Below are 461,373 nucleotides of genomic sequence, written 5' to 3'. Positions count from 1 at the left end.
CGCCACCTTGACCGGGTCGCCGACGCCGTTGCCCGGCTCGGGGGCGAAGACGGCGACGCCGGCCCGCTCCGCGACCACCGAGAGCTGGTTGACCGCGTTGGGGCGCTGGAGGTCACAGGCGACGAGCAGCGGGGCGTGGCCCTGGCCCTTCAGCCAGCGGCCGAGCTTTCCGGCGAGCGTGGTCTTACCGGCACCCTGCAGACCCGCGAGCATGATCACGGTCGGCGGCTGCTTGGCGAAGCGGAGGCGCCGCTCCTCGCCGCCGAGGATGCCGATCAGCTCCTCGTTGACGATCTTGATGACCTGCTGGGCGGGGTTGAGCGCCTGGGAGACCTCGGCCCCGAGGCTCCGCTCCTTGACCTGCTTGATGAACGACCGGACGACGGGCAGCGCCACGTCGGCCTCGAGCAGGGCGATCCGGATCTCGCGTGCCGTGGCGTCGATGTCCGCCTCGCTGAGGCGTCCCTTGCCCCGGAGGTTCTTGAAAGTCGCTGCGAGGCGATCGGAGAGGGTATCGAACACGGTGGTCGCGAATCCTTCGGTCGGATGTCGGGTCGGTGGTCGGGCTCCAAGGGTATCCGCCCGTCGCGGGAACGGTCTGCCCCCGGGCGTGCGACGCCCGGACGGGGCGTCTTTCCCCACCCCGCCCCTTCCCGAACCGGGGCTGCGCCCCGGGCCCCGTTCCGGGGGCTCCGCCCCCGCACCCCCGCCGGGGCTCCGCCCCGGACCCCGCTCCTCAAACGCCGGAGGGGCTGGGAAATGGCGCCTCTCCGCCCCAGACCGGCTCCTCAAGCACCGGAGAGGCTGGGAAGTGACCTGCCCACCCCAGACCCACTCCTCAAGCACCGGACGGGCTGGGAAATGGCGCCTCTCCGTCCCGGACCCGCTCCTCAAGCGTCGGAGAGGCTGGGAAAACGCCGGAGAGGCCAGGAAGCGGCACCTTGGCTGGGCGGCGGCGCCCAGCCGCCCGGGTCTCCCTGCTCAAGCGTCGGACGGGCTGGTCAGCGCTCGCTCGACCTTTTGGGCCACCTCGGCCGCGTGCATGGGCTTCAGGGGGGCGCCGGAGCTGTCCGTGACATAAAACGCATCCACGGCGTTGGCGCCGAGGGTGGAGGCATGGGCGCTGCGCACCGCGACCCCGGTGTCCTCCAGGGCACGGCCGATCCGGTGCAGCAGACCGGGGGCGTCCTGGGCGCGGACCTCGATCACCGTGGCGAGCTGGGAGCTGCCGGGTGCGACCGTCACCCGTGGTGGTGGGGCGTGCACCCCGCGGCGGCGTGGGTACTTGCGGTAGGCGGCCTCGCGTTCGGCGAGGCGGGCGACGATGTCGAGCGAGCCGTCCAGGGCGCGGAGCAGGTCGTTCCGGAGTCGGGCGGCCTGCGGCAGGGAACCGTACTCGGCCGCGACCCGCCAGCTCAGCAGCAGCACGCCGCCCGCCGCGCCCGCCGCGTCCAGCTCCGACGGCAGCTCGAGGGCGCGCAGGTCCGCCGCGCGCACCGTAAGGCGGTGCAGGGCCAGGACGCCGGCCGCCGTGGCAAGGACGCCGGGCTGGTCGGGGACGGCGATGAGCAGTTCCACGCCGATCGGCTCGGGGCCGGTGGCCTCGTCCTCCGGCGGCCCTTCGGCGGCGCCCGTAAGGGCTCCGTCTGTTGGGAGGCCGCCCGTAAGGAGACCCGCCCCGCCCGGTGCCAGCGCCTCGGAGCGTGCGTGCAGGGCCAGCACCGGGCCGCCGGTGCGCCATGCCTCGATCGCGAGGCGTTCCTGTTCGGCCGTCGTCTGCTGCGGGGTGGACCAGTCGTCCGCGGGTTCGCCCGCGAGCACCGCCGAGACCCGTTTGACCAGGTCGGCGACGAGGGAGCCGCGCCAGGCGCTCCAGGCCGCGGGGCCGGTGGCGAGCGCGTCGGCCTCGGTGAGGGCGTGCAGCAGTTCCAGGGTGATGGCGCCGCCGACGGCCTCGGCGACCGAGCGCACCGTGGCCGGGTCGTCCAGGTCGCGCCGGGTGGCGGTCTCGACGAGCAGCAGATGGTGGCGTACGAGGGTGGCGAGGACCGCGACATCCGCACGGTCGAAGCCGATACGGGCGGCGACGTCGCGGGCGATGGTCTCCCCGGCCACCGAGTGGTCGCCGGGCCAGCCCTTGCCGATGTCGTGCAGCAGCGCGGCGACCAGCAGCAGATCGGGGCGGCCGACCCGGCGGCTGAGCGCGCTGGCCCGGACCGCGGTCTCGACCAGATGCCGGTCCACGGTCCAGCGGTGGACGGCGTTGCGCTGCGGACGGCAGCGCACCCGCTCCCAGTCCGGCAGCAGCCGGGTGATCAGCCCCTCGGCCTCCAGTGCCTCCCACACGCCGACGGTGGACTCGCCCGCGCCCAGCAGCGTGATCAGCTGCTCCCTGGCCTCGGGCGGCCACGGCACGGGCAGCGGCCGGGCGGCGGCGGACAGCCGTCTTACGGCGTGCGGCGACAGCGGAAGTCCGGCCTGGGCGGCGGCCGCGGCGGCCCGCAGGGTGAGCACGGGGTCACGGTCGGGGCGCGCGGTGCGGGCCAGCACCACCTCGCCGTCCTGTTCCACGACGCCCTCGGCGAGCGGGCTGCGCTCCCCCGTGTCCGCGCCGCCTCCGGCGCCCCCACGGCCGCCCGAGCGCCCGCCGAGGCCGCCGAGCAGTCCGCGCAGCCGGGGCCGGGCGGCCGAGCGGGCGCGCAGCACCCGCTCTACCTCGCGCCAGGTGACATCGCTCGCGTAGGAGATGATCCGGGCGGATTCGTAGATCTGGCGCAGCAGGGCGTCGGCGTCCAGCAGCCCGAGGGCGCCCGCGACCTGGTCCTGTTCCTGGAGCGCGAGGCGGTCGGCGGCGCGGCCGGTGGACAGATGGAGCGCGTCGCGGGCGTCCAGCAGCCGGCGCCGCGCGTCGTCGAGGCCCTCGCGAGGCGCGTCGGCGAGCCAGGAGGCGGCGATGGCGCGCAGCGCGGTGGCGTCGCGGAGCCCGCCGCGGGCCTCCTTCAGATCGGGTTCGAGCAGGAACTGCAGCTCACCGTGGCGTTCGGCGCGCTCCTGGCACAGCGCGTGGAGCTCGGGCAGCCGCCGCGGGGCCTGGGCGCGCCAGTCGGCGAGGACGGTGGTGCGCAGATCGGCGGTGAGCGTCTGGTCGCCCGCGATGTGGCGGGCGTCGAGCAGGCCGAGCTGGACCTTCAGCTCGTCGGCGGCGGTCGCGCGGGCCTCGTCGGGGGTGCGCACCGAGTGGTCGAGGGCGAGGCCCATGTCCCAGACCGGGTACCAGACGTGGTCGGCGAGCGCGGCGAGGGCCGAGCGGTCGGCGGAGCCGTCGTGCAGCAGCAGCACATCCAGGTCGCTGCGCGGGGAGAGTTCGCCGCGTCCGTAGCCGCCGACCGCCACCAGGGCGACGCCCTGGCCGATCCCGGCGGTCTGTGCCCCGCCGGTGAGCAGCGCGGCGAGCCACTGGTCGGTGAGTTCGGCCAGGGCGGAACGGCGCGGCGGCCCGGACCGCGACCCCTCCTGGAGGAGTCGCAGCCGGGCCGCCGCGTAGCCGCCGGGCCCCGAGTCGGTGGTGTCGGTCGTGGTCTCGAGGCTTTCCGTCAACTCGGCTCCCTGTCAGCGTGCGACTGGTTGTCCGGCTCGTGCCGGGCCCTCGGAGGGCGTCCGGCCCGGCCCTCAGAGTGCGTCCGGGCCGCGCTCCCCGGTACGGACCCGGACGGCGGTCTCGACGGGGACGCTCCAGACCTTGCCGTCCCCGATCTTTCCGGTGCGGGCGGCCTTGACCACGACGTCGACGAGGTCGTCCGCGTCCTCGTCCTCGACCAGCACCTCTATGCGCACCTTCGGCACCAGATCGACGGTGTACTCCGCGCCCCGGTAGACCTCGGTGTGGCCGCGCTGACGGCCGTAGCCGCTGGCCTCGGTGACGGTCAGGCCCTGGACGCCGAACGCCTGCAGCGCTTCCTTGATCTCGTCGAGCCGGTGCGGCTTCACGACTGCGGTGATGAGCTTCACGCGTCCACCTTCTTGTTGTGCGGCTTCTGCGGCGCGGACGCGCCGGTCGCGGCGGGCACCGTACTACGGGCGGACCCGCCCACCGCGCTGAAGTCATAGGCGGTCTCGGCGTGGAACGCCTGGTCGATGCCGCCGAGCTCCTCGTCCTCACTGGCCCGGAAGCCGATGGTCACGTCGATGAGCTTGGCGAGGATCCAGGAGACGACGAAGGAGTAGAGCAGCACCGTGAAGGCGCCGAGCGCCTGCTTGCCCAACTGGGTCGCGCCGCCGACGCCGTCGGTGGCCAGGACGCCCACCAGGAGGGTGCCGATGACACCGCCGACCAGGTGCACCCCGACCACGTCGAGCGAGTCGTCGTAGCCGAGCTTGTACTTGAGGCTGACGGCCCAGGAGCAGACGACACCGGCCACCAGGCCGATCACGATGGCGCCCCAGGCGTTCACCGCCGCACCCGAGGGGGTGATGGCGACCAGGCCCGCGACCGCGCCGGAGGCGGCGCCCAGCGTGGTGAACGCGCCGTGCCGGATGCGCTCGTAGGCGAGCCAGCCGAGCATCGCGACACCGGTGGCGACCTGGGTGTTGAAGGCCATGTTGGCGGCGGTCCCGTTGGCCGCGAGGGCGGAGCCGGCGTTGAAGCCGAACCAGCCGAACCACAGCAGGCCGGAGCCGAGCATCACCAGCGGCAGGTTGTGGGGGCGCATCGGGTCCTTCTTGAAGCCGATGCGCTTGCCGAGCACCAGGGCCACGGCCAGGCCCGCGGCACCCGCGTTGATGTGGACCGCCGTACCGCCCGCGAAGTCGATGACCTCCTTCTTGAACAGCCAGCCGTCGGCCTGCCAGACCCAGTGGGCTACCGGGAAGTAGACGACCGTGGTCCACAGGGTGATGAACAGGGCCCAGGCACCGAACTTGACGCGGTCGGCGACGGCTCCGCTGATCAGCGCGGGGGTGATCACCGCGAACATCAGCTGGAAGAGCGCGAAGGCCAGGACCGGGATCGCGTCGGGCTTCTCGCCCCACAGGGAGGTCGGCTCGATGCCCTTGAAGCCTATGTGGTCGAGATTGCCCAGCAGCCCGCCGCCGATGTCATCGCCGAAGGTGAGCGAGTAGCCGAACAGCACCCACAGCAGCGAAACGACGCCGAGCGAGATGAAGGACATCATCAGCATGTTCAGGGCGCTCTTCACCCGCACCATGCCGCCGTAGAAGAAGGCCAGGCCAGGGGTCATCAGCATCACGAGCGCGGCGCTGATCAATACGAACGCGGTATTTGCGCCATTCAATGTGGACGTCTCCTCGAAACGACGGCCCGTGCGGGCAGGACATCGGGGGCCGGTATTCGCCTCGAGGTTGGCGCAGCACCGTTTCAGCCGATGCCGCCCGATGTTTCACCGCAGTGACGAAGGCCGCGGGAGTGTTACGTGCCGATGAACCGCGGCTGTCAGGGCGGAGCCCTCCGTTATCGTGTCGCAACCACCGCCGGGACCGCTCAGACGGCCTGGCCGGGCCCGGCAGCTCCCGGCGTATCGGGCATGAGGGTGGCCAGCCGCTCGCCGAGATCGGCGATCTCCGGCACGTCGCCGAACTGGCGCACCGCCGTGTCCACGGTCTTGCGCAGCCGGTTGTTGACCCGCTCCGAGCGCACCCGCTTGGCGAGCGGCAGCGCCAGGCGGGCGACCCCGGCGGCCTGCTCCGGCTCCCTCTGGAGGAGATGGACGGTGGCCATGCCGATCAGGTTGAGCGCATACGAACGCTGGGGGCCCGCGTCGTTCTCCGCCTCCTGGCCGAAGAGCTTCACGGCCTGGCGCATCACCGGGTCGGCCATCTTGGCGTAGGTGGGGCTGCGGCCGGCGACATAGGCGAGATCGCGGTAGGAGTGGGCGTTCTCCGCGTTGAGCTCGGCCTCGGAGAAGAAGCGGATCCAGTCGGGGTCGCTGTCGCCCTTGGCGCAGTCGGCGAAGGTGTCCTCGGCCATCTTCACCGCGCGGTGGCACTTGCTGGGCTGGCCCATATTGGCGTAGGCGCGGGCTTCCATCGCATACAGCATGGCCTGGGTGCGCGGGGTGGCGTTCTCCCGGCTGCCGTACTGCGCGAGGTGGATCAGCTCCAGCGCGTCGTCGGGCCGGCCGACGTGGATCATCTGGCGGCTCATGCCGGAGAGGATGTACGAGCCGAGGGGGCGGTCCCCGGACTCCTTGGCGGCGTGCAGGGCGAGCACGAAGTATTTCTGCGCGGTGGGCTGGAGCCCGATGTCATAGCTCATCCACCCGGCCAGCTGGGCGAGCTCGCCCGCGACCTTGAACAGCCGCCGGGAGACGGCCTCCGGATGCGGCTCCTGGAGCAGGTCGGTGACCTCGTGCAGCTGGCCGACCACCGCCTTGCGGCGCAGCCCGCCGCCGCACTGGGCGTCCCAGGCGCGGAACATCACGATGGTGGACTCCAGCAACTCCAGCTCCGGCTCGGAGAGCCGGGAGACCCGGCGCGCGCGCCCGGCGTCCGCCGCCTTGGCGCCGCCAAGCTGTCCGCTCGTGGAGGGCACCAGCCAGCGCTGCATCGGCTCGATGAGGGCGGGGCCCGCGGACAGCGAGAGCGAGGTGCCGAGGAAGCCGCGGCGGGCGAGCATCAGGTCGCTGCGGGAGAACTCGCCGATCAGCGCGACCGTTTCGGGCCCGGCCCAGGGAAGATCCACACCGGACACGGACGGTGACCGGTGGACGGCGCGCAGCCCGAGGTCCTCGATGCCGACCACACAGCCGAAGCGCTCGGAGAACAATTCGGAGAGAATCTGCGGAATCGGCTCCCGGGGCTGCTCGCCGTCCAGCCAGCGGCGCACCCGCGAGGTGTCCGTGCTGATGTGGTGGGCGCCTAACTGCCGCGCTCTGCGGTTGACTTGGCGCGCCAGCTCCCCCTTTGACCAGCCGCTGCGCACGAACCACGACTGCAATTGCGCATTGGGGCGCTTCCCAGCACCGCCGCCGCCGTCGCCCACCCGGAACGCCCCCATCCCACGAATCTTCCCGAACCGCCACCAGAATGCCTTCTGTCACGGTCAGTTGTCCCCGGGATGCGACGTATCAACCGTCCCGACAGGGAACCGCCTCATGCCAGGGGCATGTACCGATCCGTACTCCGCCCGTCGTCAGCTCGCGTTCGAGCGAGCACCACATCCAGGGACTGTGCACTGAAAGTAATCCTACGATCACGCCCCCGGCGAGGCGGTTCCCGAAAACGCCACCATTCGCCACCCCTTCGAATGAACCCGGTTACCGGTTCGCACGATTCACTTGACACCGGGGCGACGGGAAACAGGTGAAGGGGTGCAGGCGGGGGCGCACGGGTCACGCCTCACCACCTCCGTCACATCGGAGCGCACTCTGCCGCGCCTCATCGACGACGGAGCGTCATCGCGACGTTCCGGCTCGTAACCATCCAGAGCGGGACCCGTTGGAGGGGGCATGGGCTTCACGATCGGCGGCAACCGGGACATGCGGTCCGGCTCACGGCGCCGCGGCCGTACGTCCGAGTCCACGACGGTGGCGGAGTACACCGGTCTGTGGGGCTGGGACGTGGTGCCGGGCGCGCGGGCGGCACGGAGCTCGGGGGGCGGCAGAAACGAATGTTCATGCGGCGACCACGGCTGTCCCTCTCCCGGCGCGCATCCGCTCTCCTTCGCCCCCGGCGTCCCGGCGGGCGCCACGCTGGACGCCGCCGCGGCCGCGTGGGAGCAGGTCCCGGGGGCGGCCGTGCTGCTGCCCGTGGGCCGCTCGTTCGACGTCCTGGAGGTCGCGGAGTACGCGGGCGGACACGCGCTGGTCCGGCTGGAGCGGATGGGGCTGCCCCTCGGCCCGGTGGCCGTCACCCCGCACGGGCGCGCCCAGTTCTTCGTCGCCCCCGGGGCCGCCGCCGAACTCCCCGAGCTGCTGTACCGCATGGGCTGGGACGACGCCGACCTCGATCTGCGCTGTCTGGGCCCCGGCGACCACATCACCGCCCCGCCCTCGGACCTCGGCGGCCTCGGACCGGTCCGCTGGCTGCGCCCGCCGACCCTCGACACCGCGGGCCGCCCGCCGCACGCCCGGCTGGTCCTTGGCACCCTCGCCTATCTGAGCCACCGGGCCGGGGCCTGAGGCAGCTCCCCCTACGCGAGCACCCGCAGCTACGCGAGCACCCGCAGCTCCCCTCTTACGCCAGTCCTACGCGAGCGCCCCGTACGCGGACGCCGTGAAAGCCGTACACGAACGCCGGACGGGCCGGGAACCAACCCCGGCCCGTCCGGCGCGATACGGGTGATCCCCCCACCACGGCCTCAGCCGCCGATCAGCGCGTCGACGAACGCCTCCGGCTCGAACGGCGCGAGATCATCCGCGCCCTCGCCCAGCCCCACCAGCTTGACCGGGACCTTCAGCTCACGCTGGACCGCGACGACGATGCCGCCCTTGGCGGTGCCGTCCAGCTTGGTCAGCACGATGCCGGTGATGTCCACGACCTCCGCGAACACCCGCGCCTGCACCAGGCCGTTCTGCCCGGTCGTGGCGTCGAGGACGAGCAGCACCTCGTCCACCGCGCCGTGCTTCTCCACGACCCGCTTGACCTTGCCCAGCTCGTCCATCAGACCGGTCTTGGTGTGCAGCCGCCCGGCGGTGTCGATCAGGACGACATCCGCGCCCTCCGCGATGCCCTCCTTCACCGCGTCGAAGGCGACCGACGCCGGGTCGCCTTCCTCCGGCCCCCGGACCGTACGGGCGCCGACCCGCTCGCCCCAGGTCTGCAGCTGATCGGCGGCGGCGGCGCGGAAGGTGTCGGCCGCGCCGAGCACCACGGACTTGCCGTCCGCGACGAGCACCCGGGCCAGCTTGCCGGTCGTGGTGGTCTTACCGGTGCCATTGACGCCGACGACCATGACGACGCCCGGCTTCTCCTCACCGTTCGCGCCCACACCGCTCTCGGTGTGCACCGAACGGTCGGCCTCGGTGCCGATGAGGCGCAGCAGCTCCTCACGCAGCAGACCGCGCAGCTCGTCGGGGCTACGAGTGCCGAGCACCTTGACGCGCTCGCGCAGCCGCTCGACCAGCTCCTCGGTCGGCGCCACACCGACGTCGGCGGTCAGCAGCGTGTCCTCGATCTCCTCCCAGGTGTCGTCGTCGAGGTGCTCCCGGGACAGCAGCGTCAGCAGCCCCTTGCCCAGAGTGGTCTGGGAGCGGGACAGCCGGGCGCGCAGCCGGACCAGCCGGCCGGCGGTCGGCTCCGGGACCTCGATCGGCGGAACCTCGGGCGGGGCGGCGGCGGGTGCCTCCGCGGCCGGGGCCTCGGTCCCCGGAAGGTCCACCTCCTCGATGGTTCTGCGTGGTTCCTCACGCGGGGTTTCGGCCTCCTCGCCGACGTGCGGTTCGGCGGGCGGCGCGGTGACGGTGGGGCTGCTGGGCGGGGGCGGGGGCAGCCGCTTCTTCTTGCGGCCGCTGATCACGAGCCCGCTGATCGCGGCGACCGCGACCACAGCGATGACTACGGCAAGGATGAGGTATTCCATAACGCCCCCCAGTATCAGCCACGAGGGGGAGCGAGTCATTCGCCTCCCAGCCCGGCCTGCCGGGCACGCACGATCGCCTGGGCGCGGTCGCGCACTTGGAGCTTGGCGAAGATCGAGCCGACGTGATTGCGCACCGTCTTGTCGGTGACCACCAGCCGCTGGGCGATCTGACGGTAGCCGAGACCGGCCGCGAGCAGGTCCAGCACCTCCCGCTCCCGGGCCGTCAGAGTCGGGAACGCCTCCTTGGCGGACGCCGAACCGGAGGCGCCGACCAGCGCGCCGAGCCGCTCGGCCATCCGCGGGCTGAAGACCGCGCCGCCGCGCGCCACGGTGTGCAGCGCCCGCAGGATCTCGTCCCGGCCCGCGCCCTTGAGCAGATAGCCGCGGGCCCCCGCGCGCACGGCGGCCAACAGGCTGTCGTCATCCTCGGACATCGTCATGACCAGCACCCGGATCTCAGGGTGATCGCACAAGATCCGCCGCGTCGCCTCCAGACCGGAGCGGCCCGGCAGCCCGAGATCCATCACCACCAGATCCGGCGCGGTGCGCACGGCCTCGGTTATCGCCCCGTCCGCGCAGGCCGCCTGGCCGACGACGGCGAACGCGTCATCGAGATTGACGGCGGCGGCCAGACCCTCACGGAAGAGGGGATGATCGTCCACCAGCAGTACCCGCCACTGCGGCACGCTATGCTCCTTCTTTTTCGAGGCTCGGTTCGCCTCCGGGGCGCCTCAGCCTCCCCAGCCACCGCTGGGAGGTACCCCCTGTCGACGGTCGACCGTGCTCGGTCGCCCACGCGGCGGAGCCGCATATCGATCGCAGCCCTCGCGCCCTGCGCGCGCTCTCCCTTTCGACAGCGACGCGCCCCTTCGGCTCGCCCCCAGCTACCGCTGGGAGGTGCCCCCGGCCGGAAGACCCAAGCGCCCGATGCGCAGGGGCATCCTTCGACTCGCCTTGGTTGCTGCTGGCAGGCACCCCCGGCCGGTAAGGCCAAGCATCCGGAAGCCCTACGGTGCCCTTCCGCTCAGCCAAGCGCCCCAAAACGGCGGCGCCCGGCCCGAAGACCCCAGCACCCGGAGGCTCCATGCCGCCCTAAGGCGCCCGACTCATCGGTCTGCTTGTCTTGAGCAGCGCCCGGCACGCCTCGTGCCCCGTGGGCTTCCGGTGCTCCTCGGGGTTGCCGTGTTCGCCCGGTCCGGCGAGCGGCAGTACCGCGTGGACCACCGTGCCGGTCGCCGATCCGGTCACCGAGCAGGAGCCGCCGATCTCCTCGGCCCGTTCGGTGACCGACGCGAGGCCGACCCCGGGCACCGCGGTCTCGCGCAGTCCGCTCCCGTCGTCGGTGACCTTGACCTCAAGGGTGTCCGGGCCCGCGGTCAGCTCGACGCTCACCTGGCGCGCCCTGGCGTGTCGTACGGCGTTGGTCAGCGACTCCGCCGCGATCCGGTACGCCGCCGTCTCGACGCCGGGCGACAGCGGAGGCAGTGCCGCGGGGAGGCTGGCGACGCTGACCCGTAGCCCGGCGACGCCCAGCCGGTGTGCCAGGTCCCGGACCGCACCGGCCAGTCCGCGCTCGGCCAGCGCGGCAGGCGCCAGGCCCGCGGTGATCCGCCGCACCTCGACCAGGGCCTCGGCGAGCGTCTCGGCGGCCTCGCACAGCTGCGGGGTGGCGGGGTGACCGGGCGGACAGGAGGTCTGCGCGATGTCCAGGCGCAGCCTTACGGCGGCCAGTTGGGGGCCGAGTCCGTCGTGGATCTCCCAGCGCAGCCGACGGCGCTCCTCTTCGCGGGCGAGCACCAGCCGCTCCCGGGCGGCCTGGGCCTCCTCGGCCAAGCGCAGCGCGGCGAGAGCGGGGGCGGCCTGGTCGGCGAGGACGGAGAGCAGTCCGCTGTCGCGTTCCGCCGGGGTGCCGGAGCCGTCGCGGGAGACCTCCAAGCGGCCGACGGTGCGGCCGTGGTGGCGTAGCACGAACGTCTGGACCGGGCCGGTCAGCGGCGCCCCCTCGGAGGCCAGCCGCCGGGGCCCGGCGCGGGTGTCGACGCTGACGGCGGCGCCCGAGACGCCGAGGTCCTCCACGGCGCTGCGGCAGATCTGCTGGGGCACCTCGCCGGGGTGCGGGGCCTGTTGCAGCCTTACGGCGAGGGCGCTCACGGCTTCGTGCGGGCGGGCCCGGGGACCGTAGAAGGCGCGCTCGACGCAGAGGGTGAGCCAGCGGGCGCTGGGCCGCAGCCCCCAGCCCAGCACCAGGGCACACCCGGCGGTGACGGTGGTGGCCCCGCTCCGTACGGAGGGGAGTCCGGCCTGGACGGCGACGACCGCGCAGACCACCACGGCCGCCAGTGAGGTGAGTACGAAGGCGCGGGCGAGGCGGTGGCTGGTGGAGCGGTCCAGCCGCCATATGCCGGTGCGGGCGACGCCGAGGCAGATCGCGGCGGCCCATACGGCGCTGCCGACGGTGCGGGCCACGATGGTGGGCACGCCCTCGCCCCACTGGGACAGGAGGAGCGAGACACAGGCCGGATAGGCGGCGGCCAGCAGCGCCCAGTCGCGCCGCTCGGCGCCGCGCGAGAGGGCCGCGCGGCAGCACAGGGCGGCGGTCACGGCCGCCGCGACGCTGCGCAGCACCCAGGGCTCGGCTTCGGCGTAGGTGTCGAGGTGGTCGAAGGCCCACTGGCCGCCCGCGGTGGCGAACGCCGGGTTGAGCACGGAGCCCACCCGGGGCTCGCTGATCAGCCACAGCCCCGAGTACCCCAGCCAGTAGCCGGACGCGCCCAGGCTGATCACCCACCACTGCCACCGCCGGCGCCCGCCCCGCGGGAACAGCCACAGCGGCAGCAGCAGCACGGTCAGCGGGCGGCAGGCCATCTTGGCGGCGGCGAGCAGCAGGGACAGCACGGCGCCCGTGGTGCCCAGGTCGGCCAGGCCCAGCAGACCGGCCGCGGCCGAGGGCAGCAGCCACAGGCCGCCGGCCACCAGCAGGACGCCGCCGTAGCGCCGGGCCTCGCGCTCGGCGAGCAGCAGCACTCCGACGCCCAGCACCGGGACGCCCACGGCGACCCGGGTCAGCACGGTGGCGCCCCGGGGGTGGGGATAGGCCAGCGCGAGCCACTGGTCGTTGACCCTCAGCATCCCGGCCACCCATCCGGCCAGGACCACCACGATCAGTGCCGATACCCCGCCCGCGGCGCGCACGGCGCGGTCCTTCGGCAGTGCGGCATGTCGCATCTCAGCCGACGGCCGGCCCGGCGGTCAGGGCGCGCGCCGCGCCGGAGCCGCCTCTGGCCCACAGCGTGACGTAGTTGTCGTTGCGGCCGGGGCGGCACTTGTACTCGTCCCACTTGTGCCGCTCGATGCCCGCCTTGCCCGCGCGCTTGCAGGCCGCGGTGGTGTCGTAGTGCCCCGCCTCCCGCCAGGCGGTGTCCTCGGAGGTGGCGGCCGGGGAGGAGGCGGTGGCGGGTGAGGCGGCCGCGGTCCACACGACGGCCCCGGCGCTCAGGCCGAGTGCGATCGCCGTGCGGATTCGGGTAGGGCGCATGGTCGTTCTCCTTGGTCTCGCCCGAGCCCTACCCGCCGCCGCGGCCGTGAAGTGCGTGGATGCCGCGCCCCACCCGAACCGGTGACCTCCTAGCACCCCCGTTCCGTATCCCGTCGGCGGCGCCGGGGCCGGATGCTCACCAGACGAGCACCAGTACGGCGACGGCGATCGTCTCGGCCTCTTCGTAAGGCAGTCCGAAGCGCATCAGGGCGAGCATGATGGGCTGCGCCGCCCAGACCTCCAGCGTGTCCAGGAAGTTGGCGAGCCGGTGTGCGTACCGGCGCACCATCGCGGTTTCGCGGGGGCTCAGCCGGCTGAGCAGCTTGGCCAGCAGCGCGCCCCCGTGGTGCAGGGCGGTCACCAGCAGCCGCTGCCGGATGAGCCGCGCGGCCTCGGGGTCCGGGGCGGCGCCGGAGAAGAGCGCGGCCTTGGCGGATTCCAGGTCCCCGGGGCCGCCCGCGGTCAGCCGGACCCGGTTGATGAGGTCGTCGATGTCGGCCGCGGTGATGAGTGATTCCCCCGTGCTGATTGTCACGCACCCCTCCTCAGTTGGCGTTGTGGGCTGCGGCCCATGGGGCGGGCCGACCCTTACGATCGGCCGCCCCGCGTCCCAGGCACATGAGTCATCCGTCCCGGCCGTGCCCGGGCGGTGGCCCGAACGGCCCATGTGGGTGGCGATTTGACGGCCCGTCAGTTACGGTCCGGCTGCCACAGCCGCGACGAAGGAGGACATCCGCCATGCCGGTCACGGTCGTACGCCTCAACCTCGTCGATCCCGACGCGACCCCGCGCAGCCTGTCCGAGCGGTACCGTGCCGCCCTCGAAATGGCGGCCTTCGCCGATGAGCGGGGCATCTCCACCCTCCAGACCGAGGAGCACCACGGCTCCCCCGACAACTGGCTGCCCGCCCCGCTGCCCTTCGCGGGCACGCTGCTGGGCGCCACCCGCCGGATCACCGTCACTCTCTCGGCGCTGATCGCGCCGCTGTACGACCCGCTGCGGCTCGCCGAGGATCTCGCCGTGCTGGATCTGGCCAGTGGCGGACGGCTGATCACGGTGGCGGGAATCGGCTACCGGCCGGAGGAGTACGCGGCCCAGGACAAGGACTGGAAGCGGCGCGGGGCGCTGCAGGACGAGGCGCTGGAGACGCTGCTCGCGGCCTGGACGGGCGAGCCCTTCGACTACCGGGGCCGCACCGTCCGGATCACCCCGCGCCCGTACACCCAGCCGCATCCGCCGCTGCTGGTCGGCGGCAGTTCACAGGCGGCGGCCCGCCGCGCGGCCCGCCTCGGCCTGCCGTTCTTCCCGAGCGCGCATCTGCCGGAGCTGGAGGCGTACTACCACGCGCGGCGGGCGGAGTACGGCACCGAGGGCTGGTGTCTGATGCCCCCGGCGGCCACCCCGCTGCTGCATCTGTCCGAGGACCCGGAACGGGCCTGGGCGCGGTACGGCACCCATCTGCTGTACGAGGCGCGCAGGTATGCCTCCTGGCAGCAGGGCACGGTGCGCTCGGCGGTGCGCTCACGGGCCGAGGACGTGGAGGCGCTGCGCCGCGAGGGCGTCTACCGCATCGTGACCCCCGAGGAGTGCGTCGCGTACGCGGCGGAGGGCGGCGAGTTGGCGAGCCTGGTGCTCCATCCGCTGTGCGGGGGGATGCCGGTCGAGGAGGGCTGGCGGTCCCTGCGGCTGTTCGCGGAACGAGTGCTGCCCCGCCTCGAGGACTGAGGCGGGGCAGTTCTCCTGTGCGAGGAGTGGGCGGCGGGGGGGTTAGCCCATCTCCTCCAACGCCTTGCCCTTGGTCTCCGGCACCCACTTGAGGATGAACGGGATCGAGAGCAGGGCGAAGGCTGTGTACATGATGTACGTGGCCGACAGGTTCCACTCCGACAGGCTCGGGAAGCTGACGGTGATGGCCCAGTTGGCGATCCACTGGGCGGAGGCGGCGACACCGAGGGCCGCGGCGCGGATCTTGTTCGGGAACATCTCGCCGAGCAGGACCCAGACCACCACACCCCACGAGAGGGCGAAGAAGAGCACGAAGGCGTGGGCGGCGATCAGCGCCAGGACGCCCTCGGCGTGCGGCAGCTTGCCGTCGACCAGGTGTGCCGAGAAGGCCCAGGCCACCAGGCCGAGCGAGACGGCCATGCCCACGGAGCCAATGAGCGCGAGCGGCCTGCGGCCGATCCGGTCGACGAAGATCATCGCGATCACGGTGCCGAGGATGTTGATGATCGACGTGGTGAAGGAGTAGAAGAACGAGCTGCTCGGGTCGACGCCGACGGACTGCCACAGCGTCGAGGAGTAGTAGAACGCCACGTTGATGCCGACGAGCTGCTGGAAGACCGAGAGCCCGATGCCGATCCAGACGATGGGCAGCAGACCGAACCGGCCGCCGAGGAGGTCCTTGAAGGTCGACTTCTCCTCACTGCGCATGGCCCGGTCGATCTCGGCGACCCGCACATCGAGGTCCACGGTCTTGCCCTCGACCTCCTCGAGGACCTGCTTGGCCTGCTCGGTCCGGCCCGCGGAGATCAGGAAGCGGGGCGACTCGGGGATGGCGAAGGACAGCAGCCCGTAGAGGACGGCGGGGATGACCATGACGCCGAGCATCCACTGCCAGGCCTCCAGACCGGCGATCTGGCCGCGCTGGTCGCCGTCGGCGAGGTTGAGGATGCCCCAGTTGACGAGCTGGGAGATGGCGATGCCGACGACGATCGCGGCCTGCTGGAACGAGGCGAGCCGACCGCGGTAGGCGGGCGGGGCGACCTCGGCGATGTAGGCCGGGCCGATCACCGAGGCCATGCCGATACCGATACCGCCGAGCACCCGCCACATCGCCAGGTCCCACAGCGAGAAGGGCAGCGCCGAGCCGACCGCGCTGATCGTGAAGAGGGCGGCGGCGATCTGCATGACGCGGATCCGGCCGATCCGGTCGGCTATCCGGCCCGCGGTGGCGGCGCCGATGGCCGAGCCGATCAGGGCGATGGCCACGACCTGGGCGAGGGCCGCGGAGCCGATGTCGTACTTGCCCCGGATGGCTTCGACCGCTCCGTTGATCACCGAGCTGTCGTAGCCGAAGAGAAAGCCACCCATCGCGGCGGCGGCGGTGATGAAGATGACATGGCCGAGGTGGTCCGGCTGGGCCTTGCGGCCCTCGGCTCCCTCTGCCTGCACGGTGGTGGACAACGTGAACTCCTGACGCCCGTCCGGCAACGCTGCCGGACGTGGGGGGACGGCTGGCCCTTCCAGCGGAGGCTGCTAAGGCGTCGACCACCACTTGAAGGTAAAAGCAACGTTGCAGAGACTATTCCTTCAAGTTTCGAAGTCAATAGAGTGTGACGAAGAAATCGTTGCAGCACGGTGACACGCGGGGGCATGTCTTGACTTCAAGTATTGAATCGGTCACCGCAAGCGCTGGCTGATGACCTTTGAGACCCCGTCACCCTGCATGGAGACGCCGTACAGCGCGTCGGCGACCTCCATCGTCCGCTTCTGGTGAGTGATCACGATCAGCTGGGAAGCCTCCTGCAGCTCCTGCATGATCCGGATCAGCCGCTGCAGATTGGTGTCGTCCAGCGCCGCCTCGACCTCGTCCATCACATAGAACGGGCTCGGCCGCGCCTTGAAGATCGACACCAGCAGGGCCACGGCGGTCAGCGAGCGCTCACCGCCCGACAGCAGCGACAGCCGCTTGACCTTCTTGCCCGGCGGCCGGGCCTCCACGTCCACGCCCGTGGTCAGCATGTTCTCGGGGTCGGTCAGCACCAGGCGCCCCTCTCCACCGGGGAACAGCCGTGAGAAGACGCCCTCGAACTCGCGCGCCGTGTCCTGGTACGCCTCCGTGAAGACCTGCTCGACCCGCTCGTCGACCTCCTTGACCACCTGCAGGAGATCGGCCCGGGTCTTCTTGAGGTCCTCCAACTGCTCGCTCAGGAACTGATGCCGCTCCTCCAGCGCCGCGAACTCCTCCAGCGCCAGCGGATTGACCTTGCCGAGTTGCTGGTACGCGCGCTCCGCGGCCTTCAGCCGCTTCTCCTGCTGCGCCCTCACATACCGCACCGGCTGGTTGCGCGGATGTTCGGGATCCTCCGGCAGCACCTCGCCCTCGGCGGGCGGGGACGGCGGGACGAGCTGGTCGGGGCCGTATTCGGCGATCAGCCCGGCCGGTTCGACCCCCAGCTCCTCCAGCGCCTTGCTCTCCAACTGCTCGATCCGCATCCGCTTCTCCGCCCCCAGCACCTCGCCCCGGTGCACCGAGTCGGTCAGCTTGTCCAGCTCGCTCTTGAGGTCGCGCCCCTGGCCGCGGGCGGTGTCCAGCTCCCGCTCGCGCTCGGCCTTGGCGCGCTCCGCGGCGTCCCGCTCCTGGCCGGCCCGTACCAGCGACACCTCCACATGGGCGAGCAGCTGGCGGGCGCCGGAGGCCACGGCGGAGGCCACCTGGGCCTCATGGCGCAGCCGGGCGCGCAACTGCTCGGCGCGGGCCCGGGCCTCGCGCTCGGCGCGCGCGCCCCGGTCGAGCGCGTCGGCCCGCCCCGCGAGCCCCTTGACGCGCTCCTCATGCGTACGGACCTGGAGCCGCGCCTCCATCTCGGTCTGCCGGGCGTTGGCGCCGTCGGCCGCGAGCCGGTCCCGTACGGAGGTGTCGGGCTCTTCCTCACCCGGTTGCTCCTCCGCCACCGCCAGCCGCTCGGCCAGCTCCTCCGCCTCCCCGGTCGCCCGCTCCAGCGCCTCCTCTGCCCTGGCGACGGCCGCGGCCGACCGCTCGGCCTCCCCGACGGCCCCGCGCGCCTGCCCGGCCAGCCGGCCCAGCGACTGCGCGACCCGCGACTTCTCCCGGTCCGCCGCGCTCCGGCGGCCCCCGAGCTCCTCGACGAGCGCCAGGCACTCGGCCCGCCGCTCCTTTGCCGCACGCTGCGCCCCGGCCAGCTCCTCGCACCGTACGGCGAGCCGCTCGAGCTGCGCCGCCGCCTCGTCGACCGACGCCTGCACCTCCAGCAGCGTGGGCGCCCCGGCCGACCCGCCCTGTGCGAAGTGCGCCCCGAGCAGATCGCCCTCGGCGGTCACGGTCGTCAACTCCGGCCGCCGAGTGAGCAGTTCCTCGGCCTCCTCCAGGGTCCCGACCACCACCATGCCGTCGAGCAACCGCCTTACGGCGGGCAGCAGCGCCGCGGGCCCGGCCACCAAATCCGCCACCCACGGGGATCCTTCGGCCGTCGCGGCCTTACCGGGCTCATCGCGGGTGGCGGCCCCCTCGGGTACGGCACCCGGCACGGTCGCCTCTCCCCCGGCGGGATGCGGCACCCGCGCGGAAACGGCGGGCGTGGCCGACCCGGACGGCCCACCGACGGCGGCGACCGTGGCACCGGGCTCCGAAGCGGGTGGGGCGCCGTCAGACGCCGTATGGGGATCGCGGCCCTCGTCCCCGGTCGCCTCCGGCCGCGTACCCGGCACCACGGGCCGGTCGGCGCCGGGCCCTGCGGACGTGCTCGCGGCACCCGTGTCACCCCGGCTCGCGGCGTCGGTGCCCGGCGCGCGTGTGCCCGGGGCAGCACCGTCCCCCGCGTCGGGCGACGCCCCCGCGGTATCGGCGACGGCCTGCGGCGCGCCCGGGCCGCCGGACCCCGACGCGGCGCCCCAGGCGTCCGCCGCGCCCGACGGTTCGCCGATCCCGCCGGGCCGAGAACCGTCATCGGAGCCGGAGGACCCGGCTACCGGACCGTCCGGGGACCGCGTGCCCGGTACGGCGGGAGCGCCGTCACCCGCGTCGGTGGACCCACCCGCCCGGCCGTTGGGCGGGGGCGCGGCGGCCGGGGAACCCGCCCCGGCCGTGGACGCTTCGGCATTCGCACCCAGCGCCCCGCCCGCTTCCGAACCGCCGGGCTCCGGCGCGCAGGGGGAGGCAGGGGAACCGGCCGCTGCCGGGGCGACGGCCGATCGCGGCGGGGCCACCTGGCCCGGCTCGCCGGGCACCGCCCCCTCGGCGCGCGTCCCCGGCACGAGGGCGGCGCCGCCCGGGGCGGGTTCACCGGAGGCGGCGCGCGGGGCGCCGGAACCGCCCGGCTCCGCGTGGTCGGGGGCGGCCGTGGTCAGGAGGAGGGCGGCGCGGCCGGCGTCGTCGGTGCGCAGGAGGCGGATCGCCTCGGCCGCCGCGCGGGGGCCGGTGACGGCGATCGCGTCGGCGGCGGCGCCCAGGGCCGCGGCGACGGGGACCTCGAAGCCCGAGGTGACGGTAAGGAGTTCGGCGGCGGGGCCCAGCAGTCCGCCGAGGCGGTCGGCGGCGGCGAGCAGGGCGCCCGTGCCGTCCTTACGGCGCAGGCCGAGAGCGAGGGCGTCATGGCGGGCGGAGGTCGCGGCGCGCTCACGCTCGGCGGCCGTCGCGGCCTCGCGGGCCGCGCTCAGCGCGGTCTCCGCCTCGGCCAGCTCGCGCTTGGCGGCCTCATGGCGCTCCGCCAGTTCCGCGTCGTCCGCGTCGAGTCCGTCGACCTCCGCCTTGAGCTGCTCGTACTCCTCCTGCGCGGCGACCGCCCGGGTCTGTGCCTCGTCGCGGGACGCGGCCAGCCGCTCGATCTCGGCGCCCGCCGAACCGGCCCGGCTACGGGCCGCGTTCACCTGGCCCTGGAGCCGGGCGAGCCCTTCGCGGCGGTCGGCGATGGCACGCGCCACGTCCTTAAGGCGGCGCTCCTCGTCGGCCAGGCCGCGTTCGAGCTCGGCCCGGTGCGCCACGGTGTCCTCCAGCGCCCGGCTCGCCGCCTCCAGGGCGGCCTCCAGCTCGGCCTCCTGCTCCCGGATGCGGGCCGCCTCGCGCTCCATGTCCTCCGGGTCGCGGCCGCGCCGCTCCTCCCCGGGAGCGGAGGTGGCGCTCTTGACCCGGGCGTCCGCCAGGCTGATCGTGCCGCGCACCCGCTCGGCGAGCTGCGAGAGCTCGTACCAGGTCTGCTGGGCGTCCCGCAGCCGGGGCGCGAGCCGCCGCACCTGCTCCTCCAGCGCCGCCTCGCGCTGCTGTGCGGTGCGCAGATCGGCCTCCGCGGCCTCCTTACGGCGCTTGAGTTCGGCCTCGTCGGCGATCTCGGCGCTCAGCGCCTCGCGCAGGGTCACCAGGTCGTCGGCGAGCAGGCGCAGCCGGGCGTCGCGCAGATCGGCCTGGATGACGGCGGCCCGCCGGGCCACCGCGGCCTGCCGGCCGAGCGGCTTGAGCTGACGGCGCAGCTCGTCGGTGAGGTCCTGGACGCGTGCGAGGTTGGCCTGCATGGCGTCCAGCTTCCGCAGCGCCTTCTCCTTGCGCTTGCGGTGCTTGAGGACGCCCGCGGCCTCCTCGATGAAGGCGCGGCGGCCGGTCGGGTCGGCGTGCAGCACCCCGTCGAGCTGGCCCTGCCCGACGATGACGTGCATCTCACGGCCGATGCCGGAGTCGGAGAGCAGCTCCTGGATGTCCAGCAGCCGGCAGGTGTCCCCATTGATCTGGTACTCGCTGCCGCCGTTGCGGAACATGATCCGCGTGATGGTGACTTCGGCGTAGTCGATGGGCAGCGCGCCATCCGCGTTGTCGATGGTGAGCGAGACCTCGGCGCGGCCGAGCGGGGGACGGCCGGTGGTCCCCGCGAAGATGACGTCCTCCATCTTCCCGCCGCGCAGGGACTTGGCACCCTGTTCGCCCATGACCCAGGAAAGGGCGTCCACGACATTGGACTTGCCCGAGCCGTTGGGGCCGACGACGCAGGTGATACCCGGCTCGAACCGGAGCGTCGTGGCGGAGGCGAAGGATTTGAACCCTCGCAGGGTCAGGCTCTTGAGATGCACGCCTTTGGACTCTACCCGTCACCCCTCTTCCGGCACCGTCCCGTGACGGTGGCGCCGCGCTCCCGTCCCGGCTTTTTCTCGGTTTCAGCAATGATCGGTTTCACCGCTGGGAGAGAGGGGCACATCAGTCGGTAAGGGTGGCTCGGAGACCACTTGGGGATACGACGAAGGGACGCCGAGGCGTCCCTTGAAGGTTCTCAAGCGGCTGACGATGCAGCCCGACCGGCCCTTGGGCTGGGTCAGGCGAGCGCAGGCTCCGCCTGGGATACGTCGATGCTTTCGAGCAGCGAGTCGCCGTGGTAGTGAGCGGCGGCGGACAGTGCGTCGTTCTCGGCCTGAATCCGGACGAGCTCGGATTCGAGATCCTGGACGCGCTGCTGAAGCCGTCGCATCTCGGCGAGGACTCGGGGGTCGGAACCGCCGACGTAACCGAGAAGCGCCTTTGCCATGATGGATGGTCCTCCACACTGAGTGACCGACCGAAGCGGTCTGGGTCGTGAGGGATTTGCACCCGCGTTGCCTGCCGAATTACTACCGTGCTGCGCGGCAAACAGTTAAGGTGCGCGGGGCTTCCAGCGTCTCACCAATTGGTTTGAGGGTCAACACGATCACATGCCGACGGGGCCGCAGGGGTCGAGAGCACACGGGCGGCGGACTGTGCCCACCCCTCTCCAGAGGACCCATGGCGGTCGGGGATCTTCCGTGACACCGCAGCCTTCCACGGCGCGGCTCCGTTGGCAACCATCAGCCGATTTCTGCTCACCGTGCGCAGGGAAGGCATGGTCAGCGGGGTACCGCGGAGGGTGCCACCGGTGAGTTGATCAACGGATTTCGAAGGTGCCGTAGCCACCGCGCGGTGTGTCCCAGATCTCGGTGATTCCCTCGACTTTCCCGGGCGTGTCGCCATCCCGCAGCCATTCGAGTAGCTGTTCGCATTCCGCACGCGGGCCCTCCGCGACCACCTGCACCCGCCCGTCGGCGAGGTTGGAGGCAAAGCCGACGAGGTCCCCGATACGCAGCGCGTTGGCCCGGGTGTACCAGCGGAAGCCGACGCCCTGGACATGGCCGCGGACCCACACGGTGAGGCGGACTCTCTCGTTCATACGCGCACGCTAACCCCACCCGCGAGCAGGCGCTAAACCATCCAATTAGCCACTGGGCACGCGCGTTGGGGCCCGAATGGCGTACAGTCCCGGCTCAACGAGACTCACCCACACGAGTGATACATGGCTCGCGCACACGAGTGACACATTTCGAGCGACTTTTGACGCCGAGAACACAAGGAAGGCAGGAGATGGGCCGCCATCGACGATCTGCCCCCGGGGCCGTGGCGCACGAGGCCATCGCAGGCCGCCACCGGGGACCGCACCGGAGCCCCCTCGCTCCGGTCCGGACCGGACTGTTGGGCGTGTCCGCCGCCGTCGCGGTTGGCGCGGTGGCGATGGCCTCCGGACTCGTTCCGGGAGACGGCTACAAACTGGGCGGGGGCAATGACTCCGCCGGACAGGTCCAGGCGGGCGGTCCCACGGACTCGGGCCTGGAGACACAGGGCTCGCAGTCCGCGGCCCCGACCGGCCGCAGCTCGATACCGCCCAGCCGCGGCGACGATCGCCCTCACGCACCCTCCACAACTCCCTCCAAGACCCCTTCCAAGCCCTCCAGCACCCCTTCCACCACACCGCCGGAGCAGCCGGGGTCCTCCGCGCCCTCCGGGAACGGCGGAGACGGCGGAAACGGCAAGGGCAACGGCAAGGGCAAGGGCAAGGGCAACTCGAAGGGCGGCGGACACGGGAAGCCGTCCCGTACGCCCACGACGGAGCCGACCGCGCCCCCGGCGGAGTCGGCCGGTCCCGAGACCGCCTCGGAGACCGAGGTCCTCACCCTCGTCAACAAGGAGCGCGAGAAGGTCGGCTGCGCCCCCGTGACGGCCGACCCCAAACTCGCCCAGTTGGCCGAGGACTTCAGCGAGGACATGTCCCTGCGCCAGTTCTTCGACCACATCAGCCCGGACGGCGACAGCCCCTGGGACCGCGCCGAGAGCGCGGGCATCCTGGATCTGGGCGGGGAGAACATCGCCCGCGGCCAGTCGGACGCGCAGGCCGTCATGGACTCCTGGATGAACAGCTCCGGCCACCGCGCCAACATCCTCAACTGCTCGTTCAAGCGACTGGGCGTCGGCACGCACTTGGGCACCGGCGGCCCCTGGTGGACCCAGGACTTCGGCTACTGAGCCGCTGAGCGGCCAGCCGCCGCGGGTCACCCGCCAAGCCCGGGGCGTACGCACGCGCCCCGGGCTTCGCATAGCCCGGGCTTCGCATGCGTCCGCAGCTGCATACTCACCATGCGAAAGCGCAGCCCGGGAGTCAGCGCTGAGTGCGCGTATGGTGTGTGCATGGACTGTGAACGCACTGGCGCGGCGTCCTCCACGGCGGACGCGGAGAACCTGCCCTTCGACGTGTTCGCCCGCGCCTGCCCCTCGCGCGGCACGCTGGAGCATGTCACCGGAAAATGGGGCGCCCTCATCCTGGGCGCGCTCCACGAGGGCACCTTCCGCTTCAACGAGCTGCGGCGGCGGGTCGACGGCGTCAGCGAGAAGATGCTGTCCCAGACACTGCACGCGCTGGAGCGCGACGGTCTGGTGCACCGCGAGGCGCAGCCGACCAACCCGCCCCGCGTGGACTACCGGCTGACCCCGCTGGGCAGCGGTGTCGCCGAGCGGCTGCTGGCACTGATCAATCTGGTCGAGGACCGGATGCCCGAGGTACTCACGGCGCAGGAGCGCTACGACACGGCGCGCGCCGACAGCGGCGAGGCGGCCGGGCGGGACGCCGGCCGGGCCGCGATGGCCGGGCGCGGCGGGCGCTGACAGCGCGGGCAGAAGTAGCTGGAGCGGTTCATCCAGGGGCGGCGGCGCATCGCGGTGCCGCAGCGGCGGCACGGCTCGTTCTCGCGGCCGTACGCGTCCAGGGAGCGCTCGAAGTACCCCGACTCGCCGTTCACATTGACGTAAAGGCTGTCGAAGCTTGTGCCGCCGACGGCCAGGGCCGCGGTCATCACCTCGCGCACATGGCCGAGGAGTTCGGCGGCGCGCGGGCGGGCGAGGGTCGCGGTCGGCCGGTCGTAGTGCAGCCGGGCGCGCCACAGCGCCTCGTCGGCGTAGATGTTGCCGACCCCGCTGATCAGCGACTGGTCCAGCAGGGCGCGCTTGATCGTGGTGCGGCGGCGGCGCAGCGCGGTGTGGAAGGCCGCCTCGTCGAAGGCGGGGTCCAGCGGGTCGCGGGCGATGTGCGCGATGGCGTCCGGCAGCCCCTCCAGGTCGCCGGGGACGGTGTCGTGCAGCGAGAGCCCGCCGAAAGTGCGCTGGTCGACGAAGCGCAGCTCGGTGCCCGCGTCATCGGCGAAGCGGACCCTGATGCGCAGATGCTTCTCGTCGGGCGCCTCGGCCGGCTGGACCAGCAGCTGCCCGCTCATCCCGAGATGGGCCAGGACCGCCTCGGCGGCGCCGTCATCGTCGAACGGCAGCCACAGGTACTTGCCGCGGCGGCGGACGATCCCGGTGCGGCGGCCCCTGAGCCGGGCCGCGAAGTCCTCCGGGCCGCCGAGGTGACGACGGACCGCGCGCGGATGCAGCACCTGGACCTCGGCGACCGTACGGCCGCTGACCCAGCGCTCCAGTCCGCGGCGGACCACCTCGACCTCGGGCAGCTCGGGCAACGGGGGCCTCCTTGGCCTTGAGCCCTCACCGCCCCCGGGCGGAACGGCCGGGCGGGCCGTCCGCCGCGGGGGCGGTGAGAGGTGTTACGGACGTGACGGACGGTACGGGGAAGGCCGATCAGCGTGCCGAGGAGGCCGTGTCGGCGGGGGCTCCGCCGTCCGCCGCCGTGGCGGCGGTTCCGGCGTCGGCCGCCTTGGCCTTCGCCTGAGCCTCGTCGGCAGCCGCGCGAATCGCGCGCCAGGCGGCCTCGGCCGCCTGCTGCTCGGCTTCCTTCTTGCTGCGGCCGGTGCCGGTGCCGTACGCGACACCACCGACGCGGGCAGCAGCCGTGAAGGTCTTCTCGTGGTCGGGACCCGTCTCGGAGACCAGGTACTCCGGGACCCCGAGCCCCTCGGTGGCGGTCAGCTCCTGGAGGCTGGTCTTCCAGTCCAGGCCGGCGCCGAGGTTCGAGGACTTCTCGATCAGCGGGTCGAATAGCCGGTGCACCAGCTCAGCGGCAGCGTCGAGCCCCTGGTCGAGATAGACCGCGCCGATCACCGCTTCAAGGGTGTCGGCGAGGATGGAAGCCTTGTCCCTGCCCCCGGTGCCCTCTTCGCCCCGGCCGAGCCGGATGAAGGCGCCGAGATCCAGACCGCGGCCCACTTCAGCGAGCGCGCGCGAGTTCACCACCGCGGCCCGCAGCTTGGCCAGCTGGCCCTCGGGCAGGTCGGGGTGGATGCGGTACAGCGTGTCGGTGACCACCAGGCCGAGCACGGAATCCCCGAGGAATTCCAGCCGCTCGTTGGTGGGCAGGCCGCCGTTCTCGTACGCGAAGGAGCGGTGGGTCAGCGCACGCACCAGAAGGGCGGACTCGAGCTGGTACCCGAGCCGCCCTTCCAGGATCGTGTGAGACGAGGCCGTGTCCGCCTGGGACGCTTCACCGCGCTTACGCGGGGGCGTAGTGGCGTCTGACATAGAGCCTGTCACCCGCCGATCAGACCTCGAGGACCTGGCGGCGGTTGTAGGTGCCGCAGCTCGGGCACGCGATGTGCTGCTGCTTCGGCTCATGGCAGCGCTCGCACGCCACCAGGGTGGGGACCGCAGCCTTCCACTGCGACCGGCGGTGGCGCGTGTTGCTGCGCGACATCTTCCGCTTCGGAACAGCCACGGCTACTTCTCCTGTGGGTCATCCCCGCGCTGGCGGGGTGCGTGGTCCTTCTCGCCGTCCCTCATGGTCTCGGCGAGTCCCTGCAGTGCCGCCCAACGGATGTCGGCGGCATCGTGATGGTGGTCGGGGTCGTCCGCGAGACGGGCGCCGCATTCGGCACACAGCCCCGGGCAGTCCTCCCGGCACACCGGCTGCAGCGGCAGTGCGAGCACCACCGCGTCACGCAGCACGGGCTCGAGGTCGAACAAGTCGGCCTCGAGGAAGAGCCTGTCCTCCTCCTCGGCGTCGTCGCCGGTATCCGCGTCGCGGCTCCGGTCGTCGGCGTCGGGGTAGGAGTACATCTCCTGGAATTCCGCTTCGAGCTCTCGCTCCAGCGGCTCCAGACACCTTACGCACTCCCCCGTCAGCGGTGCACGGGCGGTGCCTGTGACAAGCACCCCTTCCATGACCGACTCCAGGCGGAGGTCCAGCTCGACGGTCGCGCCTTCCGGCACCCCGATGACCTCGATGCCGAGGTCCTTCGGCGCCGCCACGGAACGGGAGAGCCTTTTCAGCGAACCAGGACGACGGCCCAGCTCGCGCGTGTCGAACACGAGAGGGGCACGGTGGTCGAGGCGGGCGTTCAGGGCTTCCTGCTTTCTACGCTACGGCGGGCCACCCGATCCTTCACTACGAAACGGGCAGCCGAGATCGCGGACGTACACGCGACCGAAGAGCCAGGATACTGGACAGGCCGCCGTAGACCCAATCCGCCCGGTGGGGGCGGAATTCCCGCGGCCTGAGGGGGACGGGACCTAGCGGCCCTGCTCGTACTGGCGGAGCTGATCGAGGTCGATCATGCTCGTGTCGAACAGGCTGGTCTCGTCGAGCGCGGCGTCCGACTGCTGCTGCTGATGGTGCTGCGGCGGCTGCTGGGGCTGCGGGGGCACGTAGCCCGCGTTCGGGTCGTAGCCCTGGGCCTGGGGCTGCTGCTGCCAGGTGTAGGCGTCCTGCTGATAACCGCCCTGCGTGGCGTACGGGTCCTGCTGCTGCGGTACGTACGCCTGCTGCTCCTGCTGCGGTACGTAAGCCTGCCGCTGGTAGCCGTACGCGTCCTGCTGCTGATAGCCCGCCGTGGCGGCGTAGTACGCGGCGTCGGCGGCCGCCTGATCGGGCTGGGCCACGGGCTGGGCGACCGCCGCCTGGGACTGGGCGAGGTCCGCCAGATAGTCGTCGTCGGTGGTCCGCAGGGCCATTCCGGCCTCGTCCTGGGCCGCCATATGGGCCCCGAGCTCATCGGCGGGCCGCGCCCCGAGCAGCTTCTGGCGGCCCCGGCCGACCGCCTCCAGGGTCTTGGAGAGGACCGCCGAGACGGCCCCCAGCTTGGTGTCCACGTATTCGTCGGCGCGCTGCCGCAGGGTCGCCGGGTCGGCGCTGCGCTCCGGGCCCTCGTCGGGCTGCTCGAAGCCGTCCTCGGCGCCGGGCGCGCGGCCGAGCAGCTTCTCCCGGCCGCGGCCCACCGAGCCGATGGTCTTGGTGAGCACGACCTCGAAGTTGGCCAGCTTGCTGTCCACGTAGTCGTCGGCCTCGGCCCGGATCTCCTCGGCCTCCCGGCGGGCCTCGGTGAGGATCCGGTCGGCCTCCTCCTGGGACTTCCGCACCATCTCCGTGTCCGAGATCAGCGAGGCGCCCTGGGCGTGCGCGGACTCGATGATCCGCCCGGCCTCCTGGCGGGCCTCCGCCACCATCTGGTCCCGGCCGCCGATCAGCTCCTGGGCGTGGGCCAGAGAGTCCGGGAGTGCCGCACGCACCTCTTCTAGCATGGCGAGCAGCTCGGCGCGGTTGATCACGCACGAGGCCGACATGGGCATGGACCGGGCGCCGCCGACGGTATCGACGATCTCGTCGAGCTTCTTCTGCACGTCCACTGTGGGTGCTCGCAGACTGTCTGGATGCGGATGGGAACGGAGAACGAACGGCACGACTGTACGGCGAGCGGACCGCTCCCGGACAGCCGCTGACGCCCCGTCAGCCGCTACTTCCGGCCGAGCCGCTCGGAGAGCGATTCCAGCACCACCGGAGGCACCAGGTGGGAGACGTCGCCGCCCCAGGCCGCGACCTCCTTGACCAGGCTGGAGGAGAGGAAGCTGTAGGTGGGGTTGGTGGGCACGAACAGCGTCTCCACGCCGGAGAGGCCGTTGTTCATCTGGGCCATCTGCAGCTCGTAGTCGAAGTCGCTGACGGCTCGCAGCCCCTTGACGATCGCGGGGATGTCCCGCTGCTTGCAGAAGTCGACCAGAAGTCCATGGAACGCCTCTACCTTGACGTTCCCGTACTCCTCGGTGGTCTGGCGGAGGAAATCGATCCGCTCGTCCACCGTGAACAGGCCCTGCTTCGACTTGTTGATCATCACGGCGACGTGCACGACGTCATAGAGCTTGGAGGCACGGCCGATGATGTCGAGGTGTCCATTGGTGACGGGGTCGAACGACCCCGGACAGACTGCGCGGCGCAATGGAAGTTCCTCGCTCTCGGGTCCGGTCATGACGCGTTCTCGCACGTCGAGGCGGCGCGACCGTACCAAAGCGTGCCCTCGCCGTACCGACGGGCCCGTAGCCCCTCGAATCCGGCAGGCCACACGAACTCCCCACCTCGTGTGCTGCGCTCAACGGTGACCAGCGCGTCGGCCGCTAGCCAGCCATTCCCCAGGAGTGTGAGGAGGATCTCCCGGAGTTCGGCGTCGGTGACGGCGTAGGGCGGGTCCAGGAAAACGACGTCGTACGGGCCGGTGACGGGGGCCTGTCCGGTGATGGTCTGTTCGGCCCTGCCGGTGCGCAGCTCCGCGCCGGGCAGACCGAGCGCCCGGACGTTCTGACGGATCGTGCGGGCCGCCCGCGGGTCGGACTCGACCAGCAGCACATGGACGGCGCCGCGGGACAGCGCCTCCAGGCCGACCGCGCCGGAGCCGCCGTACAGGTCGAGGACGCGGGCCCCGTCCAGCGAGCCGAGCAGCGACTCCCAGGTGGAGAACAGGCCCTCGCGCGCCCGGTCCGAAGTGGGTCGGGTGCCGTTTCCCGGCGGCACGGCCAGGCGTCGGCCGCCGGCCGCTCCGGCGATCACGCGGGTCATGGGTGTTGGCAGTCCTTCGCGGTGGTCGGGGCTGCGACGCACCGCGCCCGTCCGGGCGGGGCCGCCACACCTCCACGATATGGCGTACGGCGGCGGGCGGTGGCCGCGCGCTCCGATCGCGGAGCCCGGCCCCGCTCTCGGCGCTCGTCCCGGGCCTTGTCCCGGCCCCTGTTCCACCCCTTGTCTCAGCCCTTGTCGAGGTACTCCTCGCGCTCCTTGTCCAGCAGGGCGTCCAGGGCGGTGCGCAGCTCCGGGTATCCGGTCAGCTCCGGGTCGTCGGCGACGATCGCGGCCGCCTCCTCCCGGGCCGCCGCGATGACTTCCTCGTCGTCGATGACGGCGAGGACCCGCAGCGAGGAGCGGACCCCGGACTGGGCCTGGCCGAGCACATCGCCCTCCCGGCGCTGCTCCAGGTCGATCCGGGACAGCTCGAAGCCGTCGAGCGTGGCCGCGACCGCGCCCAGCCGCGCCCGGGCCGGGCTGCCCTCGGGCATGTCGGTCACCAGCAGACACAGCCCGGCGGCCGAGCCACGGCCGACGCGGCCGCGCAGCTGGTGGAGCTGGGAGACGCCGAACCGGTCGGCGTCCATGATCACCATGGCGGTGGCGTTGGGGACGTTGACACCGACCTCGATGACGGTCGTGGCGACCAGGACGTCCACCTCGCCCGCGGCGAAGCGGCGCATCACGTCGTCCTTGGCCTCGGGCTGCATCCGCCCGTGCAGCACCTCCACCCGCAGACCGCTCAGCGGGCCCTTGACGAGCTGCTCGGCGACCTCGACGACGGCCAGCGGCGGGCGCTTCTCGGCCTCGTCCTCGGGGGACGGGCTCGCGGCGCCCTTGGGCGCGTCCCCCTCATCGCCGACGTCGTCCCCGATCCGCGGGCACACCACATACCCTTGGTGCCCGGCGGCCACCTCCTCGCGCACCCGCTCCCAGGCGCGGGTCAGGAAGTGCGGCTTGTCCTTGGCGGGCACCACATGGGACGCGATCGGGGAGCGGCCCGAGGGCAACTGGTCCAGGACGGAGGTCTCCAGGTCGCCGAAGACGGTCATGGCGACGGTGCGCGGGATCGGGGTGGCCGTCATCACCAGCAGATGCGGGGGCTGCTTGCCCTTGGAGCGCAGGGCGTCGCGCTGCTCGACCCCGAAGCGGTGCTGCTCGTCGACGACCACCAGCCCCAGGTCGTGGAACTGGACCTTGTCCTCGATCAGGGCATGGGTGCCGATCACGATCCCGGCCTCGCCGGTGACCAGGTCCAGCAGCGCCTGACGGCGGGCAGCGGCGCCCATGGAACCGGTGAGCAGCACCACTTTGGTGCCCTGCTCCGCACCGCCGAGCATTCCTCCCTCGGCCAGCTCCCCCATCATCTCGGTGATCGAGCGGTGGTGCTGCTGGGCGAGCACCTCGGTGGGCGCGAGCATCGCCGCCTGTCCCCCGGCGTCCACGACGCCGAGCATCGCGCGCAGCGCGACCATGGTCTTGCCCGAGCCGACCTCGCCCTGGAGCAGCCGGTGCATGGGGTGGTCGGTGGCGAGGTCGGCGAAGATCTCCTCGCTGACCCGGCGCTGGCCGTCGGTGAGAGTGAAGGGCAGCCGGGCGTCGAAGGCGGTCAGCAGCCCGTCCGGCACGGGCTTGCGGGGCGCCGCGGGCAGTTGGGCGTCGGCCCGGCGGCGCCGGGCGAGCGCCACCTGCAGGACGAACGCCTCGTCCCACTTCAGGCGGTCCCGGGCCATCGCGATATCGGTCTTGGTGGCCGGTCGGTGGATCTTGCGCAGCGCCTCGGGGAGCGTGGCCAGCCCCCGGCCCTCGCGGAGGCCGTCGGGCAGCGGGTCGACGAGCCCGGCCAGCGCGGTCTCCTCGTGGCCGGCCGGGCCCAGCACGGTGTCGATGGCCTGCTGGATCTGCCAGGACTCCATCTGCTTGCACGCCGGGTAGAGCGGCAGCAGCTGATGGGCGAACGCCTCCACGGCCTCCGCGCCGCTCTCCGCGCCCAGCGCCTTGAACTCCGGGTGGGCCAGCTGCCGCTTGCGGTTGAAGACCGAGACCTTCCCGGCGAACATCGCGCGGGTGCCGGGCTGGAGCTCCGCCCGCGGCTTGTGCACACCCTTGCCGAAGAAGACGAGTTGGAGACGGCCGCTGCCGTCGGTGATGGTGACCTCCAGCCGGCGGCCCCGGCCGCCGTTGAACGTGTGCACCCGGGCGTCGGCGACCTGCGCCACCACGGTCACATGCTCGTCCAGGGGCAGATCGGACAGCCGGGTCAGCTCACCGCGCTCGGCGTACCGCCGCGGGTAGTGGTGCAGCAGATCGCCGACGGTGTGCAGGTCGAGATGGTCGGCCATCACCTTCGCGGTGTTGCCGCCCAGGACCTTCTTCAGTGGTTCATCCAGCACGGGCACTCGTCCATTGCACACCACGGGAGTGACAAAGCGGATGACGAGCGGGGTGATTCAGCGGCCGGCCGCCGGTCTCATTCGATGCCTATGATCAGCGGCGCGGTGGGCTGACCGCCGTGGTAGACGACCGTGTCGACGGCGAAGTGCCCCTCGCGCACATGCCGCTCCAGCCGTTCGGCGACCTCGTCCGGGAGGCCCCCGCCGAGTACCAGCGTGACCATCTCGCCGCCCGAGGCCAGCATCCGGTCCAGCACCGTCTCGGCGGTCGCGGCCAGCTCCGAGCCGATCACCGCCACATCGCCGTCGATCATGCCCAGGACGTCCCCGGCCTGGCACACCCCGGCCATGGTCCAGGACTGGCGCTCGGCGACGGCCAGTTCGGCGTAGCGGGTGGCGCCCGCGGCCGAGGTCATGGCGACCACGTCCTCGTCGAAGCTGCGGCCGGGCTCGTGGACGGCGAGCGCGGCGATGCCCTGGACGGCGGAGCGGGTGGGGATCACCGCGACCCGTACGCCCTCGGCGCGGGCCTGGGCAGCGGCCGCGGCGGCCGTATGGCGCAGCTCGGTGTCGTTCGGCAGCAGCACGACCTCCCGGGCGCCGGCCCGGCGGACCGCGTCGACCAGTTCACCGCTGCCGGGCGGTTCCCCGGGGCGGGTGGCGACCGCGGTCGCGCCCGCCTCGGCGCACAGCGCGGCCAGCCCGTCCCCGGGGACGACGGCGACCACGGCACGGCCCGTGCGCTCGGTGCGCGGCCCGCCCGTGGGGCCCTTGGCGCCGTGCTGATCCGGCAGGACGACGACCGGGCCCGGCCGGTCCGGGCCGTCGGCGCCCGCCTTACGGGCGGCGGCGCCGTCGAAGTGGGTGATCCGGATGCGGTACGGGCGCCCGGCCTGGATGCCCGCCTCCACGGCCGCCCCCGCGTCGTCCACATGGACGTGCACATTCCACAGGCCGTCGCCGCCGACGATCACCAAGGAGTCGCCGAGGGCGTCCAGCCGCTCCCTCAGGGCGGCCACGGCCATGTCGCCGGCCTCCAGGAGGTAGATCACCTCGAAGGCGGGCCCGCCATCCGCGGCGCTGTCGGCGGGACAGCCCGCGGGGTCCTGACCGTGCGTCCCGGCGGGCGCCAGGGCGTCACGCGTCAGGCCGTCACCGTGGGAGCGGGCGGGCGCGAGCGCCGCGGGAGCCTCGCCCGACAGGGCCTCGGCGAGCCCGCCCAGGACCGTCACCAAGCCGTAGCCGCCCGCGTCGACCACCCCGGCGCGGGCGAGGACGTCGAGCTGGCCGGGGGTGGCCTGGAGCGCCGTCCGGGCGCCCTCGTAGGCGGCGCGGGCCACGGTGGCGGCGTCGCCCGTGGCGCGCTCCGCGCCCTCCGCGGCGGCCACGGCGACCGTAAGGACGGTGCCTTCGACGGGGTGGGCGACGGCCAGGTAGGCGAGGTCGGCCGCGCGCCGCAGCGCCAGCCGCAGCCCGGCCGCCTCGTCTGCGCCCGGGCCCCCTGCGCCGGGCCGTCGGCCAGGACGTCCGCCATGCCGCGCAGCAGCTGCGCCAGGATCGTGCCGGAGTTGCCCTGCGCGCCGATCAGGGCGCCATGGGCCATGGCGCGCACCACATCGGCGAGGGTGGGGCGGGAGGCGGCGGGCGAGGCGGCGTGGCCGTCGAAGGCGGCGTCGACGGCCCGCGCGGCGGACTCGACGGTCAGATACAGATTGGTGCCGGTGTCCCCGTCCGCGACCGGATAGACATTGATCGCGTCGATGTCCGCGCGGGCCCGGCCCAGCGCGTCCAGCGCGAGCCCGCACCAGGTCCGTACCGCATCGGCGTCGAGCGTGTGCGGCACGTAACGTCCTCCTCGGAGGGTGCTGGGGCGGGGGCGGGCATCGCGTCACCGCAGGGTAGTCGCCGCCCTCGGCGGGTGCCGGGCCAGCCATGATAGTTTCGTTGTACGGGAGTGGCCGTTGTATGCTGCTCCGGTTGCCCGATGCGAATCGGGCCATTCCCCCCAGGCGCCGCCGATCTTCCACGATCCAGGCAACGTCCGGGGCTTCCGTTCAGTGTCCTGTCTCCTCGCGAGAAGCGAGGGTGACCCGTCTTTGGAGTAACCCGTGGCTGCCAACTGCGACGTCTGCGGCAAGGGGCCGGGCTTCGGCAACAACATCTCGCACTCGCACCGCCGCACCCGCCGTCGTTGGAACCCCAACATCCAGACGGTGCGCGCTGTGGTCGGTCGTACCCCGAAGCGGCTCAATGTCTGCACCTCGTGCATCAAGGCCGGCAAGGTTTCGCGCTAGTCGTCTAGTCGCACGGCCTCCCCGCGCAAGCGGGATCCGGTACGCCGAGGCCGGTCCACCATGGATGTGGACCGGCCTTTTCGCGTGCCCTTACGCACGCACTGCGTCCGTCAGTCCCGCAACCACCCGTGGTCGACCGGGCCGATGCCCGCGCCCAGCGGGAAGCCCGCCGCGATGGCACCCGTGACGTACTCCTTGGCCGCCGTGACGGCCTGAGGGACCTCGTATCCGCCCGCCAGATACGTGGCGATCGCCGCGGCGAGGGTGCACCCCGTGCCGTGGGTATGGCGGTTGTCGTGGCGGGGCGCCCGCAGCCAGTGCTCCTCGGTGCCGTCCGTGAGCAGATCCACCGCCTCGCCGCCGGGCAGATGGCCGCCCTTGATCAGCGCCCACCGCGGGCCGTGGCCCAGCACCGCCCCGGCCGCCCGCCGCTGATCGTCCTCCGACTCCACCCGGACGCCGGTGAGCTGAGTCACCTCGTCCAGGTTGGGCGTGGCGACGGTCGCGGTCGGCAGCAGCTTCGTACGGACCGCGTCGAGCGCCTCGGTGGCCAGCAGCGGGTCACCGTGCTTGGAGACCCCGACCGGATCGACGACCACCGGCGCGGGCAGCTCCGCGAGCAGCGCGGCGACGGTCTCGACCAGTTCGGCGGTCGCCAACATGCCGGTCTTGACCGCCTGGACGCCGATGTCGTCGGCCACACTGCGGAACTGGGCCCGTACGGCCTCGGCGGGCAGCTCCCAGGCGCCCTGGACACCCAGGGAGTTCTGCGCCGTCACCGCGGTGATCACGCTCATGCCGTGGGCGCCCAGGGCCAGCATGGTCTTCAGATCGGCCTGGATACCCGCACCGCCGCCGGAGTCCGATCCGGCGACGGTGAGGACGCGCACGGGCGCCGAGCCGTCATGGGAGGGGCGGGGGATACGAGGAGGCAGGACCATGGGGCCGAATCTACTCGCCGCCCCCGCGCCCCCGATGTCCCCCCTCGTCGCCCTTACCGCCGACGCGGCTCCCTACCGACGACTCGACGCCCTTACGCCCTTACGCCCTTACAGCGGACTCGACGCTCTTACCGCCGACTCGACGCCCCTATCCCCGGCTCGGCGTCGCCCTTACCGTCACTCGGCACCCTCACCGTCGCCGAAGTGGTCCCAGCCCCCATGGGCCCAGGGCGCTCCGTCCACCGTCACCTGGGGCAGCGCCGAGGGGTTCAGCACCTCGCCGATCACCTTCCAGCGGGCCGGCAGCTTGGCGTCGGGCGGGAAGGTAGCCACGATCGCGTGGTCCTCTCCCCCGCTGAGCACCCACTGCAGCGGATCGACGCCCACCGCCTGACCGATGTCCGACATCTGCGTGGGGACGTCGATGTCCCCCGAGCGCAGATCGATACGGACCTTGCTGGCCTCCGCGATATGCCCGAGGTCGGCCACCAGTCCGTCGCTCACATCGGTCATGGCGGTCGCGCCGAGCCCGGCGGCGGCCGGACCGGCGTGGTACGGCGGCTCCGGCCGGCGGTGCGCCTCGACGAAGGCCCGCGGCGAGCGGAAGCCGCGTGAGAGCACCGCGTGTCCGGCCGCCGACCAGCCCAGCCACCCGGTGACGGCGACAACGTCGCCGGGCTGGGCACCGGATCGGGTGACCGGCTCATGGTTGCGCAGATCGCCCAGGGCGGTGATGGCCACGGTGATGGTGTCCCCGCGCACCACATCTCCGCCGACCACGGCCGCGCCCGCGACCTGGCATTCGTCGCGGATGCCGTCCATCAGCTCGGCCGGCCAGGTCACCGGCAGATCGGCGGGGACCACCAGGCCGAGCAGCAGCGCGGTCGGCACCGCGCCCATGGCCGCGATGTCGGCCAGGTTCTGGGCCGCGGCCTTACGGCCGACGTCATAGGCGGTGGACCAGTCCCTGCGGAAGTGCCTGCCCTCCAGCAGGACATCCGTACTGGCCACGACCCTCCGGTCGGGCGCGGCCACGACCGCGGCATCGTCACCGGGCCCCAACCTCACCGCCGGGGTGGTGGTGAGCCGGGAGGTGAGCTCTCTGATGAGCCCGAACTCCCCCAACTCGCCCACGGTGCCCTTCATCCCATCGCCCCTTCGTGCTCGTGGCCGCTTGCCCACCACGCCGCGCTCCCCGCGCGGGTCTCCCCGCGCCGCATGGCGACGCGGTACCGTGGCGTCCCTTCTCTCCACATGATCCTCGTAGCCGCCCTGGAGGTTCCGTGGTACAGGCGTACATCCTGATCCAAACTGAGGTCGGCAAGGCCTCGACCGTGGCCGACATCATCGCCAAGCTCCCCGGGGTGATACAGGCGGAGGACGTCACGGGCCCTTACGACGTGATCGTCCGCGCCCAGGCCGACACGGTCGATGAACTCGGCCGCATGGTGGTCGCGAAAGTCCAGCAAGTCGAAGGCATCACTCGTACTCTGACCTGCCCGGTCGTCCATCTCTAGCTCCCCCGTATGCTCGGCCGATGAATTGCGCACACCGTAGTCTCACCCGAAGGCTCGTTCCGCTCGCGCTGGCCCTGGTGCCGATCACCGGTTGCTCCTTCATCGGGGATTCCGACGACAGCGTGGCGCTCGCGGTTCCCTCGCCGTCCGCGCAGGCGGCGGCGGTGTGCCGGGCGCTCCACAAGGAACTGCCCAGCACCGTGGACGGGCTGAAGCGGGGCACCGCCGAGCCCGCCTCGGACTACACAGCCGTGTGGGGGGACCCCGCCGTGCAGCTGCGCTGCGGGGTCCCCCGGCCGACGGCCATGAGCTCCACGACCGAGTCGGCCGAGGTGAACGGCGTCGCGTGGCTGCCGGAGAAGCAAAAGGACGGCTACCGCTTCACCACCGTACTTCGCCGGGCGTATGTCGAGGTGACCGTGCCCAGGAAGTACGCCCCCGAGATCAACGCCCTGCTCGACTTCGCCAAGGCCGTCAAGAAGACGGTGCCCAAGGGCGTGGCCTAGGGGCCCAGGCCCTAGCGCAGCCCCGTCGAGCGGCGCAGGGCGGCCTGCAGCAGCCGGTCCACCAGCTCGGGGTAGCTCACGCCGCTCTCCTGCCACATGCGCGGGTACATCGAGATCGGGGTGAAGCCGGGCATGGTGTTGATCTCGTTGATCACGAACTCGCCGCTGTCCAGCAGGAAGAAGTCGGCCCGGACCAGCCCCTCGCAGGACGCCGCGTCGAAGGCGGCCACCGCGAGCTCCTGGACCCGCCGGGTCTGCTCCTCGGTGAGCGGCGCGGGCACGATGCCGGCCGCCGAGTCGATGTACTTCGCCTCGAAGTCGTAGAAGGCGTGGGAGGAGACCGGCGGGATCTCGGCGGGCAGGCTCGCGCGCGGCCCGTCCTCGTACTCCAGCACCCCGCATTCGATCTCGCGGCCGCGCAGCAGCGCCTCCACGATGACCTTCGGGTCGTGGCGCCGGGCCTCCTCGATGGCCTCGTCCAGGTCCGCCGGGTCCTCGACCTTGGTGATGCCGATGGACGAGCCGGCCCGCGCGGGCTTCACGAAGAGCGGCCAGCCGTGCTCCGCGGCGAACTCCACGATCCGGCGGCGGGCGGCGGAAGGTTCCTGCTGCCACTCCCGGGGGCGGATCACCTCGTACGGGCCGACGGGCAGCCCGAAGGAGACGAACACCCGCTTCATGTACTCCTTGTCCATGCCCACGGCGGAGGCGAGCACCCCGGCGCCCACATACGGCACCCCGGACAGCTCCAGCAGCCCCTGGAGGGTGCCGTCCTCGCCGTACGGGCCGTGCAGCATGGGGAAGACGACATCGACGTCGCCCAGCGCCTTGGGCACCGACCCCGGCTCGCTGTAGACGACCTCGCGGTTCCCCGGGTCGACCGGGAGGACGACCGAACCCTCGCCGGACTCGGCGAGCCGTTCGACGCTGGGCAGCTCGCGGTTGGCGATGGCCATCCGCTCGGGCTCGTCGGCGGTCAGCGCCCAACGGCCGTCCGCGGTGATGCCGATCGGCAGCACGTCGTACTTCTCGCGGTCGATGGCGCGCAGCACGGCGCCCGCGGTGACCACCGAGATGGCGTGCTCGGAGCTGCGGCCGCCGAAGACGACGGCGACGCGCGGCTTGTGCCGCTCGCCTCCGGAAGAAGCCGGGACAGGGCCTGGGGAAGGGGTCTGGCTGCTCATATCGCGTTGAGGTTACCTTGCGGTCCGCGCGGCGTCAGTGCCGCTCGGCCTTGGCGCTGCGGGACATCAGCTCTTTGAGTGCGACAAGCGGCTGTTTGCCGTCGTGCACGATCTCGACGACGGTCTCGGTGATGGGCATGTCGACATCGAAGCGCCGGGCGAGATCCAGCACGGACTCGCACGACTTGACGCCCTCCGCGGTCTGCTTGGTGACCGCGATGGTCTCCTCCAGCGTCATCCCGCGCCCCAGGTTGGTGCCGAAGGTGTGGTTGCGGGAGAGCGGGGAGGAGCAGGTGGCGACGAGGTCGCCCATGCCCGCCAGGCCCGCGAAGGTGTGCGCGTCGGCGCCCATCGCCAGGCCCAGCCGGGTCGTTTCGGCGAGGCCGCGGGTGATGAGCGACGCCTTGGTGTTGTCGCCGAGCCCCATGCCGTCGGCGATGCCCACGGCCAGCGCGATGACGTTCTTCACCGCGCCGCCCAGCTCGCAGCCGACCACGTCGGTGTTGGTGTACGGGCGGAAGTACGCGGTGTGGCAGGCGGTCTGGAGGCGGCGGGCCACGCTCTCGTCGGGGCAGGCCACCACCGAGGCGGCGGGCTGCCGGGCGGCGATCTCCTTGGCGAGGTTGGGCCCGGTGAGCACCGCGACGCGCTCGGCGGGCGCCTTGGCGACCTCCTGGACGACCTCGCTCATCCGCTTGGCCGTGCCGAGTTCGACACCCTTCATCAGGGAGACCAGCACGGTGTCACCGGCCAGCAGCGGGGCCCATTCCGAGAGGTTGCCGCGCAGCGTCTGGGAGGGCACGGAGAAGACGGTGAACTCCGCGCCGGCCGCGGCCTCGGCCGGGTCGGTGGTGGCCCGCACGCCGTCGGGGAGCCGCACCCCGGGGAAGTAGTCGGGATTGGTGCGGCCGGTGTTGATGGCCTCGACCACACCGGACCGGCGGCCCCACAGCGTCACCTCGCAGCCGGCGTCGGCGAGCACCATCGCGAAGGCGGTGCCCCAGGAGCCGGTGCCGAAGACGGCGCAGCGCGTCACTTGCTCTCCTCATCGGCCAGCGGGAGCGGCGGGCCGTCGGTGCTGGTGCTGGTGGGCCGGTCGTGCCGGTGAACGGGCGCGGGCTCTCCGCGCACCTCGGAGAGGAGGTCGGTGATGGCGTCCATGATGACGTCGGTGGCCGCCCGGAGGACCTCCGCGGTGGGCTCCTGGCCGTAGAACCCGGACAGGTCCACCGGCGGGCCGGCGAGCACCTTGAGGGTCTTGCGCGGGAAGAGACGGACCCGCTTCTCCTTGGCGTACGGCGGCACGGCCTCGTTGGCACCCCACTGGGCGACGGGGATGACGGGGGCCTTGGTGAGCAGCGCGACCCGCGCCGCGCCGGTCTTTCCGCGCATGGGCCACATGTCGGGGTCGCGGGTGAGGGTGCCCTCGGGGTAGAAGGCCACACACTCGCCCTTGTTGATGGCGTCCACGGCGGCCCGGAAGGCGTTGGCGGCGTCGGTGGACTCGCGGTAGACGGGGATCTGGCCGGTGCCGCGGAGCATGGTGCCCATGAAGCCGCCCCTGAAGAGGGCTGCCTTGGCGAGGAAGCGCGGCACCCTCCCGGTGTTGTACTGGAAGTGCGCGTAGGAGAGGGGGTCGAGATACGAGTTGTGATTGATCGCGGTGATAAATCCACCATCGGCCGGAATGTGCTCCATTCCGTGCCAGTCCCGCTTGAACAGAACCACCAGCGGCGGTTTGCACAAGACCGCCGCCGTGCGGTACCAGAAGCCGATTCTGCGGCCGGACACTCGGAACATCCTCTCTTGGACCCTGCTGACCTGCTGGCTTGCTGTCGTCCCCTGCAGCCGCACAAGTGTCGCTCCAGGCACCCTGTCTGTCGAGAACACCGTAACCCCGCACGTCTTCGGCGAGCCGGGCAGCAGGTCAGAATGAGGCCCGTGGGAAGAAACGGAGCCCCTGTGACCTGGACCCTCGTGGTGCCGCTGAAGCCCTTGTCACGGGCGAAGACCAGGCTCTCCGACGCCGCGGGCGACGGCCTCCGGGCCTCGCTCGCGCTCGCGTTCGCTCAGGACACGGTGGACGCGGCGCTGGCGAGCCGCTGGGTGCGCGGGGTGACCGTCGTCACCGACGACCCGCTCGCCGGACGTGAGCTGTCCGCCCTCGGCGCCCGGATCCTGCCCGACTCCCCGGGGCGCGGGCTGAACGCGGCCCTGGCGCACGGCGCCCTCGCCGTCCGCGGGGAGCGCCCGGGGGCCGCCGTGGCGGCGATGAACGCCGATCTCCCGGCGCTGCGGACCGTGGAGCTCGACCTGGTGCTCGAGGCCGCGTCCGGCTTCGCACGCGCCTTTCTGGCGGACGCCGCGGGGGTGGGCACCACGCTCCTCTCGGCGGCGCCCGGCGTCGATCTGGCGCCCGCCTTCGGGGGACCCTCACGGGCCCGGCACCGGGCGTCGGGGGCGCGGGAGATCGAGCTGGCGGGGGTGGACTCGGTGCGGCACGACGTGGACACGGCCGGGGATCTGCGCGCGGCGGTGGCCCTGGGTGTGGGCGCCCACACCAGGGCTAGGCTGGCGGACATGCAGGGAACCGCCTATACGTACGACCCCGAGACCCGCGCCGGCAGCGTGCTGCTCGACGACGGCACCCCGCTGCCGTTCGACACCGCGGCCTTCGACGCCGGGGGGCTGCGGATGCTGCGCCCGGGCCAGCGGGTGCGGATCGAGGTGGAGGGCGAGGGCGAACAGCGCCGGGTCGTCTTCGTCACGCTGCAGACGTTCTGAACGCCGCGGACAGCACCTCAGACAGCACCGCGGGCCGGGCTCCCTCGGGGAGCCCGGCCCGGCGCGTGAACAGTGCGGCGCTTGTGCGCCGCCGGCTAGCGCTTCCTGGCGGTGGTCTTCTTCGTGGTGGTCTTACGGGCGCTCGTCTTGCGCGCCGGGGCCTTTTTCGCGGCGGCCTTGGCGGGCGCCTTCTTGGCCGTCGCCTTCTTGGCGGTCGCCTTCTTGGCGGCGGCCTTGGCCGGGGCCTTCTTGGCCGCGGCCTTCTTCGCAGGAGCCTTCTTGGCGGTCGCCTTCTTGACCGCTGCCTTCTTCGCGGCGACCTGGAGGCTGCCCTTGGGAGCCTTCTTCACCGCGACCTCACCGCCGCGCGGGAGCTTCTTGGAGCCGCTCACCAGGTCCTTGAACCCCTGACCGGCACGGAAGCGGGGCACCGAGGTCTTCTTGACCCTCACGCGCTCCCCGGTCTGCGGGTTACGAGCGTACCGGGCGGGCCGTTCCACCTTCTCGAACGAACCAAATCCAGTGACTGAAACTCGCTCCCCGGCGACGACTGCCCGGACGATGGCGTCCAGAACTGCGTCGACGGCCTCGGCGGCCGACTGACGGCCGCCGACCTTGTCGGCAATCGCTTCTACGAGCTGCGCCTTGTTCACGTCTTCCCCTTCGGAGACATTGCCGGAATCAATGTGTTCAAGCCTTTTCGCACGTTAGGCAGATATATACCGCAAATCAAACACGAAACGGGCTAATCACCCTTGTGCCGCAACGCACTCGATCGTCACGGACTTCCGTCGGTGTCGGGATCTTGGGGGAAACGGCCCTCGTCGAGGTCGTTCATCAACCGCTCCAGACGCTTTGCCGCATCTGCGAGATCGTGTTTCGCCGCTGAGGTGATGACCAGCAGCTTCCGGGACAGCGTCATCCGTACGCCCTCCGGGACTTGCAGTGCGCGCACCCTTGCGTGCGCTTCCTTGAGCCGGTCGGCGACGATGCCGTAGAGCTCGAGTTGGCCGTCGCGTTCCATGCACTGATTGTGCCATCTGAGGCGAGTTGTCGCTTCACGGGGCCTCAACATGCCGATGCGCCGCCGGTCCGAGGACCGGCGGCGCATCTTGCCAAACCCGCTCTGTACAGGGAGAACCGGGGGTCAGACCACCACCGTGCTGGGCTTGAAGGAGGGACGACGCGCCTCGTACGCGGCGATGGATTCGTCCTCCCTGAGGGTGAGACTGATGTCGTCCAGCCCCTCCAGGAGTCGCCACCGGGCATTCTCGTCAAGCTCAAAATCAGCCGTGATGCCCTCGGCTCGAACCTGGCGGTCGACGAGGTCCACGGCGACCTCCGCGGCGGGGTCCGCCTCGACCAGCTTCCACAGCCGGTCCACGGTCTCCTGCGGCAGGACGACGGTCAGCAGCCCGTTCTTGAGCGAGTTGCCGCGGAAGATGTCGGCGAAGCGGGACGAGATGACGGCCTTGAAGCCGTAGTTCTGCAGCGCCCATACCGCGTGCTCGCGCGAGGAGCCGGTGCCGAAGTCGGGACCGGCCACCAGCACCGTCCCGCCCTTGTACTCGGCCGCGTTGAGCACGAACTCCGGGTCCTTGCGCCATGCCTCGAAGAGTCCGTCCTCGAAGCCGTCGCGGGTGACCTTCTTGAGCCAGTGCGCCGGGATGATCTGGTCCGTGTCCACGTTGCTGCGGCGCAGCGGAACGGCCCGGCCGGTGTGTGTGGTGAATGCTTCCATGACTGCTCAGGCCCCCACGGGAGTCGATACGGCCGCGTCGGACAGATCGGCGGGCGAGGCCAGATGGCCCAGCACCGCGGTGGCGGCGGCGACCTGCGGCGAGACCAGATGGGTCCGGCCGCCCTTGCCCTGCCGGCCCTCGAAGTTGCGGTTGGACGTGGACGCCGACCGCTCACCGGGCGCGAGCTGGTCGGGGTTCATGCCCAGGCACATCGAACAGCCCGCGTGCCGCCACTCGGCGCCGGCGGCGGTGAACACCTTGTCCAGCCCCTCCTCGACGGCCTGCAGGGCGACCCGCACCGAGCCGGGGACCACCAACATCCGTACGCCGTCGGCCACCGAGCGGCCGGACAGCACCGAGGCGGCGGAGCGCAGGTCCTCGATGCGGCCGTTGGTGCAGGAACCGACGAAGACCGTGTCCACCGCGATGTCGCGCAGCGGCTGACCTGCCGTCAGGCCCATGTACTCCAGGGCCTTCTCGGCGGCGAACTGCTCGCTGGCGTCCTCGAAGGAGGCCGGGTCCGGGACCGACTCCGACAGCGGAGCGCCCTGGCCGGGGTTGGTGCCCCAGGTGACGAACGGGGCGAGTTCGGAGGCGTCGATGACGACCTCACGGTCGAAGACCGCGTCGTCGTCGCTGCGCAGGGTGCGCCAGTACGCGACGGCCGCGTCCCAGTCGTCACCCTGGGGGGCGTGCGGGCGGCCCTCCAGATAGGCGAAGGTCGTCTCGTCCGGGGCGATCATGCCCGCGCGGGCGCCCGCCTCGATGGACATGTTGCACACGGTCATCCGGGCCTCCATCGAGAGCTTCTCGATGGCGGAGCCGCGGTACTCGAGCACATAGCCCTGGCCGCCGCCGGTGCCGATCTTGGCGATGATCGCCAGGATCAGGTCCTTGGCGGTGACGCTCTCGGGCAGCTCGCCCTCGACGGTGATCGCCATGGTCCTGAACGGCGCGAGCGGCAGCGTCTGGGTCGCCAGCACATGCTCGACCTGGCTGGTGCCGATGCCGAACGCGAGCGCGCCGAAGGCGCCGTGGGTCGAGGTGTGGCTGTCACCGCAGACCACGGTCGTACCGGGCTGGGTCAGTCCCAGCTGCGGTCCCACCACGTGGACGACGCCCTGCTCGACATCGCCGAGCGGGTGCAGCCGGACACCGAACTCCGCGCAGTTCTTGCGCAGCGTCTCCAACTGGGCGCGGGAGACGGGGTCCGCGATCGGCTTGTCGATGTCGAGGGTGGGGGTGTTGTGGTCCTCGGTCGCGAGGGTGAGATCGGTACGACGGACCGTGCGGCCGGCCTTGCGCAGGCCGTCGAACGCCTGCGGGCTGGTCACCTCGTGCAGCAGGTGCAGATCGATGAAGAGCAGGTCAGGCTCGCCTTCGGCGTGCCGGACGACATGGTCGTCCCAGACCTTCTCCGCGAGTGTCCGTCCCATCGCATTCCCTCCGGCCGGCGCCAGTGCCGGCCCAGCTTGTCTCGACTGCGTGCCCTGGTCTGCGGGCCCGCCATTTACAGAGTGGCGGGTCTCCCCGGAAATTGAACTTGCGTTTCACACTGTGAGACGCGAGTATCGTTTCATGGACAACACTAGCGGCGTCGGCGTTCTCGACAAGGCGGCTCTGGTCCTGAGCGCCCTGGAGTCCGGCCCGGCCACCCTCGCCGGACTGGTCGGGGCGACCGGCCTCGCCCGCCCCACGGCACACCGGCTCGCGGTAGCACTCGAGCACCACCGGATGGTGGCACGTGACATGCAGGGGCGCTTCATTCTGGGCCCCCGCCTGGCCGAGCTGGCAGCGGCGGCGGGCGAGGACCGGCTGCTCGCCACGGCCGGTCCCGTGCTCACCCATCTCCGGGATGTGACCGGCGAGAGCGCGCAGCTCTACCGGCGCCAGGGAGACATGCGCATCTGTGTCGCCGCGGCCGAGCGGCTGTCCGGACTGCGGGACACCGTGCCGGTCGGCTCCACTCTCCCCATGAAGGCCGGCTCGGCCGCCCAGGTCCTGATGGCCTGGGAGGAGCCGGAGCGGCTGCACCGCGGACTGCAGGGGGCCCGCTTCACCGCCACGGCCCTGTCGGGCGTACGACGGCGGGGCTGGGCCCAGTCGATCGGCGAGCGGGAGCCCGGCGTGGCGTCCGTCTCCGCGCCCGTGCGCGGCCCGTCCAACCGCGTGGTCGCCGCCGTCTCGGTCTCCGGACCGATCGAGCGGCTGACCCGCCACCCGGGCCGGATGCACGCCCAGGCCGTCATCGACGCGGCGGCCCGCCTGACCGACGCCCTGCGTCGCGGCAACTGATCACGCCCCGTTACGCCCTCTTCAGGCTCAGCCGGTCGGCCGCGCGGTCACCGCGGCGGCCGACCGGGACGACCCCGGTGGCCTTGCCCAGGCCGAACGCCGGCATGTTGAGGTAGATCGCCTCGTGTGCCCCGGCCGGTACGACATAGGTCTCGTGCCAGAAGCCGACCTTGCCCCGGCCCTCCCGCATCCGGCGGTTGAACGCCGCCCAGGCGGGACGGTGCTCCTTGTCCTGGGCCGACGCGTACTCCAGCAGCTTCTCGTGCGAGTCCCAGTACTGGACGACGTAGAACACCCGGGGCGGGCCGAACAGGAGCTGATAGCCCAGCATCCCGCTCCCCTTGTCCCGCGACAGCTCGCGGAGCATCCGCGGCATCGCATTGAAGACCGGCAGCCAGCTGCGCAGCGCGCGGAAGCGGTTGATGCGCATGCCGATCAGGAAGACGGTGACCTCCCCCTCGGCCTCGGCGGTCATACGGCCGGCGAACAGCTCGGTACCCATGGTGATCCCCTTGCCGCCACATCGGGATAGTCTTGGATAGCGACGCTATCCATTACTTGGATAGTGCCACTCTCCAATGGAAGGTGCAACAGGGATGCGACTGGCGGAGCTCAGCGAGCGCAGCGGAGTGCCCACCGCGACGATCAAGTACTACCTGCGCGAGCGGCTGCTGCCGCCGGGAGAGCGGATCACCGCCACCAAGTCCGAGTACGGCGAGGAGCATCTGCGCCGACTGCGGCTGGTGCGCTCGCTGATCCAGGTCGGCCGGATGCCGGTGGCCACGGCGCGCGAGGTGCTGGCGGCCACCGAGGACGAGTCGCTCAGCCAGAAAACCCAGATGGGAGCCGCGGTCTGGGCACTGCCGCACGGCGCCGAGCCCGACGAGGACGATCCGCACGCGGCGCGGGCCAGGGAACAGGCGGACACCGTGCTGCGGCGGATGGACTGGTCCCACGGCCAGGAGCTGGGCGACACCTCCCCCGCCTACCGGATGCTGGTGACGGCCATCGCCTCGCTGGACCGCCTGGGATATCCCCATGACACCGAGCATCTGCTGGTGCATGCCCGGTTGGCGGGTGAACTGGCCGTCGCAGACCTGGACCTGGTGGAGACCTACGACACCCCGCCCGAGCGGATCGAGGCGGTGGTGGCGCTGACGGTGCTCTATGAGCCGGTGCTGCTCAGCCTGCGGCGGCTCGCGCAAACCGAGGAATCCAGCCGCCGCTTCAAGGAGTGATCAGCAGCCAAGGGCACGAACGGGACACGGAAAAGCCCCCCGCTGTCGCGGAGGGCTTTTCGCTGGTACCCCCGACCGGATTCGAACCGGCGCTACCGCCTTGAGAGGGCGGCGTGCTAGGCCGCTACACAACGGGGGCCTGAGTCAGCACAAGTGCTGCGCTGGGCTACCAGGACTCGAACCTAGACTAAATGAACCAGAATCACTCGTGCTGCCAATTACACCATAGCCCATGGTATAGACCAGTACCCCCGACCGGATTCGAACCGGCGCTACCGCCTTGAGAGGGCAGCGTGCTAGGCCGCTACACAACGGGGGCCCTAGCGATCTCCGTCTTTCGAAGAGATCCGTACCCCCGACCGGATTCGAACCGGCGCTACTGCCTTGAGAGGGCAGCGTGCTAGGCCGCTACACAACGGGGGCTTGGTCCTGCTTTGATCAAGAGATCCATCAGCCATTCGAAGGATCTCTTGCTGGGGTACCAGGACTCGAACCTAGACTAAGTGAACCAGAATCACTCGTGCTGCCAATTACACCATACCCCACCAAAACGCCACCCTCGTAAGGGGTTTTGTTTGGCTTGCGCCCCGGCCCGGCCTCTCGGCCCGCCCGTCCGGCGCAGGAAGAACATTACCCGATGGTGGACGGGCCACCAAAACGAGTATCACCGCGAGTGGCGCCGTCTCACAGGCGTGAGCGGCGCCTCCCGCCCCTATCCGGCCAGCTTCGCCAGCGCCGCGTCCACACGGGCCAGCGTGCGCTCGCGGCCCAGGACCTCCAGGGACTCGAACAGCGGCAGCCCGACCGTGCGACCGGTGACCGCGACCCGCAGCGGGGCCTGGGCCTTGCCCAGTTTGAGACCGTGCTCCTCACCGGCCGCGAGGACTGCGGCCTTCAAGGTCTCGGCGTCCCAGTCCGCCTCGGCGAGCCGGGTACGGACCGAGGCCAGCAGCGCGTCCGCGCCCGGCTTCATGGCCTTGGTCCAGGACGCCTCGTCCTGGACCGGCTCATCAAGGAAGAGGAAGTCCACGTTCGCGGTGATGTCGGACAGGACCGTCAGCCGGGTCTGGGCCAGCGGGGCCAGCGCCGCGAAGGCGGCCGCGTCGAAGGCGTCCGGGGACCACGGCGCGTGCGGGGCCTTCAGCCAGGGCTCGCACGCCTCGATGAACGCCTTCACATCCAGCAGCCGGATGTGGTCCGCGTTGATCGCCTCGGCCTTCTTGAGGTCGAAACGCGCCGGGTTGGCGTTCACCCCCGAGATGTCGAACGCCTCGACCATCTCGGCCGGTGAGAAGACGTCGCGGTCGGACGAGAGCGACCAGCCCAGCAGGGAGAGGTAGTTGAGCAGTCCCTCGGGGAGGAAGCCGCGCTCCCGGTAGAGGTTCAGCGAGGACTGCGGATCGCGCTTGGAGAGCTTCTTGTTGCCCTCGCCCATGACATACGGGAGATGGCCGAAGGCGGGCACCGCACCGGAGCCCACACCGATCTCGGCGAGCGCCCGGTAGAGCCCGATCTGCCGCGGGGTGGAGGAGAGCAGGTCCTCGCCGCGCAGCACATGCGTGATCTCCATCAGCGCGTCGTCCACGGGGTTGACGAGCGTGTAGAGGGGCGCGCCGTTGGCCCGCACGATGCCGTAGTCCGAGACGTTCTCGGGGGTGAAGGTCAGCTCACCGCGCACCAGGTCGGTGAAGGTGATCGGCTCGTCCGGCATCCGGAAGCGCACGATCGAGACGCGTCCCTCCGCCTCGTACGCGGCGATCTGCTCGGCGGTCAGGGTGCGGCAGGTGCCGTCGTAGCCGGAGGGCCGGCCGGCCTTGCGGGCCGCCTCGCGGCGCTCCTCCAGCTCCTCGGCGGTGCAGTAGCAGCGGTAGGCGTGGCCCGCCTCCAGCAGCTTGTCCGCGACCTCGCGGTAGAGGTCCATCCGCTGCGACTGGCGGTAAGGCGCGTGCGGACCGCCGACCTCGGGGCCCTCGTCCCAGTCGAAGCCCAGCCAGCGCATGGCGTCCAGGAGCTGCGTGTAGGACTCCTCGGAGTCGCGCGCGGCGTCGGTGTCCTCGATGCGGAACACCAGGGTGCCGCCGTGATGACGGGCGAAGGCCCAGTTGAACAGGGCCGTGCGGACCAGGCCCACATGGGGGTTGCCGGTCGGCGAGGGACAGAAACGAACTCGCACGGGGGCGGAGGGGGATGCGCTAGCCACGCTTGATCACCTTGTTGGTGAGAGTGCCGATGCCTTCGATGGTGACGGCGACCTCGTCGCCGACGGAGAGCGGGCCGACGCCCGCCGGAGTGCCGGTGAGTACGACGTCGCCGGGGAGCAGCGTCATCGCCTCGGTGATGTGCACGATCAGATCCTCGATCGGGCGCACCATCTCGCTCGTCCGGCCGAGCTGACGCTGTTCGCCGTTGACGGTGCACATGATGCCGAGATCGGCGGCGCGCGTCAGGTCGATATCGGTCTCCACCCAGGGGCCCAGCGGACACGAGGTGTCGAAGCCCTTGGCCCGCGCCCACTGCTTCTCGCTCCGCTGGGCGTCGCGGGCCGTGATGTCGTTGCCGCAGGTGTAGCCGAGGATGACGTCCTTGACGCGCTCACGCGGAACCTCACGGCACATCCGTCCGATCACCACGGCCAGCTCGGCCTCGTAGTGCACCTCGGAGGAGAAGGAGGGATACGTGACGGGGTCGCCGGGGCCGATCACCGAGGTGGACGGCTTGAAGAAGACGACCGGGACGTCGGGGACCTCGTTGCCCAGCTCCGCCGCGTGCTCGGCGTAGTTGCGCCCGATTCCGACGACCTTGTTCGGCAGGACGGGCGGCAGCAGCCGGACCTTGCTCAGCGGGACCTTCTGGCCCGAGCGCTCGAATTCGGCGAAGGGGTGGCCCTTGATGATGTCGATGACGGGGCCGTCCTGATCGGACGGCTCACCCTCCACCACGCCGAAGGCGACGTTGCCGTCGATGGAGAATCTGGCGATGCGCACGGGAAGCCTTGGCTCCTTGACTGAACTCGCTGGAGACTGACGCTCCAGGCTATCGCTCCGCGTCCCGCGCGCCGCCGTCCCGCCTGCCGGGAGTGGTGGCGTCCGCCACAGCCCCGGGGAATCAGTGGCCCGGGGCCTCGGTCAGCACGGTGCGCTTGGGGTTCGCGGTCCGGTTCGGCAGGTCGACGCGGTGCTCCGGCTGCCCCTCGGGCGCGGCCGACAGGTCGTCGGCGTCCTTGATGTCCTGGGCGTCCCCCAGCTCCTGGACGTCCTCGAGATGGGCCAGGGTGGTGCGCCGCGGGTTGGCTATGGAGTGGAACATCATGGTCGTCTTCACTTGGTTTACGCCTCGATCTTGTCGTCCGTACCGACTGTGTAAAGCGTCAGGCTAGAGGCGGCCTTGCCCATGGATTCGCAGGAAAAGTCACCGCCAGCATGTGATATTGCTCACGAGCGATCAGGCAAAAGCCACATAGAAGACAGTTACGCAATCGCCCTAAACGGACATCGCATACCTGAACCCGACGTTCCGCTCTTGATCATCGCTAGCCGGACACTCGATTGCGCCCTTCGATTCGTACACGAAAGTCCGTTATCGCCGACATGGCTTTCTACGTCCCGTAATAAAGTCCGCACTGAGCGTCACACGGATCACAGCCTTATCCATTGCCCTTGTTGCAGCATCCGGCACTGTGCTGGAATTCCCGGGACCGCCGCGGGAATCAGCCGGCGCGCACGGGGGCGCAGCACAGAGGCGCCGAGCGGCGGGGGGCTCCTCTTGTCGACATGAAAGGAAGCGCGCCGGTCACTCACGACCGACAGGGGGGATCGCGGTCCCCCACGACTCGACACCGCTCCGCCGGTCTTCCGGAGGGGCGCCTGGTCCAGAGGTTGCGACGCTAGTGCAGGGACGTATCAAGAGGGATGGTATGGGGGCTCCCCAGGCCCGCCAGGGCCGAGGGGATGCTTCGGCGGACCCGGAGCCGCGTGGCGGGACCGACCGCGGCTCCTCGCCCCAGCGCGCCCAGGGGAGCAGCGGCAGGACCCTGGGTGATCAGAGCCCCGAGGCCGGCACGCAGAGCGCTACCCGGATCAGTACGCCCAGTGGCGGCGGAGACGCGGAGCGGCCGGCCAAGCCGAAGACCCCCGGCCCCACCGGGCCCGGCAATCGCATGGCCCTGCGCAACTGGCGCATCAGCACCCGACTGGTCTCCCTGCTCACGCTCCCGGTGGTCGCGGCGACCACCCTGGGGGCGCTGCGCATCGAGGGCTCGCTGGACAACATCCAGCAGCTCGACCAGATGAAGCTGCTCACCAAGATGACGCAGCAGGCCACCCAGCTGGCCAGCGCGCTCCAGGAGGAGCGCGACAAGTCGGCCGGTCCGCTGGCGGGCAAGGGCAACGACAAGGACGACCGGGTCGTCTCCACGCGTGAGGACACCAACCGCTCCATCACGGCCTTCCGCGAGGCCACCCACCAGATCGATCCCGGCGACCAGTCGCTGGCCGGTGTGCAGTCCACGCTCGTCAACATCGACCGTCAGCTCGGCAAGATCAACGAGGTCCGTGACACGGCCTATGACAACAGCCAGTACTACTCGCTGACGGTCCAGAACTACAACGAGCTGATCAACTCGCTGCTGCTGCTCTCCCAGGACATGGCGCAGGCGACCAGCAACCGCGCGATGATCAACAACACCCGCGCGCTCGCCACCTTCTCCTCGGCCAAGGAGTACGCCTCCATCCAGCGCGCGCTCATCAGCGCCGCGCTCGCCGACCCCAAGGGCGCCGACTTCTCCGCCAACGACCGCCGCTTCGCCAGGACCGCGGTGGACAAGGAGAACGAGGCGCTCGGCCGCTTCAAGCAGATCCGCCAGGGCAACTCCGAGGATCTGCTCGAACCGCTGGACAGCCGCCCCGACATCAAGGCGGCGACCATGTACGCCGACCGCGCGGTGCGCGACCCCGAGGGGCTGAAGGCGGAGAAGCGCACCGATCTGGACTGGTACGACCAGGACAGTATCAAGATCGAAGAGATGGGCAAGATCGAGCAGACGCTGCTCAGCGAGATGCAGCAGAAGGCTCGTGAGCTCCGCGACTCCGCCCAGCAGGACGCGATCCTCAACGGTGCGCTGATCCTCCTGGTCCTCGGCGTCTCCCTGGTCGGCGCCTTCGTCGTCGCCCGCTCCATGGTCCGCTCGCTGCGGCGCCTCCAGGACACCGCGCTGGAGGTCTCCCAGAAGCGGCTGCCCGAACTGGTCAAGCAGCTCTCCGAGTCCGATCCGCAGGATGTGGACACCTCCGTCGAGTCCGTCGGTGTGCACAGCCGGGACGAGATCGGAAAGGTGGCCGCGGCCTTCGACGACGTGCACCGCGAGGCGGTCCGGCTCGCCGCCGAGCAGGCGCTGCTGCGGGGCAACGTCAACGCGATGTTCACCAACCTCTCGCGCCGCAGCCAGGGCCTCATCCAGCGCCAGCTCTCGCTCATCTCCGAGCTGGAGAGCCGCGAGGCCGACCCGGACCAGCTCTCCTCGCTCTTCAAGCTGGACCACCTCGCCACTCGTATGCGCCGTAACGGCGAGAACCTCCTGGTCCTCGCGGGCGAGGAGCCCGGCCGCCGGTGGACCCGGCCGGTGCCGCTGGTGGACGTGCTCCGCGCGGCCGCCTCCGAGGTGGAGCAGTACGAGCGCATCGAGCTCAGCTCGGTCCCGGCGACCGAGGTCGCCGGCCGGGTCGTCAACGACCTCGTCCACCTGCTCGCCGAGCTGCTGGAGAACGCCACCTCCTTCTCCTCGCCGCAGACCAAGGTCAAGGTCACCGGTCATGCGCTGCCCGACGGGCGGGTGCTGGTCGAGATCCACGACACCGGGATCGGGCTCTCGCCCGAGGACCTGGCGGCGATCAACGAGCGGCTGGCCTCCCCGCCCACGGTCGATGTGTCGGTGTCCCGGCGCATGGGTCTGTTCGTGGTCGGCCGGCTGTCGCTGCGTCACGGCATCCGCATCCAGCTCCGGCCGTCCGACTCGGGCGGTACGACGGCGCTGGTCATGCTGCCGGTCGATGTCGCCCAGGGCGGCCGGAAGCCGGCGCCGCAGGCCGCCGGCGGCAAGTCGGGCCAGGGTGCGCCGGCCGTCGGTGGCGGCCAGGGCAACGGCTCGGCGGGGCTGCTCGGCTCGGCGCCCTCACGGCGCCAGGTCCCGGGCTCGGGTTCGCGCACCGCGCTGCCGGGCAACAGCGGCAGCGGACTGCCGACCCGGCCGGTCGGCGCCGGTGCGGGCCCCGCGGGCGGCGCCCCGGCCGGCGGCACCAACTTCTTCGAGGGCGGGCGGCCTCCGGGCCCCCGGAGCAACGCCCCCGCGGGCCCCGGTGGTCAGGGCGGTCCCGGTGGTCAGGGTGGCCCCGGTGGTCAGGGCGGTCCCAGTGGTCAGGGTGGCCCCGGTGGTCAGGGCGGTCCCGGTGGTCAGGGTGGCCCCGGCGCCCCCTCCGGACGTCCCCCGCTTCCGCAGCGCAGCGACGGCCCGACCGTCGCTCCGCCGACGGGCGCCCCGGCCCGTGCCGACGGAGGCGACCAGGGCGGCCGTCCGCAGCTGCCCACCCGCGGCCCCGCGCCCGAGCTTCCGGCCCCGGCCCAGCCGGGCACCAGTTGGGGCGCGCGCGCCGCGGCCGGCGAGGACGACTGGCCGAGCACGCCGCGCGACGCGGTGGACACCCCGCGCGGGCATGAGGAGTACGACTCCACGGGCCAGTTCGCCCGTCCGGACCTCGGCGGCTCCGGGGACCGGCGCGACCCGTTCGGCAACCGCGGCCCCGGCGACACCGGCGAGCTGCCGCAGCTGAGCGACAGCCCCAACCTGTTCGAGCCGCGCCGCGGGGCCAATGGACCGCAGGGCGGCCAGGGACCGGCCGACACCGGCCAGTTCAACCGGCCCGACTACGGTCGCGGCCCCGGTGACACCGGGGAGTTCGCCCGTCCGGAGCTCGGCCAGGGCCCGGGTGACACCGGTGAGTACGCCCAGCCCCGGTTCGAGGACGCCGCCCCGCGCGGCGGACACGGCCCCGGGGACACGGGCGAGTTCCCGCGTCCGAACACGGGCGGCCCGGGCGACACCGGCGAATTCCCGCGGCCGAACATGGGTGGCGGCCCGGGCGACACCGGCGAGTACCCGCGCCCGAACATGGGCGACACCGGCGAGTACGCCCGCCCCGACATGGGTGGCACCGGTGAGTACCCGCTGCCCCAGGGTCCCCAGGGCCGGCCCGGTGGGCGTCCGAACGATCCGCTGCCGCCCGCCGGATCCGGCGACGGCCGTACCCCGATCTTCGACACCATCGAGTCGTCCTGGCATTTCAACCAGGCCGAGGACCCGGGCATATCGGGCCCCCAGGGCGGTGGCCGGTCGTACCCGTCCGCGCCTTCCGCCCCCGAGCCCACCCCCGGTCGGCCCGCCTCCGCCGTACCGCCGCCCTCGGCCCACGAGCCGCTGCCGGCGGCCCAGGGCATGGGCGACTTCGCCGGTGCCCAGGACACGGGCGACTTCGCCGGATCGGGCGCCGCGGTGGGCCCCGGCACCAACGGGGCCGGGCTCAACGGCCGGAGCACGGGTTCCCACTGGCGTACGTCGCCCCACAACGACGAGCGCTGGCGCCGCGCCGAGCAGGTCCGCGAACCGGCGGCCGGCGGTATCACGTCGTCCGGGTTGCCACGGCGGGTGCCGCGCGCAAACCTCGTGGAGGGTGCCGCACACCAGCCGCAGCCCGACCAGGCTGGGCCGCAGGTGTCCCGCGCGCCCGATGATGTACGCGGCAGGCTGACCAATCTCCGCCGTGGAATTCAGCAGGGTCGCCGGGCCGGTACCGGACTCGGCGACGACCATGATCGCGGCATTGGCCCGACTTACCAGCAGGAGCGTTAGTTGAGCCCGATGAGCCAGGCGGCGCAGAATCTGAACTGGTTGATCACGAACTTCGTGGACAACACCCCCGGGGTGTCCCACACGGTCGTGGTCTCCGCCGACGGACTCCTTCTGGCGATGTCCGAAGGCTTCCCCCGTGACCGAGCCGATCAATTGGCGGCGGTGGCTTCCGGCCTGACCTCGCTCACCGCCGGGGCCTCCCGCATCTTCGAAGGCGGCATGGTCAACCAGACCGTCGTCGAAATGGAACGAGGCTTTCTCTTCATCATGTCCATCTCCGACGGCTCCTCCCTCGCCGTGCTCGCACACCCCGAGTGCGACATCGGCCTCGTCGGCTACGAGATGGCCCTACTGGTCGACCGCGCGGGCAGCGTCCTCACCCCCGACCTGCGTGCCGAGCTGCAGGGCAGCCTGTTGAACTGATCCATCGACCATCCGACGCCTGTCCCCCCGGCCGCACGGCCGGCGGGCCCCCACCGGCACCGACCGACGGCACGCCCGTCACCTTGTTGTCCGACCGGAGGATCCATGACCCCGCCCCCGCCTCGCCCGGCCCGTACGGCGGCCATCACCAATCGCCGTACGGGGGTGAAGGCGACCAGCCATTGGTCCGCCCGTATGCCATGACCGGTGGCCGGACCCGGCCGCGCTACCAGCTCGCCATCGAGGCGCTGGTCAGCACCACGGCCGACCCCGTGCATCTGCAGGGGCTGCTTCCCGAGCACCAGCGGATCTGCCATCTGTGCCAGGAGGTCAAGTCGGTCGCCGAGGTCTCGGCGCTGCTGAACATACCCCTGGGTGTGGCGCGGATCCTGGTGGCGGACCTGGCAGAGGCCGGCATGGTGGCGATCCACCAGCCCGGGGGCGGTTCGGAAGCGGGCGGTACCCCGGATGTGACACTGCTCGAAAGGGTGCTCAGTGGACTTCGCAAGCTCTAGCGGCGCTCCCCCCGCCCGCGCGACCACCTCGGCGAAGATCGTGGTGGCGGGCGGCTTCGGCGTGGGCAAGACCACGTTCGTCGGCGCGGTCTCGGAGATCAACCCGCTGCGCACCGAAGCCGTGATGACCTCCGCCTCGGCGGGGATCGACGATCTGAGCCATGTCCAGGACAAGACCACGACGACCGTGGCGATGGACTTCGGCCGCATCACGCTCGACGACGATCTCATCCTGTACCTGTTCGGCACGCCGGGTCAGGACCGCTTCTGGTTCATGTGGGACGACCTGGTGCGCGGCGCGATCGGCGCCGTGGTGCTGGTCGACACCCGCCGGCTCGCCGACTGCTTCCCCGCCGTCGACTACTTCGAGAACTCCGGGCTGCCCTTCGTCATCGCCCTCAACGGCTTCGAGGGCCAGCAGCCCTACAACCCCGAAGAGGTCCGCGAGGCTCTGCAGATCGGCCCGGACACCCCCATCATCACCACGGACGCGCGCCACCGCACCGAGGCCAAGAGCGCGCTCATCACCCTGGTCGAGCATGCGCTGATGGCCCGGCTCAAGTAGGGAACGCTGTCCGGGAGTTGCCGGATATCGGACGGAGGACGGGCCGTGTCGGACGATACGGCCCGCTCGCCGTTCATAACGTTTCGACAGTGATATGACGCGTCTCCCGATACGGAGCGCGATCGTTCCGCTGCGTTGCGCACTCAAATAGTTCGGTATTCGACATATCTCAGCCATAACGCCCCTTTTTTCTCTGGTCCAGACAACGTACTGAGCGCTTTGCGCACTGTTTGGAAAGCACCTGCGGGGCGTGCTGGAATTCGCTGAACTGGGCAGTCAGGGCTCAGCTGGGAACGGCACAAATGGTGCCGATGCCGAGAGGTTGTTGGTCGAGTGAGGCGAAGCAAGCCGGACCCCGCGCAAGACGCGCGAGGGAACTTCACCCCGCCGCCGCGTTCAGGCACAGCGGCGTCGCCCGCCGAGGCACCGGATCCACCCAGTGGTGGCCGGATCTCCCCTCGGAACTGGCGGGTGCGCGGCCGGCTGTACGCGATCCTGCTCATCCCCGTGCTCGTCGCCCTGGTCTTCGGTGGCTTCCAGGTCGCCGCCTCGGTCTCCACCTGGAACGAGGCGCGGGACGCCGAGCGCACCGCCCAGGTCGTCCGGGCCGCCACCACCTACGCCCACGCCCTGGTCAACGAGCGCGACCTGAGCGCGGGCCCGCTGCTCAGCGGCACCAACGAGGCCACGGTGACCAAGGCGCGGGCCACCAGCGACGCGGCGAAGAAGGACTTCGACAAGGCCGTCGCCGATATGCCGCAGACGCCGACCATGAAGCGCCGCCTCAAAGCCTTCAGAGCCACCGAACCGCAGCTCGCCGCCCTGCGCCGCAACGCCTACACCGACCGCCTGAACGGTGTGAAGACCGAAGAGGGCTATGTCGCCGTCGAGCACGGGCTCACCGAGTTCGCCAATGAACTGGGCCTGGGCACCGGCAATATCACGTCGTACGGCCGTACCGTCTACGCGGTATCCCTGGCCAAGGGCGCGGAGTCGCTGCAGCGCTCCATCGGCACCCATCTGCTGGTCAAGCCCGGTCCGTCCGCGACCGACCGCAAGACCCAGCTCACCGCCTTCACCTCGTACGTCTACCTCGAGGGCATCGCGCTCGGGGAGTTCGAGGCGGCCGGCACACCGCAGGACGTGACCGGGCTCGAGGACACCCTCACGGCGGCCGAGAAGCGTGCGCAGGAGCAAATCGCCGAGGCGAAGCGGAAGGCCGAGGCGGACGGCAAGAAGTTCGTCGCACCGCCCGGTATGGACCAGATGTTCAAGGCCATCGGCAGCGGCGCCTCGCCCACCGCGCTGGCCGGCCAGGGGGTCACCCCGGACGCCTGGTTCAACGCCTCCACGATCAAGTTCAACGCCTACCGGGACGTCGAGCAGGCCCTGGTGAACAGAGCCGTGGACGAAGCGGCGCAGATCTCCTCGGACGCCCGCCGCGATGCGATCGTGAACGGCGCGATCGTGGTGCTGGCACTGCTCGCCGCCTTCTTCGTGGCCGGCCGGATGGCCCGCTCGATGAGCCATTCGATGCGGCAACTGCGCAACGCCGCCTTCGACGTCGCCGAGAATCGGCTGCCCGCGGTGGTCGGCCAGCTCTCCCGCACCGACCCGGGACGGGTGGACACCAGGGTCAGCTCGATACCGATCAACACCAAGGACGAGATCGGCGAGGTGGCCCGCGCCTTCGACCAGGTGCACCGTGAGGCGATCCGGCTCGCGGCCGAGCAGGCGATGCTGCGCGGCGGCGTCAACGCGATCTTCACCAACCTTTCCAGTCGCAACCAGGGACTGATCGAGCGGCAGCTGACCCTGATCTCCGAACTGGAGAGCCGGGAGGCCGATCCGGACCAGCTGGAGCACCTCTTCCGGCTGGACCACCTGGCCACCCGTATGCGGCGCAACGGCGAGAACCTCCTGATCCTCGCGGGCGAGGAGCCCGGCCGGCGCTGGAACCAGCCGGTGCCGCTGATCGATGTGCTGCGCGCCGCCTCCTCGGAGGTGGAGTCCTACGAGCGCATCGAGCTGGCCGGCATCTCCGAGAGCGAGATCCACGGCACCGCCGTGACCGACCTGGTACACCTCCTGGCCGAGCTGCTGGAGAACGCCACCACCTTCTCCTCTCCGCACACCAAGGTGCGGGTCACCTCGACCCGGCTGCCCGACGGCCGGGTGGTGGTGGAGATCCACGACAAGGGCATCGGCCTGACCGCCGAGGACTTCGCGGACATCAACCACAAGCTGGCCAATCCGCCGACGGTGGACGCCACGGTCTCCCAGCGCATGGGGCTCTTCGTGGTCGGCCGCCTCGCCGACCGGCACAGCATCCGGGTCCAGCTGCGCCCCTCCGGGGAGCAGGCGGGCACCACGTCGCTGGTGATGCTGCCCGAGGCGATCACCCACGGCGGTGGCGGCGAGGAGCTGCCCCAGGACGACTTCACGGTCTCCCGGATCGTCCCCGAGCCGCGGCCCGCCCCGGCCTTCGAGGACGTGAGCGAGCTGTCCTCGCGGACCGCCGCCGAGCTGGGTTTCGACGACTCCGCCTACGGCCGGGACCAGGTACATCACCAGTTTCAGGGCCAGTACAGCGGAATGGGGGCCACCCCGTCCGAGCGGGATCCGCGGCCCGGCCAGGCGCCTGCCGAGCCGCTGGCGCAGTCGTCGTACCAGAATTCCGGCTATTCGCAACCGGAAGCGGATTACACAACTCAAACGGAACCCGAACAGCAGCCGTACATCGGCTACAACTCCCCCTCTCAACAGGGAGAGTGGGGCGATTCCGGATCTTTCGAGATGCCCTACGCGTCGCAGTTCGGGACCGAAGCGGAATCAGGACCCAGCGCTCCCGAAGTTTCTCGGGACCGCGTAGAGTTCCACCGTCCGGGCCCTTCCCCGAGCGGAATCCACTCGATGACCGACGCCGGGCTTCCGCGTCGCGACAGGCAGTGGCAGCCGTCCGAGGAAACAGGGACACAGGGGATGGTCGGGGACCCGGCGGCGCCCACGGCGCCGGAGCGACCCCGGCAGACACCCCAGCAGCAGGAGGACAGTGCCCCGTGGCAGTCGGAGAACGACCAGCGCTGGCACCGTGCCGAGCAGCTGCGCGACCCGAAGGCCGGTGGGGTCACAACGTCCGGCCTGCCCCGCCGGGTGCCCAAGGCCAATCTGGTCGAGGGCTCCGCGGAGCCGACCGGACAGGGCGGCCCCCAGGTCTCCCGTGCCCCGGAGGACATCCGCGGCAGGCTGAGCAACCTGCGCCGCGGCGTCCAGCGGGGGCGCAGCGCGGGATCCGGGACCCCCGGGCGTGACCAGCATGACCAACAGGGCTTCGGCCCCGGCAGCACCTACGATCAGGAGCGTTAGTGTGAGCCCGATGAGCCAGGCGGCGCAGAACCTGAACTGGTTGATCACCAACTTCGTGGACAACACCCCCGGGGTGTCCCACACCGTGGTGGTCTCCGCCGACGGACTCCTTCTGGCGATGTCCGAAGGCTTCCCCCGTGACCGAGCCGATCAACTGGCGGCGGTGGCCTCCGGCCTGACCTCGCTCACATCCGGGGCCTCCCGCATCTTCGAGGGCGGCGTGGTCAACCAGACCGTCGTCGAAATGGAACGAGGCTTCCTCTTCATCATGTCGATCTCCGACGGATCCTCCCTCGCCGTGCTCGCTCACCCCGAGTGCGACATCGGCCTCGTCGGCTACGAGATGGCCCTGCTGGTCGATCGCGCGGGCAATGTCCTCACCCCGGATCTCCGCGCGGAATTGCAGGGCAGTCTTCTCAACTAGCAAACATGGAGTGCGTTTCGCGCCACCGCGCCATAGGGTGCGGTGGCGCGACCGGCAAGACAGGCGAGTTGGAGGAGGACACGTGGCAACGCCCCCTAGCGGATATCCGTACGCCCACGGGCAGCCGTCCGAGCCGCGCGGAGAGGCCCCGATGAAGCGCTACAACTTCCCCTCCGCGCCCAGCCGTCAGGCCCGCTCTCCACAGCAGCCGGAACCGCAGCAGGAGCAGCAGCCCCCGCGGCGGCAGCCGCAGCGGCCTCAGCAACAGCCGTACACGCCTTCCTACGCGCCTCCGGCGCCGCAGGAGGGGTCTTGGTACGACGCGCCCTCCGCGCCGCGTATCGAGCCCGTACAGCCGCCTGAGCGCCCCGCTCCGGAACCTTCCTCCCCCGCGGGCGGCACTCATAACCCTCTGGTGCGCCCGTACGCCATGACTGGGGGCCGGACCCGGCCCCGGTACCAGCTCGCCATCGAGGCGCTGGTACACACCACGGCCGACCCCGCTCAGCTCCAGGGCCAACTGCCCGAGCACCAGCGGATCTGCCATCTGTGCCGCGAGATCAAGTCGGTCGCCGAGATCTCCGCACTGCTCGCCATTCCCCTCGGCGTGTCCCGGATCCTCGTAGCCGACCTGGCCGAGGCGGGGCTCGTCGCCATTCATCAGCCGGGCGGCGACGAGTCCGCCGGCGGTCAGCCTGACGTGACACTGCTCGAAAGGGTGCTCAGTGGACTTCGCAAGCTCTAGCGGTGCAGCCCGCTCCACCACCTCCGCGAAAATCGTGGTGGCGGGCGGCTTCGGCGTGGGCAAGACCACGTTCGTCGGCGCGGTCTCGGAGATCAACCCGCTGCGCACCGAAGCCGTGATGACCTCCGCCTCGGCGGGGATCGACGACTTGACCCACGCACCGGACAAGACCACCACCACGGTGGCGATGGACTTCGGCCGCATCACGCTGGACCAGGACCTGATCCTGTACCTGTTCGGCACGCCCGGCCAGGACCGCTTCTGGTTCATGTGGGACGACCTGGTCCGCGGTGCCATCGGCGCGGTCGTCCTGGTGGACACCCGCCGCCTCGCCGACTGCTTCCCCGCGGTCGACTACTTCGAGAACTCCGGCCTGCCCTTCGTCATCGCCCTCAACGGCTTCGACGGACACCAGCCGTACACCCCCGAAGAGGTCCGCGAGGCCCTGCAGATCGGCCCCGACGCGCCGATCATCATCACCGACGCCCGCCACCGCAGCGAGGCCAAGAGCGCGCTCATCACGCTGGTCGAGCACGCGTTGATGGCCCGGCTGCGGTAGCCGAGACCGGCGACAGAAGCCAAAATCCCCTGCTCTCCGAGGAGAACAGGGGATTTGTGCGTTCCCAGTCAATCCAGGGCGTCCGGCGCGGTCAGGGCGCTCGGCGCGGGGCCGGCGGCCTCCGGGCGGTGTGCGGCCGTCCGGAGGCGGCGGGGCCGCTCGCTCAGCCCTGCCAGCTGTGCGGCGCGCTGAACGCCGGGCGGCGCTCCAGACGGCGCCAGCGGGCGGCGCTGCGGCCCGGGCGGGTGGAGTCGGTGGTGCGGTGGGTGCCGACGGCCGCGCGGGCGAGCAGCACCGCGGTGACCGCGGCGAGCTCCTCGGCGTCGGCGTGGCCCTTCTCGACCCGGACCAGGGTGGCCGCCGCCGCGGCGGCGGAATCGGCGATATCGCTCGGTGTGCTCACGGTTTGTCTCTTCTCCCTTGTCGCGCGGGTTTCGCGCGAGGACACGAACTCAGAGGCTACTGCGGCGGGTTGCCGTGCTTACGGGACGGCAGGTCGGCGTGCTTGTCGCGCAGCATCGCCAGCGACCGGATCAGGACCTCACGGGTGTCGGACGGGTCGATCACATCGTCCACCAGGCCCCGCTCGGCCGCGTAGTACGGGTGCATCAGCTCGGACTTGTACTCCTTGACCATGCGGGCGCGCATGGCCTCGGGGTCGTCGGCGTCGGCGATCTGACGGCGGAAGATCACGTTGGCGGCGCCCTCGGCGCCCATCACCGCGATCTCGTTGGTGGGCCAGGCGTAGGTCAGGTCGGCACCGATGGACTGGGAGTCCATGACGATGTAGGCACCGCCGTACGCCTTGCGCAGGATGACGGAGATCCGCGGCACGGTGGCGTTGCAGTACGCGTACAGCATCTTGGCGCCGTGCCGGATGATCCCGCCGTGCTCCTGGTCCACACCGGGCAGGAAGCCGGGCACGTCCAGGAAGGTGACCAGCGGGATGTTGAAGGCGTCGCACATCTGGATGAAGCGCGCGGACTTCTCCGACGCCTCGATGTCCAGCACGCCGGCCAGCGACTGCGGCTGGTTGGCGATGATGCCGACCACCTGGCCGTCGAGCCGGGTCAGCGCGCAGATGATGTTGGTCGCCCAGCGCTCGTGGACCTCGAGGTACTCGCCGTCGTCGACGATCTCCTCGATGACCTTGCGCATGTCGTACGGCCGGTTGCCGTCGGCCGGGACGAGGTCCAGCAGCGAGTCGCCGCGCCGGGAGGCCGGGTCGTCGGACTCGACGGTCGGCGGGTTCTCCCGGTTGTTCTGCGGCAGCAGCGACAGGAGGTAGCGCACCTCCTCCAGGCACGTCTCCTCGTCGTCGTAGGCGAAGTGGCACACACCCGAGGTCTCGGCGTGCACATCCGCGCCGCCCAGTCCGTTCTGGCTGACCTTCTCGCCCGTCACCGCCTGGACCACATCGGGTCCGGTGATGAACATCTGAGAGGTCTCCCGGACCATGAAGACGAAGTCCGTCAGCGCCGGGGAGTAGGCCGCCCCGCCCGCGCACGGGCCGAGCATCACGCTGATCTGGGGGATGACGCCGGACGCCTTGGTGTTCCGCTGGAAGATGCCGCCGTATCCGGCGAGGGCCGAGACGCCCTCCTGGATACGGGCACCGGCGCCGTCGTTGAGGGACACCAGCGGCGCCCCGGCCGAGATGGCCATGTCCATGATCTTGTGGATCTTGGTCGCGTGGGCTTCCCCCAGCGCCCCGCCGAAGATCCGGAAGTCGTGTGCGTAGACGAACACCGTCCGTCCGTGGACGGTCCCCCAGCCGGTGACGACCCCGTCGGTGTAAGGCTTCTTCGCCTCCAGGCCGAACCCGGTCGCACGATGCCGCCGCAGCGGCTCCACTTCGTTGAAGGACCCCTCGTCAAGCAGCAGATCGATCCGCTCGCGAGCCGTCAGCTTCCCCTTGGCCTTCTGGGCCTCGGTCGCCCGCTCGCTCGGGCCGCGCCGAGCCTGCTCGCGAATCGCGTGCAGCTCGGCGACGCGCCCGCGAACGTCACTCGCCTCAGCAGGCGCACCTTCGAGATTGGTCATGCATTGACGGTACGTTCCCGGACCCCCGGAAACGCATGTCAATTCCCTACAACGTCAAGGGCGTTTTGGTGGGCAGGCGGAACAGAACTGGACAGCGGCTTTCCCACTACCTGGTGTCCTAAAGGACTATCGACCCTGTCGGCATCCGACAAACCTCCAGGCGGCGACCGTGCGAGGAGCGGGCTCGACCACCCGGATGGGCGGCGACCGCCGGAGCGGCGCCGCGGCCGGATCGGGGAACGGAGCATGTCGGCCGCGCTCCGCTCCCCGTACCTTACTCCGGCGGCGGCCGGCGCCACGCGCACCGGGCCCACGCGGCCATGAGGCCCAGCTCACTCCTGCGGGTCCACCCCGGCCCGCAGCAGCCCGTAGGCGAAGGCGTCGTCCAGGGCCTGCCAGGACGCTGCGATCACGTTCTCCCCGACGCCGACCGTCGACCACTCCCCCTGGCCGTCCGCGGTGGAGATCAGCACCCGGGTCGTGGACTCGGTGCCGTGCTTGCCTTCCAGGATGCGGACCTTGTAGTCCACCAGCTCCATCGTCGCCAGCTGCGGGTAGATCCGCTCCAGCCCCACCCGCAGCGCCCGGTCCAGGGCGTTGACCGGGCCGTTGCCCTCCGCCGTGGCGACGATGCGCTCGCCCTTGGCCCACAGCTTCACGGTGGCCTCGTTGGCGTGGGTGCCGTCCGGGCGGTCCTCGACGATCGCCCGCCAGGACTCGACCCGGAAGTAGCGGCGGGGGCGTCCGTCGACCTCCTGGCGCAGCAGCAGCTCGAAGGAGGCGTCGGCGGCCTCGTAGGAGTAGCCCGCGAGCTCGCGCTCCTTGACCCGCTCGACGATCCGGCCCACCAGGGCGCGGTCGTCGCCGAGGTCGATGCCCAGCTCCTTGCCCTTGAGCTCGATCGACGCCCGGCCGGCCATGTCGGAGACAAGCATCCGCATGGTGTTGCCGACCCGCTCGGGGTCGATGTGCTGGTACAGATCCGGGTCGACCTTGATCGCGGAGGCGTGCAGTCCGGCCTTGTGGGCGAAGGCGGATACGCCCACATAGGGCTGGTGAGTGGACGGCGTCAGATTGACGACCTCGGCGATCGCGTGCGAGATCCGGGTCATCTCCTCCAGGGCGCCCTCCGGCAGCACCCGGCGGCCGTACTTGAGCTCGAGGGCCGCGACGACCGGGAAGAGGTTGGCGTTGCCCACCCGCTCGCCATAGCCGTTGGCCGTGCACTGGACGTGGGTGGCGCCCGCGTCCACGGCGGCGAGGGTGTTGGCGACCGCGCAGCCGGTGTCGTCCTGGGCGTGGATGCCCAGCCGGGCGCCGGTGTCGGCCAGCACGGTGCGGACCACCGCGTCGATCTGGCCGGGGAGCATGCCGCCGTTGGTGTCGCAGAGGATCACCACCTCGGCGCCCGCCTCGTGGGCGGCGGAGACGACCTGCTTGGCGTAGTCCGCGTTGGCGCGGTAGCCGTCGAAGAAGTGCTCGCAGTCGAGGAAGACCCGGCGGCCCTGGGACCGCAGGTAGGCGACGGTCTCGCGGACCATCGCGAGGTTCTCCTCGAGCGTGGTGCGCAGGGCCAGCTCCACATGGCGGTCGTGGGACTTCGCCACCAGGGTGATCACCGGCGCCCCGGACTCCAGCAGCGCCTTGACCTGGCGGTCGTCCTCGGCGCGCGCCCCCGCCTTGCGGGTGGCGCCGAACGCCACGAGCTGGGCGTGCTGGAAGTCGATCTCGGCGCGGGCCCGGGCGAAGAACTCCGTGTCGCGCGGGTTGGCGCCGGGCCAGCCGCCCTCGATGAAGCCCACGCCGAAGTCGTCCAGGTGACGGGCGATGGTCAGCTTGTCCGCGACCGTCAGGTTGATGCCCTCGCGCTGCGCTCCGTCGCGCAGGGTGGTGTCGAAGACATGGAAGCCGTCGTCGGGCAGATCCTTCATGGTTGGTCTGGCTCCTGTCGGATGGATCTCGGTCTACCGGAATATCCGGTTCCGCGCCCTCCTATGGTCCCTCACGCTTCGCGTCCGGCGGGATGGTCCGGAAAACGAAAAGACCCCTCGCGGGTGCGAGAGGTCTGCGCGCGGGTCTGGGGCACGGTGGCCGCGCCGTACCGGGTCGTACGGGCGGTCACTGCGGACCGGCGCGCCTGCTGTCAATAATCATGACGAACGAGAGCACGGAGGCAGTCTGGCACATTCCGCCCCCGCGCTCTCATCCGTCTCATCATGCGAACCATCGGTGTCAACGGGGTGACACTCGCGATCAGCCCAGAGGTGACACCCGTGATCAGCCCAGGGGGTGCATCCAGCCATGCGGGTCCGGGGCGACGCCGGTCTGGATGTCCAGCAGTGCCTTGCGCAGCCGCATCGTCACCTCGCCCGGCTCACCGTCGGCCACCGTCCAGTTCGCCCGGGCGGACTTGACCGAGCCGACCGGGGTGATCACGGCCGCCGTACCGCAGGCGAAGACCTCGGTGAGGGTCCCGTCGGCGTTGCCCTGGCGCCAGTCGTCCACGGAGATCCGGCCCTCGGCGACCTCGTAGCCGAGGTCGGCGGCGATCCGCAGCAGCGAGGCTCGGGTGATCCCCGGCAGCAGCGAACCGGACAGCTCGGGGGTCACGATGCGGTCCCCGTACACGAAGTACAGGTTCATCCCGCCCATCTCCTCGATCCAGCGGCGCTCGATCGCGTCCAGCCAGACCACCTGGTCACAGCCCTGCTCGGCGGCCTCGGCCTGGGCGACGAGGGAGGCCGCGTAGTTGCCGCCCGCCTTGGCCGCGCCGGTGCCGCCGGGCGCGGCGCGGACGTACTCCTCCGAGAGCCAGACCGAGACCGGCTGCACCCCGCCGGGGAAGTAGGCCCCGGCCGGGGAGGCGATCACCACGAAGAGGTACTCGTTCGAGGGCCGGACACCCAGCCCGACCTCGGTGGCGAACATGAAGGGCCGCAGGTAGAGGGACTGCTCTCCGTGGCCCGGCACCCACTCCTTGTCCTGGGTGACCAGCGCGTCACACGCCTCGATGAAGGTCTGGACGGGGAGCTCGGGCATGGCGATGCGGCGCGCGGACGCCTGGAACCGCTCGGCGTTCTGCTCGGGGCGGAACGTGGCCACGGACCCGTCGGGGCGGCGGTACGCCTTGAGCCCCTCGAAGATGGTCTGGGCGTAGTGCAGCGTCATGTTCGCCGGATCGATCGAGAGCGGGGCGTACGGCACGAGCTGGGCCTCGTGCCAGCCGCGGCCCTCGGTCCACTTGATGGTCACCATGTGATCGGTGAAGTGGCGGCCGAATCCGGGGTTGGCCAGGATCTTCTCCCGCTCGGCGGCGGGGAGGGGGTGGGACGAGGGCTTGAGCTCGATCGTGGGCGTCGTCATGGCAGGTAGTCCTTCACCTTCGGTTGTGGCGGACCGCGCTCACACCATCCTGCCCGTGATCGGTACTAGGACGTCCAAGCTCTTCTTCACACAACGGCCCCACCGGGGATTATCTCCTAGGTGAGGCCGCGGAAGGAGCGTTGTGCAACGCGCGGCCCAGGTCGATGGTCGCACCCAGCCGCGCGGTGGCACAGGCTGGGGTCAGCCGGATACTCGGGCGGCGAGCGCGTCGCCGATCTCGTCGGTGGTGCGCGGCGCGGCCGCGTCCCGCCCGGCGAGGTCCTCGGCGACGGCGGCCTCGATACGGGCCGCCTCGTCCCCGTAGCCGAGGTGCGACAGGAGCAGGGCCACCGACAGGACGGTCGCCGTCGGGTCGGCCTTGCCGGTGCCCGCGATGTCCGGCGCGGAGCCGTGGACCGGCTCGAACATCGGCGGGAAGGCGCCGGAGGGGTTGATGTTGCCGCTCGCGGCGAGCCCGATGCCGCCGGTGACGGCGGCGGCGAGGTCGGTGAGGATGTCACCGAAAAGGTTGTCGGTGACGATCACGTCGAACCGCTCCGGCTGGGTGACGAAGAAGATCGTCGCGGCGTCGACGTGCAGATAGTCGGTGGTGACCTCGGGGTACTCCTGGCCGACCCGGTCGAAGATGTTCTTCCACAGGTGGCCGGCGTGCACCAGGACGTTGTTCTTGTGCACGAGGGTCAGCTTCTTGCGCGGCCGGGCGTTGGCCCGCTCGTAGGCGTCCCGGACCACGCGCTCGACACCGTAGGCGGTGTTGAGGCTGACCTCGGTGGCGACCTCGGCCGGGGTGCCGGTGCGCAGCGAGCCGCCGTTGCCCACGTACGGGCCCTCGGTGCCCTCGCGGACGACCACGAAGTCGATGTCGGGGCGGCCGGCCAGCGGGGTCGGGGTGTTCGGGAAGAGCTTCGACGGACGCAGGTTGACGTAGTGGTCGAAGGCGAAGCGCAGCTTGAGCAGCAGCCCGCGCTCCAGCACGCCCGAGGGCACCGACGGGTCGCCGATGGCGCCGAGCAGGATCGCGTCGTGGTTCTTCAGCGACTCCAGGTCCGCGTCCGGCAGGGTCTCGCCGGTGGCGTGCCAGTGCTGGGCGCCGAGGTCGTAACTCTGGGTCTCCAGCTTCACGTCCTGGGGAAGGGCGGCGGAGAGGACCTTCAGGCCCTGGGCAACGACCTCCTGGCCGATACCGTCACCGGGGATCACTGCGAGGCGAATGCTGCGAGACATACCGGGACCCTACCGCTCGTCCCATGGATTGACATAGCCGTTCCGCCATTCGGACATCCACCCAGCGGCAATCACCCGTTCACCCCCTGTATGGTGCGCCGTTGACCGCCCGGGGGACATTCCGGTCCATGGACACACCACGGTTCGGCGTACCGGAGCGGCTCGCCCAGCGGATGACCATGGCGGAGCAGCATGAGTATCTGCGGGCCCGGCTCTCCCGGCGCCGAGTGCTGCGCGGGGGCGCCGCCACGGCGGGGACGGTCGCGGGCGCGGGGCTGCTGGGCGGGGCGGCGTGCGCCGCCGACACAACGCCTGCGCCCGTCGCGGGCCCGAAGCCGGTGACCGCCACGGTGGACGGTGCGCTGGTCGCCCCGTTCGGCCGCCATCTGGCCTTCGGCGCCGATCCGCGGACGCAGATGCGGATCTCCTGGCAGGTCCCGTTCGCCGTGCGCAAGCCCTATGTGCGGATCGGCACGAGCCCGCTGGAGCTCACGCGCAAGGTCGAGGCCGAGATCCGCTCTCTGCACACCCCGTCGCTGAGCGACAAGCTGCCCGCGGTCGACCAGTTCTATCTGCACGCCGCGGTGGACGATCTGCGCCCTGGGACCACCTATTACTACGGCGTCGGTCATGCGGACCGCGACCCGGCCGAGCCGCGGCACTTCTCGTCCGTGGGCACCTTCCGCACCGCGCCGGAACGGCCCGGGAAGTTCGTTTTCACCGCCTTCGGCGACCAGGGGGTGAGCTATGACGCGCTCGCCAACGACCAGTTGATCCTTGGCCAGAACCCGTCGTTCCATCTGCACGCCGGGGACCTGTGCTACGCGGACACCACCGGCCACGGGAAGAAGACCGACCTGTACGACGCCCGGGTCTGGGACTCCTTCCTCGCCCAGACCGACTCGGTCGCGGCGAGCGTGCCGTGGATGGTGACGACCGGCAACCACGACATGGAGGCGTGGTACTCCCCCGACGGCTACGGCGGCCAGCTCGCCCGCTGGTCCCTGCCGGACAACGGCCCGGATCCGCGCAAGGCGCCCGGGGTCTATTCGTTCGTCTACGGAAACGTGGGCGTGGTCGCGCTGGACGCCAATGACGTCTCGTACGAGATCACCCCCAACAAGGGGTACACCGACGGTGCGCAGACCCGCTGGCTGGACCGGCGCCTGGGGCAGCTTCGCAAGCGGCCCGGCATCGACTTCCTGGTGGTCTTCTTCCACCACTGCGCCTACTCCACGACCAGCGCCCACGCCTCGGACGGCGGGGTGCGCGACACCTGGGTGCCGCTGCTGGAGAAGCACCAGGTGGACCTGGTCATCAACGGCCACAACCACGTCTACGAGCGGACCGACGCGATCCGGGGCGGCAAGGTCGCCCGCCGGGTCCCCATCGAGGGAAGCGCCGACGCGGTGCGCGACGGGATCGTCTATGTGACGGCGGGCGGGGCGGGCGCGAAGCTCTACGAGTTCCCGGTGCCCGACAGCTACGAGGGGCACATCAAGGACCTCGACGAGGTGAAGACCTACCACTGGACGAAGGACGGGGAGAAGAACCGGGACAGCGCGGACTGGTCCCGCGTCCGCTACACCGGCTTCTCCTTCCTCGCCGTGGAGGTGGAGCCGGGCCCCCGCCCCAGGCTCACGGTCACGGCCCTGGCGGAGTCGGGCGAGCGAGTGGACCGCTTCGAGGTCACCCGGCCCCGGCGTCAGTGACCGGTGGCACCGCCGTTGTCACGGCGGTCGAGGGCACGCTGCAGCGCGGCAGCCGCCTTCTTGCGGTCGGTGTCGTCGGTCTTGCGGCGGATCCTGCGGACAGTCGTCTCGGCCATGATCACATCTCCTCTGCTGAACCCCGGTGGACCGGGAGGAAGGAAAACTCCCCGAGAAGGTGGCTGCCGGAAGAGGCGGGGGCCTGGGTGCGGCAGGGGTCACCTGCGCGTGTGCACCGGCCGCGGCCGCCATCGCTGGATGCAGCGAGACGTTCGGCTTCCACAAAAGTAAGGCAGCGGAGCGTCAGTGTCTGCACAATTACTCGGACGTCCTACTATCTGAGACGCGAACAGGGTGACATCGGCCACTGACCCAGGGTGATCACATAGCGGCACCGCGCCGATAGTCGAGGCCGACCCCCGTCCGACCTCGACCACGGCGGCCGATCGCAGGTCGTCGTGGGCGATCCCGCGCCTGGTTACCCACGTAAACTGCGGTAAATAGTGCCTACTTGACTGCTTGACGCTAGCACCGCCGCGCGTCGGGCGTCCACAGATTTCCCCCTACGCGCCCCCGGACAGCACGCCGCCCCCGGACCGCACTGAAGCGGTCCGGGGGCGGGGTCGCGGGGCGGAGGGGCCGGGCCCGTCCGCGCGGGCGGTCAGCCCATGTGCGGGTAGCGGTAGTCGGTCGGCGGGACCAGGGTCTCCTTGATGGAGCGGGTGGAGGTCCAGCGCATCAGGTTCTGCTTGGCGCCCGCCTTGTCGTTGGTGCCGGACGCGCGGCCACCACCGAAGGGCTGCTGGCCGACGACGGCACCGGTCGGCTTGTCGTTGATGTAGAAGTTGCCGGCCGCGAAGCGCAGCGCCTCACAGGTGGCGGCGGCAGCCGCGCGGTCCTGGGCGATGACGGCGCCGGTCAGCCCGTACGGGGCGGCCGACTCCATCTGCTGGAGCATCGCGTCGTACTCGTCGTCCTCGTAGACGAACACCCCGAGGATGGGGCCGAAGTACTCGTCCTTGAAGATCTCGTTCTCCGGGTCGGTGGAGGCCAGCACGGTCGGGCGGACGAACCAGCCCTCGCCGTCGTCGTAGCTGCCGCCCGCGACGACCTCGACCGTCGGGTCGGACTTCGCCCGGTCGATCGCGGCCTTGTTCTTGGCGAAGGCGCGCTCGTCGATGACCGCGCCCATGAAGTTGCCGAGGTCGGTGACATCGCCCATGGTCAGCCCGTTGACCTCGGTGGCGAACTCCTCCTTGAGGCCGTTCTCCCACAGGGAGCGCGGCACATAGGCACGGGAGGCCGCGGAGCACTTCTGGCCCTGGAACTCGAAGGCGCCACGGGTCATCGCCGTCTTGAGCACCGCCGGGTCGGCGGACGGGTGGGCGACGATGAAGTCCTTGCCGCCGGTCTCACCGACCAGCCGCGGATAGGTCTTGTAGTTCTCGATGTTGTTGCCGACCGTCTTCCACAGGTACTGGAAGGTCCGGGTGGAACCGGTGAAGTGGATGCCCGCGAGGTCCGGGTGGGCCAGGGCCACCTTGGAGACGTCCTTGCCGTCGCCCGTGACCAGGTTGATCACGCCCTTGGGCAGCCCGGCCTCCTCCAGAACCTCCATCAGCAGCACGGCGGCGTGCGTCTGGGTCGGGGACGGCTTCCACACCACCACATTGCCCATCAGGGCGGGGGCGGTCGGGAGGTTGCCCGCGATGGCGGTGAAGTTGAAGGGGGTGATCGCGTAGACGAACCCCTCCAGCGGCCGGTGGTCGCTGCGGTTCCAGACCCCGGGCGAGTTGGCCACCGGCTGCTCGGCCAGGATCTGGCGCGCGAAGTGGACGTTGAACCGCCAGAAGTCGATCAGCTCACAGGGGGTGTCGATCTCGGCCTGCTGCGCGGTCTTCGACTGACCCAGCATGGTGGAGGCGGCGAGCGTCTCCCGCCAGGGGCCGGAGAGCAGATCGGCGGCCTTGAGGATGACCGCGGCACGGTCGTCGAAGCTGAGCGCGCGCCACGCCGGGGCCGCGGCCAGGGCGGCGTCGATCGCGTCCTGCGCGTCCTGCTGGGTGGCGTTGGCGTAGGTGCCCAGGCGGACGGAGTGCTTATGCGGCTGGACGACGTCGAAGCGCGTCCCCGCTCCCATCCGCTTCTCGCCGCCGATGGTCATCGGCAGGTCGATGGGGTTCTCACCGAGCTCCTTGAGCTTGGTCTCGAGGCGGGCACGCTCCGGGGTGCCGGGCGCGTAGGTGTGCACCGGCTCGTTCACCGGCACGGGGACCTGGGTGACGGCGTCCATGATGGCCGTTGTCTCCTTCGATCGTCGGGTTGCGAGGTCTGCGATGCCGGGAGCGGTCAGCGACGGCCGACCAGCGAGCGCAGGAAGAATGTGAGGTTGGCGGGGCGCTCCGCGAGGCGGCGCATGAAGTACCCATACCAGTCTGTGCCATACGGGACGTAAACCCGCATACGGTGGCCCTCCGCCACCAGCCGCTCCTGCTCGGCCACACGGATCCCGTACAGCATCTGGAACTCGTACTCGTCCAGCTTGCGCCCGAGCCGGTGCGCCAGATCCTGGGCGATGGCCACCATGCGCGGATCGTGCGAGCCGATCATGGGATAGCCCTCACCGGCCATCAGGATCTTCAGACAGCGCACATAGGAGCGGTCCACCTCGCGCTTGTCCTGGTAGGCGACGCTCGCCGGCTCGTTGTACGCGCCCTTCACCAGCCGCACCCGGGAGCCTTCCCCGGCCAGTGCCCGGCAGTCGTCCTCGGTCCGGAAGAGATAGGACTGGAGGACCGCGCCGGTCTGCGGGAAGCGAGTGCGCAGCTCGCCGAGGATGGCGAGGGTGGAGTCCACCGTGGTGTGGTCCTCCATGTCGAGCGTGACCGTCGTACCCGCCGCGGCGGCGGCCTCCACGACCGGGGTCACATTGGCCAGGGCCAGATCGTGGCCCCCGGGCAGTGCCTGTCCGAAGGCGGAGAGCTTCACGGACATCTCCGCCCGCCCGGCGAGCCCCTCGGCGGCCAGCGCCTCGGTCAGCGCCAGATAGGCGTCACGGCTGCGCAGCGCCTCGACCCGGTCGGTCACGTCCTCGCCCAGATGGTCCAGGGTGACGTCCAGGCCGCGGGCGGTCAGGGACCGCACTGAGCCCAGGGACTCGGTAAGCCGCTCCCCGGCGATGAAACGGTCCACCATCGGGCGGGTGACCGGCGCGGCCGAGACGAGACGGCGGATGGCGGCACTGCGCGAAGCGGCAAGCAGCACGGGTCCCAGCACGGGGCACCTCCACGATGACGGCCGACGAACGGCATGAGCAACTCACCGTGAAACTTAAGGATGGCTCGGATCCCGGACCATCGACAGCTGTCACGCATCCGTGGCCGGGATCTCAGACATCTGTATGAGAATGTGAGGGGTGAAACCGGGAAGAGGCGGGACCCATGCGCGACGACTACCAGCAGCTGGTGGACGAGATCACGGCGGTGCTCCGGGCACCCGCGACCCTGGAGAACCGCGACTTCGCACTGATCGCATTCGGCGCCCAGGACAGCGAGGACCGCGATGACACGGAGGAGCCCGCGCTGGACCCGGTCCGCACCCGCTCGATCCTCCAGCGCCGCTCGACGGCGGCGGTGCGGGCCTGGTTCGAGGCGTTCGGGATCGCACGGGCGCAGGCGCCGCTGCGGATTCCGCCCGACCCGGCGGCCGGGGTGTTCATGGGCCGTATCTGCCTGCCCGTCCGGCACCGCGGGGTGGTGCACGGCTATGTCTGGCTGCTGGACGACGGCCACCTCTCCGATCTGGAGCTGGGCGGCCGGTCCGGCGCGCCGGACCCCCGGCTGGCCCGCGCGATGGAGACCGCGGACCGCATCGGGGCGCTGCTGGCGGCCGAGGCGCGGGCCGGTGAGGAGCTCGGCGAGCTGCTGCGCGATGTGCTGACCGGGCCACCGGCCGGCCGGGACACCGCCCGCGCCGGGCTGCGGACCGCGCTGCGCGGAGCGGGCGACGGGCCGCTGGCGCTGGTGGCGGTGGTGCCGTGGACGCCGGGGACCGGCGAGGACGCGGACCATCCCGGGCTCCCCCACCTCCCGGGCATCGTGGCCGCGTGCGCGCTGCCCGGGACCGCGGCGGCGGCGGGGGCGGGGCTGGCGACGCTGGTCCGGCTGCGCGCGGCCACCGCCCTGGACCCGGCCCGTACGACGGCCGAACAGCTACTGCGCTCCCCCCGGGCCACCGCGGGCTCCCCGAACGGGGTACCGGCCAGGGCGGCCGCGGGGGTCAGCGCTCCCCGGCGCGGGCTGGAGGAGCTGCCCGCCGCCTGGCAGGAGGCCCTGGCCGCCGCGCGGGCGGCCCACGCCGATATGCGCCTGGGGCCGGTCGCGGAGTGGTCCGCCATCGGCCCGTACCGTCTGCTGGCCGCGTTGCCCGCGCTGCAGCCCGATGCCGCCGTACGCCCGCTGCTGGAGCCCGCCCACGCCGAACTCGCCCGCACCGCCGAGACCTTCCTCGACTGCGCGGGCCAGGCCGGGCGCACCGCCGCGCGGCTGGGCATCCACCGGCAGACGCTCTACTACCGCCTGTCCCGGGTGCGGCAGCTGACCGGTCTCGACCTGGACGCGGGCGAGGACCGGCTACTGCTCCACATGACCCTCAAGGCCGCCCGTCTCGGGGCGCCGCGGCGCTGAGCCCCTGGCCCCGAGGTCAGCCCGCGGGGGACACGGGGGCGTCAGGCGCCGGGAGTGCGTCGGGGGCCGCGGGGGCGTCGCCGACGATCCGCCGCATCGCCTCGACGAGGTCATGGGCGCTGGGCATGAGGTCGGGGTCGATGGCCATCTGGACGATCATGCCGCTCACCAGGGTCATATAGAACGAGCCCATGACCCGCGAGGTCTCCTCGTCGACGTCGCGCTCGTCGATGCCGTGGATCAGCCCCACCAGCCCCTGGCGTCCCTCCGGTTGGGCCCGGCCGAAGGCCGCCCGCAGCTCGGGATCGTGTCGAACCTGCAGGATGGCCTCCAACTGGGACTGCCACATCGCCTGGTGCTTGCCGAACAGTTCGAGCACCCGGGTCCAGCGGGTCTCGAACCGCTCCCGCAACTCGGTGTCCTGGCCATCGCCCGCCGGGTCGTCCGACTCCAGGGACCGCTGGACGTCATCGGCCCAGTCGCCCATGGCCGCGAAGAGCGCCTCCCGCATCAGGGCGTCCTTCGAGCCGTAGTGGTAGCCGATGGAGGCCAGGTTGGCACCCGAGGCGGCCACGATGTCCCGCGCCGTCGTACGGGACCAGCCCTTCTCCTCGATGCAGCGCTTGGCCCCGGCCAGCAGATCCTCTCGATGTCCCATGGCACGAGGGTATCCCGATCCCATACGAGCGTCCTAGACGCACGTTTTACACAGCCGTACTATACACTTGTTTAAGACGCTCGTATATTCACCGCCATGACCTCGACCTCGACCTCGATCTCGACCTCCACCGGCCCGCGCGCCGGACGCAAGGAATGGACCGCCTTCGTGGTCCTGATGCTTCCGCTCCTCCTGGTCTCCATGGATGTGTCGGTGCTGTACTTCGCGGTGCCGGCCATCAGCCGGGAGCTGCACCCGAGTTCCACCCAGCAGCTATGGATCTTCGACATCTACGCCTTCGCCCTCGCCGGGCTGCTCATCACCATGGGAGCGCTGGGCGACCGCTTCGGACGGCGGAAGCTGCTGCTGTTCGGGGCCGCGGCCTTCGGCGCCGCGTCCGTCGCGGCGGCGTACGCCCAGAGCGCCGAGATGCTCATCGCCGCACGGGCGGTGCTCGGGATCGGCGGCGCGACGCTGATGCCGTCGACGATGGCGCTGATCCGCAATCTCTTCCTCGACGAGAAGCAGCGGGCCACGGCGATCGCGTTCTGGTCGTCGGCCATGGCGGGCGGTATCGCGCTGGGCTCGGTGCTGAGCGGGGTGATGATCGAGCACTTCTGGTGGGGCTCGGTCTTCCTGATCAACGTTCCGGCGATGGTGCTGCTGCTGGCGCTGGTGCCGCTCCTGGTGCCGGAGTTCAAGGACCCGAAGCCCGGGGCATTCGATCTGCCGAGCGTGCCGCTGTCGTTGGCCGCCGTGCTTCCGGTGATCTACGGACTGAAGAAGACGGCCGCCGACAACGGCGTCAGCCCGATCCCGCTGCTGTCCATCCTGGCCGGTCTCGCCATCGGCGCCGTCTTCATACGGCGTCAGCGCACCCGCCGCGACGCCATGATCAGCCCGGAGCTGTTCCACCACCGCGGCTTCGGCCCGGCGATCGCGCTCAACGCGCTGGCCACCTTCGCCACGATGGGCTCGGCCTACTTCACCACCCAGTATCTGCAGTCGGTGCTCGGCAAGGGCCCGCTGGAGGCGGCGCTGTGGAGCCTGGCCCCGGCCGTCTGCGTCGGCGTCGCCGGACCGGCGGCGGCCGCGGTGGTCCGGCGCGGCGCCGACCGGGCCCAGGTGATCGGCGCCGGCTTCGTGACCGGGGCCATCGGCTACGGGATTCTGGCCCTGGCCGGCACGGCCGCGCTGTGGACGGTGCTGATCGGCGCCGCCGTCCTGGCCAGCGGGATCGTCATGGTGATGTCGCTGGTCACCGACATGGCGATCGGCACCGTCCCGCCGAAGCGGGCCGGTTCGGCTGCCGCGCTGCTGGAGACGGGCCAGGAGTTCGGCGGGGCGATGGGCATGGCGGTGCTCGGCAGCGTCGGCACGGCCGTCTACCGGAGCGACGTCAAGGACTCGCTGGGCGGCGGGCTGCCCAGCGGCGCGCTCGACCAAGTGCACGAGACGCTGGGCGCCGCCGTCGCCGTGGCGGAAAAGCTGAAGGGGCGGGCCGGGGAGCAGATGCTGGACACGGCGCGTGAGGCGTTCACCCACGGGATGCGGATCGCGTGCGGGGCCGGGGCGCTGGTCCTGGTGGCGGCCGCGGTGCTGGCCCTGGTGACGCTGCGTCGGGTCGGGGCCGCCGGGCCCACGGCCGGGGTGCGGCCACGGCCGGGGGCGCGGCCACGGCCGGGGGCGCGGCCACGGCCGGGGGCGCGGCCACGGCCGGGGGCGCGGCCACGGCCGGGGGCGCGGCCACGGCCGGGGGCGCGGCCACGGCCGGGGGCGCGGCCACGGCCGTGGAGGTGCCCTCGACCGGCGCGGGTGCGCCCTCGACCGGCGCGGACGGGACGGCAAACCACGGCGAGATGGTGAGCGAAGCGGCGGCGCCGGGGCGCTGAGCCGTGGCACACCGGAGGGGACCTCGCCGATGTGGGGTCCCCTCCGGCGTTACGCGCGGGGCGAGTTGACCGTCACACGCGGCGCGCCACGGCCGGACGCGTCGAATCCGTATCGAACACGACGGCAACCATCTCCCGCCCGGCGGCAACCAGAGGACGGCGGCCGGACGACACGGCCGTCCGAGGGCTGAGCAGCCCCACGCGAGAGGAGTGACGCACCGTGCGCATCACCAGAGCGTTAGCGGCGGCCGGGCTCGCCGTCGCCTTCCTGATCGGCGCGGCCCACACACCGCGGGCCGTCGCGGGCGAACTGCCGGGCGACACACGGTTCTTCAACGACCCCGACTCGCTCGTCAACAAGTGGGTCGCCGCCAATCCGGGCGACTCCCGGCAGCCGCGCATCGCCTCGCGGATCGCCGGTCAGCCCCAGGCCCTGTGGTTCTCCCGGTACTCCCCCGCCACCGTCACCGCGGACGTCCGCAAGGTCACCTCCGCCGCCTCCGGCAAGGGCCAGACGCCTGTCCTGGTGTCGTATCAGATCCCCAACCGCGACTGCGGCGGGGCCTCGGCGGGCGGCGCGCCCGACCTCGCGAGCTATGACGCATGGGTGCGCGCCTTCGCCGCCGGGCTGGGCAGCGGACCCGCGATCGTCATCCTCGAACCCGACTCGATCGCGCTCATCAGTTGCCTCTCCCCCTCCGAACTGAGCGGCCGCTATGCCTCACTGGCCCGTGCGGCGACCGCCATCCACGGTGCGAACCCCAACGCCCGGGTGTACTTCGACGCCGGGCACTCGGCCTGGAACAGCGCCGCCGTCCAGGCGTCGCGGCTCCGCTCGGCCGGGGTGCTGACCAGCGGCGACGGCATCTACAGCAATGTCTCCAACTTCCGCCGCACCGTCGACGAGGTGGCCTTCGCCAAGAGCGTGCTCGCCCAGCTCGGCACCTCCTCGGGGCTCACCGCCGTCATCGACACCAGCCGCAATGGCAACGGCCCCGCCCCCGACAACACCTGGTGCGACCCCCACGGCCGCAAAGTCGGCGAAAACCCGACGGCGAACACCGGCGACCCCGCCATCGACGCCTATCTGTGGATCAAGCCGCCGGGCGAACTGGACGGCTGCGCGGGCGCGGCGGGCACCTTCTCGCCGGACTACGCATACGAGTTGGCGGGCTGAGCGCACGCGACCCCGGTCACAGGTGGTCGATCTCGGTGAGGTCGATGTCGATGGTGAACGGGACCGGAAGCTTGATCCGCTCGTGGTAGATGCCGGTCGGGACATACGTACGCGTCACCGTATTGAGCTCGAAAACCTGGACGACCGGACGTCGGCCCTCACCGTGCTCGACCAGCCAGAAGTGCGGAATTCCCGCCTCGGCGTAGAGCTGTGGCTTGCGCTTGCGGTCACGTGACTCCGACTCCGGCGAGACGACCTCCACCACGAGCACGGCGTCGGCCGCCTGGAAACCCGTTTCATGCGCCTCGGTAGTCACCGCCTCGGCACGCAGGATCGCGATATCGGGCTCGGGGCGGTTGCGCTTATCGACGGCAATGGTCATCTCGCGACAGACCCGGACCGACTCGGGCACCGATGCCCGGAGCCCCTTCTCCAGCAAGTACATGGCCAGCGAATGAAAATACTTCTGCGGGCTCACGAAGACGAGGCTCCCGTCGATCAGCTCAGTGTGCGGCGGGAGCTCCGGCATGCGGTCAAGATCATCTGCAGTGAATCCGCCCGGGGGCGGAAAAGCCCAGGCCGGAAGCGGTTCAGCAGTCATGGTTCCTCCCATGGACGGGATTCTGGCCGCGCGACCAAGGGTAGCGGGCAGGAACAGCGGAGACGCCACCCACACGAGTGGAGGCAGCTTTCGCCGTTGACCCGTGTCGACTAGGCACCCAGCCCGCGCAGGAACACCTCCAGCCCCCCGAAGAACTCCCGCTCGACCCCCACACTCCGCGCCTGTCGCGCCGTTTCGGCCATGTACGGGAACGCGTCGGACGGCAGCTCGGCGATGGCGACCGTGCCCGTGCCGGACAGCGGCCCGAGGTGTTCGAGCTGGATCGCCCCGATCACATAGCCGAGCAGGGCGCGCAGCGCGACGACCCGCCGTTCGCCGTCCAGGCCCGCCTCGGTGAGGATCGCCAGCGCCGTCTCCGACCAGCGCAGTCCGCTGGGGGAACGGTGCCGGTGGGTGAGGGTCAGCGGGAGGACCGCGGGGTGGGCGATGATCGTGTCGCGCAGCCGCCCGACCATGATCCGGAGCCGTTCCTCCCAGGGGGTCCCGGGCTCCGGCGGCGTGGTGTCGACGGCACTGAGGACACGCTCGACCACCAGCCCTTCGAGCTCCTCGCGATCATCGACATAGCGATAGAGCGCCATCGCGCTCATCCCGAGTTCCTTGGCGACGGCACGCATCGAGAGCCCGGCAAGCCCCTCGCGGTCGAGAACGGCGAGGGCGGCCGAGGCGAGCCGATCGGGGGTGAGGGAGCGGGGACGTGGCATGGCGGTTGACAGCGTACGGCATACGCCTACGCTGGTAAGCGTATGCCGTACGCCTACGAAAGGGGGCTCCCATGGAGCCCGGTTCCGTCGTCGCAGCCCGTACCCTCACCCCCGTGACCGGCCCGGACGTCGCCGTCCCCGACCCCGGCCGGCTGATCCACCTTCAGTTCCGGCGCTTCGCCGGATGCCCCGTCTGCAATCTCCATCTGCGGTCGATCGTGCGGCGCCATCAGGAGATCGGGGCGGCCGGAGTCCGGGAGGTGGTGGTCTTCCACTCGCCCGCCGAGGAGTTGCGGAAGCATACGGACGAGCTGCCGTTCGCCGTCGTCGCCGACCCCGGGAAGCGGCTGTACCGGGAGTTCGGGGTGGAGCAGGCGCCCAGCGCCCTGCTCAGCCCGCGCGCCTGGGGGCCGATCGCGCGGGCTCTGCTGACCGGCACGTGGGCGGTCGTCCGTGGCCGGGAGAAGCTCCCCTCGCCCAGCCAGCCCGGGGGCAGGCTGGGGCTGCCCGCGGACTTCCTGATCGGCGGGGACGGCCGCGTCATCGCCGCCAAGCACGGCGAACACGCCTATGACCAGTGGTCGGTGGACGAGCTGCTGGCGCTGGCCGCCCGCGCCCCGCGCCCCGACCCGGCCCCCTGATCCACCAGCGCCGAAGGCCCTCCGCTCCGGCGGTGGAGCGGAGGGCCTCAGAAAGGCGAGGCGCCGTCAGCCCATATGCGCGGGCAGCGGGGTGGCGCCTTCGGCACCCGGCTCCCGCACGGGGCGCGGGGTGTTCATCAGCAGCGCGATGAACACGGCGGCGCCCACGAGAATCGAGGAGGAGACGACGAAGGCGTGCGAGAAGCCCTCCACCAGACCCGCCTTGGCGGTCCGCGGTGTCATCCGCCCGGCGTGCGAGGCCATGTAGTCGGAGGTCACGCTGGTGGCGATGGTGTTGAGCATCGCCGTGCCGATCGAACCGCCGATCTGCTGGGCGGTGTTGACGGTGGCCGAGGCGACCCCCGCGTCCCCCTCCCCCACCCCGTGGGTCGCGTAGTTCATCGAGGGCGCCATCACCAGGCCCATGCCGAAGCCGACCAGGAGCTCGGCGGGCAGCACCCCCGCCGCGTACGAGCTGTCGACGTCCAGCGGCACCAGCAGTGCGACACCGGTGGCCGCGATCAGCAGACCGGGCGCCACCAGCAGGCGCGGCGGCACCTTGGGGATGAGGCGGGAGGCCACGCCGCCCGCGCCGACCAGCACCGCCCCGGTCATCGGCAGGAACGCCACACCGGTGAGCAGCGCCGAGTACCCCTTGACGAGCTGCATGTAGTACGTGAGGAAGAGGAACATCGCGAACATGCCGATCACCGAGAGGCCGACCGCCAGATAGGCGCTGCCACGGGTGCGGTCCGCCACCACGCGCGGCGGCAGCAGTGGCCGCGCCACGCTCCGCTCCACCAGGACGAAGGCGAGGAGCAGCACCGCGCCCAGGATGAGCAGCCCGGTCACCAGCCGGGAGTCCCAGCCCTTGGACTCGGCCTCGCTGCATCCGTAGACCACGGCCACCAGCCCGCACACCGCCAGCAGCACACCGGGGATGTCGAAACGGGCCCGGCCCCCGGCGCGGGTGTCGGTGGGCAGTACGGACCAGCCCACGGCGGCGACGACGGCGATCGGCACATTGACGTACAGGCACCAGCGCCAGTCGAGGTACTCGGTCAGCAGTCCGCCGACGACCAGGCCGATCGCACCGCCGCCCGCGGCGATCGCGCCGAAGATGCCGAACGCCTTGGCTCGCTCACGGGGCTCGGTGAAGTTCACCGCGAGCAGCGACAGCGCCGAGGGGGCGAGCAGTGCGGCGAACGCGCCCTGCAGGGCGCGGGCCGAGAGCAGCATCTCGAACCCGGAGGCGGCGCCGCCGAGCGCGGAGGCACCGGCGAACCCCAGCAGGCCGATGAGGAAGGCGCGCTTACGGCCGGTGTAGTCCGCGATCCGGCCGCCGAGCAGCAGCAGACTGCCGAACGCCAGGGTGTAGGCGGTGATGACCCACTGCCGATCGCCGTCGGAAATGCCGAGGTCCTTCTGGGCCGACGGCAGGGCGATGTTCACGATGGTGATGTCGAGGACGATCATCAGCTGGGCCAGGCCGATGAAGACGAGTGCGAGCCAGCGCCGGGGGTTCGCCTCGGGCGGCGTCTTTGAGGGCTGGGACATGACCATGCCTTTCTGGTCTTGCGGAAGGCGAGCGGAGCGGGAGATCAGTCGGCGTCGGACTGGGCGGAGTCGTCAGCGCGGGCTTCGGAGCGGGCGGCGCGGGCTTCTCGGGCGTCGCGGGCAGCGCAGGCGTCGTCGATCACTCGCTGCCGGAGGCGTTTGAATGCCGCGGCGTCGACGGCCGGGCCGCCGAGCGGGGTGGTGGGCCGCGGGGAGCCGGTGGGGCGCAACCCGTCGATATAGACATCCAGTTGGCGATGGGCCAGGGCGTCATCGTCGGCGAACCGGCCACCGCCGGGCAGCGGCCGCGACAGCCGCATGATCATCATCGTGATGTCGCCGAAGACGACATCGAGCCGGATCAGCCCCTGGGCCTGGGCACGCAGCAGCAGCGCGTCGATCGGGTCGACGACATCGCCGGGGACGCCGTCGAGGATCTCGTCGACGGTGAAACGGCCCAGCAGCGCGGGCATCACCGAGCCGATCTTGAGATCGAGGGCGGCGTGCATAAAGCGGCGCAGCGCGAGCTGGGCGTCGTCCTCCTCGGCGGCGGCCCGGCTCCCGGCCTCGACCAGTGCGGTCAGCACCTCGATGGCGACCCCTCGGTGCAGATCGTCGCGGTGCGGAAAGCGTCGGTAGAGGGTCGCGATGCCGACCCCGGCGCGCCGGGCTATCTCATCCAGCGGGGCATCGGGCCCCTGATCGGCGAAGACCTCGCGGGCGGCGCGCAGGATCTGCTCCCGGTTGCGCCGCGCGTCGGCGCGCATGGGCGGGACGTCGGCAAGGGCGTCGGCGTCGGTGTCTGCGGACACGGGGCTCTCCTGACAGCGCATACGAAAGCTATGTGGAGAAATTTTCTCCACATAGCGATGAGAGTAGCGAGCCGACCCGCGTTATTCAACACATGATGAAAAAGATCTGGAACCCCTCCGACACGCCCTGCCGCCAGGGACGCACAACGAATCTGGGCCCGGCCCCCGCCGAAGCGGGGACCGGGCCCAGATGGGTGACTGCCTACGCGGCTCAGGCCAGATTGACCGAGCGGGCCGAGGAGGCGCCGATCTCCTCGGCGATCTCGGTGAGCACGGGCTGCGGAATGGTGTCGTCCACCGTGAGCGCCACCAGCGCGGCACCGCCCGCCGCCGCCCGCGAGACCTGCATCCCGGCGATGTTGATACCCGCCTCGCCGAGGATGCGGCCGAGCGTGCCGACCACACCCGGGCGGTCGGTGTAGCGGAGGAAGGCCATGTGGTCGGCGAGCGCCAGATCCACGTCGTACTCCCCGACCGCGACGATCTTCTGCTGGTGCTTGTGACCGGCCAGCGTGCCGGAGATCGAGACCTCCTCGCCGCCCGACAGGGTGCCGCGCACGGTCACCACATTGCGGTGCTCGCTCGACTCCGAGCTGGTGGTCAGCCGCACCTCGACACCGCGCTCCTGCGCGAACAGCGGTGCGTTCACATACGACACGGTCTCGTCGACGATGTCCTCGAAGACACCCTTGAGCGCCGACAGCTCCAGCACCTTGACGTCGTGCTGGGTGATCTCGCCGTACACCTCGACATCGAGACGGACCGCGACCTCGCCCGCGAGCGCGGTGAAGATCCGCCCCAGCTTCTCGGCCAGCGGCAGCCCGGGGCGCACGTCCTCGGCGATGACGCCACCCTGGACGTTCACCGCGTCCGGGACCAGCTCGCCGGCCAGCGCCAGCCGCACCGAGCGGGCGACCGCGATGCCCGCCTTCTCCTGGGCCTCACCGGTGGAGGCGCCCAGATGCGGGGTGACCACCACATTGTCGAACTCGAACAGCGGGGACTCGGTGCACGGCTCCTGGGAGAAGACGTCCAGCCCGGCCCCGGCCACCCGGCCCTCCTTGAGGGCGGCGGCCAGCGCGACCTCGTCCACGATCCCGCCGCGCGCGGCGTTGACGATCCGGAGCTCCGGCTTGACCTTGTGCAGCGCCTCGTCGCCGATCAGGCCGACCGTCTCGGGGGTCTTGGGGAGGTGGACGGAGATGAAGTCGGAGACCTCGAGCAGCTCGTCCAGCGAGAGCAGCTTCACGCCCATCTGCGCGGCCCGCGCGGGCTGCACATACGGGTCGTAGGCGACGACCTTCATGCCGAAGGCGGACATCCGCTGGGCCACCAGGACGCCGATGCGGCCGAGGCCGACGACGCCGAGGGTCTTCTCGCTCAGCTCCACACCGGTGTACTTGCTGCGCTTCCACTCGCCGTTCTTCAGCGCGGCACTGGCCTGCGGGATGTTCCGGGCCGTGGCCACCAGCAGACCGCAGGCGAGCTCGGCGGCGGTGACGATGTTGGACGTCGGCGCGTTGACGACCATGACGCCGGCCTTGGTGGCGGCCGAGACGTCCACATTGTCCAGGCCGACGCCCGCGCGAGCGACCACCTTCAGCTTCTTCGCCACGGCGATGGCCTCGGCGTCGACCTTGGTCGCGCTGCGGACGAGGATCGCGTCCACACCGGCGATGGCGGGAAGGAGCTCGGCTCGGTCCGCCCCGTTGCAGTGCCGGATCTCGAAGTCCGGGCCCAGGGCGTCGACCGTCGCCGGAGAGAGCTCTTCGGCGATGAGTACGACAGGTTTACCAGTGGAAGCAGTGCTCACGTGGTCTTCAGTCCTCACTAGTCCTCAGCGGACGGCCGTCCCGACGGCCGCTGGCGGTGAAGGGGTCAGCCGCGTGGAAGACGCACGACGCTGTGAGCCTGACGCGCTTGCTGTTGTTGAGTGTAGTGGCGGTCGGGCCTACGTCATGTGCCGTTGCGGCAGGATCACCCGCACGTGGTGGTGCGCGGTGGACAAAGCGCGAACCGGGTGCGGCGGGGGTTCGCTGAACCCCCGCCGCACCCGGGGCACGGCCGCCGCGCCACCAGGCGCGGTTACGCCTCCTCGTCCACCCAGCTCATGAGCTTGCGCAGCTCCTTGCCGGTGGTCTCCAGCAGGTGGTTCTCGTCGGCCTTCTTCAGCTCGTTGTACTTCGGCAGACCGGCGTTGTACTCCGCCATCCAGTTCTTGGCGAAGGTGCCGTCCTGGATCTCACCGAGGAGCTTCTTCATCTCGGCCTTGGTGGAGTCGTTGATGATCCGCGGACCGGAGACGTAGTCGCCCCACTCGGCGGTCTCGGAGATCGACCAGCGCATCTTCTCCAGGCCGCCCTCGTACATGAGGTCCACGATCAGCTTGAGCTCGTGGAGGCACTCGAAGTACGCGATCTCCGGCTGGTACCCGGCCTCGACCAGGGTCTCGAACCCGGCCTTGACCAGCGCCGAGGTGCCGCCGCACAGGACCGCCTGCTCACCGAAGAGGTCGGTCTCGGTCTCCTCGGTGAAGGTGGTCTTGATGACGCCGGCACGGGTGCCGCCGATGCCCTTGGCGTACGACAGGGCCAGCTCGAAGCCGTTTCCGGTGGCGTCCTGCTCGACGGCCGCGATACACGGCACGCCGCGGCCCTCCTCGTACTGGCGGCGGACCAGGTGGCCCGGGCCCTTGGGGGCGACCATGCAGACGTCCACATTGGCCGGGGGCTTGATGAAGTCGAAGCGGATGTTGAGACCGTGCCCGAAGAACAGCGCGTCGCCGTCCTTCAGGTTGTCCTTCACGGACTCCTCGTAGACCTTCGCCTGGATCGGGTCCGGGACCAGGATCATGATCACGTCGGCCTCGGCGGACGCCTCGGCGGGGGTGACCACGCGCAGGCCCTGCTCCTCGGCCTTCGCCTTGGACTTGGAGCCCTCGTGCAGACCGACCCGGACATCGACGCCCGAGTCGCGCAGCGACAGCGCGTGGGCGTGCCCCTGGCTGCCGTAGCCGAGGATTGCGACCTTACGGCCCTGGATGATGGACAGGTCGGCGTCGTCGTCGTAGAACAGCTCGGCCACTTCGGGAATCTCCTAGCGTGTGGGTTGTGCTTCCCACCGTATGACGGGCGGGCGGGTGAAGGTTTCGGGGTCTCGCCATACGGTCCGGCGCGCGGTGGGCGCCGGACCATCGTCCCCGCTGGTGGGGCGGGTCAGGCGGACCGGTCGAGCGCGCGCAGGCTCCGGTCGGTGATGGAGCGGGCGCCACGCCCTATGGCGATGGTGCCGGACTGGACCAGCTCCTTGATGCCGTACGGTTCCAGCATCCTGAGCATGGCCTCGAGCTTGTCGCTGCCGCCGGTGGCCTCGATGGTGACGGCCTCCGGGGAGACGTCCACGGTCTTGGCGCGGAACAGCTGGACGATCTCGACGATCTGGGAGCGGGTCTCGTTGTCGGCGCGGACCTTCACCAGGACGAGCTCCCGCTGAATCGCCTGGCCGTCCTCCAGCTCGACGATCTTCAGCACATTGACCAGCTTGTTGAGCTGCTTGGTGACCTGCTCCAGCGGCAGCTCCTCGACATTGACCACGATGGTGATCCGGGAGATGTCGGGGTGCTCGGTGACGCCGACGGCCAGCGAGTCGATATTGAAGCCGCGGCGGGAGAACAGGGCGGCGATCCGGGCGAGGATGCCGGGGGTGTTCTCCACCAGGACGGAGAGCGTGTGCTTGGACATGGGCTCGGTCTCTCTTCTTCTCTCGGTCCTGGTCTCAGTCGTCTGCGCCGTCGCCGAAGTCCGGGCGGGTGTCGCGCGCCGCCAGGATCTCGTCATTGGAGGTGCCGGCCGCGACCATCGGCCAGACCATGGCGTCCTCGTGGACGATGAAGTCAACGACCACCGGGCGGTCGTTGATCGCGTTGGCCTTCTCGATCACGGCGTCGAGGTCGGCCGGGTCCTCGCAGCGCAGCCCGACACAGCCCATGGCCTCGGAGAGCTTCACGAAGTCGGGGACGCGGGTGCCCGCGTTCTGCTGGGCGGGGCTGTCGGGGCCCGAATGCAGGACCGTGTTGGAGTAGCGCTGGTTGTAGAAGAGGGTCTGCCACTGGCGGACCATGCCCAGCGCGCCGTTGTTGATGATCGCGACCTTGATCGGGATGTTGTTCAGCGCGCAGGTGACCAGCTCCTGGTTGGTCATCTGGAAGCAGCCGTCACCGTCGATCGCCCAGACCGTACGGCCCTCGGCACCGGCCTTGGCGCCCATGGCGGCCGGGACGGCGTAGCCCATGGTGCCGGCGCCGCCCGAGTTCAGCCAGGTGGCGGGGGTGTCGTAGTCGATGAAGTGGGCGGCCCACATCTGGTGCTGGCCGACGCCCGCGGCGAAGATCGTGCCCTCCGGAGCGAGCTGCCCGATCCGCTGGATGACCTGCTGCGGGGAGAGGCTGCCGTCGGCGGGCTGGTCGTAGCCGAGCGGGTAGGTCTCCCGCCACCGGTTCAGGTCCTCCCACCAGCCGGTGTAGTCACCGGCACGGCCCGCGTCGTGCTCGGCCTGGACGGCGACGACCAGGTCCGCGATGACCTCGCGGGCGTCCCCGACGATGGGCACGTCGGCGACGCGGTTCTTACCGATCTCGGCCGGGTCGATGTCCGCGTGGACGATCTTGGCGTAGGGGGCGAAGGAGTCCAGCTTGCCGGTGACGCGGTCGTCGAAGCGGGCGCCGAGCGCCACGATCAGATCGGCCTTCTGGAGGGCGGTCACGGCGGCGACGGTGCCGTGCATGCCCGGCATGCCCAGGTGGAGGTGGTGGCTGTCGGGGAAGGAGCCCAGCGCCATCAGGGTGGTGGTGACCGGCGTGCCGGTCAGCTCGGCCAGCACCTTCAGCTCGGCGGTGGCCCCGGCCTTGATCACGCCGCCGCCGACGTACAGCACCGGGCGCTGGGCCTGGGTGATCAGACGGGCGGCCTCGCGGATCTGCTTGGCGTGCGGCTTGGTGACCGGGCGGTAACCGGGCAGATCGGTCTGCGCCGGCCAGGAGAAGGTGGTCTGCGCCTGCAGCGCGTCCTTGGCGATGTCCACCAGGACCGGGCCGGGGCGGCCGGTGGAGGCGATGTGGAAGGCCTCGGCGATCGTGCGCGGGATGTCCTCGGCCTTGGTGACCAGGAAGTTGTGCTTGGTGATCGGCATGGTGATGCCGCAGATGTCCGCCTCCTGGAAGGCGTCCGTGCCGATGGCCTTGGAGGCCACCTGGCCGGTGATCGCGACGATCGGGACCGAGTCCATATGCGCGTCGGCGATGGGGGTGACCAGGTTGGTGGCGCCGGGGCCCGAGGTCGCCATGCAGACGCCGACCTTGCCGGTGGCCTGGGCGTAGCCGGTGGCGGCGTGGCCCGCGCCCTGCTCGTGGCGGACGAGCACGTGCCGCACCTTCGAGGAGTCCATCATCGGGTCGTAGGCGGGGAGGATCGCGCCACCGGGAATGCCGAAGACGGTGTCGGCACCCACTTCCTCGAGGGAACGGATGAGGGACTGCGCGCCCGTGACGTGCTCGACGGGGGCGGACTGCGGTCCGCCGCTACGGGGCCGAGGCTGGGGGTGATGGGACCCGGGGGCCTGCTCGGTCATCGGCATTCTCTTCTCGAAGATGAGGTTCGGTGCGGGAGGGTGAGGGCGGGCGGTGCACCGGGTGCCGGTGCAACAAAAAACCCCTCGTGCCGTAAGGCAAGCGAGGGGAGCGCGCCGGTGAGGGTCCGCAGGGCTTCAACCAGCCCTGCTCAGCCGACGCGCTGTCCAAGTACGAGAATTCGGGTGCGCATGGCTCCGACCCTCCCCCCGGCGCACATCGAGTGTCAAGTGGGTGGGACGGGCGTCTCAGTATTTGAGCGGGTCGGCGGGTGGGTGTGCGGCTCCGTACGGCGCGGCCCATGGGAGCCGCCATGCCCGGCGTGACCGCCGTGCCGGATCGGCAGGGGGCCGCCGACGAGCAGCGGCGGCTCCGAGCGCGGGACGGGATAGCCGCCGCGCAGCAGGGCCCGGCGCAGCCGGTGCTCGTCCAGCGGTCCGCTGAAGGCCGCCCCTTGGGCGTGGGTGCATCCCATACCGCGCAGGGTGACGATCTGCTCGGGCAACTCCACCCCCTCTGCGATGGACTGCATTCCGAGGTCTCCGGCGATCCTCAGCAGCCCAGCGGTGATCTTGTGGAGCCGTGAGGACTCGACCACTCCCTCGACCAGCCCGGGGTCCAGTTTCAGCACATCGATGGGGAGCCTGCGCAGCGCCCTGATCGCGGCATAGCCGCTGCCGAAGCCGTCGAGGGCGATCCGCACCCCCAGGCGGCGCAGCGCGCCGAGGCGGTGCTCGAGCTCGTCGAGTGGCACCCGTGGATCGCTGTCGGTCAGCTCCAGGATCAGCCCGCCGGACGGCAGCCCATGGCGGGCCAGCAGGGTCTCCACGGCCTTGGGCGGCAACGACTTGTCCACCAGCCGGCTCGCGGGGAGCCGTACGCAGACCGGGACCGGATGGCCGTCACGGCGCCGCTGGGCGGCCTGCTCGACGGCCGCCTCCAGCATCCAGCGGGACAGCTCGGCGGTGCGGGCCGTGTCCTCACCGCCCCCGCGGCCGTTGTCGGCGACCCGGAGGAACTCGGCGGGGGTGAACAGGATTCCCTGGGCCGAGCGCCAGCGAGCCTGCGCCGCGACCGCGGTGATCCGGCCGCTGGTCAGCTCGACGACGGGCTGGTGCAGCAGCACGAACTCCCCGTCGTGCAGGGCGGCACGGAGTCTGGTGGCGACCTCGGCGCGACGCGCCACCTCGGCCTGCATCTGCGGTGCGTACAACTCGACGCGGTTCTTGCCCGCGGCCTTGGCGCGGTACATCGCCAGGTCGGCGTTGCGCATCAGGGCGCCGGGGCTGGTGCCGGGCTCGGCGAAGGCGACGCCGATGCTGGCGGCCACGCGGACCTCGGTGCCGCCCTCGACCCGGTAGGGCTGGGAGAGCCGGACCCGCAGCCGGTCGGCGATCTCCATGATGCGCTGCTCGCGGGCGCCCGCGTCCCCAGCGCCGTCGCCGTCGCCGATGATGAGGGTGGCGAACTCGTCGCCCCCGAGCCGGGCCGCGCAGTCGCCGGACCCGGACCGCACGGACTCCTGGAGCCGGCGGGCGGCCTGGACCAGCAGCTCGTCACCGGCGTGGTGGCCGACGGTGTCGTTGACCGCCTTGAAGCCGTCGAGGTCGATGAAGAACACGGCGGTGCCGGCGTCCGTACGGCGGCGGCCGCCGACGGCGTGCCAGACCCGGCGGGTGAACAGGGCACGGTTGGGCAGATCGGTGAGCGGGTCGTGCTCGGCGTTGTGCTGCAGCTGGGCCTGGAGCCGGACCCGCTCGGTGACATCGCGGCTGTTGAAGATCAGCCCGCCGTGGTGGCGGTTGATCGTGGACTCCACGTTGAGCCAGTCGCCGGAGCCGGAGCGGAAGCGGCACTCGATGCGCGTCGTGGGCTCCTCGCCCGGTGCGGCGGCCAGGAACCGGCGGACCTCGTGGACCACCGATCCGAGGTCCTCGGGGTGGATGAGGGAGGCCAGCTCGGAGCCGACCATGTCGTCCGCGTCGCGGCCGTAGACCCCGGTGGCGGCCGGGCTGACGTAGCGCAGGATTCCGGTGGGTGCGGCGATCATGATCACATCGCTGGAGCTCTGCACCAGGGAGCGGAAGTGGTTCTCCTTCTGGGCGAGCTCCTGGGTGAGCCTGATGTTGTCCATCAGCATGATCGCTTGTCGGACGACGAGCGCGAGCACGACCGCGCAGGCGGTGGAGAGCACCACCCCGTCGATCGGCCGGCCGTCCATCACGTTGAACAGGACCCCCAGGGTGCAGACGGCGGCGGCGAGATACGGCGCGAGTGCGGCGAGCGAGCCCGCGATGGGGACGCTCTGCTGCGCGGTGCGGCGCGCCGACGGCGGGTCCTGGGCGGCCTCGCGGCGGGCCACCCACGGGGCGTAGGCCAGCAGCGTGGAGCCGGCGAACCACCCGGCGTCGAGTATCTGCCCGGAGCGGTAGTGCTCGCGCAGCAGCGGTGAGGTGAACAGCGCGTCGCACAGCACGGTGAGCGCGAAGGCGGCGATCGCGGTGTTGACCGCGGAGCGGTTGCCCGTCGAGCGCCGGAAGTGGAGCACGATCACCATGCTGACGAGCACGATGTCCAGCAGCGGATAGGCGAGCGCCAGGGCCCCGCGGGCCACGGAGGCGCCGTCCCCGCCGAACTGCCCGGTGTGGGCGAGCGCGAGGCTCCAGGAGAGGGTCACCAGCGATCCGGCGATCAGCCAGGCGTCCAGCCCCAGGCAGATCCACCGGGCCCGGCTCGTGGGGCGCTTGGCGAGCACCAGCATCCCGACGATGGCGGGCGGGGCGAAGAGCAGGAAGCAGAAGTCGGCGGCCGAGGGGGTCGGCACGGAATGGCCGAGCACCACCTCGTACCAGCCCCAAACGCCGTTACCCAGAGCGGCCATGGCCGAGGAGGCGGCGAACAGCAGCCAGGCCGGGCGCAGTCGCCCGGCGTGCCGGCGGCCGTGCCACAGACAGGACACCGCGGCGGCGAGCGCTGCCGCGCTGAGTCCGAAGTCACCCATGACGAGGGCGAGTTGGGACGATCCCCAGCCGAGGACCGCACCCACCGCGTAACCGCCGCAGACCAGGGCGAGGACCACTTGCGGTAACAGTCCGGCACCGCCGTCGGAGACCGACGGCCGGGCGAGCACCGCTCCCGGGGCGCTCACTGGACTGCCATCCACTGCGTGGCGGACCACTGGCGCCGCGGGGCCCCCGGGAGCGGTATCCCCGCGGGCCTCGCCGAGTTGGAGATCCGCGCGGCTGCGCGGAAGTGTCGCGGTCGACGCCTGAGCTGCGTCGGGTTGTCGGTCCATCGGCCATACATCGCCCGTCGCCCCCCTCGAGTTCCGGTCCATCGCTGACGCCGTCAGGTCAGTGGCGCAGCCCCCGCTCGGGACGATACACCAGACTGGTCACTCAGGGACATAGGCCATCTACGGTCCGTAACCGACTACGGCGTTGTATATACGCAGTGGAGTCAATCGGTGCCTGTATGTGGTGCCAGAGGCATGTCTACCCCGTCGTGGCGACGAGATGTGCCAGCGACTCGCCGTGTGCGAAGCGGTTCAGCTGAGCCCTCAACAGCCGCTTGGCGCGCGGGAGAAAGGCCGACGTGGGGCCGCCCACGTGCGGGGAGATGAGCACCCCTGGAGCGTGCCACAGCGGATGCCCGGCGGGCAGTGGTTCGGGGTCGGTCACATCGAGCGCGGCCCGCAGCCGGCCCGACTCCACCTCGGTGAGCAGGGCCTTGGTGTCCACGACCCCACCACGGGAGACGTTCACCAGCAGCGCCCCGTCCTTCATCCGCGAGAGGAACTCCGCCCCGGCCAGGCCGCGGGTGGCCTCGGTGAGCGGGGTCACCAGCACCACCACATCGGCTTCCGGAAGCAATTGGGGCAGTTCGTCGATCGGATGCACCGGGCCGCGCTCGGTCGTGCGCGGGGAGCGCGCGACGCGCGCCACCCGCTCGCACTCAAAGGGCACAAGCCGGTCCTCGATCGCGCTGCCGATGGCCCCGTAGCCGACGATCAGTACAGACTTGTCGGCAAGCGCGGGGCGGAAGCCGGAGCGCCACTCCTCGGCGTCCTGGCCCCGGACGAAGTCGGGGATACCGCGCAGCGAGGCCAGGATGAGGGTGAGGGCGAGCTCGGCGGTGCTCGCGTCGTGCACCCCGCGTGCGTTGCACAGCCGTACCCCGGGGGCGAGGTCCGCCAGCGCGGGCTTGATGTGGTCTATTCCGGCGGTGAGGGTCTGCACCACCCGCAGGTTGGTCATGGCCGACAGCGGGCGGGTGCACACCTGCGGCGGCTTCATGTACGGGACGCAGTAGAACGCGCAGCGCGCCGGGTCGGTGGGGAAGTCGGGGCCGCCGTCCCAGTGGGCGTATTCGAGGGTGTCGGGCAGGCCGTCGATCTCCTCGGGCGGGATGGGCAGCCACACCAGGTCGCGCGCTTCGGATGAACGCTGAGTCGCATCGTGCTGGCGGAACGTATCGCTGTGATCTGCACTCATGCCAGGAGGCTATGCGATCACCGGCAGCCCGCAGAGGTTAGTTTGGGGTCCGAGGGAACGGGAGGGGTCAGGCGAGGTGAAGCGCAGGAGAATCGGAGCGGCGGCGCTCGAAGTGGGTGCGATCGGCCTGGGATGCATGCCGATGAGCTGGGCGTACACCGCTTCGCAGCGCAGTGGCGAGACTTCGGTGCGCGCCGTGCACACCGCGCTCGACTCGGGCACGAGCCTGCTGGATACCGCCGACATGTACGGCCCCTTCACCAATGAGCTGCTGGTGGGGCGGGTGCTCAAGGAGCGGCGGGCGGACGCCTTCGTGTCCACCAAATGCGGACTGCTGGTGGGCGAGCAGCACATCGTGGCCAACGGGCGGCCCGGCTATGTGAAACGGGCCTGCGACGCCTCGCTGCGCCGGCTGCAGACCGATGTGATCGACCTCTACCAGCTGCACCGGGCCGACCCGGAGGTGCCCATAGAGGAGACCTGGGGCGCGATGGCGGAGCTGGTCGCGGCCGGGAAGGTGCGGGCGCTGGGGCTGTGCGCCGTGGGTGCGCGGGCGCAGCGGAGGGCGGGCGCGCGGATGCACGACGCCACGGTGCGCCAGCTGGAGCGGGTCCAGCAGGTCTTTCCGGTCAGCTGTGTACAGGCGGAGCTGTCGGTGTGGTCGCCCGATGCACTGGAGGCGCTGGTGCCGTGGTGCGCCTCGCGCGGGGTGGGCTTCCTGGCGGCGATGCCGCTCGGCAACGGCTTCCTGAGCGGGACGCTGACTCCGGGGCAAGGCTTCGAGCCGGACGACATGCGCGCCCGGCATCCGCGGTTCACGGCGGAGATGATGGCCGCGAACCAGCCGATCGTGGCCGGTCTGCGACGGGTCGCCCAGCGGCACGGGGGCGAGGTGACCCCGGCGCAGGTGGCCCTGGCCTGGCTGCTGGCGCAGGGGCCGCATGTGGTGCCGGTGCCGGGGACGAAGCGGGAGCGGTGGGCGGCGGAGAACTGCGCGGCGGCCGATGTGCCGCTCTCGCACGAGGACCTCGCGGAGATCGCGGAGCTGCCGCCGGCGCGCGGGTCGTGGGACTGAGGTGCCGCGTGCGGGCTCTGGTAGGGGCCCGGCTCTGGTCCGGGCCTGGTCCGGGTCCGGCTCTGGTGCGGGCCCGGCTCTGGTGCGGGCCCGGCTCTGGTGCGGGCCCGGCTCTGGTGCGGGCCCGGTTCGGGGATGGGAACCCGGCGCGGGGCAGCGGTGTATAAGAATCAGTGCCGTGCCGCGGCACACGTGCCCATGGAGAGGAATCCGACCGTGCGACGCCCTCGCGTGACCTCTGTACTCGCCGCCGCGGCCGCCGTGTTGCTCGTGGCGGGCTGCTCGTCCGACGGCGACAGCATCACCAGACCGGGCGGCCGCTCGTCCGCGCCCTCGAAGCCGGGCGGCGGGGGCGCCTCCTCTGGCGCGCCCTCGCCGACGGAGTCCGCGGCGCCCGCGAAGGGCTCGGTGAAGGTGGTGCGCACGCTCACCACGAAGCTGGACTCCCCCTGGGGGCTCGCGCCGCTGCCCGGCGGGGATCTGCTGGTCTCCTCGCGGGACACCGGGAAGATCTTCAAGGTCTCGGCGGATACCGGGAAGAAGACCGAGGTGGGGTCCGTCCCGGGCGTCTCCGCCGCCGGTGAGGGCGGGCTGCTGGGGCTGGCGGTCTCCTCCGACTTCGGCGCGGACCACATGATCTACGCGTACTTCACCACCGACTCGGACAACCGCATCGTCCGCATGGTGTACGACGACAAGCGCCCCGCGGGCGATCAGCTGGGCGCCCCGGACACGATCTTCAAGGGCATCCCCAAGGGCGCGATCCACAACGGCGGCCGTATCGCCTTCGGCCCGGACAAGATGCTCTACGCGGGCACGGGAGAGAGCGGTGACCGCGGGCTCGCCCAGGACATGGACTCCTTCGGCGGCAAGATCCTGCGGATGACCCCGGACGGCGAGCCGGCGCCCCGCAATCCGGACGCCCAGTCGGTCGTCTACACCTGGGGTCACCGCAATGTGCAGGGCCTGGCCTGGGATACGGACAAGCGGCTGTGGGCCTCCGAGTTCGGCCAGGACACCTGGGACGAGCTCAATCCGGTCGAGCCGGGCAAGAACTACGGCTGGCCGGAGGCCGAGGGCAAGGCCGGCAAGAAGGGCTTTGTCGATCCGATCGAGCGGTGGAAGCCCAAGGACGCCTCGCCGAGCGGGATCGCCTTCGCCAAGGGCGCGATCTGGATGGCGGGGCTGCGCGGTGAGCGGCTGTGGCGCATTCCGCTGAAGGGCGACAAGCCGGTGGCGAAGCCGCAGTCGTTCCTGGACGGGAAGTACGGACGGCTGCGCAGCGTGGTGGCGGCGGACGACGGGGGGCTGTGGCTGACGACGAGCAATACCGATGGGCGTGGCAAGCCGGGTAAGCAGGATGACCGGATCCTGCGACTGGAGGTCCGCTGAGGGGAGGGTGAGGTCCGCTGAGCGGAGAGGGAGCCCGCTGAGGAGCGCTGAGGGGAGGGTGAACCGGCCGATCATGGCACCCAGTTCGGCGGACATGTCGCGGCGTGCCCGTTCTGTGAGCGGTCTGCCTACACTGGCAGCAGCCGCACGCCTACGGGGGTCGTCATGTTCAACCTCATCGAGGAGCTCTTCGCACCCGGCCGCAAGCACACCGAGGAAGAGCGCAACCGGCTGGAGTACACGCTCGACGAGACGGGCAGCAGTGACCCGGGGAAGGGCCCTGTGGACCTTGACTCCGGCCGGGTGGTGATCCGGCCCCGCGAAGAGAGCTGACCCGGCGGACGGTCAGCGCACGGCGCGGGTTGTGAGCGCCGCGCGTCAGGTCAGCACCCAGTGCGTCCCGTCAGCCGGCGCGTCCCGTCAGCGCCTCCGTGTACCCGGTCAGCGCCCCGCGAACCCCATCAGGGCGCGTCCGCGTCCCGCCGGCCCGCGCGTCACGTCACAGCACCCCGCGCGTCCCGTCACGTGCTCAGCGCGCCGCCGCGCCGTCGGTCAGGCCGTCCACCAGCCGCAGCCGATGGGCCACGGCGGCCGCCTCGCCCCGGCCCGAGACGCCCAGCTTGGCGAGGATGTTGGAGACATGGACGCTCGCCGTCTTGGGCGAGATGAAGAGTTCCTCGGCGATCTGGCGATTGCTGCGCCCCGCGGCGACCAGCCGCAGCACATCCCGCTCCCGGGGTGTCAGCCCCAGTTCCTCGGCCGGATCGGCGGGCTCGGCGGCAGGGACCGGAGAGCCCGGGGTCTGGGAGCCCGGGGTCTGGGAGCCCGGCCCCCGGGAACCCTGAGTCCGGGAGCCCGGGGCTGGGGGCAGCGCGGGGGTGCGGGGCAGGGACGCGTCGAGCGCGGGGCGGGTCGCGGCGGACGCCAGGGGCAGCCGGGCGCGCCGGGCCAGCAGCTCGATCTCCTCGCGCAGCGGGCGGGCGCCCAGCCACTCGGCCACGGCATGTGCCTGGACGAGCAGTTCGGCGGCGTGCTCGCGATCGGCCTGGGCCGGGGCACCCTGGCCGGGGGTGAGCAGCGCCTCCGCCCAGCGGTGGCGGGCGCGGGCCAGCGGATACGGGCAGTCCAGCACGGCGAAGGCGTCCGTGGCCTCGGCCCAGAGGTCGGGCCGGTCCCGGCCCTCGGCGCGCTCCAGTTCGGCCTGGAGCATCGCCGCGTGGGCGCGCCATACCGGCACGGGCTGGGCCACCCGCTTCGCGGCGGCCCGGAGGCGGGCCAGCGCCTCGCCCCGGCCCGGCTCGGCCGTGGGCAGTCCGCGCGCGGCCGACTCGGCCGCGGCGGCCGTGTACAGCAGCGGCCAGGCGTAGCGCTGATTCCCGGGCGGGAAACCGGCCTCCACGACCTGGTCCAGCACGGCCCGGACCTCCAGGATCCGGCCGCGTGCCGCCGCGAGTTCGATGACCCGGCCCGCGACCTGGAGGGTGTACTGCGGTTCGGTGTTGTGGGCGCCGTAGTGTTCCCGGGCGGCGGCCAGCTCGCGCTCCGCCGTGTCCCACTCGCCGCGCGCCAGCGCCAGTTGGGCGAGCCGGTTGGCGGCGGTGCCGTGCGGCTTGGTGCCGAGGGCGAGCCGCCGGGTCTTCCGGGCCGCCGCCTCCGCCTCGCCCCAGCGGCCCAGGGAGAAGAGCGACTCGGCCAGATTCCCGTACAGCCAGGCCCGGGAGTCCACCAGGCCGACGCGGTCCAGGATCCGGGCGCCCTCCTCGGCGGTCTCCACCGCCTCGGCCGACCGGCCGACCCCCTCCTCCGCCGAGGCGAGATTGACATAGCACCGCCCCAGGACGCTGATGTCGCCGAGGGCCACGGCCCGCCTGCAGACCTCGCGCATCTCGGCCAGCCCGCGCTCGGTGTCGCCGGAGTCACCGGTGAAGTAGCCGAGCGTCAGCCGGGCGTTCAGCTCCGTGCTCTCGGCGCCGACCATCCGGGCCAGCTCCACCGCCCGTTCGGCGGCCGCCAGGCCCTCCGGCCCGGGCCGATGAGTCATCGTCCAGCCCGCCACCTGCGCCATGACGTCCGCGTGCACGGGGGACGGCGGCAGCCCGCGCACCAGCTCCTGGGCACGGCTCAGCTCCGCCCATCCGTCCCCGCGTGCCAGGCCCTCCATCAGCTTGGACTGCTGGGTCCAGAACCAGGCGGCCCGCAAAGGGTCATGACCGCTTCCGTCCAGGGCCCGCAGTGCCCGCTTGGCGACGGCCAGCGCCCGCTCCCGCTGCCCGGACATATGCGCGGCCACCACCACCTCGGCGAGCAGATCGAGCTGGCGCAGCGCCTGGTCCTCGCAGCCGCAGGCCGGGTACACCTCGGCGTAGTCCACGGGCCGCTGCGCCTCCCGTATCTCCTCGGGGGCGTCCTCCCACAGCTCCATGGCCCGCTCCAGCAGCCGCAACTGCTCCGCGTGGGCGTACCGCCGCCGGGCCTCGACGGACGCCTGGAGTACGGCGGGCAGGGCCTTGGCGGGGTCGTGTGCGTAGTACCAGTAGCTGGCCAGCCGGGCGGCCCGCTCATCGGCCCGCACCAGCGCGGGCTCGGCCTCCAGGGCCTGTGCGAAGCGCCGGTTGAGCCGGGAGCGCTCCCCGGGCAGCAGATCGTCGACGACGGCCTCGCGCACCAGCGCATGCCGGAAGCGGTAGCCGCTGTCGTCGGCCGTGGGGCGCAGGATGTGCGCCCCGACCGCGGCCCGCAACGCGTCGATCAGCTCGTCCTCGCCCAGCCGGGCGACCGCGCGCAGCAGTTCGTACTCCACGGAGGAGCCGCCCTCGGCGAGGATCCGCACCACCCCCTGGGCCTCCTCGGGCAGCGCCTCGACCCGCACCAGCAGCAGATCGCGCAGGGATTCGCTGAGCCCGGTGCTGCAGCCCTCGTTGAGGGAGCGGGCGATCTCCTCCACGAAGAAGGCGTTGCCGTCGCTGCGCTTGAAGATCCGGTCGACCAGGTCGCGCTCCGGCTCGGCCCCGTTGATCCCGGTGAGCTGGGCGTGCACCTCGCCCCGGGTGAAGCGGGACACCTCGATGCGCCGCACCTCGCGCATCCGGTCCACCTCGGCGAGGAAGGGACGCAGCGGATGGCGGCGGTGGATGTCGTCGGAGCGGTAGGTGGCCACGACCAGCAGCCGGGCGCTGAGCAGCGAGCGGAAGAGATAGCCGAGCAGTTCGCGGGTGGAGCGGTCGGCCCAGTGCAGATCCTCGATGGCGACGACGAGGGTGCGCTCCGCGGCCAGCCGCTCCAGCAGCCGGACGGTGAGCTCGAAGAGCCGGGCCCGGCCGTCCCCGTCGTGGGACGCGCGGGCGGTCTCGCCCAACTCGGGCAGCAGCCGGGCCAGTTCGCCCTCCTGTCCGGCGGCGGCCCCGTCCAGCTCGGTGCCCAGTTTGCGGCGCAGTGAGCGCAACACGGTGGACACGGGCGCGAACGGCAGCCCGTCGGCGCCGATTTCCACACAGCCGCCGACCGCCGCGACGGCCCCCGCGGCCACGGACGAGGCCAGGAACTCGTCGATGAGCCGGGTCTTGCCGACCCCCGCCTCCCCACCGACCAGCAGCACCTGCGGCTCGCCCGCGGTGGCGCGGGCGAGCGCGTCCTCGAGGGTGGCCAGCTCCTGGGCGCGGCCCACGAACACCGGGCTGACAGACGTGGTGTGCACGTCGTCGAGCATCGCATAGGGCTCCGACACCGCGGCACCGGCTTTTCCGGCCCCCGCCGCCCCGACGCCCGCTGCCTCAGCCCCCGCCCCGGCCCCGGCCCCGGCCCCCATGACGAGCCGCACGGCCCGGCCTCCCTCAGGCCGCCGGGCCGTACGACCGTGGTGAGCGATGGCCGCGCCACCGCCGGACCGGCCTCACCCGCCCTCCGGACTCACGCTCCGCCGACCGGCCGCCGGACTCCTCCACCGCCTCCCGGACCAACCGGTGAGCGGTGGCCTCCCGCAGCAGCTCGGCCTCGCGGATCCGGTGCAACTCGTGGTGCAGCATGGTGTTCTCCCTGGTGACGAGCGTTTCGTGGAATGCGTCCACTCTCGTCGCCCAGGAGGGTCCGGCACATCGGGAAGCTGCCTGATCTTCGCTCGGCCCAGGGCCTTAGGCCCCCTGCCCGCACGGCTGAGGAAGCCTGAGGAAGGTCCTTAGGGCAGAGGAAGGTCCTTAGGGCAGACAGAGAGGTCCTTGGGGCAGAGGAGGGTCCTCAGGGGCAGAGGAGGCTCCTCAGGGAACCGGCGACCGCGCCGTACCGGCCCGCGCCGCGCCGCTCCCCGACTGTCCCGGCAGCGACACCGGCACCGGCCCGGACGCCCGGCCCTCGCCGCCGCCCTCCGCATCCCGCGCCGCGTCGCCCTCCGCCTCGATGCTGATCTTCGGCAGCAGCCGCTCCAGCCAGCCCGGCAGCCACCAGTTGGCGCCCCCGAGCAGATGCATCAGCGCGGGCACCAGGAGCGTACGGAGGACGAAGGCGTCCAGGGCGACCGCGGCCGCCAGCCCGATGCCGAACATGGCGATGATCCGGTCGCCGCTGAGCACGAACGCCGAGAAGACCGCGATCATGATGACGGCCGCGGAGTTGATGACCCGGCTGGTCTCGGCGAGCCCCACCCGGACCGCGGTGCGGTTGTCGCGGGTGCGCCGCCACTCCTCGTACATCCGGCTGACCAGGAAGACCTGGTAGTCCATGGAGAGCCCGAAGAGCACCGACACCATGATCACCGGCAGGAAGGGCTCGATCGGGCCCGCCCTGCCCAGCCCCAGCAGTTCGCTCCCCCAGCCCCATTGGAAGATCGCGACCACCACGCCGAAGGACGACGCGACGGCGGCCACATTCATGACCGCCGCCTTGACCGGGATGCCGATGCTGCGGAACGCGAGCAGCAGCAGCGCACATCCCAGCGCCACCACCACCCCCACGAACAGCGGCAGCTTGCTGACGATCACCGCGGCGAAGTCGTCGTAGCCGGCGGTCAGCCCGCCGACGTACACCCGCAGCGAGCTGCCCTCCTCGGCGCGGGGCAGCACCTCGGCGCGCAGCCGTCCGACGAGGTCGGAGGTGGCCCGCGACTGGGGTGCCGTCTTGGGGACGACCGTGATGACGCCGGTGTCGCCGATCCCGTCCAGGTCCGCGGCGCTCACCGAGGCGACCCCGTCGATGGTGCGCAGGACCTTGGGCAGTTGGGTGAAGGCCATACGGTCGTCGGCCCCGTCGATGCTGCCCATCAGCGTCAACGGCCCGTTGAAACCTGGCCCGAACCCGTCGGCCAGCAGGTCGTACGCACGTCTGGTGGTCGAGGCCGAGGGGCCGTTGCCCTGATCCGAGGTGCCCAGGTGGAGGGAGAAGGTGGGGAGCGCGAGCAGCGCGATGAGGGCGGCCGCGACCACGCCCAGCAGCTTGGGGCGGCGTTCGACGCAGACCGCCCAGCGGGCGCACAGCCCCTTGGCCGCCGTGGCTTCCGGCCCCCGCTCGGCCAGCCGTCTGCGCTCCCGCCGGCTCAGGGCCCGCATGCCGATCAGCCCGAGCAGGGCGGGCAGCAGGGTGAGCGAGGCGGCGACCGTAAGGGCGACGGTGAGCGCCGCCGCGACCGCCACCCCGTTGAGGAAGGACAGCCGTAGGACCAGCATGCCGAGGAGCGCGAGACAGACGGTCGCCCCCGCGAAGACCACCGCGCGCCCCGAGGTGACCACGGCGCGCTGTGCGGCCTGTTCGACCGACAGTCCGCGCCGCAGCCCCTTGCGGTGCCGGGTGACGATGAACAGCGCGTAGTCGATCCCCACGCCGAGGCCGATCAGCATGCCGAGCATGGGCGCGAAATCGGCGATGGTCGTGGCGTGGCCGAGCAGTCCGATGGCCGCGTACGCCGTGCCGACGCCGATGAGCGCGGTGGCGATCGGCAGCAGCGTCGCCGCGAGCGAGCCGAAGGCGAGGAAGAGGACCACGGCGGCCACGCCGACCCCGATGGCCTCGCTCAGATGGGCGGGTCCGGTCCGCTCGGTGAGCCCGGCGCCCGCACCGCCCATCTCGACCTCCAGGCCCCGAACCCCGGAGGCGGCGGAGCGCACCGTGTCCAGCACCCGGCGCACCTCCGCCTCGCCCAGGTCGGCGGCGGGTTCGCGGAAGGCCACGGTGGCGTAGGCGGTGTGCTGGTCGGCGCTGATCCGGCTGGTGTCATCGGTGCCGTAGGGGCCGGTCACGGAAGCGACGCCCGGCAGGTCCGCGACCTGCCGCAGCGCCGCTGTCATCCGCCGCTCGACCCCCGGCGCGCGTACCGTGCCCGCACCGTCCTCGGTGTGCCAGACGATGGTGTCGCTGTCCCCCGCCCGGTCGGGCAGCCGCCGCTCCAGCAGGGCGGTGACCTTGGAGGAGTCGGTGCCGGGGATGTCGTAGTCGTTCGAGTACGCGGACCCGGTCACGGCCGCCGCCGCGGCGACCCCCGCGAAGGCGGCCAGCCACAGCGCGATGACGATGGCGCGGCGCCTGAGACACCAGCGGGCGAGTGCGGCCATGGCTGCCTTCCGGTTCGGGCGCCAGGGGGCGGCGTGATGTGGTTGTGACCTGAGCACTCTGTCAGGCGGATAAGATCCTTTGCCCCCTTTGTGGGCTTCACCACATGAATGAGCGGGAAGTCGGAGAACATGACTCCTGCCGCTTCCCGAGGCCGCCGCCCGCGTATCGGCATCGGCGGTATGCACATCGAGTCCAGCACCTTCAGCCCGCACCGCGCCGCCTACGACGACTTCCGCGTCACCCGCGACGCGGAGCTGCTGGACCGCTACGCCTGGACCCGGCCGGACGGCGAGCTGGCCGGGCGCGCCGAGTGGGTGCCTCTCCTCCACGCCGTCGCGCTCCCCGGCGGCCCGGTCGAGCGCGAGACCTACGACCGGATCAAGGGCGAGCTGATCGAGCGGCTGCGCCGGGCCGGTCAGCTCGACGGGCTGGTGTACGACATCCACGGCGCGATGAGCGTGGTGGGCCTGGAGGACGCCGAGGGCGATCTCACCGAGGCCGTACGGGAAGCGATCGGGCCCGACGCGCTGATCTCCGCCGCCATGGACCCGCACGGCAATGTCTCCCGCCGCTTCGCTGCCCGCCTCGATCTGGTCACCGCCCACCGTCTCGCCCCGCACGAGGACGCCTGGGAGACCCGCGAGCGCGCCGCCCGCAAGCTGGTGGAGCGCCTCGACTCCGGCCGGGGCCGCCCGCATCTCGCCTGGGTGCAGATCCCGGTGCTGCTGCCCGGTGAGCGCACCAGCACCCGTCTGGAGCCCGCCAAATCGCTGTACGGACGGCTGGCCGCCGTGGAGTCGATGGACGGTGTCGTGGACGCGGCGATCTGGGTGGGCTACGCCTGGGCCGACGAGCCGCGCTGCCGGGCGGCCGTGGTGGTGACCGGCGACGACCCCGTGCTCGCGGTCGAGCAGACCCGCTCCCTGGCCCGCGAGTACTGGGATATGCGCCGCGACTTCGCCTTCGTCGGCCCCACCGGAGGCGCCGACGCGTGCATCGCCGAGGCCGTCGCCTCCTCCGCCCGCCCCTTCCTGATCAGCGACTCCGGCGACAATCCCACGGCCGGAGGCGCCGGGGACCTCGCCTATATGCTCGGCCGGCTGCTGGCCAACGAGGATCTGGCCGCCGGCCGCGCCACCGCCCTGCACCCCGGGATCACCGATCCGGCGGCGGTCGCGGAGTGCTTCGCCGCCGGGCCGGGCGCGACGGTCCGGCTGTCCGTCGGCGGCGGGATCAGCCGGGGGACGGCGGACCACGCCGAGCCCTGCGAGCTGACGGGCGAGGTGGTCGCCCTGCGCCGGGACGACCCGGTCGGCGGGGATCTCGCGGCGGTGCGGCACGGTGGCGTCACGGTGGTCCTGGTCAGCCGCCGCAAACCGTTCCACACTCTGGCCGACTTCGGCGAGCTGGACCCGCGCGACCACGACCTCGTCGTCGTCAAGATCGGCTATCTGGAGCCCGAGCTGTACGACCTGGCGGCGGACTGGCGGCTCGCGCTCACCCCCGGCGGGGTCGACCAGGATCTGGCGCGCCTGGGTCACCGGCGTCTCGCGCGGCCGTTGTACCCGTTCGACGACGAGGGGTTCGAGGTCCCGCATCTGGAGCCGCTGCTGCTCTGAGCTCCGCCGGACGTGCGCCGAGATGCCGTCGATCGTCCGCGGCACCGTCGTGGTCGGCCACGCCCACGCGGCCACGCCCACGCTGCGGAGCCGCACATCGACAGCGCCCCTTCAGGGCGCCCTTCGAACCGCGGCCGACTTCCGCCGATCCGCTGAGGGGCACATACGACGGCGGCGGGGTGCGCCCTCGCGCACCCCGCCGCCGTCATGAACACAACGGACGAACGTCAGCCCTCGACGCCCAGCCTCTCCAGGATCAGCTCACGCACCCGCGCCGCGTCCGCCTGGCCGCGCGTGGCCTTCATGACCGCGCCGACCAGCGCACCCGCCGCCGCGACCTTGCCGCCGCGGATCTTGTCGGCGATGGCCGCGTTGGCCGCGATCGCCTCGTCCACGGCGGTGCCGAGCGCGCCCTCGTCCGAGACGACCTTCAGCCCGCGCTTGGTGACGACCTCGTCCGGGCCGCCCTCGCCCGCGAGGACGCCCTCGATCGTCTGGCGGGCCAGCTTGTCGTTGAGCGAACCCTCCTTGACCAGCGCGCACACCCGGGCGACCTGCGACGGAGTGATCGGCAGGGCCGCGAGCTCCACGCCGTCCTCGTTGGCGCGGCGGGCCAGCTCGCCCATCCACCACTTACGAGCCTGATCGGCCGGGGCGCCCTCGTCGATGGTGGCGGTGATCAGGTCGATCGCGCCCGCGTTGAGCACCGACTGCATCTCGTGCCGGGACAGGCCCCACTCCTCGCGCAGCCGGTTGCGGTACACCCGCGGCAGCTCGGGAAGCCCGCCGCGCAGCTCCTCCACCCACGCACGGGAGGGGGCGACCGGCACCAGGTCGGGCTCGGGGAAGTAGCGGTAGTCCTCTGCCTCCTCCTTGACCCGGCCGGAGGTCGTGGAGCCGTCCTCCTCGTGGAAGTGACGGGTCTCCTGGATGATCGTGCCACCGTCGCCCAGCACCGCGGCATGGCGCTGGACCTCGAAGCGCACGGCCCGCTCGACCGACCGCAGCGAGTTGACGTTCTTGGTCTCGGAGCGGGTGCCGAACTTCTCGACACCGTGCGGGCGCAGCGACAGGTTCACATCGCAGCGCATCTGGCCCATTTCCATCCGCGCCTCGGAGACCCCGAGCGACTTGATGAGCTCGCGCAGCTCGGTCACATACGCCTTGGCGACCTCCGGGGCCTTCTCCCCGGCGCCGACGATCGGCTTGGTGACGATCTCGATCAGCGGGATACCGGCCCGGTTGTAGTCGAGCAGGGAGTGCTGGGCGCCGTGGATACGGCCGGTCGCGCCACCCACATGGGTGGACTTGCCGGTGTCCTCCTCCATATGGGCGCGCTCGATCTCGACGCGGAAGACCTCCCCGTCGACGTCGACGTCCAGATAGCCGTTGAAGGCGATCGGCTCGTCGTACTGCGACGTCTGGAAGTTCTTCGGCATGTCCGGATAGAAGTAGTTCTTCCGGGCGAAGCGGCACCATTCGGCGATCTCGCAGTTGAGCGCGAGTCCGATCTTGATGGCGGACTCGACACCGGTCGCGTTGACCACCGGGAGCGAGCCGGGCATGCCGAGGCAGGTGGGGCAGGTCTGCGTGTTGGGCTCGGCGCCCAGCGCCGTGGAGCACCCGCAGAACATCTTGGTCTTGGTGCCGAGCTCGACATGCACCTCGAGCCCCATCACGGGGTCGTAGGCGGCCAGGGCGTCCTCGTACGACACCAGTTCAGTGACGGTCACGGAAAAACTAACCTCTCAGTCCGCGAGGACGTCGTCGTCGCCCATGCGCTTGAGCTCGCGGACGAGCAGGGCGACGCCGGTGACGATGGCGGCGGCCGAGACCACCGCGTCGGCCAGCTGCAGCTTGTCGTTCTCGAAACGGGCCTTCTTGACCTGCTTCGCCACGCTGACCGCGCCGAACAGCGAGCCCGCGATGGACAGGTAGGTGCCGGGCCGGGACTTCTTGAAGCCCTTGGCCTTCTTGATCGCACTCATAGTGACGGTGCCTCCTCGAGCAGCGGGTGGCCCCACTTGTCGGCGAGCGCGGCCTCGACCGCGGCGCCGACCTTGTAGAGCCGGTCGTCGGCCATGGCGGGGGCGATGATCTGCAGTCCGACCGGCAGACCGTCCTCCGGCGCCAGACCGCAGGGCAGTGACATGGCCGCGTTCCCCGCGAGGTTGGTGGGAATCGTGCAGAGATCGGCCAGATACATCGCCATCGGGTCGTCGGCGCGCTCGCCGATCGGGAAGGCGGTGGTCGGGGTGGTCGGCGAGATCAGCACGTCGACCCGCTCGAACGCCTTCTCGAAGTCACGCTTGATCAGCGTACGGACCTTCTGCGCGGAGCCGTAGTACGCGTCGTAGTAGCCGGAGCTGAGCGCGTAGGTGCCGAGCATGATCCGGCGCTTGACCTCCGCGCCGAAGCCCTCCGCGCGGGTGAGCGCGGTGACCTCCTCCGCGGAGTTCGTGCCGTCGTCGCCCACCCGCAGGCCGTAGCGCATGGCGTCGAAGCGGGCCAGGTTGGACGAGCACTCGGACGGCGCGATCAGGTAGTACGCGGCCAGCGCCTTGTCGAAGGACGGGCAGGAGATCTCCTCGATCTCGGCGCCCAGCTCGCGCAGCAGCTCCACCGACTCGTTGAAGCGCTGCATGACGCCGGCCTGGTAGCCCTCGCCCGCGAACTCCTTGACGACGCCGATGCGCATGCCCCGCACGCTTCCGTTGCGCGCGGCCTCGACGACGGCCGGGACCGGCTCGTCGATGGAGGTCGAGTCCATCGGGTCGTGCCCGGCGATGACCTCGTGCAGCAGCGCCGCGTCCAGCACGGTGCGGGCGCAGGGGCCGCCCTGGTCGAGCGAGGAGGAGAAGGCCACCATGCCGTAGCGGGAGACCCCGCCGTACGTCGGCTTGACTCCGACCGTGCCGGTGACGGCGGCCGGCTGGCGGATCGAGCCGCCGGTGTCGGTGCCGATGGCGAGCGGGGCCTGGAAGGAGGCCAGTGAGGCGGAGGAGCCGCCGCCGGAGCCGCCGGGGATACGGGTGAGGTCCCAGGGGTTGCCGGTGGGGCCGAACGCGCTGTTCTCGGTCGAGGACCCCATGGCGAACTCGTCCATGTTGGTCTTGCCGAGGATGATCACGTCCGCGTCCCGCAGCCGCTGGGTCACCGTCGCGTCGTACGGCGGGATCCACCCTTCGAGGATCTTGGAACCGACCGTGGTCGGGATCCCCTGGGTGGTGAAGATGTCCTTGAGCGCGAGCGGAACACCGGCCAGCGGGCCCAGCTCCTCGCCGCGCTCCCGCTTCTCGTCGACGGCGCGCGCCTGGGCGAGCGCCCCCTCACGGTCCACGTGCAGGAAGGCGTGCACCTTCTCGTCTACGGCCTCGATACGGGCCAGATGCGCCTCGGTCACCTCGACGGCGGTGACCTCGCCGGAGGCGATCCTGGCGGCGATCTCGGCCGCGGTGAGCCTGGTCAGGTCGGTCACGGTGGTCACTCCTCCCCCAGGATCTGCGGCACCTTGAAACGCTGCTGCTCCTGGGCCGGGGCGCAGGCCAGTGCCTGCTGCGGGGTCAGGGACGGACGGACCTCGTCCGCGCGCATGACGTTGGTCAGCGGCAGCGGGTGAGAGGTCGGCGGTACGTCTTGGTCGGCGACCTCGGAGACGCGGGCGACCGCGCCGATGATGTCGTCCAGCTGTCCGGCGAAGTGGTCGAGCTCTTCGGCCTTCAGCTCCAGACGCGCCAGCCGGGCGAGGTGGGCGACCTCCTCGCGCGTGATGCCAGGCATGCAGCGATCCTCAAAGTGAGTGTGGAGTGTTTCGGCCCCAATCCTATGGCTCTCCGCACACGGCGCGCGAAAGGCTTTGGTGCACCCGCGTCATGGCTCCCTCCGCGAGGGGGCACCTCCCAGCGGTAGCCGGGGGAGGAACGGGTAGGCACAACGCACCCGCCGGCCCGCGGCCGACGACGAAACGCCAGGGGCGCCACCCTCACGTCACGGGCTGATCCGCGTCTTCCTCCGCGGGAGCCTGCGCCTGGTCCGACGGCTCCGCCGTCTCGCGGTGCCAGCCGCCCTCGCCCCGCGCCCGCAGCCACGCCGTCGTCTCCTCCGGCGGCATCGCGGCGGCCACCAGCCAGCCCTGCACCGCGTCGCAGCCCAGATCCCGCAGCCGCTCCCAGGTCTCGTCGTCCTCGACGCCCTCGGCCACCACGAGCAGGCCCAGCGAGTGGGCGAGGTCGACCGTACAGCGGACGATCTCGGCGTCCTCGTTGTCCACGGCCAGCCGGGCCACGAAGGAACGGTCGATCTTGAGCTCGCTCACCGGCAGCCGCCGCAGATGGACCAGCGAGGAATAGCCCGTCCCGAAGTCGTCGAGCGACATCTTCACGCCGTGGCCGGTGAGCCCGGCCAGTGTGTCGGCGGCCCGCTGCGGGTCCTCCAGCAGCACATGCTCGGTTATCTCCAACTGCAGGGCGCCCGCCGGGACGCCGTGCCGGGCCAGCCGCCCGGCGACCGCGCCCGCGAAGCCGGGGGTGTGGACATCGCGCGGCGAGACGTTGACCGCGACCGGCACCTCGAGGCCGTCGGCGCGCCAGCGCGCGACCTGGCCCAGCGCGGTCTCCAGGACGTACTCGGTCAGCCGGGGCATCAGCCCGGAGCTCTCGGCCATGGAGATGAACTCGTCCGGCGGCACCCTGCCCCGGTCCGGGTGGACCCAGCGCACCAGCGCCTCCAGGCCCGCCACATGCCCGTCGAAGCCGACCTTGGGCTGGTAGTGCAGGTCGACTTCACCCGCGTCCAGGGCGCGCCGCAGATCGCCGAGCAGACCGAGCCGGTCGGGGGTGTTGCCGTCCCGCCGGGCCTCGTACAGCTCGACTCCGCTGCGGTCCCGCTTGGCCTGGTACATCGCGACGTCGGCGCGGCGCAGCAGCCCCTCGGCGTCCAGTGCGTGGTCGGGGTAGACGGCGACCCCGGCGCTGGCTTCCAGCACCAGGGTCAGTCCGTCCAGGTCGAGGGGGGAGCCGAGGTCGCCGACGAGGACGCGGGCGCTGCGCTGGGCGCTGGTGAGCGAGTCGGTGGTGGGCAGCAGCACCGCGAACTCGTCGCCGCCGAGCCGGGCCACCTCCGCCCCGCGGGGCAGGGCGAGCCGCAGCCGCTCCGCGATCTGCAGCAGCAGCCGGTCACCGGCCAGATGGCCCAGGGTGTCGTTGACCGAACGGAAGCGGTCCAGGTCCAGCAGGACCAGCGCGGTGCGGGTGCCGGCCCGCTCGGACTCGTCCAGCGCGGTCCAGGTGCGCTCCAGCAGCCACTGGCGGTTGGGCAGCCCGGTGAGCGGGTCGCGCAACTGCTCCTCGGCGCGGACCCGGGCGATCCACAGCGTGGAGTCCAGGGCGACCAGCGGCACCGCGAACAGCGGGAGCAGCAGCGGGGTGTCCCCGGCGACGACCACGATGAGGGGGGCGATGCCGAGCAGCGCGATGCCGACGAGGGCCTGCCGGAAGAGCGCGGTGCGGGCGACGGTGGGCAGTCCGGCGCCGGGCGGGGCGAGGGAGCACCACAGCAGGGCGCGGGTCACCGCGAGATAGACGAAGGCGGCCAGGGCCGTCTGGGGGATGGCGGAAACGTCCCAGGTGTCGGTGCGCCAGGGATGTTCGACCGAGGGGGTGGTGCCGAAGGCGGCGAGGGTGAGGGCGGCCGCGCCGACCCCGAGAATGTCGACCGCGCCGTGCAGGGCGGCCTGCCGCCATCGGTGCCGGCGGGCGGCGCCGACCAGGAGGACCACGGCGAGGCTGACCAGCACGGCCGGAATCCAGCCGTAGAGCAGCAGCGCGGCCAGGGTTAACGCGGCCCCGGAGCCGGTGCCGCCCCACCAGCGGTCGCGCCCGAGGGCGACCAGATGGCCGACGATGATTCCGGTGAGCACGGCGAGCGACCAGCCCACGGTGCCGTCGGGAAAGAGCGCATTGCCCGCGTCGAGCACTCGGAATACCCCGATGCCGAGTGCGAAAGCCGCCATGGCGACCGCCGCGGCCGGCAGCGCGGGCAGCACGGCCCGGCGCAGCCGCGACGCCGGGGCGGCGCTTTCGGTCGGTTTCATACCCGTCCCTCTCACAGCCGGCGGTGCCAGCGCCACGGCGGGCGCACACCTCAACAGTAGGCGGCAGAAGGGGAAGACGGGCGGCGATCGGCAACGGTTCCCCGAATGCCGCCCGACGTTCCATGACCTTCTGCTATGCGCTGTAAGGGTGATGCCCGCCGGCTGTACCCGGGAAGTGCTCCCAGTCGTAATCCGGCCAGCTTTGCACCCATCGGGCGGACAAGATGGCCGGACCACTGCGCCGGATGGGTGGAGCGGCTACTCCAACCGCCGCTCCACGGGCCGTCCGTACTACTCCGCGGACTCTTCCGGAGGCGTCATCGCGACCTCTCTCGCCGCGTCCGGTCCCTGTTCGAGGAGGACGCCAAATCCGTCCTCATCGAGCACGGGAACCTTCACCTGCATGGCTTTGTCGTACTTCGAGCCCGGATTGTCGCCGACTACCACGAAATCGGTCTTTTTCGAAACCGATCCGGTGACTTTGGCACCACGGCTCTGCAGCGCCTCTTTGGCCCCATCTCGCGTGTATGACTGGAGCGTTCCGGTGACGACGACGGTGAGGCTCTCCAGCGGACGGGGGCCCTCGTCCTCGCCGCCCTCCTCCTCCAGCCGGACCCCGGCCCGCCGCCATTTCTCGAGGATCTCGCGGTGCCAGTCGACCGCGAACCACTCCTTGACCGAGGCGGCGATGGTCGGCCCGACGCCCTCCACGGCCGCCAGCTCCTCCTCGTCCGCCTCGGCGATCCGGTCCAGCGAGCGGAATTCACGGGCCAGTGCGGTGGCGGCGACGGGGCCGACATGACGGATCGAAAGGCCGGTGATGATCCGGGCCAGCGGGCGCTCCTTGGCCGCCTCGATATTGGCCAGCATCGCCAGGGCGTTCTTCTTCGCCTCGCCCTTCTGGGTGGCGAAGAAGGTGACGACCTTCTCCTCACCGGTCTCCGGATCGCGCTTGGGCAGTCCGCTGTCCGGGTCCAGTACATACGACCGAATGGGCAGCAATTGTTCGATCTTCAAGTCGAACAGATCGCCCTCGTCCTTCACCGGCGGCTCGGTCGGTTCCAGCGGCTGAGTGAGGGCGGCGGCGGCGACATAGCCGAGGTTCTCGATGTCCAGGGATTTCCGCCCGGCGAGATAGAAAATCCGCTCGCGCAGCTGCGCCGGGCAGGACCGGCTGTTGGGACACCGCAGATCGACATCGCCCTCCTTGGCGGGCTGCAGCGGCGTATCGCACTCGGGGCAGGCGGCCGGCATCACGAATTCCCGCTCGCTGCCGTCCCGCAGATCGACGACCGGGCCCAGGATTTCCGGAATGACGTCGCCCGCTTTACGCAGCACCACGGTGTCACCGATCAGCACACCTTTGGCCTTGACGACATCCTGGTTGTGCAGCGTCGCGAATTCGACCTCCGAACCCGCGACCGTGATCGGCTCGACCACCGCATAAGGCGTCACCCGCCCCGTGCGCCCCACGCCCACCCGGATGTCGACCAGCTTGGTGTTGACCTCCTCGGGCGGGAACTTCCAGGCGATCGCCCAGCGCGGCGCCCGCGAGGTGGAGCCCAGCCGCCCCTGGAGCGGGATCTCGTCCAGCTTGACGACCGCGCCGTCGATCTCGTGCTCCACCGAGTGCCGGTGCTCGCTGTCCCCGTAGTACGCGATGTACTCGCGCACGGCCTCGATCGTGTCCACCACTTTGAAGTGGGCGGCGGTGGGCAGCCCCCACTCGTGCAGCAGCTCGTACGCCTGCGACAGCCGGTCGATGTCGAAGCCGTCGCGCGCGCCGATGCCGTGCACCACCATGTCCAGCGGCCGGGACGCGGTGACCTTCGGGTCCTTCTGGCGCAGCGAACCCGCCGCCGCGTTCCGGGGGTTGGCGAACGGCGGCTTGCCCGCCTCCACCAGCCCGGCGTTCAGCTCCTCGAACCGCTCGCGGGCCAGGAAGACCTCGCCGCGCACCTCCACCAGCGCCGGGACGCGGTCGCCCGTCAGCCGGTTGGGGATCTTGGCGATCGTCCGCACATTGGGGGTGATGTCCTCGCCGGTGCGGCCGTCGCCACGGGTCGCGGCGCGGGTCAGCCGCCCGTGCTCATAGGTGAGGTTGACCGCGAGGCCGTCCACCTTCAGCTCGCACAGGAAGTGGTACGAGCCGCTGCCCAGCTCCTTGGCGATGCGGTCCGCCCAGGTGGCCAGCTCCTCGTCGTCGAACGCGTTGTCCAGGCTGAGCATCCGCTCGCGGTGCGCGACCTCGGTGAACTCCGTTTCGTACGCCCCCGCGACCTTCTGGGTCGGCGAGTCGGGCGTACGGAGCGCGGGGGTCTCCTCCTCCAGCGCCTCCAGCTCGCGCATGAGCTTGTCGAACTCCGCGTCGCTGACGACGGGCGCGTCCTTCACGTAGTACCGGAAGCGGTGCTCCTCGATCTGCTCAGCGAGCCTGGCGTGCCTCTCCCGCACCTCGGCGGGGACCTTCGACTGCTGTTCGCCGGCCACCGTGTCGTCCTCCCGTTACTCAGGGTTGTCCGCGAGCGATCTCGCCGCCTGGACGCAGTGGGCCAGCGCGGCGCGGGCGTACCCGGGCGAGGCGCCCGCGAGCCCGCACGACGGGGTGATCACCACGGATTCCGCGAGAGTCTCCGGTGACAGCCCCAGCCTGCGCCACAACGTCCTGACACCACTGACGCTACCGGCAGGGTCCGACAATGGGCTGTCGGTGCCGGGTACCGCGCCGATGAGCAGCGCCGTACCGCCTTCCACGGCCTCCCCGATCGCCTCCTCCTCACTCTCCGTGAGCAGCGACAGAGGAAACGAGATCCCCTCGACGCCCGCGCGCCGCAGCAGCCCGAACGGCACGGCGGGCGCGCACGAGTGCACCACCACCGGCCCGCCTGCCGCCGCCACCAGAGTCCGCAGCGCGCCCTCGACCACGCCCCGGTCCACGGCGGCGTGGGTGCGGTAGCCGCTGGCGCTGCGGACGCTCCCGCGCAGCACCGACGTCAGCGACGGCTCGTCGAGCTGCAGCACCACCTCGGCGCCCGGCACCCGGCGGCGGACCTCCGCGAGATGGGCGCGGCACCCTTCGGCGAGCGAGGCCGTCAGATCGCGGCAGGCGCCCGGATCGCTCAGCGCGACCTCACCGCCGCGCAGTTCGAGGGAGGCGGCCAGGGTCCAGGGCCCCACGGCCGACACCTTGAGCGCCCCCTGGTACCCCTGGGTGAACTCCTCCAGCGCGTCGAGGTCCTCGCCCATCCAGGCGCGGGCCCGCCGGGTGTCCCGGCCCGGACGGTCGCTGATCCGCCAGCCGCTCGGCTCCACATGCGCGTACATCTCGACCAGCATCCCGGCGGTACGCCCGATCATGTCCGCGCCGGGCCCCCGCGCGGGCAGCTCCGGAAGATACGGCAGGGCCTCCAGCGACCCGGTGACGGTCTTCACTGCCTCCCGCGCGTCGCCGCCCGGCATCGACCCGACGCCGCTCGCGGCCCCCGGGCCCCAGTGGTGCGTATTGGTGCTCTTCTCGCTCACCCGCGAAGCCTAAGCGCTCCGCTGGGGCCCCGGGATTGGGAGGTGCCCCAGTACGCCGTGGGTCGTCTGCCGCGCCGTCGTGGCTGGTCGCGCAGTTCCCCGCGCCCCTGCGGGGCGCACCCGAACCGCAGCCGACCTCTGCCGCCGAGATGGCTCACCCGCGCGGGCGCACCTGGAGGTCGGTGATCTCGGCGTCGCGCGGCAGATCGAGCGCGGTCAGGATGGTCGTCGCCACGGTCCCGGGCTCCATCCAGCGCTCCGCGTCGTACTCCTTGCCCTCCTGCTGGTGCACCTTCACCTGCATCGGAGTGGCCGTGCGCCCCGGGTAGACCGTGGTCACCCGGAGGCCGTTGCCGCTCTCCTCCCAGCGCAGCGCGTCGGCCAGCGCCTTGAGCCCGTGCTTGCTGGCGGCGTACGCGGCCCACTGGGCGTTGGCGCGCAGCCCGGCCCCGGAGTTGACGAAGATGACATGCCCCTGGGCCAGCCGCAGCTGCGGCAGCAGCAGGCGGGTCAGCTCGGCGGGCGCGACGAGGTTGGCGGCGAGCTGGCGGGTCCACGCCTTCGGGGTCAGCTCCCCGACCTCGCCCAGGTCGACCACCCCGGCGATGTGCAGCAGCGAGTCGAGCCGGTCGGGCAGCGTCTGATGGCCCAGCGCCCAGGAGAGCCGGTCCGGATCCGCCAGGTCGCCGACGACCGTCCGCACCCCCGGGAACCGCTCCGTCAGCTCCTTCGCCCGCCCGGCGTCCCGCGCGAGCAGCCACAACTCCTCGCCACGCTCGGCCAGCCGCTCGGTGACCGCCGCGCCGATACCCGAGCCTGCCCCAGTGATCAGATGCGTTCCCATGCTCCCCAGCTTGCCTCACCGATCGACGCGCCCCGCGGACGGTCCCGGCTTGGCGCGATCCCATGCCCGAAACCCGGGCGGACTTCCCGCCAAGCGCTCCCGTCCTGTAACGGGTCCGGTAACGGACCACAGCTCAGACGGACTCCAGATACGTCATGACCTCGGCCCCGCTCTCCGCGAAGAAGACGAGCTCGCTGAGCGGAACCGGCAGGAACCGCTCCTCCTCCATCCGCTGGAACTGCTGCTTCAGCCCGTCGTAGAACCCCGCCGCGTTGAGCAGCACCACCGGCTTGATGTGCAGCCCGTGCTTCTTCAGCTCCAGGATCTCGGTCGCCTCGTCCAGCGTCCCGGTGCCACCGACCATGACCACGACCGCGTCGGCGCGGGCCAGCAACTGCGCCTTGCGCTCGGCGAGGTCCTTGGTGATCACCATCTCGTCGGCGCCCTCCCGGGCCTGGGCGGCGAGGAACTCCACGGAGATCCCGACCAGCCGTCCCCCGTGCTCCTGCACCCCGTCCGCCATCACCTTCATCAGCCCGACATCGGACCCACCCCAGACCAGCGTGTGCCCGCCCTTGCCGATCAGCTCGGCGAATTCGCGGGCGGGGGCGGTGTAACGGTCGTCGAGGTCGGCGGCGGAGCAGAAGACACAGATATTCATGCCCGCCACCCTACGAGCCGGGTCGGACACCCCCGCCGCCCCTCGCGGAGCGCGCAGAGCGCGCCGTGCGGCGGGCTGTTCCCCTCCCCTCCCCGCCCCTTCCCGTAACCAGGGGCTCCGCCCCTGGACCCCGGGGCCAGGGGACCAAGCCCCTGCCACGCGGCGCAGCCGCATACCGATGCTGCGGGAAGGGGCGGAGCCCCGGTTTCGGGGCCTGGGGCAAGGCCCGTTTCGGGGCCTGGGGCAGAGCCCCGGTTTCGGGGAGGGGCGGGGAGGGGAGCAGCCCGCCGCAGGCGTCAAGACCCGCCGGACCCCCTAGACACCCTGTCGCCGCGCCCGGCCTTACCCTCTGCCCACCGCGCCGATATGGGCGAGCACCGCCGCGGCGCCGTCCTCCGCGGCAACGGCATGAGCCAGCTCCGCCGCCCGGCGCCGGAGGGCGGGTTCGGTCAGGCAGGTCGTAATCGCCGCGCCGAGGGATTCGGCGGTCAGCGCGTCGAGCGGCAGCGGCCGGGGGGCGACTCCGAGCCGGTGCAGCCGCGCCGCCCAGAACGGCTGGTCGGCCATGGCGGGCACCGGCACCGCGGGTACCCCGGCGCGCAGTCCGGCCGCGGTGGTGCCCGCTCCGGCGTGATGGACGACGGCGGCCGTACGCGGGAACAGCCAGTCGTGCGGGAGGTCGTCAACCGTAAGGACGTCATCGCCCGCCACGCTCAGCCCGGCCCACCCCGCCTGCACCACCGCGCGCACTCCCGCCCGGGCCACCGCCGCGGTCACCAGCTCGCCGAGCCGCTCCCCCTCGCCCGGCGCCATGCTGCCGAACCCGATGAACACCGGCGGCGGACCGGCCCGCAGGAAGTCGACCAGCTCGGCCGGGGGCCGCCAGTCGCTCGGCCGGGCGGGCCACCAGTAACCGGCCACCTCGACCTGGGGCGGCCAGTCCGCCGGGCGCGGTACGACCAGCGGGCTGAAGCCGTGGAAGACCGGCCGGATGTCCGCTCCCGTCGGCTGCGAGGTGGCGGTCGGCAGCCCGAGCCGGGTGCGCAGCCCCGCCACGGCCCCCGCCTGGAGCGCTCCGGCATCGGCCAGCAGCCTCCGGCCCGCCGCCAGGTTGCCGTCCGGGCCCAGGTCGTCGCCGCCCGGCGCGCCGGCCAGCGGGAACTCCCGCGTGGCACAGGCCGGTGCGAGATAGGTGCCGATGACGGGGATGCCGTACGCCTCACCGGCCGCCCGGCTGAGCGCCGCCGGGCCGAACGCGGTGAGCACCAGGTCGGCCCCGTCCGCCGCCGCCACCACCCCGTCGGCGAGCCGGTCCAGGAACGCCGCCAGCGCCGCCCGCGTCTCCTCCCACGACGCGGCCCGGGCTCTGGTGCGGATCAACTCCCGCGGATCGCCCGGCAGCGGCCGGTGGTCCAGGCCGCATCCGCCGATGAGCCCGGCGAAGGGCGGATGGGCGGCCACGGCCACCTCGTGACCGGCCGTCAGCAGACGCCGCCCCAGGCCCGTGTACGGGGCGACGTCCCCTCGCGAACCGGCGGTCACGATCAGAATCCGCATGGATGATCCTCCTCGGCGAGTGCCGCCCGGCGCATACTCGGACGACGGCGTTCGCGACGGACGCTAAGGGCTCCTGCGCGGGGGAGGTTCAAGCGGCTGTGACGCGCGGCACGCGGGGCGGGAACACGGGCGGCACGCGGGGCGGGGGCACGGTGGGCATCGGCGAGTTGGCCGCGCGCACCGGACTGCCGGTGAAGACCATCCGCTACTACTCGGACATCGGGCTGCTGCCCGAGAGCGGACGCACCCCGGGCGGCCACCGCAGATACGCCGCGGACGCGCTGCCCAGGCTCCGGTTGATCCAGCGCCTCCGTGCGCTCGGCACCCCCATCGCCGCGATCGCCGCGGTCATGGCCGGGGAACGCTCGCTGGGCGAACTCGTCAGCCGCGAACTGGACGCGGTCCAGGAACAGTTGCGTGAGGCGACATGGCGCCGGGAGGTGCTCCGCGCGCTGGACCACTGCCCGGCGCCGGAACGGCCGCGCCGCCTCGCCCTGCTCGCCGGGGTGGGCAGTCCGGACGACGCCCACGATCGGCTGGTGCGGTACTGGCACTGGGCGCTCCCGGCCGGTCTGCCGCGCCGCCTGACCCAGGCCGTGATCGACGGCGCGGTGCCCGCGCCACCGGTCGCCCCGGCCACCTCGACCGTCCTCGCCTACGCCGAACTCCACGCCGTGGCCACCGCGGACGACCGGGGCCGGCAACCGCAGCCCCACCAGGTCGGCGACGTCGCGTCGTTCTACGCCGGTCTCCTGGACGCCTGCGCGCTGGCCGGTGAGGCCCTGGTCTCCGGCTGCCCGGAGCGGCGCGCCGAGGCGCTCGGCCACTTCGTGCGCACCTACGCCCGCGTCGGCGGCCACGACGACACACCGGCGTTCCGCGCGCGGCTGCGCACCCTGTTCCGCCGCGGCAGGCGCGCCGGTTCGTTCTCGCTGCGCTACTGGCGGCAGGCTCTCGCCGTCACCGGCGAGACCCCGCCACCGTCCGCGGCCTCCGGCCAGGGACACCTCGCGGCACCGCTCGCCGCCCTGCACGAGCAGGTCGCGGGCCTCCCGCTGACCGCCAACACCCGGTGAGCGCCCGGGGGTGGCCGGTGGCGGGACGGGCCCGCCACACCGGCCACCCGGCGGGGATCAGCGGGTGAAGTGGAAGATGCCCCAGGTCACATGGCGGTTTGTGCCGCCGTCGACCCAGTTGCTGAGGCCGTTCTTCATATGGGTGAGGTAGTCGGCGCTGACGTGTTCCGTCAGGCCGTCGGCCTCCTGGCGGCGGGTTTCTTCCAGCACCCGGGCGTAGTGGGTGATCAGTTGCTCGCGGTGCTCCTGGAAGCCGCCGCCGACCGCGGTGAAGCCGAGCCGCGCCAGCTCATGGCGGTAGAACTCGGGCGACCCCATGGTCTCCAGATGGATGCGGTCCAGGATGGGGCGGAGGGTTTCGGCGGGGCAGCCGTCGGCGGCCATGGGGTCGGTGAAGATGAGGTGACCGCCGGGGCGCAGGACGCGGGCCGCCTCCTCCAGGGGGCGGGCGCGGTTGCCGCTGTGCAGGAACGCGTCCTGGGACCAGACGACGTCGACGCTGTTGTCCGGCAGCGGGATCCGCTCGAAGGAGCCGTCCAGCACCTCGATGGTCTCGGTCAGCCCCCGCTCGGCGTTGAGCGCGCGATGGCGCTCGTTCTCCACCTCGCTGAGGTTGAGCGCGACGACACGGCAGCCGTACGTCTCCGCCAGATAGCGTGCGGAGCCGCCGAAGCCCGCCCCGAGGTCGAGGACGACGGATGACTCGGTGAGATCGAGCTTCCCGGCCATCCGGGCCACGGTGCGCCTGCTGGCCTCGGCGATCGGCTCGTCGGGCCGGTCGTAGATGCCGATGTGGATGTCCTCGCCGCCCCAGACATGCCAGTAGAAGGCGTCGGCGTCCGAGGAGTTGTAGTAGTCGCGGGCGGTGCCGACGGCTCCCGCGTACTCCCCGTCGCCGGTGGCCGGAGCGGCCGGTCCGGCCGGCTCGTCCGCCGCGATGTATGCCTTCTCCGCGACGTGGATGAAGAAGTCGGGGCGCTCCGTCCGGTAGGTGTGCTGGAAGTCGCCGTACGTCTCGATCCGCTGGAAGCCGACCTCCTGCATCAGCCTGCGCGTGTAGTCCTTGCGCAGCGGAAACATGTTGAGGTGGTAGACGGATTCGTCGGGGAAGCTGTAGCGCATGCGCACCAGCCCCTCGTCCACGTACTCCGGTTCGACGGCGACGTCTTCTCCGCAGTAGTAGTACACGTGCTTGCTGCTGTACCCGCGATCGAGGATCGCGTCGTAGTTGCGCTGGTCCAGGATCAGGATTCCGTCGTGCTTGAGCATGGCGTAGAACTCCGCGAGCGCCTTGCGCCGGTCACGCTCGGAGAACAGATGCGTGAAGGAGTTCCCGAGGCAGACGATGGCGTCGTACTCGCCGTGGGCGTCGCGGTTGAGCCAGCGCCAGTCGGCCTGGACGACGCGGAGAATGTGGTCACCGTGCTTGAGCCCGTTGGCGAACGCCTGGGCGAGCATCTCGCCGCTGCCGTCGGCGCTCACGGTCTCGAATCCGGCCTCGAGCAGCCGGACGGAATGGAAGCCGGTCCCCGTGGCCACGTCGAGGACCTTCTTGACACCGCGCTCGCGCAGCAGGTCGATGAAGAACGTACCCTCGCTCTCCGACCTTCGGTCCCAGTCGATCAGCGAGTCCCACTTTTCTACGAAGCTGGGTACGTACTCCTCTGTGTAGTGATCAGTGTCCCTGACATCAACTGGATTGTTGCCAAATTTCTGTACAGGTTGCGCAGAAATAACGGAACCTCCGGTGCTGAGACAGCGGACCACGGCACCCGTGTCCGCGTGGCGCATTCCCAGATTCAACGGACGCATGCCACCGGAATGGCCGGACGCACGTTAATTTCAGAGAAACTGATCGCGCCAAACGGAGATAATCCACCCCATCCTGACTTTCGGCCTCTTTCTGACCAAAAGCGGATATCCCCCGGGGCCCGGCGGCCCGTCTACGAGGCGACCACCTGGGCGCGCTCGGTCGTGGCGATGGTGGCGGAGCCCACGACCCGGGTGTCGTCGTAGAGCACGATCGCCTGCCCCGGGGCCACGCCCCGCACCGGCTCGGCGAAGGTCACCCGCAGCCCGGTTACCCCGATCGGCTCGGCCGTCACCTCGGTCTCGCCGCCATGGGCGCGAAGCTGGGCGGTGTAGCTGCCGGGGCCCACCGGAGGGGCTCCGCACCAGCGCGGCTTGATGGCGGTCAGGGCGGCGACGTCCAGGGCCTCGACCGGGCCGACCGTGACCGTGTTGTCCACCGGGGAGATGTCCAGGACATAGCGCGGCTTGCCGTCGGGCGCCGGGTGGCCGATGCGCAGCCCCCGGCGCTGGCCGATGGTGAAGCCGTACGCGCCCTCATGGGTGCCCAGCTTGCGCCCGTCCTCGTCGACGATGTCGCCCTCGGCCGTGCCGAGATGACCGGCCAGGAAGCCCTGGGTGTCGCCGTCGGCGATGAAACAGATGTCATGACTGTCGGGCTTCTTGGCGACGGCCAGGCCCCGCCGCTCGGCCTCCGCGCGGATCTCGTCCTTGGTGGTCAGGGTGTCGCCGAGGGGGAACATCGCGTGGGCGAGCTGGCGCTCGTCGAGCACGCCGAGCACATAGGACTGGTCCTTGGCCATGTCGCTGGCGCGGTGCAGCTCACGCGCGCCGTCCGCGTGCTCCACGATCGTGGCGTAGTGCCCGGTGCAGACGGCGTCGAAGCCGAGGGCGAGCGCCTTGTCCAGCAGCGCGGCGAACTTGATCTTCTCGTTGCAGCGCAGACACGGATTGGGGGTGCGGCCCGCCTCGTACTCGGCGATGAAGTCCTCGACCACGTCCTCACGGAAGCGCTCGGCGAGGTCCCACACGTAGAAGGGGATGCCGATCACATCGGCGGCGCGCCGGGCGTCCCGCGAGTCCTCGATGGTGCAACAGCCGCGGGCGCCGGTGCGGAACGACTGCGGGTTGGCGGAGAGCGCGAGATGGACGCCGGTCACATCGTGGCCCGCCTCGGCCGCCCGCGCGGCGGCGACCGCGGAGTCCACGCCGCCGGACATGGCGGCGAGGACGCGCAGCCGACGGCCGTCGCGGGGACCTGTGGGCGCACCGGGGAAGTCAGTCATAACCCGACCAGCATAGGTCGCTCCCTGTGCGACGGCTAAATGGGTAAGTGGCGACCAGCCACCGCCCGGCTCAGCTCGCGCGGGCCCGCTCCAGCACCCGCTGGACGAGGTCCAGGGCCTGGTCGGCGTCCTTCCCGAGATAGATCAGATCGACGAAGGCGTGCTGGATGCCCGCCCCCCGCTCGGCCCGGACCAGGGCCGTCGCGATGTCGTCCACGGAGGCGCCGGCGCTGGGGTTGACGCGCAGGATCGCGTCGAACGCCGACGGGTCCCGGCCCTCCCGCTCGACCGCTTCCCGCACCCCGCCCAGCCCCTCGGCGAGGGTGGCGATGGGGTCGGGGGTGCCGGGCGCGGCCGGGACGACCGCGATGGGCAGCCAGCCGTCGGCGCGCCGGGCCACCCGGCGCATGGCCGCGGGCGCGAAGGCGGCGAGGTAGACGGGCGGATGGGGGCGGGAGGCCGGTTTGAGGTCGACGTGGGAGGCGGGCACGGTCCAGTGGTCCCCGCGGTACTCCACCGGGTTCGTGGTCCACCAGGCGTCCAGGGCGTCGAGGCATTCGTCGAGCCGCCGGCCGCGCTCGGCCATGGGGATGTCGACCGCCTCGTACTCCTCGGGGGACCAGCCGGTGCCGAGGCCGACCAGCAGCCGGCCCCCGCTCAGCACATCGACGGTGGTCAGGGTGCGGGCGAGCACCGCGGGCGGGTACCAGGGGGCGTTGATGACATCGGTGCCGAGCTGGACCCGCTCGGTGACCGCGGCGGCGGTGGCCAGCACGGTGAAGGGATCCAGCGCGGCGCGGAATTCCGGCGGGATCACATCGGTGCCCGCATAGCCGACGATCGGGTCCACCGGGGCGAGCAGGCGGTCCCCGACCCACAGGCTGTCCGCGCCGAGCTCCTCGGCCCGGCGCGCGAACCGCGCGATGTCCTCGGGGTGATGGGCCAGCGGGCCGAACTGGGGAAGGGCGAATCCGATGCGCATACCGTCAGCTCCTCGTCGAGCGGATGGACACATTCCGGGTGAATACATTCCGGTGAATACGTTCCGCTGAACGCATTCCGAGGCACGGAGCCCCGGACACAGCGATAGCTCAGAGACAGTTCAACGTTCATCTACCCGGACGACCAGAGGGCCGTCGCCCGGAACGAAGGCTTCTGGCCATGATCCCATCGGCCGGAACCGGATACCCGCCCTCGCGCGTTGAGCGTTCCGTGAGCGAGACCACGACCGGCGGTGGACGCCGCGTCAGCAGGCGCACCCTCCTGATCGGAGGCTCGGCGGCCGGGCTCGGCGCGGCCGGGGTCGCGGGCTATGCCGCGCGGGACGAGCTGTCCCGGATGTGGTGGCGGCTGCCCGGGATCGAAAAGCCGCGCAAGGCGGGCGCGGTCGACCAGCCGGGCGCGGAGTGGATCGCGGCCTCGGGGGCGAACTGGCGGTGGGCCGACCGGCCGGACGACTACACCATCGACCGGGTGGTGATCCATGTGGTCCAGGGCAGCTACGACGACGCGGTGCGGGTCTTCCAGGACCCCGGACACCGCGCCGCGGCGCACTACGTGGTGCGCCGCGACGGGCATATCACCCAGATGGTGCGGGAGCTGGATGTGGCCTTCCACGCGGGCAACCGCCCGTACAACGAACGCAGCATCGGCATCGAGCACGAGGGGTTCGTCAGCCGTCCCGGCGACTTCACTGACGCCATGTACCGGTCCTCGGCCCGGCTGACCGCCGCGATCTGCGAGCGCTACGGGATGGAGCGGGACCGCGATCACATCGTGGCCCACTCGGAGGTGCCGGGCACCGACCACACCGACCCCGGCCGCCACTGGGACTGGGACCGCTATCTGGAGCTGGTGCGGGCGGTGCGGATCGCGAAGTGAGCCGCCGCTCGGGCGGTGCGGCTTACGCGGTACCGAAGACGACCGCGAGCGGACGGCCCTTGCTGTCGCTGGAGGGCCTCGCGGCCGTGTCGTCACCGATGTAGAGCTTCCCGTCGGTGAAGAACATCCTGGCGTCGCCGTAGGTTTCCAGGTCCGACTCCACGTCCTTCATGGAGTCGGGGTTCCGCTGGATCTCCTTGATCTCGAAGGACTTGGGGTCGATGCGCACGACCCCGCCCGCCTCGCTGTACATGCTGCCCTGGTAGGCCAGCAGCGAGCCGTCCTTCTCGGTGCTGATGGGGGTGAGCGACCTGCTCTCGGCCATCTTCGTCCGGCCGGTCTGCTTGCCGGTCCTGAAGTTCACGCCGGTGATCTTCTCTCCGGGGCCGCCGTCGTCCACGTCCACCTCGGAGGAGAGGTAGACCGTGCTGCTCTTCTTGTCGAGGGCCAGGTCCTTGCAGCCCTCCACGTTGACCGCGGGGCAGTCGGGCTGGAAGCCCTTGGCCAGGACGTCGATCGAGTTGATCAGCTTGCCCTGCTTGCCGCTGTCGTCGATGGTCAGGATGTCGGTGACCCCCGAGCCACCGTCGGAGTCGCCGGTGTCGACGGCCACGACGAGGGGTGCGGTGGACAGGACGTGGGCGCGCTCGAACTCTCCGTCGAGCTTGTAGGACGACAGCACCTTCCGCGTGGTCGGATCCACGGTCTGGAGCTCCAGCCGCTTGTCGGTGCTGGAGTCCACGCTGCTGCAACCGTGCAGCGCGATGAGCTTGCCGTCGCCGCCCGCGTAGCCGTCGTCGTCGCAGTCCGCGATGTACTCCGGCTTCCACAGCGGCTTGCCGTCGAGCGACCAGGCGCCGCCGCCGCTGGTACCTCCGGCGGCGACGGTGTTCCCGCTGATCGTGACCTCGTCGAAGTCGACGCCGTCGTTGCCCTCGGTGTCCGTCCCCTCCTTCTGCCAGACCAGTTCGCCCTTGTTCAGATCGGCCAGGCCGACCTGGGTGCATTGCGCGTCGCTGCCCTTGCCGTCCTTGAACAGCACCGCGGTGAGTCCGTCCTTGGTGGTGTGCGGCGAGGCCCAGCAGATTTCCCCGTCCAGGTCTATCGTCCACTGGACCTTGGCACCGTCCAGGGAATAGCCGACGAGCTTGTTGATATCACCCTTCACGAAATTCTTGCCGGTCACCCACATGCCCATGGCATTGGTGTCCTTGGTGACTTTCGGCATGCTGACCTTGCCCAGGGTCTTCGCCTCGGCGGCCTGAGAGGACGACCCCCCGTCCTTCCCGCCGTCCTCGCTGTCCCCGCATCCGGAAAGGAATACCAAACCGCCCGCCACCAGGGTCGCCATGGCCAGTCGGCCCGAACGCTGCGACATCAATATCTCCGTTTTCCCCGCAAAAGCGGCCCGCGCGCTTTTACGCGCATGCCGGGCCTGCTGACGGGGTAGATCCTCGCCGAACGCTCTTCGCGATTTCAAGCGGAGATTGATGTTCCGTGGGTTATCTGAAATGGCCGGGAGAACACCGGGAATTCTTCGGTTACTATTCGGTCAGCCGAGTCCCGTCAGTCAGCTCAGCCCCGCCCCGCGCGCCCGCTCCACCGCCGGGCCGATCGCCTCCGCGACGGCCTCGACATCGGCCTTGGTCGAGGTGTGGCCGAGCGAGAAGCGCAGGGTGCCGCGGGCCAGGTCGGAGTCGCTGCCGGTGGCCAGGACCACATGGCTGGGCTGGGCGACACCGGCCGTACAGGCCGAGCCCGTCGAGCATTCGATGCCCTGCGCGTCCAGCAGCAGAAGCAGCGAATCGCCCTCGCAGCCGGGAAAGGAGAAGTGGGCATTGGCGGGGAGCCGGCCCGCCGGATCGGGGTCGCCGCCGAGAACCGCGTCGGGCACGGCCGTACGGACGGCGGTGATCAGTGCGTCGCGCAGGGCGCCGATCTCGCGGGCGAACTCCTCACGGTGCTCGGTGGCATAGGCACCCGCGACGGCGAAGGCGGCGATGGCCGGGGTGTCGAGGGTCCCGGAGCGCACCTGGCGCTCCTGGCCGCCGCCGTGCAGCACCGGCACGGGCGTGTGCTCACGGCCGAGCAGCAGCGCGCCGATGCCGTAGGGGCCGCCTATCTTGTGGCCGCTGACGGTCATCGCGGCCAGCCCCGAGGCGGCGAAGTCGACCTCGATCTGGCCGAACGCCTGGACCGCGTCGGCATGCAGCGGAATGCCGAATTCGGCGGCGACGTCGGCGAGTTCGCGGACCGGCTGGATGGTGCCGATCTCGTTGTTGGCCCACATGACGGTGGCCAGGGCGACATCCGAGGGGTCGCGGGCGATCGCCTCGCGCAGCGCGTCGGGGTGGACCCGCCCGAGGGAGTCGACCGGCAGCCATTCGACCCGGGCGCCCTCGTGGTCCGCGAGCCAGTCGACCGCGTCGAGCACGGCGTGGTGCTCCACGGGGCTGGCGAGCACCCGGACGCGGGCCGGATCGGCGTCCTTGCGGGACCAGTAGAGCCCCTTGACCGCGAGGTTGTCGGCCTCGGTGCCTCCGGCGGTGAAGACGACCTCGCTCGGGCGGGCGCCCAGCGAGGCGGCCAGGGATTCACGCGACTCCTCGACGGTACGGCGGGCACGCCGGCCGGCGGCGTGCAGCGAGGAGGCGTTGCCCGTGACGGCGAGCTGGGCGGTCATCGCCTGCACCGCCTCCGGGAGCATCGGGGTGGTGGCGGCGTGGTCGAGATAAACCATGGTGGCCTCGATTCTACGAGGCGTTGTGGGGTGCGTAGCGGGTGCGCGTACGCACTGTCTTCCCGCCGCCTCTTTCGCACCCCCTCGCGAGGGCCCCGGCAGGGCACTCGGCGGGTCCCTCGCGAGGGACCCGCCAGGGTCCTCGACAGCGGCCGTAAGGAGCGTCTAGGTTTTTACTCATGACAGCGACTGAGTGGCAGACCGAGTGGACCCTGGACCGCACCTACCGCAGCTCCTCCGGCGAGGTCCGCTGGGCCGCGCTCGGCGCACCGGACGCGCCGCCGGTCGTGCTGCTGCACGGCACGCCGTTCTCGTCGTACGTATGGCGGGGCGTCGCCCGTGCGCTGGCCGACCGGCACCGGGTGTTCGTCTGGGACATGCCGGGTTACGGGGCCTCCGAGAAGCGGGCGGACCAGGACGTCTCGCTGGCCGCCCAGGGCCGGGTCTTCGGCGAGCTGCTCGACGCGTGGGGGCTGACCGGGGCCGGGGCGGAACCGGCCGTCGTCGCCCATGACTTCGGCGGGTGTGTCGCGCTACGTGCGCATCTGCTGCACGGTGCGCGGTATCGCAGGCTGGCGCTGGTGGACGTGGTCGCGCTGGCGCCCTGGGGTTCCCCCACGTACCGGCTGCTCGGTGCGCACGACAAGGTTTTCGAGCAGTTGCCGACGGCGCTGCATCGGGCGCTGGTGCGGGAGTACGTCGGCTCCGCGAGCGCGGTGGGGCTGCGGGACGGGGTGCTGGAGCGGCTGCTGGAGCCGTGGTGCGGGGAGGTGGGGCAGCCCGCGTTCTATCGGCAGATCGCGCAGAACGATCAGCGGTTCACGGATGAGGTCGAGGGGTTGTACGGGGGGATATCGCTCCCCGTGCTGGTGTGCTGGGGGTCGGGTGACACGTGGATTCCGGTGGAGCGGGGGCGGGAGCTCGCCTCTCGCATTCCGGGCGCCCGGTTTCGGCTGATCGAGGGTGCGGGGCACCTGGTGCAGGAGGATGCGCCCGCCGAGCTGGCCGTTGCGCTCAGCGGGTTCCTCGGCGACGGCTGAGGCTGCTCCTACGGCCGGTTGCTCCCCTGCCCCGCCCCTTCCCGGCACCTGACGATATGCGGCCCCGCCGCGTGCGGGGCGCCACCCCGGGCCCGGTCCTCAAACGCCGGACGGGCCGGGTTTTCAGCCGCTCACCCGGAGAAGTTCGGCGGCCAGGAGGCCGATGTGGTGGCGCCATGCCTGCTGGGCTTGGGTGCGTTCCGTTTCCGCGTCCGCCGGGCCCGTCTGGGTCAGGATGAGGCGGGCGCCGTGGCCGGTGCCCTGGGTGAGCTCCCAGCGGACCGTTCCGGCGGGGCGGCCGTCGCGCTCCCAGGCGTAGGCGAGCACCCGGGGCGGATGCGCCTCGGTGATCGGGCCCGCCGGGACCGCGTCCGTACGGAAGCCGAAGGGGACCGGCGCCCCGGCGACCGGTTCGGGGGTGTCAGCGGCCGGGCCGGTCAGCGCCCGCCAGACCGTCTCGGCGGGGCGGACCAGCTGGCGCTCGAAGCGCAGCCGCCAGCCGCCGTCCTCGGTGGTCTCCACCGCTCCCTCGGCCAGGCCGAACGCCTCGACGTACTTCTCGTGCAGCTCGGCCATGTCGCCGTGGGCGATCTCCTCGCCGCCGAGCAGGGCCGCCAGCCCGGTGATGCAGGCGTGCCAGCCGGAGGCGAAGCTGGCCGCGCCGAAGCGGTCGCCGAAGGTGTGGGTGAGGGTCAGCACACAGCCGTCGTCCTCGGGGCGCAGCTCCCAGCGGAGCTCGTCCTCGCCCCAGGTGAAGGCGAACACATGGGGCGGGTCGAGCTCGGTGACGACGCCGTCCATGTCCGGGGCCTCGCGCCCGGGGAAGACGAAGCCCATCCGGCCGCCGATCTTGAGCTCGACCTGGACCTCGGAGGGGAACCAGTGGACGAGCTGGGCGGGGTCGGTCAGCGCTCGCCAGACCTTCTCGGGGGGATGGGCGAGCCGGCGCTCCAGGCGCAGGGCCGAGCGGCCGCCGCCGGTCTGGGCAAGGGTGTCTTTCATGGCGCTTCTCCGTCGGGTACGTCGGGTACGTCGAGTCCTTCGGGTACGTCGGGTTCGCCGGTCGCGTCGAGGGACTCCGGCATCGTGCCCAGGTGTCGTTCGAGCGCGTCGAGACGGTCGGTCCACAGCCGACGGTACGGCGCGAGCCAGGCGTCCACCTCGGCGAGCGGCTCCGGGCAGAGCTCGTACCAGCGGCGCTGGGCGTCCCGGCGGACCCGCACCAGACCGGCCTCGCGCAGCACCCGGAGGTGCTTGGAGGTGCCCGGCTGGGTGAGCCCCAGATGCTCGGTCAGCTCACCGACCAGGCGGGGCCGCTCCAGCAGGAGGTCCAGGATCTGCCGACGACTCGGCTCCGCGAGCACATCGAACGGTATGGGCATGGCCTCAACATAACGGGGCGGCTATATAACCGCAAGGGCATTAACGCCGGTGCGGCCCACGCCCCGAGCGCCTCAGGTCTCCTCCGTCGCCGTACTGCGCCGGTTCCACGCCCGCGGCGCCCGCCAGCCGTACCGCATCGCCAGCAGCCGCACCACAAAGGTCACGGCGGCCGCGAGCGCGCTCGTGGCCGCCGTAAGGGCGTGGAAGTGGAGCAGCAGCGCCGCTATCGAGGAGCCGAGGATGGCCGGGACGGCGTACAGGTCCCGGTCCCAGCGCAGCAGTGAGGGCACCTCATGGGCGAGCAGGTCGCGGATCACACCGCCGCCGACCGCCGTGGCCATGCCGAGGGTGACCGAAGCGGTGACGCCGAGCCCGAAGTCATGCGCCTTCATCGTGCCCTCGACGCAGAACAGCCCGAGGCCCGCCGCGTCGAAGACCCCCACCGCCGCCGTGATCCGCTCGACCTCGGGGTGGAGGAAGAAGACGATGCCGGTGGCCACGAGCGGGGTGAGGAAATAGCCGAGGTCGGTGAAGGCGATGGGCGGCACCGCGCCGATCACCAGATCGCGGAAGATGCCGCCGCCCAGCGCGGTGGCCTCGGCGAGCACCGCCATGCCGAAGACATCGAAGTTCTTCCGCACGGCGAGCAGCGCGCCGGACATCGCGAAGACGAAGATCCCGGCGACTTCGAGCGCGTGCTGGACGGACGGGGTGAACAGTTCGATGAGCACCCGACATTGTTATCCGCGGATGCCCCCCGGTCCCGTCCGGACCCCGTCCCGTCTCAGCTTTCGGTCTTCTTCGTCACCTTCTGTGCCGCCTCGGCCCCGGGCTTCTCCTGCGGCTCCTGGTCCGAAGCGTTCTCCGGGTGGTGGCAGGCCACCTGGTGGCCGGTGGCCAGCGTCACCAGCGGCGGCTCCTGGCTCTTGCACACCTCGGTCGCCTTCCAGCACCGGGTGTGGAAGCGGCAGCCGGACGGCGGGGAGATCGGCGAGGGCACATCGCCCTTGAGCAGGATCCGCTCGCGCTTGGCGCGCCGCTTGGGGTCCGGCACCGGCACCGCGGACAGCAGGGCCTTGGTGTAGGGGTGCATGGGACGCTCGTAGAGGTCCTTGCGGTCCGCCAGTTCGACGATCTTCCCGAGGTACATCACCGCGATCCGGTCCGAGACATGGCGGATGACCGACAGATCGTGCGCGATGATCACATACGTCAGGCCCAGCTCGTCCTGGAGGTCGTCCAGCAGGTTGACCACCTGCGCCTGGATCGACACATCCAGCGCCGAGACCGGTTCGTCGGCGACGACCAGCTTGGGTTTGAGGGCCAGCGCCCGGGCGATGCCGATGCGCTGCCGCTGGCCGCCGGAGAACTCGTGCGGATAGCGGTTGTAGTGCTCGGGGTTGAGCCCGACCAGCGCCAGCAGCCGCTGGACCTCCGCCTTGACGCCGCCCTCCGGGGTGACGCCCTGGAGCCGGAAGGGCGCGCTGACGATCGCGCCGACGGTGTGCCGGGGGTTCAGCGAGGAGTACGGGTCCTGGAAGATCATCTGGACGTCACGGCGCATCGGCCGCATCTGAGCGGTGTTCAGATGCGTGATGTCCTTGCCCTCGAACTCGATCTTGCCCGAGGTGGGTTCCAGCAGCCGGGTGATCAGCCGCCCCATGGTGGACTTGCCGCAGCCCGACTCGCCCACCACGCCCAGGGTCTCCCCCGGCCGGACGTCGAAGTCGAGCCCGTCGACCGCCTGCACCGCACCGGCCTGCCGCTGCAGCAGCCCCTTCTTGATGGGGAAGTGCTTGACCAGACCCGACACCCTGAGCAGGGGCTCGGGCGGCGTCGTCGCCTTCTCCGGGACCGTCATCTTCGGATCCTTCGTGTCGGTCACAGCTTCGGCGCAATCTCTTCGGTCCAGATCCGGGTGCGCTCCTCCTGCGACATATGGCACGCGGAGAAGTGCCCGCCGCCCCCGGCCAAGCTGAGCTCCGGCCGCTCGGTGCGCGTGATGTTGTCCTTCGGCACATCGGCGTACGGGCAGCGCGGGTGGAAGGCACAGCCGGACGGCACATTGATGAGGCTGGGCGGGGAGCCCTTGACCGGGATGAGCCGCTCGGTCTGGTCGCGGTCGATACGGGGCATCGAGCCCAGCAGCCCCCAGGTGTACGGGTGCTGGGGTTCGTAGAAGACCTTCTCGGCCGGGCCGCGCTCGACACAGCGTCCGCCGTACATCACCAGCAGATCGTCGGCGAGCTCGGCGACCACGCCCAGGTCATGGGTGATGACGATGACCGCGGAGCCGAACTCCTTCTGCAGATCCCGGATGAGGTCGAGGATCTGCGCCTGGACGGTGACGTCCAGGGCGGTGGTCGGCTCGTCGGCGATCAAGAGCTCGGGGTTGTTGACCAGCGCCATCGCGATCATGGCGCGCTGGCGCATACCGCCGGAGAACTCGTGCGGGTAGCTGTCCGCGCGCTTGTCGGGCTGCGGGATGCCGACGCGGTCCAGCAGCTCGATCGCGCGCTTGCGGGCCACGTCCTTGGTGACGTCGTGGTGCACCCGGTACGCCTCGATGATCTGGCGGCCGATGGTGTAGTACGGGTGCAGCGCGGACAGCGGATCCTGGAAGATCATCGACATCTCGCGACCGCGCAGCTTGCGCACCTCGTCGGGGTCGGCGCCCAGCAGCTCCTGGCCGTTGAGCCAGATCTCACCGGAGATCCGCGCCTTGCGGCGGCCGTACTGCCCGGCGGTGTGCAGCCCCATGATGCCGAGCGAGGTGACGGACTTGCCGGAGCCGGACTCGCCGACGATGCCGAGGGTCTTGCCCTTCTCCAGCCGGAAGCTGAGCCCGTCCACGGACTTCACCAGACCGTCGTCGGTCGGGAAGTGGACGTGCAGATCGCGCACCTCGAGGAAGGCGGTGGGGGCGGGCGAGCCCGCCGCGGCCACCTCGCCCACGGCGGCGGTGCCGGTGGCCGGCGGCTCGCCGTTCCCGGGCTGTCCGGAGGACTTGGTCAGGTCGGTCATCCGAGCCTCACTCGCGGGTCGATGACGGCGTACAGGAGGTCCACGACGAGGTTGGCGACCACGATGAAGATGGCCGCGATCAGGGTGACGCCGAGGATGACCGGCAGGTCCTTCTCAGTGATCGCGTTCACCGCGAGCCGCCCGAGGCCGGGCAGGTTGTAGGTGGTCTCGGTGAGGACCGCGCCGCCCAGCAGCGCGCCCAGGTCGAGGCCGAGCAGGGTGAGGACCGGCGTCCAGGTCGAGCGCATCGCGTGCCGGCCGATGACCACCCGTTCTCGCAGGCCCTTGGCGCGGGCGGTGCGGATGTAGTCCTCGCCCATGATCTCCAGCATGGTGGCCCGGGTGAGCCGGGCGTACATCGCCGCATAGAGGAAGGCGAGCGTGATCCACGGGAGGATCAGGCTCTCGAACCACATCGCCGGATCGTCACCGAGCGCCTTGTAGTCCACGTTGACCCACTTCAGCGAGTAGCTGAAGATCGCCAGCGAGAGCAGACCGGTGAAGTAGATCGGCAGCGAGACACCGGCCAGCGCGACCGTCATCGCGGAGCGGTCCCACAGGGTGCCCCGGCGCAGCGCGGAGACGACACCGGTGGTGATGCCGCCGACCAGCCACAGCAGACAGGCGCCGGCGGCGAGCGAGAGGGTGACCGGCATGGCGTCGGTGAGCTGCGGCCACACCGCCTGCTCGGTGCGGAAGGAGTAGCCGAAGCAGGGCGCCGGACAGTGGGTGACGTCCGTGCCGTTGGCGTAGTCCCGGCCGGCGAAGAGGCCCTGGACGAAGTGCCAGAACTGGACCAGAACCGGATCACCGAGGCTGAGCTTCTGCCGGATGCCCTCGATGGCCGCGGGGTCGGCCTGCTTGCCGACGAACAGCAGCGCGGGATCGGCACCGGCCCACTTCGGGATCACGAAGAAGATGGCGAAGGTCGTGAGGGTGACGACCAACAGCATCACGACGACGGCGAACAAGCGCCGGATGAGATAAGCAAGCACTGTGCGCGGCCCGGGCGGTGGCCCGTGATACCCCGGTTGAGGGGGATCACGGGCCACCACCCGCGGCCATCACCTGCCCTTCGGGCCTATCGGGTGCGGCGATGGGGGGGTGTGCGGCGGGTCAGGTGACCTGCCGTCACTTGACGACGCCCAGCTGGGAGTAGTCGTAGCGACCGTTGTAGGCCGCCGACGAGAAGGCGTTCGTCAGCCGCGAGCTGCGCCAGGTGATGTTCTTCTCGTAGATGAACGGCATCTGCACGGCCAGGTCGCTGACCTTGTGGTTCATCTTCTGGTAGATCGCGCCGGCCTTGTTGGGGTCGGTCTCCTTGAGCGCGTCGTCGAAGTACTGGTTGATCGCCGGGTCGTTGGTCTCGGAGACGTTGTAGTTACCCGTCTGCTCGATGAAACGGCCGTCGATCAGCGGCTGGGAGAAGCCCTGGCCGGTGGGGAAGTCCGGGCCCCAGCCGGTCATGGACAGGCCGTAGCCGCGCTTCTTCATCACCGACGGCGAACCGGTGATGCTGGCGGAGGTGCTGCCCTGGATCGGCTCCACGTTGAGGCTGATGCCGACCTTCTTCAGCGACGCCTGCAGCGCCTCCGCGGCGTCGACCTCGGCGGGCTGGTCGTTGCGGGCCACGATGCTGGTGGAGAAGCCACCCGGCTTGCCGCACTGCTTGAGCTCGTCCTTGGCCTTGGCCGGGTCGGCCTTGCCGCCGCGCTTGAGGATGCCGTACGGGTCGTAGTCGTCCGAGCCCTTGACGCTCTTGGGGAGCATGTTGGTGGCGAGGTCACCACCGGCCTGCGGGCCACCGCGGGTGGTCTGGAGCGACTTGTAGTCGGTGCCGTAGACGACCGCCTTGCGGCAGTGGATGTTGTCGAACGGCTTGACCTTGGTGGTGAAGTCGACGTACCGCACGAAGCTGGTGGTGATGTTGTCGACGTTGCCCTTGTGCTGCTTGAGGGCGTCGTTACGGCCCGAGGGGGTCATACCGGTGGCGCTGAGGAAGACGTCGTAGTCGCCCTTGATCAGCAGCCGGTCTATCGCCTCGAGGTTGGAGTTGAAGGTGACCGAGATCTTGTCCGGCAGGGCCGGGCGGATCGGGTCGGACGCCTTCTTCCAGCTCGTGTTGCGGACCAGCGACAGGCTCTTGCCCGGGGTGTACGACTGGACCTTGTACGGACCGGAGGAGAACGGCCGGTTGGTGTACTTGGCGCCGGTGTCCTTGTCCGCCTTCACCGGGGAGCCGGTCGGCATCGCGAGCATCTGCTCGAAGTCACCGTTGGGCTTGGCGAGGTTGAAGACGACGGTCTTGTCGTCCGGCGTCTGGATCCCCTTCAGGCCCAGCTTGTCCTTGGCCTTGTCCTTGTACGGGCCCTTGTACTCGCCCTTGGGATCCAGGACCTGGCGCAGATAGCCGGGGCCGCCGGAGACGACGTCCTTGGCCCAGATGCGCTCGATGCCGTACTTGACGTCCTTGGACGTGATCGGGGAGCCGTCCTCCCAGGTGATCCCGTCGCGCAGGGTGTAGGTGTAGGTCTTGCCGCCGTTGGTGATCTTGCCGGTGGAGGTGGCGAGGTCCGGGACCAGCTCGTTCGCGGCGTTGCCCGGCTTCGGCGCGTAGGAGATCAGTTGGCGCGCGTAGAAGCGGGAGAAGTCCCAGGCGAACCCGTAGTACTGGCGCTGCGGGTCGAGGGAGTCGAACTCCTGCTTGTTGATGAACTTGAGCGTGCCGCCCTTCTTGGCGGACTTGGCGGCGACGCCCTTCACCGCGGCGTTGAACCCGGCGCCCGAGCCCTCGTCGTCGGAACCGCCGCCACCGCAGCCGGCGGTGGCCAGGAGGGCGCCGACGACAGCCGCCGCTCCGGCGATCCGCCTGCTTCTCGAGAGCTGTTTCATAGCTGTTGCAACCTCCGGGGTAGCGGTCCTAGGCATGGCGCCGCGGAATTCTTCGGGGAGCCGACTGCCGGATACGGCAGGGGCTGATGCGTTCGGGTACGACCGGTCCGCAGGGCGTGTCGTGCGCCGCGCCGTCATCGGGTGCCCTTCGGATCGAGCGCGTCGCGGACGCCGTCGCCGAAGAGGTTGAAGGCCAGCACCGTAATGAAGATCGCCACACCCGGGATGATCATGAACATCGGGTCGTCCTCGTAGGTGCCGACCGCCTTGGAGAGCATCTGCCCCCAGGAGGCGGTGGGCGGCTTCACGCCCGCGCCGAGGAAGCTGAGCGCGGCCTCGGTGAGGATGTTGGTGGGGATCATCAGCGTCGCGTAGACGGTGATCGGCGCCACCAGGTTGGGCAGCAGCTCACGGAAGAGGATGTAGCGCCGGCCGGCACCCAGGCTCCGCGCGGCCTCGATGTACTCCTTCTCGCGCAGCGACAGCGTCTGGCCGCGCACGATGCGGCCGACGTACGGCCAGCCGAAGAAGCCGATGACCGAGACCAGGATGGCGATGCGCACCCCGCTGCCGGTCAGTCCCAGCAGGTCGTTGGGGAGCACCGAGACCAGGGAGATGATGAAGAGCAGCTGCGGGAAGGCCAGCAGCATGTCCATCACCCGGCTGATCGCCGAGTCGACCCAGCCGCCGAAGTACCCGGCGATGATGCCGAAAATGGTGCCGAGGACCACCGCGACCACCGCCGCGAGGAAGGCCACCAGCAGCGAGATCCGGGCGCCGTAGACGACGCGGCTGAAGACGTCGCGGCCGTTGGACGGCTCCACGCCGAAGAGGAAGTCCGAGCTGATACCGCCCATGGACCCCTTCGGGGTGCCGAACAGCGGGTCGATCTCCTCCTGGTGGAACTCATTGGGCGGATGCCCGAGCAGGCTCACGATCAGTGGAGCGAAGATCGCCACCAGGACCAGGAAGACGACAACGATGCCACCCGCCAGCGCGAGCTTGTCCCGCTTCAGGCGTGTCCAGGCGATCTGCCGCAGCGATCTGCCTTCGACGGACGCTTTGACCACATCCGCCGCTACAGCGGCAGTCGCGACCGGATCGCTGTCCGTGCTCGTGCCGTGCAATGGTGCCGTCATCGTGGTGGAGACCCCTCTCGGCCGGTGGTGACCGGCCCACGACTCGCCGCTGTAGCGGCTTTGTTCACAACCCGGGTGAAAGTCGCGTTCTGGTACGGAACCTTTCAGGAAGGGGTCGTACGCAGGAACCGCACCCCTTGGAGCGGGAGTCTTCAACGCGTTTGTGATCACCCGCCAGTACTCCCGGACAATGGATGCCTAACCGTGATGTGGGGAGTACCGCTCCGCTATACGGACGGTCGCGACACGAGAACGCAGCAGTAACCTCGCGCCCGCTATGGAATGTTCGGCCCCAAAGGCCCGGAACACCGGGTGGGCAATCCCGTCAATCGGTGCGCGGACCAGCGGGCCAGTGGCGGATCGGCGGGTCGGCGGGTTGACGGATCGCCGGGTCGGCGGGTCGGCGGGGCAGCGAGTCGGCGGATCGGTACCGGCTCGGCGAGGCGGTGGATCAGTAGGCGGGACGCGGCGGCGGGTAGCCGTAGCCGTAGGACGGCGCGGCGGGGGCGGCGCCATAGGCGTCGCGGTCGAAGAAGGGCCGCGCGTTGGCCCGCATCCACAGGGCGACGGGGTCGTACTCGTCGGAGAGCGCGACCGTGGAGACCGGCAGCCCGTCCGGTACGGCGGTGATCGACTGCTCCATCATCACCCGCACCGACTGCACCGCAGGTGGGCCGCTGTCGTAGAGATCCAGCCCGATGGCCAGATACGGGGCGCCCAGCGCGGGCTGCACCCAGGCGCGGCGCAGCGACCGCACCGCGGTGGTGCGATGCGCGTTCTGCCCCAACAGGGCGTAGAACTGCGGGATGTCGATGGCGGGTTCGGTCAGCCGCAGCGGCCCGGCGGGCAGCCGGTCCAGACCGCCCGCGATCCGGCGCAGATCCGGCCACGGGATGCCCACTCCGCCGCCGCGGGCGTGGGGGTTGAGCCAGAGGCCGTAGCGGTCGCGGTAGAGCGAGTCGGCGATGAGGCGTCCGTCGACCACCTCATGCGCACGGTTCCAGCCACTTGCGGCCAGTTCCTGTGCGGAGGTCACGCACGGGGCGTAACCGAGGCCGTCCACATCCATGTTCCCGTACTGGGCTTCGGGCGTGCCGGGCGCACCGTGCCACAGCAGCATCCAGACCTGGCCCTCGCCGATGGCCTGCAGCAGCGCCTCATAGGCGTCGTACCGGCCGGGAGCGACCTGCTGCAACGCTCGCTCAACCTGGCCGGCCGCCGCCCCCCAATCCGCGCCCGCGCTCACCTGGGTCCGCCCCTTCTCTCGCCCTTGTCCCGCACCTCACCGGGGAGCGTGCTCGCACCCCTCCTGGTCATCAAACCAGCTTACGGGCCCCCGTAGCGGACCCTGGGGTGAGTCAGAGGTCACGGTCGTAGAACGGCCGTACGCGCCCCATCATCCAGTCGACCACCGGATCCCCCTGCGCCACATCCAGCAGCACGAGCTGGACCTTCCACCGCACGGGCAGCACGCCGAGGGCGCGGCCCAGCGCGTCCACCGCGCGCGCCTGACCCTCGGGGCCGGGGGCATCGAGCTGCACACCGACGAAGAGCGCCGGCTCGTCGCCCTCGACGCTGGCCAGCGCGCGCCGGGCGGTCCGCACCCCGCTGTCCTTGGCGAACTCGATCCCGGCGGCGGCCAGGAAGTCCACCGGCTCGTCCTGCCAGTCCGGTTCGAAGAGCCGCACCCTGCCCCCGGTGGCCGGGCCGTCTAGCTCACTGCGCCCGGCACGGCACAGCTCCCGGACGGCGGGCGGAGGCAGCGGTACGACCACCGCACCACCGGGGTTCACCGCGATGCCGAGCTGGGGCGGCAGGCCGCGGGCGAACTCCACGGCCGGGGCGATGGTGAAGGGCATATGGGAGCCGACGAGCTGCAGGAACTGCTGCTCGGAGCTGAACACCGGGACATACGCGGCGCCCTCGATCTCCATCGTGGGCAGATCGAGGTTCGGGCTGCCGGGGCCCCCGCCATTGGGCAGCGGAACCCAGACATGGCTACGGGAGAGCGTCTCGACGATGCGCGCTCCGGCCCCGGGGACGTCGATCGAGGCGGCCATCACCTCTTCGAGCTCATTGCCGGGAAACGCCGGATACGCGGTCTGCGCGCCGTCGGGGAATCCTCCGTGAGCCGGGGCCATGCCGTACTGCTCCGGGAAGCTCATCTTCGTCCAACCGCCATCTCGTCCTACCTGCCCAAAGCACCCTAGCGGCTGGGCGGCCCAGGGCCAGTGGGGGCGGCGTCATCTCCACAGCACTTCCCCACCTCGCCCGGCCCCGCGCCACCGTCACACTGGGTGATGCCCCGGTGGCCGATTTTCGGCCAAGGTCACCCGGCGTCTCCCTTCCTCCCCGGGGAACGGGGACCGCTCATCCGCCCTGGAGCGGGATCCCCCGTCCCCTCCTGTGCGGGACTCAATTCTGGTGCGGGGCTCACTCGAAGGAGATGCAGCGCAGCTCGCTCGCGGTCGAGCGGTCCAGCAGCACCGCCGAGGCGCACCCCTCCGGCGGCCGCCCCTCCTCCATCCCCGCGATCAGCCGCCGCATCGCGCGCCGATGCCGGCCGAAGGCATAGCCGGAGACCCCGCGGCCACGGGCGGCCTGGCCCTCCAGGGCCATCGTGGCGTCCACGTCCAGCAGCACCATGTGGAGGCTGCGGCCCCGGCGCCGCACGTCCCGGGCCAGCCAGCGGCGGACCCACGGCAGCGCGCCGCAGTCGTGCACCACGACGCTCACATCCGAGCGCAGCGCCCGGCGCAGCCCGGCGTAGTGGGCGTACCGGACCAGCGGGCGGTAGAGCGCGTACGGCAGCCAGCCGGGCATCCGGCGCTCCCACGCCTCCCGGGTGTTCTGCGAGTCCACCCGGATGACGACCGCGCCCGTCCCGTCCAGGAGGGGCACCGTCCGATTGATCAGCGTGCTCTTGCCGGCGCCCGGCAGCCCGGAGGCGACCAGCACGTCCCCCACCGGAAAGCGCAGCTCACGCGGGTCCGCGCCGCCGCCTCGCGGCTGGCCGCGCAGGTCGTGCACCGCGATGCGCCGCCCCGGGACGGCCGTCGACCCGGAGGGGACGCGGCCACGCCGTGCCGGCAGGAGCCTTTGCGCGGTCTCGTATGTTCCCTGCCCATGCACCGTGATCGTCCTCCCAGGTCGGTCAACGCTGCTCGTACCCGCAGAGTGTCAAGAAAAGGTAATGTCCATCAAGGCTGCCTCTGCCCGATCCGGCCGGAGCCGCCCCGATCGGGGCTTCCTTTCTCGGCCACACATGCGATGATGTCCGCGCAACTCCATACCGGCCGCTTGAATCCGCGCGGGAGAGTCCTTGGCCACCGGCAGTCGTGCCGGGTGTCCAGGGCGCCGAAGGAGCAAGTCCTCCCTTGAATCTCTCAGGCCCCGATACCGCGTGGACGAGGCAGATCTGAAAAGCGAGCCGCGGGCGCGGCTCCACCCAAGGTGCAAGCCGGGCCCCTTACGGGCGTCACGGCGAACCTCTCAGGTTCCGATGACAGATGGGGAGGACGCACGCGTCCTTGTCGTACGTCCTCGCCGTCGCGCGACCCCGATCTCCTGGAGCCTGAATCGTGACCGACGCCCCGCCCACCCCACGCCGCACCGCGCTGGACGCACGGCACCGTGCGCTCGGCGCCACCATGACCGACTTCGCCGGCTGGGACATGCCGCTGCGCTACGGCAGCGAGCGCGACGAGCACACCGCGGTGCGCACCCGCGCCGGGCTTTTCGATCTCTCCCACATGGGTGAGATCTCTCTCATCGGTTCGCAGGCCGGAGAGGCCCTGGATCACGCACTGGTCGGCCGGCTGTCCGCGCTCGCCGTGGGCCGCGCCCGCTACACCATGATCTGCGACGACGAGGGCGGCATCCTGGACGACCTGATCGTCTACCGCCTCGGGGACGAGGAGTTCCTGGTCGTGGCCAACGCCTCCAACGCCCAGGTGGTACTGGACGCGCTGACCGAGCGGGCCGCCGGTTTCGAGGCGACCGTAAGGGACGACCGCGACGCCTATGCGCTGATCGCCGTCCAGGGGCCCGAGTCCCCCGGGATCCTGGGGAGCCTGACCGACGCCGACCTGGAGGGGCTCAAGTACTACGCCGGACTGCCGGACACCGTCGCGGGCGTCCCCGCCATGATCGCCCGCACCGGCTACACGGGCGAGGACGGCTTCGAGCTGTTCCTGGCGCCGGACGACGCCGTGCGGGTCTGGGAGGCGCTGACCGAGGCGGGGGCCCCGGTGGGCCTGGTGCCCTGCGGTCTGTCCTGCCGGGACACCCTGCGTCTCGAGGCGGGCATGCCGCTGTACGGGAATGAGCTGACCACCGACACCACCCCCTTCGACGCGGGGCTCGGCCGGGTGGTGAAGTTCGACAAACCGGGCGACTTCGTCGGCCGCCAGGCCCTGGAGGCCGCCTCCCGCGAGGCGGACACCGTCAGCCCCCGCGCCCTGGTCGGCCTGGTCGCCGAGGGCCGCCGGGTGCCGCGCGCCGGATACGCCGTGGTGGCCGCCGACGGCTCACAGGTCGGCCAGGTCACCTCGGGCGCACCCTCGCCGACGCTGGGCAAGCCGATCGCGATGGCGTACGTGGACCCGGAGTACGCGAAGCCCGGCACCGAGGGAGTCTCGGTGGACATCCGGGGCACCCGGGAGCCGTACGAGGTCGTGGCGCTCCCCTTCTACCGCCGCGAGCGCTGAGCGGTCCCGCCGCAACGCGTCACGCCCCACCGGCGCCATCACATGGACCGGCACGGCGTCCACCGTCGCCGCATCCACCGGCGCCACATGGCGCCGGCACCGCATCCACAGGCGTCACACCCCGCTGGCGCCGCACCCACCGGCGTCACCGCTGGCACCGCACCCACGGCACCGCACCCACCGGCGTCGCGTCCCACCAGCTAAGACCCGTTTCCCAAGCACTCCCCCGTATCCAGGAGAATCGGACCATGAGCAACCCCCAGCAGCTGCGCTACAGCAAGGAGCACGAGTGGCTGTCGGCCGCCGACGAGGACGGCGTGTCGACGATCGGCATCACCGAATTCGCGGCCAACGCGCTCGGCGATGTCGTCTATGTCCAGCTCCCGGACGTCGGCTCCGCCGTCACCGCCGGTGAAACCTGCGGTGAGCTGGAGTCCACCAAGTCGGTCAGCGACCTGTACTCGCCGGTCTCCGGTGAGGTCACCGAGATCAACGAGGACGTGGTGAACGATCCGGCGCTGGTGAATTCCGCCCCCTTCGAGGGCGGCTGGCTGTTCAAGGTGCGGGTGACGGGCGAGCCGGAGGAGCTGCTCTCCGCCGACGCGTACACCGCCTTCGCCGAAAACTGACCCTCCTCTTCCGATCGGGACCCTGATGTCGCTTCTCAACAGCTCCCTGCACGAGCTCGACCCGGATGTCGCCGCCGCCGTCGACGCCGAACTCCACCGCCAGCAGTCCACCCTGGAGATGATCGCCTCGGAGAACTTCGCTCCGGCGGCGGTCATGGAGGCCCAGGGCTCGGTCCTGACCAACAAGTACGCCGAGGGCTACCCCGGCCGCCGCTACTACGGCGGCTGCGAGCACGTCGATGTGGTCGAGCAGATCGCCATCGACCGGGTGAAGGAGCTCTTCGGCGCCGAGGCGGCGAACGTCCAGCCGCATTCGGGCGCCCAGGCCAACGCGGCCGCGATGTTCGCCCTGCTCTCCCCCGGCGACACCATCCTGGGGCTGAACCTGGCGCACGGCGGCCATCTGACCCACGGCATGAAGATCAACTTCTCCGGCAAGCTCTACAACGTGGTGCCCTACCACGTGGACGCCGAGACCGGTCTGGTCGACATGGACGAGGTCGAGCGGCTGGCCAAGGAGCACCGCCCCAAGCTGGTGATCGCGGGCTGGTCGGCCTACCCCCGCCAGCTGGACTTCGCGGCCTTCCGTCGGATCGCGGACGAGGTCGGCGCGTACCTGATGGTCGACATGGCCCACTTCGCGGGTCTGGTGGCGGCCGGGCTGCACCCCTCGCCCGTACCGCACGCCCATGTGGTGACCACCACCACCCACAAGACCCTGGGCGGTCCGCGCGGTGGCGTGATCCTCTCCACCGCCGATCTGGCCAAGAAGATCAACTCGGCGGTCTTCCCGGGTCAGCAGGGCGGCCCGCTGGAGCACGTCATCGCGGCCAAGGCGGTCTCCTTCAAGGTCGCCGCGGGTTCGGCCTTCAAGGAGCGCCAGGAGCGCACGCTGGAGGGCGCCAGGATCCTCGCCGAGCGCCTGGCCCAGCCCGATGTGCGGGAAGCGGGCGTCGCCGTCCTGTCCGGCGGCACCGACGTCCATCTGGTCCTGGTCGACCTGCGCGACTCGGAGCTGGACGGGCGACAGGCCGAGGACCGGCTCCACGAGGTCGGCATCACGGTCAACCGCAACGCGATCCCGAACGACCCGCGGCCCCCGATGGTCACCTCGGGTCTGCGGATCGGCACCCCGGCGCTGGCCACGCGCGGCTTCACCGCGGAGGACTTCCGCGAGGTCGCCGACGTCATCGCGCAGACGCTCAAGCCGTCCTACGACGCGGAGGCGCTGAAGGCCCGGGTCACCGCCCTGGCCGACAAGCACCCGCTGTACGCCCATCTGTCCAAGTAACCCTGGACACGGGGGCGCGTCCGCCCTGGCGCGCCCCCACCGCACCACCCCCGCACGGCCCGCACGCCTCCCCCCGCGTGCAGACGAAGGAGTCCCCCGGTGGCCATCTCCGTATTCGACCTCTTCTCGATCGGCATCGGCCCGTCCAGCTCGCACACCGTCGGCCCGATGCGGGCCGCGCGGATGTTCGTCCGCCGGCTGAAGAACGAGGGCCTGCTGGCCCACACCGCCTCCGTGCGCGCCGAGCTCTTCGGCTCGCTGGGCGCCACCGGTCATGGCCATGGCACCCCGAAGGCCGTGCTGCTGGGCCTGGAGGGCCACTCCCCGCGCACCGTCGACGTCGAGGCGGCCGACGGCGAGGTGGAGCGCATCCGGACCACCAAGCGGCTGCGGCTGCTCGGCACCGAGATCGGCCCCGGCCAGGAGATCGACTTCGACGCGTCGACCCAGCTCATCCTGCACCGCCGCCGCTCCCTGCCGTACCACGCCAACGGCATGACGCTGCTCGCGTACGACGCCGAGGGCCATCCGCTGCTGGAGAAGACGTACTACTCGGTCGGCGGCGGCTTCGTGGTGGACGAGGACGCGGTCGGCGAGGAGCGCATCAAGCTCGACGACACCGTCCTCACCCACCCCTTCCGCACCGGCGACGAACTGCTGCGGCTCTCCCACGAGACGGGCCTGTCCATCTCGGCGCTGATGCTGGAGAACGAGAAGGCGTGGCGCACGGAGAAGGAGATCCGGGACGGCCTCCTGGAGATCTGGCACGTCATGGAGGCGTGCGTGGCCCGTGGAATGTCCCAGGAGGGCATCCTCCCCGGCGGCCTCAAGGTCCGCCGCCGCGCCGCCACCGCCGCCCGCGCCCTGCGCTCCGAGGGCGACGCGGCCGCCCGCGCCATGGAGTGGATCACCCTCTACGCCATGGCGGTCAACGAGGAGAACGCGGCGGGCGGACGCGTGGTCACCGCCCCCACCAACGGCGCGGCGGGCATCATCCCCGCCGTCCTGCACTACTACACGCGCTTCGTCCCGGGCGCCGACGAGGACGGCGTCATCCGCTTCCTCCTCGCCGCGGGCGGCATCGGCATGCTCTTCAAGGAGAACGCCTCGATCTCCGGCGCCGAGGTCGGCTGCCAGGGCGAGGTCGGCTCCGCCTGCTCCATGGCCGCCGGCGGCCTCGCCGAGGTCCTCGGCGGCTCCCCCGAACAGGTGGAGAACGCCGCCGAGATCGGCATGGAACACAACCTCGGCCTCACCTGCGACCCCGTGGGCGGCCTGGTCCAGATCCCCTGCATCGAGCGCAACGGCATGGCCTCGGTCAAGGCGGTCACCGCCGCGCGGATGGCCCTGCGCGGCGACGGCCGCCACCATGTCTCGCTCGACAAGGTCATCAAGACGATGAAGGAGACGGGCGCCGATATGAAAGTCAAGTACAAGGAGACGGCGCGGGGCGGGCTCGCGGTGAACGTCATCGAGTGCTGAGGGGGCGGCTCCGGCCGGGTCCGGCCGCTTCGGATGAGAGCCCGCCGGATGTCACACTCCGGCGGCCTGCTCTGTCGCACCTGCGGAAGGTCTTACGACCCCAGCCGCGACACGATGGAGAAACCCGCCATGGCCCGTATCTCGCTCACTCCGCCCAGCACGCTGCTCAACCGCATAGGCGCCTGGTACTCCCGGCGCACCTACGGCAAGGTGCTCGACCCCGGCCTGGCCATCGGCCACAACGGGCGGGTGCTGCTCACCTACGTCCGGCAGGAGCGCGGTGCCGCCAAGTGGAACCGCCTCGACCGGGGCCTCAAGCACCTCGCGGTCATGGCCGCGGCGGCCAGGATCAACTGCTCGTGGTGCATGGACTTCGGCCACTGGGAGGCCGACACCCTCGGCCTCCCGATGGACAAGATCTCCAAGGTCCCGCGGTGGCGCGACCACCAGGACGCCTTCACTGAGCTGGAACTGCTCGTCCTGGACTACGCCGAAGCGATGACCGAAACCGAACCCCGCGTCACCGACGAGCTCGCGGCCGCCCTGATCGAGCGGCTGGGCGAAGCCGCCTTCGTCGAACTCACCGCCATGGTCGCCCTGGAGAACTACCGCTCGCGCATCAACAGCGCCTTCGGCCTGACCAGCCAGGGCTTCTCGGACGCCTGCGAGGTACCGTCACGGACGTGATCGACGCGAGCACCTTCGAGCGCCACCGGCGCATGCTGTTCGGTATCGCCTACCGCATGCTCGGCAGCGTCGCCGACGCCGAGGACATGGTGCAGGACACCTGGCTGCGCTGCAGTCAGGTGACCACCCCGGTGGACAACCCGGTGGGCTATCTGGCCCGTACGGTCACCAACCTCTCGCTCAACCGGCTCACTTCCGCCGCCGCCACCCGCGAGCGGTACGTCGGCCCCTGGCTGCCCGAGCCACTGGTCACCCAGCCCGACGCGGGCGAGGAGGTGGAGCTGGCCGAGTCGGTCTCGCTCGCCCTGCTCGTCGTACTCGAAACTCTCTCGCCGCTGGAGCGAGCGGTCTTCGTGCTCAAGGAGGTCTTCGGCTTCTCGTTCAGGGAGATCGCCGGAATGCTGGAGCGCGGCGAGGCGTCCGTACGGCAGGTGGGCCACCGGGCCAGATCACACGTCCAGGCCCGCCGACCGCGCTACGACACACCGGCCGAGGTGCGGCGCCAGGTCACCGATGAGTTCCTGGCCGCCTGCCTCGGCGGCGACCTCAACCGGATGATGGAGCTGCTCGCCCCCGACGTGACGGCGTGGAGCGACGGCGGCGGCAAGGTCAAGGCCGCCCTCCGCTCCCAGCACGGCGCCGAAAAGGTCGCCCGCTTCCTCGCCGCCGTCCTCACCCAGCCGATGGACGACCCCCGGGTGCACACGGTCGACGTCAACGGCCGCCCAGGCCTGCTCCTCACCGTCGCGGGCCGCCCGGACACGGTCGCCTGCGTCGAGGTCGAGGACGGGCGCATCACCGAGATCCGCGTCATCCGCAACCCGGACAAGCTGCGCCACGTGCTGCCGTAGGCGGCTCGGGACCCACGCCAAGCGGCTCGGGGCGCGCCTCGTTGATCTCGCGGAGATCCTGATTGAGTTTCTCTTCGAGCATTCCCGGTAGGAATTCATCGACGGCCGCCCCTATCACGGTGCACGGGTAAAGATCTCCACGTCTTCGAGTGCGTCGGCGGCAGCGCCCGCGAGGGACTCGTCGCCCCGAAGCCTCCCCACCGCCTCGACCGCATCGGGTGACACCTGCCGGTGAAGCCGGGCAAGGTGGCCCAGCGCAAGCGCGGCGGCCCTGCGTACGTCGGAATCGGGGTGCGAAGTGAAGTGGATCAGCCATCGCTCCACCCACTCTCGGTCCTGAAGGTTCAGAGAGGCTGCGATCAGCGTCTCGGAGATTTCTCGCGGCTGCCCGGAACCGAAGATTTCCGCGGCTTTCTCTGCGGTAACCTGCTCAGGCTTTTGATACTCCATGGAAAAAGAAACTCCTAGCCAGGCGACTACTTGATCTTACCCTTGGCCGTCACGAGGCCCGCTTTCCGTAGTGCACTCTGCATCTGCTGACTCAGCTCATTCCACTTCCGGACGTGACCGTGATAGATGCCGGTACCGTTGTGCGTTTCGTCGAATACCGCGAACTCTCCGGCCTCTTTGTCCACTCCCACCCGTCGCGTCGTATTGGGGTTGAAGTTAATCGAACTCTCCAAGGTGCTCTGAGGGTTTGATGGCTCGGGGGCAGCGTTTCCCCTCTGGGTCTGTCCGTGCTTGGGCGAGGGCTGGAAGGTCAGGTTCTGCTGGTCTTCATCAGCGGACTTCGATGCCTCCTCATTCTGCCGGTCGGGCGAACCGTCAGCCCCAATGCCACCGCTCGCAGCCATCAAGACGATGCCCAACGCCCCGTACGCCGCCGCGTGGATGGCGGCCTCGCGCGTGATGACGGTCGCGCCCACTCGGGCGCCGGCCAGGGCGAGCCCGAGGCCGCCGCCGGGAGAGATGAGGGCTAGGAGGGACAGCAGGAGGAGGGCGAAGCCGAGGTAGGTCAGGAAGTTGTTCAGCGCCTCCAGGAGGTGGAGATTGCGGATGGCGGGGGCGTCCGGAGCCGCGCCGTCCGCGAGTCTGAGGAGCAACAGCGTGCCGACGAGGCAGCCGCCGAGTGCGGTCCAGATCCGGAATCGGATGGTGGCCAGCGCCTCGCCGTACGGCAGGGCGAGCGTCGCCCGCCAGGTGCGCAGCAGGCGCACGAGCAGCCAGCCCGTCCACAGCAGGCCCGCGATCCCGAAGCCGACCAGCACATACAGGCCGGTGCCCGACGCGAAGCGCTGTTGAAGATCGGCCGCGGACGGGAAGGAGCCGACCGCCAGGAGGAGCAGCGCCGGGATGGTCAGGGCGACGGATACGAGTACGTACCACTTCCGGCGCCGGTCCCGCAGCGTGCCGGCCGCCCCTGCCACGGAGCGGAAGTCGACGCCTGCCAGGCGTGTTCGCGGTCGGAAGCGTCGATCTGGGCGGCGGACCAGGCGACCGTACCGTGGAGGGCCTCGGCGCCGGGGTACAGCCCCGGGCCCGCCGCCCCGTAGAGCAAAGACCGCCGCAGCCGGGCGAAGCGCAACGCGATCAACGTGGACCAGGGCACGCACCAGGCCCCATAGGACGCCAGCGCGCTCAGGCCGGTCCTGCCCGCGCGCTCCGCCTGCAGCAGGACCCCCGGCACGGTCGCCTTCCCCCGCCACAACTGCCGCAGGTCGGCGGCCATGGCGACCGCCAGGCACACCAGCGGCACCGCCCACAGCGTCCCCTCAAACGTGTCGACCCAGTCCGCCGCGTCGCGATCCATCGGGTGCGCGGCAGCGTAGTTGGTGAGCATGTGGAGCGCGGAGGTGGCGGCGAGCGGCAGGACCCCGATCGCACGCGCCCAGCCGCGACCGCCGCAGCAGGACACCGACCCCGAACGCCGCCAGAGCCGTGTACACCAGATGGGGGCTGGTGGCGGCGGCCGGGGTGTGGTCGCCGAGTTCCAAAACCCCCTGTGGGGCGGGGAACCAGGAGGAGAAGACCTGCTCGACACCCGGAATGTACGGCGCGCGGAGGCTGTCGGGAATGGCCCAGCCGCCGCCCGGGTGCGGAATCGCCCGGTCCGCGTCCAGCCCGTACCGTGCCACAGCCTCCAAGAGCCCGAACCCGGCGCCCAGGGCCGCGCCGAGCACCACGTAATCCGTCAGCCCCCACTGGCGGCGGATTCTGACGTTCCACGCCACGAGCAGCAGCGGCGCCAGCTTCATCAGCTCTTCGATGACCGGGTCGACCTCATAGCTCGCGGTCTTCACGACGTCGGCCAGCGACTCCCCGGTGGCCTCGGCGACCCCACGCGTATACGCCAACTCCAGCAGCGCTGCCGCGACCCCGCATCCGTAGACGCCGACGGCTATGCCCAGCAGCACCGTGGAAACCCGCACCGACCGGGTCGGCGAGGACAACGCCAGAAGCTGCGCACGCCGTACACGCTCGCGGCCACCATGAGTAACGCCACGCCCAGTCCCCCCGACTGTTCGGCTCAGGTGGCGAGGCTATTGCCCAGATCGTGGTCGCGACAACGGGACTCCCACCTGCCGTGGACGGGGCGATGCCGGCGTCCGCGCCGCCGGCGGGCGTCGGACACGCGGACCCGCACAGAGCGCGGGTCCATGTGCCGCGTGCCATGAAGTCCCTTGTACGTGAGCGCCGTTCGACTTAGCGTGACGGATCACTGACAACGTCGGAGGGGGCTGCGGGGCGTGGCGTTCTGGATGGCTGCTGCGTCCATATGGGCGGTGTTGCAGCTGTTGTTGCTGTCCTGGCCGGTGCGGACGGTGCGGTGGCCGACGGTGCTGCTCGCCTTCGGAGTGGGTGCGTACGGCTGCGGTGTGCTCTCGATGGCCCTGGAACTCCTGGTGGCACGTCAGTTGGCGACCGCGCGGGAGAAATCGCTGTCGGGCGTCATGGATGTGGTGTCGTGGACGACGGCTCCGGTGGTGGAGGAGCTGATCAAGATCGCACCGCTCCTGGTCGCGGGGTGGGCACTGCGCAGGCGGATGCAGTGGGGGCTGGCGGACTTCGTGGTGCTGGGCGGCGCTGCCGGGGCGGGGTTCGGTCTGCTGGAAAAGCTTCTGATGTACGCCGAGTCCGCGGGTAAGGCCGTTCCCACGGATGAGGGGGGCTGGCAGATCCCGGAGGGACTGATCAACCCCCCGTACGTTCCCGGTCTCGGACAAATCCTCGGCAGTTGGTTTCCCTCATCGACCGGCACCGTCGAAGTCGGGGGTCCGGTACTCCCCTACGAGGCACACATCTTCGCCAGCGCGCTCGGCGGGTTGGCGGTGGGCCTGCTGTGGCGTGGTGCCCGCGTCCTGACCCGGGTCGCGGCCCTCGTGCCACTGGCCGGGGCCGTGGCGATCCACTGGGTGACCAACTACGCCGCGGCCTTCCCGGGCGACGACACCGCGATGGAGTGGCGGGAGAGGCTGGCCGGGGACTGGGGCCTGTGGATCATCCTGGGGTGCCTCGCCGTCGCGTGGATCTGGGATCTGCGCCGGTCCCGCCTGGGTCGGCGGCGCGAGCCCGGTGTCGTGCTGGCCGCCGAACGTCAGGGCCAGACCGCGTTCGAAGCTCTCTTCGGGTACGCCCTGCTGCGCCTTCCGGCCACTTGGATCATCGCCCTGGGCTACGCCCGGCAGCGCCGAGCGCTGCTGTACGCCACGGCCCACCCCCGTACCCGCGCGGAGAAGCTGGAGCCGCTGCGCGAGTCGGTCGCCCAGCAGACCCACCGTATGGATGCGACCCACAGCCAGGAGGCATGGCGTGGCGTGACCTTAGGGCAGTTGTGGCGCCGGGCACGGGAGCAGCGCCCCCTCTGGCCACGGCAAGAGAAAGTCCTCCTGGTGCTCAGCCTGCTGCTGGCCGTCCCCTCCCTGCTGTATCTGGCGGTGGGCTCCTTCCCGTCCACGAAGGATCTGCAGGAGTACTTCACCGGGGGCACCGGGCTGCACATCCTGGTCGGCGTTGGTCTGGCCGGGCTGGCCCTGACCCTGTGGCGCCTGATCTCCGCCGTACGCGGCTATCGGACCGCGAGCGCGTCCCCTCTGGGCGAGACCGTCGCCCTGGTCCAGTTCCGGATCGCCGTCTGCGCGGGCTCCCTCGTCGTCGGCGTCCTGCTGCTGTCCCGCTGGTCGGCGATCGCCGACGGCGAGGCCCCTCTCGCCGGCTACGACATCCTGGGCACGGACCGCTTCCTCCTGGCGAAGCTCCTCGAGGTCGGTCTTCCCCTCCTCCTCACCCTGGCCATGTTCGCCATGCCCTACGCGCTGCCGCTGGAGCTCGCCATGGGCGGCGGGCTGGCTGAGACCCTGCTGATGGGCCTCGCCCCGCGCGCCCTCGCCCCGATCGCCTCACGCCTCGGGGCCAGGCTGGCGGCGCGTGAGGCGACGCGATGGGCGCGCGGCGCTCTCCGCAGCCGTGGCCGGGGGGTGTTCTCCCGTACCTGGGACCGGGTGCGGCATGGTCGTACCGATCCGGTGGATGTGGCCACGGGGCGGATGTTCCTGCCGCAGACGGATGTGGAGCTGCCGGGTGTGCTGCCGCTGGCGTTCTCCCGCCGGGTGGACTCCGGGTACCGTGCCGGGCGGTGGTTCGGCCCGACCTGGGCATCGACGGCCGACCAGCGGCTGGAGTTCGACGAGCAAGGCGTGGTCTTCTTCACCGAGGACGGTCTGCTGCTGGCCTATCCGCATCCGGTGCCGGGCGGCGCCGCGGTCCTACCCGCCGAGGGTCCGCGATGGCCGCTGGCACGGACGGCGGACGGCGGTACGTACACCGTCGCCGACCCGGAGGCCGGGCTCGTCCGCACCTTCACCCCGTACCGCGACGAGGCGCTCGCGCTCCTGCGGGAGATCGCCGACCGCAACGGCAACCGCATCACCTTCACCTACGACGCTTCCGGCACACCCGTCGAGATCCTCCACAGTCGTGGTTACCGGCTCCGGCTGATGGCGGAGAACGAGCGGATCACCGGCCTGTGGGTGGGGGACGTGCGGGTGATGGGCTACGGCTACACCGACGGCCATCTCACCGAGACAACGGGCTCCTCGGGGCTTCCGCTACGTTTCGTCTACGACCGGGCCGGGCGGATCACATCCTGGATCGACACCAACAACCGCTGGTACTCCTACGCCTACGACGAGCAGGACCGGGTCACCGCCGAGGGCGGTGAGGGCGGCCACTACACCCTCCGCATCGGCTACGACGGGGTGGACCCGGACTTCCCCGGCCTGAAGGTCACGACCCTGACCTCACCGGACGGTGCGGTCACCCGCTATCTGATCGACGAGGCGCACCAGGTCGTAGGGGAGATCGACGCGGCCGGCGCGGTCAGCCGCACCATGTACGACCAAGCGGGCCGTACGGTCGCCGAGACCGACCCACTGGGCCGCACCACCGGCTTCCGCTACGACGAGCACGGGCACCTGACGGCCGTGATCCGGCCGGACGGCAGCGAGATCAGCGCGGTGCCCGACGCACAGGGCAACCCGGTGCAGATCACCGATCCGGGCGGCGCGGTATGGCGGCAGACCTTCGACGCGGCGGGCAACCGCACCACGCTCACCGACCCGCTCGCCGCCACCACCCGCTACATGTATGACGCGCGCGGAGGTCTGCTCGCCGTCACCGACCCGCTGGGCGCGACGACCCGGGTGCGCTGCGACGAGGCCGGGCTTCCCGTGGAAATCACCGACCCGCTGGGAGCCACGAGCTTCTACCAGCGGGACGCGTTCGGCCGCGTCGTGGCCGAGACGGACCCGCTGGGCGCGGTGACCCGCTACGACTGGAGCCTGGAGGGCAAACTCCTGCGCCGCACCGGGCCGGACGGCTCGGCGGAGTCCTGGACGTACGACGGCGAGGGCAACTGCACCACGCACACCGACCCCGTCGGCGGCACGACGGTGTACGAGTACACCCACTTCGACCTGCTGGCCGCCCGCACGGGTCCGGACGGCGTCCGCTACGAGTTCGAGCATGACGCGGCGCTGCGGCTGACGAAGGTCACCAATCCGCAGGGGCTGACCTGGAGTTACGCGTACGACCTGGCGGGCCGCCTGGTGACGGAGACGGACTTCGACGACCGTGAAGTGCGATACGCATACGACGCGGCGGGCCATCTCATCTCCCGGACCTCCCCATTGGGCCGGACCATCACATACGAGTACGACGTACTCGGCCGACTGATCCGCAAAGCGTCCGACGACCGCACCACAACCTTCACCTACGACCCCGCCGGGCTCCTGACCTCAGCTGCCGGCCCGGACGCGGAGATCGTCTACCAACGTGACCATCTGGGCCGGGTGACGTCCGAAATGGTGAACGGCCGCGTCCTGACACACACCTACGACCCCCTGGGCCGCCGCATCCGCCGCACCACACCCACCGGTGCCGTCACGACCTACGCCTATGACACGGCGGGCAACCGCACCGCCCTGATCACCGGGGACCGCATCCTCGCCTCGGCACACGACGCGGCGGGCCGCGAGACCACGCGCCGCATCGGCAACGCCCTCACCCTCACCCATACATGGGACCCGCTCGGCCGCCTGACGACGCAATCGCTGACCGGCGCATCCGGCAATGTCCACCACCGGGCGTACAACTACCGAGCCGACGACCACCTCATCGCGGTGGACGACAACCTGTCGGGCCGACGCACCTTCGACCTGGACGCGGCAGGCCGGGTGACGGCCGTCCACGCCCACGGCTGGACCGAGACCTACGCCTACGACGAGGCGGGCAACCAGACGGACGCGGCCTGGCCGAGCACACAACCCGCCCAGGAGGCGACGGGCCCCCGCACCTACACCGGCACGCGCATCACTGGCGCGGGCTCGGTCCGCTACGAACACGACGAGGCGGGCCGCCTCACCCTCCGCCAGAAGACCCGCCTGTCCCGCAAGCCCGACACCTGGCGCTACACCTGGGACACCGAAGACCGCCTCGTCTCGGCCACTACCCCCGACGGCGCGGTCTGGCGCTACCTGTACGACCCCTTCGGCCGCCGCACCACCAAACAACGCCTCGCGGCCGACGGCGAAAGCGTCCTGGAGCAAACGGATTTCACCTGGGACGGCCCCACCCTCATAGAACAAACCACCACCACCCCGGACCTCCCCCACTCCATCACCCTCACCTGGGACCACGAGGGCCTTCACCCCATAGCCCAGACCGAGCGCGTCACCGAAGCCACCACCCAACGCGAGATCGACACCCGCTTCTTCGCGATCGTCACCGACCTGGTCGGCACCCCCACCGAACTCGTCGACGAATCGGGCATCATCGCGTGGCACACCCGCTCCACCCTCTGGGGCACCACGACCTGGGCCGCCGACAGCACGGCCTACACCCCCCTCCGCTTCCCCGGCCAATACTTCGACCCCGAAACCGGCCTCCACTACAACCGCCACCGTTACTACGACCCCCATACCGCCCGCTACCTCACCCCCGACCCCCTGGGCCTCACCCCGGCCCCCAACCCTGCGGCCTATGTCCACAACCCCCACACCTGGACAGACCCCCTCGGCCTGGCCCCGTGCCGCGAGTTCCACACAGTGCAAGGCCCTGAAGACGCCGCGCGGCTACGACGTGACGGCACCCCGTGGCCCAGAGAAGAGAACCGGGGTCAATACGGAGAAGGTGTCTACTCGTGGGGGAGCAGGGCGGATGCCGAGCGCTATCTGGAACGTCGACAGAGCCGTGGGTATGACGTTGAGATACTGACCTTCAGAGTCTCCGGACACGACTTTGCAACCCTACGCAAGGCCGATATGATCGAAATGAACCCCAATGAAGCGGAATTGTTCATGACCCGCCATAGCCGACTGTACGGCGATGGAATGCCGCACGATTACGACTACATACGGGGTAGAACCGGAATGGGCGAAGAGCACTTCTTCAGTAAATCCGTATTCCATCTGTTGAAATTCCTGGAATAGCAATGACAGCCATTCGAACATTCAGATTCCGCAAGCGCTTCTCAAGCGGGGGCCTTGCTGCTGATCTGTCTGCCGAGAGCACCGTGAACGGCAGACCAGACAAACAGCATATCCAAATCCACCGAAAGATTTATCTATCTCCTCCGCCGGGCATCCATTGGAAAGATCTGGCGTGGCTCTGCGTCGGCGTATCGCTTCACTCGGAGAACCTCTCCTCACTCCATCCTGAGGGCGTAGAGATCGCAGTCCATCGACTCACTTTTCCGCTCAGTGACTACCGTTCGGAAGTCGCAGCCCTCGCCATCGACGGATGGCTGCGAGAAGAATTCAATCTTCCCGACACGGGAGCACGAGTAGATTATTCTCCCGAAACAGACTCACATGCATTCCATTGGGGAGATACACAAGATCCGTTCGCGGACAACTTCTAGGCATACGCCCCGCTGGCGCACCACTCACACACCATCAATGGCGAGATAATCGACATGTTGTCCACTGCCGCAGGCATCGGAATGGCGGGCTCTTGAGCGTCCGCCGACCGATCATCGCCGCCTGGGCGGGGCTATGCCTGGCCGGCATCGCCGCCACCTCCGCCCTCAGCTCCGAGCCGTACACCGACAAGCCGGGGGCACCCGCCAAGCAGCCGACGCCAACGGGCACGCACGCCATCGACTGCCAGGAGATCGCCGACGACATCGAGCAAGCCCGTGCCGAGGCCAAGAGCGAGCAGCAGGAAGCGGTCCACCCGTCCGCGCTCCCTCTGCATCAGGGCACCGCCACCGTCAAGACGGTGGCGGTGCCGGAGGAGTGCGCTGACGAACTCGAAGACCGCGGTCTGAAGACACCGTGAGGATGGCACTTCCCACGCCTGTATGTCCTGTCGCTACGACCCGGCCATTGGCCGCACCGGCGTGGTGCAGGCGGTGCACGGCGTTGCCGAATCGCGCTTCGGCCACCGGATGACCAGCGATCGCGTCGCGTTCCTCCGGCCGGAGCGTGGCGGGGTCGAGTGGACGGCCGACGCCGGGGCCCTCCGTTTCCCGGCGGACGGGGAGGGAGCGGACGGGGAGGGAGGCGCGCGGCACCCGCACGCGCCGTAACCGTGATCGGTGCGGTCCGCGCCCCGCCGCCGTCCTGACGGTGGTCAGCGCCAGTCGCCGCACCCTGTGCCAGTCCATGGCCGGGCTGCCGAGCGGCACCCCCGGGCGGTGTCTCGGGACCCGTACGCGCAGGGCGCCCGGCGCGATGTGGCAGTGGAGCGGAGTCCGCAGGGTGAGGGGTTCGCCGTCCACGCCGACCGGGACGGCCGGCTCCCGCGCCTCGACCGCCACGTCCCCGGCTGTCGCGGAGACCAGTCCGGGCGCGTTGCGGCCGCGCAGCAGCCCGGCCGCCTGTGTCGCGGATTCGACCGTGATGCCCAGCACGCCGAGGACTCCGGAGTCCAGCCGCTCGCGCCGCCCCAGGCCCGCCGGGTCCCCCGCGCGGTAGGGGTTGTTGCTGACCAGGACGGCTTGCGGTCTGTCCATGACGAGTTCTCCCGCCCTCACCACGAGATCCGGCCCCGTCTCGTGGGTCAGCAGGTCGGGGAGGAGCTGAAGGGTGGTGCGGACCTTGTCGTCGCGGTAGGCGGGGCTCTGGACGACGGCCGCGTAGGCACCGAACGAGGCGTTGTTCACGAACACGCGGTCACCGATGAACCCCAGGTCGACGCGGAGCTCGACACCGTCGGTGAGCGCCTCCAGACAGGCCGACGGGTCGTCCCGGTCCAGCCCGAGGTCCAGGGCGAAGTGGTTGCGGGTCCCGGCAGGGATGACCACGAAGGGGACGCCGCGCTCGGCCGCCACACCCGCCACCAGCGCCTGCGTGCCGTCGCCGCCCGCCACGCCCAGCAGATCGGCGCCCTCCTCGACGGCGCGGCGTGCGAGCCCGACCACCCCGTCGACGGGGTCGGGGTGGTCCGGGTCCAGGACGGCCACCCGTGCGCCCAGCGCCTCCGCCTTCTCCCGCAGGCCCAATCGGTCGACCTTCCCACCGCCGGAGCGCGGATTCATGATCAGGAACGGCCGTTCCGGCGGTGCGACCCGACGTTCCTTCGGGCGCCGGGGTCCGGTCTCCTCCGCCAGCGCGAACCGTCCCGAGGCAACCGCCAGCACCCAGAGCGCCAGGGAGACCAGCACCACCCACAACAGCCCGGCCAGCGCGTAGAGGACCAGGACGGCGACCGGCGCCGCCACCGCCAGGACCGCGGCCAGCGCCCTGACCGGCCCTCTGTGGACGAGCGTCCACCACACGCCCGCCAGCGTGACCGCCATCCCGCCCACCCCCACCGCGACCAGGACCACGCTCCGCGCCCCGGCGAACAGGAGAAGGATCACCACCGCCATGGCGCCCGCGACCAGGGCCAGGCGTGCCGTCCAGGGTGCCGCCGACGTCATGTGACCTCCCGGGGGCTGGGGCGTGCGGCGTCGGGCAGGGCGGTCTCACGGGTACCCCGCGCGGGGCTCGCCACCGCGCCACCGCCCTACCGCGCCACCGCGCCCACCACACCGGCTCCCGGCTCCCGGCCTCGCCACCGTGAATCGAAACGGCCCGTCGCCGCGTTTCCAGAACCTCGGACCGCGGATCGAGGAGATGCCCCGCCCGCCGGGGTGACGCACGCCGTGACGCCGCCACTCCCCCGGCGACGCCTCCGTCCGGTGGCGCTTCCCTCCGCCCCGCGCGAGGGAGGACCCATGGATTCGTCCGCCGACGCCTCCGGCCCCGCCGAGCCCCAGCCGCTGAGCGGGAGCGAACGACGGGAGTACGAGCGGTTGCGCGGGGCCGCGACCGTACGCCACCGGCGGCTCCGCCACGCGGGCGCGTGTGTGCTGCTCGTCCTGGCGGTCCTGCTCTCCCCGCTCGCCGTCGTCGCCACCTGGCTGCACGAGGAGATCACCGACCCGCACCGGTACGTCCAGACCGTCGCCCCGATCGCCAGGAACCCCGCCGTCCAGTCCACCATCACCAACCGGCTCACCAAACGCGTGGTCGACCAGGTCGACGTGCCCGCCATCACCGCCCAGCTCGCCAGGAACCTGGACAAGACCGGAGCCCCGTCCGTCGTCGTGGACGGCACCCGGATGCTCGGCGGGCCGCTGGAGAGCGCCCTCAACGACGCCGTGCACCGCGTGGTGCACAAGGTGATCACCAGCGATCAGTTCCCGCTGGTGTGGGACGCGGCCAACCGCCGCGCCCACGCCGCCGTCGTGAAGGTCCTCACCGGCGAGGGCACCAGCGCGGTCCAGGCCCGTGGGAACGCGGTCGTCCTGGACATCGGCACCCTTGTCGACAACGTCAAACAACGCCTCGTCCGGGCGGGCTACGAGAAGGCCGCCAAGATCCCCCACATCGACCGGCAGTTCACGCTGGTGCGGACGGACAAGCTGGACAAGGCGCAAGGCGCGATGCGCCTCCTCGACATCGTCGGCACCTGGCTGCCCGCCGTGACCATCGTGCTCGCCGCGCTCGCCGTGTGGGTCTCCCCCGCACATCGGCTCACGCTGCTGGCCGCCGGGATCGGCACGGCGGTCATGATGGTCGCGCTACTGGTCGGCCTGGCCGTGGTGCGCGGCGTCTACCTGGACTCCGTCCCGCCCACGACCCTGCCCCGGGACCCGGCGGCCTTCATCTTCGACACGCTCGTACGCTTCCTGCGCGAAAGCACCCGCACCCTTCTCGTCGTCGCGATCGTCACCGCGCTCGCCGCGTATCTGTACGGCCCCGGGCGCGGGGCCCGCGCCGTCCGCTCGGTCGCGGCGCGCGGCACCGGCGCCATCGGCCGGGGCCTGGCCCGCGTCGGAGCCCGCACCGGGGGCTTCGGCCGCTGGCTGGACACTCACCGGGCCTGGACCACCGGCGTGGCGATCACGGGCGGCGCGCTGGCCCTGGTGCTGTGGAACCACCCCACTCCAGCGTCCGTCGGGCTCGTCCTCGGCATCGTCGTGGGGGTCCTGGCGCTGCTCGGCGTCCTCGCCGGGGCGTCCGGCCTTACAGCGCACGGCCCCACGGCGTCCGGGCCCACGGCGTCCGGGCCCACGGCGTCCGGGCCCACGGCGAGCGGCCCCGCCGCCGACGGCCCCGCCGCGAGCGGCCGTCCCGGGCATCCCTGACGGCCGGGCGGTATGCCATGAGGGCACCGCGGGCGCTGTGGGAGCGCGTCACGACCGCGATCGGCCACGGCCCGGCCGCCCGGTTCCTGGAGCGGCTGGTGGCGGTGAACGTGCTGGAAGCCGCCACCCGGCTGGCGGCCCAGGCGTTCCTCACCGCCCTGCCCCTGCTGATGGCCCTGGCGGCCTTCGTCCCCGACACACTGCAGAACCTCCTGGCGGACTCCCTGCGCTCGGTGGTGGGCGTGCGCGGTGACGTCCTCGACGAGGTGCGCCGTACGTTCACCACCCGGGGAACGGCCAAGAACACCTCGGGGGTCGTCGGGCTGCTGGTCACCCTGGTGTCCGCGACGGCGTTCAGCAGGGCGCTCCAAGCGGTCTGCGAACGGTGCTGGGGGCTTCCCAGGGCTGCGGTGCGGGTGGCGGCGTGGCGCTGGCTGCTGTGGCTGCTCGTCTGGCTCGCGGTGCTCCTCATCCAGGCGCCGCTGCGCAGAGGGTTCGGCACGGGCATCGTCTCCGGGCTGGTGCTGTCCCTGCTGTCGGCCGCCCTGCTGTGGTGGTGGACCCAGCATCTCCTGCTGAGCGGCCGCGTCAGCTGGACGCATCTGCTGCCGGGCGCCGTGCTCGCCAGCACGGGAACCGTCCTGCTCGGTTACCTCTCCCGGTTGCTCATGCCCGTGGCCATGGCCCGCAGCCTCGCCGACTTCGGCCCGCTCGGCCCCGTCTTCACCCTTCTGACCTGGCTGATCGTCGTCTTTCTCATCGCCGTGGCCGGTCTCGCGGCCGGGCCGGCGGTGGCCTCGTCGGCCTGGTATGCACGGACCACCCGCCCGCCGCGGGGGCGGGAACGCCCCTGAAGGCCGCCTCGAATATCGTTCGAGAGCGGCCCTCGCGCCCTGCTAGCGTCCCTCACGTGGCGAAACTCAATCAGATCATCGCAGTGGAGAAGGGCGTCAAGTCCAAGACGCAAGCCGACCTGACGGCGTCCCAGCGCCGTTTGGACAAGCCGGCGCTGCTGGCGGGGATTTCCCGTACGTATCAGCCGAAGGACGAGGAGGGCGAGCAGTTGCCGCCCGAGTCGACGCGGGTGCAGGTGAAGGCGGAGGACGTCCTTCGCGATACCGCGACGACGCTGACCCGGCTGTTCGATGTGACCGCCACCAAGGACTGGACGAACTGCGAGGCCCGTGCGGACATCGAGGTCGAGGGGCGCACGCTGCTGCGTGATGTGCCGGTCTCGTATCTGCTGTTCCTGGAGAAGCAGTTGTCGGATCTCGCCACCTTCATCCGCAGGCTGCCGACCCTGGACGCCGCCGAGTCGTGGTCGCTCGACCCGTCGACGGACAGCTGGAAGACCGAGGCCGTGCGGACCGTCCGTACGAAGAAGGTGCCCAGGAACCACGTGAAGGCGGAGGCCACCGAGAAGCACCCGGCGCAGGTCGAGGTGTACTACGAGGACATCCCCGTCGGCTACTGGACGACGGTGAAGTTCTCCGGGGCCCTTCCGGCGCGGCGCGTCAATGAGCTGCTCGACCGGGTGGAGAAGCTCCAGCAGGCGGTCAAGTATGCCCGCGAGGAGGCCAACGGCGTCGACGTCGCCGATCAGCGCATGGGCGAGGTGGTCTTCGGCTACCTGTTCGGGTAGCGTCATGGACTCCCCGGCCGCCGGGTCAAGCGGCGGTGCGGGGTGCGCGAGGAGCGCAAGCTGAAACTGAAGCTCGTCGTGATGCACGTGGTTGCGCTGGAAGGTACTGACAACCTCTCCGAGCACTTGGTCACGAGAGGGGACGGTCCGCCTCAGGAGGTAGCCGGGATTAGCCCCCGGTCTTCGAGCGGGCCGTGCGCCCGTGGCACGCGTTCAATCTCAGATTCTTGCTCCAGCCTCAGCATTCGCCGCCGATCGCCTCACCGACCGGGCACGGGCTTGGTCGTCGGATGCCGGTTCGAATCCGGCCCGCCCCGCTTCGTGGAGCGGTAGTTCAACGGAAGAACACGACGACATCAGATTGACCCGTTCCCATCCGGGGGGCGTGCGCAGTTGGGCGGCATCACAGGGCCCGGGGGATGGCCAAACCCTCGGGTCCGCTTCTCTTTGTGGCCGTTCGGTCGGCCTGCCCCGTTGCTCCGGCGTGCCCGTTCCCTCGGCGTGCCGCTCCCCCGGCGTGGGCCCGAACGCCTGCGGACCGCGATCTCGTCCCAGTAGGGTCCTCCGTACGAGAGGGGGAATAACACCCGTGTATTCACTCGTTCTTGACCCGAGGTAGGCGCCATGCTGCACGGCATCGACGTGAGTTCGCACCAGACCACCTTCGACGCGGACGGACTGGCCTTCGTCTTCATCAAGGCCACCGAAGGCCGGTCGTACATCAACCCGAAGCAGTCCTCGCAGGCGTCCCGGGCGCGGAAGGCGGGATGCGTCGTCGGCTTCTACCACTTCCTGTGGCCGGGCAACATCACGGCGCAGGCGCAGTACTTCGTCGAGAAGTGCGCGTCCCAGAAGCACGATCTGCTCGCCGTGGACTGGGAGACCACCGGTTCCGGCACCCGCGCCAGCAACGCCGAGAAGGACCGGTTCATCCGCGAGGTCAAGAAGCTGCGCCCCACGCACCGCGTGATGCTCTACTGCAACCGGAGCTTCTGGCTCAACTACGACACCACGTCCTACGCCGGGGACGGCCTGTGGATAGCGGACTATGTGACGGCGGGCAAGCCGCGCATCAAGGCGAAGTGGCGGATCCACCAGTACACCGACCGCCCGCTGGACAAGGACGTGGCGAACTTCTCCAGTAAGGCCGCGCTGCAGGCGTGGGCCGATCCCAGCCGGGCCGCGCTCACCGCGGAGGAGACGGAGGACGCCGAGGACGTCCACCTGACGGCGGGTGCGGACGACGCGGGCGGTGCCGAAGGTGGCGAAGAGGCGCGGGAGGGCGGGGTCTGACCGGGCCCTCGGGGCGTTGTCGGTGGGTGCGCCTACGCTGCCCGGTATGAGTTACGCAGACCTGCGCGAACTCCGCAGCGCGCTCACCACCGCGTCGGACATCGCCTTCTCGCTGGACGCCGCGCCCTCCGAGCCGGAGACCGAGCTGCTCACCGACGCCTTGCGCCGGGCGCTCGCCGCCGCGGGGTCGCTGACCGCCGAGCGCGGTGCCACGGGCTGTCCCGAGCATCCGCGCGGGGCCGTCGATCCGCTGTACGGGGATCCGGAGGATCCGCTGCCGCCCGGCTACGGCCGCTGTCTGCTGTGCAACGACCGCAGACGGCGGGCGAGCGCACAGCGGCGCGGCTGGCGCTGACGCGCCGGCCGTGCCGCCATGTTCGGCTCGTTGCCGCCATGCGGCCCGTTGCCGCCATGCGGCCCGTTGCTGCCATGCAGCCCGTTGCCGCCATGCGGCCCGTTCAGCCGGTCTTGCTGCCGTCCTTGTTCTGGGCCGCCCAGAACTCGTCGAAGGTGAGCAGCCCGTCACCGTTGGCGTCGTGGGCGTTGATGACGGCCTGGGCGACGGGCTCCGTGACATACGGGTCCCCCAGCTGCGCCATCACGCTCTTGTACTCGGCCGCGGTGATCTGGCCGTCACCGTTGAGGTCATACCGCTCGAACGCCTTGCGCGCCGCCTCGATGTCCGCCACCTGTTCCGCCCCTTCCGTGCGTGTGTTTGACCCGCACAGATTAGCGGTCGGCGGCGGCCGGCCCGTCGCCCGCGTCGCGATGTACACGACATAAGCGGCGCACGCGGCGTTCGCTACTTTCGCTACGTTCGCCAGGTTCGCTACCTTCGCCAGGTTCGCGGCGCGTAGGCTTTGTTGACCAGGGACATGTAGCGGTCCCAGTCCCACAGCGGGCCGGGGTCGGTGTGATCGGCTCCGGGGACCTCCACATGGCCGATGATGTGGTCGCGGGTCTTGGGGATGCCGAAGCGGTCGCAGACGGCCGCGGTCAGGGCGGCGGACGAGGCGTACATCTCGTCCGTGAACCACTTGGGGTCGTCCACCCAGCCCTCGTGCTCGATGCCGATGCTGCGGTTGTTGTAGTCCTTGTTCCCGGCGTGCCAGGCGACGTCCTTCTCCCGGACGAACTGCCCGATATAGCCGTCGGCCGAGGCGACCATGTAGTGGGTGGAGACCTGCTTGGCCGGGTCCTGGAAGATCTTCATCGCGTCCGGGAAGGTCTCCTGCGTCACATGGATGACGATGAAGTCGATCGGATACGAGGTCGGGCGGCTGGAGACGCGGTAGTTGGAGGTGGCGGCGGGGATCCAGTGGGTGGGGGGATAGGCGGCCGCGCGGCGGCGGCGTCTGTCGTCGGCGTGGGCGGTGGTGGCGGTAGCTGCGGTGGCGGTGAGTCCGGTGGCGGCGGTGGCGAGATAGGCGCCCGAGCGGAGCAGGGCGCGCCGGGTGGAGGTGCGGCCGTGCGCTTCCATGGGGGGTCTCCCGAATGGCGTAGCCGGGACAGAGGGGGTGATGCGTGGGGGGTGTGACGCGCGTAGCGCTGTTCCATGGTGAGTGCTGGGCAGGGCCATGCCAAGAACCGACAAGCAAAGAAAGATTTCGTGTCACGGTCTGGACCACTGGAGATTCATCAGAAAGAGGTCGACAACAAAGGAAAATCGCCCCCCTACCCGCCATTAGCAAGGCAAGTGTTACAGCTCACCTTGGATTGGCTTGGAAGTGATCTACCGCCTCTGCGATAGTCGGGGCCGCGACCCCATTGACCCGAGCGAGGTCGCTTCCCCCGAATGCCATGACGAACACCCCTTTCGTGCCATGGCCGGGGACGAAAAGAGGTCCCCGTGTCGTCGGCGCACGACGACGCGGGGACCCTTTTCACGCTCCGCGCCGAGGTCCGCACCGGCGCTCGCGCGGTCAGTTTTCGGCCACGCGCATCTCGAACCAGGTCGTCTTGCCGCACGGCAGCAGATCGACCCCCCACCGCTGGGAGAGCTGGTCGACCAGCGTCAGCCCGCGCCCGCTGGTGTCGAGCTCCCCCACCGGAAGCAGGCACGGCAGCCCACGGGAGGGGTCACGGACCTCGATCCGGATCCAGCCACGCCGCCGCAGCATCCGCAGCCCGAAGGTGCGGGCGCCGGTATGCCGTACGGCGTTGCCCACCAGCTCGGAGACGAGCAGCACGGTGTGCTCGGCGAGCTGAAGGCCCAGCCCCCAGTCGCGCGCCACCACGAATTCGGCCAGCCGGCGGGCGGTCGCCGCGGACTCGGGACGGGAGGGCAGCCGCACCTCCTCGGCCGCGGGGTTTCCAAAGAGGTCAAGCGCCCTGCGGGCCCGCTCGTCCTCGACGGACGGCACCCCCCGCACCGCAGCCGTACCAGTGCGCTGCTGCGGCTGCTCCATTCCCTCCAAGCCCGCCATGCCCCCCATCATGGCCGCCCAAAAGGCCATCCGGGGCGGAACCATGGGATCCCGAACCACCGGAGCCCCAGGCTCCACAAACCCGATCCGACATATGCCAAAGGCAGTTGGGGCACCACAACACCCCGGCTGACCAGCGATGTCACCGCGCATACGCGTGATCACCCAGCGTACCGGACCGGGTCATCCAAGGGTCAACCGCTGGCGAAGAAAATTCGCTCGCACGGGGCATACCCGGCTCCGTGAACCGGGCCGAGACGATCGGAACCGGTCAGGTATCAGCGGAACGTGGCCTTACCCGGCCCGTCCTCGACAAAGCTGCGCATCCCGATCTCCCGGTCCTCGGTGGCGAACAGCCCGGCGAACCAGGTCCGTTCGATGGCGAGGCCGCTGTCGAGGTCCGTCTCCAGCCCCCGGTCCACCGACTCCTTGGCCGCGCGCAGCGCGATCGCCGGGCCCCGGGCCAGCCTCGCCGCCCAGGCGTGGGCCTGCTCGTAGACCTCCTCGGCCGGTACGACCCGGTCCACCAGGCCGATGGTGAGCGCCTCGTCGGCCTTGACCTGACGGCCCGTGAAGATGAGGTCCTTGGCCTTGGCCGGGCCGACCAGCCGGGCCAGCCGCTGGGTGCCGCCCGCGCCCGGGATCAGGCCGAGCAGGATCTCGGGCTGGCCCAACTTGGCGTTCTCCGCGGCGATCCGGAAGTCGGCGCACAGCGCCAGCTCGCAGCCGCCGCCGAGGGCGTAGCCGGTGACGGCGGCGACCACGGGCTTGGGGATCCGGGCCACGGCGGTGAAGGAATCCTGCAGATCACCGGAGCGGGCCACCATCGCGGCGTGGTCCATCTCCCGCATCTCCTTGATGTCCGCGCCGGCCGCGAACACCTTCTCGCCGCCCCAGATGACCACGGCGCGCACATCGTCGCGGCGGGTCACCTCGGCGGCGAGCTCCCGCAGCCGGTCCTGGGTGGCGGTGTCGAGCGCGTTCATCGGGGGGCGGTCAAGGCGGAAGGTGGCAACGCCGTCGGCAACCTCGAGATTCACAGTCATGAGCGCAGGTTAGCGCCCGCTAACACGGGAGCGGTGGGCCGGGGCGGTGCCATAACGCGGGGACGCGGGGACGCCGGTGATGTCGGGGCCGCCGGGGGCCGGAACCGGGGCACCAGGCGCCCCCGCTCCGGCACGGGGTCATGCCTTCCACTTCTCCCAGGACATGTTCCAGCCGTTGAGCCCGTTGTCCGGCTGGACGGTCTCGTCATGCGAGTTCTTCACGATGACCACATCGCCGATGATCGATTTGCGGAAGAACCAGGACGCCGGGGTGGCGGAGTCCCCGCCGCCACGCTGATCGAACAGGCCCACACAGCCGTGGCTGACATTGGACGAGCCGAACGTGGCCTGGCCCGCCCAGTAGTTGCCGTGGATGAAGGTGCCGGAGGTCGACAGGCGCATCGCATGCGGCACGTCCTTGATGTCGTACTCCCCGTCGAAGCCGACCGTGGCGCCGTCCATCCGCGTCACCGGATGCTTCTCGCTGATCACCATTTTGCCGTTGTAGGTCTCGTGGCCGGGCGCGCCCGAGGTGATGGGGAGGGTCTTGATGGTCTTGCCGTCCCGCTTGACCGTCATCTTCTTGGACTTGGCGTCGACGACCGAGATCTGGCTGCGGCCGATGGTGAACGTCACGGACTTCCGCTGCTCGCCGTACACCCCCGGCCTGCCCTCGATCCCGTCCAGATCCAGACTGAGCGTCACCTTGGTGCCGGGCTTCCAGTACTTCTCCGGACGGAAGTCCAGCCGGTCGTTGCCGAACCAGTGGCTCGCGAGCGGCACCGACGGCGAGGCGCTGACCTTTATTCCCTTCTCCACGGCCGCCGGGTGGGTGATACCGCGGTTGAAGTGGAGCGAGACGGGCATGCCGACGCCGACCGTCGAGCCGTCCTCCGGGGTGTAGATGCCCACGAAGGTCTTCTTGGGACGCAGGGTGGTGAAGGTCGCGTGCCGGGTCGTGGTCAGGCCGTCGGTGTCCTTGGCGACCGCGTCCACGGTGTAGGTGGTGTCCGAGCGGAGATGGGCGGCGGGCAGCCAGCTCTTCCCGTCCTCGCCGACCTTCCCCTCGACCGCGGCGCCCTTGGCGTCCTCGACCTTGACCGAGGACAGGGTGCCCTTCGCCGAGGTGACCTTCAGCGCACCGCTGGTGTCCACGCCCTTCGCGCCGTCCTTGGGCGCGATCGTCACCACGGCCCGCGAGGTCTTCGGCCGGCCGTCGCCCTTGCCGTCCTCGCCCTTCTTACCGTCGTCGGAGCCACCGCCCCCGCCGCACGCGGCCACTGCCATGAGCAACGCCCCGAGCAGCAGCGCGAGAAGCCCCTTGCGGCCGCCGCCCGCCGCCCTCGGTATCCACCGCATCGTCACAACAGCTCTCCCTCCCCCGGAGCCGCGCCCCCGCGGCAAGCCCGATCACGCGCAGGCGCGCCTGGCGATAGGTAATCACACGCCACCGACAGTGGACTTCCCCTCGTTGGTCACGGTTCAGTCGCAGGCGGGAGCGGGTCACGGGACGATCGGCCCATGCCGGGCGGCGGTGGGGCACCGGGAAACGTGCGAGTCGGCGGGATTGCGGGCAGAACAGGTGGGAGAGCGTGGGCCAGGGTCCGTGCGGTACGGGACACCGCGGGGCCCGCCGGCCCGCCATGAGGTGCTGCCCGCCTTCCCTCCGTCGGGGCGGAGGCGGTTGGCCGCGAGCCGCGGAGGCCGATGTGTCCAGTGCAGCCGGGCAGGAGACACGCGACGGCGTCCCCGGACGCCCCTCGGCGGCGGCGATGGGCCGACTCGTCGGCCATCGCCCCACAGCGCTCGCCCCGCGGCGCGACCGGAGCACCGCCCCGGCGGCGGGCCCCGCCGTGCGGCCGGGCAGCGCGGAGCCGCTCGGCGCCCGCCCCTGCCGGGGGCCCGACGGGGTGTGGGGGACCAACTTCGCGCTGTGGGCGGGCGGTGCGGAGGCCGTCGACCTGTGCCTGTTCGACGACGACGGCCACGAGCTGCGCTGCCCGCTCACCGAGCTAACCCACGAGGTCTGGCACGGCTTCGTCCCCGGTGTGCTGCCCGGCCGGCGGTACGGCTACCGCGTGCACGGCCGCTGGGACCCCTGGACCGGCGCCCGCTGGAATCCGGCGAAGCTGCTGCTGGATCCGTATGCCCGCGCCGTGGACGGGGACTTCGCGCTGCCCGCCGAGGTCTACGGACATATGCGGGACTGGCCGCAGCAGCATGTGGCGGACACCGTCCGGGACGACCGCGACTCCGCCCCGTACGTCCCCAAGGGCGTGGTCGTCGGCGACGACACGGCGGACGGCGCGCCCGACGAGTGGACGGCGGACCGGCGGCCCAAGACGCCCTGGGCCGAGTCGGTGATCTACGAACTCCATGTGCGCGGCTTCACCATGCGCCACCCCGGGGTGCCGCCCGAACTGCGCGGCACCTACGCGGGGCTGGCGCATCCGGCGGCGATCGAGCACCTGACCCGGCTGGGGGTCACGGCCGTCGAGCTGCTGCCGGTGCATCAGTTCGCCCATGAGGACCATCTGCTGCGGCGGGGCTTACGCAACTACTGGGGCTACAACTCCATCGGCTACTTCGCGCCGCACGCCGGATACGCGGCCGGCGGCACCCGGGGCCAGCAGGTCGGGGAGTTCCGGCGGATGGTGCGCGCCCTGCACGCCGCCGGGATCGAGGTGATTCTCGACGTCGTCTACAACCACACCGCCGAGGCCAATGAGCTGGGCCCCACCCTCTCGCTGCGCGGTATCGACAACCGCGGCTACTACCGCCTCCAGCAGGACCCCCGCCGCTACGCCGACTTCACCGGCTGCGGCAACACCCTGCACGTCCTGCAGCCACAGGTGCTGCGGCTGGTCACCGACTCGCTGCGCTACTGGGTCACCGAAATGGGGGTGGACGGCTTCCGCTTCGACCTGGCCAGCGCGCTCGCCCGCGCCGCGCACGGCGTGGACATGCTCTCGCCCTTCCTGGCCGTGATCGCGCAGGATCCCGTACTGCGCCGGGTCAAGCTGATCGCGGAGCCGTGGGACGTGGGCTCCGGCGGCTATCAGGTGGGCGCCTTCCCGCCGCTGTGGGCGGAGTGGAACGACCGCTACCGCGACGCGGTGCGGGACTTCTGGCGCGGGGCGCTGCCCGACGTCCGCGATCTGGGCTATCGGCTCTCGGGCTCCAGCGATCTGTACGCGTGGAGCGGCCGCCGCCCGTACGCCTCGGTCAACTTCATCACCGCGCACGACGGTTTCACCCTGCGCGACCTGGTCTCCTACGAGCGCAAGCACAACGAGGCCAACGGGGAGGGCAATCGCGACGGCACCCCCGACAACCGCGCCTGGAACTGCGGCGCCGAGGGCGAGACCGACGACCCGGAGATCCGCGCGCTGCGCCGCCGCCAGCTCCGCAATCTGCTGGCCACCCTGCTGCTGTCCACCGGGGTGCCGATGCTGGTCGCGGGCGATGAGCTGGGCCGCACCCAGGGCGGCAACAACAACGCGTACTGCCAGGACAACGAGACCGGCTGGCTCGACTGGTCGCTGCTCGACGACCCCGGCTGGCGCGCCCTTACCGAGCTCACCGCCCGGCTGATACGGCTGCGCCGGGCCCATCCGGTGCTGCGCCGCCCGGCCTTCTTCTCCGGCCTGGCCCGGCCCCCCGAGGGGCTGCGCGATCTGGCGTGGTTCACCCCGCACGGCACCGAGATGACCGAATCCGACTGGTACGCGCCGACGACCGCCCTCGGCGCCTATCTGTCGGGCCGCGATCTGCCCCAGCGCGATCCGCACGGTACCCCGGTCACGGACGACAGTTTCCTGGCGCTGCTGCACGCGGGCCCGCTGCCGCTCTCCTTCACCCTGCCCGGACCGCCCTGGGCCCGGGGGTACGAGCTCCTCCTGGACACGGCCCGTGAGGACCAGGAGGCGCCCCCGGGCACACGGCTCGCGGCGGGCGCCCCCATCGAGCTCCCAGCGCGCTCGGTCCTGCTGCTGCGCGCCCTCGACGCCACGGACCTACGCCAAAAAACCGAGTGAGCACTGTCAGTGGCGGACCGTAGTCTCCCCACTGATGGCTGTGACGAGTGAACCCCGCGCCCAGGAAGGCGGTGCCGCCCCGCGGCACCGCTCCGCCACGCGTTCGCTCCTGCGGCTGTGGCCATATGTGCGCCCGGTGCGGGTGCGGCTGTTCGGCGCGGCCGGGGTGGCGGTCGTGGCCTCCTGTATGGGGCTGGTCATCCCGCTGGTCCTCAAGTGGATGGTGGACGGGCCGGTGGCCCACCGGGACCCGGGCGGGGTCTGGCTGGGCGGTGCGCTGCTGCTCGCCCTCGGCACGGCCGAGGCCGCGCTCTTCGGGCTGCGGCGCTGGCTGGTGGGGCGGCCCCTGGCCTCCGTCGAGGCCGCGATGCGCGCCGATCTCTACCGCCATCTGCAGCGGCTGCCGGTCTCCTTCCACGACCGCTGGGCGTCGGGCCAGCTGCTGTCGCGGGCCACCACCGATCTGATGCTGCTGCGGATGTTCCTGGCCTTCCCGCTCACCTTCCTGGTGGTCAACGGGGTCACCATCCTGGCCGGATTCGCCATTTTGCTGTCGCAGGAGTGGACGCTGGGCCTGGTCCTGGTGGTCCCGGCGGTGCCGCTGGTGATCCTCTGCTCGTTGTTCGAGAAGCGGTATGCGACGGTGGCCCGCGCCGTGCAGGACCAGACCGGCGATCTGACGACGGTCGTCGAGGAGGGCGTGCTGGGCGTCCGCATCGTCAAGGGCTTCGGCCGCCACCGCAGCCAGGCCCACGCCTTCCGCACCCTGTCCCAGCAGGTCCGCTCCACCGAGCTGCACAAGGCACGGCTGCTGGCCACGCTCTGGGCGCTGATCATGACCCTGCCGGAGCTGGCGATCGGCGCGGCGCTGGTGCTCGGCACGATGCGGGTCGCCGACGGGGATCTGTCGGCGGGCACGCTGGTCGCCTTCCTCTCCACCGCCCTGACGCTGCGCTGGCCCGTGGAGTCCCTGGGCTTCCTCCTCGCGATGAGCCAGGACGCGGCGACGGCCACCGACCGCTATTTCGACGTCATGGACGCGGAGCCGGCCACCGCGGCCGACCGGCCCCGGCCCGCGCGGCCGCTGCGGCGCGGCGAGAACGGCGAGGAGGGCGAAGGCGGCGAGGACAGCGGGGGCGGGCTCCGGTTCGAGGGGGTGGAGTTCGCCTACGCGGACGCGCCGCCGGAGGAGCCGCCCGTGCTGCGCGGGGTCGATCTCCACATCCGGCCCGGCGAGACCATGGCGCTGGTCGGGGCGACAGGATCCGGAAAGACCACCCTTACCGCTCTCGTCCCCCGGCTCCAGGAGATCACGCGCGGGCGGATCACCCTCGACGGCCGGGACATCACCGCCCTCCCCCGGGAGGAGCTGCGCGCCCTGGTGGCCGTCGCGTTCGAGGAGCCCACGCTGTTCTCCGCCACCGCCGGGGAGAACGTCCTCATGGGCGCCACCGACGCGGGCCGGGAGGAGCTGCTGCGGGCCCTGAAGGTGGCGCAGGCCGATTTCGTGCACGCCCTGCCGGAGGGCACCGACACCGAGGTCGGCGAGCAGGGGCTCAGCCTGTCCGGCGGTCAGCGGCAGCGGCTCGCGCTGGCGCGGGCCGTCGTGGGCGGCCCCCGGTTCCTGGTCCTCGACGATCCGCTGTCCGCCCTCGATGTGCACACCGAAGCGCTGGTGGAGGCGGCACTGCGGCAGGTGCTGGCGGCCACGACCGCGCTGGTCGTCGCGCACCGGCCGTCCACCGTGCTGCTCGCCGACCGGGTCGCGCTGCTGTCGGAGGGCCGGATCACCGCCGTCGGCACCCATCAGCGGCTGCTGCGGGAGAGCGCGGAGTACCGGTCGCTGATGTCCGGGCAGGAACGCGAGGAGGGGGAGAGCAGCCCATGACGACGGTCGAGGAGGAGCGGGAGAGCACGGACGACGGGGGCAGGGGCGAGGACAGGGACGAGGGCCGGGCGCCGTCGTCCGGCCCGTTCGACCGCGATGTCCTGCCGGTGCCCAAGGGCGCGTCGCCGGCCCTGCTGCGTTCGCTGCTCTCGCCGCGCCGGCGGCGGGTCTGGCTGGCGGCCGTCCTGCTGCTGCTCCAGCAGGCCGCCGTCCAGGCGGGTCCGCTGCTCGTCGCGTACGCCATCGACCAAGCCGTGCCCGCCCTCCGCGACGGCGCCCACGGCCCGCTGATCGCCGTCGGCGCGATCTATCTGGGCTGTGCGCTCGCCTCCGGGGCGCTGCAGTACGCGTTCATCCGCTTCTCCGCCCGGATCAGCCAGGACGTGCTGCTGGATCTGCGCGGCCGGATCTTCCGCCATGCCCAGGCGCTGAGCGTGGACTTCCACGAGCGCTATACCTCCGGCCGGCTGATCTCCCGGGCCACGACCGACGTCGAGTCGCTGCGCGAGCTGCTCAGCGAGGGCCTGGAGGAGCTGCTCGGGGTCGCGCTGTCGGTGGTCTACATCTCCATCACGCTGCTGTATCTCGACTGGGGGCTGGGCGGGGCGGCCGTGCTCTCCTTCTGGCCGCTGTATCTGCTGATCCGCTCCTTCCAGCGGCGCTCCATGCGGGTGTACCGCAAGCGGTCGACGGCCATCGCGGCGGTGATCGTGACGTTCACCGAGACCATGAACGGCATCCGTCCCGTGCAGGCGTTCCGCCGCGAGCGCGCCAACGACGCGCGCTTCGGCGAGCTGAACCACCGCCATGAGCGCGCCAACGGGGACGCGATCCTGGAGATGGCCCGCTATGTGGTCAGCTCCCGGCTGGTCGCCAACGCGGTGGTGGCCGCCATCGTGCTCTGGGGCGCCTACCGGGTGGCCTCCGGTTCGCTCGCGCTCGGGGTGCTCGCCGCGGCCGCGCTGTATCTGCGCAGGCTGTACGACCCGATCGACCGCCTGGGGATGTTCCTCAACTCCTACCAGTCGGCGGCCGCCTCACTGGAGAAGATCGCGGGCCTGCTGGCCCAGCGCCCCTCCGTCCCCGAGCCCGCCGACCCCAGGCCGCTGCCCCCGCGCCCGACGAAGGCCCCCGGCCGAGAGGTGGTCTTCGACGGGGTGCGCTTCGCCTATCGCACCGGCGGCGAGGTGCTGCCCCGCTTCGACCTCACGCTGCCCGCCGGGCAGACGCTCGCGGTGGTCGGGGCGACCGGCGCGGGCAAGTCCACCCTCGCCAAGCTGCTGGCCCGCTTCTACGACCCCAGCGACGGCCGGGTGCTGCTCGACGGGGTGGATCTACGCGATCTGGCCATGCCCGAACTGCGGCGTGGTGTGGTCATGGTGACGCAGGAGGCGTTCCTGTTCTCCGGCACGATCGCCGAGAACATCGCCATCGGCCGCCCCGACGCCACCCGCGCCGAGATCGAGCAGGCGGCCAAGGCGATCGGCGCACACGACTTCGTCGCCGCCCTGCCCGACGGCTACGACACGGATGTGCGCAAGCGCGGCGGCCGGATCTCCGCCGGTCAGCGCCAACTGGTCGCGTTCGCCCGCGCGTTGCTCGCCAACCCGTCGGTCCTCATCCTCGACGAGGCCACCTCCTCCCTCGACATCCCGGGCGAGCGGGCGGTGCAGCGCGCCATGGACACGGTGCTGCGCGGCCGTACGGCAGTCGTCATCGCCCACCGGCTGTCGACCGTGGAGACGGCCGACCGGGTGCTGGTCATGGCCGACGGCCGGATCGTCGAGGACGGCCCGCCGGACCGACTGATCGCGGGCGAGGGCCGCTTCGCGGCGCTGCATCAGGCGTGGCGGGACAGCCTGGTGTGAGGCGCCGGGTCGGCCCGGCGAAGTCCGGCCCGGCGAGGGGTCCCTTACGGGCGCTCGGCCGCCGGGCGGTGCCTTACGGCCGCTCGGTCGTCGCGCGGAGCCGTAACCGGCCCGATCGGCGACCGCGCCGGATCCCTTACGACTGCTCAGTTGGCGCACGGATGCCTTACGGCCGCTCCGTCGCCACGCGGATCCCTTACGGCCCGATCAGCGACCGCGCGGAGCCCTTACGGCCGACCAGCTGGCGCACGGATGCCTTACGGGCCGCTCGGTCGCCATCGCCACGCGGCTCCTTACGGCTGCTCACTCGCCGTACGCGTAGGAGGCCAGCAGTCCGGCGGCGAGCACCGGGTCCACGACCGGGACGCCCAGCCGCTCCTCCAGCAGGGGGCGGATTCCAATGGTGTTGAGGCCGGTGCAGGCCAGGAGCAGAGTGTCCGCGCCCGACGCGACGAGCCCGGCCGCGGCCTCCAGCACCGCCGCGGGCCCCTCCGGGGCGAGCAGGTCGGTGGTGCGGTGGACGCCGTCGGGGCGGGCAGAGGCGGCGAAGTGGTCGCCGAGCACGGCGCGCACGGCGGGCGGTGCCTCGTCCCGGATGCCCAGCACGCCGATCCGGCTGCCGAGGCCCAGCGCGACGGCGGCAGCCGCCGAGCCCGCGCCGATGACCGGGATGCCGACGGCCTGGCGGGTCTTCTGGAGCGCCGGATCGGCGGCACAGCTGATGATCAGCGTCCGCGCTCCGGCATCGGCCAGCTCCCTGGCTAGGTCCACGATCTTGGGTTCGGCGCGGGCCTCGGAGTCGTCGTCATGGATGCCGTGCGGCTGGCTGGGGATGCACCGCGAGTCGGTCGGCAGGCCGTAGCGCCCCTCGATGGCCTTGCCGTGGGTGGCGACGGCGACGGGGTCCTCGCTGGTGAGGACGCGGATCACGCCGATGGGCCGGGCGGGGGCGTCGGACGAGGACACGGGTACGGACACGGACGAGGACACGGACACGGTGGACCTCCGGTGGGTCGGGCGCTACAGGGCGGGCGGAGGGTGCGGGTGGGGTGTGCGGTGACGTTACGGAGCGGCAGGGTGCGGGCAGATGCGCGGAGGCGATACGGGGCGGGCGGGTACGCGGAAGCCTTACCGGGCCGGTAGGTGCGCCTAGGCCTCACGGGGGCGAGCGAGTGGGCGGAGGCGATACGGGGTCGGCAGGAGGCGGGCAGATGCGCGAAGGCGTCACGGGGCGGGCGGGCACGCGGAAGCCTTACCGGGCGGGTAGGTGCGCCTGGGCCTCACGGGGGCGAGCGAGTGGGCGGAGGCGATACGGGGTCGGCAGGAGGCGGGCAGATGCGCGAAGGCGTCACGGGGCGGGCGGGCACGCGGAAGCCTTACGGGGCGGGTGGGTGCGCCTGGGCGTCACGGGGGCGACAGCATGTGGCCAGGTGCCCGGAGGCATTACGGGGTCGGCAGGATGCGGACAGACGCGCGGAGGCGCCGCGGGACGGCAGGGCGCGCCGCAGGACGGCAGGGTGCCCGGCGGCGCCGCGCGGGCGTCACGCCGAGGCCGCCACCACCTCTGCCGCCATCCTGACGGCGATGGCGCGGGCCAGCAGCACGGGGCGGCCCGTGGCCCGCAGGGCGGCGGTGCGCATCTGCTCCGTGTAGCCGATGCAGTCCAGGACGAGCCAGGAGCTGCCACGGTCCGCGAGGGTGCGCGCGGCGGCGGCGATGTCGTCCAGGACGCGCTCGGCGGGACCGTACGGATCGGCGGTCGCGGCCTGGACGCGGCCGGGCAGCAGCTCCGCCCAGCGCCGGGAGACGTCCTCGGCCTGGTCGGGGTGCGGGCAGACGATGCCCACGGGGTCGGTGCCCACGGTCGCGGCGACGGCCTGCTGCACCAGCGGTTCGGCGAACAGCAGGGGCCGCCGGGCCCGCACCGCCGGGAAGCGGCCGGTGCACAGCAGCAGGGTCGCGGCGGCGCCGTCGCGCTCCGCGCGGGCGACCGCGTCCGTGATGCGCGGGACGATCGCCCCGTGCCCGAGGAGTACCGAACGGCCGTCGCGCAGCCGGGAGACCAGTGGTGCCTCGCCGTCCTCGGGGGCCAGCAGCCGACGGGTCGCGGCCTCGGCGGCGCCGTCGAACCGTTCGGCGTCGAGCGCGCCGTGCTCGACCAGGCGCACCCCGGGCAGCAGCGGTTCGGCGTCCGGGCGGAGGTCGGCGCGCGGGGCCTGGCCGATGGTGACGAGGCCGAGGGCCGGGGTGCCCGCCGGGTGTTCGGGGTCCACGGTCTCCGTGGTGTCCATGTCGTCCACAGCGTGCGCGTCCTTTCTCACGGGGCCTTCCCTCACAGAACCTTCCTCACAGGGCCTTGGTGAGCTGGCCTACGTCGTTGAGGGAGCTTCCGGCGACGAGCCCCGCGCCGACCAGCGACAGGTCGTTCTCGGCCTGCTCGTCGGACTCCTTGCGCGCCTCCGCGTCGGTGATCCCGCGCCGCCGCCACAGGGTGTAGAGCTGGCGGACGACCAGGGCGCCGAGGACCATCCATCCGGCCTGGGGCGTGGCCACCAGAAGTCCGGTGGCCAGCAGGACGCCCATCTGCCGGGAGGGTCCGCCGAGGAGCTGGACGAGCGCGCCGGGGATCGCCCACAGCAGCATGGTGGTCATGGTGCCCGGTTCGAGGCCGGTCTTGATGGTGGTGACGTAGACCTCGGCGACCGGCGGCACCTTGCCCTCGGAGAAGAAGGTCTTCCAGGCGACGGCGACGACGACCAGCGCGACACCGAAGCCGACGAGCTGTGCGAGGTACTGCTGGCGCCGCCCCTCGATCTCGAAAGGCCGCCAGGGCGCGGCGTCCCGGCGCAGCAGCCAGCCCGCCTTGAAGTCGTAGCCGAGGTCGGCGAAGGCGGGGCCGGTGGAGGCCGTGTAGCCGACCAGCAGGGCGAGCGGCACGGTCGGGATGTGCAGCACCAGACCGATGATCAGGAAGATCAGGGTGACGGCGAAGGCCGGGAACCAGCCGGAGTGCATCGCCGCCAGCCCCACGATCAGCTGGTGGACGATGGCGGCGACACCGGCCAGCAGCACCCAGCCGACCAGGGCGGGCAGGGAGAGCTTGCCGACCACACCGCCCGCGATGGCGACCACGATCGCGCCGCAGACGAAGAGGCCCATGCCCTCCAGCAGTCCCCTGCGCAGCTGGGGGGCCTGGACCGTAAGACCGCCGTCGACATCCGGACCGTGGGCCGCCGGACCCTCGGCGGCCGGACCGTCGGCGGCCCCCTTCGCCCCGCCCTTCCGCGTCCGCATCAGCAGCAGCGCCTGGGTCAGGGCGACGAGCCCCGCGCCGATCATCAGCCCGTGCGGCACATGACGCGCGCCCAGGTCGAACCCGAACTCGGGGGCGTACTGCCCCACGGTCAGCCCGACGCCGAACATGGCGAGCGCCCAGATGTTGCCCAGGAACCCCACACCCGCGGCGCTGGTCGGCAGCTTGAACAGCGCGCCGACGAAGCCGATCACCGCGCCCGCGCCCAGGATCGCGGCCTTGCGCCCGCCGGTGTCCCCGGCCTTGATCGTCTCGGCCGCCGCGATCCCGGCCGGCCAGGAGCCGGTGGCGGGCAGCAGCTTGGAGTCGAACACCCGGTACAGCACCCAGCTGTCGACGGCCAGGCCGATGACGGCCCCGCCGAGCATGGGCCACACCAGGTCGTTACGCCCCAGGGCGAACGGCACCGCGATCGGGGTGAGCAGCGAGTTGGCCGCGGCGAAGGTGGAACCGGAGATCGCCGACTGCACCAGGTTCTGCCGGTGCTTGGAGCGCATCCGGGTCAGCACGCCGACCGGGATCCGGCCGATGAGCATCGCCACCAGGGCGCCGATCACGGCCGTGTTGGGCGACACCCCGAGCGAGGTGATCAGCACGATGCCGATCAGGGCGCCGAGGACCGACAGCACGATGGTGAGGACGAGGGTGACCGGCTCGAAGGCTCTGGGGTGCGACCGCGGTGGGGCGTCCGCGACCGAGGCGTCGGCGCCGGCCTGGGGGTTCGGGTTCATGGGGACTCCTGCGGGGTCCGGTAGGGACGGGTCGGTCACCCGTCCGCTGGGGACGGGTCGGTCACCCCGCCGGGGTGAGGGCCTGGAGGTGGGTCATGGGTCCGTACAGCTCGACCAGGCGCGCGAACTCCTCGGGGTCCAGGAAGCGGGCGACGCCGCGTCCGAACTCCTTCGCGGTCTCGACCGCGAATCGGGCCGCGACCGCGATGTCGGTCTCGTGGCTGGCGCCGGTGGCGCATCCGGCCACCGCGGAGCTCGCCGTGATCGCGAGGCCGACGACGGGGGCGGTGGTGGCGACGGCGGGCTGGAGGATGGAGTTGAGGTGGTGCACTCCGTTGCCGTACGGGGTGATGTCCTGCGTGGTGATCGGCAGGATGCGCGCCGACTCGCCGGTCACGCTCTCCAGGACGGCCACCAGGTCCTCGCTGACCCGCAGGATCCAGCCCTGGCAGACGGTCGGCGACAGGGCGACGCCGCGGTGGTTGAGCAGCCGGTTGCCCTTGGTGGTGTCGATGGAGACGACCGCGTCCATCGCGGGCGAGATCTCCTCGCGATTGCACACCAGGGTGTCCACCGGGGAGTCCATGAAGGGCACGGGGTCGTGCGGCTGGGTGGGGGCCCAGCCGGAGACGTGGGTGGAGAGCGTGACATCGCCGTCCAGGACGTCGCCGCGGGCGTGCATGTCCAGCAGCTTGGCCGCGGCGGACAGCGCCGCCACCGCCCCGTCGGCGTCCGAGACCAGCCCGATCCGCTCCGGGCGGGCCCCGACTCCGCCGAGCCGGCCGAGGATGCCCAGGGTCGGGGCGTCGCCGCCGCCCAGCTTGCCGCGGCGGCCGGGGACGGTGACGGAGACGAAGTCCGTGCTGCCCTTGTCGCCCTCGACGGTGCGCACCTCGACCTCGGGCGCCGTCTGCGGGTCGGCTCCGGCCGCGGCCTGGACCGCGCGCAGATGGTCGGCGAGGAGGGCGCCGCTGGTCTGCGGACGGTCGAGGAGTTCGATGATGTCAAGGACGTGTTTGAGCACGGCTGGCCTCTCACGGCGGGGTGATGCGGTTGGTGATGTGGTCGGTAATGCGGTCAGGGACGCCGTCGGCGATGTGATCGGCAGATGCGATCGGTAAGGCCGTCGGCGATGGCGTCGGTGAGGCGATCGGTGACGTCGATGGCCCGACCGGAGGAGCGGGGGAAGCGGCGCGCGGGGCGGGCACTGCCACCGGGCGTCGGCCTGGCCGGGGATCCGCCCGGCCGTCGGCTCCGCCAGGGTCCGCCGACGTCGCGCTGTGCGCAATGTTTTCTCGATATCCGAGAATGTTTACTCTTTCGTCATGCCTGAACAGAAGCCCGTAACCGGCACCCCGCCCCTCCAGACCGCGGACCGCGTGCTGAACGTGCTGCTCGCCTTCGACCGCGAGCGCCCCGAGTGGGGCGTCACCGAGATCGCCGAGGAGTTCGGGCTGGACAAGTCGGTGGCCCAGCGGCTGCTGGCCGCGCTGGCCTACCGGGGCTTCCTGGTGTCCGACAAGCGCTCACGCCGCTATCGGCTGGGCCCAGCGGTGTGGCATCTGTCCTGGGTGTGGGAGCGGGGCGGCGGCATGGCCAGCCTGGCCCGGCCGATCCTGGAGACGCTGGCCGGGACGGTCGGGGTGAACACGCTGTTCGCGGTCCCGGACGGGGTGCACATGCGCTGCGTCGCGGCGGTGGACGGGGCCACCGGTCCGCTGCGCTACTACGTGCTGGCGGGCGAGCTGTACCCGGCGCACGCCGGCGCCACCTCCCGCGCCTACTTCGGTATGCTCCCGCCCGGTGACCGGGCCGTGCTGCTGTACGGCCGCCCGATGGCGCGCTTCAGCGAGCACACGCCGACCGATCCGGTGCGGCTCGAGGAGCGCTTCTCCGAGGTGCGGCGCGACGGCTACGCCTACTCCGAGGGCGAGTACGATCCGGACAGCGCGGCGCTCGCGGCGCCGGTTCTGGTGGGCAGACGTCCGGTGGGCACCCTGACTCTGGCCGCCACCCCCGAGGTGCTGCGCCCCCGCCGGGAGCAGCTGATCGCGCCGCTGCTGCAGGGCGCCGCCGATCTGGGCAGGCTGCTGACGCCGACCCGGCCGCGGCGCGCCCCGCGCCGCTGAGTGGCGCGGCCTACCACCGCTCTCGACAATTCCCCCCAAATCCCCCCACTTCTCATTCGCTGCCCCAGCCCTCCGTTCCGCCGTTCCACCGTTCCGCCAGAAAGGCCCCCCTCATGCAGTTGCTGCTGCTGTCGAACTCCGCCGCGCCCGGCCGCGGCTATCTGGACCACGCACTCGAGGAGATCGCCTCGGTGCTGGACGGCGCGCGCCGGCTCGTCTTCGTGCCGTACGCGCTCGCCGACCACGACGGCTACACCGCCAAGGTGGCCACGGCCCTGGAGCCGCTGGGCGTGGAGGTCACCGGCGCGCACACCGCCGACGACCCGGCCGAGCTGGTACGCGGGGCGCAGGCGGTGTTCGTCGGCGGTGGCAACAGCTTCCGGCTGCTCAAGGCGTTGCACGAGCGCGATCTGATCCGGGCGATACGGGAACGGGTGGCCGCGGGCGCGGTCTACATGGGCTCCAGCGCGGGCACCAACATGGCCTGCCCGACCCTGCGCACCTCCAACGACATGCCCATCGTCCAGCCGCCCACCTTCGAGGCGCTGGGGCTGCTGCCGTTCCAGATCAACCCGCACTACCTCGACGCCGAGCCGGACACCGCCCATATGGGCGAGAGCCGGGCCCTGCGGCTCGAGCAGTTCCTGGAGGAGAACGACGTCCCCGTGGTCGGGCTGCGCGAGGGCACCTGGCTGCGCCGGAACGCGGACCGGCTGACGCTGGGCGGCATCGACGCCGGGGCGATCCTCTTCCGCAGGGGCGAGGACCCGGCGGAGCTGCGGCCCGGCGCCGATCTGAGCGCGCTGCTGCGGGAGGAGCCGCGCTTCGACTCCGCCGCGCACTCGTCCTGACCGCGGGGCCGGGCGTCTCACTCACCGACCGAGCCGTCGGCCAACTCCCGTACGACATCGAGCTGTCCGGCGTGGCGGGCGTACTCCTGGAGCAGGTGGAAGAGGATCCAGCCGAGCGTCGGGGCCTCGGCCTCGGTGGGGAACCGCCCGCCGATGGCCGCCCGCCGCTCCAGCGGTACGCCCGCGACGGTCGCCCGCGACCAGGCGCACTGCTCCTCGTACCGTGCCCGCACCTCGGCGGACGACATGCCCTCGGGGACCCGCCATCGGTCGTCGGGGCCGCGGTCGCCCCAGGGCTCGGCCACCTCCTCACCCAGGAATCCCCAGCGCAGCCAGCGCCGTTCGACATGGGTCAGATGGTGGAGCAGCTCCAACGGGGTCCAGCCGGACGGCAGTCGGCTGGTGCGCAGCTCGTGCTCCGAGAGGCCGTCGAGCTTGTTGGGCACGACGGAGCGGAAGTAGTCGAGATAGGCGCCGAGCATGTGGTGAGGCTCGGTCAGCGAATACGGAGGCTCGTCTATCGGATTCACGGGGTCGGACATGGGGGTGATGCTACGGAACGCCACCGACATCGGGCATTGCCGAATTTGACCGTAAATCACCGTCATGCGAACACGGCATAGCTGTCAACGGACGCTTTCCGGACAAGTTCTTGTCGCGATCCTGACAGGTCGAGTCCAGTGGTGCCACTCTTCCCTCGGCCGGGGGCGCCGCATCCCCACAGCCTGTGGCGCCAAAGGCCAACCCCACACCTGCACCCGCTCTGCCCTGCCCTGCCCGGACGGCGACCCAGCCGCCCGGTCGTCCCGGCCGTGCCACCGTGCGGCCAGCGCAGAAGGAGTCAGCGTGAGATCCCTCCCCCAACGGCACCTCAGACCCAACGCCCGCAGATCCGGTCGCACCCCAGGCCATCGAGCCGTCGCGACCGGCGCGCTGGTCGTCGCGGCGGCGATGATCGGCGTCGGCTTCCAGAGCGGCACCGCCGCCGCCCGCCAGGACGGCGCCGCGGACCGCCCCGCCGCCCGCACGATATCCGGCGCCCCCGACCCCGGTGCCCTCCCCGCCAAGCTGTCCCCCGCCCAGCGCGCCGAGCTGATCCGGAAGGCCGACGCCGCCAAGGGCGAGGCCGCCAAGGGCCTCAAGCTCGGCGCCAAGGAGAAGCTGGTCGTCAAGGACGTCATCAAGGACGCCGACGGCACCACCCACACCCGTTATGAGCGCACCTACGCCGGACTTCCCGTCCTCGGCGGCGATCTGGTCGTCGACCGGGCGAAGAGCGGTGCGCAGCTGACCGTCGCCAAGGCGACCAAGGCCCGGCTGACCGTGCCGACCACCACCGCCGCCGTCGCGCCCGCCACCGCCGAGAAGGCGGCCGTGAGGGCGGCGAACGCGCAGGGTTCACGGAAGACCGAGGCCGAGCGGGCGCCCCGCAGGGTGATCTGGGCCGCGAAGGGCACCCCGGCCCTCGCCTATGAGACGGTCGTCGGCGGCCTCCAGGAGGACGGCACCCCGAACGAGCTGCACGTCATCACCGACGCGGCCACCGGCGCGAAGCTGTTCGAGTTCCAGGGTGTCAAGAAGGGCACCGGGAACAGCCAGTACAGCGGTCAGGTGACCCTCGGCACCTCGGGCAGCGCGGGCTCGTACAACCTCACCGACTCGGGCCGCGGCAACCACAAGACGTACAACCTCAACCGCGGCACCTCGGGCACCGGCACGCTCTTCACCGACGCCGACGACGTCTGGGGCAGCGGCAACACCTCCGACGCCGCGACCGCCGGTGTCGACGCGCACTACGGCGCCGCCGAGACCTGGGACTACTACAAGAACGTCCACGGCCGCACCGGCATCAGGGGCGACGGCGTCGGGGCGTACTCCCGGGTCCACTACAGCAGCGGCTATGTCAACGCCTTCTGGCAGGACGCCTGCTTCTGCATGACGTACGGCGACGGCTCGGGCAATGCCAAGCCGCTGACCTCCATCGATGTCGCCGCGCACGAGATGAGCCACGGGGTCACCGCGGCCACCGCCAACCTCACCTACAGCGGTGAGTCCGGCGGGCTCAACGAAGGCACCTCCGACATCTTCGCCGCCGCCGTCGAGTTCTACGCGAACAACGCGAGCGACCCCGGGGACTACCTCGTCGGCGAGAAGATCGACATCAACGGCGACGGCACCCCGCTGCGCTACATGGACAAGCCCAGCAAGGACGGGGCCTCCAAGGACAGCTGGTACTCCGGTGTCGGCAATGTGGACGTCCACTACTCGTCCGGCATCGCCAACCACTTCTTCTACCTGCTCTCCGAGGGCAGCGGCGCCAAGGTCATCAACGGCGTCAGCTACGACAGCCCGACCTACGACAACCTCCCGGTCACCGGCATCGGACGGGACAACGCGGAGAAGATCTGGTTCAAGGCGCTGAGCCAGCGGATGACCTCCAACACCAACTACGCGGGCGCCCGTGACGCCACGCTGTGGGCGGCGGGCGAGCTCTTCGGCCAGGGCAGCGCGCAGTACAACGCGGTGGCCAGTGCCTGGGCCGGGGTCAACGTCGGCACCCGGATCGCCGACGGGGTCACCGTCACCCCGCCCGGCGCCCAGACCAGCATCGTCAACCAGGCCACCAGCCTGCAGATCGCCGCGACCAGCTCCAACCCGGGCGCGCTCGGCTACGCGGCCGACGGGCTGCCCGCCGGCCTGTCGATCGACTCCTCGACCGGCCTGATCTCCGGGACCCCGACCACCATCGGGTCGAGCCAGGTGACGGTCACGGTGACCGACTCGGCCGGCAAGACCGGCACGGCGTCCTTCACCTGGGCCGTGAACACCAGTGGCGGCAATGTCTTCGAGAACACCGCGGACATCGCCATCCCGGACGCGGGTGAGCCGATCACCTCGCCGATCGCGGTGAGCCGGGCCGGGAACGCGCCGGCCAACCTCCAGGTGGGCGTGGACATCGTGCACAGCTACCGCGGCGACCTGGTGATCGACCTGATCGCCCCGGACGGTACGGCCTACCCGCTCAAGAGCGCCAGCCTCTTCGACTCGGCGGACGACGTGCGGACCACGTACACCGTGAACGCGTCCTCCGAGACCGCGGTCGGCACCTGGAAGCTGCGGGTCCAGGACATGTACGCGCAGGACACCGGCTACATCAACAGCTGGAAGCTGACCTTCTGACGGAGCCGTGAGGCTCACTCAGGACAGGCGCCGCCAGGGGTCGACCCGACTCCCCCTGGCGGCGCCTCTTCACGCCCTGACCTGGCCCCGGCCGCATGCCCTGACCTGGTCCTGGCCTGCGTTCCGGTAGCCGCCGACGCTTACACCGAGCTGTCCGGAATCCGAAGGTTGATCAGCATTCAACGAACATTTTCCCTTCGACCTGTCGTGAAACCCGTGACATGTCCGGGACTTGTGTGACAGTCTGCCGAACGCATTACGCATCAGTACCTCTTGTTCAGCACCGGGCCGCACTTCCCCGCAGCCCGGCGCTGACCCCCCACAGCAACGAGGAGATCGCGTGCGCAAGACCTTCAGCATGCCCATATCCGGTGCCGGCAAGCGGCGTTCGGTGATCGCGGCCGGTACCGTCGTCGCCGCGGCGGCCCTGCTCGCCTCGGGAATGACCACCGGCACCGCGGGTGCCGCCCCGGCCAAGTCCGGCGGCCAGCCCACGGCGCTCACCGCCTCGGCCCGCGCCGAGCTGCTCCGCGAGGCCAACGCGACCAAGGCGGACACCGCCTCGTCGCTCGGCCTCGGCGCCAAGGAGAAGCTGGTCGTCAAGGACGTCATCAAGGACGCCGACGGCACCACCCACACCCGCTACGACCGCACCTACGACGGTCTGCCCGTCCTGGGCGGCGACCTGATCGTCCACCAGGCCAAGGGCGGTGACGTCAAGAGCGTCACCAAGGCCACCAAGGCCACCGTCAAGGTCGCCTCCACCACGGCCGGGGTCGCCCCGACCACCGCGGCCAAGGCCGCCGTCAAGCTGGCCAAGGCCGACGACACCACCAAGGCGGCGGCCGACCAGGCTCCGCGCAAGGTGATCTGGGCCGCCACCGGCAAGCCCGTGCTCGCCTACGAGACCGTCGTCGGCGGGGTGCAGAAGGACGGCACCCCGAACCAGCTCCACGTCATCACCGACGCCGCCACCGGCAAGAAGCTCTACGAGTACCAGGGCATCGAGACCGGCAAGGGCGAGAGCGAGTACAGCGGCTCGGTCGAGCTCGGCACCAGCAAGGAAGGCAGCGGTTTCACCCTGACCGACGCCGACCGCGGCGGTCACAAGACCACCAACCTGGAGAACGGTGAGGAGGGCGAGGGCAAGGCGTTCACCGACGACGACGACAACTGGGGCACCGGCAAGCCGGACGACCCCCAGACCGCCGCCGTCGACGCCCACTACGGCGCCGCCGCCACCTGGGACTACTACAAGAACGTGCACGGCCGCGACGGCATCGCCGGCGACGGCAAGGGCGCCTACTCCCGCGTGCACTACGGCGACAGCTACGTCAACGCCTTCTGGGACGACAGCTGCTTCTGCATGACCTACGGCGACGGCCAGGGCAACAAGGCCCCGCTGACCGCGCTCGACGTGGCGGGTCACGAGATGAGCCACGGCGTCACCTCCAAGACCGCGGGCCTGGAGTACAGCGGCGAGTCGGGCGGCCTCAACGAGGCCACCTCCGACATCTTCGGCACCTCGGTGGAGTTCAACGTCAAGAACACCACCGACGTCGGTGACTACCTCATCGGCGAGGCCATCGACATCAACGGCGACGGCACCCCGCTGCGCTACATGGACAAGCCCAGCAAGGACGGGCAGTCCGCGGACGCGTGGTCCGACGGCGTGGGCGACACGGATGTGCACTACTCCTCCGGTGTCGCCAACCACTTCTTCTACCTGCTGTCCGAGGGCAGCGGCGCGAAGGAGATCAACGGTGTGAAGTACGACAGCCCCACCTCCGACGGCTCCAAGGTCGAGGGCATCGGGCGGGACAAGGCCGAGAAGGTCTGGTACAAGGCCCTGACCACGTACATGACCTCCAACACCGACTACCACGCCGCCCGTGAGGCCACGCTGAAGGCCGCCACGGACCTCTTCGGCGCCGACAGCGCCGAGTACAAGGGCGTGGACGCCGCCTGGGCCGGGGTCAACGTCAAGTAAAACCAGCTCAGTTACCGCACGACACTCTGCCGGTGCCCGGGGCCCGAGGCCCCGGGCACCGGTATGTTTTATCCACGGCAAAGCGGCATCTTTGTCGCGTTGGGCGGAACCTTCGCCCAACTCCCCATCACAACTGGAGATACGCGTGGATTCACGTTCGACGTCAGCGATATCCGGCATATCACGTCTCAGACGTTCGCGTACCGCCCTCGCCGCCGGAGCGGCGACCCTGGCCGCCTCCCTGCTCGCCGCCGGCGCCACCGCCGGGTCCGCGAACGCGGCCACCCCCTCGGCTTCTTCGGCCTCCCGGGCCGACGCCTCCACCGTCTCGCTCTCCCCCTCCGTCCGCGCCGAGCTGCTGCGCGAGGCGGGGTCGACCGCGGTCTCCACCGCGAAGTCGCTGGGGCTCGGGGCCAAGGAGAAGCTGGTCGTCAAGGACGTCATCAAGGACGCCGACGGCACCACCCACACCCGCTACGAGCGCACCTACGCCGGACTTCCCGTCCTCGGCGGCGATCTGATTGCCCATGAGTCCGCGAGCGGCGCCTCCCAGGGTGTCGACAAGGCGACCGACGCCGACATCAAGGTCGCCGACACCAGCGCCGCCCTCGCCCCCTCCGGCGCCGAGCGGTCCGCCCTGAGCGCCGCGCAGGCCGCGGGCGACAAGGAGACCGGCGCCAAGGCCGCCCCGCGCAAGGTGATCTGGGCCGCCACCGGCAAGCCCACGCTCGCCTACGAGACGGTCGTCAGCGGGGTCCAGAAAGACGGTACGCCCAGCAAGCTGCACGTCATCACCGACGCCGACACCGGCAAGAAGCTGTACGAGTTCCAGGCCGTCGAGAACGGCACCGGCACCGGTCAGCACAACGGCAAGGTCACCGTCGGCAGCGTCCGGAGCGGCAGCCAGTGGCTGCTGAAGGACACCGCGCGCGGCGGCCATATGACGTACAACCTCAAGCACGCGTGGGAAGACACCAAGAAGGGGTCGGCGTTCTACGACGCCGACAACGTCTGGGGCAACGGCAAGCCCACCATCGCGCAGACCGCCGCCGTGGATGTCCACTACGGCGCCGCCATGACCTGGGACTACTACAAGAAGGTCCTCGGCCGTAACGGCATCAAGGGCAACGGCAAGGCCGCGTACTCCCGCGTCCACTACGGCGACGCGTACGAGAACGCCTTCTGGGACGACGACTGCTTCTGCATGACCTACGGCGACGGCGCGGGCAACAAGAAGCCCCTCACCGCGCTCGACGTCGCGGGCCACGAGATGAGCCACGGGCTCACCTCGGCCACCGCCAACCTGGAGTACAGCGGCGAGTCCGGCGGGCTCAACGAGGCCACCTCCGACATCTTCGGCACCGCCGTGGAGTTCTACGCCAAGAACGCCAAGGACCCCGGTGACTACCTCATCGGCGAGAAGATCGACATCAACGGCGACGGCACGCCGCTGCGCTACATGGACAAGCCCAGCAAGGACGGTCTGTCCTACGACTACTGGAAGAGCGGTGTGGGCAACGACGACCCGCACTTCACCTCCGGTATCGCCAACCACTTCTTCTACCTGCTGGCCGAGGGCAGCGGCCGTAAGGTCATCGGCGGGGTGACCTACAACAGCCCGACCAAGGACGGCCGCACCGTCAAGGGCATCGGCCGGGCCAAGGCCGAGAAGATCTGGTACAAGGCCCTGTCCTCGTACATGACCTCGACCACCAACTACGCCAAGGCCCGTACCGCGACCCTCAAGGCCGCGAAGGCCCTGTACGGCGCGAGCAGCGCCGAGTACAAGGCGGTCGACAACGCCTGGGGCGGCGTCAACGTGAAGTAAGCCTCTCCGGTCGGCCGGGCGGGCGGCTCCGTGCCCGCCCGGCCGACCGGTGCCACCCGACCCGCCGGTGCCGCCCCCTACCGCCCGCCGACCGCCAGCTGACAGGCCCGCTGGTTCTCCGCCGCCGAGCAGGGCAGATGGCCGTGCTTCTCGACGAGGTTCCGCCCGGTGTCGCCCGCCAGATAGTCGAGGAACTTCGAGGTCAGGGAGTTCGGAGGCGGCGCGGTGTAGGTGTAGGCGTACTCCGGCTCCCAGAAGGAGTACGTCCGCTCCCGCACCGCGTCGACGGAGGGCTCGCGTCCCTCCAGGGCCACCAGATGGAGTGCCCCCTTGCGGGCGCTCTCCTCGGCGGAATGCAGCTCGGCGTATCCGATCGCGCCGGGTGTGCTCGCCACCGTCTTCAACACCTCACCCGTGCTGTCGAGTTCACAGCGGATGACATGGTCCCTGGTGAATTTCGGCGTCCGGCAGTTGTCGGACGTCCGGGAGATCTCGTTGCCGCCCAGCACCCGGTTCTCGAACACCCCGCGCGTTCCGGATTTCGCGTCCCGGCTCACCAGCCGCACCGGCAGGTCGGGGCCGTCGGGCAGCTGATTCCAGTTGGTGATCCGGCCGGAGTAGAGCCCGCGGAGATCCTCGAGGGAGAGATCCGATACCCGGATGTCCTTGTTCACCACCACGCTGAAGACGGACAGCGCCACCAGATGCTCCTTGAGCTGGGGGTTCCCGTCTCCGTCCGGGCCATCGGAGAAGGCCAGATACGCCGGGAAGCCGCCCTTCGCCGCCTCCCCGGCATCGATCAGCGTCTTCGTGCCGCGCCCGCTGCCCTGCGCCTCCACGGTGACCTCGGCACCACGGCAGTCACTCTGATACGCCGCGCCCACATCCTGGGTGACCGGCTTGAACGCGGTCGAGCCGACGATCGTCAGATTCCCCTCGGCACATCCGCGCGGCAGCGGATCGTCCCGCAACAACTGCGTCCCGAACGGCTGGAGAATCAGCAGCGCCAGCAGACTGCCGATCAGTCCGAGCACCCGGTTGCTGGGCCGCCGGAACTTCTCGTTGTTGCGGATCCTGCCTTCCTTGATCCGCCCGCCCACATGCGGCGGCTTGTCGGTCCCCGCGCCTGTCAGCAGCACCAGCAGCTTGAAGTGATCCCCCTTGTTCAGCGGCACTCGCGGCAGGGAGATCTCATTGCCCGCACAGACCAGCCCGGGGTTCTCAGGGGTCCCGTACTGCGGAAGGTGGCGCAGCAGATCCGGATGGCTGGGCTCGGTGACGGCCACGTCCCGCACGATCCGATTGGGAAAGGTCGCGGTGAGCCCGCGGTGGTTCGTCGCCGGTGCGGTGATGTAGTCGTCGGCGTCAAGGCTGCGGAATCCGTCGTTCTCGATCCGCAGCAGGACGAGTGAGGCCCCGGCCAGATCCGGGGTGTTCTCCAGCATCCGCAGCCGCTGATGAACCGGCCCGTCCTGAGTGCTGTCGTCTATCAACGTGTCCATCTGCACGCGATAGCCGATACGCTTCCGCCCGGGAATCAGCCGCTCGTACGAGAGCCCCCCGAGCGTGACGATCACGCCGAGCAGCGCCAGCAGATTCTCGGGCGCCGTCAACTGTTCCAGCCACTTCACGATGTCCCCCCGTGCATGCCATGGCTTCAGGGGGGCGAATGTACGCGCCAAGAACGCTTACGGGGCCGATGTGGCCCATCTCTCATGCAATGTTCGTCCCGCGTTCAACGACCGCCGTCGTGGCCCTGGGCGGAGGCTCCAACCCGGGTGAGGGCGGCGACCGTTTCACGCGGGTCGTCCGCGTGAAACCGCAGCGTACGGGCGAAGCCCGGCCCACCGAGCGGTCGCACGAACTCCACCGGTTCCGTCAGCTCCACCGTCACCGTGGTCTGGCTGCCCACCGCGAGGTCGAGCACCCCGTCCGCGCTCACCCGCACCAGCCGCCCGTCGGGGTAGCGCCGGTCGACCCGGGCGGCGGCGATGATGGCGGCCGGAACCCGCAGGTCGAACAGCGCGCCGTACCGTACGCGCAGCGAGCCGTCCGGCCCCACGACATGCGGCCGGACCACGCACGACGCGTGCAGGGCGAGGATCAGCACCACCCCGTACACATCGACGACGAGCAGGATCGCGTGCACGACCGGCCAGGGGATCACCAGCGCCAGCCCGACCGTTTCGACGACGGAGACGAAGAGCAGCCCGTACATCATGGCCGTCTGGGGCCCGGTGTACGCGGCGGCCAGCGCGCCCTCGGGGACCTGGTGGCGGCGGCGCAGCACCCACAGCCCGAGGCTGTACAGGGCCCGGATCTCATGCGCGATGAGCCTGCGCGCGACCACCGGGACCGCAGTGCGCAGCGCGCCTCGCACGGCGTCCCGCCGCCCGGCCCCGGCCCGTCGCCGGAGCGCATACAGCCGCCACAGAACGACGGCCTCCAGCGCGAGCACGGTCACCACCAGCGCCTCGGCCCCTACGAGAATCGCTCCGGGTATCCGTACGCCTGCCACCACACACACCGCGACGGCCGCCTCGGCGGGCAGCACCGCCCCCACCGCCACCCGCGCGGCCCGCAGGCCCATGACGGCCTCGCCGCCCTCTCCGATACGCATGACGCCAGTAGAAACCCTGCCGCTACGACAAGGTCAACCACGGCCGGAACGGCCGACCGGCGGTGCCGGCCGCCTCATGAAGGGTCAGTCAGGCAAGGGCAGGCGGATGACGGGGTCGAAGGGGCGCTTTTGGAATCCGGTCCGCAAATTGCGACAGTCCGGCGCCTTGCACATGAAGAACTCCTCGACCGTCTTTCGGCCGGTCCGGTTCTTCAGCCAGGCTTTCTCCTCGGCAGTGAGACGACGGTGCGGCTCGTCAGCTCCACACGTGTAGCAGTACATCTTCTGCTCTCGCACGGCACCTCCTGAAACGGGCGGACAGCCAAACCGTGAGCATATAAGCCGCATTGGGCGAAGGACAGCACCCAACCGGACAACTCGGACGATGACCTGGGCTCAGGTGGTGGCACCGGCAGGACAGGCAATCTCCGGGCGCAGACGGTGCGGACTGCAGGCGATCAGGCACACGGACAGGAATCTCTGTCCGGTGAGGTACCAGCCGCCGACCACGTCCTCACCACTCGCCACCCGTTCGACCAGGCGACCGATCACGTCGCCGAGCCGGGTGGCGTCCCGGTCACACTCCGAGGCGAACGCCGCAGCGGAAAGCCGCACTTGCCGACCGAACCATTCGGCTGCCTGCCGCGGATCACTCCACGTCCCTTGGATGAAGGTGGCCGGCTTGAGCAGCCAGTGGGCACATTCCAAGGGAACGACCTTGCTGGATCTGAACTCCGGATGCAGGGGACGCCGCGGGCCATCCCTGAGTAATTCGTGAGCGGACCCCAGCCAGGAGTAGCCGTGATGGTGCATGTGCTCGCTCTCTCGGTGAGAGCGGCCCTCAACGGGGGTGAGGGCCGCCCGCCTACATCACCCGACTACTGACGGCCGCAGCCGTCACCGTCACCACATCCGCCCTGCTGACCACCCTCGGTCGGCCCGTCGTCCTCCGGATCGTGTCGGAGGACGCCCTTGAATCCGCGTAAGCGCATCGAGATGATTCCCTTCGGTGCTGCCGACGCGAGGGCTTTCCTCGCGCCGTCGTGCACATGCACCCGTTCCGCGCTGGGCTCGACCTGCCAGGGCTCCGGTCCAGCCGGGACGGGGGTCTCAGAGACGGCTCACCGAGTGGTGGCCTTCTTGGTCTGCTCCTCCAGAGCGGCACGCATGAGGATTTCCGCGAGCCGGTCCGCACTGTCGAGCGGGATACGGCCGAGGGCGACCATGGGGTGGTCCGAGACCGTCACCTCGCCCCGCAGGACGGGCCAGAACAGGGCATCGTCCTTTTCGCCGTGCGGCATGGGCACATCCGGGGTGAAGCCGAGACGGCCCAGAGCTTGTCGCAGCAGTTCGGCGACCGCCCTTGCTTCGGCTCTGGCCGACCGGTGACGTGCGGAGCGCATGGCGTCGATGTGTTCTTCGGTGATTTTCATGGCACGCAGCTCCCCGCGAGTGTGAGTGACGGAAACGCTACGGAGCGAATCAATGCCTGCTCAACGAGGTTGCTCGAAGTTGCTCGGGGATCTCAGCCGAGCGAGCCAGCCGCCGAGGAGATAAGCGCTCGTGCCGCCGCACCGTAGACCGCATGTTCGGTCAGCTCACCGAAAGCCTGGGCATACATCGCGATCTCGCCTGGCTGGGTGACCGTCAGGAAGCCGGAAACCAGCTCGACATTGACCTCGGACACGTCAAAGATCCAGAAACTCTCGACCGGCCAGCGAACCCGATCCGGCCGCATGGGAACCACGCCCACGCTGACGTTGGCCAGCGAACTGATGGCAAGGAGGTGTGCGAGTTGCTCTGCCATCGTCTCCGAGCCTCCGATACCAGAGCGCAATACGGACTCCTCGATGAGGAAGGCGAAACGACGCTCGCTGGTATGCAACAAACGTTGACGTTGCATACGGATGGCCACGGCAGCCTCGACGTCATCCACAAGCCCACGGCGCTCACGGATGGCACACAGCGCCGCCGTCGTATATGCGCGAGTCTGGATCAGCCCAGGGATCAGCCAGGATGAATAGACCCGAAAGCGAGCGGTGCGCTCGTACAGCGGCAGACGCTCCTCTTGAGCGCGACGGAGGCCCGCCCGCTCCATACGGCGCCACTCAACCCACATACCTTGCGCAGTGCGGAGCGACGCGATCAGATCTGCCGTCTGTTCCGGCACACCGCAATGTTCTGCCCAGGACCGGATGTCGTCCGGCGAAGGGGAGGTCTTGGCATGCTCGATCTTGCTGATTTTGGACGGGTGCCAACCGCAGAGAGCGGCGAGCGCTCGCCCGGTCAGCCCCGCGTCATCGCGGATCTCACCAAGGCGAGCGCCAAGGGCTTGTCGCGCCTGTTGTGCGCTGGACGAAGGAGACGCGGACATGGCCAACGGTTTCGCTCAAATCGGCCTGTACTCCGCATGCGGTACGGCACGCTCCCAGACGGCCTCGAACGCCGATCCACACAGTTTTGCCACTGCGGGTTCGGTCCGCACATCCATACTCGTCGCAGGGTCCCAGTTGCCGTTGCCATCGAAGTGATTGAAGATCACGATCTCATCGTCGATGACCCAGCAGTCCGCACCCGGCAGGGCCAGATCTGCCGCCTTCCTTCGAGGCAGCCACCGGACCTCTTCGCCAGCCGCGATGTTGTGGCGCCCAGTCACGTCGTACTCGAACTTGATGTATTCGCTGACGGGTTCGGAGACGATACGGGCCCGCCTCATCCGAACGCCTCGGGCCGTGGTTGCCACCACCACGTCGAACCAGCTTCGCCACCGCTCGACGGGGTCGAAGTGCACACCGGCGCGCCAGTCGGCGAAATCAGGGTCGTCGGGCGTGTAGATGTCGCGCAGCTCCAGATGAACTGCCGAACGCCGCGCGGAAGCCAGAGCTTCACGTACCGCCGTTGCCACTTTTGACCTCGCTATCAGGCTGAGGGATGAACTGGCGCATGTTTGCCGGGAGTCGGATCACCGTCTCGTGGTCGGGCACGTCGGTTGTGTGACCAGGAACCGACCCCACCTCCTGGCACTGCCTGAGCGTTGCGTCGTCCGCCTTCCACGACTGGATGACTAGATCACCGGAATCCTCGTCCAGCCAAATGGTGGGCGAGCCGTCGTTCGGAGTGTTCGGGTAGATCCCCAAGAACCTTAGTGCCACGGCCGCCTCCTGTGCCGAGTCGCTCACCGACACGACGACTCTCCGCTCGCGTGAAAGCCCGGTCAAGGTCGCAGAGGCGCCGAAGCAGGCGCGCGAATCAGGACTCGGGGAAATGGTCAAATCGGCCCGCCTTGACGGCGCGTATGAAGGCTCTCAGGCGCGCCCGGGTAGTCGACAAGATGGCATCGGGCTGCTCGCTCTCGCGGAGCAATATCGTGTTGTGCTCCCCTTCTGCGACGTTCACGCACGAGGCTGATTCCTGGCAGTAGGAGGACTGCCGCCATGACACCGGGTTCACGTGCTGCTCCTTGTCACAGTTCCTGGATGAGGCCATGGATGAAGTCGCGGGACTCATCCGGCTCCAGAGCGATGGCCTCCATCTTGCCGATCACCAACCGATACTTCTGCAACTGGGCTTCCGCGTCGAGCAGGAGGGAGCCGTGCGCCTGTTCCAACAGGATCGTGTCGAGTTGGGGTACGGGGCCGGAGAAGTAGTTGATCGACTGGCCGGACCCGGCAAACGTGCCGTTACGGAACGGGACCACCCGGATTGTGATGCGATCCCGTTCGCTCATGTAAAGCAAGTGCCTGAGCTGCGCTCGGGACGTTTGTGGCCCGCCGAAGGGCATACGGAGGGCGGCCTCGTGGATCACCGCCTTGCACGGTGTGGGACGTTCGCCATAGAGGATGCGTTGTCGCTTGATGCGGTGCGAGACGCGGTCTTCTACATCCGGCGGCGGGAGCACGGGCACCCCTTCGGCGAAGACGGCACGGGCGTGATCGACGGTCTGGAGCAGGCCCGGGATGTGGAGCACGGTAGCCAGCAACAATGCCGCCGCGTGGTGTTCCAACTCGGCCAGGTCGAGCTGTCCGGGAGACAGCAGCTCCCGGTACTCCTCCCACCAGCCGCGCTTCCGCTTGCCGGTCATGGCGATGAGCGCGGCGATCAGGGCCTCGTCGCCGCATGCGTAGTTCCCGGCCAAGGTGCGGATGCTGCGCTCGCTGAGGCCGAAGCGTCCAGTCTCGATGTTGCTGATGCGGGCCTGGTTGGCCCCGATCAGCTCGGCGGCCTCCCGGGTGTTGAGGCCCGCGCGCTCGCGGAGCTTGCGCAGCTCAACTCCGAGGCGTAGCTGACGTGCGGTCGGAGTTGTCCTTGGCGGCATGCGGTCCTCCACGGTCGCACAGGTGGTGCAAGGGTCACTGGAACGAATTCAAGGTTAGAGACTTCTCGATGCACCGTAGAAGTAATTCAACCTTTCGCTCTACGCTGTGATCCAGGCCACCTTCTGGCCGCAGTTCCACAGCTGCCGCACGCCTGGCCGACATCCGGCCCAACTCCACCTCCCAGCAAGGAGACACGCATGGCCACGGTATCCCCCGACCAACCCGCCTCCGCCCCCTTCGACCTCGGCAAAGAGCTTCGCGCCCTCGTCCTCGCCACCGCACCCCGCCTCTTCGCCGTGGCCCGGATCCACCCGTACGAGGACACCGGAGAAGCCGACGTGGAGATCGCGGCATGGGGCATGGCCTACGAGGAGGGACGTACCGAAGTGGTCGGCCCGGGGCAGCGGTTGGTGCTGGCCTCGCCGGAGCGGGTGGAGGCGTGGTTCTCCCGGGACGGAGTCACCGCCCAGCTCGTGTGGCTCGCCCCGGCCACCGCCGCCTCGCTCGGCCCTGACCTGGCTGCCTAGCCATCGTCGCCCCCGCGCCATGTGGCCCGGACCCGGCGCCATGCCTCGATGACGGCCGGGATCTTGGACAGGAGCTCTGCTGACAGGGTCAGTACCAGTCCGGCGAGGCCGAAGGCCGCGAGGACGAGCAGGGTGACGGTGTCCCAGTCCACCAGTTCTCAACCCTTCGATCGGGTGGTCGAACCGATGGCCCGGCAGGCAGCTCAGCCCGACCACCTCTTGCGGTGGTCAGCTGAGGTCCTGCCGACGTCCAAGATCTCAATACGAACAGACGGAGAGCATCGCCCTCCGGGACCGTCGGCAATTCCGGCCACCGCATAGGCGGCGGCCGGCTTTTTTCGTGCACCCCGAGACGTCGGGCATGGGATGGCACTTTCCCCCGTGCCGGACGGTCCACGGTCAGTTTAGCCGCCGAAGGCTCAACGCATCAGGACTCCCGCCGCCTCGGTCATGGAATCGCCGGGCAGCGCAGTGAGGCCCAACTCGGCCGCGGAGGCCAGGAGGTGGTGGGTGGGGAGGATGCGGACCGTGTAGCCGAAGGGGCCGGTGCGGTCGAGGGCCAGGGGGCCTTCGTAGAGGCGGCGGCCTTCGGCGTCGGGGCCCGTGGTGGGTTTGAGGGGGACGTGGGTGGCGTCGGTGATGCGGTCGGTGTCGTCGACCCGGCCCGCCACCGCCTGGACCTCCACGTCCGCCGGGGCCAGTCCGGCGAGGCGCACCCGGACCCGCAGGGAGAGCGTCGAGCCGAGTTCGGCGGCGCCGCCGGGGGCGGGTGGGGTGAGCTGGGCCTCGACGTGGTCGACGGTGACGCCCGGCCAGGCGTCGCGGATCCGGGACTTCCAGGTGGCCAGTTCGGCTGCTGCCATGGGGTCCAGCGCGCGGTGGGAGCGGGCGGCCGGGGCGTAGAGCCGCTCGACGTATTCGCGCACCATGCGGCCCGCGAGGACCTTGGGGCCGAGGGTGGTGAGGGTGCGGCGGACCATGTCGATCCAGCGGCCGGGGAGGCCGGCCGGGCCGCGGTCGTAGAAGCGCGGGGCGATCCGCCGTTCCAGCAGGTCGTAGAGAGCGGTGGCCTCCAGGTCGTCGCGGCGGGTCTCGTCGATGGCGTCGCCGTCGGCGGTGGGGATGGCCCAGCCGAAGTCCGGGTCGTACCACTCGTCCCACCAGCCGTCGAGGACGGAGAGGTTGAGACAGCCGTTCAGGGCGGCCTTCATGCCGCTGGTGCCGCATGCCTCCAGCGGGCGCAGCGGGTTGTTGAGCCAGACGTCGCAGCCGGGGTAGAGCTGCTGGGCCATGCCCATGCCGTAGTCGGGCAGGAAGACCAGGCGGTGGCGCACCCGGGGGTCGTCGGCGAAGCGGACGAGTTCCTGGACCAGGCGCTTGCCGCCGTCGTCCGCCGGGTGGGCCTTGCCCGCGACGACGATCTGGATCGGCCGCTCGGGGTGGAGCAGCAGCTCCATCAGCCGGTCCGGGTCGCGCAGCATCAGGGTGAGCCGCTTGTAGGAGGGGACGCGGCGGGCGAAGCCGATGGTGAGGACGCCGGGGTCGAGCACCCCGTCGATCCAGCCGAGCTCGGCGGTGCCCGCGCCGCGCTGCCGCCAGGAGTCGTACAGCCGCTGCCGGACCTCCGTGACCAGCCGCTTGCGCAGGGTGCGGCGCAGCTCCCACAGCTCGGCGTCGGGCAGGTGGCCGAACTGGCGGGCGCCGAGCCGGGTGACCTCGGGGGCCGTCCAGGTGGGTGCGTGCACCCCGTTGGTGATGGAGGTGATGGGCACCTCCTCGGGGTCGAAACCGGGCCAGAGCCCGGCGAACATCTCCCGGCTGACGCGGCCGTGCAGGGTGGACACCCCGTTGGCGCGCTGGGCCAGGCGCAGCCCCATCACCGCCATGTTGAAGAGGTTGGGCTCACCGCCGGGGTAGGTCTCCATGCCGAGGGCGAGGACCCGCTCGACCTCGATTCCCGGCAGCTCGGCGTCGTCGCCGAAGTGGCGGGCGACCAGCTCGCGGTCGAAGCGGTCGATACCGGCGGGCACGGGGGTGTGGGTGGTGAAGACGGTCCCGGCCCGCACCGCCTCATGGGCGGTGCCGAAGTCGGCCCCGTCGGCGATCAGTTCGCGGATGCGCTCCAGGCCCTGGAATCCGGCGTGGCCCTCGTTGGTGTGGAACACCTCGGGGTCGGGATGGCCGGTGAGCCCGCAGTACGCGCGCACGGCGCGGACGCCGCCGATGCCCAGCAGCATCTCCTGCAGCAGCCGGTGCTCGCTGCCGCCGCCGTAGAGCCGGTCGGTCACCTCGCGCTCACCGTGGCCGTTCTCCTCCACATCGGAGTCGAGCAGCAGCAGCGGCACCCTGCCCACCTGGGCGTGCCAGACGCGGGCGTGGAGGGGACGGCCGCCGGGCAGGGCGAGCGGGATCCGGACGGGCCGGCCGTCCGCCTCGCACAGCTGGGTGAGCGGCAGCTCGTTGGGGTCCAGGACCGGATAGTGCTCCTGCTGCCAGCCCTCGCGGGAGAGCGACTGCCGGAAGTAGCCGTGGCGGTAGAGCAGTCCGACACCCATCAGGGGCACGCCGAGGTCGCTGGCGGCCTTGAGGTGGTCACCGGCGAGGATGCCCAGCCCGCCCGAGTACTGGGGCAGGGCGGCGGTGATCCCGAACTCCGGCGAGAAGTAGGCGATCGCGGCGGGCAGTCCGGAGGGTGCGGCGGTCCGCCCCTGGTACCAGCGGGGACCGGTCAGATAGTCGTGCAGATCGTCCGCGGCCGCCGTAAGACGCCGCAGGAAGGAGCGGTCCTCGGCGAGGTCCGCGAGCCGGGAGACGGGCACAGCGCCCAGCAGCCGTACCGGGTCCCCGCCCGACTCCCGCCATCCCTCGGGGTCCACGGACTCGAAGAGCTCGCGGGTCTCGGGATGCCAGGACCAGCGCAGATTGCGCGCCAGCCGGTTGAGCGGTCGCAGGGGCTCCGGAAGGACGGGACGCACGCTGAATCGACGAATGGCCTTCACCCTCCGACGGTAGCGGCCGAGGAGTCCCCGTTTCGGCTGTTTCGCCCCGCTCCCGAGAAGTCGGCCGGAAGGCGGCAACCTTTCCGGCCAAGGGGGCGACTAGGGGGCACACCTTCCCCCCATGCCTTGGAGGACCACGTGCGCTCTCGGGACAGTTCGCACACTCCACCCCCCGCCCATCCGCCCGGATCCCCGGTGCGCAGGACGCCGGCCCGCGGCCGGATGCTGGCCGCCGCCTGCGTGGCGGGCGCGCTGACCGTCACCACTCTGACGGGCGTCTCGGGGGCCGCCGAGACCAAAGGGGCGCCGGCGGCCGGGACCAAGGCCGCGGCCCAGCTGGAGAAGCTGGACCGGGGGCTGGTGAGCGTGCACACCGGCAATGACAACCTGGTGAGCTGGCGCTGGCTGGCCACCGACCCGAACGATGTGACGTTCAACCTCTACCGGGGCGCCGTCAAGGTCAACTCCTCCCCCATCACCACGGCCAACTACCTCCACAAGGACGCCCCCAACAGCGCGGACTACACCGTGCGGGCCATCGTGGGCGGGGTCGAGCAGCCCGCCTCGCCGAGCGCGATCCAGTTCCGCCCGGGGTACTACGATATGCCGATCTCACCGCCGGCGGGCGGCTCGGACTACACCTACGAGGCCAATGACGCCTCGGTGGGCGACCTCGACGGCGACGGCGATCTGGACTTCGTCCTCAAGTGGCAGCCGACCAACGCCAAGGACAACTCGCAGTCGGGCGTCACCGGCGACACCGTCGTGGACGGCTACACCCTGCAGGGGCAGCGGCTGTGGCGGATCGACCTGGGCCGCAACATCCGCTCCGGCGCCCACTACACCCAGTTCCAGGTGTACGACTACGACGGCGACGGCCAGGCCGAGGTCGCGATGAAGACCGCGGACGGCACGGTCGACGGCGCCGGGAAGACCATCGGCAGCGCGTCCGCCGACTACCGCAACTCCGGCGGCTATGTGCTCAGCGGACCCGAATATCTGACGATGTTCAACGGGCGCACGGGCGCCGCGATGAGCTCGGTGGATTACGTCCCGCCGCGCGGCACCGTCTCCTCGTGGGGCGATGACTACGGCAACCGCGTGGACCGCTTCCTGGCCGGGACGGCGTATCTCAACGGCTCCACCCCCTCTCTGATCGAGGCGCGCGGCTATTACACCCGCACGGTGATCTCCGCCTGGAGGTTCAGCGGAGGGCAGCTCACCCGTCAGTGGACGTTCGACACCAACAGCTCCACCAACACCGGCAAGGGCTACGACGGCCAGGGCAATCACGCGCTGGCGACCGGGGACGTGGACGGCGACGGCCGGGACGAGATCGTCTACGGCTCGATGGCCGTGGACGACAACGGCTCGGCGCTGTGGACCAACAAGAACGGCCACGGCGACGCCGCCCACCTCGGCGACCTCGACCCCGCGCGGCCGGGCCTGGAGTACTTCAAGGTGGACGAGGACTCGTCCAAGCCGGGCTCGTACTTCGCCGACGCCCGCACCGGCCAGGTGCTGTGGTCGACCGCGTCGGGCGGCGACAACGGACGCGGCGCGGCCGGCGACATCTGGGCGGGCAACGACGGCGCCGAGATGTGGTCCGCGCGGGACGACCAGATCCGCGACGAGGGCGGCGGCGCCAAGGGCCGCAAGCCGTCCTCGATCAACTTCCTGGCCTGGTGGGACGGCGATCCGGTGCGTGAGCTGCTGGACGGCACGCATATCGACAAGTACGGCACCTCCGGTGACACCCGGCTGCTCACCGGCTCCGGGGTGCACTCCAACAACGGCACCAAGGCCACCCCGTCGCTGTCCGGCGACATCCTCGGCGACTGGCGCGAGGAGGTGGTCTGGCCGACCAGCGACAACAAGGCGCTGCGGATCTACTCCACGCCGTACGAGACCGACCGGAAGATCACCACGCTGCTGCACGACCGGCAGTACCGCGAGGCGCTGGCCTGGCAGAACACGGCCTACAACCAGCCCCCGCACCCCAGCTTCTTCCTCGGCAACAAGATGGCGACCCCGCCGCGGCCGACCATCACCACCCCCTGAAACACCTCCAATCACCCCCTCGCACAAGGAGATCCGACATGGCTGAACAACGCACCAGGCACCGCGCGATAGCCGGCGTCCTCGGCGCCGTCGCCCTCACCGCGGGCGCGATCACCACCGGTCTGACCCTGCCCGCGGCCTCCGCCGCCACCTGGCCCACCCCCAGCGGCACCCCGCAGGCGGTCTCCAAGACCATCAGCGTCAGCGGGACCACCGACGGCGGCATGAAGCGCTACTACGGCTCCGGCGACCTCGGCGGCGACGGCCAGGAGGAGGACCAGGGCCCGCTGTTCGAGCTGAAGGACGGCGCCACCCTGAAGAACGTCATCCTCGGCGCCCCGGCCGCCGACGGCGTCCACTGCGAGGGCAGCTGCACCCTGCAGAACGTCTGGTGGGAGGACGTCGGCGAGGACGCCGCCACCTTCCGCGGCACCGGCAAGACGTTCAACGTGATCGGTGGCGGCGCCCGCAAGGCCGCGGACAAGATCTTCCAGTTCAACGGCGGGGGCACGCTCAACATCTCGAACTTCGCCGGCCAGGACTTCTCCACCTTCGTCCGGTCCTGTGGCAACTGCTCCTCGCAGTACAAGCGCACCATCAATGTGAGCAACTCCGAGATCACCGCCCCGGGCAAGGTCATCGGCGGGATCAACACCAACTACGGCGACTCGCTGACCCTGCGCGGCATCACCATCGTCGGGGACAGCAGCAAGAAGATCGTCCCGTGCCAGAAGTACATCGGGAACAACACCGGCGCCGAGCCGAGCAAGAACGGCAGCGGCCCCGACGGCACCTACTGCAAGTACAGCACCTCCGACATCACCTACAGGTGACCTCCGCCTAGCGCGGGCCGCGCGCCGTGCCTGACCCTCACAGGGACAGGCACGGCGCGTGCCCGTGCCGGACACTGGTGGGTATGGACGCACCTGCCGAGCTGGGAAGTTTTCTGCGCACCCGCCGCGCCGGGCTGCGCCCCGAGGACGTCGGCCTGGTCGCGTACGGGACCCGGCGCCGCGTCCCGGGGCTGCGCCGCGAGGAGCTGGCGCAGCTTGCCGGGGTGAGCGTGGCGTACTACACCCGGCTGGAACAGGGCCAGTCCACCGGCGCCTCGGACGGAGTGCTGGACGCCATCGCCGGCGCGCTGCGGCTGAGCCAGGACGAGCGGGCGCACTTGAGCAATCTGGCCCGCGCACCGGGCGCCGTCCCGCGCCACGCGCCGGCTCCGCGCGCCCGGCGACCCGGCGGCTGATCGCCGCGATGGACGGCGTACCGGCCGTGGTCCTCGACCTGCGCTTCGACGTCCTGGCGTGGAATCCGCTGGGGCACGCCCTGATCGCCGGGCATCTGCCCGCCGACGCGCCCGAGCACCCCGACGACCGGCCCAACACCCAGCGGATGCTGTTCCTCGATCCGCACACCCGTGAGCTGTATCCGGACTGGCGGGGCGAGGCGCGGCGGGCGGTCTCCTCGCTGCGGGTGGCGGCGGGCGCGCACCCCGACGACCGGCGGCTCGCCGAGCTGATCGGCGAACTGTCCATGAGGAGCACGGAGTTCGCGGCGCTGTGGTCGCGCCATCCGGTGCGCCGGTGCGCGTTCGGCACCAAGTCCTTCCACCACCCCCTGGTGGGGCCGCTGGAGCTGGACTTCGAGATGACCCGGCTGCCGGACTCGGGGGGCCAGGGCCTGCTGATGTACGGGGCGGAGCCGGGTTCGCCGTCGGAGGCGGCGCTGCGGCTGCTGGCTCGGGAGGCCGTCACGTTTTACGCCCCCTGATGCGCCCTTGTCGGGATCTTTCCTCTCACGCGAGGCTTGCGCCGTCGAGTTGGGGAGGGGATCGCTCCATGGCATGCGCATCTGCGGGCCGCCGGCGCAGGGTGGGGGCGCCGGCCGCCGTCGTCGCGGTGGTCCTGGTGGCTCTGTCACCCACCCAGACCGTTCCCGCGCAGGGGGTCCAGGCCGCGGGCGAGGCGGGGACTCAAGGCTATATCGTCGCCCTGAAGCGGGGCGCGGGAGCGCCCGCGGCGGCGTCCGGGGCGGGCCGGGCGCTGGTCGAGCGGTACGGGGCGCGGGTGCGCCGGGTCTACGGCTCCGCGCTCAACGGCTATGCGGTACGGGCGAGCGCGGCGCAGGCCGGGCGGCTGGCGGCCGATCGGCGCATCGCCTCGGTGACCCGGGACGAGCGGGTGTCCCTGCGCTGGACCCGGGTGCGGCGGATGGCCCCGCCCCGCGCCCACGCGCGGCCACCGTGGGGCCTGGACCGGATCGACCAGCCGGACCGGCCGCTGGACGGGGCGTACACCGCGCCCGGCGGCGGGCGCGGGACCACGATCTATGTCATCGACTCCGGGGTCCGCGCCTCCCATGAGGACTTCGGCGGCCGGGCCCGTTCCGGCTGGGACTTCGTGGACGACGATCCGGTGGCCGAGGACGGCAACGGCCATGGCACCCATGTGGCCGCCACGGCGGCGGGCACCCGCTATGGCGTGGCGAAGAAGGCCGCGATCGTGGCGGTCCGGGTGCTGGACGACCGGGGCGAGGGCACCATCGCCCAGGTGCTGGCCGGAATGGACTGGGTGCTGCGACACGCCAGGCGGCCCGCGGTGGTCAATCTGAGCCTGGGCTCGGCGGCGGCCACCCCGCTGCCCGAATGGGACGCGGCGGTGCGGACGGGGATCGCCGCCGGTCTGGTCTTCACCGTGGCGGCGGGCAATCAGGACCGGCCCGCCGCCTCCTTCTCACCGGGCCGGGTGGCGCGGGCGCTCACGGTCGGCTCGACCGACCGCGCCGACCGGCGCTCGGGCTTCTCCAACTGGGGCCCCGGAATTGACCTGTTCGCGCCCGGCGACCGGATCGTCTCGGCCTCGAACGCGAGCGATACGGCGACCAGGACGCTGACGGGCACCTCGATGGCGGCCCCGCATGTCGCGGGCGCCGCCGCGCTGTACCTGGCCGACCACCCCTTCGCCACTCCGGCCCAGGCCGGCGCGGCGCTGATAGCCGGGGCGAGCAGGGGCCGGGTGCGCGGCGCGGGTGCGGGCTCACCGAACCGTCTGCTGCGGGTGGCCAACTGACGTAGCGGCAGAACGCATCGCGTGGACGGCCCCGCCTGCGGGCGGGGTCGATTCACGCACCCGGCGTTACGGACCGGAAGTTCACGGGAACCCGGATTGCCTCCCCGTTCCACAGGGGAAGGCTTTCCACGCGCTCCCCCCATGGCCGACCTCATCCGCCCACCAGAGTGAACGCGGACAGGAGCTGTCATGCCCGCAACCCATCGCCCGGCGGCAAAACCGATACAAAGGACAAAAGCCGCCCTAGCGTCTCCATCCGCAACGCCGTCAGGTGATCCTATGATCGGTCGCATTCCCATTCTGGATATCCGCCCGCTGATCGACTGCGGCCGCCGCCCCGCCAAGGCGGTGGTGGACGAGACCTTCGAGGTCAGCGCCACCGTTTTCCGGGAGGGCCATGACGCGGTCAACGCAAATGTGGTCCTCCGCGATCCATCCGGGCGCTCGGGCCCCTGGACCCCGATGCGCGAACTCGCCCCCGGCACCGACCGCTGGGGAGCCGAGGTCACCCCCGGCGCGCCCGGCCGCTGGACGTACACGGTCGAGGCATGGAGCGATCCGATCGCCACCTGGCGCCACCACGCCCGGATCAAGATCCCGGCCGGGATCGACACCGATCTGGTCCTGGAGGAGGGGGCCCGGCTGCATGAGCGGGCCGCCACCGGAGTGCCCAAGAACGACGGCCGGGAGGCGGTCCTGACGGCCGTCGACGGGCTGCGCGACGAGCGCCGCCCGGTGGCCGACCGGCTCGCCGCCGCGCTCGCGCCCGATGTGACCGAGGCCCTCGACCGCCACCCGCTGCGGGAGTTGGTCACCTCCTCGCGCCCCATGCCGCTCCAGGTGGACCGGGAGCGTGCGCTGTTCGGCTCCTGGTACGAGCTCTTCCCGCGCTCGGAGGGGGCCAGGGTGACCGAGGGGCGGCGGCCGGTCAGCGGCACCCTGCGCACCGCCGCCGAGCGGCTGCCCGCCCTCGCCGCCGCGGGCTTCGACGTCGTCTATCTGCCGCCGATCCACCCCATCGGCACCGCCTACCGCAAGGGCCCCAACAACGCCCTCTCCGCCGGCCCCTTCGACGTGGGCTCCCCCTGGGCCATCGGCTCGGCCGACGGCGGCCATGACGCGATCCACCCGGACCTGGGCACCCTGAAGGACTTCGACCACTTCGTGGCGCGCGCCCGTGAGCTGCGGATGGAGGTCGCGCTGGACTTCGCGCTCCAGTGCTCCCCGGACCACCCCTGGGTCACCGAGCACCCCGAGTGGTTCCACCGGCGCGCCGACGGCACCGTCGCGTACGCCGAGAACCCGCCCAAGAAGTACCAGGACATCTATCCCATCGCCTTCGACCGGGACTTCCACGGCCTGGTCCGGGAGACCGAGCGGGTGCTGCGCTTCTGGATGGAGCACGGGGTGCGGATCTTCCGCGTGGACAATCCGCACACCAAACCGGTGGTCTTCTGGGAGAAGGTGCTCGGCGACATCCACCGCACCCACCCCGATGTCCTCTTCCTCGCCGAGGCGTTCACCCGCCCGGCGATGATGAACACCCTCGGCGCGGTCGGCTTCCACCAGTCGTACACCTACTTCACCTGGCGGAACACCAAACAGGAGCTCACCGACTACCTCACCGAGCTGGCCGGGGACACGGCCGCCTGGACGCGGCCCAACTTCTTCGTCAACACCCCCGACATCCTCCACGCCCACCTCCAGGAGGGCGGCCGTCCCGCCTTCGAGGCGCGGGCCGTGCTCGCCGCCACCCTCTCCCCCACCTGGGGCGTCTACGCGGGCTACGAACTGTGCGAGAACACCCCGGTGCGCGCGGGGAGCGAGGAGTACCTGGACTCGGAGAAGTACCAGCTACGGCCGCGCGACTGGGCGGCGGCCGAGCGCGAGGGCAGAACGATCACCCCGTTGATCGCCCGGCTGAACCGGCTGCGCCGCCGCCATCCCGCCCTGCGGCGGCTGCGCAACCTCAGATTCCACCACGCCGACAACGATTCCGTCATCGTCTACTCCAAGCGCGCGGGCGACTCGTGTGTGATCACGGTCGTCAACCTGGACCCTCACCACACCCAGGAGGCGACGGTCTCGTTGAACATGCCGGAACTCGGCCTCGAGTGGCATGAGTCCGTCCCGGTGCGCGACGAGCTCACCGGCGAGACCTATCACTGGGGCAGGGACAACTACGTGCGCCTGGAGCCGGGGCGTGAGGTGGCTCCGGCCCATGTGCTGTCCCTGCGACCGTCCTCACCGATCGGAGGGTCACCCACAACATGATCGTCAACGAGCCCGTACCGGACACATTCGAGGACACTCCCGCGAAGGACCGTGATCCCGACTGGTTCAAGCGCGCCGTCTTCTACGAGGTCCTGGTCCGCTCCTTCCAGGACAGCAACGGGGACGGCGTCGGCGACCTCAAGGGCCTGACGGCCAAGCTGGACTATCTGCAGTGGCTGGGCGTGGACTGCCTGTGGCTGCCGCCGTTCTTCGCCTCACCACTGCGCGACGGCGGCTATGACGTCTCGGACTACACCGCCGTACTGCCGGAGTTCGGGGACCTCGCGGACTTCGTGGAGTTCGTCGACGCCGCGCATCAGCGCGGGATGCGCGTGATCATCGACTTTGTCATCAACCACACGAGCGACCAGCATCCGTGGTTCCAGGAGTCCCGCAGCGACCCGGACGGACCGTACGGCGAGTACTACGTATGGGCCGACGACGACAAGCAGTACCAGGACGCGCGGATCATCTTCGTCGACACCGAGGCGTCCAACTGGACCTTTGATCCAGTACGCAAGCAGTACTACTGGCACCGCTTCTTCTCGCACCAGCCGGACCTCAACTTCGAGAACCCGGCCGTCCAGGAGGAGGTACTGGCCGCTCTGCGCTTCTGGCTGGACCTGGGCATCGACGGATTCCGGCTCGACGCCGTCCCGTATCTGTATGCCGAGGAGGGCACCAACTGCGAGAACCTCCCGCGCACCCATGAGCTGCTCAAGCGCGTCCGGGCCGAGATCGACGCCCACTACCCCGACACCGTGCTGCTGGCCGAGGCCAATCAGTGGCCGGAGGACGTCGTCGACTACTTCGGCGACTTCGCGGCGGGCGGCGACGAATGCCATATGGCCTTCCACTTCCCGGTGATGCCGCGCATCTTCATGGCGGTGCGGCGCGAGTCCCGCTATCCGGTCTCGGAGATCCTCGCCAAGACCCCGGCCATCCCCTCCGGCTGCCAGTGGGGCATCTTCCTGCGCAACCACGACGAGCTGACGCTGGAGATGGTCACCGACGAAGAGCGCGACTACATGTACGCGGAGTACGCCAAGGACCCCAGAATGCGGGCCAACATCGGCATCCGCAGACGACTGGCCCCCCTGCTGGACAACGACCGCAACCAGATCGAGCTGTTCACCGCGCTGCTGCTGTCCCTGCCCGGCTCCCCGATCCTCTACTACGGCGACGAGATCGGCATGGGCGACAACATCTGGCTCGGCGACCGCGACGCCGTGCGCACCCCCATGCAGTGGACCCCCGACCGCAACGCGGGCTTCTCCTCCTGCGATCCGGGGCGGCTGTTCCTGCCGACCATCATGGACCCGGTCTACGGCTATCAGGTCACCAATGTCGAGGCGGCCATGAGCAGCCCGTCCTCGCTGCTGCACTGGACCCGCCGGATGATCGAGATCCGTAAGCAGAACCCCGCCTTCGGGCTCGGCTCCTACACCGAGCTGCCGTCCTCCAACCCGGCCGTCCTCGCCTTCCTGCGCGAGGCCCCCTCCACCCGGGACGGCGAGGACGACCTGGTGCTGTGCGTGAACAACTTCTCGCGCTTCGCCCAGCCCACCGAGCTGGATCTGCAGTCCTTCGCCGGCCGCCATCCGGTCGAGCTGATCGGCGGGGTCCGCTTCCCGGCCATCGGGGAGCTGCCGTATCTGCTGACCATGGCCGGCCACGGCTTCTACTGGTTCCGGCTGCGGCGCAACGAAGCGATGGGGCACTGGACCGACTGAGCCGACGCCGGGCCGGATGTCCGATGCCGGGCCACCCGGTTTCGGCCAGGGCGCGGCCCTCGCTCCGGCTCTCGCTCGTCCGTACGCGTCCATCTCGGGCGCGTACGGGCGTTTTCGACCCCCCGTCATGGGCACTCTGTACTCACATGCGCCACCGGCGGACCCGATCGCGTACACCGAGCTCGCCGTACGGACGATCCTCGCCCGACACGTCCCGCACCGTCGCACAGTCAATGCCGCAATCCGGGACACTTTGCCCTGATCTGTCGTGTGCCCGGGGAAAGGACGCGACGCCATGCCGGAAGCTCCGCTCTCCCGGGGGGCACAACACCCGCCGACCGCCGTACCGCGGGACCAGCCCCCGACGTCCGCCACCCGCACCACCACGGCCGCGGGCCCGTCCGGGCTGCTCGCCTCGCTCGCGCCGCTGCTCGCCGAGTGGCTGCCCCGCCAGCGCTGGTTCGCGGGCAAGGGCCGTCCCGTCACCGGCTTCGCGCTGGTCTCCGCGACCGAGCTGCTGCCGTGGCGGGCGGGCGGCGGCATGCCCGGGCTGCTCCATCTGCTGATCCGCGCCCAGCAGCCGGAGCCGCCCGGCCACCGGCACGGCTTCGGCTGCGGCCACCGGCGCGGGGCGGCGGCCAGCGACTGCTACCAGCTCCTGCTCGGGGCGCGCCCCACCCTTCCGCCGCCGCTCGCCTCCGCGCTCATCGGCCGGCCCAGCGGCGGACCGCTGGACGGGCAGACGGTGTACGAGGCGCTGTTCGACCCCCGGCTCACCACCCTGCTGCTGGAGCGGCTGCGGATGCCCGGGCGGCTCGGCCCGCTGCGCTTCGTACGGGAGCCGTCCAGCGCGATCCCCTCCGCGCTGCCGCCCCGGGTGATGACCGCCGAGCAGTCCAACTCCTCGGTGATCTATGGCGATACGTTTATTCTCAAACTTTTCCGCCGGGTCAGCCCCGGCACCAACCCCGACCTCGAACTCCCCCTCGCGCTCGCCCACACCGGCTGCACCCGGGTGCCCGCGCCCGCCGCCTGGTTCGAGGCCGAGCCGCCGGCCGAGGGCGCCGGGCCACCGGCGGAGCCCTTCACCCTGGGGGTGCTGCAGCCCTTCCTGACCGGTTCCCGGGACGGCTGGCAGCTCGCGCTCGACGCCCTGGCCACCGGGCGCGACTTCACCGACGCCGCCCGCGCGCTGGGCCATGCGACCGCCGAGGTCCATCTGGCGATGGCCCGCGCCCTGCCCACCTCCGTGCTGCGCCGCCCGCAGATCGAGCATCTCGCCGCCGCCATGAGCGAGCGCCTCGACTCGGCCGCCGCCGCGGTGCCCGCCCTCCAGCCGTACCGCGCGGAGCTGCACGGCGCGTACGAGGACCTGGCCGTGCTGGGGCGCGCGGGCCGCACCTGGGCGGCCCAGCGCATCCACGGCGATCTGCATCTGGGGCAGGCGCTGCTGACCGAGGACGGCGGCGGAGGAAGCGGGCGATGGTCGCTGATCGACTTCGAGGGCGAGCCGTCCCGTCCGCTGGCCGAGCGCCGCCGCCCGCAGCCGCCGGTGCGCGATATCGCGGGCATGCTGCGGTCCTTCGACTACGCGGCGGCCGTGGGACGCCATGAGCGCCCGCAGGAGTGGGCGGGCCGCACCCGCGCCGCGTACTGCGCGGGCTATGCGGAGGCATCCGGCACCGATCCACGCGACGAGCCGGAGCTGCTGCGCGCCCATGAGACCGACAAGGCCGTCTACGAGGTGCTCTACGAGGCGCGGCACCGCCCCGACTGGCTGTCGGTCCCGATGACCGCGATCCGCCGCCTCGCCACCGCCCGCGCCTGACCCGGGGGCCCGGGCCGAGCCCGGACCAGGCTCCCCGGGCCCCGGGACCCGGCTCCCCCGGACAGCGGCCCCACCGCCCCGCCCGCTCCCCGTTCCCCGATTCCCGATTCCGACCGTCCCGTCCGACGCCCGACACCTCCGGGAGGACCACCCCGTGACCGCACGACCGCCGTCCGGCCAGCACCCGTCCGACGAGGGACCGGGCCACCCACCCGCCGCCACCGGCGCCACGACCGGTCCGGCGGTCCCGGCAGTCCCCTCGACGTTTCTCCCCGGCCGCGTCCATCCGCGACCCGAGCCCCGCGCCGCCCGCCCGGGCTCCGAGGCCCCGACTCGCCACGAGCTGGAGTCGGCCGAGGCCACCCCGCCGGGCGAGAGCACGGACCGCCCGGCGCCGCCCACGGCCGCCTTGGAGGCGGACCCGGCTTCGGCGACGGACCCCGCCCGGGCGCGGGAGGCCGCCGCGGCGGCCGGGCCGGGGGGAGCGGCTTCCGCAGACGGGCACCCGCGCCCGGACCAGCGACCGGAGCCCGAGGACGCCCGGGGGCGGGCTCCGTCCCCCCGGGAGGACCCCGCGTCCGCCGAGTCGGCGGGCATCAAGCCCGCGCCCGGCCGGGAATCCCCCGACGCCGCCACAGCGGCGGACCCGGCCAGGCGGCCGGAGACGCCCGTCGGCAGTGGCGGCCCGGGGCAGGAGGCCCCGCCCGCCGACCGCGGTCGCCCCGGCCGCGAGGGACGAGTGTCGTATAGCTCGCCGCCCGTGCCCCGCGCGCCGCGTGCGGACCAGGCGCGGCATGAGGAGTCGGGCGGCGCGGCCGAGCCGTCGCGTGTCGCCGGGCGGCCCGTGGCCGGGGGCGGTGGGCAGGCTGACGTGGCGTACGACGAGCACGGTGTGCGGCCCGCGCCCGCGCTCGGGGACGAGGAGCGGCGGCGGCTGCTGTCCGGGGCCCATCACGCACCGCACGACCTGCTCGGCGCCCACCCCGTGCGCGGCGGTGTGCTCTTCCGCTGCCTGCGCCCGTACGCCCGCTCGGTGACCGTCGCCGCCGCCGGGCTGCGCGCCCGGCTGCGGGCCGAGGGGGACGGGCTGTTCTCCGGAGTGCTGCCGCTGCGGGAGATCCCGGACTACCGGCTGCTGGTGACGTACGAGGACGCCGAGCTGGAGCTGCACGACCCGTACCGGTTCCTGCCCACCCTCGGCGAACTCGATCTGCACCTCATCGGCGAGGGCCGCCACGAGGAGCTGTGGCGGGCGCTCGGCGCGCATCCGATGACCCACCAGGGCGTATCCGGCACCCGCTTCACCGTATGGGCGCCCAATGCCCTCGGGGTGCGGCTGACCGGCGACTTCACCTACTGGGACGGCACCGCGCTGCCGATGCGCTCGCTCGGTGGCAGCGGCGTGTGGGAGCTGTTCCTGCCCGGTGTCGGCGAGGGCGCGCTGTACAAGTTCGAGATCACCCGGCACGACGGCGGCCACTCCCTGCGCGCCGACCCGATGGCGCGGCGCACCGAGTGCCCGCCCGCCACCGCCTCCGTCGTCCATGCCTCGCACCACCGCTGGGGGGACGAGGCGTGGATGGCGCGCCGGGAGGGCGGGCGCGTCCATGAGCTGCCGTTCTCCGTCTACGAGGTGCATCTGCCGTCCTGGCGGCCGGGGCTGACCTACCGGCAGCTCGCGCAGCAGCTCCCGGCGTACGTCAAGGACCTCGGCTTCACCCATGTCGAGCTGATGCCGGTGGCCGAGCACCCCTTCGGCGGCTCCTGGGGCTATCAGGTCACCGGGTTCTACGCGCCCACGGCCCGGCTGGGCACCCCCGACGACTTCAAGCACCTGGTGGACGCGTTGCACCAGGCGGGCATCGGGGTGCTCGTGGACTGGGTGCCCGCGCATTTCCCCAAGGACGCCTGGGCGCTGGCCGAGTTCGACGGCCGTCCGCTGTACGAGCCCGCGGATCCGCTGCGGGCCGCGCATCCCGACTGGGGCACGCTGGAGTTCGACTACGGGCGCACGGAGGTGCGCAACTTCCTGGTGGCGAACGCCGTCTACTGGTGCGAGGAGTTCCATATCGACGGTCTGCGGGTGGACGCCGTCGCCTCCATGCTCTACCTCGACTACTCCCGCGAGCCCGGCCAGTGGACGCCCAACGCGCACGGCGGCCGGGAGAACCTGGACGCGGTCGCCTTCCTCCAGGAGATGAACGCGACCGTCTACCGCCGCTGCCCGGGCGTGATCACCATCGCCGAGGAGTCGACCGCGTGGGACGGGGTCACCCGCGCCACCCACCATGTGGGCCCCAGCGGCTTCGGCGGCCTCGGCTTCGGGCTGAAGTGGAACATGGGGTGGATGCACGACTCGCTGGGCTATCTCGCGCATGAGCCGGTGCACCGCTCCTACCACCACCATGAGATGACCTTCTCGATGGTGTACGCGTACAGCGAGAACTATGTGCTGCCGATCTCGCATGACGAGGTGGTGCACGGCAAACGGGCCCTGGTGTCGAAGATGCCCGGCGACTGGTGGCAGCAGCGCGCCAACCACCGCGCGTACCTCGGCTTCATGTGGGCCCACCCGGGCAAGCAACTGCTGTTCATGGGCCAGGAGTTCGCCCAGGGCGCCGAGTGGTCGGAGGCACACGGGCCCGACTGGTGGCTGCTGGACCCGTCGTACTCCGCCGAGCCCGACCACCGGGGCGTCCGCGATCTGGTCCGCGACCTGAACCAGGTGTACGCGGCCACGCCCGCGCTGTGGCAGCGGGACACCGATCCCGAGGGCTTCTCCTGGATCGAGGGCGACGCCCGCGAGGACAATGTCTTCGCCTTCCTCCGCTTCGACGCCGACGGCTCCCCGCTGCTCGCCATCAGCAACTTCTCCCCGGTGGTCCGCCAGGAGTACCGCATCGGGGCACCGGAGGCGGTGCCGGTGTGGCGCGAGGTGCTGAACACCGACGACGGGCGCTACGGCGGCAGCGGCGTGGCCAACGCCGAGCCGCTGAAGGCCGAGCCCACGGGGTGGCACGGGCGACCCGCGAGCGTCCTGCCGGTGCTGCCGCCGCTGGCCACGATCTGGCTGCGGCCCGCCTGAGCCGCCCCGCCTGATCCCCGCGTCCCGTCAGCCGTCGGACCCGCCCAGCCGGGTGAGCCCGTCCCGGAGCCGCTGGGCGTCGGGGTGGCCGAGGGCGTCGAAGCGGGTCAGGGCCCGCTGCCAACTGTGGCGGGCCCCGGCCCGGTCCCCGGCGGCGAGCTGCGCGCTGCCGAGCCGGTGCAGGGACTCGGCCTCCCGCACCCGCTCGCCCCGGCCGCGCCGCAGCTCCACGGCGTGCCGGTAGCAACTGATGGCCTGCTGGTGGTCGCCGACGTGCTGATACGCGTAGCCGAGGCTGTCCCAGGCCGCGGACTCCCCGCGCCTGTCCCCCGCCTCCCGCATCATGTTCAGCGCCTTCTCACAGTGGACGAGGGTCTGCCGGAAGTCGCCCAGCATGGCGTAGGCCCAGCCGACGTTGTTCATGGCGTAGGCCTCGCCGCTGCGGTGGCCTGCCGCCCGGTACAGCTTCAGGGCGCGCAGCGCGTGGTGCAGCCCCTCGTCATGGCGGCCCTCCCGCTCACCGGCGAAGTTGAGCGCGCCATGGGCCAGGGCCTGGCCGACGGCGTTGCCGGTCTCGCGGTGCAGGTTCAGGGCGCGCACCAGATGGCCGCGGGCCCGGTCGTAGCGGCCCATCCGCAGATCGGCGAGGCCCAGGCCGTAGCAGGCGTGGGCCTGGCCGGTGAGATCGCGGATGCGGTGGGCCGAGCCCAGGGCGGTCCGGTGGACGGTGCGCTGATCGTGCCAGTGGCCGCGCTGGTCCAGGAACTCCATCAGCGACCAGGCCAGTTGCCAGGTGTGGGTCTCGAATCCGGCCTCGGCGGCCTGCTGCAGCGCCGCGATCAGCGCCGGATAGGTGAGGCCGAACCAGAGCAGTGCCTGTGCGTGCCCCGTGAACTCCCCGACGCTGACCCCGGGCCGGACCGGCTCGACCGTGATCGGCTCCCGGTGCGGGGTGAAGGCCGCCCCGGCGGCCACGGCGGTGTGCAGATAGTGGTCGAGCAGCCGGTGCAGCGCGGTGTGGCGCTCGTCCTGCCCGTCGTACGCCCGGGTGAGCTCCACGGCGTAGGCGCGCAGCAGATCGTGGAAGCCGTACTGACCCGGGGCGCGTTCGGTGATCAGATGCGCCCGGGTGAGCTGGATCAGCAGCCGGCGGGCCTGCGGGACCGGGACCCCCACCAGGCTGGCGGCGGCCGGGGCCGCGATGTCGGGGCCCGGGTGGACGCCCAGCAGCCGGAACAGCCGGGCGGCGTCGGGGCCCAGGGTGTGGTACGACCAGGAGAAGACGGCCCGGACATCGGTGGTGGCGTCCCCGCCCTCGAACGCGTCGAGGCTGCCGCGGGCGTCGCGCAGCTCCCCGGCGAGCGCCTCCAGGCCGAAGCGGGGGTGGGCGGCGGCGCGGGCGGCGACGATGGCGAGCGCGAGCGGCAGCCCGGCGCACACCGTGATCACCTCGGCCACGGCATCGGGTTCGGCGGCCACCCGCTCGGCACCCACCCGGCTGATCAGCAGCTCGCGCGCCTCCGCGCGGTCGAGCAGATCCAGCGGCAGCGGCTGGGCCTGCTCGGCGACGACCAGGCTGGTGAGCTCGTTACGGCTGGTCAGCACGACCAGACAGCCGGGGGAACCGGGCAGCAGGGGCCGCACCTGCTCGGCGTCACGCGCGTTGTCGAGCAGGATCAGCATCCGGCGGTCGGCCACCAGGCTCCGGTACAGGGCGGTCTGCGCCTCGACGGTGGCGGGGATCCGGTGGGCGGGCACCTGGAAGGCGTCCAGGAGGCTCCGTACGGCCTCGGCGACGGCCATGGCCGAGTCGGTGGGGCCGAAACCGCGCAGGTTCAGATAGAGCTGACCGTCGGGGAACCGGTCGCGGACGCGGTGGGCCCAGTGCACCGCGAGGGTCGTCTTGCCGAGGCCGCCGCTGCCCGCGATCACGGTGATCATCGCGGCCGTGGGCGCCCGTCCGCCGTCCTCACCCGAACCCGCGCGCAGCAGGGCGTCCAGCCCGGCCAGTTCGCGTTCGCGGCCTGTGAAGTGGGCGACGTCGGAGGGCAGTTGCTGCGGTACGGCGGTGACGACGGAGATCGGCTCGGGGGCGGTGGCGGTCGGGCCGGCGGTGAGCGGACCGGCGGCGGAGGCGGGCACGACGATGGGCTCGTCGCCGGCCCCGGTGCCGGACCCGGTGCCGGGCTCGGGCGCCTCGTCGGTGGCCGGGACACCCTCCGGGGCGGGGGCCGGAACAGGCACCGCGTCGGAGGGTGCCGCCGCCGCGGGAGCGCTCCCGTACGATCCGGGCGGCCCCGACGGATCCCCGGACCGGCCGTCTCGACTGTCCCGGCCGTCCCGACTGTCACGGCCGTCCCGGCCATCCCGGCTGTCCTCGAGTGCCTCCCGGTGGAGCCGCTGCAGCTCGTCGCCGGGCTCGATGCCCAGCTCCTCCACGTACCTCCGTCGGGTGGACCGGAAGAGCGCCAGGGCGTCGGCCCGCCTGCCGCCACGCCGTAGCGCCTCCATGAGCAGCGCCACCGAACGCTCCCGCAAGGGGTGTTCGGCCACCAGGGCGGACAGCTCCGTGGCGGCCTCGTGGTGCCGTCCGGAGTGCAGATCGATCGCGGCGAGCTCCTCGACCGCCGTACGCCGCTCCTCCTCCAGCCCGGCGCCCAGGGTGTCGGGGAGCCAGCCGCCCGCGACATCCGCCAGCGCGGGCCCGCGCCACAACTGCAGCGCGGCGCGCAGCAGCTCCCCGGCCCGGTCCTCGGCGCCCTCGGCGGGCCCGGCAGTCGGCCCGGCGGCTCCGGTGGCCGGCCCTGCGGCCCCGGCAGCCCCGCTGTCCTTGGGAGCCTCCCGCGCGGCCCGCACCAGATCGCGGAACCGGTGCAGATCGACCTGCTCACGCGCGACGGTCAGGGAATAGCCCTTCGCCGATGTCGTCAACTCGGCCCCGGGCAGGGCGGAAAGGATCCGCCGCAGCTTGGAAATCTGCACCTGTACGGCGTTTCGCGCGGACCCCGGCGGATCCTCGCCCCATACTGCCAACACCAGCCTGTCGACGGACACCACGCGGCCGGTGGCCATCAGCAGCATCGCCAGAACAGACCGCTGCTGCGCGGCGGTCGGCCCCAGGAGACGCTCGCTCTGCCATATTCCGACCGGTCCCAACAGGCGAAACTCGGTCCCATCCACACACTGCCCCCGTTGGTACCAGAGATTTCACTGTGACCATGTGGAAGCCTACCCACGGGTTCGGGTCAGCGAGGCATCAGCGGGATATCAGCGGCTCGTAGCACCCTACGGTCATCGAGGGCCCCATGGGCATCAGAAGGTCACCCGGTCACCGCGGCGGCGGCGACCGAACCGGAAGTGTCCGGTCCGGGGCCCTCATCCACCAATGAACGGGGGACAGCATGGCAGTGAGGTGCCGAGGAGGCGGCTCATGACCACGGCTGAAGGAACACGAAGCACACCTCGGATCGGCGAGCTCGTCTACGACCTCGAACGCGAGGCCATGGGCCGCGTCGCCTACGTCGACACCGGCGGCAACATCGCCTGGGTCAAACCCCTGCACGAGGGCCCCGAATGGACCGCCCTCCCGGAACAGCTACGCCGCGCGCCGGACGGCCAGCGCTGAGGCGCCTTCGGCGCCGAAAGGACCGCCAAAGGGCAGTGGCGGCGTAGCCAACGGCGGCGTCTCGCGTCTTCCAACGGGGGGAAGACGCGGGGCGCCATTCGCCGTGTGTGCGCAACGTATGCGCCCGTGAAACGCCCGCGGCCCTGCCCCGATTCAGGAGGGCAGGGCCGCGGCGCGCACAAAGTGTCAGGCGGGCACGTGCTCCTTCGCCGGGTCACCGTCACGCCGCTCGGGGAGGGACTTGCCCTCGGCCCCGTCGGAGTCGTCGGCGGCCGGGCCGTGGCCGCCGCCGTGGCGCGCGAAGCCCTCGGCGTCGAACGGCAGCCGTCCGCCCAGGACTTCGTTCATCCGCTCCTTGTCGATCTCCTTGGTCCAGGTGCCGACCAGGACGGTCGCGACCGCGTTGCCCGCGAAGTTGGTGAGGGCGCGGGCCTCGCTCATGAAGCGGTCGATGCCGACGATGAGGCCGACGCCGTCGACCAGTTCGGGCCGGTGCGACTGCAGACCGCCCGCCAGCGTCGCCATGCCCGCGCCGGTCACACCGGCGGCGCCCTTCGACGCGACGATCATGAAGACGAGGAGGGATATCTGCTGGCCTATGGAGAGCGGCTCGCCCATGGCCTCGGCGATGAACAGCGAGGACATGGTCAGATAGATGGCGGTGCCATCCAGGTTGAACGAGTAGCCGGTGGGGACGGTGATGCCGACGACCGGCCTGCTGACCCCCGCGTGCTCCATCTTCGCGATGAGCAGCGGCAGCGCCGACTCGGAGGACGAGGTCGACAGGATCAGCAGGAACTCTCGCGCCAGGTACTTCAGCAGCAGGAAGATGTTCACGCCCGCGACCAGCCGCAGGATCGTCCCGAGGACGAGGAACACGAACAGCACACAGGTCACGTAGAAGCCGACCATGATGACCGCGAGCGCCTTGAGCGCATCAAGGCCGGTCTCGCCGACCACGGCGGCAATCGCGCCGAAGGCGCCGACCGGGGCGGCCCACATGACCATCGACAGCAGCTTGAAGACGAGCTGCTGTATGTGGCCTATGCCGCGCAGCACCGGCTGGCCGGCCTTGCCCATCGCCTGCAGGGCGAAGCCCGCGAGGAGGGCCACGAACAGGGTCTGCAGCACCTCGCCCTCGGTGAAGGCGGAGACCAGCGTCTTCGGGATGATCCCGAGCAGGAAGTCCGCCGTCGACTCGGAGGCGCCCTCGGCCTGGCTCTGCCCGGCCTGGGCCGCGTCATGGCTCATGTGCAGGCCGCTGCCCGGCTCGAGGAAGTTGCCGACGACCAGGCCGATGGCGAGGGCCACGGTCGACATCACCATGAAGTAGCCGAGCGCGAGACCGCCGACCGCGCCGACCTTCGCGGCCTTGCGCACCGAGCCGACCCCGAGCACGATCGTGCAGAAGATGATCGGGGAGATCAGCATCTTGATCAGGTTGACGAAGCCTTCGCCGATCGGCTTGAGCTCCACCGCCGTATCGGGGGCCACAAAGCCCACCAGGATGCCGAGCGCCACCGCGCCGATGACGGCGAGGTAGAGGTAGTGAATCCTTTCCTTCTTCGGCTTCGTCCCATCCGGCTCCGTACGCCCGGATGCGGGCGGCGTGGTGTCCGCAGCCACGGTGCTGCCTCCTTCTGATCTGCCGTCCAACTGTCCCGGCGCTGTACTGTGTGCGGCTCGCACACCGCCTTGAACGGTCCCGGCGACTATGCCCCACCCCTGTGACGGGGGTCACCCTTCCGTTCATTTCGTTCATACAAAGATGCGTGTGCAGACTGATGTCCATGCGCATCCCCCACCCCCGGAGCCTGGCCGGCCAGCTCTTCGCGATGCAGGTCGTACTGGTCGCCGCCCTGGTGGCCGGATGTGCCGTCTTCGCCTACGTCACCGACCGCGAGCAGGCGGTGGTGGCCGCGCGGCAGCGGGCGACGGCCGCCGCGGTGGCCGTCGCCGACTCCCCGTCGGTCGCCGAGGCCGCACGGTCCAAGGACCCCACCGCCCGGCTCCAGCCGTATGCGGAGAAGGTGCGCCGGGACACCGACGTCACCTTCGTCACGATCATGGATACCCACGGTGTGCGCTGGGCGCACCCCGATCCGCGCCAGATCGGCGCCACCTACCTCGGCCACATCAAGCCCGCGCTGCGTGGCCGGATCTTCGCCGAGACCTATACCGGCACGCTCGGCTCCTCCGTGCGCGTGGTCGCCCCGGTGCGCGACGACCGCGCCGGGGGCCGGATCACCGCGCTGGTCAGCGCGGGCATCACCGTGGACACCATCAGCGCCCAGGTGCGCCGGCAGCTACTCGCGCTGCTCGGTGTGGCGGCGGCCGCGCTCGCGCTCGGCGGCCTGTGCGCGTATGTCATCAACGCCCGGCTGCGCCGCCATACGCACGGGATGAACGCGGACGAGCTGAGCCGGATGCACGACTACCACCAGGCCGCGCTGCACGCCGTGCGCGAGGGGCTGCTGATGCTCGACGGCGGGCGGCGGATCGCGCTGATCAACGACGGCGGGCGGGAGCTGCTCGGCCTGCCCGAGGACTCCGTCGGCCGCTACGTCTCCGACCTGGGCCTGCCGCCCGCGCTGACCGGCGCCCTGCTGGCCACCGAGCCGCGCGTGGACGAGCTGCATCTGACCGCGGAACGGGTGGTGGTCCTCAATACCTCCCCGGTGAGCAGCGGCGAACAGCGCGGCACGGTCGTCACCCTGCGCGACCACACCGAGCTCCAGGCGCTCTCCGGCGAGCTGGACTCGGTGCGCGGCTTCGCGGAGGCGCTGCGCTCCCAGGCCCATGAGGCCGCGAATCGGCTGCATGCCGTCGTCTCGCTGATCGAACTGGGCCGGGAGGACGAGGCGGTCGACTTCGCCACCGCCGAGCTGGAGCTGGCCCAGGCGCTGACCGACCAGGTGGTGGGGGCGGTCGCCGAACCGGTGCTGGCCGCGCTGCTGCTGGGCAAGGCGGCACAGGCCAACGAACGCGGCGTCGAACTCGTCCTCGCCCCCGACAGCCGCATCGACGACGGCGTCCTCCCGCCCGGTCTGCCCGCCCGCGACCTGGTGACCATCCTCGGCAACCTCATCGACAACGCCACGGACGCGGCCGCGGAGGGCGTCGGCCACGGCGGGGCACCCCGCAGCGCCCGCGTCACGGTCACCGCCCGCACGGACGCCGGCGAGCTGACGCTGAGCGTCGCGGACACCGGGGCCGGGCTGGACCCGGCGGCGATCGAGGAGGTCTTCCGGCGCGGCTGGAGCACGAAGTCCCAGGGTCGCGGCCTGGGCCTGGCCCTGGTCCGCCAGGCCGCCCGCCGCAACGCGGGCACGGTGGAGGTGTCGGCCGCCCCGGACGGCGGCGCCGAATTCACGGTCCGCCTGCCTCTGGCAACCCCGGCCGCCACACCATGAGCCCCTTCACGGCCCCGGGCAACCCACCGGCCGACCGGCCCGCGCCCGGGGCCCAGGCGCCCCCGAGCGGGCCCGGCCGGACGGCCACCCGGCCGAGCACCGCGTGTCAGCACGGCGCGCCGCACCCGCCGAAGCCCCGCCCGGCATCGGCGCGCCACCGGTGCGGGGGCACGGCTCCCCGGGCGCGGCGCCACCCGCCACCCCCGCCGCCGGGCGGCCCTGTCCAGCCGCGCACGGACGGGACGCGGGGCGGCCAAGGCCCCGGCGGGACCGGCCCGCCCGACCCAGCGCCGACCGCCGCACGGCACACCACCCAGCCCGGTACCGGGAGCGGCCGCCCGGCCTCCTCGCGCGAACCGACGCCACATCCCGCCACAGCCACTCGACACCCACCGGACGACCGCGAGCCCGGGGCGGCCCGCCACCCCCGGCCGCGGCCGGGGCCATTTTCAGCCGCGCATGGGCGGGGACCCGGTGGGCAAACGCCCCGGCACGAGCGGTAGGGGAATCATCACCGTAGAGATCTGGCCACCTGCGGTTACCCTCCGTAAATTGGAGCCCTGAGCTTCCGCGCGCATCGCGTTCCGCACCTCGTCCGAGAGTCATCCGAGAGGAATCCGTCCATGAGCCCGCCGCAGGCGAAACCGGGGGATCCGGCGCCGATCCGGGTTCTCGTCGTCGAAGACGACCCCGTCGCGGCGGACGCGCACCGGATGTACGTCGACCGCGTCCCCGGCTTCGCCGTCGTCGGGACCGCGCGGAGCGGCGGGGACGCCCAGCGGCTGCTGGAGCGCACGCCCGCCGATCTGCTGCTGCTGGACCTCTACCTCCCCGACGGGCACGGCCTGCAGCTCGTACGGGCGCTGCGCGCGGCCGGGAACGGGGCGGATGTGATCGCGGTCACCTCGGCCCGGGACCTGGCGATGGTCCGCGACGGGGTCTCCCTGGGGGTCGTGCAGTACGTGCTGAAACCGTTCACCTTCTCCACCCTCCGGGACCGCCTCCTCCGGTACGCCGAGTTCCGGTCGACCGCGGGCGAGGCCAGCGGGCAGGACGAGGTGGACCGGGCGCTGGCCGCGCTGCGGGCGCCGCAGCCCGCCGCGATGCCCAAGGGGCTGACCCAGGCGACCCTGCACGCGGTCACCGAGGCGCTGCGCGGCGCGGAGGAGGGAATCTCGGCCGCGGCCACCGCCGAGACCGTGGGGATCTCCCGGATCACCGCCCGCCGCTACCTGGAACACCTGGTGGAGGCGGGACGCGCCGCCCGCGCCCCGCACTACGGACAGATCGGCCGCCCCGAACTGCTGTACCGCTGGCTCAGCGAGCACTGAGCGAGCGCTAGGAGCGGCTGCCTCCGGCCGCGATCGCGGCTTCGTACGCTTGCTGCAACCGCTCCGAAGCGGTGGGGCTCTTCGGGTTTTCGCGAGTGACGCCGAGGTGGAGCTCGCGCAGTTCGTCCATGAGCTCATTGACGAGGTGCGGGGAGCCCTCCGCGAGGAGTCGGGCTCGCACCGCGAGCTCGGGGGTTGTGGGCCGGTGCCGCAACCCCCACGCGCCGAGGGCGACCATCACCGGGAGAGTCTGGATGCCGGCTTCGGTGAGGGTGTAGGTCGCTTTCTGGCCACGCGTGGCATCGTCGCGGCTGAGCAGCCCTCCCTCGACGAGCTTGCGCAGGCGGCTGGCGAGGATGTTGGACGCGATGCCCTCATCGTTCCGGGTCAGCAGATCGCGGAAGTGACGACGTCCACCGAAGATCACGTCGCGCAGCACGATCAGCGTCCACGGGTCCCCCAGGACCTCCACCGCGGCGTTGATCGCACAACCCGAACGCGGCTCCTCACGCATCGCGCACACACCTCCCGACTGATTGCAACCCGCAACTCCTCCATCGTAGAGTTCATCAACCAGTTGCAGTTCGCAATCACTCACCGGAGGTGGACCGCATGGCCAAGGTCCGAGTGCACAACTTCTTCGTCTCCCTCGACGGCTACAGCGCGGGCGAGACGATCACGCTCGACAAACCCATCGGGGACGCCGAGAGACTGTTCGCGCGCTTCGACGGGCGGTTCATCCACGGCGTGGACGTCGCGAATGAACCGATCACCCTCGATCGCGCTCTCACGAGCACCTGGGGTCAGGGCATCGGGGTCGAGATCATGGGCCGGGGCAAGTTCGGCCCACAGACCGGCGAGTGGACCGACGACGACTGGCGAGGCTGGTGGGGCGACGCACCCCCCTTCCGCACGCCCGTGGTAGTGCTCACCCACCATCGACGTGACCCCATCCACTTCGACAACGGGACGAGCTTCCACTTCCTCGACGCCACGCCCGAGGACGCACTCGCCTACGCCCAGGACCTCGCCGACGGCCAGGACGTGCGCATCGGTGGCGGCCCCTCCACCGTCCGGCAGTTCCTGACGGCCGACCTCATCGACTTCATGCACCTGGTCACCGTGCCCATCACCCTCGGCGCCGGGGTCTCGGTGTGGGACGGACTGGCCGAAGTCCAGGACCGCTTCACCATCGAGTCGGCGACCTCGGCAAGCGGCGTCACCCACCACTTCTGGAATCGGCCCAGCACCCGGTAGACCCGGTCCGGCACCGCCCGGGCCGCCGCGACGAGCCACGCGCCCGGCAGCACCACGCCACACCCCGGCGGGGCCCGGGCACCACGCCACACCCCGGCGGGGGCCCGGGCACCACGGATCACACGCCGCCGGATCACACGCCGCCGGATCACCCACCACCCCCGCCCGATAGGAAAGTTTCCTATCCGACATCTTGTCGCGGGCATGCCGCCTCGCTAGGTTCAGCCTCGCCAGATCGCGCCTCGCTCGACTTCCCTCCCACCCCCCACCAGGAGGCTCCGTCAGCCATGCCTCGTTCCCGGCATCACCGCAGACTCGCCCTCGCCGCCGCTGTCGGCCTGCTCGCCGCGGGCGTCACCACGGCGGCCACCGCCCAGGCCGCGCCGCAGCACACCGCCGCCGCGCCCAGCGGCCTCAACGGCCCCTACCTCTACCTGGGTTGGGGCTCCCCGCCCAAGGCCACGGACGTCATGTCGGCCACCGGCACCCAGCAGTTCACCATGGCGTTCATGCTCTCCGACGGCGGCTGCAACCCCAAGTGGGACGGCTCCCGTGCGCTCACCGGCGGCAACGACCAGTCCACGATCAACTCCATCCGCTCGGCGGGCGGCGATGTCACCGTCTCCTTCGGCGGCTGGAGCGGTAACAAGCTGGGCGAGAAGTGCTCCTCCGCCTCCGCCCTCGCCGGCGCCTACCAGAAGGTCATCGACGCCTACCAGCTCAAGTCGATCGACATCGACATCGAAGCGAGCGAGTTCGAGAACGCGACGGTCCGCCAGCGCGTGGTCGACGCGCTCAAGACGGTCAAGCAGAAGAACAGCGGCATCAAGGTGTACGTCACCTTCGGCACCACCACGTCCGGCCCCGACGCCAATGGAAAGGACCTGGTCAAGCGCGGTGCCACGGCCGGGCTCGACGTGGACGGCTGGGCGGTCATGCCGTTCGACTTCGGCCAGGGCTCCATCGACATGGCGGGGGCCACCAAGTCGGCGGTGGACGGTCTGAAGAACACCGTGGCGAGCGCCTACGGCCTCTCCTCCGACGCCGCCTACCGCAAGGTCGGCTTCTCCTCGATGAACGGCAAGACCGACGTCGCGGGCGAGACCATATCCCTGAACAACTTCAAGGACATGGTGTCCTACGCCAAGAGCCACCACCTGGCCCGCGTCAGCTTCTGGTCGCTCAACCGCGACCGCAAGTGCGGCTCCGGCACGGACGGCGACGCCTGCAGCGGGATCGACCAGGGCACGTACGACTTCACCAAGGTCCTCGCGGGTTACAACGGCTGAGTCCGGCTGCCACCGGCTGGGCCACGCCCCCGTACGCCCGGGGCGTACCCCCGCGGCGGCGTTCGATCAAGTGACGATCCAGGTCACGGGGATTGACCTTCCGTTGAAGCCGACCTTACGGTCAGCGCGCAGCCCACAGAGGCCAGCAAGGAGGTCGTGCCCGTGCGCCCCACCGCCCCACTGATCCTCGCCGCCACCCTCGCCGCCACCGCAGGACTCACATCCTGCGGTGGCGGTTCGGGCAGCGACCCGGACACCGTCAAGGTCGTCTACAACCGCTCCACGGACAACAAGATCCGCTTCAAGGACAACCATCTGGCCGAGGTGAAGAAGCAGTTCGAGAAGGCCAACCCCGGCAAGAAGGTCAAGCTGGTCCCGATCCAGGCGCAGGACAACGACTACGCCACCAAGGTCCAGCAGATGATGCGGTCCCCCAAGACCGCCCCCGACCTGGTCTACGAGGACACCTTCCGGATCAACTCGGACATCAAGGCGGGCTATCTGCGCCCCCTCGACGACTATCTGGCCAAGTGGAAGACCTGGGACCAGTTCGTCGACACCGCGAAGGCGGCGGCCAAGGCCGAGGACGGCAAGACGTACGGCGTCCCGGACGGCACCGACACCCGTGGCCTCTGGTTCAACAAGAAGATCTTTGCCAAGGCCGGGCTGCCGGCCGACTGGTCGCCCAAGAACTGGGACGACATCCTCAAGGCGGCGCGCACGATCAAGCAGAAGGTCCCCGGCGTCACCCCGCTCAACACCTACACCGGCAAGGCCCCGGGCGAGACCTCCGTGATGCAGAGCTTCGAGATGCTGCTGTACGGCACGGGCGAGGCGGGCGGAAACCCGCTCTACGACCCCGACGCCAAGAAGTGGGTCACCGGTGGCAAGGGCTTCCAGGACGCCCTGGGCTTCCTCCGGACCGTCTACTCCGAGAAACTCGGCCCGGACATCTCCGACGCCCTCGATCCCAACGTCGGCACGACCGTCTTCAGCGAATGGCTCCCCGAGGGCAAGCTGGCCATCGCCCTCGACGGCTCCTGGCTGGGCCAGAACTGGCTGAAGACCGGCGGCAAGCCCTGGCCCGAGTGGTCCAAGACCCTCGGCCAGGCCCCGATGCCCACCCAGAACGGGCAGGCGCCCGGCCAGGTCAGCATGTCCGGCGGCTGGACGTGGGCGATCACCGCGAAGTCCAAGAACCCCGATCTGGCCTGGAAGTTCATCCAGCAGCTCCAGACCAAGGACAACGCGGTCACCTGGGACATCGTCGACGCCCAGATCGCGGTCCGCAAGGACGTCGCGCAGGACCCGAAGTACACCTCCTCCATGCCCGGGATCACCTTCTTCACGGGCCTGGTGAAGTACACCCACTACCGCCCCACCACCCCCGTCTATCCCCAGGTGTCCACGGCGATCGGCGAGGCCATGGAGGCGGCGACGGCCGGCGGCTCCTCACCGGAGAAGGCCGCGAAGTCCTACGACGACCAGCTCAAATCCATCGCCGACGGCGCCACGGTGGCGGCGAGCGGCCAGGGCTGAGGGCCGCCCCCGATGGCAACCGCGACCAAAGTGGCGGCGGCCCCGACGGACACCCCGGCCCGGCCGGGTCCCCGTCGCGGCCGCCCCCTGCGCTGGCTTCCGCTCGCCCCCGCCACCGTCATGCTGCTGCTCTTCCTCGGTGGCCCCATCGCGTACTGCGTCTATATCGCCTTCACCAATATGCAGCTCACGGGCGCGTCCTCCACGGACTTCGTGGGGCTGGACAACTTCCAGCGCGCCTTCGGGGACGACGACTTCCGCAACGCCGTCGTCCTCACCCTCGTCTTCACCCTGCTCTCCTCCCTCGTCGGCCAGAACACCCTGGGCCTGGCCCTCGCCGCCCTGATGCAGCGCGCCTCCCGGCCGGTGCGGACACTGACCGGCGCGATCGTCATCGCGGCCTGGGTCGTCCCCGAGATCGTGGCGGGCTTCCTGCTGTACGCGTTCTTCCGCCGCGAGGGCACGCTGAACGCGCTGCTGGACTGGCTGGGCCTGCCGTCCCAGAACTGGCTCTACACCCTGCCCATCCTCGCCGTGTCCTTCGCCAACGTCTGGCGCGGCACGGCCTTCTCGATGCTCGTCTACTCCGCCGCCCTCTCCGAGATCCCCAAGGAGATCACCGAGGCGGCGGAGGTCGACGGCGCGGGCGGCTTCCGCCGCTTCTGGCACATCACCCTGCCGATGATCCGCCGCTCCATCGGCACCAATCTGATGCTGAACACCCTGCAGACGCTGTCGGTGTTCGGCCTCATCTGGGCGATGACCCGGGGCGGCCCGGGAAACCGCAGCCAGACGCTCCCGGTCTTCATGTACGACCAGGCGTTCAACAAGTCCCTCATCGGCTACGGCACGGCAGTGGCGCTGCTGTTGCTGCTGGTCGGAGCCCTGTTCTCGATGGTGTACCTGCGGCTGATGCGCGAGGAGGTCTGAACCCCACCCTGAACTCCGCCCCGCACTCGGCCCCGAACCCCGCCGGGGTGATGGACCCGGCCGGGTCCCCGGTGGCGGCTACCCTTCCGTCCGCACGCCGAGGCCGGACCCGGGGGCCGCGAGCGCGGGCCCCCGTCAGCGTGTTGCTCACGGGGGCCGCGCTCGCTCCTAGCGGTTCGGTCAGGAGAGCAGATACGCCTTCAGGATCGTCACGGCGTACGTGTTGCCGTCGGTGTCGGTCAGGTCGGCCTTGAAGGAGACCGACGTGGCGTCCTTCGGGTGGGTCAGGTCCAGGCTCCGCTTGCCATCCGTGGTGGTCACCGGTCCTTTGGTCCAGGTCGCGCCCTCGTCGTAGGACACCTGCACCGCAAGCGACTTGAGGTGCGTGGCGGCCGGGCCCTGGAGGGAGAGCGGGACGGTGATCCGGCTGCCCGCCTTCGCTGTACTGGCCGTCGTCAGCTCCGGGTGGAAGCGAACGGTGGACAGGGGCAGGGACGCGGTCTCCGAGCCGTTCGGCTTCGCGGAGGTGAGGCTCCAGTCGGCGGTGAGACGGCTGGTGACACCGGCGACCTCGGCCGGGCGGGTCACGTCCGTGTGGATCGTGTACGGCGCCGAGGCGGCGGGAAGGCCGTCGGCCGTCTGGCAGAGGTCGCCATCGTTGTCGAGCAGTTTCCTGCCGCCCGCGGTGACGGTCGTGTGCTGCTCGCTCACCCGGGAGGAACCGGCGTGGCCGCCGCCGTCGGCGAAACTCGGGACGCACATGTCGAGCGTGTCACCGGAGCGGCGCGCGGTGTGGTCCTTGTCCACCGCCGGGCTGAACACGCCGACGTTGTAGGTCGATTCGTACGTCCGGCCCGGCCGGTACGACGTCGGCTGCTCCTCGGGGTAGAACACATCGGTGTCGTCGTCCGCGGCGGGACCCTGCTGGCTGACGCCGACCGTCCAGGGGAAGCCCTCGGGCGTGGTGACGTACGTCTTCGCGGTCGCCGGGAGCGCGAACGGTGCGCTGGTCGTGCCCAGGGACAGCTCCGGGCCCCTCCACAGCGCGTTGAGGACACCCTTGCGGTCCGGGGCGGACGAGCCGATGCGCCGCTTCAGCAGGGCCAGTTCGCTCGCTCGGGCCGTGCGCTGGTAGCCGGTGGGGAAGCGGTCGGGCAGGTTGTAGAGCAGGTTGTAGGTGGTACTGCCCTTCTGCCACAGGCCGCCGATCTGCGTGCTGAACTTCCCGGCGTCCGGGGACGGGCCCAGGGTCGCGGTGCGCAGCCCCTTGAAGGATTCGCCGTAGAACAGGGTGGCGTTGAGACCGCTGGGCGCGCCCAGGCGGTAGTTCAGATAGCCGGTGGCCATCTTCGCGCTCTCCGGGGCGGTGACCTCGACCGGCTTCGTCTCGCGGGCGTCGAAGGTGATCGTGGTGTCCTTGGTGACCGCGAGCTTCGGCTGGACGAGGAGCGAGGTGTCCGTGTCCTCGGACATCACCGTGTCCACCACATAGTCGCCCCGGGGGATACGCAGCTTGTAGACGCCCTTCGAGGTCTCCTGGTGGTCCTCCAACGCGGTGGTCCAGTAGTCGGTGGTGTAACTCTTGATCTCGGTCAGCGGCGAACTGACGGGCTTGCCCTGCCGGTCGAGGAACTTCAGGGTGACGTCGTACGCCTCGGCCTCGCGGATGACGCCGAAGGACGTCCGTACCTCCGTGTCGCCGCCCTGCGCGGTGGCGACCAGCACGCCCGAGTACGCGCCGTCCGGCCCCTCGGTGCGGGTGTCCGCGGTGAGGTCGACGCTCGCGGTGCCGCCCGCCGGGACGGTGAGTTGGCGTGCGCTGAGGCTGAAGAGACCGTCCGGGGCGGCCTTGCCCTCCGGGCCGGTCGCGGTGGCCGAGAGGTCCAGCGTGACCGGCTTCTCCCCGTGGTTGCGGTAGGTGATCCGCTTGGTGACCGGCTGGTCGTCGGTGTGCGGCCACATCTGCTTGCCGAAGGACACCGACGTCTGTTCGCCGACCACGCTCTGCGCGATCCCCCGGGCCACGTCGACCCGGCCGGTGCCCTGCTGGTACGCGTCGAGACCGGCGGTCGGCTTCGTGGAGGCGGTGAGCGCCTGCTTGATCCGCTGTCCGGTCCAGTCCGGGTGCTCCTGGGCCAGGATCGCGGCGGCGCCCGTGGCGTGCGGTGCCGCCATCGACGTACCGGACATGGCGACGTAGCCGTCCGCGGCCGGGTCCCCCATGTCGCCGTGCGCCGCCTTCGCCGAGACGATGTCCACGCCCGGCGCGGTGAGGTCCGGCTTCAGCGTGCTGTCGGCGGTCGGGCCGGTGCTGGAGAATTCGGCGATGCCGTCCTCGCCGTCGACGGCTCCGACGGTGAGCGCCGAATCCGCCGAGCCGGGGGTGCTGATGGTTCCGGCCGTGGGGCCGTCGTTGCCCGCCGAGGAGACGGTGAGCAGGTCCTTGTGCTCCGAGAGGGAGTTGACGGCCGTCTCGACCGGGTCCCGCCCCGGGGTGTCCAACTGGCCCAGGCTGAGGTTGGCGACCTTGGCGCCCTGGTCGGCGGCCCACTCCAGGCCCGCGATGACGCTGGAGTCGGTGCCCTCGCCGCTGTCGTTCAGCACCTTGGCGTTGAGGATCTCCGCGCCGGGCGCGACGCCCTTGTAGAGGCCACCGGACCGGGCGCCCGAGCCCGCCACCGTCGCCGCGACATGGGTGCCGTGACCGGCCCTGTCGTCGGTGCTCCCCGTTCCGGAGAAGTCCTTCGCCTCCGTCACCGCCTTTTCGAGGTCGGGGTGGGTGGTATCGATGCCGGAGTCCAGGACGGCGACCTTGACGCCCTTGCCGTCGTATCCGGCGTCCCAGGCGGTCGGCGCGCCGATCTGGGTGACGTTGTGGCTGACGTCCTTCGCCCCGGCCTTCGCCCCGGCCTTGGGCCCCGCCCGCCCCTTGAACCGGCCGTCCAGCCAGACGCGGGCGATCCCCGGGGCCGCCGTGCGGGCGTGCCCGGTACCGGCGGTCGCGGTGAGGGCCTGCCAGGCGCTGTCGGCGTCGGCCTTGCGCACGCTGAGCGCGGCGCCAGCCACGCTGGGCAGTTCGCGGCGTACGGTCACATCCGCCGCTGACAGCGCCGTCTTCGCCGCGTCCCTCTTCTTCGCGGCTTTCCCCTGGTACGACACGATCAGTGGCAGCGTCCCGCGACGGGCGTCGTCGTACCCGGCGCGCACGAGGCCGCTGATGTTGAACAGCCGCTTGTCCAGGGCGCCTTGGCCGATCAGGGCGGCGGCGTCGGACGGCAGGACGTAACTGTCGTCTCCGGAGCGGCGGACGGATACCGGGACGCCCTCGCGGCCGGGGGCGTGCTGGACGCCGATCACCTGGTTCTCGGCGTCCAGTCGGACCCGGTCCCCGGTGATCAGGGTGATGCTCCTGACCGGGGAACCGGTGCCGGACCCGGTGCCGGACCCGGTGCTGGTGGCGGCGCTCGCCGTCCGCACGCCGAGGCCGGCCCCGGGGGCCGCCAGCGCGGCCCCCGTCATCACTCCCGCGACCAGGAGAGCGGCCAGCGCGGCCGTGGAGGCCGTCGATGTGCTTTCGCGCACGCTCTTCGCCTGTTGCGCCTGTCGCTTCACGTCAGCCCGCCTGGGAAGGGAGCTGCTTGTTGCCGTCGACGACCGCGCGCTCGGTGATCGCGCTGGTGAAGAGGACGGTGCCGCGCTTGATCGGGCCGTCCTTGGGAGGCTGGGCCTGGACCGTGCGCTCACCGAGGAAGGCCAGGGTCTTCTTGTCGAAGATCCACTCTTCGCGCTGGCCATCGGCCTCGTTCAGCCTCGCCACCGCGACCCCATGACGGCCGGTGGCGTCGACCGCGTCGTCCACCGCGACCACGCCGGGGATCTTCGCGGCGGCCTTGTAGAGGGCGGGGGCGAGCTTGGCGGGCGGGTAGCTCTCGGTCAGCAGATCGCCGATGGCGACGAAGGCCGCCTGGTCGCGGGGAACCTCCTTGTCCCGGTTCTCGTCGACGTCCTGGTAGATCTTCCGCAGCAGCGCGTCGGGGTCCGTGGGCAGCTTCACCAGGGCGTTGTAGGCCGCGCTGATCGGGTGTTCACCGGCCAGGGTCATCCCCTTGTCGCCGGTCTGGCCCGGCTCGATCAGCCAGCCGTCCTTCCCGTCCGGGGACTGCCAGACCTGGCGGGAGTGCAGTTCCTCGCTCACCACCGTGGTCTTGTCGTCCACGGTCTTGGGGTAGGTGTTGGCCACCTTCGAGGCGATGTAGAGGAACTGCCCGTCGCGCACCGTGGGCCCGGAGGCGTCGTCGTTGGCGGCCAGCGAGATGCGGTCCAGCAGTTGGGGGGCGCCCTTGGCATGGGCGGTGCCGACCTGGGTGGTCAGCGCGGGGCCGGTGGCCAGGGGGGTCTTGCCGTCGCCGTCGTCACCACCGGCCAAGGCAAAGCCGGTGGCGACCACACCGGCCAGGGCGCAGGCCCCGACGGGCAGCAGGATCGTCCGGCGCAGGAACGGGTTGCGCTGCCGCGCGGGGGCGGCCGGGGTGCCGTTGGTGGTGCGGAGGTCGTCGTGGATCTGGGCCATCAGATGCTCCTTGTGGAACTCGTGGCGGCCCGCCGGCAGACCCCGCTCCTCGGCACCCAGGAACTCCTGGGTCTCCGGCCACTCAGCCGGATGCGGCTGGGAGGGGCTGGCGTGGTTCATCGGATTCCTTCCTCTGCGGACCGGATCGCGTGAGTGCGATCGCCCTTTACCTGCCGGGTGAGCGGAGTGAGTTCCCGTTTTTTGCGGCGCAGTTCGGCGTCGGCGAGTTTGCGCAGCTTGGTGCGGGCTCGGGACAGCCGGGAGCGGACGGTTCCGATGGGGATGCGGAGGGTTTCGGCGGCCTCGGCGTACTCCATGCCCTCCCAGAGGCAGAGGACGAGGACCTCGCGTTCGGCACGCTTGAGCGAACTCAGCGCGGTGAGGGTGGCGTTGATCCGGCGCCGGTCGTCCACGCGTCCGGCCGTCTCCTCGGCGTGGTCGGGTATCCGCAACGAGGCGGGCCCCGCCTCGGCGGCAGCGGCGGCAGCGGCCCGATAGCGCCGGTTGCTGCGGCAGTGGGTGCGGGCGACGTTGGTGGCGATGCCGAGGAGCCAGGGCCGCAGCGAGCCGCCTTCGGCGTCGACCGACGCATGGCGGCGCCACGCCTCCATGAACGTCGCCGACATCACGTCCTCGGCCACGGACCAGTCGGCGGTCAGCCGGAAGGCGTGGTTGTAGACGGTCCGCGCGTACGCGTCGAACAACTCCGCGAAGGTGTCTGGATCCCCGGCCCGTACCCGGGTTCGCATATCTGTGGTCACGCGTGTTGGCTGACCAGCTTGAGTACCGAGTTCCGGTGATGTGGGTCACAACGTGTTGGGTGCGGAGGGAATATGGCCGGGCGCACTGGGCGTACGCCCGGCCGCGCGTCGCGTGGCCTGGGCCTCCTGGGTGCCTGGCCTCCGGCCAGGGCTGGGGAGAGTGCGACGTTAGTTACGACGGAATAGGGGTGGACGCCGGTCCAACGCCGCACTCGTGCGATGACGACTCGGCGAACGCGGTGAGCGCTGTCTGGAAGTCCGCCCACGCGGCGGGGGTGACCCGGAGTATCGGGCCGCCGGGGTTCTTGGAGTCGCGTATCGCCACGATGTCGGGGACGTTCGTGGCCACCTCGACGCACTCTTCCTCTCCGCCGCTGTAGCTCGACTTACGGAAGACGAAGGTTGTCACAGCTCACAGTCCTTTGATGAGTGCCCCGATGAAGGCTCGGGACTCGGCCTCGGGCAGCGCGCCCCGCGCAGTCTCCTCGAACAGTCTTACGTGCTGCGCCGCGCCTTCGCCACCCTCAACCCATGTGGTGGAGAACGCCAATTCCAGGAACACCACGTCCATGGCGCCCGGCTCGGCGAACGAGAGAACGTTGAAGGAGCCCGCGAGCGCTCGAGTCATCCCCGCGCCGAAAGGAAGCACCTGAATCGTGACATTGGGACGCTCGCTCCAGTCGAGGAGGCTCGCCAACTGCTTCCGCAGCATCTCGGGCTCGCCGCCGGGAACACGCAGCGCCGCCTCCGAAATGATGACCCAGAGGGCGAGCGGCTTGTCCCCGGAAAGCCGCTGCTGACGAGCAGCCCTGGAGGCGACGAACGCCTCGACCTGATCGGGGTGATCATCTGGAACCCACTCACGTCGCAACGACCGAATGTAGTCCGGGGTTTGGAGCAGCCCAGGAATGAGCGACACCTGCCATGCCTTGACAGCCGTGGCCGCGTTCTCAAGGGGTACGTATTCCCGCATCGTCCTTGTGAGTGCGACATCGTTCCACCAACCCTTCGCCTTGCGGCGTTCGCGGTCGATGCGCGCCAACTCCAGCAGCGGGCCTACGGTCTCAGCGTCCGTCGCACCGTAGAGCTCACAGAGCGCTCGGACATCCGGGTCCCGGACCGGAACCCACCCGCCCTCCATCTTGGCGACCTTGCCCGTCGAAGCGCTCAGCGCCTTCGCCGCGTGCGTCTGCGTCAGGCCCGCTCTGGTCCGGAGGCTCATCAGCTCGGCGCCCAGTCTCCTCCCCAAGACGCTTGATGTGCTGTTCCCTTGGGTGGACTGACCCTCTGTCACCGTGAACCTCTCCTCCGTGATGTGACGCCAGTGTGGAGCGTAGCGAAGCACCCCCGCAAGCGAGATCGGTTGAATTTTCCTCAGTGGAGTTGAACTGATCAGCGCCACGGGGCTACGGTCCGTGATGAACCGCTCGCACAGGGACGTCAGTTGGCGGACGCGCTCCGCCCTGCCCTGCCCACTGGAGGTACGCGATGGCATTCGCGCCCCAAGACCCCCGGATCCCGGACCCCAGCGACCCCGTCATCGAAGAGGGCAGCGTCGACTACGTCCCGACACCGATAAGCGTGACCAGGGCCCGCCAGCACGCCACGCGACTCGTCGCCGAGTGGGGGCATCCCGCGCTCGCCGACGACGCCGCGCTGATCGTGTCCGAGCTGGCCACCAACGCCGTACGGCATGCCCGCATCCCCGGGCGGCTCTTCCGGGTTCAGCTCACCCTCACCAAAACCCGCTTACGTATCGCCGTATCCGATCCCCGGGGCGAGCGACTCCCCCGGCCCCGCCATCCGTCGCCCCGCGACAGGCACGGCCGGGGCCTGCTCATCGTCCGCGCCCTCGCCGCGCGTTGGGGCGTGCGCGAGCGGACCGTTGGCAAGGAGATCTGGGCCGAGCTGGACCTGACCAGCTCACCGACCCAAGCCTAGCTCTAACAAAAATTGCGTGCCCCGCACATTTGCGGGGCGCGCAAAAATTGCTACTCTCGGTCGCATGGGACTGCGAGAGCGCAAGAAGGCCCAGACGCACGCGGCACTGAGCTGGGCCGCGATCCGGCTGACCGTGGAGCGCGGGTTCGACAAGGTCAAGGTGGAGGACATCGCCGAGGCGGCCGGTGTCTCGCCGCGTACGTTCAACAACTACTTCTCGAGCAAGGCCGAGGCGATCGCGTTCCGCCACCTCGACCGCTTCGTGCGCATCGCGGAGGCGCTGCGCGAACGGCCGACCGAGCCGCTGTGGGACGCGATCACCGACTCCGTACTGCTGCAGTTCGCGGCGGACGCGGAGTCGATGACCCATCCCCCCGCCACCGACGCGGCGCAGTGGACGGCGGGCGTGCGCGTGATGGTCACCGAACCGGCGCTGCGGGGCGAGATGCTGCGCGCCGGGGCGACCGCCGAGGCCGAGATCACGGCGGCGATCGCCGAACGCACCGGCGGTGACCTCGATCAGGACCTGTATCCGCACCTCGTGGCGTCAGCGGTGGTGGCCGCCGTACACACCGCCATCGCGCACCATCTCCGCACCGATCCACCCGTGCCGGTGCGCCGCCTGCTCACGGAGGCCCTCGCCCGGCTCGCGGCGGGGCTGTCCACCGCGCAGAACCCCTAACTCCCCTCCCCCGAAAGGGAATTCATGATCGAGGTCGTCATCGCAGGCGCGGGGCCGAACGGCCTGATGCTCGCCTGCGAACTCGCCCTGGCCGGTGTACGCCCGGTCGTCCTGGAACGCCTCACCGAACCCACCGACACGCAGCGCGCGAACGGCCTCGTGGGCCAGGTCATCCGCATGCTCGACCGGCGCGGGCTGTACGAGCGGCTGGCCACGCCCGGCACCACGCCCGAACCGGCGCCCCGTTTCACGTTCGGCGCGTTCCCGCTCGACCTGAGCGATCTGCCGGACAACCCGCTCTACACACTCCTCGTGCCGCAGCTCCGGATCGAGCGGATGCTCACCGAGCGCGCGGCGGAGCTGGGTGTGGACATCCGGCGCGACCACGAGGTCATCGGGCTGACACAGGGCGAGAAGTCGGTGACGGTCGAGCTGCGCGAACGGGCGCCGATCGAGGCGGAGTTCATGGTCGGCGCGGACGGCGGGCGCAGCACGATCCGCAAGCTCACCGGCATCGACTTCCCTGGCGTGACGAGCGACGACTCGGTGTCGCGCACCGGACATGTGAGCGTGCCCGCACACCTGATCCGCCCGGACGGCAGCCTCACCGTGCCCGGTTTCGGCGCCGTCCCGCCGTTCCAGCATCTGCGGACCGAGCACGGGCTGATCGCCTGGGCGCCGTCCCCGGACGGTGACCCGAAGCTGACCACCGTGGAGTGGGGGCAGCCCCCGGAGGGCGAGGCATCGCTGGACGAACTGCGGGCCAGCGCCCGCCGGGTACTCGGCGCGGACATTACCCTCTCCCCGCCGACCGGGCCCGGACCACACCTGATGCGGCGGCTGTTCGGCGGCAACACCCGGATCGCCGAGCGCTACCGCGCGGGCCGGGTCCTGCTGCTCGGCGACGCCGCGCATGTGCACTCGGCGATCGGCGGCCCGGGGCTCAACCTGGGCCTCCAGGACGCGGTGAACCTCGGCTGGAAGCTGGCGGCGGAGGTGCGCGGCCACGCGGCGGAGGGGCTGCTGGACACGTACGAGTCGGAACGGCACCCGGCGGCGCGGCGGGTCGCGATGCACACGCAGGCGCAATCGCTGCTGACCCGGCCGGGCGGCGAAGTGACGGCGCTGCGCGAGCTGTTCGGCGAACTGCTCGACCAGCCCGCGCCCCGGCGACACATCGCGGGGCTGCTCGCCGGCGCGGACATCACCTACGACATGGGCCCGGCGACCGGCCCGCTCGTCGGCCACTGGGCCCCGGACCTGCCGGGCCTGCGCGACCTGACCCGCGCCGCCCGCCCCCTCCTCCTGGACCCCACCGCCACCCTCGACCCGGGCCCCTGGGCGGCGCACGTCGACACCGTGCCCGCCCCCGGCCTCGACACGGCCCTGCTCCTCCGGCCGGACTGCTACGTCGCCTGGCAGGGCACGACGAGCGACGGCCTGCACGAGGCGCTGGCCACCTGGTTCAGGTCCGCCTGAGGCCGCGGCACGACCGGCTTACGCCTCCGCCACCACCACGTACAGCGTCGCCGAGGCGAAGAACGGGCGGTGGGCGAGGTGGTGCAGCCAGACGCCCGCCTGGTACTCGCTGAGGTAACCGGCCTCGACGGCGCGGCGGGTGTTGCGCTCGAATCCGAAGACCCGGTCCGCCACGCGGACATCGCGGAAGACCTGGGTGACCGGAATGACCTCCGGCACGCGGAACCCGGCGTCGGTGGCGAGACGGGCGAGCTGGCGGCCGATGGCCGCGTTGCGGATCACCTGCTCGGTGATATGGCGGGTGTAGGCGCGGGAGAGCGACGAGTGGGGGTGGTCGACGGCGAAGGTGTCCCAGTCGGGCTCGCCCATCACCAGCCGCCCGCCCGGCCGCAGGACCCGGTGGAACTCGGCGAGGGCCCGCGCCGGGTCGTCCACCCACTGCAGCACCCGGTCGGTGCGGGCGCGGTCCACCGCGGCGTCGTCCAGGGGGAGGGCCTGGACATCGCCGCGCCGCAGCTCGACGCACGGATGTGCGGCGGTGCGCGCCGCCGCCCCGTCCAGCATCTCCTGGTCGCGGTCGATCCCGATGACCGTACCGCCGGGGGCGACCGCCTCCGCGAGGGCGGGGAGATCGGCACCGGGGCCGCAGCCCGCGTCGAGGACGGTCAGCCCGGCCCGGAGGTCGAGCGCGTCCAGCATCCGCGCCTTGTAGTCGCGCCCGGCGTCGCTCGCGGCGAACCGGGTGAGGTAGTCGGCGGACGCGGGCCTGGTGGTCTCGAAGACGGACGCATCAGCAGAGGTCATGGGCGTCAGTCAAGCAGAGCCGCCTCGCGGAGGTGGCCCGCTTCCACGGGTGCACTACGTGATCCGGCGGCGCGGCGGGTGGCGACCCGGGAATTCTTATCCATTCGCGCTGCATCACCGGACCCGCTCCGCCCCCCGCAACTACCGTGCGACCAATCATGTTTGAGGGCAACCGGTCGAAAAAACGCCAGGAATCCAGCCACTTGTCCCGAGGGGGCCGGCACAAGCGGTCCCGTGACCCGCGCGCGCACTGGCTGCTTCTGCTCCTCGTCCTTCCCGTCATGTTCGGCCTGCTGATGTTCCAGGGCTGGACCACCCATGAGGTCGACGCGGCGAAGGCGCGACGGCCCTGCACCAGCCCGGTGCCCCGGGCCCTGGCCGACGGTGGGCCGGTGGTGCAGATCAACGGCGATCAGGTGCGGACCGTGGGCATGCCCGCCGGAACGGTCGCGCTCACCTACGACGGCGGGCCCGACCCCGTCCAGACCCCGCGCCTGCTGGACCTGCTGCGCAGGTACGACGCGCGGGCCACGTTCTTCGTCTCCGGCGCCAAGGCGGCCCAGTACCCGGATCTCGTACGCCGGATCCGCGCCGAGGGCCATGAGATCGGGTCGAACACCTACACCGGCGCCGACATGGGCACGGCCTCCCCCACCCGCTCCCGGATGGAGCTGTCCCTCACCGAGTCGGCGCTGGCGGGCTCGGTGGGGGTCCAGCCGAGGCTGCTGCGGCTGCCGCTGACCACCGATGTGGACACGCTGTGCGGCGACGAGTGGCAGGCCGCGCGGCGGGTCGCCGAGGAGGGGTACGCGCTGGTGGCCGCCGACCGGTCGGCCAAGAAGCCCGCGCAGGGCGTGGTCCGGCAGTTCAGCCAGACCGACACCGCGTACCAGGAGACCGAGAAGCTGCTGAAGGACCCGCGGGCGAAGAAGTTCACCACCGTGACCGGCGGGCTCGGCGTGCCCCCGGTCGACGTGCCGGTCTCCGACCTCGAACGCTGGGAGGGCAAGGCGCTGATCTGGGTCGCGGCCATCGGCCGCGGCTTCGTGTCCACCATGACCTGGGTGCTGGGGATCGCGGGGGCGCTGGGGGTGCTGCGGCTGCTGATGCTCGTGCTGTTCGCCCGTACCCATGTCCGGCGGCTCACCCGCTTCCGGCCCGGCGCGCCCTGGCTGCGCGAGGTGAACGAGCCGGTGACGGTACTCATCCCCGCGTACAACGAGGAGGCGGGCATCGAGGCCACCATCCGTTCGCTGCTCGCCTCCACCCATCAGCGCCTGCAGATCGTCGTGATCGACGACGGGTCGACGGACCGTACGGTCGATATCGCCGAGAGCGTCAACGACCCCCGGGTGCTGGTGGTCCGCCAGCCCAACGCGGGCAAGGCCGCCGCCCTCAACACCGGGCTGGCCCACACCCGGCACGACATCGTGGTGATGGTCGACGCCGACACCGTCTTCGAACCGGACGCCGTCCACCAGCTCATCCAGCCCCTCGCCCATCCGGCCATCGGCGCCGTCAGTGGCAACACCAAGGTCGGCAACCGGCGCAGCCTGCTGGGCCGGTGGCAGCATCTGGAGTACGTCTTCGGCTTCAACCTCGACCGGCGGATGTTCGAGGTGCTGGAGTGCATGCCGACCGTGCCCGGCGCCATCGGGGCCTTCCGGCGGGACGCGCTGATGGGCGTCGGCGGGGTCAGCGAGGACACCCTCGCCGAGGACACCGACCTCACCATGGCGCTGTGGCGGGCCGGTTGGCGGGTCGTGTACGAGGAGACCGCCGTCGCCTGGACCGAGGTGCCCACCTCCCTGCGCCAGCTCTGGCGCCAGCGCTACCGCTGGGGATACGGCACCCTCCAGGCCATGTGGAAGCACCGCCGCGCGGTGGTCTCCCTGGGCTCGGTGGGGCGGTTCGGCCGCCGGGGGCTCAGCTATCTCACGCTCTTCCAGGTGCTGCTGCCGCTGCTGGCGCCCGTGATCGACCTCTTCGCCCTGTACGGTGCGCTCTTCCTCGACCCGGGGCAGGCGGCCGGGGTGTGGCTCGGCTATCTCGCGATCCAGATGGTCTGCGCCGGATACGCGCTGCGGCTGGACGGTGAGCGGATGCGGGCGCTGTGGTCCCTGCCCTTCCAGCTCTTCGTCTACCGGCAACTGATGTATCTGGTGGTCATCCAGTCCGTGGTCGCCCTCCTGCTCGGGACGCGGCTGCGGTGGCACCGCATCCAGCGCTCGGGGACGGCCGCCCAGGCGCTGGGCGAGGCGCCCGCGTACCGGAGCCTGACATCGAAGTGACGGTATGGAAGTGACGGCATCGACGTGACGGCATCGGCGACCTGACGGATGGGGACCACCCCCGCGTTCAACGCCGCACCGAAGTTGTCATAGCTCTATGAAGCGACGGCGGGCCCCTCCGTCCGCTGGGCAGACTGCGCCCATGAGCGATCGGTTGGACGGGTGGGCCGCCGCGAACCGGCCGTCGGGGCGGGCCTGGGACATCTCCACGGCGGAGACGCAGAGCATCCCCATGCAGGGGACCACCCAGAGCATGCCCGCGCAGGGAACCCCCGGCGTCCCGACGAAACCCGCCCCCTACCGCAGGGGCGAGGAGACCGTCAGCGCTCCCACACTCACCCCCACACCCGAACCCGAACCCGAACCCACCTCCACCCCCACCCCCACCGTCCGGCGCCGCGCCCCCAAGGAACCCCTCAGCCGGCGCCGCCGGATCATCCGGCTGGCCATCGTGACCGTCTCCGCGCTGCTCCTGGCCTCCGGCAGCGCCTACGTCTGGGCCGACACCCAGCTCAACCGCGAGGTCGACCTCGGCAAATCACCGGACCGCCCACCGCCCGGCAAGGGCACCAACTACCTCATCGTGGGCTCCGACAGCCGGGAGGGCCTCTCCGAGCAGGCCAGGAAGAACCTGCGCACCGGCTCGGCCGAGGGCCGCCGCACCGACTCGATGATGGTGCTGCACACCGGCTCCAACGGCACCACGATGATGAGCCTGCCGCGCGACTCCTGGGTGACCATCCCGGGGTTCCTCCGCCCCGACACCGGCAAGACCTTCGCCCCGTCCCAGAACAAGCTGAACGCGGCGTACTCGATGGGCGGTCCCGATCTCCTCGTCTCGACCATCGAGCGCAACACGGGGCTGCGCATCGACCACTACGCGGAGATCGGCTTCTCCGGATTCGTGGACGTCGTGGACGCGGTCGGCGGGGTACGGATGTGCGTGGACCGCGACATCAAGGACCCCAAGTCCGGGCTGGACCTGCAGAAGGGCTGCCACACCCTCGACGGCGCCAAGGCGCTCGCCTTCGTCCGCCAGCGCAAGCAGGAGGCCAAGGGCGACCTGGGCCGCACCCAGAACCAGCAGAAGTTCCTGGCCGCCCTCGCCGACAAGGCCGCCACACCGGGTGTCCTGGCCAACCCGTTCGCGGCCTTCCCGACCGTACGCGCGGGCCTGGACACGCTCATCGTGGACAAGGACATGGGCCTGCGGAACCTGATGTCCCTGTTCGAGGCGATGAAGGGCGTCACCTCGGGCGACGGCCGACAGCTCAACGTCCCGGTGGCCAACCCCAACCTCCGGACCTCCAAGGGCAGCGCCGTGCAGTGGAACGTGACGCAGGCGAGGCGCCTCTTCGACCAGCTGCGGAACGACCAGCCGGTGGACATCGCCCCGCCGACGCCGTAAGGCGACGCCGTAAGTCCACACCGTAAGCCGACGCCGTAAGGCGAGCGAACCGCGCACGCGTCTTCCCCAACGCGAGCGGCAACCGGTTACATGGACGGCACGCTGATCGACTGCGCTCGCAAGCGCGCGAGGAGGTCCGAGGTTGTCCACGCTCTCCGCCCGCCCCGCCCGCCCATGGCCCGGCTCCGCCACGTCCCGCCCACGCCCCCGCTGGTCCCCGAGCCGACGCCGCCGACTGGCCGCCGACGCCGCGCTGCTGCTCATCGCGGCCGCGTTCCTGCTCCCGCTCGCCTGGCTGGTCCTGGCCTCCATCGACAGCGACGCCACCCTGCGGGTCTCGGCGCCCGGCTCGCCCACGCTGGACAACTTCTCGGCGGTGTGGACGGACGAGATCACCTTCACGCCGATGCTCAACAGCCTGCTGCTGTGCGGCGGCGCCACCATCCTGACCGTCGCCTGCGCGGCGCTGGCCGCCTATCCCCTCTCCCGCTTCCGCTCCCGCGTCGTACGCCCGTATCTGCTGACGGTGCTCTTCACCACCTGTCTGCCGATCACCGCGATCATGGTTCCGGTCTACGGACTCTTCGTCCAGGTGGACCTCATCGACACCATGTCCGGCACGGCGCTCTTCCTCGCCGCCTCCCAACTCCCCTTCGCGGTCTGGCTGATGAAGAACTTCATGGACGGCGTGCCGGTGATCCTCGAAGAGGCCGCCTGGACCGACGGCGCGTCCTGGCTGCAGAGCCTGACCCGGGTCATCCTGCCGCTGATGGGCCCGGGCATCACGGTGGTGATGATCTACAGCTTCATCATGATGTGGGGAAACTTCTTCGTCCCCTTCATGCTGCTGCTCTCCCCCGAACAACTCCCCGCGTCCGTCTCGATCTTCACCTTCTTCGGCAACTACGGCCAGGTCGTCTACGGCCAGCTGGCCGCCTTCTCGATCCTCTACTCGACGCCCGTGCTCCTGCTCTACGTCCTGATCTCCCGCCGCCTGGGCGGCGGCTTCGCCCTGGGCGGCGCCGTCAAGGGATGACGGCGCCGCCGCCGGGTCGGGCGCTTCGGCCGGGTCGGCCCATGGTTCAGCCCTTGGGCAGGCTCGGCGCCGCGCAGCCGTGGTGTTCGGCCGAGGCGGCGGCGAAAGCCGCCAGGGCGGCGCGTTCGTAGGCGAGGTCGGGGCGGCGGCGGGTTTCGCCGTCGGCGTCGGCGGCGCGGATGAGGTAGAGGGCGGACTCGGCGCCGCGCGGGCAGGTGGCACCGGCCCAGTAGGCGCTCTGGCCGAGCCGCCCGGCGGGCTTCTCGGCGGGGGTCACGTTCTCGTAGTCGTAGTCCCGGGTGTACTGGGAGCGGGCGTCCTCCGCGTACGGGCCGTAGTACGCCTCAAGACGGTAGAGCGGGGAGCCGTCCCGCGTGCCGAGGACGCAGCTCTCGCGCGGTGCGCGGTCGCGGGCGGTCTCGCGGGCCGTGGAGACGGCGGAGCGGGAGGCGGTGGGGACGGCCGCGCAGGTGCCCTTGGCGCCGAGCAGCGGTTCGTACTCGTCCTCGTTCACCGGCAGGCCGACCGTACGGACGGGTGTGCCCAGGCGGGCGCCGCAGCCCCAGTGGTCGTTGGCCGCCTCGGCGGTGGCGGTGGCGGTGCGGACGAAGTCGGGGCGGACGGCGGGGTCGTCGAGGGTGGTGGCGCCGCGCAGCGCGGTCTCGACGGTGATCAGCAGGCTGTCGCCGCGCCGGGCGCAGTCGAGGAGCACGGCGGTGGTGGCCGTGCCGTCCTCGGCGTCGTCCAGCCGTGCGGTCTCGGCGGCGAACAGGCCGGACCAGCCGTTGCCGAGGGGGACGGGAAGCGTGTGGCTCGCGGGTACGGCGGCGTAGAGCTCGCCGTATCCGTACTCGGCGCGGGGACGGGGCGAGCCCGCGATGGTGACGGCGATGTGGCCGGTGCCCTCGGCGGCGATCCGGCAGCGGACGGACAGGCTGTTGGCTCGCTTGCCCCCGCTTTTGGCGGCCTTGTCCCCGAAGGCGCCCTCGGTGCGGTTGGTCACGTCCAGTTCGGCGTCCTCGCCGAGCACCGAGCGGACGTCGCCGACCGGAAGCACCCCGTCGCAGGCCCCGTCCAGCGCCCGGTCCTCGCTGCCCGCGAACCAGACGATCGCTCCGGTGAGGGCGGCCAGCGCCACCGTGACGGCCGCCAGGGCCCGGACCCCGCGCCGGGTGAGTGTGGGTCGGGTCAGTGCCACTGCTCCACCTCCCCGAGCACCTTGGTGTCGCGGCAGTCCGCCGATACGGGCCAGCCGTCCTCGGCGTCGAGATAGCGATCGAGGACGGTACGGGCGGTGGTGGAGAGCCTGGCGCGGTCCTTGCCGCTGATGACGGTGGTCTCGCCGTCCTCGAGCCGGATCTCGGGGAGGACGGCGACCCGGTGGTAGGTGGTGCGGCCACCGCACACCGACTGGGCCCACAGGGCGAGTTGGGGCCGTCCGGCGTAGGAGGAGACACGGTCCTCCTGCCGCACACCACGATCGGCGTCCGCCTCGGAGTCCGCCTCGGAACCGGCTTCTGAGGGGCTCTCGCCCTCCTGCGCTCCCCACCCGGGCACATGGCCCTCGCGTTCATAGGAGTCGTAGGCGGACCGGCCGAGGACTCCCGACCAACTGGCCGCCTCGACCTCGGTGACCTGCCACTCCTTCGGGCGCGGGCGCTTACCGGCGTTCTTCTGCGCGTCCCACTCCCCGGAGCAGGCGCTCAGGGCGGTGGACTCCTGCAGATCGCCGAGGGTGGTCCAGGAGCCGGAGGCGATGCCGGGGAGCGAGGAGCCGTCGATCCACTCGCATTTGCGCAGGGCCCGGCCGGGCGCACCATGGGTCTCGTCCGTGTCCACCACGGTTTTCGGCATCGCGAGCGGGCCGGAGCCGCAGCGCTGGGCCTTGGTGAGAACGTTGGCGACCTGTACGGCGGTACGGAAGCCGAGGAGCGCGGTGGCGCGGTCCGGCTTGCCGTTCCCCGCCATCGCCTCGTCGGCGTCGTCTGCCTCGTCGGCCTCTTCTGCCCCGTCAGTCCCGTCCGTCACCCGGGCCGTCACATAGAGATCGGTCGTGGGCCGGACCCGGCCGCCGAGCCCGCCCAGGCAGTCGGTGACCAGCCAAGCCCCCCGCTTGCCGTACTGGCCGGTGGTGCCCGGTGCCACGAAGGTGCCATGGCCACCGGCCGGTTCCAGGAGGTCCCGGGCCTCGACTGCCTGGGGGACATCGGACACCAGCGCCTCGGCATGGACCGTGACCCCGTATCCGTCTCCCCAGGACAGCGAGCAGTCCAGCAACGAACGGCTCTCCTGGCCGGGGGCGAGCATCGTGCCGTGCTGTCTGAGCTTGCCCGGCCGCTCGTCACGCACCAGCCGTTCGAGGTCCCCGTACGGCAGGGTGCCGTCGCACGCCTTCCTCAACTGGGCCTGGTTGGCGGCGAGATGGCCGCCGCCGCTGTCCCGGGTCGCGAGGACGGCTCCCGCGATCCCCACCACCGCCATCAGTACGACGAGGGGCTTGCGGCGCTGCCGCGCACGGCCCCATAAACCACGCATCCCGCCCTTAACTCCTCACATCTCCTGACCAGTTCCCCCTTGATCAGGCGGGGACAGTACCAGAGGGGCGGGAACACGGCGGCGACCGGGAGTGAGCGCCCAACGAGCGCAAGATCGCCAGGGCGTGACGGGTCAGAAGACCGACTCGGCCTCGTCCATCCGCTCGACCGGAACGGTCTTGAGCTCGGTGACCGCCTCGGCGATCGGCACCATCGTGATGTCCGTGCCGCGCAGCGCGGTCATCATGCCGAAGTCGCCCCGGTGCGCCGCCTCGACGGCGTGCCAGCCGAAGCGGGTGGCCAGCACGCGGTCGTACGCGGTGGGCGTGCCGCCGCGCTGCACATGGCCCAGGATGACCGGGCGGGCCTCCTTGCCCAGGCGCCGCTCCAGCTCGGCCGCGAGGCGGTTGCCGATACCGGTGAACCGCTCATGGCCGTACTGGTCGATCGCGCCCTTCTGGTACTCCATGGAGCCCTCGGCCGGATGCGCGCCCTCGGCGACGCAGATGACCGCGAACTTCTTGCCGCGGGCGAACCGCTCCTCGACCATCTTCACCAGCCCGTCGACCTCGAAGGGCCGCTCAGGCAGGCAGATGCCGTGGGCGCCGCCGGCCATCCCCGACTCCAGCGCGATCCAGCCCGCGTGGCGCCCCATGACCTCGACGACCATGACCCGCTGATGCGATTCGGCGGTGGTCTTCAGCCGGTCCATCGCCTCGGTGGCGACGCCGACGGCGGTGTCGAAGCCGAAGGTGCGGTCGGTGGAGGAGATGTCGTTGTCGATCGTCTTCGGGACGCCGACGATCGGCAGCCCGGCCTCGGAGAGCATCCGCGCCGCGGTGAGGGTGCCCTCGCCGCCGATCGGGATCAGCACATCTATCCCGTAGTCACGCGCGTGGTCCTTCGAGGTCTCGCATGCCTCGCGCAGCCGGGCGCGCTCCAGCCGGGAGGAACCGAGGATGGTGCCGCCGCGGGCGAGGATGCCGCTGACGGCGTCGAGGTCGAGCTTGTGGTGACGGCCGTCGAGAAGGCCCTTGAAGCCGTCCTCGAACCCGATCACCTCGTCTCCGTGGCCGGCGACCGCGCGGTGCACCACCGACCGGATCACAGCGTTGAGGCCGGGGCAGTCGCCGCCTGCGGTGAGAACTCCGATGCGCATCGTGCTGTGTCTCCTGCTCCCTACGGGTAGATGTGAGCCAGTCCGATTGTTTCATGGGCGGGGTAGTGCTGTATCCCCCTAAGCGGCCAGCGTCTTAATCACGGTCGCAGGTATTGTCAAGAGGACCGGGCCGTTCAATGTGGCCAATTTGTGTCCCATGGGCGCACAAACGGAAAACACCCAAGAACGCCAGAGGAACGGAGAGTGCGCGTGACACGCAGCGTGTACGTGACCGGAGTCGAGCGTGGCGACGGACGCCAGGTCGTGGAGCTGGGGGTGATGGAACTCCTGACCCGTCATGTCGACCGGGTCGGCGTCTTCCGCCCCCTGGTGCACGACGACCCCGATCGCCTCTTCGACCTGCTGCGGGCGCGCTACCGGCTCGGCCAGTCGCCGGAGTCGGTCTTCGGCATGACGTATCACGAGGCGGCCACGCTCCAGGCCGAGCGGGGCGCCGACGAACTGGTCTCGCAGCTCGTCGGCCGCTTCCACGAGGTCGCCGACGCGTATGACTACGTCCTGGTGCTGGGCAGCGACTACGCGGCCACCAGCCTCCCCGACGAGCTGGGGCTGAACGCACGGCTCGCCAATGAGTTCGGCGCCTCGGTGATCACGGTCGTCGGCGGGCAGCGGCAGACCGCCGAATCGGCCGGCGCCGAGGCCCACAACGCCTACCGCGCCTACGAGGCGCAGGGCTGCGATGTGGTCGCGGTGGTCGTCAACCGGGTGGTGCCCGGGGACCGCGAGGCCATCGCCGAGCGGCTGGCCGCCAAGCTGCCGGTCCCCAGCTATGTGCTGCCCGAGGACCAGTCGCTGTCGGCGCCCACCGTCTCCCAGATCGTCCGCACCCTGGGCGCGGAGGTGCTGCTCGGCGATGAGACCGGGCTCTCCCGGGACGTGCGGGACTTCGTGTTCGGCGGCGCGATGCTGCCGAGCTTCCTGCCCGCGCTGACCGAGGGCTGTCTGGTGGTGACGCCCGGGGACCGCGCGGACCTGATCGTGGGCGCGCTGGCCGCGCACAGCGCGGGCGCCCCGTCGATCGCCGGGGTGCTGCTCACCCTGGACGAGCGGCCAGGCCCGGACATCCTGGCGCTGGCCTCGCGGCTGGCCCCGGGGACCCCGGTGGTGTCGGTGGCGGGCGGGTCCTTCCCGACGGCGGCCGAGCTGTTCGCCATCGAGGGCAAGCTCACGGCGAGCGCGCCGCGCAAGGCGGAGACGGCGCTCGGCCTCTTCGAGCGGCATGTGGACACCGCCGCGCTGACCGAGCGCATCTCGGTGGGCCGCTCCGCCCGGGTCACCCCGATGATGTTCGAGCGCGAGCTGATCGAGCGGTCCCGGTCCCGTCGCCGCCGGGTGGTGCTGCCCGAGGGCGCGGAGGAGCGGGTGCTGCGCGCCGCCGACGTACTGCTCCGCCGCGATGTGTGCGATCTCACACTGCTGGGCGAGGAGGACGCGATCCGCAAGCGCGCGGCCGAGCTCGGCATCCAGCTCGCCGAGGCGCAGATCGTCGATCCGCAGACCTCCCCGCTGCGGGAGCGCTTCGCCGAGGGGTACGCGAAGCTGCGCGCCCACAAGGGCGTCTCCTACGAGCTGGCGTACGACGTGGTGGCGGACGTCTCCTACTTCGGCACCCTGATGGTCCAGGAGGGCCTGGCCGACGGCATGGTCTCGGGCGCGGTGCACTCCACCGCCGCCACCATCCGGCCCGCCTTCGAGATCATCAAGACCGCCCCGGGCGCCGAGATCGTCTCCTCGGTCTTCTTCATGTGCCTGGCCGACCGGGTGCTGGTGTACGGCGACTGCGCGGTCAACCCCGACCCGGACGCCGAGCAGCTCGCGGACATCGCCATCCAGTCGGCGACGACGGCCGCCCGGTTCGGGGTGGAGCCGAGGATCGCGATGCTGTCGTACTCCACCGGCACCTCGGGCTCCGGCGCGGATGTGGACAAGGTCCGCAAGGCGACCGAGCTGGTCCGCGAGCGCCGCCCCGATCTGCTGGTCGAGGGTCCGATCCAGTACGACGCGGCGGTGGACGCCGCGGTCGCGGCGACCAAGCTGCCCGACTCCGAGGTGGCGGGCAACGCCACCGTGCTGATCTTCCCGGACCTGAACACCGGCAACAACACCTACAAGGCCGTGCAGCGCTCGGCGGGCGCCGTCGCGGTCGGCCCGGTGCTGCAGGGTCTGCGCAAGCCGGTGAACGACCTGTCCCGCGGGGCACTCGTCCAGGACATCGTCAACACCGTCTCGATCACCGCCATCCAGGCCCAGTCCCCGGCGTCCCCGGCATCCCCCGCACAGAAGGCGCAGTCCGCGTGAACGGCTCCCGAGTCCTCGTCCTCAACTCCGGCTCCTCGTCCGTGAAGTACCAGCTTCTGGACATGGCCGACGGCTCCCGGCCCGCCTCCGGCATCGTGGAGCGGATCGGTGAGGGCCCCGTCGCCGACCACGCGGCGGCCCTCAAGCAGGTCGCCGACGAACTGGCCGCGCAGGGCCTGGGCCTCGACTCGCCCGAGCTGGCGGCGGTCGGCCACCGGGTGGTGCACGGCGGCACCCGGTTCACCGAGCCGACCCTGATCACCGACGAGGTGGTCGAGGAGATCGAGAAGCTGATCCCGCTGGCCCCGCTGCACAACCCGGCCAACGTCACCGGGATCAAGGTGGCCCGCGCGCTGCGCCCGGACCTGCCGCAGGTCGCGGTCTTCGACACGGCGTTCCACTCGACCATCCCGGAGGCGGCGGCCCGCTACGCGATCGACGTGGCGACCGCCGACCGCTGGGGGGTGCGGCGCTACGGCTTCCACGGCACCTCGCACGCGTATGTCTCCCGGGCCACCGCCGCCCTGCTGGGCAAGGACCCCGCGGCGGTCAACACGATCGTGCTGCACCTGGGCAACGGGGCCAGCGCCTCGGCGGTGCGCGGCGGCGTCTGCGTGGAGACCTCGATGGGGCTGACCCCGTTGGAGGGCCTGGTGATGGGTACCCGCTCGGGAGACATCGACCCGGCGGCGATCTTCCATCTGTCCCGGGTGGGCGGTATGTCGACCGATGAGATCGACACGCTGCTCAACAAGCGCAGCGGGCTGGCCGGTCTGTGCGGGGACAACGACATGCGCGAGATCGGCCGCCGGATGGGCGAGGGCGATCAGGCCGCCCAGCTCGCCTTCGACATCTACATCCACCGACTGCGGAAGTATGTGGGCGCGTACACCGCGGTACTCGGGCGGGTGGACGCCATCGCGTTCACCGCCGGTGTGGGGGAGAACTCCGCGGCGGTACGGGAGGCGGCGATGCGCGACCTCACCGCGTTCGGCATCGAGGTGGACGGAGTCCGCAACGCGCTGCGCTCCGCCACGGCGCGGCTGATCTCCACGGAGTCCAGCCGGGTCGCGGTGGCCGTGGTGCCCACCGATGAGGAGCTGGAGATCGCCGGCCAGACGTTCGACCTGGTCAGCGCCTAGCCTCCGGTTCCGGCTCCGCCAGCCCCAAGACTGAAAAATTCCGCTCCGAAACAAACCGATAGGATCAGCCTCATGCGCCGTTCCAAAATCGTCTGCACTCTGGGCCCCGCTGTCGACTCCTACGACCAGCTCAAGTCCCTCATCGAGGCCGGGATGAACGTGGCCCGGTTCAACATGAGCCACGGAACCCACCCGGAGCATGAGGAGCGGTACCACCGCGTCCGCAAGGCATCCGAGGAGACCGGGCACGCGGTCGGCGTCCTCGCCGACCTCCAGGGCCCCAAGATCCGTCTGGAGACCTTCAAGGACGGCCCGGTGGAGCTGGTCCGCGGGGATGAGTTCATCATCACCACCGAGGACGTGGAGGGTGACCGCACCATCTGCGGCACCACCTACAAGGGGCTGCCGGGCGATGTGTCCAAGGGCGACCAGGTCCTGATCAACGACGGCAACGTCGAGCTGCGGGTCACCGCGGTCGAGGGCTCCCGGGTCCGGACCATCGTCATCGAGGGCGGGGTGATCTCCGACCACAAGGGGATCAACCTGCCGGGTGCGGCGGTCAATGTGCCCGCGCTGTCCGAGAAGGACATCGAGGACCTGAAGTTCGCCCTGCGGATGGGCTGCGACATGGTCGCCCTGTCCTTCGTCCGGGACGCGTCCGACGTCCGGGACGTCCACCGTGTCATGGACGAGGTGGGCCGCCGGGTGCCGGTGATCGCCAAGGTGGAGAAGCCGCAGGCGGTCGCCAATATGACCGAGGTCGTCGCGGCCTTCGACGGGGTGATGGTGGCCCGTGGTGACCTCGCGGTGGAGTATCCGCTGGAGAAGGTCCCGATGGTGCAGAAGCGGCTCATCGAGCTCTGCCGCCGCAACGCCAAGCCGGTGATCGTCGCGACCCAGATGATGGAGTCGATGATCACCAACTCCCGGCCGACCCGCGCCGAGGCGTCCGACGTCGCCAACGCGATCCTGGACGGCACCGACGCGGTGATGCTCTCCGCCGAGTCCTCGGTCGGCTCGTACCCGATCGAGACGGTCAAGACGATGTCCCGGATCGTCCAGGCCGCCGAGCAGGAACTGCTCTCGCGCGGTCTGCAGCCGCTGGTGCCCGGCAAGAAGCCGCGCACCCAGGGCGGTTCGGTGGCCCGCGCGGCCGCCGAGATCGCCGACTTCCTGGGCGCCAAGTCGCTGGTGGCCTTCACCCAGTCCGGCGACACCGCCCGCCGGCTCTCCCGCTACCGCGCCCAGCAGCCGATCCTGGCCTTCACCACGGATGCGGCCACCCGCAACCAGCTCACGCTGAGCTGGGGCGTGGAGTCCTTCGTGGCGCCCTATGTCGAGCACACCGACGCGATGGTCGACCTGGTGGACGCCGAGCTGCTGAAGCTGGGCCGTTACAACGAGGGCGACACCATGATCATCACCGCCGGCTCGCCTCCCGGCGTCCCCGGCACCACCAACATGGTCCGGGTGCACCACCTGGGCGGCGCGAGCCAGTAACGCGCCCGACGCGACCGTGGGCACCGTCTCCGAGTGGAGGCGGTGCCCACGGTCGTTTCCCTCCCGGAGGAGGGGGTGCGGCTCCCGAACGGGTCCTTGATGTCGCGGGGTCACTCCCCGGTCTTGGACAGATGCATACCCGGGATGGTCAGGTCGCCACCGAACTGGCCGGCCTGCGTGACGGTGACATCGGTGAAGAACACCTCGGGGATGTTGACCGGCGGCGGGCTCTTGGGGCTGAAGGTGATCGGGATGAGCCCCAGCAGGTTCCCCTTCAGCTCCTCGGTGTACATGGTCACCGTGCCGTTGCGAATGGTCGAGGTGGACCCTTCGCGCCCCTGCACATGGGTCGTGGTCCCGGCCGGGCCCACCACGAGCTGGTGCAGATCCTTGATGTCCACGCCCGAGGCGGTGAACTTCAGGACCTTCTTGATCTGGCCGCCCTGCGTCTTGACCTCCACGATGCCCTTGTAGTCCAGGCCGTGCAGGGTCAGCAGGGTGCTCTTGAGGGTCCAGGGGTCCTCGGGCAGCAGGCTCGAGGTCGGCTCGGTCTCGGCGTTCTCGTACGCGTCGGCGTCGAACTCCGGGCAGGGGAACGCCTCCTTGCCGTTCGCGTCCTTCGAGGCGGACGAGGAGGGCTTCGGAAGCGCCTTGTCCGCCTTGTCCTTGGCGTCCTCGACGGTCTTCCCCACTCCGTCCACGGTGTCCTTGAGGCCCTTGCCCACCTTGTCCACCGTGTCCTTGACCGGATCGGTGGGCTTGTCGGAGCTCTTGGACTTCGACGCGGACGGAGACGGCGACGAGCTGGGCCCGGCGCTCGACGAGGGGCTCGGCGAGGCGCTCGGCTCGGCCGACTCCTTGGCCTTCTCCCCGGGCGTCAGGATGTCGTGGAGCGCGTCCCCGAGACCCAGCGGGTCCAGGGGGTTCTTGGACTTCGACGGGCTCGGCGAGGCCGAGGTCTCCTCGTCCCCGGCACCGGAGGACGGCGCGGAGGAGGAACGGGACGGAGACGGCGTGGAGGTGGCCTTGTCGTCGTCCGAGCCCGCCTTGCCGTCCGAGGACTTCTCAGAGCCCTTGGAACCGTCCTGGGAGCCCTTCTCGGGCGAACCCTTCGCGTCCTCGGCGCCCTTGTCGTCCTTGGCGTCCTTGTTCTTGGCGTCCTTGTTCTTGGCGTCCTTGTCCTCGCTCTGCGAGTCCGAGGCGTCCTTGCCGCCCTTGGAGTCGTCCTTGTCCGCCTCGTCCGGCTGGGACACACACGGCCCGGGCTTGTAGCGGTCCTCGGGCCGTGGGTTGGCCGAGGCGAGCTGCGGAGTGAGCCCCATGCCCATCAGCACGGCCGTCGGCATGGCGGCCAGCGCTATGGCCTTGCCGGCGGGCACCTGAAGGCGGGTCAGTACCGACTTCTTCGGTGCCGCGTGCCGCGGGCCCGTTCTGACCCGGCGCGGGCTCACTCCCTCCGGCTGCTCGGGTCGGTCTTCACCCCGCACGGTGCCTCCCATTCCTGGCTTCCTGGTCCGGTGCGGACCCGGCCCCAGCCGGTTCCGGCACGTTGTCACCGTTCCCGTCGTCCTGCGGCACCGCTCCCGGCTTCTCGGCCGGCTGCGCGGAGGGAGTCTCACCCGGTGCCCAGGAGATGCTCATGCCGCCGCCGAACAGCGCGAGCAGGAATCCCATCAGGAAGCCGCCGAAGTTCGATACGGGGATCGACACCAGGCCGAGCAGGATCGTGGCGACTCCGGCGAACACCCGCACCATGGGCTGGAACCACATGGTCAGGCCCAGGACCACCAACAGCACCCCGATGATCAGCGAGGCCGATCCGGCGGTGGTGGACATGTTGATGGTGAATCCGCCCGCGTTGACGTCGTTGTACGGGAAGTACATGATCGGCACCCCCGCCAGCAGGCTCAACAGCCCTGCCCAGAACGGGCGCTGCCAGCGCCACGCCCTGAAGGACCCCCGCCAACGGCTGATGCGGTCACTCGCCCCCGGCGACTCGGCACTCATCGAAAACAGCTCCCTGGGGCCGGCGATCGGTGTGATCGCGGTTGTTCTACAGCAGTACTAGCGTGGCGCATACGCGCTGCTGATCGATGCCCGGGTGAGGGGCAGCGCCGCGGCCCCTCACCCTCAGCTCAACGGATCAGAAGCACTCGTTCTTGCCCTTGCTGACCTTCATCGAAAGGCCAGAGAGCTTGAACGTGCCCGCACTGGTCGCCCAGGCGGTCTGCTTCACACCGGTCAGCGTCGCGGAATCGGCCTGCTGGCCGAACGAACCGGGATCGGCCGCATCGCCCTTGTTGATGCCGGGACCCTTATGGGCGTCACCCGCCGCCACACCGATGTCGATCCCACGGAACGTGGCGTCCGCGTCGAGCTGATCGAGATCGATGAAGAGGTTCTTGGCCTCGACCTGCTTGCTGCCGTTGCCCGCCGTCAGCTTCAGCGTCACATCGCCGAAGACGGGAACCGGGACCACGACGGACTGGCACAGGCCCTTGAGCTTCGCGCTCTTGAACGCCGACACCGCGACGGGGATCTTCTTGCCCCCGTGCTGGGTGTCAAGCGCGCCGTACTGCGCGAACCCGGTGCCGTCGAGCCGGTCGACCGAGACCTTGAACTGCTGACCGGACACGTTGAACGAGGCCGCGAGCGCACCCTGGGACAGGGCGACGCCGATCGCGGCCGTGGCAGCAACGCTCGGCACCATGACAACGGCGAACCGCTTCCATCTGGTGCCGCCACGAGCCACGGACTCCATGACTTTCCTCCTTCTCGGACGTACATCTCCGGCCGGGGCGAAGCCCCGGACCTGGGATGGGAGAAGTGCTACGTCCTCGGGAAGGAGAGCGCCCACGTCTCACAGGCGCACACCGCACCCGCAACACCGGCGATCACCCCCGAGCGACAACCACTGGCCACGCAATCTCGCGCAACCTCCTGGACAGGCCCTGCCTTTGGGGCAGAGACCCCCCTGTCCACGGCCGACGCCACTGCCGCCGGCCTGCCCGGTGGGGACCCAACCACACCGACGCGCCGACCGGATGCCGAGCTACGGGAGGGATGGACCGAGCTTGGCCGATCGTGGTCCATTCCAGGCCCAGGCACAAGGGGTTCGTTACTAGCGAGTAACGGACGGATAACCGAACTGCGGCAGGACGGTCGAGATCAGGCACGCAGGGTTGCCGGACAGTGACCGGAAAGAGAGGGAGATTCACTCCAAGACCGGACAAAGGCCGGGCTCGCACTTACTGGCAGTAACAGCGACCGCGTTTACCAAGTTTTGGTAAAGAGCGGCCGCTGTGTTGTTTGAGGAGCCCGAGGTCAGAACAGCACGCGCGCCAACGCGCTGCGCGCCGCCACCACTCGGGGGTCCTCACCGCCGATCACCTCGAACAGGCTCAGGAGATGAACGCGCGCCGCGTCCCGATCGTCCCCCGCCGTACGACGCACCGTCTCCACCAACCGCCCGAAGGCGTCTTCCACATGACCGCCCACCAAGTCCAGGTCGGCCGCCGTGATCTGGGCCTTGGCATCCGCGGGGCTCTCCGCCGCCGCCTTGCGCGCCTGCGTGGCGTCCACTCCCTGAACCCGCTCCAGCAACTGGGCCTGGGCCAGGCCCAGCTTCGCCTCGCCGTTGGCGGGGTCGTCGGCGAGCACGCTCTGGTACGCCCGCACCGCACCGCCCAGGTCCCCGGCGTCCAGCGCCTGATGGGCCGCGCCGAGCGCGGTCTCCTGCGGCGACTCGGGGACCTCCGGGGCGGCCTCCTCGGCGCCCTCGTCCTGGGCGCCGGGTTCAACAGGTGTACCCACGATGCCGAACTGCTGCTCGGCCGCCTGGATGAGCTGGTCCAGCACCTGGCGGATCTGCGCCTCGGGCGCGGCACCCTGGAAGAGCGGCACCGGCTGGCCCGCGATCACCGCGAAGACCGCGGGGATGCCCTGGACGCCGAACTGCTGGAAGAGCATCTGGTTGGCGTCGACGTCGATCTTCGCGAGGACGAACTGCCCCGCGTACTCCGTGGCCAGCCGCTCCAGGATGGGGCCGAGCTGCTTGCACGGCTCGCACCACTCGGCCCAGAAGTCGATGACGACCGGCACTTCGGTGGAGCGCTGCAGGACGTCCTGCTGAAAACCCGCTTCGTCGACATTGAAGATCAGACGGGCGGGCGCGGCTGCGCCCCCGGAGCCGGCCGCCTGGGCCCGCGCCTTCTCCGCCTTCTGCTTCGCTTCTCCGGCCGCCTTCACCGCGGCGAGGTCGACCACTCCACTCATGGACATGTTCCGTGGCTGCATGGTCCCATCCTCCCCTCTTCCCGCGGTGAAGGGAAAAGCGCATCGGCCGATGGCCCGGCCGTGGCACACCCTTACGCTACGAGCCGTAGCGTAACTCACCAGGGACGGTGTGCGGTACTGGCGGGTAGGGTGCCGCGCATGAGCCCGTCCGCACGCCGCACCGGGCGCCCGCGCAGCGCCGAGGCCGACCGAGCCATCCTGGGCGCCACGCGTGCCGCCCTGGTGGAGCTGGGCTGGGCGAAGCTGACGCTGGGCGATGTGGCGGCCCGCGCCGGGGTCGCCAAGACGACCCTCTACCGCCGCTGGGCGAGCAAGTGCGAGCTGGTGGTGGACGCCATCGCGGCGGTCTTCGACGAGCACCTGGACGCGACCGACCGCGGCAGTCTGCACGCCGATGTGGAGGCCGTGGTGATCCGGCTGGGGGCGCTGCTGGAGCGACCCGAGACGGGCACCGCGCTGATGGCCGTCATCGCGGAGGCCATGCACGACAAGGCGCTGCGGTGCCGGGTGCGCTCGGCGATCGTGGACCGGCAGAAGCGGCTGGTCACGGTCGGCCGGGAGCGCGCCCGGCTCCGCGGTGAGCTGCCGCGCGAGGAGGACCCGGAGGCGGCGGCCCGCAACGCGGACCTGATCTTCGACACGGTCGCCGGGGCGGTGCTCCACCGGCTGATGATCAGCGCGGAACCGGTGGACCCGCGGTGGGCCCGGGACTTCACGGACCTGCTGTTGTACGGGCTGACCGGGGCGGATTCCGGCGGCGCCGCGGCCGGACCCGCCCCGGAGGGGGCTCAGAAGCCGGCCGGCTCCGTGTAGACCCCCCACTCGTCGCGGAGGGCGTCGCAGATCTCGCCGAGGCTCGCCTCGGCGCGCACCGCCTTCAGCATCGGCTCGATCATGTTGGAGCCCTCGCGGGCGGCGGCGACCAGCGCCCCCAGCCCCTCGGCGATCTCGGCCTCGTCCCGGCCGGCCTTACGGGCACCCAGCACTCGCACCTGCTCGCGCTCGACCTCGTGGCTGACCCGCAGAATCTCCAGATCGCCGGTGACCGAACCCTCGTGGCAGTTGACGCCGACGACCTTCTTGTCCCCCTTCTCCAGGGACCGCTGGTACCGGAAGGCGGATTCGGCGATCTCGCCGGTGAACCAGCCGTCCTCGATGCCCTGGAGGATGCCGGCGGTGATCGGCCACTCGGGCTGCCGTCCGTCCGGCACCGTGCGGCGGCCGCGCTCCTTGATCTGCTCGAAGATCTTCTCGGCGTCGGCCTCGATCCGGTCGGTCAGCGCCTCGATGTACCAGGAACCGCCCAGCGGATCGGCCACATTGAGGACCCCGGTCTCCTCCATCAGCACCTGCTGGGTGCGCAGGGCGATCTCGGCGGCCTGCTCGCTGGGCAGGGCCAGGGTCTCGTCCAGGGCGTTGGTGTGCAGCGAGTTGGTGCCGCCGAGGACCGCGGCGAGGGCCTCCACGGCCGTCCGTACGACGTTGTTGTACGGCTGCTGGGCGGTGAGCGAGACCCCGGCGGTCTGAGTGTGGAACCGCAGCCACTGCGCCTTCTCGGTTCTCGCCCCGTAGACATCGCGCATCCAGCGGGCCCAGATCCGGCGGGCGGCGCGGAACTTGGCGATCTCCTCGAAGAAGTCGACATGCGCGTCGAAGAAGAAGGACAGCCCGGGCGCGAAGGTGTCGACGTCCAGCCCGCGGGAGAGGCCGAGCTCCACATACCCGAAGCCGTCGGCGAGGGTGTACGCCAGCTCCTGCGCGGCCGTCGCCCCGGCCTCGCGGATGTGGTAGCCGGAGACCGACAGCGGCTTGTACGCCGGGATGCCCTCGGAGCAGTACTCCATCAGGTCGCCGATCAGCTTCAGATGCGGCTCGGGCGGGAAGAGCCACTCCTTCTGCGCGATGTACTCCTTGAAGATGTCCGTCTGGAGCGTGCCGTTGAGCCGCGAGATGTCCACACCCTGGCGCTCGGCGGCGACCAGGTACATGCAGAAGACGGGGACGGCCGGACCGCTGATGGTCATCGAGGTGGTGACATCGCCGAGCGGGATGTCCTTGAAGAGGATCTCCATGTCGGCGGCGGAGTCGATGGCGACACCGCAGTGGCCGACCTCGCCGAGCGCATGCGGATCGTCGGAGTCGCGGCCCATCAGGGTCGGCATGTCGAAGGCGACCGACAGCCCGCCGCCGCCCGCCTTGAGGATCATCTTGTAGCGCTCATTGGTCTGCTCGGCATTGCCGAACCCCGCGAACTGGCGGATGGTCCAGGCCCGGCCCCGGTATCCGGTGGCGTAGAGGCCACGGGTGTACGGGAACTCGCCGGGCCAGCCGATCCGCTCGAACCCCTCCACGGTGTCGCCCGGGGCGGGTCCGTAGACCGGCTCGACGGGGTCCCCCGACAACGTCGAGCGCGTCCAATCCCTTGGGGGCTTCGCCCCCAAACCCCCGGCCGCGTCACGCTTGTGTGCCGCGTCGTACCGGGCCTGCCACCGTCGGCGGCCCGCCTCAATGCCTTCGGCGTCCATACTCCAAAAGTACTAGGACGTCCTACTAATTGTCGACGCGAGACTCACCATACTGGGCCGAACGGGGACATTCACTCCCCGGCCGCGCGCCTCGTCCAGCCCCGGACGGGACGCGCGGAAGGGCCGCAAACCGCCGGTCAGACCTGCGCGGGTGCCGCCGTCGCGCCGCTGACCAGCGGCTCCACCTCGTGGGTGACCTTGCGCTCGACGAAGAACGCGGCCGTCGGGATGGTGCCCGCGACCAGGACCCACAGCAGCTTGCCGAACGGCCATTTGGCCTTGGAGCCGAGGTCGAAGGCGAAGACCAGGTAGATGATGTAGAGCACACCGTGGATCTGGGAGACCACGAGCGTGAGGTCCTCGCCCGTGTCGAAGCCGTACTTGAACACCATGCAGGTGCAGAGCACGAGCAGCATCACTGCGGTGAGGTAGGCCATGACCCGGTAGCGGGTCAGCACGCTGCGTTTCATGCCCTGAGCGTAACCGCCCGTTCCGGGGCGATCTTCGCCGCCCCCGGGTCTTCGTCAGCTGTCCTCGAAGTCCTCCGCGGCGACCCGCAGCGGGCGCAGCAGCTCGAAGATCCTGCCGCAGTCCTCGGCGTCGTAGACCCCGAGCCCGAATTCCATCGCCATCAGATCGCGGGTGGCCGATTCGACCACCTCACGGCCCCGGCCGGTGATCGAGGCCAGGGTGCCGCGGCCGTCGTTGGGGTTCGGCCGCTTGTCGACCAGACCCGATTTGACCAGGCGGTCCACCGTATTGGTGACCGAGGTCGGGTGGACCATCAGCCGCTCGCCGATCTTGGACATCGGCAGCTCACCGGACTTGGAGAAGGTGAGCAGCACCAGCGCCTCATAGCGGGCGAAGGTCAGTCCGTACGGTCTGACGACCGCGTCGACCTGGCTGAGCAGAATCTGGTGGGCCCGCATGATCGAGGTGATCGCGCCCATGGAGGGCACGGACCCCCACCGCTGCTTCCAGAGTTCATCGGCACGGGCGATGGGGTCGAACGACAGGCTGAGCGGCTTCGGCACACCACCGACCCTACCGGCCGGTCATATCGTGGTCAGCCCTATCTCACACTTCGGGCCGGGCGGGCCCGGAGACGGTGCGCCGCACCTCCAGCGCCACCAGCAGCGAGCACAGCGCCCCGCAGCCACCCGCCGTCGCGGCGACCACATGGACCGGTACGAACTCGGCGACCGCGCCGGAGACCGCCATGCCAAGACCCTGCGCGGTCATCAGCCCGGCCGTCAGCACCGTCATCGCCCGGCCGCGCAGCTCGTCCGGTACGGCGGCGAGGAACCACTGGTCGAGGCCGAGGCTGTAGGCGATACCGCAGCCGGTCAGCAGCTGCAGGGCCAGCGCCCAGCCGAACGAGGGACGGACGGCGTACCCCAGGGCGGGCAGCATCGCCAGGACGCCGACCGGCAGCGTCAGCCGGGCCCGGGCCCGCGGTCCCAGCAGCGAGCCCACCAGCACCTCACTGGCGACCGCCCCGACCGGCATCCCGCACATCAGCAGCCCGAGCCCCACCGAGCCGAGCCCCAGCCCATCGGAGTACGGCGTCAGCAGGGCCTCCGGCATCACCACGAACATCGGCGGCACCCACGACAGCAGCATCAGCGCCCGGATCCGGCGGTCCGCGAACAGCCGCCGCATCCCGCTCAGCGAGTCCCCGAGCAGGGGGCACCTCCCAGCGGTAGCTGGGGGAGCCCCGCCCCCGGCCACCTGCCGCGCCGGACGGCGGCGGGTGCCGAAGCGCAGCACCAGCGCCGAGCCGACGAGCGCCGCGGCCGTGAGCGCCAGCGCGGCCCGCGGCGAGACGGCGACGAGCAGCAGCCCGCCAACCCCGAACCCGGCGAGCTGCGCGGTCTGGGAGGTGATCCGGATGACCGAGCGGCCCAGGACGAAGGCGTCGCCCTCGCCGAGGATGTCGCCGAGCGTCGCCGACCGGGTCCCGCTGAACACCGGCGAGATCGCGGCGGGCACACAGCGCAGCGCGAGCAGCGCGGCCACCGGCATCCCCGGCACCACCATGGCGGCCACGCATCCGGCGTGCACCAGATCGCAGACCACCAGCACCCGGCGGGCCGGGAAGCGGTCGGCGACGGAGGACAGCAGGGCGCCGCCGATCACATACGGCAGCATCGAGGTGGCGAACGTCAGGGCGCTGAGCAGCGGCGATCCGGTGAGCCGGTAGACCAGCACGGACAGCGCGAGCTGGCCGACCACCTCGCCGAGCATGGAGACCAGGTGCGCGGCGAAGACGGCCCGGAACTCCCGGACCGCGAACACCGCGCCGTAGCCAACGCCCCCCGGACCCCGCGACGGCCCCTGGTCGTCACCGGGCGCGAGCTCGGGTCGGGAGGCGTGCGCGTCGGGGCGCGACTCGAGAGGGCCCGTGGTACCGGGCCCGGAGGGCGTTGCCATGCCGGAAGCGTGCCCGTACGGGCGGGGCGGGCTCTAGTGTTTCGGCCTGAGCCGAATCTTCGCGATCGGGGGGCGAGACCATGCCACTGCATATGAATTTCGGCGCCGACGATCTGCTGCGCTGCCGGTTCGCCATCTCGCCCCTGTGCCAGACGCACGAGGCGGTGCGCACGCTGCGCCGGACCGAGCGGCACGGGTACCACCTGCCGTGGCTGCGGCGGGTGCGGGAGGCGGTGGCCGGGCTCGATCTGTCGGAGCTGTGGCTGCTGATGCCGGGCCGGGGCGGCTACACCCCGGACTTCCTGGGGCCGCCGCCGGAGGTGCCGTACGCGCCGTTCGAGGACGAGCTGGCGCGACTGCGGGCCACGGACCCCGCCGCCGCCCACCGTGAGCTGGTCCTGTCCCTGGCATGCACGCCGGGGGCCGCCGAGTCCCCGCGGGGCCGGGCGATGCTGGCCGATCCGGCGCGCGCGGTCCAGCGGCTGGCCGAGGTGACCGAACGGGCCTGGCAGGCCCTGGTCGCACCGGACTGGCCCCGGCTGCGGGCCCTGCTGGAGGCCGATATCGGCTATCGCTCACGGCAGTTGGCCGACGGCGGCCTGGAGCGGCTGTTCGCGGATCTGCGGCCCGCGCTGCACTGGACCGACGGCACGCTCACCATCCGTACCTCCGCGAGCCCCGCCCGGACGCAGGACCTGGGCGGCCGGGGGGTGCTGCTGATGCCCAGCGTCTTCGTCTGGCCGGACGTGGTGAGCGGCTTCGCCCCGCCGTGGCAGCCCACGGTGATCTATCCGGCGCGCGGGGTCGGCGGGCTGTGGCGGGAGCCGGACGCGGAGGGGAGGGACGCGCTCGTACGCCTCCTGGGCGCGGGCCGCGCGGCGGTCCTCGCCGGTCTGGAGGAACCCGCCTCCACCTCGGCCCTGGCCGCGCGCCTGGGCCTCGCGCCCTCGTCGGTCTCGGCCCATCTCGCGGTGCTGCGCGGAGCCGGACTGCTCAGCTCACGGCGCCAGGGCCATCAGGTGCTGTACGAGCGCACGCCGCTCGGCATGGCCCTGGTGGGCGGGGGCTGAGGGGCCCCGAGGCGGTCAGTCGGACAGATGGCGCTCGACCGTCTCGACCTTGGAGGTCAGACCGTCCGTGACGCCCGGGCGGATATCGGCCTTGAGGACCACCGAGACCCGGGGCGCCCGCGCCTCCACCACGGCGACGGCGCGCTTGACGACGTCCATGACCTCGTCCCACTCGCCCTCGATCGAGGTGAACATCGCGTCCGTACGGTTCGGCAGCCCCGACTCACGGACCACCCGCACCGCGTCGGCGACGTACTCCCCCACATCCTCGCCGACGCCCAGCGGCGTCACCGAAAAGGCGACGATCATGCGTTGACCACGCCCTCCTTACGGGCGCGGGCCGCGATCACACCGGCCTCGGTCTCCCGCTTGAGCTTGCGCTCGGCGAAGAAGCCGCCGGTGGGCAGGACGGAGAGGACGAAGTACAGGGCCGCGGTCTGCCACTTCCACTTGGTGCGGTTCCAGGCGTCCGCCCAGAAGACCACGTAGAGGATGAAGAGCACGCCGTGCACCATGCCCATCACCGGCACCGCGTTGAAGTCCGAGGTGCGCTTGAGCACCGAGCAGATGAGCAGCAGCAGGAACGACACGGCCTCGGGCGCGGAGACCAGGCGGAGCCGGCGCAGCGCGGTGGCGGTCTTGAAGTCCACGAGAGCACCTTCGTGTGAAGAGGGGTACGGCAGAACACAGACCGGCTTGTGAATGAATGCACAAGCCTGCGCCCATTGTCGCAGCTTCGCGGGCGATCATGGCCCGGGGGGCACCCCCAGCCCCCGGCGCTCCCTGTCCGCCGACGTCAGAGCCCGCTACCGTCGGCTCCGTGGCTCAGTTTCGGCTCCAGGAAAGCAGGGTGCTCGCGGTCGACCTGACCGGCGACTCCGTGAAGGCCAAGAACGGCGCGATGGTCGCCTACGAGGGGGATATGACCTTCAAGAAGAAGACCGGCGGCGGCGAGGGGCTGCGCGGGATGGTGACCCGGCGGCTCACCGGGGAGCAGATGGCGGTCATGGAGGTGAAGGGGCACGGCACGTGCTACTTCGCCGACCGGGCGAGCGAGATCAACCTGGTCTCGCTGCACGGCGAGAAGCTCTATGTGGAGTCCAGCAATCTGCTGTGCACGGACTCCGCGCTGCGCACCGGCGCCTCCTTCACCGGGCTGCGCGGCTCCTCGCAGGGCAACGGCCTGTTCACCACGACTGTGGAGGGCACCGGCCAGGCCGCGCTCGTCTCGGCCGGCACGGCGATCGTGCTGCGCGTCACCCCGCAGACCCCGCTGCAGGTCGACCCGGGCGCGTACCTCGCCCACACCGGCGGCCTCAAGCAGCACTTCCAGGCGGGAGTGAACTTCCGGGCGCTGATAGGCGAGAGCGGCGGGGAGTCCTTCCAGATCCGCTTCGAGGGCGACGGGCTCGTCTACGTCCAGCCCAGCGAACGCAACACGATCGGAGGTGAGATCTGATGCCGTTCAGGTTGCTCACCTCGCGCATGGTCGAGGCCCAGGTGCTCCCCGGCCAGACCCTGTTCAGCCAGCGCGGCGCGATGCTCGCGTACCGCGGGGACGTACGGTTCACCCCCAGCATCACCGGCGGGCAGCGCGGGGTGCGCGGGATGATCGGGCGGCGGATAGCCGACGAGGACACCCCGCTGATGACCGTCGAGGGCCAGGGCACGGTGATGTTCGGGCACGGCGGCCATCACGTCCAGGTCATCGACCTGGTCGGCGACACCCTCTACGTGGAGTCGGACCGGCTGCTGGCCTTCGACGGCTCGCTGCGCCAGGGCACGATGTTCATGGGCTCCCAGGGCGGGGTGATGGGCATGGTGCGCGGCCAGGTCACCGGACAGGGGCTGTTCACCACCACCCTGGAGGGGCACGGCTCCGCGGCGGTCATGGCGCACGGCGGGGTGCTGGAACTGCCGATCGGCCCGGGACGTCCGGTGCATGTCGATCCGCAAGCCTATGTCGCCCACCGGGGTGATGTTCGCAATAAGCTCTCGACGGCGATCGGCTGGCGCGAAATGGTGGGCCGGGGCTCGGGGGAGGCGTTCCAACTGGAGCTGTCCGGCACCGGCATGGTCTATGTCCAGGCATCGGAGGAGAAGCTGTGAACGGCCCCGTCATCCACGACGCCTGGACGCTGCCGGTCGACGACAACATCAACCCGTACGCCTTCAGCGTGGACCTGAACGGCCAGTGGTTCCTGCAGAAGGGGAAGATGGTCGCCTACTACGGGCAGATCGACTTCCATGGCGTCGGGCTCGGCCACCTCGACCACCTCATCGCGTACAGCTTCCACTCCCCGCTGCACGCGGCGGACTGGGTGGTGGCCGAGGGCAAGGGGAAGATGGTGCTCGCGGACCGCGCCTTCGACGTCAACTCCTATGACCTGGACGACGGCAACCTGTCCATCCGGTCCGGCAATCTGCTCGCCTTCCAGCCGTCGCTGTCGCTGAAGCAGTCCATCGTCCCGGGCTTCCTCACCCTCATCGGCACCGGGAAGTTCGTGGCCGCCTCCAATGGGCCCGTGGTCTTCATGGAGCCGCCGATCCGGGTGGATCCGCAGGCGCTGGTGGGCTGGGCGGACTGCCCGACACCGTGCCACCACTACGACCACCAGTATCTGCGTGGCTTTCTCGGGGCCGTCAGGTCGCGCACGGGGATCGGGGGCGCCTCGGGCGAGGAGCACCAGTTCGAGTTCGTGGGCGCGGGGACCGTACTACTGCAGTCCACCGAGCAAGTCGTCGCCGAAATATCGGTTGGCGAGACAGGGGGTACCGGTTCGTGAGCGCGAGCGTGCGGAGTGTAACGTCGAACAGGTGACCTCTAGCCCGATGCATCCATTGGTTCGGAATTCAACTTCTATAGGTAGAATACATCCCATGGAGACCGAGAACGGCACGCGCTGGCTCAGCGATGAGGAACAGCGCGCGTGGCGCACCCACCTGGATGTCAGCCGGCTGCTGACCTACCAGCTCGAAAAAGACCTGCAGCCGTTCGGCCTGACCATGAACGACTACGAGATCCTGGTCAACCTCTCGGAGTCGGAGGACCGCCGGATGCGGATGAGCGACCTCGCCTCCGCGACCCTGCAGTCCAAGAGCCGGCTGTCCCATCAGATCACCCGGATGGAGAACGCCGGCCTGGTCCGCCGCGAGAACTGCGAATCCGACCGACGGGGGCTGTACGCCGTGCTGACCGAGCACGGCTGGGAAACCATGCGCAAGGTCGCACCCCACCATGTGGCGTCCGTGCGCAACCACTTCATCGATCTGCTCGCGCCGGAGGACCTCAAGGCGCTGTACGGATCGCTGGTGCCCGTCGCCGAGCATCTGCGCGCCCAGCGGGGCCGGGTCTGACACCACGGCCGCCCTCCGGACGCCGGGTGCGGCCGGAGGGCGTCAGGTCTTGCGCAGATCGGGGGCGGGGACCCCGATGAGCAGAGCGCGCAGGGCATTCCAGGCCGTACGCAGAGCGCGCGTGACGGCCGGCGGGTCGCTGCCCATGATCCGCGTCCACGCTCCGCAGTCGTCGGGCAGCACGCTCACGCCGAAGGCCAGGCCGGTGCTCAGCAGGGCCTCGTGCAAGGTGTCGGCGACCCGCGCCGCGGGGGCGAGCGGAGTGACCGCGTAGAGCGTGGCCATCAGGTCGTGCCCGCCGAAGACCGCCGGGCCGGTCACCGAGCCCGGCTCACGCGGATCCAGGCGGACGGTGTCGACCACCACCGGCTCGCCGTCGGGACGCATGATCTCCAGGTCGCTGAAGAGCAGGCGGTAGGCGTGCCGTTCACCCCGGGCCAGCCGGCCGGCCGCGATCGTCTCGCCCAGCACGACGGTGGCCGTGGGGTCGGCGGTCAAGCGGGTCTGCTGGTAGAAGCGCGCGTCCCGGTACGGGATCAGCGGGTCGGGCAGGTACTCGACATAGCTGTGGGCGGCGGCGGTGAGGTGGACGACCTGCGTGGCGTGGTCGAACTCCATGCGGTGCAGCTTGGTGGCGGCCTGCGTCGTCAGATGTACGGCGGTCCCGGGGCCGCACTCGACGTCGACGCGGTTGCGGTCGGCCTGGACGATGCCGCCGCCGGTGGACATGAGATAGGTCACCGGCATGTCCGGCCGCAGCGGGTCCACATACAGCGGCCGCATGATCTGGAGCGGGGACTTCTGGTAGCGGTGGACCAGTTCGCTGCGGTCGCCGACCCGCGCATAGCCCAGTTCGAGCAGGCCGACCTTGCCGGGGCGCCCGGCGGCCAGGGTGTCCGGAGTGCCGGCCAGGTCGAGCATCCGGGCCGGTACCCGCCGGGGTTCGTAGTGTGCGGGGTGCAGCCGCGCGGGCGCCTCGGTCATGCGGAAGCCGCCTCCTGGCCGATCTGCCGGGCGGCCTCCTGGGACAGGAGGAAGTCGGCGATGGTGGCCAGGCCCTCTCCGGTCAGGGAGTTGGTGAGCACCACTGGCCGGCCCTGCCGGACGTGATGGGCGTCCGACTCCATCCGGTCCAGGTCGCATCGCACATACTGGGCGATGTCGATCTTGTTGATGACGAGCAGCTCGCACTCGGTGATGCCCGGACCCCGCTTGCGGGGCATCTTGTCGCCCTCCGCGGTGTCCAGCACGAACAGGAAGAGGTCGACGAGTGCCGGGCTGAAGGTGAGCGTCAAGTTGTCGCCGCCGCTCTCGAAGAGCAGCGTGTCCACCTCGGGGAAGCGCTCCAGGATCTCGTCGGCCGCGGCCTGGTTCATCGTCGGGTCGTCCCGGACCGCGGTGTGCGGGCAGGCTCCGGTCTCGACACCGACGATGCGGTCCGCGGCGAGGATCCCGTCCAGGGTGCGCCGCACATGGGCGGCGTCCTCCGTGGTGTAGATGTCGTTGGTGATGACGGCGGGAGTCCGGCCGCGGGCGATCAGCACCGGGACGAGCGCCTCGATCAGCGCGGTCTTGCCGGAGCCGACCGGCCCGGCGATGCCGACGCGCAGCACGCCGTCCTTCGGGCGCCGGATCAACTCGTCGTGGTCATGGTGGTGGTGGGAGCCTCGGACCTGTGTGGGGTCGTGCATGGTGATTCCTTGTCCGGAGTGGGGGTGTCTTCTCGGTGGCAGGCAGGGCGCTAGCTCGCGAACAGCCGTGCCTCGGCGCGCTCGTGACGGCCGGCCATGATGTCGGCCACGGGGACGCATCCGCCGAGGTCGGCCAGGTCCCGGTCCAGCGCCGCCGCCACGGTCTCCTCGATGACGGGGGCGGCGCCGTGCAGCACGACCTGGGCCCGGCGGTGGTCGGTGAGCCGCAGTCGCAGGGCCGCCCCCACGAAGCTGGCCGCGAAGGCGAACAGCTCGCAGGTGACCGCCTGGCGCGTGGTGAGGCCGTTCGCCGCGTGGACGACGCCGGCGACGACCGGCTGGCAGCCGCGCACCGCACCGTCCCGGTGCAGCGTGCGGTACCGCTCGAGCTGCGGCGTCCCGTAGACCTCGCCGGCCAGGTCGAGCAACTGCCGTCCGGTGCGGACCGCGGCCTGCCGGGCCTCCCGGCCCAGCTTGGTGGCGTACAGCCGCCGTTCCACGGCCACCACCCCGTCCCAGTCGTCCGCCGCCACCGCGCGGTGGGTGAGGGCGAGGGCGGTCGCGTCGGCCGGCCCCGCGCTGTGGCGGAGCAGGTCGTGGAGGAGGGCGGGCAGGCTGCGCGGGGTGACCGCACGGGCCTGCTGGAAACCCTCCAGTCCGTGGGAGAGGGTGTAGTAGCCGCTGGGGAAGGCCGAGTCGGTGAGCTGGAGCCCGGTCAGCAGGGCCGCGACCGGCATCGGTTCGTTCACGCTGGGTTTCCGTTCCTGCCGGGTGGCCGTCCGTCGAGGTCGGGCCGCGGGGTCCGCAGGGCACGCGAGCGCCCCTGCGGACCGTCCTGGGGGTGCGTCAGACGATGTAGAAGAGCTGGTTGAGCGGGAGGCGCTCGGCCGGCTCGATGGTGGCGGGCTCGCCGTCGACGGTGACCTTGTAGGTCTCCGGGTCCACCTCGATCCGCGGCAGCGCGTCGTTGCGGACCATGTGCTGCTTGCCGACGGTCCGGCAGCGCCGCACGGGCTCGATCCGCCGCCCGAGGCCCAGTTCGCCGGGGACGCCGGCGGCGATGGCCGCCTGGGACATGAAGGTGACGGACGTACGCTGCCGGGCGCGGCCGAAGCTGCCGAACATCGGCCGGTAGTAGACCGGCTGAGGCGTCGGCAGGGAGGCGTTGGGGTCGCCCATCAGGGCCCAGTTCACCATGCCGCCCTTGACGATCAGCTTGGGCTTGGCGGCGAAGGAGTTGATCGGCCAGAGCACGATGTCGGCGAGCTTGCCGGGCTCGAGCGAGCCGATCACATCGGAGGCGCCCACCGCGATCGCCGGGTTGATGGTGAGCTTCGCCAGGTAGCGCAGCACGCGCGCGTTGTCGTTGCGGGAGCTGTCCTCGGCGAGCGCACCGCGCACCTCCTTGCAGTGGTGCGCGGTCTGGAAGGCACGGGCGAAGGACTCGCCGACGCGCCCCATGGCCTGGGAGTCGGAGGAGAAGATGCTGATCACGCCGAGGTCGTGCAGTACCGTCTCGGCCGCGATGGTCTCGGCGCGCACCCGGCTGTCGGCGAAGGAGACGTCCTCGGGGATGTTGCGGGACAGATGGTGGCAGACCATCACCATGTCCAGCAGCTCGTCCACCGAGTTGATGGTGTACGGCAGGGTGGGGTTGGTGGAGGCCGGCAGGACGTTGGGCTCGCCGGAGACCCGCATGATGTCGGGGGCGTGACCGCCGCCCGCACCCTCGGTGTGGAAGGTGTGGATGGTCCGGCCGTCGATCGCGGACAGGGTGTCCTCGAAGAAGCCGCCCTCGTTGAGGGTGTCGGTGTGGATGGCGAGCTGGACGTCGTGCTCGTCGGCGACCCGCAGCGCGTTGTCGATGGTGGCCGGAGTCGCGCCCCAGTCCTCGTGCACCTTCAGACCGGCCACGCCCGCCTCGACCTGCTCGCGCAGCGCCTCGGGCAGGCTGCCGTTGCCCTTGCCGAGCAGACCCACGTTGACCGGCAGGTCCTCGACGGCCTCCAGCATCCGCTGGATGTTCCACGGGCCGGGGGTGCAGGTGGTGCCGTTGCTGCCGTCGGTCGGCCCGGTGCCGCCGCCGAAGAAGGTGGTGATGCCGTTGGACAGGCCCTCCTGGGCCTGCTGGGGCGAGATGAAGTGGATATGGGTGTCGACGCCGCCGGCGGTGGCGATCAGGTGCTCACCGGATATGACCTCGGTGCCGGGGCCGATGACCAGCTTGGAGTCGACACCGTTCTGCACGTGCGGGTTGCCTGCCTTGCCCACTCCGACGATCAGTCCGTCCCGGACCCCGATGTCGCCCTTGACGACGCCCAGCACCGGATCGAGGACCACCACGTTGGTGATCACCAGGTCCAGCGCACCCTCGCGGTTGAGCGCGGCGGGGTCCTGGGCCATGCCGTCACGGATGGCCTTGCCGCCGCCGTAGACGGCCTCGTCGCCGTAGGAGCCGGCGTTGTGGTCGTACTCGACCTCGACGACCAGGTTGGTGTCGGCGAGGTGGAACCGGTCGCCCACGGTGGGGCCGAACAGGTCCGTGTACTGCTTGCGCGGGATGATCGCCATCAGTGGTCGGCTCCCTCGTTCTCGGTGTCGGCGTTGCCGCCGGTGTCGGCGAATCCCAGTTGTCCGGCGCGGCGCAGCGCGGCGCGCCGGGTGTCGTCGGCGTTCAGGCCGCCGTCCACGAGTCCGGCGAAGCCGATGAGCCGCCGGCTTCCGCCGAAGGCGACCAGCTCGACCTCGCGGGTGTCGCCGGGCTCGAAGCGGACGGCGGTGCCGGACGGGATGTCCAGGTGCATGCCGTACGCGGCTTCGCGGTTGAACCGCAGGGCGCGGTTGACCTCGAAGAAGTGGTAGTGGGAGCCGATCTGGACGGCCCGGTCACCGGTGTTGGCGACCGTCAGACCGACCTTGGCCCGACCGGGGTTGATCTCCACGGGATCGTCCCCGTAGAGGTAGTGGGCTCCACCCGACATCGTCGTCTCCTTGTCTCAGGCGGGGATTCAGGCGGTTTCAGGCGCCGATGGGGTCGTGGCAGGTGACCAGCTTCGTCCCGTCCACGAACGCGGTCTCGACCTGGAGGACGGTGAGCATCTCGCGTACCCCGGGCATGACGTGGTCGGCCGTGACGACCTTGCGGCCCAGCTCCATGCACTCGGCCACCGTGTGGCCGTCGCGGGCGGCTTCCAGGACGGCCTCGGTGATCAGGGCGGCGGCCTCGGTGTAGTTGAGCTTGGTGCCCCGGTCCCTGCGGCGCCGGGCCAGGTCGGCCACCACGTAGACGTGGAGCTTGTCGATTTCGCGCGGTGCGAGGTTCATTGGTGTCACTTCGCTTTCTCTGACGAGATGCCCGGCCGGTCCAAGGCTGGAGCGGCCTCCAGGAAGAGCCAGGTCGTCACGACGAACGGCCAGGTGAAGGGAGATCCGCCGGAGGGCTGGGCGAATGCCTGCCAGGCGGCCGTGAAGGGGACCGAGGCCACGGCGGCGAGCGCGGCGTACCCCGCGGTCCACGGAGTGAGGGTCAAGAAGGTGCCAGTGCGATGGCGACGAGCACCGCGTTGTAGCCGTAGAGCCCCTCGCTGATCCGTTCGGCGGGCAGGCCCATGGCGCAAGCGGTCAGGATCGCGACGACGCTGCCGCAGGCGGCGGCGACGGCGGCGACCCGGGAGGTGATGAGCAGTCCGGCAAGCAGGACCAGGCCCGCGTACCACTTGTCGAGGAAGAAGACCTGACCGAGGTTGTTGCAGAACGCATGGCCGAGTTCCGAGGCCGACAAGGTGGTTGCCCCGTCGCGGGGGAGCGGTGGTGCGGCGGCGGGCGGCGCGGTCGGCAGGGCGATCGCCAGCACCCCGGCGACCAGGCAGAACGGGGCCGTCAGCGCGGGCAGACCGATGCGGCCCAGTAGATGGCCGACCGCCGCGCTCAGCACCGCGCAGACCGCTGCGGCGAGGACGGCGAGCAGTGCGGTCCGCCAGGAGGCGCCGAGCCGGACGACTATGGCGATGCTGGTCAGGCAACCGCAGTAGCCCTCCAGCCCGTTGGCCAGACCGTCCCGGTCGGCGCCCAGCACGGATGCGGCCACGGTGGACGCCGCCGCGCCGAGCAGGCCGTACACGCCGATCCGCCAGCCGCCCGCGAATAACGCGATGGTGAACAATAAGCCGGTCCACGGGCTCGCGCTGAGCGCCACCTGGGCGACGCCCCGCATCGGTATCCGTCCCACATCGGCCGGAGCCCAGCGTCCCGGCTGCGACACCTGCCCTGTTGTAGGCATGACTTTCCCCCTGACGGGAACATGACGAATTCACCGGCACCCCTTGAACCGAGGAGGGCCGAGCTTGATCAACAACTTGTTTCGGAGCCTACGCTCGGAATTGCGAGGCGCGTCGGCGGAAGTTGGTGACCAGGTGAGTGCACAGTGAAATCACCGCTGATGGCGCGGCATATGCGGGCGAACCGGGTTGCCCAAGTCTTGACTCCGTTGGAGAGCCCTTGGCACTACCGAGGTGAAAATTCGACCAAACGGAGTCGGCAAAGTCCCCCCGCACTCACCGCTGTTCCGAGCGGGCGTGAATTCCGCAGGACGGCCGTTTCGCAGGCGGCGCCCGAGTCGGCTGGTCAGGGCGATCGGGCCGCTACGCGGAACGCCTGGGTATCCGCCGGTGCGGTTCTCGGAGCAGTGCCTGACCCGGCTACACGGCGGCCCGGGAGAATTCCGGACGGGCCGGATGGCCGTCGGCCGGACCTGTGTCGATGAGTGTCGACACCCTCCCGGCCGGGCACGGCGCCGCGAACCGCCGCACTTCCTCGTCCGGCACCCCGGCAGGCGCCAGGTAATTCCTCGCCCGGTTCGCTTGTGACGGCTTCACCTGATCTCTTGCGAGGAAGCCCCGGTGTTGCAGGGCTCCGTTGGGAATCCGCGAACCGATGGCGTGATGCTGTTCAAGCGGCGAGTTCGAGGCGGTCCGGGTGAGTGGTTCTGGTCCCGCCGAGCGGAATTGCGGTCAGCCGGGCATCGAGTCGGATGAGTCGGATGATGTTGATCGCGGTGGCGGCGAGTATGTCGCCGAGGTGGGTTTGGGGCAGGCCGGTGCGGCGGACAGCCTGGCCGGCAGCGCCTCGGCGGCCGGCAGCCGCAGCTCGAACAGGGCACCGCCCTCGGGTGCCGCCCGGACGGCCAGGGTGCCGCCGTGGCGCACCGCCACGTCCCGCGCGATGGCGAGGCCGAGCCCGGCCCCGCCATCGTCGCGGCTGCGGGCGTCGTCGAGCCGTACGAACCGCTCGAAGATCCGCTCCCGCTCGCCCTCGGGCACCCCCGCGCCGTCGTCCGCGACCTCCAGCACGGCCCACCGGCCCTCCTCGCGCACCGCCACCCGCACCCCGCCCCGGGCATGCCGCTGCGCGTTGTCGACCAGATTGCCCAGCACCCGGGCGAGCTGCCCGCGCGAGCCCGGCACCGCCACCGGAGCCACCTCCGTACGCACCGGCACCCGGTCCCCCAGCCGCTGGGCCAGCTCCTCGCGCACCAGGGCGTCCAGCGCCACCGACGCGTGGGCGGGCCGCTCCCGCGCGTCCAGCCGGGCCAGCAGCAGCAGATCGGCCGCCAGCCGCTGCAGCCGCACCACGTCCTCCACCGCGCCGTCCAGGTCCAGCAGCTCCGGATGGGCGGCGCCCACCTCCAACTGGGTACGGAGCGAGGCCACCGGAGAGCGCAGCTCATGGGACGCGTCCGCCACGAAGGCCCGCTGCCGCTCGACCGACGCCTCCAGCGCCGTGAGCGTCTCGTTGGTGGTCCGGGCCAGCCGCGCCACCTCGTCGTACGACCCCGGCACGGGCACCCGCCGGGACAGATCCGTACTCGCCGTGATGGCGGCCATCTCCCGCCGGATGCCCTCCACCGGCCGCAGCGCGCGCCGGGTCACCAGCCAGGTCACTCCCGCCACGACCACCAGCAGCAGCGGCAGCCCGATCAGCATCGCCTGCCGCACGGTGCCCACCGCGCCCTGTTCGGTGGCCAGCGGGGCACCCGCGTAGACCGTGACGTCCTCACCGCGGGCGTCGGTGACCTCCAGGGCCGCCCAGCGGTACTCCGCCGTCTCGCCGTCGATCCGGGCCGTACCGGCGCTGTACTGAGGGGTCGAGGAGACCTCCCCCGCGCCGTCGTCGTCATCGTCCTCGCCGGGCGCCGGAACCGGCCGCACCGAGGAACTGCCGGTGCCCGTCACGGCCTGGAGATCGTCACTGACCGCGCGCACCCGGTGGTCCTCGTCCACGATCTGCACCGGGGTGTCGTCCCCGAGGTCCACCTCCCGGTACGCCACCCCACCGGCGACCTTCGAGGCGACCGCCCGGGCGGTCGCCCCGGCATCCACCTCGGCCCGGTCCGCCAGATTGCTCCGCAACACCCCGAGCACCGCGAACCCCGCGGCCACCAGCGCCACCGCGACCACCACGGTCGCACCCAGCGCCGCCCGCGCCCGTACGGAACCGAAGACCCTACCCACGGAGCCGGTACCCCGCTCCCCGCACGGTCTCGATCAGCCCGGCGCCCAGCTTGCGGCGCAGGGCGCTGATGTACACCTCGACGATGTTGGGGTCGCCGTCGTACGCGAAGTCCCAGACGTGCTCCAGGATCTCGGCCTTGGAGACCACGTCCCCCGGCCGCAGCGCCAACTGCTCCAGTACGGAGAACTCCTTGGCGGTCAGCGCGATCTCACCACCACCCCGCTCCACCCTGCGCGCACCCCGGTCCACCGACAGCTCCCCGACCCGCACCACCGGTGAGGCCCCGGCCCCCCGCCGCCGCAACAGCGCCCGCACCCGGGCCACCAGCACCACGTACGAGAACGGCTTGGTCAGATAGTCGTCGGCGCCGGTATCGAGCCCCTCGGCCTCGTCGTACTCGCCGTCCTTGGCGGTGAGCATCAGGATCGGCACATCGCTCCCGGCCGCCCGGAGCGCCCCGCACACGTGGTAGCCGTTCATCCCCGGCAGCATGATGTCGAGAACGATCAGGTCGTAGTCGCCCTCCTGCGCACGGTGCAGCCCCTCGCGCCCGTCATGGACGACATCCACGGCGAACCCCTCGGCCTGCAACCCCTTGGCCAGCGACAGGGCCAGCCGCCGCTCGTCCTCCACAATCAGCAAACGCATACGACCAGCCTCCCAAAGCGAACCTGAAGATCTCTTCAGGCGGCTTCAGCTCGGCTTCAGCATCGCTCCCCGATGGTGGTTGACGTCCGAACACGACCCGGGGAGGAACCCTCATGAAGCGCAACATCGTCATCGCATCGGTCACCGCGGCCGCTCTGCTCAGCGGTACGGCCGTCGCCGTGGCAGGCACCCAGTCCTCGTCCACCGGGGCCCCGACCACGCACACGACCAACGCGTCCGGGACCACCGCCCGCGCGTCCTTCTCCGACGCCGCGCACGCCGCGCTCAAGGCCGTCCCGGGCACGCTGGACTCCCTCGACCGGGACCACGGCGCCCGGACCACCTGGGACGCGGAAATTCTCGGCAAGGACGGCAAGTGGCACGAGGTCACGCTGGACGGGTCGACCGCCAAGGTCCTGAACCAGCACATCGACAGGGACACCGACGCCGAGGACGCCGCCGAGGCCAAGGCCCTGCGGAACGCCGACATCTCGGCCACCGAGGCGGCCCGGAAGGCCGCGTCCAGCGGCACCGTGACCTCCGTGGAGTTCGACGGCGACCGCACCCCGGTGTGGGAGGTCGAGACCGTCAAGAACCACAAGGAGCGTGACCTGAACGTCAACGCCCAGTCCGGCAAGGTCACCCAGGCCCCGTCCGACGACGACGGCGACGACGACTAGGGAGAGCCGCGAGGGGACAGGGCAGCCCCCACCCCGCCCCTTCCCACAGCATCAATATGCGGCTCCGCCGCGCGGAATGGGGCTCCGCCCCGGACCCCGCTCCTCAAACGCCGGAGGGGCTGAATCCACGGCCCCGGACTGAACGTGAGCCGGACGGACGCCCTGCGGCCACCGGCGGGCAGCCGGGAGGGGGCGGGGCCGCACCCAACACCCGACCCCCGAACTGAACGCAGGACGTACAGGCGCCCGCCACCGGGGCGCGGTCGCCGGCGAGACGGGAGGGGGCGGGGCCGCACCCACCCAACACCCGGCCCCTGGGGTGAACGCAGGACGGACAGGTGCCCCGTGCCACCGGCGGGAGGGGGCGGGGTCGCAGGGGTGGGGTCCTGGACGCTTACGTGTATTTGTGGCGCCAATCCCCGACCAACTCAACGCCCCCGGTCAATGGCGCCGTAAATATACGGTCCAGGGCCCCGCCCCGGAGGCCCCGCACCCGGCACCCACAACGCACCCCGGGCGCACCCGAAGCGCACCCCGGGCACCACGCCCACGCACCCAGGCGCACCCGTCACCCCCGCTCCGTGACCCCCGCAACCAGCTCATCCGCCGCCGTATACGGATCCAGCTCACCGGCCACGACCCGCTCCGCGAGCGCCCCCAGCCGCCGATCCCCGTGCAGATCGCCGATCCGCTCCCGTAGCGCCGTCACCGCGATCGTCTCGACCTCGCCCGCCGCCCGCCGCATCCGGCGCTCCGCGAGCACCCCGCGCTCCTCCATCCACGCACGGTGCTTCTCCAGCGCCTCGACAACCTCATCGATCCCCTCGCCGCGCGCCGCCACGGTCTTCACGATCGGCGGCCGCCAGTCCCCCGGCGCCCGCCCCTCGCCCAGGCCCAGCATGTGGTTGAGCTCGCGGGCCGTGGCATCGGCCCCTTCCCGGTCGGCCTTGTTGACCACGTACACATCGCCGATCTCCAGGATCCCGGCCTTGGCCGCCTGGATCCCGTCCCCCATCCCCGGCGCGAGCAGCAGCACACTCGTATCGGCCTGGGCGGCGATCTCGACCTCGGACTGACCGACGCCCACCGTCTCCACCAGCACCACATCGCACCCGGCCGCGTCCAGCACCCGGATGGCCTGCGGGGCCGCCCAGGCGAGCCCGCCGAGGTGGCCGCGCGTGGCCATGGAGCGGATGTAGACGCCGGGGTCGGAGGCGTGCTCCGACATCCGTACGCGGTCGCCCAGAAGCGCCCCGCCGGAGAACGGCGAGGACGGGTCGACGGCGAGGACGCCCACCCGCTTGCCCATCCGCCGGTAGGCGGAGACGAGCGCGGAGGTCGAGGTGGACTTGCCGACGCCCGGCGAGCCGGTCACCCCGACCACGTACGCGCCCCCGGCCAGCGGAGCGAGCGCGGCCATCACCTCGCGGAGCTGCGGCGAGGCACCCTCGACCAGCGAGATGAGCCGGGCGACCGCACGCGGCCGCCCCTGCCGCGCCTGCTCCACCAGCGTGGGCACATCAGCCATGGGTGCCGTACTCCTTACCGCTCCATCATCGCTACATCACAACGGAAACCGACTCCCCGCGAGGAAGACCACCCACAGGCAGCCACCACAGGCAAACCACTGACAGGCGGCCACCCACAGGCAGCCGCCCACAGGCAAACCCCCTACTCCCCCGCCGGCACCCGCAGGATCAGCGCATCGCCCTGCCCACCCCCACCGCACAGCGCCGCCGCCCCGGTCCCGCCCCCACGCCGCCGCAGCTCCAGCGCAAGATGCAGCGCGATCCGCGCACCGGACATCCCGATGGGGTGGCCGAGGGCAATCGCGCCCCCATTCACATTCACCCTTTCGGGGGAAACACCTAGATCCTTCATGGACTGCACGGCGACCGCGGCGAACGCCTCGTTGATCTCGATGAGGTCGAGATCGTCCACCGTCAGCCCCTCCTTGCCCAGGGCGTGCGCGATCGCGTTGGACGGCTGGGACTGGAGGGAGTTGTCGGGTCCCGCCACATTCCCGTGGGCGCCGATCTCGGCGATCCACTCCAGCCCCAGCTCCTCGGCCTTGGCCTTGCTCATCACGACGACCGCGGCGGCCCCGTCCGAGATCTGCGACGACGTGCCCGCCGTGATCGTCCCGTCCTTGGCGAACGCGGGCCGCAGCCTGCCCAGCAACTCGGCCGTGGTCTCGCCGCGGATGCCCTCGTCCTTGTCGAAGACCACCGGCTCGCCCTTGCGCTGCGGGATCTCCACGGGGGTGATCTCGGCGTCGAAGAGGCCGTTCTTCTGCGCGGCGGCGGCCCGCTGGTGGGACTGGGCGGCGAACTCGTCCTGCTCGGGGCGCTGGATGCCCAGCCGGGTGTTGTGCTTCTCGGTGGACTCGCCCATGGCGATGGACTCGAAGGCGTCGGTCAGCCCGTCGTGCGCCATCGCGTCGAGCATCTCGACCGCGCCGTACTTGTAGCCCTCGCGGGACTTGGGCAGCAGATGGGGGGCGTTGGTCATGGACTCCTGCCCGCCCGCGACCACGATGTCGAACTCGCCCGCGCGAATGAGCTGGTCGGCCAGGGCGATCGCGTCCAGCCCGGAGAGGCAGACCTTGTTGATCGTGAGGGCGGGCACGCTCATCGGGATGCCGGCCTTGACCGCCGCCTGCCGGGCCGGAATCTGCCCGGCGCCCGCCTGGAGCACCTGCCCCATGATCACGTACTGCACCTGCTCGGCGCCGACCCCGGCCCGCTCCAGCGCGGCCTTGATCGCGATTCCGCCCAGGTCGGCGCCGGAGAACGAGCGCAGGCCGCCGAGCAGCCGTCCCATGGGCGTCCGGGCGCCCGCCACCATCACAGAGGTCGTACGAGTCATTGGTGCGTCCCCTTCACGAGGAGAAGGAAGTTAACGAGGGTTATCGTCAATGTACTGACGAGTACCCGCGCGGTCACCGGCGCATCGGTGTGATCGCGCGCACGTTGCGTAACCGGCTGTGCGGCGGTGCACTGTTCCCATGTTGACGAGAATCGACCACATCGGGATCGCCTGCTTCGACCTCGACAAGACCGTTGAGTTCTACCGTGCCACGTACGGCTTCGAGGTGTTCCACTCCGAGATCAACGAGGAGCAGGGCGTCCGCGAGGCCATGCTCAAGATCAATGAGACCTCCGACGGCGGGGCCTCGTACCTGCAGCTTCTCGAGCCGATCCGGGAGGACTCCGCGGTCGGCAAGTGGATGGCCAAGAACGGTGAGGGCGTCCACCACATCGCCTTCGGCACCGCCGATGTCGACACCGACTCCGAGGCCATCCGCGACAAGGGCGTCCGGGTCCTCTACGAACAGCCCCGCCGTGGCTCGATGGACTCCCGGATCACCTTCCTCCACCCCAAGGACTGTCACGGTGTGCTGACCGAGCTCGTCACCGCCGCGGACCCCGCCGCCCACAAGGGCGAAGAGGATCACTGAAGCGGACCACTGACCTACCCCTTCCCCGGCCGGTAGAGTGCAGCATCGGCCGGGGTACGGAATCGGAAAGGGATCGGGGTCCGGCCCGGGCTTCGCCGATGATCTGACACCATTTCTTCGGAAGGGCCAGCTCCGGTCCGACCCGGCACGCACTTCGCCTGGTCGGTACCGCAAGGGAACCGTCGAGGAACCCCTGGGCACCGCAAGGGACCACGGGGGACCACGAGGGTGACGGAGCCGGCCGCCAACGCGACCAGGGGACGGATGGGACCGCGCAGTGCGGGGCTACGACCGCTACGAGCCTGACGATCAGCTCTCCAAGTTCGAGGCCGAGATGGAGCGGCTGAAGACCGAGCGTGAGAAGGCCGTCCAGCACGCCGACGACCTCGGCTACCAAGTCGAGGTGCTGCGCGCCAAGCTGCATGAGGCGCGCCGTAACCTGGCGGCCCGCCCCGCCTACGACAGCGCCAACGTCGGCTACCAGGCAGAGCAGTTGCTGCGGGACGCCCAGCTCCAGGCGGACCAGTTGCGCGCCAACGCCGAGCGTGAGCTGCGCGAAACCCGGGCGCAGACCCAGCGGCTGCTCCAGGAGCAGGCCGAGCGGCAGGCCCGGCTGGAGGCCGAGCTGCACGCCGAGGCCGTGGCCCGGCGCCAGCGGCTGGACCAGGAGCTGGCCGAGCGCCGCGCCACCGTCGAGTCGCATGTCAACGAGAACGTGGCCTGGGCCGAGCAGCTGCGGGCCCGTACCGAGGCGCAGGCCCGCCGGCTCATGGACGAGTCCCGGACGGAGGCCGAGCAGGCCCTGGCCGAGGCGCGCGCCGAAGCGCAGCGCATGACCGAACAGGCCCGTCAGCGGCTGGGCTCCGAGGCGGAGGCCAGCCGTGCCGAGGCCGAGGCGATTCTGCGCCGGGCCCGCACCGACGCCGAGCGGCTGCTGACCAACGCGGGCACCCAGGCCCAGGAGGCCACCGACCACGCGGAGCAGCTGCGCACCACCACCGCCACCGAGGCGGACCAGGCCCGTCGTATCGCGGCCGAGCAGACCCGCGCCGCCGAGCAGCGGATGCAGGAGGCCGAGCAGGCGCTGCGCGAGGCGCGCAGCGAGGCCGAGAAGGTCGTCACCGAGGCCAAGGACGCGGCGGCCAAGCGGCTCACGGCGGCCGAGTCGGACAACGAGCAGCGCACCCGTACCGCCAAGGCGGAGGTCGCCCGGCTGGTCGGCGAGGCCACCAAGGAGGCCGAGCGGCTGCGGGCCGAGGCCGAGCAGCTGCGGGACGACGCCCGCGCCGAGGCCGAGCGGATGGTCGCCGAGGCGGGCGACGACGCCCGGGCCAGGGCCGCCGAGGACTCGGCGGCCCAGCTCGCCAAGGCGGCCCGGAGCGCCGAGGAGGTGCTGACCCGCGCCTCGGAGCAGGCGCAGGCCACCACCAAGGCGGCCATCGACGAGGCCGAGCGGATCCGGGGCGAGGCCGAGGAAGAGGCGGACCGGCTGCGGGCCGAGGCGCACGACACGGCCGAGCAGCTCAAGGGCACGGCGAAGGACGACACCAAGGAGTACCGCGCCAAGACCGTCGAGCTGCAGGAGGAGGCGCGTCGGCTGCGCGGCGAGGCCGAGCAGCTCCGGTCGGAGGCGGTCGCCGAGGGCGAGCGGGTCCGCACCGAGGCGCGCCGGGAGGCGGTCCAGCAGATCGAGGAGGCGGCCAGCACCGCCGAGGACCTGCTGACCAAGGCGAAGGCCGACGCGGAGGAGACCCGCTCGGGTGCCACCGCCGAGAGCGAGCGGGTGCGCACCGAGGCCATCGAGCGGGCCAACGCGCTGCGCCGGCAGGCCGATGAGCTGCTGAAGCGGGCCCGCGGCGAGGCCGAGGAGCTGGTGACCTCGGCCGAGGAGCAGGCCGAGCGGGTCAAGTCGGAGGCGTCCACCGCGGCCGAGGAGCTGCGCGAGGAGGCCGAGCGGGCCGCCGAGGACCGCCGTTCCGAGGCCGAGGGCGAGCTGAACCGGCTGCACCAGGAGGCCGAGCAGCGGCTCTCCTCCGCCGACGAGGCGCTGCGGGACGCCCGCACCGAGGCGGAGCGGCTGCGCAAGGAGACCGCCGAGGAGATCGAGCGGCAGCGCGCGGAGTCCGCCGAACGGCTGAACGCGCTGCGCCAGCAGGCGGAGGACGAGGCCGTACGGCTTCGCGACGAGGCCGCCGCGGACGCGTCGAACGCGCGCGCCGAGGGCGAGTCGGTGGCCGTACGGCTGCGCGGCGAGGCCGCCGCGGAGGCCGAGCGGCTGCGCTCCGAGGCCCAGGAGACGGCCGACCGGGTGCGGGCGGAGGCGGCGAGCGCCGCCGAGCGGATCGGCACCGAGGCCGCGGAGGCCCTGGCCGCCGCCCAGGAGGAGGCGGCCCGCCGCCGCCGCGAGGCCGAGGAGCTGCTCGCCGACGCCCGCGAGGAGGCGCAGGCCGAACGGACTGCGGCGCGGGAGCAGAGCGAGGAGCTGCTGGCCGCCGCCCGGAACCGGGTCTCCGAGGCGCAGACCGAGGCGCAGCGGCTGGTCGAGGAGGCCGAGCGGCGCTCGGCCGATCTGGTGGCCGCCGCCGAGCAGACGGCGCAGCAGGTGCGGGACTCGGTCGCGGGGCTGCACGAGCAGGCCGAGCAGGACATCACGGCGCTGCGTACGGCCGCGGAGCACGCCGCGGAGCGGATGCGCGGCGAGGCGCAGGGCGAGGCCGACCGGGTCCGCGCGGACGCCCAGGACGAGCGGGAGCGCGCCTCGCAGGACGCCACGCGGGTGCGGCGGGAGGCCCACGAGGAGTCCGAGGCCGCCAAGTCGCTCGCGGAGCGCACGGTCGCCGAGGCGATCGCCGAGTCGGAGCGGCTGACCGAACAGGCCCGCGAGGAGGCCGGCAGGCGCCGCGCCGAGGCCGCCGAGCAGGCGGACCGGCTGGTCGCCGAGGCCACCCACGAGGCCGAGCGGCTGCGCGCGGAGGCCAACGAAACGCTCGACGAGGCGCGCCGTTCGGCCCACAAGAGCCGTGCCGAGGCGGCCGAGCAGGCCGATACGCTGGTCGGCGGCGCGACCGAGGAGGCACAGCGGCTGGTCTCGGAGGCCACCACGCGGGCGCAGGCGCTGCGTACGGAGGCGTCCGACGCACGGGCGACGGCGGAGCAGGACGCGGCCCGCACCCGCGCCCAGGCCCGCGGCGATGCCAACAACATCCGCTCGGAGGCGGCCGAGCAGGCCGACCGGCTGATCGCCGAGGCCCGGCACGAGGCCGAGCGGCTGCACGCGGAGGCCAGCGGCGAGGCGGAGCGGCTGCGCAGCGAGGCCGCGGAGACCGTGGGTTCGGCGCAGCAGCACGCGGCGCGCACCCGCGCCGAGGCCGAGCGCATCGAGACCGAGGCGGCGGCCGAGGCGGAGCGGATCCGTAACGAGGCGCAGGCCGAGGCGGACCGGCTGGTCGACAGGGCACGCGAGGACGCCAACAAGCGGCGTTCCGACGCCGCCGAGCAGGCCGACCGGCTGATCACCGAGTCCGCGGCGGAGGCCGAGCGGCTCACCTCCGAGGCGCGGGAGGCCGCGCTGCGCACGGCGACCGCGGCCGAGGAGCAGGCCGACACCATGGTGGGCGTGGCCCGCCAGGAGGCGGACCGGGTGATCTCCGAGGCCACGGCCGAGGCCAACGGCATGGTGGAGAAGGCCCGTACGGACTCCGACACCATGCTCAGCGAGGCCCGGGGCGACGCCACGGCCATCCGGGAGCGCGCCGAGGAGCTGCGCACCCGTACCGAGGCCGAGGTCGAGGAGTTGCACGAGCGGGCCCGCCGGGAGTCCGCGGAGCAGATGAAGGCCACCGGCGAGCGGGTCGACAAGCTGGTCGCGGCCGCCACCGCGCAGCTCATGAAGGCGGAGGAGAAGGCCAAGTCGCTGGTCGCGGAGGCGGAGAGCGAAGCGAGCCGGGTGCGGATCGCGGCGGTGAAGAAGGCCGAGGGTCTGCTCAAGGAGGCCGAGCAGAAGAAGGCCGAGGCCGACCGGGAGGCGGAGCGGCTCCGGAACCAGGCCACGGACGAGGCACAGCAGATCGTGGACGAGGGCAAGCGCGAACTCGAGTTGCTCAAACGGCGCCGCGAGGACATCAACGCGGAGATCTCCCGTGTCCAGGACGTGCTAGAAGCGTTGGAATCCTTCGAGACCCCCGCGTCGGGTGGCGCGGGTGGCAAGGAGAACAACGGAGTCAAGACAGCGGCGGGCGCGGGTGCGACGAGGAGTGGAAAGCGGTCGGAGGGGTAACCGTATGCGGGGTACGAGGGTCGGCTGTGCCCGTCCGCGTCAATTTCGTGTAACTCTCGCGTCAGTCCGCGTCCATCACGGCATGTCCGTATCATCCCGACGAGTGACGAGGTCTCCGTCTTACTGCCACTCAAAAGGCTGGACATTCTGCAGATCAAACAGACGTTGACTCGATGACACGCCGCTCGGACCCCTAGGATTCCCTCTATCACCTCACCGGTCTCTTTCGACAGGAACCCCATGAGCGACACTTCCTCCCCCTTCGGCTTCGAGCTCGTGCGGCGTGGGTACGACCGCGGTCAGGTGGACGACCGCATTTCCAAGCTCGTCGCCGACCGTGACAGTGCACTGGCCCGTATCACCTCTCTGGAAAAGCGCATCGAGGAGCTGCACCTCGAAACGCAGAACGCTCAGGCCCAGATCAACGATTCGGAGCCGTCCTACGCGGGGCTCGGCGCCCGGGTCGAGAAGATCCTTCGTCTCGCCGAGGAAGAGGCGAAGGATCTGCGCGAGGAGGCTCGGCGCGCCGCCGAACAGCACCGTGAGCTGGCCGAGTCGGCCGCCCAGCAGGTCCGCAACGACGCCGAGTCGTTCGCCGCCGAGCGCAAGGCGAAGGCCGAGGACGAGGGCGCGCGGATCGTCGAGAAGGCGAAGGGCGAGGCGACCACGCTGCGCCAGGAGGCGCAGAAGGACGCCCAGTCCAAGCGCGAGGAGGCGGACTCCCTCTTCGAGGAGACCCGCGCCAAGGCCGCGCAGGCCGCCGCCGACTTCGAGACCAACCTCGCCAAGCGCCGCGAGCAGTCCGAGCGCGACCTGGCCTCGCGTCAGGCCAAGGCCGAGAAGCGGCTCGCGGAGATCGAGCACCGCGCCGAGCAGCTCCGCCTCGAGGCCGAGAAGCTGCGCACCGACGCCGAGCGCCGCGCCCGCCAGACGGTGGAGACCGCGCAGCGCCAGGCCGAGGACATCGTGGCCGACGCCAACGCCAAGGCCGACCGGATCCGCAGCGAATCCGAGCGCGAGCTCGCGGCCCTCACCAACCGCCGCGACAGCATCAACGCCCAGCTGACCAACGTCCGCGAGATGCTGGCCACGCTGACCGGCGCGGCCGTGGCCGCGGCCGGTGCCCCGGGCGAGGACGAGGCGGCCACCCGCGGCGTCCCGGCCCAGCAGTCCCGGTGACCCTCGGTCCCAACGGAGCGTACGATGCCCCGCGCCGCCACGAGCGGCGCGGGGCACGCGCATGTCCGGGGCAGACGGCCCGAGTTCCGGCCGCGCCGCGCCCGACCCCGCCCACAACAAGCGAACGCCGCCCCACGGGCACCTGAACAACCGTGCGCCGCACCCGAGCCGGGGCCCCAAAGCCCCAACTCCCGGGCACGACACCCCAGCCCCGCCAGTGCCTGAGACAATCCAGCCCCTCCGGCGCATGGGGAAACCCAGCCCCTCCCGCACGTGAGGAAACCCAGCCCCTCCCGTACGTGAGGAAACCCAGCCCCTCCGGCGATTGAGGAGCGGGGTCCAGGGGCGGAGCCCCGGCCGGGGCCGGGCGGGGGCCCGGTTTCGGGAAGGGGCGGGGTGGGGGAGACACCCCTCCGTGACCGACCGCACCCTCCCCACCCTCGGCTTCGCCGACATCCCCGCCAAGCACCCCCTCACCTACCCCGGCCGCCCCATCACCCGCCCCACCCTCCTCACCGCAGGCGAACTGTGGGAGCTCACCCCCACACCAGGCGGCCGCCTCGGCGCCTGGACAGTCGACACAGGCCCCGGCGAAGGGCCGAAAGAGAACCCGGAGCCACTCGACACCCTCCTCACCACCCTCGGCCACCCCCCGACCCCCAACCGCCACCCCGTCATCGCGGTCGGCTCCAACGCCTCCCCCGCCCAGCTCCACCACAAGCTGTCCCGCCCCGGCCACCCGGCCACCGTCCCCATGGTCCCGGTCGACGTGCACGGCATCGCGGTCGGCTGCTCGGCCCACATCGGCCGGTACGGCTACGTGGCCTCCGCCCCGTACACCGCGCCGGGAGCCCGTACCCCCCTGGTCATCGGCTGGCTGGACGCCGAGCAACTGGCAGCCGTGGACGCGACCGAGTACCCCAACTACCGCCGCGTCCTGCTGCCCGGCACGGAGTACCCGATGGTGATGCCGTCCGGCGAGCGGCTCGGCGGCGCGTATCTCTACGTCGGCGAGCGCGGAGTGCTGATGTCCCCGGACGGCACCGAACGTCCCCTCCCCGGCGGCGGCGACCAGAGCGCCCTGCTCACCCGCCTGCTCGCCGGTTCGCCGCGGCTGCGCGAACTCCTCGGGCCCGACCCCGCCGCCTGGGTCGCCCGCGCGGGCGCCGACCCCGCCGTACGGAAGTCCGGCACCCGGATCTTCCAGGAGGAGGGCTGGGCACTCCCACAGCCCGACCTCCTCCGCTGCCCGGAGGACGACCACGACGGCCCCGGCGGGCCCACAGACCCCGACGGACCCGGAGGCCCCCGAAACCCCCGAGGCCCCAAGAGTTACGGTGCGCTCACATCTCCCGAATAGCGGGAACCGTCAACACCCCGGCTATCCTCCTAACCCTCACCGGGGGCGAGCACGCCCGACCCATGCTCATGAGGGGCGGAGAATGATCGAGGCAGTCGGTCTGACGAAGCGCTACGGCGCCAAGACGGCCGTGTACAACCTGTCCTTCCAGGTGCGGCCCGGCGCCGTCACCGGCTTCCTCGGGCCCAACGGGTCGGGCAAGTCCACCACGATGCGGATGATCCTGGGCCTCGACGAGCCCACCGCCGGCCATGTCACGGTCGGCGGCTACCCGTTCCGCAAGCTGCCCAACGCCCCCCGCCAGGTGGGCGCGCTCCTGGACGCCAAGGCGGTGCACGGCGGCCGCAGCGCACGTCACCATCTGCTCTGCCTGGCCCAGCTTTCCGGGATCCCGGCCCGCCGGGTCGACGAAGTGCTGGGCGTAGTGGGCCTGCAGAACGTGGCGCGCAAGCGCTCCAAGGGCTTCTCGCTCGGCATGGGGCAGCGTCTGGGCATCGCGGCCGCCCTCCTCGGCGACCCGCAGGTGCTGCTCTTCGACGAGCCGGTCAACGGCCTGGACCCCGAAGGCATCCTCTGGGTCCGCAACTTCATGAAGCAGCTGGCCTCCGAGGGCCGCACCGTCTTCGTCTCCAGCCATCTGATGAGCGAGATGGCGCTCACCGCCGACCATCTGATCGTGATCGGGCGCGGTCAGCTGCTCGCGGATATGAACGTCAAGGACTTCATCTCCTACAACTCGGCGGACTTCGCACGCGTCCGCACCCCCGAGGGCGACCCGGGGCAGCGCGAGAAGCTGACCGCCGCGCTGAGCGAGGCGGGCGGCCAGGTGCTCCCCGAGCAGGACGGCGCGCTGCGGGTGACCGGGCTGCCGCTGCCGCGCATCAGCGATCTGGCGCATGGGGCGGACGTCCGGCTGTGGGAGCTCTCCCCGCACCAGGCGTCACTGGAAGAGGCGTACATGCGGATGACGCAGGGCGCGGTGGACTACCGCTCGACCGTCGACGAGCGCGCCGCCCTGCAGCAGCAGGTCCCCGCCGCGGTGCCGCAGGGCGCGCCGTACGGCTATGCCCCGGGAGCCCCGGGAGCGCCGGGAGCGCCGATGGGCTTTCCGCCGGGGACGGTACTGCCGGGGTACGCCGAACCGCCGGCCCCGCCGCAGCCGCAGCCGCACGCTCCGGGCATGCCCATGCCCGGAGCCCCTGCCGCACCTCCCGCTCCGGCCGCCCCCGCGACGCCACCGCCGGCTCCCCCCGCTCCCCCGGCTCAGCCGCCCGCGGCGCCCCCCGCCCCCGCCGATCTGACCAAGAGCGACAACGAGGACGACGCCCGATGACGACCCCGTACCAGCACCAGTCCCAGGCGCCCGTCCCCCCGCAGGCCCCCCAGGGCCCTCCGCAGGGTCCTCCCCAGACCGCATCACAGATGCCACCGCGGGCCCCGCACCAGGCAACCCCGCACCAAACACCCCCGCACCAAGCGGCCCCGCACCAGGCAGCCCCCCACCACCCCGCGCCCCAGGCGTACCAGCAGCCGGTGCCGTCCGGGCCTCCGGCGCAGCCGTACGCCGGTATGGGCCCGTACACCTCGCCGATCCCGGTCCGACGTACCCACCTCGGCAACGCCCTCGCCTCCGAGTGGACCAAGATCAAGTCGGTGCGCTCCACGATCTGGACGCTCGGCGTCATGGTCGCGCTGGTGATCGGAATCGGACTCCTGGTGGCGGCGACCACGAACGACGCCGACTACGGCAGCGTGCCCACCACCCTCCCCGGGTTCTTCGGCACTCTGCTCGGCCAGTTGTGCGTCGTCACCCTCGGGGTGCTCGTGATCACCTCCGAGTACGGCACCGGAATGATCCGGACCACCCTCACCGCCTCCCCGCAGCGCTCTCGGGTGCTCACCGCCAAGGCGCTGGTCTTCTTCACTCTCTCGTTCACCACCACGACCGTCTCGCTCGCGCTGGTGGCCTACGCGAGCATGGGGATGCACGGCGGGCCGGATGTCCCGGAGCCGACGGGTGACGAGATCCTGGGCGCGACGGTCGGCGCGGGGCTCTATGTGTCGCTGCTGGGGCTGCTCTCGCTGGCCGTCGGAGCCATCCTGCGGCACTCCGCGGGGGCGATCACCACGATGCTCGGTGTGGTGCTGCTGCCGGCCATCCTCCCCGCGTTCCTGATGATGTCGGACAGCCTCCGCGACCTGGGAGAGAAGATGCTGGAGTACTCCTCCCCCCAGTCGCTGGCCTCCCTCTTCCGCCTCGACGAGAGCCTGAACAGCGGCTGGCCCCAGCTATCGGCGCTGGCCGTGGTCACGGCGGGGGCGATGATCGCCGCGTATGCGCTGCTGGAGAAGCGGGATGTGTAGCGCTCCGTAGCCCCTGCGGAGGTCAGGGCCCGGGTGCCAGGGCCCGAGTCAATATCGCGGTGCGTTACGGGACCGCTGGAGCTTGGCGCTCCGGCGGTCCCGTGCGCTCCAGCACGCCTTGTGCCAGTGGCGCCGGTCGTCCGCGCCCATATGCTGCTGCCAGGCGACCACATGCGCCACCCCCGGCGGAATCTCCTGGTCACAGCCCGGGCAGCGGTAGTGCTTGGCGGCGGCCCCGCCGCCGACCTGCCGGACCACCCACTCCTCGTCCTGCCAGGTCTCCATGCGATCGAGACCGTAGCGATTCGCACTCTCGTGGCCGACGGGCTGCTCGCCGCCTCGCGGGCGGTTTCGGCGTGGAGACACAGGGCACCTCGACAGAACTGTGACTAACGGGCTGTGACCAGCGTACGCGCTACGGTCACCGTCCTGGAAAGTCGTTGTCCACACCCACCCTCTGATCATCATGAAAAATTCATGCACGGCCGTGCCCTTGGCACGTGTCAGGCGTTAATGCCTACAAGGGGGGATGCCCGCGCCGGCGCATCAGCCGCGACAAGGAGGCAGGATCACGATGGATGTGGGGGCTTTCATCCTGGCCGCTCAATTCCCAGGCCAGGGGCAGGAGGAGGCGCTGCACCGGGCGGTGCGGTCGGCCGAGATCTCCGAGGAGGCGGGGCTGGACGCGGTCTGGGTCGCCGAGCACCACTTCGTTCCGTACGGCGTCTGCCCGTCCGCGGTCACCCTCGCCGCGCTGCTGCTGGGGCGTACCCGCCGGATCGGCGTCGGTACGGCGGTGAGCGTACTGCCGACCGCGCATCCCGTCGCGCTGGGTGAGCAGGCGGCACTGCTCCATCTCCTCTCCGGCGGCCGGTTCACGCTGGGCGTCGGCCGTGGCGGCCCCTGGGTGGACCTCGAGGTCTTCGGCTCGGGGCTGCGGGCGTACGAGCGGGGCTTCCCCGAATCACTCGATCTGCTGCTGCGCTGGCTGCGCGAGCCACGGGTGGGGGCGGACGGTGAGCGGTTCGCCTTCCGCGAGGTGGCGGTGGTGCCGCGCTCCGACGACGCCCTCGCCGGACCGGCGGCGGACGCCCCGCCGGTGCTCGTCGCCTGCACCTCGCCCGTCGGCGTGCGACTGGCCGCCGAGCGCGGGCTGCCCATGCTGCTCGGCATGCACTGCGGGGACGAGGAGAAGGCCGAGGTGATCGGCCTGTGGCGGAAGTCCGCGCTGGAGGCGGGCCGTTCACCGGAGGACGTCGAGGCGGTGGCGGCGCGCCATGTCTCGGCCGGGGTGGTGCAGATCGCGGACGACCGCCCCGCGGCGGCCGAGATCCTCACCAAGGCGATGCCCGGCTGGTTACGGCAGGGGCTCGAGGCGCATGTGACGGTCGACGGCCGGGAGCGGCGGATGCGCGACCCCGTGGCCTATGCGGAGCTGCTGTGCGAGCTGCATCCGGTGGGACCGCCGCGGCTGTGCGCCGACCGGCTGGCGGCGACCGCGGAGCGCACCGGGATCCACCGGTTCGCGCTGCTGGTCGAGGGGTCGGGCGACCTGGTCGCCACGGAGGAGAACGTACGACGGCTCGGTGGTGAGGTGCTGCCGCTCCTGCGCTGATGCACCTCCCCCTGGTGGAGCGGCAGCGGACATCCCGTCAGCAGTCGCGGAGTGTGGGTGACTGGTTGAGCAGCTGCCCCCGGACCGAGGTGAAGCGGGCGAGGCGTTCGTCGGCGGATACGTCCATCGGGAAGACGGCCACCCGGTGACAGTTCTGGAAGGCCAGCCGCACTCCGAAGTGGCGCTGCAGCGCGCCGCGTATCGCGTCACTGGCGAGTGCGCGAAGCAGTTGACCGCGTGCCTGCTCATTGGGCGGCGGCGTCTGGTTGTCGGCGAACTCCCCGCCGTCCACCTTCAACTGGGCCACCAGCGAGCTGATCATCTCCCATGCGTAGGGTAGGGAGTTCCGGACGCAGTCGACGAAAGCTGCTTCGTCGACCTCGCCTCGCTCGGCCTGTTCGAGCAGGGCCGGTGAGACGTCGAGCGACATGGGTTCTCCTCTCGCGACCCCGCGAGCGGGGTCTCAGGGATGGGAAGGGCGGACGGCGACGGAGCGTACCCGTCCGACGACCGCCCGCTTCAACGGTAATTCGGCCACTCCACCCGCACCAGGAGAATGGGCACACAACCAGCCATCCCCGAAGGGGTCCATCGACGGACGAATCGCGTCGGGCGGCGGTGGTCGAGTAGCGTTGCCGACCATGCGTCTCGTCATCGCCCGGTGCTCCGTGGACTACGCCGGCCGCCTCACCGCCCACCTCCCCTCGGCACCCCGCCTGATCCTCGTCAAGGCCGACGGAAGTGTGTCCATCCACGCGGACGACAGGGCCTACAAACCCCTCAACTGGATGTCTCCGCCGTGCACGCTGAAGGAAGGCGACGACGATGTGTGGACGGTCGTGAACAAAGCGGGCGAGAAGCTCATCATCACCATGGAGGAGGTCCTCCATGACTCCTCGCATGAGCTCGGCGTCGACCCCGGTCTGATCAAGGACGGGGTGGAGGCCCATCTGCAGGAGCTGCTCGCCGATCGTATCGAGACACTTGGCGATGGCTGGACGCTTATTCGGCGTGAATACCCCACTGCCATTGGACCCGTGGACATTCTCTGCCGCGACGCGGACGGGACGACGGTCGCCGTGGAGATCAAACGCCGTGGTGAGATCGACGGTGTCGAGCAGCTCACCCGCTATCTCGAACTCCTCAACCGGGACCCGCATCTCGCCCCGGTGAAGGGCATCTTCGCCGCCCAGGAGATCAAGCCCCAGGCCCGCGTCCTCGCCACGGACCGGAGCATCGGCTGCGTGGTGCTGGACTACGACGCGCTCCGGGGCATCGAGGACGACAAGCTCCGCCTGTTCTGACACGGGGCTGACGCCGGGCCGACACGGGGGCGCCGGGGCCGTCGGGCCCCGGCGCCCTTCCGTCGTACGGGCGCCATGGAGGCGACGAGATCACGCCACGGAGGCCGAGAGCCGCCTGGCGTGATCCGGCGCTCATCGCCCGCGCCCCCGTGCGGCGTTCCCCGGCTACGCGACCGGAGAGGCCGTGCCCGACGCCGTGTGGGTCGTGGGCGCGCTCGCCGTATTGGACGTGTCGCCCGTGGAGGTCGGCGTCGGGGCGGAGGTCGTGGGCGTCGGCTTGGTGGGCTCGCCGGTCGGGGTCGTCGGCTTGCCCGTCGGCGGCTTGGTCGTAGGCGGCTTGGTCGTCGGATCCGACGACGGCGGCGAGGGCGGCTGCTCGGTGCCGGAGGGCGAGCCACTGGTGGACGACGGGTCACTCGACGCCGTGGTGCCGCTGGGCGAGCCGCTGCTGCTCGGGGCGGTCGGGGAGGTGGACGCCTTGGGTGTTCCGCTGAGGCCGGGCTGGGGGGCCTGGCTGGTGCCGCGCGTGGGCTCGTCGGCGGTCAGACCCTTGTCGTCGTCCTGCTGAGAGGCCGACCGGTCCGGCTTGACCTTGTCGGAGGGGCTGTCGGAGTCGTCGCCCGAGGTGGCGCCCAGGGTCACGACGGTGCCGAGCACGGCCACCAGCAGCACGCCCGCGGACGCCGCGACCACATTGCGCCGGGCACCCTGCATCGCCAGCCGGCGCAGACCACGCGGCTCGCCGTCCGAGAGCCCGGCGGGGGCGGAAGGAGAGGCGGAGGCGAGGGCCGAGGGAGTGGCGGAGGCGGCCACCGTGGTCCGGGAGACGGCCGGGACCACCGCGGTCACCGCCTTGGTCGGGGCCGGGGTGCCCATGGCGGCCATCGGCGTCGTCGTGGCCGCCTTCGGGGTGACGATCGTGGTCTCGGTGTCGTCCGGCGCGGCGCCCGCAGCCGGGGGCGTCACGTCCTCGCCCTTACGGCTTCCGCCGCTCGCCCCGAACGCCCCGGCCATCGCCGAACCGGGCGAGCGGTCGGCGACCAGCGCCAGCGCGCGCCGGCCCGCGACCGTGCCCCGCTTGTCCGCGAGGACGCCCCGCAGCCCGATGGACGCCTCCAGCTCCGCGCGGGCCCGGTCCAGATGGCCGGTGCACAGTGCGAGGACGCCCAGCTCGTGGTGGAAGTACGCCTCGTCCGCGACTTGTCCCGCCAGCCGCGCGGCCTCCTGGCCGTGCCGCACCGCGCGCTCCCAGGCGCCCCAGTGCAGCGCCGCGGCGAAGGCGGGCGCGGCGGCGCGGGCGAGGAGCACGGCGGCGTCCGCGTGGCCCGCCTCGCGGCTGCCGATGAGCGCGGTCATCGCCGCGAGGATCGCGTCTGCCTCGGCGGCGACGCGCTCGGGGGCCACCGAGGGGTGCCCGGCCCACCAGGCGTAGTGCCCGGCGACGGCGTGGGCGCGCCCGGCGTCCGCGTCGGCGTAGCCCTCCTCCGCGAGCTGGGCGGTGACGCGCGCCGCCAGCCGGTGGTGCGCCCCGGCCGCGGTGACGAGGCCGCAGCCGAGCAGTTCGCCGAGGGCCGCGTCCGCGTGGGTGTCCGCGGACAGCGCGCGCAGATGCACCTGGTGCGGGCATTCGCCGCCGAGCGCGACCGCGAACCGCAGGGCGTCGTGGGCCGCCTCGCTCAGCCGTCCGGCGAGCAGCGCGGCGGGGGACGCCGCCTCGGCGATCGAGGGCAGCGGGACGTCATGGTCCCCGCCCGCCTCCCGCGCGGAGGGGTCGTCACGCAGGGCATCGCGCTGCCGCAGCAGCGCGCCCGCCTGGACGAAGCGCAGCGGCAGCCCCTCGGACTCGAACCACAGGTCCGCCGCCCAGCTCGCCTCGTCCTCCTCCAGGGGCCGTCGTGCGGCCCGCTCCAGCAGTTCGAGACCGGCCGTACGGCTGAGCCCGGAGAGGAAGACCTCTTCGAGGTGGGAGTCGGGGGACGGCGCCGGGACATCGGGGGTGGCGGAGATCAGGAACGCGCATTCGGGGGTCGCGTCGAGGAACTCGTCCAGCGCGGCGCCGCCGAAGTCGATGTCGTCGAGGACGACGACCGCACCGACCCCCTGGACCGCCTCCAGCAGCTCCGCGCGCTCGGGCCGGTACAGCGGGGCGCTGAAGACGGCGGCGTAGAGGTCGTGGAGAAGGTCGGCCGGGGTGCGGTGGTAGCCGGAGAGGCGTACGACACCGTCGGGCGCGAGCCGCTCGCAGTCGGCGGCGACGGCCTCCAGCAGGGTGCTGCGGCCCGAACCGGAGGGCCCGGTGACCCGCACCGAGCGGCCACGGGCGAGCAGCCGGGCGAGCCGCTCCCGCTCCTCGTCGCGCTCCAGCATCGGCAGGTCGGGCAGGACGGTGCCGGAGGGACGCGGCGCGGCGGCGGCGTGGCGCAGCTCGGCCCGCTCGTCGGGGCCATAGCGCTCGGGGCGGGCGGGGCGCTCTCGGGGCGGGCAGGGTTCTATCTCGCTGCCGTCGACGGGGTTGACCGTGAGCAGGTAGTCACCGGTGACGATGCGCGCGGTGCGGGCGGGAGGCCCAGAAGGATCGGAAGATGCCGAGGAGGCGGAGGAGGCCGAGGACCCGGGCGCCGGGCTGACCAGAGGGGGCGTCGGTACATCCCCCGGCAGCCCCGACGGCGCGGGCGGGCGCGATGGCGAACCGGCGCCGGAGGTGTCCGCGGCATGCGGCGCACCGGACGCCGCGCCCGGCCCGGACTCGTCCCAGCCGTGCTCCTGCGATCCGCGGTTCTTCGGGTCCATGGTCCTTGCCCCCCAGATGCGTGGCGTGCTGTAAGGCTCCCCGGCCTGCCTTCGCTTCTGGTCCGGTGCCGCCGTAGGGAATGTGTCCGGCATCCACCGAACCCCGGGCCGTATCACACGGCCTGGACCTGCTCACAGTATCCACCGCGCGGGAGGGGGCCCACGCCACCCCGGGTAACCCACCACCCCCGGATATCCGGCCCGCGCGGCTCACACTCGCGGCAGTGACTCCGCCTCCAGCCCGCCTTCGATCGCCAGGATGCGGTGCAGCCGGGTGGCCACCAGCAGCCGCTGCATCTGGGGCGGCACCCCGCGCAGCACCAGCCGTCTGCCCACCCGGCCCGCGCGGCGGTGCGCGCCCATGATCACCCCGAGCCCGGTGGCGTCCCAGGAGTCCAGTTCGGTCAGGTCGAGAACGAGATCCCCGCCGCCTGCGTCGACGGCGGTGTGCAGGGCCGTACGGGCGTCCGCCGCGCTCCGGACGTCCAGTCGGCCCCCGACGACCAGCTCGGCGTGGTCGCCCCTGATGTGCATATGCGCTCCCCTATACGGTGCGTCGTGTCGTCAATGCGCCATTTCTGTCTACAGAACTGACTGCCTCTCACACGCGGAAGTTGCCGTCTGTAAGCGAACCGATACCGAATTCACCCGGGAGGGTGAGTTCCGGGCCTGGCGCCGCACCAGGGCCCTCAGTAGCGGTAGAAGCCCTCGCCGCTCTTACGGCCGACGTCCCCCGCGTCGACCATCCGGCGCATGATCTCCGGCGGTGCGAACTTCTCGTCCTGCGACTCGGTGTAGATGTTGTCGGTGGCGTGCAGCAGAATGTCCACGCCGGTCAGGTCGGCCGTCGCGAGGGGTCCCATCGCATGGCCGAAGCCCAGCTTGCAGGCCGTGTCGATGTCCTCGGCCGTGGCGACCCCCGACTCGTACAGCTTCGCCGCTTCCACGACGAGTGCGGAGATCAGCCGGGTGGTGACGAAGCCCGCGACATCGCGGTTGACGACGATACAGGTCTTGCCGACACCCTCCGCGAACTCCCGTGCGGCGGCCAGGGTTTCGTCACTCGTCTTGTGGCCGCGGACCAGCTCGCACAGCCCCATCATCGGGACGGGCGAGAAGAAGTGGGTGCCGACGACCCGCTCCGGGTTCCGGGTGGCCGCGGCGATCTTGGTGATCGGGATGGCGGAGGTGTTCGAGGCCAGGATCGTGTCGTCCTTGACCAGTTCATCGAGGGTACGGAAGATCTCCCGCTTGACCTCGACCTTCTCGAAGACCGCCTCCACCACGACATCCGCGTCGGCGGCGGCGTCGAGGTCCGTCGTGGTGGTGATCCGGCCCAGCGCCCGCTCGGCCTCCTCCGCCGTCAGCTTGCCCTTGGAGACGAACTTCTCGTACGAGGCCCTGATGCCGTCGGTGCCGCGGCGCAGCGCCTCATCGGTCACATCGCGCAGCACCACGTCCCAGCCGGCCTGGGCCGAGACCTGCGCGATACCGGACCCCATGAGTCCGGCTCCGATGACCGCGAGCTTCTTGGCCACGACACACACCCCTCTGTTCCATCTGATCTGGTCAACAGTCCGATGTGCCGGACCTTAACGCCCGTTCACCCCTGCGGGCAGCCCCTCGTAACGCGCGTCACGGTGTGTTCTTCACCGCATAGTTGAGGACCGTGTCGCTCAGGAGCGACTCCATGACGTCGACATTGCGGAGGGCGTCCTCGGCGACCTCGTCCACGCCGCCGCCCTCCGCGAGCCCGCGGATGATGGAGCGCAGGACGGCGTTCTGCAACCCGATGAGCTGGTGCGCGATGAACTCGGGTGTCGGGTCCCGCGGGTCGGCGGCGGCCTCCTCGCGCAGGGTGGCGCCGAGCTGGTGGACCGTCCTGCCCTGGATGGCGAAGAGCCTGGCCATCAGCGTCGGGGACTCCACGATGACCCGACGGAACCGCTCATAGCCCTCGGTCAGCCCGACGTAGGGGTGCCGTTCACGGATGTCCTGGCGCAGTTGGTCCATCAGCGCCCGCGCCGCCGACCGTCCGCCCGCGCGCTCGCGTACGAGCCGGGAGGGGCGGTCGACGACCTCCTCCTCGCGGTCGACGAAGAGGTCCTCCTTGGCCGGGAAGTAGTTGTAGACCGTGTTGACGGAGACCTCGGCCGCCTCGGCGATCTCCGCGATCGTGACCGCGTCGAAGCCGCGCTCCATGAAGAGCCCGGTCGCGACGTCCGAGATGTGCTGCCTGGTCTGCCGCTTCTTCCGCTCCCTGAGTCCTTCCGCCATGGCCTCATCCTAGCTTTGCTGGGGCTGCTTGATTTTTGGGGTCGTTGCAAAATTAGTGAGACTCTGTTTCTCTGAGTCGCATGGCAGTCATCACGACGAACGGCCTCACCCGCACCTTCCGGACCAAGCGCGGCCCCGTGACCGCCGTGCGCGGTATCGACCTGACCGTCGAGCGCGGTGAGATCCTGGGCTTCCTCGGGCCCAACGGAGCGGGCAAGACCACCACGCTGCGCATGCTCACCACGCTGCTCCCGCCCACCGGCGGCAGCGCCACCGTCGCCGGGCGCGACCTCGCCCGCGATCCGGCCGGGGTGCGCCGGCGGATCGGATACGTGGCGCAGTCCGGCGGGGTCGATCCGACCGTCTCCGTACGGGAGGAACTGGTCACCCAGGGGCGGCTCTACCGGATGGCCAAGACCGAGGCGACCGCCCGCGCCGGGGAGCTGGCCCGGGACCTGGGCCTGACCGAGCTGCTGGACCGCCCCTGTGCCGCGCTCTCCGGCGGGCAGCGGCGGCGGCTGGACATCGCCCTCGGCCTGGTCCACCGGCCCGAGATCCTCTTCCTGGACGAGCCGACCACCGGCCTCGACCCCGGCAGCCGCGCCGATCTGTGGGAGCTGATCCGCGAGCTGCGCTCCGAGCACGGCATGACGGTCTTCCTGACCACCCACTACCTGGACGAGGCGGAGGCGCTGGCCGACCGTCTGGTCATCGTCGACCAGGGCCTGGTGGCCGCCGAGGGGACCGCGGAACGGCTCAAGGCCGGGCACGGCGGCTCACCGGACGCCACCCTCCAGGACGCCTTCATCGCCATCACCGGGCGCGGCACCGCTCCGCAGAAGCCCGCCCCGCTCGCCGTCTGACGCGCGGTCACCGAAGCACCCCAGCACCGCAAGCAGTCCCCCCAAGGAAGGCCCCATGCCCCCACTCATCGCCGACACGGCCCTGATATTCGGCCGCTACGCCCGCCAGACGCTGCGCTCCAAGCCCGCCCTGATCTTCGGGATGGTCCAGCCGCTGCTCTTCCTCGTCCTCTTCGGCCCGCTGCTCACCGATCTGCCGCTCGGCGGCCAGGCCGGCTCCTGGCAGACCATCGTCCCCGGAATCCTCGTCCAACTCGGGCTGTTCAGCGCCTCGTTCACCGGGATCGGGCTGATCCTCGAGCGGCGCACGGGCGTCATCGAGCGGATGCGGGTCACCCCGGTCAGCCGGCTGGCACTGCTCATGGGCCGGGTGCTCAAGGACGTCGCCCTGTTGCTGGTGCAGTCCCTGCTGCTGGTGTGCGTCGCCGTGGTGCTCGGGCTGCGCGCCCCGGTGCTGGGCGTGGCGATCGGCTTCGTCTTCGTCGGGGTGCTGACCGTCTCGCTCGCCTCGCTCTCCTACGCGCTGGCGATGCGGGTGGCGTCCCCGCAGGGGTTCGCGCCGGTCATCAACTCCATCACCATGCCCGCGATGCTGCTGTCCGGGATTCTGCTGCCGATGTCGCTCGGGCCCCGCTGGCTCGACATCGCCTCGCACTTCGTGCCGTTCCGCTATCTCGTGGACGGGGTGCGGGCCGCCTTCGCCGGCGAGTACGGGGACGGGAAGATCGCGCTGGCCTCGCTGGTGGCCTCCGCGCTCGCGGTCGTGGCCGTCACCCTCGGGGCACGGCTCTTCCGGCAGGCCGGGGCGTAGGGCCGCCGCGTAGGCTCGGGCCCATGGTCAATCTCACCCGCATCTATACGCGTACCGGGGACACGGGCACCACCGCCCTCGGCGATATGAGCCGCACCGCCAAGACCGATACGCGGATCGCCGCGTACGCCGACGCGAACGAGGCGAACGCCGCGATCGGAGTGGCCATCGCCGTGGGCCAGTTGCCCGCCGAGATCGTCAAGGTGCTGGTCCGCGTCCAGAACGACCTGTTCGACGTGGGCGCGGATCTGTGCACCCCCGTGGTGGAGAACCCGGAACACCCTCCGCTCCGCGTCGAGCAGAGCTATATCGACAAGCTGGAGGCGGACTGCGACGCATTCCTGGAGGGTCTGGAGAAGCTGCGCAGCTTCATCCTCCCGGGCGGCACCCCGGGGGCCGCGCTGCTGCACCAGGCGTGCACGGTGGCGCGCCGCGCCGAGCGCTCCACCTGGGCGGCGCTCGCCGAGCACGGGGAGTCGATGAACGCGCTCACCGCCACCTATCTCAACCGGCTCTCCGACCTGCTGTTCATCCTGGCCCGCGCGGCCAACAAGGAGGTCGGCGACGTCCTGTGGGTCCCGGGCGAGAACCGCTGAAACCCCCGGTCCCGTCAGCCCCGGCGCTACGCGGATGCGCGGCCGGGGCCGACGGGGCGGGGGCGGGGCTCGGTGACCTGCCCGCTACGGGGGTTAGCGGGCAGAGGAAGCCGAGCGCTCCCGCTTCGGAAAGAGTGTGTAGCTGAGCGCGATGAGCACGTTGATGCCGATCAGGAACAGCATCTTGGTCTGCCAGTCACGCAGCGAGCCGATCTCGCCGTCGTCGCCGACGTACCAGATCGCGCCCTGGAGCAGAGCGATGGCGATGACCGCCGCCAGCACCCAGCGGCCGGCCGTCTTCCACTCGTGAAGCGTCTTCGCCGCGCCGTACTTGGCCGGCTTGACCGGCGGCGGACCGCCGAAGAAGCGGTGGGCCACCCGGGCGTCGACCCATTTGATCGTCGAATGGCCGAGTGCGGCCGAGTATCCGATGTAGACCGCGGCGAGGCCGTGCTTCCAGTCCGGTTCGGCGCCGTTCCGCAGGTCGATCACGGTCGTCACGAACAGCACCAGCTCCAGCAGCGGCTCGCACAGCAGCACCACGGTGCTGGCCTTCGGCATCTTCGCCACGTACCGCAGCAGGAGCCCGATGGCCAGCAGCACCCAGAAGCCGACCTCACAGGCGATGATCAACGCGACAACCACGATGTTTCCTCTCTCGCTCTGTCCTTGGCCCCACTCTCTCCCGGCGATCAGGGCGCCCGCGTCGTCGGCGGCGATGAAACCCGGCTGCATCCTTCGATGTACGCCGCCGGGCGTCGGGCCCGGACCCAGGGGGGAGGCCCACCCCGCGCGCCACATGGTGTGATGGGTGCCATGCCGTCCCGTCCCCATCTCCCACGCCCACACCGGCATGACGTCCTGATCGGTCTTGGCGGACTGCTCGGCGGGATCCTGATGTGGGCGCTGGGGATGCACAACACTCCGTCGTACTACGGCATGCCCCGATGGCTGGGGCTGGTCGCGCTGTTCGTGATGTCCGCGGCCGAACTGTTGCGGCGCTCCAAGCCCCTCATCGGCCTGGGCGTGGGGACCGCCGCGCTCGCCGTCGACGTCCTCAGCGGCGGGCTGGCCACGACCATGCTGATGTACACCGACCTGATCTACGCGGCCGTCTTGCACTCCGGGCCCGTCGCCGCCCGGCGCATCCCCCGGATCTGCTGGCTGCTCTCCGGGCTGGCGACCGTGGTGCCGCTGGCCGTCTACAACGACCCCCTGGCGCTGCTGTCCGGAGCCTTCGTCGCACTCCTCACCGTCACCCCGGCGTGGACCGGGTCGGTGGTCCGCAACCATCGCGAAGAGGCCCAGGCCGCCCGTCTGGAGGCCGAACGCGTCGCCCTGCTGGCCGAGTTGGACCGGCGGGAGGCGGTCGCCTCCGAGCGCTCCCGGATGGCGCGCGAACTCCACGACATGGTGGCGAACCACCTGTCGGCCATCGCCATCCACTCCAGCGCCGCGCTCTCCCTGAAGGACCCCGCCGCGACCGACGAGGCGCTCGGCGTCATCCGGGAGAACAGCGTGCGGGGCCTGGCCGAGATGCGCCGGCTGATCGGGCTGCTGCGGGACCCCGGGGAGACCTCGGAACCGGCCGCCACCTCCACGCTCGACGGACTCGACACCCTGCTGGAGCAGGCCCGCACCAACGGCCGCCCCGGCGGGCAGGACATCGTCCTGTGCGATGAGCGGCCGGCTGGCGCCGACCCGCTGCCCGCCCCGGTCGAGCTCGCCGCGTACCGCATCGTCCAGGAATCGCTCACCAACGCCCTCAAGCACGCCGCACCCGGCCGGGTGGACGTGACGCTGGCGCACCGCGCGGACGGCCCGCTCGAAGTCAGCGTCATCAGCCCCTACGGCGAGCGCTCGGGCCCCCGGGCACCCGGCTCCGGCACCGGGCTGATCGGGATGCGCGAGCGGGTGAACCTGCTCGGCGGCAACCTCGACGCCGGACCCGTCGCCGGGCCCGAGGGCTCGGTGTGGCAGGTGCGGGCCACGCTGCCGCTGGGTGACGAGAGCGCTCAGAGTGTGCCATGACCCTTCGACGACCAGGAGCCGCCGTGACCCCGCCCGCCCCGCCCTCAGGTACCGCGTCCGAGCCGATCAGGGTTCTGGTCGCCGAGGACCAGAGCGCGGTCCGTTCCGGGCTGGTGCTGATCTTGCGGTCCGCCCCCGATGTCGAGGTGGTCGGCGAGGCGGTCGACGGCCTCCAGGCAGTGGAGATGGCCCGGGCGCTGCGCCCCGATGTGGTGCTGATGGACGTCCAGATGCCACGGCTGGACGGGGTGTCGGCCACCCGCCAGGTGGTCGCCGAACAGCTTGCCGATGTGCTGGTGCTCACCACGTTCGACCTCGACGAGTACGTCTTCGGGGCGCTGCGCGCGGGCGCCTCCGGATTCCTGCTCAAGGACAGCGAGGCGGCCGATCTGATCGAGGCGGTCCGTACGGTGGGGCGCGGCGAGGGGATGATCGCCACGGCGGTGACCCGCCGCCTGATCGCGGAGTTCGCCCGCCCCCAGGCCGCCCGCTCCCCCACCGCGCCCAGCCCCGCGGCGCTCGCCTCGCTCACCCCGCGGGAGCGGGAGGTGCTGGCCTGTCTCGGTCAGGGGCTGTCGAACGCGCAGATCGCGGCGCGGCTCAGCATGGCGGAGGCAACGGTGAAGACGCATGTCAGCCGGCTGCTGAACAAGCTGGAGCTGCGCAGCCGGGTCCAGGCCGCGGTACTGGCCCAGGAACTGGGCGTGCGCTAGCGCAGGGGATGACGTGGGTGCCGCGGGCGACGAGGTGGCTAGGCCACGTTGACGCGCTGGCCGGGGGGCGCGGCCTCCAGCCAGGCCAGGAAGCCGGTCAGGGCGTCCTCGCTCATGGCCAGCTCCAGCCGGGTGCCGCCGTGCCGACAGGCGAGCACCACCGCGTCGGAGAGCAGCGCCAGCTCCTCCTCGCCCTTGGGGGTGCGCCGCTCCAGCACCTCGATCGAGGCGCGCTCCAGCACCCGCCGGGGCCTGGGCGCGTAGGAGAAGACCCGGAACCACTCGATGCGGTCACCGTTGTAGCGGGCGACTCCGTACACCCAGCCCTTGCCGCTGGTCTCGGATTCGCTTGCGGGTGGGTCCCAGCGCAGGGAACAGTCGAAGGTTCCGCCGGACCGCTGGATCAGCCGCCTCCGGAGACCGAAGACGAAGAGTCCCACCACCACCAGCGCGACGACCACGCCGCCCACAAGCAGAGCGAGGACCATCTTCACCGACCTCCTCGCGTCATCCGGAAAAACCGCACCTGCATCGCCTCAGCCGCGGACCGCTGAAAGGGCTCCAGCGAGGTCCGCGGCTGAGGTTTTCCGACCGTACGTGACAGGCTCAGTGCGCTCCCGCCACCGCACGCAGCCGGACGTCGGCGCGCCGCTCGGCGGCGGCGTCCGCCGCCGACTTGGCACGCTCCAGCGCCCGCTCCGCGCGCTTGACATCGATCTCGTCGGACAGCTCCGCGACCTCGGCCAGCAGTGAGAGCTTGTCGTCCGCGAACGAGATGAACCCACCGTGCACCGCGGTCACGACCGTCCCGCCGTCGACCGAACGGATGGTCACCGGGCCGGACTCCAGCACACCGAGCAGCGGCTGGTGGCCGGGCATGACGCCGATGTCACCCGATGTGGTGCGCGCGATGACCAAGGTGGCCGCGCCGGACCAGACACTACGGTCCGCCGCGACCAGCTCGACGTGCAGCTCAGCAGCCAACGTGGCTCCTCGGGTCTCTCCCTGCCGGGTCGGGCAGGGCTTTCGTCAAAGAATAACGGGCGTACGGAGAGGGGTGGGACCGGGCCCACCCCTCCCGCGGAGCTACGGGGCTCAGGAGACGCCCAGCTCCTTGGCCTTGGCCTTGAGGTCGTCCAGGCCACCGCACATGAAGAACGCCTGCTCGGGGAAGTGGTCGAACTCACCATCGGCGATCGCGTTGAACGCGGCGATGGACTCGTCCAGCGGCACATCCGATCCGTCGAGGCCGGTGAACTGCTTCGCCGCGTGGGTGTTCTGCGACAGGAAGCGCTCGATACGGCGGGCGCGGAAGACGGTGAGCTTGTCCTCCTCGCCGAGCTCGTCGATGCCCAGGATGTTGATGATGTCCTGGAGGTCCTTGTACTTCTGCAGGATCGACTTCACGCGCGAGGCGCAGTCGTAGTGGTCCTGCGAGATGTAGCGCGGGTCCAGGATCCGGGACGTCGAGTCCAGCGGGTCCACCGCCGGGTAGATGCCCTTCTCCGAGATCGGCCGGGAGAGCGTCGTCGTCGCGTCGAGGTGCGCGAAGACGTTCGCCGGGGCCGGGTCGGTCAGGTCGTCCGCGGGGACGTAGATCGCCTGCATCGAGGTGATCGAGTGGCCACGGGTCGAGGTGATGCGCTCCTGGAGAAGGCCCATCTCGTCGGCCAGGTTCGGCTGGTAGCCCACCGCGGAGGGCATCCGGCCGAGCAGGGTCGAGACCTCGGAACCGGCCTGGGTGAAGCGGAAGATGTTGTCAACGAAGAACAGCACGTCCTGCTTCTGCACATCGCGGAAGTACTCCGCCATGGTCAGACCGGCCAGGGCGACCCGCAGACGGGTGCCCGGGGGCTCGTCCATCTGGCCGAAGACCAGCGCGGTCTGCGGGAGCACGCCGGACTCGGCCATCTCCTCGATCAGGTCGTTGCCCTCACGGGTGCGCTCGCCGACACCGGCGAACACGGAAACGCCCTCGTGCAGCTTGGCCACACGCATGATCATTTCCTGGATGAGGACGGTCTTGCCGACGCCCGCGCCGCCGAACAGGCCGATCTTGCCGCCCTTGACGTACGGGGTCAGCAGGTCGACGACCTTCAGGCCGGTCTCGAACATCTCGGTCTTGGACTCGAGCTGGTCGAAGGCCGGGGCCTTCCGGTGGATGGACCAGCGCTCGGTGACCTCGGACTCGGCCTCGGGCTCGTTGAGGATCTGGCCGAGGGTGTTGAACACCCGGCCCTTGGTGACGTCGCCGACGGGCACGGTGATGCCGGCGCCGGTGTCGGTCACGGCGGCCTGGCGGACCAGGCCGTCGGTGGGCTGCATGGAGATGGAGCGCACCAGGCCCTCGCCGAGGTGCTGCGCGACCTCGAGGGTCAGGGTCTTCTTCGCCCCGTCCTGGGCCGGGTCGGCAACCTCGACGGTCAGCGCGTTGTAGATCTCCGGCATCGCGTCGACGGGGAACTCCACGTCGACGACCGGGCCGATGACCCGCGCGACGCGGCCGGCGGCCACAGCGGTTGGCTCAACAGTGGTGGTCATAGTGTCAGTCACTCCCCGCAGAGGCGTCGGCCAGAGCGCTCGCGCCACCGACGATCTCGCTGATTTCCTGGGTGATGTCGGCCTGGCGGGCCGCGTTGGCAAGCCGCGTGAGCGACTTGATGAGTTCATCGGCATTGTCGGTCGCCGACTTCATCGCCCGCCGGGTCGCCGCGTGCTTGGAGGCGGCGGCCTGGAGCAGAGCGTTGTAGATACGGGCCTCGACGTACCGGGGCAGCAGGGCGTCCAGGACGTCCTCGGACGACGGCTCGAAGTCGAAGAGCGGGAGGATCTCGCCCTTCTTCTCCTGCTCCTCCGCCTTCTCCGCGAGGCTGAGCGGCAGCAGCCGGTCCTGGACCGGGGTCTGCGTCAGCATCGAGACGAACTCGGTGAAGACGATGTGCAGCTCGTCCACGCCGCCCTCGGCCGTGTCCTTGAGAACGGCCTCGATCAGCGGGCCCGCGATCTTCTTGGCGTCCGCGTAGGTGGGGTTGTCGGTGAAGCCGCCCCACGACTCCGTGACCTTGCGCTCACGGAAGGAGTAGTACGCCACGCCCTTGCGGCCGACGATGTACGCGTCGACCTCCTTGCCCTCACGGGTGAGCCGCTCGGTGAGCTCCTCGGCCGCCTTGATCACGTTGGAGGAGTAGCCGCCCGCCAGACCCCGGTCGCTCGTGATGAGCAGCACCGCGGCGCGGGTCGGGTTCTCGCTCTCCGTGGTCAGCGCGTGCTGGGTGGTGGAACCCTTGGCGACCGCGCCCACCGCCCGGGTGAGCTCGGTGGCATACGGAGCCGACGCGGCCACCCGGCGCTGCGCCTTGACGACGCGCGAGGCGGCGATCATCTCCATCGCCTTGGTGATCTTCTTGGTCGCGGAGACGGACTTGATCCGCCTCTTGTAGACCTTGGCCTGGGCACCCATACTCAGCCCTCGCCCAGCAGCTTGCCGTCCGAGGTCTCGAACTGCTTCTTGAAGCTGTCGACGGCCTCGCCCAACGCCGCGATCGTGTCGTCGGACATCTTGCCGCCCTCGACGATGCTGGTCAGCAGCCCCTTGTGCTCACGGTGCAGGTAGTCCAGCAGCTCACGCTCGAAGCGGCGGACGTCCTGGACCGGGACATCGTCCATCTTGCCGTTGGTGCCGGACCAGATGGAGACGATCTCGTCCTCGGTGGAGTATGGGGCGTACTGGCCCTGCTTCAGCAGCTCGACCATGCGCGCACCGCGCTCCAGCGACGCCTTGGAGGCCGCGTCCAGGTCCGAGCCGAAGGCTGCGAACGCCTCCAGCTCGCGGTACTGGGCGAGGTCCACCCGGAGGCGGCCGGACACCTGCCGCATGGCCCGGTGCTGGGCGGAGCCACCGACACGGGAGACCGAGATACCGACGTTCAGCGCCGGCCGCTGGTTGGCGTTGAACAGGTCCGACTCGAGGAAGCACTGGCCGTCGGTGATGGAGATGACGTTGGTCGGAATGAACGCCGACACGTCGTTCGCCTTGGTCTCGACGATCGGCAGACCGGTCATCGAACCGGAGCCCATCTCGTCGGAGAGCTTGGCGCAGCGCTCCAGCAGCCGGGAGTGCAGGTAGAAGACGTCGCCCGGGTAGGCCTCACGGCCCGGCGGACGGCGCAGCAGCAGCGAGACGGCGCGGTAGGCGTCGGCCTGCTTGGACAGGTCGTCGAAGACGATCAGAACGTGCTTGCCCTGGTACATCCAGTGCTGGCCGATGGCCGAGCCCGTGTAGGGAGCGAGGTACTTGAAGCCCGCCGGGTCGGACGCCGGGGCGGCGACGATGGTGGTGTACTCCAGGGCACCGGCCTCCTCCAGCGCGCCACGCACGGACGCGATGGTGGAGCCCTTCTGGCCGATGGCGACGTAGATGCAGCGGACCTGCTTCTTCGGGTCACCGGAGCGCCAGTTGTCGCGCTGGTTGATGATCGTGTCGACGCACAGCGCGGTCTTGCCGGTCTGCCGGTCGCCGATGATCAGCTGGCGCTGGCCGCGGCCGATCGGGGTCATCGCGTCGACGGCCTTGTAGCCGGTCTCCATCGGCTCGTGCACCGACTTGCGGTCCATGACCGTGGGGGCCTGCAGCTCGAGGGCTCGGCGGCCCTCGGTCTCGATCTCGCCGAGGCCGTCGATCGGGGCACCCAGCGGGTCGACGACGCGGCCGAGGTAGCCCTCGCCGACGGCGACCGAAAGGACCTCGCCGGTGCGGTGCACCTGCTGGCCCTCCTCGATACCGCTGAACTCTCCGAGGACGACCGCACCGATCTCGCGCTCCTCGAGGTTGAGGGCGAGGCCGAGGGTGCCGTCCTCGAACTTCAGCAGCTCGTTCGCCATGGCCGAGGGAAGACCCTCGACCCTCGCGATGCCGTCGCCGGCAACGCTGACCGTACCGACCTCCTCGCGCGAGGCCGCGTCCGGCTGGTACGCCTGGACAAAGTTCTCCAGCGCGTCCCGGATCTCCTCCGGCCGGATCGTGAGCTCCGCCATCTGGGTTCCCTGCTCTCCTTGTTGGGCCCGAAGTATCTGACTACGGCCCAACTCGGGCCGCTTACATGCTTGTTGAGTTGGTGGCTGTGTCAGCCGGCCATCCGCCGGGTCGCCTCGTCGAGGCGGTCCGCGATGGTCCCGTTGATGACCTCGTCGCCAATGCGCACCGAGATCCCGCCGAGGACCCCCGGGTCCACGTCGAGATTGAGGTGCATCTTCCGTCCGTACAGCTTCCCCAGTGCCTCACCGAGCCGCTGCTTCTGCCGGTCGCTGAGCGGCACCGCGGAGGTGACGACCGCGACCGTACGGTCCCGGCGCTCCGCCGCCAGCTTGGACAGCTCGTCGAGACCCGCCTCCAGGCTACGACCCCGCGGGTGGGTCACCAGACGGATCACCAGCCGCTCGGTCACCTGGTCGGCCCGGCCGCCGAGCAGCTCGCGGACCAGCCCGGCCTTGGCCGAGACGCTCGCGCGCCGGTCGGTGAGCGCACCCCGGAGCTCGGGCGAGGAGGAGACGATCCGGCCGAACCGGAACAGCTCGTCCTCGACGTTGTCGAGGGCACCCGTCCGCTCGGCCGCCACCAGGTCGGCGGCGCTGGCGAGCTGCTCCAGCGAGTCCACCAGGTCGCGCGAGCGCGACCAGCGGGACCGGACCAGGCCGGAGACCAGGTCGATGGACTCGCCGCCGACCTGTCCGCCCAGCACCCGCGCGGCCAGCTCGGCCTTGGCCTCGCCGGGCTGCGCCGGGTCGGTGAGGACCCGGCGCAGCGAGACCTCGCGGTCGAGCAGCGCGGTGACGGCGGCCAGCTCCTCGGCGAGCTTCGACGCGTCGACGGCGGTGTTGTCCGTCAGGGCGTCGAAGCGCTCGCGCGCGGCTGCCAGTGCCTCCCGGCTCGCTCCGTTCATCGGCCGGCCTCGGCCTTCGAGCCGTCGTTCGTCTTGGCCTCGAGCTCGTCGAGGAACCGGTCGATGGTGCGGCTCTGCCGGGCCACGTCCTCGAGCGACTCGCCGACGATCCGGCCGGCCAGGTCGGTGGCGAGCCTGCCCACGTCCTGGCGCAGGGTCTGAGCGGCCTGCTTCCGATCGGCCTCGATCTGAGCGTGACCGGCCGCGATGACCTCTTCACGCTGCCGCTGGCCCTCCGCGCGCATCTCGGCGATGAGCGCGGCGCCCTGCTCCTGCGCCTCCTGGCGCAGTCGCGCGGCCTCGTGGCGGGCGTCAGCGAGCTGGGCTCGGTAGTCCTCGAGGACCTGCTGGGCTTCGGCCTGAGTGGCCTCGGCCTTCTCCATGCCGCCTTCGATCGCCTCGCGGCGCTCCTCCAGAACCCGGTTGATGTTCGGGAGGAGCTTCTTGGCGAGGAAGAAGAAGACGATGGCAAAGGCGATCAGGCCGATGACCAGCTCCGGGATCGGCGGGATGAGGGGGTTCTCACTCTCCTCAGCCGCCACCTGTACCAGGGCGTTCACATCAGTGCCTTCCGTCTGTCGTGGTTAAAGCGGTCCGTTCAGGACTTGAAAAGGAAGCCCATGACGATACCGATCAGCGCGAGCGCCTCACAGAAGGCGAAGCCCATGATCTGGTTGGCGCGGATCAGGCCGGCAGCCTCGGGCTGACGGGCCAGGGCCTGGGTGCCGTTACCGAAGATGATGCCGACGCCGACGCCGGGGCCGATGGCGGCGAGACCGTAACCGATCGAACCGAGGTTGCCGGTGACGCCAGCGGCGGCGAGGGTCTGGAGAGCGGACATGCCGGTTCTTCCTTTGCGTTTCATGGGCCGGTGGGGGTTGGCCACCGGACGTCTGATGGTCTGGGAGCCAGGTCTGCTCAGTGGTGCTCGGCGAGCGCGCCCTGGACGTAGTTGCAGGCCAAGAGCACGAAGACGTACGCCTGGACAGCCTGGATGAAGAGCTCGAAGGCGGTCAGCAGAATCGTCATCACGAACGACGCGCCCGCGTAGACGATGCCAATGCCGTTCAGCAGGTACCAGGTGCCGATGGTGAACATCAGCAGCAGCAGATGGCCCGCGAACATGTTGGCGAAGAGCCGGACCGCGTGGGTGAAGGGCCGGATGATGACGTTCGAGAAGAACTCGATCACGACGATCATCGGCAGGATCGCGCCGAGGTCCTTGTCGTAGCCGGTGATGTTCTTCCAGCCGCCGACGAAGCCGTGCTTCTTGAAGGTCAGGTACATCCAGAGGATGTAGACGATCGCGGCCAGACCGGCCGGGAAGGCGATGATCGACGTCACCGGGAACTGGGCGACCGGAATGATCGACCAGAGGTTCATGATCCAGACGAAGAAGAAGATCGAGACCATGAGAGGGACGTACTTCTCGCCCTCCTTCTTGCCGAGGGCCTCATAGACCAGGCCGCGGCGCACGAAGTCGTAGCCCGCCTCACCGATCATCTGCAGCTTGCCCGGCACGACCTTGGCCCGGGCGAAAGCGGCCCAGAAGAACCAGACGATGGCGACCGTACCCAGCAGGGCCAGCAGCATCGGCTTGTTGAAGTCAAAGCCGCCGATGGAGAAGAGCGGCTCGAACTTGAAGGAATGGAGTCCGGGTGCCGGGAAGCCGCACCCGTCGAAGATGTGGCAGTTCGTCTCGAAGGCGAGCGTCTGGTCAGAACTCACCGCGAGACTCCTTCAGCGTGGCGCATGGGTACGGCAACCTCGTTGTGTCGGCGCGGCACGCGGCCACGGAACGGCACTGGACTGGTCTTACGGATGTGGGGGCGGCTGATCGGCGCGTGGCCGAGTGGTATGTCGGGCATCAGCTGCATGGGCCGCCGATTCCGTCCCGTGGAATCCGGGGGTTCAGCTACCTGCGCCCGCTGTGCCTCAGATGGCACCGGACGATAGCAGGTGAGCGCACATGCTCTTATCCCGGCCCTACTTCTCACGACGTGGACCCGGCGGGAGCGGACTTCTTCGCCCCCTCGGGCTTACGTTCGTCCTCGGCTTCGGGCTCCACATAGAGGATCTTCGCCTTCATATGCGCACGGGTCTGTGCGCCGACCCACACCAGGGTCGCGGCGAGCAGCGCGAGGGCGAAAGCCTTGACGTTGAACAGCGTGGTGTCCTGGAACACCGCGAGCACGACCGCCACCAGCAGGAACTCGGTCATGAAAAGCACCATGCCCATGGCCTGGAACAGATGCGGGAGGTGCTTCGCGGTGCGCTCCAGCACGATCAGCCCCGAAGCCATCACCGCCATGGCGACGAATGTGCCGAAGCCCGCGCCGATCGCTCCCTTGCCACCCGCGAACGCGGCACCGACAGCGACGGCGACCACGCCGGCGACGGCGGTGGGCACGGCGCAACTCAGGAGCGTTCTGGCGTCGTTGGACTGCATGAAGGGTTTCTCCGGCAAGTGTCGGAAACAACGATTCGTCGTGGACGAGCGTATCCCCGGGAACAGAGGAGACCTCACGACGAAGAGCCGTCGCCCTACGGCCCCTCGCGGTCTAAGCACCGGGTTTAGTGAACGGTATCACAAACTATTTGATGAGGTCTTTACCCTTCGGATGTGCTGCACGTCACACGGGAGAGTTATCCGCTGTGTACCGTGCTGACGCCGTCCTGTGATCTTCGGCGCTCTCCCCCACCGTTCCCTCCGGCACTTACTGGGGGAATTACCAGGGCGGTTACCGGGGTGTTCCGATCCTGCGGCGGTGGGTGAAGCGGGACCGGTCGCCGATCGCGGTGGCGCCGTTCGTCCCGCCGCTCGCGCCGCCGTTCATCCCGCTGTTCATCCCGGAGCCCACCGGCTCGGGCGCGGCCATCTCCGGATCCGACAGTGCGGACCCTCCGCCGGCCACGGCCGCCACCGGCTCCGCGGGCGCCTCGGCGCCCCGCTCGGCCCGCGCGATCCGGTTGGCGCGGCGGTAGCGCGGCGGAACGAACGCCTCGGCCCAGCGCGGAACGCGCGGGGTGAACCGCGGCAGCAGCAACAGCACCAGCCCGACCCCGCTCAGCGCGACGATCGCGAGGACGAACCACACACCGGCCGAGTTCACCGAGTACGCCACGGCGCCGAAGGCGATCAGCGCCGACCAGAAGTACATGATCAGGACGGCCCGGCTGTGCGAATGGCCGATCTCCAGCAGCCGGTGGTGCAGATGGCCGCGGTCCGCGGCGAACGGCGACTGGCCCCGCCAGGTGCGCCGGACGATGGCCAGCACCAGGTCCGCGAAGGGCACCGCGATGACGGTCAGCGGCAGCAGCAGCGGGATGTAGACCGGGACGGTGGCGTGCACCGCGGCCTGCTCGGACCCCTCGAACAGCTTCATCGCGTCCGGGTCGACCTGGCCGGTGATGGAGATGGCGCCCGCCGCCAGCACCAGCCCGATCAGCATCGAGCCCGAGTCGCCCATGAAGATCCGCGCGGGGTGCGCGTTGTGCGGCAGGAAGCCCAGGCACATCCCCATGAGGACGGCGGCGAACAGCGTGGCGGGCGCGGCCGCCTCCAGGCCGTAGCCGTACCAGATGCGGTAGGCGTACATGAAGAACGCGGCGGCGGCGATGCACACCATCCCGGACGCCAACCCATCAAGCCCGTCAACGAAGTTGACCGCGTTGATGGTGATGACGACCAGGGCGACGGTCAGCAGCGTGCCCTGCCAGGGCGTCAGCGAGACCGGCCCCACCCCGGGCACCGGAAGCCACAGGATGGTCAGACCCTGGAGCACCATCACACCGGCGGCGATCATCTGGCCGCCGAGCTTGATCAGCGCGTCCACGCCCCACTTGTCGTCCAGCACGCCCAGCAGCCAGATCAGCCCGGCGCCGGACAGCAGCGCCCGTGGTTCGTTGGAGACCTCGAAGACGTCCTTGAGGTTGGTCAGATGGGCGGCGACCAGCAGCCCCGCGCACAGCCCGCCGAACATGGCGATGCCGCCGAGCCGCGGAGTGGGCTCGCGATGCACATCACGGGCGCGGATCTCTGGCATCGCACCGGCCGCGATGGCGAATTTCCGCACCGGCCCGGTCAGCAGATAAGTGACCGCGGCCGTGATGCACAGAGTCAGCAGGTATTCACGCACAGGCTGCCCCAGAGGTATCGCTGGCCATCACAGCCTCACACCTTATGCGTGTCGGACGCCTGGCGGTGAACGTACTTACAGACGTCCTACACCTTCGGATGGTTGCATGATTCGGCTCTCGTCCGGATAGGGCGGAAATCTCCCGGCCAGTTCCGCCACCTTTTCCCGTACCACGCCTTCGTCCCGCAAGACGGTTCCCATCAGGGCCGCTATCCGCTCCATTTCCGGCGCTCCCATTCCCTGGGTGGTCACCGCGGCGGTGCCCAGCCGCACCCCCTTGACGCATCCCCGGGGATCCGTGGCGGACGCCAGCGCGCAGGTGTCCAGGACGATCCCGGCGGCGGCGCAGCGGGCCTTCGCGGCCCGTCCGTCCAGGCCCAGCGGGGCCGTATCGGCGGTGATCATATGGGTGTCGGTGCCGCCCGTGGCCACCGCGAGACCCTCCGCGACCAGGGCGTCCGCGAGCACCCGGGCATTGGCCACCACCCGCCGCGCATAGGCGGTGAAGGCGGGCGCCGCGGCCTCCCCGAACGCCACCGCCTTGGCCGCGACGGTGTGCATCTGGGCACCGCCCTGCGTGAACGGGAACACCGCCCGGTCGACCCGCTCGGCGAGCTCCGCGCCGCACAGCAGCATTCCGCCGCGCGGCCCGCGCAGCACCTTGTGTGTCGTTGCGCACACCACATCCGCGTACGGCACCGGGGACGGCGCCACCTTTCCCGCGACCAGACCGATCGCATGGGCGGCGTCGGCGATGAGATACGCGCCCACCTCGTCGGCGACGGCGCGGAAGGCGGCGTAGTCCAGATGGCGCGGATAGGAGATCGAACCGCAGACGATCGCCTTCGGCCGGTGGGCGTGGGCGAGCGCGCGGAGCTGCTCGTAGTCGATCAGGCCGGTCGCCGGATCGACGCCGTAGCCGATGAAGTCGAACCAGCGGCCGGAGAAATTGGCGGGTGAGCCGTGGGTGAGATGGCCGCCGTGCTGCAGCGCCATCGCCAGCACCGTGTCCCCGGGGCGCAGCAGCGCGGCGTAGGCGGCCAGCACCGCAGAGGACCCCGAATGCGGCTGCACATTGGCGTGCTCGGCGCCGAACAGCGCCTTCGCCCGGTCCTGGGCGACCCGCTCGGCGATGTCCACGATCTCGCAGCCGCCGTGGTGGCGGGCGCCGGGATACCCCTCGGCGTACTTGTTGGCCAGCGGCGAGGCGAGCGCCGCCAGCACGGCCGGCGAGGTGAAGTTCTCGGCCGCGATGAGCTGGAGGCCGCCGGAGACACGGTCGATCTCGCTCAGGATGATCCCCGCCAGCTCCGGGTCCTGGCGGGCGAGCGCTCCGAAATCGGGGCCCCGGGGGGTGACGGCCATGGCGTGCTCACAGCCTCGGGAGGGGACGGCGGGTCGTCGAAGGTGGTCACCCCCAATGTAGGCCCCGCAGGCCCTCGTGGCGCGCCGTGAGCCGCGGGAGACCCCCGTTGGCGCGCCCCTGGGCCCCGCCAGGGGGCTACGCGGGGGCGGGAACCCCCGTCAGGGCCGTGACGACCGGGTCCAGGGCCTGGTTGATCTCGTCCCCGATGGAGCGGAAGAAGGTGATCGGCGCCCCGTACGGATCGTGCACCTCGTCCGCGTCCTCGGTGGGCGCCAGCAGCCAGCCGCGCAGCGCGGCAGCCGCCTGCACCAGGGCGCGGGCGCGCTCGACCACGCCGCCCGCCTCCGCCGGATCGGGCAGCGTCGCGGGGTCTATGGCCCGCACCAGCCGGGTGAACTCCTTGAGCGTGAAGGTGCGCAGGCCGGCCGAATGCCCCATCGAGATGACCTGCGCCCGGTGGTCGCGGGTGGCGGTCAGGACCAGGTCGGCGCGGATGACGTGCTCGTCCAGCAGCTCACGGCCGAGGAAGCCCGCCGGGTCGGCGCCGAAGTCGGTCAGGACCGTCGCGGCGTGCGCCTCCATGGGCGCGCCCTCATGGCCCCAGGTGCCGGCGCTCTCCACGATCAGACCGCGGGTGCGGACGGTGCCGAGGCGGTGCGTGAGGGCGTGCCGGGTCAGCCGCTCGGTGATCGGCGAGCGGCACACATTGCCGGTGCTGACGTGGAGGATGCGGAAGGTGGCCTCGGGCTTCTTCTCACGGTGTTCCGCTATGCCACGCCCCTCAGGGGCTGTCAATTCGCCACCTCGAGGTCGGGTACGACCTCGCGGAGCTGCTCGGCGGTGAGCGCGCCCGCCCGGAGCAGCACCGGCACCTTGCCGGTGACGTCGACGATCGAGGAGGGCACGGCGGCCGGGGTGGGCCCGCCGTCGAGGTACACCGAGACGGAGTCCCCCAGCATGTCCTGGGCGGCGTCGCAGTCCTGCGGAGAGGGGTGTCCGGTCAGATTGGCGCTGGAGACCGCCATCGGGCCGAAGTCCGTCAGCAGCTCGATCGCGACCGGGTGCAGCGGCATCCGCACCGCGACGGTGCCCCGGGTCTCCCCCAGGTCCCAGGTGAGCGAGGGCTGGTGCCGGGCGACGAGGGTGAGCGCACCGGGCCAGAAGGCGTCGACCAGCTCCCAGGCCATCTCGGAGAAGTCGGTGACCAGTCCGTGCAGGGTGTTCGGGGAGCCGACCAGCACCGGGGTGGGCATATTGCGGCCGCGGCCCTTGGCCTCGAGCAGATCGCCGACCGCCTCGGCGTTGAAGGCGTCCGCGCCGATCCCGTAGACGGTGTCGGTGGGCAGCACGACCAGTTCGCCGCGGCGGACGGCGGAGGCGGCCTCGCGCAGGCCGGTCTTGCGATCGGTCGCGTCCCCGCAGTCGTATCGCCGTGCCATCTTTAACGGACCTCCTCGTACGTGGCCAATGTGTGGTGCGGTGCCGCCGTCACGGCATGGCCTTCCGCGCGGTGGCGAACCGGGGCCGGTTGTTCAGGTCGGGGTGGTCGGCGGCGTCCGCCCAGCCACGCTCCTCCGTGAAGATCCACGGCACCTGGCCGCCCTGGGTGTCTGCGTGTTCGATGACCACCACGCCCCCGGGGCGCAGCAGCCGGTGGGCGGTGCGCTCCAGGCCACGGATCACATCGAGGCCGTCCTCTCCGGAGAAGAGCGCGAGCTGGGGGTCGTGGTCGCGGGCCTCCGGCGCCACGTACTCCCACTCGGTCAGCGGGATGTACGGCGGGTTGCTGATGACGAGGTCCACCTGCCCGTCGAGCTCGGGCAGGGCCGTCAACGCGTCCGCGTGATGGAGAACGACGCGGGACCCCTCGACGTTCTTGCGGGCCCAGCGCAGGGCGCCCTCGTCCAGCTCCACGGCGTGCACCCGGGAGCGCGGCACCTCCTGGGCGAGCGCCAGGGCGATGGCGCCGGAACCGGTGCACAGATCGACGATGAGCGGTTCGACGACGTCCATCGCGCGGACCGCGTCTATCGCCCAGCCGACCACCGACTCGGTCTCCGGCCGGGGCACGAAGACCCCAGGTCCCACCTGGAGCTCGAGATAGCGGAAGAAGGCGCGGCCGGTGATGTGCTGAAGGGGCTCACGGGCCTCGCGCCGGGCGACCGCCTCCCAGTAGCGGGCGTCGAAGTCGGCGTCGGGCACGCCGTGCAGCTCTCCCCGCTTGACGCTGTGCACAAAGGCGGCGAGCTCCTCCGCGTCGAAGCGCGGTGAGGGCACGCCCGCGTCGGCCAGCCGCTGAGTGGCCTGCGCCACCTCGGCGAGCAGCACGTTCACTGAATTCCTCCAGCCGGTCCGGACAAGAGCACGAAGCCTACGACGGTGGGTGGCTCAGCCCGCGGCCGCCAGTTTGGCGGCCGCGTCGGCGTCGACGCACGCTTGGATGACCGGTTCGAGTTCACCGTCGAGCACCTGGTCCAAGTTGTACGCCTTGAAACCGACTCGATGGTCCGAGATCCGGTTTTCCGGGAAGTTGTACGTACGGATGCGCTCGGAGCGGTCGACGGTACGGACCTGGCTGCGGCGCGCGTCCGATGCCTCCCGCTCGGCCTCCTCCTGGGCCGCGGCCAGCAGCCGCGAGCGCAGGATGCGCAGCGCCTGCTCCTTGTTCTGGAGCTGGCTCTTCTCGTTCTGGCAGGAGACGACGATGCCGGTGGGCAGGTGGGTGATGCGCACCGCGGAGTCGGTGGTGTTGACCGACTGCCCGCCGGGTCCCGAGGAGCGGTAGACGTCGATCCGCAGGTCGTTGGGGCCGATCTCGACCTCGACCTCCTCGGCCTCGGGCGTGACCAGCACACCGGCCGCGGAGGTGTGGATACGGCCCTGGGACTCGGTGGCGGGCACCCGCTGCACCCGGTGCACCCCGCCCTCGTACTTCAGCCGGGCCCAGACGCCCTGGCCGGGCTCGGTGGCGCCGTTCCCGCCCTTGGTCTTCACCGCGACCTGGACGTCCTTGTAGCCGCCGAGGTCGGACTCGTTGGCGTCGAGGATCTCGGTTTTCCAGCCGACGCGCTCGGCGTACCGCAGATACATCCGCAGCAGGTCGCCGGCGAACAGCGCGGACTCCTCGCCGCCCTCTCCGGCCTTGACCTCCAGGATGACGTCCTTGTCGTCGCTCGGGTCGCGGGGGACGAGCAGCAGCCGCAGCCGGTCGGTCAGCCCCTCGCGGGACTGCTCCAGCTCCTTGACCTCGTCCACGAAGTCGGGGTCGTCCTGGGCCAGCTCCCGGGCGGTCTCGATGTCCTCCCCGGCCTGCTTCCAGGCGCGGTAGACGGCGATCACCGGGGTCAGCTCGGCATAGCGCTTGTTGAGCCGACGCGCCTCCCGCTGGTCTGCGTGGACCGCGGGGTCGGCGAGCCGCTTTTCGAGGTCGGCATGTTCGCCGATGAGTTCCTCGACCGCCTCGAACATCGGGGGGCTCCCTGGGTGGTCTGCGTGGTGGTGTTGCGGAGAAGAAGTGCCGGAAGGGCCGGTGACGACAAAACGCCGGTCCGGTCGCCCCAGGGAAGGGGCGACCGAAGACCGGCGCCGTGCGGGTCGCTACTTCTTGGCGGACCCGGCGTTCTTGCCGAAGCGGGCCTCGAACCGCGCCACGCGGCCACCGGTGTCGAGGATCTTCTGCTTGCCCGTGTAGAACGGGTGGCACTCGGAGCAGATGTCGGCACGGATGGTGCCGCCGCCCACGGTGCTACGGGTGGTGAAGGAGGCGCCACAGGTGCAGCTGACCTGCGTCTCGACGTACTCCGGGTGGATGTCGCGCTTCAAGGGAATCTCCTAGGTTCGGGAGGGCACCGGGTCGACGGGCGGAATGCCCTGTCGTGAACCGGGACCGACGATCCAGTTTGCCAGTACTGGCCGCATCTCCCAAAACCGGGGGTCGGACCGGGATATTCCCGACCCCTCCCGGGACGCTATTCGACGACCTTGCCCGCGTCGGTGGCGTCGCCCGCGGAGCCCTTGGTGGCCGAGGCGGGCACCGGCTGGTCCTTGCGGAGCGCCGTCCATATGAGCTTGGCCTTGCGCTCCATGGGCAGCACCCGGGCCGGGTTCTGCGGGTCGTACTCGACGGGCAGCGTGGTCATCTTCATGTCGCCCGAGCCGATGCCCTTCAGGGATTCGGCGAAGCCCTTCAGCTTGCTCACCGAGGCCAGCTCGGAGTCGGTGGTGAGCGCCTTGGTGGAGGTGTCCGCCAGGTCGTAGAGCTTCTTCGGGTTGCCGAACACGTTGACGTGCTTGACCTGGTCCAGCAGCGCCTTGACGAACGCCTGCTGGAGCTTGATCCGGCCGAGGTCGCTGCCGTCGCCCACGCCGTGCCGGGTACGCACCAGGCCCAGGGACTGCTCCCCGTTCAGCGTGTGCGGGCCGGGCTCCAGGTCGAGGTGGCTCTTCGAGTCGTGAATCGGGGCGGTGGTGGTGAGGTTGACGCCCCCGAGGTCGTTTATGAGCTGCTTGAAGCCGGAGAAGTCGACCTCGAGGAAGTGGTCCATGCGTATGCCCGTCATGGACTCGATGGTCTTGATGGTGCAGGCCGGGCCGCCGGCCTCATACGCGCTGTTGAACATCGCCGCCTGCACGGCGGGCGTCTCCTGCCCGCCCTTGGTGGTGCAGGACGGCCGCTGTATGAGGGTGTCGCGCGGGATGCTGATGACGCTGGCCTTCTTGTGGCCCTTGTAGACGTGGACGATCATCGCCGTGTCGGAGCGCGATGTGCCCTCGTCCTTGCCGTACTTCGCGTTCTTGCCGGCCCGGGAGTCGGAGCCGAGGACGAGGATGTCCATCGAGCCGTTGTCGACGTTCTTGGGGCGGTCGGCACCGAGGGCGGCGTTGACGTCGACGCCGGTGAGGTTCCCGTTCAGCTTGTAGTAGAGGTAGCCGAGTCCGGCACCGCCCAGCACCAGCACGGCGGCCAGCGTCCACACCGTGTAGACCACGGCCCTGCGGCGCGTGCTGGGCCGCTTGCGGCGGCGGCCCGGCGTTGCGCCGCGGGCGCGGTGGCGACCCGGGTTTACCGGTGCGTTGCTGCTGTCCTCGGCCATGTGCTCCTCAGTCCTCTATGTGCTGCCCGAGTACCCCCTGCCGTCACGGTCAGGCGTGGCGTCGCGGTTTCGCGATGGAGTCTGCCTGTGTTCCGGCCCCATATTCCGACCTGACAGATGGAAGGCCGTGCGCCAGGGTTGCATACGTGCCATGGCCGGTTTTCGTGCGGGCCGCCGGGCGCTCCGTTCGTCCCCTTCGTCCGCCTTACCGCTCTGACCTGCACTTTCGCGGGCGATAACATGATCAGGACCGGTCCGTGGCCCGGCTTGCCGCTGTGGCTCACCTCTCATCGAACGCAGCGAGGCCCCCCGCGGTGCGGGGGGCCTCGTCTACGGAGCGTTCCGGCGGATATCCGCTCAGTCGCCGTTGTTGCCCGGAGTGGGCGTGGTCTTGGCGATCTGCATCAGGAACTCGGCGTTGGACTTCGTCTGCTTCATCTTGTCCAGCAGCAGCTCGATCGCCTGCTGGGAGTCGAGCGCGTGCAGCACCCGGCGCAGCTTCCAGACGATGCTCAGCTCCTCCGGCGCCAGCAGGATCTCTTCCTTACGGGTGCTGGACGCGTCCACGTCCACCGCCGGGAAGATGCGCTTGTCCGAGAGCTTCCGGTCGAGCCGCAGCTCCATGTTGCCGGTGCCCTTGAACTCCTCGAAGATCACCTCGTCCATGCGCGAGCCGGTCTCGACCAGCGCGGTGGCCAGGATGGTCAGCGAGCCGCCGTCCTCGATGTTGCGCGCGGCGCCGAAGAACTTCTTCGGCGGGTAGAGCGCGGTCGAGTCGACACCACCGGACAGGATGCGGCCGGAGGCGGGCGCCGCCAGGTTGTAGGCACGGCCCAGGCGGGTGATCGAGTCCAGCAGGACGACCACGTCATGGCCCAGCTCGACCAGGCGCTTGGCCCGCTCGATCGCCAGCTCCGCGACGGTGGTGTGGTCCTCGGCCGGGCGGTCGAAGGTCGAGGAGATGACCTCGCCCTTGACCGACCGCTGCATGTCGGTGACCTCTTCCGGCCGCTCGTCGACGAGGACGACCATCAGATGGCACTCGGGGCTGTTGCGGGTGATCGCGTTGGCGATCGCCTGCATGATCATGGTCTTACCGGTCTTCGGCGGGGCCACGATCAGACCGCGCTGCCCCTTGCCGATCGGCGCGACCAGGTCGATGATCCGGGTCGTCAGCCCGCCGGCCTCGGTCTCCAGACGCAGCCGGTCCTGCGGGTAAAGCGGCGTCAGCTTTCCGAAGTCCGGCCGCCCGCGCCCGGTTTCGGGCGCCATGCCGTTGACCGAGTCCAGCCGCACCAGCGCGTTGAACTTCTCGCGGCGCTCGCCCTCGCGCGGCTGACGGACCGCGCCGGTGACGTGGTCGCCCTTGCGCAGACCGTTCTTACGGACCTGGGCGAGCGAGACGTACACGTCGTTCGGGCCCGGGAGGTAGCCGGAGGTCCGGATGAACGCGTAGTTGTCGAGGATGTCGAGGATGCCCGCGACCGGGATCAGGACGTCGTCGTCGGACACCTGCGGCTCGTTGCCGAAGTCGTCGCGGCCACGGCGGCCACGGCGGTCCCGGTAGCGCCCGCGGCGGCCACGGCGGCCACCGTCGAAGTCGTCGTCGCTCTCGTCGGGGCGCTGCTGGGCCTGGCCGCGCCCGTCGCGCTGCTGACGGCCGCCGCTCTGCTGGCCGTCGTCGCCCTTGCCGCGGCGGTCACCGCGCTCGCCGCCGCGCTCACCGCGGTCGCGCTGACGCTCCCGGCGGTCGCCCTTCTGGCCACGCTCCTGGCGGTCACCGCCCCTGGCGCCCTTGCCCTCGGCGGTGTCGACGGCGGCCTCTGCCTTCCCGTCGCCCTTGGGCTCGGTCCTGGTCTCGGTCTTGGCGGAGGCGTCCGTACGAGTCTCCGTCTTGGTCTCGACAGCGGTGGCCGTGCCCCCGGTCTCGGGGTGGTGGCGGGCGCGGTGGCGCGGCGACGGCGGCGCTCACCGGCCGGCTGCTCATCGCCCGCGGGCTCACCGGGCTGGCCCGGGATCTCGATCTGCTGCTGGGCGACGGCCTTCTCCTCGGCCTCGGCCTTGTCGGCCTTCTCCGCCTTCCCGGCGGACTTCGAGGACTTGGCGCTGCCGGCCTTCTCCTCGGCTTCATCGCCCGTACGGGTCCGCGAGGTGGCACGGCGCTTCGGCTTGGTCGCGCCTTCCGCGGCGGACGGGCTGCTCTCGGAGCCCTCGGCGGAGCCGGAGCCCCCGGCCTGCTTCTCCTTGATGACCTCGATCAGCTGGCCTTTGCGCATCCGCGCGGTGCCCTTGATGCCAAGGCTCGAGGCGAGCTGCTGCAGCTCGGCCAGGACCATGGCGTCAAGGCCGGTGCCCGAGCGGCGTCGCCGCGGGGCAGCGCCAGTGGCAGCACCGTTGGCGGGCGCGGAAGCGTCCGTGGCGGGCGCGTTGTTGCCGACACCGCTGTCGGAGGTGCCGGAGGCGTTCACGCCCATCAGATCGGTGGTGTCGCTCACGAAGGGTCCTTCCCTGGAGCGGGCGTCGGCCTGTCTGGCTCGGCGACCGGTTGTGCTGTCCGGCTGTGGTCCTTCCGAAACGGACCGGGCCGGGGCGGTGGTCCGCCGGGGTACGGCGGAGAGATCAATTCATGGTTCCGACGCGGTGGAGGGTTCACTGAGATCCGCCACGCCGATTCCGGAGCGTGCTCGCTACTGCTCAGGCAGGCTGCTCAGGCAGTGGGGGAGGCTCCCGGAAGAAGGGTGGTCCCGGATGGGGACACTGAGCACCTCGCCTCCGAATAGATCCAAGAGGCATCAAGTGCTGACTTGAGGTTAACACTACCGGATCCAACAAACATTCCCCCTTTCCAAGACCGGCTATCGAGTTTTCCCGGGCCCGGGACGCCCCGGACCGCGGTGTCAGGTGAGCGGCAGGACGCTCGCCCCCCCGGCGTCGAGAGCCAGCCGGTTGGCCGCCCACCCCTCGCCCGCCAGTCGTGCGACCTTGTCGGCCGCACCGTCCTCGACCAGCGCGAGCACCGTGGGGCCCGCGCCGGAGATGACCGCGGGGACGCCGTCCGTCCGCAGTCGGTTCACCAGGCTCACGCTCTCGGGCATCGCCGGAGCACGGTATTCCTGGTGCAGCCGGTCCTCCGTTGCCGCGAGCAGCAGCTCGGGACGCCTGGTCAGGGCCTCGACGAGCAGTGCGGCCCGGCCCGCGTTCACCGCCGCGTCCACATGCGGGACGGTGCGCGGCAGCAGCCCGCGGGCGGTCTCGGTGAGCACCGGCCGGTCCGGGACGAAGACAACCGGAACGATGGAATCCGCAGGGTCCATCCTGATCGCCCGGGCGGATCCCGCGTCCGTCCAGGCAAGGGTGAAGCCGCCGAGCAGACAGGCGGCGACATTGTCGGGGTGGCCCTCGATCTCGGTGGCCAGCTCCAGCACCGCCTCGTTGTCGAGCCGCTCGGCGCCGCCTATGGTCACCGCGCGCGCGGCGACGATCCCGGCGCAGATGGCGGCGGAGGAGGAGCCCAGGCCCCGGCCGTGCGGAATGCGGTTGGCGCAGACCACTTCGAGACCGCGGGGCTGCCCGCCCAGCAGGTCGAAGGTGGTGCGCAAGGAACGTACGAGCAGGTGGCTCTCGTCGCGCGGCAGCGTCTCCGCGCCCTCGCCGGCGATATCGACGTGCAGACCGGAGTCGGCCACCCGGACCACCACGTCGTCGTAGAGCCCCAGGGCCAGGCCGAGGGCGTCGAAGCCGGGACCGAGGTTGGCGCTCGAGGCGGGGACGCGCACTCGGACGGCGGCGGCGCGGAACGCTGGACCGGCCATCGCTCGATGACTCTCCTTGTGGTTACGTGCGATTGCTCGAAGAGGTACGGAACACCGCGGGGGCCGCGACACGTACGGCGACGCCGCGCAGAGGCGAGCACTCTGCGTCGGGGCGGATTCAGTACAGCCTATCGAAGGAAGGTTCTGTGGCGACATAGGGCGCACGGGAGGCGCACGATGCGTGTCGCGCTCCCTGCAACCATCCGCGACCACTCTACTGGGTCGCTCCGCGCGCCCTCGCGCTGCTCTGCCACCACTTGAGTGGATCTTTAGGATACGGCCTGGAGGAGGCCCGGCGAGCCGCGGTGCGGCGGCCCGCCGAAACCCTCATCGCCCCAGGTCACGGCCCCGCTGCGGGGCCGCGCCGGGGCACTGCGTGTCGAGACCCTCGCGGGGCCGGATCAGGCCAGCCCGAGCCGTACGGCCGCGGCGTCCGCGTCCACCGGGACCACGACCGGCTGCGGCGCACCCGCCACCGCCCAGTCCGGGTCCTTGAGCCCGTTTCCGGTCACCGTGCAGACGATGCGCTGGCCGGGGTCGACCAGCCCCTGCTCGGCCGCCTTCAGCAGACCCGCCACGCTCGCCGCGGAGGCCGGCTCCACGAAGACGCCCTCCTGCGCGGCGAGCAGCCGGTAGGCGGCGAGGATCTGACGGTCGGTCACCTCGTCGATGAAGCCGCCGGACTCGTCGCGCGCCTGCTCGGCGAAGCTCCAGGAGGCGGGGTTGCCGATGCGGATGGCGGTCGCGATGGTGCTCGGCTCCTTCACCGGCTCACCGCGCACGATCGGCGCCGAGCCGGACGCCTGGAACCCCCACATCCGGGGCGTACGGGAGGCGCGCGGGTCGCTGTCGGCGAACGGCGCCGCGTACTCCTTGTAGCCCTTCCAGTAGGCGGTGATGTTGCCCGCGTTGCCCACCGGCAGCACATGGATGTCGGGCGCGTCCCCGAGCATGTCCACGATCTCGAAGGCCGCGGTCTTCTGCCCCTGGATCCGGGCCGGATTGACCGAATTGACCAGCGCCACCGGGTACTTCTCCGACAGCCCGCGCGCCAGCGTCAGGCAGTCGTCGAAGTTGCCGTCGACCTGGAGGATCTTCGCGCCGTGGACGAGCGCCTGACCCATCTTGCCCAGCGCGATCTTGCCCTGCGGGACCAGCACCGCGCAGACCATCCCGGCCCGTACGGCATACGCCGCCGCGGAGGCCGAGGTGTTGCCGGTGGAGGCGCAGATGACGGCCTTGGCGCCGGCCTCCTTGGCCTCGCTGATGGCCATCGTCATGCCGCGGTCCTTGAACGACCCGGTGGGGTTGGCGCCCTCGACCTTGAGGTGCACCTCGCAGCCGGTGCGCTCGGAGAGCACCTGCGCGGGAACCAGCGGCGTACCGCCCTCGCGCAGGGTGACGACGGGCGTCGTCCCGCTCACCGGGAGACGGTCGCGGTACTCCTCGATGATGCCCCGCCAGCCGTGCCACTGTCGGGTGCCGGACATTCGAGGCCCGGCGTCGGCGATTGCGTTCATGATTTCCCTTACTCTCCGCTCACCCTCTGTTCGGCCTCAGCGCGGCCGCTGCCCGGCCTCTACTCGCCCTCGACCCGCATGATGCTCGCGACATCGCGGACGGTGTCGAGCCGGCGGAGCGCCTCCACGGTCGACGACAGCGCGGCGTCGCTCGCGCGGTGAGTCACGACGACGAGGGACGCCTCGCCGTCCTTCCCCTGCTGGCGGACCGTATCGATGGATACGCCATGCTCGGCGAAGACTGTGGCGACCTGTGCGAGAACTCCCGGTTTGTCGGCGACGTCCAGGCTGATGTGGTAGCGAGTGATCACATCGCCCATCGGGCTCACCGGGAGCCTGCTGTACGCGGACTCCCCGGGTCCGGTGGCCTCCGCCAGCTTGTTGCGGCAGGCGGCGACGAGGTCGCCGAGGACGGCCGAGGCGGTCGGCGAACCGCCCGCGCCCGGCCCGTAGAACATGAGCTGCCCCGCGGCGTCGGCCTCCACGAAGACCGCGTTGTACGCCTCGCGGACGGAGGCGAGCGGGTGGCTCAGCGGAATCATCGCCGGATGCACCCGCGCGGTCACCGAGCGGCCGTCGGCGGCCCGCTCGCAGATCGCGAGCAGCTTGACGGTGCAGCCCATGCGCTTGGCGGAGGCGATGTCGGCGGCGGTCACCTCGGTGATGCCCTCGCGGTGCACATCGTCGAGGGTGACCCGGGTGTGGAAGGCGATCCCGGCGAGGATCGCGGCCTTCGCGGCGGCGTCGAAACCCTCGACATCCGCGGTCGGATCGGCCTCGGCGTAGCCCAGGGCCGTGGCCTCGTCCAGCGCCTCGCTGTAGCCGGCGCCACTGCCGTCCATCCGGTCCAGGATGAAGTTGGTGGTGCCGTTGACGATGCCGAGGACCCGGTTGACCTTGTCGCCGGCGAGCGACTCGCGCAGCGGCCGCACCAGCGGGATCGCCCCCGCGACCGCGGCCTCGTAGTAGAGGTCCGCACGGCGCTGCTCGGCCGCGGCGTGCAGCGCGGCGCCGTCCTGGGCGACCAGCGCCTTGTTCGCGGACACCACGCTCGCGCCGTGGTCGAAGGCGGTGGTGATGAGGGTGCGGGCGGGCTCGATCCCGCCGATGACCTCGACCACCACATCGATGTCCCCGCGCTTGACCAGGGCCGTGGCATCGGTGGTCACCAGCTCCGCCGGCACCCCTTCCCGGACCCGGCCGGGGCGCCGCACGGCGATCCCGGCCAGCTCGACCGGGGCCCCGATGCGCGCCGCGAGATCGTCCGCCTGCGTCGTCATGATGCGCGCCACCTCTGAGCCGACCACTCCACAGCCCAGCAGCGCCACTTTCAGCGGACGCGTACGCATCATCCGACCTCGTTTCTCATCCATCGCGTTAATGCATCAGCGCGTTAGTGCACCAGTCTCAGGCACTGGACGGGATTTCCTGTCCCAGGTCCAGTATCCGAGATCCTTTTCTCGCTAGCCGACATCGAGCCGCAGGAGATCCTCCTCCGTCTCGCGCCGGACGATCTCGCGCGCCTGACCGTCCCGTACGGCGACGACGGGCGGACGGAGCGCGTGGTTGTAGTTGCTCGCCATCGAGCGGCAGTACGCGCCGGTGGCGGGGACGGCGATCAGGTCGCCGGGCGCCAGATCGGCGGGCAGGAAGGCGTCCCGTACGACGATGTCGCCGGACTCGCAGTGCTTGCCGACGACGCGGGAGAGCATCGGCTCGGCGGTGGAGGAGCGGGAGACCAGCGCCACGGAGTACTCCGCATCGTAGAGCGCGGTACGGATGTTGTCGGACATCCCGCCGTCGACGCTGACGTACGTCCGCAGCCCCGGCAGCTCCTTGACCGTGCCCACCTCGTACAGCGTGAACGCGGTCGGCCCGACGATCGCCCGCCCCGGCTCGACCGACAGCCGCGGCACCGCGAGCCCGGCCGCATCGCACTCCCGGTGGACGATGTCGCGCAGCGCCTTGGCGATCTCCTGCGGCTCGCGGGGGTCGTCCTCCGAGGTGTACGCGATGCCGAGGCCGCCACCGAGGTCGATCTCGGGCAGCTCGACGCCGTGCTCGTCCCGGATCTCCTTCAGCAGCCCGACGACGCGGTGGGCGGCCACCTCGAAGCCCGAGGTGTCGAAGATCTGCGACCCGATGTGCGAGTGGATCCCGATGAGCTCCAGCCCGTCCAGCTTGAGCGCCCGCCGTACGGCCTCGGCGGCCAGCCCGCCCGCGAGCGGAATGCCGAACTTCTGGTCCTCATGGGCGGTCGCGATGAACTCGTGCGTATGCGCCTCCACACCCACGGTGACGCGGATCTGCACCCGCTGGCGCTTGCCGAGCCGCCGGGCGATGTGCGCGACCCGCGCGATCTCCTGGAAAGAGTCGAGCACGATCCGCCCGACACCCGCCTCGACGGCCCGCTCGATCTCGCCGGTGGACTTGTTGTTCCCGTGCAGCGCGATCCGCTCGGCGGGCATCCCGGCGGCGAGCGCGGTGACCAGCTCCCCGGCGGAGCACACGTCGAGGTTGAGCCCCTCCTCGGTCAGCCAGCGCACGACGGCGCGGGAGAGGAACGCCTTCCCGGCGTAGAACACGTCGGCGTCCTCCCCGAACGCCTCCCGCCAGGCCCGGCAGCGGGCCCGGAAGTCGGCCTCGTCGAGGAAGTAGCCGGGGGTCCCGAACTCCTCCGCGAGCGTCTTGACGTCGATCCCGCCGACGGTCGCGACGCCGTCGGCGTTCCGGCCGACGGTATGGGACCACACGCGGGGGTCGAGCTGATTGAGATCGGCGGGCGGCGCGGCGTAGTGCCCCTCGGGAAGGACATCGGCGTGGCGGGGCCCGGCGGGGTGGGCGGAACGGCTCATGCTGTCTTCGCTGTCTCTCTCAAGGTCTTACAGATGTTCGGGTGCGCTGATGCCGAGCAGGTGCAGGCCGCCGGCGAGCACCGCCCCGGCGGCGTCGGCGAGGGCCAGCCGGGAACGGTGGACGGCCGAGGGTTTGCGCTCGCCGGAGGACTCCTCCCCGGAGGGGAGGGCCGGGCAGGCGTCATGGAACCGGAAGAAGGCGTCGGCGGTGGCGACGAGATGCCGCGCGAGCCGATCGGGCGCCCGGTGCCGGGCGGCGGCCTCGAGGGTGCGGGGATGATCGGCGAGGAGCGCGAGCAGGGTGGTCTCGGCGGGGTGGCCGTAGGCGCTGGGCTCGGAGTCGGGGTCGGACTGGGGCTCGGCGGGGTCGTCGTACACCCCGGACTCGGGCTCCGGCTCGGGGGTGATGCCGAACTGGCTCGCGTTCCGCATCAGGGCCCGGGTACGGGCATGGGCGTACTGCACCCGGAAGAGGGCGTTGTCCTCGCGCTGGGAGAGCAGATGGGCGGGGTCGAGATCGGGCAGATCGTGCCCGGCGGGCCGGAGCAGCGCCCAGCGGGCGGCGTCGGGCCCGAGACGGGTGAGCAGATCACGCCCGGAGACCGGAACGGCCCGCACGACGGGCCCGTCACCAGGAACAACGACTCCCCCGGTGGCGTCGACAAGCCCCCGCACGACATGAGCGACGAGCGCGGCCCGGACCTCATCACCGCCCCGAGCGGAACCGACACCCCGGCGAGCGCATCCCCATGCCCGTAGCGGAGCCCCTGGGACAGCACGGCCCGCACGAGCTGAGCATGGGAGGTGCCCTCAAGGGTGATGTTGAGGAAACCAGGGTCGGCGACATCAACGCGGGCGATCCCAGGAGCGCGAACAAGCCGCCGCCGCAAAACCTCGGCGATAGCGAGCGCGTCCCCCTCACCCCTGGCCCCCCTGGCCAGCAGCAGGGCGACATTGGTGGCGTAATCCCCGCACCCGGGCCGAGGAGGAGTCCGCACCTTCACCCGCTCCGGCACGGCAACGCACAGCTCGTCGTCCTCAACGGCACGACGCACGGTGTGCAGCACAGTGCGGGAGAGCTGGGCGGGAGTCACGGGACCAGCGTATGGGAGGAGGGGGGTACCGAAGCGAACCGGTTTCGCCCATCGGACGAGCAACGGGCCGCACCACCCACCCAAGGCGGATCACACCGGGAAGCCAAGGCCCGGGCCACCAAGAGCCCCGACAAGAACGGAACCAGACCCCGGAAAACAGGACCGATCCCCCGGAACGAACCCAGAAAACAAAGCCGGGGCCCAGACCCGGACCCCGGACAAGACCAAGACCCCAGAACCGAGACCCCGGAACATAGACCCCGGACCCAGGCCCCAGGGCCCCGGACCGGAAGAGGGCCGGGCCGGGGCCCACCCACTACCCGGTGGGCCCCACAGCCGGCTCGGCATCGCCAGGGGCCGCCGCACTGGCCGCCCCCTGCCTCATCAGCCTCCCCACGAGCTCGACCAGATCGGCGGGCTCGAAGGGTTTCGCGAGGAAGGCATCGACGCCCAGCGCCTTCCCGCTGTCCATCTCGTACTGCGTACACGCACTGATGATCGCGACGGGCACATGACATGTTCGAGCATCAGCACGCAACCTCGACGCCGTATGCAGCCCATCGAGTCTGGGCATCACAACATCGAGAGTGATCACATCGGGCCGCACCTGGTGAACGATCTCCAGGCACTCGGCACCATCGGCCGCGGTCACGACCTCGAAGCCCTCCAGCTCGAGGTTGACCCTGATCAGCTGCCGGATGACCTTGTTGTCGTCGACGACAAGGACCCGGCCGGACAAGCCAGGCACACCCTGAAGAGTAGGCGCGCAGCCACGACCGCGTCCGGGTTTTCCCCACTTCCGCCCCGTGCGAGGGACCTTTCCCCGAGACCCCTGCACCCCCACCTCCACATGCGGTATACGCCCCTCCGCTCCCCCGCCCACCGGCCCCCCGATAAGCGTTCATGACCACCCTGATCGAACTGGTAGGGTTCTACCCGTCGCCGCAAACAGCAGCGACAGGCCCCCGTAGCTCAGGGGATAGAGCAACGGCCTCCGGAGCCGTGTGCGCAGGTTCGAATCCTGCCGGGGGCACTCAGGGGATAGGAATGAACGCGACGATTATGCCGCGTTTGTCCACCCCGGGTGTCATGATCGGGTGCCAGCACTTCGCTGCGGGCGCCCGATTTTTTGTTCCACGGGTCCAGCTCACGGGTGACGGCCACCAGTCCGTCAAGCAGATGCCCCGGGATCGTCACCCGTAGGGTCACTTCTTCGCGGGGCCGGCTGTAGCGGACCTCCAGCCCGAAAGCGTCGTAGAGCCGCCGCTGGATCTCCTCCGGGACCAGGGCGAGGTCGATGTCGAGGTGCGGAAGCGCGTCCAGCAGAGCCGCGCTGTCGACGGGCCGTACCTCCGGCTTCGGGGCTTCCAGCCGGGCCAGCTGCTCGGCGAGCCCTGTGCGCTGCTTGCCCAGGGCGGCGTGCTCCCGGCGGATCGCGTCGCGAAACTCCTTCTCCTGTTCCGGGTCGGTCCCGCTGGCCCGCTCGTCATCACCAAACCCATCGGCGAGGGTGCGGATGAGCCGGGCCTGACGCTCGCCGATGGCCTTGATGGCCTGCTCCAGCGCGGCGCGTTCCTTCGCGGTTCGGTCGCCGGGCCCGTCCGCGACACGAGCGGTTTCAAGTGCGGCTTTGAGGTGGGTGCGCCGGTCGGGGCCGAAGACGTGTGTGGCGAAGAAGCGGGAGACGGGTGTGATCAAGACCTCTTCCCGAACCCACAAACTCTTGGGATGCCCGCCGAACCAGGGCTTGTCCCGGTGTTCGTTCGGGTCGATCTGACAGGCGTAGTACGAGATCCGGTGGCGATTCTTGCCGAACATACGGCGGTCGCAGATCTCGCAGACGACGTACGACCGCAGGACATAGGAACGCCGGGTCGCCGGGTGGGAGTTGCGACCGGGCGTCGTCCGTGACCCCTGGCGCTTCCGCGCCACGGTGGAAGCCACATCGAACAGCTCTTTGGAGACGAGCGGCTCGTGGGTCGGCTGCGGCGACCACACCCAGTCCTTGGGGTCGTTGTAGCAGCCGCCTTTCGTCGTCGCACGGCGGTTCCAGACCTGATAGCCGGTGTACTTGGGATTGCGCAGGATCTCTCGCACGGCAGACCCGCTCCAGCGATGGAGGGCCATGTCGGGGCGAGTGGGCTCCGGGGGCGGGTACGCCACAGGATCCAGGTTCAGGCGGTCGGCGATGGCGTCGTATCCGAGCTTGTCCAGTCCGCGGAGCTGGAAGATGTAGGTGACGGCCGGGGCCCGGGACGCATCCGGCACAAGCCGGTGCTTGGTTCGGCCCTCGGCCCGGCGGGCCGGGACGGGATGCGGAACCTTTTCCGCGCGATAGCCGTAAGGCGGCTTACCCACATTCCAGCCCTGAGAGACATGCTCAATGAAGCCGTCCCACGACAGCTCCAACATCTGCAACACGTACCACTCGGAGACCGCCTGCTTGACGCGCCGCGTGAGCGTGGGCGTGGCGCGTTTGGCTCGCGGACCGGTGACGATCGGCTCATCGGCGGCACACAGGGCGACGCCTGCCTGCTCCAGCTCGTACTCGATCTTCGTGCCGAAGTAGGTCCGGCGCGCGACGCGTTCGATGGACTCGCAGATGACGGCGGCGAAGCGGCGGTCGGGCCGCTGCGCCTCATCAAGCAGATCAGCGACGCTGCCATCTCGCGGAATGGGAATCTGGAATTGCTGGTGCGCAAGGGAATTGCCCCGCTCGCGCAACTCTTTACGGCCGGATTCCACATCGTAAAAATGCGCGACGATCACCCAGCCGGGCGGGAGCGCGGCTCTCGCATTACGCAACTGCCGGGGCAGCGACAGGGTGGGGTCCTGGGCGTCCTCCGTAGAAGTCCGGCCGAGCCAAGCCACCGGGACGGTCACCGGAAGGGTCGCGGCGTCCGGAATACCGGCCGTGGACCAGGGGCGGCTGGCTACGGGCTGCGCCCAAGGCCGAGTGCTGAGCGGATTGCCGTGCATGCGTTGTCTCTCTCCCAGGGATCGGTGCGAGAGGCTCAGACGTGGCCACTCTTCGGGGCACTGTGACCGGCGTACAGCCACTCCAGCACCTCACGAATCGCGGCCCCCTGGCGCTGGGCCAGCGCCTGAGCCTCGCCACCATCGACGACGACGTACTCGACGACCGTCCGCAACCCCTCTGAACTGCGCGTTTCAGCGTTGCCGCGACCGGTCGTCGTCCATGGACGCTCCGACTCGGTGGTGTCGTCAAGGCCGCGATCTTGCGTGTCGGAAGATGGCCGTGAGGGCTGGTTCACGACCACTCTCCGTCACCCCGTCGCCGCACGTGAACGGCCACCCGCACACCCAGAACCCCATCTCCGCCGGAACAACCCGCCCCGAGCCACTGCCGAGCCTGCGCTCCCGAGACCCCCGCCGGCACAGGTGCGGCAACGGACTGTGCCGGCGGTTGCCGACCCGGCGCCGAGCAGGGGCTGTCTCGGCGGCGGGTATCGCGGACATTCTTCATCTGGAACCCCCAGGCGTGGTGCTCAGTTCGACGGTGGCAGCCAACTGGCGCTGTCATGATCAATAGAGATTCCAGGAGTGGGTCTTTGCCACCGCCGGGGAGCGGGTCCGCTCCCCACTGCACCTCAGCCACGCGCACCTGGGGCGCGAGCGCACCCCGCACCCGAGCCATGGCCGAGCCAGAAGCGGACCACCTGGCCAGCGCAGACGAACACGGGAGCAGGTTCAAGTTCCACGGGCGCGCTCCCCCACACCGGGTGCACAACCGCGACCACCACGAGGCACGGGGTACACCCCGAGAGCACCGCTCCCCCTCCGTTCCCCGACCGCTCCCGCCGCCCAAACCCCGCGTCATCCGCCGCCAGGACACCCGAACCCGGCCCCACCCGACCACACGCACCGGCGCGCGCGCACAGCACGCCGCTCACACCCCAGGAGCCGCCCCGAAGGAGCCAGAAGCCAGGTGTTCCTGACCCGCACCTCACCAGCCCGCCACGGGACCCGTACAGAATCCACGCTGCACATGAACCTCACAGGGAGGAGGCATCCACCACGGCTCAGCAGCCGAGCAACCAGCAACACGCGATCCGCGCACGCCCGGCCGCGCTGACCAGTAGATCGGGATGCTTCGCTTTACCGATATACAGTCGCCCTCGCCAGCAGCCGGCTCGTCTACGGCCCGGCCTGCGGTGATGCCCTGCACGGGGGCGTCGCATCCAAGGACGGCCCCGGACACGCCGACCGAAACGAGGATGGAAACGACAGGGGAAACGTCTTCGGCTCATCCGAGCCACTCACCACTGGCTACACGTGATAGTGCGCCCGAGCATTCACAGTTCATGGCATTCCATGAGGAGCGGAAGGGGGTTTACCAATCTCGATTTATTTCGCGTCGCCCCTACCAAGCTCTCCGACTGGCCATTGCGTTCACCCGGGCTGACCACGGGAAGTTCTAAAGGGTGTTGCAGAACGCGGTCGGTTGGGCATTTTCCCTGTATGGGTGGGGTGTTGCGGGCTGAGCGGTTGTGGGTGGAGACGTTCACGGGCTTGCGGATGAGTGGCTTCGCGAGCCTGTTGAAGGTGGTGCGTGAGCGGGGCGGCAACGGGCCCGGAGGCGGTCGCCCGTGGTGTCTGCCGCTGGCCGACCGGGTGCTGCTGGTGGCCGTCTACTACCGCACCAACCTCACAATGCGGCAGCTCGCCCCGCTCTTCGGGATCTTCCCGGCCACCGTCTGCCGGGTCATCCAGCGGCTGGGGCCTATGCTCGCACTGGCGCCGGCCCCACGACCGGTCGCCGACGTCGAGCGGTTGTGGATCGTGGACGGCACGCTCATCCCCGTTCGCGACCGGACGGTGGGTGCCTCGTCGCGTAACTACCGCTTCTCGGCAAACGTGCAGGTCATCATCAGATGCCGACACCCGTCTGGCCGTCGCCACCGCCCCTCCGGCACCCGGCAACAAAGCCGACGCCCACGTCTGGCGGGCCTCCGGCCTGCGCGCCCACTGCGAAGGCACCCCCGTACTCGCCGACGGCGCCTACTTGGGAACCGGCCTCATCGTCCCGCACCGCAAGAGAACAGGACGCCCCCTGCTGCGGGCCCAGGAGGAAGACAACGCCGAACACCGACGCGTCCGTGCCCGCGTCGAGCACACTTTCGCCCGCATGAAGAACTGGAAGATCCTCCGCGACTGCCGACAGAAGGGAGTCGGCCTCCACCACGCCGTCCAGGCAGTCGCCACCATGCACAACCTCGCCCGTACAGCATGAACAAGCAGGTCAGACGCCACTCCGACCTGCACACACCCACCCTTCTGCAACACCCTTTAGGCCCAATGCCGTTGTTTTAGGCCTTGGGCGTGGGTTCTTGGGTAGTGGTCCCAGGGGTGGTTCGGGTGTCTGCGCGTGTGTCTGAGTTATCGGGTCTGGGGCTGTTGACCTGGGTGTATCCGCCGGGGTTGGTGGATCGGGTGGTGGCGGCTTGCGGGTGCGCGGAGCAACGCAGACGGCTGCTTCCCGCGCGGTTGGTGGTGTACTTCGTGCTGGGGCTGGCGTTGTTCTCTCCGGCTCCGTATCTGGAAGTGATGCGGCATCTGGTGGAGGGGCTGCGGGGCCAGGGGCTGCTGGGCGGCTGGCATGTACCGGCGAAGTCCTCGCTGTTTCGGGCCCGGCAGCGGCTGGGCTGTGAGCCGTTGCGGGTGCTGTTCGCCACGACCGCCAAGCCGATGGCTACCGAGGCGACCCCCGGCGCGTTCTGGCGGGGCTTGCGGCTGCTGGCGGTGGACGGGACGTGCTGGGACGTCGCGGACAGCGAAGCCAACGAGGCCGCGTTCGGGCGTCCGGGCAACGGCCGCGGGCCGGGCAGGAGCGCGTTCGTGCAGGTGCGGATGGCTGCGTTGGTGGAGGTGGGCAGCCATGCGGTGCTGGACGCGGAACTCGCCGGCTGCCGCACCGGTGAAGTCACCCTGGTCGGCCGCCTGCCACGGTCACTCGGCCCGGACCAGCTCGTCCTGGCCGACCGTGAGTTCCTCGGTGTCCCGTTGTGGCAGGCCTTCACCGCCACCGGCGCCGATCTGCTGTGGCGAGTGCCCGCCAACCGTGTCCTGCCGGTCCTCAAGCAGTTCCGGGACGGGTCATGGCTCTCGCAGATCCGGGCAAGCAGCGGCCCTGCCCGGCATGAGCCAGTCACCGTCCGGGTTCTGGCCTACCAGCTCAAGGGCCAGGGCGGTGAGGGTGCCGCTGACGGCTACCGGCTGGTCACCACCCTGCTGGATGCCCGACGCCATCCGGCCCGGCAACTGGCCGCGCTCTACCACGAACGCTGGGAGGTCGAGTCCGTCTTCGCCGAGATCAAGACCCGTCAGCGCGGCGCCCGTGTCGTACTGAGCAGCAAGACCCCTGATGGTGTCCGTCAGCAGATCTGGGCACACCTGCTGGTCCACCACGCCCTGCGCGAGCTCATGCTGAGAACGGCCGCCACCCGTGGTCTGGACCCCGATCGGGTCTCCTTCACCGAGACCCTGCGCTCTGCCCGGCGCAGCGTGACCGTTACACCGGGCAGCTTTTCCCCCTGACCTGCTGGTCAGGGCCTTGGTGATGCTCGAGCAGGACCTTTTGGAACGACTCCTGCCTGCCAGACGCCTGCGCAGCCAGCCCCGAGCCGTGAAACGCAAGATGTCCAGTTACCAGCTCAAACGGGCTGAACACCGTCTCTGGCCGCAACCGACCCGCACCGGCACGCAAGCCATCCTCATCACAAGACCCGAACCCGCAGGCCCGTAACGCAACGGCATTGCCTTTAGGCCACGAACTCCACTTCATGGAGTATGTCCGCACCCGCATGCCCCTACCGGACCAGGCCCAAGCGCTACGCCTCGCCGACGGGGTCCCCCTGCTCCACATCATCCGCGTGACCCTCACCGAGTCAGACAGGCCCCTCGCTCTGGAGGAATTCCACCTACCCGGCGACGAGCTGGAGCTGTCGCTCCGGCTGTAGCACAGCCCGAGTTGGCTCAGATTTTCTCCACGTCATCAAGGCGGCTCGCTCCGCTCACCGCGCGCGGCCCGACCCCCGGCCGAGCCTGTGCTCCTGTCTCCGCCCCGCTCCGGCCCGGCCGGCCCCGGGCCGCGCAGGTCCAGGGGGCGCCGAAGCCGAACATTGATCACCTGTGCGGGTGCCGTTGAAAGACAGCCTCCGGCGGGGGCGCTCAGGCTCCGAGATGGGGGGCGCCATGTGCGAGCGCCAGCCGTCGTGTGGTTGCTGCGGGAGGCTCCCATCCCGTCTGCCGTCGACCCTGGCAGAGCCGAGCAGGCCCGGCACCGGGCGTCCAGGTCGTTCGTACAGTGGCGCGCTCCACCTGGACGCCCGGTGCCGCGCCTGCTCCACGGTGTGTGGGTCGACGGCAGACGGGATGGGAGCGTGGCAGGTATGGGCCGAGAAGGGGCAGCGTTCATCGGTTAGAACGCCCTTGGAGCTCATAACAGGATCTTGTTGTGGTGCCCTCTTCGGGCGTGACCGATGTGAAGATTCAGCCGTTCGGGATGGTGTGAGTACTCGGCCGTGGATCGTGGACGACGACTTGCGGACGCTGATCGAACCGCTGCTGCCGCCCTGGCCGGAGAAGTCACCAGGCCCGCATGCCCCGATTCGCTGCTCGGCGACAAGGGCTACGACTCCAGCCCCCACAGCGAGGAACTGGGCAGGCGCCGAACCCTGCAGTGCTTGAGCCGCCCAGGGGGGCAACTTCAGCTTGCTGTGGCTGCGCCGAATACCTCGCCGAGAGCAGCCTGGTACAAAGCATCGAGTTCTTGATTACGCTGCTTCATTCTGCGAATGATCTCATATGCACTGTCAAGCAGAGATGAGATGCGAAGCTGAGTATTTTTATCCGGAAGAGAGATAATTAGATTCTCAAAAGCCTTGATTCCCAGCGTGCGATTGCGTGCCGTGGTCCCAGGGGAGCTCTTAAGGATCAGCGGGTGACCAGCTTCACTGAGGAAGTAGTACCTCATATAGCCCATGTCGATATCGTCTTGCTTTTTAGGCACATAGGGGAGGAAGCGCTGCGAAGCAACGCGGTCGACGTCAGACTCTTCTGACAGTGCGATCGCCTTCTCCCAAGCCTGAATATTACTAAGCACCAAGGCGTCGGCGGGAATCCGGTAGTACTTGAGCTTACTCAGCGTCGAACCGAGTTGCGGTTCTCGACGGATAACCCCCTTACCGAAGGAGTAAACACCGATCTGAGAGTACTCCTGCTCTGGATCAATCGAAACTGAGACCCGAGAGAGTTCCATGACTGAGCCAACGCGAACATGAGGAGCTTCTACCTTGCAAAGGCTATTATGCAAGGACGCAACCAAGCCTTCGGCATGTTCCGTTCTCTCAACACTGTAGTTCCGCGCCCCATAAAGACGGTCAAGTCGAGCTGCGATTTCCTGCTGTTCATCAATCGAATCAGGTAGAGGCGCTTTGATCGAGAGCATTCGCTGGGCGCTTACTCGCTCGCGGCGAGCCCCGACGCCGCGGGACTCGCCCCGCAAGAGTTCCCAAAACCCCGGCCATCGGAAGAGGTGTTGAAGGTAGGCAGAATCTGCTACGTCGGGATTGATCGTAAATGTCGGGAACTCGGGAGAGAGGAACCAGCCATCAAGGCGCTCTGGAACAACAGCGATAGCTCCCTCAAACGCCTTGAGGCGACTGAGCACGACGCTACCTGCGTGAAGGCGATGCAACTTCGGGTAGCTGGTCTCACTCCCTCGGATTGGCTCACGAGTAAACATCCCTCGGCCGAATCCGTAAACCCCAGCAATATCAAACCGATCGTTAGGCGATACAGAGACGGCGTCAATGGAAATGCTAAGGGCTTCGCTCAGGAGCTTCACTGGTCGCTACCCCTCAGATCTTCCTGGACTTTCCTCAGCAGTGTCAGGATCCCTTCCTCGGCTTGAATGAGTTCCCGAATTATGTCAGCTGGCTCGCGGTGAACCTGCGTTTTGTCCTGGTACGGGTTTCGCACATCTAGGTCAAGTAGCTCGTTGAGCGCCTTGCGAGGGACCCGCCAGGCATGTCGAGTCTCTACACGGCTAGTACGTTCGGAGCCACCCCACCATGCCTCAACATCAGCAAGATGAGCATCGGTCATCGGTTTCGTCTTAGTGAAGTTGCGCCGACCATCTGGAAGCGGCAACTCATAGAACCAGGTGGCTTTCGTCGGTCCCGTCCGGTCGAAGAATAGGACGTTGGATGGGATAAGGGTGTATGGGGCGAAAACTCCGTTCGGAAGTCTCAAAACAGTATGGAGATCGAAGTTGTCCAGCAGCTGCCGACGGACCTTCTCTCCGACCCCACCTTCGAAAAGAATGTTATTTGGAACCACAACCGCGCAACGCCCACCCTCCTTCAGGCGCTCCATAATGACTTGCAGGAAGAGCCATGCCGTGTCATTGGTGCGTTTTTCCGTTGGGAAGTTCTTCAGTACGCGGGATTCCTCCTCACCGCCAAACGGTGGGTTGGTCAGAACCACGTCAACTCGATGATGCCGGTGGGAAGCGATCGGATGGTGCAGGGTGTTGTCAAGCGTCAGATTCGGGCGATTGACACCGTGCAGGAGCAGATTCATCGTCGCCAGCAGATATGGCAGAGACTTCTTCTCGATCCCCTGCAGGTTGGCGTCGATGGCGTCGGCCTCCTCCGCACTCATGCCATCGGCATACTGCTTACGGAGATATTCAAAGGTTTCTACGAGAAACCCACCTGTGCCGCAGGCCGGGTCAAGAACCCTCTCATGAGGGTTAGGATCAGTCATGCGAACCATGAAGCGCACCACAGCCCGAGGCGTATAAAATTCGCCCGAATCGCCAGCGGCGTCCCGCAGCTCCTGGAGCATGGACTCGTAGACATGAGCCATGGTGTAGACCTCGCTCTGAGCATGGAAATCAATGCCCGCGATGGTGTCTACGACCGAGCGAAGCAGGTAGCCGGATCGCATCCGGTTCTGGACTTCCTTAAAGATCGTCCCGATGACGTCAAGCTCAGACGAGCCGGATCGCCTGGCCAGATAAGGCAAGAGTTCGGCGTTTACGAACTCCGTGAGCGTGTCGCCTGTGCGGCGTTGCTTCTCGGGGCAGCCGGCCCAGTCTCGCCAGCGGTAGGGCTCCTCAATCAGCGGCTCAAAGGTTCCCTCGCCGAAGTCTTCCCGGTCCTCCTCTTGCGCATCCAGGGCCTTGAGAAAGAGCAGCCAGGAGAACTGGGGAATTCGCTCAATGTCGCCGTTGAGACCCGAATCCTTCCGCATGATGTCACGCGCCCGCTTGATGATGGCGTTGAGGTCAGCGACCTTGGCACGCCGCTCACCCGCTGGTCGTGCAGTGGTCTCATCAGGCAGATTGAACAGAGTGCTCACGCGAGTTCTCTCCGGACAGAACGGTAAGGCTTGGCAGCGGGCAGGCCGATGCGAGCCTTCGGATCATGGGGGCGAGGAGCCTCAGTGACAGCCTGAAGCCTCGTCCCCGCCTTCGGGAGGGTAGCCGCTTTCAGGCCGCGTAGAGGACTTTCTGGAGCTCATCCCACGTATGACGGAGGCGCTCCGGTCCGCCGAAGAGGCTTGCGATCTCTCTCAGCGAACCGTGCCGACGCATCGGCTCCAGCTTCAGTACCTCCAGCTTCTCCAGCTCTCCTGCGCCGTGCACGGCGTACCGATCGAGAAGCTCGTCGATGACAGCCCGAGCTTCCTCAGGCAACGGCTCGAAGAAGTCACCCTTCGCACGCTTGGCCCGGTAGACGCGCTCGTGGCGGCTGATGGCTGGCTCGTTCCAAGCCACATGGGCCAGCACGTCCAGGGGATCCGCATCGGTCAACCCTGTCCGCTGGCACAGCTCGTCCAGAGCGATGCCTCGGGCACCCAGCGCTTCGGCGATTTCACTGCGCGAGGGGGCCGTCCGCCAACGAGCGCGCAGCTTGTCGGGTCCAAGGAAGAGCTTTCGCACCACCCCCCGGGCGTAGTCGCGGTACTCGACAAGGCGGAGCTGGTCACTACCGGGTTCCGTCATCCAGACGCCCTCCGCGGTGATCTCCACCTCCGTATCTTCCACGACGAATTTACGGGGCGGTGCAGGAGCGGCCAGCGGCTGCTCTTGGTCCTCGTCCTCGTCAGTTGGGGACGCATCAGATGAGTCGGTCTCCGGCTCCACCGACTCTGGGTCACAGACCACCTGACCGTCGTCGTTGATCGTGTCCTCGACCTCGTACTCGGCTGGACCATCGAACTCAGCGTCCTCGAACAGGACGGTCGCGCCGACGAAGTCGATGATCTCGAACGACAGCTTGTCGTAGTCTTCAGCCAGCCGCGTTCCCCGGCCGATGATCTGCTTGAACTCATGCACGGACCCAACTGGGCGGAACAGCACCACGGTGCGGAGGGTCGGAATGTCGACGCCCGTTGACAGCATGCGCGACGTGGTGGCCACAACGGGAGCCAACGTCTCAGGATCCTGGAACTGCTCCAACTTCTGTTTTCCCCAGTCACCCTCCTTACTCACAATGCGGGCTGCATAGTCCTTATGGATGCGCGACATGTCCTTGTTGGCGTTGGTCATGGCCTGCCGCATATCGAGCGCGTGGTCCGAATCGACGCAGAAGATGACCATCTTTCCCATGCGGTCAGTGTCATGGAGGTAGTCCGTGAGGTACTGAGCCGCCGCATCAGTCCGCTTCAGGAGCGAAATGATGTGCTCGAAGTCCTTCGTCTCATACAAGCCTTCGGGGATTTCACGCTGGTACTTATCGACCTCGCCAGCGGTGATCTGGACCCCCTCGGCATCCGGACTGAGCACGACGCGACGCACTCGGTAAGGCGCCAGGTACCCGTCCGCAATACCCTGCTTGAGCGAGTAGGTGTAGAGGGGTTCGCCGAAGTACTTGTACGTGTCGACGTTTGCGGCACGCTTGGGGGTAGCGGTCAGACCCAGCTGAATCGCTGGGCTGAAATGGTCAAGGATCGCCCGCCAACTGGACTGCTCGTTGGCACTGCCTCGATGGCATTCATCGACGATGACCAAATCGAAGAAGTCGGGCCCATATTCCTTGAACAGGTCGGCACGAGCCACGTTGGTCAGAGCTTGGTAGGTGGCGAAGTAGATGCTGCGGGCGGTGTCTTTCTCACCGCGGATGCGGTGGACCGCCTCACCGAAGACGGGCGTGAATTCGTTCCGCATCGGCTGCTCGATGAGGCTGTCGCGGTCAGTCAGGTAGAGGACACGCTTGAGACCGGTCTGCCCGGTGTGCTCCCAGTACTGCATCAACTTCCAGACGATCTGCATCGCCGTGAACGTCTTGCCGGTGCCGGTCGCCATGGTGAGCAACAAACGGTCACGCTGGCCACCCAGGCAAGCAGCCACCGTGCGGTGGATGGCAATGCGCTGGTAGTAGCGAGGTTCCTTCGGTGTTCCGTCAGCGTGCTTCAGCATGCGGCTGAAGGGCTCGCGCAGTACATCCGAAATAGTGCTGTCGGTGATGCCCTGGTGGTTCAGATACAGTCCCCACAGTTCGTCTGGGCGCGGGAAGTACTCGGGGCTGGTCTCTTCACCGGTCAGGAAGTTGAACACGGCGACGCCATGGCCGTTAGTCGAGATAGCCATGGGCAAGTCGAGCTGCTCGGCGTACGCCTTGGCCTGCTGCAAGCCGTCGCGAGGATCAGCGAACTCGCGCTTGGCTTCGACGACTGCTACCGGGACGCCCTCGGCGATCTCCAGGACGAAGTCGGCCTGAAGGGGCCGCTGCCGGCGATGAGACCGGCCGGCCCGCACGATCCGTCCTGCCGTGACCGGCACCTGCTCCCTGATCTGACCAGGCAACCACCCCGACTCATCCTTCAGACGCGGAAGCACGTAGTCCCGGCACATGGTCGCTTCGTCCCGCCCCTTGTCAACCATGGTCATCACGGTACGCCAAATCACTGACAACCGAACCGTCCTGGAGCTGTACACCCGTGCTCAGAGCGGGACTTGAGTCTTTGGAACTCGTAAAAGGATCTTGTTTGTGGTGCCCTGTTCGGCCGTCCGCGAGGGGGCAGGGCGGACCACGAACGGATCACTGCACTGACGAGGCGCTACAGGGCGCAGAAGCGATAGGCGCCGGTGGGGCGGAGAAGGGAGCACGCATGCACGCAAGCGCACCAGGTCGAGCGGGAAACAGCGGGGAATCTCGGGAAGCGTGGTCAAGCTTCACTAGGCCGACTTATTCGTCACCGCGACGGCCACGCCGTCCTGGTCCATCTCGGTGGCCTCGCCCTGGCCCCGCGCGAGTGGGACTTGATCCTCACCGCGATCTACTACGAGCGGCACAGGTGGCACACCCGTGAGGAGTGTGCGGTGTTCGTCCACCGGTATGGCTTCGACCTGATGAACTGGCTTCGGGCCGGGCGTAAACGCTCGCTGACGGGGTCCACAGGTACGTGGTGGTTCGGCCGATAACACGAAGCCAGGAGCCTGCGCCGCGGGGTGGTTACGACGAGCCCCCAGCCCATCGGGGCGGTGCCCCGATGGCCAAACGACATGAGCAGGAGCGCACGATCTGACGCCCGTGAGCGGCCGCTCCCTATCCCCACTCCTGCCCCTGTTCTCGACTTGAGGAGGGCGCGCCAGCGTCTCGGACGGTCAGCGGCTCGGCAGCATCGATTCGCACTGCCGAGCCGTCGTCCAGGGCTAGCACCACGGTGAGCCCGCCCGATGTGCGCTGCTGGGCGCCCACACTGCGGACGGTGCGCCACTCACCCCACACCCGTACACACTGACCGGCTCGGACCGTCAACGCGGCGACCTCCACCCCGTCCCGTTCCGGCACCAGATCCGGGGCTTTCAGCTCGACCCAGACGGTTTTACCGATCCCGCAGGCGCGCCTTTCATAGCCCCAGCGATGAGCCAGAGCCTCCACGAGTAGCAGCCCTCGCCCGCCCGTCTCGTCCTCTTCCGGCTTCCGCACCTCCGGCTTGCCCTCGCCGGCGTCGCTGACTCCGAGCCGTAGCACGCCCTCATCCACCAGCCGCGTGATCCGCACCTCCACCAGTCGGTCATTGGGCACACGTACACGCAGGGCATTGGTCACCAGCTCCGACAACACCAGCTCCCCCACCTCCGCGGCCTCCTGCCCGACACCCCAGTCGGCGAGCACGGAATGCAGCAGCGCCCGCGCCCGCGGAACGCTGCTCCGTCGACGGGGCAGGTGAAACTTGACTTCGTACGGTTCGCTCACGACAGCTCCCACCGATCCAGCGAGCCGTTCGAACTCCGAGGTGAGAGCGGGAACGTGCTCGGTCGTCAGTTACCCGTGCCTCTGAGTCATCGCACGGAGCTTTGCCACGCTCAGCGTTCAGTTGAGCGCATAACGTCATGAACGCTAAGCTGCACCCCGCAGCCAGGCATCGTCAAGTCACACTTCGTGTCAATTGACACGACGTTGCTGATTGATCGTTTCTGGCTACATCAGGATCGAGAATGTCCCTCATCCGCCCGGTCTTTGAGGGCAGCTCGCGGGCACAGGGAGAAGCAATGACCAACAGCAACAGCACCTTGCTGATGTCTCGCGTCACGTTCGGCCGGGCTCTGCGGCGTCTGCGACATGAAGCCAATCGCTTCACCATCGCGGAGGTTGCGGCGGCGCTCGGCTGCGACGTCTCCTTGATCAGCCGGATCGAGAACGGAAAGCGGGTCTGCTCCCAGCGGCACTTCGCCCAGCTCATGGACCTCTACGAGGTCTCTGCTGACCAGCGTGACGAACTTGCCGAGCTGCACGCATCCGCCCGGGAGCGACGCCAGCCGTGGTGGGCGCCGTACGGCGAAGTGATCAGCGCGCAGTACGAACGCTTCCTCGGGTTCGAGGCGGCAGCCTCGACTGTCCACGAGTATCAAATCGGCATCCTGCCAGGGCTCTTGCAGACAGAGGCTTACGCGGCGGCGGTGACCAGCGTCGGCTTCGCCTCGCTGGGGCCAGACCAGATCGAGGCGCTTGTCGAGGTGCGCAGCCTGCGTCAGCGGCATTGTCTCCACGAAACGACAGCTCCACTGGAGTGCCACTACGTCATCGCGCAGGCGGCCCTGGACTTCCAGGTCGGCGGTGCACGGACGCACCAAGAACAGTTGGGACATCTGGTGGAGATCTCAGCGCATCCCAGCGTCGACCTACGCGTCATCCCCTACGAGAAAGGTGAACAGGCCGCTCAGATCTCAGCCTTCAGGATTCTCCAGTTCTCGGACGAAGACGTGCCCGACGTGGCCTTCGGTGAGTCGGTCGCTGGTAGCTTGACGATGGACGACCCACGGGACCTGCGACGCCTGCACCGGCTGTTCCGCAGTCTCACCGATGCGGCCCTCTCCCCAGAGGAGAGCCGCGACGTCATCGCTGGTACGAGAAACAGGGGAAGCTAACTGATGGAGAAGATAGACCTCTACTCGATCGACCCTGCACCCCTCGCCTGGCAGAAGAGCAGCTTCACCGCGAACAATGGTGAGTGCTTCGAGCTGGCGCCACTCCCCGGTGGAGGGGTGGCCGTTCGTGATTCGAAGAACCCATCTGGCCCGCATCTCTGCTTCACTTCCGGTGAGTGGCGAGCCTTCAAGGCAGGCATGACCGCTGGGGACTTTGACAATCTTTAACTCGATCTTTCGGAACAGCTCACCGGTTCAACTTGCGAATCCTTCGGCTGATCGGCCGGGAGGCGGAGGTGGGAAGCAGCCAAGAAGATGAGCGCCACCGAATCAGCGGCCCCGCCCCTGTCCACGTCGGCCTCCGCCTCAGTCGATACTTCAGCTTGTTTCGGTTAGTCCGCTTTCGATGGTGTCGCGCACTGCGACCGCGCGAGGGTCATCGAAAGCAGCGAGGAGCCTCAGCGCCTGTGTCCAGTGCCGACGGGCTTCCTCAGGGCTTTCTCCGAGTACAGCCGAGGCCAGGCCATCGAGGGCCAGGGCTTGGTGCCACTCATCGCCGAGATCGCGATGCGCCGAGGCGGCCTGCCGGTGGAAGTCGGCCGCCTCGGCGTGACGCCCGAGCCGGCGGTACACCTCACCAACCCCCTGCCAGGCCAGCGCCTCTCGGCTGCGGTCGGCGAGGCGTCGGTGGAGTGTGGCGGACCGCTGGTAGGAGGTCAGGGCCTCGGCGTACTGGTCCTTGGCCTGCTGGGCATCGCCGAAAGTCAGCAGCCAGAAGCCCTCCAGGCGCAGGTTACGGAGGCTGAGTGCGATGTCGAGGGCGGCCTGGGCCGAGGCCAGGGATGCCTCGACTTCGCCCCGTTCGCGTTGGACGTCGCTCAGCACGCGCAGGATGTTGCCCTCGCCACGCTGATCACTGAGGGTTCGGTGCGCTGCCAGGGCCTGGTCGATGACGGTTGCCGCCTCCGGAAGTCGCCCGGCGCGGTAGTGGGTGGTCGCGAGGTTGGACATCGCCGTGGCGGCCCAGTGGGCGGTGTCCTGCTCCTGGAAGGCGGAGATGGCCTGCTCGAAGTGGCGGGCAGCGGGGTCGAGTCGTCTGGCGCGGAGGTGGTTCAGCCCGATCAGGTTGAGTGAGCGTGCTTCGCCAAGGCGGTCGCCCAGGTCGCGCCGGATCGTCAGCGCGTTCTCGTGGGATTCGAGGCTCTCGGTCTGGCGGTTGATGCGGGTGTAGGCCATTCCGAGGTAGGTGTGGAGTGCGCCTTGTGCGGCGCGTTCCCCCAACCGTTCGGCTGCCTCCAGCCCGATGCGGCCCACGGCCGGCCAGCTCGTGCCTGAGGCGGAAGGGAACTGCGCGTTCCACAGAACCGTGGACAACTGCCACGCCAGGCCGTCATGCCCGGCGTCGGCCGCCATACGTACCGCCTGGAGGAGGTTGTCGTGCTCCCGCTCAGCCCAGTCCGCGGCGGCGTCGTACTCGGAGAACGTCAGCGGGATGACGTCATCCAGGGCAAGCGTGAGCGGCACGCGGTCCTCGGCGGGGTTGATCCAGCTCTGCGCGGCATCGGCGGTGTGCAGGTACCACTCCAGCACGCGGCGCAGAGCTGCCTCCCGCTCGGCTGGCGGTTCCTCGTGCTGGGTCTGGTCGATGGCGTAGGCGCGCAGAAGGTCATGAAACCGGTAACGGTCCTGGGCGGTCTGCTCCAGCAGATGAGCACCGACCAGAGAGTCCAGCAGCTGCCGGGATCGACTGGTGCTGGCCGACCCTGCCAGGGCGGCGGCGGCCCGCAGCCCGAACTCGGGTCCGGGGTGTAGGCCGAGCAGGCGGAACAGGCGGGCGGCTTGCTCGGACAGGGCGCGATAGGACCACGCGAGAAGACGGTGCGGACGGCTTCGGCTTCCTCGTCGTCGCCAGTGCTCAGGGCGTCCCAGAGGGCCGATTCGTCGCGTAGGTCGGCGATCAGGTCGGCCAGCCGTAGGTGGGGGTGACTGGCGGCGCGTTCCGCGGCTATCCGCAGAGCGAGCGGAAGTCGTGCGCACAGTTGGGCCAATTCGGCGAGCTGCCGTTCGTCATCGACCGGCCGGTATCCCGCGGTGACGACGCGCAGCAGGGCAACCGCCTCCGGCTCCGGCAGCACGCCAAGCGTGAGCCGGCGGGCCCCGTCGCGGACGGCGAGGCCGGACAGGCGGCTGCGGCTGGTGACCAGCACCAGGCTGTGCGCGCTCCCCGGCAGCAACGGTCTGACCTGGCCGACGGTGGCCGCGTTGTCCAGGACGACCAGTACCCGGCGGTCGGACAGCAACGAGCGGTACAACGCGGCGGCCGCGTCAAGATCCTGCGGTACGGCTCCGGGCGGGACACCGAGCGAGGTCAGCAAGCGGTGCAGGGCCTCGCGTGCCGCGACCGGCTCTCCGGGGTCGTAGCCGCGCAGATTGGCGTACAGCTGGCCATCCGGGAAACGCTCCCGCACCTGGTGTGCCCAGCGCAGTGCCAACGATGTCTTTCCGGCGCCGGCGGTGCCGGCGATCACGTATACCGAGACGACGAGCGGACCGCCGTCCTCGGTGGTGAGGACGGCATTCAACTGGCCAAGCTCATCGGTTCGGTTGACGAATCCGCCCACATCGGCCGGTAACTCGCGTGGGACGGGGCTGGAGGAGCTCCCCGGGTCCGGTGTGCGCTGCGCGTGGAAGTGGATGCCTCCGTGCACACTTCTCGCCTGGACGACGTCACGTGAGGATCCCGACAGCTCGGAGTGGGCGCTGCCGAAGTGCTCGTCCTGTCCGCCTGACGCTGTGATCGGCCTACTCCCTTCCCGCGCTCAGCGTCGGCGGCTCAAGGTGCGCCACCTCACGGTCGAAGTAGGAGATCACCTCTTCACCCACCGCGTAGAGCGCCTTGATGTAGTTCTCCCAGCGCTCGACAAGGTCACGGTCGGTGTAGCGGATCGCGCCGTTCGCAACTCCTGCTTCCGTGTACAGGACTTGGAAGAGGGTGCGGCCGCCCAGCACAACCACTTCCGGAAGCGGGCCGGTGTCCTCCGAGGCGGCCACCTGTTCGGCGGAAACGACCCTGGTCCGCTGCCCGTACTCCGCACGCTGCCGCTGGGAGTGGAGTTCCCACCGCACATACGGCGTCAGTGGCCTCTCGACCACCCGCACACGGTGAAAGGCATACCCCCTGCGCTCGTCCTCCTGAGCGGCCGCGGCCAGGGAGTCGCGCCGGTCGGCGAGAAGCCGCAGCGCCTCCTCCCAGTCGCCCCGGCGCAGAGCGTCCCGGCTCGGACTGCCCTGCTCCTCGAAATGCTGTCGGCGCTCCAGCTTCCAGGAACTCCCGTCACGGACCGCGTCCTCCCGCTGCCGGAAATCCTGCTTGTAGGCGGCGCGGGTGAGCCGATCGCCCTGCTCGGGAACGAGAACGGGGGCGAGGAGATCAAGCATCGGCGATGTCCTTCTTTGCCGCGCTGAGCATGTTCCCTGGGATGACGACCAGCCGCTCATCAGGAGCGAGGCTCACGCCCTGCGGCAGGCGGGGGCCGTAGACGGCTGTCAGATCCCGGCCGATCACAGCCACATCACCGTTGTCGAGCTGCCAGATGTCCGGACACTCGTCGTTGCCGTCGGAGTTCCCGAGCTCTTCGGCCGACTTTCCCAGCCGACGGTCGAATAACGCGGACGGGTCAGCCTCCCAGGCACGGGCCATGTCTGCCTCCGGTCGAGGTGGTCGAGCACGCTGTGGCTACCCACTGTATCCAGGACCACACCCGTAGGTAGGGGTCGCCCCACGGCCGAGCCGCCGGGTGGTGGCACGGAAGCCGTCAGGGGCTGCTCCCCGTGTGGTCGGAGCGCAGGTCGGCTACGTGCGCGCTCGAGTCACCGGCACCGGGACGGTCGTCTGGATCACCAGCTCCCCGCCCAACAACGGCTCGGTTCGTCCCCATTTGCCGCGTCCCCCGCCGGGCACTCGAGCCTGCGAGAAGCGCCTGACGACAACAGGGGGCCGTGCCATACGACGATTCTCAACCGGCCGTCGGACGTCCCTGGCTCCGGTCGTACAGGCGCGGCTTTCGGGAGCCGGTTGTGGATTCACAGGCCGTGCTGGTCGAGGAGCCGCATCAGGTTGCGTTTGCGCTTCTGACCGGCGCGCAGGGCGGTGAGGTACGTGGTGAACTCGTCCTGGGTACCCAGGCGGCGGTGGCAGTCGCGGATGCTCAGCAGCAGGCTGGTGAGCTGCTCGTAGATCGCGTTGCCCGTCTGCTTCGTGAGGGGTTCGGCCAGGCGCCGGTAGACGCCGAGCGCGTCGGCGGGGCGGGCGGCACGGGCCTGGTCGGCGAGCGTGAGCCACTGTTGGTCGTGGGCGCCGGTCTCGGTGGCGGCTTGCCAGGCCGCGTCGGTGTCCTTGTCGTCGAGCAGGGCGTCGATCAGGGCCGGGCCGCCGTACCGGGAGTGCTGTTGCTGCTCTGCGTCGGCACGCAGCAGAGCCAGCGCTCCCTCACGCTCGGCCGGCCAGCAGTCCGCGGCCCCGGCGGCGGCTCGCAGTTGCTGGTACGCGGGCAGGGTGCGGCGGGCGCCGAAGTGGTCGCGGCGCAGGGCAACAGCATCCGGCAGTCGGTCCGCCTGGGTGTAGCGGTCGCAGAGGTAGTCGACAAGGGCGGTGTCGACGGCGGCGAGGTCGCGGGCGTTCTGGATGCCGCGTTCCGCCCAGCGCAGGGCCTCGTCGGGGCGCCGGGCGGTGTCCAACTCGTGGGCGATGACCAGGTGCGTGTGGCCGTTCGGTGACAGGTCGGCCGCATGCACGGCGATCACCGCGTCGACGTCACCTCCCGCCTTGGCCAGACGCTCCATCAGGTATTTCTCCGCCCAGCCGCGGCGGTTGCCTCGCCACGCCTCGACCGCCGACTTCCGCAGGACGGCCATCCCCTCTTCGCCGAGGATTTCCTCGTAGTCGAGCGGGTCGATGTCCGTGAGGCCGTCGTCCCCGTCGCCGAGCGCATGGTCCACCAGCCAGCGCACGAGTTCCCCGGGGTCGGGGCGTGCCGCACGGCACGCTTCGAGGTGGGCGGCGGCGAGGTCCGCACCGACCTGCCCGAGCCATCCGTCCGAGTCGTCGACGCTCTCCACCGCGTCGGCGAGCAGCTTCATCGCCTCCCGCGCCAGGGTGATCGCGTCGTCGGCCCGGCCCGAACCGGTGAGCGCGCCGATCGCGGACACCGCCTGCCCGGCCTGGTCGGCGTAGGCGCGGGCATCGGCGTACTCGACATACCCGTACTGCGCGAACGGTGAGATGTCCAGCAGATCACGGATACGGGCCCGGACCGCGGCGAGATCCCCGCGAGCACTCGCGACCCGAAGCTCCAGACGGCGCCGCAACTGCCGGTCCTCGCCGACCTGTTCCCGCACCAGAGCGAGCAACTCGTCCTTGGACAGATCGGACAGCCACCCGTCAAGGTCCTGCGCACGGTCCCGGGCCGCCTTCCGCTGCCGCGGCAGGCTCTCTCGCTGGGCGAGCACCGTCAGGCCGAGGGCGACCAGATGCTTGCAGAAGTTGCCCTCCATGCCGTACGGGCAGTCACACTCACCGGAAAGCCCGCCGGGCCCGTCCAGCGCCAACTCCACCTCGTACCGCTCCGTGCCGTGGACACTCGCGGTGACCCAGCCGTCACCGACCTCGACCCCGGACACCGCGTCCAGGTAGCCGACCCCGCGCTCGTAGGAACGGGAGCCGGCCAGCATTTTGAGGTTCGCCTCAGTGAGGCCGCGCATGGTACTTCCGCTCTGCCGTGGTTGTGCTCTTGATGCTCCGCCAGCCTAGGCGAGGCCAGGGGCGCGAGCTGACGACTTCGGCAGGCTTGGCCTCCAACCCCGGCGCCTCATTCGCCGGATGTGTTCGGCGGCCCTGTGCGGAGCGCCGCCGCCGGTGACGAGCACCCCGGCTTCCGGGTTCCTTCTTGCCCCGGATTCAGCGAGATTCGCGCTGCCCGCCAGCAGGACCCGTGAGCGCGCTCCCAGGGCGTGGTGCCGCCGGGTTCCCACAGCGCGGCTACCGCGACAACCTGATATCCCCCTCCTGAAGCTCAGCCCCGGGTCGCAGGTGTTCCCAGCCTGCCTCGCATCGGCACGGTGGCGGGCCTACTCCATGGCCCGGCCCGCGGTGCGCATCAGTTCACGGATTTTGTACCCGTAGATCTCGGCGAGGTTCTCCCCCGCGTAGCACAGCACCTCGTCGCCGTGGTAGTCGCCTTCGCAGGCGTCCAGGCCGTCGAGTACGCCGAGGGCCACGGCCTCGGCCGCGTCGGGCACGCCCAGCGCCAGCCGGCGGCGGACATCGGCCTCGTGCTGTTCGATGACCGGCTCGATCAGGCGGCTTGCCGCCTCGTATACGTCGGTGTACCCGAAGCCGGGGCGGTAGCCGGTGGTCAGACTGTCGGTGTCCAGGGCGCGCAGGGCCTGCTCGACATCGGCCGCCGTCCCCTCCTGAAGGGCGTTCAGTTCGGTGCGTTCACGCGGAGCGAGCAGTCGTACGGCCATCTTGTCGGCCTCCGTGCGCAGTTCGGGCCGAGCGTCCAGCAGCCGGTCCAGAACGGTGGCCTTCTCCACGGCGGTGAGCGCGTGCAGGGCTTCGTCGGGCGTGCGGCGAGTGGTGGGCGGAGTGTGCCAGGGCAGGCGCCGTTCGACGGCGTGCAGGGCGAGCGCGACGGCATGTCGGCACAAGCGTCCTGAGGCCAGGGCGCACGGACCGTCGCATTCCGCCGTCAGTTCCCGCCCTACGACCTGCACCCATACGCCGCAGGCGGCGCCCGAGCCGTCCCGCACCAAGCCGCTGACGCCGCGCTGCTCACTCTCCGCCTCGATCACCGCGCCGTCGGCGAGCAGCGTCCGCCCCTCGGTGACCTCGGTGTCGTCGGCGAACGCGTGCACTGTCTCCTCGTCCATGACCACAGCCATGCGGTCATTCAAGCGCGCCCCCGGGTGGGCGTACGGGCGGCCCCGTGCGCAGCGGTCGCAGCGTCGATCGTCTACGTGCCCACTCGATTCACCGGGACGGCCGTTCGGATCTCGCCGCATATCGTCGTCGGCCGACGTCAAGGAAGGGATACGCACGGTGGCGCCATCGGGTGAAGCGACGCATGTCATGAGTACGCAGGGGAGATTAGACCGATCAGCTGACATCACGCTGCGGCAATGCGGACCACGAACCAGCGTCAGTCCGTGCCGGGGATGACGTCCACCAGCCCGTCACTCAGATGTCCGGGAACCGTCGAGGAGCCGTGCCGCTGATCACCTCGCCGCGCTGTGCGGCAGCCGGGTCACCGTTATCAGGATCTGGCCGCGGACGTGGGCGAACCGCGCCCTCACCTCCCGCACGTGGCGGCGGTCGTGCTGCGTCCGCCGGATCTGTCAGTGGTGCGCCGTACGGTTTTCTTCGTGGCCGGCGATGTTTCTGGGGGCGGAGCCGGCTGCCGATGAGGTACGTCGTGTCATTCTGCTCTCGGTGGGAGGTCGGTGTGGTCTGCGAGCGACCGGTCGCTCTGCGCGTGCGGGGCGTGACGCCTAAGCGGCGGGGCATCCTGTCAATACCCGCGGCGGAGATTTCCGCCCTGGTGTACGTGTCGGGAAGAATGCCGGGACGATGACGTCACCAGCTTCCGGTCCGCGCGGCAGCGAGCACGCGCCGTTCATCCATCTGACCGTGCCGAACGCGGCTTTGTACCGTCAGGTGATGCGTTCGTTCCTCGCGGCGAAGGAGCGGTTCGCGGTGCATCTGCGGCCCGAGGACGTGCACGCCGCGCTGCCGCCGGAGCATCGGCCGACGGATCCGGACGCGGTCGTGAAGGCGCTGGACAGCCTCGTGGAGTGGGGCAATCTGCGGGCGGATCCGGACACCTCGCGGGTCACCGCGGTCGAGGACTTCTACCGCAAGCGGTTCATCTACCAGCTCACGCAGGCCGGGGAGGCCGCCGAGCAGGCGTTGTCGGTGTACGACGAGGCGCTGGGGCGGCGCGGTGCGCTGCAGGCGGTGGCGTTGCACGACATCGTCACGCAGCTGCGGGCCCTTCTGGTGATCGCGGCCGAGCGGGAGGAGGGCGGGCCGGACGCGGCGAAGGCGCATCTGGCGCTGTCGGCGCTGACGGGCCGGTTCGAGGCGCTGGCGGAGAACGCGCGGGCGTTCATGGGGTCGCTGCAGCGCACCATGGATCTGCACGGTGTGGAGGTCGAGGTGTTCCTCGCCTACAAGGACCGGCTGATCCAGTACCTGGAGCGGTTCATCCAGGACCTGATCACGCTGGGCGGGCGGATCGCGGTGCTCATCGGCGAGCTGGAGCAGGACGGGCGGGCCGGTGTGCTGCTGCGGCTGGCGGCGGCCCGTGAGGCGGCCGACGCCGCGCCCGAGGACGCCGAGAGCGCCGGGGAGCAGGCGTATGAGCGGTGGGTAGCGAAGTGGTCGGGGCTCACCGCCTGGTTCGTCTCCGCGGACGGCCGTGAGTCGCAGGCCCGGCTGCTGCGCGGGCGGGCCCTCGGGGCCATCCCGCAACTCCTCGCGGTGGTCAGGCAGTTGAACGAGCGGCGGGCCGGGCGTTCGGACCGGTCCGCGGACTTCCGTACCCTGGCCCGCTGGTTCGCCGAGGCCCCGGACGACGAGGCGCGGCACCGGCTGTGGCGCACCGCCTTCGGTCTGTACTCCGCGCGTCATCTGACCGTGGACGCCGATACCCTGGCCGAGCGCACGGCCCGCCCGGTGCCCGCCTCCACGCCCTGGGCCGAGGCCGAGCCGCTGCGGATCAGCCCGCAACTGCGCCGTACCGGCGGCTACGAACGCCGCGGGCGGGCCCGCCGGGTGCAGGACCGCTCCGAGCAGCGACACCGGCTCGCCGAGATCGCCGCCAGGCAGGCGGAGGAGATCGCCGCCGCCCGTGCCCGGCTCGCGACGGACGACACCATACGGTTGTCCGCGCTGGGAGAACTCGACCCGGTGGCCTTCGGGCTGTTCTTGCAGCTGCTCGGCGATGCCCTGGCCACGTGGCGACCCGGTATGACGAACACGGTGGCGACCAGCAACGACGGCTCGATGGAGATCCGGCTGACGGCCCTCGCCGACGGGACGACAGCCGAAATCCGTACGCCGGGCGGGACCTTCCGCGGCCCCGACCACCTGATCGAGATCACCGATCTCACCCGGCCCGGCCGCGCGGGACAGCCACGCACCGGCCGAGACGATTGAGGGGGAGCCATGACCACGCCCCTGGGCGAGGTGCTGGACGGCCGGCGAACGGCCGAGGTGCACAAGGCGGCCCGGACGCTGTTGAAGGAGCCGCTGTTGCTGGCGCGGGGCCCGCACGCGGACGAGTTCCGGCTGGTGCGGCAGCACGCGTCGGAGCTGCGCGACTGGTTCGACCGCAACACCGGCTGGTCGCTGCGGGTGGACGCGGAGGCCGCCCGGCTGGCCCGGACGCCCGGCGCCTTGGCCGATCCCACCCATCCGGCGCGCGAGGCGTCCCGTGGCCGCGCCGCGTTCACGCGCCGCCGGTATGTGCTGCTGTGTCTGGCGCTGGCCGCGCTGGAGCGGGGTGAGGCGCAGATCGCCCTGGGCCGCCTGGCCGAGCAGGTGGTGCTGGACGCCGCTGATCCCCACCTGGCCGCCGCCGGGGTGGAGTTCACCATGGAGCGCCGCGACGAACGCCTGGATCTGGCGGCGGTGGTGCGGCTGCTGCTGCGCCATGGGGTGCTGCGTCGGGTGGCCGGCGAGGAGGAGGCATACGTCAGCGGTAGCGGCGACGTGCTCTACGACGTGCAGCGGCGCGTCCTGGCCGGGCTGCTGGCCGCCCGCCGGGGCCCGTCGACGATCATCACCGAGGACTTCGAGGACCGACTGGCCGAGCTGACCGCCGAGAGCGCGCTGGACAGCGACGAGCTCCGTTTCCGCGCGATCCGCCAGCGGCTGACCCGGAGGCTGCTGGACGACCCGGTGCTGTACTACGAGGAGCTGACCGACGAGGAACTCGGCTACCTGACCCGCCAGCGCGCCTTCCTCACCGCCCGCATCACGGAACTGACCGGCCTGGTTCCCGAGGTGCGGGCCGAGGGCATCGCCATGGTCGACCCGCACGACGATCTGACCGACGTACGGATGCCGGAGCAGGGCACGCACGGGCACGTCACCCTGCTGCTCGCCGAACACCTGGCGGCCATGGACGGCGGGGTGAGCCGCGCCGACCTCGAACGCAAGGTTCAGGAGCTGGCCGCCGAACACGGTGCGTTCTGGTCGAAGAGCGCCAAGCAGCCCGGCGCGGAGGCGGAGCTGGTCGGCCAGGCGCTGGAGAGGCTCACCGCGCTCGGCCTGGTCGCCACCACCCCGAAGGGCATCGTCCCGCTGCCCGCGCTCGCGCGGTACGCGGTCGGCGAGACCGTCGTGACGGAACCTGGACAGGCTTCCGCCCGCACACCCCGTGCTCCTCGCACGCCCCGCACACCCCGCACACTCAAGCGAAAGGCACCGCAGTCGTGACCGCCCTGCCCGACCCGACACCCGGCCGGTGGCAGCCGCTGCGCATCGGCCTGGTCGACCTCTTCCACTACGACACGGAGGAGTTCTGGTTCCGTGACGGCCGCCTGCTGCTGCGCGGCAACAACGGCACCGGCAAGTCCAAAGTGCTCGCCCTGACCCTGCCCTTCCTCCTGGACGGCGACCTGTCCGCCCGCCGGGTGGAACCCGACGCCGACCCGGGCAAGCGCATGGAGTGGAACCTGCTGCTCGGCGGCCGGCACCCGCACCCGGAGCGGCTCGGCTACACCTGGATCGAATTCGGCCGCCGTGACCAGGACTCGGGCCGCGCGCACTTCCGCACGCTGCTGTGCGGGCTGAAAGCGGTAACGGGCCGCGGCATCGCCCGCCACTGGTACGCGGTCACCGACCAGCGCATCGGCGAGGAGCTGACCCTGCTCGACGCCACCGGCACCGCGCTGTCGCGGGATCGCCTGGCCGAGGCCGTCGCCGGCCGCGGCATGGTCCACGACCAGGCGAAGGCGTACCGCAGGGCGGTCGACGAGGCGCTGTTCGGGCTCGGCGAGCGGCGCTACGCCGCCCTGGTCGACCTGCTCATCCAGCTGCGCCAGCCCCAGCTGTCCAAGCGCCCGAATGAGACGGCGCTGTCCCGCGCGCTGACCGAGGCGCTGCCGCCCATGGACCAGGCGGTGATCGCCGATGTGGCCGAGGCGTTCCGCTCCCTGGACGAGGAGAAGGAGGAACTGCGAGCGGCCGGTGAGGCCGAACGGGCCGCCTCCGCCTTCCTCGACCACTACCGACGCTACGCCCGCGTGGCCACCCGCCGACGGGCCCGGCTGCCGCGCAGCGAACACGCCCGCTACGAACAGCTGCACCGTGACCTGTCCCAGGCGCGGACCGAGCGGGAGGATGCCGAGCGGCAACGGGCGGAGGCCGCGGAGCGGATCGCCCAGCTGGAGGAGACGGCCGTGCGGCTGACGGCCCAGGACGCCGCGCTGCGCGTGGGTCCGGAGATGCGCAGCGCCCGGGAGCTCGAGCAGGCGGCGGCCGATGCGCGGCGCACCGCCGACGACCGGGCCCGAGCGAAGACGGACCGGGACCAGGCCGCCCAGGCGAACTCCCGCGCCCTCGGCCGCCTGACAAGCGCCGAAGGGCGGCTGACAGCGGCCGAGCAGCAGGTTGAGAACACGCTGCGCCAGGCAGGGGAGACGGCCCGAGCGGCCCGGCTCGACGACGTGCTGGGGCCCCACGACGCGGTCCCGGAGGCGGAACTGCGCCACGCGGCCGAGGAGTCGGTGGCACGCCGGAGGCGCACCCTCGACCACGTGGAGGAGCTGGCCGCTGGGGCCGAGCGGGCCGCCGGCGAACGGCGGGCCGCCGCCCGCCGCCTGGACGAGGCCCAGACCGAGGCCGCCCACACCGCCGAACGCCAGGCCCAGGCGGAGGCGTCCGCCACACAGGCGGGCCAGGACCTGGTGGGTGCCGTACGCGAACACCTCGACCGGTGCACGGAACTGGACCTTCCCGACCCGACGGGGCTCCTGGACGCTCTGCACGACTGGGGCACGCATCTGCACGGCCCCAGCCCCGCCCAGGAGCAGACCGCGGCAGCCCACCGCGGGCAGGCCGCGGACCTGGCCGACCAGGCCGCCGCACTCGGCCAGCGGCTGGCCGAACTGGCCGAGCGCCGCACCGCGGCGAGAAGGGAGCTGGCGGAGCTGGAGGCCGGTGGCCAGCACGGACCGGAGGCCCCCCGCACCCGTACCCCGGGCCTGCGCGACCGGACTCCCGGAGCGCCTCTGTGGAGGCTGGTCGACTTCCACGACCACGTCACTCCGGACGAACGGGCGGGGCTGGAGGCCGCGTTGGAGGCGTCCGGGCTGCTGGACGCGTGGGTGTGCCCGGACGGCACCATGCTGGAGCCGAGCGGGCACGACGTGCTGCTGTCCCCGCTGCCTTCGCATGCGTCGCCGGCCGGCTCCGTGCTCGCCGACGCGCTGCGGCCCGCCGTCGACCACGGCGATCCCCGGGCCACGCGGGTCGGTGAACCGGCCGTGTCCGCTCTCCTGGCGGCCATCGGTCTCGGGGATGCCGGTGCGCCCGGCACGTGGGTGGCGGCGGACGGCCGCTTCCGCGTCGGCGCGCTGACCGGCAGTTGGTCGAAGGAAGCGGCCGTGTACGTGGGTGAGGGCGCTCGCGAGGAAGCACGCCGCGCCCGGATCGCCACCCTGCGGGGCGAACTGGACGCCCTGGCCGCCGACACGGCACGCCGTGAAGCCGAACGCGCCACGGTGGCCGCGCGCCGCCGCACCCTGGACGCCGAACTGGCCGCCGTCCCCGACGACGCCCCCCTGCGCCACGCCCACGCGGTGGCCGCCGCGGCGGCGGACGCCGCCCACCGGGCCCGCACCCGCCAGGAGGAACGCGCGGCCGAACTCACCGAGGCGGCCCGCCGCGAAGCCGAAGCGGCCACCGCACTGACCGAGACGGCCGACGCCGTGAACCTGCCCGCCGACCGACCGGCCCGCACGGCCGTCCGCCAGGCCCTGGCCGACCACACGGCCGCCCTCGCCGCCCTGTGGCCGGCCCTGCGCGACCGGGCCGAGGCGCGCCGCGCTGTCGCCGACGAGCAGGCGGAAGCCGGCCGGACCCGAGAACGGCTGGCCGAACTGGACCAGCGTATGGCCGAGGCGGCCCGGCTCGCCGCCGCCGCGGACGAACACCACGCCACTCTCCGCTCGACCGTCGGCGCGGCCGTCGCCGAGCTGGAGCGCCGTCTGGCCGAAACCGCGGGTGCCCTCGCCACGTGCGAGCGGGACCAGAAGCAGGCCCGTCACGAGTACTCCGCCGCGGACCGCCGCGCCGGCCGCGCCGAGGGCCGTATCGAGCAGCTGGACAAGGATGTCCATGAAGCGGCGGCCACGCGCGCCGAGGCCATCGCCGCGCTCCAGCGGTTCGCGGCCACCGGCCTGCTGACCGTCGCCCTGCCCGAGGCTCCCGTACCGCCGCTGGACGGCGGATCCTGGGCCGCCACCCCGGCGATCGCGCTCGCCCGAGCGATCGAGGCGGCACTGTCCGGTACGGACGACTCCGACGGCGCCTGGGAACGCGTGCAGAAGCGGCTCAGCGAGGAGTACAAGAAGCTCCAGGACGTCCTCTCCCGGGGCGGCCACAGCGCCACGGCGCGCATGACCGAGGACGGGATGATCGTCGACCTCGTCTACCAGGGCCACGGGCGGGCCGTGCCCGAACTGGCCGGGGCCCTGGCCACCGAGGTCCAGGAGCTGACCCGCATACTGTCGGCGCACGAACGGGAAATCCTGGAGACCCACCTGCTGACCGAGGTCGCCGGCACCCTGCAGGAGCTGATCGACACTGCCGAGCGCCAGGTACACGCCATGAACACCGAACTCGAGCAGCGGCCAACCTCCACCGGCATGAAGCTGCGCCTGATGTGGCGGCCCTCCCGCAAGGCACCGGCCGGACTGGCACAGGCGCGGGCGCGGCTGCGCCAGTCCGCCGACGCTTGGGCGGCCGAGGACCGGGCGGCGGTCGGCGAGTTCCTGCAAGCCCAGATCGCCCGCGCGCAGGCCGAAAACGCCACCGGCAGCTGGCTGGAAGTGCTCGCCATCGCGCTCGACTACCGCGCCTGGCACGAATTCGGCATCGAACGCCACCAGCACGGCGCCTGGGTGCCCGCCACCGGGCCCGCCTCCGGCGGCGAACGCGTCCTGGCCGTCTCCGTACCCCTGTTCGCCGCCGCCTCCGCTCACTACGCCACCGCCGCTCCACACGCCCCGCGCCTGGTCACCCTGGACGAAGCCTTCGCCGGCGTCGACGACGACTCCCGCGCCAAGTGCCTGGGCCTGCTCCACGCCTTCGACCTGGACGTGGTGATGACCAGCGAGCGTGAATGGGCCTGCTACCCGCAAGTGCCCGGCATCGCCATCGCGCAGCTCTCCCGCGTCGACGACATCGACGCGGTCCTGGTGACCCGCTGGCAGTGGGACGGCGCCGAGCGGGCACGGGCCCCCGAACCCGACCGCCGCATGGCGACGGTCCCCGCACCGGCACACTCCCCCGGGGAGCCCGAGCCCACCCCCACCGCGAACCCCGCACCCGGCCAGGACGCCCTGTGGGCCTGAGAAGTGACCCAGGACCGCCCGTGGAGAGGAAGGGGAAGACCCTCACATGAGCGCACCCGACGCCCCCATCGGGCGCGTCGACCACGACCGCCTCACCCGTCTCCTCGGCCATCCGGGCTGTTCCTGGCTGCTTGTCCGGATACGCCGCCGCATGGAACGCGCCGAGCCACTCACCGGCCCGGTCATCCTGGCCGCGCCCACCGACGGCGAGCGGGCCGCCGCCGAGCGCCTGCTGGGCCGAGCCCCCGGCGGCGGGCGCTCGCTGAGCGTCCGGCTCGACGCCGTCGACACCATCCTGCGCCGCTCCGGCGTGAGCCCCGACGGCCTCGCCACCGCCGTCATCGCCCTCACCGGACCCGTCACCCTCCTCAGCGACGCACGCCGACGGGAGGCGGACGCCTGGCACGACGCGTACACCCCGCTCACCGGCTTGTGCTCCGAGCGGCCCGAACTGACCGACTGGGGCGAGCACCTACGCGTGAGCGGCCTCGTCCGCCGCCTCGCACGCGGCCCGGAGACCGCCCGGGCGCTACTCGCCTCCACCGCGACGGCGCTGCGGAGCCTGCCCACGGATCCGGCCGTCTCCCTCCCGGCCTTCGCCGCCCGCACCCTCGGCGATGCCCACGCCCTCGACGACGGCACCCCGCTCGCCACCCTCGTCCATTCCGGCATCCGCGCCCTGACCGGCTTCCCCGACGGCACCGGAGCCGAGTGGCGCCGCGAAGCATGGGCCTGCGCGGGACTCCTCAAAGACGCCCTGTCCTCCACCGTCCTGACCCTGGGCCTACGCGGCACACCCGCGCTGGACTGGGCCACCGGCACCGGGGAACCCGCCGTGCTCACCCTGCGCCAGCTCACCCGCACCCCTCCCCGCGAGGCGCCCCCGGTGGTGCACATCTGCGAGAACCCGACCGTGCTCGCCACCGCGGCCGACACCTACGGCCCGGCCTGCCCACCCCTGATCTGTCTCCAGGGCCAGCCCTCGGCCGCCGCCCTCACCCTCCTGCGCCACCTGCACTCCCACCGGGCGAAGCTGCTCTACCACGGCGACTTCGACTGGGGTGGCATACGCATCGCCGCTGCGTTGCTGCGGCGCGTCCCCTGGCACCCCTGGCGCTACACCACCGCCGACTACCGCGCCGCCACCGGCAGAAGCCCCATGGCACCATCCCTGACGGGCACACCTGCCACCGCTCCCTGGGACCCGGACCTGCGGGCCGCCCTCAGCGAACTCGGCGTACGCGTCGAGGAGGAAACCGTCCTCGACGAGCTCCTGACCGACCTCGCACCCTGACAACTCACGGGATCGCGTGGAGTATGCGTAGCAGCATAAGGAGCATGTCCGAGCCCACGCAGAAGTACTCGATCACGATGCCACGAAACATCGCCGAAGCCGCTCGCGCTCGCAGCGGGCCGTCCGGCCTGTCCGCTGACGTCGCCGCGGCCGTGGCCCGCCAGATCGAGCGCGACAACCTCAACGAGCTCATCACGGTCGCCGAGGCCGAACACGGACCGATCACCGACGAGGAGGTCCAAGCGCTCCGGGACCAACTCCAGCAGGTCCGTAGGCGGCAGGCGCCCGACGGAGCGAACACGGCATGACACGATCACCCGCCGCCGTACCCGGCGGCACCCTGGTCCTCGACAGCGAGGGACTCGCCAAGGCCGCACTGCAGGACCGCATGGTCACCGGCTGGCTCGCCCTGGCCCGCGCCGACGACCTCCGGTGATCACCAGCGACGCCACTCTCGTGGAGGTGGTCCACCCCCGGATCAACCGGCCGGCGCTGGAGTAGACCCTCTCCCGTCTCGTCGTCGAGCCGGTCACCGACGCCGTCGCCCGCCATGCCGCCGCCCTCCTGGCCGACACCGGCCTGCACGGCCACAAGTACGCCACCGACGCCATGCTCAGCGCCACCGCTCCCGCCGCCCCCGGGCCCACCACAGTGCTCACCTCCGACCCCGAGAACATCACGGCACTGTGCGGCGGACACGTCACCGTCATCAAGATCTGACGGCGCCCTCGTCGCGCGCTGCCGGGCGTGCCCAACACCCACAGCGGAAGCAGTGCGGTTCTTCTCACCCCCGGTGGCTCTGCCACGGCCGAGCCACCGGAGGCGGCTCCGTGCGGTGCGGGCAGAACGCCAATCGATTACGTGCGCGCTCGAGTCACCGGCACCGGGATGGCCGATTGGATCACCAGCTCACCGCCCATCAATGGATCGGTTTGTCCCCATTTGACGCGTCCCCCGCCCGGGGCACTCGCCGGGATCAGCACAGATCAAGTGCCGACCGGTAGCCGAGCATGTTGGTCCACCGCCGCAGCCGCAGCGGCTCGAAGGGTGTCAGGTCACCGAGCCACCATCACGTACCGATCATCTGGAGCGTGCGCGTGGTCCCGCCGTCAGGTGTCCGTGACGGTGGCTTGGGCGGCGGGTGTGGTCACCGCGACGCGCAGCGTTCCCTCGGCCGAGGGAACGAGCTGCGCCACCGTTTCGTCCTCTTCGTGGAGGGCGAACAGGGCCGGCACCGGGGCATCCGTGGAGACGTGGCGTACGGTCCAGTTGGCGCTCTTGAGGTACGCGTGTGCCCGTCCGATCGCGTCGGCTGCCTCCTCGGCGGTGAGCGGGTCGGTAGACCAGTCGTGGTGGAGCCAGGTGCCGTCGGCGTCCTGAACGGTGCGCACGACGTCACCCTCGCCTCGTGTCGCGTGCCTGACCCGCAACGCGTCGTAGATCCGGCTGGAGTGGTCGAGGGCACGGCGCACACCAGGGTCGTCGGCGGTCGTAGCCGAGTGCAGAGCCGTGTTGTCGGCCTTGGACGCGGAGTCCCCAGCAGGGGCGAAGCAGGGCGAGGTCACCCCGATGGAGGCGAGGCCCTCCCCCTTGGCCCGGTCCACGACCCCGGTGACGGCGTCCATCCAGAAGTCATCGGGTTCGGTGCGCATGTCGACCGTTGGAAAGGGCTTGGACCAGTCCTCGTCGGAGTCCTGGAATTTGTAGCCCTGCTTCACCCAGGCGTCCCGGGCCTGCCGCACCAGCTTCTTGGCCGCCGAGCCCGGGACCCCGGTGAGGTCGTAGCTGAGGCTGAGCTGCAGCCGATCGTCAGAACCATGATCATCGGCGACGCAAGGACCCACGGGCACGGGGCCACTTCGCTTGAGGGTCGGTTTGGGCGACATGCCATCGACAGCCTGGTGAATGATCTCTTCTGCGCGCTTGGTGGCCTGCTCTTCGTCCATGGTGACCTGCTTCGATGTCGCCTTGTCGTGCTTACCCTGGCCGTCCTGCTCCGATCCGCACGCCGCCGTCGCGAGCGCCACGGCCAGCAGGGCGACCGCCACCATCGTGGTGCGTAGTTTCACGGTCGCCCTCCGGTAACGATCTCGGCCATGTGGTTGAGAGATTTTCCCTCCCAGTACTGGGAGTGAGCGGGCATGAGTCCGTCCGAGCCGGGGGCCTTCCCATCGGCGACCTTGAACGTCTGACCACCGAAGTCATCGGTCGTGGGGTCGGTCCCGTGGACGATCGTATGGTCGTCGAAGAGCCGGACGTACTCCATCGGGTTCAAGGGCGCCAGGAATCCCGCTTTGGGAGGAGCAAGGTTGATCAAGTCGTTCTTGGCGGTGGCCGCCCACATGTGGTCCCGCGGGATGTTCAGGTCGTCGGCATGCTTGACCCCCATGCCCGGGCTGCCCACGGCGATCGCATTGTCCACGGGCACATCGGGGTGGTCTCGCATGGTCTCACCGGCCACCAGGCTGCCGTAGCTGTGACCCACGAGCGTCGAGTTCACATTTCCGCCGTGGGCCGTATCGATACCGGTCAGGAAGTCGTTCAGGGGCTGACGGGCTTGGTCGGCGTACTTGGTCTCCGAAGCGTCTCCCACGATGCTCTGGGGCGCGTCGTAGCCCAGCCAGAGAACCGACGCCGTCGAGTGATGCCGATCCGCCCGCTCCGCCTGCCTCTGGAGGAGCTCCGCCCTGCGGATGTCACCGTCGACAGAACTCAGCTTGGCGAAGGTTCCCGGCACGTAGGTGGCCACGTTGTCCGCCGTGTCAGGGTTGCCTATGGACACGATGGCGTGCCCGCGATTCTTGTTGTCGATGCCCAGGAGATAGGGGCGGCTGTCCTCACCCGTGTAGGTGTTGAAGCGACTCTGGATGGCGTCCATTCCGTCGATACGGCCCTGGATCTCCTTGCGTTTCGCGTCCCACCTCTTCCACGCCTCCGTCGGCACCTGCACATTCTCCATGGTGGTGCCCGTCATCGGGTTGAGGTACGGCTCGTAGTGCTTCGGCTCCTTCTTCAGCCAGTCGTTGAGCTGTCCCTGGGCGGCGCCGCGGGTCTCGGCGAGCACGAGCTGGTTCGCCTCACTGCGTACGGCGGACGGGAGTCCGTCCATCCGGCCGACCGAGTCGGGGTGCAGGGTGATGTACTCGGCCCGCTGCTCCTCGCTGAGGCCCTTCCACCACGAGGCGTTCTCCTTGGGGGTGCCGTGCTTCGGCGGGTCCTTGATCAAGTCCAGGTAGTCCTTGGCCGCCTTGTTCACCCCGCCGGTGTCGGACTTCACATCGACCCAGTCACGGCCCGAAACGACCAGATCGTCGTCGGCCTTCAGCGCTCGCAGCTTCGGCGCCCACTTCTCGTCCGCCTCCGTGGCCTCCTCCAGCGCATGCGCGATGCGGTTGGCGATGCCCTGAGCGATCTTGAAGTTCGGGTTGGGGTCGAAGTTGGCCGCCTGCCGGTCCACCGCCGACGCCGTCGGATCCGTGACCCCGTCGGCCTTACCGCCCTCGGGCTTCTTGCCGTCGCTCTCCTTGCCGGCCGCCGGATAGCTGACCGAGCCGTCGGAGTTCACCATGAACTTGTGAGTCCCGGCATCCTCCAACGCCGCATCCAGCTTTTTCTTCGCCGCGTCCACATCGAAGGCGAAACCGTTCAGTGCCGTACTGATCAGCCCGCATTCCACCTGTGTGTAGTGGAAGTTCCGCGACAGCTGCCGTAACTGTCCCTGCGCCGCCTCCAGTGCCTCGCCTTTCAGGGAATTCCGCATCCCCACCGCTATCTGGTTGTCGATATGCTCTTTGGCCGCGGACGCCATGTTCCCCATCGCGCGATACCCGTCCGCGGCGTTCTCGAACTCCGACGGCTTGAGTGTCTTGAGCGTCTTGAAGTCCATGCCCGCCTCACCCGTGCCCGGGCCGGCCGCCGACGGTGGGCGTGTCCTCGTACTTGGTCTTCAGCTTGTCGACCTCGGCCTTGACCGCGTGGTCGATGTTCGCGTGGTCGTGACCCGTCTGCTCCATCGCCTTCCGGAGCTCACCGCACCGCTTGCTCACGTCCTTGGCGTAACGCTTCCAGGAGTCGAGGACCGCGCGCTGGGCCGCGGCAGTTTGGCACCCCGCGTCCTTGCCTAAGCCTTTCTGCCCCTCGTCGAGCTTCGTCAGAGCGTTTGCGATGCCCTCACGTAGCGACCCGACGCCTTCACCCGCCTTGCGCCACGCGGCCTTGCTGGACTTTAGGTCCCCCGCTCCCCCGCTGAGCCCTTATCGGCACTGTCCAGCCTCATCCGCCCTGCGGCGTCCTGCTTGAGCTGGGTCCATTCATGCGCGAACGTCACCCCGTTAGCCCTCCCCGACTCAGGTCACTCAACAAGCCTATTGTGGCCTACTTTAGGGACGGTACTCGGCGCGGCGAGACGGGGTAGGACGCGCTCCCTGACCGGGGGAGAGTACGTGCAGGTGCGTTGACGCCTGCGCGGCTTATCCGGGCTGATCGCCCGCCTGGCCCGGCAGCGGCCACACCATCACCCCGGGCCCACCCCGAGCAGGTGCCGCATTGACTCTGCGGCGCGGACTGCGTGGCCGCCCCGGCTCAATGTTTCGGGGTCTCATCGTCGGGGAACCAGCTCCACATGGGAGCGCTCCCATTACCCACTCCCCCAAGGACGATGGAGGAAGATCGCGAAATGATTTGTCATGAACGCGGCAATTCCTTACGTTGGGCGTCTCGCGCCCTTGGTCTGCTGGCCGCGGCGCTGCTGTGCCTGATCCCGTGGTCCACCACCGCGAGCGCCCATGGATCGGTCGTCGACCCGGCCTCCCGCAACTACGGGTGCTGGCTGCGCTGGGGAGACGACTTCCAGAACCCTGAGATGGCGCAGTTGGACCCCATGTGCTGGCAGGCGTGGCAGGACAACCCGAACGCCATGTGGAACTGGAACGGGCTGTACCGCAACGGCTCCGCCGGTAACTTCCCGGCGGCGATCCCGGACGGGCAGCTCTGCAGCGGTGGCCACACCGAGGGCGGCCGCTACAACTCGCTGGACACGCCGGGCGCCTGGCAGACGACGAACATCGGCGGCAAGTTCACCGTCAAGCTGTACGACCAGGCCAGTCACGGTGCGGACTACTTCAAGGTGTATGTGTCCCGCCAGGGGTACGACCCCACCACCCAGCCGCTCAAGTGGAGTGACCTGCAACTGGTCACCACGACCGGCAAATACGCCCCCAGCCAGAACTACGCGATCGACGTCAGCACCTCCGGCTACACCGGTCGCCACGTCGTCTACACGATCTGGCAGGCGTCGCACATGGACCAGACGTACTTCCTGTGCAGTGACGTGAACTTCGGCTGAGCGGGACCCCTTACGGCTCAGGCACCCGCGCCACGACCCCGCCGGATGCGCCCTGTCCGGCGGGGTCATCCGAGGGGGCAGGGGAGGTCCGGGACCCAGTGGTTGGGGGTGCAGGTGACCAGGGCCAGGGAGAGGAATGAGGTGCGGCCCAGGTAGAAGCCGAAGGAGACGTCCCCGGCGTGGGTCAGGCGGTCGGCGGCCGTGGTGACCAGGCGGGCCAGGCGGGCGGTGTCGGCTTCCTGGTGGGAGAGGAAGCCGGGGGCGTGTTCGGTCAGTTCGCGGCCCAGCCAGGCCGCCGCGTCCTTGGGTTCTTCGAAGGTGGCGCGGATGAGGGTCGGAGACTTCAGGAGCCAGAGGGACGTTTCCAGCGGGGGGAGCTCCGAGTGGCGGAAGGCTTCCAGGAGGCTGCGGTAGCGCTCCTGGTCCTCGCGGTAGTACTCCTCGTCCGCCGCCGTGATGGGCGGGCCGGGGTGGTCGGGTGGGCGGCCGAGGGCCTCCCGGTCGAACAGCTCCTTCTCGCCCAGCCACGAGTACGCGTGGATGTGCACGCGTCAGGGGTTCCCTCCGGGGGGTTCCCGGAAGGCCCCTGATGGGGTGATGTCAGCGGTTTGTTGCGCTATTCCGAGACGTCGATCTTCGCTACCGCGTCGTAGAACGACAGATGGTCCTTGATCTGCGCCACCTTCTCGATCGGCTGCGGGTACGCCCACACCACGTCCGGCCGGGGCTCCGCCTCGTCGCCCGCCGCGCCGCGGTAGGTCCAGTACGCGGCCTCGCCCTTGAAGGGGCAGATGGTGTGGGAGTCGGTCGGCTGGAAGAGGGTCAGGTCCACGTCCTCCGGGGGGAGGTAGTAGCGGACCGGGAGACCTGTCTCGTGGACGAGCAGGGGGCGGGTCGACTCCGCGACGACGCGGCCGTCGATCGTGACCGTGACGTGCTGGGAGCCGCGCTCCACGTCCACGCGGTGTCCGCCGGTGCCGGTGGTCTGCGGGTGGGAAGCGGGGGTGGTCATCTCTTCCTGGCCTCCTCGGTATGCGGTTCGGTTCCGGGTGAGTGGGACACGTTTTCGGGTGTCTCCGGGGCGCGCCTTCCGGTGCCTCCCGGTCGCACCTCCCGGTGTCTTCCGGCTGCTTCCCGGTGTGACAGGCGTCGTGTGTCCTGTCTGCGGCAACGTCCTCGGCGCCGTCGTCATTCCGGGGGCGTTACGCGTCGTTCCGGAGGGCCCTACGCGTCGCCCGGCTCGCGGGGCCAGGCGCGGCCCTCCTGGCGCTCCACCTCGCGGTTGAAGCGGGTGAGGACGTCTTCGAGACGGGCCACCTCCTCGGAGGGCCACGACTCCAGCAGCCGGGACAGGTCGGTCTGTCGGCACGTCCGTTCCGCCGCCATGCGGTCGGCGCCCCGCGGGGTGATGCGGAGCTTGCGGGCCAGGCCGCCGTCGGGGTCCGCGATGCGTTCGACGAGACCGGCCCGGAGCAGGGCGCCGGTCTGGCGGTTGACGGTCGAGACGTCCAGCTGGAACGCGTCGGCAAGCTGGCCGATGGACATCGCGCCCTCGGCGTCCAGGCGGGAGAGGAGCAGATAGCCGGAGCGGTCCAGGCGGGTGGGGGTGCAGGATTCGGCGCCGAGGTTGGTCTGGGGAGCTGTGTGGGCTTCCACGCGGGTGTCCGGGTGGGCGTCCTTGCCGGTGTCCGTGCGGGCGTCCGATTTCGTGCTGGGTTTCTGGGGCTCGGCCTCGTGGGCCTCCGTCGCCTGGACCTTCCGTTCGCGGGGCGTCAGGACTGAACACCTGGCCACCAGCATGAGCTCGCGCTCCAGCCGCTCCAGCCGCCGATCCAGCACGATTCCTCCTCGCCTCCCCCGCGCCCCTCAATCGAAGTGTGCACGATACACGTCATGTGTAGGATGCACATCTCTCATCGTTCCACTTATCGCACATCTCTCGAAATCTCTTTGGAGGCGGCATTCGCATGCCCCAGTCAGCCCCACCTCGCCTCGCGGAACCTCTGAGCGCCGCGCCCTCCGGCACGCCGCTCCCGCGGGAGGTCGGCGGTGGCTTCGTGGCGGTGCTCGCGTTCTGCGGTATCGCCGTGTCCGTCATGCAGACGCTGGTCGTTCCGCTCGTCACCGAGCTGCCCCAGCTGCTGCACACCACCAGCTCCAACGCGTCCTGGGTGGTCACCGCCACCCTGCTCGCCGGCGCGGTCTCCACCCCGGTCATGGGCCGGCTCGGGGACATGTTCGGCAAGCGCCGGATGCTGATGGTCGCGTTGGCACTGATGGTCATCGGCTCGCTGACCTGCGCCGTCACCTCCGACCTGGTGGTGATGGTGGTCGGCCGGGCCATCCAGGGCGGGGCCATGGGGGCCATTCCGCTCGGCATCAGCATCATGCGGGACGAGCTGCCGCCGCAGAAGCTGGGCTCGGCGATGGCTCTGATGAGCTCGTCGCTGGGTATCGGCGGCGCGCTCGGGCTGCCCGCCGCCGCGTTCGTGGCGCAGCACACCAGCTGGCATGTGCTGTTCTACGGGGCCGCGGGGCTGGGCGTGATATCGATCGCCCTGGTGCTCGCCGTCATCCCGGAGTCCTCCGTCCGCACCCCCAGCCGCTTCGACGTCATCGGCGCACTCGGGCTGACGGCCGGACTCGTCTGTCTGCTGCTGCCCATCACCAAGGGCGGTGACTGGGGTTGGACGAGCGGCACCACTCTCGGGCTGTTCGGCGCGGCCGTGGTGATCCTGCTGCTGTGGGGCGTCTTCGAGCTGCGCATCGCCGAGCCGCTGGTCGATCTGCGGACCACGGCGCGGCGTCAGGTGCTGCTGACCAACCTCACCTCGATCATGGTCGGCTTCTCCTTCTACGCGATGTCGCTGATCCTTCCGCAGCTGCTGCAGCTCCCGAAGGCCACCGGTTACGGCCTGGGCCAGTCGATGGTCATGGCGGGGCTCTACTTCGCCCCGATGGGCGTCGCGATGATGCTGGTCTCGCCGCTGTCCGCGCGGATCAACGCCGCGAAGGGGCCGAAGGTCTCGCTGGTCCTCGGGCTGATCGTGATCGGCGCGACGTACGGCACGGGCCTGGTGATGATGGACTACATCTGGCAGATCGTGGTGCTGTCCACCGCGCTCGGCGTCGGCATCGGCATCGCGTACTCGGCGATGCCCACGCTGATCGTCAGCGCCGTTCCGGCCGCCGAGACGGGGGCGGCGAACGGGCTCAACACCCTCATGCGGTCCATCGGCATGTCCACCTCCAGCGCGGTGGTGGGCGTGATCCTGGCGCACCAGACGACCGACTTCGGCGGAGTGGCGCTGCCGAGCAAGGACGGGTTCCAGACGTCGTTCCTGGTGGCGTGTGCGGCCTCGGTCGGCGGCCTGCTGATCGCCCTGTTCCTGCCCGCGCGGCGGCGCGCCGGGCTGGCGGGCTCGGCTCCGGTGGCCACCTCGGCGCCCGCGACCGCGACCGCGGCGGACCCCGCCCTGGTCGCCGACTCCGCCCCCGTGGCCGCCCCCGCTCTCGTGGGCGCCCCGGCCGCCGTCGCAACCTCGGCCGCCTCGGCTGCCTCGCCTGCCTCGCCTGCCTCGGCTGCCTCGGCTGCGACAGAGTCTGCGACAGAGGTCGGGGATGTCGCCTACGCCGACTACGCGGCGGCGGACATGCCCGCCCTCACCGGCAGCGTCATCCACGGCCGCGTCCTCGGCCCCGGCGGCACCCCGCTCGCCGACGCCGCCATCACCCTCATCGACACCGGCGGCCGTCAGCTCGGCCGTACGGTCACCGGCCGCGACGGCCGGTACCGCGTGCCCGCCCCGGACACCGCGAGCGTCGTCCTCATCGGCTCGGCCGCCGGGTACCAGCCGCAGGCCGCCACGCTGCTGGTGACGGACCTGCCCGTCGTCTGCGATCTGCGGCTGTCCGGCGGGGGCGGACTGACCGGGTCCGTACGGGCCGTCGGCGGGGAGCCGCTGGCCGGTGCGACCGCCACTGCCACCGGCCCCGAGGGCGAGGTGGCCGCGTCGGCGACCGCCGACGAGAAGGGCGAGTTCGCGCTGCCGGAACTGGCCCCGGGGACGTACACGCTGACCGTGGCCGCCGCCGGGCACCGGCCGTACGCCACCCAGGTGGAGCTCACCGTCGGTGAGCCGGTGCGGGTGGACGCGCAGCTGCCGCCGGCGGCCCGGGTCCGGGGCACCGTACGGGACCGGGGCGGCCGGCCGCTCGGGGACACCCGGGTCTCGCTGCTGGACGCGTCCGGTGACGTGGTCGGCCAGGTGATCACCGGTGACGACGGGTCCTTCGGCTTCGAGGCCCTCACCGGCGATCACTACACGGTGGTGGCCAGCGGCTACGCACCGGCGACCCGCCAGATCGCGGTCGGCGGCGCTGCGGGCACCGAGCGGCGGGATGTGGACTTCCTGCTGGGTCACGGCGAGGAGTGAGACGCCCCCGTCTCGGGCCCGGAGCTTGAGACGGGGCCTCCTCTCCGGCCCGGAACCGGAGGCGGCCCCGTCTCCGGCCCGGAGCTTGAGACGGCCTCCTCTCCGGCCCCGAGCCGGAGACGGCCCCGTCGGTCTCAAGCTCAGGCGTCGCCGCTGAAGGCTCTACGCGCGGGCAGGCCCGTCAGGCGACGGCAGTCCCGTTGAGTCAGCGAAAACCAGAGGTAACCAGAGGTAAGGAGCAGCGCCCCCGGGCGCTGCTCCTGTTCATTCCTCCTCCTCGGGGAGGCTCTCCCACGCCTCGCCCTTCCGGTACAGCTCGTAGCCCTCCTCGTCCGCGATGGACTCCGCCTGGGCACGGCTGCGCACAGAGATCTCATACGTGTGGCTGTCGACGGTCGCGTGAACGCCCGAGCCATCGGTGACCGTCTCGATCGCATGCGTCTCGTAGATGACGCGTCCCGGCTCGCATTTGCTCCAGACCACATGCATGCTCACTGCCATCGGACCCACTCCCGCGCAGACGAGTCCCCTGGCTTCAGGGTCTCACCTGAGCGCCTGGTCCACCTGGCTTGACGTGGCCCCATGGCCTGACGAGGCCCCCGTCCGGCCGGAAGCCGCGACGGCTCCCCGGCTGCCGAAGAGCGCCATGTTCGCCAGGGCGAGGACCACCAGCGCGCCCCCGAACCACATCACGCTGGGGACCGCGATCCCGTCCGCCGCCCGGCCGCCGAGCAGCGCGCCCAGCGCTATCGCCACGTTGAAGACCCCGACGAACAGCGCCGACGCCGCCTCCCGCGCGTCCGGCGCCGCGTGCAGCACCCAGGTCTGGCAGGTCACCGACACCCCGCCGTACGCCAGGCCCCACACCAGCAGCAGTACGGCCGCCCCGGCCGTCGTGGAACCGGCGACCGGGATCAGCAGCTCGGCCGCCGCGAGCAGGGTGAAGATGACCATGAGGGTGCGGCGCGGATAGCGATGGGCGGTGGTGCCGGCCAGGAAGTTCCCGGCGATGCCCGCCACGCCGTACGCCAGCAGCAGGGTGCTGATCAGGCCCGTTCCGACCCCGGCGACGTCCTCGAGCACCGGGCGGACGTAGGTGTACGCCAAGAAGTGGCCGGTGACCAGCAGCAATGTGGTGATGAGGCCGGTCCGCAGCCGGACGTTGCGGAACAGCCCGGGCACCTCGCGCAGCCGCACGGTCCCGGCCGTGGGCAACGGCGGCAGGGTGACGGCCATGGCGGCGGCCACGGCCAGCGACAGGGCGGCCATGGCGGCGAACGCGACCCGCCAGTGGACCAGATCGCCGAGGAGCGTCCCGATCGGCACCCCCAGCACCGAGGCCACCGCGATACCGCTGAAGATCAGCGTGGTGGCGTGGCCCGCGGACCGCTCGGGCACCAGCCGCACCCCGAGCCCGCCGGCGATCGACCACACCCCGCCGATGCTCACCCCGACCAGCACCCGGGCGAACAGCAGGACGGCGAAGCCGGGCGCGAGCGCGGACAGCAGATTGGCGACGGCCAGCAGCCCCATCAGACCGCACAGCACCAGCCGCCGGTCGAAGCGGCCGACGGTGACGGTGAGCAGCGGGGCGGCGAACGCGGCGACCAGACCGGGCACGGTCATGGCCAGACCCGCCGTACCGTCCGAGACGCCGAGTGCGGAGCCGATCGACGTCAGCAGGCCGACCGGCAGCATCTCGGTGGTGACCACCGAGAAGGTGCCGACCGCGACGGCGACGACGGCGAGCCAGGCCCTGAGCGGCGAGCGCACCACCGGAGGTGACCCGGATGCGCCTGCCGGAGCGGTGAGTTCCGTGCTATTGGACATGTCCTTAGCGAACAACTGTGCCCCTGCGGGAACAACGCCGAAGTTCTCAGACTTCTATGAGCGAGGCTCATCAATGCGAGTCGATGCACGTCGATGCGAGTCGATGCACGTCGATGCGAGTCCAGGCGAGGCAAGACGAGTCCAGGCGAGGCGATGCGCGTCAGCGCGAGCGCGACCCATGGGGAGGCCATGGCCGGGTTGGAGATCCGCGAGCTGGAGTGCTTTCTCGCGCTGAGCGAGGAGCTGCACTTCGGGCGCGCGGCCGAGCGGTTGTACATCTCGCAGAGCAGGGTGAGCCAGCTACTGCGGTCCCTGGAGCGCCGGATCGGCGCCCGGCTGCTGGAGCGCACCAGCCGCCGGGCGCGGCTGACCCCGCTCGGCGAGCGGTTTCTGGCCGACCTCCGGCCCGCCTACGAGGCGCTGTACGGGGCCGTCGAGAGCGCCCGCGGTGCGGCGCGCGGGGTGGAGGGCGTACTGCGGATCGGGTTCCAGGGGGCCGCCGATGAACGGGTGACCGAGGCCATCGCGGCCTTCCGGGAACGCCACCCCGGCTGTGAGACGACGACCGTGGAGGTCCCGCTGGCCGATCCGTTCGGCGCGGTACGGGCCGGTGAGGTGGACGCCGCGATCGTATGTCTGCCGGTCGCCGAGCCCGATCTGGTCCTCGGCCCGGTCTTCTCCAAGCAGCCGCAGACGGTGGTGGTCTCCGCCCGCCATCCGTTCGCGGGCCGCGCCCGCGTGGATGCCGAGGCGCTGGCCGACTGCCCGCTGATCGGCCCGTCCGCCCCCGCGCCGCGCTACTGGCACGATGCGATGGCGCCCGCCGCCACCCCCGGTGGGTGCCCGATCCCGCGCGGGCCGCGGGTGCACACGCTCCAGGAGGGGCTGGCTGCGGTCGCGGCGGGACGGGGCGGGATGCTGCTGTGCGTCCCGACGGCGGAGTATCACCGCCGCCGGGACATCACCTTCGTACCGGTCGAGGGGGTGCCGGACTCGATGCTCGGCCTGGTGTGGCGGCGGGCGGACGAGACGGCGCGGATACGGGCGTTCGGGCGGGCGGTGGAGGAGCTGTGCTCGGCGCCGGACTGAGCCGCGTTGGCATCATCCCCGCGCCGTGCCATGCCGTGCCATGCCGTGCCATGACCTGGGCGGCCTCGCCCCCGGCGCCGTACCGTGGCCTGCCGTCCCCGGGCCGCGTCGGGCCTTGCCCCCCGACGCCCTCCCTCACCCCGCCTCGGCCTCCCCGCTACCCCACGTCCCTGCGCATGCACACCCGTGGCCAGCGGTCCAGCCCATGGCCCGCCTCGCAGCGCCGGATCTCCCGGAGGCCGGGGGTCAGCTCGGCCTCGGCCAGGGTCCGGAAGCCGCAGCGTGCGGCGTAGTACGGGGCGTTCCAGGCCACGTCGACGAAGGTGGTCAGGGTGAGCGCGGGGACGCCGTCGTCGGCGGCTCGCACCGCGATGTGGTCGATCAGGGCCCGTCCCACGCCACGGCGGGCGCTGTCGGGGTGGACCGAGATCTGCTCGATATGGACGTTTCCGTCGACGGGGTCGGTGATCAGATACGCCATCGCCCGGTCGGCGTCGTCCACCGCGACCCAGGCCCGTCCGGCCCGCTGGTAGCGGCTCAGCTCCTCCAGGCTCAGGGGCTCGTCATCGGCGACTTCGTCCATCCCGATGTCCCGGAAGCAGAGTCCGGCGGCGCGCTCTATGTCCTGGAGGACGGGGAGTTCTTCACTGGTGCTCGTTCGAATCCGCACCCCACCATCATCCTCCGGAACGCCGGAACAAAGGTGTGCCCCCCACCGCCGTGGAGAGCACCCTTCGGCCGTTCCTTCGTTCCTTCATATGAAGGCATATGAACGCCACCGAACCGAGGGCACCCCAATGACCTCGGCCTTCTCCGCTGGCGATGATCAAGAACCTACCAAGAACGGCGATTCGAGGGGAGGTTGAGGGGGCCACGAGGTCTCACGCGGCCCCACGAGGTCCCACCTGGCCCCACGCCCCACGCCTCACGCGGCCCCACGAGGTCTCACCCCGGCCCCACGCCTCACACGCCCACGAGGTCTCATGCCCCGGCCTCGGCAGCGCCCTCGGCGATCGCCTCCTCGACCTCGCCCGTGCGCGCCGCCTCCTCCGCCGCGAAGCGCCGTTCGTCCAGCCGCTCGGCGAGTTCCTCGTCCTGGCTCATCAGCAGGTCGAGGTTGCTGTCGCCCAGCTCCAGCACGCCCATGTCGACGTACGCCCGCTGGAGCCGCTCACCCCACAGCCCGATGTCCTTCACACAGGGAACGATCCGGCTGAACAGCAGCTTGCGGAACATATGCAGGAACGACGACTGCTCGCAGTACTCCTCGGCCTCGGCCTTCGGGATGCCGAAGTTCTCCAGGACCTCCACCCCGCGCAGCCGGTCGCGCATCAGGTAGCAGCCCTCGATGACGAACTCCTCGCGCTCCCGCAGCTCCGCGTCGCTCAGCTGCCGGTAGTAGTCGCGCAGCGCCATCCGGCCGAAGGCGACATGGCGGGCCTCGTCCTGCATGACGTAGGCGAGGATCTGCTGGGGCAGCGGCTTGTCGGTGGTGTCGCGGATGAGGCCGAACGCGGCGAGCGCCAGGCCCTCGATGAGCACCTGCATGCCCAGATAGGCCATGTCCCAGCGGGAGTCGCGGAGGGTGTCGCCGAGGAGGGTCCGCAGGTCGGTGTTGATGGGGTAGAACGTGCCGAGCTTGTCGTGCAGGAAGCGGCTGTAGAGCTCGGCGTGGCGCGCCTCGTCCATGGTCTGGGTCGCGGAGTAGAACTTCGCGTCGAGGTCGGGCGCGGCCTCGACGATCCGGGCCGCGCACACCATCGCGCCCTGTTCGCCGTGGAGGAACTGGCTGAACTGCCAGGCGGCGACGTGATGCCGCAGCTCGCCCTTGTCCCGTTCGGTCATCCGGTCCCAGTGGCGGGTGCCGTAGAGGGCGAGCGACTCATCGGGGGTGCCCAGGGGGTCGTACGGATCCACCTCCAGGCCCCAGTCGATCCGCTTGACCGCGTCCCACTGCTTGTCCTTGCCCTTCTGGTACAGGCCGAGCAGCCGGGCCCGGTGGTCGTCGTACTCCCAGCTGAATCGGGCGGCGCCACCGGCGGGCACCTGCCACAGGGGGTCCCCGGGATCCATCGCGTAGAGATCTTGCGTCGACACCGACGCCTCCTTCGCCTCGCTCCCCCGTGAACGGATGCGTACTCGGCAGGCTCACATGACCGTTACTCGCCGGTCAATAAGACCTCCCCAAGGGATTGACGCCCTTGCTGACACAGAGTCTCATAAGAGATATCCACCGGTAACCCATCCCACCGGCGTTTGTCCGAGCCACCAGTGAGGTGCCCTCAGCGATGACCACCACGACCGAACCCCCCGCGCTCCGGGACGCGCTCGGGCTGATCAAGGACCGCGAACGGGTCGCGGAGCGACTGCTCGAATCCTCCGCCAAGCACTCCTTCGACCCCGACACCGAACTCGACTGGGACGCGCCGTTCGAGCCCGGCAAGTGGTTCTGGCCGCCGGAGCTGGTCTCGCTCTACGACACGCCCATGTGGCGGCGGATGCCCGAGGAGCAGCGGCAACTGCTCGCCCGGCACGAGGCGGCGGCGCTCGCCTCCCTGGGCATATGGTTCGAGATCATCCTCATCCAGCTGATGACCCGGCACATCTACGACAAGCCCGCGACCAGCGCCCATGTGCGGTACGCGCTCACCGAGATCGCCGACGAGTGCCGCCACTCCAAGATGTTCGCGCGGCTGATCACCAAGAGCGGTACCCCGGCCTATCCGGTCACCCGGCTCCACCACAACCTGGGCCGGATCTTCAAGGCGATCTCCACCACGCCCGGTTCGTTCACCGCGACCCTCCTCGGCGAGGAGATCCTGGACTGGATGCAGCGGCTGACCTTCCCCGACGAGCGCGTGCAGCCGCTGGTGCGCGGGGTGACCCGGATCCATGTGGTCGAGGAGGCGCGCCATGTGCGGTACGCGCGCGAGGAGCTGCGCCGCCAGATGCTGCGGGCGCCGCGCTGGGAGGCGGAGCTGACCCGTATCGGGTCGGGCGAGTTCTCCCGGATCTTCTCGCAGGCGTTCATCAACCCCAAGGTCTATTCGGACGTGGGGCTCGACCGGCGCGCGGCCGTCGCTCAAGTACAGGCCAGCGCCCATCGCCGTGAGGTGATGCGCAGCGGCGCCGCCAAGCTGACCGAATTCCTCGACGACGTCGGGGTGATGCGGGGCGTGGGCCGCCGGCTGTGGAAGAGCTCGGGGCTGCTGGCGTAGGGGTCGTCTGCGGCGGGCTGTTCCCCTCCCCGTCCCTTCCCACGCAGCGTCGATATGCGGCTCCGCCGCGTGGGGGCTCCGCCGCGTGGGGGCTCCGCCCCAGACCCCGGCGTCCAGGGGCGAAGCCCCTGCCACGCGGCGGACACCCTGTAGGGCTGGGGCCAGGGGGCATCGGGCCGCCGGGCCAAGGGGCATCGGGCCGCCGGGCCCAAGGGCGCGTTCCGGCCGGACCCGAGGGCCCATCCGGGTCGGGCCGAAGGGGGCATCCGCTTCGTCACCCTGGCCGGTTACGCTGCCAGGCATGACGACAGGCAGCGGCACCGCTTCGGCGCCCCCGGAGGCGACACCCCCGGCGGAGGCGAGCGCCGCCGCACGCCCGGCGGCGGAACCCCCGGCCACCGCCCGCCCGCCGGCCGCCCGGCGGGGGAGCTACCGCAGGCTGAGCGTCGAGGCGCGGCGGGCCGAACTCCTCACCGCCGCGCTCGGCCTCTTCGCCCATCGCGCGCCCGAGGACGTATCGCTGGACGATGTGGCCCTGGCCGCCGGTGCCTCCCGTCCGCTGGTCTACCGCTACTTCCCGGGCGGTAAGCAGCAGTTGTACGAGGCGGCGCTGCGCAGCGCCGCCGATGAGCTGGAACTGTGCTTCGAGGAGCCCAGGAGCGGTCCGCTCAGCGGCCGGCTGAGCCGGGTGCTGGACCGCTATCTGGCCTTCGTGGACGAGCACGACGCGGGGTTCAGCGCGCTGTTGCAGAGCGGCAGCGTGGTCGAGACCTCGCGGACGAACGCGATCGTGGACGAGGTGCGGCGGGCGGCGGCCGAGGAGATTCTGCTCCATCTGGCGGTCAAGGAGCCCGGTGCGCGGCTGCGGATGATGGTGCGCACCTGGATCACGGCCGTCGAGGCGGCCTCGTTGATCTGGCTGGACGAGGAGAAGCAGCCCCCGGTGGAGGAGCTGCGCGACTGGCTGGTGGACCAGTTCGTGGCGATGCTGACCGCCACCGCGACCACCGATCCGCAGGCGGCCCGGGTGATGCGGGCCGCGCTCATCATGGAGCCCGCCGAGGGCCTGGTCGGGCGGCTGGCACGCCGTGTTGTGCCCGCGCTGGGGGGTGAGGCGTCGCATCTGCTGTGACGGGTGCGGTGGGTGACAGCCGTGACGCGGACGATCGGTGACTGCTGTGATGGGCACGGCCGGTGACGGCCGGGGCGCGGGCGATGCTGTGAGACTGGTGCGGTGAGAAGCGAGGAGACGCCCTTTGTGGGCGGGCCGCTGGACGGCCGGGTGCTGCCGGTGCTGGTCGGGCTCACCGGCCAGCCGCCGAAGACCTACGAGGTGCCGGTGGAGAACGAGGCGGGCGCACCGCCGACGGTGTATGTCTACCGCAGGGTTCCGGCCGCCACGTCCAAGCGGCTGGGCCTGGTCCGGGGCTGGGCCTATGAGTACGACCCGGAGGGGAAACCGGGTGGCGGGCTGAAGTGGCCGTGGTCCAAGCCGAGCTGACGGCCCGCCGGACGGGTGACCATATTCGCCCGACTCGCCCACAATTCTCCTGAAGATACGAAGGTCATGCCACGATCCTGCTGAGCTGGACGCCGAACAGAGGCGTCAGTGAGCCGGAGGTGATCACGTGTCAGGACGGATCGTGGGCTCGGTCTGCGCGGCGGCGATCACGGCGACCGCCGCGCTGGTACCAGCCGTTCCGGCGGCGACGGCGACGGCCGCCCCCTCCCGCCCCGCCGACCGGTCCGTGTCCGAGCTGCTGACGCAGCTCAAGACGCTGTACCGGAAGGCCGAGGAGGCGACGGAGACGTACAACGCGACCGAGGAGAAGCTGCGCAAGCAGCGCACCAGAACCAGGGAGCTCACGGCCGAGCTCGTGCACGCCCGTACGAAGCTCGCCGACAGCCACGACGACGCGGGGCGGCTGGCCCGTCAGCAGTACCAGGGCCACAGCACGCTCTCCTCCTACGCCTTTCTGCTGACCCTGCTCACCCCCCACCCGGAGAGCGCCGCCGACGAGGCGCGTGAACTGGGGCGGGCGGCCGGCCGCGAGGCCGCCCTGATGCAGCGGCTGACCAGGGGCGAGCGGCACGCCGACACCATCGCCACCCGGGCGCGGACCGCGCTGGACAAACAGCTCTCCCTGACGGCGAAACGAAAGAAACAGCGGGACAAGGTGGAGAAAAAGCTGCACTCCATCGAGAAGCTGCTCGCCGCGCTGAGCGCCCGCCAGATCGCCCAGGTGGCGCAGCGCGAGCGCCAGGAGACCGCGAAGGCACAGCGCGAACTGCTCGACTCCGGGGCGCTCGGCCCCGCGAACGGCGCCTCGCCGCACGCCCCCGCCACAGGTGGCGGCACCCGCACCACCCCGACCCCCGGAAGCGGGCGGGCCACCCCGGCGGGCACCCCCGCCCCGGTCGCCACCGTCACCGCGCCCCGCCCCCGCCCGGCCCCCGGCCGCCCCGCAATGCCGACCGCGGAGGCAGGAAAGCGGGCGCTCGCCTACGCGCTGAACCAGATCGGCAAGCCGTACGTCTGGGGCGCCGAGGGGCCGAACTCCTTCGACTGCTCGGGGCTGACCTCCTCCGCCTGGGCGTATGCCGGGCGGCTCATTCCGCGCACCAGCCAGGAGCAGTGGCGCCAACTGCCACGGGTGCCGCTCAACCAGCTGCGCCCCGGCGATCTGGTGATCTACTACAAGGGTGCGAGCCATGTGGCGATGTACGCGGGCAACGGACAGGTGGTCCAGGCGCCGCGCACCGGCCAGCGGGTGAAGCTCTCCCCGCTCGCCTCCAATCCGCTGCAAGGCGCGGTGCGCCCGGGTCCGGCCACCGTCGCCAAGCGCTGAGCGCCCCGGCGACGGCCGGTGTCAGCCGACGTACCGGCCCGCCCTGGCCTCGGTCCCGGCCCGGTCGTCGGCCCCGGCCTCCGCACAGACCTCGGCCTCTTCGCAGACCTCAGCCTCCGCACAGACCTCAGCCTCGGCTTCAGCCTCCGCGGCCTCGGCCTCTCTCCTGACCTCGTCCAGATAGGCGGCCGTCTTCTCCGGCTCGTAGAAGAAGTCCTCGAAGTCGGAGGGGTCGTCGAAGCCATTGGCGATGCGGTGGGCGACGGCGGGGAAGGCGGCCCCCGCCCCGAGGAGGTCCACGATGTGCTCCGGCGGCCGGCCCAGCATGGCGTTGGTCCACTTGGTGACGTGCCGCGCGGTCTCCCAGTAGCGGTCGAAGGTCGTCCGCATCCATTCCTCGTCGAACGGCCGGTCGCCGTGCCCGACGATGCTCTCCAGATAGGCCGCCGCGCACTTGGCCGCGGAGTTGGAGCCCTGCCCGGTGATCGGGTCGTTGGCCACCACGACATCGGCGACGCCCAGGGCCAGCCCGCCGCCCGGCAGCCGCCCGATCGGATTGCGCACGGTCGGGGCGTACCCCCCGGACAGCGTGCCGCCCGCGTCCGTCAGCTCGACCTTGGTGGCGCGCGCGTACTCCCAGGGCGTGAACCGCTCCATCAGCTCCAGGACGCGCGCCAGATGCTCCGAGGGGTCGGTGATGCCCTGGAAGACGTCGGCCGGTCCGCCCGGGACGCCCTCCCAGAAGAGGATGTCGGCGCGGCCGGTGGCTGTGAGCGCGGGCATCACGAAGAGCTCACCGACGCCGGGGACGAGATTGCAGCGCACCGCGTCGATGTCGGGGTGCTCGGGGCGCGGGCCGAGCCCGTGCACATAGGCCACCGCGAGGGCGCGCCGCGGGGTGTCGTACGGGGAGCGGGCGGGGTCCCGGCCGAAGAGCGAGACCAGTTCGCCCTTGCCCGCGGCCACCAGCGCCAGATCGTACTTTCTGTCGAGGACGTCCAGGTCGGAGACGGCGGCACCGTGGACGACCACCTGGCCGCCGCGCTGCTCGAACGTCTCCATCCAGCCGGCCATCTTGATCCGCTGGTCGACGGACTGGGCGTGGCCGTCCAGCCGGCCGACCCAGTCGATGACCCGCGGATGGGCCTGGCCCTCGGAAGCCGGCGGCCCGGCGACGGAGACCCCGAGGCCCTCGACCCGCGGCGCCCGCTCCTCCCAGAAGTTGAGCTCCAGATCGCGTTCGTGGTCCAGCGCGGTGTGGAACATGCACTGGGTGGACATCACCCGTCCGCCGCGGATCTCATCGGACGTCCGGTTGGACATCAGCGTGATCTCGTAGCCCTTGGACTGCAGGCCGAGAGCGAGTTGGAGGCCGGACTGACCGGCACCCACGATGAGTATCTTCCGCATGGCTGTCGACTCTCCCTCAAGCTCGGACCGGTAAAGGGAATGGAGCATTCCATCCCGCGGGCGGAGCTGAGGTTACGTCACTCGGGTGAGGCGTCAACGGCGTGTCTCACCAGCGCCAGCAGCGCGTCCACGACCGCGATCCGGCGCCGGGCGTCCATCATCACCACCGGCACCGTGGACGCCACGGAGAGCGCGTCCCGCACATCTTCGGGCTGGTAGAGCGGGGTTCCCTCGAAGTGGTTGACCGCCACCACATACGGCAGACCGAGGCTCTCGAAGTAGTCCAGTGCCGGGAAGCTCTCGTCCAGGCGCCGGGTGTCGACCATCACCACCGCGCCGATGGCCCCGCGCATCAGGTCGTCCCACATGAACCAGAAGCGCTGCTGGCCGGGGGTGCCGAAGAGATACAGGACCAGATCGTTCTCCAGCGTGATCCGGCCGAAGTCCATCGCGACGGTGGTGGTCAGCTTCTCCGGCGTCGCCTCGAGGTCGTCCACGCTCTCGCTGGCCTGCGTCATCAGCGCCTCGGTCTGCAGCGGAGTGATCTCCGAAACCGCGCCGACGAAGGTCGTCTTGCCGACCCCGAACCCTCCCGCTATCACGATCTTGGTGGCGATCGGCGCGCGGGAGCGGTCCGTCTGCCACCTCTGGAGCACCTCCTCGGCCCCGGGTATCCCGGCCCCGGGTATCTCCGACGTCGCCGGCGGGGTCGCCGTGATCGTCTCAGAGCCTGCGAAGTCCACTGAGCACCCTTTCGAGCAACGCGCGGTCCGGCTGGCCGGGACCCCGCCCGGTGCCGTAGACGCGGATCTTTCCCTGGTCGGCCAGGTCGCTGAGCAGGACGCGCACCACCCCGAGTGGGATCTTGAGCATCGCGGAGACCTCCGCGACGGAGCGCATCCTGTCGCACAGTTCGATGATCGCCCGGATCTCCGGCATCATCCGGGCGTTCAACCCGCTGGGGGCCGGGTCGAGCCGTCCGTCCGGAGACTCCAGCGACGCCACGAAGGTCTCCACCAGCAGCACATGGCCGGAGCGGGTGCGACCGCCGGTGAGCGAGTACGGACGTACGCGAGCGGGTTTACGGGCGGGTCGGCCGGACCCGGCGGCCGTCACTGTGCGTGCTCCAGCGACCTGCGTAGTTCATTGCGGAGTTCGGGGGTGAGCACATGTCCGGCCCGGCCCACGAACAGTGCCATGTGATAGGCGACGACGGTCATGTCGCAGTCGGGCGTGGCATGCACCCCGAGCAGCGAACCGTCGCTGATCGACATGACGAACAGACTGCCCTCGTCCATCGCCACCATCGTCTGCTTGACGCCGCCGCCGTCCATCAGCTTCGCCGCGCCGAGCGTGAGGCTGCCGACCCCCGAGACAATCGTCGCGAGATCCGCACTGGAGCCCTTGGGGCCGTCCTGTGCCGCCGGATCGGCCGACGCGGCATGGTGCCGTGTGTCGGAGGAGAGCAGCATCAGCCCGTCGGTCGAGACGACCACAACCGAGCGGACGCCCGGCACCTCCTCGACCAGGTTCGCCAGCAACCAGTGCAGATTACGGGCCTCGCGACTCAACCCGTACGTACTACTGGGCGCATTCACCCGCGTGCCTCCTCAACCGTGCCACCCTCGCTCTGCGCCCCCGTCTGTCCTGCTGTTCCCCGCTGCCGCCGCGTGGGCTCGCCACGGGCGGCGACCTCGGCGGCGGCGTCCCGGTGTCCGTCGCGGGCGCCGCGCTGGAAGCCACCGAGCCGACGCCGCAGCTCCTCCGCGTTCACCGAGCCGGTCCGCTCCCGTGGATCGGGCTCCCGGAGAGCCAGGTTCCGCGGTGTGCGTTTGGGAAGCCCCTTGTCGGTGCGCGCCACCTCGTCCTGCGGGCGGGCGTGCTGGTCGGGGCCGATGGCGTACGGATCGACGGGAGGCCGCTCACCGATCGCCGCCGACTCACCGGCCGCCGCCGGGCCGCCCTGCGCCGTCGGGCCGCCGACCGCCGGGCCCCAGGCGTCCGCGCCGACGGGGCGGATGCCGTGGCCCGGGCCGCCGAACCGCGGGTCGAAGTCCTCGTGGTCGTCGCCGTCGGCGCGGTCCGCGCCGTCCGCACGGTCGCCGCGGCCCTCGCGGTCGCGGTCGTCGTGGTCCTCATGGCTCTCGCGGCTCATGCGATGGAGGGTCAGCTCCATCGTCCGCTCCACGGCCGGCACCTCCGGCTCCTCGACCTGGGCGGTCGGGGCGGTCTGGGGTGCCGTGGCGGCCTGGGGTGCCGGAGCCGGGGCGTCCGCTCCGTGCCGTGCGCCGTCCTGTCCGTCGGACCGGGCCGACTTGGGGACGCGCTTGGGCAGGGTGGGCAGCGCACCGCCGTTCCCCGGGCTCGGATGGCCGCGCGGCGGCGTGGGCTCCATGGGATAGTCACGGCCCGTGTCCGCGGTCTGCCCCCACCGCTCGGCGGGGACGGTCCAGGCGGCGCTCGGCTCAGAGTCCGAGGCCGCCTCGACGGGCATGGGCTCCGGGTCGAGCGCGGGCTCCGGCTCGGCGGCCTGCGGCGCCGGATCCGGCTCCACGGGCGGCGCCACCGGCTCGGCCGACTCGGCACCGACACCCGCCGCGGCGCCCGCGCCCGCGCTCGGCACACCCTCCTGGACCCGGGAGACCGAACGGGTCTGCCCGGGAAGCGTGTTGGAGTTCGCCTCGGCCTCGGAGCCCGGGAAACCCAGGAATGACGACGGTCCGGTGCCGCCGAACGTCGCGCCCACGCTCACCGGCGGGGCGGGCGGCAGCCCGACGCCGGGCGGACCGGCCGGGAGGATCTTCGTCGGGAGGACGACCACGGCGGCCACCCCGCCCGGCTGCTGCTCGCGCAGCTGCACCCGGATGCCGTGGCGGGCGGCGAGCCGGGTCACCACGTACAGCCCAAGGCCCAGCGGGTCCTCCGGCTGGGGGCCCTGGCAGTACTCCGGCACCGGGTCGGCGAGCCGGGTGTTCAGCTCCAGGAAGCGCTCGGGCGTCATGCCGATGCCCTCGTCCTGGACGGAGAGCATGACCTCACCGGATTCCAGGAGCCAGCCGGAGATCTGCACCGCCGCGTCCGGCGGAGAAAACGATGTCGCGTTCTCCAGAAGCTCGGCGATCAGGTGGCTGACGCTGTCCGCGGCGAACCCGGCGACCTGGGCATGCGGCGGCAGCGCCTGGATCTGCACCCGGTCGTACCGCTCGACCTCGCTGATCGAGGCGCGCAGCACATCCAGCAGCGGCACCGGCCCCGGGTGGGTGGCCTTCTGCTCGGAGCCCGCGATGACCAGGAGGTTCTCACCGTAGCGGCGTATCCCGGTGGCCAGGTGGTCGAGCTGGAAGAGCGTCTCGAGGCGGTCGGGGTCCTGCTCCCCCTCCTCCAGGGACTCGATGACGGCTAGCTGGCGCTCGATCAGGCCCAGCGAGCGCAGCGCGAGGCCGACGAAGCTGCCGTGGACCCGGGCCCGCAGCCCCTCCAGCCGGGTGGCGACCGCGTCCCGCTCGGCGCGCAGCCCGTCCCGCTCATCGGCCATCCGCTGCCGCTCGCCGACGAGCCGGGTGCGCTCGGTCTCCAGCTCGGCGACCCGCTCGTACGCGCGCGCGGCCTTGGCGTGCAGTTCGTTGACGGCCCGTACGGCGTCCGCGTACTCGTCGTCGCGGCCCTTGAACGCGACCGGCTCCTCGGCCGCCGGATCGGCCGCGACCCGCCGGGCGCCGAGCCGCAGCGCGGCCAGCGGCCGGGTCATCGAGCGGGCGCTGTGCACCCCGGCGCCGAGGGCGACCAGCAGGGCGGCGCCGACGATGCCGATGCGCAGCTCGAGGTCGGTGACCTCGTCGTCCCGCAACCGGGCGAGCTGGGCGGCCTCGGAGGAGGCCAGCGAGGACTGCGCACCGCGCATCCGGTCGATCCGGGTGTCCAGGGCGGACTCGACGCGGTCCTCGCTGAGGAAGAAGTCATTGCCCGCGAGGCGGTTCTGGTCGGTGAGCCGGGCGAGGTAGCGCTCGGCGTCGGTGACCTCGGTGCCGTTGACGGTGCGGTCGTAGGCGTCGCGCATGGTGGCCGGGGCGAGCTGCTCGAAGTCGGCGAGCGCGGACTGTTCGCGGAGGTTGGTCCGCTGGGCGGCGGAGATCAGCGTGGGCTGGCCGCCGCCCGCGTCGAGCGCGGCCAGCAGCAGCCCGCGGGTGGCGGACGCCTCCTCCACCGCGCGGCCGAGCGGGGCCAGTGCGGCGGTGGCGCCGGATTCGGCGTCGGCGGGGAGCCGGCGGGCGAGGGTGTCGGTGATCCCGTTCAGCGCCTGGACGGTCCGGGTGTACGAGGTGAAGACGTCGACGGCCGAGCCCTTGCCGGTCAGCGCCTGCTGCCGCACTTCGGGGAGGGCGTCGAGGAGCCGCCGGACCGAGGCCGGGACCTGCCCCCGCACCTCCCGGACGCGATGGTCGACCCGGGCCCGCATGTCCTCGGAGACCCCGCGACCGGAGGCGGTGGTGCGCCCGTCGGCGACGTACCGCGTCATGGCGTCGCGCTCGTCGGCGAGGGCGTGGGCGAGGGTCACCGCGCCGCGGTTGGTCTCCGCGAGGTCGACGAGCCGCTGGGCGTCGGTGGTGTCATCGAGGGCGAGCAGGACGGCGGGAGTCCCGGCCCCGAGGACGGCGACGGAGACGAGGGCGACCGACGTGGTCAGCCGACGCCGGACACGTGCGGTGTGCCGTCGTGGCGTCGTCTCGTCCTGGCGTGGCTCGCTTACCGCATCGCGCGTGGTGCCCCGAAGCCGCTTCTTCCGCACCGGTGCTCACAATCCATTCTCGCCCGACCGCTCTGTGGACCAGAGGTGACGACGGATCAACAATTGTGTTTCCCCACCTCTGGTAGGGATTCCGACCCTTTCAGGACGGGTCTGGGGCGGGCATGCATCACCCACCCGGCCACCCGAACGAGTGAACCGCATTGGGTAGTTGACCACCAACTTTGACTCGCGGCCATACCCTCCCGCCACCTTACGCGGATTGGTAAAGACCTCACCGCCCTGACAAGATGCCCACCCGCAGCTTCCCAGAAGTGTCAATCCCTCCCCAATCAGGCAGCCGAGAAACCGGCGCGGGATTTGGTACGGACCAACGCCCGCCCAGCTCACCACGGCGGCGGTGATCAACGGCGGTCCGGCAGACTGAGGGAATGCGCATCGAACTCGCGACCGCCCCCGGCGATCAGCAATATCCCAACGAGGACTACGCATCGGTAGCGCTTCCGGCCTCGGGGAGCGGCGGTGCGCTGGCGGTCCTGGACGGGGTGACGCCGCCCGCGGGCGGCGACGGATGCGTACACAGCGTGAGCTGGTTCACCGCGCGACTCGGCGGATCGCTGCTCGAACTGTCCGGTTCGCGACGGGATATGCCCCTGACACAGTGCCTCTCCGAGGCGATCGCCCGAACCGCCGCGTCTCATAGTTCAACGTGTGACCTTTCTCACCTTCTCACGCCGCAGGCAACTGTCGTCGCGGCGCGCTGGGACGCCGAGCGGATCGAGTATCTGGTGCTCTCCGACTCGGTGTTGCTCATCGAGCCGGTCCACGGCGGAGTGACTCCGGTACTGGACGACCGCATCGACCGGCTGCGGGCCGAAGGCCGGCGGCTCGCCCCGCTGCGCAACGCGGAGGGCGGCTTCTTCACCGCCGCCGCCGACCCCGCGGTCTCCGACAAGGCGGTCACCGGGGAGTTCCCGCGCGGCGAGGTGCGGGCGCTGGCGGCGCTCACCGACGGGGCGACGCGCTGGGTGGAGCGGTTCGGCGAGGGCGACTGGGCCGAGTGCTTCGCGCTGCTGCGCAAGGAGGGCCCGCAGGCGCTGATCGACCGGGTACGGGCGGCCGAGCACGCCGATCCGGACGGTACGGCGTTTCCACGGGGCAAGACCCACGACGACGCGGCCGTGGTCTTCGTGGAGCCCTGACCGGCGGGGCACCCCCGCCGGGCCGCCGTGCCTCCGGGGCGGAGTAGCGCGGTTGCCCTGTCTCCAGGGCGGAGTAGCGCGGTTGCCACGTCCGCGTCGCCGGATGCGCGGGGGTCGCCGATCCTGGCGTGTATGAGCGCCTTACTCCTGCGCCGCCCGCGCCGCCTGACCGGGGTCCTCGGCCTCCTGCTCCGCGTTCAACCGGTGCAGCAGTCTGGCGAGTTCGGCGACCTCGTTGCGCTCCCACGCGGCGAGGCGGCGGGCGTACCGCGCCCGCCGGGCGACCCGTACGGCGCTGAAGCGGCTGCGGCCCTCCTCGGTCAACTCCACCAGGAAGGCCCGGCCGTCCGCCGGATCGGGCGTCCGCGTCACCAGCCCGAGCCCCTCCAGGGCGCGGAGCTGACGGCTCATCGTGGCCTTTCCGACGCCCACGAATCCCGCGAGGTCGGTGGCGCGCTGCGGACCCGCGTCCTCCAGCCGCATCAGCAGCCCATAGGCGGCGGATTCGAGCTCCGGGTGGACCTCCCGGGCCAATTCCCCCGAAGCGGCTCGGGCCCTGCGGAGGAAAACCGCCAATTCGCGCTCCAGAGCCAGGAATGCATGGTCCACACCAATGCCGCCCACGGTGCCACCCGCACCCTGCTCGGGTGGCAATGCCCCGTTGTTGTGCACGTCAGAGCCCTCTCCGGGTTTTCACTTCGTGAAAGTTTCTACCACGCGCGGTTGTTACCGCAGCTCCACCAGTATTTCGCAGGATTAGACCAACGGCATCACACCCTCCCCCTTCCGTCGACCTATCTACGCCCGTAGCGTCGCTCCTGACATGGTCATACCAATTGGACGCCCCACTCCCCCCACCGAGGCTTCGGAGGCAACGCCATGCTCGTGCACAGACCTGGTTCGGTCCGACGCGCCCTCAGCGCGCTGATCGGAATCCTCGCCGCTCTCCTCGCCATGACCATCGCACTGCCCGGTGCGGCGTTCGCCGCCCAGGGCCAGGGCGACAAGGCCATCCCCCACCCCGAGGACGACTGGGCGGGTTCACAGATACTCAAGCACGAGGGCGGATCCACGGCCGACGAGGCGCCCACGGGGCTGCTCGCCACCGTCGAGGGCGTGGACGTCAGCAGCCACCAGGGCAATGTCAACTGGGCGACGCTGTGGAGCAGTGGGGTCCGGTTCGCCTACGTCAAGGCGACCGAGGGCACGAGCTACACCAACCCGAACTTCGCCCAGCAGTACAACGGCTCGTTCAACGTCGGCATGATCCGCGGCTCGTACCACTTCGCCCTGCCGAACAACTCGACCGGCGCCGCGCAGGCCAACTACTTCGTGGACCACGGGGGCGGCTGGTCCAAGGACGGCAAGACGCTGCCGGGCGCGCTCGACATGGAGTACAACCCCTACGGCGCGAGCTGCTACGGGCTGAGCGCCAGCGCGATGGTCAACTGGATCAAGTCGTTCAACAGCACCTACAAGGCGCGCACCGGCCGCGACCCGGTGATCTACACCTCCACGAGCTGGTGGAAGAGCTGCACGGGCAACTCCGCCGCCTTCGGTGGCGTCAACCCGCTGTGGATTCCGCGCTACGGCTCGTCCGTCGGCGAGCTTCCGGCGGGCTGGGGCTTCCACACCATCTGGCAGTACACCTCCTCCGGACCGACGGTCGGCGACCACAACAAGTTCAACGGCGCCATGGACCGGCTGCAGGCGCTCGCCAACGGCTGAGTCCGCGCCTCCTCACCCCCCCACATCCGGCGCGTCCGCCCTCCGGTGTACGGACAGGTCTGTCTGTACGCTGGAGGGCGTCGGTCGTCCTACGGCCAAGCCAAGGAGCATGATCATGAGCACCGCCCGCCCCTCCGCCCATGAGCGGATCCTGTCCACCGCGACCGCGCTGTTCAACGCCCATGGGGTGCGCGGCGTCGGCGTGGACCGGATCATCGCCGAGTCGGGCGTGGCGAAGGCGACGCTCTACTCCCACTTCCGCACCAAGGACGATCTGGTCCTGGCCTATCTCCACAGGTCGGACCAGCACTGGCGGGGGGCGCTGCGGCAGGCCGCCGAGGCGGCCGGCGCCGATCCCCGGGACCGTCTCGTCGGAGTCTTCGACGCGCTGATCGCGGCGACCGAGCGGGACGGTTTCCGCGGCTGCGCGTTCACCAGGACCGCGGGCGAGACCGAGCCGGGCACCGCCACGCACGCCGTGACGGCCGAGCACAAGCGCGCCATACGGGCCTGGCTGACCGAGCTGGCCCGGGAGGCCGGGGCCGCCGACCCCGAGCGGCTCGGCCTGCAGATCTCCGTGCTCGTGGACGGGACGATGGCCGAGGCCGCGCTGGAGCCGAGGCCGGAGTTCGCGGAGGCGGCCCAGGACGCGGCGCGGTCGCTGGTCGCGGAGGTGTGCCCGGCGCGGGTGTAGCTCTCGTACGCGGCGTGCGGCTCTCGTACGTACGCGAAGGGCCCGGCCACCCCTGGGGTGCGGCCGGGCCCTTCGCCGTGACGCGCGGCTCAGGCGTGAGACGTGGCTCAGACGGCGGTCAGCTCGTGCTCCCGTATTACGCCGGAGGCCAGCAGTTCGCGATAGCGGTCCTGGTACGCGGCGAGCTCGGCGTCGTCGAGCGTATGGGAGCCGTGCATGATGAGCGGCTCCTCGTAACGCATCCCGGTGATGTGGGCGGTGGCGTCGAAGGGCTTGAGCAGCTCGACGACCGCGAAGCGGTGGAACCCGTCCGGCCGGTACTGCTCCTCGGCGGCGCCCGTCGAGGTGGTCAGGAGCAGGGACTTGCCGTGCAGCGAGGTGCCGCCGGTGCCGTAGGCGAATCCCCGCAGGAACACCTCGTCCTGCCACTTCTTCAGCAGCGGCGGCACCGAATACCAGTAGAAGGGGAACTGGAGCACGATCCGGTCGTGCTCCAGCAGCAGCCGCTGCTCGCGCTCGACATCGATCCGCAGATCGGGATAGGCGGCGTAGAGGTCATGGAAGGTGACCCCGTCCACCGGCCGGGCCGCCTCGGCGAGCGCGGCGTTGATGCGGGACGCGGCGAGGTTGGGGTGGGCGAGGACGAGCAGGGTGCGCGGCACGGATCCCTCCGGGATGACGAGCGTGAACAGACAGGTCTGTCTGTTCCACTGGCGAAGCTACCAGACAGACCTGTCTGGCTGCCAACAGATCCGGCCTCGGTCCCGGGTCAGCCGCGGCCGGGCACGATCACCTGCCCCTGCGCCACCCCCTCGACGACCTGCGCATACGCCTGGGCGACGGTCTCCACGGGGGTCCCCTCGGCGGGGTCCATGCCCAGCTTCTCCAGGGTTTCCCGCACCCATCCCGGGCAGATCGCGTTCACCCGCAGCCCGCGCTCCAGCTCGATCGCGGCGGCCCGGACGAAGGCGTCGAGCCCGGCGTTCACCAGCGCGCCGAAGGCCCCGCCGGGGGTGGGCTTCTCGAAGACCCCACTGGTGAGGGTGATGGACCCGCCGTCGCGGAGGTGGTGGAGGGCCCGGCGCGCGAGGGCGACCTGGCCCAGCAGCTTGGCGTCCAGACCGGTGGTGAACTCCTCATCCGAGGCGTCCCCGCCGAGCGGGGTCAGCGCGCCGGAGGCGGCGCAGCAGACGACGGCGTCGACGTCCTGGACGGTCGCGAAGAGGTGGTCGAGGGTGGCGGGGTCGGCCATGTCGACGCGCACGGCGCCGGCGGCGCCGGTACGGGAGGCCCGTACGACCTCATGCCGACCTTCGAGGGCGTCCGCCACGGCACGCCCGATGGTTCCTGTCGCTCCGATCACGATGACCTTCATGCGGCCCAGCGTGCCGGAGCGCGGGGCGCGCTGCCTGGCCCTGTGGGAACCAGGCAGCGCGGGCGGATCAGTCGCGGGGGAACTCGTCGGTCTTGAGCGTCAGGTCGACGGCGGTGCCGGCCAGGTCGATTTCCTTGCCGAAGTGAACCGACAGCTCACTGAGGTAGTCGCCCTCCTTGGGCTCGGTGAACAGGTGGCATTTGCCGGTGTACGGGTCCGCGATCAGGTAGATGGGAACCCCGGCCTCCGCGTAGGCCGCCTTCTTGGGGCCGTAGTCGTTCACGGCCGTGTCCTTGGAAATCACCTCGGCGACGAACTCGACGTCTTCACTGCGCCAACGGCCCTGGTCGGTCTTCGCCGCGTTCTGCGAGACCTTGACGACATCCGGGGCGAAACCGTTCTTGTGCCCGGGAAAATCGATGCGCACATCCGAGAGTACCTTCACGTTCATCCCGAAACGATCTTCGAGAGCTCGCACGATCCTGCGGATGATGGACCAGTGAACGTCCCTCTGCGGCGACATGAAAACGGCCCCTTCGACGACCTCGACCTTGTAGCCCTCGGGGACATGACTCCGCTCCAGCCAGTCGAACATCTCGTCCAGGCTGAATTCGTCGCTGTCGGCCATCTCGATCCTGTCAATCGCCATGACGGTCACTGTGCCGCTCCTCCCCGCCGCGAACACAGAAACCGCGGCCGGTTAGTCCAACGATACGCACGGCCGACAGGTCACGCGTGGCCCGGAATCCCGTTCGACACGGGACCCCGGGCCACGGCGCCACCGGCAGCGTCCGTCACGCCGCTGCCGGAACCTCGGGGGCGGCCGTCCGGGCGGGTTCGAGGGCCAGCTCCAGGACTCGGCGGACATCCGAGACCGGGTGGACGTCGAGCTTGTCCAGGACCTCGGCGGGGACGTCGTCCAGGTCGGGCTCGTTGCGCTTGGGGATGATCACGGTGGTCACCCCGGCCCGGTGCGCCGCCAGCAGCTTCTGCTTGACGCCGCCGATGGGCAGCACCCGCCCGGTCAGGGACACCTCGCCCGTCATCGCCACATCCGGGCGCACCTGGCGGCCGGAGAGCAGCGAGGCCAGGGCGGTGGTCATGGTGACGCCCGCGCTCGGGCCGTCCTTGGGGACCGCGCCCGCCGGGACGTGCAGGTGGACGCCGCGCTCCTTCAGGTCGCCGACCGGCAGCTCCAGCTCCGCGCCGCGGGAGCGCAGGAAGGAGAGCGCGATCTGCGCGGACTCCTTCATGACGTCGCCGAGCTGACCGGTGAGGTTCAGCCCCGCGCCGCCCGTCTCCGGGTCGGCCAGCGACGCCTCCACGAACAGCACGTCACCGCCCGCGCCCGTGACCGCGAGCCCGGTCGCCACGCCGGGGACGGCGGTGCGGCGCTCGGCCGGGTCCTGGGCGGACTCGGGGGTGTGATGCGGCCGGCCGATCAGCGGGCGCAGCTCCGCCACGCCGACGGTGAAGGGGAGTTCGCGCTCGCCGAGCTCGTGCTGGGCCGCCACCTTGCGCAGCAGCCGGGCGATGGAGCGCTCCAGGGTCCGTACGCCCGCCTCGCGGGTGTACTCGCCCGCCAGCTTGCGCAGCGCCTCGTCCGCCACCGTGACCTCGCCCGGCTCCAGGCCGGCCCGCTCCAGCTGCCGGGGCAGCAGGTGGTCACGGGCGATGGTGACCTTCTCGTCCTCGGTGTAGCCGTCCAGGCGCACCAGCTCCATGCGGTCCAGGAGCGCCTCCGGGATGGCCTCCAGGACGTTGGCGGTGGCGAGGAAGACCACGTCGCTCAGGTCGAGTTCGACCTCCAGGTAGTGGTCGCGGAAGGTGTGGTTCTGGGCCGGGTCCAGGACCTCCAGCAGGGCCGCGGCCGGGTCGCCGCGGAAGTCGGAGCCGACCTTGTCGATCTCGTCGAGGAGGACGACGGGGTTCATGGAGCCCGCCTCCTTGATGGCCCGGACGACCCGGCCGGGCAGCGCGCCCACGTAGGTGCGCCGGTGGCCGCGGATCTCCGCCTCGTCGCGGACGCCGCCGAGCGCGACCCGGACGAACTTCCGCCCCATCGCGCGGGCGACGCTCTCGCCCAGGCTGGTCTTGCCGACGCCGGGCGGACCCACCAGGGCCAGCACCGCGCCGCCGCGGCGACCGCCGACGACGCCGAGGCCCCGGTCGGCGCGGCGCTTGCGCACCGCCAGGTACTCGGTGATCCGCTCCTTGACGTCCTCCAGGCCCGCGTGGTCGGCGTCGAGCACGGCCTTGGCGCCCTGGATGTCGTACTCGTCCTCGGTGCGCTCGTTCCAGGGCAGCTCCAGGACGGTGTCCAGCCAGGTGCGGATCCAACTGCCCTCGGGGCTCTGGTCGCTGGACCGCTCCAGCTTGTCGACCTCCTTGAGGGCCGCCTCGCGCACCTTGTCCGGCAGATCGGCGGACTCGACCCGGGCCCGGTAGTCGCCGGACTCGTCCTCGGGGTCGCCGTTCAGCTCGGCGAGCTCCTTACGGACGGCTTCGAGCTGGCGCCGCAGCAGGAATTCGCGCTGCTGCTTGTCGACGCCCTCCTGGACGTCCTTGGCGATCGACTCGGCGACGTCCTGCTCGGCGAGGTGGTCGCTCAGCCAGGTGACGGCAAGCTTCAGCCGGGCCACCGGGTCGGTGGTCTCCAGCAGTTCGACGCGCTGGGCGACGCTCAGGAAGGGCGAGTAGCCGGAGTTGTCGGCGAGCTGCGAGACATCGTCGATCTGCTCCACCCGGTCCACGACCTGCCAGGCGCCGCGCTTGCGCAGCCAGCTCGTGGCCAGCGCCTTGTATTCCTTGATCAGTTCGGTGACGGCACCGGGCAGCGGATCGGGCACGATCTCCTCGACCGTGGTCCCCTCCACCCACAGCGCCGCCCCGGGTCCGGTGGTCCCGGCCCCGATGCGGACGCGGCGCACACCGCGGATCAGCGCGCCGGGATCGCCGTCGGAGAGCCGGCCCACCTGCTCGATGGTGCCGAGCGTGCCGATGCCCGCGTACGTGCCGTCGACACGCGGCACCAGCAGCACCCTCGGCTTACCGCTGCCGCTCCCACTGGAGCGTGCGGCGGCCTGGGCGGCCTCCACCGCGGCGCGTACCTCGGTATCGGAAAGGTCCAGCGGCACCACCATGCCGGGCAGCACGACCTCGTCGTCGAGAGGCAGTACGGGCAGGGTGAGCGGTGTGGACAGCGAAGCCATGATCTCCCCTTCGGCAGGCAACTTGAGTCGGTGAGACTCAAATAATCAATGCCCACTCAATGCACGGAGGGGCCTCAGGTGTTCCCGGACGCTCGTTCGCTGTGAGCGAAGCCGCCCTCGACGGCGTCGCCGACCTTCGAGGAGGGCCGCCACCTGGCGTTTCGCCGGACATACGGCCAGCAGACGACGCCGATCAGCAGGGCGAGCCCATGGCCCCACTCGGTGAGCGGATCGAAGTCGACGAGGCTCCCGGCGGCGAGCGCGACGCCGATCCCGCCGAGCAGCGCCCAGCGCAGCCGGGGCACCAGCAGCCCGGCGAGCGCGGCGGCGCAGGCGATCAGGCCGTAGCTGACCCCGTAGTCGAGGCGGCGCAGCGAGCTGTCCGGGAGATGCCCGACGGCGACGGAGGCGGCCACCGGGAGCTCGGTGAGCAGCGTCGCCAGCACATGGCCGAGCAGGAACACCCCGGCGGTCCGCACCCCGCCGACCCGCCGCTCCAGCGCGCCGAGCACCAGGGGGAAGACGACCAGATAGGGCGAGGTGATTCCGCCCACCGCCCACAACGCGCTGACCAGCAGCGTCAGCAGCGGCCGCTGGGAGAGGTGGGACACATCGGTGCTGGAGTCCGCGAGCAGATCGTGCACGGTGCCGGGGTCGCCGAGGCGGGCGTAGAGCCCGGTGCCGAGCAGGACCAGCGTGTAGCCGAGGGTGAACGGCACGCGGATGAGCGTGCGCGGCAGCCGGTTGAGGCGCGGCGGGTTGCTGAGGCGGGGCAGCGTGCTCGGGCCCACCGCTGTGGCGGCCGTAAGGCGCTCGCGCCCCGCCGCGGCGGCCGTAAGGCGCCCGTGCCCCGTCCCGGCTGCCGACCCCTGCGGCGTACTGGCCCCGGCGGCGGCCGGCCCGGTAGGCCCTGCCGCCCGCCGCCGACCGGCCGAGCCGACACACGGACGAGCCGTCCCGGCTATCCCTTGCCCACCCGGGTCGCCGCCGTCCGCCACCCGCGCGCCCGGGACGGCCGGACGGCGCCCGGGAGCGGCCGACGAAGTCCCCGCCGACGCCATAGAGGCCGCCCACGCGGTAAGGGCCACGCCGGAGGCGTCCGCGCCCGCGGAGCCGGGTGGTCCGGAGCTGTCGGCACCCACAGACCCCGGCGCCCCGGAGCCGTCCGCGCCCTCGGGCTCCGCGTCCGTCGTCCCTCGTATCGATGTCGTCAACGCCCGCGCCCCTTCCTCACTCCCTCTGCTCTCCGCATATCCACGACGACGGGAACAACAACCCCAGGGCCGTGAGTCATGTCACCGTGGTGCCGGCTGTGACGCGGGCGACGTCGTGGCACCGGACCGCCGAGGGAATCGGTTGGACCGGCGAGCGAGACCGACGCGAGGATGGCGGCATCAGGACCACCCGGGAGGACCCCACCCCATGCATCCGCAGCCGCCGTACGACCTCCGCCCCGCCGACGACGACCGGCCGGTGACCGTCGACCGCCGGGAGGGTCCGTACGGCGAGGTGGTGTTGCGGCGGCGCGGTGACGGGGGGCCGTCGGGCGACGCCGTCTTCGAGATCATCGCCAATGGGTGCTTCCTCATGGACACCTCCGACGGCCGCTCCGAGCGGTTGCTCATCCGCGCCGCCCTCGGCGCGCTGCCCGCCGACCGGCCCTCCCCCGCGCTGCTTATCGGCGGGCTCGGCGTCGGGTTTTCGCTGGTCGAGGCGGTGTCGGAGCCCCGGTGGGGGCGGATCGCGGTGGTCGAGCGGGAGGCGGCGGTGATCGACTGGCACCGCGAAGGACCCCTGGCGGCCGTGACCGCCGGGGCGCTGGCCGACCCGCGCGCCGAGATCGTCCACGCCGATCTGGTCGCCTGGCTGCGGACCGGCCCGCGGGCCCCGCAGACCCCGCAGACCTATGACGCGCTGTGCCTGGACATCGACAACGGCCCCGACTGGACCGTCACCGAGGACAACGACGGCCTCTACTCCCCCGCCGGACTCGCCGCCTGTGCGGCGCGCCTGGCACCGGGCGGAGTGCTGGCCGTCTGGTCGGCGCAGCCGTCACCCGCATTCGAGGAATCTCTCCGGAATGCCGGTTTCACGCAGGTGCGTACGGAAGAGGTCACCGTTGCCCGGGGTGTTCCCGACGTCGTGCATCTCGCCGTTCGGGGCGCGTAGCAAAGCCGCGTACGCTGGCTTTACGCTTGCTTGCCTACCAAACGCGGCTGAGCGATGACCAGGCGCGAGCCGCGGGTTTCACCGGAAGACGCAGGGGCGGGCGTATGGAGCAGACTCACAACGGTCACAACGGGACCGCCACGACCACCCCTGGCGCACAGCGCCGGGTCCTCGTCGTCGAGGACGATCCGACCATAGTGGACGCCATCGCGGCCCGGCTGCGTGCCGAGGGGTTCCAGGTCCAGACGGCGGGAGACGGTCCGGCGGCGGTGGACACGGCCGAGGCGTGGCAGCCCGATCTGCTGGTCCTCGACGTGATGCTGCCGGGCTTCGACGGTCTGGAGGTCTGCCGCCGGGTGCAGGCCCGCCGTCCGGTGCCCGTGCTCATGCTGACCGCGCGCGATGACGAGACCGACATGCTGGTGGGGCTCGGGGTCGGTGCCGACGACTACATGACCAAGCCGTTCTCCATGCGCGAACTGGCCGCGCGGGTGCATGTGCTGCTGCGGCGGGTGGAACGGGCGGCGCTGGCCGCGCACACCCCGCGCAGCGGGATCCTGCGCCTGGGCGAGCTGGAGATCGACCACGCCCAGCGCCGGGTGCGGGTGCGCGGTTCGGATGTGCATCTGACCCCGACCGAGTTCGATCTGCTGGTCTGTCTGGCCAACACCCCGCGCGCGGTGCTCTCGCGTGAGCAGCTGCTGGCCGAGGTGTGGGACTGGGCGGACGCCTCGGGCACCCGCACCGTGGACAGCCACATCAAGGCGCTGCGGCGGAAGATCGGCGCGGAACGGATCCGTACGGTGCACGGCGTCGGCTACGCCCTGGAGACCCCGGCGGCATGAGGAAGGGCCGCTGGGCGCACAGGGTTCCCAAGGTCTGGCGGATCCCCGGGGCCCGCGTTCCCAAGACCTGGCGCATCTCCGGAGCCCGGGTTCCCAAGACCTGGCGGATCCCCGGAGCCCGGGTCCCCAAGGTCTGCCGGATGTACGTGGACCCCAAGGGCCGGCGGGCGCTGTCCCGCGCCACCTGGGGCCGGATCTGGGAGGCGCTGCGGCCCTTCGACCCGTACCGCTCGGTCAAGGCGGCGCTGGGGGCGCTGGTCATCGGCTCAGTGATCATCACCACGTGGCTGGTCTTCGCGGCGGTGCACTCCGATACCGAACTGCGCGTGATTACCATCTTCTCGATCATCGCCTCGCTGCTGATCACCCAGTTCGTGGCACACGGGCTGACCGCCCCGCTGGACGAGATGACCGAGGTCACCCGGTCGATGGCGAACGGTGACTACACCCGGCGGGTGGAGGCGGCGGAGCGCCGGGACGAGTTCGGCGACCTGGCGACGGCGTTCAACCGGATGGCGGCCGACCTGGAGGCGGTGGACACCCACCGCAAGGAGCTGGTCGCCAACGTCTCGCATGAGCTGCGCACCCCCATCGCGGCCCTGCGCGCCGTGCTGGAGAACGTGGTGGACGGGGTCTCGGAGGCCGATCCGGAGACCATGCGGGTCGCGCTGCGGCAGACCCAGCGCCTGGGCCGCCTGGTGGATCAGCTACTCGATCTCTCGCGCCTCGACAACGGGGTGGTGCCGCTGCACGCGCGGCGGTTCGAGGTCTGGCCGTATCTGGCCGGAATCCTCAAGGAGGCGAGCATGGCCAAGGGCGCGGAGTCCCAATCGGGCGCGCACACCCGTACGGACGTCCATCTCAATCTGGACGTCTCGCCGCCCGAGCTGACCGCCCACGCCGACGCCGAGCGGCTGCACCAGGTGATGGCGAACCTCATCGACAACGCGGTGAAGCACAGCCCGGCGCACGGCCGGGTGACCGTGCGCGCCCGGCGCGGTGCCGGCGGCCCGGAGAGCCTGGAGCTGGAGGTGCTGGACGAGGGCCCCGGCATCCCGGAGGCGGAGCGGCACCGGGTCTTCGAGCGGTTCAACCGGGGCGGGCTCTCCCCCGACAGCTCGGCGAACGGAAGCCGGCGGCCGGGTCAGGTCAGCGACGGCGGCACCGGTCTGGGGCTGGCGATCGCGCGCTGGGCGGTGGACCTGCACGGCGGGCGGATAGGCGTGGCGGAGTCTCCGCGCGGCTGCCGGATCCAGGTCAGCCTCCCCGGACCGGCACCGGAATCCAAACCGGCCACCCCCTGAGATCAAAGTTGAAGTAAAGTCGCCCCTGTCGCGCACATACGAGCGGCAGGGGTGCACGTTTGCGCTGCCTTGCGTGAGGAAACACACGAAACTCCGGGTGTTTCCCGGTACGCCATGCGCTGAAACCCGCCAATCAATGTGACTTGCGCGACGTTGACCAGTGCGGCCTGCACGTAAGGGTCCAAGGGGCGTAGCCTTAATTCCCGCTGTCCACCACCTTAGGAAGCGGAAGAGGGCGGTTGCCGCCGTGTCGCCACAGTCCCCCAACACCTCGAGCGTCTCGACCGATGAGCAGAACGGGCAGGGAAGTAACCCTGCCGCTGCCTTCGGCCCCAATGAGTGGCTCGTCGACGAGATCTACCAGCAGTACCTCCAGGACCCGAACTCGGTCGACCGAGCCTGGTGGGACTTCTTCGCCGACTACAAGCCGGGTCAGGACACCGGCTCCGCGGTGGTCAAGCCACCACAGGGAGTAGCAGCGAGTGCCGCCCCGGCGGCTCCGGCCCAGCCGGCGGAGGCCAAGCCCGCCGTCCCGGCCGCGAAGCCCGCCGAGGCCAAGCCCGCCGCGGCGGCCCCGGCCGCCGCGAAGCCCGCACCGGCGCAGCCCGCGGCCCCCGCCGCGAAGGCCGCCCCGGCGGCTCCGGCGGCCCCGGCCAAGCCCGCTCCGGTCAAGCCGACCCCGGCCGAGCCGACGGTCTCCAAGAAGGAGCCCGCCGCGCCGTCCGCCGGCCCCGAGCTGGTCACGCTGCGCGGCCCGTCCGCCGCCGTGGCGAAGAACATGAACGCGTCGCTGGAGCTGCCGACGGCCACCTCGGTCCGCGCGGTCCCGGTCAAGCTGCTGTTCGACAACCGCATCGTCATCAACAACCACCTCAAGCGCGCCCGCGGCGGCAAGGTGTCCTTCACGCACCTGATCGGCTACGCCATGGTGCAGGCGCTGAAGGCGATGCCCTCGATGAACCACTCGTTCACCGAGAAGGACGGCAAGCCGACCCTGGTCAAGCCCGAGCACATCAACCTCGGTCTCGCCATCGACCTGGTCAAGCCCAACGGTGACCGCCAGCTCGTCGTGGCCGCGATCAAGAAGGCCGAGACGCTCAACTTCTTCGAGTTCTGGCAGGCGTACGAGGACATCGTGCGCCGCGCCCGCGCGAACAAGCTGACGATGGACGACTTCACCGGCGTCACGGCCTCCCTGACCAACCCGGGCGGCATCGGCACCGTGCACTCGGTGCCGCGGCTGATGCCCGGCCAGGGCCTGATCGTCGGCGTCGGCGCCATGGAGTACCCCGCCGAGTTCCAGGGCACCTCCCAGGACACCCTGAACAAGCTGGGCATCTCCAAGGTCATGACGCTGACCAGCACCTATGACCACCGGGTGATCCAGGGCGCCGCCTCCGGCGAGTTCCTGCGGGTCATGAACCAGCTGCTGCTCGGCGAGAACGACTTCTTCGACGAGATCTTCAAGGCGCTGCGCATCCCCTACGAGCCGGTCCGCTGGCTCAAGGACATCGACGTCAGCCACGACGACGACGTCACCAAGGCGGCGCGGGTCTTCGATCTGATCCACTCCTACCGGGTCCGCGGCCATGTCATGGCCGACACCGACCCGCTGGAGTACCGCCAGCGCAAGCACCCCGACCTGGACATCATCGAGCACGGGCTCACCCTGTGGGACCTGGAGCGCGAGTTCGCGGTCGGCGGTTTCGCGGGCAAGACCATGATGAAGCTGCGCGACATCCTGGGCGTGCTGCGCGACTCGTACTGCCGCACCACCGGCATCGAGTTCATGCACATCCAGGACCCCAAGCAGCGCAAGTGGATCCAGGACCGCGTCGAGCGCAACCACGACAAGCCGGAGCGCGAGGAGCAGCTGCGCATCCTGCGGCGGCTCAACGCGGCCGAGGCGTTCGAAACCTTCCTGCAGACCAAGTACGTCGGCCAGAAGCGGTTCTCCCTGGAGGGCGGCGAGTCCGTCATCCCGCTGCTGGACGCGGTGCTGGACGCGGCCGCCGAGTCGCGCCTGGACGAGGTCGTCGTGGGCATGGCCCACCGCGGCCGGCTCAACGTCCTCGCCAACATCGTCGGCAAGTCGTACGCGCAGATCTTCCGCGAGTTCGAGGGCAACCTCGACCCGAAGTCCATGCACGGCTCCGGTGACGTCAAGTACCACCTGGGCGCCGAGGGCACCTTCACCGGTCTGGACGGCGAGCAGATCAAGGTCTCGCTCGCCGCGAACCCCTCCCACCTGGAGGCCGTGGACCCGGTCCTGGAGGGCGTCGTCCGCGCCAAGCAGGACATCATCGGCAAGGCCGGCACCGACTTCACGGTGCTGCCCGTCGCCCTCCACGGCGACGCGGCCTTCGCGGGCCAGGGTGTGGTCGCCGAGACGCTGAACATGTCGCAGCTGCGCGGCTACCGCACCGGCGGCACCGTGCACATCGTGATCAACAACCAGGTCGGCTTCACCGCCGCCCCGGCCGCGTCCCGCTCCTCGATGTACGCCACGGACGTCGCGCGCATGATCGAGGCGCCGATCTTCCATGTGAACGGCGACGACCCGGAGGCCGTCGTGCGCGTCGCGCGGCTCGCCTTCGAGTTCCGCCAGGCGTTCAACAAGGACGTGGTCATCGACCTGATCTGCTACCGCCGCCGCGGCCACAACGAGACCGACAACCCCGGTTTCACCCAGCCGCTGATGTACGACCTGATCGACAAGAAGCGCTCGGTGCGCAAGCTCTACACCGAGTCTCTGATCGGGCGCGGCGACATCACCCTGGAAGAGGCCGAGCAGGCGCTGCAGGACTTCCAGGGCCAGCTGGAGAAGGTCTTCACCGAGGTCCGCGACGCGGTCTCGGCCCCGGCCCCGGCCGAGGTCCCCGAGCCGCAGGCGGAGTTCCCGGTCACGGTCCAGACGGCCGTCTCCCAGGAGGTCGTCAAGCGGATCGCCGAGTCCCAGGTCAACACCCCCGACCGGATCACCGTCCACCCGCGGCTGTTCCCGCAGCTCCAGCGGCGCGCGGCGATGATCGAGGACGACTCGATCGACTGGGGCATGGGCGAGACCCTCGCCATCGGCTCGCTGCTGATGGAGGGCACTCCGGTCCGGCTCGCCGGCCAGGACTCCCGCCGCGGCACCTTCGGCCAGCGCCACGCGGTGCTGGTGGACCGCGAGACCGGTGACGACTACACCCCGCTGCTGTACCTCACCGAGGACCAGGCGCGGTACAACATCTACGACTCGCTGCTCAGCGAGTACGCGGCGATGGGCTTCGAGTACGGCTACTCGCTGGCCCGTCCGAACGCGCTGGTCATGTGGGAAGCGCAGTTCGGTGACTTCGTCAACGGCGCCCAGACCATCGTGGACGAGTTCATCTCCTCGGCCGAGCAGAAGTGGGGCCAGACCTCTGGTGTCACGCTGCTGCTGCCGCACGGTTACGAGGGCCAGGGGCCGGACCACTCGTCGGCCCGTATCGAGCGCTTCCTCCAGCTCTGCGCGCAGAACAACATGACGGTCGCCGCGCCGACGCTGCCGTCGAACTACTTCCACCTGCTGCGCTGGCAGGTCCACAACCCGCACCACAAGCCGCTTGTCGTCTTCACCCCGAAGTCGATGCTGCGTCTGAAGGCCGCGGCGTCGAAGACCGACGAGTTCCTCAACGGCTCCTTCCGCCCGGTGATCGGCGACGAGACGGTCGACCCGGCCGCGGTGCGCAAGGTGGTCTTCTGCTCCGGCAAGGTCTACTACGACGTGGCCGCGGAGCGGGACAAGCGCGGTGCGAACGACACGGCGATCATCCGCCTGGAGCGGCTGTACCCGCTGCCGGGTAAGGAGTTGCAGGCCGAGATCGCCAAGTACTCGGGTGTCGAGAAGTTCGTGTGGGCGCAGGAGGAGCCGGCGAACCAGGGTGCCTGGCCGTTCGTCGCGCTCAACCTGATCGACCACCTGGAGCTGTCGGTCGGCGCGGACGTCCCCGGCGCCGAGCGCCTGGTCCGGGTCTCCCGTCCGCACTCGTCCTCGCCCGCGGTGGGGTCGAACAAGCGGCACCAGTCGGAGCAGCAGGCGCTGGTCAACGAGGTCTTCGAGATCTGATCCACCCCGTTCCACCCGGAAGGCCCGGTCCCACGCTACGCGGGGCCGGGCCTTCCGGCCGTTCGGCCGTGTCAGATGGGCAGGGGCTCGAAGTCCCAGGTGGGGCGGGTGCGATTGCGGGCCGCCACGGTACGGGGGTGGTCCGGCCCCAGGACGGCATCCAGGCCGCCCAGGGCCACCTCCTCGATCACATCCGCCTCGTCGCGTCCGCCACGGATCACCCGCAGATCCGCGGCCAGCCCGACCTGGGCCAGCAGGGTGAGCGGATGCCGTTCGCCCAGTGCCTCGGCGGCCTGCGACGCTGTACTCCGGCTCAGCACGCAGGCATCCGCCAGTTCTCCCATGGCGTAGTACGTGGCTGCGGTGTTGAGCGCGACGCCCAGCGTCCAGGGATGGCGCTCGCCGACAGCGTGGGCCATGCCCGTGAGCAGCGATTCCCCAACCCGTGCCTTGTCGTCGGTGCCCAGGGTGAGCGCCTCGTTCGCCCAGGCACCGATGGTGTACGGATGCCGGGTCCCCAGAGCGGCCGAGTAACCGGCCGAGGTCTCCTCGGCGACGCTCGCTGCCCGCTCCAGGTCGCCCTGGCACCGGAGGGCTCGGGCCACCCCTGTCGCGATCATCAGCGTCAACGGAGCGTCCTCGCCCAGCAGACGCGTCGCCCGATGCGACAGGGCATGGATGTCGATATCGCCCTCCCAGTCACACCTCCACAGGTGGTACAGCGCGGTCAGGGTCAGCGGATGCTCGGTGCCCAGCACCGCGACGTGCCGATCGACGCTGGGCGCCTGAAGCTCCAAGGCGTCCCGGTGACGGCCGGAGAGCCGCAGGTCGTACGCGAGTTCCGTCTCGCACGCCAGCGTCACCAGCGCCGTTGGGCCCAGCACCGCACGCGCGCTCTCCAGCGCCCGCCCGGACAGCTCAGCGGCCTCGGCGTAGGAGCCGAGCATCCGCAGCGAGCGGGACAGGCTGCGCTGGGCGTTCCGCGGCTCCGCTCCGTCCTCCGGACGTCTGTCGGCGCACAGGTCGCGCTGCTGGCGTGCCAGTTCGTACGCCTCGTCGTAGCGGGCCAGGCCCCGCAGATCGGTGCCGAGCCGGGCCATCGCGACGAGGGCGCCCGGCGCGTCGGACCCGCCCAGACCCTTCAGCACCGACCGGTCCAACGCCTCGGCGGCGGCGTAGTCCCCGGTCTCGCGCAGCAGCGCGGCGCGGCGCGCGGCCAGGTCCGGATAGTCGCCCGCCGCGCGTTCCGCGATGTGCCTGCCCGTCTCGTAGTCGCCGCTCAGGGTCAGGTAGCCGAGGAAGCCGAGGACCAGCCGACGCGAGGCGGCGTCCGATGACTCCAGCGCGCCCGACTGCTCCAGGTACGGCACGAGCCGGGCGTAGCGCGGCCACGCCGCCGGGTCGTCCGGGCTTCGCGGATCGGCCGCGACGAGGGCGCCGCGGACGACCCGGGCGTCCTTCTCCCGCTTGTCCTCCGGGGTCCGCCGCCGCACCGCGTCCCGTACGAAGCGGCTCATCCAGACCGCCTCGTCCTCCAGCGTCGACCGCCGCATCACGGACCACTGGGCCAGCTTGCCGATGGCCAGCTCCAGTTGGCTGGGGTTCTCCAGGAGCGCCGCCACCGCCGGGGAGACCTGACCCGCCGGGATGGCCCGCAGCAGGGCGAGCGGCACCGGGCCGGGGCCGAACAGGGCGCACACGCGCAGCAGTTCGGCCGCCGCCTTCGTGGTCTCCCGCAGCCGGTTGATCAGGTCCTTGAAGGCGGCGTGGTACGGCATCGGGTAATCGGCGGCGGGCCGTACCGGGTTGGGCTCACCGTCACGCACCATGCGCACGTACTCGGCGACGGGTGTGGAGGCGCCGTCCAGCCAGCCCGCGGTCTGGTCCAGCGCCAGCGGCAGGTCCTCGACGGCCGCCGCCAGCCGGTCCGCGTCCTGCGGACCGATGCGCGGCGCCCGGCGGCGTACGAGGGCGACGCTCTCCGTCCGGTTCAGCGGCGGGACCTCCAGCAGCTCGGCGTAGTGGTCGGCCCAGGCCCGGTTGCGCGAGGTGATCAGCACATGGCCGCCCCCGGCGGGCAGCAGGCCGACGATGCCCTCCGGGTCGTCGGCGTCGTCCAGGACGATCAGCCAGCGCCGGTACGGATCGCCCCGGCGCAGCGCCTCCAGCGCGGCGCGGGCCAGATCCGCGTCCTTCCCGTCCTGACGGACGCCGACCTCCCCGAGAACCCTCACCAGCACGGGGGCGAGCGCCGCGAGCCGCGCCTCCAGCGCGGGCCGCCCGTCCACGGTGACCCACCAGACGACGTCGTACCGGGCGGCGAAGCGGTGGGCGTACTCTGCGGCGAGCTGAGACTTGCCGATGCCCGGCGGCCCGACGAGGGCGACCACGGCGGTGTCGGCGGGGGCGGCGTCCAGGCGGTCGTACACCTCGGTGAGCAGCGCGTCCCGCCCGGTGAACCGCGGATTGCGGCGCGGCACACCGCCCCAGACGTCGGGAACCTGCCCGGCGTCCACCGGTGTCCGGCCGCCGGGGTCGGCGTCGCCGCCCCGTAACGCCGCCAGCTCCCCTTCGAGCCGCCGGGCCCGCTCCTCCGCGGCGATGACCTGCTCCTCGGCCAGCCACAGCCGGTGCGACACCGGGTCCTCGGCGTCGGCCTTCGCTCCGGCCGCCTCCTCCTCCGTCTGCAGTTGGTGTTCCAGCGCCTCGCACCGTCGCTCGGCGTCCAGCGCCTGCCGCCGGGCCTGGGTCAACGCGTCCTGCAGGCGGGCGACTTCTTCCCGCAGCCGGTCCCGTTCGGCCGTCAAGTCCTCGCGCTCCTGCCGCAGGCGCTCCAGTTCCGTGCTCCGGGCCCCGCGGTCCGCCGCCGCGACCACGATCCGCCGCTGCTCGACCTCCATCTCGGCGATGCGCTGTTTCCGCACCAGCAACGCCTCCGAGAGCGCCTCCGCCCGCACCTCGGCCTGCTGGCGCTGCCGGTCGGCGTCGGCGAGCTGGTCGCGCAGCCGCTGAAGCTCCCAGCCGACCTTGTTGGTGGCCTGCAACGCCCGGCGTTGCAGGGTGTGCACATGGGCCATCACCTCGGTCGAGGACGGCCGTCCGGTGGCCTTGGCGGCATGGGTGAGGAGCTGGTCCACGAACTCGGCGGGCGGCACCACGGTCCCGTTCAGATAGCGCGAGACGGTCCCGGCGTCGTAGTGCAGCCGTACGGCGAAGACCCGCAGCGACACCCCGACCGCGCCGAACAGCTCCCGCAGGCTCTCGGCCAGCGCCCGGCACTCGGGTCTCACCTGCTCGGGGATCGGCTTCAGATCCCCGATCCGCCGCGCCGCCCCCGGCTCCGGCACCAGCTCCCCGCCGACGAGTCCGTCCTCCATGGGTCGCCCCTCCCCCGTTGCGGCCGCTCTGCAACGTGTGCGGGCTGCCGCAACGCCCCAGAGCCCGCACATCGTGAAACGTACCCCCGGCGCCTTGGCCGGTTTCACGAAAGCAGGTCAACGATGCCGAACCGCCGCCGCCCCGCCCTCCTCACGCTCACCGCCGCCATGCTCTCCGGCGCCGTACGCGCGCTGGTGTCCTGGCTGCTCAGCCGGACGACGTGGTGACCGCGGCCCGGTCGCCGGAGGCGATGGCCAGCCGCTCGGCGAGCTCCTCGCGCACCCGCGCGAGGGTGGCGATCCGGTCGTCCAGCACGCTCAGGCGGCGGCGCCCGACGTTCAGCATGGCCTCGGAGGGGCGGCTGCTGGGCAGGTCGCCGTCCAGGCAGGCGCCGAAGTGCTCGATGTCCTCCAGCGTGAGCCCGGCGTCCAGCAGATAGCGGATGTTGGCCACCCGCTGGATCGCCCGCTCGTCGTAGATCCGGTAGCCGTTGACCGCGCGTGTGGAGCTCAGCAGCCCTCGCTCCTCGTAGAAGCGCAAGGCCCGGGTGGTGGCACCGGTGGCCTTCGCCAACTCCCCTATCCGCATGCGGCGACACTACTCGCGGACGGGGTCCGGCTGTTCTTTCCCCTCCCCGCCCCTTCCCGCTACCAGGGGCTCCGCCCCTGGACCCCGGGGGCGACGAGCCGACCACCGCCGCGATCAGCTCATCCGCCAGGGCCTCGACCGCGCCACCTGCGGCGCGGTGGACGAGCCGCCGGCCGGTGAACGGGCGGACGCCCGCGCCGTCCAGGTCGTCCGGCCGGGGTCTGGGGCGGAGCCCCAGTTGCGGGAAGGGGCGGGGAGGGGAGCGGCCCGCCGCGGGCGTCAAGATCTGCCGGATATCCCCTAGTGTCCTGCGCCGGAGATCCGTCGGCAGAATTGGGCGAGGGATTCGAGGATCTCCTCGGCGGTCTTGGTCCAGATGAACGGCTTGGGGTCTGCGTTCCAGTCCTTGACCCAGGTGCGGATGTCGGCTTCAAGGGTCTGGACGTTCTTGTGTGCGCCGCGGCGGATCTTCTGGTCGGCCAGGAAGCCGAACCACCGCTCGACCTGGTTGATCCAGGAGGAGCCCGTCGGGGTGAAGTGCATGTGGAAGCGGGGGTGTTTGGCCAGCCACGTCCTGATCGCTGGGGTCTTGTGGGTGCCGTAGTTGTCACAGATCAGATGGACCTGGAGATGCGCGGGCACCTCCTTGTCGATCCTGATCAGGAACTTCTTGAATTCCGCTGCCCGGTGCCGACGGTGCAGAGCACTGATGACCTCGCCGGTGGCGACGTCGAACGCGGCGAACAAGGTGGTCAGGCCGTTGCGCACGTAATCATGGGTCCGGCGCTCGGGCATGCCCGGCATTATCGGCAGCACCGGCTGGGACCGGTCCAGAGCCTGGATCTGCGATTTCTCATCCACCGACAGCACCATGGCGCCCTCGGGCGGGTTGAAGTACAGGCCGACGACGTCGTAGACCTTCTCCACGAACAACGGGTCCGTCGACAGCTTGAAGGTGTCTGTCTGGTGCGGCTTGAGCTGGAACTTCCGCCAGATCCGGCCAACGGTCGACTTCGACAGGCCACTGTGCTCGGCCATCGACCTACGGGACCAGTGGGTGGCGTTCTTCGGGATCTCCTCCAGCGTGGTGACCACGACCGCCTCCACCTGATCGATGCTGATGGTGGGCGGCCGGCCCGGCCGCGGCTCGTCGGCCAGGCCATCCAGCCGCTCAGCGAGGAACCGGCGCCGCCACTTGCGGACCGTGTCCGCACTCACCCGCAGATCCCGAGCAACCGCCACAATCGGCGGCACCTCCGGCCCCGCACACGCCAGCACAATCCGCGCGCGCAGGGCCAGAGCCTGGGCCGATGTCGCCCGACGCGTCCACCGCTCCAACACCGCCCGCTCCTCATCACAGAGCAGCAACGGCTCCAGCTTCGGGCCCCGACGAGGAACTGATGCACCAGCAGCAGAAGTCACACCACTACTAACGATCAACTACCGGCGCAGGACACTAGCCCACCAGCGCCCCGCCGTCCACGGGCAGGACGACGCCGGTGGTGTAGCCCGCCTCGGGCCGGGCGAGCTGGGTGATCCAGAAGGCGACCTCTTCCACCCGGCCGAGCCGCCGCAGCGGAACGTGCTCGATCAGCGTCGTCCGCAGGGCGTCGATCTGCTCGGTGTCGAGCCCCTGGTGCCGCCCGATCGAGGTGGCGATGGGGCCGGGGGCCACACCGGCCACGCGCACTGCGCGCGGGGCGAGTTGCACCGCCCAGCTCCGTGTCAGGGTGTCCAGGGCGGCCTTCAGCGCGGCGTACAGCTCCGTGCCGGGCATCGGCCAGCCGCGCTGGCCGATCGCCGTACTGACGTTGATCACGACACCGGCGCTCTCGCTCAAATGCGGAACGGCGGCCTCGGTGAGGTACACCGGCGCGAGCAGGTTGACGGCGAGCATCTCCTCCACGGCTTCCCGCCGGATGTCGCCGAGCGGCGCTTGCCGGACCACGGCGGCGTTGTTGACCAGCACGTCGATCCGGCCGAACGCCTCCAGCGCGGTGTTCACGATCAGTTCGGCGGCGCCGGGCGCCGCGACGTCGGCCACCAGCGACCGGATGCCCGGCGCGTCGGCGGCCGTCTCGGCGAGCCGGGCCGCCGTCCGGCCGACCACCAGGACCTGGGCACCCTGCTCGGCGAAGGCCCGCGCGGCGGCCCGCCCGATCCCCGTGCCCCCACCGGTGACGATGGCCGCTGTGCCGTCGAAGTGTGCGGCTGTCATGTCTGTCATGCCAACGCACCGTAAACATTGACGTATGCGTCAAGGTCAACTCCGGCGGCCCTCGGGTCGCTCACCGGGCCGCGGCGCCGCATATCCTGGGCAGATAGATCCACACCATCCCTACCGGAGCGACCCTTGTACTTCACCGATCGCGGTATCGAGGAGCTGGAGCAGCGACGCGGCGCCGAGGAGGTCACCTTCGAGTGGCTCGCCGAGCAGCTTCGGACGTTCGTCGACCTGAACCCGGACTTCGAGGTTCCGGTGGAGCGGCTGGCGACCTGGCTGGCCCGGCTCGACGAGGAGGACGACGACGTCTGAGGGCGAACGACGTCCGAAGGCGATGACGCCTCGGCGCTACGCGGCCCTACCGGCCGCCCCTCACGCCACCACCGGACCGCGCCCCGGCGCCCCCGCCTCGTGGTCCAGCCGGGGGTCGGACACCAGCACCGCCTGCTGCAGCCGCTGCAGCTTCGCCGAGGGTTCCAGCCCCAGCTCCTCCGTCATCGTCATCCGCAGCCGCTGGTAGACCGTCAGGGCGCGGGTGCGCTGGCCGGAGCGGTGGAGGGCGAGCATGTACTGCCCGTGCATGCCCTCGTGGAAGCGGTGCTCCACGACCAGCGAGGCGAGGTCGCTCAGCACCTCCAGATGGCCGCCGAGCCGCAGCCGGGTCTCGATGCCGCGCTCGGTGACCGTGAGCCGGGACTGCTCCAGCCGGGCGACCTCCGCCTGCAGCGGGCGGCCGTGCGGGGTGACATCGACCAGGGCCGGGCCCTGCCACAGGGCCAGCGCCCGCCGGAAGGAGGTGTCCGCCGTCCGCTCGTCTCCGGCCTCCAGCGCGCCTTCGCCCTCGGCGACGAGGGCGCGGTACTCATGGACGTCGAGCTGGCCCGGGCCCACCACCATGGCGTAACCCCCGGGCCGGGTCTGGAGCACATCCCGGGTGACGGCGGCCGACGGCATCCCCAGCCCCTCGGCGAGCAGCTTGCGCAGATGCAGGATGTACGTCTGCAGCGTGGTCAGCCCGGTACGCGGCGGATGATCGCCCCACAGCTCGGCCATCAGCGACTGCACCGGCACCATCCGGCCGGCGTGGAGCAGCAGCAGGGACAGGACCTTGCGCGGCTTCATCGCGCTGGGCACCCCGGACCGGGCGCCGAGGCCGAGCGTCAGCGGTCCGAGCACGCTCACCCGCATGGGTGGCACCTCTCTTCGGGCTTCATGGGCGGTAGGCACGGACGAGCAGGTCGGCGGCGCTTTCGCAGACGGCCGCGGCCTGCGCGTCGGCGAGCGGGCAGGTGCCGTACATCGACTGGTAGAGGCCCTGCTGGACGATCAGGGCCACGAACTGGCGGGCGGCGGTGGCCGGTTCCGGCACGGTCAGCTCGCCGCGGCCGGTGCGCCGGCCGAGCAGCTCGGCGAGGTGGGTCACCAGTTGCTGGGGCTCTCCCTCGGCACACGCGGGGCGCAGCGAGGGGTGGCGGGCGACCTCGGCGATGACCAGGCGGCGCAGCGCGGAGGCCCGTTCGTCGAGGAGTACGGCGAGCACCCGGTGGCCGAAGTGGATCAGCGCGGTGCGGGCGTCGCCGTCGTCGTACGCCTCGCCGGGCTCGGTGCCGTCCGGTCCGGGAGCGTCCGGGGAACCGGCGGCGAATCCTGCCGCGACCCGCTCCCGTTCCTCCTCGACGGCGGCGATGAACAGCCGTTCCTTGTCGCCGAAGTGGTTGTAGACGGTCTGCTTGGACACGCGGGCCTCGTCCGCGATGACGTCCACGCTCGCCCGGTTGTATCCCTCGCGCAGAAAGACGGCCACGGCCGCCTCCAATATCGCCTGCCGCTTGGCGGGCTGGGGGCCCGCGGGCCGTCCCGCGGCGCTGCGCCGGGGACCGCTGTCCGTCCGCAACGGCCCAACCTCCTCGCTCCGAGCCGGTCTTGCCCTCGATGGACGTGTGAGTCTAGCCTTCGTTTACTGCAATGGACTAGCCCGTCCAGTCCAATTAATTCATCGGCAGATCATGCCGTTTCCGCACCGCTTCACAAGGAGAGCTCCCATGAGCGCACCGGAGAGCAGCGGGGCCCTGAGCCCCCTCACCCTGGCGCCGGAGGCGCAGCGGCAGCTGTTCCTGGAGGCCCGCACGGCCAACACCTTCACCGACGAGCCGGTGACGGACGAGCAGGTCCGCGCGATCCACGAGCTGGTCAAGTACGCGCCCACCTCGATGAACCAGCAGCCGCTCCGGGTGGTCCTGGTGCGCTCGGAGGAGGCGCGCGCCCGGCTGGTGGGGCATATGACGGGGCGTAACCAGGAGAAGACGGCCAAGGCCCCGCTGGTCGCGGTGCTCGCCGCGGACCTGGACTTCCATGAGGAGCTGCCGCGGCTGGTGCCGTTCATGGAGAACCCGCAGCAGTTCTTCGCCGACCCCGGCATGCGGGAGGCGTCGGCACGCTTCAACACCGCGCTGCAGGTGGGCTACTTCATCCTGGGCGTGCGCGCCGCGGGGCTCGCCGCCGGGCCCATGATCGGCTTCGACCACGCGGCCGTCTCCAAGGAGTTCTTCGAGGACGGGCGGCACGCGGCGGTCTGTGTGGTCAACATCGGCAAGCCGGGTCCGGACGCCTGGATGGGCCGGCTGCCGCGGCTGGAGTACGAGGAGGTCGTGCGCACCGTCTGAGACCTCCGCCGGGAGAGTCGGCCGCCCGCTTCACCGCGCCGAGGGGCGCGGGAGCGGGCGGGCCGGTGGGGGCCAGGGGACCCCATGAGCGGTGAGCGGTCTCGGCTCAGCTCTCGATCAGTTCATGGAACGCCACGGTGTCGAAGATGTCCTCCATCCTCGCCGCCTTGCCGTCCCGCATCGTCCACGAGTGGACGAAGTCCAGGGTCACGGTCGTACCGCGGCGCGAGGTCACCTCACGGGTGCCGAACACCACGATCCGGTCGCCCTGTTCGATGAACTCCCGCGGCGCGAGCCTCATCCCGCCCAGCACGGTCGGCACATGGGCGAGGAAGTCCTTGATCCCCGCATGGCCCAGCTTGGTTCCGCCGAGCCCGTACTTGGCCATCCCCTCCGGATGGACCCACTCCACATCGGGGTGCATGCCCGACAGGATCCCCTCGATGTCGCGGTCGCGGAAACCCGCGTAGGAGGCGCGAATGGCCTCGATGTTCGCTGATGCCATGGTGGTCGCCACTCCTCAGACGGCGCTGTGCCGCGACTCGGACGGAAGGTGCTCGGGGTGGAGCGCCTGGAGCGTACGCCGCACGCCCTCGCGCCACGGCACCCGGCAGGGGCCGGTGATCTCGCGCCGCCGGGTGGGGTCGAATTGATAGGTCTCACGGGTGACCTCGCTGGGCACGAGCCGGGCCCGCACCCCGGTGAGCTCCTCCAGATGGCGCACGCAGTCGGTCATCCCGACCGCCTCGTCCCCACCCCAGTTGACCAGCGTGGCCGGGGCCGAGGCGGCCTTCCACAGATGAGGGACGTGGGCGACGAGATCGTCGGTGTGGAGGAGCGAGCACCAGTTCTGGCCCTCCATGGGCACCGGTATCGGCTCGCCCGCGAGCATCCGCTTGAAGTAGAGCATCGGCACCCCGCCGTAGCCGCCGGGGCCGTAGGCGATGTTGAGCCGGGCGATGGTCGTCGGCAGGTTCAGCACCTGGGCGAACGCCCGTACCGCGCCCTCGGCGGCGATCTTGCCCACCGGGTAGGCGGGCAGCCAGTCGGCCACCCCGTCGACGGGGTCGTCCTCCGTGTACGCGTGGTCGAGGGTCTGCCGCTTGTAGAGCGCTCCGGTGGAGACGAAGAGGAACGCCTCCGCCCGCCGGCAGTGGGACATCAGCCGGCCGGTGGCCACCGAGTTGACCTCGATGGCCGCGTTGACGTCGCCGTCCTCACCGCGGCGCACCGCCGAGTGGAAGACATGGGTGAAGTCGTCCGGCAGCCCCTCGTACGCCGCCGCGCCCAGGTCGTTCATGTCCCAGCGGAATGTGGTGATCCCCTGGTCGTTCAGCTCCTTCTCGACACCGGGGGTGCCGAACCGGCCAAGGCACCACACCTCATTGCGCTCGGCCAGCGCCTCGGCCACCGGCCGGGCGACCTGCCCGGTGCCCCCGGTGACCAGGATCTTCTTGCCTTCCACCCTGCTCTTCTCCTTGTGCCTGGCCCGGTCGGGCCGCTGCCTGGCCCGGTCGGGCCGCTGCCTGGCCCCGTCGGGCCTATCCCTGGCCCGCGGTCCGGGCCCGGTCGGCGTCGCCCAGCGCATGGTCGAGTTCCCTGCGCAGAACCGCCTGGAAGGCCGCGACATGCCGCGGGCCCATCAGTGTGTAGTGCTCACCGGGTACGTCCAGATACCGGTTCGGCTCCGTGGTGTGCTCGTCCCACCGGCGCAGCTCGTTCGCCAGCCAGTCCTCCTTGGTGCCGCGCAGCGGGATCGCGTAGAAGACCGTCATGGACCGGGTGGTGCCGCTGGGGTGGTAGTCGCGGCCCAGGGTGGTGAGGCCGTGGGCCAGCTCCGCCCAGGCGCTGAACGTGTCGAGGTCCAGGTCGAGTTCGTCCAGCCGGCCCCGCGGGGCGATCCGCAGCAGATGCGCGAGCTGCTCCGCCTGGGGCAGGGGGCGCAGCTCGGCGGGGAGGTCGAGCGACTGCTTCTTGTTGATCAGGTCGAGGAAGAAGGCGAGGTTGGTCGCGGTCTCGACGAAGTCGAGCTCCTCCATGCGGTACTTGATATGCGGCGGGAGGTTGAAGCTGCCGACGAAGTCGACCCGCTCGCCCTGGGCCTCGAGCGCCTTGGCGATCTCGAAGGCCACGGCGCCGCCGTAGGAGTAGCCGGCGACGGCGTAGGGGCCGTGCGGCTGGCGGGCGCGGATGGCCTCCACATAGCACTCCACCATCTCCTCGAAGCTGGTGAAGGGCTTCTCGTGCTCGTTGAAGCCACGGGCGCGCAGCGCGTAGAACGGCCGGTCGCCGACGAAGTACTTGGCGAGGTTGACGAAGACCAGCACCTCGCCGACGCCGGGGTGGACACAGAACAGCGGGGTCTTCTCGCCGCCGGTCTGCAGCGGTACGACCGGGTCGTACACCGCGGCGTCGGGCGTGCCGCCGTCACCGAGCCGGGCGGCGAGCTGCCGCACCGAAGGCGCCGTGAGCACCGTGATGACCGGCAGGTCCGCGACGCCCAGGCGCCGGTGGACCTGGCGCCGCAGCCGCAGGATGTCCAGCGAGGTACCGCCGAGGTCGAAGAAGCCGGCGGTGGCGCTGATGCGCTCGGGGGCGGTGTCGAACATCTCGGCGTAGATCTCGGCGAGGATTCGCTCGGTCTCGCCCTCGGGCGGGGTGTGGCCGCCGAGCCGGCGGGTGGTCAGCTCCGCGACCCGCTCGATGACGTCGTCGAATCCGCCGGACTCCAGACGGTGACGCATGCGTCGGCGCAGCGTCTTGCCGAGGCTGGTCTTGGGGAAGGCGTCCTTGGGCAGCGGCAGGATGAGGAAGGGCCGAAAGCCCCAGTGGATCACGACGGTGGAGCGCACCGCGGTGATCATGCGGTGCAGCCCGGCCTCGTCGTCGTCCGCCGGTTCCGGGCTGACGGCGATGACGAGCTGCTCGGTGTCGCTGCCGGGGCGGCGGGTCGGGAACGCCGCCACAAAGCCGCTCGCGACATCGTCGAGCTGCTCCAGGGCGGCCTCGATCTCATGGCTGAAGTAGTTGACGCCATTGACGATGACGCTGTCCTTGCTGCGCCCGACGAGGGTCAGCCGGCCCTCGTCGATCCGGCCCAGATCGCCGCTGCGGAACCAGCCGTCGGGGGTGAACGCCGCCTCGGTGGCCGCCTCGTCGTGGTAGTAGCCGGTGGTGATCATCGGCCCGCTGAGCTGCAGCTCGCCGATCTCGCCCGCGGGCAGCGCCCGGTGGTCGTCGTCGGCGACCCGGATCCGCAGCCCCTCGACGGGGGTGCCGAGGTTGGCGAACTCCTGGCCCACGTCGGTGACCGGGAACGCCCGGTTGTAGATGGATCCGGCGCAGGTCTCGGTCATGCCGAAGGCGGGCCAGAGGGCTCCCGCCCGCAGTCCGTACGGAGCGTAATGGGCGAGGAATGCCTCACCGGTCGCGACGACATTCGCCTCACCACCGCTGACGATATGGCGCAGCGCGCTGAGATCGAGCCCTTCACCGCCCGCCGATATCTCCTCCGCTATCTCATGGGCGGAGGAATTGAGCGGACCGAGGAGGAAGTTCGGCGTAAAGGTCATCGTGACCTTGTGGCGGGAGATTATCCGGAGGAACCGCAGCGGCTCCTCGAGAATGACCGCGGCTTCCGCATGCAATTGCTCGGCGCCCACGTACAACGGCAGCATATGCGCTTCCAAGAGCGCGGCCACATGGTCGTAGGAAATCCAGTTGAAGGTGGTGTCGGCGGCGGTGATCTGTTGTTTCCCCGCCTTTCCGGCCATCGACGCCAGGATATTTCCATGGGTGAGCGTGACCGCCTTGGAATTCCCGGTGGAGCCGGAGGTCAGCACCAGCAGGGCGAGGTCCTCCGGGGCCGCGGAGTGCACGGCGGGCGGCTGCCCGCGCTCGGCTCCGGAGGGGTCCGCGGCCTCGTCCCGCAGCTCCTCCACCACGGCCACCGCGAGTCCGGGCACCGTCGGCAGCTCGGCGCGCGTCGCCTCGGTGGTCACCAGCAAGGGACCGTCCAACAGCCGGTTGACATGGGCGAGTTGGGCCGTCCAGCGGGCCGGGTCGCCGGAGATGGGCACCATCGGGCAGGGCACGAAGCCGCCCAGCAGACAGGCCCAGAGAGCGGTCAGGAATTCCGGCTGGCGGTCCAGCAGCAGGGCCACCGTGTCCCGCGGCCGCAATCCCCGGCCGCGGAGTGCGGAGAGGAGGTCGAGCGCCGATTCCAGAAGTTCCGGGTAGGACTGCCGCACGGATTCACTCGCAGCGGGCCCGACCAGATAGCGCACTCCCGAATGGGCGTGGTCGCGCGCCGCCCGCAACAGCAACTGGGCAACCGAGAGCGGCTCCGGGCCTTCCTCTGGTGCCGAGGTATTCAAGGGTTGTGACGTCATTCCCCCCACGGCCCTCTTCCTTCCCGATTCCGAGGCCACGAAGGTAACAGTCCCAAACATTTGTCTCCATGACGCTCTACCAGTGCTCTAGCGAGACTCCAGCGGGGAATTCCCGGGGAGGAGGATTTTCTCGAAGAAGGGTGATGTGGTCCGCAGAGAACGATGGCTGCACCATGCATCCGTCACCGGCTCGCGCGATTGTGCGCAGGTGCGCGGGCACACCGGAAGCGGACGCCGCCGGGGCGGGCGGCAGCCGAGCGCCACCCTCCCGGGCCGGCGCCGACCCGGGCTTGACTCCGCAGGACCGCGATATATCGTGTTCAGCAGAGACACGATATGTTGCGTCGCCGTGACGCCTCGCACGTCCAGTCAGGGGAGGCCAGGGATGTCAGCCGGATCACAGTGGTCGATCACCGCGCCACAGAAGCTCACCTTCGACGACCCGGTGTCGGCCCTCGACGTCCGTATCGCGGGCGGCACCGTCAATGTGGTCGGCACCGGCAATGGTCCCGCCCGCCTCGAGGTCTCGGAGATCGACGGCCCGGCGCTGAAGGTCTCCCACGTCGACGGCACCCTGAGCGTGGGCTACGACGACCTCTCCTGGAAGGGCTTCCGCAAGTGGCTCGGGCAGTGGAACCGCACCGCCCATGTCACCCTCACCGTGCCCGTCGGCACCAGCGCCACGGTCGGCGTGATCGGGGGCTCCGCCGTGGTCTCCGGGCTGGCCGGCCGCGCCGAACTGCGCGGCGTCTCCGGCGACTTCACCCTGCTCGGGCTGACCGGGCCGGTGCGGGCCGAGACCGTCTCCGGCCGGGTCGAGGCGCAGGCCGTCACCGGCGATCTGCGGTTCCACTCCGTCTCCGGCGACCTCACCGTCATCGAGGGCTCCGGGCCCCTGGTACGGGCCGAATCGGTCAGTGGCGACATGGTGCTCGACCTCGCCCCCGTCCCGAAGTGCTCCGACATCGGCCTCACCACCGTCTCCGGCGAGATCGCCATCCGGCTGCCGCACCCCGCCGACGCCGAGATCGAGGCCAACACGGCCAGCGGCTCGGTCTCCAACGCCTTCGACGATCTGCGGGTCAGCGGCCAGTGGGGAGCGGGGGGCACCCCCAGGGGTAGCTGGGGGAGGATCACCGGGCGGCTCGGCGCGGGCAATGGCAGCCTCAAGGCCACCACCGTCTCGGGCGCCATCGCGCTGCTGCGCCGTCCGCCGTCCGAGGACGACACGGACACCACCGACGGCACCCAGGGAAAGGTCCTCTGATGCCCCCCGTATTCGCCCACGGCCGACTGCGCCTGTATCTGCTCAAGCTGCTCGACGAGGCGCCGCGCCACGGCTATGAGGTCATCCGTCTGCTGGAGGAGCGGTTCCAGGGGCTGTACGCGCCCTCGGCGGGCACCGTCTATCCGCGGCTGGCCAAGCTGGAGGCCGAGGGCCTGGTGACCCACTCCACCGAGGGCGGCCGCAAGGTCTACTCCATCACCGACGCCGGACGCGCCGAACTGGCCGACCGCAGCGGTGAGCTGGCCGATCTGGAGCTGGAGATCCGCGAGTCGGTCGCCGAACTCGCCGCCGAGATCCGGGAGGACGTCCGCGGCTCCGCGAGCGATCTGCGGCGGGAGATGCGGGAGGCGGCCCAGCAGGCCCGCTCCTCCGGCGGCACCGGCGGCACCGGCGGCACCGGCGGCACCGGCGGCGCCCAGGACAAGCACGGCCCGTGGGAGGGGTCCTGGGGCGACAAGGAGACCTGGCGGCAGGCGAAGGAGGACATGCGGCGCGCGAAGGAGGAGTGGAAGGAGCAGGCGCGCCGGGCGAAGGAGGAGAGCCGGCGGGCCCGGCAGGACGCCCAGCGCGCCCGTAAGCAGGCCAAGGACGCACAGGACTTCGCGCGCGAGGAGGTCCAGCGGATCGCCCGGCGGGTCCAGGAGCAGACGCAGGAGCACATCCGGGCGGGCGACTGGCAGCAGGCGGTGCGCGAGGGGCTCGCCGAGGTGTCGCGCGGGATGAGCCGGATCTCCCGCCAGGGCAGCTCGCGCTCGGACTGGGGCTGGGGCTGGGACGACGAGACGTCCGGGCCGGAAACCAAGGTCGAGCGGATGGACATGACCAAGCCGGAGGGCGGCGGCAAGGAGGAGAAGCCGACCGGCGGCGGCAGCGGCGCGGCCGGAGTGCGGGAGCCCGAGTGGGCCAGGGACTTCACCCCCTCGGACGCCCCGGCCCGCGATCTGGAACGGCTGCTCGACCGGTTCCGCGACGACATCCGCGACGCGGCCCGCGACCACGGGGTGACGGACGCCCAACTGGCCGACGCCCGCCATCATCTGGGGGCGACCGCGGCGCGCATCACCGCGCTGCTCCGAGGTGACCAGGCATAGGCCCGGCCTCCATCTCGCTCAGGACCGGCTTCCGTCCCACTCAGGACGGCTTCCGTCCACCGCTTGACCTCAACCGCGGTTGAAGTTCCAGGATCGGGGTCGGAGGGGCGCACCACGGGGGGCGCCCCTCCGACCCCGATCCCCTTTTCCTTCTCAGCTCTTCCCGACCGCGAGGAGACCGTCATGTCCGCCCTTCCCGGCTCCGGCCCGCTGCCCGATCTCACCCGGCCCGATGTGGGTGCCGCGCTGTTCAGCACCTGGAGCGTGGGCACGCCGGAACGGCAGCGGGCCGCGGTCGACGCCATCGCCGCCACCTGGGACAGCCGCCCCTGGCCGGCACCCGAGCTGCTCTCCTACAACGTCTACGCGGGTACGGACGGCGATACGCTGATGCACCACTCCCAGTGGGCCGGTGAGGCCGCGTACCACGCCTTCTTCCGGACCCACCGCCAGGAGCGCAACGACGAGATCGACAGCGCGGTCCCCGACCTCAAGCGGCTCGGCCTTTCCTCCTACCGCTACTACCGCGGCTTCCAGGCACCGGCCGCCCAGAGCGATACGCCGGACCCCGGGTCGGCCCCCGGGCTGATCGTCGTCGTCGAGATCGACTTCGACGCCCCCGATCCCGAGCTCCGCCGGTCCTGGACCGACCTGGTCATCGAGGCTCTGGAGAACGAGCCCGACCCCGGCCTGATCTCCGCCGACTTCCATCTGATCGTCGACGGCGAGCGCCATCTGAGCACCGACCGCGCCCGGGTGCTCAACTACGCCCACTGGACCGGCGCGGAGACGTACGAGGCGGCGATGGCGGCCGATGGGCCGCGCGGCGGCGGCTCGTCCGTCTGGGACCGGGTGCGCGACTTCCCCGGTCTGGTGGGTTCCTCGTCCCGCTCCTATCGCTTCCGGCGGAGCTTCGTACCGCCGTCGGCGTCATCGTCGCGGAATTCCGCGAATTCGCCGGAGCGCGAGACCCGGTAGATCATCGCGCGGGCTTCGCGCCAAGCCTCCGGCATATGCTCGCCGCCCTCTCGCCGCCTTCTCGGCGCGGACCGGATCCACCGGGTCTGTTCGAATTCCCTCGCGAATCCCCGGCCCTCATTGCGGCCGTGGAGGGCGGCACGGTATTCAGACCGTCAATACGACCTTGCCGAACAGATCGCCGCCCGCCATCTTCTCGAACCCCTCACGGGCCCGGTCCAGCGGCAGCACCGAGTCGATCACCGGTCGTACGCCGCGGGCGGCGCAGAAGCTCAGCAGGTCCTCCAGCTCGTCCTTCCCGCCCATCGTGGAGCCGACGACCTTCAGCTCCAGGAAGAAGATCCGGTTGAGCTCGGTGGCCTTCGGGTTGGGGCCGCTGGTGGCGCCCGAAATCACCAGGGTGCCGCCGGGCTTGAGGGACTTCACCGAATGCGACCAGGTCGCGGCGCCCACCGTCTCGATCACGGCGTCCACTCGGCGCGGCAGCCGCTCCCCCGGTTCGTGCGCGCTCTCGGCGCCCAGCTCGACGGCGCGGGCCCGCTTGGCCTCGTCACGGCTGGTGGCCAGCATCCGCAGCCCGGCGGCCGCGCCGAGCACGATCGCGGCGGTGGCCACACCGCCGCCGGCGCCCTGGACCAGGACGCTGTCGCCGGGGCGCACCCCCGCGTTGGTGAACAGCATGCGGTACGCGGTCAGCCAGGCGGTGGGCAGGCAGGCGGCCTCCTCGAAGGAGAGCTCCTTGGGCTTGGGCAGCAGATTCCAGCTGGGGACGGTCACCTTCTCGGCGAAGGTGCCCTGGTAGCGCTCGGTGAGGATGGTGCGGGGCTCCTTCGGGCCGACGCCGTGTCCGCTCTGGCCGATGACGGAGTGGAGGACGACCTCGTTGCCGTCCTCGTCGATCCCGGCCGCGTCGCAGCCGAGGATCATCGGAAGCGACTCCTCGCCGAGGCCCACACCGCGCAGTGACCACAGGTCGTGGTGGTTGAGCGAGGCGGCCTTGACGTTCACGGTCGTCCAGCCGGGCCGGGCCTGCGGCTCGGGGCGCTCCCCCAGTTCGAGGCCGCTCAGCGGCTGGTCACGGTCGATACGTGCGGCATAGGCAGCGAACATGATCCCGACCTTAGGCCGCCCGGCGACCCCACGGAACCACGCCACGGTGTGACCCCGCTCGCCCACCGCGCACAAGCCCACGGGCCGGTCCGCCCCTCCGGCTGAGGGGCGGACCGGCCCGTGATGGCACAGTCCGCGATGGCCCGGCGCGCGATGACACCTGGGCCCTGGCGGGCGTCAGCGGCGGGCGACGCCCTCCGCACGGGCGGCCGCGGCGACGGCCGCGGTCACGGCGGGGGCGACCCGGTCGTCGAACGGCGAGGGGATGACCTTGTCCGCGCTCAGCTCATCGGCCACCACCGCGGCCAGCGCCTCGGCGGCCGCGAGCTTCATGCCCTCGGTGATCCGGGAGGCGCGGACCTGGAGGGCGCCCGCGAAGATGCCGGGGAAGGCGAGGACGTTGTTGATCTGGTTGGGGAAGTCGCTGCGCCCGGTGGCGACCACGGCCGCGTACCGGTGGGCGACGTCCGGGTGGATCTCCGGGTTGGGGTTGGCCATCGCGAAGATGAAGGCGCCCGACGCCATCTTCGCCACCGCGTCCTCCGGCACCGTGCCGCCGCTGACGCCGATGAAGACGTCGGCGCCGTCCAGCGCGGCCTCCAGGGATCCGGTGAGCCCGGCCTTGTTGGTGAACCCGGCCAGCTCGCGCTTGACGTCGGTGAGGTCCTCGCGGTCCTGGGAGACGACGCCCTTGCGGTCGCACACGGCGACATCGCCGATGCCCGCCTCGGTGAGGATCCGGGCGATGGCCACACCGGCGGCACCGGCGCCGGAGATGACGGCGCGCAGCCGGCCCAGCGCGCGGTCCGTCAGCCTGGCGGCGTTGCGCAGCGCGGCGAGGGTGACCACCGCCGTGCCGTGCTGGTCGTCATGGAAGATCGGGATGTCGACCCGCTCCTGGAGCTTGCGCTCGATCTCGAAGCAGCGGGGCGCGGAGATGTCCTCCAGATTGACGCCACCGAACGAGGGCGCGAGCCGGGCGACGGTCTCCACGATCTCGTCCACGTCCCGGCAGTCGAGCGCGATCGGCACCGCGTCCACACCGCCGAACTGCTTGAAGAGGATCGCCTTGCCCTCCATGACCGGGAGGGACGCCTCCGGGCCGATGTCGCCGAGCCCCAGCACCGCGCTGCCGTCCGTCACCACGGCGACGACCTGGGACTTCCAGGTGTAGTCGTGGACGAGCTCGGGCTGCTCGGCGATGGCGCTGCAGACCTTGGCCACGCCCGGTGTGTACGCGAGGGACAGGTCGTCCCGGTTGCGCACGGGCACGGTCGCCTGGACGGCCATCTTGCCGCCGCGGTGCAGGGCGAAAGCCGGATCGAAGGGCTCTTCGCCCGTCACGCCGTCGGCTCCTTCACCACTGCCGCTTGTGCTGTCGCTGCGAGGATTGACCATCTCCGCTGCCACTGTTTGACCCCTTTGTCGTTTTTCTGTCGAGGGTATCCGCCCCAGGTTCGGAGCGGGCGGGCACCGCGTCGTCCCATTCAGCGGATGACCACCGCATGGGTCTGGGTACGAACGCCGGGCGCGTCGCACACACGCCCTGAGCCCCGGGTGAGGGGTGCCGTCTGTTCTACCTGAAGCGCGCGTCGAGCGACGAGCGAGTTCTGGTGCGATGACGCCGGAAAACCGGGCATTAAGGCTGGAGGCGGGCGAATCTCTAGGGAAAGTCCATGCCTCCGTCACGCGCTGTTCTCCGCGTGATCATGAGCCCGCCCCGCGTCTCCGGCCGCCGCTGTCCGGCCGGTGCCGCTGTCCGGTTGTGCACCACGGGGATCGCCCGTTATCCGATTTTGACATGGCCAGCGGCCCGCACGGGCCTGTCCGATGACAAGATGCCCCAATCACACGAGATCGCGACACCCACAAACGTGTTCCCCAGATCTCGCCCCCTCACCCTGCCGGAGGAACCAGCATGACCGCCAGCTTCACGCCCCGTGGGGCCACCCTGAAGTCCCGGATGGCCTCCGTCGGCGCGATAGCGGTGGCAGGCGCCTTGCTGCTGACGGGCTGCGGCGATCAGACCGACAAGGCCACCGGTGGGTCGAACACCAACGCGGCCCCGCTCTTCAACCAGCTCCCCAAGGAGATCCAGAGCGCCAAGGTGATCAAGGTCGGCTCGGACATCAACTATCCGCCGGTCGAGTTCAAGAAGAACGGCGAGGTCATGGGCATCGACCCGGACATCGCCGACGCTCTTGGCAAGCAGCTCGGGGTGAAGTTCGAGTTCAACAACGGCACCTTCGACACCCTGCTCTCGGGCCTGCGCTCCAAGCGATACGACATCGCCATGTCGGCCATGACCGACAACAAGGGCCGCCAGGAGGGTGTCGACCCGGACACCGGCAAGAAGGCGGGCGAGGGCGTCGACTTCGTCGACTACTTCACCGCGGGTGTCTCCATCTACACCAAGAAGGGCGCCAACACGGGGATCAAGACGTGGGACGACCTGTGCGGCAAGAAGATCGTCGTGCAGCGCGGCACCGTCTCCCACGACCTGGCCAAGGCCCAGTCGAAGACCTGCCAGAAGAACGGCAAGGGCAAGATCTCGGTCGAGGCGTTCGGCAATGACACCGAGGCCCAGACCCGGCTGCGCGGCGGTGGCGCCATCGCCGGCTCCAGCGACTTCCCGGTCGCCGCGTACGCGGTGAAGACCTCCGGCGGCGGCAAGGACTTCGAGCTCGTCGGCGACCAGGTGGAGGCGGCCCCGTACGGCATGGCCATCGCCAAGAAGAACACCCAGCTACGCGATGCCATCAAGCAGGCCCTCGCCCTGATCATCGCGAACGGCGACTACGACAAGATCATCGCGAAGTGGGGCGTCAAGGAAGGCGCGGTCACCAAGGCCATCATCAACGGCGGCAAGTGATCCGGCCCTCCCCCGTCCGCGCTCGCGCTGAAAGGCACCATCCGTGACACAGAAGATCGAAAAGGCGGATCCGGCCGACGCCCCGCCGACGCCGGCGCCGGAGAACATCAAGGCCATCCCGGTGCGGCACTACGGCCGCTGGGTCTCCGCGGTCATCACCATCGCCGTGCTCTTCCTGCTCATCTCCGCCTTCGCCCGCGGCGATGTGAACTGGGACGCCATCCCGGACTACTTCTTCGACGGCGAGGTCCTCAGGGGCGTCCGCAACACCGTCTGGATCACCATCCTCTCGATGGTGCTCGGCGTGGTCCTCGGCATCATCCTCGCCGTGATGCGGCTGTCGAAGAACCCGGTGACCGCCTCCATCGCCTGGGGCTATATCTGGTTCTTCCGCGGCACCCCGGTCTATGTGCAGCTGCTGGTCTGGTTCAACCTCGGCCTGGTGTTCGACTACATCAACATCATGCCGATCTACAAGGACGAGTGGTCGGACTTCATGACCCCGTTCCTGGCCGCCCTGCTGGGTCTGGGGCTGAACGAGGCCGCGTACATGGCCGAGATCTGCCGGGCGGGCCTCCAGTCGGTCGACGAGGGTCAGTCCGAGGCCGCCCAGGCGCTCGGCATGAGCCACGCCAAGACGCTGCGCCGGGTGGTGCTGCCGCAGGCGATGCGGGTGATCGTGCCGCCGACGGGCAATGAGTTCATCAACATGCTCAAGACCACCTCGCTGGTGATCGCGGTGCAGTACTGGGATCTGCTGCAGGCCACCTCCGAGGTCGGCCAGAACTCCGGTGCCACGGCGGAGATGCTCTTCCTGGCGGCCGCCTGGTACCTGATCCTCACCTCCGTCCTGAGCGTGGGCCAGTACTACCTGGAGCGGTACTACGCGCGCGGCTCGAGCCGCAGCCTGCCGGCCACCCCGCTGCAGCGGGTCCGGGCCAATCTGCTCTCCTTCAGCAACCGCTCCGGAGGTGTCGGCGCATGACCGCCATGGTGAAGGCCGAAGGCGTCCACAAGTCCTTCGGCCCGGTACAGGTCCTCAAGGGCATCGACCTCGAGGTCGCGCCGCGCGAGGTGTTCTGCCTGATCGGCCCGTCCGGCTCCGGCAAGTCCACCTTCCTGCGCTGCATCAACCACCTGGAGAAGATCAACTCCGGGCGGCTGTACGTCGACGGCGACCTGGTCGGCTACCGCCAGAAGGGCGACAAGCTCTACGAGCTCAAGGACCGCGAGGTCGCCGAGAAGCGGCGCGACATCGGCATGGTCTTCCAGCGCTTCAACCTCTTCCCGCACATGACCGCGCTGGAGAACGTGATCGAGGCGCCGGTCCAGGTCAAGCGCGAGACCAAGGCGGTCGCGCGGGAGCGCGCGCTGAAGCTGCTGGACCGGGTGGGCCTCGCCGACAAGGCGGCCAACTACCCCTCCCAGCTCTCCGGCGGCCAGCAGCAGCGCGTCGCGATCGCGCGGGCGCTGGCGATGGAGCCGAAGCTGATGCTCTTCGACGAGCCCACCTCGGCGCTCGACCCGGAGCTGGTGGGCGATGTGCTCGATGTGATGCGCGGGCTCGCGGAGGACGGCATGACGATGATCGTCGTCACGCATGAGATGGGCTTCGCCCGCGAGGTCGGGGACTCGGTCGTCTTCATGGACGACGGCGTGGTGGTGGAGTCCGGGCACCCCCGTGAGGTGCTGACCAATCCGCGGCATGAGCGGACGAAGTCGTTCCTCTCCAAGGTGCTGTAGCCGCTGTCACGGCCGCGAGGGCGGTACGGGCAGGTGCCCGTACCGCCCTCGCGCCGTTGGCCCGCCGCTCAGGTGGTCACTTCAGCCCGAGCACCATCGCGTCCGAGGGCGAGCACCATACGGCCCGTGCCTCCCCGAAGCCCCCCTCGCGCAGCGCCTCGGCATGCCAGGCGACGGACTGTGTCTCCCCGTCCGCGTGGTCGCCGTCGGCCGGATTACCGAAGATCGTGAACCGCTCGGCCACCGGCCCGGCCAGCACCTCGTCCCGTGCCGCGGCCTGCCACCACTGGGCCCAGTCCTGCGCGCCCTCGGCCTGGGCCCGGGCCTGCCGCTCCTTCTGGAACGCGTGGTCGGCGGCGTTTAGCCGGGGCGTGGCGGGATCGGGCATATGGTCCGCGTTGAGGAACACCCCGCCCTCCCGTACGACGCCCGCGATCTGCCCGTACAGCACCCGCAGCTCGTCCGAGCGCAGCCAGTGGAGCGCCGTGGCGGTCAGGACGGCGTCGTACGTACGGTGCGGCAGCCGCCCGGTCCACCCGGGGTCGCGCAGATCGGCGGTCACGAACTCGGCGCGCGGCTCGGCCGCGAGGTGGCCGCGGGCGATCGTCAGCAGCGCGGGGTCGAGGTCCACGCCGGTGCTGGTGGCGCCCGGGAACCGGCGCAGCGCCCGGTCCGAGATACTGCCCGTGCCGCACGCGAGGTCGAGGATCCTCGGCTCCGGGCCGACGACGGCCTCGACCGCGTCGAGCATCACCCGGAACCGCTCCTCACGATCGGGGAGGTACCACTCCTGCTGCCGGTCCCAGCTCCGCTGCCACGCCTGCCAGTCCGCCACGGCGACGGTGTCCGTCATCGAGCTCCTCCAAGCCATGCGTCATCGTCTCCGGCGCAGCCGCCCCGTAATACCCTCGTAGGCAGAACGCCTCTTACCCGACTCTAGATGCCCCGTCGTAAGGACCACAAGTGGAACTGGCTTATTACTCGGATCTCGCCGTGCGCCTGGTCAACAGCGAGGAGCCAAGCCGCGGCACCGACACCCTGACCTCGGTGGAGGCCGTGCGGACGCTCTTCGGGGAGAGCCGGCAGGCGGCCCGTCGGACGACGGACGCCGATGTCACCCGGCTGAGGTCGGTCAGGGCCCGGCTGCGTGCCGTCTTCGAGGCGGCGGCGGGCGGCGACGAGGTGCTGGCGGTGGACCTGCTGAACGCGCTGCTCATCGAGTTCCCGGTGAGTCCGCAGATCTCCGGCCATGAGACCCGTGACGACGACGACCGCCCCAAGTGGCATATGCATATCGCGGACTACGCCGCCAACGCGGGCGCCGGATACGCCGCGACCGCCTCGATGGGGCTGGCCTTCCACCTCACCGAACTGGGCGCCGACCGGCTGGGCATCTGTGAGGCGTCACCCTGTCGCAACGCCTATCTCGACACCTCGACCAATCGATCCCGGCGCTACTGCTCCGACCGCTGCGCGACCCGCGCCAATGTGGCCGCCTACCGCGCGCGCAAACGCCTGGACGCCGAGCGGTCGCCCGGCGCCGAACGCAGCCGGCGCCAGGACCGCGAGCCCACCGGCCGTACGGCGGACACCGCCCAGAAGACCAGCCCGGCCATGGACCGCTGACCACCGCGCCCGGCGCCCGGCCGCGGCCGCAGCCGCAGCCATGCCCGGGCCACCACCAGCTCGTCCGGCACGACGCCGAACTCCCGGCTGTCGTTCTCCACATACGGGTTGTCACCCTTGACCCACCAGCCGCCCTCGCGCCGCTCCACCGCGCGCTTGACGATCAGCAGGTCCTGCCGGAACGGATGGCGCACCACCACCACGTCCCCCGGCCGCACCGGCGCCCCGTAGCGGACCACCAACTGGTCGCCGGGGTACAGCGTCGGCTGCATCGACGGGTTGTACACCTCCGCGAGCCCGATCCGCAGCAGTCCGCGCTGGTCGCGGTCGGGCTCCTGCCCGCGATCGCCCAGCTGCTCCCGCATCACGGCACCTCCGGTCCTCACCCTGCACCCATCACGATCCCAGGCATCCCAGCCTGACACCGGACTTTTGACCTAAGCCCCCCGGGGCACCCGAGAAAAGGCTTCCCCCACGGAGTAATCTCGCACCTGAGAAGACGATCACGAATGGAAGGACAGCTCTATGCTCTCCCGCCTGTTCGCCCCGAAGGTTCAGGTCAGCGCACACTGCGACCTGCCCTGCGGTGTGTACGACCCGGCCCAGGCCCGTATCGAGGCCGAGTCCGTCAAGGCCGTCCAGGAGAAGTACCAGGCCAACGAGGACCCGCACTTCCGCGCCCGCGCCACCGTCATCAAGGAGGAGCGCGCGGAGCTCGCCAAGCACCATGTGTCGGTGCTGTGGAGCGACTACTTCAAGCCCCCGCACTTCGAGAAGTACCCGGAGCTGCACCAGCTGGTCAACGACACCCTCAAGGCCCTGAGCGCGGCCAAGGGCTCGACCGACCCGGCCACGGGGCAGAAGGCACTGGACTACATCGCCCAGATCGACAAGATCTTCTGGGCGACCAAGAAGGGCTGACCCTGCCTTTCCCCAGCACCACAAGACCGCACCCGAGCCGCCCCGAGTGGCCCGGGTGCGGTCTTCTTTGTGCGGCCGCAGGGACGAGCTGGCAGCGCGGTCGGCACATGCCGGGTCAGATGCCCTCGCGCGGCGAGGGCATCGACTCTTCTGCCATGGGTTCTCGTCAAGCCGCATCGGTTCCGCTTGAAGCAGCGGATGCAGCTGTCCGCTTGGCCGGCAGCCGCCCCGCCCACGCTCGGGCCTCGGCCAGGTGTTCAGCCTGCAGCCCGGTACGGGGATCCGGTTGGATCAGCAAGGTCGCCGCGCCGCGGGCGGTGCGCCCCACGGCCCAGGCATGGTCGAGGCCGGTGAAATCGTCGTCGATCCATACAGCAGGGGCGTCAGCGAGCCACGCGTCGACATAGTCGCGCTTCCACAGGTAGCCGTTGGGGTGACTGGTGGTGATCTTCGGGCGCGGCAGATCGACATGCGGCAGGTGCGGGAGACCGAGGAGCGGCCCGATGAGAGTGATGGCGTCCTGGCGCCAGCTGGTGCACCAGACGGGCGCGACCAGGCCGGTACGGATCACGTCCATCAGCATGGGGCCGTGTGCGGGGTTGAGCCAGATGGTGACCGGGTCGTCGGCGCCACGGCCGGTGGGAACGACGTCGTGGCGGGTGTGGGTGGCCGGAGGCGAGCCGTCCGCGTCAGGGAAGGGTATGAGGACGCCGTCGATGTCGAGGAGCAGGCAGGGCGGGCGCATCGGTTCCTCCAGGGGAAGCCGTGGCGAAGGACTGTCAGAACCTGCGAGCGCGGATCAGCAGGGTGGTGGGCCAGTGGCCCGTGCGGGCGTCGTAGAACTCCTGGACCGAGGTGAGCCGGAAGCCCGCTTGGCTGAGGTGCTTCTCCCACCGGTCGGGGGAAAACTCCCAGCGGGCGATGGCGAGCCTGGTGCGGTCGGGAAGAGTGACGTAGTCGCGGCGGGGACGATCGTCGCCCGAGGGGCTTCGGCCGCCACGCTGCGGGTGGGGGACGGAGAAGGCGAGCACCCGGCCGGGCGTGAGGCGCTGGGCGATGGCCGGCAGCAGGAGCTCAGGAGCAATGAGCCCTACGGCGCCGAAGACGGAGTAGATCGCGTCGAACTGCTCGTCGGAGGCTTGCAGGTAGTGCAGGGCGTGGCCGGCGACAAAGGTGAGGTTGTTCAGCCGTCCGTAGTGGGAGCGGGCGCGGCGGACCTGGAGACCGACCAGGTCGACGCCGGTGACGTGAGCCCCGTGGCGGGTGGCGAGATGGGCGGCGTTGTGGCCGGGGCCGCAGCCGAGTTCCAGTAGCCGCTTGCCGCGCAGGTCGGGGCCGAGGACGTCGGCGCCGGGCCCTTGGCCGGGCCGGGTGGTCCACTCCGTCCGGGCAGGTACGGCGAGGGGTTCGGCCAGTCCGGCGGCGGTGCGCTGGAGGGTGTGCGCGTGCCATGGGGAAGCCTGGGCGAGCACGTCAGATCTCCAGAAAGTGGAGGACGTCGGTGAGGTGGCGGCGGACGGCCTTGATGTAGGCGGGGTCGGTGGCCGGGTTGTTGATCCAGCGGATGGACTGCTCCACGAACCACTCGACGGCCCACATGCGGTGCCAGCCCAGGGCCCAGTTCTCGGCGGTGAGCCCGCCGCGCGGGGCGAGGGCGTCGGGGCTGCCGCCGGCAGTGACGTACTGCTCCAGGAAGCCGCGCAGGCGCACAGGGTGCGGGGGCTCGATGGTGCCGTGCCAGCTGGCGAGGTCGAGCAGGCCGGGGCCGGTGAAGGCGCGGGCGAAGTCCAGCAGCCGCCAGCCACGCTCGCCGATGTGAAGGCTGGTGGGGTGGAACTCGGAGTGCACCCAGCCGAACGGTGCCAGCGTCGCTCCGGCCGAGCGGGCGTCGGCGACCTGGGCGATCCGGTCGAGCGCGTCCTCGACGTCGTCGGCGTCCCGCCACCGGTCGGCCTTGCGCAACCGTTCGAGATGCTCCAGCGCACGGGCCGGCAGCGTGCGCAGCCGCTCCTGGCCGAGGACGGGCAAGGGCGGAGCCGTATGGGTACCGTGCAGGACCACAGCCGCGGCGACGCCGTCCAGGTCATCGGCCTCGCGGACAGACGGCCCAAGGTCCTCCATGAGCAGGCCGAGCCAGCCGTCCAGAACGGCGGAGGCGTGGACCTGAGGGACGGGAAGACCGAGAGTGTGGGCCAGGCGGAGGGCTTGGTCCTCGCTGTCGAACGGCTTCTTGGCGTACTTGAAGATGGCCGTGGTGCCGTCTGGAAAGGTCACGCGCTCAACGCCGGACATGGACCACACGCGTACCTCCTCCCGTACGGCGGTGGACTGGCCGGTCGCGGTGAGCAGGTTGTCGAGGAGTTCGGCGCTGGGATTCGGGCTCATGGGGGCTCCGGTCGGTGGGAGGCGTCCGGGGCGGGCGAGAAATGCCGCCCCGCCCCGGAGCCTGATCGGGTGGTGGGTTACGCGGCGGGGCTCACACGGTGGGCGTAGACCTGCTCGATCCAGCCCGCCTTGAACGCGGCAAGGTCGTCACGGAAGTTCGCCATCGAGGCACCGTAGGGCGCGACCACACCGCCGGCCTGGTCCGGCACAGACTGGCAGCCATGCACGAGCCGGCCACCGAGCGCGGCGTGAGCCTTGATGGACTCGATCCGGCGGTGCTCGTTGAACCAGCCGCCGTGGTACACCTCGTCGAGCATCCCGCCCATCTCGTCGTCCAGGTCGAAGACGGCGGAGGTGGCGGCGGGGAAGAACCAGCACGGGCCGACGTTGGAGATGTGGCCGTCCAGCTCGACCTTGTTGAGCGCCATGAGCGTGGCCGCCTCGCGGAGCATCCGCAGGTGGTCGGCGGTGATCTGCGGCAGGCCGAGGCCGGCCAGGTGCTCCTCGCGGAAGAGGCGGGCGTACACCTCGTACGCGGTGGCCAGGACACGAGCGGCGTCCGAGGTGGACTCGCCGTGGTTCTTGATGAAGTCGAGTGCGAGCTGTTCGACCGCGCTCTCGGTCGTCTCGTGCACGCCGAGGAGCTGGGCCTTGACCAGCTCCCAGTCGGCGACGAGCCAGCTGCTGGACTCGAAGCGGAAGAAGTAGTCGGCCGGATCGATGGTGATGCGCCGGCCGTCGATCTGGATGCCGGGCAGGCGGCTCCAGCGCGGGTCGAACGCCTCGGGCAGCTCGACCGTGAAGGCCGTGGTGTCGATGGTGGTCACCGTGTCTCCGTCTCTGTTCGGCCGGGATCGGGCACAGGAATGCCCGAACCCGGTGTGGGTGTACGGAACTTCGGGGAGCCGCCCGGACCAAGGGGAGCCTGGATCACGGTCGCGCCGTTCCGGGCGGCTACTGATAAGTGAACCGGTGGTCACGCTCAGTGGGTACGGTGGAAGGCAGTTGAAGCGGTATACGCGGTTTACAGCTCCGGAGCGGAGGCAATCGTGGCGGGGCAGAGAAACCCCAACTCCCGTCTGCGCGATGTCATCGACTCGGCCGACTGCACCTACGAGACCCTCGCCAGAGACGTGCGGCGTATCGCCGCCGAGAACGGCGAGATCCTCCAGACCAACAAGTCGGCCATCTCGCACTGGGTGAACGGCACCCGCACCCCTTCGGGCCGGGTAGGCCAGTACCTCGCCGAGGCGCTGTCCCGCCGAGCGGGACGCACGATCACCCAGACCGAGATCGGCCTCCGCGCCGGCGAGGCCGAAGAGTCGGCGGAATCCGACCCCGTCCTAGCCGTCACCGACCTGGGCCGCGCCGACGTCGAGCGCCGCCGCTTCCTCGCCATCGCGGCCTTCACCACCGCCGGCGTCGCCATGCCACTCGGCTACGACCACGAGGCCACCGCCCGCATGCTCCGCCTCCGCACCGGCACATCCGTGGTCGGGGTGGAGGACGTGGACGTCGTACGGCAGATCACCACGGCCTTCAGCGCGGCCGACGAACGCCTTGGGGGTGGCCACGGCCTGACCACGGTCACCGCATACCTCGCCGACACCGCCGCCCCCATGCTTCGGGGCCGATTTCACGGCGAAGTCTTACGTCGGGCCGCGTTCGGCGCGGTCGCCGAACTCGCCTACCTGGCTGGTTGGAAACACCACGACCTCGGGCACGAAGGCGCAGCCCAGCGCTACTACCAGGTCGGCTACCAACTCGCCTGCGAAGCGGACCCGCACGGCCACGCCGCCTGGATGATGCGCGCCCTCGCCCACCAAGCCCTCAGCCTCAAACAGCCCCACCACTGCGTCGACCTCGTCGAAGGCGCCCTGCAGCGCGGGCTCGGCCGCGTCGACGGCCAGACCGAGGCCCTGCTCCACATCACCCACGCCCGCGCCTACGCAGCCGTCAACGAGCACCCCCTGGCCGTGCGTGCCCTCCTCGCCGCCGAAGCCGCCCTGCAACGGGAGGACGGCCCTCAGCCCAGCTACTCCCGCGTGAGCGGCCCCGCCGCCGGGACCGTCACCAGCCACACCGCCCGCACCCTGACCGACCTCGCCGACCATATCGGCACCGAACAACAGCACCGCTACGCGCTCACCCGCTGGGACCCTGCGAAGTGCAAGCGCGTCCACGCCCTCACCCACGCCGACCTCGGCGACAGCCTCGCCGCCCAGGCCCGCGCCGACGAAGCCGTCGCCGCCTGGACCCAAGCCTTGGTCCTCATGGAAGGCATGACCTCCGACCGCACCCGCAAGGCGATCACCTCGATCCGCTCCACCCTCGCGGTCTACCAGCGCCGCAAAGTGCCCGGAGCCGCCGATCTCGCACGCCGCGCCCGCGAAGCCCTCGCCTAACATGCCCAACAACCCGCCTGACGAAGGGAACACCGTGACCCAGCAGACCGACGACCAGCCGAAGGCCCCCAAACCGGCGCTCGAATCGATGACCCTGCTGGTCTCCGGCGTCATCGTCCACGACAAGGCCACCAACCGCGTCGTCCTCCTCCAGCGCAGCGAAAACGCCAAGTTCGCCCAGGGCCTGTGGGACCTCCCCGTCGGAAAAAGCGAGCCAGGCGAGCCCATCACCGAAACCGCCGTCCGTGAGCTCCACGAGGAGACGGGCCTCACAGTGAAGCCCGAGTCCCTCAAGGTCGCCCACATCATCCACGGCGCCTGGGGCGTCGAAGCCCCCAACGGCTTCCTCACGGTCGTGTTCGCCGCCCACGAATGGACCGGCGAACCGGAAAACCGCGAACCCCGCAAGCACTCCCAGGTCCGCTGGGTCGACGCCGACGACATCCCCGAGAACTTCGTGGACACCACGTCAAGCGCCCTCCACCGGTACCTTGCGGGAGCCTCAGAAGTCTCCCTGGACGGCTGGCGATAGAGGCTGCGATGCGGCTCGACCAGTTGCCAGAGCACGACGGAGGCAGAGAGTGGGCGAGAAGTCGTGACTGGGTGCGGCCAGATTCTGTCCCGAAAGTAGCCCCGTCTGTCCCATGACTACGGTGACTTGCGGACCGGGCCTATAGGCGTCGCGGTGGTCAAGAGGGTCATACTGCCCTCCTGAGCCTGGGGCTCGATCCCCAGCTCCTCAAAGAGGGCACAACTGGCCCCGAAGAGGCGCACCGACTCCGTCGTCCTGCCCTCGGCGAGTTCTGCGGCGCTCAGAGCCATCATGCTCTCGGCCATGGCTACCTTGCTGCCCATGAACGACGAGACCTGCAAGGCACGTCTGGCCAAGCGGACAGCCAGGCCTCCGTCCTGTTCCAGAACCGCCACACGTGAACGCTCAGCCAGTGCCAAGCGCTCCCCTTGGGCGTTTCCGATCTCCCGGAAAGCGCGGACCGCTCTGGCCAGGCAGACGCTCGCCTCGGACAGCGCCCCCTTCATCATCATGGTCACGCCGGAGAGCAGAAGACAGTTGGCTTTGCCCAAACGGCTCTCAAGGTGCCCATACGCTGTCGAGGCGCGGCTCACATGTACCAGCGCCTCATCGAGAGCCCCTTGGTGGGCGAGCACTTGGGCGCTCAGCAAGTTCGTGTCGGCCACGCCGAGCTCGTTGCCAATGGAGGCGTACAAGGATGCGGCATCGCGCAGCGATCCGTGGGCCGCATCCGCATCGCCATCGGTTAGCTCCAGGAAGGACAGTTCCGCCCGAGACGCGGCCTCACCGAGCCGGTCGCCGATCTCCCGGTAGAGACTGAGTGCCTCGTGGAGCGCGTTCCGGCTCTCCTGCGCGCGTCCCTCGCGCAGGTAGATCCCTCCTTCCTCCCGCAGGGCATTGGCTACGCCGAGTCGGAAGCCGAGACCGCGGTACTTTCGGACGGCTAGGCGCAGTGCCTTCCTGCTCCCGCCGTACCGGCCGACCCTGCGCAGCGCGGTGCCGTGCTCCCAATGGACGTTGCCCTCCCCCAGTACGTCCCCGAGTTCCTCGTAAAGTTTCGCGGCAACGCTGAAGCGCTTAGAGGCCGTGACGTAGTCGGCCTGTCGGGCCGCGACGGATCCCAGGGCCAACTGGCAGTTCGCCCCGTTCTGGGTATCACCGGTGGCCAGGCAGATATCGAAGGCTTGGCTCAACAGCTCCTTCGCTCTCGTGAGCTCGCTCCGCCGCTGCGACACGCACCCCAGGAGGAACAGAGCCTTGGCCTCCTCTCGCGCGAGGTCTTCCTCGCGGGCGATCCAGAGTGCCTGTTCGGCCTCGACGACGGCGTCGTCCAACCGACCTTGGTGGAGGGAGATGTCGGACCTGAGCGTCAGGGCGTGGCTCACCAAGCCTGCCCTCGTGCGGAGGAGGCCCTCGCGGACCTCGTGGGCGGTGACGAGCTCAATCACTCTAAGACCGGAGTCGTAGTCACATGCCAGGTTCGCCGACTGGAAGAGGCGGTACCACTCCCCTTCCTTGCTCGTGTCGCCGGAGCAGAACCGGTGGTACAGCTCGTTCTCCAGATCACCCGAGCGGGAGAAGTAGGCGGCCGCACGCCCATGCCATTCCATGAGCCGCAGCGGCTCCTGACCCCCGAGGTGGCTGAGGATGGCGCCTCGGACCAGTGGGTGGATGTGCCACGACGGCCTCTGCCGGTGAGCCCTGCGCAACTGGACGAAGGAGTACGCGGTGAGGCTCTCGAACCACTGCTCGTCCTGCGGGGCCTTCGCCAACACCGCAGTGATGGCCTCCTTGACCACTGACCTCAGGGTCGCCGCAGCGACGACGACGGCTCTCCTGGGCTCCGGGATGCGGCTCAGGAACACCCGGGGAAGCCACCCCTCGGCGGGGCGGTCACGTGCTATTCGTTCAAGCTCGAAGAGGTCGATCTCGCCCCAGTCGAGGATCGCCGCGGTGTCGCTAAGCATGCTGGTCCAACCGGGGTGGCCCTTGCACAGGCGGTACACGGCCTGCTGGAACCCGTCAGCCTCTTGACCGCGCGAGGCCAGATAGGCGTCGCTATCGGTCGAGGACCAGTTCCGCAGCTCCCTACGCCGACAACGGATTCCGGACTTTATCGGAACCTCCTCACGGCCGGCGAGCACCAGTTTCAGCCCCTTCGCGCCGCCCAGGAGGTGGGGGACAAAGCGATTGGCGAACCAATGACCGATCTCGTCTGCGCCCCGGGCTCCTCCACTGGCCTCGAAATAGGCGACCTCGTCGAGGTAGTAGAGACGCTCGGTGGTGTCCACGAACAGGACCCGACCTGACAGGTCCGCCTTCCGCAGGTCGTCACACAACGCCCGCACCAGCTTCGACCTGTTTAGCGCCCGGAGGTTCGCCAGCGGCTCCGTGATGCTGCCGGCGCTCAGGGAGACCGGAGAGTCGACGATCGACGAGTTGCCCCGGGCCGTCACCGTCGCCTTCAGCGTGATGTTGCGGGTGAGCAGGGCTTGTTCGTCGGCGTCGGCCCGGTCCGCTGCACGGCGGTAGGCGGGGGTGCCGGTCCCGCACCACCCACCTAACACCTCGGCGAGTTCGTCAAGGAGCTCCCGAGCAGCGTCTGCGGAGCCAGAGGAAGGGTTCCGCCGGCCGGCCGTGTACTCGAGGTCCACGACGTATCCGTCCTTCGGACAGCGCGCGGCGAGGTGTTCAACCAGAGTGGACTTCCCCTGGCCCGCCACACCCCAATAGAGAAGCACTCGATCGTCACCCTGGACGAACGCTTCGAATTCCGCCGTCTCGTCTTCGCGCCCCAACAACGACATGCCCATGTGGTTCATCGCGGTGCTCCCCCTCAGTGAACGGTGATGTCACTGCCGCTGACTGTCCCTCCGCCGGACACATGCTGGGTGATCTGGGCGTCGCGGCTCACCCTTACGGCGCTCGCCTCGATGGTGCCTCCCTCTGCGGACCTGTCGACAAGCAAGCGGGAAGCGGCCGCCGCGACATGGGTTGGAGAGTCAGCGATCCGCCCCCCATTCGTGGCGCGCACCCGCACTGCAATCTGTTGGGCAGCACCCTCGTCCCGTGAGCGGACGAACTCAAGGGTGGCCCAGACGAGAGCGCACGCCACGGTGGCACCGATCAACGAGAGGCTCCACTGATCAGTCATCAGATTCACACAGACGCTTACCACCACACCCGCGACGACGGACGCACTGGCCATGAGTCCACGATGGTGTAACACCCTCACCCCCGGATACTCGTAAGGCGATAAGAATTGCACACGCATCAGGGGATGTTGTGGCGCCTGTGAGTGTGCCCCGCCCGGCGCCTCCACCCAGTCCGCACACAGTCCGCAGGACACCCGATCACGACCGTCATACCCCATCGCCAGCCATCAGCAAAAGGCCAGGTCAGCGCCCCACAGGGGAGATCCCTGCAGGTCGCCGACCCACTCCATTATTAGGAGACCAAGAAGGGCTGACCGCTCTTCCCTTGCATGGCCAGACCGCACCCGAGCCGCCCCCGAGTGGCCCGGGTGCGGTCTTTTGTGTGGGGGAACGTCCCTGACGGGCGCGGGGGCTGACCACTCCCGCCCGCTCACCCCGGCGGGCTGATTCCCGCCACGGCCAGGCCCAGCAGGCGGTCCGCCTCGGTGGCGGGGTCCGGGTGGTGCTGGGTGGCCAGCGCGATCCCGGCGATCAGTGTGACCAGGTCGACCGCGGTTGCCCCGGGGGCCATCACACCGGCCCGTTCGGCTCGCCGCAGCAGCGGCTCGCCCGCCTCGGTGAGCGTGTCCACGCAGGGGTTCGCATGCTCCGGGTCGAGCTCCCCATTTCGCAGCAGCGCGGTGGCCAGACCCTGCACCGAGGCGGAGTAGACGGTGAGCTCGCCCAGCCACTCCAGCAGCGCGGCCCGTACGTCCTCTTGCTTCGCGAGCTCCCGGGCGCGGGCGGCCAGGACCTCGATCCGCTCGCGGAAGACGGCCTCCAGGAGGGCGCTCCGGGTGGGGAAGTGGCGGCGCACGGTGGCCGAGCCGACCCCGGCGGTGCGGGCGATCTGTTCCAGGGAGGCGTCGGCGCCGTGCGCGGCGACCTCCTCCTCGGCCACGGCGAGGATGCGCTCGTAGTTGCGCCGGGCGTCCGCGCGCTGGGCGGGCATGGCGTCACCTCCGGGTTGCTAAGTGGCGGGGCCCTCCGTATCGTACCGAGAGATAAGTGGCGGGGCCCGCCGTTTAGTGTCTGCGCAGTCGACAAGTCGATACCCCTATGCCCGAGGAGCAGCAGCATGCCCATGAACTCCCCGACGTCCGCCCCGTCCGCCCCCGTTCTGGTCACCGGCGCCACCGGACAGCAGGGCGGCGCCACCGCACGCGCCCTGCTCTCGGCGGGCGTTCCCGTACGGGCCCTGGTCCGCGACCCGGACACCGAGCGGGCCAAGGCCGTGGCGGCGCTCGGCGCCGAGCTGGTCACCGGCGACCTGCTCGACCTCGACTCGGTGCGGCGGGCCGCCGAGGGGGCGCGCGCCGTCTTCTCGATCCAGATGCCCGATATGAACGACCTCCAGGGCGACTCCGAGTGGGTCCAGGGGCGCAACCTGATCGACGCCGCGCGGGAGATGGGGGTGGCGCAGTTCGTGCACACCTCCGTCTCCGGCGCCGGACAGCACCACACCGAGCCCGGCTGGGCGGAGGGCCGCTGGGCGGCGCTGGAGCACTACTACGCGACCAAGACCGGCCTCCAGGACCGGGTCCGCGAGGCGGGCTTCCGCCACTGGACCCTCCTCAAGCCCGCCTTCTTCATGGAGAACTTCCTGTCCCTGCTCCCGAACGGCCCCGAGGGCGGTCTGGCCACCATCCTCGAGCCCGGCACCGAGCTCTCCCTCATCGCCGTCGCCGACATCGGCACGGCGGCCGCCGCGGCCTTCGCCGACCCGGAGCGGTTCCACGAGGTCGAGCTGGAGCTGGCGGGCGAGTGCATGACGATGACCCGGGTCGCCGAGGTCCTCTCCGCCGTCGTGGGCACCGAGGTGACCGCCCCGTCGATGACCGCGGACGAGGCGCTCGCCGCCGGGATGCCGCAGTGGGGCCTCGGGCATGTGCGGCTGAACGAGGTCGGCCAGCCGGCCCGCCCCGAGTTCGCGCGCGCCCTCGGCCTCCCCCTCACCGGCTTCGCCGAATGGGCCGGGCGGCACCTGGGACCCGCGGCGGCCTGACCCGCCCGGTCCGGCAGCGGCGTCCGCTCCGGCCCGGGCTGTGGTTGATGCCCGGACCGGAGTGGACGAGTCTGGAAGGGAGCCCTGGTGGACGGACCCGGTGCCGTCCCCGGAGGGATGGCGACCATGATGCGCCACGACAGCGGCTCCGCGCGGGAGTGGGGCAGCTTGGACGAAACGGATACGGCGAGGGCCACCGTCACCGATGACGGCACGCTGACCAGCTGGAACGACGGTGCCAGTCGGCTGCTCGGATATCCGCCCCCGCAGGTCGTGGGGCGGCCCGCCGCCGAGCTGCTGGCCGATCCGGCCCGCGCGGCGGACGCCGGGGCCCGCCGCGCCCGCGACCGGCTCACCCGGTGGCACGGGACGGTGGCGCTGCGCCACCAGGACGGCCACGAGATGCCGGTGCGGCTGCTGGCACACCGCAGAGGGCCAGAGGGCGACTGGCTGCTGGTGGCCGCGGCCCCCCGGGCGGAGCTGCCCCCCGAGTCCTGGAACGACGCGCTGATGCGCTGGGCCTACGCACAGTCGCCCTGTCCGATGGCGATCTACGACACCGATCTGCGGCTGCGCAAGGTGAACTCCCAGATGGCCCGCGTCGTCGGCCTCCCCGAAGCGGAGATCCGCGATCTGCGGCTGTCGGAGATCGGGGGCAAGCTCCAGAGCGAGCAGCTCGAAGGGGTCATGCGGCAGGTGCTGACCACCGGTGAGCCACGCGAGGTGGAGACCTACCTGCGCACCGGCGACGAGTCCAAGGAGCACGCCTGGTCGGCCGCGTTCACCCCGCTGAAGGCGAAGGACGGCCAGGTTCACGCCGTCTGCATGGCGGCGCATGACATCACCGAGCAGTATCTGGCCCGCCAGCGGCTGCTGTTGCTGAGCGCGGCCAGCGAACGGATCGGCAGCACCCTCGACATCGACCACACCGCGCAGGAGCTGGCCGACGTCTGCGTACCGCGGCTGGCCGACTACGCCAGCGTCGACCTGCTGGACCGGCTGGCCCAGGACGAGGAGCTGCCGTCCGGGCCGCTCACCGGCCCGATCGTGCTGCGCCGCGCCGCCCGGCAGTCGCTCTACGAGGGATGCCCCGAGTCCGTGGTGCCGGTGGGGAAGGTGGACACCTATCCGCAGGTCTCGCCGATGGCGGAATGCCTGATGGTGGAGCGGCCCCTCATCTACGCGACCACCGACCCCATGATCGCCAAGTGGGGTGCGCTGAAGCCCGCCCGCGCCCGTTCGATCAGGCGGTTCGGCATTCACTCGATCATGGCGGTGCCGATCCGGGCGCGGGGCACGACGCTCGGGGTGGCCGTATTCGCCCGCCACCACACCCCCGAGCCGTTCACCCAGGACGATGTGGTGCTGGCCGAGGAGATCACCACCCGGGCCGCCGTCTGTGTGGACAACGCCCGCCGCTTCACCCGGGAGCGCGACACCGCCCTGGCCCTGCAGCGCAGCCTGCTGCCGCGGACCCTCCCCCAGCCGCCGGCCGTCGAGGTCGCCTCCCGCTATCTGCCCGCGGGCCCGTACGCGGGGGCGGGCGGGGACTGGTTCGACGTCATCCCGCTCTCCGGGGCACGGGTCGCGCTGGTCGTGGGCGATGTGGTCGGCCACGGCATCCAGGCGTCGGCCACCATGGGCCGGCTGCGGACGGCGGTCCGTACCCTCGCCGACGTCGATCTGCCGCCCGACGAGCTGCTCACCCACCTGGACGACCTGGTGATCCACCTGGCCGCGGAGACCGGCGCCGAGGAGGCCACCGGAGATGTGGGGGCCACCTGTCTGTACGCGGTCTACGACCCCGTCTCGCACCGCTGCTCACTGGCCGCGGCCGGGCACCCGCCCCCGGCGCTGGCCAGGCCCGACGGCGCCGTGGAGTTCCTCCCGGTACCGGCCGGACCGCCGCTGGGGGTCGGCGGGCTGCCCTTCGAGTCGATGGAGACCGAGCTGCCCGAGAACGCCGTGCTCGCCCTCTACACCAACGGGCTGATGGCCGTATGGGACCGCGATGCCGACGAGGGCCCTCTGCTGCTGACCAACGCGCTGGCCCACCCCAGCGGGTCCCTGGACGGCACCTGCGACGCCGTTCTGCGCACGCTCCTCCCCGCCGGGGGCGCGCTCGACGACGTCGCACTGCTGCTCGCCCGCGCCCGCTCCCTGGACGAGGCGCACGTGGCCACCTGGGACGTGCCCGCCGACCCGGCGTGGGTGGCCCGGTCCCGCCGGAACGTGACGGAGCGGCTGACCGAATGGGGGCTCGACGAGGCCGTCTTCACCACCGAGCTGGTCGTCAGCGAGCTGGTCACCAACGCCATCCGGCACGCCGTCCCGCCCATCCGGCTGCGGCTGATCCATGACCACTCGCTGATCTGCGAGGTCACCGATTCCTCCAGCACCGCCCCGCATATGCGCCGCGCCCGCACCTTCGACGAGGGCGGCCGCGGGCTGCTGCTGGTCGCGCGGCTCAGCCAGCGCTGGGGGAGCCGGCAGACCGCCGAGGGCAAGACGATCTGGTCGGAGCAGACTCTTCCGGTCGGGCTGCCCACCGGGCTGCCGGGCCTGGACTGAGCGGCCGGGGGGCGCGGGGCCGCCCCGGGGCGAGCCCAGGACGGTATGGGGGCGGTCGGCCCGCGTCAGAAGCGCCAGCGCGTCTGCCCGTACGCGCCCTTGCGGAAGCCGAACGCCGTGGCCGGGGCGACCCGGTGGACCAGGGCCTCATGGCCGTCGTGGTGGAAGGCTCCGTCGCGCACCTGGAAGGTCCACTCCGCGCCGTACTTCGCCACGTACGCCGCGGCGATCCGCTCGAGCGTGGCGTCGTCCCGCACCCGCTCGGCCTCGCCCTCGACCACCAGGTCCAATCCCTCGTGCAGCACACCCGCACCCGTGGTGAGGACGCAGCGCGGATTGTGCGCGAGGTTCCGGGCCTTCTGTTCCTCGGGGCCGGTGCAGAAGCAGAGCGCCCCGTCGAACCAGACGGCGATGAGCGGGGTGACATGGGGGCGGCCGTCCCGGCGGACGGTGGACAGCCAGTACAGCTCCGCCGCCGCCAGCCCCTCACGCCCCTCCCGCCAGCCGGTGGCGGTGGCGTCCGGGCTGCTGAAACGGGTGTCCAGCGCGGTCTGCGGATCGTGCTCCGTGATCATCTGCTCGCTCCTCGGATGGCATGCGGTCCGGTGCGGTCCCGGGTGCTTGGACCGCCCGGCGGAGCGAAACTCATCGTCCGCGGCCACCCGCCACTCCGGAGGGGCGCTACGAGACCTCGGCGGGCCCGGCGAGCCCCAGGATGTCGAGCGCGTCACGGGCCCGGGGCTCATGGGAGCGCAGCAGCGGGCTCTCGTTGCGGACCAGCCACTGGCGGTACGCGGAACTCGCCCAGGCGATCTCGAAGTACGCGTCCGCCAGGTCGCCGAAGAGGGCGTCGACGTCGAGCGGGGCGCCGGGCACGGTGTCCGGACCGGGTCCGGTGGCCTCGGTCGCGGCCTCGGTCGGGAGCGCCGTGTCCGGCGCAGATCCGGCAGCCCCGGTGCGGGCGGGGAGCGCCGTGTCCAGGTCGGGTCCGGGGGGCAAGGCGCGGGCCGCCGGGACCGCCCGGGAGGCCAGGAACAGCCGGACCGTCAGCGGATCCCCGTGCAGCGGGCGCACGGCCACGCCCTGACGGGACCGCGCGGTGGGCTGGCAGGGGGTGACCACCTCGCCCGAGGCGACCAGGTCGGCGGCGGTCAGATAGTCCCCGTACACCACCCTCGGATTGAGCCCCGCGGCGGCCAGGACCCGGCGCAGCCCGGGCCCCTCGCCGTCCACGCTGGGGTCGACCATCCACTGGTCGGCGGCGAGGTCGGCGAGCCGCACCGCGGGCCGCGCGGCGGCCGGATGGGTTTCGGCCAGCGCCACGAACTGCGGCTCCCGCTCCACGAGCATCCGGCGCTCCACGCCCTCGGGCACCCGCAGCGGCGCGCCCTCGACCTCGTGCACGAAGGCGACGTCCAGTTGGTTGGCGGCGACCATCTGCAGCAGCGCGTTGGCGGAGACGTCGATGTGGATGGTGGTGTCCGCGTCGGGATAGCGGTCGCGCAGCCTGCGCAGCCAGCCGACCACGGCCCGGCTGCCCGTGCTGCCGATGCGCAACCGGGCGTCGGCGGTCTGCCCCGCCTCCAGCCGGACCTCGCTGACCAAGGCGTTCATCTCGGCCACGATCGGCCGGGCGCGGCACAGCACGGACCGCCCCAGCGGGGTCGGCCGACTGCCGGTGACCTCCCGCGAGAACAGCCGGCCGCCGATGGTGTTCTCGATGCGCCGGAGCTGGGTCGTCAAGGATGGCTGGGTCATGCCCAGTTGGCGCGCCGCCTTCCGTAGGCTGCCGGTGTCGGCGATGGCGCACAGTGCACGGAGGTGCCTCACCTCGAGCTCCACGGCGGGAGCATATCTGCGCCCTTGTCGGTCACACCAGACTCTGAAACCACTCCAACCCATACCGGAATCGATCAATCGGTGGTCAAACACCGGTCAACGGGACGTCAAACCGGCATCTCCGCAACGGGCTTGAGAGCCCGGTGGGGGATATGCCTTTGCGCTATCACCAGTTGATATCTCCGCGTACGGCTCGATCTCCTCAAGACTCGGCGTCAGCCAAGAGTTCATCCCACGGCCCCGGCCGCCACCCCACACGGCGACCGGGGCCCGAGGACGATGAGGAGCCCCCCACATGTCACTCCCCAAGCTCGCGCTGTCCGCGACCCTCGGCCTCGGCCTGGCGGCCGCACTGTCCGCCGTGCCCGCCTCCGCGGCCACGCCCGACCACTCCACGACCCAGCGCAGCGCCGCGGCCGCCGGTTACACGGCGAGCGGCGAGGAGAAGGCCGACACCGACGCCTTCATCAAGGCCGTCATGAAGTCGGCGCTGGCCAAGCAGGCCAAGGCGCCCCGCGGAGCGGCGGCCGTCACCGTGACCTACGACGCGAGCCAGGCCCCGACCTTCCAGTCGCAGATCTCCCGCTCCGCCCAGATCTGGAACTCGTCGGTGAGCAACGTGAAGCTGCAGGCGGGCAGCAACGCGGACTTCACCTACCGCGAGGGCAACGACCCCCGGGGCTCGTACGCGAGCACCGACGGCCACGGCAGCGGCTATGTCTTCCTGGACTACGCCCAGAACCAGGAGTACGACTCGACCCGGGTCACCGCGCACGAGACCGGCCACGTGCTGGGTCTGCCGGACCACTACGAGGGCCCGTGCAGCGAGCTGATGTCCGGTGGCGGCCCCGGCACGTCCTGCACCAACTCGCAGCCCGACCAGGCCGAGATCAGCCGCGTCAACCAGCTCTGGGCCAATGGCCTGGCCAAGCTCGAGAAGCAGCTGGCCAAGGCTCACTGAGCCCGCTGAAACCGCCAAGCCACTGATCCCCTGGATCAGGGCCTGACCGCCCGCACCCGGTTCCCGACGCCGGGTGCGGGCGGTCGGCGTATGCGGCTCCATCCACCGCGCGCACCGGGACGTAGCCACACGGGAAGCGACGCCGCCTCCGGCCGGAGGTACCGTATAGACACCAGGAGCATTTCGCACAAACCGGCCGGATTCCCTCCAGCTGGGGCCCGGCCCCAGGGAGTGAGCACCATGGAGACCCTGATCACCGTGGTTGTCATCCTCGCGCTGATCGGGGTGGGCGCGCTGCTGATCCACCGGACCAATGTCCAGAACGGCAACCGCATGTCCGCCGAGAGCCACGACGATTCCCCGACCGGCGGACGACCGCACCATCGCACCTGGGGCCGCCGGCGGCAGCACCGGGGCCAACAGGTCACACCTCCCCAGGACCGCCGCACCTGAGTCCGGCCGCCACCCGGCCGCGCGAGGGCGCCCTACTCCTCCTCGCGCAGCGCCTCGTCCAGCGTGGCGACCGGGTGGAGCACATCCAGCATCCGCCCCGCCCGCAGGGTGCGCAGGATCAACGCGTTGTCGCAGACCAGCCGCAGCCGCCCGCCCCGCTCCATGACACGCCGATGGGCCCGGCACAGCAGTCCCAGGCCCGAGCAGTCGAAGAAGGCGGCCGGGCGTAAGTCCACGATCACCGCGGGCTTGTCCCCGGTCGTGGCCGCGTCCAGTGCCGGTCCGACACTTTCCACCCCGGCGATGTCGATCTCCCCGTGGAGCTCCACGACGGTGTATCCGCCGACCCGGCGCGTACGGGCGCGGGGAGCGGTGACGTCCCCGGCGGCGCCGTCCTGAGCGGCCGGATCGCCCTGAGCGGCGGAATCCCCGTCGGAGGACGCCCATGCGGCCGGATCCCGGCCGGAGGGCCCCCATGCGGCCGGATCCCCGCTCGCGGGCCCCTGCGCGGCGTTCTGGGCACCGCGCTCCAGCGGCACCGGCGCATCACGGGGAGCGCCTTGCTGCGTCATCGCGATATCCCCTCGGAACGGCACACTGCCCCCTCTCACCTTCGTCAGGGTCCCGGAAGCGGGCAGGGTCGGGCATCGGGTGCGAATCCGCCGGGTCCTTGGGCGACGTCTCGCGAGCGTAAAGGGGTGACCGCCGGTTACAGAGGTAGGGACGCAGCATTCCGCCGGTGAATACCGCTCGTCCGAGTGAATTTCGGTTCTTACTATTGACACTTGGTCAGATGCGACCTAGGCGAAGGCATCACCACCCCCTCCGGCCACCGGACCCGCCACCCCCGCGATCGCCGGAGTCAGATCCTCCAGTACCTCGAACGCGTCGTCCAGCCGGACCATGCGCAGCAGCCGCACAAACCGCGGTTCGTCGATGACGAGCCGCAGCCGCCCGTCCCGCTCCAGCACGCGATTGCGCAATCGGCACAGTAACGACAATCCGGCACAGTCCAGGAAGGTGACCGGCCGCAGGTCCAGGACCAGATCCGGACACCGTGCCTGGATGAGGGAATCGAGCCGAGCCACGATCCGCCCCGCGGCGAAGATGTCCAACTCTCCCGCGATCTCGGCGACGGTGACGCCGCCGAGTGCATGGACTCGGACGCCGAAGGCGGGCCGATCATCGAACATGCAAGCCTCCTTGACCTGGTGGAGGCGCGCGACACCGGAGCCCACGGCCACGCCGGTCATCGCCGGGGTCCAGGCCGGCCCTTCAGTAGATGACATACCCATCTACCGGCTGACCAGTCAACGAACGGCGCGGCACGTGTCGTTGGCCTATTAAGGCCCCTCGGCCGCGAACTGTTACTCACCGGTAAAGCAGAGGTCTTCTCAAGTCCACCGGGAGCCGTGAGCATGCCATCCGGCAATCGCCTCGAAGTGAAGGATGTGACCGATGACAGCAGGACGCGTGCGATCACGGCGGCTCGGCATGACGACGGTGGTCGCCGCCCTCGCCATCGGCGTCGGCGGAACGGCCACCACGGCGACCGCCGCCACGCCCGGCACCACCGCCACCACGGCGGCCACGGCGGCGCCGTCGAGCGCCACCGCCGCCGAGGACGTCGACTACGAGACCTGGCAGCGCGATGTTCGCGCCATCATCGACGAGCAGGCCCGCCCCTACATCGAGGAGCGCACCGCCAACCCCTCGGGCGAGAAGCAGGCCATCGTCCTGGACATCGACAACACCTCGCTGGAGACGGACTTCGGCTTCACCTTCCCCCAGCCCCCCGTCGAGCCGGTCCTGAAGCTCTCGCGGTACGCGCACGACCGGGGCGTGGCCATCTTCTTCGTCACCGCGCGGCCCGGCATCATCTCCTGGCCGACCGAGTACAACCTGGAGCAGGCCGGCTACTCGGTCGCCGGTCTGTACGTACGCCACCTGCCGGATCTCTTCCAGAACGTGGCCGACTACAAGACCGCCAAGCGGGCGGAGATCGAGAAGAACGGCTACACGATCATCGCCAACATCGGCAACAGCCCCACCGACATCAGCGGCGGCCACGCCGAGAAGTCCTTCAAGCTCCCGGACTACGACGGCCAGCTCTCCTGAGTCACGGTCAGGTCATCCCCTTCCGCCACCGCCGATCACCCCCCGCCGGGGAAAGGTCGAAAACTCCAGATCTTGGCGCCCAAGATTGGTGAGTAGGCCGAGCGCACGGCACGTCTGCTCCGCTCAAGACTGGACACACCGCAGACTGTGCGTCGAGATCTCCGCAAACGGCGCGGATACGTCGGCACTGGCGCGAAGGGATGACCGATGACCGGCTCACACGTACTGGCGCTCGGCCACTACCAGCCCGCGAAGGTGCTCGGCAACGAGGACCTCGCGGCCATGGTCGACACCAGCGACGAGTGGATCCGCAGTCGGGTCGGCATCCGCACCCGGCATCTCGCCCGTCCCGACGAAACGGTCGACGAGATGGCCGCGGCAGCCGCCGCCAAGGCGCTGGCCCACAGCGGTCTCGCCCCCTCCGACATCGACCTCGTGCTCGTCGCCACCTGCACGGCGATCGACCGCAGCCCCAACATGGCGGCACGGGTGGCCGCCCGGCTCGGGCTGGCCTGCCCCGCCACCATGGACCTCAATGTGGTGTGCGCCGGTTTCACCCACGCCCTGGCCACCGCCGACCACACCATCCGGGCCGGTGCGGCCACCGCGGCCCTGGTGATCGGCGCGGACAAGTTCAGCGAGGCCACAGACTGGACCGACCGCTCCACCTGCGTCCTGACCGGCGACGGCGCGGGCGCGGCCGTGGTGGTGGCCGCCGAGCGGCCGGGCGTCGGCCCGGTGGTGTGGGGCTCGGTCCCGGAGATGGGCGGCGCGGTCCGTATCGAGGGCACACCGCCCCGCTTCGCGCAGGAGGGCCAGACCGTCTACCGCTGGGCCACCACCCATCTGCCGCCGATCGCGCGGCAGGTGTGCGAACGGGCCGGGATCTCCCCGGAGGACCTGGCCGGTGTCGTGCTGCACCAGGCCAATCTGCGGATCATCGAGCCGGTCGCCCACAAGCTGGGCGCGGTCAACGCGGTGATCGCCCGCGATGTGGTGGAGTCCGGCAACACCTCGGCGGCCAGCATTCCGCTCGCCCTCTCCAAGCTGGTCGAGCGCGGGGAGGTGGCCTCCGGCGCCCCGGTGCTGCTCTTCGGCTTCGGCGGCAATCTGTCGTACGCCGGCCAGGTCATCCACTGCCCCTGACGGCCGCCTCCCGCACAACGTCAGGCAGCGCCTCGGCCGCCCCGCCAGGACGTCCGATTCGTTCAAGACCGGCCGCCCGCGCGCTGCCTACGCTGCCCGTATGACAGCACGATTCAACGCCATCGGCCTGGTCGTCGCCGACCTGGCCACCTCCCTCGCCTTCTACCGCCGCCTCGGCCTCGACATCCCCGCCGAGGCCGACGCCCAGCCGCACGCCGAGGCCGCCCTGCCCGGCGGGGCGCGGCTGATGTGGGACACCGTCGAGACGGTGCGCTCCTTCGACCCGGAGTGGACGCCGCCGAGCGGCTCCCACCAGGTGGCGCTGGCCTTCGCCTGCGACAGCCCGGCCGATGTGGACAAGACCTACCAGGACCTCGTGGGGGCGGGCGTACGCGGGAAGAAGGAGCCGTGGGACGCGCCGTGGGGCCAGCGCTACGCGACGGTCCTCGACCCCGACGGCAACAGCCTGGACCTCTTCGCCCCGCTAGCCTCCTGACCCCTGGAGCAGACGGCCCAGGGGGACGCCGGTCAGGGTCCTGACCTCGCGGGCGAGATGCGCCTGGTCGGCGTAGCCCGCCGTGGCCGCGACCGCCGCGAAGGGGACGCCGGTGCGCGCCAGGTCCAGGGCCCGGTTCAGCCGCAGGACCCGGCCGAGCGTCTTGGGGCCGTAGCCGAACGCGGCGAGGGAGCGGCGGTGCAACTGCCGCTCCCCCAGCCCCACGGCCGCGGCGATCCCGGCCACGCCCGTCCCGCGCGAGACCCCGGCGACGACCGCGGCGAGCACCGGATCGGGCGGCTCCGCCGTCCGCAGGCGGCCCAGGGCGGCGTCCTCCAGCAGGCGGCCCCGGGCCGCCTGCCGCGCCGCCGTCCGCTCGGCGTCGGCGATCCGCTCGGCCAGCCGCCGGACCTCCGCGCCCGGCCAGAGCGCCGCCAACGGCACGAGCTGATCGCGGAGTTCATGCGCCGGTACGCCGAGCACCGCGGGGCCCTGACCCGGGGCGAAGCGCAGGCCCACGGCGCGGGTGCCGGGCGCTCCGGGGGCGAGACGGGCGCGTGTGTCCGGCCCGGCGACCAGCAGCTCGCCGTCGGGTCCCGCCTCGCTCCAGATCAGATCCGTGCAGCCGTCCGGGAGCACCCGCTGCGGCCCGGTGCCGGCCGTACGGGTCCATACCGCGGCACCGCGGCCGATCAGCGCCCTTCGCTCCCGGTACTCACACTCCCGGTCTTCGCGCTCCCGGTACTCGCGCTCCAGGTGCTCGCTCAAGGGACCTCGCGCAGATACACCGCACCGCACGAATGGCAGAAGGGCCCCGAGTCACCCGTGGCCCACAGATCGGCGGCCTGGCTCTCGGCGTCCGCGTCCAGCTCCCGCCCGCACATCGCGGTCGTTCCGTTCCCGCGGACCATGTGCCAGATCTTGACGGGCGCACCCGCGACCCGCCCGGAGCTGCCCTCCTCGTATTCGGCGCGCATCTCGTGCTGCATGGCGGTACACCTCCTGCTCACCACCACTACTCTCCATGCTCCCGCCGCGCCAGGCCGAGCGCCACTTCCGCCGCCGCGCCTTCCGCGATCCCGTGCGCCCCTCCGGGCACCCATGCACCATTGCACCTGCCGGGCTCCGGGGCAGGGGGCGGCCGGGCGCTAGAAGACGGACCAGCCGGTCAGCGTGGTGAAGTGGTCCAGGGCCGCCACTCCGGCCACCGAGTTGCCCCGGGCGTCGAGGCCGGGGCTCCAGACGCACAGCGTGCAGCGGCCGGGGACCACCGCGACGATGCCGCCGCCGACACCGCTCTTGCAGGGCAGCCCCACGCGGTAGGCGAAGTCGCCCGCCGCGTCGTACGTACCGCAGGTGAGCATGACCGCGTTGACCCGCTTCGACTCGCTCTGCGACAGCAGCCGGGAGCCGTCCGCGCGCAGCCCGTGGCGGGCCAGGAAACCCCCGGCCAGGGCCAGGTCGCGGCAGCTCATCTCGATCGAGCACTGCCAGAAGTAGTGCTCCAGGACGGTCGGCACGGGGTTGTGGAGGTTGCCGTAGCTCGCCATGAAGTGGGCGAGGGCGGCATTACGGTCGCCATGGGCGGACTCGGAGGCGGCGACCTCCTGGTCGAAGGCGAGGTCCGGATTGCCGCTCTCGGCTCGCAGGAAGTCCAGCATGGTGGTGCTGGCGTCGCCGGTAAGGGTGTGCAGCCGGTCGGTGACGACGAGCGCCCCGGCGTTGATGAACGGATTGCGCGGGATGCCGTTCTCGTACTCCAGCTGCACCAGGGAGTTGAAGGGGTTGCCCGAGGGCTCCCGGCCGACCCGCCGCCACAGTTTCTCGCCGTCGTCGGCGAGGACGAGCGCGAGGCTGAACGCCTTGGAGATGGACTGCACCGAGAAGGGCCGCTCCCAGTCGCCGACCCCGGTGACATGGCCGTCGACGTCGGCGAGGGCGATCCCGAAACGGTCCGCGTCCACCGAGGCGAGCGCCGGGATGTACTGCGCCACCCGGCCCCGGCCGATCTGCGGTTTCACATGGGCCGCGACCTCGTCCAGCACTGCCTGGTAGTCCATGGTGCGGTGCGTCTCCCGGTGCGATGTGGAACGGATGGATCGGCTCGCACGATAACGCGCCCCCCACCACTCATCACCCCGTGTGTTTATCTGCGTGCGATGGGTAAGCAAGCGGGTGAACGAGGCGGGCCGCGACCGGGGCCCGCCGTACGACCAGAACGGAGGCGGTCATGGCCTCACCCATGTCCGCGGGGGACTTCCTGGCGGCGCTGACGAACGAGGGCGTGCGGGTGACGCAGGTCGGCGACTGGCGGGACCACAACAGAAACCACAAGGGCCCGTGGGGCCCGGTGCACGGGGTGATGATCCACCACACCGTCACCTCCGGCACCGAGGAGACGGTGCAGATCTGCCGGGACGGCTTCGAGGGGCTGCCCGGCCCGCTGTGCCACGGCGTGATCGCCAAGGACGGCGGCGTCCATCTGGTCGGCTACGGCCGCGCCAACCACGCCGGTCTTGGCGACGACGACGTCCTGCGGGCAGTGATCGCCGAGAAGGCCCTGCCGCCCGACAACGAGGCGAACACCGATGGCAACCGCGCCTTCTACGGCTTCGAATGCGAGAACCTGGGCGACGGCGAGGACCCGTGGCCCGAGGCCCAGCTCGACGCGATCGCGCGGGCCGCGGCGGCCGTGTGCCGCCATCACGGCTGGACCGAGCGCTCGGTGATCGGCCACCTCGAATGGCAGCCGGGCAAGGTGGATCCGCGCGGCTTCACCATGGCCGCGATGCGCGACCGGATCCACGAGCGGCTCAAGTAGCACCCTCGCCCGGAAGCGTGGGCGCTGGAGACGGCCGCGGAGGGGCGGTGGGCCTCAGGCTCCCTCCTCCGCGGCCCCCTCCCGGTAGAGCGCCGCCTCCTCCAGGTCCAGCCGGCGCAGCAGCGACCGCAGCATCTCCTCGTCGATCCGCCGGGCGTCCCGCAGGTCAACGAACACCTTCCGCTCGGCCTCGATCATCTCCCGGGACAGCCTCCGATAGGTCTCGTCCGCCGATTCGCCGGTCACCTCGTTGACCGCGCCGAGCCGCTCCCATACGGCGTTGCGGCGCTGTTCCAGCACCGTGCGCAGCCGGTCGGCGAGCGGCGGCGGCAGGGCGTTGCGCTCCTCGTCGAGCAGCTCCCCCAGGCGGCTCTCGGCCGCCAGCGACGCCTGGTTCTGCGCCTGTGCCTCGGCGAGCGTCTCGGCCCGTGGATCGCGGCCCGGCAGCCCGAGCAGCCGGATCAGGGACGGCAGGGTGAGCCCATGGACGACCAGGGTGCCGATGACGGTCGTGAAGGTCAGGAAGAGGATCAGATTGCGGGCCGGGAAGGGGTCCCCGCCGTGAATGGTCTGCGGGATCGAGAAGGCGATGGCCAGCGAGACCACCCCGCGCATCCCGGCCCAGCCGACGACGACCGGCGCGGTCCAGTCGGTGCCGGGCTCGCGCTCGCGGATGCCGGGGAAGAGCATCCGCGGCACGAAGGTCGACGGGAAGACCCAGACGTAACGGGCGGCCACCACGGCCAGGAAGACGACGGCCGCGTACCAGGCGGCCTCGCCCGCGCTGTACTCCCCCAGGCCGCCCACCACGACCCGCAGTTGCAGCCCGATCAGCGCGAACACCGCCGACTCCAGTACGAAGTCGATCATGCGCCAGACCGCCGCCTCCTGGAGCCGGGTGGCGAAGTCGACCTGCCAGGAGCGGTGTCCGAGGTAGAGCCCGACCACCACGACGGCCAGCACACCCGACGCCCCGAACTGCTCGGCGGTGGCGTAGGCGACGAAGGGGATGAGCAGCGAGAGGGTGTTCTGCAGCAGCGGGTCCCGCAGCCGGATGCGCAGCCAGTGCAGCGGCACCATCAGGATCAGACCGACCACGACGCCGCCCACGGCCGCGAAGGCGAACTCCCACACCCCCTCGGCCCAGCTCACGCCCTCCCCCACCGCCGCGGCCAGCGCCACCCGGTAGGCGGTGATCGCGGTCGCGTCGTTGAAGAGGGACTCGCCCTGCAGAAGCGTGGTGAGCCGGGAGGGCAGCCCGATCCGGCGGGCGATGGCGGTGGCGGCCACGGCGTCCGGCGGCGCGACCACCGCGCCCAGCACCAGCGCGGCGGTCAGCGGCAGCCCCGGGATCACCAGATGGGCGACCACGCCGACCGCGACCGTGGCGAAGAGCACATACCCGACCGAGAGCAGCGCGATCGGCCGCAGATTGGCGCGCAGATCCAGATACGAGCTGTCCAGCGCGGCGCTGTGCAGCAGCGGCGGCAGCACCAGGGGCAGCACGATATGCGGGTCCAGGGTGTAGTCGGGCACCCCCGGGACGTACGAGGCGACGAGCCCGACCACGACCAGCAACAGCGGCGCGGGCACCGGGGTCCTGCGGGCCGCGCCGGCGACCACCGCACTGCCCGCGACCAGCATCAACAACGGCAATACGTCCATCGACCGACCCCGTCCCCGCCGGTCGTGCCGACGGTCGTCCATGTGATCCGCCCACGCGGCGCTTTAGTCTGGCAATCATGAGCGAGTGCCTGCATGTTCCCGCACTGCCGCGCCCCGAGCCGGAGCCGCGGTCCGACACCTGTCCCGAGTGCCTGGCGGTCGGCAGCCATCCCGTCCAGCTCCGGAAGTGTCTGGTGTGCGGCCACGTGGGCTGCTGCGACTCCTCGCCGTACCAGCACGCCACCCGGCACTTCGAGGAGACCGGCCATCCGGTGATGCGCAGCTTCGAGGAGGGCGAGGAGTGGCACTGGTGCTATGTGGATCAGCTCATCGTGTAGGTCCGGCTCATCGTGTAGGTCCGGCTCCGCGAACGCCCTGGTCTTGGCGTTTTCCGCGCAATGTGGGAGATCGACCTCCGCGTTTGTCGGCCCGGGCCGTTAGCCTTCACACATGATCCGATCAGCGAAGCCGTCCGACGTCCCGGCGATCCATGCGATGATCCGCGAGCTGGCGGACTACGAGCGGGCTCCGCAGGAGGCGAAGGCCACCGAGGAGCAGCTGCGCGAGGCGCTCTTCGGGGCGCATCCCGCGGTGTTCGCGCTGATCGCCGAGGAGACCGGTGGCGCCGGAGAGCCCGGCGGGCCGGTGGGGTTCGCCCTGTGGTTCCGTAACTTCTCCACCTGGACAGGCACCCATGGCGTGTATCTGGAGGACCTGTACGTCACCTCGCGGGCCCGCGGCGGCGGCCACGGCAAGGCGCTGCTCGCCGAGCTGGCGCGGATCTGCGTGGAGCGGGGCTATGCCCGCTTCGAATGGTCGGTGCTCGACTGGAACGAGCCCGCGATCGGCTTCTATGCCGCGCTCGGCGCGGAGCCGATGGATGAATGGACGGTGCGCAGGCTCTCGGGAGAGCCACTGCGAGGGCTGGCCGCTCAGGCCATGGGCACCGCCGTGACCAGCGATTCCCTGAGTGAGGCGACATCTCTTTCGAATTGAGACCGCAAACCCTCTAGCCACGCTGCGTACTCATGTGCTTACTATGAGTGATATCGCGGCTCTGTGGGCCGGGGTTCACCCGTGATGGGGGCCGTGCTTCGTCCGGGCGACACCGAACCGCAGATCGCGATAGCGTCGCAGCCAAAGTACATACAGCGCCGGTCCGTCCACCCTCCACCATAAGGGTTCGGGGCCGACGCTCCAATCAGCTCAGCTCAATCAGCTTGTGTCACCTTGGAGGTGAGGGTGTCCCAGATCGCAGGCGAGCCCGGGACCCAGGACTTCGTGGAAGTCCGGCTGCCCGCTGCGGGTGCCTATCTGTCGGTGCTGCGTACGGCGACCGCCGGCCTCGCAGCCCGCTTGGACTTCACCCTCGACGAAATCGAGGATCTGCGTATCGCCGTAGATGAGGCATGCGCGATCCTGCTGCAGCAAGCCGTGTCCGGCAGTGTGCTGAGCTGCGTCTTCCGCTTGATCGACGACGCACTGCAGGTCACCGTCTCGGCGCCCACCACTGACGGCCGCGCCCCCGAGCGCGACACCTTCGCCTGGACGGTGCTCTCCGCACTGGCGGGCAAGGTGGACTCGACCGTGGCCGAGGACCGAACGGTCAGCATCAGCCTGTACAAGGAGCGCGGCGCCGGCCCCGGACAGCCGTGACGGAAAAAGGGGGCTCCGTGAGCACTGCATCATCGCGGGGAGTGGGTACCCCGGCCATCCCGCACCCGCCGGCCCGGCCGCATCCCGCGGACTCGGAGGCGGCAGGAGACCGACCAGAGCGGGCGGACCACATGGATCAGCACGAGCAGGTGCATCAGCAGCACGATCCACATGACCGGAGCGGCGCGCGGGCGATGTTCCTCGAGCTGCGCGGGCTGCCGGATGGCTCCACCGAGCGGGCCGAGCTGCGCAACAACCTCGTGCGTATGCATCTGCCGTTGGTGGAGCACCTGGCCCGGCGCTTCCGCAACCGCGGTGAGCCGCTGGACGACCTCACCCAGGTCGCCACCATCGGGCTCATCAAATCCGTGGACCGGTTCGACCCGGACCGCGGGGTGGAGTTCTCGACCTATGCGACACCCACGGTCGTCGGCGAGATCAAGCGCCACTTCCGCGACAAGGGCTGGGCGGTGCGGGTGCCGCGCCGGCTGCAGGAGCTGCGGCTGTCGCTGACCACGGCCACCGCGGAGCTCTCCCAGCGCCATGGCCGCGCCCCGACCGTCCATGAGCTGGCCCAGCAGCTGTCCATCTCCGAGGAGGAGGTGCTGGAGGGGCTGGAGTCCGCCAATGCCTACAGCACCCTGTCCCTTGACGTACCGGATACGGACGACGAGTCCCCGGCGGTCGCCGACACCCTCGGCGCGGAGGACGAGGCGCTGGAAGGCGTCGAGTACCGCGAATCGCTCAAACCGCTGCTGGAGGACCTGCCGCCGCGCGAGAAGAAGATCCTGCTGCTGCGCTTCTTCGGCAATATGACGCAGTCGCAGATCGCGCAGGAGGTCGGCATCTCCCAGATGCATGTCTCCCGGCTGCTGGCCCGCACACTCGCGCAGTTGCGCGACAAGTTGCTGGTCGAGGAGTAGCGAGGGCGCACGCCCCACGGTGCCCGGGGCCACCCCGGGCACCGGCCCGTGCCATCGGCAGGCCGCTCGCCACTCCGCGCCTTCCCGCAGCACCGATATGCGGCTCCGCCGGCGGCATCGACAGGCGGCATCGATGTGCGGCTCCGCCGCGTGGTCCGCCCGACACCGGCTAGGACTTGGCCGGTCGATCATGTGACTACTCGCCGTCCGGGTCGTTGATGTGGACATGGGGCGGGGTGACTTGAGCGATGCTGAGTGGGAACGGCTGCGGCCGTTCCTGCCGGTCAGCAATAGGCGTTGTGGCCGGTGGAGGGATCACAGGCAGGTGATCGACGGGATTCTGCACCGGGTGCGGACTGGTGTGCAGTGGCGTGACCTGCCGGAACGGTTCGGGCCGTGGAAGACGGTCTATGAACGGCACCGGCTGTGGTCGGCGGACGGGACGTGGGAACGTCTGCTGCAGCAGGTCCAGGCTGCGGCTGACGCGGCGGGTGAGATCGACTGGGACATCTCGGTGGACTCCACCATTGTTCGCGCTCATCAGCACGCGGCCGGCGCCCGGACCGATCCGCCGCCGATCCCGGCATCAAAGGGGGCCGAGCAAGCAGAACACCAGGGCGAAACAGCGTGGCAGAGCCTGCATGCCCGCCTGGTGGAGGTGGTGCAGGAAGTGAGGGCCTGGGCCGCTCGCGGGGCGGGTTCACCAGCAAACTCCACCTGAGCGCCGACGGCCGGTGCCGCCCGCTGTCCCTCATCGTCACACCAGGCCAGCGGGCGGACTGCACCCAGTTCACGAAGGTGCTGGACAAGATCCGCGTTCCTAAGCTCGGCCCGGGCAGGCCCCGCAAGGGGCCTGACAGCCTCGCCGCGGACAAGGCCTATAGCAACGGACCCATCCGCAAGTACCTGCGACGCCGGGGAATCCGGCACACCATCCCGGAGAAGGCTGACACCCAGGCCGCCCGCCTGCGCAAAGGCTCACGCGGCGGACGGCCACCCGGCTTCGATGAAGAGCGGTACAAGAAACGCAACACCATCGAACGAGCCATCAACCGACTCAAGCAGCACCGGGCCGTGGCCACCAGATACGACAAGCGCGGCTACGTCTTCCTCGGCACAGCCACCGCAGCAGCACTCGCCATCTGGCTCAGAACATGATCGACCGGACAAGCCCTAGGCGTCGCGGGGGCCGATGCCCAGGGCCTCGGTCGCCGTCGGGTTGATCAGCAGCGCCAGGACGGCGAGGGCCGCGATGGCGGTGACCACCCCGGCGGCGATGAGCCCGCCGCCGTTCTGCACCAGCGTCCAGGCCACCGGCAGCGCCATGAGCTGAGTGATCATCGCGGGGCCGCGGCTCCAGCGGCGCCGCAGCCACAGCCCGCGGGCCGCCAGCAGCGGCAGCAGGGCCAGCGCGACCACGGTGACCCCGAGCATCTCCGCCTGCTGGGGGCTCTCCGGGTCTCCGGTCAGCCCCATGATCAGTACGTAGACGCCGAAGCCCAGCAGCACCACGCCCTCCGCGGCGGCCAGCACCGCGGCGGCGGTCAGCCGGGTGGGGCGGGGCCCGGTGGGCGCGTCGTCGGCGGCGCCGGTCGTCTTGGCGGCGGCCTCGGCGTCCGGCCGGGCCGTGGCCTGCTGCGCCGTGGCCTTCCGCTCGGTCGCCTTCCGCGCCGTGGCCCTCTGTGCCTTCTTCGCGGTAGCGGACTTCTTACTGCTCACCCCAGCAGCGTAGCCGCCCGCGGGCCGCCCGGACCCTACCCCCCTCGGGCCGGTCGTCTCGGATAGGTAGGCTGGCGCGCATGCGCGCGCTCCTTGTGGTCAATCCGGCAGCAACCACCACCAGTGCCCGCACTCGGGATGTTCTGTTCCACGCGCTCGCCAGCGATCTGAAGCTGGACGTGGTGACCACCGAGTACCGGGGCCATGCGCGCGATCTGGCCCGGCGGGCGGTCGACGGCGGCACTCATGAACTGGTCGTGGCGCTGGGCGGCGACGGCACCGTCAACGAGGTCGTCAACGGACTGCTCCACCACGGCCCCGCCCCGCGTGAATTGCCCCGGCTCGCGGTCGTCCCGGGCGGCTCCACCAATGTCTTCGCCCGCGCGCTGGGGCTGCCCAATGACGCCGTCGAGGCGACCGGCGCCCTGTTGGACGCGCTGCGGGACGGCACCGAGCGCACCGTGGGCCTCGGACTCGCGGCCGGCACCCCCGGCACCCCGGACGAGTCGGTCCCGGCCCGCTGGTTCACCTTCTGCGCCGGGCTCGGCTTCGACGCGAGCGTCATCGGCCGGGTCGAGCAGCAGCGCGAGCGCGGCAAGCGGTCCACCCACGCGCTCTACATACGCCAGATGGTGCGGCAGTTCATCGGGGAGCCGCATCGGCGGCAGGGCGCCATCACCATTCGGCGGCCGGGCCAGGACTCGATCGAGGGGCTGGCGCTGTCGATAGTCTGCAACACCTCCCCGTGGACGTTTCTCGGCAACCGCCCGGTCTACGCGTCCCCCCAGGCGTCCTTCGACACCGCCCTCGACGTGCTGGGACTCACCAAGCTGTCGACGTCGGCGGTGACCCGCTACGCCACCCAGCTGCTGATGTCGACGCCCGAGCGCGGCCCCCGCGGCAAGCATGTGGTGGGGCTCCACGATGTGGAGGACTTCACCTTGCAATCCCAGGCGCCACTGCCGTTCCAGATGGACGGTGACCATCTGGGACTGCGTACGAGCGTGACGTTCACAGGCGTACGCCGTGCACTGCGTGTGATTGTGTGAGTGAGACCGCAAAAAGTCCTTCCACTCGAACGTTTAGGCTGGCCTCCACCCACCGGAAGTACGGCTGTGACCGAGTCGACACCAAGGAATCAAAAAAAACTTTCCGGAAGGGGTTGTATCCGTCGCCGAGGTTTGCGAGTCTCTTCTTGGCGATCGGGACGGCCTCCAGAAGGCCCCCTTGAGAGCCCGAACCCCCACCTCATTCCACGGGACTGGACCAGCCCCAACTGGTCGGCGTCCCTACCCTTGCGAGGGGATTCGTGAAAGCGTTCACATTCACAAGCAACGAGCCCGCAATACGAGGAGATGGAGCAGCCATGGACTGGCGTCACAACGCCGTTTGCCGCGAGGAAGACCCCGAGCTGTTCTTCCCCATCGGCAACACCGGTCCTGCGCTGCTGCAGATCGAGGAAGCCAAGGCCGTCTGCCGCCGCTGCCCCGTCATGGAGCAGTGCCTGCAGTGGGCGCTTGAGTCCGGCCAGGACTCCGGCGTCTGGGGTGGAATGAGCGAGGACGAGCGCCGCGCCATGAAGCGCCGTGCCGCTCGCAACCGGGCACGCAACGCCAGCGCCTGAAGCCCGCACCCCGTGGCCCCCGAGCCGCAGCGCGTAGTACCCCCGATGCGCACAGCACATTGAGCTTTGAGCCCCGGACCAGATGGGTCCGGGGCTCAGTGCTTTCCGGGTACGGGGCTGTGCCCTACCGGGAGTTGCGGGGGATGTGGTCAGCGTCTCAGTGCTTCTCCCGGCGCGACACTCAGTGCTTCTCGGCACGCACCGGGAAGTCCAGCACCACACGGGTGCCGCGCTCCGGGGCGGGCACCATGTCGAACGTCCCGCCCAGCTCCCCCTCCACCAGGGTGCGGACGATCTGCAGGCCCAGGTTTCCGGCCCGCTGGGGGTCGAACCCCTCGGGCAGCCCGCGCCCGTCGTCCTGGACGGTCACCACCAGCCGGCTCTCCTCACCGCTGCCACCGCGCACCGCCGTGACCTCGACCGTGCCCTGCTCCCCCGGTCCGAAGCCGTGCTCCAGCGCGTTCTGCAGCACTTCGGTCAGGACCATGGACAGCGGGGTGGCGACCTCGGCGTCGAGGATGCCGAATCGTCCGGTGCGGCGGCCGGTCACCTTTCCGGGCGATATCTCGGCCACCATGGCCAGCACCCGATCGGCTATATCGTCGAACTCGACCCGCTCGTCCAGGTTCTGGGAGAGGGTCTCATGGACGATCGCGATCGAGCCGACCCTGCGCACCGCCTCGTTGAGCGCCTCCCGCCCCTGCGCCGAATCCATCCGGCGGGCCTGCAGCCGCAGCAGGGCGGCCACCGTCTGGAGGTTGTTCTTCACCCGGTGGTGGATCTCCCGGATGGTGGCGTCCTTGGTGATCAACTCGCGCTCGCGGCGGCGCAGTTCGGTGACGTCCCTGAGCAGGACGAGCGAGCCGACGTGCAGCCCCTTGGGCTTGAGCGGAATGGCCCGTAGCTGGATGACCCCGTCGCCGCCCTCGACCTCGAACTCCCGGGGCGCCCAGCCGCTGGCCAGCTTGACCAGCGCCTCGTCCACCGGGCCGCGCACCGGGGCGAGTTCGGCGGTGGTCTTGCCCAGATGGTGGCCGACGAGATCGGCGGCGAGCCCGAGGCGGTGATAGGCGGAGAGCGCGTTGGGGCTCGCGTACTGGACCACCCCGTCCGCGTCGAGCCGGATCAGCCCGTCGCCCGCGCGCGGCGACGCGTCCATGTCGACCTGCTGATTGGGGAACGGAAACGATCCGGCGGCGATCATCTGGGCGAGGTCGGACGCGCTCTGGAGATAGGTGAGCTCCAGCCGGCTGGGGGTCCGTACGGTCAGCAGATTGGTGTTCCGCGCGATCACCCCGAGGACCCGGCTCTCCCGCCGGACCGGGATGGACTCCACCCGGACCGGCACCTCCTCGCGCCACTCGGGGTCGCCCTCCCGGACGATCCGGCCTTCGTCGTGGGCGGCGTCGAGCATGGGACGGCGGCCGCGGGGGACGAGATGGCCGACCATGTCGTCCTGGTAGGAGGTGGGCCCGGTGTTCGGCCGCATCTGCGCCACCGAGACATACCGGGTGCCGTCGCTGGTGGGGACCCACAGCACGAGATCGGCGAACGAGAGGTCGGAGAGGAGCTGCCACTCCGACACCAGCAGATGGAGCCACTCGAGGTCGGAGTCGTCGAGTGCGGTGTGCTGGCGGACGAGGTCGTTCATGGAGGGCACACTGTGAGCCTACCCTCACCGGTGGATTAGCCTATTCGCGCATAAGCATGGACAGACAGCAGTGGTCTAGTCCAGAATATCGAGCACTGCGATCTTCCGCTCTCCCCGCACAGGAGGGCGGATCGAGGAGCCCGGAGCGCTCTGCCCTGACCGCCCGGGGTCCTCAGGTCGGCCGCTCGGCCGATGCAACTCCGGGCTGCGGTGCCGGGTGGGTTGAGGGTCCCGCCCTGGCGCCGCGGCCCGCGGGTGTCCCACCCGTCATACTCAGGCTCCCGCGCCCCATCGAAGGCCGCGGGAGCCTTTTCCGTCCGCCTCGGCGGATCTCCGTTCAGCGGGTCTCCGTCACCTTCGCCAGCGCCCGCGGCGCGTCCGGGTCCTGGCCGCGCGCGATCGTCACCTCGTACGCCAGCATCTGCAGCGGGAGGATCTCCAGGATCGGCTGGAGCTCCTCGGCGACCCCGTCCGTCGGCAGGGCGAACCCCGCCGAGGCCCGCTCCACCTCCGACGCGCTGCCGATGACGACGAGGTCGGCGCCCCGGCCCCGCAGCCGCTCCAGGACCGGCTGCAGCGCCTGGCCGCCCTTGCCCTCGGTGACGATCGCGATCACCGGCGAGATGTTGTCGACCATGGCGAGCGGACCGTGCAGCAGATCGGCGCCGGAGTAGGAGAGCGCCGGGATGTAGCTGGTCTCCATCAGCTTCAGGGCGGCTTCCTTGGCGGTCGGATAGCCGTAGCCCCGGGAGGTGAGGACCATCCGCTCGGCGAAGCGGTAGCGCGCCGCGAGCTGCCGGACCTCGTCCTGGCGGTCGAGGATCTGCTGGGCGAGGTCGGGCAGCGCCTTGGCGGCCGCGCCGTCGCCGCCGCGCAGCCCCTCCACGAAGAGGTAGAGGGCGAGGAGTTCGGCGGTGTAGGTCTTGGTCGCGGGCAGCGCCTTCTCCGGCCCGGCCAGGACGTCGATGTGGAACTCGGAGACGGCCGCGAGCGGCGAGTCGGCGTTGTTGGTCACCGCGAGGGTGATCGCACCGGCCGCGCGGGCGGCCTCGGTGGAGGCCACCAGGTCCGGGGAGCCGCCGGACTGGCTGACGGTGATCACCAGCACATCGGTGAGGTCCGGCTGGGCGCCGTACGCGGTGGTGGTGGACATGGAGGTCAGACCGCACGGCTTGCCGAGCAGCACCTCGAGCAGGTACTTGGCGTACAGCGCCGCGTTGTCCGAGGTGCCCCGGGCGGTGAGCAGGACGAAGCGCGGGTTGCGGGCGGCGATCCGCTCCGCGACCTCGCGGATCCGCGGGGCGCCCTGGTCGAGGATGCGGCGCAGCACGGCGGGCTGCTCGGCCATCTCGCCGGACATGATCCGGCCCGGCTGGTCGCTGCGCTGGGCCGTCGTCGTGGCGGACATGCTGGGTGCCTCCAGGTGGCTCTGTGCCGGCTGTGCTGAGGGGGCTGGGATCAGTCCCCGGAGTGGTCACCGGCGCCGATGCCGGCGATCACCTCGGCCGCCGCCCGTCCACACACCCGGGCGGCGCCGTGGGTCGCGATGTGCAGCGCTCCGGCGGGCGGCGCCTGGGGCACTCCCATCTCGACGACGACCGTCTCCGGCCGGGCGGCGAGCAGGGCGTCCAGCGCGTCGGCCATCCAGGGGTGCCGGTGGACATCGCGGACCACAGCGACGATCCTACGGTCCGCCGCGGTGACGAGCATATTTTCGATCAGCGCGGGGACGCCCCGGGCCTCGGCGTCCTGCCGCCCGTAAGTGGCGGTCCCGGTGCCGGGGCGCAGCCGGGCCAGTTCGGCGCCGACGCCCCAGGGGGTCTCCTCGCCGACGGCGATGTTGGCGACCGGAGTGAGGGCGGCGACGTAGGCGGGCCCGGTCACCGGCTCGTACGACAGCCCGGCCGGAGTGACTCTGAGCGCCCGGCGCGCGGCGGCGAGCCCCACCCCCGCGGCGGGCTCGATGCCATGCGCCGCGCGCGGTCCGGCGGAGTGCCGCGTCCACTCCCCCAGGGCGCGCACCCGCGCCGCCGCCTCGGCCAGCCGCTCCTCCGCCAGCCGTCCCTCGATGACGGCCGTGACCAGCGCGTCGCGCAGCCGCAGCACGGTGTCCTCGTCGGCGAGTCCGCCGCCCACGCAGATGGCGTCGGCGCCCGCGGCGATCGCCATGACGCTGCCGTGCTCGATGCCGTACGCGTCGGCGATGGCCCGCATCTCCATGCCGTCGGTGACGATCAGCCCGTCGAAGCCGAGGCCGCCGTCGGCCACGGGCCGGCGCAGCAGGCCGTGCAGCGCGGCGGGGCTGAGGGTGGCGGGCAGGTCGGGGTCGAGCACGGGCAGCAGGATGTGCGCGCTCATCACGGCCTTGGTCCCGGCGGTGACGGCGGCGCGGAAGGGCACCAGTTCGCGGGCGGTCAGGGTGTCGAGTCCGGCGTCGATGCGCGGCAGGGCGTGGTGGGAGTCGGTGGCGGTGTCGCCGTGGCCGGGGAAGTGCTTGGTGCAGGCGGCGACCCCGGCGCTCTGGAGTCCCTCGATGTACGCGGCGGTGTGCCGGGCGACGAGCCCGGGTTCGGCGCCGAAGGAGCGCACGCCGATGACCGGGTTGTCGGGGTTGGAGTTGACGTCGGCGGAGGGCGCCCAGTTGAGGTTGACGCCGCACTCCGCGAGGCGGCGGCCCAGCTCGCGGGCGACGGCGCGGGTCAGCTCGGGGTCGTCGACGGCGCCGAGCGCCAGGTTGCCGGGGAAGGAGGAGCCGGCGCGCACCTCGAGCCGGGTGACGTCGCCGCCCTCCTCGTCGATGGCCACCAGGACGTCGTCACGCTCGGCACGCAGCTCGGCGGTGAGGGCGGCGAGCTGTTCGGGCGAGGCGATGTTCCGGCCGAACAGGCCGACGGAGGCGAGCCCCTCGCCGAGCCGCCGCAGCAGCCAGTCTGGGGCGGTGGTGCCGGTGAAGCCGGGCTGCAGAACGGTGAGAGCGTCGCGGGTGAGGGTGGCGGAGTCATGCGCGAGGGTCGTCATAAACCGGGATCATCCCTTCACAGCGCCGGAAGTGAGCCCACCGACCGCCTTGCGTTGCAGAAACAGGAACAGAACCAGGATCGGGATGGCGAACAGCGAGGCCGCCGCCATGGTGGCACCCCAGTCGTCGCCGAAGGCGGTCTGGAAGCTGGACAGCCACAGCGGAAGCGTCTGGGCTCCCGGATCCTTGTTCAGGATGAGGACGAGCGGGAATTCGTTCCAGGCCGTGATGAAGCCGAAGAGCGAGGTGGCCATCAGGCCGGGCGCCAGCAGCGGGAAGATCACCCGGACGAACGCCTGCGGTCGGGTGCAGCCGTCGACCATCGCCGACTCCTCCAGCTCCTTGGGGATCGCGGCGACGTAGGCGCGGAGCGTGAGGATCGTGAAGGGCAGCACCATGACCATGTAGAACAGGGTGAGCGGAAGCAGGCTGTTCAGCATGTCGCCGTCGCGGACGAGCATGTAGACGGCGATGACCAGGACCTCCCAGGGCGCCATCTGCGCGATCATGAAGGTCACCAGGAAGCCGCGGCGCCCCTTGAACCGCATCCGGGCCAGGGCGAACGAGGCGAGCAGCGCGATCACCAGCGAGAGAGCGACCGCCGAGAGGGTCACGGTGAGGGAGTTGCCCACCAGCGTCCAGAAGTTCTCGGCGTCCATGGCCTTCTGGAAGTGGTCCAGGGTGGCGCTGGTCGGGAACCACACCGGGTCCTCGGTGATGACGTCCGAGGTCGGCTTGAAGGCCGTGGTGAACATCCAGTAGACGGGGAACGCGAAGCCGATGAAGAGCACGACGGCGGCCGCGTTGGGCCACAGCCGGGCGAGCGGCGAGCGCTTCACAGCTCGTCCTCCTCTTGCCTGAGCACGATCCGGAGGTAGTAGGAGGTCAGCGCCAGCAGGACGGCGATGGTCAGCAGCGAGATCGCGGCGCCCATGCCGTAGTGCTGATTGCCCACGCCCTCGATGAAGGCGTAGACGGGGAGGGTTTCGGTGAGCCGGTCGGGGCCGCCCTCGTTGATCGCGAAGACCTGGGCGAACGCCTTGAAGACCCAGATGACTTCGAGGAACGTCGTGGCCAGCAGAAACGGCTTGAGGAAGGGGAACGTCACCGAGGTGAAACTCTTCCAGGTGCCGGCGCCGTCGAGCGCGGCCGCCTCGTAGAGCTCGCCGGGGATGGTGGTGGTCGCGGCGTAGAGGTTGATCGCCACGAAGGGGATCGACTGCCAGACGATCAGCACGGTGATGACGAAGAACGTGGAGAACTGGCTGCCGGTCCAGTTGTAGTCCGCCATGGAGTGCCAGCCGAGCGCGTCCAGCACCCAGTTGACCACTCCGAAGCGGGCGGCGAAGAGCCACTGGAAGACGGTGGTGGCGGCGATGGTCGGCATCGCCCAGGCCAGCACGAGACCGACCGAGAGCAGCAGCCGCATCTTGCTGCCGAGGCGGGCCAGCAGCAGTCCGACCAGGGTGCCGAGCAGCATGATCAGCACGACGTTGGCCGCGGTGAAGATCACCGACCGCAGGGTGACGCGCCAGAAGTCCTCGCTGGTCAGCGTCTCGCGGTAGTTGTCGACACCGTTCCACTCGGTGAGGTGCTGGATGAGCTGCCGCATATTGAGGTTCTGGAACGACAGCAGGCCGTCCTTGACCAGCGGCCAGCCCAGCAGCAGTGCGGTCGCCGCCAGCGCGGGCAGCAGCAGGAGGTACGGGGCGGCGCCGGTCAGCCGTCCGCGCCCGGGGGTGCCCGGGGCCGGGCGGCGGGTGCCTGGCGGCTCCCCGCTCCGGCGGACCCCGGCCGCCGCCGGGCCGGGGTCCTGGCGTTCGGTCGCTACGGACATCCGGCTCAACGCTCCTGGCTGAGGCGCTTGTTCAGCTCGCCTTCGACCGACTTGGCCGCCTCGGCGGGCGACTTACCGGTGAGCACCGCGGTCATATAGGTCTTGACCGGGTTCGGGGCGTTCTCCACCGCGGCCCATTCGGGGATCAGCGGGGTGGTGCCGCCGGTCGCGGCGGCCGGCGCGGCGGCCAGCCCGGCGGGGTTGCCCTTGAGCTGCGCCTGGAGCGACTCCTTGTTGGGGATGACGCCGCCTTCCTTGGCGAGCTGTCCCTCGTAGGTGTCATTCAGCGCGATCTTCAGGAACTCCTTGGCCAGCTCCTGCTTTTCACTGCCCGCGGCGACCGCGAGGTTGGAGCCGCCGAGGAAGACGCCCTCCGGCTTGCCGGCGGTCTCACCCGGAATGGTGAAGTAGCCGATGTCCTTCTCGATCTTCGGGTTGGCCTTGATCGCGATACCGGCTTCCCAGCCCATGCCGATGAACGCGCCGGTCTTGCCCTTGGCGAAGACCTCGCCCTGCTGCGGGGTGGCCTCGTCCTTGTCCTTGGGGGCCTTGCTGAAGGACTGGTACTGCTTGTAGATGTCCATGGCCTTGCCGACCTTGGGGTCGGCGAGGTTGGAGACCCACTTCTTCCCGTCCTTCTTGACGAGGTCGGCGCCGGTGCCGATGGTCAGCCCGTCGAAGAAGTACCAGTTCTGGCCAGGGAGATAGATCGGCTCGGCGTCCGTCTTCTTCTGGATGGTGTCCAGGTCCTTGAAGAACTCGGTACGGGTCTTGGGGGTGTCCTTGATCCCGGCCTCGGCCCAGATCTTCTTGTTGTAGAGGACGACCCGGTTGGCCGCGTACCACGGCGCCGCGTACTGCTTGCCGTCGTAGACCGCGGACTTGTTGATCGACTCCGACCAGTCGGCGCCGATCGACTTCTTCAGGTCATCCAGTTCGGCCAGTCCGCCGGTCTGCGCGTACGACGGCGTCTGGGTGTTGCCGATCTCCAGCACATCCGGCGGATCGGATTCCGAGAGCGCGGTGGTCACCTTCTGCTGAATGCCGTTCCACTGCTGGATCTCCAGCTTCAGCTTGGCGCCCGTCTTCTTCTCGAAAGCGGCCTTGACATCCTTCGTCCAGCCGGCGGGCGTGGAGCCGTCCATCGCCCAGACGGTCAGCGTCTCGCCCTTGAAACCGTCCGCTCCGGCCTTGTTGTCATCGCCGTCGGACCCACAGGCCGCGACGGATACCAGCATTGCCGCGACACCCGTCGCCGCTATGAGCCCACGCTTCACTGCACTCTCCTCAGAAGGCCGGACGAGAGGTTTAATGGTCCAGACCAGTGCCCGCAGCTTGGCCTAGACCTTTTGGGGTGTCAAGGGTGTATAAGAGTCACCGGCGGCTCCGTTACCGGACCGACACTTCCCGACATCCGGACCGAGCGGATGCCCGGAGCCGGGACCGTGCCACGATGTGAGGCGCTGGATTCTTCAGGAGACCGGTGACGGCGGCAGACGCCGGTGACGGCAGCGGACCAGGAGTCGGAAGGGCGCGCGATGGAGACCGAGGGGGCAACGGCGGCAGCGGCGGCCATCACGACGGCCGAGAGCGACGGCAACGGCTCCGCTGGGGCGCGCACCGCGCGCGTCCCGAAGTACTACCGTCTCAAGCGCCACTTGCTGGAGATGACCGAGACCCTGCCACCGGGCACCCCGGTACCCCCGGAGCGCACCCTGGCCGCCGAGTTCGACACCTCGCGCACCACCGTGCGCCAGGCGCTGCAGGAGCTGGTCGTCGAGGGGCGTCTGGAGCGGATCCAGGGCAAGGGCACCTTCGTGGCCAAGCCCAAGGTCTCCCAGGCACTGCAACTCACCTCGTACACCGAGGACATGAAGGCCCAGGGCCTGGAGCCCACCTCCCAGCTACTGGACATCGGCTACGTCACCGCCGACGAGCGGCTCTCCGGGCTGCTGGACATCACCGCGGGCGGGCGGGTGCTGCGCATCGAGCGGCTGCGACTGGCCAGCGGTGAGCCGATGGCGATCGAGACCACCCATCTGTCCGCCAAGCGCTTCCCCGCGCTGCGCCGCAGCCTGGTCAAGTACACCTCCCTCTACACGGCGCTGGCCGAGGTGTACGACGTCCGCCTGGCCGAGGCCGAGGAGACCATCGAGACCTCGCTGGCCACCCCGCGCGAGGCGGGGCTGCTGGGCACCGATGTGGGGCTGCCGATGCTGATGCTCTCGCGCCATTCGCGGGACGCGGTCGGGGAGCCGGTGGAGTGGGTGCGGTCGGTCTACCGCGGGGACCGCTACAAGTTCGTGGCCCGGCTCCAGCGGCCGAACGACTGAGCGGCGCCACGGCCCGGGCCGCGCCCGGATTCGGACCGCGCCCGGATTCGGGTCGCGCTACGACTGGGCAGGGCATGCCTGACCCGCTTTCTTTCTCATACCGATATACGGACGGGTAGTGACGACCGCCGGGCCGGGGGCTTAGATTTCCTGCGCATTACACAAATGATCAGCTGGGATCCAGGTGATCGACTGTGACGCAGGTGATGAGCCGAGGGGACTGGAGCCCGCCGCATGTCAGACACGTCCGCTTCACCCGGCAGGAGACCGGTCGTGACGCCTACGCGCGTCGTGGCCGCTCTGTGCCTGATCGCACCCTTTGTCGGGATGCTCTGGGTCGGCTCGTACGCCAAGGTCGAGCCGACTCTCATCGGGATCCCGTTCTTCTACTGGTACCAGATGCTCTGGGTGCCAATCTCGGCCGTGCTGACCTCGGTCGCCTACATCCTGGTCCGCCGCGAGCAGCGGGCACGCAAGGGGGGTGAGTCGGCATGAACGACGGAGTGAACGGCGTCGCACTCGCCGTCTTCATCTTCTTCTTCGTGGTCGTCACGGTCATGGGGTTCCTGGCCGCGCGCTGGCGCGCCGCCGAGAACGCCAACAACCTCGACGAATGGGGACTGGGCGGCCGCAGCTTCGGCACCTGGGTCACCTGGTTCCTGCTCGGCGGCGACCTCTACACCGCGTACACCTTCGTCGCCGTCCCGGCGGCGATCTACGCGGCGGGCGCGTCCGGCTTCTTCGCGGTCCCGTACACCATCCTGGTCTACCCGCTGATCTTCACCTTCCTGCCCCGCCTGTGGTCGGTGTCCCATAAACACGGGTATGTCACCACTTCGGACTTCGTCCGCGGCCGGTTCGGCTCCAAGGGGCTCTCGCTGGCCGTCGCGGTCACCGGCATCCTCGCCACCATGCCGTACATCGCCCTCCAGCTCGTCGGCATCCAGGCGGTGCTGGACGTGATGGGCGTCGGCGGCGGGGAGAACACCAACTGGTTCATCAAGGACCTGCCGCTGCTGATCGCCTTCGGCGTCCTCGCGGCGTACACCTACTCCTCCGGGCTGCGCGCGCCCGCGCTGATCGCCTTCGTCAAGGACACCCTGATCTACATCGTCATCGCGGTGGCGATCATCTACATCCCGATCAAGCTGGGTGGCTTCGACGACATCTTCAGCGCGGCGAACGACAAGTTCACCAAGGCGGGTGCGGGTTCGCTCGCACCCCCGGCGGAGGGCCAATGGGCCTACGGCACCCTGGCCCTGGGCTCGGCGCTGGCCCTGTTCATGTATCCGCACTCGATCACCGCGACGCTCTCCAGCCGCAGCCGCGAGGTGATCCGCCGCAACACCACGATCCTGCCGCTGTACTCGCTGATGCTGGGGCTGCTGGCGCTGCTCGGCTTCATGGCCATCGCCGCCGGGGTCACGGTCGAGAACGGCCAGCTTGCCATCCCCCAGCTCTTCGAGGACATGTTCCCCGACTGGTTCGCGGGCATCGCCTTCGCCGCGATCGGCATCGGCGCGCTCGTCCCGGCGGCCATCATGTCGATCGCCGCGGCGAACCTCTTCACCCGCAACATCTACAAGGACTTCCTGCGGCCGAACGCCACGCCGGAGGAGGAGACCAAGGTCTCCAAGCTGGTCTCGCTGCTGGTGAAGGTCGGCGCGCTGATCTTCGTGCTGGGCATGGACAAGACCGTCGCGATCAACTTCCAGCTACTGGGCGGCATCTGGATCCTCCAGACCTTCCCGGCCCTGGTGGGCGGCCTGTTCACCCGCTGGTTCCACCGCTGGGCGCTGCTGGCGGGCTGGGCGGTCGGCATGGTCTACGGAACGTGGAAGGCGTACGACACCCCGAGCGGCACCCAGAAGCACTTCGGCAACACCGCCGATATGCCCGCCATCGGGGAGATCGGCTACATCGGCTTCACCGCGATCGCCCTCAACCTGCTGGTGACCGTCGTGCTGACGTTTGTGCTGCGGGCGGTCAAGGCTCCCGACGGCATCGACGAGACCACCGCCGCCGACTACAAGGCGGACGCGGGCGACCAGGGCGTCCAGACCGACCTCCCGCCGGCCACGGCGGGCTCCCCGGGCGGCCACTGACGCCTGCGGCGGTCTGCGCCGACTGACGGCGAACGGGCCGTCGGCTCCCCCTGACTGACGGGGAGCCGGCGGCCCGTTCGTATGCGTACGAGTCGCGGATGAGTTCCTGTACAGTTGTCCAGGAAATGACGGCGATGGCGCGCCGACCTTGGCATGCGGAAAAAGGGGTGGGCTCGCGGTGCAGGTTCTGGCGGAAGTTCTGGTCGGTGCGGTCGCGGCGCTGCACGCGTACATCATGGTGTTGGAGATGTTCCTCTGGCAGCGGCCGCGCGGCCTGGCGGTGTTCGGCATGGATCAGGAGACGGCCCGTATCACCGCGCCGCTGGCCGCCAACCAGGGTCTGTACAACGGCTTCCTGGCCGCCGGCCTGATATGGGGCCTGGTCGCGTCCGATCCGGTGGGCTTCCAGGCACAGGTCTTCTTCCTCATCTGCGTCGTGGTCGCCGGTGCCTACGGGGCGGCCAGCACAAAGAACCGAAAGATCTTGTTCTCACAGCTCATTCCGGCCGCGCTCGCTCTGGCGGCTGTCATCATCGCCGGGTGAGTGACGATCTGACGGCGGGCCAGGACCCGCGCACCGTACGGACCCGTGGGCGGCTGCGTGACGCGCTGCTCGCCGAATGCGCCTCCCAGCCGCTGGAAAAGGTGAGCGTCTCCTCGGTGGTCCGCCGCGCCGAGGTCGGCCGCGCCACGTTCTATCTGCACTACGAGGACCTCCAGGCGCTGGCCATCGACGCGTGCGCGGAGGTGGTCCGGGATGCCGTGGAAGCGGTTCACGCCTTCGAAGGCGTTCCCGACCCCGACGTACCCCCGTCCGCGCTCGCGGAGTTCTTCACGTCGGTGACGGCCCACGCCGAGCTGTACCGGGGCCTGCTCCAGGCGGGCGGCGGCCCCCTGGGAGAGCTGCTGCACCGCGAACTCCGGACGCGCTCCCGGCTCGAACGGGAACGCGCCGGGCTGCGCCACTCCGAAGCCGCGGACTCGGCCGTGGCCGCCACGTTCACGGGCCTGTTCGCCGACTGGCTCCACGGGCTGATCGACGCGGAGCCCGACGCGCTCTCGCGGCAGGTCTGGCGATTGCTGATCTCCATCCACAGGACGTTCCCGTGACGGTGCCGCAGGCGTCAGGCGGCCGGTGCGGCGAGGTAGTCGCCGTGCTCCACATCTTCGGCGGCGAGGCCGACCTGCGCGCCACCCTGATGCACGAGGTGGCCGAGGCGCCCGACGGTCTGCGCGACCTCTCCGCGACCGTCCTGACGTGAGTACCGGTACCTAGGCCGTCCTGAGCGGCCGCGCGGATCCGTACCACCGGAGCCGGGACCTACCGTCCGGTACATGACCGAAAGTGAGGCGCCCGCCAGAAAGGGCGGCAGTGGGTGGCGCGTCGGATGCACCAGCGTGCTGGCACTGGCCGCGGCCGGACTCGCGGGGCTCGCGTACGCGAGCGTCGACTCCACCTATCCCGACGTCGACCCCGAGAAGCGGGCGCGCCTGCTCTCCGGGTACTCCCGGGACGCCTACGCCGCGCTCGGCATCGACCGCACCGTCGAAGGCGGTTACGTCGATGTCGACAACCACAACACCTACGACTCCAACTACTGCTACCCGGACGGCTTGTTCAGCATCGCCGACCCGCCCGTGGAGGGCGCGTACCAGCTGATCCACGGGTGGTCGATCGGAAAGGTGGACCGAGCGGAGGCGCTGCCCGCGCTGCGCAGGGCGCGGGACCACCTCAAGGCGGAGGGATGGCGCATCACGCGGTTCGGGAAGGACGAACAGCTCGAGGAATGGAGCGTCGAGGCCGAGCGCGACAGCGGCTTCAGCACCGAGGTCACGTGGGAGGCGGAGTACCACCGGCTCAGCGGAGGCAGCGGTGGGCCCTGCGCGATGGACCCGGACTGGAGCCAGGAGAAGGACGAACCCTACGAGTCGTATGGTGAGCCCGAGCTGAACTCCTTCCCACCAGCGATGGCGCCCGCGCGTCAGGCGGCGATCTCGAAGGCGTCGCAGGGGTGTTGCGGTGCGAGTTCGAACCAGAGCAGCTTGCCGCTCCGCCCGAACAGCTCGTCGGCGAGCGCGTAACCGCCCCAGTTGTCGGCGCAGATCCGGACGATGAGCAGGCCGCGCCCGCAGGTGGCCTCGGTGTTCGCGGCGGCCTCGGCGAGGGCGGACGAGCGGTCGAAGAGGGCCGGGGGCTTGTCGAAGGGCGGCGGGATGTCCGGATTGGTGTCCCACACGCTGATCCGCAGACGGCCCTCCTCCACGGCGCGGATGCGCATTTCGGCTGGGCCGGTGGTGTGGCGGTAGGCGTTCGTGACCACCTCACTGGTCACGAGGGTCGCGGGGTCGGTGAGGTCACCCATGCCGTGCCGGGCGAGGACGGCACGGAGTGTGGTCCTCGCGATGGCGGCGGCACGGGGGTCGTGGGGCAGGCGGAGCGAGTACGACCAGGGGTTTTCCGGGGGTGAGGTGGGCATGAAGTCTCCGGTCTGTGCGTGGAGTTGGGCTGTGATCCCGGGCACATACCGTAGACCGCGACCCTTAAGGTATTTACCCCTGAGCGGAAAAGGAGTGCATATACCACTCGTGTGAGTGACACGCCTGTTGCGTCTGAGCAGGGAGAATCGGCAGATGCCCATGAGAAGCCTTCCGACCGCACGTCAACTCCGCCTCGGCACTGAGCTGCGCAGGCTTCGGGAGCGGGCCGGTTTGACGTCGACCGAGGCCGGGAGCTTGCTCGGCACCAACCAGACGACGATCAGCAATATCGAAGCGAGCCGGTTGGGCGTGAGCGCCGACCGGCTACGGGCACTCTCGCGGAACTACTCGTGCGCGGACGAAGCTCTGATCGCGGCGCTCATCGACATGGCGGCACAGCGCAAGCGCGGCTGGTGGGAGGAGTACCGGGAAATCCTGCCCACCGGGTTGCTCGACCTTGCCGAGCT

391 protein-coding genes, 6 tRNA genes, 12 pseudogenes and 1 riboswitch (2 of these 410 running past the window's edge) are annotated in these 461,373 nt (G+C 70.7%); of the genes and pseudogenes, 159 read left to right on the top strand and 250 right to left on the bottom strand.

Annotated features, from left to right (window positions below; translation table 11 throughout):
* The 5 genes from ffh to CGL27_RS33265 form a co-directional block, all read right to left on the bottom strand.
* Positions 1-522, bottom strand: the start of a protein-coding gene (gene ffh, locus CGL27_RS33285; RefSeq protein ID WP_119991634.1) for a signal recognition particle protein. The gene continues 1,023 nt to the left of window position 1, outside the view; the window shows 522 of its 1,545 coding nt (coding positions 1-522); its start codon is at positions 520-522; its stop codon lies off the left edge, out of view.
* Positions 523-981: 459 nt separating this feature from the next.
* On the bottom strand, positions 982-3,597 hold the full coding sequence (locus CGL27_RS33280) for a [protein-PII] uridylyltransferase (RefSeq protein WP_119991633.1): 2,616 nt from the start codon (positions 3,595-3,597) through the stop codon (positions 982-984).
* A 72-nt stretch (positions 3,598-3,669) separates the two neighbouring features.
* Positions 3,670-4,008 carry a P-II family nitrogen regulator gene (locus tag CGL27_RS33275; RefSeq protein ID WP_014055184.1) on the bottom strand — a complete coding sequence of 113 codons (339 nt, stop codon included), beginning with the start codon at positions 4,006-4,008 and terminating at the stop codon, positions 3,670-3,672.
* On the bottom strand, positions 4,005-5,291 hold the full coding sequence (locus CGL27_RS33270) for an ammonium transporter (protein WP_119991632.1): 1,287 nt from the start codon (positions 5,289-5,291) through the stop codon (positions 4,005-4,007). The genes CGL27_RS33275 and CGL27_RS33270 overlap by 4 nt, the downstream gene beginning before the upstream one ends.
* 206 nt (positions 5,292-5,497) lie before the next feature.
* A complete protein-coding gene (locus CGL27_RS33265; protein WP_078643979.1) occupies positions 5,498-7,012 on the bottom strand; it encodes a hypothetical protein in 1,515 nt (504 codons plus the stop codon).
* 451 nt (positions 7,013-7,463) lie between these two features.
* Here CGL27_RS33265 and CGL27_RS33260 point away from each other — a divergent pair, with 451 nt between their 5' ends.
* Positions 7,464-8,135 carry a bifunctional DNA primase/polymerase gene (locus tag CGL27_RS33260; protein ID WP_059144190.1) on the top strand — a complete coding sequence of 224 codons (672 nt, stop codon included), beginning with the start codon at positions 7,464-7,466 and terminating at the stop codon, positions 8,133-8,135.
* Positions 8,136-8,314: 179 nt separating this feature from the next.
* On the opposite strand, the gene ftsY is transcribed toward CGL27_RS33260, so the two are convergent.
* The 5 genes from ftsY to CGL27_RS33235 all read right to left on the bottom strand — a co-directional run bounded on the left by ftsY (position 8,315) and on the right by CGL27_RS33235 (position 13,605).
* Positions 8,315-9,535: a signal recognition particle-docking protein FtsY gene (gene ftsY / locus CGL27_RS33255; protein WP_119991631.1), complete on the bottom strand. Its 1,221-nt coding sequence runs from the start codon at positions 9,533-9,535 to the stop codon at positions 8,315-8,317.
* Positions 9,536-9,570: 35 nt separating this feature from the next.
* Positions 9,571-10,221 (bottom strand): response regulator transcription factor, encoded by a 651-nt coding sequence (locus tag CGL27_RS33250; protein WP_119991630.1) that lies wholly within the window; start codon positions 10,219-10,221, stop codon positions 9,571-9,573.
* Between the two features lie 406 nt (positions 10,222-10,627).
* On the bottom strand, positions 10,628-12,760 hold the full coding sequence (locus tag CGL27_RS33245) for an ATP-binding protein (protein ID WP_237299249.1): 2,133 nt from the start codon (positions 12,758-12,760) through the stop codon (positions 10,628-10,630).
* Position 12,761: 1 nt separating this feature from the next.
* A complete protein-coding gene (locus CGL27_RS33240) occupies positions 12,762-13,070 on the bottom strand; it encodes a hypothetical protein (RefSeq protein WP_078643974.1) in 309 nt (102 codons plus the stop codon).
* 136 nt (positions 13,071-13,206) lie between these two features.
* Positions 13,207-13,605 carry a hypothetical protein gene (locus tag CGL27_RS33235; protein ID WP_119991629.1) on the bottom strand — a complete coding sequence of 133 codons (399 nt, stop codon included), beginning with the start codon at positions 13,603-13,605 and terminating at the stop codon, positions 13,207-13,209.
* 203 nt (positions 13,606-13,808) lie between these two features.
* Here CGL27_RS33235 and CGL27_RS33230 point away from each other — a divergent pair, with 203 nt between their 5' ends.
* Positions 13,809-14,795: an LLM class flavin-dependent oxidoreductase gene (locus CGL27_RS33230; protein ID WP_078643971.1), complete on the top strand. Its 987-nt coding sequence runs from the start codon at positions 13,809-13,811 to the stop codon at positions 14,793-14,795.
* 42 nt (positions 14,796-14,837) lie between these two features.
* On the opposite strand, the gene CGL27_RS33225 is transcribed toward CGL27_RS33230, so the two are convergent.
* The 4 genes from CGL27_RS33225 to CGL27_RS33210 form a co-directional block, all read right to left on the bottom strand.
* Positions 14,838-16,256, bottom strand: a complete 1,419-nt coding sequence (locus CGL27_RS33225; protein ID WP_119991628.1) for a sugar porter family MFS transporter — start codon at positions 16,254-16,256, stop codon at positions 14,838-14,840.
* 216 nt (positions 16,257-16,472) lie between these two features.
* Positions 16,473-20,867 carry an AAA family ATPase gene (locus CGL27_RS33220; RefSeq protein WP_119991627.1) on the bottom strand — a complete coding sequence of 1,465 codons (4,395 nt, stop codon included), beginning with the start codon at positions 20,865-20,867 and terminating at the stop codon, positions 16,473-16,475.
* Between the two features lie 239 nt (positions 20,868-21,106).
* Entirely contained in the window at positions 21,107-21,316 is a 210-nt protein-coding gene (locus CGL27_RS33215) for a hypothetical protein (RefSeq protein ID WP_014055172.1), read from the bottom strand.
* 372 nt (positions 21,317-21,688) lie between these two features.
* Positions 21,689-21,970 carry an acylphosphatase gene (locus tag CGL27_RS33210; protein ID WP_119991626.1) on the bottom strand — a complete coding sequence of 94 codons (282 nt, stop codon included), beginning with the start codon at positions 21,968-21,970 and terminating at the stop codon, positions 21,689-21,691.
* A gap of 305 nt (positions 21,971-22,275) precedes the next feature.
* Between CGL27_RS33210 and CGL27_RS33205 the strand changes: the two genes are divergently transcribed.
* Both CGL27_RS33205 and CGL27_RS33200 read left to right on the top strand, forming a co-directional pair.
* Positions 22,276-23,097 (top strand): CAP domain-containing protein, encoded by an 822-nt coding sequence (locus CGL27_RS33205; RefSeq protein ID WP_346345752.1) that lies wholly within the window; start codon positions 22,276-22,278, stop codon positions 23,095-23,097.
* Positions 23,098-23,259: 162 nt separating this feature from the next.
* Positions 23,260-23,733, top strand: a complete 474-nt coding sequence (locus CGL27_RS33200; protein ID WP_078643965.1) for a helix-turn-helix domain-containing protein — start codon at positions 23,260-23,262, stop codon at positions 23,731-23,733.
* On the opposite strand, the gene mutM is transcribed toward CGL27_RS33200, so the two are convergent.
* The 9 genes and pseudogenes from mutM to CGL27_RS33155 all read right to left on the bottom strand — a co-directional run bounded on the left by mutM (position 23,649) and on the right by CGL27_RS33155 (position 33,076).
* Positions 23,649-24,581, bottom strand: coding sequence for a bifunctional DNA-formamidopyrimidine glycosylase/DNA-(apurinic or apyrimidinic site) lyase (mutM, locus tag CGL27_RS33195; RefSeq protein ID WP_119991624.1), 933 nt, complete (start codon positions 24,579-24,581; stop codon positions 23,649-23,651). The genes CGL27_RS33200 and mutM overlap by 85 nt on opposite strands.
* A gap of 118 nt (positions 24,582-24,699) precedes the next feature.
* Positions 24,700-25,536, bottom strand: a complete 837-nt coding sequence (rnc, locus tag CGL27_RS33190) for a ribonuclease III (protein ID WP_078643962.1) — start codon at positions 25,534-25,536, stop codon at positions 24,700-24,702.
* A 19-nt stretch (positions 25,537-25,555) separates the two neighbouring features.
* Positions 25,556-25,729 (bottom strand): 50S ribosomal protein L32, encoded by a 174-nt coding sequence (rpmF, locus tag CGL27_RS33185; RefSeq protein ID WP_009714764.1) that lies wholly within the window; start codon positions 25,727-25,729, stop codon positions 25,556-25,558.
* Between the two features lie 2 nt (positions 25,730-25,731).
* Positions 25,732-26,322: a YceD family protein gene (locus CGL27_RS33180; protein ID WP_240450723.1), complete on the bottom strand. Its 591-nt coding sequence runs from the start codon at positions 26,320-26,322 to the stop codon at positions 25,732-25,734.
* Positions 26,323-26,523: 201 nt separating this feature from the next.
* Complete coding sequence (locus CGL27_RS33175) at positions 26,524-27,636, bottom strand: cell division initiation protein (RefSeq protein ID WP_119991622.1); 1,113 nt, start codon at positions 27,634-27,636, stop codon at positions 26,524-26,526.
* A 107-nt stretch (positions 27,637-27,743) separates the two neighbouring features.
* Positions 27,744-28,253, bottom strand: coding sequence for a pantetheine-phosphate adenylyltransferase (coaD, locus tag CGL27_RS33170; protein WP_078643959.1), 510 nt, complete (start codon positions 28,251-28,253; stop codon positions 27,744-27,746).
* Complete coding sequence (rsmD, locus tag CGL27_RS33165) at positions 28,250-28,837, bottom strand: 16S rRNA (guanine(966)-N(2))-methyltransferase RsmD (protein ID WP_119991621.1); 588 nt, start codon at positions 28,835-28,837, stop codon at positions 28,250-28,252. Before rsmD ends, coaD begins: the two co-directional genes overlap by 4 nt.
* 185 nt (positions 28,838-29,022) lie before the next feature.
* Positions 29,023-31,182, bottom strand: coding sequence for an ATP-dependent DNA helicase RecG (gene recG, locus CGL27_RS33160; RefSeq protein ID WP_240451025.1), 2,160 nt, complete (start codon positions 31,180-31,182; stop codon positions 29,023-29,025).
* Positions 31,183-31,310: 128 nt separating this feature from the next.
* Positions 31,311-33,076: pseudogene (locus CGL27_RS33155) on the bottom strand (DAK2 domain-containing protein).
* A 265-nt stretch (positions 33,077-33,341) separates the two neighbouring features.
* Here CGL27_RS33155 and rpmB point away from each other — a divergent pair.
* A complete protein-coding gene (gene rpmB, locus CGL27_RS33150; RefSeq protein WP_009714771.1) occupies positions 33,342-33,527 on the top strand; it encodes a 50S ribosomal protein L28 in 186 nt (61 codons plus the stop codon).
* 110 nt (positions 33,528-33,637) lie between these two features.
* Here rpmB and thiD read toward each other — a convergent pair whose 3' ends face one another.
* Together thiD and CGL27_RS33140 are read right to left on the bottom strand one after the other, a co-directional pair.
* Complete coding sequence (gene thiD / locus CGL27_RS33145) at positions 33,638-34,468, bottom strand: bifunctional hydroxymethylpyrimidine kinase/phosphomethylpyrimidine kinase (RefSeq protein WP_119991619.1); 831 nt, start codon at positions 34,466-34,468, stop codon at positions 33,638-33,640.
* Between the two features lie 177 nt (positions 34,469-34,645).
* The gene (locus tag CGL27_RS33140) at positions 34,646-35,614 is read right to left on the bottom strand and encodes a thiamine-phosphate kinase (RefSeq protein ID WP_119991618.1); all 969 of its coding nucleotides are present in this window, start codon (positions 35,612-35,614) and stop codon (positions 34,646-34,648) included.
* A gap of 137 nt (positions 35,615-35,751) precedes the next feature.
* On the opposite strand from CGL27_RS33140, the gene CGL27_RS33135 reads away from it, so the two are divergent.
* Positions 35,752-35,985, top strand: a complete 234-nt coding sequence (locus tag CGL27_RS33135) for an Lrp/AsnC ligand binding domain-containing protein (protein WP_078643950.1) — start codon at positions 35,752-35,754, stop codon at positions 35,983-35,985.
* 20 nt (positions 35,986-36,005) lie between these two features.
* Entirely contained in the window at positions 36,006-36,491 is a 486-nt protein-coding gene (locus tag CGL27_RS33130) for a DUF3515 domain-containing protein (protein ID WP_119991617.1), read from the top strand.
* A gap of 11 nt (positions 36,492-36,502) precedes the next feature.
* Here the strand turns inward: CGL27_RS33130 and CGL27_RS33125 are convergent, their stop codons facing one another.
* The 3 genes from CGL27_RS33125 to CGL27_RS33115 are packed head-to-tail and all read right to left on the bottom strand — an operon-like array spanning position 36,503 to position 39,466.
* Positions 36,503-37,675 (bottom strand): D-alanine--D-alanine ligase family protein, encoded by a 1,173-nt coding sequence (locus tag CGL27_RS33125; RefSeq protein WP_078643947.1) that lies wholly within the window; start codon positions 37,673-37,675, stop codon positions 36,503-36,505.
* A gap of 34 nt (positions 37,676-37,709) precedes the next feature.
* A complete protein-coding gene (locus CGL27_RS33120) occupies positions 37,710-38,711 on the bottom strand; it encodes an NAD(P)H-dependent glycerol-3-phosphate dehydrogenase (RefSeq protein ID WP_078643945.1) in 1,002 nt (333 codons plus the stop codon).
* A complete protein-coding gene (locus tag CGL27_RS33115) occupies positions 38,708-39,466 on the bottom strand; it encodes a lysophospholipid acyltransferase family protein (protein ID WP_078643943.1) in 759 nt (252 codons plus the stop codon). The genes CGL27_RS33120 and CGL27_RS33115 overlap by 4 nt, the downstream gene beginning before the upstream one ends.
* Before the next feature lie 171 nt (positions 39,467-39,637).
* Between CGL27_RS33115 and cofC the strand changes: the two are divergent.
* Positions 39,638-40,243: pseudogene (gene cofC, locus CGL27_RS33110) on the top strand (2-phospho-L-lactate guanylyltransferase); the annotation flags it as partial.
* 311 nt (positions 40,244-40,554) lie between these two features.
* Here cofC and CGL27_RS33105 read toward each other — a convergent pair.
* The 4 genes from CGL27_RS33105 to leuC all read right to left on the bottom strand — a co-directional run bounded on the left by CGL27_RS33105 (position 40,555) and on the right by leuC (position 43,637).
* Positions 40,555-41,112 carry an HU family DNA-binding protein gene (locus CGL27_RS33105; protein WP_119991615.1) on the bottom strand — a complete coding sequence of 186 codons (558 nt, stop codon included), beginning with the start codon at positions 41,110-41,112 and terminating at the stop codon, positions 40,555-40,557.
* A 125-nt stretch (positions 41,113-41,237) separates the two neighbouring features.
* On the bottom strand, positions 41,238-41,483 hold the full coding sequence (locus CGL27_RS33100; protein ID WP_078643939.1) for a hypothetical protein: 246 nt from the start codon (positions 41,481-41,483) through the stop codon (positions 41,238-41,240).
* A 123-nt stretch (positions 41,484-41,606) separates the two neighbouring features.
* The gene (leuD, locus tag CGL27_RS33095; RefSeq protein ID WP_119991614.1) at positions 41,607-42,200 is read right to left on the bottom strand and encodes a 3-isopropylmalate dehydratase small subunit; all 594 of its coding nucleotides are present in this window, start codon (positions 42,198-42,200) and stop codon (positions 41,607-41,609) included.
* 6 nt (positions 42,201-42,206) lie between these two features.
* The gene (gene leuC / locus CGL27_RS33090) at positions 42,207-43,637 is read right to left on the bottom strand and encodes a 3-isopropylmalate dehydratase large subunit (protein WP_119991613.1); all 1,431 of its coding nucleotides are present in this window, start codon (positions 43,635-43,637) and stop codon (positions 42,207-42,209) included.
* A 142-nt stretch (positions 43,638-43,779) separates the two neighbouring features.
* Between leuC and ndgR the strand changes: the two genes are divergently transcribed.
* Positions 43,780-44,496, top strand: a complete 717-nt coding sequence (gene ndgR / locus CGL27_RS33085; RefSeq protein WP_030834082.1) for an IclR family transcriptional regulator NdgR — start codon at positions 43,780-43,782, stop codon at positions 44,494-44,496.
* A 10-nt stretch (positions 44,497-44,506) separates the two neighbouring features.
* On the opposite strand, the gene CGL27_RS33080 is transcribed toward ndgR, so the two are convergent.
* Positions 44,507-44,998 (bottom strand): DUF4188 domain-containing protein, encoded by a 492-nt coding sequence (locus tag CGL27_RS33080; protein ID WP_205587783.1) that lies wholly within the window; start codon positions 44,996-44,998, stop codon positions 44,507-44,509.
* Positions 44,999-45,092: 94 nt separating this feature from the next.
* On the opposite strand from CGL27_RS33080, the gene CGL27_RS33075 reads away from it, so the two are divergent.
* Entirely contained in the window at positions 45,093-45,734 is a 642-nt protein-coding gene (locus CGL27_RS33075; protein ID WP_119991612.1) for a MerR family transcriptional regulator, read from the top strand.
* Between the two features lie 63 nt (positions 45,735-45,797).
* Here CGL27_RS33075 and CGL27_RS33070 read toward each other — a convergent pair.
* The 8 genes from CGL27_RS33070 to CGL27_RS33035 form a co-directional block, all read right to left on the bottom strand.
* A tRNA-Glu gene (locus tag CGL27_RS33070) sits at positions 45,798-45,873 on the bottom strand.
* A gap of 22 nt (positions 45,874-45,895) precedes the next feature.
* Positions 45,896-45,967 (bottom strand) — tRNA-Gln (locus CGL27_RS33065).
* A gap of 13 nt (positions 45,968-45,980) precedes the next feature.
* Positions 45,981-46,053 (bottom strand) — tRNA-Glu (locus CGL27_RS33060).
* Between the two features lie 31 nt (positions 46,054-46,084).
* Positions 46,085-46,157, bottom strand: a tRNA-Glu gene (locus CGL27_RS33055).
* Between the two features lie 50 nt (positions 46,158-46,207).
* Positions 46,208-46,279: transfer RNA gene (locus CGL27_RS33050), tRNA-Gln, on the bottom strand.
* Positions 46,280-46,446: 167 nt separating this feature from the next.
* Positions 46,447-47,934, bottom strand: coding sequence for a glutamate--tRNA ligase (gene gltX, locus CGL27_RS33045; protein ID WP_119991611.1), 1,488 nt, complete (start codon positions 47,932-47,934; stop codon positions 46,447-46,449).
* Entirely contained in the window at positions 47,927-48,718 is a 792-nt protein-coding gene (locus tag CGL27_RS33040; RefSeq protein WP_078643934.1) for a fumarylacetoacetate hydrolase family protein, read from the bottom strand. Before CGL27_RS33040 ends, gltX begins: the two co-directional genes overlap by 8 nt.
* A gap of 121 nt (positions 48,719-48,839) precedes the next feature.
* The gene (locus CGL27_RS33035) at positions 48,840-49,055 is read right to left on the bottom strand and encodes a hypothetical protein (protein ID WP_119991610.1); all 216 of its coding nucleotides are present in this window, start codon (positions 49,053-49,055) and stop codon (positions 48,840-48,842) included.
* 592 nt (positions 49,056-49,647) lie between these two features.
* Here CGL27_RS33035 and CGL27_RS33030 point away from each other — a divergent pair.
* The 8 genes from CGL27_RS33030 (at position 49,648) to CGL27_RS32995 (ending at position 60,228) form a co-directional block, all read left to right on the top strand.
* A complete protein-coding gene (locus CGL27_RS33030) occupies positions 49,648-53,631 on the top strand; it encodes a nitrate- and nitrite sensing domain-containing protein (protein ID WP_119991609.1) in 3,984 nt (1,327 codons plus the stop codon).
* A complete protein-coding gene (locus CGL27_RS33025) occupies positions 53,632-54,054 on the top strand; it encodes a roadblock/LC7 domain-containing protein (RefSeq protein WP_078643930.1) in 423 nt (140 codons plus the stop codon).
* A 101-nt stretch (positions 54,055-54,155) separates the two neighbouring features.
* On the top strand, positions 54,156-54,569 hold the full coding sequence (locus CGL27_RS33020) for a DUF742 domain-containing protein (RefSeq protein WP_119994666.1): 414 nt from the start codon (positions 54,156-54,158) through the stop codon (positions 54,567-54,569).
* Positions 54,550-55,134 carry an ATP/GTP-binding protein gene (locus CGL27_RS33015; protein ID WP_078643928.1) on the top strand — a complete coding sequence of 195 codons (585 nt, stop codon included), beginning with the start codon at positions 54,550-54,552 and terminating at the stop codon, positions 55,132-55,134. The genes CGL27_RS33020 and CGL27_RS33015 overlap by 20 nt, the downstream gene beginning before the upstream one ends.
* 333 nt (positions 55,135-55,467) lie before the next feature.
* A complete protein-coding gene (locus tag CGL27_RS33010; RefSeq protein WP_119991608.1) occupies positions 55,468-58,500 on the top strand; it encodes a nitrate- and nitrite sensing domain-containing protein in 3,033 nt (1,010 codons plus the stop codon).
* Between the two features lie 10 nt (positions 58,501-58,510).
* The gene (locus CGL27_RS33005) at positions 58,511-58,924 is read left to right on the top strand and encodes a roadblock/LC7 domain-containing protein (protein ID WP_020868201.1); all 414 of its coding nucleotides are present in this window, start codon (positions 58,511-58,513) and stop codon (positions 58,922-58,924) included.
* An 82-nt stretch (positions 58,925-59,006) separates the two neighbouring features.
* The gene (locus tag CGL27_RS33000; protein WP_078643925.1) at positions 59,007-59,669 is read left to right on the top strand and encodes a DUF742 domain-containing protein; all 663 of its coding nucleotides are present in this window, start codon (positions 59,007-59,009) and stop codon (positions 59,667-59,669) included.
* The gene (locus tag CGL27_RS32995) at positions 59,650-60,228 is read left to right on the top strand and encodes an ATP/GTP-binding protein (protein WP_078610434.1); all 579 of its coding nucleotides are present in this window, start codon (positions 59,650-59,652) and stop codon (positions 60,226-60,228) included. The genes CGL27_RS33000 and CGL27_RS32995 overlap by 20 nt, the downstream gene beginning before the upstream one ends.
* 163 nt (positions 60,229-60,391) lie before the next feature.
* On the opposite strand, the gene CGL27_RS32990 is transcribed toward CGL27_RS32995, so the two are convergent.
* The 5 genes from CGL27_RS32990 to CGL27_RS32970 all read right to left on the bottom strand — a co-directional run bounded on the left by CGL27_RS32990 (position 60,392) and on the right by CGL27_RS32970 (position 66,879).
* Positions 60,392-60,631: an acyl-CoA carboxylase subunit epsilon gene (locus CGL27_RS32990; protein WP_119991607.1), complete on the bottom strand. Its 240-nt coding sequence runs from the start codon at positions 60,629-60,631 to the stop codon at positions 60,392-60,394.
* A gap of 56 nt (positions 60,632-60,687) precedes the next feature.
* Positions 60,688-62,271 (bottom strand): acyl-CoA carboxylase subunit beta, encoded by a 1,584-nt coding sequence (locus CGL27_RS32985; protein WP_078643922.1) that lies wholly within the window; start codon positions 62,269-62,271, stop codon positions 60,688-60,690.
* 332 nt (positions 62,272-62,603) lie between these two features.
* Complete coding sequence (cimA, locus tag CGL27_RS32980; RefSeq protein ID WP_078643920.1) at positions 62,604-64,202, bottom strand: citramalate synthase; 1,599 nt, start codon at positions 64,200-64,202, stop codon at positions 62,604-62,606.
* Between the two features lie 346 nt (positions 64,203-64,548).
* Entirely contained in the window at positions 64,549-65,634 is a 1,086-nt protein-coding gene (locus tag CGL27_RS32975; RefSeq protein WP_078643919.1) for a branched-chain amino acid aminotransferase, read from the bottom strand.
* 201 nt (positions 65,635-65,835) lie between these two features.
* On the bottom strand, positions 65,836-66,879 hold the full coding sequence (locus tag CGL27_RS32970; RefSeq protein ID WP_119991606.1) for a 3-isopropylmalate dehydrogenase: 1,044 nt from the start codon (positions 66,877-66,879) through the stop codon (positions 65,836-65,838).
* Positions 66,880-67,007: 128 nt separating this feature from the next.
* On the opposite strand from CGL27_RS32970, the gene CGL27_RS32965 reads away from it, so the two are divergent.
* Positions 67,008-68,591 (top strand): metallophosphoesterase family protein, encoded by a 1,584-nt coding sequence (locus CGL27_RS32965; RefSeq protein ID WP_119991605.1) that lies wholly within the window; start codon positions 67,008-67,010, stop codon positions 68,589-68,591.
* Here the strand turns inward: CGL27_RS32965 and CGL27_RS53245 are convergent.
* The 3 genes from CGL27_RS53245 to CGL27_RS32950 form a co-directional block, all read right to left on the bottom strand.
* Complete coding sequence (locus tag CGL27_RS53245; protein WP_087684456.1) at positions 68,585-68,707, bottom strand: hypothetical protein; 123 nt, start codon at positions 68,705-68,707, stop codon at positions 68,585-68,587. The genes CGL27_RS32965 and CGL27_RS53245 overlap by 7 nt on opposite strands.
* A 542-nt stretch (positions 68,708-69,249) precedes the next feature.
* Positions 69,250-70,881, bottom strand: coding sequence for an L-glutamate gamma-semialdehyde dehydrogenase (pruA, locus tag CGL27_RS32955; RefSeq protein ID WP_119991604.1), 1,632 nt, complete (start codon positions 70,879-70,881; stop codon positions 69,250-69,252).
* Between the two features lie 56 nt (positions 70,882-70,937).
* Positions 70,938-71,864 carry a proline dehydrogenase family protein gene (locus tag CGL27_RS32950; protein ID WP_078643912.1) on the bottom strand — a complete coding sequence of 309 codons (927 nt, stop codon included), beginning with the start codon at positions 71,862-71,864 and terminating at the stop codon, positions 70,938-70,940.
* A gap of 164 nt (positions 71,865-72,028) precedes the next feature.
* Here CGL27_RS32950 and CGL27_RS32945 point away from each other — a divergent pair, with 164 nt between their 5' ends.
* Positions 72,029-73,273 (top strand): helix-turn-helix domain-containing protein, encoded by a 1,245-nt coding sequence (locus tag CGL27_RS32945; RefSeq protein ID WP_119991603.1) that lies wholly within the window; start codon positions 72,029-72,031, stop codon positions 73,271-73,273.
* A 16-nt stretch (positions 73,274-73,289) separates the two neighbouring features.
* On the opposite strand, the gene CGL27_RS32940 is transcribed toward CGL27_RS32945, so the two are convergent.
* The gene (locus tag CGL27_RS32940; RefSeq protein ID WP_205587782.1) at positions 73,290-73,931 is read right to left on the bottom strand and encodes a TetR/AcrR family transcriptional regulator; all 642 of its coding nucleotides are present in this window, start codon (positions 73,929-73,931) and stop codon (positions 73,290-73,292) included.
* Positions 73,932-74,027: 96 nt separating this feature from the next.
* On the opposite strand from CGL27_RS32940, the gene CGL27_RS32935 reads away from it, so the two are divergent.
* Both CGL27_RS32935 and CGL27_RS32930 read left to right on the top strand, forming a co-directional pair.
* Complete coding sequence (locus tag CGL27_RS32935; protein WP_119991601.1) at positions 74,028-75,797, top strand: MFS transporter; 1,770 nt, start codon at positions 74,028-74,030, stop codon at positions 75,795-75,797.
* A gap of 246 nt (positions 75,798-76,043) precedes the next feature.
* Positions 76,044-77,000: a glycoside hydrolase family 6 protein gene (locus CGL27_RS32930; RefSeq protein WP_119991600.1), complete on the top strand. Its 957-nt coding sequence runs from the start codon at positions 76,044-76,046 to the stop codon at positions 76,998-77,000.
* 16 nt (positions 77,001-77,016) lie between these two features.
* Here the strand turns inward: CGL27_RS32930 and CGL27_RS32925 are convergent, their stop codons facing one another.
* Positions 77,017-77,601, bottom strand: coding sequence for a Uma2 family endonuclease (locus CGL27_RS32925; protein ID WP_078643904.1), 585 nt, complete (start codon positions 77,599-77,601; stop codon positions 77,017-77,019).
* 110 nt (positions 77,602-77,711) lie between these two features.
* A complete protein-coding gene (locus CGL27_RS32920) occupies positions 77,712-78,326 on the bottom strand; it encodes a TetR/AcrR family transcriptional regulator C-terminal domain-containing protein (protein ID WP_119991599.1) in 615 nt (204 codons plus the stop codon).
* A gap of 71 nt (positions 78,327-78,397) precedes the next feature.
* Here CGL27_RS32920 and CGL27_RS32915 point away from each other — a divergent pair, with 71 nt between their 5' ends.
* The gene (locus CGL27_RS32915) at positions 78,398-78,967 is read left to right on the top strand and encodes a peroxiredoxin-like family protein (RefSeq protein WP_119991598.1); all 570 of its coding nucleotides are present in this window, start codon (positions 78,398-78,400) and stop codon (positions 78,965-78,967) included.
* Between the two features lie 66 nt (positions 78,968-79,033).
* Here the strand turns inward: CGL27_RS32915 and CGL27_RS32910 are convergent, their stop codons facing one another.
* The 8 genes from CGL27_RS32910 to CGL27_RS32875 all read right to left on the bottom strand — a co-directional run bounded on the left by CGL27_RS32910 (position 79,034) and on the right by CGL27_RS32875 (position 91,452).
* Entirely contained in the window at positions 79,034-80,524 is a 1,491-nt protein-coding gene (locus CGL27_RS32910) for an MFS transporter (protein ID WP_119994665.1), read from the bottom strand.
* Positions 80,525-80,568: 44 nt separating this feature from the next.
* The gene (locus tag CGL27_RS32905) at positions 80,569-81,336 is read right to left on the bottom strand and encodes a TetR/AcrR family transcriptional regulator (protein WP_119991597.1); all 768 of its coding nucleotides are present in this window, start codon (positions 81,334-81,336) and stop codon (positions 80,569-80,571) included.
* Between the two features lie 211 nt (positions 81,337-81,547).
* Positions 81,548-83,149: a phosphoglycerate dehydrogenase gene (gene serA / locus CGL27_RS32900; protein WP_119991596.1), complete on the bottom strand. Its 1,602-nt coding sequence runs from the start codon at positions 83,147-83,149 to the stop codon at positions 81,548-81,550.
* 272 nt (positions 83,150-83,421) lie between these two features.
* The gene (ilvC, locus tag CGL27_RS32895) at positions 83,422-84,420 is read right to left on the bottom strand and encodes a ketol-acid reductoisomerase (RefSeq protein ID WP_059144139.1); all 999 of its coding nucleotides are present in this window, start codon (positions 84,418-84,420) and stop codon (positions 83,422-83,424) included.
* Between the two features lie 131 nt (positions 84,421-84,551).
* Entirely contained in the window at positions 84,552-85,076 is a 525-nt protein-coding gene (gene ilvN / locus CGL27_RS32890; protein WP_078643896.1) for an acetolactate synthase small subunit, read from the bottom strand.
* A 34-nt stretch (positions 85,077-85,110) separates the two neighbouring features.
* The gene (locus tag CGL27_RS32885) at positions 85,111-86,961 is read right to left on the bottom strand and encodes an acetolactate synthase large subunit (RefSeq protein WP_078647689.1); all 1,851 of its coding nucleotides are present in this window, start codon (positions 86,959-86,961) and stop codon (positions 85,111-85,113) included.
* A gap of 224 nt (positions 86,962-87,185) precedes the next feature.
* Positions 87,186-90,107, bottom strand: a complete 2,922-nt coding sequence (locus tag CGL27_RS32880) for an EAL domain-containing protein (RefSeq protein ID WP_119991595.1) — start codon at positions 90,105-90,107, stop codon at positions 87,186-87,188.
* 346 nt (positions 90,108-90,453) lie between these two features.
* On the bottom strand, positions 90,454-91,452 hold the full coding sequence (locus tag CGL27_RS32875; protein ID WP_240450722.1) for a 2-hydroxyacid dehydrogenase: 999 nt from the start codon (positions 91,450-91,452) through the stop codon (positions 90,454-90,456).
* Between the two features lie 76 nt (positions 91,453-91,528).
* Here CGL27_RS32875 and CGL27_RS32870 point away from each other — a divergent pair, with 76 nt between their 5' ends.
* The 3 genes from CGL27_RS32870 (at position 91,529) to CGL27_RS50320 (ending at position 94,252) form a co-directional block, all read left to right on the top strand.
* Entirely contained in the window at positions 91,529-92,527 is a 999-nt protein-coding gene (locus CGL27_RS32870; protein WP_119991593.1) for an aldo/keto reductase, read from the top strand.
* Between the two features lie 198 nt (positions 92,528-92,725).
* Positions 92,726-93,919, top strand: a complete 1,194-nt coding sequence (locus CGL27_RS32865) for a PQQ-dependent sugar dehydrogenase (protein WP_162953121.1) — start codon at positions 92,726-92,728, stop codon at positions 93,917-93,919.
* A 165-nt stretch (positions 93,920-94,084) separates the two neighbouring features.
* Positions 94,085-94,252: a DUF6191 domain-containing protein gene (locus CGL27_RS50320; RefSeq protein WP_162953120.1), complete on the top strand. Its 168-nt coding sequence runs from the start codon at positions 94,085-94,087 to the stop codon at positions 94,250-94,252.
* A 196-nt stretch (positions 94,253-94,448) separates the two neighbouring features.
* On the opposite strand, the gene CGL27_RS32860 is transcribed toward CGL27_RS50320, so the two are convergent.
* From CGL27_RS32860 to CGL27_RS32850, 3 genes are all read right to left on the bottom strand, one after another.
* Positions 94,449-97,625: an AAA family ATPase gene (locus CGL27_RS32860; RefSeq protein WP_162953119.1), complete on the bottom strand. Its 3,177-nt coding sequence runs from the start codon at positions 97,623-97,625 to the stop codon at positions 94,449-94,451.
* 124 nt (positions 97,626-97,749) lie between these two features.
* A complete protein-coding gene (locus tag CGL27_RS32855; RefSeq protein WP_159037860.1) occupies positions 97,750-97,941 on the bottom strand; it encodes a hypothetical protein in 192 nt (63 codons plus the stop codon).
* A 228-nt stretch (positions 97,942-98,169) separates the two neighbouring features.
* Positions 98,170-100,452 (bottom strand): MMPL family transporter, encoded by a 2,283-nt coding sequence (locus tag CGL27_RS32850; RefSeq protein WP_119991590.1) that lies wholly within the window; start codon positions 100,450-100,452, stop codon positions 98,170-98,172.
* 129 nt (positions 100,453-100,581) lie between these two features.
* On the opposite strand from CGL27_RS32850, the gene CGL27_RS32845 reads away from it, so the two are divergent.
* The gene (locus CGL27_RS32845; protein WP_119991589.1) at positions 100,582-102,072 is read left to right on the top strand and encodes a M81 family metallopeptidase; all 1,491 of its coding nucleotides are present in this window, start codon (positions 100,582-100,584) and stop codon (positions 102,070-102,072) included.
* A 227-nt stretch (positions 102,073-102,299) separates the two neighbouring features.
* Here CGL27_RS32845 and gatB read toward each other — a convergent pair whose 3' ends face one another.
* The 10 genes from gatB to CGL27_RS32795 all read right to left on the bottom strand — a co-directional run bounded on the left by gatB (position 102,300) and on the right by CGL27_RS32795 (position 114,747).
* Positions 102,300-103,805, bottom strand: a complete 1,506-nt coding sequence (gene gatB, locus CGL27_RS32840) for an Asp-tRNA(Asn)/Glu-tRNA(Gln) amidotransferase subunit GatB (protein WP_078643883.1) — start codon at positions 103,803-103,805, stop codon at positions 102,300-102,302.
* 15 nt (positions 103,806-103,820) lie between these two features.
* Positions 103,821-104,060, bottom strand: a complete 240-nt coding sequence (locus CGL27_RS32835; protein WP_014055101.1) for a hypothetical protein — start codon at positions 104,058-104,060, stop codon at positions 103,821-103,823.
* Positions 104,057-105,550 (bottom strand): Asp-tRNA(Asn)/Glu-tRNA(Gln) amidotransferase subunit GatA, encoded by a 1,494-nt coding sequence (gene gatA / locus CGL27_RS32830; protein WP_119994664.1) that lies wholly within the window; start codon positions 105,548-105,550, stop codon positions 104,057-104,059. The genes CGL27_RS32835 and gatA overlap by 4 nt, the downstream gene beginning before the upstream one ends.
* Before the next feature lie 5 nt (positions 105,551-105,555).
* Positions 105,556-105,852: an Asp-tRNA(Asn)/Glu-tRNA(Gln) amidotransferase subunit GatC gene (gene gatC / locus CGL27_RS32825; RefSeq protein WP_014055099.1), complete on the bottom strand. Its 297-nt coding sequence runs from the start codon at positions 105,850-105,852 to the stop codon at positions 105,556-105,558.
* Between the two features lie 202 nt (positions 105,853-106,054).
* Positions 106,055-108,163, bottom strand: coding sequence for a bifunctional diguanylate cyclase/phosphodiesterase (locus CGL27_RS32820; RefSeq protein WP_119991588.1), 2,109 nt, complete (start codon positions 108,161-108,163; stop codon positions 106,055-106,057).
* Between the two features lie 291 nt (positions 108,164-108,454).
* Positions 108,455-110,653: an NAD-dependent DNA ligase LigA gene (ligA, locus tag CGL27_RS32815; RefSeq protein WP_078643880.1), complete on the bottom strand. Its 2,199-nt coding sequence runs from the start codon at positions 110,651-110,653 to the stop codon at positions 108,455-108,457.
* 15 nt (positions 110,654-110,668) lie between these two features.
* Complete coding sequence (locus tag CGL27_RS32810; RefSeq protein ID WP_119994663.1) at positions 110,669-111,622, bottom strand: methionine synthase; 954 nt, start codon at positions 111,620-111,622, stop codon at positions 110,669-110,671.
* Positions 111,623-111,839: 217 nt separating this feature from the next.
* Complete coding sequence (locus tag CGL27_RS32805) at positions 111,840-112,529, bottom strand: SDR family oxidoreductase (protein ID WP_078643877.1); 690 nt, start codon at positions 112,527-112,529, stop codon at positions 111,840-111,842.
* A gap of 133 nt (positions 112,530-112,662) precedes the next feature.
* Complete coding sequence (locus CGL27_RS32800; RefSeq protein ID WP_078643875.1) at positions 112,663-113,190, bottom strand: TIGR00730 family Rossman fold protein; 528 nt, start codon at positions 113,188-113,190, stop codon at positions 112,663-112,665.
* Positions 113,191-113,532: 342 nt separating this feature from the next.
* Positions 113,533-114,747, bottom strand: coding sequence for a glycosyltransferase (locus CGL27_RS32795; protein ID WP_119991587.1), 1,215 nt, complete (start codon positions 114,745-114,747; stop codon positions 113,533-113,535).
* Positions 114,748-114,845: 98 nt separating this feature from the next.
* Here CGL27_RS32795 and CGL27_RS32790 point away from each other — a divergent pair, with 98 nt between their 5' ends.
* A complete protein-coding gene (locus tag CGL27_RS32790) occupies positions 114,846-115,823 on the top strand; it encodes a MerR family transcriptional regulator (RefSeq protein WP_119991586.1) in 978 nt (325 codons plus the stop codon).
* Between the two features lie 57 nt (positions 115,824-115,880).
* Here the strand turns inward: CGL27_RS32790 and CGL27_RS32785 are convergent, their stop codons facing one another.
* From CGL27_RS32785 to CGL27_RS32775, 3 genes are all read right to left on the bottom strand, one after another.
* Entirely contained in the window at positions 115,881-117,635 is a 1,755-nt protein-coding gene (locus CGL27_RS32785; RefSeq protein WP_119991585.1) for a class I SAM-dependent methyltransferase, read from the bottom strand.
* 131 nt (positions 117,636-117,766) lie between these two features.
* Positions 117,767-118,918 (bottom strand): tRNA 2-thiouridine(34) synthase MnmA, encoded by a 1,152-nt coding sequence (gene mnmA, locus CGL27_RS32780; protein ID WP_119991584.1) that lies wholly within the window; start codon positions 118,916-118,918, stop codon positions 117,767-117,769.
* A 70-nt stretch (positions 118,919-118,988) separates the two neighbouring features.
* Complete coding sequence (locus tag CGL27_RS32775) at positions 118,989-119,900, bottom strand: TIGR03619 family F420-dependent LLM class oxidoreductase (protein ID WP_119991583.1); 912 nt, start codon at positions 119,898-119,900, stop codon at positions 118,989-118,991.
* A 230-nt stretch (positions 119,901-120,130) separates the two neighbouring features.
* Between CGL27_RS32775 and CGL27_RS32770 the strand changes: the two genes are divergently transcribed.
* The gene (locus CGL27_RS32770; RefSeq protein WP_119991582.1) at positions 120,131-120,799 is read left to right on the top strand and encodes a peptidoglycan recognition family protein; all 669 of its coding nucleotides are present in this window, start codon (positions 120,131-120,133) and stop codon (positions 120,797-120,799) included.
* 22 nt (positions 120,800-120,821) lie between these two features.
* On the opposite strand, the gene CGL27_RS32765 is transcribed toward CGL27_RS32770, so the two are convergent.
* Together CGL27_RS32765 and CGL27_RS32760 are read right to left on the bottom strand one after the other, a co-directional pair.
* A complete protein-coding gene (locus CGL27_RS32765) occupies positions 120,822-122,177 on the bottom strand; it encodes a PQQ-binding-like beta-propeller repeat protein (RefSeq protein ID WP_119991581.1) in 1,356 nt (451 codons plus the stop codon).
* 192 nt (positions 122,178-122,369) lie between these two features.
* Entirely contained in the window at positions 122,370-123,539 is a 1,170-nt protein-coding gene (locus CGL27_RS32760) for a cysteine desulfurase family protein (RefSeq protein ID WP_119991580.1), read from the bottom strand.
* Between the two features lie 179 nt (positions 123,540-123,718).
* On the opposite strand from CGL27_RS32760, the gene CGL27_RS32755 reads away from it, so the two are divergent.
* Complete coding sequence (locus CGL27_RS32755; protein ID WP_119991579.1) at positions 123,719-124,579, top strand: alpha/beta hydrolase; 861 nt, start codon at positions 123,719-123,721, stop codon at positions 124,577-124,579.
* Positions 124,580-124,702: 123 nt separating this feature from the next.
* On the opposite strand, the gene CGL27_RS32750 is transcribed toward CGL27_RS32755, so the two are convergent.
* From CGL27_RS32750 to CGL27_RS32700, 11 genes are all read right to left on the bottom strand, one after another.
* Positions 124,703-125,581 (bottom strand): SRPBCC family protein, encoded by an 879-nt coding sequence (locus CGL27_RS32750; protein WP_119991578.1) that lies wholly within the window; start codon positions 125,579-125,581, stop codon positions 124,703-124,705.
* Complete coding sequence (locus CGL27_RS32745; RefSeq protein ID WP_119991577.1) at positions 125,578-125,961, bottom strand: metalloregulator ArsR/SmtB family transcription factor; 384 nt, start codon at positions 125,959-125,961, stop codon at positions 125,578-125,580. The genes CGL27_RS32750 and CGL27_RS32745 overlap by 4 nt, the downstream gene beginning before the upstream one ends.
* Before the next feature lie 72 nt (positions 125,962-126,033).
* A complete protein-coding gene (locus CGL27_RS32740) occupies positions 126,034-126,693 on the bottom strand; it encodes a trimeric intracellular cation channel family protein (protein WP_014055076.1) in 660 nt (219 codons plus the stop codon).
* A gap of 53 nt (positions 126,694-126,746) precedes the next feature.
* Entirely contained in the window at positions 126,747-127,823 is a 1,077-nt protein-coding gene (locus tag CGL27_RS32735; RefSeq protein ID WP_078647686.1) for a dipeptide ABC transporter ATP-binding protein, read from the bottom strand.
* A gap of 20 nt (positions 127,824-127,843) precedes the next feature.
* On the bottom strand, positions 127,844-128,986 hold the full coding sequence (locus tag CGL27_RS32730; protein ID WP_078643857.1) for an ABC transporter ATP-binding protein: 1,143 nt from the start codon (positions 128,984-128,986) through the stop codon (positions 127,844-127,846).
* Positions 128,983-129,957, bottom strand: coding sequence for an ABC transporter permease (locus tag CGL27_RS32725; RefSeq protein ID WP_078647687.1), 975 nt, complete (start codon positions 129,955-129,957; stop codon positions 128,983-128,985). Before CGL27_RS32725 ends, CGL27_RS32730 begins: the two co-directional genes overlap by 4 nt.
* 160 nt (positions 129,958-130,117) lie before the next feature.
* A complete protein-coding gene (locus CGL27_RS32720) occupies positions 130,118-131,878 on the bottom strand; it encodes an ABC transporter substrate-binding protein (RefSeq protein ID WP_078643855.1) in 1,761 nt (586 codons plus the stop codon).
* A gap of 134 nt (positions 131,879-132,012) precedes the next feature.
* Positions 132,013-133,017 (bottom strand): ABC transporter permease, encoded by a 1,005-nt coding sequence (locus tag CGL27_RS32715; protein WP_119991576.1) that lies wholly within the window; start codon positions 133,015-133,017, stop codon positions 132,013-132,015.
* A 451-nt stretch (positions 133,018-133,468) separates the two neighbouring features.
* Complete coding sequence (locus CGL27_RS32710; protein WP_119991575.1) at positions 133,469-134,263, bottom strand: enhanced serine sensitivity protein SseB C-terminal domain-containing protein; 795 nt, start codon at positions 134,261-134,263, stop codon at positions 133,469-133,471.
* Between the two features lie 112 nt (positions 134,264-134,375).
* The gene (locus tag CGL27_RS32705; protein ID WP_119994662.1) at positions 134,376-135,158 is read right to left on the bottom strand and encodes an enhanced serine sensitivity protein SseB; all 783 of its coding nucleotides are present in this window, start codon (positions 135,156-135,158) and stop codon (positions 134,376-134,378) included.
* A 292-nt stretch (positions 135,159-135,450) separates the two neighbouring features.
* Positions 135,451-136,149: an AAA family ATPase gene (locus CGL27_RS32700; RefSeq protein WP_119991574.1), complete on the bottom strand. Its 699-nt coding sequence runs from the start codon at positions 136,147-136,149 to the stop codon at positions 135,451-135,453.
* Between the two features lie 169 nt (positions 136,150-136,318).
* Positions 136,319-136,429: riboswitch (glycine riboswitch) on the top strand.
* Between the two features lie 169 nt (positions 136,430-136,598).
* Between CGL27_RS32700 and gcvT the strand changes: the two genes are divergently transcribed.
* The 6 genes from gcvT to CGL27_RS32670 all read left to right on the top strand — a co-directional run bounded on the left by gcvT (position 136,599) and on the right by CGL27_RS32670 (position 142,666).
* Entirely contained in the window at positions 136,599-137,726 is a 1,128-nt protein-coding gene (gcvT, locus tag CGL27_RS32695; protein WP_119991573.1) for a glycine cleavage system aminomethyltransferase GcvT, read from the top strand.
* A 248-nt stretch (positions 137,727-137,974) separates the two neighbouring features.
* On the top strand, positions 137,975-138,355 hold the full coding sequence (gene gcvH, locus CGL27_RS32690) for a glycine cleavage system protein GcvH (protein ID WP_014055066.1): 381 nt from the start codon (positions 137,975-137,977) through the stop codon (positions 138,353-138,355).
* Positions 138,356-138,380: 25 nt separating this feature from the next.
* Entirely contained in the window at positions 138,381-139,646 is a 1,266-nt protein-coding gene (glyA, locus tag CGL27_RS32685) for a serine hydroxymethyltransferase (protein ID WP_119991572.1), read from the top strand.
* A 99-nt stretch (positions 139,647-139,745) separates the two neighbouring features.
* Complete coding sequence (locus CGL27_RS32680) at positions 139,746-141,128, top strand: L-serine ammonia-lyase (RefSeq protein ID WP_078643846.1); 1,383 nt, start codon at positions 139,746-139,748, stop codon at positions 141,126-141,128.
* 129 nt (positions 141,129-141,257) lie between these two features.
* Positions 141,258-141,815: a carboxymuconolactone decarboxylase family protein gene (locus CGL27_RS32675; protein ID WP_119991571.1), complete on the top strand. Its 558-nt coding sequence runs from the start codon at positions 141,258-141,260 to the stop codon at positions 141,813-141,815.
* Positions 141,812-142,666 (top strand): RNA polymerase sigma-70 factor, encoded by an 855-nt coding sequence (locus CGL27_RS32670; RefSeq protein WP_119991570.1) that lies wholly within the window; start codon positions 141,812-141,814, stop codon positions 142,664-142,666. The genes CGL27_RS32675 and CGL27_RS32670 overlap by 4 nt, the downstream gene beginning before the upstream one ends.
* Before the next feature lie 114 nt (positions 142,667-142,780).
* Here CGL27_RS32670 and CGL27_RS32665 read toward each other — a convergent pair whose 3' ends face one another.
* From CGL27_RS32665 to CGL27_RS32650, 4 genes are read right to left on the bottom strand one after another with little or no spacing between them, the layout of a single operon-like run.
* Positions 142,781-143,116 carry a hypothetical protein gene (locus CGL27_RS32665; protein WP_119991569.1) on the bottom strand — a complete coding sequence of 112 codons (336 nt, stop codon included), beginning with the start codon at positions 143,114-143,116 and terminating at the stop codon, positions 142,781-142,783.
* Positions 143,117-143,142: 26 nt separating this feature from the next.
* Entirely contained in the window at positions 143,143-144,093 is a 951-nt protein-coding gene (locus CGL27_RS32660) for a hypothetical protein (RefSeq protein ID WP_119991568.1), read from the bottom strand.
* Complete coding sequence (locus CGL27_RS32655) at positions 144,024-144,476, bottom strand: hypothetical protein (protein ID WP_119991567.1); 453 nt, start codon at positions 144,474-144,476, stop codon at positions 144,024-144,026. Before CGL27_RS32655 ends, CGL27_RS32660 begins: the two co-directional genes overlap by 70 nt.
* A complete protein-coding gene (locus tag CGL27_RS32650) occupies positions 144,439-145,116 on the bottom strand; it encodes a PrsW family glutamic-type intramembrane protease (RefSeq protein ID WP_162953117.1) in 678 nt (225 codons plus the stop codon). Before CGL27_RS32650 ends, CGL27_RS32655 begins: the two co-directional genes overlap by 38 nt.
* A 309-nt stretch (positions 145,117-145,425) precedes the next feature.
* Here CGL27_RS32650 and CGL27_RS32645 point away from each other — a divergent pair, with 309 nt between their 5' ends.
* The 3 genes from CGL27_RS32645 (at position 145,426) to CGL27_RS32640 (ending at position 151,501) form a co-directional block, all read left to right on the top strand.
* Positions 145,426-150,651: a DUF6531 domain-containing protein gene (locus CGL27_RS32645; protein ID WP_162953116.1), complete on the top strand. Its 5,226-nt coding sequence runs from the start codon at positions 145,426-145,428 to the stop codon at positions 150,649-150,651.
* A gap of 2 nt (positions 150,652-150,653) precedes the next feature.
* On the top strand, positions 150,654-151,082 hold the full coding sequence (locus CGL27_RS50310) for a hypothetical protein (protein ID WP_162953115.1): 429 nt from the start codon (positions 150,654-150,656) through the stop codon (positions 151,080-151,082).
* 92 nt (positions 151,083-151,174) lie between these two features.
* Positions 151,175-151,501 (top strand): hypothetical protein, encoded by a 327-nt coding sequence (locus CGL27_RS32640; RefSeq protein ID WP_119991564.1) that lies wholly within the window; start codon positions 151,175-151,177, stop codon positions 151,499-151,501.
* A gap of 274 nt (positions 151,502-151,775) precedes the next feature.
* Here CGL27_RS32640 and CGL27_RS32630 read toward each other — a convergent pair.
* Positions 151,776-153,086, bottom strand: a pseudogene (locus CGL27_RS32630) (diacylglycerol kinase family protein); the annotation flags it as partial.
* A gap of 297 nt (positions 153,087-153,383) precedes the next feature.
* Between CGL27_RS32630 and CGL27_RS32625 the strand changes: the two are divergent.
* From CGL27_RS32625 to CGL27_RS32605, 5 genes are all read left to right on the top strand, one after another.
* Positions 153,384-154,799, top strand: a complete 1,416-nt coding sequence (locus CGL27_RS32625) for a hypothetical protein (RefSeq protein WP_119991563.1) — start codon at positions 153,384-153,386, stop codon at positions 154,797-154,799.
* A 17-nt stretch (positions 154,800-154,816) separates the two neighbouring features.
* On the top strand, positions 154,817-155,653 hold the full coding sequence (locus CGL27_RS32620) for a YhjD/YihY/BrkB family envelope integrity protein (RefSeq protein WP_119991562.1): 837 nt from the start codon (positions 154,817-154,819) through the stop codon (positions 155,651-155,653).
* A gap of 56 nt (positions 155,654-155,709) precedes the next feature.
* Positions 155,710-156,441, top strand: a complete 732-nt coding sequence (locus tag CGL27_RS32615; protein WP_078643831.1) for a hypothetical protein — start codon at positions 155,710-155,712, stop codon at positions 156,439-156,441.
* A gap of 624 nt (positions 156,442-157,065) precedes the next feature.
* Complete coding sequence (locus tag CGL27_RS32610; protein ID WP_119991561.1) at positions 157,066-157,734, top strand: glycoside hydrolase family 25 protein; 669 nt, start codon at positions 157,066-157,068, stop codon at positions 157,732-157,734.
* A gap of 46 nt (positions 157,735-157,780) precedes the next feature.
* The gene (locus tag CGL27_RS32605) at positions 157,781-158,089 is read left to right on the top strand and encodes a hypothetical protein (protein WP_119991560.1); all 309 of its coding nucleotides are present in this window, start codon (positions 157,781-157,783) and stop codon (positions 158,087-158,089) included.
* 103 nt (positions 158,090-158,192) lie between these two features.
* On the opposite strand, the gene CGL27_RS32600 is transcribed toward CGL27_RS32605, so the two are convergent.
* The 5 genes from CGL27_RS32600 to CGL27_RS32580 form a co-directional block, all read right to left on the bottom strand.
* Positions 158,193-158,423 carry an EF-hand domain-containing protein gene (locus tag CGL27_RS32600; RefSeq protein WP_014055044.1) on the bottom strand — a complete coding sequence of 77 codons (231 nt, stop codon included), beginning with the start codon at positions 158,421-158,423 and terminating at the stop codon, positions 158,193-158,195.
* Positions 158,424-158,563: 140 nt separating this feature from the next.
* Positions 158,564-159,214: a peptidoglycan recognition family protein gene (locus CGL27_RS32595; RefSeq protein WP_119991559.1), complete on the bottom strand. Its 651-nt coding sequence runs from the start codon at positions 159,212-159,214 to the stop codon at positions 158,564-158,566.
* 442 nt (positions 159,215-159,656) lie between these two features.
* The gene (locus CGL27_RS32590; RefSeq protein ID WP_162953114.1) at positions 159,657-160,160 is read right to left on the bottom strand and encodes an ATP-binding protein; all 504 of its coding nucleotides are present in this window, start codon (positions 160,158-160,160) and stop codon (positions 159,657-159,659) included.
* 278 nt (positions 160,161-160,438) lie between these two features.
* Positions 160,439-161,206 (bottom strand): enoyl-CoA hydratase-related protein, encoded by a 768-nt coding sequence (locus CGL27_RS32585; protein WP_078643825.1) that lies wholly within the window; start codon positions 161,204-161,206, stop codon positions 160,439-160,441.
* A 138-nt stretch (positions 161,207-161,344) separates the two neighbouring features.
* Complete coding sequence (locus CGL27_RS32580) at positions 161,345-162,565, bottom strand: Ig-like domain-containing protein (protein ID WP_119994660.1); 1,221 nt, start codon at positions 162,563-162,565, stop codon at positions 161,345-161,347.
* Positions 162,566-162,978: 413 nt separating this feature from the next.
* Here CGL27_RS32580 and glgX point away from each other — a divergent pair, with 413 nt between their 5' ends.
* The 3 genes from glgX to CGL27_RS32565 are packed head-to-tail and all read left to right on the top strand — an operon-like array spanning position 162,979 to position 168,999.
* Positions 162,979-165,243, top strand: a complete 2,265-nt coding sequence (gene glgX / locus CGL27_RS32575; protein WP_240451023.1) for a glycogen debranching protein GlgX — start codon at positions 162,979-162,981, stop codon at positions 165,241-165,243.
* Positions 165,244-165,277: 34 nt separating this feature from the next.
* Positions 165,278-167,131, top strand: coding sequence for an ABC transporter ATP-binding protein (locus CGL27_RS32570; RefSeq protein WP_119991556.1), 1,854 nt, complete (start codon positions 165,278-165,280; stop codon positions 167,129-167,131).
* Positions 167,128-168,999 carry an ABC transporter ATP-binding protein gene (locus CGL27_RS32565; RefSeq protein WP_119991555.1) on the top strand — a complete coding sequence of 624 codons (1,872 nt, stop codon included), beginning with the start codon at positions 167,128-167,130 and terminating at the stop codon, positions 168,997-168,999. The genes CGL27_RS32570 and CGL27_RS32565 overlap by 4 nt, the downstream gene beginning before the upstream one ends.
* A gap of 303 nt (positions 169,000-169,302) precedes the next feature.
* On the opposite strand, the gene CGL27_RS32560 is transcribed toward CGL27_RS32565, so the two are convergent.
* From CGL27_RS32560 to CGL27_RS32545, 4 genes are all read right to left on the bottom strand, one after another.
* Positions 169,303-169,995: an aspartate/glutamate racemase family protein gene (locus tag CGL27_RS32560; protein WP_240450721.1), complete on the bottom strand. Its 693-nt coding sequence runs from the start codon at positions 169,993-169,995 to the stop codon at positions 169,303-169,305.
* 545 nt (positions 169,996-170,540) lie between these two features.
* Positions 170,541-171,320 carry an AroM family protein gene (locus tag CGL27_RS32555; protein WP_346345751.1) on the bottom strand — a complete coding sequence of 260 codons (780 nt, stop codon included), beginning with the start codon at positions 171,318-171,320 and terminating at the stop codon, positions 170,541-170,543.
* Positions 171,321-171,345: 25 nt separating this feature from the next.
* Positions 171,346-173,043 (bottom strand): OPT family oligopeptide transporter, encoded by a 1,698-nt coding sequence (locus CGL27_RS32550; RefSeq protein ID WP_119991554.1) that lies wholly within the window; start codon positions 173,041-173,043, stop codon positions 171,346-171,348.
* 61 nt (positions 173,044-173,104) lie between these two features.
* Entirely contained in the window at positions 173,105-174,067 is a 963-nt protein-coding gene (locus CGL27_RS32545) for a DUF1177 domain-containing protein (RefSeq protein WP_078643814.1), read from the bottom strand.
* 301 nt (positions 174,068-174,368) lie between these two features.
* On the opposite strand from CGL27_RS32545, the gene CGL27_RS32540 reads away from it, so the two are divergent.
* Both CGL27_RS32540 and pepE read left to right on the top strand, forming a co-directional pair.
* A complete protein-coding gene (locus CGL27_RS32540) occupies positions 174,369-175,172 on the top strand; it encodes an IclR family transcriptional regulator (protein WP_119991553.1) in 804 nt (267 codons plus the stop codon).
* A 113-nt stretch (positions 175,173-175,285) separates the two neighbouring features.
* Positions 175,286-176,023 (top strand): dipeptidase PepE, encoded by a 738-nt coding sequence (pepE, locus tag CGL27_RS32535; RefSeq protein ID WP_119991552.1) that lies wholly within the window; start codon positions 175,286-175,288, stop codon positions 176,021-176,023.
* A gap of 17 nt (positions 176,024-176,040) precedes the next feature.
* Here the strand turns inward: pepE and CGL27_RS32530 are convergent, their stop codons facing one another.
* Complete coding sequence (locus CGL27_RS32530) at positions 176,041-176,565, bottom strand: DinB family protein (RefSeq protein WP_162953113.1); 525 nt, start codon at positions 176,563-176,565, stop codon at positions 176,041-176,043.
* A 409-nt stretch (positions 176,566-176,974) separates the two neighbouring features.
* Here CGL27_RS32530 and CGL27_RS32525 point away from each other — a divergent pair, with 409 nt between their 5' ends.
* From CGL27_RS32525 to CGL27_RS32515, 3 genes are all read left to right on the top strand, one after another.
* Positions 176,975-179,203 carry a M4 family metallopeptidase gene (locus tag CGL27_RS32525; RefSeq protein WP_119991550.1) on the top strand — a complete coding sequence of 743 codons (2,229 nt, stop codon included), beginning with the start codon at positions 176,975-176,977 and terminating at the stop codon, positions 179,201-179,203.
* A 358-nt stretch (positions 179,204-179,561) separates the two neighbouring features.
* Positions 179,562-181,193: a M4 family metallopeptidase gene (locus CGL27_RS32520; protein WP_119994658.1), complete on the top strand. Its 1,632-nt coding sequence runs from the start codon at positions 179,562-179,564 to the stop codon at positions 181,191-181,193.
* A 145-nt stretch (positions 181,194-181,338) separates the two neighbouring features.
* Positions 181,339-183,021: a M4 family metallopeptidase gene (locus CGL27_RS32515; protein ID WP_119991549.1), complete on the top strand. Its 1,683-nt coding sequence runs from the start codon at positions 181,339-181,341 to the stop codon at positions 183,019-183,021.
* Between the two features lie 77 nt (positions 183,022-183,098).
* On the opposite strand, the gene CGL27_RS32510 is transcribed toward CGL27_RS32515, so the two are convergent.
* The 10 genes from CGL27_RS32510 to CGL27_RS32465 form a co-directional block, all read right to left on the bottom strand.
* Complete coding sequence (locus CGL27_RS32510) at positions 183,099-184,652, bottom strand: phosphate ABC transporter substrate-binding protein (RefSeq protein WP_119991548.1); 1,554 nt, start codon at positions 184,650-184,652, stop codon at positions 183,099-183,101.
* A gap of 104 nt (positions 184,653-184,756) precedes the next feature.
* The gene (locus CGL27_RS32505; RefSeq protein WP_240450720.1) at positions 184,757-185,641 is read right to left on the bottom strand and encodes a hypothetical protein; all 885 of its coding nucleotides are present in this window, start codon (positions 185,639-185,641) and stop codon (positions 184,757-184,759) included.
* Positions 185,642-185,725: 84 nt separating this feature from the next.
* The gene (locus tag CGL27_RS32500; RefSeq protein ID WP_119991547.1) at positions 185,726-185,938 is read right to left on the bottom strand and encodes a hypothetical protein; all 213 of its coding nucleotides are present in this window, start codon (positions 185,936-185,938) and stop codon (positions 185,726-185,728) included.
* 99 nt (positions 185,939-186,037) lie between these two features.
* Positions 186,038-186,454, bottom strand: coding sequence for a hypothetical protein (locus tag CGL27_RS32495; RefSeq protein ID WP_119991546.1), 417 nt, complete (start codon positions 186,452-186,454; stop codon positions 186,038-186,040).
* Between the two features lie 308 nt (positions 186,455-186,762).
* The gene (locus CGL27_RS32490; protein WP_119991545.1) at positions 186,763-187,074 is read right to left on the bottom strand and encodes a hypothetical protein; all 312 of its coding nucleotides are present in this window, start codon (positions 187,072-187,074) and stop codon (positions 186,763-186,765) included.
* Between the two features lie 92 nt (positions 187,075-187,166).
* Positions 187,167-188,015: a helix-turn-helix transcriptional regulator gene (locus CGL27_RS32485; RefSeq protein ID WP_078643797.1), complete on the bottom strand. Its 849-nt coding sequence runs from the start codon at positions 188,013-188,015 to the stop codon at positions 187,167-187,169.
* Positions 188,016-188,030: 15 nt separating this feature from the next.
* Positions 188,031-188,546, bottom strand: coding sequence for a DUF6879 family protein (locus CGL27_RS32480; protein ID WP_078643796.1), 516 nt, complete (start codon positions 188,544-188,546; stop codon positions 188,031-188,033).
* A complete protein-coding gene (locus tag CGL27_RS52405) occupies positions 188,527-188,793 on the bottom strand; it encodes a hypothetical protein (RefSeq protein WP_078647678.1) in 267 nt (88 codons plus the stop codon). Before CGL27_RS52405 ends, CGL27_RS32480 begins: the two co-directional genes overlap by 20 nt.
* A gap of 97 nt (positions 188,794-188,890) precedes the next feature.
* The gene (locus CGL27_RS32470) at positions 188,891-189,127 is read right to left on the bottom strand and encodes a DUF397 domain-containing protein (RefSeq protein ID WP_078643794.1); all 237 of its coding nucleotides are present in this window, start codon (positions 189,125-189,127) and stop codon (positions 188,891-188,893) included.
* Positions 189,105-189,956, bottom strand: coding sequence for a helix-turn-helix transcriptional regulator (locus tag CGL27_RS32465; protein WP_119991544.1), 852 nt, complete (start codon positions 189,954-189,956; stop codon positions 189,105-189,107). The genes CGL27_RS32470 and CGL27_RS32465 overlap by 23 nt, the downstream gene beginning before the upstream one ends.
* Positions 189,957-190,154: 198 nt before the next feature.
* Here CGL27_RS32465 and CGL27_RS32460 point away from each other — a divergent pair, with 198 nt between their 5' ends.
* Positions 190,155-190,484, top strand: coding sequence for a hypothetical protein (locus CGL27_RS32460; protein ID WP_119991543.1), 330 nt, complete (start codon positions 190,155-190,157; stop codon positions 190,482-190,484).
* Here the strand turns inward: CGL27_RS32460 and CGL27_RS50305 are convergent.
* Positions 190,481-190,636: a hypothetical protein gene (locus tag CGL27_RS50305; RefSeq protein WP_162953112.1), complete on the bottom strand. Its 156-nt coding sequence runs from the start codon at positions 190,634-190,636 to the stop codon at positions 190,481-190,483. The genes CGL27_RS32460 and CGL27_RS50305 overlap by 4 nt on opposite strands.
* A 267-nt stretch (positions 190,637-190,903) precedes the next feature.
* Positions 190,904-193,483 carry an alpha-glucan family phosphorylase gene (gene glgP, locus CGL27_RS32455; RefSeq protein ID WP_119991542.1) on the bottom strand — a complete coding sequence of 860 codons (2,580 nt, stop codon included), beginning with the start codon at positions 193,481-193,483 and terminating at the stop codon, positions 190,904-190,906.
* 222 nt (positions 193,484-193,705) lie between these two features.
* Between glgP and CGL27_RS32450 the strand changes: the two genes are divergently transcribed.
* The 8 genes and pseudogenes from CGL27_RS32450 (at position 193,706) to glgB (ending at position 207,535) form a co-directional block, all read left to right on the top strand.
* Positions 193,706-195,544 carry a rhamnogalacturonan lyase gene (locus CGL27_RS32450; protein WP_119991541.1) on the top strand — a complete coding sequence of 613 codons (1,839 nt, stop codon included), beginning with the start codon at positions 193,706-193,708 and terminating at the stop codon, positions 195,542-195,544.
* Between the two features lie 38 nt (positions 195,545-195,582).
* The gene (locus tag CGL27_RS32445; protein ID WP_078643789.1) at positions 195,583-196,377 is read left to right on the top strand and encodes a pectate lyase; all 795 of its coding nucleotides are present in this window, start codon (positions 195,583-195,585) and stop codon (positions 196,375-196,377) included.
* Between the two features lie 83 nt (positions 196,378-196,460).
* A pseudogene (locus CGL27_RS32440) lies at positions 196,461-197,317 on the top strand (helix-turn-helix transcriptional regulator).
* Between the two features lie 68 nt (positions 197,318-197,385).
* Positions 197,386-198,615 (top strand): S8 family peptidase, encoded by a 1,230-nt coding sequence (locus CGL27_RS32435; RefSeq protein WP_119991540.1) that lies wholly within the window; start codon positions 197,386-197,388, stop codon positions 198,613-198,615.
* A gap of 279 nt (positions 198,616-198,894) precedes the next feature.
* On the top strand, positions 198,895-200,889 hold the full coding sequence (locus CGL27_RS32430; RefSeq protein ID WP_119991539.1) for an alpha-1,4-glucan--maltose-1-phosphate maltosyltransferase: 1,995 nt from the start codon (positions 198,895-198,897) through the stop codon (positions 200,887-200,889).
* Positions 200,886-202,622 carry a maltose alpha-D-glucosyltransferase gene (treS, locus tag CGL27_RS32425; RefSeq protein WP_078643783.1) on the top strand — a complete coding sequence of 579 codons (1,737 nt, stop codon included), beginning with the start codon at positions 200,886-200,888 and terminating at the stop codon, positions 202,620-202,622. Before CGL27_RS32430 ends, treS begins: the two co-directional genes overlap by 4 nt.
* Positions 202,623-202,917: 295 nt before the next feature.
* Entirely contained in the window at positions 202,918-204,450 is a 1,533-nt protein-coding gene (locus tag CGL27_RS32420; RefSeq protein ID WP_119991538.1) for a phosphotransferase, read from the top strand.
* Between the two features lie 871 nt (positions 204,451-205,321).
* Positions 205,322-207,535, top strand: coding sequence for a 1,4-alpha-glucan branching enzyme (glgB, locus tag CGL27_RS32415; RefSeq protein WP_119994656.1), 2,214 nt, complete (start codon positions 205,322-205,324; stop codon positions 207,533-207,535).
* Between the two features lie 27 nt (positions 207,536-207,562).
* Here the strand turns inward: glgB and CGL27_RS32410 are convergent, their stop codons facing one another.
* Complete coding sequence (locus tag CGL27_RS32410) at positions 207,563-210,715, bottom strand: BTAD domain-containing putative transcriptional regulator (RefSeq protein ID WP_119991537.1); 3,153 nt, start codon at positions 210,713-210,715, stop codon at positions 207,563-207,565.
* Between the two features lie 250 nt (positions 210,716-210,965).
* On the opposite strand from CGL27_RS32410, the gene CGL27_RS32405 reads away from it, so the two are divergent.
* The gene (locus CGL27_RS32405) at positions 210,966-211,160 is read left to right on the top strand and encodes a hypothetical protein (RefSeq protein ID WP_078643778.1); all 195 of its coding nucleotides are present in this window, start codon (positions 210,966-210,968) and stop codon (positions 211,158-211,160) included.
* Positions 211,161-211,346: 186 nt separating this feature from the next.
* Here CGL27_RS32405 and CGL27_RS32400 read toward each other — a convergent pair whose 3' ends face one another.
* Positions 211,347-212,786, bottom strand: a complete 1,440-nt coding sequence (locus CGL27_RS32400; protein WP_119991536.1) for a cation:dicarboxylase symporter family transporter — start codon at positions 212,784-212,786, stop codon at positions 211,347-211,349.
* 164 nt (positions 212,787-212,950) lie between these two features.
* On the opposite strand from CGL27_RS32400, the gene CGL27_RS32395 reads away from it, so the two are divergent.
* Both CGL27_RS32395 and CGL27_RS32390 read left to right on the top strand, forming a co-directional pair.
* Positions 212,951-214,573, top strand: a complete 1,623-nt coding sequence (locus tag CGL27_RS32395) for a sensor histidine kinase (protein ID WP_119994655.1) — start codon at positions 212,951-212,953, stop codon at positions 214,571-214,573.
* 623 nt (positions 214,574-215,196) lie between these two features.
* Positions 215,197-215,904 carry a response regulator gene (locus CGL27_RS32390; protein ID WP_119991535.1) on the top strand — a complete coding sequence of 236 codons (708 nt, stop codon included), beginning with the start codon at positions 215,197-215,199 and terminating at the stop codon, positions 215,902-215,904.
* Positions 215,905-215,911: 7 nt separating this feature from the next.
* Here the strand turns inward: CGL27_RS32390 and CGL27_RS32385 are convergent, their stop codons facing one another.
* Positions 215,912-216,418, bottom strand: coding sequence for a helix-turn-helix domain-containing protein (locus tag CGL27_RS32385; protein ID WP_119991534.1), 507 nt, complete (start codon positions 216,416-216,418; stop codon positions 215,912-215,914).
* A 98-nt stretch (positions 216,419-216,516) separates the two neighbouring features.
* On the opposite strand from CGL27_RS32385, the gene CGL27_RS32380 reads away from it, so the two are divergent.
* From CGL27_RS32380 to CGL27_RS32365, 4 genes are all read left to right on the top strand, one after another.
* On the top strand, positions 216,517-217,161 hold the full coding sequence (locus CGL27_RS32380) for a dihydrofolate reductase family protein (RefSeq protein ID WP_119991533.1): 645 nt from the start codon (positions 216,517-216,519) through the stop codon (positions 217,159-217,161).
* A 287-nt stretch (positions 217,162-217,448) separates the two neighbouring features.
* Complete coding sequence (locus tag CGL27_RS32375; RefSeq protein WP_119991532.1) at positions 217,449-218,450, top strand: chitinase; 1,002 nt, start codon at positions 217,449-217,451, stop codon at positions 218,448-218,450.
* A gap of 162 nt (positions 218,451-218,612) precedes the next feature.
* Positions 218,613-219,989 (top strand): ABC transporter substrate-binding protein, encoded by a 1,377-nt coding sequence (locus CGL27_RS32370; protein ID WP_119991531.1) that lies wholly within the window; start codon positions 218,613-218,615, stop codon positions 219,987-219,989.
* 12 nt (positions 219,990-220,001) lie between these two features.
* Positions 220,002-220,919: a sugar ABC transporter permease gene (locus CGL27_RS32365; protein ID WP_078643764.1), complete on the top strand. Its 918-nt coding sequence runs from the start codon at positions 220,002-220,004 to the stop codon at positions 220,917-220,919.
* Positions 220,920-221,099: 180 nt separating this feature from the next.
* Here CGL27_RS32365 and CGL27_RS32360 read toward each other — a convergent pair whose 3' ends face one another.
* The 5 genes from CGL27_RS32360 to CGL27_RS32340 form a co-directional block, all read right to left on the bottom strand.
* Entirely contained in the window at positions 221,100-224,501 is a 3,402-nt protein-coding gene (locus CGL27_RS32360; protein WP_240450718.1) for a S8 family serine peptidase, read from the bottom strand.
* Between the two features lie 31 nt (positions 224,502-224,532).
* Positions 224,533-225,609 carry a CU044_5270 family protein gene (locus CGL27_RS32355; RefSeq protein ID WP_119991530.1) on the bottom strand — a complete coding sequence of 359 codons (1,077 nt, stop codon included), beginning with the start codon at positions 225,607-225,609 and terminating at the stop codon, positions 224,533-224,535.
* Positions 225,606-226,250: an RNA polymerase sigma factor gene (locus CGL27_RS32350; RefSeq protein ID WP_119991529.1), complete on the bottom strand. Its 645-nt coding sequence runs from the start codon at positions 226,248-226,250 to the stop codon at positions 225,606-225,608. The genes CGL27_RS32355 and CGL27_RS32350 overlap by 4 nt, the downstream gene beginning before the upstream one ends.
* Positions 226,251-226,422: 172 nt before the next feature.
* Positions 226,423-226,659: a DUF397 domain-containing protein gene (locus CGL27_RS32345; RefSeq protein ID WP_119991528.1), complete on the bottom strand. Its 237-nt coding sequence runs from the start codon at positions 226,657-226,659 to the stop codon at positions 226,423-226,425.
* A gap of 3 nt (positions 226,660-226,662) precedes the next feature.
* Entirely contained in the window at positions 226,663-227,652 is a 990-nt protein-coding gene (locus CGL27_RS32340; protein WP_240450717.1) for a helix-turn-helix transcriptional regulator, read from the bottom strand.
* A gap of 86 nt (positions 227,653-227,738) precedes the next feature.
* Between CGL27_RS32340 and CGL27_RS32335 the strand changes: the two genes are divergently transcribed.
* From CGL27_RS32335 to CGL27_RS32325, 3 genes are all read left to right on the top strand, one after another.
* Complete coding sequence (locus CGL27_RS32335) at positions 227,739-228,191, top strand: ATP-binding protein (RefSeq protein ID WP_119994653.1); 453 nt, start codon at positions 227,739-227,741, stop codon at positions 228,189-228,191.
* A 64-nt stretch (positions 228,192-228,255) separates the two neighbouring features.
* Positions 228,256-228,873, top strand: coding sequence for a TetR family transcriptional regulator (locus CGL27_RS32330; protein WP_119991526.1), 618 nt, complete (start codon positions 228,256-228,258; stop codon positions 228,871-228,873).
* A gap of 24 nt (positions 228,874-228,897) precedes the next feature.
* Positions 228,898-230,352 carry an FAD-dependent monooxygenase gene (locus CGL27_RS32325; protein ID WP_119991525.1) on the top strand — a complete coding sequence of 485 codons (1,455 nt, stop codon included), beginning with the start codon at positions 228,898-228,900 and terminating at the stop codon, positions 230,350-230,352.
* Between the two features lie 18 nt (positions 230,353-230,370).
* Here CGL27_RS32325 and CGL27_RS32320 read toward each other — a convergent pair whose 3' ends face one another.
* Positions 230,371-231,156: a methyltransferase domain-containing protein gene (locus CGL27_RS32320; protein WP_119991524.1), complete on the bottom strand. Its 786-nt coding sequence runs from the start codon at positions 231,154-231,156 to the stop codon at positions 230,371-230,373.
* Between the two features lie 158 nt (positions 231,157-231,314).
* Here CGL27_RS32320 and CGL27_RS32315 point away from each other — a divergent pair, with 158 nt between their 5' ends.
* From CGL27_RS32315 to CGL27_RS32305, 3 genes are all read left to right on the top strand, one after another.
* Positions 231,315-233,447 carry a bifunctional polysaccharide deacetylase/glycosyltransferase family 2 protein gene (locus CGL27_RS32315; protein WP_119991523.1) on the top strand — a complete coding sequence of 711 codons (2,133 nt, stop codon included), beginning with the start codon at positions 231,315-231,317 and terminating at the stop codon, positions 233,445-233,447.
* A gap of 142 nt (positions 233,448-233,589) precedes the next feature.
* Entirely contained in the window at positions 233,590-234,855 is a 1,266-nt protein-coding gene (locus CGL27_RS32310) for an LCP family protein (RefSeq protein WP_119991522.1), read from the top strand.
* A 235-nt stretch (positions 234,856-235,090) separates the two neighbouring features.
* Entirely contained in the window at positions 235,091-235,891 is an 801-nt protein-coding gene (locus CGL27_RS32305; RefSeq protein WP_119994652.1) for a carbohydrate ABC transporter permease, read from the top strand.
* A gap of 46 nt (positions 235,892-235,937) precedes the next feature.
* Here CGL27_RS32305 and CGL27_RS32300 read toward each other — a convergent pair whose 3' ends face one another.
* The 3 genes from CGL27_RS32300 to CGL27_RS32290 all read right to left on the bottom strand — a co-directional run bounded on the left by CGL27_RS32300 (position 235,938) and on the right by CGL27_RS32290 (position 239,584).
* Positions 235,938-237,089, bottom strand: a complete 1,152-nt coding sequence (locus CGL27_RS32300; RefSeq protein ID WP_119991521.1) for a hypothetical protein — start codon at positions 237,087-237,089, stop codon at positions 235,938-235,940.
* Positions 237,080-238,426, bottom strand: a complete 1,347-nt coding sequence (locus CGL27_RS32295) for a hypothetical protein (RefSeq protein WP_119991520.1) — start codon at positions 238,424-238,426, stop codon at positions 237,080-237,082. The genes CGL27_RS32300 and CGL27_RS32295 overlap by 10 nt, the downstream gene beginning before the upstream one ends.
* A 132-nt stretch (positions 238,427-238,558) precedes the next feature.
* A complete protein-coding gene (locus tag CGL27_RS32290; protein ID WP_078643734.1) occupies positions 238,559-239,584 on the bottom strand; it encodes an ATP-dependent 6-phosphofructokinase in 1,026 nt (341 codons plus the stop codon).
* Between the two features lie 210 nt (positions 239,585-239,794).
* Here CGL27_RS32290 and pta point away from each other — a divergent pair, with 210 nt between their 5' ends.
* The 3 genes from pta (at position 239,795) to pyk (ending at position 244,545) form a co-directional block, all read left to right on the top strand.
* Entirely contained in the window at positions 239,795-241,903 is a 2,109-nt protein-coding gene (gene pta / locus CGL27_RS32285) for a phosphate acetyltransferase (protein ID WP_119994651.1), read from the top strand.
* A complete protein-coding gene (locus tag CGL27_RS32280; protein WP_078643732.1) occupies positions 241,900-243,045 on the top strand; it encodes an acetate kinase in 1,146 nt (381 codons plus the stop codon). The genes pta and CGL27_RS32280 overlap by 4 nt, the downstream gene beginning before the upstream one ends.
* Before the next feature lie 72 nt (positions 243,046-243,117).
* Positions 243,118-244,545, top strand: a complete 1,428-nt coding sequence (pyk, locus tag CGL27_RS32275) for a pyruvate kinase (protein ID WP_078643731.1) — start codon at positions 243,118-243,120, stop codon at positions 244,543-244,545.
* A 110-nt stretch (positions 244,546-244,655) separates the two neighbouring features.
* On the opposite strand, the gene CGL27_RS32270 is transcribed toward pyk, so the two are convergent.
* The 4 genes from CGL27_RS32270 to CGL27_RS32250 form a co-directional block, all read right to left on the bottom strand.
* Positions 244,656-246,044, bottom strand: coding sequence for a hydrogenase expression protein HypF (locus tag CGL27_RS32270; protein ID WP_119991519.1), 1,389 nt, complete (start codon positions 246,042-246,044; stop codon positions 244,656-244,658).
* Entirely contained in the window at positions 246,022-246,552 is a 531-nt protein-coding gene (locus CGL27_RS32265; protein WP_078643727.1) for a DUF6114 domain-containing protein, read from the bottom strand. The genes CGL27_RS32270 and CGL27_RS32265 overlap by 23 nt, the downstream gene beginning before the upstream one ends.
* Positions 246,553-246,688: 136 nt before the next feature.
* Positions 246,689-247,306, bottom strand: coding sequence for a DUF6230 family protein (locus tag CGL27_RS32260; RefSeq protein WP_078643726.1), 618 nt, complete (start codon positions 247,304-247,306; stop codon positions 246,689-246,691).
* A 563-nt stretch (positions 247,307-247,869) separates the two neighbouring features.
* Entirely contained in the window at positions 247,870-248,841 is a 972-nt protein-coding gene (locus CGL27_RS32250; protein ID WP_119991518.1) for a tetratricopeptide repeat protein, read from the bottom strand.
* Between the two features lie 138 nt (positions 248,842-248,979).
* Between CGL27_RS32250 and CGL27_RS32245 the strand changes: the two genes are divergently transcribed.
* A complete protein-coding gene (locus CGL27_RS32245; protein ID WP_078643723.1) occupies positions 248,980-249,654 on the top strand; it encodes a TetR/AcrR family transcriptional regulator in 675 nt (224 codons plus the stop codon).
* Here CGL27_RS32245 and CGL27_RS32240 read toward each other — a convergent pair.
* The 4 genes from CGL27_RS32240 to CGL27_RS32225 form a co-directional block, all read right to left on the bottom strand.
* Positions 249,630-251,366, bottom strand: a complete 1,737-nt coding sequence (locus tag CGL27_RS32240) for a methylmalonyl-CoA mutase family protein (RefSeq protein ID WP_119991517.1) — start codon at positions 251,364-251,366, stop codon at positions 249,630-249,632. The two genes, CGL27_RS32245 and CGL27_RS32240, sit on opposite strands and share 25 nt — an antisense overlap.
* Positions 251,367-251,503: 137 nt before the next feature.
* The gene (locus CGL27_RS32235; RefSeq protein WP_119991516.1) at positions 251,504-251,836 is read right to left on the bottom strand and encodes a DUF3817 domain-containing protein; all 333 of its coding nucleotides are present in this window, start codon (positions 251,834-251,836) and stop codon (positions 251,504-251,506) included.
* A 54-nt stretch (positions 251,837-251,890) separates the two neighbouring features.
* Entirely contained in the window at positions 251,891-252,400 is a 510-nt protein-coding gene (locus CGL27_RS32230; protein ID WP_119991515.1) for a MarR family transcriptional regulator, read from the bottom strand.
* 43 nt (positions 252,401-252,443) lie between these two features.
* Entirely contained in the window at positions 252,444-253,799 is a 1,356-nt protein-coding gene (locus tag CGL27_RS32225) for an MFS transporter (RefSeq protein ID WP_078643716.1), read from the bottom strand.
* Positions 253,800-253,879: 80 nt separating this feature from the next.
* Between CGL27_RS32225 and CGL27_RS32220 the strand changes: the two genes are divergently transcribed.
* Positions 253,880-254,869 carry a DUF5937 family protein gene (locus CGL27_RS32220; protein ID WP_119991514.1) on the top strand — a complete coding sequence of 330 codons (990 nt, stop codon included), beginning with the start codon at positions 253,880-253,882 and terminating at the stop codon, positions 254,867-254,869.
* Between the two features lie 15 nt (positions 254,870-254,884).
* On the opposite strand, the gene CGL27_RS32215 is transcribed toward CGL27_RS32220, so the two are convergent.
* Both CGL27_RS32215 and CGL27_RS32210 read right to left on the bottom strand, forming a co-directional pair.
* The gene (locus CGL27_RS32215) at positions 254,885-255,178 is read right to left on the bottom strand and encodes an MTH1187 family thiamine-binding protein (RefSeq protein WP_020868372.1); all 294 of its coding nucleotides are present in this window, start codon (positions 255,176-255,178) and stop codon (positions 254,885-254,887) included.
* Positions 255,175-255,519, bottom strand: coding sequence for a DUF3817 domain-containing protein (locus CGL27_RS32210; RefSeq protein WP_078643714.1), 345 nt, complete (start codon positions 255,517-255,519; stop codon positions 255,175-255,177). The genes CGL27_RS32215 and CGL27_RS32210 overlap by 4 nt, the downstream gene beginning before the upstream one ends.
* 170 nt (positions 255,520-255,689) lie before the next feature.
* Here CGL27_RS32210 and CGL27_RS32205 point away from each other — a divergent pair, with 170 nt between their 5' ends.
* The 4 genes from CGL27_RS32205 (at position 255,690) to CGL27_RS32190 (ending at position 258,226) form a co-directional block, all read left to right on the top strand.
* Entirely contained in the window at positions 255,690-256,328 is a 639-nt protein-coding gene (locus CGL27_RS32205; RefSeq protein WP_119991513.1) for an AIM24 family protein, read from the top strand.
* On the top strand, positions 256,328-256,978 hold the full coding sequence (locus CGL27_RS32200) for an AIM24 family protein (RefSeq protein ID WP_078643711.1): 651 nt from the start codon (positions 256,328-256,330) through the stop codon (positions 256,976-256,978). Before CGL27_RS32205 ends, CGL27_RS32200 begins: the two co-directional genes overlap by 1 nt.
* Positions 256,975-257,655 carry an AIM24 family protein gene (locus CGL27_RS32195; protein ID WP_078643709.1) on the top strand — a complete coding sequence of 227 codons (681 nt, stop codon included), beginning with the start codon at positions 256,975-256,977 and terminating at the stop codon, positions 257,653-257,655. Before CGL27_RS32200 ends, CGL27_RS32195 begins: the two co-directional genes overlap by 4 nt.
* Before the next feature lie 94 nt (positions 257,656-257,749).
* Complete coding sequence (locus CGL27_RS32190) at positions 257,750-258,226, top strand: MarR family transcriptional regulator (protein ID WP_014054954.1); 477 nt, start codon at positions 257,750-257,752, stop codon at positions 258,224-258,226.
* Positions 258,227-258,268: 42 nt separating this feature from the next.
* Here CGL27_RS32190 and CGL27_RS32185 read toward each other — a convergent pair whose 3' ends face one another.
* The 9 genes and pseudogenes from CGL27_RS32185 to CGL27_RS32140 all read right to left on the bottom strand — a co-directional run bounded on the left by CGL27_RS32185 (position 258,269) and on the right by CGL27_RS32140 (position 267,075).
* Positions 258,269-259,210, bottom strand: coding sequence for an urease accessory protein UreD (locus CGL27_RS32185; RefSeq protein WP_078643708.1), 942 nt, complete (start codon positions 259,208-259,210; stop codon positions 258,269-258,271).
* A complete protein-coding gene (ureG, locus tag CGL27_RS32180) occupies positions 259,207-259,917 on the bottom strand; it encodes an urease accessory protein UreG (RefSeq protein WP_119991512.1) in 711 nt (236 codons plus the stop codon). Before ureG ends, CGL27_RS32185 begins: the two co-directional genes overlap by 4 nt.
* Before the next feature lie 50 nt (positions 259,918-259,967).
* Complete coding sequence (locus CGL27_RS32175) at positions 259,968-260,654, bottom strand: urease accessory UreF family protein (protein ID WP_119994650.1); 687 nt, start codon at positions 260,652-260,654, stop codon at positions 259,968-259,970.
* Positions 260,655-260,763: 109 nt separating this feature from the next.
* Positions 260,764-262,488, bottom strand: coding sequence for an urease subunit alpha (ureC, locus tag CGL27_RS32170; RefSeq protein WP_078643705.1), 1,725 nt, complete (start codon positions 262,486-262,488; stop codon positions 260,764-260,766).
* Positions 262,488-262,898 (bottom strand): urease subunit beta, encoded by a 411-nt coding sequence (locus tag CGL27_RS32165; RefSeq protein WP_078643703.1) that lies wholly within the window; start codon positions 262,896-262,898, stop codon positions 262,488-262,490. The genes ureC and CGL27_RS32165 overlap by 1 nt, the downstream gene beginning before the upstream one ends.
* A 37-nt stretch (positions 262,899-262,935) precedes the next feature.
* Positions 262,936-263,241, bottom strand: a complete 306-nt coding sequence (locus CGL27_RS32160) for an urease subunit gamma (protein WP_078643702.1) — start codon at positions 263,239-263,241, stop codon at positions 262,936-262,938.
* Between the two features lie 5 nt (positions 263,242-263,246).
* Positions 263,247-264,130: pseudogene (locus tag CGL27_RS32150) on the bottom strand (urea transporter).
* A 796-nt stretch (positions 264,131-264,926) separates the two neighbouring features.
* Positions 264,927-266,426, bottom strand: a complete 1,500-nt coding sequence (locus CGL27_RS32145) for a HAMP domain-containing sensor histidine kinase (protein ID WP_119991510.1) — start codon at positions 266,424-266,426, stop codon at positions 264,927-264,929.
* Positions 266,419-267,075 (bottom strand): response regulator transcription factor, encoded by a 657-nt coding sequence (locus CGL27_RS32140; RefSeq protein ID WP_119991509.1) that lies wholly within the window; start codon positions 267,073-267,075, stop codon positions 266,419-266,421. Before CGL27_RS32140 ends, CGL27_RS32145 begins: the two co-directional genes overlap by 8 nt.
* Positions 267,076-267,188: 113 nt before the next feature.
* Between CGL27_RS32140 and CGL27_RS32135 the strand changes: the two genes are divergently transcribed.
* A complete protein-coding gene (locus tag CGL27_RS32135) occupies positions 267,189-267,755 on the top strand; it encodes a PepSY domain-containing protein (RefSeq protein WP_119991508.1) in 567 nt (188 codons plus the stop codon).
* Between the two features lie 568 nt (positions 267,756-268,323).
* On the opposite strand, the gene meaB is transcribed toward CGL27_RS32135, so the two are convergent.
* Positions 268,324-269,283 (bottom strand): methylmalonyl Co-A mutase-associated GTPase MeaB, encoded by a 960-nt coding sequence (gene meaB / locus CGL27_RS32130; RefSeq protein WP_119991507.1) that lies wholly within the window; start codon positions 269,281-269,283, stop codon positions 268,324-268,326.
* Between the two features lie 143 nt (positions 269,284-269,426).
* Positions 269,427-270,605, bottom strand: coding sequence for an acetyl-CoA C-acetyltransferase (locus tag CGL27_RS32125; protein ID WP_078643692.1), 1,179 nt, complete (start codon positions 270,603-270,605; stop codon positions 269,427-269,429).
* 157 nt (positions 270,606-270,762) lie between these two features.
* Here CGL27_RS32125 and mce point away from each other — a divergent pair, with 157 nt between their 5' ends.
* The 6 genes from mce (at position 270,763) to CGL27_RS32095 (ending at position 280,394) form a co-directional block, all read left to right on the top strand.
* Positions 270,763-271,215 carry a methylmalonyl-CoA epimerase gene (gene mce / locus CGL27_RS32120; RefSeq protein ID WP_059147653.1) on the top strand — a complete coding sequence of 151 codons (453 nt, stop codon included), beginning with the start codon at positions 270,763-270,765 and terminating at the stop codon, positions 271,213-271,215.
* A 277-nt stretch (positions 271,216-271,492) separates the two neighbouring features.
* The gene (gene scy / locus CGL27_RS32115) at positions 271,493-275,491 is read left to right on the top strand and encodes a polarized growth protein Scy (protein ID WP_119991506.1); all 3,999 of its coding nucleotides are present in this window, start codon (positions 271,493-271,495) and stop codon (positions 275,489-275,491) included.
* 240 nt (positions 275,492-275,731) lie between these two features.
* Positions 275,732-276,670, top strand: coding sequence for a cellulose-binding protein (locus tag CGL27_RS32110; RefSeq protein ID WP_078643689.1), 939 nt, complete (start codon positions 275,732-275,734; stop codon positions 276,668-276,670).
* 415 nt (positions 276,671-277,085) lie between these two features.
* The gene (locus tag CGL27_RS32105) at positions 277,086-278,030 is read left to right on the top strand and encodes a hypothetical protein (protein WP_119991505.1); all 945 of its coding nucleotides are present in this window, start codon (positions 277,086-277,088) and stop codon (positions 278,028-278,030) included.
* A gap of 82 nt (positions 278,031-278,112) precedes the next feature.
* Positions 278,113-279,363: an ATP-binding cassette domain-containing protein gene (locus CGL27_RS32100; protein ID WP_119991504.1), complete on the top strand. Its 1,251-nt coding sequence runs from the start codon at positions 278,113-278,115 to the stop codon at positions 279,361-279,363.
* A complete protein-coding gene (locus CGL27_RS32095; RefSeq protein ID WP_205587779.1) occupies positions 279,360-280,394 on the top strand; it encodes an ABC transporter permease subunit in 1,035 nt (344 codons plus the stop codon). Before CGL27_RS32100 ends, CGL27_RS32095 begins: the two co-directional genes overlap by 4 nt.
* A 48-nt stretch (positions 280,395-280,442) precedes the next feature.
* On the opposite strand, the gene CGL27_RS32090 is transcribed toward CGL27_RS32095, so the two are convergent.
* Complete coding sequence (locus CGL27_RS32090) at positions 280,443-280,760, bottom strand: ATP/GTP-binding protein (RefSeq protein ID WP_078643683.1); 318 nt, start codon at positions 280,758-280,760, stop codon at positions 280,443-280,445.
* 208 nt (positions 280,761-280,968) lie between these two features.
* Between CGL27_RS32090 and CGL27_RS32085 the strand changes: the two genes are divergently transcribed.
* A complete protein-coding gene (locus tag CGL27_RS32085; RefSeq protein WP_119991502.1) occupies positions 280,969-282,009 on the top strand; it encodes an LLM class flavin-dependent oxidoreductase in 1,041 nt (346 codons plus the stop codon).
* A gap of 37 nt (positions 282,010-282,046) precedes the next feature.
* Here CGL27_RS32085 and CGL27_RS32080 read toward each other — a convergent pair whose 3' ends face one another.
* Complete coding sequence (locus CGL27_RS32080) at positions 282,047-282,439, bottom strand: SCO5389 family protein (RefSeq protein ID WP_078643680.1); 393 nt, start codon at positions 282,437-282,439, stop codon at positions 282,047-282,049.
* A 211-nt stretch (positions 282,440-282,650) separates the two neighbouring features.
* Between CGL27_RS32080 and nucS the strand changes: the two genes are divergently transcribed.
* Positions 282,651-283,313, top strand: coding sequence for an endonuclease NucS (nucS, locus tag CGL27_RS32075; protein WP_203348529.1), 663 nt, complete (start codon positions 282,651-282,653; stop codon positions 283,311-283,313).
* 165 nt (positions 283,314-283,478) lie between these two features.
* Here the strand turns inward: nucS and CGL27_RS32070 are convergent, their stop codons facing one another.
* The 4 genes from CGL27_RS32070 to CGL27_RS32055 all read right to left on the bottom strand — a co-directional run bounded on the left by CGL27_RS32070 (position 283,479) and on the right by CGL27_RS32055 (position 288,380).
* A complete protein-coding gene (locus tag CGL27_RS32070; RefSeq protein ID WP_119991501.1) occupies positions 283,479-286,103 on the bottom strand; it encodes an ATP-binding protein in 2,625 nt (874 codons plus the stop codon).
* A gap of 210 nt (positions 286,104-286,313) precedes the next feature.
* On the bottom strand, positions 286,314-286,637 hold the full coding sequence (locus CGL27_RS32065) for an STAS domain-containing protein (RefSeq protein ID WP_014054940.1): 324 nt from the start codon (positions 286,635-286,637) through the stop codon (positions 286,314-286,316).
* Between the two features lie 155 nt (positions 286,638-286,792).
* On the bottom strand, positions 286,793-287,641 hold the full coding sequence (locus tag CGL27_RS32060; RefSeq protein WP_119994648.1) for a 3-hydroxyacyl-CoA dehydrogenase family protein: 849 nt from the start codon (positions 287,639-287,641) through the stop codon (positions 286,793-286,795).
* Positions 287,642-287,738: 97 nt separating this feature from the next.
* On the bottom strand, positions 287,739-288,380 hold the full coding sequence (locus tag CGL27_RS32055; protein WP_119991500.1) for a TetR/AcrR family transcriptional regulator: 642 nt from the start codon (positions 288,378-288,380) through the stop codon (positions 287,739-287,741).
* 80 nt (positions 288,381-288,460) lie between these two features.
* Here CGL27_RS32055 and CGL27_RS32050 point away from each other — a divergent pair, with 80 nt between their 5' ends.
* The 3 genes from CGL27_RS32050 to CGL27_RS32040 are packed head-to-tail and all read left to right on the top strand — an operon-like array spanning position 288,461 to position 290,650.
* Positions 288,461-289,243, top strand: coding sequence for an ATP-binding cassette domain-containing protein (locus tag CGL27_RS32050; protein ID WP_119991499.1), 783 nt, complete (start codon positions 288,461-288,463; stop codon positions 289,241-289,243).
* 55 nt (positions 289,244-289,298) lie between these two features.
* Positions 289,299-290,054 carry an ABC transporter permease gene (locus CGL27_RS32045; RefSeq protein WP_119991498.1) on the top strand — a complete coding sequence of 252 codons (756 nt, stop codon included), beginning with the start codon at positions 289,299-289,301 and terminating at the stop codon, positions 290,052-290,054.
* 23 nt (positions 290,055-290,077) lie between these two features.
* On the top strand, positions 290,078-290,650 hold the full coding sequence (locus CGL27_RS32040; RefSeq protein WP_119991497.1) for a cob(I)yrinic acid a,c-diamide adenosyltransferase: 573 nt from the start codon (positions 290,078-290,080) through the stop codon (positions 290,648-290,650).
* 93 nt (positions 290,651-290,743) lie between these two features.
* Here CGL27_RS32040 and CGL27_RS32035 read toward each other — a convergent pair whose 3' ends face one another.
* A complete protein-coding gene (locus CGL27_RS32035) occupies positions 290,744-291,295 on the bottom strand; it encodes a hypothetical protein (protein WP_119994647.1) in 552 nt (183 codons plus the stop codon).
* A gap of 171 nt (positions 291,296-291,466) precedes the next feature.
* Here CGL27_RS32035 and CGL27_RS32030 point away from each other — a divergent pair, with 171 nt between their 5' ends.
* Together CGL27_RS32030 and CGL27_RS32025 are read left to right on the top strand one after the other, a co-directional pair.
* Entirely contained in the window at positions 291,467-292,681 is a 1,215-nt protein-coding gene (locus tag CGL27_RS32030) for a histidine kinase (protein WP_162953109.1), read from the top strand.
* 23 nt (positions 292,682-292,704) lie between these two features.
* Positions 292,705-293,394 (top strand): response regulator transcription factor, encoded by a 690-nt coding sequence (locus tag CGL27_RS32025; protein ID WP_078643669.1) that lies wholly within the window; start codon positions 292,705-292,707, stop codon positions 293,392-293,394.
* Positions 293,395-293,432: 38 nt separating this feature from the next.
* Here CGL27_RS32025 and CGL27_RS32020 read toward each other — a convergent pair whose 3' ends face one another.
* The 25 genes and pseudogenes from CGL27_RS32020 to CGL27_RS31900 form a co-directional block, all read right to left on the bottom strand.
* Complete coding sequence (locus CGL27_RS32020; RefSeq protein ID WP_078643668.1) at positions 293,433-293,882, bottom strand: DUF2550 domain-containing protein; 450 nt, start codon at positions 293,880-293,882, stop codon at positions 293,433-293,435.
* Positions 293,883-294,000: 118 nt separating this feature from the next.
* Positions 294,001-294,378, bottom strand: coding sequence for a F0F1 ATP synthase subunit epsilon (locus CGL27_RS32015; RefSeq protein ID WP_014054930.1), 378 nt, complete (start codon positions 294,376-294,378; stop codon positions 294,001-294,003).
* Between the two features lie 111 nt (positions 294,379-294,489).
* Positions 294,490-295,935: a F0F1 ATP synthase subunit beta gene (gene atpD, locus CGL27_RS32010; RefSeq protein ID WP_119991496.1), complete on the bottom strand. Its 1,446-nt coding sequence runs from the start codon at positions 295,933-295,935 to the stop codon at positions 294,490-294,492.
* 4 nt (positions 295,936-295,939) lie between these two features.
* Positions 295,940-296,854 (bottom strand): F0F1 ATP synthase subunit gamma, encoded by a 915-nt coding sequence (locus CGL27_RS32005; RefSeq protein WP_078643665.1) that lies wholly within the window; start codon positions 296,852-296,854, stop codon positions 295,940-295,942.
* A gap of 2 nt (positions 296,855-296,856) precedes the next feature.
* Positions 296,857-298,428, bottom strand: coding sequence for a F0F1 ATP synthase subunit alpha (gene atpA / locus CGL27_RS32000; RefSeq protein WP_119991495.1), 1,572 nt, complete (start codon positions 298,426-298,428; stop codon positions 296,857-296,859).
* 89 nt (positions 298,429-298,517) lie between these two features.
* Complete coding sequence (locus CGL27_RS31995; protein ID WP_119991494.1) at positions 298,518-299,333, bottom strand: F0F1 ATP synthase subunit delta; 816 nt, start codon at positions 299,331-299,333, stop codon at positions 298,518-298,520.
* Positions 299,330-299,893 (bottom strand): F0F1 ATP synthase subunit B, encoded by a 564-nt coding sequence (locus CGL27_RS31990; RefSeq protein WP_014054925.1) that lies wholly within the window; start codon positions 299,891-299,893, stop codon positions 299,330-299,332. The genes CGL27_RS31995 and CGL27_RS31990 overlap by 4 nt, the downstream gene beginning before the upstream one ends.
* Before the next feature lie 38 nt (positions 299,894-299,931).
* A complete protein-coding gene (atpE, locus tag CGL27_RS31985; protein WP_119991493.1) occupies positions 299,932-300,174 on the bottom strand; it encodes an ATP synthase F0 subunit C in 243 nt (80 codons plus the stop codon).
* A gap of 77 nt (positions 300,175-300,251) precedes the next feature.
* Positions 300,252-301,061, bottom strand: coding sequence for a F0F1 ATP synthase subunit A (gene atpB, locus CGL27_RS31980; RefSeq protein WP_119991492.1), 810 nt, complete (start codon positions 301,059-301,061; stop codon positions 300,252-300,254).
* 265 nt (positions 301,062-301,326) lie between these two features.
* On the bottom strand, positions 301,327-301,782 hold the full coding sequence (locus CGL27_RS31975; RefSeq protein ID WP_078643658.1) for a hypothetical protein: 456 nt from the start codon (positions 301,780-301,782) through the stop codon (positions 301,327-301,329).
* A 292-nt stretch (positions 301,783-302,074) separates the two neighbouring features.
* Positions 302,075-303,484, bottom strand: a complete 1,410-nt coding sequence (locus CGL27_RS31970) for an MraY family glycosyltransferase (protein WP_119991491.1) — start codon at positions 303,482-303,484, stop codon at positions 302,075-302,077.
* Positions 303,485-303,547: 63 nt separating this feature from the next.
* Positions 303,548-304,837, bottom strand: coding sequence for a serine hydroxymethyltransferase (gene glyA / locus CGL27_RS31965; protein ID WP_107439147.1), 1,290 nt, complete (start codon positions 304,835-304,837; stop codon positions 303,548-303,550).
* Between the two features lie 136 nt (positions 304,838-304,973).
* Entirely contained in the window at positions 304,974-305,633 is a 660-nt protein-coding gene (locus tag CGL27_RS31960) for a protein-tyrosine-phosphatase (protein ID WP_078643655.1), read from the bottom strand.
* Positions 305,630-306,277, bottom strand: a complete 648-nt coding sequence (locus CGL27_RS31955; protein WP_014054918.1) for an L-threonylcarbamoyladenylate synthase — start codon at positions 306,275-306,277, stop codon at positions 305,630-305,632. Before CGL27_RS31955 ends, CGL27_RS31960 begins: the two co-directional genes overlap by 4 nt.
* Positions 306,278-306,326: 49 nt before the next feature.
* Positions 306,327-307,172, bottom strand: a complete 846-nt coding sequence (prmC, locus tag CGL27_RS31950) for a peptide chain release factor N(5)-glutamine methyltransferase (RefSeq protein WP_119991490.1) — start codon at positions 307,170-307,172, stop codon at positions 306,327-306,329.
* Between the two features lie 54 nt (positions 307,173-307,226).
* Positions 307,227-308,306 (bottom strand): peptide chain release factor 1, encoded by a 1,080-nt coding sequence (gene prfA / locus CGL27_RS31945; RefSeq protein WP_078643654.1) that lies wholly within the window; start codon positions 308,304-308,306, stop codon positions 307,227-307,229.
* A gap of 129 nt (positions 308,307-308,435) precedes the next feature.
* Positions 308,436-308,660: a 50S ribosomal protein L31 gene (gene rpmE / locus CGL27_RS31940; RefSeq protein WP_030823398.1), complete on the bottom strand. Its 225-nt coding sequence runs from the start codon at positions 308,658-308,660 to the stop codon at positions 308,436-308,438.
* Between the two features lie 146 nt (positions 308,661-308,806).
* Positions 308,807-309,931, bottom strand: coding sequence for an LCP family protein (locus tag CGL27_RS31935; RefSeq protein WP_119991489.1), 1,125 nt, complete (start codon positions 309,929-309,931; stop codon positions 308,807-308,809).
* A gap of 357 nt (positions 309,932-310,288) precedes the next feature.
* A pseudogene (gene rho, locus CGL27_RS31930) lies at positions 310,289-312,426 on the bottom strand (transcription termination factor Rho).
* A 402-nt stretch (positions 312,427-312,828) separates the two neighbouring features.
* Entirely contained in the window at positions 312,829-313,743 is a 915-nt protein-coding gene (gene thrB, locus CGL27_RS31925; RefSeq protein WP_078643650.1) for a homoserine kinase, read from the bottom strand.
* A gap of 401 nt (positions 313,744-314,144) precedes the next feature.
* Positions 314,145-315,263, bottom strand: coding sequence for a threonine synthase (gene thrC / locus CGL27_RS31920; protein WP_240450716.1), 1,119 nt, complete (start codon positions 315,261-315,263; stop codon positions 314,145-314,147).
* A 59-nt stretch (positions 315,264-315,322) separates the two neighbouring features.
* Positions 315,323-316,615: a homoserine dehydrogenase gene (locus tag CGL27_RS31915; protein WP_078643647.1), complete on the bottom strand. Its 1,293-nt coding sequence runs from the start codon at positions 316,613-316,615 to the stop codon at positions 315,323-315,325.
* A 111-nt stretch (positions 316,616-316,726) separates the two neighbouring features.
* Positions 316,727-318,118 (bottom strand): diaminopimelate decarboxylase, encoded by a 1,392-nt coding sequence (lysA, locus tag CGL27_RS31910; protein ID WP_119991487.1) that lies wholly within the window; start codon positions 318,116-318,118, stop codon positions 316,727-316,729.
* 27 nt (positions 318,119-318,145) lie between these two features.
* A pseudogene (gene nrtL, locus CGL27_RS31905) lies at positions 318,146-319,212 on the bottom strand (ArgS-related anticodon-binding protein NrtL).
* A 316-nt stretch (positions 319,213-319,528) separates the two neighbouring features.
* A pseudogene (locus tag CGL27_RS31900) lies at positions 319,529-320,009 on the bottom strand (response regulator).
* A 164-nt stretch (positions 320,010-320,173) separates the two neighbouring features.
* Here CGL27_RS31900 and CGL27_RS31895 point away from each other — a divergent pair.
* Together CGL27_RS31895 and CGL27_RS52400 are read left to right on the top strand one after the other, a co-directional pair.
* Positions 320,174-320,245 (top strand) — tRNA-Arg (locus CGL27_RS31895).
* A gap of 272 nt (positions 320,246-320,517) precedes the next feature.
* Positions 320,518-321,123 carry a hypothetical protein gene (locus CGL27_RS52400; RefSeq protein WP_240450715.1) on the top strand — a complete coding sequence of 202 codons (606 nt, stop codon included), beginning with the start codon at positions 320,518-320,520 and terminating at the stop codon, positions 321,121-321,123.
* A 72-nt stretch (positions 321,124-321,195) separates the two neighbouring features.
* Here the strand turns inward: CGL27_RS52400 and CGL27_RS52395 are convergent.
* Positions 321,196-321,624: pseudogene (locus tag CGL27_RS52395) on the bottom strand (recombinase family protein); the annotation flags it as partial.
* A 602-nt stretch (positions 321,625-322,226) separates the two neighbouring features.
* On the bottom strand, positions 322,227-322,487 hold the full coding sequence (locus CGL27_RS50295) for a hypothetical protein (RefSeq protein WP_162953108.1): 261 nt from the start codon (positions 322,485-322,487) through the stop codon (positions 322,227-322,229).
* Positions 322,488-323,694: 1,207 nt separating this feature from the next.
* On the opposite strand from CGL27_RS50295, the pseudogene CGL27_RS31885 reads away from it, so the two are divergent.
* The 3 genes and pseudogenes from CGL27_RS31885 to CGL27_RS31870 all read left to right on the top strand — a co-directional run bounded on the left by CGL27_RS31885 (position 323,695) and on the right by CGL27_RS31870 (position 326,192).
* Positions 323,695-324,466, top strand: a pseudogene (locus CGL27_RS31885) (transposase family protein).
* A 137-nt stretch (positions 324,467-324,603) separates the two neighbouring features.
* Complete coding sequence (locus tag CGL27_RS31880; protein ID WP_240450714.1) at positions 324,604-325,770, top strand: IS4 family transposase; 1,167 nt, start codon at positions 324,604-324,606, stop codon at positions 325,768-325,770.
* Between the two features lie 245 nt (positions 325,771-326,015).
* Positions 326,016-326,192, top strand: a complete 177-nt coding sequence (locus CGL27_RS31870; RefSeq protein ID WP_240450713.1) for a UTRA domain-containing protein — start codon at positions 326,016-326,018, stop codon at positions 326,190-326,192.
* A gap of 749 nt (positions 326,193-326,941) precedes the next feature.
* Here CGL27_RS31870 and CGL27_RS31865 read toward each other — a convergent pair.
* The 4 genes from CGL27_RS31865 to CGL27_RS31845 all read right to left on the bottom strand — a co-directional run bounded on the left by CGL27_RS31865 (position 326,942) and on the right by CGL27_RS31845 (position 333,446).
* A complete protein-coding gene (locus tag CGL27_RS31865) occupies positions 326,942-328,081 on the bottom strand; it encodes a restriction endonuclease subunit S (protein ID WP_162953107.1) in 1,140 nt (379 codons plus the stop codon).
* Complete coding sequence (locus tag CGL27_RS31860) at positions 328,078-329,601, bottom strand: class I SAM-dependent DNA methyltransferase (protein ID WP_240450712.1); 1,524 nt, start codon at positions 329,599-329,601, stop codon at positions 328,078-328,080. The genes CGL27_RS31865 and CGL27_RS31860 overlap by 4 nt, the downstream gene beginning before the upstream one ends.
* A gap of 130 nt (positions 329,602-329,731) precedes the next feature.
* Positions 329,732-332,128 carry a DEAD/DEAH box helicase family protein gene (locus CGL27_RS31855; RefSeq protein WP_205587778.1) on the bottom strand — a complete coding sequence of 799 codons (2,397 nt, stop codon included), beginning with the start codon at positions 332,126-332,128 and terminating at the stop codon, positions 329,732-329,734.
* A gap of 664 nt (positions 332,129-332,792) precedes the next feature.
* Positions 332,793-333,446: an ATP-binding protein gene (locus tag CGL27_RS31845; protein WP_119991483.1), complete on the bottom strand. Its 654-nt coding sequence runs from the start codon at positions 333,444-333,446 to the stop codon at positions 332,793-332,795.
* A gap of 296 nt (positions 333,447-333,742) precedes the next feature.
* Here CGL27_RS31845 and CGL27_RS31840 point away from each other — a divergent pair, with 296 nt between their 5' ends.
* Together CGL27_RS31840 and CGL27_RS31835 are read left to right on the top strand one after the other, a co-directional pair.
* Positions 333,743-334,618 carry a helix-turn-helix transcriptional regulator gene (locus CGL27_RS31840; RefSeq protein ID WP_162953106.1) on the top strand — a complete coding sequence of 292 codons (876 nt, stop codon included), beginning with the start codon at positions 333,743-333,745 and terminating at the stop codon, positions 334,616-334,618.
* 3 nt (positions 334,619-334,621) lie between these two features.
* Positions 334,622-334,846, top strand: a complete 225-nt coding sequence (locus CGL27_RS31835; protein ID WP_119991481.1) for a DUF397 domain-containing protein — start codon at positions 334,622-334,624, stop codon at positions 334,844-334,846.
* A 150-nt stretch (positions 334,847-334,996) separates the two neighbouring features.
* Here the strand turns inward: CGL27_RS31835 and CGL27_RS52385 are convergent, their stop codons facing one another.
* The 6 genes from CGL27_RS52385 to CGL27_RS31805 all read right to left on the bottom strand — a co-directional run bounded on the left by CGL27_RS52385 (position 334,997) and on the right by CGL27_RS31805 (position 341,560).
* Positions 334,997-336,142, bottom strand: coding sequence for a tetratricopeptide repeat protein (locus tag CGL27_RS52385; protein WP_240450711.1), 1,146 nt, complete (start codon positions 336,140-336,142; stop codon positions 334,997-334,999).
* The gene (locus CGL27_RS52380; RefSeq protein WP_240450710.1) at positions 336,103-337,326 is read right to left on the bottom strand and encodes a hypothetical protein; all 1,224 of its coding nucleotides are present in this window, start codon (positions 337,324-337,326) and stop codon (positions 336,103-336,105) included. Before CGL27_RS52380 ends, CGL27_RS52385 begins: the two co-directional genes overlap by 40 nt.
* Before the next feature lie 94 nt (positions 337,327-337,420).
* Entirely contained in the window at positions 337,421-338,056 is a 636-nt protein-coding gene (locus CGL27_RS31825) for a DUF6879 family protein (RefSeq protein ID WP_119991480.1), read from the bottom strand.
* On the bottom strand, positions 338,049-338,318 hold the full coding sequence (locus CGL27_RS31820; protein WP_119991479.1) for a hypothetical protein: 270 nt from the start codon (positions 338,316-338,318) through the stop codon (positions 338,049-338,051). Before CGL27_RS31820 ends, CGL27_RS31825 begins: the two co-directional genes overlap by 8 nt.
* A 383-nt stretch (positions 338,319-338,701) precedes the next feature.
* Positions 338,702-340,378: a hypothetical protein gene (locus tag CGL27_RS31815; RefSeq protein ID WP_119991478.1), complete on the bottom strand. Its 1,677-nt coding sequence runs from the start codon at positions 340,376-340,378 to the stop codon at positions 338,702-338,704.
* Positions 340,379-340,744: 366 nt separating this feature from the next.
* On the bottom strand, positions 340,745-341,560 hold the full coding sequence (locus CGL27_RS31805) for a hypothetical protein (RefSeq protein WP_119991477.1): 816 nt from the start codon (positions 341,558-341,560) through the stop codon (positions 340,745-340,747).
* A 685-nt stretch (positions 341,561-342,245) separates the two neighbouring features.
* On the opposite strand from CGL27_RS31805, the gene CGL27_RS31800 reads away from it, so the two are divergent.
* The 6 genes and pseudogenes from CGL27_RS31800 to CGL27_RS50290 all read left to right on the top strand — a co-directional run bounded on the left by CGL27_RS31800 (position 342,246) and on the right by CGL27_RS50290 (position 351,275).
* A complete protein-coding gene (locus CGL27_RS31800) occupies positions 342,246-343,835 on the top strand; it encodes a TIGR02677 family protein (protein WP_119991476.1) in 1,590 nt (529 codons plus the stop codon).
* A gap of 9 nt (positions 343,836-343,844) precedes the next feature.
* A complete protein-coding gene (locus tag CGL27_RS31795; protein ID WP_119991475.1) occupies positions 343,845-345,119 on the top strand; it encodes a TIGR02678 family protein in 1,275 nt (424 codons plus the stop codon).
* The gene (locus tag CGL27_RS31790; protein WP_119991474.1) at positions 345,116-349,261 is read left to right on the top strand and encodes a TIGR02680 family protein; all 4,146 of its coding nucleotides are present in this window, start codon (positions 345,116-345,118) and stop codon (positions 349,259-349,261) included. Before CGL27_RS31795 ends, CGL27_RS31790 begins: the two co-directional genes overlap by 4 nt.
* Before the next feature lie 46 nt (positions 349,262-349,307).
* Positions 349,308-350,555 carry a TIGR02679 family protein gene (locus CGL27_RS31785; protein ID WP_119991473.1) on the top strand — a complete coding sequence of 416 codons (1,248 nt, stop codon included), beginning with the start codon at positions 349,308-349,310 and terminating at the stop codon, positions 350,553-350,555.
* Between the two features lie 44 nt (positions 350,556-350,599).
* The gene (locus CGL27_RS31780; RefSeq protein ID WP_119991472.1) at positions 350,600-350,863 is read left to right on the top strand and encodes a CopG family transcriptional regulator; all 264 of its coding nucleotides are present in this window, start codon (positions 350,600-350,602) and stop codon (positions 350,861-350,863) included.
* A pseudogene (locus tag CGL27_RS50290) lies at positions 350,860-351,275 on the top strand (DNA-binding protein). Before CGL27_RS31780 ends, CGL27_RS50290 begins: the two are co-directional and overlap by 4 nt.
* A gap of 389 nt (positions 351,276-351,664) precedes the next feature.
* Here the strand turns inward: CGL27_RS50290 and CGL27_RS31770 are convergent.
* Genes CGL27_RS31770 through CGL27_RS52375 form a run of 3 tightly spaced genes read right to left on the bottom strand, consistent with a single transcriptional unit; the run spans position 351,665 to position 354,601 of the window.
* Positions 351,665-352,624: a hypothetical protein gene (locus CGL27_RS31770; protein ID WP_240450709.1), complete on the bottom strand. Its 960-nt coding sequence runs from the start codon at positions 352,622-352,624 to the stop codon at positions 351,665-351,667.
* Positions 352,621-354,441: an alpha/beta hydrolase gene (locus tag CGL27_RS31765; protein ID WP_119991470.1), complete on the bottom strand. Its 1,821-nt coding sequence runs from the start codon at positions 354,439-354,441 to the stop codon at positions 352,621-352,623. Before CGL27_RS31765 ends, CGL27_RS31770 begins: the two co-directional genes overlap by 4 nt.
* Before the next feature lie 7 nt (positions 354,442-354,448).
* The gene (locus CGL27_RS52375) at positions 354,449-354,601 is read right to left on the bottom strand and encodes a hypothetical protein (RefSeq protein ID WP_240450708.1); all 153 of its coding nucleotides are present in this window, start codon (positions 354,599-354,601) and stop codon (positions 354,449-354,451) included.
* A 629-nt stretch (positions 354,602-355,230) separates the two neighbouring features.
* Here CGL27_RS52375 and CGL27_RS31755 point away from each other — a divergent pair.
* Complete coding sequence (locus tag CGL27_RS31755) at positions 355,231-355,899, top strand: lytic polysaccharide monooxygenase auxiliary activity family 9 protein (protein WP_078643608.1); 669 nt, start codon at positions 355,231-355,233, stop codon at positions 355,897-355,899.
* Between the two features lie 65 nt (positions 355,900-355,964).
* Here the strand turns inward: CGL27_RS31755 and CGL27_RS31750 are convergent, their stop codons facing one another.
* The 3 genes from CGL27_RS31750 to CGL27_RS31740 all read right to left on the bottom strand — a co-directional run bounded on the left by CGL27_RS31750 (position 355,965) and on the right by CGL27_RS31740 (position 357,738).
* Positions 355,965-356,447: a hypothetical protein gene (locus CGL27_RS31750; protein WP_119991469.1), complete on the bottom strand. Its 483-nt coding sequence runs from the start codon at positions 356,445-356,447 to the stop codon at positions 355,965-355,967.
* Positions 356,448-356,515: 68 nt separating this feature from the next.
* The gene (locus CGL27_RS31745) at positions 356,516-356,911 is read right to left on the bottom strand and encodes a DUF427 domain-containing protein (protein WP_078643605.1); all 396 of its coding nucleotides are present in this window, start codon (positions 356,909-356,911) and stop codon (positions 356,516-356,518) included.
* 212 nt (positions 356,912-357,123) lie between these two features.
* Complete coding sequence (locus CGL27_RS31740) at positions 357,124-357,738, bottom strand: MarR family transcriptional regulator (RefSeq protein ID WP_119991468.1); 615 nt, start codon at positions 357,736-357,738, stop codon at positions 357,124-357,126.
* Between the two features lie 128 nt (positions 357,739-357,866).
* Here CGL27_RS31740 and CGL27_RS31735 point away from each other — a divergent pair, with 128 nt between their 5' ends.
* A complete protein-coding gene (locus CGL27_RS31735) occupies positions 357,867-360,335 on the top strand; it encodes an MFS transporter (RefSeq protein ID WP_119991467.1) in 2,469 nt (822 codons plus the stop codon).
* Positions 360,336-360,599: 264 nt separating this feature from the next.
* On the opposite strand, the gene CGL27_RS31730 is transcribed toward CGL27_RS31735, so the two are convergent.
* Positions 360,600-360,836 carry a hypothetical protein gene (locus CGL27_RS31730; protein ID WP_014054887.1) on the bottom strand — a complete coding sequence of 79 codons (237 nt, stop codon included), beginning with the start codon at positions 360,834-360,836 and terminating at the stop codon, positions 360,600-360,602.
* Positions 360,837-360,878: 42 nt separating this feature from the next.
* Positions 360,879-362,165 (bottom strand): MFS transporter, encoded by a 1,287-nt coding sequence (locus tag CGL27_RS31725; RefSeq protein ID WP_119991466.1) that lies wholly within the window; start codon positions 362,163-362,165, stop codon positions 360,879-360,881.
* 189 nt (positions 362,166-362,354) lie between these two features.
* Here CGL27_RS31725 and CGL27_RS31720 point away from each other — a divergent pair, with 189 nt between their 5' ends.
* Positions 362,355-363,254 carry a LysR family transcriptional regulator gene (locus tag CGL27_RS31720; RefSeq protein ID WP_119994641.1) on the top strand — a complete coding sequence of 300 codons (900 nt, stop codon included), beginning with the start codon at positions 362,355-362,357 and terminating at the stop codon, positions 363,252-363,254.
* Positions 363,255-363,411: 157 nt separating this feature from the next.
* On the opposite strand, the gene CGL27_RS31715 is transcribed toward CGL27_RS31720, so the two are convergent.
* Positions 363,412-363,924 (bottom strand): GNAT family N-acetyltransferase, encoded by a 513-nt coding sequence (locus CGL27_RS31715; RefSeq protein ID WP_078643598.1) that lies wholly within the window; start codon positions 363,922-363,924, stop codon positions 363,412-363,414.
* Positions 363,925-364,235: 311 nt separating this feature from the next.
* A complete protein-coding gene (locus tag CGL27_RS31710; RefSeq protein WP_119991465.1) occupies positions 364,236-365,351 on the bottom strand; it encodes a ferritin-like domain-containing protein in 1,116 nt (371 codons plus the stop codon).
* A 191-nt stretch (positions 365,352-365,542) separates the two neighbouring features.
* On the opposite strand from CGL27_RS31710, the gene CGL27_RS31705 reads away from it, so the two are divergent.
* The 4 genes from CGL27_RS31705 (at position 365,543) to CGL27_RS31690 (ending at position 369,321) form a co-directional block, all read left to right on the top strand.
* Positions 365,543-366,472: a diiron oxygenase gene (locus CGL27_RS31705; RefSeq protein ID WP_119991464.1), complete on the top strand. Its 930-nt coding sequence runs from the start codon at positions 365,543-365,545 to the stop codon at positions 366,470-366,472.
* 301 nt (positions 366,473-366,773) lie between these two features.
* The gene (locus CGL27_RS31700; RefSeq protein ID WP_240450707.1) at positions 366,774-367,604 is read left to right on the top strand and encodes a TetR/AcrR family transcriptional regulator; all 831 of its coding nucleotides are present in this window, start codon (positions 366,774-366,776) and stop codon (positions 367,602-367,604) included.
* Positions 367,605-367,706: 102 nt separating this feature from the next.
* Positions 367,707-367,973: a hypothetical protein gene (locus CGL27_RS31695; RefSeq protein ID WP_078647662.1), complete on the top strand. Its 267-nt coding sequence runs from the start codon at positions 367,707-367,709 to the stop codon at positions 367,971-367,973.
* 127 nt (positions 367,974-368,100) lie between these two features.
* Entirely contained in the window at positions 368,101-369,321 is a 1,221-nt protein-coding gene (locus CGL27_RS31690) for a C40 family peptidase (RefSeq protein ID WP_119991463.1), read from the top strand.
* 21 nt (positions 369,322-369,342) lie between these two features.
* Here the strand turns inward: CGL27_RS31690 and CGL27_RS31685 are convergent, their stop codons facing one another.
* The 5 genes from CGL27_RS31685 to CGL27_RS53240 all read right to left on the bottom strand — a co-directional run bounded on the left by CGL27_RS31685 (position 369,343) and on the right by CGL27_RS53240 (position 375,517).
* Positions 369,343-370,731, bottom strand: coding sequence for a styrene monooxygenase/indole monooxygenase family protein (locus CGL27_RS31685; RefSeq protein WP_119991462.1), 1,389 nt, complete (start codon positions 370,729-370,731; stop codon positions 369,343-369,345).
* A 77-nt stretch (positions 370,732-370,808) separates the two neighbouring features.
* Positions 370,809-371,420 carry an ATP/GTP-binding protein gene (locus CGL27_RS31680; RefSeq protein ID WP_107439400.1) on the bottom strand — a complete coding sequence of 204 codons (612 nt, stop codon included), beginning with the start codon at positions 371,418-371,420 and terminating at the stop codon, positions 370,809-370,811.
* Between the two features lie 34 nt (positions 371,421-371,454).
* Positions 371,455-371,847 carry a DUF742 domain-containing protein gene (locus tag CGL27_RS31675; protein ID WP_078643591.1) on the bottom strand — a complete coding sequence of 131 codons (393 nt, stop codon included), beginning with the start codon at positions 371,845-371,847 and terminating at the stop codon, positions 371,455-371,457.
* On the bottom strand, positions 371,844-372,329 hold the full coding sequence (locus CGL27_RS31670; protein WP_078643590.1) for a roadblock/LC7 domain-containing protein: 486 nt from the start codon (positions 372,327-372,329) through the stop codon (positions 371,844-371,846). Before CGL27_RS31670 ends, CGL27_RS31675 begins: the two co-directional genes overlap by 4 nt.
* Positions 372,326-375,517, bottom strand: coding sequence for a nitrate- and nitrite sensing domain-containing protein (locus CGL27_RS53240; RefSeq protein ID WP_119991461.1), 3,192 nt, complete (start codon positions 375,515-375,517; stop codon positions 372,326-372,328). The genes CGL27_RS31670 and CGL27_RS53240 overlap by 4 nt, the downstream gene beginning before the upstream one ends.
* 389 nt (positions 375,518-375,906) lie before the next feature.
* Here CGL27_RS53240 and CGL27_RS31660 point away from each other — a divergent pair, with 389 nt between their 5' ends.
* Positions 375,907-376,677: a hypothetical protein gene (locus tag CGL27_RS31660; protein ID WP_119991460.1), complete on the top strand. Its 771-nt coding sequence runs from the start codon at positions 375,907-375,909 to the stop codon at positions 376,675-376,677.
* 141 nt (positions 376,678-376,818) lie between these two features.
* Here CGL27_RS31660 and CGL27_RS31655 read toward each other — a convergent pair whose 3' ends face one another.
* The gene (locus CGL27_RS31655) at positions 376,819-377,349 is read right to left on the bottom strand and encodes a MarR family transcriptional regulator (RefSeq protein ID WP_119991459.1); all 531 of its coding nucleotides are present in this window, start codon (positions 377,347-377,349) and stop codon (positions 376,819-376,821) included.
* A 207-nt stretch (positions 377,350-377,556) separates the two neighbouring features.
* On the opposite strand from CGL27_RS31655, the gene CGL27_RS31650 reads away from it, so the two are divergent.
* Both CGL27_RS31650 and CGL27_RS31645 read left to right on the top strand, forming a co-directional pair.
* On the top strand, positions 377,557-378,405 hold the full coding sequence (locus tag CGL27_RS31650) for a lysozyme (RefSeq protein WP_119991458.1): 849 nt from the start codon (positions 377,557-377,559) through the stop codon (positions 378,403-378,405).
* Positions 378,406-378,520: 115 nt separating this feature from the next.
* Entirely contained in the window at positions 378,521-379,099 is a 579-nt protein-coding gene (locus CGL27_RS31645; protein WP_119994639.1) for a TetR/AcrR family transcriptional regulator, read from the top strand.
* A 107-nt stretch (positions 379,100-379,206) separates the two neighbouring features.
* Here CGL27_RS31645 and CGL27_RS31640 read toward each other — a convergent pair whose 3' ends face one another.
* The 5 genes from CGL27_RS31640 to CGL27_RS31620 all read right to left on the bottom strand — a co-directional run bounded on the left by CGL27_RS31640 (position 379,207) and on the right by CGL27_RS31620 (position 384,477).
* A complete protein-coding gene (locus CGL27_RS31640) occupies positions 379,207-379,761 on the bottom strand; it encodes an NAD(P)H-dependent oxidoreductase (RefSeq protein ID WP_119991457.1) in 555 nt (184 codons plus the stop codon).
* A 107-nt stretch (positions 379,762-379,868) separates the two neighbouring features.
* Complete coding sequence (locus CGL27_RS31635; protein WP_119991456.1) at positions 379,869-380,474, bottom strand: short chain dehydrogenase; 606 nt, start codon at positions 380,472-380,474, stop codon at positions 379,869-379,871.
* A 67-nt stretch (positions 380,475-380,541) separates the two neighbouring features.
* The gene (locus CGL27_RS31630; protein ID WP_119991455.1) at positions 380,542-381,132 is read right to left on the bottom strand and encodes a Uma2 family endonuclease; all 591 of its coding nucleotides are present in this window, start codon (positions 381,130-381,132) and stop codon (positions 380,542-380,544) included.
* Between the two features lie 136 nt (positions 381,133-381,268).
* Entirely contained in the window at positions 381,269-383,686 is a 2,418-nt protein-coding gene (gene lon / locus CGL27_RS31625; protein WP_119991454.1) for an endopeptidase La, read from the bottom strand.
* Between the two features lie 74 nt (positions 383,687-383,760).
* Positions 383,761-384,477, bottom strand: coding sequence for a rhomboid-like protein (locus CGL27_RS31620; RefSeq protein WP_240450706.1), 717 nt, complete (start codon positions 384,475-384,477; stop codon positions 383,761-383,763).
* Positions 384,478-385,108: 631 nt separating this feature from the next.
* Between CGL27_RS31620 and CGL27_RS31615 the strand changes: the two genes are divergently transcribed.
* The 4 genes from CGL27_RS31615 (at position 385,109) to CGL27_RS31600 (ending at position 392,097) form a co-directional block, all read left to right on the top strand.
* Entirely contained in the window at positions 385,109-385,855 is a 747-nt protein-coding gene (locus CGL27_RS31615) for a spermidine synthase (protein ID WP_119991453.1), read from the top strand.
* A 104-nt stretch (positions 385,856-385,959) separates the two neighbouring features.
* Positions 385,960-386,700: a response regulator transcription factor gene (locus CGL27_RS31610; RefSeq protein WP_014054863.1), complete on the top strand. Its 741-nt coding sequence runs from the start codon at positions 385,960-385,962 to the stop codon at positions 386,698-386,700.
* 140 nt (positions 386,701-386,840) lie between these two features.
* A complete protein-coding gene (locus CGL27_RS31605) occupies positions 386,841-388,004 on the top strand; it encodes an ATP-binding protein (RefSeq protein ID WP_119994638.1) in 1,164 nt (387 codons plus the stop codon).
* 247 nt (positions 388,005-388,251) lie between these two features.
* Entirely contained in the window at positions 388,252-392,097 is a 3,846-nt protein-coding gene (locus tag CGL27_RS31600) for a multifunctional oxoglutarate decarboxylase/oxoglutarate dehydrogenase thiamine pyrophosphate-binding subunit/dihydrolipoyllysine-residue succinyltransferase subunit (protein ID WP_119991452.1), read from the top strand.
* A gap of 71 nt (positions 392,098-392,168) precedes the next feature.
* Here CGL27_RS31600 and fxsT read toward each other — a convergent pair whose 3' ends face one another.
* The 4 genes from fxsT to CGL27_RS31580 all read right to left on the bottom strand — a co-directional run bounded on the left by fxsT (position 392,169) and on the right by CGL27_RS31580 (position 398,290).
* A complete protein-coding gene (fxsT, locus tag CGL27_RS31595; RefSeq protein ID WP_119991451.1) occupies positions 392,169-395,474 on the bottom strand; it encodes an FxSxx-COOH system tetratricopeptide repeat protein in 3,306 nt (1,101 codons plus the stop codon).
* Between the two features lie 208 nt (positions 395,475-395,682).
* The gene (locus tag CGL27_RS31590) at positions 395,683-396,063 is read right to left on the bottom strand and encodes a MerR family transcriptional regulator (RefSeq protein WP_078643571.1); all 381 of its coding nucleotides are present in this window, start codon (positions 396,061-396,063) and stop codon (positions 395,683-395,685) included.
* A 300-nt stretch (positions 396,064-396,363) separates the two neighbouring features.
* The gene (locus CGL27_RS31585) at positions 396,364-397,440 is read right to left on the bottom strand and encodes an IS630 family transposase (protein ID WP_162953290.1); all 1,077 of its coding nucleotides are present in this window, start codon (positions 397,438-397,440) and stop codon (positions 396,364-396,366) included.
* A gap of 79 nt (positions 397,441-397,519) precedes the next feature.
* Complete coding sequence (locus CGL27_RS31580; RefSeq protein ID WP_119991450.1) at positions 397,520-398,290, bottom strand: SDR family oxidoreductase; 771 nt, start codon at positions 398,288-398,290, stop codon at positions 397,520-397,522.
* Positions 398,291-398,416: 126 nt separating this feature from the next.
* Between CGL27_RS31580 and CGL27_RS31575 the strand changes: the two genes are divergently transcribed.
* Positions 398,417-398,599 carry a DUF6104 family protein gene (locus tag CGL27_RS31575; protein ID WP_119991449.1) on the top strand — a complete coding sequence of 61 codons (183 nt, stop codon included), beginning with the start codon at positions 398,417-398,419 and terminating at the stop codon, positions 398,597-398,599.
* Between the two features lie 60 nt (positions 398,600-398,659).
* Here CGL27_RS31575 and CGL27_RS31570 read toward each other — a convergent pair whose 3' ends face one another.
* Both CGL27_RS31570 and CGL27_RS31565 read right to left on the bottom strand, forming a co-directional pair.
* On the bottom strand, positions 398,660-399,475 hold the full coding sequence (locus CGL27_RS31570; RefSeq protein WP_119991448.1) for an AfsR/SARP family transcriptional regulator: 816 nt from the start codon (positions 399,473-399,475) through the stop codon (positions 398,660-398,662).
* A 22-nt stretch (positions 399,476-399,497) separates the two neighbouring features.
* Positions 399,498-400,181 (bottom strand): TetR/AcrR family transcriptional regulator, encoded by a 684-nt coding sequence (locus tag CGL27_RS31565; protein ID WP_119991447.1) that lies wholly within the window; start codon positions 400,179-400,181, stop codon positions 399,498-399,500.
* Between the two features lie 148 nt (positions 400,182-400,329).
* Between CGL27_RS31565 and CGL27_RS31560 the strand changes: the two genes are divergently transcribed.
* Entirely contained in the window at positions 400,330-400,950 is a 621-nt protein-coding gene (locus CGL27_RS31560; protein WP_240450705.1) for a malonic semialdehyde reductase, read from the top strand.
* Positions 400,951-401,056: 106 nt separating this feature from the next.
* Here the strand turns inward: CGL27_RS31560 and CGL27_RS31555 are convergent, their stop codons facing one another.
* The 3 genes from CGL27_RS31555 to CGL27_RS31545 all read right to left on the bottom strand — a co-directional run bounded on the left by CGL27_RS31555 (position 401,057) and on the right by CGL27_RS31545 (position 405,341).
* Positions 401,057-401,455 (bottom strand): nuclear transport factor 2 family protein, encoded by a 399-nt coding sequence (locus CGL27_RS31555; RefSeq protein WP_119991446.1) that lies wholly within the window; start codon positions 401,453-401,455, stop codon positions 401,057-401,059.
* A gap of 15 nt (positions 401,456-401,470) precedes the next feature.
* A complete protein-coding gene (locus CGL27_RS31550) occupies positions 401,471-402,415 on the bottom strand; it encodes an NAD(P)-dependent oxidoreductase (RefSeq protein ID WP_119991445.1) in 945 nt (314 codons plus the stop codon).
* 76 nt (positions 402,416-402,491) lie between these two features.
* Positions 402,492-405,341, bottom strand: coding sequence for a non-ribosomal peptide synthetase (locus CGL27_RS31545; protein WP_119991444.1), 2,850 nt, complete (start codon positions 405,339-405,341; stop codon positions 402,492-402,494).
* 385 nt (positions 405,342-405,726) lie between these two features.
* Between CGL27_RS31545 and CGL27_RS31540 the strand changes: the two genes are divergently transcribed.
* The 3 genes from CGL27_RS31540 to CGL27_RS31530 all read left to right on the top strand — a co-directional run bounded on the left by CGL27_RS31540 (position 405,727) and on the right by CGL27_RS31530 (position 408,698).
* Complete coding sequence (locus CGL27_RS31540) at positions 405,727-406,608, top strand: DUF4097 family beta strand repeat-containing protein (protein ID WP_119991443.1); 882 nt, start codon at positions 405,727-405,729, stop codon at positions 406,606-406,608.
* Positions 406,608-407,720: a PadR family transcriptional regulator gene (locus CGL27_RS31535; protein ID WP_119991442.1), complete on the top strand. Its 1,113-nt coding sequence runs from the start codon at positions 406,608-406,610 to the stop codon at positions 407,718-407,720. The genes CGL27_RS31540 and CGL27_RS31535 overlap by 1 nt, the downstream gene beginning before the upstream one ends.
* 183 nt (positions 407,721-407,903) lie before the next feature.
* Complete coding sequence (locus CGL27_RS31530) at positions 407,904-408,698, top strand: antibiotic biosynthesis monooxygenase (protein WP_119991441.1); 795 nt, start codon at positions 407,904-407,906, stop codon at positions 408,696-408,698.
* Between the two features lie 147 nt (positions 408,699-408,845).
* Here the strand turns inward: CGL27_RS31530 and CGL27_RS31525 are convergent, their stop codons facing one another.
* Positions 408,846-409,808, bottom strand: coding sequence for a zinc-binding dehydrogenase (locus CGL27_RS31525; RefSeq protein ID WP_119991440.1), 963 nt, complete (start codon positions 409,806-409,808; stop codon positions 408,846-408,848).
* A 177-nt stretch (positions 409,809-409,985) separates the two neighbouring features.
* Positions 409,986-411,218, bottom strand: a complete 1,233-nt coding sequence (locus tag CGL27_RS31520; RefSeq protein ID WP_119991439.1) for an NADP-dependent malic enzyme — start codon at positions 411,216-411,218, stop codon at positions 409,986-409,988.
* 508 nt (positions 411,219-411,726) lie between these two features.
* Between CGL27_RS31520 and CGL27_RS31515 the strand changes: the two genes are divergently transcribed.
* Genes CGL27_RS31515 through CGL27_RS31505 form a run of 3 tightly spaced genes read left to right on the top strand, consistent with a single transcriptional unit; the run spans position 411,727 to position 414,423 of the window.
* Entirely contained in the window at positions 411,727-412,680 is a 954-nt protein-coding gene (locus CGL27_RS31515; protein WP_078643552.1) for an ABC transporter substrate-binding protein, read from the top strand.
* A 43-nt stretch (positions 412,681-412,723) separates the two neighbouring features.
* Complete coding sequence (locus CGL27_RS31510; protein WP_078643551.1) at positions 412,724-413,665, top strand: amino acid ABC transporter permease; 942 nt, start codon at positions 412,724-412,726, stop codon at positions 413,663-413,665.
* Between the two features lie 5 nt (positions 413,666-413,670).
* Positions 413,671-414,423, top strand: a complete 753-nt coding sequence (locus CGL27_RS31505) for an amino acid ABC transporter ATP-binding protein (protein WP_059147812.1) — start codon at positions 413,671-413,673, stop codon at positions 414,421-414,423.
* 76 nt (positions 414,424-414,499) lie between these two features.
* On the opposite strand, the gene CGL27_RS31500 is transcribed toward CGL27_RS31505, so the two are convergent.
* Positions 414,500-415,276, bottom strand: coding sequence for a class I SAM-dependent methyltransferase (locus tag CGL27_RS31500; RefSeq protein WP_078643549.1), 777 nt, complete (start codon positions 415,274-415,276; stop codon positions 414,500-414,502).
* A gap of 110 nt (positions 415,277-415,386) precedes the next feature.
* Here CGL27_RS31500 and CGL27_RS31495 point away from each other — a divergent pair, with 110 nt between their 5' ends.
* Positions 415,387-416,049 (top strand): CGNR zinc finger domain-containing protein, encoded by a 663-nt coding sequence (locus tag CGL27_RS31495; RefSeq protein WP_240450704.1) that lies wholly within the window; start codon positions 415,387-415,389, stop codon positions 416,047-416,049.
* On the opposite strand, the pseudogene sodX reads toward CGL27_RS31495, so the two are convergent.
* A pseudogene (gene sodX, locus CGL27_RS31490) lies at positions 415,995-416,414 on the bottom strand (nickel-type superoxide dismutase maturation protease); the annotation flags it as partial. The gene CGL27_RS31495 and the pseudogene sodX overlap by 55 nt on opposite strands.
* 160 nt (positions 416,415-416,574) lie before the next feature.
* On the opposite strand from sodX, the gene sodN reads away from it, so the two are divergent.
* Positions 416,575-416,970 carry a superoxide dismutase, Ni gene (gene sodN / locus CGL27_RS31485; RefSeq protein WP_078643546.1) on the top strand — a complete coding sequence of 132 codons (396 nt, stop codon included), beginning with the start codon at positions 416,575-416,577 and terminating at the stop codon, positions 416,968-416,970.
* A gap of 166 nt (positions 416,971-417,136) precedes the next feature.
* On the opposite strand, the gene CGL27_RS31480 is transcribed toward sodN, so the two are convergent.
* The 4 genes from CGL27_RS31480 to CGL27_RS31465 form a co-directional block, all read right to left on the bottom strand.
* Positions 417,137-417,715 carry an HAD domain-containing protein gene (locus tag CGL27_RS31480; protein WP_119991438.1) on the bottom strand — a complete coding sequence of 193 codons (579 nt, stop codon included), beginning with the start codon at positions 417,713-417,715 and terminating at the stop codon, positions 417,137-417,139.
* A 34-nt stretch (positions 417,716-417,749) separates the two neighbouring features.
* Complete coding sequence (locus CGL27_RS31475; RefSeq protein WP_119991437.1) at positions 417,750-418,442, bottom strand: class I SAM-dependent methyltransferase; 693 nt, start codon at positions 418,440-418,442, stop codon at positions 417,750-417,752.
* 1 nt (position 418,443) lies between these two features.
* Positions 418,444-419,355 carry a phosphotransferase gene (locus tag CGL27_RS31470; RefSeq protein ID WP_119991436.1) on the bottom strand — a complete coding sequence of 304 codons (912 nt, stop codon included), beginning with the start codon at positions 419,353-419,355 and terminating at the stop codon, positions 418,444-418,446.
* Positions 419,356-419,432: 77 nt separating this feature from the next.
* A complete protein-coding gene (locus CGL27_RS31465) occupies positions 419,433-420,182 on the bottom strand; it encodes a hypothetical protein (RefSeq protein ID WP_119991435.1) in 750 nt (249 codons plus the stop codon).
* Positions 420,183-420,404: 222 nt separating this feature from the next.
* Here CGL27_RS31465 and CGL27_RS31460 point away from each other — a divergent pair, with 222 nt between their 5' ends.
* Positions 420,405-421,760 carry a tetratricopeptide repeat protein gene (locus tag CGL27_RS31460; protein WP_119991434.1) on the top strand — a complete coding sequence of 452 codons (1,356 nt, stop codon included), beginning with the start codon at positions 420,405-420,407 and terminating at the stop codon, positions 421,758-421,760.
* 1 nt (position 421,761) lies between these two features.
* Positions 421,762-422,292 carry an NUDIX domain-containing protein gene (locus CGL27_RS31455; RefSeq protein ID WP_119991433.1) on the top strand — a complete coding sequence of 177 codons (531 nt, stop codon included), beginning with the start codon at positions 421,762-421,764 and terminating at the stop codon, positions 422,290-422,292.
* A gap of 116 nt (positions 422,293-422,408) precedes the next feature.
* On the opposite strand, the gene CGL27_RS31450 is transcribed toward CGL27_RS31455, so the two are convergent.
* From CGL27_RS31450 to CGL27_RS31440, 3 genes are all read right to left on the bottom strand, one after another.
* Entirely contained in the window at positions 422,409-425,114 is a 2,706-nt protein-coding gene (locus tag CGL27_RS31450) for an ATP-binding protein (RefSeq protein WP_119991432.1), read from the bottom strand.
* Positions 425,115-425,128: 14 nt separating this feature from the next.
* Positions 425,129-425,500 (bottom strand): hypothetical protein, encoded by a 372-nt coding sequence (locus CGL27_RS31445; RefSeq protein WP_119991431.1) that lies wholly within the window; start codon positions 425,498-425,500, stop codon positions 425,129-425,131.
* A gap of 377 nt (positions 425,501-425,877) precedes the next feature.
* Positions 425,878-426,438 (bottom strand): TetR/AcrR family transcriptional regulator, encoded by a 561-nt coding sequence (locus CGL27_RS31440; protein ID WP_119991430.1) that lies wholly within the window; start codon positions 426,436-426,438, stop codon positions 425,878-425,880.
* A 126-nt stretch (positions 426,439-426,564) separates the two neighbouring features.
* Here CGL27_RS31440 and CGL27_RS31435 point away from each other — a divergent pair, with 126 nt between their 5' ends.
* Both CGL27_RS31435 and CGL27_RS31430 read left to right on the top strand, forming a co-directional pair.
* Positions 426,565-427,491 carry an NmrA family NAD(P)-binding protein gene (locus tag CGL27_RS31435; RefSeq protein WP_119991429.1) on the top strand — a complete coding sequence of 309 codons (927 nt, stop codon included), beginning with the start codon at positions 426,565-426,567 and terminating at the stop codon, positions 427,489-427,491.
* A 126-nt stretch (positions 427,492-427,617) separates the two neighbouring features.
* A complete protein-coding gene (locus tag CGL27_RS31430; protein ID WP_119994636.1) occupies positions 427,618-430,062 on the top strand; it encodes a SpoIIE family protein phosphatase in 2,445 nt (814 codons plus the stop codon).
* Between the two features lie 65 nt (positions 430,063-430,127).
* On the opposite strand, the gene CGL27_RS31425 is transcribed toward CGL27_RS31430, so the two are convergent.
* Entirely contained in the window at positions 430,128-430,637 is a 510-nt protein-coding gene (locus tag CGL27_RS31425; RefSeq protein ID WP_119991428.1) for a pyridoxamine 5'-phosphate oxidase family protein, read from the bottom strand.
* A 106-nt stretch (positions 430,638-430,743) separates the two neighbouring features.
* Positions 430,744-431,904 (bottom strand): LysR family transcriptional regulator, encoded by a 1,161-nt coding sequence (locus CGL27_RS31420; RefSeq protein ID WP_240450703.1) that lies wholly within the window; start codon positions 431,902-431,904, stop codon positions 430,744-430,746.
* Positions 431,905-432,196: 292 nt separating this feature from the next.
* On the opposite strand from CGL27_RS31420, the gene snpA reads away from it, so the two are divergent.
* Together snpA and CGL27_RS31410 are read left to right on the top strand one after the other, a co-directional pair.
* Positions 432,197-432,862 carry a snapalysin gene (gene snpA, locus CGL27_RS31415; RefSeq protein ID WP_078643538.1) on the top strand — a complete coding sequence of 222 codons (666 nt, stop codon included), beginning with the start codon at positions 432,197-432,199 and terminating at the stop codon, positions 432,860-432,862.
* Between the two features lie 240 nt (positions 432,863-433,102).
* A complete protein-coding gene (locus CGL27_RS31410) occupies positions 433,103-433,315 on the top strand; it encodes a hypothetical protein (RefSeq protein WP_119991427.1) in 213 nt (70 codons plus the stop codon).
* A 32-nt stretch (positions 433,316-433,347) separates the two neighbouring features.
* Here CGL27_RS31410 and CGL27_RS31405 read toward each other — a convergent pair whose 3' ends face one another.
* Both CGL27_RS31405 and CGL27_RS31400 read right to left on the bottom strand, forming a co-directional pair.
* Complete coding sequence (locus CGL27_RS31405) at positions 433,348-433,887, bottom strand: STAS domain-containing protein (protein ID WP_119991426.1); 540 nt, start codon at positions 433,885-433,887, stop codon at positions 433,348-433,350.
* A 228-nt stretch (positions 433,888-434,115) separates the two neighbouring features.
* Positions 434,116-434,508, bottom strand: coding sequence for an STAS domain-containing protein (locus tag CGL27_RS31400; protein WP_050993894.1), 393 nt, complete (start codon positions 434,506-434,508; stop codon positions 434,116-434,118).
* A 265-nt stretch (positions 434,509-434,773) separates the two neighbouring features.
* Between CGL27_RS31400 and CGL27_RS31395 the strand changes: the two genes are divergently transcribed.
* The 3 genes from CGL27_RS31395 (at position 434,774) to CGL27_RS31385 (ending at position 437,075) form a co-directional block, all read left to right on the top strand.
* A complete protein-coding gene (locus tag CGL27_RS31395; RefSeq protein WP_119991425.1) occupies positions 434,774-435,433 on the top strand; it encodes an HAD family acid phosphatase in 660 nt (219 codons plus the stop codon).
* 207 nt (positions 435,434-435,640) lie between these two features.
* Complete coding sequence (locus CGL27_RS31390; protein WP_119991424.1) at positions 435,641-436,579, top strand: beta-ketoacyl-ACP synthase III; 939 nt, start codon at positions 435,641-435,643, stop codon at positions 436,577-436,579.
* A 100-nt stretch (positions 436,580-436,679) separates the two neighbouring features.
* Complete coding sequence (locus CGL27_RS31385) at positions 436,680-437,075, top strand: VOC family protein (protein ID WP_119991423.1); 396 nt, start codon at positions 436,680-436,682, stop codon at positions 437,073-437,075.
* Here CGL27_RS31385 and CGL27_RS31380 read toward each other — a convergent pair.
* The 3 genes from CGL27_RS31380 to CGL27_RS31370 all read right to left on the bottom strand — a co-directional run bounded on the left by CGL27_RS31380 (position 437,064) and on the right by CGL27_RS31370 (position 439,135).
* Positions 437,064-437,843 carry a helix-turn-helix domain-containing protein gene (locus tag CGL27_RS31380; RefSeq protein WP_240450702.1) on the bottom strand — a complete coding sequence of 260 codons (780 nt, stop codon included), beginning with the start codon at positions 437,841-437,843 and terminating at the stop codon, positions 437,064-437,066. The genes CGL27_RS31385 and CGL27_RS31380 overlap by 12 nt on opposite strands.
* On the bottom strand, positions 437,840-438,064 hold the full coding sequence (locus tag CGL27_RS31375; RefSeq protein ID WP_119991422.1) for a hypothetical protein: 225 nt from the start codon (positions 438,062-438,064) through the stop codon (positions 437,840-437,842). Before CGL27_RS31375 ends, CGL27_RS31380 begins: the two co-directional genes overlap by 4 nt.
* Positions 438,065-438,223: 159 nt before the next feature.
* The gene (locus CGL27_RS31370) at positions 438,224-439,135 is read right to left on the bottom strand and encodes a glutaminase (protein ID WP_119991421.1); all 912 of its coding nucleotides are present in this window, start codon (positions 439,133-439,135) and stop codon (positions 438,224-438,226) included.
* A 170-nt stretch (positions 439,136-439,305) separates the two neighbouring features.
* Here CGL27_RS31370 and CGL27_RS31365 point away from each other — a divergent pair, with 170 nt between their 5' ends.
* Positions 439,306-439,896 (top strand): N-acetylmuramoyl-L-alanine amidase, encoded by a 591-nt coding sequence (locus CGL27_RS31365; protein WP_205587777.1) that lies wholly within the window; start codon positions 439,306-439,308, stop codon positions 439,894-439,896.
* Between the two features lie 54 nt (positions 439,897-439,950).
* Here the strand turns inward: CGL27_RS31365 and CGL27_RS31360 are convergent, their stop codons facing one another.
* Complete coding sequence (locus tag CGL27_RS31360) at positions 439,951-441,561, bottom strand: Na+/H+ antiporter (RefSeq protein ID WP_119991420.1); 1,611 nt, start codon at positions 441,559-441,561, stop codon at positions 439,951-439,953.
* Between the two features lie 77 nt (positions 441,562-441,638).
* Between CGL27_RS31360 and CGL27_RS31355 the strand changes: the two genes are divergently transcribed.
* The 5 genes from CGL27_RS31355 to CGL27_RS31335 all read left to right on the top strand — a co-directional run bounded on the left by CGL27_RS31355 (position 441,639) and on the right by CGL27_RS31335 (position 445,298).
* On the top strand, positions 441,639-441,899 hold the full coding sequence (locus CGL27_RS31355; protein ID WP_059147777.1) for a UBP-type zinc finger domain-containing protein: 261 nt from the start codon (positions 441,639-441,641) through the stop codon (positions 441,897-441,899).
* A gap of 112 nt (positions 441,900-442,011) precedes the next feature.
* Positions 442,012-442,557 carry a GNAT family N-acetyltransferase gene (locus CGL27_RS31350; protein WP_119991419.1) on the top strand — a complete coding sequence of 182 codons (546 nt, stop codon included), beginning with the start codon at positions 442,012-442,014 and terminating at the stop codon, positions 442,555-442,557.
* 246 nt (positions 442,558-442,803) lie between these two features.
* Positions 442,804-443,217, top strand: a complete 414-nt coding sequence (locus CGL27_RS31345) for an anti-sigma regulatory factor (protein WP_014054819.1) — start codon at positions 442,804-442,806, stop codon at positions 443,215-443,217.
* A 41-nt stretch (positions 443,218-443,258) separates the two neighbouring features.
* Positions 443,259-444,140 carry an RNA polymerase sigma factor SigF gene (locus tag CGL27_RS31340; RefSeq protein ID WP_205587949.1) on the top strand — a complete coding sequence of 294 codons (882 nt, stop codon included), beginning with the start codon at positions 443,259-443,261 and terminating at the stop codon, positions 444,138-444,140.
* A 226-nt stretch (positions 444,141-444,366) separates the two neighbouring features.
* A protein-coding gene (locus CGL27_RS31335) for an IS5 family transposase (RefSeq protein WP_240450477.1) occupies positions 444,367-445,298 on the top strand; the annotation gives its coding sequence in 2 pieces (ribosomal slippage) (positions 444,367-444,783 and positions 444,786-445,298; 930 coding nt in all).
* Positions 445,299-445,313: 15 nt separating this feature from the next.
* On the opposite strand, the gene CGL27_RS31330 is transcribed toward CGL27_RS31335, so the two are convergent.
* Positions 445,314-445,859, bottom strand: a complete 546-nt coding sequence (locus tag CGL27_RS31330; RefSeq protein ID WP_119991417.1) for a hypothetical protein — start codon at positions 445,857-445,859, stop codon at positions 445,314-445,316.
* 80 nt (positions 445,860-445,939) lie between these two features.
* On the opposite strand from CGL27_RS31330, the gene CGL27_RS31325 reads away from it, so the two are divergent.
* Complete coding sequence (locus CGL27_RS31325) at positions 445,940-446,908, top strand: diacylglycerol kinase family protein (RefSeq protein WP_119991416.1); 969 nt, start codon at positions 445,940-445,942, stop codon at positions 446,906-446,908.
* 317 nt (positions 446,909-447,225) lie between these two features.
* Positions 447,226-447,483: a WhiB family transcriptional regulator gene (locus tag CGL27_RS31320; RefSeq protein ID WP_014054815.1), complete on the top strand. Its 258-nt coding sequence runs from the start codon at positions 447,226-447,228 to the stop codon at positions 447,481-447,483.
* A gap of 181 nt (positions 447,484-447,664) precedes the next feature.
* Here CGL27_RS31320 and CGL27_RS31315 read toward each other — a convergent pair whose 3' ends face one another.
* The 6 genes from CGL27_RS31315 to CGL27_RS31290 form a co-directional block, all read right to left on the bottom strand.
* A complete protein-coding gene (locus tag CGL27_RS31315) occupies positions 447,665-449,134 on the bottom strand; it encodes a PAS domain-containing sensor histidine kinase (protein WP_078643520.1) in 1,470 nt (489 codons plus the stop codon).
* 337 nt (positions 449,135-449,471) lie between these two features.
* The gene (locus CGL27_RS31310) at positions 449,472-450,542 is read right to left on the bottom strand and encodes an SIS domain-containing protein (RefSeq protein ID WP_078643519.1); all 1,071 of its coding nucleotides are present in this window, start codon (positions 450,540-450,542) and stop codon (positions 449,472-449,474) included.
* 50 nt (positions 450,543-450,592) lie between these two features.
* The gene (locus CGL27_RS31305; protein WP_119991415.1) at positions 450,593-452,152 is read right to left on the bottom strand and encodes a glycoside hydrolase family 3 N-terminal domain-containing protein; all 1,560 of its coding nucleotides are present in this window, start codon (positions 452,150-452,152) and stop codon (positions 450,593-450,595) included.
* A gap of 9 nt (positions 452,153-452,161) precedes the next feature.
* A complete protein-coding gene (locus tag CGL27_RS31300) occupies positions 452,162-452,992 on the bottom strand; it encodes a carbohydrate ABC transporter permease (protein WP_119991414.1) in 831 nt (276 codons plus the stop codon).
* On the bottom strand, positions 452,989-453,990 hold the full coding sequence (locus CGL27_RS31295) for a sugar ABC transporter permease (RefSeq protein WP_119991413.1): 1,002 nt from the start codon (positions 453,988-453,990) through the stop codon (positions 452,989-452,991). The genes CGL27_RS31300 and CGL27_RS31295 overlap by 4 nt, the downstream gene beginning before the upstream one ends.
* Before the next feature lie 5 nt (positions 453,991-453,995).
* Complete coding sequence (locus CGL27_RS31290; RefSeq protein ID WP_119991412.1) at positions 453,996-455,267, bottom strand: extracellular solute-binding protein; 1,272 nt, start codon at positions 455,265-455,267, stop codon at positions 453,996-453,998.
* A 261-nt stretch (positions 455,268-455,528) separates the two neighbouring features.
* On the opposite strand from CGL27_RS31290, the gene CGL27_RS31285 reads away from it, so the two are divergent.
* The 7 genes from CGL27_RS31285 (at position 455,529) to CGL27_RS31260 (ending at position 460,510) form a co-directional block, all read left to right on the top strand.
* Positions 455,529-456,323, top strand: coding sequence for a GntR family transcriptional regulator (locus CGL27_RS31285; RefSeq protein WP_119991411.1), 795 nt, complete (start codon positions 455,529-455,531; stop codon positions 456,321-456,323).
* A 234-nt stretch (positions 456,324-456,557) separates the two neighbouring features.
* Positions 456,558-456,818: a DUF3311 domain-containing protein gene (locus CGL27_RS31280; RefSeq protein WP_078643510.1), complete on the top strand. Its 261-nt coding sequence runs from the start codon at positions 456,558-456,560 to the stop codon at positions 456,816-456,818.
* Positions 456,815-458,428 (top strand): sodium:solute symporter, encoded by a 1,614-nt coding sequence (locus tag CGL27_RS31275; RefSeq protein ID WP_119991410.1) that lies wholly within the window; start codon positions 456,815-456,817, stop codon positions 458,426-458,428. Before CGL27_RS31280 ends, CGL27_RS31275 begins: the two co-directional genes overlap by 4 nt.
* Positions 458,429-458,606: 178 nt before the next feature.
* On the top strand, positions 458,607-458,972 hold the full coding sequence (locus tag CGL27_RS31270) for a DUF1304 domain-containing protein (protein WP_119991409.1): 366 nt from the start codon (positions 458,607-458,609) through the stop codon (positions 458,970-458,972).
* Positions 458,969-459,538, top strand: a complete 570-nt coding sequence (locus tag CGL27_RS31265; RefSeq protein WP_240450701.1) for a TetR/AcrR family transcriptional regulator — start codon at positions 458,969-458,971, stop codon at positions 459,536-459,538. Before CGL27_RS31270 ends, CGL27_RS31265 begins: the two co-directional genes overlap by 4 nt.
* Complete coding sequence (locus tag CGL27_RS50285) at positions 459,535-459,690, top strand: hypothetical protein (protein WP_162953105.1); 156 nt, start codon at positions 459,535-459,537, stop codon at positions 459,688-459,690. The genes CGL27_RS31265 and CGL27_RS50285 overlap by 4 nt, the downstream gene beginning before the upstream one ends.
* 73 nt (positions 459,691-459,763) lie before the next feature.
* Entirely contained in the window at positions 459,764-460,510 is a 747-nt protein-coding gene (locus tag CGL27_RS31260; protein ID WP_119991408.1) for a hypothetical protein, read from the top strand.
* Here CGL27_RS31260 and CGL27_RS31255 read toward each other — a convergent pair.
* Positions 460,411-460,905: an ATP-binding protein gene (locus tag CGL27_RS31255; RefSeq protein WP_119991407.1), complete on the bottom strand. Its 495-nt coding sequence runs from the start codon at positions 460,903-460,905 to the stop codon at positions 460,411-460,413. The two genes, CGL27_RS31260 and CGL27_RS31255, sit on opposite strands and share 100 nt — an antisense overlap.
* Positions 460,906-461,059: 154 nt before the next feature.
* Here CGL27_RS31255 and CGL27_RS31250 point away from each other — a divergent pair, with 154 nt between their 5' ends.
* Positions 461,060-461,373 carry the start of a helix-turn-helix transcriptional regulator gene (locus CGL27_RS31250; RefSeq protein WP_078643502.1) on the top strand. Its footprint extends 547 nt past the window's final position, so only the first 314 of its 861 coding nucleotides appear in the window; the start codon lies at positions 461,060-461,062; its stop codon lies off the right edge, out of view.

Source organism: Streptomyces sp. 11-1-2 (assembly GCF_003595545.1).
In the GTDB taxonomy this organism is placed as follows: Bacteria; Actinomycetota; Actinomycetes; order Streptomycetales; family Streptomycetaceae; genus Streptomyces; species Streptomyces hygroscopicus_B.
Note: the sequence above shows the minus strand (reverse complement) of the source record. Positions and strands in the feature narration are given on the sequence as shown.

Bases quoted from the DNA above. Each gene is read 5' to 3' on its own strand.
- CGL27_RS33265 (WP_078643979.1), bottom strand. From the start codon at position 7,012: ATGGGGGCGTTCCGGGTGGGCGACGGCGGCGGCGGTGCTGGGAAGCGC.
- CGL27_RS33260 (WP_059144190.1), top strand. From the start codon at position 7,464: ATGGGCTTCACGATCGGCGGCAACCGGGACATGCGGTCCGGCTCACGG.
- ftsY (WP_119991631.1), bottom strand. From the start codon at position 9,535: ATGGAATACCTCATCCTTGCCGTAGTCATCGCTGTGGTCGCGGTCGCC.
- CGL27_RS33245 (WP_237299249.1), bottom strand. From the start codon at position 12,760: ATGCGACATGCCGCACTGCCGAAGGACCGCGCCGTGCGCGCCGCGGGC.
- CGL27_RS33240 (WP_078643974.1), bottom strand. From the start codon at position 13,070: ATGCGCCCTACCCGAATCCGCACGGCGATCGCACTCGGCCTGAGCGCC.
- CGL27_RS33230 (WP_078643971.1), top strand. From the start codon at position 13,809: ATGCCGGTCACGGTCGTACGCCTCAACCTCGTCGATCCCGACGCGACC.
- CGL27_RS33215 (WP_014055172.1), bottom strand. From the start codon at position 21,316: ATGGCAAAGGCGCTTCTCGGTTACGTCGGCGGTTCCGACCCCCGAGTC.
- CGL27_RS33210 (WP_119991626.1), bottom strand. From the start codon at position 21,970: ATGAACGAGAGAGTCCGCCTCACCGTGTGGGTCCGCGGCCATGTCCAG.
- CGL27_RS33200 (WP_078643965.1), top strand. From the start codon at position 23,260: ATGGACTGTGAACGCACTGGCGCGGCGTCCTCCACGGCGGACGCGGAG.
- rnc (WP_078643962.1), bottom strand. From the start codon at position 25,536: ATGTCAGACGCCACTACGCCCCCGCGTAAGCGCGGTGAAGCGTCCCAG.
- coaD (WP_078643959.1), bottom strand. From the start codon at position 28,253: ATGACCGGACCCGAGAGCGAGGAACTTCCATTGCGCCGCGCAGTCTGT.
- rsmD (WP_119991621.1), bottom strand. From the start codon at position 28,837: ATGACCCGCGTGATCGCCGGAGCGGCCGGCGGCCGACGCCTGGCCGTG.
- recG (WP_240451025.1), bottom strand. From the start codon at position 31,182: ATGGCCGACCATCTCGACCTGCACACCGTCGGCGATCTGCTGCACCAC.
- thiD (WP_119991619.1), bottom strand. From the start codon at position 34,468: ATGGTCCTGCCTCCTCGTATCCCCCGCCCCTCCCATGACGGCTCGGCG.
- CGL27_RS33140 (WP_119991618.1), bottom strand. From the start codon at position 35,614: ATGAAGGGCACCGTGGGCGAGTTGGGGGAGTTCGGGCTCATCAGAGAG.
- CGL27_RS33130 (WP_119991617.1), top strand. From the start codon at position 36,006: ATGAATTGCGCACACCGTAGTCTCACCCGAAGGCTCGTTCCGCTCGCG.
- CGL27_RS33125 (WP_078643947.1), bottom strand. From the start codon at position 37,675: ATGAGCAGCCAGACCCCTTCCCCAGGCCCTGTCCCGGCTTCTTCCGGA.
- CGL27_RS33100 (WP_078643939.1), bottom strand. From the start codon at position 41,483: ATGGAACGCGACGGCCAACTCGAGCTCTACGGCATCGTCGCCGACCGG.
- leuD (WP_119991614.1), bottom strand. From the start codon at position 42,200: ATGGAAGCATTCACCACACACACCGGCCGGGCCGTTCCGCTGCGCCGC.
- leuC (WP_119991613.1), bottom strand. From the start codon at position 43,637: ATGGGACGGACACTCGCGGAGAAGGTCTGGGACGACCATGTCGTCCGG.
- ndgR (WP_030834082.1), top strand. From the start codon at position 43,780: ATGGACAACACTAGCGGCGTCGGCGTTCTCGACAAGGCGGCTCTGGTC.
- CGL27_RS33080 (WP_205587783.1), bottom strand. From the start codon at position 44,998: ATGGGTACCGAGCTGTTCGCCGGCCGTATGACCGCCGAGGCCGAGGGG.
- CGL27_RS33075 (WP_119991612.1), top strand. From the start codon at position 45,093: ATGCGACTGGCGGAGCTCAGCGAGCGCAGCGGAGTGCCCACCGCGACG.
- CGL27_RS33030 (WP_119991609.1), top strand. From the start codon at position 49,648: ATGGGGGCTCCCCAGGCCCGCCAGGGCCGAGGGGATGCTTCGGCGGAC.
- CGL27_RS33005 (WP_020868201.1), top strand. From the start codon at position 58,511: ATGAGCCAGGCGGCGCAGAACCTGAACTGGTTGATCACCAACTTCGTG.
- CGL27_RS32985 (WP_078643922.1), bottom strand. From the start codon at position 62,271: ATGACCAATCTCGAAGGTGCGCCTGCTGAGGCGAGTGACGTTCGCGGG.
- cimA (WP_078643920.1), bottom strand. From the start codon at position 64,202: ATGAAGGATCTGCCCGACGACGGCTTCCATGTCTTCGACACCACCCTG.
- CGL27_RS32975 (WP_078643919.1), bottom strand. From the start codon at position 65,634: ATGACGACGCCCACGATCGAGCTCAAGCCCTCGTCCCACCCCCTCCCC.
- CGL27_RS32970 (WP_119991606.1), bottom strand. From the start codon at position 66,879: ATGTCTCGCAGCATTCGCCTCGCAGTGATCCCCGGTGACGGTATCGGC.
- CGL27_RS32965 (WP_119991605.1), top strand. From the start codon at position 67,008: ATGGACACACCACGGTTCGGCGTACCGGAGCGGCTCGCCCAGCGGATG.
- CGL27_RS53245 (WP_087684456.1), bottom strand. From the start codon at position 68,707: ATGGCCGAGACGACTGTCCGCAGGATCCGCCGCAAGACCGACGACACC.
- pruA (WP_119991604.1), bottom strand. From the start codon at position 70,881: ATGGACGCCGTCACCCAGGTCCCCGTGCCGGTGAACGAGCCGGTGCAC.
- CGL27_RS32945 (WP_119991603.1), top strand. From the start codon at position 72,029: ATGCGCGACGACTACCAGCAGCTGGTGGACGAGATCACGGCGGTGCTC.
- CGL27_RS32940 (WP_205587782.1), bottom strand. From the start codon at position 73,931: ATGGGACATCGAGAGGATCTGCTGGCCGGGGCCAAGCGCTGCATCGAG.
- CGL27_RS32935 (WP_119991601.1), top strand. From the start codon at position 74,028: ATGACCTCGACCTCGACCTCGATCTCGACCTCCACCGGCCCGCGCGCC.
- CGL27_RS32925 (WP_078643904.1), bottom strand. From the start codon at position 77,601: ATGACTGCTGAACCGCTTCCGGCCTGGGCTTTTCCGCCCCCGGGCGGA.
- CGL27_RS32920 (WP_119991599.1), bottom strand. From the start codon at position 78,326: ATGCCACGTCCCCGCTCCCTCACCCCCGATCGGCTCGCCTCGGCCGCC.
- CGL27_RS32915 (WP_119991598.1), top strand. From the start codon at position 78,398: ATGGAGCCCGGTTCCGTCGTCGCAGCCCGTACCCTCACCCCCGTGACC.
- CGL27_RS32910 (WP_119994665.1), bottom strand. From the start codon at position 80,524: ATGTCCCAGCCCTCAAAGACGCCGCCCGAGGCGAACCCCCGGCGCTGG.
- ilvN (WP_078643896.1), bottom strand. From the start codon at position 85,076: ATGTCCAAGCACACGCTCTCCGTCCTGGTGGAGAACACCCCCGGCATC.
- CGL27_RS32885 (WP_078647689.1), bottom strand. From the start codon at position 86,961: ATGACCGAGCAGGCCCCCGGGTCCCATCACCCCCAGCCTCGGCCCCGT.
- CGL27_RS32875 (WP_240450722.1), bottom strand. From the start codon at position 91,452: ATGAGTGCAGATCACAGCGATACGTTCCGCCAGCACGATGCGACTCAG.
- CGL27_RS32865 (WP_162953121.1), top strand. From the start codon at position 92,726: ATGGAGAGGAATCCGACCGTGCGACGCCCTCGCGTGACCTCTGTACTC.
- CGL27_RS50320 (WP_162953120.1), top strand. From the start codon at position 94,085: ATGTTCAACCTCATCGAGGAGCTCTTCGCACCCGGCCGCAAGCACACC.
- CGL27_RS32860 (WP_162953119.1), bottom strand. From the start codon at position 97,625: ATGCTCGACGACGTGCACACCACGTCTGTCAGCCCGGTGTTCGTGGGC.
- CGL27_RS32855 (WP_159037860.1), bottom strand. From the start codon at position 97,941: ATGCTGCACCACGAGTTGCACCGGATCCGCGAGGCCGAGCTGCTGCGG.
- CGL27_RS32850 (WP_119991590.1), bottom strand. From the start codon at position 100,452: ATGGCCGCACTCGCCCGCTGGTGTCTCAGGCGCCGCGCCATCGTCATC.
- CGL27_RS32845 (WP_119991589.1), top strand. From the start codon at position 100,582: ATGACTCCTGCCGCTTCCCGAGGCCGCCGCCCGCGTATCGGCATCGGC.
- CGL27_RS32835 (WP_014055101.1), bottom strand. From the start codon at position 104,060: ATGAGTGCGATCAAGAAGGCCAAGGGCTTCAAGAAGTCCCGGCCCGGC.
- gatC (WP_014055099.1), bottom strand. From the start codon at position 105,852: ATGCCTGGCATCACGCGCGAGGAGGTCGCCCACCTCGCCCGGCTGGCG.
- CGL27_RS32820 (WP_119991588.1), bottom strand. From the start codon at position 108,163: ATGAAACCGACCGAAAGCGCCGCCCCGGCGTCGCGGCTGCGCCGGGCC.
- CGL27_RS32810 (WP_119994663.1), bottom strand. From the start codon at position 111,622: ATGCCGGGCGGCGACGCGCGGGAGGCAGTGAAGACCGTCACCGGGTCG.
- CGL27_RS32805 (WP_078643877.1), bottom strand. From the start codon at position 112,529: ATGGGAACGCATCTGATCACTGGGGCAGGCTCGGGTATCGGCGCGGCG.
- CGL27_RS32800 (WP_078643875.1), bottom strand. From the start codon at position 113,190: ATGAATATCTGTGTCTTCTGCTCCGCCGCCGACCTCGACGACCGTTAC.
- CGL27_RS32795 (WP_119991587.1), bottom strand. From the start codon at position 114,747: ATGCGGATTCTGATCGTGACCGCCGGTTCGCGAGGGGACGTCGCCCCG.
- CGL27_RS32785 (WP_119991585.1), bottom strand. From the start codon at position 117,635: ATGCGTCCGTTGAATCTGGGAATGCGCCACGCGGACACGGGTGCCGTG.
- mnmA (WP_119991584.1), bottom strand. From the start codon at position 118,918: ATGACTGACTTCCCCGGTGCGCCCACAGGTCCCCGCGACGGCCGTCGG.
- CGL27_RS32775 (WP_119991583.1), bottom strand. From the start codon at position 119,900: ATGCGCATCGGATTCGCCCTTCCCCAGTTCGGCCCGCTGGCCCATCAC.
- CGL27_RS32765 (WP_119991581.1), bottom strand. From the start codon at position 122,177: ATGTCGCAGCGTTCGGGCCGACTGGCCATGGCGACCCTGGTGGCGGGC.
- CGL27_RS32760 (WP_119991580.1), bottom strand. From the start codon at position 123,539: ATGGTTTATCTCGACCACGCCGCCACCACCCCGATGCTCCCGGAGGCG.
- CGL27_RS32755 (WP_119991579.1), top strand. From the start codon at position 123,719: ATGACAGCGACTGAGTGGCAGACCGAGTGGACCCTGGACCGCACCTAC.
- CGL27_RS32750 (WP_119991578.1), bottom strand. From the start codon at position 125,581: ATGAAAGACACCCTTGCCCAGACCGGCGGCGGCCGCTCGGCCCTGCGC.
- CGL27_RS32745 (WP_119991577.1), bottom strand. From the start codon at position 125,961: ATGCCCATACCGTTCGATGTGCTCGCGGAGCCGAGTCGTCGGCAGATC.
- CGL27_RS32735 (WP_078647686.1), bottom strand. From the start codon at position 127,823: ATGACGGTCCCGGAGAAGGCGACGACGCCGCCCGAGCCCCTGCTCAGG.
- CGL27_RS32730 (WP_078643857.1), bottom strand. From the start codon at position 128,986: ATGACCGACCTGACCAAGTCCTCCGGACAGCCCGGGAACGGCGAGCCG.
- CGL27_RS32720 (WP_078643855.1), bottom strand. From the start codon at position 131,878: ATGAAACAGCTCTCGAGAAGCAGGCGGATCGCCGGAGCGGCGGCTGTC.
- CGL27_RS32715 (WP_119991576.1), bottom strand. From the start codon at position 133,017: ATGACGGCACCATTGCACGGCACGAGCACGGACAGCGATCCGGTCGCG.
- CGL27_RS32705 (WP_119994662.1), bottom strand. From the start codon at position 135,158: ATGGCCCCGGCTCACGGAGGATTCCCCGACGGCGCGCAGACCGCGTAT.
- gcvH (WP_014055066.1), top strand. From the start codon at position 137,975: ATGAGCAACCCCCAGCAGCTGCGCTACAGCAAGGAGCACGAGTGGCTG.
- glyA (WP_119991572.1), top strand. From the start codon at position 138,381: ATGTCGCTTCTCAACAGCTCCCTGCACGAGCTCGACCCGGATGTCGCC.
- CGL27_RS32675 (WP_119991571.1), top strand. From the start codon at position 141,258: ATGGCCCGTATCTCGCTCACTCCGCCCAGCACGCTGCTCAACCGCATA.
- CGL27_RS32665 (WP_119991569.1), bottom strand. From the start codon at position 143,116: ATGGAGTATCAAAAGCCTGAGCAGGTTACCGCAGAGAAAGCCGCGGAA.
- CGL27_RS32655 (WP_119991567.1), bottom strand. From the start codon at position 144,476: ATGGATCGCGACGCGGCGGACTGGGTCGACACGTTTGAGGGGACGCTG.
- CGL27_RS32645 (WP_162953116.1), top strand. From the start codon at position 145,426: ATGGCTGCTGCGTCCATATGGGCGGTGTTGCAGCTGTTGTTGCTGTCC.
- CGL27_RS50310 (WP_162953115.1), top strand. From the start codon at position 150,654: ATGACAGCCATTCGAACATTCAGATTCCGCAAGCGCTTCTCAAGCGGG.
- CGL27_RS32625 (WP_119991563.1), top strand. From the start codon at position 153,384: ATGGATTCGTCCGCCGACGCCTCCGGCCCCGCCGAGCCCCAGCCGCTG.
- CGL27_RS32620 (WP_119991562.1), top strand. From the start codon at position 154,817: ATGAGGGCACCGCGGGCGCTGTGGGAGCGCGTCACGACCGCGATCGGC.
- CGL27_RS32610 (WP_119991561.1), top strand. From the start codon at position 157,066: ATGCTGCACGGCATCGACGTGAGTTCGCACCAGACCACCTTCGACGCG.
- CGL27_RS32605 (WP_119991560.1), top strand. From the start codon at position 157,781: ATGAGTTACGCAGACCTGCGCGAACTCCGCAGCGCGCTCACCACCGCG.
- CGL27_RS32595 (WP_119991559.1), bottom strand. From the start codon at position 159,214: ATGGAAGCGCACGGCCGCACCTCCACCCGGCGCGCCCTGCTCCGCTCG.
- CGL27_RS32590 (WP_162953114.1), bottom strand. From the start codon at position 160,160: ATGGCGGGCTTGGAGGGAATGGAGCAGCCGCAGCAGCGCACTGGTACG.
- CGL27_RS32585 (WP_078643825.1), bottom strand. From the start codon at position 161,206: ATGACTGTGAATCTCGAGGTTGCCGACGGCGTTGCCACCTTCCGCCTT.
- CGL27_RS32580 (WP_119994660.1), bottom strand. From the start codon at position 162,565: ATGCGGTGGATACCGAGGGCGGCGGGCGGCGGCCGCAAGGGGCTTCTC.
- glgX (WP_240451023.1), top strand. From the start codon at position 162,979: ATGGGCCGACTCGTCGGCCATCGCCCCACAGCGCTCGCCCCGCGGCGC.
- CGL27_RS32570 (WP_119991556.1), top strand. From the start codon at position 165,278: ATGGCTGTGACGAGTGAACCCCGCGCCCAGGAAGGCGGTGCCGCCCCG.
- CGL27_RS32565 (WP_119991555.1), top strand. From the start codon at position 167,128: ATGACGACGGTCGAGGAGGAGCGGGAGAGCACGGACGACGGGGGCAGG.
- CGL27_RS32550 (WP_119991554.1), bottom strand. From the start codon at position 173,043: ATGAACCCGAACCCCCAGGCCGGCGCCGACGCCTCGGTCGCGGACGCC.
- CGL27_RS32540 (WP_119991553.1), top strand. From the start codon at position 174,369: ATGCCTGAACAGAAGCCCGTAACCGGCACCCCGCCCCTCCAGACCGCG.
- pepE (WP_119991552.1), top strand. From the start codon at position 175,286: ATGCAGTTGCTGCTGCTGTCGAACTCCGCCGCGCCCGGCCGCGGCTAT.
- CGL27_RS32530 (WP_162953113.1), bottom strand. From the start codon at position 176,565: ATGTCCGACCCCGTGAATCCGATAGACGAGCCTCCGTATTCGCTGACC.
- CGL27_RS32525 (WP_119991550.1), top strand. From the start codon at position 176,975: ATGATCGGCGTCGGCTTCCAGAGCGGCACCGCCGCCGCCCGCCAGGAC.
- CGL27_RS32520 (WP_119994658.1), top strand. From the start codon at position 179,562: ATGCCCATATCCGGTGCCGGCAAGCGGCGTTCGGTGATCGCGGCCGGT.
- CGL27_RS32505 (WP_240450720.1), bottom strand. From the start codon at position 185,641: ATGCGTATCGGAGAGGGCGGCGAGGCCGTCATGGGCCTGCGGGCCGCG.
- CGL27_RS32495 (WP_119991546.1), bottom strand. From the start codon at position 186,454: ATGCACCATCACGGCTACTCCTGGCTGGGGTCCGCTCACGAATTACTC.
- CGL27_RS32490 (WP_119991545.1), bottom strand. From the start codon at position 187,074: ATGAAAATCACCGAAGAACACATCGACGCCATGCGCTCCGCACGTCAC.
- CGL27_RS32485 (WP_078643797.1), bottom strand. From the start codon at position 188,015: ATGTCCGCGTCTCCTTCGTCCAGCGCACAACAGGCGCGACAAGCCCTT.
- CGL27_RS32470 (WP_078643794.1), bottom strand. From the start codon at position 189,127: ATGGCCTCATCCAGGAACTGTGACAAGGAGCAGCACGTGAACCCGGTG.
- CGL27_RS32465 (WP_119991544.1), bottom strand. From the start codon at position 189,956: ATGCCGCCAAGGACAACTCCGACCGCACGTCAGCTACGCCTCGGAGTT.
- CGL27_RS32460 (WP_119991543.1), top strand. From the start codon at position 190,155: ATGGCCACGGTATCCCCCGACCAACCCGCCTCCGCCCCCTTCGACCTC.
- CGL27_RS32450 (WP_119991541.1), top strand. From the start codon at position 193,706: ATGCTGGCCGCCGCCTGCGTGGCGGGCGCGCTGACCGTCACCACTCTG.
- CGL27_RS32445 (WP_078643789.1), top strand. From the start codon at position 195,583: ATGGCTGAACAACGCACCAGGCACCGCGCGATAGCCGGCGTCCTCGGC.
- CGL27_RS32435 (WP_119991540.1), top strand. From the start codon at position 197,386: ATGGCATGCGCATCTGCGGGCCGCCGGCGCAGGGTGGGGGCGCCGGCC.
- CGL27_RS32430 (WP_119991539.1), top strand. From the start codon at position 198,895: ATGATCGGTCGCATTCCCATTCTGGATATCCGCCCGCTGATCGACTGC.
- treS (WP_078643783.1), top strand. From the start codon at position 200,886: ATGATCGTCAACGAGCCCGTACCGGACACATTCGAGGACACTCCCGCG.
- CGL27_RS32420 (WP_119991538.1), top strand. From the start codon at position 202,918: ATGCCGGAAGCTCCGCTCTCCCGGGGGGCACAACACCCGCCGACCGCC.
- CGL27_RS32405 (WP_078643778.1), top strand. From the start codon at position 210,966: ATGACCACGGCTGAAGGAACACGAAGCACACCTCGGATCGGCGAGCTC.
- CGL27_RS32395 (WP_119994655.1), top strand. From the start codon at position 212,951: ATGCGCATCCCCCACCCCCGGAGCCTGGCCGGCCAGCTCTTCGCGATG.
- CGL27_RS32390 (WP_119991535.1), top strand. From the start codon at position 215,197: ATGAGCCCGCCGCAGGCGAAACCGGGGGATCCGGCGCCGATCCGGGTT.
- CGL27_RS32385 (WP_119991534.1), bottom strand. From the start codon at position 216,418: ATGCGTGAGGAGCCGCGTTCGGGTTGTGCGATCAACGCCGCGGTGGAG.
- CGL27_RS32380 (WP_119991533.1), top strand. From the start codon at position 216,517: ATGGCCAAGGTCCGAGTGCACAACTTCTTCGTCTCCCTCGACGGCTAC.
- CGL27_RS32375 (WP_119991532.1), top strand. From the start codon at position 217,449: ATGCCTCGTTCCCGGCATCACCGCAGACTCGCCCTCGCCGCCGCTGTC.
- CGL27_RS32365 (WP_078643764.1), top strand. From the start codon at position 220,002: ATGGCAACCGCGACCAAAGTGGCGGCGGCCCCGACGGACACCCCGGCC.
- CGL27_RS32355 (WP_119991530.1), bottom strand. From the start codon at position 225,609: ATGAACCACGCCAGCCCCTCCCAGCCGCATCCGGCTGAGTGGCCGGAG.
- CGL27_RS32335 (WP_119994653.1), top strand. From the start codon at position 227,739: ATGGCATTCGCGCCCCAAGACCCCCGGATCCCGGACCCCAGCGACCCC.
- CGL27_RS32330 (WP_119991526.1), top strand. From the start codon at position 228,256: ATGGGACTGCGAGAGCGCAAGAAGGCCCAGACGCACGCGGCACTGAGC.
- CGL27_RS32325 (WP_119991525.1), top strand. From the start codon at position 228,898: ATGATCGAGGTCGTCATCGCAGGCGCGGGGCCGAACGGCCTGATGCTC.
- CGL27_RS32320 (WP_119991524.1), bottom strand. From the start codon at position 231,156: ATGACCTCTGCTGATGCGTCCGTCTTCGAGACCACCAGGCCCGCGTCC.
- CGL27_RS32315 (WP_119991523.1), top strand. From the start codon at position 231,315: ATGTTTGAGGGCAACCGGTCGAAAAAACGCCAGGAATCCAGCCACTTG.
- CGL27_RS32310 (WP_119991522.1), top strand. From the start codon at position 233,590: ATGAGCGATCGGTTGGACGGGTGGGCCGCCGCGAACCGGCCGTCGGGG.
- CGL27_RS32295 (WP_119991520.1), bottom strand. From the start codon at position 238,426: ATGCGTGGTTTATGGGGCCGTGCGCGGCAGCGCCGCAAGCCCCTCGTC.
- CGL27_RS32290 (WP_078643734.1), bottom strand. From the start codon at position 239,584: ATGCGCATCGGAGTTCTCACCGCAGGCGGCGACTGCCCCGGCCTCAAC.
- pyk (WP_078643731.1), top strand. From the start codon at position 243,118: ATGCGCCGTTCCAAAATCGTCTGCACTCTGGGCCCCGCTGTCGACTCC.
- CGL27_RS32270 (WP_119991519.1), bottom strand. From the start codon at position 246,044: ATGGGAGGCACCGTGCGGGGTGAAGACCGACCCGAGCAGCCGGAGGGA.
- CGL27_RS32265 (WP_078643727.1), bottom strand. From the start codon at position 246,552: ATGAGTGCCGAGTCGCCGGGGGCGAGTGACCGCATCAGCCGTTGGCGG.
- CGL27_RS32260 (WP_078643726.1), bottom strand. From the start codon at position 247,306: ATGGAGTCCGTGGCTCGTGGCGGCACCAGATGGAAGCGGTTCGCCGTT.
- CGL27_RS32250 (WP_119991518.1), bottom strand. From the start codon at position 248,841: ATGCAGCCACGGAACATGTCCATGAGTGGAGTGGTCGACCTCGCCGCG.
- CGL27_RS32245 (WP_078643723.1), top strand. From the start codon at position 248,980: ATGAGCCCGTCCGCACGCCGCACCGGGCGCCCGCGCAGCGCCGAGGCC.
- CGL27_RS32240 (WP_119991517.1), bottom strand. From the start codon at position 251,366: ATGGACGCCGAAGGCATTGAGGCGGGCCGCCGACGGTGGCAGGCCCGG.
- CGL27_RS32235 (WP_119991516.1), bottom strand. From the start codon at position 251,836: ATGAAACGCAGCGTGCTGACCCGCTACCGGGTCATGGCCTACCTCACC.
- CGL27_RS32225 (WP_078643716.1), bottom strand. From the start codon at position 253,799: ATGGCAACGCCCTCCGGGCCCGGTACCACGGGCCCTCTCGAGTCGCGC.
- CGL27_RS32220 (WP_119991514.1), top strand. From the start codon at position 253,880: ATGCCACTGCATATGAATTTCGGCGCCGACGATCTGCTGCGCTGCCGG.
- CGL27_RS32215 (WP_020868372.1), bottom strand. From the start codon at position 255,178: ATGATCGTCGCCTTTTCGGTGACGCCGCTGGGCGTCGGCGAGGATGTG.
- CGL27_RS32200 (WP_078643711.1), top strand. From the start codon at position 256,328: ATGCCGTTCAGGTTGCTCACCTCGCGCATGGTCGAGGCCCAGGTGCTC.
- CGL27_RS32190 (WP_014054954.1), top strand. From the start codon at position 257,750: ATGGAGACCGAGAACGGCACGCGCTGGCTCAGCGATGAGGAACAGCGC.
- CGL27_RS32185 (WP_078643708.1), bottom strand. From the start codon at position 259,210: ATGACCGAGGCGCCCGCGCGGCTGCACCCCGCACACTACGAACCCCGG.
- ureG (WP_119991512.1), bottom strand. From the start codon at position 259,917: ATGCACGACCCCACACAGGTCCGAGGCTCCCACCACCACCATGACCAC.
- CGL27_RS32175 (WP_119994650.1), bottom strand. From the start codon at position 260,654: ATGCCGGTCGCGGCCCTGCTGACCGGGCTCCAGCTCACCGACTCGGCC.
- ureC (WP_078643705.1), bottom strand. From the start codon at position 262,488: ATGGCGATCATCCCGCGCAAGCAGTACACGGACCTGTTCGGCCCCACC.
- CGL27_RS32165 (WP_078643703.1), bottom strand. From the start codon at position 262,898: ATGTCGGGTGGAGCCCACTACCTCTACGGGGACGATCCCGTGGAGATC.
- CGL27_RS32160 (WP_078643702.1), bottom strand. From the start codon at position 263,241: ATGAACCTCGCACCGCGCGAAATCGACAAGCTCCACGTCTACGTGGTG.
- CGL27_RS32140 (WP_119991509.1), bottom strand. From the start codon at position 267,075: ATGCGTTTGCTGATTGTGGAGGACGAGCGGCGGCTGGCCCTGTCGCTG.
- CGL27_RS32135 (WP_119991508.1), top strand. From the start codon at position 267,189: ATGAAGCGCAACATCGTCATCGCATCGGTCACCGCGGCCGCTCTGCTC.
- meaB (WP_119991507.1), bottom strand. From the start codon at position 269,283: ATGGCTGATGTGCCCACGCTGGTGGAGCAGGCGCGGCAGGGGCGGCCG.
- mce (WP_059147653.1), top strand. From the start codon at position 270,763: ATGTTGACGAGAATCGACCACATCGGGATCGCCTGCTTCGACCTCGAC.
- CGL27_RS32110 (WP_078643689.1), top strand. From the start codon at position 275,732: ATGAGCGACACTTCCTCCCCCTTCGGCTTCGAGCTCGTGCGGCGTGGG.
- CGL27_RS32100 (WP_119991504.1), top strand. From the start codon at position 278,113: ATGATCGAGGCAGTCGGTCTGACGAAGCGCTACGGCGCCAAGACGGCC.
- CGL27_RS32095 (WP_205587779.1), top strand. From the start codon at position 279,360: ATGACGACCCCGTACCAGCACCAGTCCCAGGCGCCCGTCCCCCCGCAG.
- CGL27_RS32085 (WP_119991502.1), top strand. From the start codon at position 280,969: ATGGATGTGGGGGCTTTCATCCTGGCCGCTCAATTCCCAGGCCAGGGG.
- CGL27_RS32080 (WP_078643680.1), bottom strand. From the start codon at position 282,439: ATGTCGCTCGACGTCTCACCGGCCCTGCTCGAACAGGCCGAGCGAGGC.
- nucS (WP_203348529.1), top strand. From the start codon at position 282,651: ATGCGTCTCGTCATCGCCCGGTGCTCCGTGGACTACGCCGGCCGCCTC.
- CGL27_RS32070 (WP_119991501.1), bottom strand. From the start codon at position 286,103: ATGGACCCGAAGAACCGCGGATCGCAGGAGCACGGCTGGGACGAGTCC.
- CGL27_RS32065 (WP_014054940.1), bottom strand. From the start codon at position 286,637: ATGCACATCAGGGGCGACCACGCCGAGCTGGTCGTCGGGGGCCGACTG.
- CGL27_RS32055 (WP_119991500.1), bottom strand. From the start codon at position 288,380: ATGGCGGAAGGACTCAGGGAGCGGAAGAAGCGGCAGACCAGGCAGCAC.
- CGL27_RS32050 (WP_119991499.1), top strand. From the start codon at position 288,461: ATGGCAGTCATCACGACGAACGGCCTCACCCGCACCTTCCGGACCAAG.
- CGL27_RS32045 (WP_119991498.1), top strand. From the start codon at position 289,299: ATGCCCCCACTCATCGCCGACACGGCCCTGATATTCGGCCGCTACGCC.
- CGL27_RS32040 (WP_119991497.1), top strand. From the start codon at position 290,078: ATGGTCAATCTCACCCGCATCTATACGCGTACCGGGGACACGGGCACC.
- CGL27_RS32030 (WP_162953109.1), top strand. From the start codon at position 291,467: ATGCCGTCCCGTCCCCATCTCCCACGCCCACACCGGCATGACGTCCTG.
- CGL27_RS32020 (WP_078643668.1), bottom strand. From the start codon at position 293,882: ATGGTCCTCGCTCTGCTTGTGGGCGGCGTGGTCGTCGCGCTGGTGGTG.
- atpD (WP_119991496.1), bottom strand. From the start codon at position 295,935: ATGACCACCACTGTTGAGCCAACCGCTGTGGCCGCCGGCCGCGTCGCG.
- CGL27_RS32005 (WP_078643665.1), bottom strand. From the start codon at position 296,854: ATGGGTGCCCAGGCCAAGGTCTACAAGAGGCGGATCAAGTCCGTCTCC.
- atpA (WP_119991495.1), bottom strand. From the start codon at position 298,428: ATGGCGGAGCTCACGATCCGGCCGGAGGAGATCCGGGACGCGCTGGAG.
- CGL27_RS31995 (WP_119991494.1), bottom strand. From the start codon at position 299,333: ATGAACGGAGCGAGCCGGGAGGCACTGGCAGCCGCGCGCGAGCGCTTC.
- atpE (WP_119991493.1), bottom strand. From the start codon at position 300,174: ATGTCCGCTCTCCAGACCCTCGCCGCCGCTGGCGTCACCGGCAACCTC.
- CGL27_RS31975 (WP_078643658.1), bottom strand. From the start codon at position 301,782: ATGCAGTCCAACGACGCCAGAACGCTCCTGAGTTGCGCCGTGCCCACC.
- glyA (WP_107439147.1), bottom strand. From the start codon at position 304,837: ATGGCCGTCACCCCCCGGGGCCCCGATTTCGGAGCGCTCGCCCGCCAG.
- CGL27_RS31955 (WP_014054918.1), bottom strand. From the start codon at position 306,277: ATGGCACGGCGATACGACTGCGGGGACGCGACCGATCGCAAGACCGGC.
- prfA (WP_078643654.1), bottom strand. From the start codon at position 308,306: ATGTTCGAGGCGGTCGAGGAACTCATCGGCGAACATGCCGACCTCGAA.
- CGL27_RS31935 (WP_119991489.1), bottom strand. From the start codon at position 309,931: ATGGCCGAGGACAGCAGCAACGCACCGGTAAACCCGGGTCGCCACCGC.
- thrB (WP_078643650.1), bottom strand. From the start codon at position 313,743: ATGGCCGGTCCAGCGTTCCGCGCCGCCGCCGTCCGAGTGCGCGTCCCC.
- thrC (WP_240450716.1), bottom strand. From the start codon at position 315,263: ATGAACGCAATCGCCGACGCCGGGCCTCGAATGTCCGGCACCCGACAG.
- CGL27_RS31915 (WP_078643647.1), bottom strand. From the start codon at position 316,615: ATGATGCGTACGCGTCCGCTGAAAGTGGCGCTGCTGGGCTGTGGAGTG.
- lysA (WP_119991487.1), bottom strand. From the start codon at position 318,118: ATGAGCCGTTCCGCCCACCCCGCCGGGCCCCGCCACGCCGATGTCCTT.
- CGL27_RS31870 (WP_240450713.1), top strand. From the start codon at position 326,016: ATGGAGTATGTCCGCACCCGCATGCCCCTACCGGACCAGGCCCAAGCG.
- CGL27_RS31855 (WP_205587778.1), bottom strand. From the start codon at position 332,128: ATGGTTGACAAGGGGCGGGACGAAGCGACCATGTGCCGGGACTACGTG.
- CGL27_RS31840 (WP_162953106.1), top strand. From the start codon at position 333,743: ATGACCAACAGCAACAGCACCTTGCTGATGTCTCGCGTCACGTTCGGC.
- CGL27_RS31835 (WP_119991481.1), top strand. From the start codon at position 334,622: ATGGAGAAGATAGACCTCTACTCGATCGACCCTGCACCCCTCGCCTGG.
- CGL27_RS31825 (WP_119991480.1), bottom strand. From the start codon at position 338,056: ATGCTTGATCTCCTCGCCCCCGTTCTCGTTCCCGAGCAGGGCGATCGG.
- CGL27_RS31820 (WP_119991479.1), bottom strand. From the start codon at position 338,318: ATGGCCCGTGCCTGGGAGGCTGACCCGTCCGCGTTATTCGACCGTCGG.
- CGL27_RS31815 (WP_119991478.1), bottom strand. From the start codon at position 340,378: ATGCGCGGCCTCACTGAGGCGAACCTCAAAATGCTGGCCGGCTCCCGT.
- CGL27_RS31805 (WP_119991477.1), bottom strand. From the start codon at position 341,560: ATGGCTGTGGTCATGGACGAGGAGACAGTGCACGCGTTCGCCGACGAC.
- CGL27_RS31800 (WP_119991476.1), top strand. From the start codon at position 342,246: ATGACGTCACCAGCTTCCGGTCCGCGCGGCAGCGAGCACGCGCCGTTC.
- CGL27_RS31795 (WP_119991475.1), top strand. From the start codon at position 343,845: ATGACCACGCCCCTGGGCGAGGTGCTGGACGGCCGGCGAACGGCCGAG.
- CGL27_RS31785 (WP_119991473.1), top strand. From the start codon at position 349,308: ATGAGCGCACCCGACGCCCCCATCGGGCGCGTCGACCACGACCGCCTC.
- CGL27_RS31780 (WP_119991472.1), top strand. From the start codon at position 350,600: ATGTCCGAGCCCACGCAGAAGTACTCGATCACGATGCCACGAAACATC.
- CGL27_RS31765 (WP_119991470.1), bottom strand. From the start codon at position 354,441: ATGGACTTCAAGACGCTCAAGACACTCAAGCCGTCGGAGTTCGAGAAC.
- CGL27_RS31755 (WP_078643608.1), top strand. From the start codon at position 355,231: ATGATTTGTCATGAACGCGGCAATTCCTTACGTTGGGCGTCTCGCGCC.
- CGL27_RS31745 (WP_078643605.1), bottom strand. From the start codon at position 356,911: ATGACCACCCCCGCTTCCCACCCGCAGACCACCGGCACCGGCGGACAC.
- CGL27_RS31735 (WP_119991467.1), top strand. From the start codon at position 357,867: ATGCCCCAGTCAGCCCCACCTCGCCTCGCGGAACCTCTGAGCGCCGCG.
- CGL27_RS31730 (WP_014054887.1), bottom strand. From the start codon at position 360,836: ATGGCAGTGAGCATGCATGTGGTCTGGAGCAAATGCGAGCCGGGACGC.
- CGL27_RS31725 (WP_119991466.1), bottom strand. From the start codon at position 362,165: ATGTCCAATAGCACGGAACTCACCGCTCCGGCAGGCGCATCCGGGTCA.
- CGL27_RS31720 (WP_119994641.1), top strand. From the start codon at position 362,355: ATGGCCGGGTTGGAGATCCGCGAGCTGGAGTGCTTTCTCGCGCTGAGC.
- CGL27_RS31705 (WP_119991464.1), top strand. From the start codon at position 365,543: ATGACCACCACGACCGAACCCCCCGCGCTCCGGGACGCGCTCGGGCTG.
- CGL27_RS31700 (WP_240450707.1), top strand. From the start codon at position 366,774: ATGACGACAGGCAGCGGCACCGCTTCGGCGCCCCCGGAGGCGACACCC.
- CGL27_RS31685 (WP_119991462.1), bottom strand. From the start codon at position 370,731: ATGCGGAAGATACTCATCGTGGGTGCCGGTCAGTCCGGCCTCCAACTC.
- CGL27_RS31660 (WP_119991460.1), top strand. From the start codon at position 375,907: ATGCGCATCGAACTCGCGACCGCCCCCGGCGATCAGCAATATCCCAAC.
- CGL27_RS31650 (WP_119991458.1), top strand. From the start codon at position 377,557: ATGCTCGTGCACAGACCTGGTTCGGTCCGACGCGCCCTCAGCGCGCTG.
- CGL27_RS31645 (WP_119994639.1), top strand. From the start codon at position 378,521: ATGAGCACCGCCCGCCCCTCCGCCCATGAGCGGATCCTGTCCACCGCG.
- CGL27_RS31635 (WP_119991456.1), bottom strand. From the start codon at position 380,474: ATGAAGGTCATCGTGATCGGAGCGACAGGAACCATCGGGCGTGCCGTG.
- lon (WP_119991454.1), bottom strand. From the start codon at position 383,686: ATGGCTTCGCTGTCCACACCGCTCACCCTGCCCGTACTGCCTCTCGAC.
- CGL27_RS31615 (WP_119991453.1), top strand. From the start codon at position 385,109: ATGCATCCGCAGCCGCCGTACGACCTCCGCCCCGCCGACGACGACCGG.
- CGL27_RS31610 (WP_014054863.1), top strand. From the start codon at position 385,960: ATGGAGCAGACTCACAACGGTCACAACGGGACCGCCACGACCACCCCT.
- CGL27_RS31605 (WP_119994638.1), top strand. From the start codon at position 386,841: ATGTACGTGGACCCCAAGGGCCGGCGGGCGCTGTCCCGCGCCACCTGG.
- fxsT (WP_119991451.1), bottom strand. From the start codon at position 395,474: ATGGAGGACGGACTCGTCGGCGGGGAGCTGGTGCCGGAGCCGGGGGCG.
- CGL27_RS31590 (WP_078643571.1), bottom strand. From the start codon at position 396,063: ATGCGGATAGGGGAGTTGGCGAAGGCCACCGGTGCCACCACCCGGGCC.
- CGL27_RS31580 (WP_119991450.1), bottom strand. From the start codon at position 398,290: ATGACAGACATGACAGCCGCACACTTCGACGGCACAGCGGCCATCGTC.
- CGL27_RS31570 (WP_119991448.1), bottom strand. From the start codon at position 399,475: ATGCGGGTGAGCGTGCTCGGACCGCTGACGCTCGGCCTCGGCGCCCGG.
- CGL27_RS31560 (WP_240450705.1), top strand. From the start codon at position 400,330: ATGAGCGCACCGGAGAGCAGCGGGGCCCTGAGCCCCCTCACCCTGGCG.
- CGL27_RS31555 (WP_119991446.1), bottom strand. From the start codon at position 401,455: ATGGCATCAGCGAACATCGAGGCCATTCGCGCCTCCTACGCGGGTTTC.
- CGL27_RS31545 (WP_119991444.1), bottom strand. From the start codon at position 405,341: ATGACGTCACAACCCTTGAATACCTCGGCACCAGAGGAAGGCCCGGAG.
- CGL27_RS31540 (WP_119991443.1), top strand. From the start codon at position 405,727: ATGTCAGCCGGATCACAGTGGTCGATCACCGCGCCACAGAAGCTCACC.
- CGL27_RS31535 (WP_119991442.1), top strand. From the start codon at position 406,608: ATGCCCCCCGTATTCGCCCACGGCCGACTGCGCCTGTATCTGCTCAAG.
- CGL27_RS31530 (WP_119991441.1), top strand. From the start codon at position 407,904: ATGTCCGCCCTTCCCGGCTCCGGCCCGCTGCCCGATCTCACCCGGCCC.
- CGL27_RS31525 (WP_119991440.1), bottom strand. From the start codon at position 409,808: ATGTTCGCTGCCTATGCCGCACGTATCGACCGTGACCAGCCGCTGAGC.
- CGL27_RS31515 (WP_078643552.1), top strand. From the start codon at position 411,727: ATGACCGCCAGCTTCACGCCCCGTGGGGCCACCCTGAAGTCCCGGATG.
- CGL27_RS31505 (WP_059147812.1), top strand. From the start codon at position 413,671: ATGGTGAAGGCCGAAGGCGTCCACAAGTCCTTCGGCCCGGTACAGGTC.
- CGL27_RS31500 (WP_078643549.1), bottom strand. From the start codon at position 415,276: ATGACGGACACCGTCGCCGTGGCGGACTGGCAGGCGTGGCAGCGGAGC.
- sodN (WP_078643546.1), top strand. From the start codon at position 416,575: ATGCTCTCCCGCCTGTTCGCCCCGAAGGTTCAGGTCAGCGCACACTGC.
- CGL27_RS31480 (WP_119991438.1), bottom strand. From the start codon at position 417,715: ATGCGCCCGCCCTGCCTGCTCCTCGACATCGACGGCGTCCTCATACCC.
- CGL27_RS31470 (WP_119991436.1), bottom strand. From the start codon at position 419,355: ATGAGCCCGAATCCCAGCGCCGAACTCCTCGACAACCTGCTCACCGCG.
- CGL27_RS31455 (WP_119991433.1), top strand. From the start codon at position 421,762: ATGCCCAACAACCCGCCTGACGAAGGGAACACCGTGACCCAGCAGACC.
- CGL27_RS31450 (WP_119991432.1), bottom strand. From the start codon at position 425,114: ATGAACCACATGGGCATGTCGTTGTTGGGGCGCGAAGACGAGACGGCG.
- CGL27_RS31445 (WP_119991431.1), bottom strand. From the start codon at position 425,500: ATGGCCAGTGCGTCCGTCGTCGCGGGTGTGGTGGTAAGCGTCTGTGTG.
- CGL27_RS31440 (WP_119991430.1), bottom strand. From the start codon at position 426,438: ATGCCCGCCCAGCGCGCGGACGCCCGGCGCAACTACGAGCGCATCCTC.
- CGL27_RS31435 (WP_119991429.1), top strand. From the start codon at position 426,565: ATGCCCATGAACTCCCCGACGTCCGCCCCGTCCGCCCCCGTTCTGGTC.
- CGL27_RS31430 (WP_119994636.1), top strand. From the start codon at position 427,618: ATGATGCGCCACGACAGCGGCTCCGCGCGGGAGTGGGGCAGCTTGGAC.
- CGL27_RS31425 (WP_119991428.1), bottom strand. From the start codon at position 430,637: ATGATCACGGAGCACGATCCGCAGACCGCGCTGGACACCCGTTTCAGC.
- snpA (WP_078643538.1), top strand. From the start codon at position 432,197: ATGTCACTCCCCAAGCTCGCGCTGTCCGCGACCCTCGGCCTCGGCCTG.
- CGL27_RS31410 (WP_119991427.1), top strand. From the start codon at position 433,103: ATGGAGACCCTGATCACCGTGGTTGTCATCCTCGCGCTGATCGGGGTG.
- CGL27_RS31405 (WP_119991426.1), bottom strand. From the start codon at position 433,887: ATGACGCAGCAAGGCGCTCCCCGTGATGCGCCGGTGCCGCTGGAGCGC.
- CGL27_RS31400 (WP_050993894.1), bottom strand. From the start codon at position 434,508: ATGTTCGATGATCGGCCCGCCTTCGGCGTCCGAGTCCATGCACTCGGC.
- CGL27_RS31395 (WP_119991425.1), top strand. From the start codon at position 434,774: ATGACAGCAGGACGCGTGCGATCACGGCGGCTCGGCATGACGACGGTG.
- CGL27_RS31390 (WP_119991424.1), top strand. From the start codon at position 435,641: ATGACCGGCTCACACGTACTGGCGCTCGGCCACTACCAGCCCGCGAAG.
- CGL27_RS31385 (WP_119991423.1), top strand. From the start codon at position 436,680: ATGACAGCACGATTCAACGCCATCGGCCTGGTCGTCGCCGACCTGGCC.
- CGL27_RS31375 (WP_119991422.1), bottom strand. From the start codon at position 438,064: ATGCAGCACGAGATGCGCGCCGAATACGAGGAGGGCAGCTCCGGGCGG.
- CGL27_RS31370 (WP_119991421.1), bottom strand. From the start codon at position 439,135: ATGGACTACCAGGCAGTGCTGGACGAGGTCGCGGCCCATGTGAAACCG.
- CGL27_RS31365 (WP_205587777.1), top strand. From the start codon at position 439,306: ATGGCCTCACCCATGTCCGCGGGGGACTTCCTGGCGGCGCTGACGAAC.
- CGL27_RS31360 (WP_119991420.1), bottom strand. From the start codon at position 441,561: ATGGACGTATTGCCGTTGTTGATGCTGGTCGCGGGCAGTGCGGTGGTC.
- CGL27_RS31355 (WP_059147777.1), top strand. From the start codon at position 441,639: ATGAGCGAGTGCCTGCATGTTCCCGCACTGCCGCGCCCCGAGCCGGAG.
- CGL27_RS31350 (WP_119991419.1), top strand. From the start codon at position 442,012: ATGATCCGATCAGCGAAGCCGTCCGACGTCCCGGCGATCCATGCGATG.
- CGL27_RS31325 (WP_119991416.1), top strand. From the start codon at position 445,940: ATGCGCGCGCTCCTTGTGGTCAATCCGGCAGCAACCACCACCAGTGCC.
- CGL27_RS31320 (WP_014054815.1), top strand. From the start codon at position 447,226: ATGGACTGGCGTCACAACGCCGTTTGCCGCGAGGAAGACCCCGAGCTG.
- CGL27_RS31315 (WP_078643520.1), bottom strand. From the start codon at position 449,134: ATGAACGACCTCGTCCGCCAGCACACCGCACTCGACGACTCCGACCTC.
- CGL27_RS31310 (WP_078643519.1), bottom strand. From the start codon at position 450,542: ATGTCCGCCACGACGACGGCCCAGCGCAGCGACCAGCCGGGCCGGATC.
- CGL27_RS31305 (WP_119991415.1), bottom strand. From the start codon at position 452,152: ATGACGACCCTCGCGCATGACTCCGCCACCCTCACCCGCGACGCTCTC.
- CGL27_RS31295 (WP_119991413.1), bottom strand. From the start codon at position 453,990: ATGTCCGTAGCGACCGAACGCCAGGACCCCGGCCCGGCGGCGGCCGGG.
- CGL27_RS31285 (WP_119991411.1), top strand. From the start codon at position 455,529: ATGGAGACCGAGGGGGCAACGGCGGCAGCGGCGGCCATCACGACGGCC.
- CGL27_RS31280 (WP_078643510.1), top strand. From the start codon at position 456,558: ATGTCAGACACGTCCGCTTCACCCGGCAGGAGACCGGTCGTGACGCCT.
- CGL27_RS31275 (WP_119991410.1), top strand. From the start codon at position 456,815: ATGAACGACGGAGTGAACGGCGTCGCACTCGCCGTCTTCATCTTCTTC.
- CGL27_RS31260 (WP_119991408.1), top strand. From the start codon at position 459,764: ATGACCGAAAGTGAGGCGCCCGCCAGAAAGGGCGGCAGTGGGTGGCGC.
- CGL27_RS31255 (WP_119991407.1), bottom strand. From the start codon at position 460,905: ATGCCCACCTCACCCCCGGAAAACCCCTGGTCGTACTCGCTCCGCCTG.